480 protein-coding genes, 4 tRNA genes, 3 pseudogenes and 1 other annotated feature (1 of these 488 only partly in view) are annotated in these 449274 nt (G+C 53.1%); of the genes and pseudogenes, 212 read left to right on the forward strand and 275 right to left on the reverse strand.

The genetic code is table 11. The annotated features are described in order from the left end of the window. Positions 1 to 87: 87 nt before the first annotated feature. Entirely contained in the window at positions 88 to 336 is a 249-nt protein-coding gene (locus K5Y32_RS06255) for a DUF2498 family protein (protein ID WP_176969985.1), read from the forward strand. 26 nt (positions 337 to 362) lie between these two features. Here the strand turns inward: K5Y32_RS06255 and sohB are convergent, their stop codons facing one another. Beyond that, positions 363 to 1409 (reverse strand): protease SohB, encoded by a 1047-nt coding sequence (gene sohB / locus K5Y32_RS06260; RefSeq protein WP_222182250.1) that lies wholly within the window; start codon positions 1407 to 1409, stop codon positions 363 to 365. Positions 1410 to 1582: 173 nt separating this feature from the next. Here sohB and K5Y32_RS06265 point away from each other — a divergent pair, with 173 nt between their 5' ends. Beyond that, positions 1583 to 2347 (forward strand): YciK family oxidoreductase, encoded by a 765-nt coding sequence (locus K5Y32_RS06265; RefSeq protein WP_137385885.1) that lies wholly within the window; start codon positions 1583 to 1585, stop codon positions 2345 to 2347. Continuing rightward, complete coding sequence (gene cobO / locus K5Y32_RS06270) at positions 2344 to 2931, forward strand: cob(I)yrinic acid a,c-diamide adenosyltransferase (protein WP_110866250.1); 588 nt, start codon at positions 2344 to 2346, stop codon at positions 2929 to 2931. The genes K5Y32_RS06265 and cobO overlap by 4 nt, the downstream gene beginning before the upstream one ends. A gap of 37 nt (positions 2932 to 2968) precedes the next feature. Here cobO and rluB read toward each other — a convergent pair whose 3' ends face one another. Next, positions 2969 to 3844 carry a 23S rRNA pseudouridine(2605) synthase RluB gene (gene rluB / locus K5Y32_RS06275; RefSeq protein ID WP_101764266.1) on the reverse strand — a complete coding sequence of 292 codons (876 nt, stop codon included), beginning with the start codon at positions 3842 to 3844 and terminating at the stop codon, positions 2969 to 2971. Positions 3845 to 4651: 807 nt separating this feature from the next. Here rluB and K5Y32_RS06280 point away from each other — a divergent pair. Next, a complete protein-coding gene (locus tag K5Y32_RS06280; RefSeq protein WP_110866252.1) occupies positions 4652 to 5308 on the forward strand; it encodes a serine protease in 657 nt (218 codons plus the stop codon). On the opposite strand, the gene K5Y32_RS06285 is transcribed toward K5Y32_RS06280, so the two are convergent. Next, a complete protein-coding gene (locus K5Y32_RS06285; RefSeq protein WP_110866253.1) occupies positions 5309 to 5929 on the reverse strand; it encodes an L-threonylcarbamoyladenylate synthase in 621 nt (206 codons plus the stop codon). Between the two features lie 12 nt (positions 5930 to 5941). Beyond that, the gene (locus K5Y32_RS06290; RefSeq protein ID WP_222182252.1) at positions 5942 to 6826 is read right to left on the reverse strand and encodes a PHP domain-containing protein; all 885 of its coding nucleotides are present in this window, start codon (positions 6824 to 6826) and stop codon (positions 5942 to 5944) included. Between the two features lie 154 nt (positions 6827 to 6980). After that, positions 6981 to 7089 (forward strand) — a sequence feature (Trp leader region). 23 nt (positions 7090 to 7112) lie between these two features. Here K5Y32_RS06290 and K5Y32_RS06295 point away from each other — a divergent pair. From K5Y32_RS06295 to K5Y32_RS06325, 6 genes and pseudogenes are all read left to right on the forward strand, one after another. Continuing rightward, positions 7113 to 8675, forward strand: a complete 1563-nt coding sequence (locus K5Y32_RS06295) for an anthranilate synthase component 1 (RefSeq protein WP_101764262.1) — start codon at positions 7113 to 7115, stop codon at positions 8673 to 8675. Then, a pseudogene (gene trpD, locus K5Y32_RS24830) lies at positions 8675 to 10268 on the forward strand (bifunctional anthranilate synthase glutamate amidotransferase component TrpG/anthranilate phosphoribosyltransferase TrpD). Before K5Y32_RS06295 ends, trpD begins: the two are co-directional and overlap by 1 nt. 1 nt (position 10269) lies before the next feature. After that, the gene (gene trpCF / locus K5Y32_RS06310; protein WP_222182254.1) at positions 10270 to 11637 is read left to right on the forward strand and encodes a bifunctional indole-3-glycerol-phosphate synthase TrpC/phosphoribosylanthranilate isomerase TrpF; all 1368 of its coding nucleotides are present in this window, start codon (positions 10270 to 10272) and stop codon (positions 11635 to 11637) included. 46 nt (positions 11638 to 11683) lie between these two features. Further along, on the forward strand, positions 11684 to 12877 hold the full coding sequence (gene trpB / locus K5Y32_RS06315; RefSeq protein WP_101764259.1) for a tryptophan synthase subunit beta: 1194 nt from the start codon (positions 11684 to 11686) through the stop codon (positions 12875 to 12877). Beyond that, on the forward strand, positions 12877 to 13680 hold the full coding sequence (gene trpA / locus K5Y32_RS06320; RefSeq protein WP_101764258.1) for a tryptophan synthase subunit alpha: 804 nt from the start codon (positions 12877 to 12879) through the stop codon (positions 13678 to 13680). Before trpB ends, trpA begins: the two co-directional genes overlap by 1 nt. 249 nt (positions 13681 to 13929) lie before the next feature. Further along, positions 13930 to 14244 carry a BON domain-containing protein gene (locus K5Y32_RS06325; protein WP_222182256.1) on the forward strand — a complete coding sequence of 105 codons (315 nt, stop codon included), beginning with the start codon at positions 13930 to 13932 and terminating at the stop codon, positions 14242 to 14244. 46 nt (positions 14245 to 14290) lie between these two features. On the opposite strand, the gene ompW is transcribed toward K5Y32_RS06325, so the two are convergent. Beyond that, the gene (gene ompW / locus K5Y32_RS06330; RefSeq protein ID WP_064738828.1) at positions 14291 to 14923 is read right to left on the reverse strand and encodes an outer membrane protein OmpW; all 633 of its coding nucleotides are present in this window, start codon (positions 14921 to 14923) and stop codon (positions 14291 to 14293) included. 246 nt (positions 14924 to 15169) lie between these two features. Between ompW and K5Y32_RS06335 the strand changes: the two genes are divergently transcribed. Genes K5Y32_RS06335 through yciA form a run of 4 tightly spaced genes read left to right on the forward strand, consistent with a single transcriptional unit; the run spans position 15170 to position 17421 of the window. After that, complete coding sequence (locus tag K5Y32_RS06335) at positions 15170 to 15586, forward strand: YkgJ family cysteine cluster protein (RefSeq protein ID WP_101764256.1); 417 nt, start codon at positions 15170 to 15172, stop codon at positions 15584 to 15586. Positions 15587 to 15613: 27 nt separating this feature from the next. Next, a complete protein-coding gene (locus tag K5Y32_RS06340) occupies positions 15614 to 16348 on the forward strand; it encodes a YciC family protein (RefSeq protein WP_101764255.1) in 735 nt (244 codons plus the stop codon). A 59-nt stretch (positions 16349 to 16407) separates the two neighbouring features. After that, positions 16408 to 16947 (forward strand): septation protein A, encoded by a 540-nt coding sequence (locus K5Y32_RS06345; protein ID WP_008106564.1) that lies wholly within the window; start codon positions 16408 to 16410, stop codon positions 16945 to 16947. A 54-nt stretch (positions 16948 to 17001) separates the two neighbouring features. Beyond that, a complete protein-coding gene (gene yciA, locus K5Y32_RS06350; RefSeq protein WP_007892397.1) occupies positions 17002 to 17421 on the forward strand; it encodes an acyl-CoA thioester hydrolase YciA in 420 nt (139 codons plus the stop codon). Between the two features lie 54 nt (positions 17422 to 17475). Here yciA and tonB read toward each other — a convergent pair whose 3' ends face one another. Further along, positions 17476 to 18204 carry a TonB system transport protein TonB gene (gene tonB, locus K5Y32_RS06355; RefSeq protein ID WP_206098231.1) on the reverse strand — a complete coding sequence of 243 codons (729 nt, stop codon included), beginning with the start codon at positions 18202 to 18204 and terminating at the stop codon, positions 17476 to 17478. Positions 18205 to 18409: 205 nt separating this feature from the next. Here tonB and K5Y32_RS06360 point away from each other — a divergent pair, with 205 nt between their 5' ends. After that, positions 18410 to 18706, forward strand: coding sequence for a YciI family protein (locus K5Y32_RS06360; RefSeq protein WP_101764253.1), 297 nt, complete (start codon positions 18410 to 18412; stop codon positions 18704 to 18706). A gap of 190 nt (positions 18707 to 18896) precedes the next feature. Here K5Y32_RS06360 and K5Y32_RS06365 read toward each other — a convergent pair whose 3' ends face one another. After that, a complete protein-coding gene (locus tag K5Y32_RS06365) occupies positions 18897 to 19070 on the reverse strand; it encodes a YciY family protein (RefSeq protein WP_007892390.1) in 174 nt (57 codons plus the stop codon). Between the two features lie 162 nt (positions 19071 to 19232). Between K5Y32_RS06365 and cls the strand changes: the two genes are divergently transcribed. Further along, complete coding sequence (cls, locus tag K5Y32_RS06370; protein WP_222182258.1) at positions 19233 to 20693, forward strand: cardiolipin synthase; 1461 nt, start codon at positions 19233 to 19235, stop codon at positions 20691 to 20693. A 37-nt stretch (positions 20694 to 20730) separates the two neighbouring features. Continuing rightward, positions 20731 to 21060 carry an HI1450 family dsDNA-mimic protein gene (locus K5Y32_RS06375; protein ID WP_196761379.1) on the forward strand — a complete coding sequence of 110 codons (330 nt, stop codon included), beginning with the start codon at positions 20731 to 20733 and terminating at the stop codon, positions 21058 to 21060. Positions 21061 to 21103: 43 nt separating this feature from the next. Here K5Y32_RS06375 and oppF read toward each other — a convergent pair whose 3' ends face one another. The 7 genes from oppF to K5Y32_RS06410 all read right to left on the reverse strand — a co-directional run bounded on the left by oppF (position 21104) and on the right by K5Y32_RS06410 (position 29715). Then, entirely contained in the window at positions 21104 to 22108 is a 1005-nt protein-coding gene (gene oppF / locus K5Y32_RS06380) for a murein tripeptide/oligopeptide ABC transporter ATP binding protein OppF (protein ID WP_101764250.1), read from the reverse strand. Continuing rightward, positions 22105 to 23124 (reverse strand): ABC transporter ATP-binding protein, encoded by a 1020-nt coding sequence (locus K5Y32_RS06385; RefSeq protein ID WP_222182260.1) that lies wholly within the window; start codon positions 23122 to 23124, stop codon positions 22105 to 22107. The genes oppF and K5Y32_RS06385 overlap by 4 nt, the downstream gene beginning before the upstream one ends. A gap of 11 nt (positions 23125 to 23135) precedes the next feature. Continuing rightward, positions 23136 to 24041 (reverse strand): oligopeptide ABC transporter permease OppC, encoded by a 906-nt coding sequence (gene oppC / locus K5Y32_RS06390; protein WP_222182262.1) that lies wholly within the window; start codon positions 24039 to 24041, stop codon positions 23136 to 23138. A 17-nt stretch (positions 24042 to 24058) separates the two neighbouring features. After that, entirely contained in the window at positions 24059 to 24979 is a 921-nt protein-coding gene (gene oppB / locus K5Y32_RS06395; RefSeq protein ID WP_007892378.1) for an oligopeptide ABC transporter permease OppB, read from the reverse strand. An 80-nt stretch (positions 24980 to 25059) separates the two neighbouring features. Beyond that, positions 25060 to 26700 carry an oligopeptide ABC transporter substrate-binding protein OppA gene (gene oppA / locus K5Y32_RS06400; RefSeq protein ID WP_110866261.1) on the reverse strand — a complete coding sequence of 547 codons (1641 nt, stop codon included), beginning with the start codon at positions 26698 to 26700 and terminating at the stop codon, positions 25060 to 25062. Positions 26701 to 26859: 159 nt separating this feature from the next. After that, complete coding sequence (locus K5Y32_RS06405) at positions 26860 to 28494, reverse strand: ABC transporter substrate-binding protein (RefSeq protein ID WP_222182264.1); 1635 nt, start codon at positions 28492 to 28494, stop codon at positions 26860 to 26862. Between the two features lie 573 nt (positions 28495 to 29067). Then, entirely contained in the window at positions 29068 to 29715 is a 648-nt protein-coding gene (locus K5Y32_RS06410; RefSeq protein ID WP_008106584.1) for a YchE family NAAT transporter, read from the reverse strand. Between the two features lie 446 nt (positions 29716 to 30161). Between K5Y32_RS06410 and adhE the strand changes: the two genes are divergently transcribed. Continuing rightward, on the forward strand, positions 30162 to 32837 hold the full coding sequence (gene adhE, locus K5Y32_RS06415) for a bifunctional acetaldehyde-CoA/alcohol dehydrogenase (protein WP_222182266.1): 2676 nt from the start codon (positions 30162 to 30164) through the stop codon (positions 32835 to 32837). Between the two features lie 55 nt (positions 32838 to 32892). Here the strand turns inward: adhE and tdk are convergent, their stop codons facing one another. Next, a complete protein-coding gene (tdk, locus tag K5Y32_RS06420; RefSeq protein WP_222182268.1) occupies positions 32893 to 33513 on the reverse strand; it encodes a thymidine kinase in 621 nt (206 codons plus the stop codon). 414 nt (positions 33514 to 33927) lie between these two features. Here tdk and hns point away from each other — a divergent pair, with 414 nt between their 5' ends. Further along, a complete protein-coding gene (gene hns, locus K5Y32_RS06425; protein WP_101764243.1) occupies positions 33928 to 34335 on the forward strand; it encodes a histone-like nucleoid-structuring protein H-NS in 408 nt (135 codons plus the stop codon). A gap of 95 nt (positions 34336 to 34430) precedes the next feature. On the opposite strand, the gene K5Y32_RS06430 is transcribed toward hns, so the two are convergent. From K5Y32_RS06430 to rssA, 5 genes are all read right to left on the reverse strand, one after another. Next, positions 34431 to 35438 carry an NAD-dependent epimerase gene (locus K5Y32_RS06430; protein ID WP_222182270.1) on the reverse strand — a complete coding sequence of 336 codons (1008 nt, stop codon included), beginning with the start codon at positions 35436 to 35438 and terminating at the stop codon, positions 34431 to 34433. A 10-nt stretch (positions 35439 to 35448) separates the two neighbouring features. Beyond that, positions 35449 to 36792, reverse strand: coding sequence for a UDP-glucose/GDP-mannose dehydrogenase family protein (locus tag K5Y32_RS06435; protein WP_137385896.1), 1344 nt, complete (start codon positions 36790 to 36792; stop codon positions 35449 to 35451). Between the two features lie 23 nt (positions 36793 to 36815). Further along, entirely contained in the window at positions 36816 to 37724 is a 909-nt protein-coding gene (gene galU, locus K5Y32_RS06440; RefSeq protein WP_101764240.1) for a UTP--glucose-1-phosphate uridylyltransferase GalU, read from the reverse strand. A 194-nt stretch (positions 37725 to 37918) separates the two neighbouring features. Beyond that, on the reverse strand, positions 37919 to 38935 hold the full coding sequence (rssB, locus tag K5Y32_RS06445) for a two-component system response regulator RssB (RefSeq protein ID WP_101764239.1): 1017 nt from the start codon (positions 38933 to 38935) through the stop codon (positions 37919 to 37921). 102 nt (positions 38936 to 39037) lie between these two features. Beyond that, positions 39038 to 39943, reverse strand: coding sequence for a patatin-like phospholipase RssA (gene rssA, locus K5Y32_RS06450; RefSeq protein ID WP_101764238.1), 906 nt, complete (start codon positions 39941 to 39943; stop codon positions 39038 to 39040). 96 nt (positions 39944 to 40039) lie between these two features. Here rssA and K5Y32_RS06455 point away from each other — a divergent pair, with 96 nt between their 5' ends. The 5 genes from K5Y32_RS06455 to xthA all read left to right on the forward strand — a co-directional run bounded on the left by K5Y32_RS06455 (position 40040) and on the right by xthA (position 42689). Further along, positions 40040 to 40495, forward strand: coding sequence for a YchJ family metal-binding protein (locus tag K5Y32_RS06455; protein WP_101764237.1), 456 nt, complete (start codon positions 40040 to 40042; stop codon positions 40493 to 40495). A gap of 57 nt (positions 40496 to 40552) precedes the next feature. Beyond that, positions 40553 to 41401, forward strand: a complete 849-nt coding sequence (gene purU, locus K5Y32_RS06460) for a formyltetrahydrofolate deformylase (protein WP_101764236.1) — start codon at positions 40553 to 40555, stop codon at positions 41399 to 41401. A gap of 144 nt (positions 41402 to 41545) precedes the next feature. After that, positions 41546 to 41630, forward strand: a tRNA-Tyr gene (locus K5Y32_RS06465). A gap of 42 nt (positions 41631 to 41672) precedes the next feature. Then, a tRNA-Tyr gene (locus K5Y32_RS06470) sits at positions 41673 to 41757 on the forward strand. Positions 41758 to 41882: 125 nt separating this feature from the next. Beyond that, on the forward strand, positions 41883 to 42689 hold the full coding sequence (gene xthA, locus K5Y32_RS06475; protein ID WP_222182271.1) for an exodeoxyribonuclease III: 807 nt from the start codon (positions 41883 to 41885) through the stop codon (positions 42687 to 42689). Between the two features lie 32 nt (positions 42690 to 42721). Here xthA and K5Y32_RS06480 read toward each other — a convergent pair whose 3' ends face one another. The 4 genes from K5Y32_RS06480 to K5Y32_RS06495 form a co-directional block, all read right to left on the reverse strand. Further along, on the reverse strand, positions 42722 to 43018 hold the full coding sequence (locus K5Y32_RS06480; RefSeq protein WP_137386880.1) for a YnjH family protein: 297 nt from the start codon (positions 43016 to 43018) through the stop codon (positions 42722 to 42724). After that, positions 43018 to 44940: a DNA topoisomerase III gene (locus K5Y32_RS06485; RefSeq protein ID WP_137385899.1), complete on the reverse strand. Its 1923-nt coding sequence runs from the start codon at positions 44938 to 44940 to the stop codon at positions 43018 to 43020. Before K5Y32_RS06485 ends, K5Y32_RS06480 begins: the two co-directional genes overlap by 1 nt. A gap of 21 nt (positions 44941 to 44961) precedes the next feature. Next, positions 44962 to 46005, reverse strand: coding sequence for a selenide, water dikinase SelD (selD, locus tag K5Y32_RS06490; RefSeq protein ID WP_222182273.1), 1044 nt, complete (start codon positions 46003 to 46005; stop codon positions 44962 to 44964). Positions 46006 to 46158: 153 nt separating this feature from the next. After that, complete coding sequence (locus K5Y32_RS06495) at positions 46159 to 46710, reverse strand: NAD(P)H nitroreductase (RefSeq protein ID WP_110866269.1); 552 nt, start codon at positions 46708 to 46710, stop codon at positions 46159 to 46161. Positions 46711 to 46879: 169 nt separating this feature from the next. Here K5Y32_RS06495 and sppA point away from each other — a divergent pair, with 169 nt between their 5' ends. From sppA to pncA, 3 genes are all read left to right on the forward strand, one after another. Further along, positions 46880 to 48739, forward strand: a complete 1860-nt coding sequence (gene sppA, locus K5Y32_RS06500) for a signal peptide peptidase SppA (RefSeq protein ID WP_222182275.1) — start codon at positions 46880 to 46882, stop codon at positions 48737 to 48739. A gap of 85 nt (positions 48740 to 48824) precedes the next feature. Beyond that, entirely contained in the window at positions 48825 to 49838 is a 1014-nt protein-coding gene (ansA, locus tag K5Y32_RS06505; RefSeq protein WP_222182277.1) for an asparaginase, read from the forward strand. Between the two features lie 15 nt (positions 49839 to 49853). Then, on the forward strand, positions 49854 to 50462 hold the full coding sequence (pncA, locus tag K5Y32_RS06510; protein WP_222182279.1) for a bifunctional nicotinamidase/pyrazinamidase: 609 nt from the start codon (positions 49854 to 49856) through the stop codon (positions 50460 to 50462). A gap of 36 nt (positions 50463 to 50498) precedes the next feature. Here the strand turns inward: pncA and K5Y32_RS06515 are convergent, their stop codons facing one another. After that, a complete protein-coding gene (locus K5Y32_RS06515) occupies positions 50499 to 50780 on the reverse strand; it encodes a YeaC family protein (RefSeq protein WP_222182281.1) in 282 nt (93 codons plus the stop codon). Between the two features lie 2 nt (positions 50781 to 50782). Then, positions 50783 to 51193 (reverse strand): peptide-methionine (R)-S-oxide reductase MsrB, encoded by a 411-nt coding sequence (msrB, locus tag K5Y32_RS06520; protein ID WP_110866272.1) that lies wholly within the window; start codon positions 51191 to 51193, stop codon positions 50783 to 50785. A gap of 338 nt (positions 51194 to 51531) precedes the next feature. Here msrB and gapA point away from each other — a divergent pair, with 338 nt between their 5' ends. Continuing rightward, positions 51532 to 52530: a glyceraldehyde-3-phosphate dehydrogenase gene (gene gapA / locus K5Y32_RS06525; protein WP_007889697.1), complete on the forward strand. Its 999-nt coding sequence runs from the start codon at positions 51532 to 51534 to the stop codon at positions 52528 to 52530. A gap of 75 nt (positions 52531 to 52605) precedes the next feature. Continuing rightward, a complete protein-coding gene (locus K5Y32_RS06530; protein WP_222182919.1) occupies positions 52606 to 53478 on the forward strand; it encodes a D-hexose-6-phosphate mutarotase in 873 nt (290 codons plus the stop codon). Positions 53479 to 53501: 23 nt separating this feature from the next. On the opposite strand, the gene K5Y32_RS06535 is transcribed toward K5Y32_RS06530, so the two are convergent. Both K5Y32_RS06535 and K5Y32_RS06540 read right to left on the reverse strand, forming a co-directional pair. After that, on the reverse strand, positions 53502 to 54353 hold the full coding sequence (locus tag K5Y32_RS06535; RefSeq protein ID WP_370635088.1) for an aldo/keto reductase: 852 nt from the start codon (positions 54351 to 54353) through the stop codon (positions 53502 to 53504). A gap of 80 nt (positions 54354 to 54433) precedes the next feature. Next, positions 54434 to 55183: a MipA/OmpV family protein gene (locus K5Y32_RS06540; RefSeq protein ID WP_222182285.1), complete on the reverse strand. Its 750-nt coding sequence runs from the start codon at positions 55181 to 55183 to the stop codon at positions 54434 to 54436. Between the two features lie 408 nt (positions 55184 to 55591). Between K5Y32_RS06540 and yeaG the strand changes: the two genes are divergently transcribed. The 6 genes from yeaG to K5Y32_RS06570 all read left to right on the forward strand — a co-directional run bounded on the left by yeaG (position 55592) and on the right by K5Y32_RS06570 (position 64314). Next, positions 55592 to 57526, forward strand: coding sequence for a protein kinase YeaG (gene yeaG / locus K5Y32_RS06545; RefSeq protein WP_008110364.1), 1935 nt, complete (start codon positions 55592 to 55594; stop codon positions 57524 to 57526). A 90-nt stretch (positions 57527 to 57616) separates the two neighbouring features. Next, positions 57617 to 58894 carry a YeaH/YhbH family protein gene (locus K5Y32_RS06550; protein ID WP_222182295.1) on the forward strand — a complete coding sequence of 426 codons (1278 nt, stop codon included), beginning with the start codon at positions 57617 to 57619 and terminating at the stop codon, positions 58892 to 58894. A gap of 230 nt (positions 58895 to 59124) precedes the next feature. Beyond that, the gene (locus K5Y32_RS06555; RefSeq protein WP_101764211.1) at positions 59125 to 60852 is read left to right on the forward strand and encodes a potassium/proton antiporter; all 1728 of its coding nucleotides are present in this window, start codon (positions 59125 to 59127) and stop codon (positions 60850 to 60852) included. Between the two features lie 77 nt (positions 60853 to 60929). Further along, complete coding sequence (locus K5Y32_RS06560; protein WP_110866277.1) at positions 60930 to 61163, forward strand: DUF1480 family protein; 234 nt, start codon at positions 60930 to 60932, stop codon at positions 61161 to 61163. Positions 61164 to 61540: 377 nt separating this feature from the next. Continuing rightward, positions 61541 to 63007 (forward strand): undecaprenyl-phosphate galactose phosphotransferase WbaP, encoded by a 1467-nt coding sequence (wbaP, locus tag K5Y32_RS06565; RefSeq protein ID WP_008110368.1) that lies wholly within the window; start codon positions 61541 to 61543, stop codon positions 63005 to 63007. Positions 63008 to 63120: 113 nt separating this feature from the next. Beyond that, positions 63121 to 64314, forward strand: coding sequence for a multidrug effflux MFS transporter (locus K5Y32_RS06570; RefSeq protein WP_222182297.1), 1194 nt, complete (start codon positions 63121 to 63123; stop codon positions 64312 to 64314). Here K5Y32_RS06570 and dadX read toward each other — a convergent pair. Together dadX and K5Y32_RS06580 are read right to left on the reverse strand one after the other, a co-directional pair. Further along, on the reverse strand, positions 64307 to 65377 hold the full coding sequence (dadX, locus tag K5Y32_RS06575; protein ID WP_222182299.1) for a catabolic alanine racemase DadX: 1071 nt from the start codon (positions 65375 to 65377) through the stop codon (positions 64307 to 64309). The genes K5Y32_RS06570 and dadX overlap by 8 nt on opposite strands. Positions 65378 to 65398: 21 nt before the next feature. Continuing rightward, positions 65399 to 66700 carry a D-amino acid dehydrogenase gene (locus K5Y32_RS06580; RefSeq protein ID WP_101764206.1) on the reverse strand — a complete coding sequence of 434 codons (1302 nt, stop codon included), beginning with the start codon at positions 66698 to 66700 and terminating at the stop codon, positions 65399 to 65401. A 493-nt stretch (positions 66701 to 67193) separates the two neighbouring features. On the opposite strand from K5Y32_RS06580, the gene K5Y32_RS06585 reads away from it, so the two are divergent. After that, the gene (locus K5Y32_RS06585; protein ID WP_101764205.1) at positions 67194 to 68729 is read left to right on the forward strand and encodes a SpoVR family protein; all 1536 of its coding nucleotides are present in this window, start codon (positions 67194 to 67196) and stop codon (positions 68727 to 68729) included. 38 nt (positions 68730 to 68767) lie between these two features. Here K5Y32_RS06585 and fadR read toward each other — a convergent pair whose 3' ends face one another. Next, entirely contained in the window at positions 68768 to 69487 is a 720-nt protein-coding gene (gene fadR, locus K5Y32_RS06590) for a fatty acid metabolism transcriptional regulator FadR (protein WP_222182301.1), read from the reverse strand. A 320-nt stretch (positions 69488 to 69807) separates the two neighbouring features. Here fadR and dsbB point away from each other — a divergent pair, with 320 nt between their 5' ends. Continuing rightward, positions 69808 to 70338, forward strand: a complete 531-nt coding sequence (gene dsbB / locus K5Y32_RS06595; RefSeq protein WP_210080762.1) for a disulfide bond formation protein DsbB — start codon at positions 69808 to 69810, stop codon at positions 70336 to 70338. A 39-nt stretch (positions 70339 to 70377) separates the two neighbouring features. Here the strand turns inward: dsbB and K5Y32_RS06600 are convergent, their stop codons facing one another. The 3 genes from K5Y32_RS06600 to K5Y32_RS06610 all read right to left on the reverse strand — a co-directional run bounded on the left by K5Y32_RS06600 (position 70378) and on the right by K5Y32_RS06610 (position 72091). Further along, complete coding sequence (locus K5Y32_RS06600; protein WP_008110381.1) at positions 70378 to 70824, reverse strand: YcgN family cysteine cluster protein; 447 nt, start codon at positions 70822 to 70824, stop codon at positions 70378 to 70380. 64 nt (positions 70825 to 70888) lie between these two features. After that, entirely contained in the window at positions 70889 to 71548 is a 660-nt protein-coding gene (locus tag K5Y32_RS06605) for a fumarylacetoacetate hydrolase family protein (RefSeq protein WP_222182303.1), read from the reverse strand. A 267-nt stretch (positions 71549 to 71815) separates the two neighbouring features. Further along, positions 71816 to 72091 carry a YcgL domain-containing protein gene (locus tag K5Y32_RS06610; protein ID WP_110866280.1) on the reverse strand — a complete coding sequence of 92 codons (276 nt, stop codon included), beginning with the start codon at positions 72089 to 72091 and terminating at the stop codon, positions 71816 to 71818. 153 nt (positions 72092 to 72244) lie between these two features. On the opposite strand from K5Y32_RS06610, the gene minC reads away from it, so the two are divergent. From minC to minE, 3 genes are read left to right on the forward strand one after another with little or no spacing between them, the layout of a single operon-like run. Beyond that, a complete protein-coding gene (gene minC, locus K5Y32_RS06615) occupies positions 72245 to 72955 on the forward strand; it encodes a septum site-determining protein MinC (RefSeq protein ID WP_176970025.1) in 711 nt (236 codons plus the stop codon). 33 nt (positions 72956 to 72988) lie between these two features. Next, positions 72989 to 73801, forward strand: coding sequence for a septum site-determining protein MinD (gene minD, locus K5Y32_RS06620; protein WP_007889662.1), 813 nt, complete (start codon positions 72989 to 72991; stop codon positions 73799 to 73801). A 3-nt stretch (positions 73802 to 73804) separates the two neighbouring features. After that, entirely contained in the window at positions 73805 to 74074 is a 270-nt protein-coding gene (minE, locus tag K5Y32_RS06625) for a cell division topological specificity factor MinE (protein ID WP_007889661.1), read from the forward strand. A 55-nt stretch (positions 74075 to 74129) separates the two neighbouring features. Here minE and rnd read toward each other — a convergent pair whose 3' ends face one another. The 5 genes from rnd to K5Y32_RS06650 all read right to left on the reverse strand — a co-directional run bounded on the left by rnd (position 74130) and on the right by K5Y32_RS06650 (position 80551). After that, entirely contained in the window at positions 74130 to 75251 is a 1122-nt protein-coding gene (gene rnd, locus K5Y32_RS06630) for a ribonuclease D (protein ID WP_222182305.1), read from the reverse strand. 98 nt (positions 75252 to 75349) lie between these two features. Next, positions 75350 to 77026 (reverse strand): long-chain-fatty-acid--CoA ligase FadD, encoded by a 1677-nt coding sequence (gene fadD / locus K5Y32_RS06635; protein ID WP_222182307.1) that lies wholly within the window; start codon positions 77024 to 77026, stop codon positions 75350 to 75352. A gap of 209 nt (positions 77027 to 77235) precedes the next feature. Beyond that, positions 77236 to 77829 carry a Slp family lipoprotein gene (locus tag K5Y32_RS06640; protein WP_176970028.1) on the reverse strand — a complete coding sequence of 198 codons (594 nt, stop codon included), beginning with the start codon at positions 77827 to 77829 and terminating at the stop codon, positions 77236 to 77238. 60 nt (positions 77830 to 77889) lie between these two features. After that, positions 77890 to 78588: a tRNA (adenosine(37)-N6)-threonylcarbamoyltransferase complex dimerization subunit type 1 TsaB gene (gene tsaB, locus K5Y32_RS06645; RefSeq protein WP_222182309.1), complete on the reverse strand. Its 699-nt coding sequence runs from the start codon at positions 78586 to 78588 to the stop codon at positions 77890 to 77892. A 52-nt stretch (positions 78589 to 78640) separates the two neighbouring features. Next, positions 78641 to 80551, reverse strand: coding sequence for an ATP-dependent DNA helicase (locus tag K5Y32_RS06650; RefSeq protein WP_222182311.1), 1911 nt, complete (start codon positions 80549 to 80551; stop codon positions 78641 to 78643). Positions 80552 to 80675: 124 nt separating this feature from the next. Between K5Y32_RS06650 and K5Y32_RS06655 the strand changes: the two genes are divergently transcribed. Beyond that, positions 80676 to 81020 carry a RidA family protein gene (locus K5Y32_RS06655; RefSeq protein ID WP_061718729.1) on the forward strand — a complete coding sequence of 115 codons (345 nt, stop codon included), beginning with the start codon at positions 80676 to 80678 and terminating at the stop codon, positions 81018 to 81020. 14 nt (positions 81021 to 81034) lie between these two features. On the opposite strand, the gene K5Y32_RS06660 is transcribed toward K5Y32_RS06655, so the two are convergent. Next, positions 81035 to 81232 (reverse strand): YoaH family protein, encoded by a 198-nt coding sequence (locus K5Y32_RS06660; RefSeq protein WP_008110398.1) that lies wholly within the window; start codon positions 81230 to 81232, stop codon positions 81035 to 81037. Positions 81233 to 81342: 110 nt separating this feature from the next. Here K5Y32_RS06660 and pabB point away from each other — a divergent pair, with 110 nt between their 5' ends. From pabB to K5Y32_RS06680, 4 genes are all read left to right on the forward strand, one after another. Further along, the gene (gene pabB, locus K5Y32_RS06665; RefSeq protein WP_222182312.1) at positions 81343 to 82701 is read left to right on the forward strand and encodes an aminodeoxychorismate synthase component 1; all 1359 of its coding nucleotides are present in this window, start codon (positions 81343 to 81345) and stop codon (positions 82699 to 82701) included. A 1-nt stretch (position 82702) separates the two neighbouring features. Further along, positions 82703 to 83272, forward strand: coding sequence for a CoA pyrophosphatase (locus K5Y32_RS06670; RefSeq protein WP_222182314.1), 570 nt, complete (start codon positions 82703 to 82705; stop codon positions 83270 to 83272). Positions 83273 to 83594: 322 nt separating this feature from the next. Next, positions 83595 to 84959, forward strand: coding sequence for an L-serine ammonia-lyase (locus tag K5Y32_RS06675; protein ID WP_101764191.1), 1365 nt, complete (start codon positions 83595 to 83597; stop codon positions 84957 to 84959). 219 nt (positions 84960 to 85178) lie between these two features. After that, positions 85179 to 86741: an EAL domain-containing protein gene (locus tag K5Y32_RS06680; RefSeq protein WP_222182316.1), complete on the forward strand. Its 1563-nt coding sequence runs from the start codon at positions 85179 to 85181 to the stop codon at positions 86739 to 86741. 54 nt (positions 86742 to 86795) lie between these two features. On the opposite strand, the gene K5Y32_RS06685 is transcribed toward K5Y32_RS06680, so the two are convergent. Continuing rightward, positions 86796 to 88361: a TerC family protein gene (locus K5Y32_RS06685; RefSeq protein WP_222182318.1), complete on the reverse strand. Its 1566-nt coding sequence runs from the start codon at positions 88359 to 88361 to the stop codon at positions 86796 to 86798. 511 nt (positions 88362 to 88872) lie between these two features. Here K5Y32_RS06685 and manX point away from each other — a divergent pair. The 4 genes from manX to K5Y32_RS06705 all read left to right on the forward strand — a co-directional run bounded on the left by manX (position 88873) and on the right by K5Y32_RS06705 (position 92114). Further along, complete coding sequence (gene manX, locus K5Y32_RS06690; RefSeq protein WP_222182319.1) at positions 88873 to 89844, forward strand: PTS mannose transporter subunit IIAB; 972 nt, start codon at positions 88873 to 88875, stop codon at positions 89842 to 89844. Between the two features lie 58 nt (positions 89845 to 89902). Beyond that, entirely contained in the window at positions 89903 to 90703 is an 801-nt protein-coding gene (locus tag K5Y32_RS06695) for a PTS mannose/fructose/sorbose transporter subunit IIC (RefSeq protein ID WP_064738889.1), read from the forward strand. A 14-nt stretch (positions 90704 to 90717) separates the two neighbouring features. Beyond that, entirely contained in the window at positions 90718 to 91563 is an 846-nt protein-coding gene (locus tag K5Y32_RS06700) for a PTS mannose transporter subunit IID (protein ID WP_008110411.1), read from the forward strand. Positions 91564 to 91655: 92 nt separating this feature from the next. Continuing rightward, positions 91656 to 92114: a DUF986 family protein gene (locus tag K5Y32_RS06705; protein WP_110866290.1), complete on the forward strand. Its 459-nt coding sequence runs from the start codon at positions 91656 to 91658 to the stop codon at positions 92112 to 92114. On the opposite strand, the gene rlmA is transcribed toward K5Y32_RS06705, so the two are convergent. The 4 genes from rlmA to K5Y32_RS06725 all read right to left on the reverse strand — a co-directional run bounded on the left by rlmA (position 92111) and on the right by K5Y32_RS06725 (position 94385). Next, the gene (gene rlmA, locus K5Y32_RS06710; protein ID WP_222182321.1) at positions 92111 to 92917 is read right to left on the reverse strand and encodes a 23S rRNA (guanine(745)-N(1))-methyltransferase; all 807 of its coding nucleotides are present in this window, start codon (positions 92915 to 92917) and stop codon (positions 92111 to 92113) included. The two genes, K5Y32_RS06705 and rlmA, sit on opposite strands and share 4 nt — an antisense overlap. A 141-nt stretch (positions 92918 to 93058) precedes the next feature. After that, on the reverse strand, positions 93059 to 93268 hold the full coding sequence (cspE, locus tag K5Y32_RS06715) for a transcription antiterminator/RNA stability regulator CspE (protein WP_008110414.1): 210 nt from the start codon (positions 93266 to 93268) through the stop codon (positions 93059 to 93061). Between the two features lie 83 nt (positions 93269 to 93351). Next, a complete protein-coding gene (locus tag K5Y32_RS06720; protein ID WP_110866451.1) occupies positions 93352 to 93426 on the reverse strand; it encodes a DUF2627 domain-containing protein in 75 nt (24 codons plus the stop codon). Between the two features lie 683 nt (positions 93427 to 94109). Then, positions 94110 to 94385 carry a YebO family protein gene (locus tag K5Y32_RS06725; protein ID WP_222182322.1) on the reverse strand — a complete coding sequence of 92 codons (276 nt, stop codon included), beginning with the start codon at positions 94383 to 94385 and terminating at the stop codon, positions 94110 to 94112. Between the two features lie 216 nt (positions 94386 to 94601). Here K5Y32_RS06725 and K5Y32_RS06730 point away from each other — a divergent pair, with 216 nt between their 5' ends. After that, positions 94602 to 94838 carry a YobH family protein gene (locus tag K5Y32_RS06730; RefSeq protein WP_008110416.1) on the forward strand — a complete coding sequence of 79 codons (237 nt, stop codon included), beginning with the start codon at positions 94602 to 94604 and terminating at the stop codon, positions 94836 to 94838. Between the two features lie 36 nt (positions 94839 to 94874). Here the strand turns inward: K5Y32_RS06730 and kdgR are convergent, their stop codons facing one another. Further along, positions 94875 to 95666 (reverse strand): DNA-binding transcriptional regulator KdgR, encoded by a 792-nt coding sequence (kdgR, locus tag K5Y32_RS06735; RefSeq protein ID WP_176972779.1) that lies wholly within the window; start codon positions 95664 to 95666, stop codon positions 94875 to 94877. Positions 95667 to 95859: 193 nt separating this feature from the next. Here kdgR and K5Y32_RS06740 point away from each other — a divergent pair, with 193 nt between their 5' ends. Next, positions 95860 to 97242 (forward strand): MFS transporter, encoded by a 1383-nt coding sequence (locus K5Y32_RS06740; protein ID WP_222182323.1) that lies wholly within the window; start codon positions 95860 to 95862, stop codon positions 97240 to 97242. A 47-nt stretch (positions 97243 to 97289) separates the two neighbouring features. Here K5Y32_RS06740 and htpX read toward each other — a convergent pair whose 3' ends face one another. The 4 genes from htpX to K5Y32_RS06760 form a co-directional block, all read right to left on the reverse strand. Further along, positions 97290 to 98171 (reverse strand): protease HtpX, encoded by an 882-nt coding sequence (htpX, locus tag K5Y32_RS06745; protein ID WP_176972781.1) that lies wholly within the window; start codon positions 98169 to 98171, stop codon positions 97290 to 97292. Between the two features lie 220 nt (positions 98172 to 98391). After that, positions 98392 to 100431 (reverse strand): carboxy terminal-processing peptidase, encoded by a 2040-nt coding sequence (gene prc, locus K5Y32_RS06750; protein WP_222182324.1) that lies wholly within the window; start codon positions 100429 to 100431, stop codon positions 98392 to 98394. 19 nt (positions 100432 to 100450) lie between these two features. Next, positions 100451 to 101131: an RNA chaperone ProQ gene (gene proQ, locus K5Y32_RS06755; protein ID WP_222182325.1), complete on the reverse strand. Its 681-nt coding sequence runs from the start codon at positions 101129 to 101131 to the stop codon at positions 100451 to 100453. Positions 101132 to 101227: 96 nt separating this feature from the next. Beyond that, a complete protein-coding gene (locus K5Y32_RS06760) occupies positions 101228 to 101728 on the reverse strand; it encodes a GAF domain-containing protein (protein ID WP_007889607.1) in 501 nt (166 codons plus the stop codon). A gap of 217 nt (positions 101729 to 101945) precedes the next feature. On the opposite strand from K5Y32_RS06760, the gene yebS reads away from it, so the two are divergent. From yebS to rsmF, 3 genes are all read left to right on the forward strand, one after another. Next, entirely contained in the window at positions 101946 to 103190 is a 1245-nt protein-coding gene (yebS, locus tag K5Y32_RS06765; protein WP_137385925.1) for a membrane integrity lipid transport subunit YebS, read from the forward strand. Continuing rightward, on the forward strand, positions 103159 to 105798 hold the full coding sequence (locus K5Y32_RS06770; RefSeq protein WP_222182326.1) for a PqiB family protein: 2640 nt from the start codon (positions 103159 to 103161) through the stop codon (positions 105796 to 105798). The genes yebS and K5Y32_RS06770 overlap by 32 nt, the downstream gene beginning before the upstream one ends. A gap of 72 nt (positions 105799 to 105870) precedes the next feature. Continuing rightward, complete coding sequence (rsmF, locus tag K5Y32_RS06775; protein WP_222182327.1) at positions 105871 to 107295, forward strand: 16S rRNA (cytosine(1407)-C(5))-methyltransferase RsmF; 1425 nt, start codon at positions 105871 to 105873, stop codon at positions 107293 to 107295. A 3-nt stretch (positions 107296 to 107298) separates the two neighbouring features. On the opposite strand, the gene K5Y32_RS06780 is transcribed toward rsmF, so the two are convergent. Then, the gene (locus K5Y32_RS06780; protein WP_137385928.1) at positions 107299 to 107946 is read right to left on the reverse strand and encodes a metallophosphoesterase; all 648 of its coding nucleotides are present in this window, start codon (positions 107944 to 107946) and stop codon (positions 107299 to 107301) included. Positions 107947 to 108201: 255 nt separating this feature from the next. Between K5Y32_RS06780 and K5Y32_RS06785 the strand changes: the two genes are divergently transcribed. Together K5Y32_RS06785 and K5Y32_RS06790 are read left to right on the forward strand one after the other, a co-directional pair. Further along, positions 108202 to 108933 carry a trans-aconitate 2-methyltransferase gene (locus K5Y32_RS06785; RefSeq protein WP_222182329.1) on the forward strand — a complete coding sequence of 244 codons (732 nt, stop codon included), beginning with the start codon at positions 108202 to 108204 and terminating at the stop codon, positions 108931 to 108933. 114 nt (positions 108934 to 109047) lie between these two features. Continuing rightward, complete coding sequence (locus K5Y32_RS06790) at positions 109048 to 109821, forward strand: hypothetical protein (RefSeq protein WP_222182331.1); 774 nt, start codon at positions 109048 to 109050, stop codon at positions 109819 to 109821. A gap of 36 nt (positions 109822 to 109857) precedes the next feature. On the opposite strand, the gene K5Y32_RS06795 is transcribed toward K5Y32_RS06790, so the two are convergent. The 7 genes from K5Y32_RS06795 to K5Y32_RS06820 all read right to left on the reverse strand — a co-directional run bounded on the left by K5Y32_RS06795 (position 109858) and on the right by K5Y32_RS06820 (position 113923). After that, complete coding sequence (locus tag K5Y32_RS06795; protein ID WP_167391209.1) at positions 109858 to 110025, reverse strand: hypothetical protein; 168 nt, start codon at positions 110023 to 110025, stop codon at positions 109858 to 109860. A gap of 120 nt (positions 110026 to 110145) precedes the next feature. Beyond that, on the reverse strand, positions 110146 to 110466 hold the full coding sequence (locus K5Y32_RS06800; RefSeq protein WP_222182333.1) for a hypothetical protein: 321 nt from the start codon (positions 110464 to 110466) through the stop codon (positions 110146 to 110148). A 202-nt stretch (positions 110467 to 110668) separates the two neighbouring features. Further along, positions 110669 to 110812 (reverse strand): cold-shock protein, encoded by a 144-nt coding sequence (locus tag K5Y32_RS24835; protein ID WP_101764610.1) that lies wholly within the window; start codon positions 110810 to 110812, stop codon positions 110669 to 110671. A gap of 2 nt (positions 110813 to 110814) precedes the next feature. Beyond that, positions 110815 to 111027 carry a cold-shock protein gene (locus tag K5Y32_RS06805; protein WP_007889586.1) on the reverse strand — a complete coding sequence of 71 codons (213 nt, stop codon included), beginning with the start codon at positions 111025 to 111027 and terminating at the stop codon, positions 110815 to 110817. Between the two features lie 667 nt (positions 111028 to 111694). Beyond that, a complete protein-coding gene (locus K5Y32_RS06810; protein ID WP_222182335.1) occupies positions 111695 to 112426 on the reverse strand; it encodes a hypothetical protein in 732 nt (243 codons plus the stop codon). A gap of 62 nt (positions 112427 to 112488) precedes the next feature. Beyond that, positions 112489 to 113067: a WYL domain-containing protein gene (locus K5Y32_RS06815; RefSeq protein ID WP_222182337.1), complete on the reverse strand. Its 579-nt coding sequence runs from the start codon at positions 113065 to 113067 to the stop codon at positions 112489 to 112491. 13 nt (positions 113068 to 113080) lie between these two features. Next, positions 113081 to 113923 carry a phage repressor protein CI gene (locus K5Y32_RS06820; protein ID WP_222182339.1) on the reverse strand — a complete coding sequence of 281 codons (843 nt, stop codon included), beginning with the start codon at positions 113921 to 113923 and terminating at the stop codon, positions 113081 to 113083. Positions 113924 to 114031: 108 nt separating this feature from the next. On the opposite strand from K5Y32_RS06820, the gene K5Y32_RS06825 reads away from it, so the two are divergent. The 9 genes from K5Y32_RS06825 (at position 114032) to K5Y32_RS06865 (ending at position 120943) form a co-directional block, all read left to right on the forward strand. Then, complete coding sequence (locus tag K5Y32_RS06825; RefSeq protein WP_097097112.1) at positions 114032 to 114433, forward strand: hypothetical protein; 402 nt, start codon at positions 114032 to 114034, stop codon at positions 114431 to 114433. A 31-nt stretch (positions 114434 to 114464) separates the two neighbouring features. Continuing rightward, entirely contained in the window at positions 114465 to 114974 is a 510-nt protein-coding gene (locus K5Y32_RS06830) for a phage regulatory CII family protein (protein ID WP_222182921.1), read from the forward strand. Between the two features lie 9 nt (positions 114975 to 114983). Continuing rightward, entirely contained in the window at positions 114984 to 115172 is a 189-nt protein-coding gene (locus K5Y32_RS06835; RefSeq protein ID WP_222182341.1) for a phage filamentation protein Fil family protein, read from the forward strand. Beyond that, entirely contained in the window at positions 115136 to 115477 is a 342-nt protein-coding gene (locus K5Y32_RS06840) for a DUF5347 family protein (protein WP_222182344.1), read from the forward strand. The genes K5Y32_RS06835 and K5Y32_RS06840 overlap by 37 nt, the downstream gene beginning before the upstream one ends. Before the next feature lie 66 nt (positions 115478 to 115543). Then, on the forward strand, positions 115544 to 115774 hold the full coding sequence (locus K5Y32_RS06845; RefSeq protein ID WP_222182345.1) for a DUF2732 family protein: 231 nt from the start codon (positions 115544 to 115546) through the stop codon (positions 115772 to 115774). Next, complete coding sequence (locus K5Y32_RS06850) at positions 115774 to 115998, forward strand: TraR/DksA family transcriptional regulator (protein WP_222182347.1); 225 nt, start codon at positions 115774 to 115776, stop codon at positions 115996 to 115998. The genes K5Y32_RS06845 and K5Y32_RS06850 overlap by 1 nt, the downstream gene beginning before the upstream one ends. After that, positions 115998 to 118232, forward strand: coding sequence for a replication endonuclease (locus K5Y32_RS06855; RefSeq protein WP_222182349.1), 2235 nt, complete (start codon positions 115998 to 116000; stop codon positions 118230 to 118232). The genes K5Y32_RS06850 and K5Y32_RS06855 overlap by 1 nt, the downstream gene beginning before the upstream one ends. A 106-nt stretch (positions 118233 to 118338) precedes the next feature. Next, positions 118339 to 118515: a hypothetical protein gene (locus tag K5Y32_RS06860; protein WP_222182351.1), complete on the forward strand. Its 177-nt coding sequence runs from the start codon at positions 118339 to 118341 to the stop codon at positions 118513 to 118515. Positions 118516 to 118939: 424 nt separating this feature from the next. Continuing rightward, on the forward strand, positions 118940 to 120943 hold the full coding sequence (locus K5Y32_RS06865) for a hypothetical protein (RefSeq protein WP_222182353.1): 2004 nt from the start codon (positions 118940 to 118942) through the stop codon (positions 120941 to 120943). A gap of 14 nt (positions 120944 to 120957) precedes the next feature. Here K5Y32_RS06865 and K5Y32_RS06870 read toward each other — a convergent pair whose 3' ends face one another. Together K5Y32_RS06870 and K5Y32_RS06875 are read right to left on the reverse strand one after the other, a co-directional pair. Beyond that, positions 120958 to 121980 carry a phage portal protein gene (locus K5Y32_RS06870; RefSeq protein WP_222182355.1) on the reverse strand — a complete coding sequence of 341 codons (1023 nt, stop codon included), beginning with the start codon at positions 121978 to 121980 and terminating at the stop codon, positions 120958 to 120960. Beyond that, the gene (locus tag K5Y32_RS06875) at positions 121980 to 123743 is read right to left on the reverse strand and encodes a terminase ATPase subunit family protein (protein ID WP_222182357.1); all 1764 of its coding nucleotides are present in this window, start codon (positions 123741 to 123743) and stop codon (positions 121980 to 121982) included. The genes K5Y32_RS06870 and K5Y32_RS06875 overlap by 1 nt, the downstream gene beginning before the upstream one ends. 145 nt (positions 123744 to 123888) lie before the next feature. On the opposite strand from K5Y32_RS06875, the gene K5Y32_RS06880 reads away from it, so the two are divergent. The 11 genes from K5Y32_RS06880 (at position 123889) to K5Y32_RS06925 (ending at position 129451) form a co-directional block, all read left to right on the forward strand. Then, a complete protein-coding gene (locus K5Y32_RS06880; RefSeq protein ID WP_222182359.1) occupies positions 123889 to 124734 on the forward strand; it encodes a GPO family capsid scaffolding protein in 846 nt (281 codons plus the stop codon). Positions 124735 to 124779: 45 nt separating this feature from the next. Then, positions 124780 to 125862 (forward strand): phage major capsid protein, P2 family, encoded by a 1083-nt coding sequence (locus tag K5Y32_RS06885; RefSeq protein WP_222182361.1) that lies wholly within the window; start codon positions 124780 to 124782, stop codon positions 125860 to 125862. Positions 125863 to 125865: 3 nt separating this feature from the next. Beyond that, positions 125866 to 126534 (forward strand): terminase endonuclease subunit, encoded by a 669-nt coding sequence (locus tag K5Y32_RS06890; RefSeq protein ID WP_222182363.1) that lies wholly within the window; start codon positions 125866 to 125868, stop codon positions 126532 to 126534. Positions 126535 to 126625: 91 nt separating this feature from the next. Then, the gene (locus K5Y32_RS06895; protein ID WP_222182364.1) at positions 126626 to 127093 is read left to right on the forward strand and encodes a head completion/stabilization protein; all 468 of its coding nucleotides are present in this window, start codon (positions 126626 to 126628) and stop codon (positions 127091 to 127093) included. After that, the gene (locus tag K5Y32_RS06900; RefSeq protein ID WP_222182366.1) at positions 127090 to 127296 is read left to right on the forward strand and encodes a tail protein X; all 207 of its coding nucleotides are present in this window, start codon (positions 127090 to 127092) and stop codon (positions 127294 to 127296) included. Before K5Y32_RS06895 ends, K5Y32_RS06900 begins: the two co-directional genes overlap by 4 nt. A gap of 9 nt (positions 127297 to 127305) precedes the next feature. Continuing rightward, entirely contained in the window at positions 127306 to 127521 is a 216-nt protein-coding gene (locus tag K5Y32_RS06905; RefSeq protein ID WP_254773233.1) for an HP1 family phage holin, read from the forward strand. Further along, on the forward strand, positions 127502 to 128014 hold the full coding sequence (locus K5Y32_RS06910) for a lysozyme (protein WP_222182368.1): 513 nt from the start codon (positions 127502 to 127504) through the stop codon (positions 128012 to 128014). Before K5Y32_RS06905 ends, K5Y32_RS06910 begins: the two co-directional genes overlap by 20 nt. Next, positions 128011 to 128427 (forward strand): Rz-like lysis system protein LysB, encoded by a 417-nt coding sequence (lysB, locus tag K5Y32_RS24840; RefSeq protein WP_370635089.1) that lies wholly within the window; start codon positions 128011 to 128013, stop codon positions 128425 to 128427. Before K5Y32_RS06910 ends, lysB begins: the two co-directional genes overlap by 4 nt. Then, positions 128330 to 128602, forward strand: a complete 273-nt coding sequence (gene lysC, locus K5Y32_RS06915; RefSeq protein ID WP_255602395.1) for an Rz1-like lysis system protein LysC — start codon at positions 128330 to 128332, stop codon at positions 128600 to 128602. The genes lysB and lysC overlap by 98 nt, the downstream gene beginning before the upstream one ends. Beyond that, positions 128535 to 129002 carry a phage tail protein gene (locus K5Y32_RS06920; protein ID WP_222182372.1) on the forward strand — a complete coding sequence of 156 codons (468 nt, stop codon included), beginning with the start codon at positions 128535 to 128537 and terminating at the stop codon, positions 129000 to 129002. Before lysC ends, K5Y32_RS06920 begins: the two co-directional genes overlap by 68 nt. Further along, on the forward strand, positions 128999 to 129451 hold the full coding sequence (locus tag K5Y32_RS06925; RefSeq protein WP_222182374.1) for a phage virion morphogenesis protein: 453 nt from the start codon (positions 128999 to 129001) through the stop codon (positions 129449 to 129451). The genes K5Y32_RS06920 and K5Y32_RS06925 overlap by 4 nt, the downstream gene beginning before the upstream one ends. Positions 129452 to 129455: 4 nt before the next feature. Here the strand turns inward: K5Y32_RS06925 and K5Y32_RS06930 are convergent, their stop codons facing one another. Beyond that, the gene (locus tag K5Y32_RS06930) at positions 129456 to 130520 is read right to left on the reverse strand and encodes a hypothetical protein (protein ID WP_222182375.1); all 1065 of its coding nucleotides are present in this window, start codon (positions 130518 to 130520) and stop codon (positions 129456 to 129458) included. A gap of 96 nt (positions 130521 to 130616) precedes the next feature. Here K5Y32_RS06930 and K5Y32_RS06935 point away from each other — a divergent pair, with 96 nt between their 5' ends. The 6 genes from K5Y32_RS06935 to K5Y32_RS06960 are packed head-to-tail and all read left to right on the forward strand — an operon-like array spanning position 130617 to position 134800. Continuing rightward, positions 130617 to 131207 carry a phage baseplate assembly protein V gene (locus K5Y32_RS06935; protein WP_222182377.1) on the forward strand — a complete coding sequence of 197 codons (591 nt, stop codon included), beginning with the start codon at positions 130617 to 130619 and terminating at the stop codon, positions 131205 to 131207. Further along, on the forward strand, positions 131204 to 131554 hold the full coding sequence (locus tag K5Y32_RS06940; protein ID WP_222182379.1) for a GPW/gp25 family protein: 351 nt from the start codon (positions 131204 to 131206) through the stop codon (positions 131552 to 131554). Before K5Y32_RS06935 ends, K5Y32_RS06940 begins: the two co-directional genes overlap by 4 nt. 4 nt (positions 131555 to 131558) lie before the next feature. Continuing rightward, positions 131559 to 132467, forward strand: a complete 909-nt coding sequence (locus K5Y32_RS06945; protein WP_222182381.1) for a baseplate assembly protein — start codon at positions 131559 to 131561, stop codon at positions 132465 to 132467. Next, positions 132460 to 133068: a phage tail protein I gene (locus K5Y32_RS06950; protein WP_222182383.1), complete on the forward strand. Its 609-nt coding sequence runs from the start codon at positions 132460 to 132462 to the stop codon at positions 133066 to 133068. The genes K5Y32_RS06945 and K5Y32_RS06950 overlap by 8 nt, the downstream gene beginning before the upstream one ends. Beyond that, positions 133065 to 134201, forward strand: a complete 1137-nt coding sequence (locus K5Y32_RS06955) for a phage tail protein (RefSeq protein ID WP_222182385.1) — start codon at positions 133065 to 133067, stop codon at positions 134199 to 134201. The genes K5Y32_RS06950 and K5Y32_RS06955 overlap by 4 nt, the downstream gene beginning before the upstream one ends. Continuing rightward, positions 134201 to 134800: a tail fiber assembly protein gene (locus K5Y32_RS06960; protein WP_222182386.1), complete on the forward strand. Its 600-nt coding sequence runs from the start codon at positions 134201 to 134203 to the stop codon at positions 134798 to 134800. The genes K5Y32_RS06955 and K5Y32_RS06960 overlap by 1 nt, the downstream gene beginning before the upstream one ends. 9 nt (positions 134801 to 134809) lie before the next feature. Here the strand turns inward: K5Y32_RS06960 and K5Y32_RS06965 are convergent, their stop codons facing one another. After that, entirely contained in the window at positions 134810 to 135424 is a 615-nt protein-coding gene (locus K5Y32_RS06965) for a hypothetical protein (protein ID WP_222182388.1), read from the reverse strand. Between the two features lie 151 nt (positions 135425 to 135575). Between K5Y32_RS06965 and K5Y32_RS06970 the strand changes: the two genes are divergently transcribed. The 9 genes from K5Y32_RS06970 to K5Y32_RS07010 all read left to right on the forward strand — a co-directional run bounded on the left by K5Y32_RS06970 (position 135576) and on the right by K5Y32_RS07010 (position 143384). Then, complete coding sequence (locus K5Y32_RS06970) at positions 135576 to 136745, forward strand: phage tail sheath protein (protein ID WP_222182390.1); 1170 nt, start codon at positions 135576 to 135578, stop codon at positions 136743 to 136745. 12 nt (positions 136746 to 136757) lie between these two features. Beyond that, a complete protein-coding gene (locus K5Y32_RS06975) occupies positions 136758 to 137267 on the forward strand; it encodes a phage major tail tube protein (RefSeq protein WP_222182392.1) in 510 nt (169 codons plus the stop codon). Between the two features lie 51 nt (positions 137268 to 137318). Then, positions 137319 to 137597 (forward strand): phage tail assembly protein, encoded by a 279-nt coding sequence (locus K5Y32_RS06980; protein ID WP_222182394.1) that lies wholly within the window; start codon positions 137319 to 137321, stop codon positions 137595 to 137597. A gap of 32 nt (positions 137598 to 137629) precedes the next feature. Continuing rightward, positions 137630 to 137752 carry a GpE family phage tail protein gene (locus K5Y32_RS06985; RefSeq protein ID WP_222182923.1) on the forward strand — a complete coding sequence of 41 codons (123 nt, stop codon included), beginning with the start codon at positions 137630 to 137632 and terminating at the stop codon, positions 137750 to 137752. Next, positions 137745 to 140207 (forward strand): phage tail tape measure protein, encoded by a 2463-nt coding sequence (locus K5Y32_RS06990; protein ID WP_222182396.1) that lies wholly within the window; start codon positions 137745 to 137747, stop codon positions 140205 to 140207. The genes K5Y32_RS06985 and K5Y32_RS06990 overlap by 8 nt, the downstream gene beginning before the upstream one ends. A gap of 3 nt (positions 140208 to 140210) precedes the next feature. Beyond that, positions 140211 to 140738 carry a phage tail protein gene (locus K5Y32_RS06995; protein WP_222182397.1) on the forward strand — a complete coding sequence of 176 codons (528 nt, stop codon included), beginning with the start codon at positions 140211 to 140213 and terminating at the stop codon, positions 140736 to 140738. Then, entirely contained in the window at positions 140735 to 141910 is a 1176-nt protein-coding gene (locus tag K5Y32_RS07000) for a phage late control D family protein (protein ID WP_222182399.1), read from the forward strand. Before K5Y32_RS06995 ends, K5Y32_RS07000 begins: the two co-directional genes overlap by 4 nt. 81 nt (positions 141911 to 141991) lie before the next feature. After that, positions 141992 to 142210, forward strand: coding sequence for an ogr/Delta-like zinc finger family protein (locus K5Y32_RS07005; RefSeq protein ID WP_154193718.1), 219 nt, complete (start codon positions 141992 to 141994; stop codon positions 142208 to 142210). Positions 142211 to 142319: 109 nt separating this feature from the next. Further along, a complete protein-coding gene (locus K5Y32_RS07010; protein ID WP_222182401.1) occupies positions 142320 to 143384 on the forward strand; it encodes a tyrosine-type recombinase/integrase in 1065 nt (354 codons plus the stop codon). Between the two features lie 245 nt (positions 143385 to 143629). Here the strand turns inward: K5Y32_RS07010 and K5Y32_RS07015 are convergent, their stop codons facing one another. The 13 genes from K5Y32_RS07015 to K5Y32_RS07075 all read right to left on the reverse strand — a co-directional run bounded on the left by K5Y32_RS07015 (position 143630) and on the right by K5Y32_RS07075 (position 152688). Next, positions 143630 to 143929: a hypothetical protein gene (locus K5Y32_RS07015; RefSeq protein ID WP_255602401.1), complete on the reverse strand. Its 300-nt coding sequence runs from the start codon at positions 143927 to 143929 to the stop codon at positions 143630 to 143632. After that, the gene (umuC, locus tag K5Y32_RS07020) at positions 143926 to 145188 is read right to left on the reverse strand and encodes a translesion error-prone DNA polymerase V subunit UmuC (protein ID WP_222182403.1); all 1263 of its coding nucleotides are present in this window, start codon (positions 145186 to 145188) and stop codon (positions 143926 to 143928) included. The genes K5Y32_RS07015 and umuC overlap by 4 nt, the downstream gene beginning before the upstream one ends. Then, positions 145188 to 145427: a DNA polymerase V gene (locus K5Y32_RS07025; protein WP_222182926.1), complete on the reverse strand. Its 240-nt coding sequence runs from the start codon at positions 145425 to 145427 to the stop codon at positions 145188 to 145190. Before K5Y32_RS07025 ends, umuC begins: the two co-directional genes overlap by 1 nt. Positions 145428 to 145570: 143 nt before the next feature. Continuing rightward, complete coding sequence (locus K5Y32_RS07030) at positions 145571 to 145756, reverse strand: hypothetical protein (protein ID WP_222182405.1); 186 nt, start codon at positions 145754 to 145756, stop codon at positions 145571 to 145573. Between the two features lie 132 nt (positions 145757 to 145888). Continuing rightward, positions 145889 to 147001, reverse strand: coding sequence for an acyltransferase (locus K5Y32_RS07035; RefSeq protein WP_222182407.1), 1113 nt, complete (start codon positions 146999 to 147001; stop codon positions 145889 to 145891). 63 nt (positions 147002 to 147064) lie between these two features. Further along, on the reverse strand, positions 147065 to 147445 hold the full coding sequence (locus K5Y32_RS07040) for a tail fiber assembly protein (RefSeq protein WP_222182409.1): 381 nt from the start codon (positions 147443 to 147445) through the stop codon (positions 147065 to 147067). Continuing rightward, a complete protein-coding gene (locus K5Y32_RS07045) occupies positions 147445 to 148710 on the reverse strand; it encodes a hypothetical protein (protein WP_222182411.1) in 1266 nt (421 codons plus the stop codon). Before K5Y32_RS07045 ends, K5Y32_RS07040 begins: the two co-directional genes overlap by 1 nt. Beyond that, entirely contained in the window at positions 148688 to 149374 is a 687-nt protein-coding gene (locus K5Y32_RS07050) for a DUF2612 domain-containing protein (RefSeq protein WP_222182413.1), read from the reverse strand. Before K5Y32_RS07050 ends, K5Y32_RS07045 begins: the two co-directional genes overlap by 23 nt. After that, on the reverse strand, positions 149371 to 150609 hold the full coding sequence (locus K5Y32_RS07055; RefSeq protein WP_222182415.1) for a baseplate J/gp47 family protein: 1239 nt from the start codon (positions 150607 to 150609) through the stop codon (positions 149371 to 149373). The genes K5Y32_RS07050 and K5Y32_RS07055 overlap by 4 nt, the downstream gene beginning before the upstream one ends. Before the next feature lie 7 nt (positions 150610 to 150616). Further along, complete coding sequence (locus K5Y32_RS07060; protein WP_222182416.1) at positions 150617 to 150976, reverse strand: hypothetical protein; 360 nt, start codon at positions 150974 to 150976, stop codon at positions 150617 to 150619. A gap of 66 nt (positions 150977 to 151042) precedes the next feature. After that, positions 151043 to 151768: a hypothetical protein gene (locus K5Y32_RS07065; protein ID WP_222182418.1), complete on the reverse strand. Its 726-nt coding sequence runs from the start codon at positions 151766 to 151768 to the stop codon at positions 151043 to 151045. 84 nt (positions 151769 to 151852) lie between these two features. Then, positions 151853 to 152473, reverse strand: a complete 621-nt coding sequence (locus tag K5Y32_RS07070) for a P22AR C-terminal domain-containing protein (RefSeq protein ID WP_222182420.1) — start codon at positions 152471 to 152473, stop codon at positions 151853 to 151855. A 68-nt stretch (positions 152474 to 152541) separates the two neighbouring features. Continuing rightward, positions 152542 to 152688, reverse strand: a complete 147-nt coding sequence (locus K5Y32_RS07075) for a DNA-binding protein (RefSeq protein ID WP_222182422.1) — start codon at positions 152686 to 152688, stop codon at positions 152542 to 152544. Positions 152689 to 152807: 119 nt separating this feature from the next. Between K5Y32_RS07075 and K5Y32_RS07080 the strand changes: the two genes are divergently transcribed. Further along, positions 152808 to 153140 (forward strand): CopG family ribbon-helix-helix protein, encoded by a 333-nt coding sequence (locus K5Y32_RS07080; protein WP_222182424.1) that lies wholly within the window; start codon positions 152808 to 152810, stop codon positions 153138 to 153140. A 7-nt stretch (positions 153141 to 153147) separates the two neighbouring features. Here K5Y32_RS07080 and K5Y32_RS07085 read toward each other — a convergent pair whose 3' ends face one another. The 45 genes from K5Y32_RS07085 to K5Y32_RS07305 form a co-directional block, all read right to left on the reverse strand. Further along, positions 153148 to 153453 carry a hypothetical protein gene (locus tag K5Y32_RS07085; protein ID WP_222182426.1) on the reverse strand — a complete coding sequence of 102 codons (306 nt, stop codon included), beginning with the start codon at positions 153451 to 153453 and terminating at the stop codon, positions 153148 to 153150. Positions 153454 to 153508: 55 nt separating this feature from the next. Next, entirely contained in the window at positions 153509 to 154210 is a 702-nt protein-coding gene (locus K5Y32_RS07090) for a Gp138 family membrane-puncturing spike protein (RefSeq protein WP_222182428.1), read from the reverse strand. A gap of 1 nt (position 154211) precedes the next feature. Further along, the gene (locus K5Y32_RS07095) at positions 154212 to 155069 is read right to left on the reverse strand and encodes a hypothetical protein (protein WP_222182429.1); all 858 of its coding nucleotides are present in this window, start codon (positions 155067 to 155069) and stop codon (positions 154212 to 154214) included. Further along, entirely contained in the window at positions 155066 to 155377 is a 312-nt protein-coding gene (locus K5Y32_RS07100; RefSeq protein ID WP_222182431.1) for a hypothetical protein, read from the reverse strand. The genes K5Y32_RS07095 and K5Y32_RS07100 overlap by 4 nt, the downstream gene beginning before the upstream one ends. Beyond that, positions 155377 to 156183 carry a hypothetical protein gene (locus K5Y32_RS07105; protein WP_222182433.1) on the reverse strand — a complete coding sequence of 269 codons (807 nt, stop codon included), beginning with the start codon at positions 156181 to 156183 and terminating at the stop codon, positions 155377 to 155379. Before K5Y32_RS07105 ends, K5Y32_RS07100 begins: the two co-directional genes overlap by 1 nt. Then, a complete protein-coding gene (locus K5Y32_RS07110; protein ID WP_222182435.1) occupies positions 156183 to 157985 on the reverse strand; it encodes a hypothetical protein in 1803 nt (600 codons plus the stop codon). The genes K5Y32_RS07105 and K5Y32_RS07110 overlap by 1 nt, the downstream gene beginning before the upstream one ends. 209 nt (positions 157986 to 158194) lie before the next feature. Beyond that, positions 158195 to 158599, reverse strand: coding sequence for a hypothetical protein (locus K5Y32_RS07115; protein WP_176972803.1), 405 nt, complete (start codon positions 158597 to 158599; stop codon positions 158195 to 158197). An 8-nt stretch (positions 158600 to 158607) separates the two neighbouring features. Then, entirely contained in the window at positions 158608 to 159054 is a 447-nt protein-coding gene (locus K5Y32_RS07120; RefSeq protein ID WP_255602407.1) for a hypothetical protein, read from the reverse strand. Between the two features lie 12 nt (positions 159055 to 159066). Continuing rightward, complete coding sequence (locus K5Y32_RS07125; RefSeq protein ID WP_222182437.1) at positions 159067 to 160545, reverse strand: DUF3383 domain-containing protein; 1479 nt, start codon at positions 160543 to 160545, stop codon at positions 159067 to 159069. Then, positions 160546 to 161085 (reverse strand): hypothetical protein, encoded by a 540-nt coding sequence (locus K5Y32_RS07130; protein ID WP_176972805.1) that lies wholly within the window; start codon positions 161083 to 161085, stop codon positions 160546 to 160548. Continuing rightward, positions 161082 to 161453, reverse strand: coding sequence for a hypothetical protein (locus K5Y32_RS07135; RefSeq protein ID WP_222182439.1), 372 nt, complete (start codon positions 161451 to 161453; stop codon positions 161082 to 161084). Before K5Y32_RS07135 ends, K5Y32_RS07130 begins: the two co-directional genes overlap by 4 nt. Further along, a complete protein-coding gene (locus K5Y32_RS07140) occupies positions 161450 to 161902 on the reverse strand; it encodes a hypothetical protein (protein ID WP_255602408.1) in 453 nt (150 codons plus the stop codon). Before K5Y32_RS07140 ends, K5Y32_RS07135 begins: the two co-directional genes overlap by 4 nt. Positions 161903 to 161904: 2 nt before the next feature. Then, positions 161905 to 162348 (reverse strand): DUF4054 domain-containing protein, encoded by a 444-nt coding sequence (locus K5Y32_RS07145; RefSeq protein WP_222182441.1) that lies wholly within the window; start codon positions 162346 to 162348, stop codon positions 161905 to 161907. A 2-nt stretch (positions 162349 to 162350) separates the two neighbouring features. Continuing rightward, entirely contained in the window at positions 162351 to 162680 is a 330-nt protein-coding gene (locus tag K5Y32_RS07150; RefSeq protein WP_101764011.1) for a hypothetical protein, read from the reverse strand. 3 nt (positions 162681 to 162683) lie between these two features. Beyond that, positions 162684 to 163718, reverse strand: coding sequence for a major capsid family protein (locus K5Y32_RS07155; RefSeq protein ID WP_101764010.1), 1035 nt, complete (start codon positions 163716 to 163718; stop codon positions 162684 to 162686). Then, a complete protein-coding gene (locus K5Y32_RS07160) occupies positions 163718 to 164200 on the reverse strand; it encodes a hypothetical protein (RefSeq protein ID WP_222182442.1) in 483 nt (160 codons plus the stop codon). The genes K5Y32_RS07155 and K5Y32_RS07160 overlap by 1 nt, the downstream gene beginning before the upstream one ends. A 1-nt stretch (position 164201) precedes the next feature. Beyond that, on the reverse strand, positions 164202 to 165521 hold the full coding sequence (locus K5Y32_RS07165) for a DUF2213 domain-containing protein (protein WP_222182444.1): 1320 nt from the start codon (positions 165519 to 165521) through the stop codon (positions 164202 to 164204). 12 nt (positions 165522 to 165533) lie between these two features. Continuing rightward, positions 165534 to 166226, reverse strand: coding sequence for a phage head morphogenesis protein (locus tag K5Y32_RS07170; RefSeq protein ID WP_222182930.1), 693 nt, complete (start codon positions 166224 to 166226; stop codon positions 165534 to 165536). Positions 166227 to 166278: 52 nt separating this feature from the next. Then, positions 166279 to 167811: a DUF1073 domain-containing protein gene (locus K5Y32_RS07175; protein ID WP_222182447.1), complete on the reverse strand. Its 1533-nt coding sequence runs from the start codon at positions 167809 to 167811 to the stop codon at positions 166279 to 166281. After that, entirely contained in the window at positions 167811 to 169487 is a 1677-nt protein-coding gene (terL, locus tag K5Y32_RS07180) for a phage terminase large subunit (RefSeq protein WP_222182449.1), read from the reverse strand. The genes K5Y32_RS07175 and terL overlap by 1 nt, the downstream gene beginning before the upstream one ends. Before the next feature lies 1 nt (position 169488). Continuing rightward, positions 169489 to 169998, reverse strand: a complete 510-nt coding sequence (locus K5Y32_RS07185; RefSeq protein ID WP_222182451.1) for a terminase small subunit — start codon at positions 169996 to 169998, stop codon at positions 169489 to 169491. Further along, positions 169999 to 170217 (reverse strand): hypothetical protein, encoded by a 219-nt coding sequence (locus K5Y32_RS07190; RefSeq protein ID WP_222182453.1) that lies wholly within the window; start codon positions 170215 to 170217, stop codon positions 169999 to 170001. It abuts the gene before it with no gap. Beyond that, positions 170217 to 170438 (reverse strand): head fiber protein, encoded by a 222-nt coding sequence (locus K5Y32_RS07195; RefSeq protein WP_222182455.1) that lies wholly within the window; start codon positions 170436 to 170438, stop codon positions 170217 to 170219. The genes K5Y32_RS07190 and K5Y32_RS07195 overlap by 1 nt, the downstream gene beginning before the upstream one ends. A 68-nt stretch (positions 170439 to 170506) precedes the next feature. Continuing rightward, positions 170507 to 170746, reverse strand: coding sequence for a hypothetical protein (locus tag K5Y32_RS07200; RefSeq protein WP_222182456.1), 240 nt, complete (start codon positions 170744 to 170746; stop codon positions 170507 to 170509). Positions 170747 to 170893: 147 nt separating this feature from the next. Then, a complete protein-coding gene (locus tag K5Y32_RS07205) occupies positions 170894 to 171190 on the reverse strand; it encodes a hypothetical protein (protein ID WP_222182458.1) in 297 nt (98 codons plus the stop codon). Further along, positions 171187 to 171531, reverse strand: a complete 345-nt coding sequence (locus tag K5Y32_RS07210; RefSeq protein WP_222182460.1) for a hypothetical protein — start codon at positions 171529 to 171531, stop codon at positions 171187 to 171189. The genes K5Y32_RS07205 and K5Y32_RS07210 overlap by 4 nt, the downstream gene beginning before the upstream one ends. Continuing rightward, the gene (locus tag K5Y32_RS07215) at positions 171528 to 171995 is read right to left on the reverse strand and encodes a glycoside hydrolase family protein (protein WP_222182462.1); all 468 of its coding nucleotides are present in this window, start codon (positions 171993 to 171995) and stop codon (positions 171528 to 171530) included. The genes K5Y32_RS07210 and K5Y32_RS07215 overlap by 4 nt, the downstream gene beginning before the upstream one ends. Beyond that, entirely contained in the window at positions 171992 to 172222 is a 231-nt protein-coding gene (locus K5Y32_RS07220; RefSeq protein WP_222182956.1) for a hypothetical protein, read from the reverse strand. Before K5Y32_RS07220 ends, K5Y32_RS07215 begins: the two co-directional genes overlap by 4 nt. Before the next feature lie 2 nt (positions 172223 to 172224). Next, on the reverse strand, positions 172225 to 172629 hold the full coding sequence (locus tag K5Y32_RS07225; RefSeq protein WP_101763997.1) for a hypothetical protein: 405 nt from the start codon (positions 172627 to 172629) through the stop codon (positions 172225 to 172227). Between the two features lie 568 nt (positions 172630 to 173197). Next, positions 173198 to 173686: an antiterminator Q family protein gene (locus K5Y32_RS07230; protein ID WP_222182464.1), complete on the reverse strand. Its 489-nt coding sequence runs from the start codon at positions 173684 to 173686 to the stop codon at positions 173198 to 173200. Continuing rightward, positions 173667 to 173801 carry a YlcG family protein gene (locus K5Y32_RS25015; RefSeq protein WP_222182467.1) on the reverse strand — a complete coding sequence of 45 codons (135 nt, stop codon included), beginning with the start codon at positions 173799 to 173801 and terminating at the stop codon, positions 173667 to 173669. The genes K5Y32_RS07230 and K5Y32_RS25015 overlap by 20 nt, the downstream gene beginning before the upstream one ends. A 169-nt stretch (positions 173802 to 173970) precedes the next feature. Further along, complete coding sequence (locus K5Y32_RS07240) at positions 173971 to 174558, reverse strand: recombination protein NinG (RefSeq protein WP_222182931.1); 588 nt, start codon at positions 174556 to 174558, stop codon at positions 173971 to 173973. After that, the gene (locus K5Y32_RS07245) at positions 174551 to 174727 is read right to left on the reverse strand and encodes a hypothetical protein (protein WP_222182469.1); all 177 of its coding nucleotides are present in this window, start codon (positions 174725 to 174727) and stop codon (positions 174551 to 174553) included. Before K5Y32_RS07245 ends, K5Y32_RS07240 begins: the two co-directional genes overlap by 8 nt. 98 nt (positions 174728 to 174825) lie before the next feature. Further along, positions 174826 to 175251 (reverse strand): HNH endonuclease, encoded by a 426-nt coding sequence (locus K5Y32_RS07250; RefSeq protein ID WP_222182471.1) that lies wholly within the window; start codon positions 175249 to 175251, stop codon positions 174826 to 174828. Further along, positions 175248 to 175424 carry a NinE family protein gene (locus K5Y32_RS07255; protein ID WP_222182473.1) on the reverse strand — a complete coding sequence of 59 codons (177 nt, stop codon included), beginning with the start codon at positions 175422 to 175424 and terminating at the stop codon, positions 175248 to 175250. The genes K5Y32_RS07250 and K5Y32_RS07255 overlap by 4 nt, the downstream gene beginning before the upstream one ends. A gap of 142 nt (positions 175425 to 175566) precedes the next feature. Continuing rightward, positions 175567 to 175761, reverse strand: coding sequence for a hypothetical protein (locus tag K5Y32_RS07260; RefSeq protein ID WP_222182475.1), 195 nt, complete (start codon positions 175759 to 175761; stop codon positions 175567 to 175569). A 3-nt stretch (positions 175762 to 175764) separates the two neighbouring features. Continuing rightward, positions 175765 to 176193 carry a recombination protein NinB gene (locus K5Y32_RS07265; protein ID WP_222182476.1) on the reverse strand — a complete coding sequence of 143 codons (429 nt, stop codon included), beginning with the start codon at positions 176191 to 176193 and terminating at the stop codon, positions 175765 to 175767. Positions 176194 to 176312: 119 nt separating this feature from the next. Next, positions 176313 to 176642 carry a hypothetical protein gene (locus K5Y32_RS07270; protein ID WP_222182478.1) on the reverse strand — a complete coding sequence of 110 codons (330 nt, stop codon included), beginning with the start codon at positions 176640 to 176642 and terminating at the stop codon, positions 176313 to 176315. After that, entirely contained in the window at positions 176639 to 176839 is a 201-nt protein-coding gene (locus K5Y32_RS07275; RefSeq protein ID WP_222182480.1) for a Lar family restriction alleviation protein, read from the reverse strand. The genes K5Y32_RS07270 and K5Y32_RS07275 overlap by 4 nt, the downstream gene beginning before the upstream one ends. Further along, a complete protein-coding gene (locus K5Y32_RS07280; protein WP_222182482.1) occupies positions 176836 to 177069 on the reverse strand; it encodes a hypothetical protein in 234 nt (77 codons plus the stop codon). The genes K5Y32_RS07275 and K5Y32_RS07280 overlap by 4 nt, the downstream gene beginning before the upstream one ends. A 289-nt stretch (positions 177070 to 177358) precedes the next feature. After that, entirely contained in the window at positions 177359 to 178744 is a 1386-nt protein-coding gene (locus tag K5Y32_RS07285) for a replicative DNA helicase (protein WP_255602415.1), read from the reverse strand. After that, complete coding sequence (locus K5Y32_RS07290) at positions 178741 to 179829, reverse strand: replication protein (protein WP_222182484.1); 1089 nt, start codon at positions 179827 to 179829, stop codon at positions 178741 to 178743. Before K5Y32_RS07290 ends, K5Y32_RS07285 begins: the two co-directional genes overlap by 4 nt. Continuing rightward, positions 179826 to 179969, reverse strand: a complete 144-nt coding sequence (locus tag K5Y32_RS07295) for a hypothetical protein (RefSeq protein ID WP_222182486.1) — start codon at positions 179967 to 179969, stop codon at positions 179826 to 179828. The genes K5Y32_RS07290 and K5Y32_RS07295 overlap by 4 nt, the downstream gene beginning before the upstream one ends. Before the next feature lie 34 nt (positions 179970 to 180003). Then, positions 180004 to 180285 carry a CII family transcriptional regulator gene (locus tag K5Y32_RS07300; RefSeq protein ID WP_049852105.1) on the reverse strand — a complete coding sequence of 94 codons (282 nt, stop codon included), beginning with the start codon at positions 180283 to 180285 and terminating at the stop codon, positions 180004 to 180006. 121 nt (positions 180286 to 180406) lie between these two features. Further along, positions 180407 to 180622, reverse strand: coding sequence for a helix-turn-helix domain-containing protein (locus K5Y32_RS07305; protein ID WP_192233140.1), 216 nt, complete (start codon positions 180620 to 180622; stop codon positions 180407 to 180409). A 103-nt stretch (positions 180623 to 180725) separates the two neighbouring features. Between K5Y32_RS07305 and K5Y32_RS07310 the strand changes: the two genes are divergently transcribed. From K5Y32_RS07310 to K5Y32_RS07325, 5 genes are all read left to right on the forward strand, one after another. Continuing rightward, on the forward strand, positions 180726 to 181364 hold the full coding sequence (locus K5Y32_RS07310) for a LexA family transcriptional regulator (RefSeq protein WP_192233138.1): 639 nt from the start codon (positions 180726 to 180728) through the stop codon (positions 181362 to 181364). A 343-nt stretch (positions 181365 to 181707) separates the two neighbouring features. Then, positions 181708 to 182013, forward strand: a complete 306-nt coding sequence (locus K5Y32_RS07315; RefSeq protein ID WP_222182488.1) for an antitermination protein N — start codon at positions 181708 to 181710, stop codon at positions 182011 to 182013. Positions 182014 to 182015: 2 nt separating this feature from the next. Beyond that, positions 182016 to 182507, forward strand: a complete 492-nt coding sequence (locus K5Y32_RS07320; protein WP_222182489.1) for a hypothetical protein — start codon at positions 182016 to 182018, stop codon at positions 182505 to 182507. Between the two features lie 206 nt (positions 182508 to 182713). Further along, on the forward strand, positions 182714 to 182845 hold the full coding sequence (locus tag K5Y32_RS24850) for a hypothetical protein (RefSeq protein ID WP_255602419.1): 132 nt from the start codon (positions 182714 to 182716) through the stop codon (positions 182843 to 182845). A 125-nt stretch (positions 182846 to 182970) separates the two neighbouring features. After that, positions 182971 to 183261, forward strand: coding sequence for a hypothetical protein (locus tag K5Y32_RS07325; protein WP_222182491.1), 291 nt, complete (start codon positions 182971 to 182973; stop codon positions 183259 to 183261). Positions 183262 to 183274: 13 nt separating this feature from the next. Here K5Y32_RS07325 and K5Y32_RS07330 read toward each other — a convergent pair whose 3' ends face one another. Continuing rightward, on the reverse strand, positions 183275 to 183400 hold the full coding sequence (locus tag K5Y32_RS07330; protein WP_072930066.1) for a DUF2256 domain-containing protein: 126 nt from the start codon (positions 183398 to 183400) through the stop codon (positions 183275 to 183277). Positions 183401 to 183499: 99 nt separating this feature from the next. On the opposite strand from K5Y32_RS07330, the gene K5Y32_RS07335 reads away from it, so the two are divergent. The 19 genes from K5Y32_RS07335 to K5Y32_RS07425 all read left to right on the forward strand — a co-directional run bounded on the left by K5Y32_RS07335 (position 183500) and on the right by K5Y32_RS07425 (position 191880). Continuing rightward, positions 183500 to 183790, forward strand: a complete 291-nt coding sequence (locus K5Y32_RS07335; RefSeq protein ID WP_222182493.1) for a hypothetical protein — start codon at positions 183500 to 183502, stop codon at positions 183788 to 183790. Positions 183791 to 183929: 139 nt separating this feature from the next. Next, positions 183930 to 184901 carry a hypothetical protein gene (locus tag K5Y32_RS07340; RefSeq protein WP_222182495.1) on the forward strand — a complete coding sequence of 324 codons (972 nt, stop codon included), beginning with the start codon at positions 183930 to 183932 and terminating at the stop codon, positions 184899 to 184901. Between the two features lie 33 nt (positions 184902 to 184934). Continuing rightward, entirely contained in the window at positions 184935 to 185075 is a 141-nt protein-coding gene (locus K5Y32_RS07345) for a protease FtsH-inhibitory lysogeny factor CIII (RefSeq protein ID WP_155726396.1), read from the forward strand. Between the two features lie 106 nt (positions 185076 to 185181). Beyond that, positions 185182 to 185376 (forward strand): thioredoxin reductase, encoded by a 195-nt coding sequence (locus K5Y32_RS07350; RefSeq protein ID WP_217548877.1) that lies wholly within the window; start codon positions 185182 to 185184, stop codon positions 185374 to 185376. Continuing rightward, positions 185373 to 185525 carry a hypothetical protein gene (locus K5Y32_RS07355; RefSeq protein ID WP_222182497.1) on the forward strand — a complete coding sequence of 51 codons (153 nt, stop codon included), beginning with the start codon at positions 185373 to 185375 and terminating at the stop codon, positions 185523 to 185525. The genes K5Y32_RS07350 and K5Y32_RS07355 overlap by 4 nt, the downstream gene beginning before the upstream one ends. Further along, a complete protein-coding gene (locus K5Y32_RS07360; RefSeq protein WP_222182499.1) occupies positions 185518 to 186165 on the forward strand; it encodes an ERF family protein in 648 nt (215 codons plus the stop codon). Before K5Y32_RS07355 ends, K5Y32_RS07360 begins: the two co-directional genes overlap by 8 nt. After that, the gene (locus K5Y32_RS07365) at positions 186165 to 186635 is read left to right on the forward strand and encodes a single-stranded DNA-binding protein (RefSeq protein WP_222182501.1); all 471 of its coding nucleotides are present in this window, start codon (positions 186165 to 186167) and stop codon (positions 186633 to 186635) included. The genes K5Y32_RS07360 and K5Y32_RS07365 overlap by 1 nt, the downstream gene beginning before the upstream one ends. Positions 186636 to 186661: 26 nt before the next feature. Beyond that, positions 186662 to 186985: a hypothetical protein gene (locus K5Y32_RS07370; protein ID WP_222182502.1), complete on the forward strand. Its 324-nt coding sequence runs from the start codon at positions 186662 to 186664 to the stop codon at positions 186983 to 186985. A 68-nt stretch (positions 186986 to 187053) separates the two neighbouring features. Continuing rightward, complete coding sequence (locus K5Y32_RS07375; protein WP_222182504.1) at positions 187054 to 187458, forward strand: hypothetical protein; 405 nt, start codon at positions 187054 to 187056, stop codon at positions 187456 to 187458. Beyond that, a complete protein-coding gene (locus tag K5Y32_RS07380; RefSeq protein WP_222182506.1) occupies positions 187458 to 187694 on the forward strand; it encodes a hypothetical protein in 237 nt (78 codons plus the stop codon). The genes K5Y32_RS07375 and K5Y32_RS07380 overlap by 1 nt, the downstream gene beginning before the upstream one ends. Further along, complete coding sequence (locus K5Y32_RS07385; protein ID WP_222182508.1) at positions 187687 to 188046, forward strand: hypothetical protein; 360 nt, start codon at positions 187687 to 187689, stop codon at positions 188044 to 188046. Before K5Y32_RS07380 ends, K5Y32_RS07385 begins: the two co-directional genes overlap by 8 nt. Continuing rightward, positions 188043 to 188501 carry a hypothetical protein gene (locus K5Y32_RS07390; protein WP_222182510.1) on the forward strand — a complete coding sequence of 153 codons (459 nt, stop codon included), beginning with the start codon at positions 188043 to 188045 and terminating at the stop codon, positions 188499 to 188501. Before K5Y32_RS07385 ends, K5Y32_RS07390 begins: the two co-directional genes overlap by 4 nt. Before the next feature lie 150 nt (positions 188502 to 188651). Next, on the forward strand, positions 188652 to 188915 hold the full coding sequence (locus tag K5Y32_RS07395) for a hypothetical protein (protein WP_222182512.1): 264 nt from the start codon (positions 188652 to 188654) through the stop codon (positions 188913 to 188915). A gap of 54 nt (positions 188916 to 188969) precedes the next feature. Then, a complete protein-coding gene (locus K5Y32_RS07400) occupies positions 188970 to 189176 on the forward strand; it encodes a hypothetical protein (RefSeq protein ID WP_222182513.1) in 207 nt (68 codons plus the stop codon). Then, positions 189173 to 189373, forward strand: a complete 201-nt coding sequence (locus K5Y32_RS07405; protein ID WP_222182515.1) for a hypothetical protein — start codon at positions 189173 to 189175, stop codon at positions 189371 to 189373. The genes K5Y32_RS07400 and K5Y32_RS07405 overlap by 4 nt, the downstream gene beginning before the upstream one ends. 51 nt (positions 189374 to 189424) lie before the next feature. Beyond that, positions 189425 to 189910 carry an HNH endonuclease gene (locus tag K5Y32_RS07410; RefSeq protein WP_222182516.1) on the forward strand — a complete coding sequence of 162 codons (486 nt, stop codon included), beginning with the start codon at positions 189425 to 189427 and terminating at the stop codon, positions 189908 to 189910. Between the two features lie 80 nt (positions 189911 to 189990). Then, positions 189991 to 190332 (forward strand): hypothetical protein, encoded by a 342-nt coding sequence (locus K5Y32_RS07415; protein ID WP_222182517.1) that lies wholly within the window; start codon positions 189991 to 189993, stop codon positions 190330 to 190332. Positions 190333 to 190553: 221 nt separating this feature from the next. Then, positions 190554 to 190826, forward strand: a complete 273-nt coding sequence (locus K5Y32_RS07420; RefSeq protein ID WP_061718599.1) for an excisionase — start codon at positions 190554 to 190556, stop codon at positions 190824 to 190826. After that, positions 190795 to 191880: a tyrosine-type recombinase/integrase gene (locus tag K5Y32_RS07425; RefSeq protein WP_222182518.1), complete on the forward strand. Its 1086-nt coding sequence runs from the start codon at positions 190795 to 190797 to the stop codon at positions 191878 to 191880. Before K5Y32_RS07420 ends, K5Y32_RS07425 begins: the two co-directional genes overlap by 32 nt. A 319-nt stretch (positions 191881 to 192199) precedes the next feature. Here K5Y32_RS07425 and K5Y32_RS07430 read toward each other — a convergent pair whose 3' ends face one another. From K5Y32_RS07430 to copC, 3 genes are read right to left on the reverse strand one after another with little or no spacing between them, the layout of a single operon-like run. Further along, the gene (locus tag K5Y32_RS07430; RefSeq protein ID WP_061718597.1) at positions 192200 to 192547 is read right to left on the reverse strand and encodes a YebY family protein; all 348 of its coding nucleotides are present in this window, start codon (positions 192545 to 192547) and stop codon (positions 192200 to 192202) included. 33 nt (positions 192548 to 192580) lie between these two features. Beyond that, positions 192581 to 193462, reverse strand: a complete 882-nt coding sequence (gene copD / locus K5Y32_RS07435) for a copper homeostasis membrane protein CopD (RefSeq protein WP_222182519.1) — start codon at positions 193460 to 193462, stop codon at positions 192581 to 192583. 3 nt (positions 193463 to 193465) lie between these two features. Further along, positions 193466 to 193843, reverse strand: a complete 378-nt coding sequence (gene copC, locus K5Y32_RS07440) for a copper homeostasis periplasmic binding protein CopC (RefSeq protein ID WP_222182521.1) — start codon at positions 193841 to 193843, stop codon at positions 193466 to 193468. Between the two features lie 153 nt (positions 193844 to 193996). Here copC and K5Y32_RS07445 point away from each other — a divergent pair, with 153 nt between their 5' ends. After that, positions 193997 to 194227 carry a DNA polymerase III subunit theta gene (locus K5Y32_RS07445; protein ID WP_222182523.1) on the forward strand — a complete coding sequence of 77 codons (231 nt, stop codon included), beginning with the start codon at positions 193997 to 193999 and terminating at the stop codon, positions 194225 to 194227. A 3-nt stretch (positions 194228 to 194230) separates the two neighbouring features. After that, positions 194231 to 194899, forward strand: a complete 669-nt coding sequence (gene exoX / locus K5Y32_RS07450) for an exodeoxyribonuclease X (protein ID WP_008110459.1) — start codon at positions 194231 to 194233, stop codon at positions 194897 to 194899. Here exoX and K5Y32_RS07455 read toward each other — a convergent pair. Then, the gene (locus K5Y32_RS07455) at positions 194893 to 196956 is read right to left on the reverse strand and encodes a prolyl oligopeptidase family serine peptidase (protein WP_222182525.1); all 2064 of its coding nucleotides are present in this window, start codon (positions 196954 to 196956) and stop codon (positions 194893 to 194895) included. The genes exoX and K5Y32_RS07455 overlap by 7 nt on opposite strands. 139 nt (positions 196957 to 197095) lie before the next feature. Next, a complete protein-coding gene (locus K5Y32_RS07460) occupies positions 197096 to 197737 on the reverse strand; it encodes a tellurite resistance TerB family protein (protein ID WP_137385935.1) in 642 nt (213 codons plus the stop codon). 161 nt (positions 197738 to 197898) lie between these two features. On the opposite strand from K5Y32_RS07460, the gene purT reads away from it, so the two are divergent. Next, on the forward strand, positions 197899 to 199077 hold the full coding sequence (gene purT, locus K5Y32_RS07465) for a formate-dependent phosphoribosylglycinamide formyltransferase (protein WP_110866306.1): 1179 nt from the start codon (positions 197899 to 197901) through the stop codon (positions 199075 to 199077). Between the two features lie 43 nt (positions 199078 to 199120). On the opposite strand, the gene K5Y32_RS07470 is transcribed toward purT, so the two are convergent. Together K5Y32_RS07470 and zwf are read right to left on the reverse strand one after the other, a co-directional pair. Continuing rightward, positions 199121 to 199762: a bifunctional 4-hydroxy-2-oxoglutarate aldolase/2-dehydro-3-deoxy-phosphogluconate aldolase gene (locus K5Y32_RS07470; protein ID WP_008110463.1), complete on the reverse strand. Its 642-nt coding sequence runs from the start codon at positions 199760 to 199762 to the stop codon at positions 199121 to 199123. A 187-nt stretch (positions 199763 to 199949) separates the two neighbouring features. Continuing rightward, the gene (zwf, locus tag K5Y32_RS07475) at positions 199950 to 201425 is read right to left on the reverse strand and encodes a glucose-6-phosphate dehydrogenase (protein ID WP_064738913.1); all 1476 of its coding nucleotides are present in this window, start codon (positions 201423 to 201425) and stop codon (positions 199950 to 199952) included. Positions 201426 to 201797: 372 nt separating this feature from the next. Between zwf and K5Y32_RS07480 the strand changes: the two genes are divergently transcribed. The 3 genes from K5Y32_RS07480 to K5Y32_RS07490 all read left to right on the forward strand — a co-directional run bounded on the left by K5Y32_RS07480 (position 201798) and on the right by K5Y32_RS07490 (position 205524). Continuing rightward, the gene (locus K5Y32_RS07480; protein ID WP_061718589.1) at positions 201798 to 202652 is read left to right on the forward strand and encodes a MurR/RpiR family transcriptional regulator; all 855 of its coding nucleotides are present in this window, start codon (positions 201798 to 201800) and stop codon (positions 202650 to 202652) included. A 107-nt stretch (positions 202653 to 202759) separates the two neighbouring features. Next, complete coding sequence (gene pyk / locus K5Y32_RS07485) at positions 202760 to 204202, forward strand: pyruvate kinase (RefSeq protein ID WP_101764163.1); 1443 nt, start codon at positions 202760 to 202762, stop codon at positions 204200 to 204202. 86 nt (positions 204203 to 204288) lie between these two features. Beyond that, a complete protein-coding gene (locus K5Y32_RS07490) occupies positions 204289 to 205524 on the forward strand; it encodes an MFS transporter (RefSeq protein ID WP_222182527.1) in 1236 nt (411 codons plus the stop codon). A 24-nt stretch (positions 205525 to 205548) separates the two neighbouring features. On the opposite strand, the gene lpxM is transcribed toward K5Y32_RS07490, so the two are convergent. From lpxM to znuA, 3 genes are all read right to left on the reverse strand, one after another. Continuing rightward, complete coding sequence (lpxM, locus tag K5Y32_RS07495) at positions 205549 to 206526, reverse strand: lauroyl-Kdo(2)-lipid IV(A) myristoyltransferase (RefSeq protein WP_222182529.1); 978 nt, start codon at positions 206524 to 206526, stop codon at positions 205549 to 205551. 126 nt (positions 206527 to 206652) lie between these two features. Next, positions 206653 to 207981, reverse strand: a complete 1329-nt coding sequence (gene mepM / locus K5Y32_RS07500; protein WP_061718586.1) for a murein DD-endopeptidase MepM — start codon at positions 207979 to 207981, stop codon at positions 206653 to 206655. A gap of 13 nt (positions 207982 to 207994) precedes the next feature. Continuing rightward, positions 207995 to 208960: a zinc ABC transporter substrate-binding protein ZnuA gene (gene znuA / locus K5Y32_RS07505; protein WP_222182531.1), complete on the reverse strand. Its 966-nt coding sequence runs from the start codon at positions 208958 to 208960 to the stop codon at positions 207995 to 207997. A 77-nt stretch (positions 208961 to 209037) separates the two neighbouring features. On the opposite strand from znuA, the gene znuC reads away from it, so the two are divergent. Further along, entirely contained in the window at positions 209038 to 209793 is a 756-nt protein-coding gene (znuC, locus tag K5Y32_RS07510) for a zinc ABC transporter ATP-binding protein ZnuC (RefSeq protein WP_222182533.1), read from the forward strand. Further along, positions 209790 to 210575: a zinc ABC transporter permease subunit ZnuB gene (gene znuB, locus K5Y32_RS07515; protein ID WP_222182535.1), complete on the forward strand. Its 786-nt coding sequence runs from the start codon at positions 209790 to 209792 to the stop codon at positions 210573 to 210575. Before znuC ends, znuB begins: the two co-directional genes overlap by 4 nt. 7 nt (positions 210576 to 210582) lie before the next feature. Here the strand turns inward: znuB and ruvB are convergent, their stop codons facing one another. The 6 genes from ruvB to aspS all read right to left on the reverse strand — a co-directional run bounded on the left by ruvB (position 210583) and on the right by aspS (position 216064). Beyond that, on the reverse strand, positions 210583 to 211587 hold the full coding sequence (gene ruvB / locus K5Y32_RS07520) for a Holliday junction branch migration DNA helicase RuvB (RefSeq protein WP_007889560.1): 1005 nt from the start codon (positions 211585 to 211587) through the stop codon (positions 210583 to 210585). A gap of 8 nt (positions 211588 to 211595) precedes the next feature. Continuing rightward, positions 211596 to 212210 (reverse strand): Holliday junction branch migration protein RuvA, encoded by a 615-nt coding sequence (gene ruvA, locus K5Y32_RS07525; protein ID WP_007889559.1) that lies wholly within the window; start codon positions 212208 to 212210, stop codon positions 211596 to 211598. Positions 212211 to 212301: 91 nt separating this feature from the next. Further along, positions 212302 to 212829, reverse strand: coding sequence for a crossover junction endodeoxyribonuclease RuvC (gene ruvC / locus K5Y32_RS07530; RefSeq protein WP_008110486.1), 528 nt, complete (start codon positions 212827 to 212829; stop codon positions 212302 to 212304). Between the two features lie 37 nt (positions 212830 to 212866). Continuing rightward, entirely contained in the window at positions 212867 to 213610 is a 744-nt protein-coding gene (locus K5Y32_RS07535) for a YebC/PmpR family DNA-binding transcriptional regulator (RefSeq protein WP_222182537.1), read from the reverse strand. 241 nt (positions 213611 to 213851) lie between these two features. Then, positions 213852 to 214283, reverse strand: coding sequence for a dihydroneopterin triphosphate diphosphatase (gene nudB, locus K5Y32_RS07540; RefSeq protein WP_176971744.1), 432 nt, complete (start codon positions 214281 to 214283; stop codon positions 213852 to 213854). Further along, positions 214283 to 216064, reverse strand: coding sequence for an aspartate--tRNA ligase (gene aspS / locus K5Y32_RS07545; RefSeq protein ID WP_222182539.1), 1782 nt, complete (start codon positions 216062 to 216064; stop codon positions 214283 to 214285). Before aspS ends, nudB begins: the two co-directional genes overlap by 1 nt. A 231-nt stretch (positions 216065 to 216295) precedes the next feature. Here aspS and K5Y32_RS07550 point away from each other — a divergent pair, with 231 nt between their 5' ends. From K5Y32_RS07550 to cmoB, 3 genes are all read left to right on the forward strand, one after another. Next, positions 216296 to 217117 carry a DUF72 domain-containing protein gene (locus K5Y32_RS07550; protein WP_222182541.1) on the forward strand — a complete coding sequence of 274 codons (822 nt, stop codon included), beginning with the start codon at positions 216296 to 216298 and terminating at the stop codon, positions 217115 to 217117. A gap of 78 nt (positions 217118 to 217195) precedes the next feature. Further along, positions 217196 to 217924 carry a carboxy-S-adenosyl-L-methionine synthase CmoA gene (gene cmoA / locus K5Y32_RS07555; protein WP_097097065.1) on the forward strand — a complete coding sequence of 243 codons (729 nt, stop codon included), beginning with the start codon at positions 217196 to 217198 and terminating at the stop codon, positions 217922 to 217924. Beyond that, the gene (gene cmoB / locus K5Y32_RS07560) at positions 217921 to 218889 is read left to right on the forward strand and encodes a tRNA 5-methoxyuridine(34)/uridine 5-oxyacetic acid(34) synthase CmoB (RefSeq protein ID WP_110866314.1); all 969 of its coding nucleotides are present in this window, start codon (positions 217921 to 217923) and stop codon (positions 218887 to 218889) included. Before cmoA ends, cmoB begins: the two co-directional genes overlap by 4 nt. A 3-nt stretch (positions 218890 to 218892) precedes the next feature. Here cmoB and K5Y32_RS07565 read toward each other — a convergent pair whose 3' ends face one another. From K5Y32_RS07565 to cutC, 3 genes are all read right to left on the reverse strand, one after another. After that, positions 218893 to 219513, reverse strand: a complete 621-nt coding sequence (locus K5Y32_RS07565) for a LysE family translocator (RefSeq protein ID WP_222182543.1) — start codon at positions 219511 to 219513, stop codon at positions 218893 to 218895. 167 nt (positions 219514 to 219680) lie between these two features. Further along, positions 219681 to 220538: a hypothetical protein gene (locus K5Y32_RS07570; protein WP_222182545.1), complete on the reverse strand. Its 858-nt coding sequence runs from the start codon at positions 220536 to 220538 to the stop codon at positions 219681 to 219683. Between the two features lie 169 nt (positions 220539 to 220707). Then, on the reverse strand, positions 220708 to 221460 hold the full coding sequence (gene cutC, locus K5Y32_RS07575; RefSeq protein WP_101764150.1) for a copper homeostasis protein CutC: 753 nt from the start codon (positions 221458 to 221460) through the stop codon (positions 220708 to 220710). 85 nt (positions 221461 to 221545) lie between these two features. Here cutC and K5Y32_RS07580 point away from each other — a divergent pair, with 85 nt between their 5' ends. After that, the gene (locus tag K5Y32_RS07580) at positions 221546 to 222685 is read left to right on the forward strand and encodes a MalY/PatB family protein (RefSeq protein WP_222182547.1); all 1140 of its coding nucleotides are present in this window, start codon (positions 221546 to 221548) and stop codon (positions 222683 to 222685) included. Here K5Y32_RS07580 and K5Y32_RS07585 read toward each other — a convergent pair. Next, on the reverse strand, positions 222682 to 223242 hold the full coding sequence (locus K5Y32_RS07585) for a VOC family protein (protein ID WP_222182549.1): 561 nt from the start codon (positions 223240 to 223242) through the stop codon (positions 222682 to 222684). The two genes, K5Y32_RS07580 and K5Y32_RS07585, sit on opposite strands and share 4 nt — an antisense overlap. Positions 223243 to 223553: 311 nt before the next feature. Between K5Y32_RS07585 and K5Y32_RS24855 the strand changes: the two genes are divergently transcribed. From K5Y32_RS24855 to aroQ, 6 genes are all read left to right on the forward strand, one after another. Next, positions 223554 to 223676: a hypothetical protein gene (locus tag K5Y32_RS24855; RefSeq protein WP_007889544.1), complete on the forward strand. Its 123-nt coding sequence runs from the start codon at positions 223554 to 223556 to the stop codon at positions 223674 to 223676. Between the two features lie 169 nt (positions 223677 to 223845). Then, on the forward strand, positions 223846 to 225576 hold the full coding sequence (gene argS, locus K5Y32_RS07590; protein ID WP_222182551.1) for an arginine--tRNA ligase: 1731 nt from the start codon (positions 223846 to 223848) through the stop codon (positions 225574 to 225576). A 402-nt stretch (positions 225577 to 225978) separates the two neighbouring features. Then, the gene (locus K5Y32_RS07595; protein ID WP_222182553.1) at positions 225979 to 227358 is read left to right on the forward strand and encodes an aromatic acid/H+ symport family MFS transporter; all 1380 of its coding nucleotides are present in this window, start codon (positions 225979 to 225981) and stop codon (positions 227356 to 227358) included. Between the two features lie 18 nt (positions 227359 to 227376). Beyond that, on the forward strand, positions 227377 to 228636 hold the full coding sequence (locus tag K5Y32_RS07600; protein ID WP_222182555.1) for a gallate dioxygenase: 1260 nt from the start codon (positions 227377 to 227379) through the stop codon (positions 228634 to 228636). Beyond that, positions 228636 to 229475: an amidohydrolase gene (locus tag K5Y32_RS07605; RefSeq protein ID WP_222182557.1), complete on the forward strand. Its 840-nt coding sequence runs from the start codon at positions 228636 to 228638 to the stop codon at positions 229473 to 229475. The genes K5Y32_RS07600 and K5Y32_RS07605 overlap by 1 nt, the downstream gene beginning before the upstream one ends. Further along, a complete protein-coding gene (aroQ, locus tag K5Y32_RS07610; protein WP_101764144.1) occupies positions 229472 to 229903 on the forward strand; it encodes a type II 3-dehydroquinate dehydratase in 432 nt (143 codons plus the stop codon). The genes K5Y32_RS07605 and aroQ overlap by 4 nt, the downstream gene beginning before the upstream one ends. Here aroQ and K5Y32_RS07615 read toward each other — a convergent pair whose 3' ends face one another. Next, positions 229904 to 231130 (reverse strand): LysR family transcriptional regulator, encoded by a 1227-nt coding sequence (locus K5Y32_RS07615; RefSeq protein WP_222182559.1) that lies wholly within the window; start codon positions 231128 to 231130, stop codon positions 229904 to 229906. A gap of 130 nt (positions 231131 to 231260) precedes the next feature. On the opposite strand from K5Y32_RS07615, the gene galB reads away from it, so the two are divergent. The 8 genes from galB to K5Y32_RS07655 all read left to right on the forward strand — a co-directional run bounded on the left by galB (position 231261) and on the right by K5Y32_RS07655 (position 238724). Continuing rightward, a complete protein-coding gene (gene galB, locus K5Y32_RS07620; RefSeq protein WP_222182561.1) occupies positions 231261 to 232001 on the forward strand; it encodes a 4-oxalmesaconate hydratase in 741 nt (246 codons plus the stop codon). Then, entirely contained in the window at positions 231998 to 232711 is a 714-nt protein-coding gene (locus K5Y32_RS07625) for a 4-carboxy-4-hydroxy-2-oxoadipate aldolase/oxaloacetate decarboxylase (RefSeq protein ID WP_101764141.1), read from the forward strand. Before galB ends, K5Y32_RS07625 begins: the two co-directional genes overlap by 4 nt. 3 nt (positions 232712 to 232714) lie before the next feature. Next, positions 232715 to 233803 carry a 4-oxalomesaconate tautomerase gene (locus K5Y32_RS07630; RefSeq protein ID WP_222182563.1) on the forward strand — a complete coding sequence of 363 codons (1089 nt, stop codon included), beginning with the start codon at positions 232715 to 232717 and terminating at the stop codon, positions 233801 to 233803. A 3-nt stretch (positions 233804 to 233806) separates the two neighbouring features. Further along, entirely contained in the window at positions 233807 to 234691 is an 885-nt protein-coding gene (locus tag K5Y32_RS07635; protein WP_222182565.1) for an NAD(P)-dependent oxidoreductase, read from the forward strand. Between the two features lie 116 nt (positions 234692 to 234807). Next, complete coding sequence (locus tag K5Y32_RS07640; protein WP_222182567.1) at positions 234808 to 235263, forward strand: heme-binding protein; 456 nt, start codon at positions 234808 to 234810, stop codon at positions 235261 to 235263. 15 nt (positions 235264 to 235278) lie between these two features. Beyond that, positions 235279 to 235806, forward strand: coding sequence for a sugar dehydrogenase complex small subunit (locus K5Y32_RS07645; RefSeq protein WP_222182569.1), 528 nt, complete (start codon positions 235279 to 235281; stop codon positions 235804 to 235806). Then, the gene (locus K5Y32_RS07650; protein ID WP_222182571.1) at positions 235799 to 237400 is read left to right on the forward strand and encodes a GMC family oxidoreductase; all 1602 of its coding nucleotides are present in this window, start codon (positions 235799 to 235801) and stop codon (positions 237398 to 237400) included. Before K5Y32_RS07645 ends, K5Y32_RS07650 begins: the two co-directional genes overlap by 8 nt. A gap of 10 nt (positions 237401 to 237410) precedes the next feature. Then, a complete protein-coding gene (locus K5Y32_RS07655; RefSeq protein ID WP_222182573.1) occupies positions 237411 to 238724 on the forward strand; it encodes a cytochrome c in 1314 nt (437 codons plus the stop codon). 45 nt (positions 238725 to 238769) lie between these two features. Here the strand turns inward: K5Y32_RS07655 and K5Y32_RS07660 are convergent, their stop codons facing one another. From K5Y32_RS07660 to flhB, 3 genes are read right to left on the reverse strand one after another with little or no spacing between them, the layout of a single operon-like run. Continuing rightward, positions 238770 to 239177 carry a flagellar protein FlhE gene (locus tag K5Y32_RS07660; RefSeq protein ID WP_222182575.1) on the reverse strand — a complete coding sequence of 136 codons (408 nt, stop codon included), beginning with the start codon at positions 239175 to 239177 and terminating at the stop codon, positions 238770 to 238772. Next, a complete protein-coding gene (flhA, locus tag K5Y32_RS07665) occupies positions 239177 to 241264 on the reverse strand; it encodes a flagellar biosynthesis protein FlhA (protein ID WP_101764133.1) in 2088 nt (695 codons plus the stop codon). Before flhA ends, K5Y32_RS07660 begins: the two co-directional genes overlap by 1 nt. Beyond that, the gene (gene flhB / locus K5Y32_RS07670) at positions 241257 to 242408 is read right to left on the reverse strand and encodes a flagellar biosynthesis protein FlhB (protein WP_222182577.1); all 1152 of its coding nucleotides are present in this window, start codon (positions 242406 to 242408) and stop codon (positions 241257 to 241259) included. The genes flhA and flhB overlap by 8 nt, the downstream gene beginning before the upstream one ends. Before the next feature lie 594 nt (positions 242409 to 243002). On the opposite strand from flhB, the gene K5Y32_RS07675 reads away from it, so the two are divergent. The 8 genes from K5Y32_RS07675 (at position 243003) to K5Y32_RS07710 (ending at position 251987) form a co-directional block, all read left to right on the forward strand. Then, positions 243003 to 243497, forward strand: coding sequence for an SH3 domain-containing protein (locus K5Y32_RS07675; protein ID WP_192234148.1), 495 nt, complete (start codon positions 243003 to 243005; stop codon positions 243495 to 243497). A gap of 84 nt (positions 243498 to 243581) precedes the next feature. After that, positions 243582 to 244796 carry a type IVB secretion system protein IcmH/DotU gene (icmH, locus tag K5Y32_RS07680; RefSeq protein WP_101764124.1) on the forward strand — a complete coding sequence of 405 codons (1215 nt, stop codon included), beginning with the start codon at positions 243582 to 243584 and terminating at the stop codon, positions 244794 to 244796. Further along, the gene (gene tssM / locus K5Y32_RS07685) at positions 244796 to 246910 is read left to right on the forward strand and encodes a type VI secretion system membrane subunit TssM (RefSeq protein ID WP_222182933.1); all 2115 of its coding nucleotides are present in this window, start codon (positions 244796 to 244798) and stop codon (positions 246908 to 246910) included. The genes icmH and tssM overlap by 1 nt, the downstream gene beginning before the upstream one ends. Positions 246911 to 246923: 13 nt before the next feature. Next, positions 246924 to 247622 carry a type VI secretion system-associated protein TagF gene (tagF, locus tag K5Y32_RS07690; RefSeq protein WP_222182579.1) on the forward strand — a complete coding sequence of 233 codons (699 nt, stop codon included), beginning with the start codon at positions 246924 to 246926 and terminating at the stop codon, positions 247620 to 247622. Positions 247623 to 247655: 33 nt separating this feature from the next. Then, positions 247656 to 248768, forward strand: coding sequence for a type VI secretion system-associated FHA domain protein TagH (gene tagH, locus K5Y32_RS07695; protein WP_222182581.1), 1113 nt, complete (start codon positions 247656 to 247658; stop codon positions 248766 to 248768). After that, the gene (locus tag K5Y32_RS07700; RefSeq protein WP_222182583.1) at positions 248765 to 249541 is read left to right on the forward strand and encodes a PP2C family serine/threonine-protein phosphatase; all 777 of its coding nucleotides are present in this window, start codon (positions 248765 to 248767) and stop codon (positions 249539 to 249541) included. The genes tagH and K5Y32_RS07700 overlap by 4 nt, the downstream gene beginning before the upstream one ends. Before the next feature lie 13 nt (positions 249542 to 249554). Beyond that, complete coding sequence (locus K5Y32_RS07705) at positions 249555 to 250505, forward strand: hypothetical protein (RefSeq protein WP_222182585.1); 951 nt, start codon at positions 249555 to 249557, stop codon at positions 250503 to 250505. 66 nt (positions 250506 to 250571) lie between these two features. Next, positions 250572 to 251987 (forward strand): serine/threonine-protein kinase, encoded by a 1416-nt coding sequence (locus K5Y32_RS07710; protein ID WP_222182587.1) that lies wholly within the window; start codon positions 250572 to 250574, stop codon positions 251985 to 251987. 6 nt (positions 251988 to 251993) lie between these two features. Here K5Y32_RS07710 and K5Y32_RS07715 read toward each other — a convergent pair whose 3' ends face one another. Together K5Y32_RS07715 and chaB are read right to left on the reverse strand one after the other, a co-directional pair. After that, positions 251994 to 252665 (reverse strand): gamma-glutamylcyclotransferase, encoded by a 672-nt coding sequence (locus K5Y32_RS07715; protein WP_168197458.1) that lies wholly within the window; start codon positions 252663 to 252665, stop codon positions 251994 to 251996. A gap of 237 nt (positions 252666 to 252902) precedes the next feature. Next, positions 252903 to 253133, reverse strand: coding sequence for a putative cation transport regulator ChaB (gene chaB / locus K5Y32_RS07720; protein WP_222182589.1), 231 nt, complete (start codon positions 253131 to 253133; stop codon positions 252903 to 252905). 367 nt (positions 253134 to 253500) lie between these two features. Here chaB and chaA point away from each other — a divergent pair, with 367 nt between their 5' ends. Then, positions 253501 to 254586 (forward strand): sodium-potassium/proton antiporter ChaA, encoded by a 1086-nt coding sequence (chaA, locus tag K5Y32_RS07725; RefSeq protein ID WP_110866345.1) that lies wholly within the window; start codon positions 253501 to 253503, stop codon positions 254584 to 254586. Positions 254587 to 254705: 119 nt separating this feature from the next. On the opposite strand, the gene kdsA is transcribed toward chaA, so the two are convergent. The 6 genes from kdsA to hemA are packed head-to-tail and all read right to left on the reverse strand — an operon-like array spanning position 254706 to position 260017. Beyond that, positions 254706 to 255560: a 3-deoxy-8-phosphooctulonate synthase gene (gene kdsA / locus K5Y32_RS07730; RefSeq protein WP_222182591.1), complete on the reverse strand. Its 855-nt coding sequence runs from the start codon at positions 255558 to 255560 to the stop codon at positions 254706 to 254708. Between the two features lie 30 nt (positions 255561 to 255590). Beyond that, positions 255591 to 256400, reverse strand: a complete 810-nt coding sequence (sirB1, locus tag K5Y32_RS07735; protein WP_222182593.1) for an invasion regulator SirB1 — start codon at positions 256398 to 256400, stop codon at positions 255591 to 255593. Further along, on the reverse strand, positions 256397 to 256795 hold the full coding sequence (locus tag K5Y32_RS07740) for a SirB2 family protein (RefSeq protein ID WP_101764112.1): 399 nt from the start codon (positions 256793 to 256795) through the stop codon (positions 256397 to 256399). Before K5Y32_RS07740 ends, sirB1 begins: the two co-directional genes overlap by 4 nt. A 2-nt stretch (positions 256796 to 256797) precedes the next feature. Further along, positions 256798 to 257637, reverse strand: coding sequence for a peptide chain release factor N(5)-glutamine methyltransferase (prmC, locus tag K5Y32_RS07745; protein WP_222182595.1), 840 nt, complete (start codon positions 257635 to 257637; stop codon positions 256798 to 256800). Then, positions 257637 to 258719: a peptide chain release factor 1 gene (gene prfA / locus K5Y32_RS07750; protein ID WP_101764110.1), complete on the reverse strand. Its 1083-nt coding sequence runs from the start codon at positions 258717 to 258719 to the stop codon at positions 257637 to 257639. The genes prmC and prfA overlap by 1 nt, the downstream gene beginning before the upstream one ends. A 41-nt stretch (positions 258720 to 258760) precedes the next feature. Then, positions 258761 to 260017 (reverse strand): glutamyl-tRNA reductase, encoded by a 1257-nt coding sequence (gene hemA / locus K5Y32_RS07755; RefSeq protein ID WP_222182597.1) that lies wholly within the window; start codon positions 260015 to 260017, stop codon positions 258761 to 258763. 216 nt (positions 260018 to 260233) lie between these two features. Between hemA and lolB the strand changes: the two genes are divergently transcribed. The 4 genes from lolB (at position 260234) to K5Y32_RS07775 (ending at position 264198) form a co-directional block, all read left to right on the forward strand. After that, positions 260234 to 260857: a lipoprotein insertase outer membrane protein LolB gene (gene lolB / locus K5Y32_RS07760; RefSeq protein ID WP_101764109.1), complete on the forward strand. Its 624-nt coding sequence runs from the start codon at positions 260234 to 260236 to the stop codon at positions 260855 to 260857. Beyond that, complete coding sequence (gene ispE, locus K5Y32_RS07765; RefSeq protein ID WP_137385973.1) at positions 260854 to 261723, forward strand: 4-(cytidine 5'-diphospho)-2-C-methyl-D-erythritol kinase; 870 nt, start codon at positions 260854 to 260856, stop codon at positions 261721 to 261723. Before lolB ends, ispE begins: the two co-directional genes overlap by 4 nt. A 124-nt stretch (positions 261724 to 261847) precedes the next feature. Then, positions 261848 to 262795 carry a ribose-phosphate diphosphokinase gene (prs, locus tag K5Y32_RS07770; protein ID WP_006118899.1) on the forward strand — a complete coding sequence of 316 codons (948 nt, stop codon included), beginning with the start codon at positions 261848 to 261850 and terminating at the stop codon, positions 262793 to 262795. A gap of 227 nt (positions 262796 to 263022) precedes the next feature. Further along, a complete protein-coding gene (locus K5Y32_RS07775; protein ID WP_222182599.1) occupies positions 263023 to 264198 on the forward strand; it encodes a GGDEF domain-containing protein in 1176 nt (391 codons plus the stop codon). On the opposite strand, the gene ychH is transcribed toward K5Y32_RS07775, so the two are convergent. Next, positions 264195 to 264470 (reverse strand): stress-induced protein YchH, encoded by a 276-nt coding sequence (gene ychH, locus K5Y32_RS07780; RefSeq protein WP_061723496.1) that lies wholly within the window; start codon positions 264468 to 264470, stop codon positions 264195 to 264197. The two genes, K5Y32_RS07775 and ychH, sit on opposite strands and share 4 nt — an antisense overlap. Positions 264471 to 264727: 257 nt before the next feature. Between ychH and pth the strand changes: the two genes are divergently transcribed. The 6 genes from pth (at position 264728) to K5Y32_RS07810 (ending at position 271471) form a co-directional block, all read left to right on the forward strand. Beyond that, positions 264728 to 265315, forward strand: coding sequence for an aminoacyl-tRNA hydrolase (pth, locus tag K5Y32_RS07785; RefSeq protein ID WP_008107639.1), 588 nt, complete (start codon positions 264728 to 264730; stop codon positions 265313 to 265315). A gap of 111 nt (positions 265316 to 265426) precedes the next feature. Next, positions 265427 to 266518, forward strand: a complete 1092-nt coding sequence (ychF, locus tag K5Y32_RS07790; protein ID WP_008107633.1) for a redox-regulated ATPase YchF — start codon at positions 265427 to 265429, stop codon at positions 266516 to 266518. Between the two features lie 215 nt (positions 266519 to 266733). Beyond that, on the forward strand, positions 266734 to 267921 hold the full coding sequence (locus tag K5Y32_RS07795; protein ID WP_222182601.1) for an integrase arm-type DNA-binding domain-containing protein: 1188 nt from the start codon (positions 266734 to 266736) through the stop codon (positions 267919 to 267921). A gap of 346 nt (positions 267922 to 268267) precedes the next feature. After that, the gene (locus K5Y32_RS07800; RefSeq protein WP_222182603.1) at positions 268268 to 269395 is read left to right on the forward strand and encodes a DUF262 domain-containing protein; all 1128 of its coding nucleotides are present in this window, start codon (positions 268268 to 268270) and stop codon (positions 269393 to 269395) included. Continuing rightward, complete coding sequence (locus K5Y32_RS07805) at positions 269388 to 270497, forward strand: DUF3696 domain-containing protein (RefSeq protein WP_222182605.1); 1110 nt, start codon at positions 269388 to 269390, stop codon at positions 270495 to 270497. The genes K5Y32_RS07800 and K5Y32_RS07805 overlap by 8 nt, the downstream gene beginning before the upstream one ends. Next, positions 270494 to 271471: a hypothetical protein gene (locus K5Y32_RS07810; RefSeq protein ID WP_222182607.1), complete on the forward strand. Its 978-nt coding sequence runs from the start codon at positions 270494 to 270496 to the stop codon at positions 271469 to 271471. The genes K5Y32_RS07805 and K5Y32_RS07810 overlap by 4 nt, the downstream gene beginning before the upstream one ends. Before the next feature lie 65 nt (positions 271472 to 271536). Here K5Y32_RS07810 and K5Y32_RS07815 read toward each other — a convergent pair. The 3 genes and pseudogenes from K5Y32_RS07815 to K5Y32_RS07825 all read right to left on the reverse strand — a co-directional run. Next, positions 271537 to 271773 (reverse strand): annotated as a pseudogene (locus tag K5Y32_RS07815) (integrase core domain-containing protein); the annotation flags it as partial. 428 nt (positions 271774 to 272201) lie between these two features. Next, on the reverse strand, positions 272202 to 273401 hold the full coding sequence (locus K5Y32_RS07820; protein WP_222182609.1) for a hypothetical protein: 1200 nt from the start codon (positions 273399 to 273401) through the stop codon (positions 272202 to 272204). Positions 273402 to 273723: 322 nt separating this feature from the next. Next, on the reverse strand, positions 273724 to 273933 hold the full coding sequence (locus K5Y32_RS07825) for a helix-turn-helix transcriptional regulator (RefSeq protein ID WP_369801864.1): 210 nt from the start codon (positions 273931 to 273933) through the stop codon (positions 273724 to 273726). 353 nt (positions 273934 to 274286) lie between these two features. Between K5Y32_RS07825 and K5Y32_RS07830 the strand changes: the two genes are divergently transcribed. Beyond that, positions 274287 to 274772: a hypothetical protein gene (locus K5Y32_RS07830; protein WP_222182611.1), complete on the forward strand. Its 486-nt coding sequence runs from the start codon at positions 274287 to 274289 to the stop codon at positions 274770 to 274772. Between the two features lie 22 nt (positions 274773 to 274794). On the opposite strand, the gene K5Y32_RS07835 is transcribed toward K5Y32_RS07830, so the two are convergent. The 5 genes from K5Y32_RS07835 to K5Y32_RS07855 all read right to left on the reverse strand — a co-directional run bounded on the left by K5Y32_RS07835 (position 274795) and on the right by K5Y32_RS07855 (position 277835). After that, positions 274795 to 275724: a site-specific integrase gene (locus K5Y32_RS07835; protein ID WP_222182613.1), complete on the reverse strand. Its 930-nt coding sequence runs from the start codon at positions 275722 to 275724 to the stop codon at positions 274795 to 274797. Between the two features lie 46 nt (positions 275725 to 275770). Beyond that, positions 275771 to 276223, reverse strand: a complete 453-nt coding sequence (radC, locus tag K5Y32_RS07840) for a DNA repair protein RadC (RefSeq protein ID WP_222182615.1) — start codon at positions 276221 to 276223, stop codon at positions 275771 to 275773. 1 nt (position 276224) lies between these two features. Beyond that, positions 276225 to 276686, reverse strand: coding sequence for a hypothetical protein (locus K5Y32_RS07845; protein ID WP_222182934.1), 462 nt, complete (start codon positions 276684 to 276686; stop codon positions 276225 to 276227). 123 nt (positions 276687 to 276809) lie between these two features. Further along, positions 276810 to 277229 (reverse strand): DUF2787 family protein, encoded by a 420-nt coding sequence (locus K5Y32_RS07850; RefSeq protein WP_222182617.1) that lies wholly within the window; start codon positions 277227 to 277229, stop codon positions 276810 to 276812. Positions 277230 to 277460: 231 nt separating this feature from the next. Next, entirely contained in the window at positions 277461 to 277835 is a 375-nt protein-coding gene (locus K5Y32_RS07855) for a helix-turn-helix domain-containing protein (RefSeq protein WP_222182618.1), read from the reverse strand. A 190-nt stretch (positions 277836 to 278025) separates the two neighbouring features. Between K5Y32_RS07855 and K5Y32_RS07860 the strand changes: the two genes are divergently transcribed. The 3 genes from K5Y32_RS07860 (at position 278026) to K5Y32_RS07870 (ending at position 279505) form a co-directional block, all read left to right on the forward strand. Next, positions 278026 to 278553 carry a hypothetical protein gene (locus K5Y32_RS07860; protein WP_222182620.1) on the forward strand — a complete coding sequence of 176 codons (528 nt, stop codon included), beginning with the start codon at positions 278026 to 278028 and terminating at the stop codon, positions 278551 to 278553. A gap of 12 nt (positions 278554 to 278565) precedes the next feature. Continuing rightward, complete coding sequence (locus K5Y32_RS07865; RefSeq protein ID WP_222182622.1) at positions 278566 to 278925, forward strand: acyl-CoA dehydrogenase; 360 nt, start codon at positions 278566 to 278568, stop codon at positions 278923 to 278925. A gap of 247 nt (positions 278926 to 279172) precedes the next feature. After that, complete coding sequence (locus tag K5Y32_RS07870) at positions 279173 to 279505, forward strand: hypothetical protein (protein ID WP_222182624.1); 333 nt, start codon at positions 279173 to 279175, stop codon at positions 279503 to 279505. Between the two features lie 348 nt (positions 279506 to 279853). Here K5Y32_RS07870 and K5Y32_RS25020 read toward each other — a convergent pair whose 3' ends face one another. The 9 genes from K5Y32_RS25020 to K5Y32_RS07915 all read right to left on the reverse strand — a co-directional run bounded on the left by K5Y32_RS25020 (position 279854) and on the right by K5Y32_RS07915 (position 294596). Further along, a complete protein-coding gene (locus tag K5Y32_RS25020; RefSeq protein WP_222182626.1) occupies positions 279854 to 283303 on the reverse strand; it encodes an AAA domain-containing protein in 3450 nt (1149 codons plus the stop codon). Between the two features lie 16 nt (positions 283304 to 283319). After that, the gene (locus tag K5Y32_RS07880; RefSeq protein ID WP_222182628.1) at positions 283320 to 283757 is read right to left on the reverse strand and encodes a hypothetical protein; all 438 of its coding nucleotides are present in this window, start codon (positions 283755 to 283757) and stop codon (positions 283320 to 283322) included. A 1-nt stretch (position 283758) separates the two neighbouring features. Then, on the reverse strand, positions 283759 to 284310 hold the full coding sequence (locus K5Y32_RS07885) for a hypothetical protein (protein WP_222182630.1): 552 nt from the start codon (positions 284308 to 284310) through the stop codon (positions 283759 to 283761). Positions 284311 to 284324: 14 nt separating this feature from the next. Continuing rightward, entirely contained in the window at positions 284325 to 285491 is a 1167-nt protein-coding gene (locus tag K5Y32_RS07890; RefSeq protein WP_222182631.1) for a hypothetical protein, read from the reverse strand. A 184-nt stretch (positions 285492 to 285675) separates the two neighbouring features. Next, positions 285676 to 289137 (reverse strand): DEAD/DEAH box helicase family protein, encoded by a 3462-nt coding sequence (locus K5Y32_RS07895; RefSeq protein ID WP_222182633.1) that lies wholly within the window; start codon positions 289135 to 289137, stop codon positions 285676 to 285678. 16 nt (positions 289138 to 289153) lie between these two features. Then, entirely contained in the window at positions 289154 to 290314 is a 1161-nt protein-coding gene (locus K5Y32_RS07900; RefSeq protein ID WP_222182635.1) for a restriction endonuclease subunit S, read from the reverse strand. Positions 290315 to 290322: 8 nt separating this feature from the next. Then, positions 290323 to 292089, reverse strand: a complete 1767-nt coding sequence (locus tag K5Y32_RS07905; protein ID WP_222182637.1) for a class I SAM-dependent DNA methyltransferase — start codon at positions 292087 to 292089, stop codon at positions 290323 to 290325. 255 nt (positions 292090 to 292344) lie between these two features. Then, positions 292345 to 293580 carry an MFS transporter gene (locus K5Y32_RS07910; protein WP_110866351.1) on the reverse strand — a complete coding sequence of 412 codons (1236 nt, stop codon included), beginning with the start codon at positions 293578 to 293580 and terminating at the stop codon, positions 292345 to 292347. 62 nt (positions 293581 to 293642) lie between these two features. Continuing rightward, positions 293643 to 294596, reverse strand: a complete 954-nt coding sequence (locus K5Y32_RS07915; protein WP_101764104.1) for a sugar phosphate isomerase/epimerase — start codon at positions 294594 to 294596, stop codon at positions 293643 to 293645. A gap of 323 nt (positions 294597 to 294919) precedes the next feature. On the opposite strand from K5Y32_RS07915, the gene K5Y32_RS07920 reads away from it, so the two are divergent. Both K5Y32_RS07920 and K5Y32_RS07925 read left to right on the forward strand, forming a co-directional pair. Then, on the forward strand, positions 294920 to 295801 hold the full coding sequence (locus tag K5Y32_RS07920) for an SIS domain-containing protein (protein WP_137385979.1): 882 nt from the start codon (positions 294920 to 294922) through the stop codon (positions 295799 to 295801). Between the two features lie 11 nt (positions 295802 to 295812). Beyond that, complete coding sequence (locus K5Y32_RS07925) at positions 295813 to 296745, forward strand: ribokinase (protein WP_222182935.1); 933 nt, start codon at positions 295813 to 295815, stop codon at positions 296743 to 296745. 76 nt (positions 296746 to 296821) lie between these two features. On the opposite strand, the gene K5Y32_RS07930 is transcribed toward K5Y32_RS07925, so the two are convergent. The 3 genes from K5Y32_RS07930 to K5Y32_RS07940 are packed head-to-tail and all read right to left on the reverse strand — an operon-like array spanning position 296822 to position 300188. Beyond that, positions 296822 to 297802: a LacI family DNA-binding transcriptional regulator gene (locus K5Y32_RS07930; protein ID WP_222182639.1), complete on the reverse strand. Its 981-nt coding sequence runs from the start codon at positions 297800 to 297802 to the stop codon at positions 296822 to 296824. A gap of 57 nt (positions 297803 to 297859) precedes the next feature. Continuing rightward, entirely contained in the window at positions 297860 to 298933 is a 1074-nt protein-coding gene (locus tag K5Y32_RS07935) for a sugar phosphate isomerase/epimerase (protein ID WP_222182641.1), read from the reverse strand. 16 nt (positions 298934 to 298949) lie between these two features. Then, positions 298950 to 300188, reverse strand: a complete 1239-nt coding sequence (locus K5Y32_RS07940) for an MFS transporter (protein WP_110866357.1) — start codon at positions 300186 to 300188, stop codon at positions 298950 to 298952. Positions 300189 to 300402: 214 nt separating this feature from the next. Between K5Y32_RS07940 and K5Y32_RS07945 the strand changes: the two genes are divergently transcribed. Continuing rightward, positions 300403 to 300789, forward strand: a complete 387-nt coding sequence (locus tag K5Y32_RS07945; protein ID WP_167391207.1) for a cupin domain-containing protein — start codon at positions 300403 to 300405, stop codon at positions 300787 to 300789. Here K5Y32_RS07945 and K5Y32_RS07950 read toward each other — a convergent pair. After that, complete coding sequence (locus tag K5Y32_RS07950) at positions 300786 to 301460, reverse strand: GntR family transcriptional regulator (protein ID WP_222182643.1); 675 nt, start codon at positions 301458 to 301460, stop codon at positions 300786 to 300788. The genes K5Y32_RS07945 and K5Y32_RS07950 overlap by 4 nt on opposite strands. A 115-nt stretch (positions 301461 to 301575) precedes the next feature. Here K5Y32_RS07950 and K5Y32_RS07955 point away from each other — a divergent pair, with 115 nt between their 5' ends. The 4 genes from K5Y32_RS07955 to K5Y32_RS07970 are packed head-to-tail and all read left to right on the forward strand — an operon-like array spanning position 301576 to position 305552. Then, the gene (locus K5Y32_RS07955) at positions 301576 to 302256 is read left to right on the forward strand and encodes a DUF2848 domain-containing protein (RefSeq protein ID WP_222182645.1); all 681 of its coding nucleotides are present in this window, start codon (positions 301576 to 301578) and stop codon (positions 302254 to 302256) included. A gap of 8 nt (positions 302257 to 302264) precedes the next feature. Continuing rightward, positions 302265 to 303608, forward strand: a complete 1344-nt coding sequence (locus K5Y32_RS07960) for an amidase (protein WP_222182647.1) — start codon at positions 302265 to 302267, stop codon at positions 303606 to 303608. 2 nt (positions 303609 to 303610) lie between these two features. Then, a complete protein-coding gene (locus tag K5Y32_RS07965; protein WP_222182649.1) occupies positions 303611 to 304246 on the forward strand; it encodes a DUF4286 family protein in 636 nt (211 codons plus the stop codon). Then, positions 304239 to 305552, forward strand: coding sequence for an MFS transporter (locus tag K5Y32_RS07970; protein ID WP_222182651.1), 1314 nt, complete (start codon positions 304239 to 304241; stop codon positions 305550 to 305552). The genes K5Y32_RS07965 and K5Y32_RS07970 overlap by 8 nt, the downstream gene beginning before the upstream one ends. Before the next feature lie 74 nt (positions 305553 to 305626). On the opposite strand, the gene K5Y32_RS07975 is transcribed toward K5Y32_RS07970, so the two are convergent. Next, on the reverse strand, positions 305627 to 305830 hold the full coding sequence (locus K5Y32_RS07975; protein WP_101764092.1) for a hypothetical protein: 204 nt from the start codon (positions 305828 to 305830) through the stop codon (positions 305627 to 305629). A 61-nt stretch (positions 305831 to 305891) separates the two neighbouring features. Beyond that, entirely contained in the window at positions 305892 to 306509 is a 618-nt protein-coding gene (locus K5Y32_RS07980; protein WP_370634167.1) for a TetR/AcrR family transcriptional regulator, read from the reverse strand. A 308-nt stretch (positions 306510 to 306817) separates the two neighbouring features. Between K5Y32_RS07980 and K5Y32_RS07985 the strand changes: the two genes are divergently transcribed. Further along, entirely contained in the window at positions 306818 to 307027 is a 210-nt protein-coding gene (locus K5Y32_RS07985) for a CsbD family protein (protein WP_007892931.1), read from the forward strand. A 43-nt stretch (positions 307028 to 307070) separates the two neighbouring features. On the opposite strand, the gene K5Y32_RS07990 is transcribed toward K5Y32_RS07985, so the two are convergent. The 11 genes and pseudogenes from K5Y32_RS07990 to K5Y32_RS08040 all read right to left on the reverse strand — a co-directional run bounded on the left by K5Y32_RS07990 (position 307071) and on the right by K5Y32_RS08040 (position 318558). Continuing rightward, positions 307071 to 307343, reverse strand: a complete 273-nt coding sequence (locus K5Y32_RS07990) for a hypothetical protein (protein WP_222182655.1) — start codon at positions 307341 to 307343, stop codon at positions 307071 to 307073. Positions 307344 to 307512: 169 nt separating this feature from the next. Then, on the reverse strand, positions 307513 to 308502 hold the full coding sequence (locus tag K5Y32_RS07995) for an aldo/keto reductase (protein WP_222182656.1): 990 nt from the start codon (positions 308500 to 308502) through the stop codon (positions 307513 to 307515). Between the two features lie 31 nt (positions 308503 to 308533). Next, the gene (locus tag K5Y32_RS08000) at positions 308534 to 309352 is read right to left on the reverse strand and encodes an aldo/keto reductase (RefSeq protein ID WP_222182658.1); all 819 of its coding nucleotides are present in this window, start codon (positions 309350 to 309352) and stop codon (positions 308534 to 308536) included. Between the two features lie 117 nt (positions 309353 to 309469). Beyond that, the gene (locus tag K5Y32_RS08005; protein WP_222182660.1) at positions 309470 to 310234 is read right to left on the reverse strand and encodes a carboxymuconolactone decarboxylase family protein; all 765 of its coding nucleotides are present in this window, start codon (positions 310232 to 310234) and stop codon (positions 309470 to 309472) included. Further along, a pseudogene (locus K5Y32_RS08010) lies at positions 310212 to 310331 on the reverse strand (cupin domain-containing protein); the annotation flags it as partial. The gene K5Y32_RS08005 and the pseudogene K5Y32_RS08010, both read right to left, overlap by 23 nt. 69 nt (positions 310332 to 310400) lie before the next feature. Beyond that, positions 310401 to 311612, reverse strand: coding sequence for a multidrug effflux MFS transporter (locus K5Y32_RS08015; protein ID WP_222182662.1), 1212 nt, complete (start codon positions 311610 to 311612; stop codon positions 310401 to 310403). A gap of 525 nt (positions 311613 to 312137) precedes the next feature. Further along, positions 312138 to 313520 carry an NtaA/DmoA family FMN-dependent monooxygenase gene (locus K5Y32_RS08020; protein WP_222182664.1) on the reverse strand — a complete coding sequence of 461 codons (1383 nt, stop codon included), beginning with the start codon at positions 313518 to 313520 and terminating at the stop codon, positions 312138 to 312140. 19 nt (positions 313521 to 313539) lie between these two features. Beyond that, positions 313540 to 315162 carry an ABC transporter ATP-binding protein gene (locus K5Y32_RS08025; RefSeq protein WP_222182672.1) on the reverse strand — a complete coding sequence of 541 codons (1623 nt, stop codon included), beginning with the start codon at positions 315160 to 315162 and terminating at the stop codon, positions 313540 to 313542. Beyond that, a complete protein-coding gene (locus K5Y32_RS08030) occupies positions 315162 to 316019 on the reverse strand; it encodes an ABC transporter permease (RefSeq protein ID WP_222182674.1) in 858 nt (285 codons plus the stop codon). The genes K5Y32_RS08025 and K5Y32_RS08030 overlap by 1 nt, the downstream gene beginning before the upstream one ends. Continuing rightward, positions 316016 to 317038: an ABC transporter permease gene (locus K5Y32_RS08035; protein ID WP_222182676.1), complete on the reverse strand. Its 1023-nt coding sequence runs from the start codon at positions 317036 to 317038 to the stop codon at positions 316016 to 316018. The genes K5Y32_RS08030 and K5Y32_RS08035 overlap by 4 nt, the downstream gene beginning before the upstream one ends. Next, a complete protein-coding gene (locus tag K5Y32_RS08040; RefSeq protein WP_370635091.1) occupies positions 317035 to 318558 on the reverse strand; it encodes an ABC transporter substrate-binding protein in 1524 nt (507 codons plus the stop codon). The genes K5Y32_RS08035 and K5Y32_RS08040 overlap by 4 nt, the downstream gene beginning before the upstream one ends. A gap of 386 nt (positions 318559 to 318944) precedes the next feature. On the opposite strand from K5Y32_RS08040, the gene K5Y32_RS08045 reads away from it, so the two are divergent. From K5Y32_RS08045 to gap, 3 genes are all read left to right on the forward strand, one after another. Then, on the forward strand, positions 318945 to 320180 hold the full coding sequence (locus tag K5Y32_RS08045; protein ID WP_222182680.1) for an acyl-CoA dehydrogenase family protein: 1236 nt from the start codon (positions 318945 to 318947) through the stop codon (positions 320178 to 320180). A 132-nt stretch (positions 320181 to 320312) separates the two neighbouring features. Then, positions 320313 to 321293 carry a GlxA family transcriptional regulator gene (locus K5Y32_RS08050; protein ID WP_222182682.1) on the forward strand — a complete coding sequence of 327 codons (981 nt, stop codon included), beginning with the start codon at positions 320313 to 320315 and terminating at the stop codon, positions 321291 to 321293. Between the two features lie 78 nt (positions 321294 to 321371). Beyond that, complete coding sequence (gap, locus tag K5Y32_RS08055) at positions 321372 to 322382, forward strand: type I glyceraldehyde-3-phosphate dehydrogenase (RefSeq protein WP_210080819.1); 1011 nt, start codon at positions 321372 to 321374, stop codon at positions 322380 to 322382. 56 nt (positions 322383 to 322438) lie between these two features. On the opposite strand, the gene phoA is transcribed toward gap, so the two are convergent. After that, positions 322439 to 323845 carry an alkaline phosphatase gene (gene phoA, locus K5Y32_RS08060; RefSeq protein WP_222182684.1) on the reverse strand — a complete coding sequence of 469 codons (1407 nt, stop codon included), beginning with the start codon at positions 323843 to 323845 and terminating at the stop codon, positions 322439 to 322441. A 244-nt stretch (positions 323846 to 324089) separates the two neighbouring features. On the opposite strand from phoA, the gene K5Y32_RS08065 reads away from it, so the two are divergent. Then, positions 324090 to 324177 (forward strand) — tRNA-Ser (locus K5Y32_RS08065). Between the two features lie 117 nt (positions 324178 to 324294). Here K5Y32_RS08065 and K5Y32_RS08070 read toward each other — a convergent pair. The 43 genes from K5Y32_RS08070 to putP all read right to left on the reverse strand — a co-directional run bounded on the left by K5Y32_RS08070 (position 324295) and on the right by putP (position 374128). After that, complete coding sequence (locus tag K5Y32_RS08070; RefSeq protein WP_222182686.1) at positions 324295 to 325644, reverse strand: VasL domain-containing protein; 1350 nt, start codon at positions 325642 to 325644, stop codon at positions 324295 to 324297. Positions 325645 to 325680: 36 nt separating this feature from the next. Continuing rightward, the gene (gene tssE / locus K5Y32_RS08075) at positions 325681 to 326121 is read right to left on the reverse strand and encodes a type VI secretion system baseplate subunit TssE (protein WP_222182688.1); all 441 of its coding nucleotides are present in this window, start codon (positions 326119 to 326121) and stop codon (positions 325681 to 325683) included. A gap of 2 nt (positions 326122 to 326123) precedes the next feature. Further along, complete coding sequence (tssJ, locus tag K5Y32_RS08080) at positions 326124 to 326657, reverse strand: type VI secretion system lipoprotein TssJ (protein WP_192411648.1); 534 nt, start codon at positions 326655 to 326657, stop codon at positions 326124 to 326126. Further along, positions 326632 to 327729 carry a type VI secretion system baseplate subunit TssG gene (gene tssG, locus K5Y32_RS08085; protein WP_222182690.1) on the reverse strand — a complete coding sequence of 366 codons (1098 nt, stop codon included), beginning with the start codon at positions 327727 to 327729 and terminating at the stop codon, positions 326632 to 326634. The genes tssJ and tssG overlap by 26 nt, the downstream gene beginning before the upstream one ends. Next, a complete protein-coding gene (gene tssF / locus K5Y32_RS08090) occupies positions 327684 to 329447 on the reverse strand; it encodes a type VI secretion system baseplate subunit TssF (RefSeq protein WP_222182691.1) in 1764 nt (587 codons plus the stop codon). The genes tssG and tssF overlap by 46 nt, the downstream gene beginning before the upstream one ends. A gap of 22 nt (positions 329448 to 329469) precedes the next feature. Further along, the gene (locus K5Y32_RS08095) at positions 329470 to 330705 is read right to left on the reverse strand and encodes a hypothetical protein (RefSeq protein ID WP_222182692.1); all 1236 of its coding nucleotides are present in this window, start codon (positions 330703 to 330705) and stop codon (positions 329470 to 329472) included. Positions 330706 to 330707: 2 nt separating this feature from the next. Further along, positions 330708 to 330971, reverse strand: a complete 264-nt coding sequence (locus tag K5Y32_RS08100; protein ID WP_222182693.1) for a PAAR domain-containing protein — start codon at positions 330969 to 330971, stop codon at positions 330708 to 330710. Positions 330972 to 331047: 76 nt separating this feature from the next. Continuing rightward, positions 331048 to 332244, reverse strand: coding sequence for a sel1 repeat family protein (locus tag K5Y32_RS08105; RefSeq protein WP_255602442.1), 1197 nt, complete (start codon positions 332242 to 332244; stop codon positions 331048 to 331050). A gap of 83 nt (positions 332245 to 332327) precedes the next feature. After that, positions 332328 to 334172, reverse strand: a complete 1845-nt coding sequence (locus K5Y32_RS08110) for a phosphatidylserine/phosphatidylglycerophosphate/cardiolipin synthase family protein (RefSeq protein ID WP_222182695.1) — start codon at positions 334170 to 334172, stop codon at positions 332328 to 332330. Continuing rightward, positions 334169 to 334306: a hypothetical protein gene (locus tag K5Y32_RS08115; protein WP_192411639.1), complete on the reverse strand. Its 138-nt coding sequence runs from the start codon at positions 334304 to 334306 to the stop codon at positions 334169 to 334171. The genes K5Y32_RS08110 and K5Y32_RS08115 overlap by 4 nt, the downstream gene beginning before the upstream one ends. Positions 334307 to 334407: 101 nt before the next feature. Next, complete coding sequence (locus K5Y32_RS08120; RefSeq protein ID WP_222182696.1) at positions 334408 to 335688, reverse strand: sel1 repeat family protein; 1281 nt, start codon at positions 335686 to 335688, stop codon at positions 334408 to 334410. Positions 335689 to 335690: 2 nt separating this feature from the next. Next, positions 335691 to 337535 carry a phosphatidylserine/phosphatidylglycerophosphate/cardiolipin synthase family protein gene (locus K5Y32_RS08125; protein WP_222182698.1) on the reverse strand — a complete coding sequence of 615 codons (1845 nt, stop codon included), beginning with the start codon at positions 337533 to 337535 and terminating at the stop codon, positions 335691 to 335693. Further along, positions 337532 to 340261, reverse strand: a complete 2730-nt coding sequence (locus K5Y32_RS08130; RefSeq protein WP_255602444.1) for a type VI secretion system Vgr family protein — start codon at positions 340259 to 340261, stop codon at positions 337532 to 337534. The genes K5Y32_RS08125 and K5Y32_RS08130 overlap by 4 nt, the downstream gene beginning before the upstream one ends. Positions 340262 to 340341: 80 nt before the next feature. Beyond that, positions 340342 to 340497 (reverse strand): DUF805 domain-containing protein, encoded by a 156-nt coding sequence (locus tag K5Y32_RS25025; RefSeq protein WP_370635094.1) that lies wholly within the window; start codon positions 340495 to 340497, stop codon positions 340342 to 340344. Further along, positions 340428 to 340739, reverse strand: coding sequence for a hypothetical protein (locus K5Y32_RS24865; protein WP_255602446.1), 312 nt, complete (start codon positions 340737 to 340739; stop codon positions 340428 to 340430). Before K5Y32_RS24865 ends, K5Y32_RS25025 begins: the two co-directional genes overlap by 70 nt. 188 nt (positions 340740 to 340927) lie before the next feature. Next, positions 340928 to 341425, reverse strand: coding sequence for a DUF805 domain-containing protein (locus K5Y32_RS08140; protein WP_222182702.1), 498 nt, complete (start codon positions 341423 to 341425; stop codon positions 340928 to 340930). 47 nt (positions 341426 to 341472) lie between these two features. Further along, positions 341473 to 342189, reverse strand: coding sequence for a hypothetical protein (locus K5Y32_RS08145; protein ID WP_222182704.1), 717 nt, complete (start codon positions 342187 to 342189; stop codon positions 341473 to 341475). A 20-nt stretch (positions 342190 to 342209) separates the two neighbouring features. Beyond that, positions 342210 to 343790 (reverse strand): type VI secretion system protein TssA, encoded by a 1581-nt coding sequence (tssA, locus tag K5Y32_RS08150; protein WP_255602448.1) that lies wholly within the window; start codon positions 343788 to 343790, stop codon positions 342210 to 342212. Next, the gene (locus tag K5Y32_RS08155; RefSeq protein ID WP_222182706.1) at positions 343790 to 347179 is read right to left on the reverse strand and encodes an ImcF-related family protein; all 3390 of its coding nucleotides are present in this window, start codon (positions 347177 to 347179) and stop codon (positions 343790 to 343792) included. Before K5Y32_RS08155 ends, tssA begins: the two co-directional genes overlap by 1 nt. A gap of 18 nt (positions 347180 to 347197) precedes the next feature. Beyond that, positions 347198 to 348385, reverse strand: coding sequence for a hypothetical protein (locus K5Y32_RS08160; RefSeq protein ID WP_222182708.1), 1188 nt, complete (start codon positions 348383 to 348385; stop codon positions 347198 to 347200). A 1-nt stretch (position 348386) separates the two neighbouring features. Continuing rightward, positions 348387 to 348644: a PAAR domain-containing protein gene (locus tag K5Y32_RS08165; protein WP_222182709.1), complete on the reverse strand. Its 258-nt coding sequence runs from the start codon at positions 348642 to 348644 to the stop codon at positions 348387 to 348389. 492 nt (positions 348645 to 349136) lie between these two features. Next, positions 349137 to 350123: an EexN family lipoprotein gene (locus K5Y32_RS08170; RefSeq protein ID WP_222182718.1), complete on the reverse strand. Its 987-nt coding sequence runs from the start codon at positions 350121 to 350123 to the stop codon at positions 349137 to 349139. 151 nt (positions 350124 to 350274) lie between these two features. After that, positions 350275 to 352527, reverse strand: a complete 2253-nt coding sequence (locus K5Y32_RS08175; protein ID WP_222182720.1) for an ATPase — start codon at positions 352525 to 352527, stop codon at positions 350275 to 350277. 13 nt (positions 352528 to 352540) lie between these two features. Then, on the reverse strand, positions 352541 to 355066 hold the full coding sequence (locus K5Y32_RS08180; protein ID WP_222182722.1) for a type VI secretion system Vgr family protein: 2526 nt from the start codon (positions 355064 to 355066) through the stop codon (positions 352541 to 352543). Positions 355067 to 355226: 160 nt separating this feature from the next. Then, the gene (locus tag K5Y32_RS08185) at positions 355227 to 355745 is read right to left on the reverse strand and encodes a putative T6SS immunity periplasmic lipoprotein (protein WP_222182724.1); all 519 of its coding nucleotides are present in this window, start codon (positions 355743 to 355745) and stop codon (positions 355227 to 355229) included. Further along, a complete protein-coding gene (locus tag K5Y32_RS25030) occupies positions 355742 to 356188 on the reverse strand; it encodes a putative T6SS immunity periplasmic lipoprotein (RefSeq protein ID WP_370635092.1) in 447 nt (148 codons plus the stop codon). Before K5Y32_RS25030 ends, K5Y32_RS08185 begins: the two co-directional genes overlap by 4 nt. A 44-nt stretch (positions 356189 to 356232) precedes the next feature. Beyond that, on the reverse strand, positions 356233 to 356712 hold the full coding sequence (locus K5Y32_RS08190) for a putative T6SS immunity periplasmic lipoprotein (RefSeq protein WP_222182726.1): 480 nt from the start codon (positions 356710 to 356712) through the stop codon (positions 356233 to 356235). Further along, positions 356709 to 357155 carry a putative T6SS immunity periplasmic lipoprotein gene (locus tag K5Y32_RS08195; RefSeq protein ID WP_222182728.1) on the reverse strand — a complete coding sequence of 149 codons (447 nt, stop codon included), beginning with the start codon at positions 357153 to 357155 and terminating at the stop codon, positions 356709 to 356711. Before K5Y32_RS08195 ends, K5Y32_RS08190 begins: the two co-directional genes overlap by 4 nt. Next, positions 357149 to 357697 (reverse strand): type IV secretion protein Rhs, encoded by a 549-nt coding sequence (locus K5Y32_RS08200; protein WP_222182730.1) that lies wholly within the window; start codon positions 357695 to 357697, stop codon positions 357149 to 357151. Before K5Y32_RS08200 ends, K5Y32_RS08195 begins: the two co-directional genes overlap by 7 nt. A gap of 85 nt (positions 357698 to 357782) precedes the next feature. Next, entirely contained in the window at positions 357783 to 358220 is a 438-nt protein-coding gene (gene yiaA / locus K5Y32_RS08205) for an inner membrane protein YiaA (RefSeq protein WP_222182731.1), read from the reverse strand. A gap of 35 nt (positions 358221 to 358255) precedes the next feature. Beyond that, entirely contained in the window at positions 358256 to 360856 is a 2601-nt protein-coding gene (gene tssH / locus K5Y32_RS08210) for a type VI secretion system ATPase TssH (RefSeq protein ID WP_222182733.1), read from the reverse strand. A gap of 331 nt (positions 360857 to 361187) precedes the next feature. Continuing rightward, a complete protein-coding gene (gene hcp / locus K5Y32_RS08215) occupies positions 361188 to 361679 on the reverse strand; it encodes a type VI secretion system effector Hcp (protein WP_064741351.1) in 492 nt (163 codons plus the stop codon). Between the two features lie 4 nt (positions 361680 to 361683). Further along, the gene (locus tag K5Y32_RS08220; protein WP_370634183.1) at positions 361684 to 363207 is read right to left on the reverse strand and encodes an OmpA family protein; all 1524 of its coding nucleotides are present in this window, start codon (positions 363205 to 363207) and stop codon (positions 361684 to 361686) included. Between the two features lie 134 nt (positions 363208 to 363341). Next, entirely contained in the window at positions 363342 to 363995 is a 654-nt protein-coding gene (gene tssL / locus K5Y32_RS08225; RefSeq protein ID WP_222182735.1) for a type VI secretion system protein TssL, short form, read from the reverse strand. Continuing rightward, positions 363992 to 365329 carry a type VI secretion system baseplate subunit TssK gene (gene tssK / locus K5Y32_RS08230; protein ID WP_222182737.1) on the reverse strand — a complete coding sequence of 446 codons (1338 nt, stop codon included), beginning with the start codon at positions 365327 to 365329 and terminating at the stop codon, positions 363992 to 363994. The genes tssL and tssK overlap by 4 nt, the downstream gene beginning before the upstream one ends. 15 nt (positions 365330 to 365344) lie before the next feature. After that, a complete protein-coding gene (gene tssC / locus K5Y32_RS08235; protein WP_154189937.1) occupies positions 365345 to 366892 on the reverse strand; it encodes a type VI secretion system contractile sheath large subunit in 1548 nt (515 codons plus the stop codon). Between the two features lie 29 nt (positions 366893 to 366921). Next, positions 366922 to 367419 carry a type VI secretion system contractile sheath small subunit gene (gene tssB / locus K5Y32_RS08240; RefSeq protein WP_101764057.1) on the reverse strand — a complete coding sequence of 166 codons (498 nt, stop codon included), beginning with the start codon at positions 367417 to 367419 and terminating at the stop codon, positions 366922 to 366924. Positions 367420 to 367788: 369 nt separating this feature from the next. Next, on the reverse strand, positions 367789 to 368577 hold the full coding sequence (gene phoH, locus K5Y32_RS08245; RefSeq protein WP_101764056.1) for a phosphate starvation-inducible protein PhoH: 789 nt from the start codon (positions 368575 to 368577) through the stop codon (positions 367789 to 367791). Between the two features lie 72 nt (positions 368578 to 368649). Next, positions 368650 to 368853, reverse strand: a complete 204-nt coding sequence (locus K5Y32_RS08250; protein ID WP_110866394.1) for a hypothetical protein — start codon at positions 368851 to 368853, stop codon at positions 368650 to 368652. A 297-nt stretch (positions 368854 to 369150) separates the two neighbouring features. Then, positions 369151 to 370428 carry an iron uptake transporter deferrochelatase/peroxidase subunit gene (gene efeB / locus K5Y32_RS08255; protein ID WP_222182739.1) on the reverse strand — a complete coding sequence of 426 codons (1278 nt, stop codon included), beginning with the start codon at positions 370426 to 370428 and terminating at the stop codon, positions 369151 to 369153. A gap of 2 nt (positions 370429 to 370430) precedes the next feature. Further along, positions 370431 to 371546 carry an iron uptake system protein EfeO gene (gene efeO, locus K5Y32_RS08260; RefSeq protein ID WP_222182741.1) on the reverse strand — a complete coding sequence of 372 codons (1116 nt, stop codon included), beginning with the start codon at positions 371544 to 371546 and terminating at the stop codon, positions 370431 to 370433. Positions 371547 to 371600: 54 nt separating this feature from the next. Next, a complete protein-coding gene (gene efeU, locus K5Y32_RS08265; protein ID WP_222182743.1) occupies positions 371601 to 372434 on the reverse strand; it encodes an iron uptake transporter permease EfeU in 834 nt (277 codons plus the stop codon). Positions 372435 to 372643: 209 nt separating this feature from the next. Then, on the reverse strand, positions 372644 to 374128 hold the full coding sequence (gene putP / locus K5Y32_RS08270) for a sodium/proline symporter PutP (RefSeq protein WP_222182745.1): 1485 nt from the start codon (positions 374126 to 374128) through the stop codon (positions 372644 to 372646). A 449-nt stretch (positions 374129 to 374577) separates the two neighbouring features. Here putP and putA point away from each other — a divergent pair, with 449 nt between their 5' ends. Then, on the forward strand, positions 374578 to 378522 hold the full coding sequence (gene putA / locus K5Y32_RS08275; RefSeq protein ID WP_222182747.1) for a trifunctional transcriptional regulator/proline dehydrogenase/L-glutamate gamma-semialdehyde dehydrogenase: 3945 nt from the start codon (positions 374578 to 374580) through the stop codon (positions 378520 to 378522). A 40-nt stretch (positions 378523 to 378562) separates the two neighbouring features. Here putA and K5Y32_RS08280 read toward each other — a convergent pair whose 3' ends face one another. The 14 genes from K5Y32_RS08280 to K5Y32_RS08345 form a co-directional block, all read right to left on the reverse strand. After that, positions 378563 to 379645 carry an acyltransferase family protein gene (locus K5Y32_RS08280; RefSeq protein ID WP_222182749.1) on the reverse strand — a complete coding sequence of 361 codons (1083 nt, stop codon included), beginning with the start codon at positions 379643 to 379645 and terminating at the stop codon, positions 378563 to 378565. Positions 379646 to 380112: 467 nt separating this feature from the next. Beyond that, positions 380113 to 381201: an acyltransferase family protein gene (locus tag K5Y32_RS08285; RefSeq protein WP_222182751.1), complete on the reverse strand. Its 1089-nt coding sequence runs from the start codon at positions 381199 to 381201 to the stop codon at positions 380113 to 380115. Between the two features lie 236 nt (positions 381202 to 381437). Then, positions 381438 to 382190, reverse strand: a complete 753-nt coding sequence (gene tcyN, locus K5Y32_RS08290; RefSeq protein ID WP_222182753.1) for an L-cystine ABC transporter ATP-binding protein TcyN — start codon at positions 382188 to 382190, stop codon at positions 381438 to 381440. Further along, on the reverse strand, positions 382187 to 382855 hold the full coding sequence (gene tcyL / locus K5Y32_RS08295) for a cystine ABC transporter permease (RefSeq protein WP_008105335.1): 669 nt from the start codon (positions 382853 to 382855) through the stop codon (positions 382187 to 382189). Before tcyL ends, tcyN begins: the two co-directional genes overlap by 4 nt. Beyond that, positions 382855 to 383655, reverse strand: a complete 801-nt coding sequence (gene tcyJ, locus K5Y32_RS08300) for a cystine ABC transporter substrate-binding protein (RefSeq protein WP_222182755.1) — start codon at positions 383653 to 383655, stop codon at positions 382855 to 382857. Before tcyJ ends, tcyL begins: the two co-directional genes overlap by 1 nt. A gap of 105 nt (positions 383656 to 383760) precedes the next feature. Continuing rightward, positions 383761 to 384759 carry a D-cysteine desulfhydrase gene (locus K5Y32_RS08305; protein ID WP_370635093.1) on the reverse strand — a complete coding sequence of 333 codons (999 nt, stop codon included), beginning with the start codon at positions 384757 to 384759 and terminating at the stop codon, positions 383761 to 383763. Between the two features lie 119 nt (positions 384760 to 384878). Beyond that, positions 384879 to 385382: a flagella biosynthesis regulatory protein FliZ gene (fliZ, locus tag K5Y32_RS08310; protein ID WP_007891377.1), complete on the reverse strand. Its 504-nt coding sequence runs from the start codon at positions 385380 to 385382 to the stop codon at positions 384879 to 384881. A 51-nt stretch (positions 385383 to 385433) separates the two neighbouring features. Beyond that, the gene (locus K5Y32_RS08315) at positions 385434 to 386156 is read right to left on the reverse strand and encodes an RNA polymerase sigma factor FliA (RefSeq protein WP_007891379.1); all 723 of its coding nucleotides are present in this window, start codon (positions 386154 to 386156) and stop codon (positions 385434 to 385436) included. 143 nt (positions 386157 to 386299) lie between these two features. Continuing rightward, on the reverse strand, positions 386300 to 387268 hold the full coding sequence (locus K5Y32_RS08320) for an HNH endonuclease signature motif containing protein (protein WP_101764045.1): 969 nt from the start codon (positions 387266 to 387268) through the stop codon (positions 386300 to 386302). A gap of 211 nt (positions 387269 to 387479) precedes the next feature. Next, entirely contained in the window at positions 387480 to 388871 is a 1392-nt protein-coding gene (gene uhpT, locus K5Y32_RS08325) for a hexose-6-phosphate:phosphate antiporter (RefSeq protein ID WP_110866402.1), read from the reverse strand. Positions 388872 to 389008: 137 nt separating this feature from the next. Beyond that, the gene (locus tag K5Y32_RS08330) at positions 389009 to 390337 is read right to left on the reverse strand and encodes an MFS transporter (RefSeq protein WP_110866456.1); all 1329 of its coding nucleotides are present in this window, start codon (positions 390335 to 390337) and stop codon (positions 389009 to 389011) included. An 8-nt stretch (positions 390338 to 390345) separates the two neighbouring features. Beyond that, on the reverse strand, positions 390346 to 391842 hold the full coding sequence (uhpB, locus tag K5Y32_RS08335) for a signal transduction histidine-protein kinase/phosphatase UhpB (protein WP_222182757.1): 1497 nt from the start codon (positions 391840 to 391842) through the stop codon (positions 390346 to 390348). Next, on the reverse strand, positions 391842 to 392432 hold the full coding sequence (gene uhpA, locus K5Y32_RS08340) for a transcriptional regulator UhpA (RefSeq protein ID WP_222182759.1): 591 nt from the start codon (positions 392430 to 392432) through the stop codon (positions 391842 to 391844). Before uhpA ends, uhpB begins: the two co-directional genes overlap by 1 nt. 282 nt (positions 392433 to 392714) lie before the next feature. Further along, on the reverse strand, positions 392715 to 394394 hold the full coding sequence (locus tag K5Y32_RS08345) for a FliC/FljB family flagellin (protein ID WP_222182761.1): 1680 nt from the start codon (positions 394392 to 394394) through the stop codon (positions 392715 to 392717). Between the two features lie 338 nt (positions 394395 to 394732). Between K5Y32_RS08345 and fliD the strand changes: the two genes are divergently transcribed. Genes fliD through fliT form a run of 3 tightly spaced genes read left to right on the forward strand, consistent with a single transcriptional unit; the run spans position 394733 to position 396930 of the window. Next, complete coding sequence (gene fliD / locus K5Y32_RS08350; protein ID WP_222182763.1) at positions 394733 to 396157, forward strand: flagellar filament capping protein FliD; 1425 nt, start codon at positions 394733 to 394735, stop codon at positions 396155 to 396157. 12 nt (positions 396158 to 396169) lie between these two features. Continuing rightward, a complete protein-coding gene (fliS, locus tag K5Y32_RS08355; RefSeq protein WP_008105355.1) occupies positions 396170 to 396577 on the forward strand; it encodes a flagellar export chaperone FliS in 408 nt (135 codons plus the stop codon). Next, entirely contained in the window at positions 396577 to 396930 is a 354-nt protein-coding gene (gene fliT, locus K5Y32_RS08360; RefSeq protein ID WP_110866410.1) for a flagella biosynthesis regulatory protein FliT, read from the forward strand. The genes fliS and fliT overlap by 1 nt, the downstream gene beginning before the upstream one ends. A 128-nt stretch (positions 396931 to 397058) precedes the next feature. On the opposite strand, the gene yedD is transcribed toward fliT, so the two are convergent. After that, positions 397059 to 397526 carry a lipoprotein YedD gene (yedD, locus tag K5Y32_RS08365; protein WP_192233535.1) on the reverse strand — a complete coding sequence of 156 codons (468 nt, stop codon included), beginning with the start codon at positions 397524 to 397526 and terminating at the stop codon, positions 397059 to 397061. 195 nt (positions 397527 to 397721) lie between these two features. On the opposite strand from yedD, the gene K5Y32_RS08370 reads away from it, so the two are divergent. The 3 genes from K5Y32_RS08370 (at position 397722) to K5Y32_RS08380 (ending at position 401080) form a co-directional block, all read left to right on the forward strand. Next, complete coding sequence (locus K5Y32_RS08370; protein WP_137386036.1) at positions 397722 to 399266, forward strand: methyl-accepting chemotaxis protein; 1545 nt, start codon at positions 397722 to 397724, stop codon at positions 399264 to 399266. Between the two features lie 8 nt (positions 399267 to 399274). Continuing rightward, positions 399275 to 400567 (forward strand): sugar ABC transporter substrate-binding protein, encoded by a 1293-nt coding sequence (locus K5Y32_RS08375; protein WP_255602450.1) that lies wholly within the window; start codon positions 399275 to 399277, stop codon positions 400565 to 400567. A gap of 189 nt (positions 400568 to 400756) precedes the next feature. Continuing rightward, the gene (locus tag K5Y32_RS08380) at positions 400757 to 401080 is read left to right on the forward strand and encodes a DUF6388 family protein (RefSeq protein WP_101764036.1); all 324 of its coding nucleotides are present in this window, start codon (positions 400757 to 400759) and stop codon (positions 401078 to 401080) included. 197 nt (positions 401081 to 401277) lie between these two features. Here the strand turns inward: K5Y32_RS08380 and iraP are convergent, their stop codons facing one another. Beyond that, positions 401278 to 401571, reverse strand: coding sequence for an anti-adapter protein IraP (gene iraP, locus K5Y32_RS08385; RefSeq protein ID WP_061717593.1), 294 nt, complete (start codon positions 401569 to 401571; stop codon positions 401278 to 401280). A gap of 63 nt (positions 401572 to 401634) precedes the next feature. Between iraP and K5Y32_RS08390 the strand changes: the two genes are divergently transcribed. Next, positions 401635 to 401874 (forward strand): DinI-like family protein, encoded by a 240-nt coding sequence (locus tag K5Y32_RS08390; RefSeq protein WP_101764035.1) that lies wholly within the window; start codon positions 401635 to 401637, stop codon positions 401872 to 401874. 20 nt (positions 401875 to 401894) lie between these two features. Here the strand turns inward: K5Y32_RS08390 and K5Y32_RS08395 are convergent, their stop codons facing one another. The 4 genes from K5Y32_RS08395 to K5Y32_RS08410 all read right to left on the reverse strand — a co-directional run bounded on the left by K5Y32_RS08395 (position 401895) and on the right by K5Y32_RS08410 (position 403567). Then, positions 401895 to 402161: a hypothetical protein gene (locus K5Y32_RS08395; RefSeq protein WP_110866413.1), complete on the reverse strand. Its 267-nt coding sequence runs from the start codon at positions 402159 to 402161 to the stop codon at positions 401895 to 401897. Between the two features lie 156 nt (positions 402162 to 402317). Further along, positions 402318 to 402785: a hypothetical protein gene (locus K5Y32_RS08400; protein WP_222182765.1), complete on the reverse strand. Its 468-nt coding sequence runs from the start codon at positions 402783 to 402785 to the stop codon at positions 402318 to 402320. An 82-nt stretch (positions 402786 to 402867) separates the two neighbouring features. Further along, positions 402868 to 403197, reverse strand: a complete 330-nt coding sequence (locus tag K5Y32_RS08405) for a hypothetical protein (RefSeq protein WP_192233531.1) — start codon at positions 403195 to 403197, stop codon at positions 402868 to 402870. Next, positions 403178 to 403567 carry a hypothetical protein gene (locus K5Y32_RS08410; protein ID WP_110866415.1) on the reverse strand — a complete coding sequence of 130 codons (390 nt, stop codon included), beginning with the start codon at positions 403565 to 403567 and terminating at the stop codon, positions 403178 to 403180. The genes K5Y32_RS08405 and K5Y32_RS08410 overlap by 20 nt, the downstream gene beginning before the upstream one ends. A gap of 144 nt (positions 403568 to 403711) precedes the next feature. Between K5Y32_RS08410 and K5Y32_RS08415 the strand changes: the two genes are divergently transcribed. Together K5Y32_RS08415 and K5Y32_RS08420 are read left to right on the forward strand one after the other, a co-directional pair. Continuing rightward, the gene (locus tag K5Y32_RS08415; RefSeq protein WP_222182767.1) at positions 403712 to 404359 is read left to right on the forward strand and encodes a S24 family peptidase; all 648 of its coding nucleotides are present in this window, start codon (positions 403712 to 403714) and stop codon (positions 404357 to 404359) included. A 120-nt stretch (positions 404360 to 404479) separates the two neighbouring features. Continuing rightward, the gene (locus K5Y32_RS08420) at positions 404480 to 405691 is read left to right on the forward strand and encodes a diguanylate phosphodiesterase (protein WP_192411597.1); all 1212 of its coding nucleotides are present in this window, start codon (positions 404480 to 404482) and stop codon (positions 405689 to 405691) included. Positions 405692 to 405722: 31 nt separating this feature from the next. On the opposite strand, the gene K5Y32_RS08425 is transcribed toward K5Y32_RS08420, so the two are convergent. After that, positions 405723 to 406430, reverse strand: coding sequence for a YnfC family lipoprotein (locus K5Y32_RS08425; protein WP_222182769.1), 708 nt, complete (start codon positions 406428 to 406430; stop codon positions 405723 to 405725). 128 nt (positions 406431 to 406558) lie between these two features. Then, positions 406559 to 406870 (reverse strand): flagellar hook-basal body complex protein FliE, encoded by a 312-nt coding sequence (gene fliE, locus K5Y32_RS08430; protein ID WP_008105389.1) that lies wholly within the window; start codon positions 406868 to 406870, stop codon positions 406559 to 406561. 257 nt (positions 406871 to 407127) lie between these two features. On the opposite strand from fliE, the gene fliF reads away from it, so the two are divergent. The 15 genes from fliF to K5Y32_RS08505 all read left to right on the forward strand — a co-directional run bounded on the left by fliF (position 407128) and on the right by K5Y32_RS08505 (position 420995). Further along, complete coding sequence (fliF, locus tag K5Y32_RS08435) at positions 407128 to 408858, forward strand: flagellar basal-body MS-ring/collar protein FliF (protein WP_101763956.1); 1731 nt, start codon at positions 407128 to 407130, stop codon at positions 408856 to 408858. Further along, positions 408855 to 409847 (forward strand): flagellar motor switch protein FliG, encoded by a 993-nt coding sequence (gene fliG, locus K5Y32_RS08440; RefSeq protein ID WP_101763955.1) that lies wholly within the window; start codon positions 408855 to 408857, stop codon positions 409845 to 409847. Before fliF ends, fliG begins: the two co-directional genes overlap by 4 nt. Then, positions 409840 to 410541, forward strand: coding sequence for a flagellar assembly protein FliH (gene fliH / locus K5Y32_RS08445; RefSeq protein WP_137386041.1), 702 nt, complete (start codon positions 409840 to 409842; stop codon positions 410539 to 410541). The genes fliG and fliH overlap by 8 nt, the downstream gene beginning before the upstream one ends. Then, positions 410541 to 411905: a flagellar protein export ATPase FliI gene (fliI, locus tag K5Y32_RS08450; protein ID WP_222182771.1), complete on the forward strand. Its 1365-nt coding sequence runs from the start codon at positions 410541 to 410543 to the stop codon at positions 411903 to 411905. The genes fliH and fliI overlap by 1 nt, the downstream gene beginning before the upstream one ends. A 19-nt stretch (positions 411906 to 411924) precedes the next feature. Beyond that, positions 411925 to 412368: a flagellar export protein FliJ gene (gene fliJ / locus K5Y32_RS08455; protein ID WP_064739112.1), complete on the forward strand. Its 444-nt coding sequence runs from the start codon at positions 411925 to 411927 to the stop codon at positions 412366 to 412368. After that, positions 412365 to 413627: a flagellar hook-length control protein FliK gene (locus K5Y32_RS08460; RefSeq protein ID WP_222182773.1), complete on the forward strand. Its 1263-nt coding sequence runs from the start codon at positions 412365 to 412367 to the stop codon at positions 413625 to 413627. The genes fliJ and K5Y32_RS08460 overlap by 4 nt, the downstream gene beginning before the upstream one ends. Positions 413628 to 413756: 129 nt before the next feature. Next, complete coding sequence (fliL, locus tag K5Y32_RS08465) at positions 413757 to 414242, forward strand: flagellar basal body-associated protein FliL (RefSeq protein ID WP_008105400.1); 486 nt, start codon at positions 413757 to 413759, stop codon at positions 414240 to 414242. A gap of 4 nt (positions 414243 to 414246) precedes the next feature. After that, the gene (fliM, locus tag K5Y32_RS08470; RefSeq protein ID WP_064739115.1) at positions 414247 to 415254 is read left to right on the forward strand and encodes a flagellar motor switch protein FliM; all 1008 of its coding nucleotides are present in this window, start codon (positions 414247 to 414249) and stop codon (positions 415252 to 415254) included. Continuing rightward, positions 415247 to 415657 (forward strand): flagellar motor switch protein FliN, encoded by a 411-nt coding sequence (fliN, locus tag K5Y32_RS08475; protein ID WP_008105402.1) that lies wholly within the window; start codon positions 415247 to 415249, stop codon positions 415655 to 415657. Before fliM ends, fliN begins: the two co-directional genes overlap by 8 nt. Before the next feature lie 2 nt (positions 415658 to 415659). Further along, positions 415660 to 416055 (forward strand): flagellar biosynthetic protein FliO, encoded by a 396-nt coding sequence (gene fliO, locus K5Y32_RS08480; protein ID WP_222182775.1) that lies wholly within the window; start codon positions 415660 to 415662, stop codon positions 416053 to 416055. Then, positions 416055 to 416786: a flagellar type III secretion system pore protein FliP gene (fliP, locus tag K5Y32_RS08485; protein ID WP_097097688.1), complete on the forward strand. Its 732-nt coding sequence runs from the start codon at positions 416055 to 416057 to the stop codon at positions 416784 to 416786. The genes fliO and fliP overlap by 1 nt, the downstream gene beginning before the upstream one ends. A 40-nt stretch (positions 416787 to 416826) precedes the next feature. Then, on the forward strand, positions 416827 to 417096 hold the full coding sequence (gene fliQ, locus K5Y32_RS08490; RefSeq protein ID WP_008105408.1) for a flagellar biosynthesis protein FliQ: 270 nt from the start codon (positions 416827 to 416829) through the stop codon (positions 417094 to 417096). After that, positions 417096 to 417884 (forward strand): flagellar biosynthetic protein FliR, encoded by a 789-nt coding sequence (gene fliR, locus K5Y32_RS08495; protein WP_101763949.1) that lies wholly within the window; start codon positions 417096 to 417098, stop codon positions 417882 to 417884. Before fliQ ends, fliR begins: the two co-directional genes overlap by 1 nt. Before the next feature lie 629 nt (positions 417885 to 418513). After that, complete coding sequence (gene rcsA / locus K5Y32_RS08500; RefSeq protein ID WP_008105413.1) at positions 418514 to 419149, forward strand: transcriptional regulator RcsA; 636 nt, start codon at positions 418514 to 418516, stop codon at positions 419147 to 419149. Between the two features lie 142 nt (positions 419150 to 419291). Next, the gene (locus tag K5Y32_RS08505) at positions 419292 to 420995 is read left to right on the forward strand and encodes a methyl-accepting chemotaxis protein (protein WP_137386044.1); all 1704 of its coding nucleotides are present in this window, start codon (positions 419292 to 419294) and stop codon (positions 420993 to 420995) included. Between the two features lie 72 nt (positions 420996 to 421067). Here the strand turns inward: K5Y32_RS08505 and dsrB are convergent, their stop codons facing one another. Together dsrB and K5Y32_RS08515 are read right to left on the reverse strand one after the other, a co-directional pair. Beyond that, entirely contained in the window at positions 421068 to 421262 is a 195-nt protein-coding gene (gene dsrB, locus K5Y32_RS08510; RefSeq protein WP_176970356.1) for a protein DsrB, read from the reverse strand. A 68-nt stretch (positions 421263 to 421330) separates the two neighbouring features. Then, complete coding sequence (locus K5Y32_RS08515; RefSeq protein ID WP_176970355.1) at positions 421331 to 421489, reverse strand: YqaE/Pmp3 family membrane protein; 159 nt, start codon at positions 421487 to 421489, stop codon at positions 421331 to 421333. 313 nt (positions 421490 to 421802) lie between these two features. Between K5Y32_RS08515 and yodD the strand changes: the two genes are divergently transcribed. From yodD to K5Y32_RS08530, 3 genes are all read left to right on the forward strand, one after another. Further along, on the forward strand, positions 421803 to 422036 hold the full coding sequence (yodD, locus tag K5Y32_RS08520) for a DUF2525 domain-containing protein (RefSeq protein WP_217546270.1): 234 nt from the start codon (positions 421803 to 421805) through the stop codon (positions 422034 to 422036). Between the two features lie 358 nt (positions 422037 to 422394). Beyond that, positions 422395 to 423192, forward strand: a complete 798-nt coding sequence (locus K5Y32_RS08525; RefSeq protein ID WP_222182951.1) for a mannosyl-3-phosphoglycerate phosphatase-related protein — start codon at positions 422395 to 422397, stop codon at positions 423190 to 423192. Positions 423193 to 423218: 26 nt separating this feature from the next. Beyond that, the gene (locus K5Y32_RS08530; protein WP_101763945.1) at positions 423219 to 424439 is read left to right on the forward strand and encodes a glycosyl transferase; all 1221 of its coding nucleotides are present in this window, start codon (positions 423219 to 423221) and stop codon (positions 424437 to 424439) included. A gap of 48 nt (positions 424440 to 424487) precedes the next feature. Here the strand turns inward: K5Y32_RS08530 and K5Y32_RS08535 are convergent, their stop codons facing one another. The 5 genes from K5Y32_RS08535 to K5Y32_RS08550 form a co-directional block, all read right to left on the reverse strand. Beyond that, entirely contained in the window at positions 424488 to 424667 is a 180-nt protein-coding gene (locus K5Y32_RS08535; RefSeq protein ID WP_101763944.1) for a YodC family protein, read from the reverse strand. A 182-nt stretch (positions 424668 to 424849) separates the two neighbouring features. Next, positions 424850 to 424984, reverse strand: a complete 135-nt coding sequence (locus K5Y32_RS24870; RefSeq protein WP_255253243.1) for a hypothetical protein — start codon at positions 424982 to 424984, stop codon at positions 424850 to 424852. Between the two features lie 44 nt (positions 424985 to 425028). Beyond that, entirely contained in the window at positions 425029 to 425925 is an 897-nt protein-coding gene (locus tag K5Y32_RS08540; RefSeq protein ID WP_222182783.1) for a DUF808 domain-containing protein, read from the reverse strand. 14 nt (positions 425926 to 425939) lie between these two features. After that, positions 425940 to 426212, reverse strand: a complete 273-nt coding sequence (locus tag K5Y32_RS08545; RefSeq protein ID WP_008105433.1) for a hypothetical protein — start codon at positions 426210 to 426212, stop codon at positions 425940 to 425942. A 70-nt stretch (positions 426213 to 426282) separates the two neighbouring features. Continuing rightward, positions 426283 to 426759 carry a very short patch repair endonuclease gene (locus K5Y32_RS08550; protein WP_101763942.1) on the reverse strand — a complete coding sequence of 159 codons (477 nt, stop codon included), beginning with the start codon at positions 426757 to 426759 and terminating at the stop codon, positions 426283 to 426285. 128 nt (positions 426760 to 426887) lie between these two features. Between K5Y32_RS08550 and dcm the strand changes: the two genes are divergently transcribed. Continuing rightward, positions 426888 to 428279 (forward strand): DNA (cytosine-5-)-methyltransferase, encoded by a 1392-nt coding sequence (gene dcm, locus K5Y32_RS08555; RefSeq protein ID WP_222182785.1) that lies wholly within the window; start codon positions 426888 to 426890, stop codon positions 428277 to 428279. 124 nt (positions 428280 to 428403) lie between these two features. Beyond that, a complete protein-coding gene (locus tag K5Y32_RS08560) occupies positions 428404 to 429996 on the forward strand; it encodes a methyl-accepting chemotaxis protein (protein ID WP_222182787.1) in 1593 nt (530 codons plus the stop codon). Between the two features lie 41 nt (positions 429997 to 430037). Here the strand turns inward: K5Y32_RS08560 and K5Y32_RS08565 are convergent, their stop codons facing one another. Next, a complete protein-coding gene (locus K5Y32_RS08565; RefSeq protein ID WP_222182789.1) occupies positions 430038 to 430286 on the reverse strand; it encodes a hypothetical protein in 249 nt (82 codons plus the stop codon). A 76-nt stretch (positions 430287 to 430362) separates the two neighbouring features. After that, a complete protein-coding gene (locus K5Y32_RS08570) occupies positions 430363 to 431061 on the reverse strand; it encodes a phosphohydrolase (protein ID WP_222182791.1) in 699 nt (232 codons plus the stop codon). Positions 431062 to 431631: 570 nt separating this feature from the next. Between K5Y32_RS08570 and K5Y32_RS08575 the strand changes: the two genes are divergently transcribed. The 3 genes from K5Y32_RS08575 (at position 431632) to K5Y32_RS08585 (ending at position 433466) form a co-directional block, all read left to right on the forward strand. Further along, the gene (locus K5Y32_RS08575) at positions 431632 to 432306 is read left to right on the forward strand and encodes a hypothetical protein (RefSeq protein WP_101763938.1); all 675 of its coding nucleotides are present in this window, start codon (positions 431632 to 431634) and stop codon (positions 432304 to 432306) included. A 204-nt stretch (positions 432307 to 432510) separates the two neighbouring features. Further along, positions 432511 to 433287, forward strand: coding sequence for a DgsA anti-repressor MtfA (mtfA, locus tag K5Y32_RS08580; RefSeq protein ID WP_137386050.1), 777 nt, complete (start codon positions 432511 to 432513; stop codon positions 433285 to 433287). 103 nt (positions 433288 to 433390) lie between these two features. Further along, positions 433391 to 433466: transfer RNA gene (locus K5Y32_RS08585), tRNA-Asn, on the forward strand. Between the two features lie 44 nt (positions 433467 to 433510). On the opposite strand, the gene ybiX is transcribed toward K5Y32_RS08585, so the two are convergent. From ybiX to K5Y32_RS08630, 9 genes are all read right to left on the reverse strand, one after another. Further along, complete coding sequence (gene ybiX, locus K5Y32_RS08590; RefSeq protein ID WP_222182793.1) at positions 433511 to 434188, reverse strand: PKHD-type hydroxylase YbiX; 678 nt, start codon at positions 434186 to 434188, stop codon at positions 433511 to 433513. 50 nt (positions 434189 to 434238) lie between these two features. Further along, the gene (locus tag K5Y32_RS08595; RefSeq protein ID WP_222182795.1) at positions 434239 to 436524 is read right to left on the reverse strand and encodes a catecholate siderophore receptor Fiu; all 2286 of its coding nucleotides are present in this window, start codon (positions 436522 to 436524) and stop codon (positions 434239 to 434241) included. A 355-nt stretch (positions 436525 to 436879) separates the two neighbouring features. Beyond that, the gene (locus K5Y32_RS08600; RefSeq protein WP_167391193.1) at positions 436880 to 437047 is read right to left on the reverse strand and encodes a hypothetical protein; all 168 of its coding nucleotides are present in this window, start codon (positions 437045 to 437047) and stop codon (positions 436880 to 436882) included. Positions 437048 to 437231: 184 nt separating this feature from the next. Continuing rightward, positions 437232 to 438644 carry an EmmdR/YeeO family multidrug/toxin efflux MATE transporter gene (locus K5Y32_RS08605; RefSeq protein ID WP_222182797.1) on the reverse strand — a complete coding sequence of 471 codons (1413 nt, stop codon included), beginning with the start codon at positions 438642 to 438644 and terminating at the stop codon, positions 437232 to 437234. 120 nt (positions 438645 to 438764) lie between these two features. Then, on the reverse strand, positions 438765 to 439514 hold the full coding sequence (locus tag K5Y32_RS08610) for an ABC transporter ATP-binding protein (protein ID WP_222182798.1): 750 nt from the start codon (positions 439512 to 439514) through the stop codon (positions 438765 to 438767). Next, positions 439507 to 440382, reverse strand: coding sequence for an ABC transporter ATP-binding protein (locus K5Y32_RS08615; protein WP_222182800.1), 876 nt, complete (start codon positions 440380 to 440382; stop codon positions 439507 to 439509). Before K5Y32_RS08615 ends, K5Y32_RS08610 begins: the two co-directional genes overlap by 8 nt. Further along, a complete protein-coding gene (gene livM / locus K5Y32_RS08620) occupies positions 440375 to 441655 on the reverse strand; it encodes a high-affinity branched-chain amino acid ABC transporter permease LivM (RefSeq protein ID WP_222182802.1) in 1281 nt (426 codons plus the stop codon). The genes K5Y32_RS08615 and livM overlap by 8 nt, the downstream gene beginning before the upstream one ends. A gap of 10 nt (positions 441656 to 441665) precedes the next feature. Next, positions 441666 to 442580: a branched-chain amino acid ABC transporter permease gene (locus tag K5Y32_RS08625; RefSeq protein ID WP_008105462.1), complete on the reverse strand. Its 915-nt coding sequence runs from the start codon at positions 442578 to 442580 to the stop codon at positions 441666 to 441668. A gap of 82 nt (positions 442581 to 442662) precedes the next feature. Continuing rightward, on the reverse strand, positions 442663 to 443778 hold the full coding sequence (locus K5Y32_RS08630) for a branched-chain amino acid ABC transporter substrate-binding protein (protein ID WP_222182804.1): 1116 nt from the start codon (positions 443776 to 443778) through the stop codon (positions 442663 to 442665). A 398-nt stretch (positions 443779 to 444176) separates the two neighbouring features. Between K5Y32_RS08630 and K5Y32_RS08635 the strand changes: the two genes are divergently transcribed. Then, positions 444177 to 445625 (forward strand): AMP nucleosidase, encoded by a 1449-nt coding sequence (locus K5Y32_RS08635; protein ID WP_222182806.1) that lies wholly within the window; start codon positions 444177 to 444179, stop codon positions 445623 to 445625. 50 nt (positions 445626 to 445675) lie between these two features. Here K5Y32_RS08635 and K5Y32_RS08640 read toward each other — a convergent pair whose 3' ends face one another. Together K5Y32_RS08640 and K5Y32_RS08645 are read right to left on the reverse strand one after the other, a co-directional pair. Then, entirely contained in the window at positions 445676 to 446242 is a 567-nt protein-coding gene (locus tag K5Y32_RS08640; protein ID WP_255602461.1) for a hypothetical protein, read from the reverse strand. Between the two features lie 168 nt (positions 446243 to 446410). After that, the gene (locus tag K5Y32_RS08645) at positions 446411 to 447709 is read right to left on the reverse strand and encodes an NCS2 family permease (RefSeq protein WP_008105472.1); all 1299 of its coding nucleotides are present in this window, start codon (positions 447707 to 447709) and stop codon (positions 446411 to 446413) included. Positions 447710 to 448096: 387 nt separating this feature from the next. Between K5Y32_RS08645 and K5Y32_RS08650 the strand changes: the two genes are divergently transcribed. Further along, the gene (locus K5Y32_RS08650) at positions 448097 to 448843 is read left to right on the forward strand and encodes a response regulator (RefSeq protein ID WP_222182808.1); all 747 of its coding nucleotides are present in this window, start codon (positions 448097 to 448099) and stop codon (positions 448841 to 448843) included. On the opposite strand, the gene K5Y32_RS08655 is transcribed toward K5Y32_RS08650, so the two are convergent. Beyond that, positions 448780 to 449274 carry the final stretch of a carbohydrate kinase family protein gene (locus tag K5Y32_RS08655; protein ID WP_222182810.1) on the reverse strand. The gene runs 555 nt beyond the window's last position, so only the last 495 of its 1050 coding nucleotides appear in the window; its start codon lies off the right edge, out of view; its stop codon occupies positions 448780 to 448782. The two genes, K5Y32_RS08650 and K5Y32_RS08655, sit on opposite strands and share 64 nt — an antisense overlap.

Below are 449274 nucleotides of genomic sequence, written 5' to 3' on the forward strand. Positions count from 1 at the left end.
TTTTATGACGCAATGCTGATTTGCTGAACGCGATGGCTCGCAAGTAATATAGAAGGGGAAAAATGGCTGTCAAAAAAGAGGTGAAAAATGTCAGTGCCAACGGAATCTATTTCACGCCAGGCGTTACTGGAAATAGCCAATCAGATAATCACGCAGCACGACGATTATTTTGTCGGATTAGAAGCCAATGATGTGATTCAGCAAGGTGATGTTTTGGTGTTTCGCGGTCCCTACTTTCTCGATGATGAAGGCTTGCCCACCGCCAAAACCACCACGGTATTTAACGTGTTTAAGCACCTCGCGGTCGAGCTCTCCTCTCAATATCATCTGGCATAAAAAAGCCCGGCAGTTGCCGGGCTCGGTTACAACAGCGGCTTCTCGCCGCGCTGCCATATTTTCAGAATCAACCGTTCTGCCGCCAGACTGGCGCTGTTGGTGAAGCGATCCATCATTTTACGCTTACGTGCATAATGGACGCCCAGCACGGTGAAGCGATCCATATACTTGATAATCAACGCATCGCTGGTGCCGATTTCATCAATCAAACCCAAATCCAGCGCCTGACGGCCATACCAATGCTCGCCGGTCGCCACTTTGTTTAGATCAAGCGACGGACGCATCTGCTGTACAAAATCTTTAAACAGCTGATGCGTTTCGTTGAGATCTTCCTGGAATTTCTCGCGCCCTTCTTCGGTGTTTTCACCAAACAGCGTCAAAGTCCGTTTGTACTGACCGGCGGTATGCAGCTCAACGTCAATATCGTTACGCTTTAACAGGCGGTTAAAGTTGGGAATCTGCGCGACCACGCCAATTGAACCAATAATAGAAAACGGTGCGGCCACAATACGATCCGCCACGCAAGCCATCATGTAACCGCCGCTGGCAGCGACTTTATCCACCACCGCCGTCAATTGCAGACCGGCATCGCGCAGGCGTTGCAGCTGCGAAGCCGCCAAACCGTAGCCGTGTACTACGCCGCCGGGGCTTTCCAGGCGAAGTAGCACTTCATCGCCCGGCACCGCAACTGCCAGCACCGCGGAGATCTCTTCACGCAATGAGGTGACCTCACTCGCGTCCATGCTGCCTTTGAACTCCAGCACATACAGCGTGGGCTTCAGCGTCTCGCTCACGCCCGCTTTAGCATTGCGTTTATCGGCTTTCGCCTTTTGCTTCTCTTCTTTCTTATGCTGCTTGAGCCACACTTTTTGCGCCTGTGGCTTCATTTTGGCGAGCTGCAGATCTTCCTTCATCTCACGATAATCATCATCAAGATGCGTCAAACGCAGCTGACCGCTGCTGTGACGTTTACGCAGCGCGGCATTTAGCACAATCAGAACAATAGCTGCGATCGCCACCACCACGGTAACGGCCTTAGCCAGAAATAATCCATAACTGGAGAAAAAATCCATTCTGCCGCCTTATTAAACAGTAAATTACAACAGCTATAAGTTTACCCGCTTTACGCGCTGTCGTCGCCTGAAATGCCCGCAGGCGGCACAGAATGCGAGGCTCAAGCGTTGCACCGCGCGGCAAATTCAGGCATAAAGCCAAAAACCTTCTCACCCGAGCAAAGGACATCGCTGTGCATTATCAACCGAAAAGCGATCTGCTGGAAAATCGCATCATCCTCGTCACCGGCGCTTCCGATGGCATCGGCCGTGAAGCGGCGCTGACCTATGCGCGCTACGGCGCGCGCGTCATCCTGTTGGGCCGCAACGCCGACACCCTACAGAAAACGGAGCAGGCCATTAACCAGTTAAATAAGCAGCCAGCCGCTTCTTTATTACTGGATCTGGCCGAAGCTACGCCAGAAAGCTGCCAGCAGTTAGCCGACCAGGTTACTGCGCTGGTGCCGCGACTGGATGGCGTGCTGCACAACGCTGGCATTCTGGGCGAAATCGTACCGTTGGAGGAGCTCGATCCACAGATCTGGCGTGACGTGATGCAGATTAACCTTGATGCCACCTTCTATTTAACCCAGGCATTACTGCCGCTGCTGCTGAAATCAGATGCCGGTTCGCTGGTGTTCACCACGTCCAGCGTGGGCCGCACCGGCCGTGCAGGCTGGGGCGCGTATGCGGTTTCAAAGTTTGCCACTGAAGGTATGATGCAGGTGCTGGCCGACGAGTATAAAAACCGTCACTTGCGGGTCAACTGCATCAATCCTGGCGGTACGCGCACCAAAATGCGCGCCAGCGCTTTCCCGGATGAGGATGCCAATTTACTCAAAACCCCCGCGGATTTAATGCCGCTCTACCTCTATTTGATGGGTGATGACAGCCGACGTAAAACCGGCACCAGCTTTGATGCGCAGCCGGGACGCAAAGCGGGGCCGGCAACCGCATGAATGATCGCCATCAGCAACGCCAGCAGCGACTAAAAGAGCAGGTTGATGCCCGTATCGCCGCCGCCACCGAGACGCGCGGCATTTTGATGGTGTTCACGGGTAACGGCAAAGGGAAAACCACCGCTGCTTTTGGCACCGCGTTGCGCGCCTGCGGACACGGTAAAAAAGTGGCGGCGGTACAGTTCATTAAAGGCGAATGGCCCAACGGTGAACGCAACTTGCTGGAACAGCACGGCGTCGAATTTCAGGTGATGTCCACCGGTTTTACCTGGGATACGCAGAACCGCGAGACCGACACTGCCGCCTGTCAGTTGGTGTGGCAGCAGGCGCGTCGTATGTTGGCCGATAGCCGCGTCGATCTGGTGATCCTGGATGAAATCACGTACATGGTGAGCATGGATTATCTCGATTTAGCGGAGCTGGTCGATGCGCTGCAACAGCGCCCTGCTCAGCAAAGCGTAATCATTACCGGTCGAGGCTGTCATCGCACGTTGCTGGATTTGGCTGATACCGTAACGGAAATGCGTCCGGTGAAACATGCGTTTGATGCGGGAATTCAGGCACAGCAAGGAATAGATTGGTAACACGCTGACGCCGCAGAGCGCGGCGTCAGGCTTAGGATCAGGAACCGCGTTTGGTGTTATTCCGACGCGGATTGTTGCTCACCACACCGTGACGTTTTACCGCACGACGAATTTGGTTAGCTTTGGTGCGACGACGATCCTTTTCAACGGCCACTTTCGTTACCGTCTCTTCCGGCATACTGACTAACGTACGCAGATAGTTGACTGCCGGTAATTCCATCTCGATCCAGCCGCCGCGTGGCAAGCCTTTTGGCAACTGGATATCACCGTAACGCACACGCATCAGTCGGCTAACCTGCACGCCAACCGCTTCCCACAGACGGCGCACTTCGCGGTTACGTCCTTCGGTCAGCGTCACGTTGTACCATTGGTTAATGCCTTCGCCGCCGGCAAACTTAATGGTTTTGAACGATGCCGGGCCATCTTCCAGCTGCACGCCTTTGCTCAGCTGACGGATTTTATCGTCATCCACTTCGCCAAACACGCGAACCGCATATTCACGCTCCACTTCACGGCTTGGGTGCATCAAACGGTTAGCCAGTTCACCATCGGTGGTGAACAGCATCAAACCGCAGGTATTTACATCCAGACGACCGACGGCAATCCAGCGTGAACCACGCAGACGCGGCAGACGATCAAATACGGTTGGACGCCCTTCCGGATCGTTACGCGTGCAGAGTTCACCTTCCGGTTTGTAGTACGCGAGTACGCGGCAAACTTCGGTCGCCGACTCAGCGATGGAAACCAGATGGCCATCGATACGGATTTTCAGGGATTTATCACTTTCGATGCGATCGCCAAGCGTCGCCAGTTTGCCGTCAACGCTGACGCGTCCGGCTGAAATCATGGTTTCGATTTCGCGACGCGAACCGTGACCGGCGCGCGCTAATACTTTCTGTAATTTTTCGCTCATGGAGCCTCGTTGTCGCCTTCCCAGGCGTCGTGGTAAGAAGAGGTGCGATACAGGGATTACCAATTCCCATATCAGAATCTGTTACCGCTCTGCATCGCTGCTGCAATCTCAGACGGCCCGCGATTTTACACTAACGCAAGTTTTGTTAACACCTTTTCCTTTGCTGCCGATAACAGAAGGTCCGGTAAAAACGGGCACATTAATAAACATTCAGCCGACTGATAGATCGATCTCATTTTCGTCCGCGGCATTCACGCCAAGTGACTGAATTATTATCACTTGACGCTCACCTTTCCCGATTGAATCTGTTACCGACTTAAGCCAGCTGATACATTAGCACTTTGCAAGACTGCTTAACCGCTATTGCTCGCCACGCTTAAGGATAATCACAAACTTTAAATCTAAGTAAAAACAATAAAACAGCATAAAAAACTATTTAATAGCATTAAATAAGGTCCATTACAGTAATAAATGCAAACTGATAGTTTATTGGCACTACAGGTTGGATTAAGTCTGTATTTTTGTATTATTTGATTAATATTAAATTTGATGAATTGTTCTGCAGAAAAAACTGTGTAAAATTTAAGCCTGAAATCCAGTGCGTCGTCATAATAACATAGCTTTCATTTACTATTTATATTCGTTCAACTTACAAATCATTAACGAACCACTGTGTAATTTCACTGATATTACAAACCGGCGCGCGCGGGATTAGACGCGTTTATTCATTTACGGAATGAATTTAATTTGCATGTCGAAAGTCTTCACCAGGGATTTTACGGACATGCTTTAAAGAAGATCACAGCCATGAAAACCTCTCTGCTTTGGCCTGCGCTCGCTGCGCTGGCACTGAGCGGTTGTTCCGTGGGCCACACTGAGTACAGTCGTACTGCGATGCAACACGTTGATATGAGCGTGACAGGCATCCCGACCGTGCTGGGTTTGGGCATTCTCGGTACAACCATTCCTTTGACGCCAGAATACAGCCTGACGGCGGCGCACGTGGCAAAAACGGCCGTGCAGCGTGTCAAGGCCTATCATCCTTATTGCGACGTCGCGATTATTTATCATAAAAACAGTCCAGAAACGCTAGCGAAATTCCGCAACGGTGCTATTGGTGAACCGATTAAAATGTACGGTTACAGCTTTATTTCCGCTATGCCGGTGGAATCGAGCGGCGTTAATTTAGCGCGTACCGCCATTACCAATAAATGGAATAAAAAGCCCTGCATGGCAATGGCATCAAATGCTGGCGTGGTGCAAGGGATGTCGGGTGGCGCGGTATATAATGCGGACCAAACTATTGGCGGGGTGATTGTCGGTTACAGCCATGAAATATCTAACGTTCGCAGCAAGAAAGTCATCTTAAAAGATGTCTCGCTGTATATTCCGTACGGGGATTTCAAAACCTGGCTGGAATCCAATATTGGTCAGACGCAGGAAGCCACGCCTGACCATGCATGATTACTGGAACGGGCGCGTGTCACCGACACCTTCGCGCACCACCACCGGCGCATCGCTGGTGAGATCGATCACCGTGGTCGGCTGCTGTCCCAGCGTGCCGCCATCAATGATCAGATCCACCAGCTTGCCAATGCTGTACTGAATCTCTTCCGGATCGGACTCGGTGAAATCATTGCCGGGCAGCATCAGCGAAGTCGACATCATCGGCTCGTTGAGGCGCTCCAATAGCGCCAGCGCCACCGGGTTGGACGGCACGCGTAGCCCGATGGTTTTACGTTTGTCATTCATCAGACGACGCGGCACTTCTTTCGTCGCCTTCAAAATGAAGGTGTAGTTGCCCGGCGTGTTGTTTTTCAGAAGGCGAAACGCGGAGTTATCCACCTGCGCGTAAGTCGACAGCTCCGACAGATCGCGGCACATCAGCGTAAAGTTGTGATTGCCATCCAATTGGCGAATGCGACAAATGCGCTCCATGGCATTTTTCTCTTCCAGACGACAACCCAGCGCATAGCCAGAGTCGGTTGGATAAACAATCACGCTGCCTTTATTCAGATAATCAACGGCCTGATTTACAAGGCGCGGCTGCGGATTGTCGGGATGAATGTGAAAATATTGACTCATAAAAACCTCATATCACCTGTCTGCAACAGCAATGCTGGGCGCCAACTCGGGGAAGCGTTCCCAAACCGGCTCCACGCCGCCCGGTAGCCATAACTTGCGTCCCAGTTCTATCCACGGACAAGGTTGGTGGAAATCTGATCCCTGCGACCCGGCTAACTGATGGTCACGCGCATAGGTTGCCAGCTGCGTGCGCTCGTTGGGCGCTTGCTGGCACTGCGCGACCTCCATGGCATCGCCACCCACGTCGGCAAAATGCGCAATCAGCCGCTTTAACCATTTAGCCGACAAATCATAACGACCGGGATGCGCCAAAACAGCATAGCCGCCAGAATGATGAATAGCATCAATGGCTTGTTTAATTGTACACCATTGCGGCGGCACGTAGCCGGTTTTCCCGCGCGCCAGATAATTCTTGAATACCTGCGCCATATTGTCGGCTTTGCCAATCTCCACCAGATAACGCGCAAAGTGGCCACGCGTGATCAAGCCGCCCTGCGCCAGTCGCTGCGCACCGGCTAGCGCATCAGGAATGCGAGCGCGCTCGAGGCGTTCGGCAATCTGCTGCGCACGATCAAGGCGTGTCTGATACTGCTGCGCAAGGAATTCAGTCAGCGCGGGATGCTGGCAATCGACATTCAGCCCCACAATGTGGATTTCGTGATTTTCCCATAAGGTTGATGCTTCTAAACCGGCTAGCACGCGGATCGGTAGATCCTGTTGCATCACTGCCGCCTGCGCTTCTGCCACGCCCGCCACCGTGTCGTGATCGGTAATCGCCAGCACACCGACTTTCATCTCAACCGCGCGCTGCACCAGCGCGGTCGGCGTCAATAAGCCGTCAGAAGCCAGCGTATGGCTGTGTAAATCGTAAAGGGGAAAACGAGCGATGTCCGACAAGATAACTCCAGCAACTGCATAAACCGGCAGGCATGATAACGATTTTGCCCCTGGCTGAAAAAGGGTATTGACATTTTTCGCCCGAACCAGTTAACTAGTACACAAGTTCACACGTAACGGGTATTTAATCATGACTATTTTTGGTACGCATCTAAATGGTTGGTGGCGCGAAGATCCCTTTATCGGGCGACGTCGTCGTGCACAATTTGCGTAACCGCAGTGCAGATTGATACCTAAGCCCGCCGCCGAGCGGGCTTTTTTTTGAGCGAAATTCAGAGAATCCATTATGGCTATTGCGAAACCTACATTGAAGTTGATAACCGGTACCGCGCCCTACCGCGAAGATCCGGCCGCAGTGTTTCATCAGTTATGCGGCGCACGTCCAGCAACTCTGCTGCTTGAATCCGCAGATATCGACAGCAAACAAAACCTGAAAAGCCTGTTAATCGTGGATAGCGCGCTGCGCGTCAGCGCATTGGGCAACATCGTCACCATCAAAGCGCTGTCGGAAAATGGTCGCGCTATCTTGCCGCTGCTGGACGAGGCGCTGCCCTCTGAAGTGCGTATCGAGGTGCGCCCTGATGGCCGCGAGCTGCATTTCACCCAGCCGCAAGGCATGCAGGACGAAGATTCCCGCCTGAAGGCCCTTTCCGTATTTGATGCGCTGCGCCTGATCCCGCAGCTGGTGAACAGCCCGGAAGAGGAGCGTGAAGCGATGCTACTTGGCGGCTTGTTCGCTTATGACTTAGTGGCCGGTTTCGAAGATCTGCCGCAACTGCGCAACGAACAGCGTTGCCCGGATTACTGCTTCTATCTGGCCGAAACCTTACTGGTGATCGACCACCAGCAGCGCACTGCTCGCCTGCAGGCCAGCTTGTTCAGCCCATCGACCAGCGAGTTCCAGCGTTTGCAAGGCCGCATTGAACAATTGCGCGGCCAGATGACGCAAGCAGCGCCCGCATTGCCGGTCCAGCGCGTCGAGCACATGACGCTGAGCACCAGTCAGAGCGATGAAGAGTACTGCAACGTGGTGCGTGAGATGCAGGAAGCGATTCGCATTGGCGAAATCTTCCAGGTTGTCCCTTCACGTCGCTTCTCGCTGCCGTGCCCTTCTCCACTGGCCGCTTACGACACGTTGAAAAACAGCAATCCAAGTCCTTACATGTTCTTTATGCAGGATCAGGATTTCGCGCTGTTTGGTGCCTCGCCAGAAAGCTCACTGAAATATGACGCGACGTCGCGTCAGATTGAGATCTACCCGATTGCCGGTACGCGTCCACGCGGCCGCCATGCCGATGGCTCGCTGGATCGCGATCTCGACAGCCGCATCGAACTGGAAATGCGCACCGACCATAAAGAGATGGCTGAGCACCTGATGCTGGTGGATTTAGCACGTAACGATTTGGCGCGTATCTGCGTGCCGGGCAGCCGTTACGTGGCAGACCTGACTAAAGTTGACCGCTACTCGTTTGTCATGCATCTGGTGTCACGCGTGGTCGGCACGCTACGCGCAGATCTCGACGTGCTGCACGCCTACCGCGCCTGCATGAACATGGGCACGCTGAGCGGCGCACCGAAAGTGCGTGCGATGCAACTGATTGCCGGGAAAGAAGGCACACGTCGCGGCAGCTACGGCGGCGCAGTCGGCTATTTCACCGCTAACGGCGACCTTGATACCTGCATCGTTATCCGTTCCGCGTGGGTTGAAGACGGCGTAGCCACCGTACAAGCCGGCGCCGGTGTGGTGCTGGATTCCCAGCCTCAGGCAGAAGCGGACGAGAGCCGCAACAAAGCGCGCGCGGTATTGCGTGCCATCGCAACAGCCCATCACTGCAAGGAGATTTTCTGATGGCCGATATCCTGCTGCTCGATAACATCGACTCTTTTACTTACAACCTCGTTGATCAGCTGCGTACCTTTGGCCATAACGTGGTGATTTACCGCAACAACGTGCCCGCTGAGGTGCTGATTGAACGCCTGCAGCAGATGGAAAACCCAATTCTGATGCTGTCGCCGGGTCCGGGCGCGCCGAAAGATGCCGGATGCATGCCAGATTTGCTGCAAGCGCTTCGCGGTCGTCTGCCGATTATCGGCATCTGTCTCGGTCATCAGGCGATTGTTGAAGCTTACGGCGGCCATGTCGGCCAGGCCGGCGAGATCCTGCACGGCAAAGCCTCTTCTATTACCCACGATGGCGAAGGCATGTTCGCTGGCCTGAGCAATCCGCTGCCGGTGGCGCGCTATCACTCGCTGGTCGGTAGCAATACGCCAGCCGAATTGACCGTTAACGCCAGCTACAACGGCATGGTGATGGCCGTGCGCCACGATGCCGACCGCGTGTGTGGCTTCCAGTTCCACCCCGAATCCATTCTCACCACTCAGGGCGCGCGCTTATTAGAACAGACGTTGGCCTGGGCGCTGGCGAAGTAATAGGGAGATTATGATGCAAACTATTCTGGAAAAACTTTATCAGTCTGAGACGCTGAGCCAGGGCGAAAGCCACCAGCTATTTAGCGCTATTATTACCGGTCAGCTGGAGCCGACGCAGTTAGCCGCCGCGCTGATTGCCATGAAAGTCCGTGGCGAGCGTCCGGAAGAGATCGCCGGTGCCGCTTCCGCGCTGCTGGCCGATGCAAAACCGTTCCCGCGCCCGGATTACACCTTTGCCGATATCGTCGGTACCGGCGGTGACGGCAGCAACAGCATCAATATCTCGACCGCCAGCGCCTTTGTTGCGGCAACCTGCGGCCTGAAAGTGGCAAAGCACGGTAATCGCAGCGTCTCCAGCAAGTCGGGTTCTTCCGATCTGCTGGCGGCATTTGGCATCAATCTGGATATGCCTGCGGAACAAGCACGCCAGGCGCTGGACGATCTCAACGTCTGCTTCCTGTTTGCTCCGCAGTATCACAGCGGTTTTCGTCACGCGATGCCGGTACGTCAGCAGTTGAAAACCCGTACCATCTTTAACGTGCTGGGTCCGCTGATTAACCCCGCGCGTCCACCGCTGGCGGTGATTGGCGTGTACAGCCCGGAGCTGGTACTGCCAATCGCCCAAACGCTAAAAGTGCTCGGCTATCAACGTGCGGCTGTGGTTCACGGCGGCGGCATGGATGAAGTGGCGCTGCACAGCCCAACGCAGGTCGCCGAGCTGCGTGATGGCGAAATCACTGGCTATCAGCTGACGCCAGAAGACTTCGGTTTTGGCTTCCATGATAAAGACGCGTTGGCAGGCGGCACGCCGGAAGAAAACCGTGACATTCTGACCCGTTTACTCCAGGGTAAAGGCCAGCCCGCCCATGAGCAGGCGGTGGCGGTCAACGTCGCAATGTTACTGAAAGTGTTCGGAAATGAAGATTTGCGCGACAACGCACAGCGCGCCATCGCTGCCATTCGCAGCGGACAGGCCTACGAGCGCGTTGTCGCTCTGGCAGCGAGAGGATGAGATGAGTATTAAGGGCACTGTTTTAAAGAAAATCGTACAAGATAAAGCCGTCTGGGTTGAAGCGCGCAAAGCACAGCAGCCGCTGGCCACCTTCCAGAACGATTTGCAGCCTGCGGAACGTCATTTTTACGATGCACTGCGTGGCTCACGCACCGTATTCATCCTGGAATGCAAAAAAGCATCGCCCTCCAAAGGGCTGATTCGCGAGGATTTCGATCCCGCCACCATCGCTGGCGTATATCGTCATTACGCTTCTGCGGTGTCGGTGTTAACCGATGAGAAATACTTCCAGGGCGATTTTGCGTTCCTGCCGATTGTTAGCGCCGCCATCACGCAACCGGTGTTGTGCAAAGACTTCATCATCGATCCGTATCAGATCTATCTGGCACGACATTATCAGGCCGACGCCATTTTGCTGATGTTGTCGGTGCTCGATGATGAGCAATATCGTCAGCTCGCCGCCGTGGCGCACAGCCTGAAAATGGGCGTGCTGACCGAAGTCAGTAATGAAGAAGAGATGGAACGCGCGATTGCGCTGGAAGCCAAAGTCGTCGGCATTAATAACCGCGACCTGCGCGACCTGTCCATCGACCTGAATCGCACGCGTCAGTTAGCGCCGCGCCTCGGACATGGCGTCACCGTCATCAGCGAATCTGGCATTCACAATTATGCGCAGGTTCGTGAGCTGAGCCACTTCTCTAACGGCTTCCTGATTGGCTCCGCGCTGATGGAAGAAGCCGATCTCACCGCTGGCGTGCGTCGCGTATTGCTCGGTGATAACAAAGTCTGCGGCCTGACCCGCGCCGAAGATGCACGCGCAGCGCAGGAAGCCGGTGCCATTTACGGTGGCTTGATCTTCGCCGAAGGCTCGCCACGTAAAATCAGCAGTGAGCAGGCGCAGGTTGTTCAGGCGGCTGCCCCGCTGAAGTATGTTGGCGTGTTCCGTAATAACACGTTGAGTGACATTGTCACGTTAGCAGAAACGTTAAATCTGTCAGCAGTGCAACTGCACGGCGATGAAGATCAGGCGTTTGTCGCACAATTGCGTCAGGCGCTGCCAGCAAGCACCAAAATCTGGAAAGCGCTGAGCATTAAGGAGCAGTTACCTGCGCGCGACTGGCCGCACGTCGATCGCTACGTGTTTGATAACGGCCAGGGCGGCACCGGCCAGCGTTTCGATTGGTCACTGTTGCAAGGCCAGGATCTCAGCAATGTGCTGCTGGCCGGTGGCCTAAGCGCTGACAACTGCGTAGAGGCCGCGCAGCTGGGCTGTGCCGGCCTTGATTTCAACTCCGGCGTAGAATCTGCGCCAGGCATTAAAGATGCCAGCAAAGTCGCGGCGGTATTCCGCACGCTGCGCGCCTATTAATTTCGCTTGCCCGCCATGGCGCGGGCCGAATAAGGAAGATGAAAAAATGACCACGTTATTGAATCCCTATTTTGGCGAGTTTGGCGGCCAGTACGTACCACAAATCCTGATGCCAGCCTTGCGCCAGTTGGAAAATGCGTTTGTTGAAGCGCAGCGCGATCCCGAGTTTCAGGCCGAGTTTACTGACCTGCTGAAAAACTACGCTGGACGCCCAACGGCTTTGACGCTGTGCAGCAACCTGACTAAAGGCAGCAAAACCCGCCTTTATCTTAAGCGTGAAGATTTGCTGCACGGTGGTGCGCATAAAACCAACCAGGTGCTGGGTCAGGCGCTGTTGGCTAAGCGCATGGGCAAAAACGAGATCATCGCGGAAACCGGCGCCGGTCAGCACGGTGTCGCGTCAGCGTTAGCCTGTGCCCTGCTGGGTATGAAGTGCCGCATTTATATGGGTGCCAAGGATGTTGAGCGTCAGTCGCCAAACGTATTCCGTATGCGTCTGATGGGCGCGGAAGTGATTCCGGTGCATAGCGGCTCAGCCACGCTGAAAGATGCCTGTAACGAGGCGCTGCGCGACTGGTCTGGCAGCTATGAAACCGCGCACTACATGCTCGGCACCGCCGCTGGCCCGCATCCGTTCCCGACTATCGTGCGTGAATTCCAGCGCATGATTGGTGAAGAGACCAAAGCGCAGATTCTGGAGCGCGAAGGTCGCCTGCCGGATGCGGTGTTAGCCTGCGTGGGCGGTGGTTCGAACGCTATCGGCATGTTCGCTGATTTTATCGAAGAAGAAAGTGTTGGTCTGATCGGCGTAGAGCCGGCCGGTCACGGGATCGAAACCGGAGAACACGGTGCGCCGCTCAAGCACGGTCGCGTAGGGATCTACTTCGGTATGAAAGCGCCGATGATGCAGACCGAAGAGGGTCAGATTGAAGAATCTTACTCAATCTCTGCGGGTCTGGACTTCCCGTCAGTGGGTCCTCAGCATGCGCATCTGAACAGTATCGGCCGCGCGGAATATGTTTCGATCACCGATGACGAAGCGCTCAGCGCCTTTAAAGAGCTGTGCCGTGCGGAAGGTATTATTCCTGCGCTCGAATCCTCACACGCGCTGGCACATGCACTGAAAATGATCCGCGAAAATCCGGAAAAAGAGCAGCTGCTGGTGGTTAACCTTTCTGGTCGCGGCGATAAAGACATCTTCACCGTTCACGATATTTTGAAAGCCAAGGGAGAGATCTGATGGAACGTTATAATCAGCTGTTTCAACGTCTGTCGGCGCAGCAAGAAGGCGCGTTTGTTCCCTTCGTTACTCTCGGCGATCCGTCACCTGAACTGTCGCTGAAAATTATCGATACTTTGGTGGAAGGCGGTGCGGACGCGTTAGAACTCGGTATTCCGTTCTCGGATCCGCTGGCCGACGGCCCAACCATTCAGGGCGCGACGCTGCGTGCCTTTGCTTCCGGCACCACCGTGGCGCAGTGCTTTGAAATTCTGGCGACCGTGCGCCAGAAATATCCCGAGCTGCCGATTGGCTTGCTGATGTACGCCAATCTGGTGTTCAGCAAAGGTATCGACAACTTTTATGCGCAGTGTGAAGCGGTGGGCGTCGATTCCGTGCTGGTTGCGGATGTGCCGCTGGAAGAGTCTGCGCCCTTCCGTCAGGCTGCGCTGCGCCACAATGTGGCACCGATCTTTATCTGTCCACCAAATGCTGACGATGAACTGCTGCGTGAGATCGCTGCGCACGGTCGCGGTTATACCTATTTGCTGTCACGCGCAGGCGTCACCGGTTCGGAAAATCGTGCCAGCCTGCCGCTGCATCACCTGATCGAAAAGCTGCGTGAGTTTAACGCTGCGCCGCCGCTGCAGGGCTTTGGTATCTCTGAACCCGGCCAGGTTAAAGAAGCCATCGCCGCTGGTGCGGCGGGTGCCATTTCCGGGTCGGCAATTGTGAAAATCATTGAGCGTAACCAGAACGATCCGGCAACGCTGCTCAGCGAACTGAAAGCCTTTGTGAGCAGTCTGAAAGCAGCCACCCGCTAAAATCTTCAGGGCCTTATTCGCTGGTGCGGATAAGGCCTTTTTATTGCCACAATTATCCCCAAACTCAAATTCCCGTCTACTCTCAGATTTTCTCGCCCAGCGAAAACTGCGATTGGATCATTAAGTGGTAAAAACGCCCTTTTTCTGACTTTTTCGCGCGCGCCGATTTGCTGATTTCGCATCTCCAGACCACAATTAACTGCGCCGCCCCATTGCGGCGAAACATCATCTAAGACAGGGAGATAACCAATGAAATTTTTCAAAGTCGTTGCAGGATTTATGATGGCTGCGGTAATGGCGCTGGCACTTAGCGCGTGTGCACCCACAGCATCCAAAGAAGGCACTGGCGGTTACATCGACGATACCGTGGTAACCACCAAAGTTAAGGCTCAGCTGTTGAATGACGAGTCGCTGAAATCGACCGAAATTAACGTTGAAACCTTCAAGGGTAAAGTTCAGCTGAGCGGTTTTGTTAGCTCACCGCAGATGGCAAATCGCGCGGTTGCCGTAACGCGTAGCGTGGCGGGCGTGAAATCAGTGGTTAACAATATGCAGATCAAATAACACAACGGGCGACCTTCTGGTCGCCCGCTTCATTTCTGGTTGCCGATCAGAACCGATATCCCGCACCAAAGAAGAACACCCACGGATCGATACGCGTGTTGATGTTTTGCTGCTCACCGCCGGCTTTGAATTTCACTTCGGTATCAATATCCATGTACCACAGCGATGCGTTCAGCATCCAGTCGCGGTTGATTTGATAATCCAGACCGACCTGGCCCGCCATGCCCCACGAATCTTTGACACTCAGGTCGCTTAAACCGGCATCCTCACCCGTTTGGTTGAATTTGGCATCGTAGAAGGTGGTGTAGTTGATACCGACGCCAACGTACGGGCGGACTTTGCTTTTGCTATCAAAGAAATAGTACTGCGCCATTAAGGTTGGCGGCAGCTGGCGCACGGTGGCCAGATTTCCGGTGGCGCCCAGGCCAACCTTATGACGGAACGGGGTTGCAGCCAGCAGCTCAACGCCGATGTTATCCGTTGCCATATAGGTGAAGGTCAAGCCCAGCTGCGTATCGTTGCTAACGTTAAAGCCGCCCATACCCAGCACATTGTCAGAGCCTTCGGTCGGACGAACGGTGGCGCTACCTGCACGCATAAAGAAATCACCGGCTTCATGAGCCAGAGCCAGTTGCGGAATTGCCAGCGCCATCAGCAGTGCGCATTTTGCCAGTTTCATAATCACTCCTTTGCCAAATAAAGATGGGTCACAATGTTGAATGCGGCACAACATTTACCCCTTTTTTGGTAAAAGATCATCTGCATCAATCTAAATTAATCACTTAAAAAACAATGAATTGATTCAGATCAATTTTGGCTTTACAGCGCGTAATAAAAGTCCGCTTGCGAAAATTTTTAGCCGTGACTATTTTCACTTTCCCCTGTGTGATTTTGGTTCGATACCTTAAAGGTGGCGGGCGATCAGATGAGCGATTCACTAAATCCTTGCGTGACCTGTGGCGCATGCTGCGCGCACTTCCGTGTCTCATTTTACTGGGCCGAAGCCGATGATGGCGCCGGTGCTGTTCCCGTTGAATTAACCGAACCGTTAACTCCGTTTATGCGCAATATGCGCGGCACCAACCAACGCCAGCCGCGCTGTATTGCGCTGCAGGGCGACGTCGGCGGCTGCGTATCCTGCGGCATTTATCAGCAGCGCCCTTCGCCCTGTCGGGAGTTTTCGATGTCCGGCGAGAACGGTGAACAGAACGAAGCCTGCGATCGCGCCCGTGCTCGCTACGGTCTTCCTGCGCTTTTTCACCCTTCTTTACCTGTTATGACAGAAAGTTATCCCAATGCGGGTGCCAGCACGCCAGTAGAACATGTACAATCGCCGGGTTAATTAATCCGGTTCTTTCAAGGAGTTTACATGTCTATCACGGCAAGCTCGTTATACCGTGACACAGGAAATTTTTTGCGCCATCAGCTGGTTACTATTTTACTGCTGGCGCTGCTGACCTCGTTCATTACTGTGATCGTCGGCCACGCGTTAACGCCAGGTGAAGACCAGCTCTCGTTGTTGAGCCAGTCCGATGACAGCGCATCGTCGCTGTTTGAGCTGGTACAAAATATGTCTCCGGATCAGCAGCGTATTTTGCTGCGCGCTTCCGCTGCAGGCACGTTCGCTGCGTTGATTGGCAACACGCTGCTGCTGGGTGGCATGCTGCTTCTAATCCCAATGGTATCGGGCGGACAACGCGTCAGCGCGCTGCGCGCTATTGGTGCATCTGCGCCCATCCTGCCAAAGCTGCTGCTGCAGACCTTCCTGATTACCCTGCTGGTTCAATTGGGCTTTATGGTGCTGATGGTACCGGGCGTGATTCTGGCGATCCTGTTTTCACTGGCACCGGTGATTCTCGCCAATGAGAAGCTCGGCGTGATTGGCGCGATGCGTGCCAGCATGCGTCTCGCCTGGAAGAATATTAAGGTTATCGCACCGGCTATTGTGCTGTGGCTGCTGGCCAAAATTGTGCTGATGTTCTTCTTTTCATCGCTGACCGTGCTGCCCGCCAATATCGCCTCCGTGGTGTTGAACGCGCTGGGTAATCTGGTCTCCGCAGTGCTGATTATCTATCTGTACCGGCTGTATATGCTGTTACGTTAATCGTTATGGCGCTCACCCGGGCGCCATAACTGTACGCTCCTGCCCTAATTGGAAACGCTATGAAGCAGTTACTCGATTTTCTTCCCCTGGTGGTTTTCTTCATCTTCTACAAGCTGTACGACATCTTTGTCGCCTCTGGCGCATTGATCGTTGCCACCGGTCTGGCACTGGTCGTCAGTTGGGTGCTCTACCGCAAGCTGGAAAAGATGACCATTTTTACCTTTGTGCTGGTTGCGGTATTCGGCACGCTGACGCTGGTGTTCCATAACGATGAATTCATCAAATGGAAAGTCACGGTGATCTATTCGCTGTTTGCCGTCGCGCTGCTCTACAGCCAGTGGTTTATGAAGCAACCGCTGATCCAAACCATGTTGGGTAAAGAGTTACAACTACCGTCAGGCGTGTGGCGCAATCTCAACATTGCCTGGGCAATCTTCTTCCTCGCCTGCGGCTTAGCGAATATTTATGTTGCGTTTTGGTTATCGCAGGAATTTTGGGTTAACTTTAAGGTGTTCGGTCTGACCGGCCTGACCCTACTCTTTACCCTGTTAAGCGGCGTGTATATCTGGCGACAGATGCCGCAACAAGAACAAAAATAATGCCACTCCGCCCGACAGCGTCGGGCTTCTCTTCACCTGCAGAAGAACTGAGCAATGGACGAAAAACATAAGTCGCCGCAAGGCGAGATGGTGTTGCGTACCCTGGCAATGCCAGCGGATACCAATGCTAACGGTGATATTTTTGGTGGCTGGTTGATGTCGCAGATGGACATGGGCGGCGCAATTAAGGCGAAAGAGATTGCCGAAGGACGTGTCGTCACCGTGCGCGTGGACGGAATGACGTTCCTTAAACCGGTGGCGGTTGGCGATGTGGTGAGCTGCTACGCACGCTGCATCCGCACCGGCAACAGTTCCATGACCATAAACGTCGAAGTGTGGATAAAGAAAGTGTCGTCCGAACCGATTGGACAGACCTACTGCGCAACCGAAGCGGTGTTTGTCTACGTCGCTGTCGACAATACCGGTCAATCTCGCCCGTTGCCGCCCGGCAGAAGCAATTTAAGCGATCTGTAACATTAAAAAAGCGGTCATCTGACCGCTTTCTTATTGCCTCTCAGCCACGAGTGCTTATTCGATATTGGCGCCACCATTGATGCGGAATACGATGTTCATGGTGAGATTCTTGCCCGGTCGACCTGGCTGATAACGCCACTTCTTCATCGCCTGCTTCACTTCGCGCTCGAACATGTTGCGCGGTTCTGCCGACAAAATCTGGACGTTATCCACACGACCGTCGCTATCAACGTCAAACTGCACCCGCACACGTCCCTCAACACGCAGCGCGAACGCACGTGCCGGATAGGCAGGCTTGCTGACGCTCATCGCTTTCGGACCATCTGAAATGCTCGGCGTTGCGGTCGGATTGGCTTTCGGCGCGGTTGTTGGACGCGTCTGCGTGGTTGGCGCTTCCTGCTTAAACGGATTTTCCTGTGGCTTCACTTGCTGACGCGGTTTCGGCTCAACCTTCTTTTCAACCTTTGGCTTCGGTTTAGGTTTTGGCTTCGGCTTAGGCTCCGGCTTAGGAATCGGTACCGGCTCAACCTTCGGCGGCTCTGGCGCCACTTCAGGCTCCGGCTCAGGTTCAGGTGGCGGCGGCGTGACCTGGGCAGGCGCAGGTTCGGGTTGCACTTCCGGAGCCACCAGCGAAACGCTGATAGGCTGGGACGCTTTTGGAACTTCAATCACCTGATGAAACGATGCATAGAGAATGCCAGCGATCAACGAACCGTGAAGTACCACGGATAAAATTACAGCAATGGGGGTACGTGAAGGTAAAGGCGTAGTCAACGTGGTCATATCATTCATGTTCATTGAGTGAAGCGCAGATTTTAAATGCAAATAGCAATCAGTTTCAATAAGCGATGTGCAAGCGCCCCGCAGAAAGGTCTTTTTTAACCCTGATTGCGCTGAATGACAGCGTATTTATCTTTCGTTTGCACTCTGATTAACGATCACTTAACGTGTCACGCAATTTCGGCAAGTCTAACGGGAGTATCCCATCGTGCTTTACGTCATTTATGCGGAAGATACCGCTGATTCACTGGAAAAACGCAACTCGGTACGTCCCGCGCATCTTGCTCGTTTGAAGCTGTTGCAAGATGAAGGTCGACTGATTGCTGCGGGTCCGCTGCCAGCAGTTGACAGCAACGATCCAGGCCCGGCCGGTTTCAGCGGTTCCGTGATCATCGCCGAATTCTCTTCACTGGAAGTCGCGGAATCATGGGCCAAGGATGATCCCTACATTGCCGCAGGCGTGTATGAGAAAGTCGCGGTCAAACCGTTCAAACGCGTTTTCTAATCAATGTGGCAGTCAGTTTTACTGCTGGTGATAGCATTCGCTCTCATCGGCAGAGCACTTTGGCTATGGCGTCAGCAAGGCTGGCGCAACGCTCGACAGCACATCGTGATGTTAATTGTGCTGGCAGCGGCAGTCGAGATGGTCAATGTCATTCGGGTGCTACGCGGCGCATAGTGGCCGCGTAAGCCCATCAGACCATTTGCGAGATAAACAGGATGGAGCGGCGATGCTGCTGCGCCACCTGATGACGAATGGTGTGGATGCGTTTATAACGACGCGACTGCCCTTCCAGCCAGCGAGAACGACGACGGTGTACCTGACGTAACATTCTCCAGCGCGCCACTTCATTTTTGCTGCGTCTCATCACATCCTCTCAGACAGGCTAAACTCGGCAGGCATTATAAAGATCTGTTGGGAAATGCCAAATCGAAAGCTTCATCGAAACGTCATTCACGATTAAAGGTTTCACTACCTGTGATCAGCACGTAAACTTTGCACAACAAAGCGCGAACAGGACGTCCACTTAATGACCACATTTTATACCCTAATCAGTTGGTTGCTGCTGTTTGGTTACTGGCTGCTGATTGCGGGTGTCACGCTACGTATTCTGATGAAACGCCGCGCAGTCACCTCAGCAATGGCCTGGCTGCTGATCATCTACATTCTGCCGCTGGTGGGTATAATCGCCTATCTCTCCTTTGGGGAGCTGCATTTAGGTAAACGGCGGGCCGAGCGCGCGCGCACCATGTGGCCCTCCACCGCCAAATGGCTCAACGATCTCAAACAGTGCCGGCATATCTTCGCCACTGAACACAGCGACGTGGCGCGGTCCCTGTTTGATTTGTGCCGCCATCGTCAGGGCATCGCCGGCGTGAAAGGTAATCAGCTGCAGTTGCTGACCAACTCCGATGACGTGATGCACGCACTGATCCGTGATATCCAGCTGGCACGGCATAATATCGAGATGGTGTTCTATATCTGGCATCCCGGCGGGCTGGCCGATGAAGTGGCGGAATCGCTGATGGCCGCATCGCGTCGCGGTGTACATTGCCGTTTGATGCTGGATTCAGCGGGCAGCGTCACCTTTTTCCGCAGTCCGTGGGTCAATATGATGCGCAATGCCGGCATCGACGTGGTTGAAGCATTGCAGGTAAGCCTGCTGCGCGTGTTCCTGCGCCGCATGGACTTGCGACAGCATCGTAAAGTGGTGCTGATCGATAACTACATCGCTTATACCGGCAGCATGAATCTGGTCGATCCACGCTTCTTTAAGCAGGAAGCCGGCGTGGGACAATGGATTGACCTGATGGCGCGCATGGAAGGCCCGGTGGCAACCACCATGGGCATTGTGTATGCCTGCGACTGGGAGATTGAAACCGGCAAACGCATTCTGCCGCCCGCGCCGGATGGCAACGTGATGCCCTTCGAACAGGAGAGCGGACATACCATTCAGGTAATCGCTTCTGGTCCCGGCTTTCCGGAAGATATGATCCATCAGGCGTTACTCACAGCGGTCTACTCCGCGCGTCAGCAGCTGATTATGACCACGCCCTACTTTGTGCCGAGCGATGACCTGCTGCACGCCATCTGTACCGCAGCGTTACGCGGTGTGGAAGTGAGCATCATTGTGCCGCGCCATAATGATTCGCTGCTGGTAGGCTGGGCGAGTCGTGCCTTCTTCACCGAACTGCTGGAAGCCGGCGTGAAGATTTACCAGTTTGAAGATGGCCTGTTGCATACCAAAAGTGTGCTGGTTGACGGGCAGCTGAGTTTGGTCGGCACGGTAAATCTGGATATGCGCAGCCTGTGGCTCAACTTTGAGATCACTCTGGTGGTTGATGATGACGGCTTTGGCAGCGATCTCGCTACCGTGCAGGATGATTACATCGCCCGCTCACGCTTACTGGATGGTGCTCGCTGGTCTAAACGTGCCTGGTGGCAACGCATCGTTGAACGACTGTTTTACTTCTTTAGTCCTTTACTGTAAAACGAGCGAAAATATTACCGCCTCAGGGCAAGCAGGAATGACCATGGATTTAAATAATCGCCTTACTGAAGATGAAACGCTGGAGCAGGCTTACGATATTTTTCTTGAGCTGGCTGGCGACAATCTCGATCCCGCTGACATTATTCTGTTCAATCTGCAGTTTGAAGAGCGCGGTGGCGCGGAACTGTTCGATCCGGCGGAAGACTGGCAGGAACATGTTGATTTCGATCTCAACCCAGACTTCTTCGCAGAAGTGGTGATTGGATTGGGTGAAGCCGACGGCGAGCCGATCACTGATGTGTTCGCACGCGTCCTGCTTTGCCGCGAGAAAGATCACAAACTCTGCCACATCCTGTGGCGCGAGTAAGCGACAGACAAAAAAACGCCGGGCAATCGCCCGGCGTTTTCATTTACAGCGGATCGACTTTTAAACAAGACACCGCATGACGGAAGCTGCCTTCCAGCAGCGGCCGGGTTTTCGCGCACTCTGGTCCGGCAATCGGGCAACGGGTACGGAACACGCAACCCGATGGCGGATTGATCGGCGATGGCAGCTCCCCTTCCAGCAGCTGGATTTGCTTGTTCTTCTCCAGGTCCGGATCGGGAATCGGCACCGCTGACATCAGCGCGCGGGTGTACGGATGCTGCGGATTGTTATACACCGCATCGTAAGTACCCAGCTCAACCGCATGCCCGAGATACATCACCAGCACGCGATCGGAGATGTGTTTTACCACCGCCAAATCGTGTGCGATAAAGATCAGTGACAGCCCCATTTCTCGCTGCAATTGCTGCAAAAGGTTAACGACCTGCGCCTGAATCGACACGTCCAGCGCCGATACCGGCTCATCGCAGATGATCAGCTTTGGCTCGAGAATCAACGCACGCGCGATGCCAATACGCTGACACTGGCCGCCCGAGAACTCGTGCGGATAGCGGTTGATGAGGTTAGGTAACAACCCAACCTTCATCATCATGGTTTTCACCTTATCCTTCACTTGCTGTCCCGGCATCTTCGGGTAATAGGTACGCAGCGGTTCAGCAATGATATCGCCAATGGTCATACGCGGATTGAGCGATGCCAGCGGATCCTGGAAGATCATCTGGATATCGCTGCGCGCCTGACGCCACTGCTCCTGACTTTGCCCCAGCAAATCGCGACCTAACCAGGCGACGCGCCCTTCTGTGGCTTTTACCAGGCCAATGATGGCGCGGGCCAGCGTTGATTTACCGCAGCCTGATTCGCCTACCACGCCCAATGTTTCACCTTCATACAAACGCAGACTGACGCCGTCGACCGCTTTCAGGGTATGCGGTGGCTGCCAGAACCACTGTTTGCCATCCTTAATCTCGAAGTGCACCTTAAGGTCGGCGATCTCCAGCAGGACTTTTTTCTCTTCGACTACGGTGCTCATACTAACTCCTCCACCGGCTTGAAGCAGGCACGCAAGCGACCTTCAGCGAAAGGCTCCAGCGGCGGTGCCTTGGCACAAATGTCCATGGCGTAGGCGCAGCGAGGCTGGAACGGACAGCCTTGCGGCAGGCGCAGCAGGTTTGGCGGGTTGCCTGGAATGGTGGTCAGCGACTCGCCCTCCTCAGCATCCAGACGCGGCACCGCACTCAGCAAGCCAATCGAGTATGGATGGGCAGGATGATAGAACACATCACGTGCACGGCCATATTCCATGGTACGACCGGCGTACATCACCAGCACTTTGTCACAGATACCCGCTACCACGCCGAGATCGTGGGTAATCATCACAATCGCGGTATTGAATTCGCGCTTCAGCTCATTCAGCAGCGTCATGATCTGCGCCTGTACGGTCACGTCGAGCGCCGTAGTCGGCTCATCGGCAATCAGCAGCTTCGGCCGACACAGCAGCGCCATCGCAATCATCACACGCTGACGCATACCGCCCGAGAACTCATGCGGAAACATCTTCATACGCTTACGCGCTTCCGGCATTTTCACCGCATCCAGCATGCGCACCGACTCTTCGAACGCCTGCGCGCTGTTCATGCCTTTATGCAGCTTCAGCACTTCCATTAACTGCTCGCCGACGCGCATGTAAGGGTTAAGCGACGTCATTGGATCCTGGAAGATCATCGCAATCTGCTCTGCGCGCAGTTTGTTGAGCTTGTTTTCCGGCAGATTGAGGATCTCTGCGCCGTTAAATTTCGCTGAACCGCCAATGCGCCCATTTTTTGCCAGCAGCCCCATCAAGGCAAACGCGGTTTGAGATTTCCCCGAGCCGGATTCGCCAACAATGCCCAGCGTTTCACCCGCATGCAGTGAAAAGTTGAGGTCGTTCACAGCGGTGACATCGCCATCGTGGGTGCTGAAGGTGACGCGCAGGTCTTTTACATCAAGCAGCAGGTTATTGTTTCCCGCACGTGCAGCCAGGGCTGGCTGAAATTCATGAATGGTCATCGGGAAACTCCTTAACGATCTTTCGGGTCGAGGGCATCACGCAAGCCATCGCCGATAAAGTTAAAACAGAACAGCGTGACCACGAGGAAACCTGCCGGGAACATCAGTAACCACGGCGACACTTCCATCGAGTTGGCGCCATCGCTTAGCAATGCGCCCCAACTGCTCAGCGGTTCCTGAGTGCCGAGGCCAAGGAAGCTGAGGAAAGATTCGAACAGGATCATGCTCGGCACCAGCAGCGAGGCATACACCACCACCACGCCTAATACGTTTGGCACAATGTGACGCAGCACGATTTTGAAGGTGCTCACACCGCCGACCTGCGCCGCTTCGATGAACTCTTTACGCTTCAGGCCCAGCGTCTGCCCACGTACGATACGCGCCATATCTAGCCACGACACCATGCCGATCGCCACAAAGATCAGCAGAATGTTGCGACCAAAGAAGGTTACCAGCAGGATAACGAAGAACATGAACGGGAAGGAGTTGAGGATCTCCAGAATACGCATCATCACCGAGTCGATTTTACCGCCCAGATAACCCGCCAGTGAGCCATACAGCGTGCCCACCAGCACCGCGATCAGCGCGGAGGCGATACCCACCATCAGCGAGATACGGCCACCAATCGCAACGCGCACCAGCAAATCGCGACCCGATGAATCGGTGCCAAACCAGTGGCCGGAGACGGTATCCGGCGCGGCAGACATCATCGCCCAGTCGGTATCGTCATATTTGAACTGCGACAACATCGGGGCGAACACCACGAACAAAGTGATCACCAGCAGCACCAGCAGGCTGATGAAGGCTGCGCGGTTGTGAATAAAGCGGCGACGCGCATCCTGCCAGAGGCTGCGCCCTTCGACTTCCAGTTTTTCACTGAAGGCATCCAGAGCTTCGCTGTTTTTCTTACTTAACATATGGGCGAGCTCCACAATCAGTAACGGATTTTCGGATCGATCACGGCGTACAGCACATCAACGATCGCGTTAAACAGAATGGTCAGCACGCCAACCAGAATGGTCAGACTCATCACCAGCGAGTAGTCACGGTTCAATGCCCCGTTAACAAACAGCTGGCCGATGCCCGGCAAACCATAGATGGATTCAATCACCATGGAACCGGTGATGATGCCGACAAACGCCGGTCCCATATAGGAAAGCACCGGCAACATGGCAGGCTTCAGCGCGTGACGCAGCACGATACGGCGCAGTGGCAGACCTTTGGCGCGCGCAGTACGGATGAAGTTTGAGTGCATCACTTCAATCATCGAACCACGGGTGATACGCGCGATGCTGGCGATGTAGGCCAGCGACAGCGCCACCATCGGCAGCAACATATAATTCCATTGGCCGCCGTTCCAGCCGCCGCCTGGCAGCCAGCGTAAGGTAATCGCAAACACCAGCACCAGTAACGGTGCCACGACAAAGCTGGGGATCACCACGCCGGTCATCGCGACCCCCATCACGGCATAATCCCACAAACTGTTCTGCTTCAGGGCGGCGATAACGCCAGCCGTTACGCCCAGCACCACGGCGAGGAAGAAGGCAGCCAGACCCAATTTGGCTGATACCGGGAAAGCGTGGCCGACCAGATAATTGACCGAGTAATCTTTGTATTTAAACGAAGGGCCAAAGTCGCCATGTGCCAACTGCACCAGATAGCTAAGGTACTGTTTGCCAATCGGATCGTTGAGATGGTACTTCGCTTCGATATTCGCCATCACTTCCGGCGAGAGGACACGTTCGCCGGTAAATGGACTGCCGGGTGCCAGTCGCATCATAAAGAAAGAGATGGTGATGAGGATAAACAGCGTCGGGATGGCTTCAAGGAGCCGACGCAGGATGAATTTTAACATTGCCGTACCTACCAGGCTGTTGCTTCACAAAGTAAAAAGGCGGTGCCGCAGCACCGCCACTGTCGATAGCCTGAGTGCTATTAATGTTTAATGATATACAGATTTTTATCGACGGTTTTATCCAGCGGATCGTTGCCGGTATAACCGCCCACGTAAGGTTTCACCAAACGCGCATTGACGTAGTAGTAAACCGGCACGATGGTGCTGTCTTTATCCAGAATCTGCTCAGCTTTCTGATAATCCGCTACGCGCGCTTTATCGTCTGTGGCTTTCACCGCATCGTGGATAACTTTATCGAAGTCAGCGCTCTTGTAGTGCGAGGTGTTACTGCTGCTGTCAGACAGCATGATGTTCAGGAATGAAGTCGGTTCGTTGTAATCCGCACACCATGCCGCACGAGAAACATCAAAGTTGCCCTGATGACGCGTGTCGAGGAAAGTTTTCCACTCCTGGTTTTCCAGCTTGATGTTGACGCCGATGTTTTTCTTCCAGATAGATGAGGCGGCGATCGCCAGTTTTTTGTGCAGATCGGAGGTGTTGTACAGCAGGTTGAAGGTCAGCGGTTTATCCGCGGTGTAACCCGCTTCAGCCAGCAGCTTTTTCGCTTCTTCGTTACGCTTGTTCTGATCCCACTTGAACCAATCCGGCGGTAGCAGCTCCATGCCATCGGTGGCTGGCGGGGTGAAGCTGTAAGCCGGTTGCTGACCTTGTGCCAGAACCTTGTTCACCATGATGTCGCGATCCAGACCGAGTTTCAGTGCGGTACGCACGCGTGGATCGGTGAATGGCGCTTTCTGGTTATTGATTTCGTAGTAATAGGTGCACAGGTATGGCTTCACCATCAACTCTTTGCCGTTGTCACGCTGCAGTTTTTTGAACAGCTCGATAGGCATGTTGTTGTAAGTGATATCGCTGCCGTTCTCAGAGAAGTAACGGTTAACGTCGCTGACTTCAGAGTTAATTGGCAGGAAGGTGACTTTGTTCAGCACGGTGTGCTCGTTATCCCAATACTGCGGGTTACGCACCAGCGTTACGCGTTCGTTGATCACGTGGGATTCAAGTTTAAAGGCGCCGTTACCAACCCAGTTTTGCGGTTGGGTCCATTGATCGCCAAACTTGTCGATCGCCGGCTTATATACCGGAGACATCACGGAGTTGATCAGCAGCTTGTAGAAGTACGGCACGGGCTCGCTCAGCGTCACTTCCAGCGTGTGATCGTCGATGGCTTTTACGCCCAGCTCGGAAGTTGGCTTTTTACCGGCGATGATGTCGTCGACATTGACGATATGGCCGTATTGCGGATAGCTGGCGTATGGCGATGCGGTTTTCGGATCGACCAGACGCTGCCAGCTGTAAACGAAATCTTGTGCGGTGACCGGCTCACCGTTGGACCATTTAGCGTTCTTGCGCAGGTGGAAAGTCCAGACTTTGAAATCTTTGTTTTCCCAGCTTTCCGCCACCCCCGGTACCGGTTTGCCATCGCTGTCGCTGGTTATCAAACCTTCATACAGGTCACGCGCGATGTTGTCTTCAGGTACACCTTCAATCTTGTGAGGATCCAGCGACTGTACTTCATCGCCGTTACCGCGAACCAGTTCCTGTTTTGCTGCCAATTCAACGCCTGCTGGCACTGTTGCTGCCAGCGCGGCATTCCCTGCCAGCGCGCCGATTGCGGCTAATACGCCCGCTGCAATCAGGCTTTTTTTTGTGATGTTGTTCATTATTACGCTCCAGTTTTATTATCTTTACCGGGTCGATTTAACGCCCGGAGTACCCCGTTTCCAGGTGATCTTCGCGTGTCTGAACGAAGACCCTAATCACCCTTCAGGGTTTACCACGGTAAAGTGCCGCCCGACTGTAGCGCCGGATCGGTCCATTACTCAATGTTTCTTTATGTAATAGTATTTCAACGCCAGCATGTCCTGCGGATCCTTGCCGGTAAAACCGCCCACCCAGGGTTTTACCAACCGCACGCTAACGCGGTAATAGACAGGTACAAATGGCGAGTCTTTATCGAGTTGCGCTTCCGCCTGCTGATAAAGCGAGGCACGCTTTACTTCGTCTGCGCTGGTTAATGTTTGCTTCATCAACTGGTCAAACGCCGGGCTGTGGTAAAACGCGGTGTTATTGGATGAACCGCTTAACAGCATATTCAGGAAGGTAGAAGGTTCGTTGTAATCCGCGCACCATGTGGCGCGTACCACGTCGTACTGCGCCTGATGACGCGTTTCAAGTAGCGTTTTCCACTCCTGATTCTGCAATGTCACCACTGCACCCAAATTTTTCTGCCACATCGAGGCCGCAGCAATCGCCTGCCGCTTGTTTTGTTCGGAGGTGTTGTACAGCAGCGTAAAACGCAGCGGGTTTTGCTGATTGAAGCCAGCATCGGCTAATAACTGTTTGGCGCTGGCATTACGCTCGGACTGCGTTTGTTGCGCCCAGGCCGGTGGGGAAAGCGTGATACCGTGGGTAAACGGCGGCGTCAATCCGTAGGCAGGAATCTGCCCCTGTCCCATGATCTTCTGCGCAATGATGTCGCGATCGAGGGTTAACTTCAGGGCAGCGCGTACGCGCGCGTCATCGAATGGCGCTTTTTTGTTATTGATTTCGTAATAGAAGGTGCACAGCAGCGGGCTGATTTTGACCTCATCGCCGAGATCCTGCTGTAACTTTTTGAACATTTCCGGCGGCACCACGCTGTTAGTCATATCAGTGCCACCGCTGCGATAGCGGTTGATATCGCTGATCTCTGAGGAGAGCGGTAAAAATACGCCCTCTTCCATCACCGTGTGGGCATTATCCCAATACTGTGGGTTGCGTTTCACCACGATTTTTTCATTTACCACCCATTCCGCCAGCGTAAAAGCGCCGTTGCCAACATAGTGTTGCGGCTGCGTCCACTGCTCGCCCCACTGCTCTATCGCCGGACGATAGACCGGTTTCATCGCGCTGTGAGCCAGCATGGCTACAAAATAGGGAACAGGTTCAGAAAGGGTGACTTGCAGATGACGATCGTCGAGGGCTTTAATGCCGAGTTCAGACGGTGCGGCTTTGCCAGACAGAATGGCGTCAACGTTCGCCACATGCGCAGCCTGTAAGTAGCTGGCGTAAGGCGAAGCAGTTTTAGGATCGGCCAGGCGTTGCCAGCTGTAGACGAAATCCTGAGCAGTAACAGGCTGGCCGTTACTCCAGCGCGCATCGTCACGCAGCGTGAAAATCCAGATGCGCCCTTCTTCGCTTTGCCATTGCTTAGCGACACCGGGGACGAGTTGACCGTTATTATCGGTTTCAACCAGGCCTTCCAGCAAATTACGCATGACATTGGATTCCGGCACGCCTTCTGCTTTCTGCGGATCAAGCGTTGCCACCTCACTGCCATTATTAATCACGATACGCTGTAATTCTGATAATTGCGTGCCCGCGGGAATTTGGGCTGCCTGGCTTGCTGCCAGTGCGCCTGTAAGGCAGAAGGCAAGCACTGAACGTACGGCCGTTTTCGCTACCATGCATTTCATCAACAAATATCAACCTTAATCATAAGCCTGATAGCCTGTAAGCAAGAAGCGTACACATTTGTCACTATCAGATAAAAAATTTGTGATGTGCCGAAAATTATCAGAACCGATGCCCGCACGCCAAAGCTAAACTGCAAAAATGTTAGCAGATTCTCTTTTATCACGTTCGCGAGAGTAGGAGAAGTGTTAATTCTTTTATTGAATTATCGATTAACCAAATGATTTTAAAGTTATTTGTAGGATAACTGCATGTAATTTACTCGTTATTGTTCTTTCAATATGATTTTTACGAATTCGACTATAAAAATAGCCATTATCCGCATAAAGAGTCATCGATTAACTTATCAACTTTTCTCAAATGCTAATTTCAAAGACATGTGCAGAACAATTATCTGTGACAATTATCACAGTTTAGTGTGAGGTTTTACTCGGGTGGGATGAGGATAGTAGTAAAAGTGATGCTGGACGTTTGCAGTTAAGGCTAATGAATAAATTAACTAAAATGGTGCAATAAAATGAAGATATGCACCATTTTGGATCGTGAAATCTCTCAAAAGGAAAAAATAACTTCGATTAATTCAGCAAACCAGGAAAAATAGATTTCATACCTGTAACAATAAACTCGATGCCCAACGCCATTAACAACAAGCCCATAATACGGGTAATCACGTTAATCCCGGTTTGTCCAAGCACCCGCACCATCAACGGTGCTGCGCGGAACAGCAGCCAACAGCAAAAGGCGAAAATGGCAATCGCGATACTAAAACCAATTAAGTTCTGCCAGCTGTGATAACGCGTACTCCAGACAATGGTTGAACTAATTGCACCGGGACCAGCCATTAACGGTAACGCTAGCGGTACCACGCCAATGCTTTCGCGAATAGCGCTCTCTGACTTCTCCTGCTTGTTCTGCTTATCCTCACCCAGTTTTCCGCTGATCATCGACATCGCGATAGTGACCACCAGAATACCGCCAGCAATACGGAATGAATCTATCGAAATGCCAAACAGATGCAGGATGCCATCGCCAAGAAACAGTGACGTCCAGAGGATGATGGCCACGGCCAGGTTGGCGGTAAGATTAGTTTTATTACGTTCAACAACCGCCTGATAGCTGGTCATGCTGATAAAGACCGGGATGATACCGACCGGATTTACCAGGGCAAACAAACCGACAAAAAACTTAATGTAGCCGGAAAGATCGAGTAGCACGGGATTCAAAGTAGGCTCCGGTAAAGTCTGAGTAGAAAAGCGCGCTTAATGTAGTGCATAAGCCGGGCGAAAAACCAGAGGTGACGGCAGAAATTTATGCTATACGTCTGGCTTTGAGCCAGTTTTTTCAACTGCTGTTAACCGTTGGTTATTGCGATGCAGCCGATGCGTGCAGAATATGTGGCACATCGCGCTAACTTTACTTGCGAAAGTTAGTGCTGAAAGGTGTCAGCTTAGATCCGGATTGATCTGCATCAAAATTTACCTACCTCATCAGGGGTAATCTTACCCCGTCGAAACAACTTCCTGACGCTTAAGTATCTTGACCAGGAAACCCTTTTAGTAAGCAACGGCAAAACAGACGCCAACCTGCCCAATATATAAGCATAGCGTGACTATACTTCTGGATTCAGGCTTGTTTACTAAAAGAGTTTAACTTCCTTCAGGAGAGCACTATGGCCGTTACTAATGTTGCCGAACTTAATGCACTGGTTGAACGTGTAAAAAAGGCACAGCGTGAGTACGCTAATTTTAGTCAGGAACAAGTTGATGCAATCTTCCGCGCTGCCGCCCTTGCCGCTGCTGACGCACGAATTCCACTGGCCAAGCTGGCCGTTGCCGAATCAGGCATGGGTATTGTTGAAGATAAAGTCATCAAGAACCACTTTGCTTCTGAATACATCTACAACGCTTACAAAGATGAAAAAACCTGCGGTATTCTCGCCACTGATGACACCTTCGGCACCATCACTATTGCTGAGCCGATTGGCCTGATCTGCGGCATTGTTCCTACCACCAACCCAACTTCTACGGCTATTTTCAAAGCGCTGATCAGCCTGAAAACCCGTAACGGCATTATCTTTTCTCCGCATCCACGTGCGAAAGATGCGACTAACAAAGCCGCTGACATTGTGCTGCAGGCAGCGATTGCGGCGGGCGCGCCAAAAGATATCATCGGCTGGATCGATACCCCATCTGTCGAACTTTCTAATCAGTTAATGCATCACCCTGATATCAACCTGATCCTTGCAACCGGCGGTCCGGGCATGGTCAAAGCCGCTTACAGTTCCGGTAAGCCCGCAATTGGTGTTGGTGCCGGTAACACGCCAGTCGTAATTGATGAAACAGCGGATATCAAACGCGCTGTCGCATCCATCCTGATGTCGAAGACCTTCGATAACGGTGTGATTTGTGCGTCTGAGCAATCCGTAATTGTGGTTGATTCGGCTTATGATGCGGTACGTGAGCGTTTTGCCAGCCACGGCGGCTATCTGCTGCAAGGTAAAGAGCTTAAAGCGATTCAGGATATCATTCTGAAGAATGGCGCGTTGAATGCGGCGATTGTCGGCCAGCCAGCGACGAAGATTGCCGAATTGGCGGGAATTAGCGTGCCGGCAACCACCAAGATTCTGATTGGTGAAGTGAAACTGGTTGATGAATCAGAGCCCTTCGCGCATGAAAAACTCTCTCCAACCTTAGCGATGTACCGGGCGAAGGATTACCACGACGCGGTCGATAAAGCTGAAAAACTGGTAACCATGGGCGGTATTGGCCACACCTCATGTCTGTATACCGATCAGGATAATCAGATCGAGCGTGTGCATTACTTCGGCGACAAAATGAAGACCGCGCGTATTCTGATTAACACGCCGGCGTCACAAGGTGGTATCGGTGACCTGTACAACTTCAAATTGGCTCCATCACTGACGTTGGGCTGTGGTTCATGGGGCGGTAACTCCATTTCTGAGAACGTGGGACCAAAACATCTCATCAACAAGAAAACCGTGGCCAAGCGAGCTGAGAATATGTTGTGGCATAAACTTCCGAAGTCTATTTACTTCCGTCGCGGCTCACTGCCGATTGCTCTGGAAGAAGTGGCAACTGATGGTGCCAAACGCGCCTTTATCGTTACCGACCGCTTCCTGTTCAATAATGGCTATGCCGATCAGGTGACTCGCGTACTGAAATCTCACGGTATTGAAACCGAAGTCTTCTTCGAAGTAGAAGCTGACCCAACGCTGAGCATCGTCCGTAAAGGTGCAGAGCAGATGAACAGCTTTAAACCTGATGTGATTATCGCACTCGGCGGTGGTTCACCGATGGATGCAGCAAAAATCATGTGGGTGATGTACGAACATCCTGAGACGCATTTCGAAGAACTGGCACTGCGCTTTATGGACATCCGTAAACGCATCTATAAGTTCCCGAAAATGGGTGTTAAAGCGCGTATGGTGGCCATCACTACCACTTCCGGTACTGGTTCTGAAGTAACGCCGTTTGCCGTGGTGACGGACGATGCGACCGGCCAGAAATATCCATTAGCGGATTATGCGCTGACGCCAGATATGGCCATAGTTGATGCCAACCTGGTGATGGATATGCCGCGTTCACTTTGCGCCTTCGGTGGCCTCGATGCGGTAACGCACTCACTCGAAGCCTATGTCTCCGTATTAGCGAATGAGTATTCTGATGGCCAGGCCTTGCAAGCACTGAAACTGCTGAAAGAGAACCTGCCAGCCAGTTATCGCGATGGCGCAAAAAATCCGGTAGCACGTGAACGCGTTCACAATGCGGCAACTATCGCGGGGATTGCGTTCGCAAACGCCTTCCTGGGTGTGTGTCACTCAATGGCGCATAAACTGGGCTCTGAGTTCCACATTCCACACGGTCTGGCAAACGCCCTGCTGATTTCAAACGTCATTCGCTATAACGCCAATGACAACCCGACTAAGCAAACGGCTTTCAGCCAGTACGACCGCCCACAAGCACGTCGTCGTTATGCTGAGGTTGCTGACCATCTGGGGCTCTCCGCCGCTGGCGACCGCACCGCGCAGAAAATTGAAAAACTGCTCGCCTGGCTTGAAGAGATGAAAACGCAGTTGGGCATCCCAACCTCAATCCGCGAAGCGGGTGTGCAGGAAGCTGATTTCCTCGCGAAAGTGGACAAACTGGCTGAGGATGCATTCGATGACCAATGTACCGGTGCGAACCCACGCTATCCGCTGATTGCTGAGTTAAAACAAATCATGCTGGATACCTTCTACGGTCGTGAATTCTCTGAGTCATTGAGTGAGAATGCTCAAGAAGTTAAAGCCGAAGTGAAAATTGACAAGAAAACGAAAAAAGCCTAAACCGCTTTGAACAAAAAACCCGCTACGGCGGGTTTTTTTATGGCTTGCTGATGAGTTAAACCTGCGGCGATTGTGAGCCATATATCGCCTGAAGTGAACCCTGATCGATTGCCTGCTTATAATGTTTACGGCAGACCGATATATAACGCTCATTGCCACCAATCACCACCTGCTCGCCTTCGCTGAAAGGTTTACCCTTTGCATCAAGACGAAGCACCATACTGGCTTTTCTGCCACAGTGGCAGATGGTTTTAAGCTCAACCAGCTTATCCGCCCATGCCAGTAAATATTGGCTGCCAACAAACAGCTCTCCACGGAAATCGGTGCGCAGGCCATAGCAAAGCACCGGAATATCCAGATTGTCGACAACATCAGATAATGCTTTGACCTGTTCGCGCGTAAGGAACTGGCTTTCATCGACTAACACGCAATGCACGGGTTGCTTCGCATGTTCTGCAGCTATTTCCTCATCGAGCTTTGTCTCATCGTTATATAAAAATGCAGGAGACGAAAGCCCGATACGTGAACTGACTTTGCCTGCACCAAAACGGTTGTCGATCTCGGCGGTATAAACCAACGATCGCATACCACGTTCATGATAATTATAAGAAGACTGTAGCAAAGCCGTTGATTTACCCGCATTCATCGCAGAGTAATAAAAATAAAGTTGAGCCATTAGAAAATCTCATCGCAGCCTATATCTGTTGCGGCGCAGTTTACCATAAACCTGTATAGCTGTAGCGATGCATTATTTTTATCATCTGCTCAAAATAACATCACCATTAAGATGGATATCACAGTCATTATAGAAAGAAAGCACGTTTTGACAAAATAGCGATTACGCCGATATTTTATTCATTTAAATTAAAGCCGAAGCGTCAGGTTTAGCATGAGGCTTAGCGTTCGGCCTGGTCAGCAAGTTAGAAAAGATTACCAAATAAGTAAATATATTCTGAAGAGCGTTATCAATCTGCCCTTCTTTTTTATTTTTACGTTTTGCTTTTAAATCTGGCTATTGCAGTTATTTTTTTGCACCACTATTATGAGTCGGCAGAACAACTCCCATTTATTATATTTTGAGATTAGGACAATGAGCGAAGCACTTAAAATTCTTAATAATATCCGTACATTGCGCGCACAAGCTCGGGAATGCTCTCTGGAAACATTGGAAGAGATGCTAGAAAAACTCGAAGTTGTGGTCAATGAGCGTCGTGAAGATGATACTCATGCACAAGCGGAAAATGCAGAACGCACACGCAAACTCGAACAATACCGCGAGATGCTAATTGCCGATGGTATTGACCCAAATGATCTGTTACAGGCATTATCTGAAACGAAAGTTCCGGGCAAAGCTAAGCGCGCTGCGCGTCCGGCTAAATATTCTTACGTTGATGAAAACGGTGAAAACCGTACCTGGACTGGCCAGGGCCGCACTCCTGCTGTGATTAAAAAAGCAATTGAAGAACAAGGTAAACAACTCGACGATTTCCTACTGTAATCATTCCAGCGCTCAGCTTTGTAATTAGCTCATCGCTAATTCACTTTAACCAGGTATGAAAAAGGAAGCCAATGGCTTCCTTTTTTCATGCTTAATTATTGTTGATAGAAGCGGCGATACCAATCAACAAAATACTGCACACCCTGCTCTACGCTAGTTTTAGGACGGAAATTGATCGCCTCGTACAAAGGTTGCGTGTCAGCGCTGGTGCCCAGTACGTCGCCAGGTTGCATAGGCAGCATATTTTTCTTCGCTTCAATGCCCAATGCTTTTTCCAGCGACTCAATATACGTCATTAAGCTGGTCGGCTGGCTATTACCAATGTTGTAAACGCGGTAAGGAGCCGAGCTGCTGGCAGGAGAACCTGCTTCCACCGTCCACTTTTCATCCGGTTGAGGAATCACATCCTGCAAGCGCACGATTGCTTCAGCAATATCATCGATATACGTAAAGTCACGCGTCATTTGTCCGTTGTTATAGACGTCAATTTGCTCACCCGCTAACATCGCGCGTGTAAATTTGAACAATGCCATATCCGGACGGCCCCATGGGCCATACACGGTGAAGAAACGTAATCCCGTAGTGGGCAATTGATAAAGGTGTGAATAGGTATGCGACATCAATTCGTTGGCTTTTTTTGTGGCCGCATAAAGTGAAACCGGATGGTCAACGGAATCGTCCGTTGAAAAAGGCATTTTACGATTCAGGCCATAAACTGAACTGGATGAGGCATACAAAAGGTGGCCGATTTTATGATGACGGCAACCTTCAAGAATATTGAGGTGGCCGATTAGATTTGCTTCGGCATAAGCATGGGGATTTTCGATTGAATAACGCACGCCGGCTTGAGCGCCCAAATGAATAACGCGTTCAAACGCATGCTCAGCGAATAAAGAGGAAATGGCCTGGCGATCCGCCAGGTCCATTTTTACGAAAATAAAATCAGGATGTTGGGTGTTCTGGTCTAAACGAGCCTGTTTAAGGCTGACATCATAATAGTCATTCAGGTTATCGATACCGACAACCTGGTGACCAGCGGCCAGCAAACGCTGACTGACGTGAAATCCAATAAAACCTGCCGCGCCGGTGACCAGAAACTTCATACATCCCTCATTATTCTACGATTTTAATTGACGCTCCGCGGCCGATTGCATAGTACGTGAAACCGCGCTTGCTGATACGCTCAGGATCATACAGGTTACGACCATCAAAAATCACGGGTTCTTTTAACGCACTTTTAATGACGTCAAAGTCTGGCGCACGGAAGTTTTGCCACTCAGTACAGATCACTAAGCCATCCGCACCCTGCAGCGCGGCTTCCTTAGTACCCATCAACTTCAGATCGTTACGATGTCCGTAAATGCGTTGCGCTTCGTCCATCGCTTCTGGGTCGAACGCCTGAACCGTTGCCCCGGCTTCCCACAGCGTCTCCATCAGAACGCGGCTGGAGGCTTCACGCATATCGTCAGTGTTCGGTTTGAACGCCAGTCCCCACAGAGCAAAGGTTTTGCCGCGCAAATCGTCGCCAAAATGGCGTTTGATAAATGTAGGCAGCTTGTTCTTCTGCGAGTCGTTAACGTCTTCAACCGCCTGCAGTAGACGCGGAGTGTAACCAATTGACTCAGCAGTACGAATCAGCGCCTGCACGTCTTTCGGGAAACAAGAACCGCCATAGCCGCAGCCAGGATAGATGAAGTGATAACCAATACGTGAATCTGAACCAATACCCTGGCGAACTTTCTCAACGTCGGCTCCCAGACGTTCTGCCAGGTTAGAGATCTCGTTCATGAAGCTAATTTTGGTTGCAAGCATGCAGTTAGCCGCATATTTGGTCAGCTCTGCACTGCGGATATCCATCAAAATCATACGATCATGATTACGGTTGAACGGCTCGTACAGCTCGCGTAGCAGCTCAACCACTTCATCATTATCGGTACCGACAACGATGCGTTCAGGACGCATGCAGTCATTGACTGCCGCACCTTCTTTGAGGAATTCCGGGTTTGAAACCACGTCAAAGGCGATGTTTGCATCACGCTTTTGCAGGGTTTCCGTCATTACCGCTCGCACGCGATCTGCGGTACCCACTGGTACAGTAGATTTGTCGATAACAACTTTGTGATCGTTCATGTGCTGCGCAATCGTGCGCGCAACGGCAGTCACATACTTCAGATCGGCAGAACCGTCTTCATCCGGTGGCGTACCCACGGCGATAAACTGCATCACGCCATGATTAACGCCTTCTTCCGCATTCGTACTGAACTTCAGGCGACCCGACTCGTAATTAGACATAACAAGCGGCGTCAGGCCTGGTTCAAAGATCGGAATATTGCCTTTCTTTAAGTTCTCGACTTTCTTTTCGTCGACATCAATGCAGAGAACGTCATGTCCGACTTCGGCCAACACCGCAGCCTGAACCAGACCGACATAGCCGATACCAAATACAGTGACTTTCATTGAATTATCCTGTGTTTATTGAGTTACTTTTTGTTGCCTACCGCGCCTTCAAGCCACTGGGTGAAATCTTTACCCAGCACTGGATGGCGAACGCCGTACTCAACAAACGCTTGCATGTAACCCAGTTTGTTACCGCAGTCATGGCTGACACCGTTCAGGTGATAAGCTTCAACGGTCTCTTTTTCCATCAGCATCGCAATGGAGTCAGTCAGCTGAACTTCGCCACCTGCACCTGGAGGCGTTTTCGCCAGCAGCGGCCAGATTTCAGCAGACAACACGTAACGTCCCACAACGGCCAGGTTTGATGGGGCTTCTGAAGCTTTAGGCTTCTCAACCACGCCAACCATTGGCGCGCTCTGACCTGCAGAGAGTTCAGCACCCTGGCAATCAACTACGCCGTAAGCGGTTACATCAGCAACCGGCTCGACCATGATCTGGCTGCGGCCGCTCTCTTCGTAACGAGCCAGCATCTCTGCCAGGTTGTCTTTGGTTGGATCAGATTCGTATTCGTCGATGATTACGTCTGGCAGGATTACAGCGAACGGCTCATCACCAATCAGCGGATGTGCGCACATTACTGCGTGGCCCAGGCCTTTCGCTATACCCTGACGAACCTGCATGATGGTGACGTGTGGAGGGCAGATTGACTGGATTTCGTCCAGCAGCTGACGCTTAACACGTTTTTCCAGCATAGATTCCAGCTCAAAACTGGTATCAAAGTGGTTTTCGATGGCGTTTTTAGAAGAGTGCGTAACCAGCACAATCTCGTTAATGCCTGCTGCAATGCACTCATTTACGACATACTGGATCAACGGCTTATCGACCAACGGTAACATCTCTTTTGGAATAGCTTTGGTCGCAGGCAGCATACGCGTGCCGAGGCCTGCAACTGGGATTACCGCTTTTTTAACTTTAGTCTTATAGGCAGACATCAAAAATACCTCTCTTAATAGGCCGTTCAAGTTAATACTTGATATGTCGGTTTAAAAACGAAATGAGTATATCAGTTACTATCAGGTGGAATTATCCTGGAAGAAGTTAATCCACGGAATTTAGGACTATTACCCAAGTGTAAAGCTTGCTCCTGGTCCTGTCTTTAACCCACGGAAAAATTAAATCTAACCGGTTATTCTTCGGCTGAAAGCATCAAACGTAACCTGCCTCCGGCGCCCCAAATATGACACTGCCAGGCGTCGGCACGTTGGCTGATTTGATTAAGATGAGTGCTGCCCATAGTACCAAGCGGCACACCATTACTGAGTTGGATTTGATGAGTATTGACATGCAACGTCGCGTTGAGCCCTGCTGAAACCAGGATTAGGTTTTTTAACTGGCGATGATAATAGCCCACCAGCAACGGGAACTGCCCGCTGAGATTCGCCTGCCTTAACAGCATGTTGACCTGTCGCAGCAGCCCATTTAACTCAGGCAGTCGCTGCTTCTGGCCGGAGAGCTGCTCCTGCAGCAAACCATTAAATAGTGCGCGCAGTAACAGCGCGGCTAACACGCCATTATCGCCAGCGCGCGTTACATCAAGGCAATAGAATGCCAAGTCGTTATCTGACAGCGCCGCGATATCCAGTACTAAGCCCGGCTGTTCCGCCATGGTGAGCTGACGGTAATTGATACGGCAATTGGCAATGGTTTGCTGCACCGGCGGCTGGAGCTGTTTAAGTAATTTAGAGGCCGCCAGCGGATCGCTGACCAGCGCATCCCAATCCTGAAAGAGTTGTTCATCCTCCTCGACTTTGGAGGTAAACATGGATGGATAGAGACACTCAAACACCGCTTCACGGAAACGTTCCATATTTTTGAGCGGTTTTAGCAATACGTCCTGCACGCCCAAACGCAACACATGCGCGATATCCGCCATATTTTGTGTGGCGGAGATAATCAGAATGGGCACATTGTTGCCGCGCGTGCGAAGACGCTCAACGAACGGGATACCGCCCATACGCGGCATTTCAAGATCGCAAATAACCAGATCCACTGATTGCGCCGACAACAAGGTTAAGCCATCAACACCATCACCTGCCTCAAGCGTTGTTGCACCTAAGCTGGTTAATAAATTGTCTATCAATGAACGGAAAACGACCTCATCTTCGACAATGAGTATCTTTTTGCCGATTAGCGGTTTTTCCATTCTCTCCCCCTGCGTACCAGATAATTCAATAGTGGTTCATAAAATGCCGTTGCGCCTTTCAGAATTGGCTGAAGTCGCAACACCTGTGAATGAACAACCTGACTATCTGCCACGGACCAGCGGTAATAGTTCATCCATTTTTTTCTCAACGGCGGCCTTGCCAGCCGCAATGGCTTCTTCTGCACGATGGAAGTCCAGTGTGGAAATTTGTGGACAAAACGGCTGAATCAGCACATCCGGCGGATCGCCCGCCATGCGGTTACGTTTCAGGCGATTTTCCAGAACCTGGATAGATGTCGACATAATCTCCATCGCACCCGGCGTTTGATTAGCACGGCGATGCGTCAGGCCAATCAGGCGTTGACGCAGTTTCTTTCCCCAGCTCAGCGCTTCTACTGCCGCCGCTTCTTCACCGCTCTGCGGCGTAACTGACAATAAATCCTGTTGCATCAGATGTGCGTCATGCTGTAAATCCACGGCGATAACGATGTCAGCACCCAATGCGCGGGTTAATGAGATCGGCACGGGATTCACCACCGCGCCATCCACCAACCAGTATCCATTGTAAGCAATGGGTGGCAATAAGCCTGGCATACTACAGGACGCACGCACAGCTTGATGCAAATCGCCTTCGGTCAACCACACTTCTCGTCCGGTACTGAGATTGGTCGCGACGACGCCAAATGGCTTATCGCACTCATCGATGAGGTCGTTGGGAATCAGCTGGCGGATGTGGCTAAACACCCGGTCGCCGCGCAATAAACCACCGCGCTGCCACGACAGGTCCATTAATCGAATGACATCCCAATAACGGAATGCACTCACCCACTTCTCCATCACGCCCAGCCGTCCATTCACGTAAGCCGAACCGACCAACGCGCCAACAGAACATCCGGCCACCACATCGATTTCAATCCCTGCGCGTTCCAGCGCATTGATCACGCCGATGTGGGACCAACCTTTGGCAGCACCTGAACCCAGTGCCAGCCCAATCCTGACCTTTCTCATCTCACCTCATGATTGGCATGGTACGTAGCATCACGCCTGACAGTCGGCTACCATAGCGCACGCTTAAATTTACTTTAATCACTTCCAGGAGATGACGTGTCTGAAAAGTGCCCTTGCTGCAGCGGAAAGGAGTATAGCGTATGTTGCCAACCCTTTCTGAATGGCCAAGCGAACCCGTCCAGCGCGGAACAATTAATGCGCTCACGCTACACCGCCTACGTCGTGAAAGATGCCGCGTGGCTGGCGAAAACCTGGCACTCCAGTAAACGCGTGGCCGACCTTGAGACGTTATTATCCGAAAGTTTTGCCGGTACTGAATGGCTGGGCTTGAATGTAACTCGTTGTAATCATGGAAGCCATGAGAATGAAGCCTTCGTGACGTTTTTTGCGCGTTACCTCGAAAAAGGCCGCACTTCAGCCATCTATGAATGTTCGCGCTTTCTTCGCGAGGATCAACGCTGGTACTATGTTGACGGAACAACGCCTGAGTTGGGACGTAACGATCGCTGTCCTTGTGGCGCCGATAAAAAATACAAAAAATGTTGTGGGTAATCTGGACAGATACACAACGGCTTTACCATTCATCGCTTTGACAGGACTCTGATCGAGATGCAAGCGCAAACCATCCAACGAAAAGTTTTACGAACCATTTGCCCTGATGCGAAAGGTTTGATCGCCAAGATCACCAACATTTGCTACAAGCACGAACTCAACATTGTGCAGAATAATGAGTTTGTCGATCACCGCACCGGACGCTTTTTCATGCGCACCGAGCTGGAAGGCATTTTCAACGACAACACCTTGCTGGCCGATCTCGATAGCGCGCTACCCGTCGGTTCAGTGCGTGAACTGCAAAGTGCCGGTCGTCGCCGTGTCGTGATTCTGGTGACCAAAGAGGCGCATTGCCTGGGCGATCTACTAATGAAAAGCGCGTTTGGCGGTCTGGATATGGAGATTGCTGCAGTCATCGGTAACCACGAAACGCTGCGCTCACTGGTTGAACGTTTCGATATTCCGTTTGTGATGGTGAGCCACGAAGGCCACACGCGTGAAGAGCACGACAACCGCATGGCGGATGAAATTGACCGTTATCAGCCTGATTATGTGGTGCTGGCAAAATATATGCGCGTGTTGACGCCCGCCTTTGTGCAACGTTATCCAAACCAGATCATCAATATTCACCACTCCTTCTTGCCGGCGTTCATTGGCGCGCGTCCGTATCATCAGGCTTATGAGCGCGGCGTGAAAATCATCGGCGCCACCGCGCACTACGTGAACGATAACCTCGATGAAGGTCCAATTATCATGCAGGACGTGATCAACGTCGATCATAGCTACACCGCAGAAGAGATGATGCGTGCAGGACGAGACGTTGAGAAGAATGTGTTGAGCCGCGCACTGTATAAAGTGTTAGGCCAGCGCGTGTTCGTTTACGGCAACCGCACGATCATTCTTTAACCACTTCGGCGCTGAACTGCACAACTCTTCAGCGCCACGCATAAAAAGTGGGCAAACAGTTTTTATTTTCAGTGACGGCGCTTTACAGACCGAGCGCATTTGTTATGATGCGCCCCGCTTTAAGACGCAATGATTCAGGCCAGTGGTGGGATTCCCGAGCGGCCAAAGGGAGCAGACTGTAAATCTGCCGTCACAGACTTCGAAGGTTCGAATCCTTCTCCCACCACCATCTGAATCGTCTCTGCCTTAAGCCACAATATGTCATATCCCCGGTGGGATTCCCGAGCGGCCAAAGGGAGCAGACTGTAAATCTGCCGTCACAGACTTCGAAGGTTCGAATCCTTCTCCCACCACCATCAATACCATTCTCCTGTTTTTCCCACTTGTTTTAATCGTTGTAACCTCCTGATTCACACCATGACTTTTCCCCAAAAACTCGTTACCATCGCGCCATACTTTTGCGGATAAAAATGGCAGCGAAATGAAATTTGTCTCTTTCAACATCAACGGCTTGCGTGCGCGTCCTCATCAATTAGCCGCGCTGGTTGAACAGCATCAACCCGATGTTATCGGCTTGCAGGAAACTAAAGTGCATGACGATATGTTCCCGCTCGAAGACGTCAGCAAACTGGGTTATCACGTGTTTTATCACGGGCAGAAAGGTCACTACGGCGTCGCGCTGCTGACCAAAGCTGAGCCTGTCAGCGTCTACCGTGGTTTCCCTGGCGATGAGGAAGATGCACAGCGTCGTTTGATCATGGCGGAAATCCCGAGTCCGATTGGTGATATCACGGTGATCAACGGTTATTTTCCGCAGGGTGAAAGCCGCGACCATCCCACCAAGTTCCCGGCGAAAGAGAAGTTTTATCGCGAACTGCAAAGCTATCTTGAGCAACAGCTAGCCGTGGATAAACCGGTATTGATCATGGGCGACATGAACATCAGCAGCACCGATTTTGACATCGGCATTGGTGAAGACAATCGTAAACGCTGGCTGCGTACCGGAAAATGCTCGTTCCTGCCTGAAGAGCGCGAGTGGATGGATCGCTTGCTAAAGTGGGGTTTAGTTGATACCTGGCGCGCTAAGTTCCCGGAAACCAACGATCGTTTCTCATGGTTTGACTACCGTTCGAAAGGCTTTGACGACAACCGTGGTCTGCGCATTGATCTGCTGCTGGCAAGCCAACCGCTTGCCTCGCGCTGCATTGAGAGTGGCATCGATTACGATATCCGCAGCATGGAAAAACCGTCGGATCACGCCCCGGTTTGGTCGACATTTAAGCTGTGATGAAGCAGCGTGGCGTCTGGCGCCACGCGCTTTTATTTGATGATTTTCCAGATAAGCGGATTAGTGCCTAATACCTTCTCATCCCTGCCGCACTGCAATAACACGCCTTCTGCTTTGACCACCGCACCTTCAGAATAACTGCGGTTCTCATAGGTACAGCACTGCATGCAATTGCTCTGACGATTGTTTTGCCCTTGTGTCCAAGCTTCTGGCGGCAGATCCACCACCACATCGGTATTGCCCATACGATTGTTTTCCGGCTGGCGGTTGGCCAGCGCCGAGGTGCTGCATAACAACAATCCGCCCAGCAACATCATTGCATAACGCATCACTCTGTCTCCTTGGTTTTGCGACGAGCCGTTTTCGGTTTGGCTTTCTTTTTGGCCCCAGGCGCTGTCAATCCGCGAAAGGCCTGTAACGACGGTCGCTGGCGTGCTTCACCAATCAGCCCAATCAAGGTGCTGACCAGCGGCTGCATAAACTCATCATAGCGACAAGACTTCTCGCTAATCCGGGTAAGCGTCGATTCCCATTGCGCCGTCATATCGGGCCGGGCGGCCATTTCTGGCAGTGCATGGATCAACGCCCTGCCCGCATCCGTCGAATGAATATAGCGGCCTTTTTTCACCAGGAAAGTGCGGCGGAACAGCAATTCGATAATGCCCGCACGCGTCGCTTCCGTACCTAAACCATCGGTTGCACGCAGCACTTTCTTTAATTCTTTATCCTGCACAAAGCGGGCGATGCCGGTCATCGCAGACAACAGCGTCGCATCGGTAAACGGACGCGGCGGTTGCGTCTGCTTCGCCAGCACTTCGCCGCGCTCGCACAGCAGCTCATCACCTTTAGCGACGACCGGCAGCGGCGTGCCATCGTTCTCCTCGTCACGCTCTTTGCTGCCGAGCAGCGCACGCCAGCCGGCTTCGGCCAGAAAACGCGCTTTAGCGATAAATTTTCCGCCGCCGATATCAAGATCAATAACGCATTTGCGGAACACCGCATCCGGGCAAAACTGCATTAAATACTGGCGGGCGATCAATCCGTAAATATTGGCCTCATTTTCGGTCAGACTAACCTTACTGGCACGCGCAGTGGGAATGATGGCATGGTGCGCATCGACCTTTTTGTCGTCCCAGCAGCGGTTCTTCTGGTCGGGATTGAAATCAGCAGGCGGTGTTAGATTGGGCTGATGCGCCTGAATGGCGTTCAACACCGCATGGCGTCCGGCAAAGTGCTCATCGGGAAGATAGCGACTATCGGAACGCGGGTAGGTGATCAGCTTATGGGTTTCATAAAGCCGCTGACAGCAATCCAGTACGTTCTGCGCGCTGAGGCCAAAGCGCTTACCGGCTTCAATCTGCAGGCCAGAAAGCGAGAATGGTAGCGGTGCGGTATCGGATTCACGTTTGTCGTTATATCCGGTGACCAGCGCCGGCTTACCATTAATGCGCTCAAGCACGTGATCCGCCAGCGGACGATGCAGCAAACGCCCCTCTTCATCCTGCCACGGCTCGCAAGCATCGCTTGGCACCCATGTCGCGACAAAACGCTCGTCTTTTGGCGTGACGATGTGCGCTTTAACTTCGAAATAGTCCTTAGGGATAAAGTTTTCGATCTCTTCATCGCGGCGCACCACTAAACCCAGCACCGGCGTCTGCACGCGGCCAACCGACAGCACGCCGTCGTAACCGGCGTTACGGCCCAGCAAGGTAAAGGCGCGCGTCATGTTGATGCCGTACAGCCAGTCGGCGCGCGCACGCGCTAACGCAGACACACACAGCGGAATGAATTCGCGGTTCTCACGTAGGCGCCCAACCGCACGTTCAACCGCCGAGGGATTAAGATCGTTAATCAGGCAGCGCTGCACCGCTTTGCGTTTCTCTGGTGCGAGCTGCAGATAATCCAGCACTTCATCCACCAGCAGTTGACCTTCACGATCGGGGTCACCCGCATGCACCACCATGCTGGCTTGTTGCAGCAGGCCTTCAATCACTTTTAACTGCTTAGCCACGGATGGACGTGGCTGCAAGCGCCATTTTTCCGGAATAATCGGTAAATCAGCCAGATTCCAGCGCGCATAGCGGCTGTCATAACTGTCGGGCTGCGCCTGCTCCAGCAGGTGCCCAACACACCAGGTCACAACCTGGTCATTCCCGCAGGCAATATAGCCGTCTCCGCGTCGATGCGGTTTTGGCAACACGTCGGCAATCGCACGCGCTAAGCTGGGTTTTTCGGCAATAAACAAACGCATGGATGGCGTCGTTCCTTAACGTCAGGTAACTACGGTAATCAGTGGACGATCGGCTCTAGCGGCAAACAGTTCGCCAATAGACGTTGCTTGCACGCCTGCTGCAGAGGCGCAGCGCTGGAATGCCTCAATGGCGCTGGGTTGAACCGCCACCAGCAGACCACCGGAGGTTTGTGGATCGCACAGCAACGCGCGGGTGGCGTCATCTAAGGGTGAAACCTGCTCGCCATAGCTGGCGAAGTTGCGGCTGGTGCCACCGGGCACCGCTCCCGCAGCGATATAGTCATCGACGCCCGCCAGGCGCGGTACCTGCGCTGCAATCACTTCGGCACGCAATCCTGAACCCTGGCAGATTTCACTTAAATGGCCGAGCAAGCCAAAACCGGTGACATCGGTCATCGCGCTGATGCCCGCCAGTTTGGCGAACTCCGCTCCGGCCTTATTCAGCTGGCACATTACGTCGGCGGCCAGCGACTGGTGTTCAGGCCGCAGCAGGCCTTTTTTCTCCGCGGTAGTGAGAATGCCAATGCCTAATGGTTTGGTGAGGAAAAGCTGACAACCGGCCTGCGCCGCGCTGTTCTTTTTCACCCGTGCCACATCGACGATACCGGTTGCGGCCAGGCCGAAGATCGGCTCTGGCGCATCAATCGAATGGCCGCCCGCCAGGGCGATTCCCGCCGCCTGACAAGCGGCACGCCCGCCCTCGACCACCTGCTGCGCCACTTCCGGACTCAGTAGATTCACCGGCCAGCCTAATATAGCGATCGCCATGATTGGTTTCCCGCCCATGGCGTAGATATCGCTGATGGCGTTAGTGGCGGCGATACGACCAAAGGTAAAAGGATCGTCGACGATCGGCATAAAGAAGTCGGTGGTGCTTACCACCGCAGTACCGTTGCCGAGATCGTAGACTGCAGCATCATCACGCGTTTCATTGCCAACCAGCAGTTGCGGATCGTGAAACGGACTGAGCTCACTGCGCAGAATGGTTTCCAACACTTGCGGCGAAATCTTGCACCCACAACCCGCACCGTGGCTGTATTGCGTTAAACGAACAGGTTCACTCATGGCGACTTCCTTATGCGATGAACAGAAGGCGCTATGTTAGCCTGGCTGTCAGTTGGGAGTAAGTGTTGCACGACCTAACCTCGATCTTTCGCACAGGCTCTGTGCAATCTTTGCAACGGCGCCTAACCTGCCGCAAAAGTCCAGCATTGTCTGTCAGAAATAACTGACAAACTGCGCGGTGTCCGGCGCAACCACGGTGGTGTTGGCTTTCAACTGTGGCGTGCCGAGATAGAGGAAACCAACAATCGCATCTTGCTCGCGGCAGCCAAAGGCTTCGCGCACGGACGGATGATCGGTCCACGGACCGCTGCGCCAGATGCCATTAAAACCTTGCGCCACGGCGGCCATCTGCATCGCCATCACTGCACAGCTGGCAGACGCCAGTTGCTCCCACTGCGGCACTTTGGCGTTCTCTTCACAATGCGCCACCACGGTGATGATCATCGGCGCGCGATAAGGCGCGGAGGCTGCTTTGTCAATCGCCTTCTGCTCAAGATTGCTGTCACGCGCGGCCTGTTCCAGCAAGTTAGCAAAGCGCTCGCGCCCCTCATTTTCGACAATAATGAAACGCCATGGCTGCAGCGTACCGTGATCGGGGGCGCGCATCGCGGCGTGCAGAATATTTTGCAACGCTTCACCTGCCGGAGCCGGTTCTGCCAGACGAGACGCCGAGCGGCGATTAACTAATAAATCCAATGCATCCATTATTCTTCTCCCGTGAATAAAAAGCGTGGACTAATCCTGGCACAGCACGATCTTTTGTAACAGTCTGGCGCGATTTCCTGCTGACTTTTCGCACGCCGCTCTTTAGGATGAACCCGACATCGGGGCAGACCGCGTGCTGGCTGCCCTGCTACGTGAATATGGAGAGTTTATGCGCACTTTGTGGCGAATTATTTCCGGTCTGTTCCGCTGGACCTGGCGGGTACTGAATTTTATTCGGGAATTTATTCTTAATTTATTTCTTATTGTTTTGATCCTGGCGGGCGTCGGGATTTGGCTGCAGGTTTCCAGTTCCAATAGCAGTGAACCTGTACAGCAAGGCGCATTGAAAATCGATCTGAGCGGAGTGCTGGTCGATAAACCTTCCGTCAGCAATCGTCTGAGTCGTATCAGCCGTCAACTGTTGGGCGCCAATAGCGATCGCCTGCAGGAGAATTCCCTGTTCGATGTCGTCGATGCGATCCGCCAGGCAAAAACTGATAAAAACATCACTGGCATCGTGCTGGAGCTGCGTGACTTTGCTGGTGGCGATCAACCTTCGCTGCAATATGTGGGTAAAGCACTGCGCGAATTCCGTGACGCCGGCAAACCTATTTATGCAGTCGGCGACAGTTACAGCCAGGCGCAATACTACATCGCCAGTTACGCCAACAAGGTGTATCTCTCACCTCAGGGCACGGTCGATCTGCACGGTTTCGCCACCAACGGCCTGTACTACAAGACTTTGCTGGAAAAGCTGAAAGTTAATTCGCATGTCTTCCGCGTAGGCACTTATAAATCTGCGGTTGAGCCGTTCCTGCGTGACGATATGTCACCAGAAGCACGCGACGCTGATGGGCGCTGGATTGGCCAGCTATGGCAGAATTACCTGAATACTGTGGCAGCCAATCGTCAGATCACACCAGAACAGCTGTTCCCAGGTGCAGCCGGCATCATTAGCGGCCTGCAAGCGGTGCAAGGTGATACCGCGAAATATGCGCTGAACAATAAGTTAGTGGATGTGCTGGATACGCGAGCAGCCGCCGATCAGGAACTGGTAAAGACCTTCGGCTGGGATAAGGCGAATAACGATTACCGTAGCGTCAGTATCTACGATTACACCGTTAAACAGCCGCCGCAGAGTCATGATGGCAATATCGCCGTGATCCTCGCCAGCGGTGCGATTATGGACGGTGAAGAGAGCGCCGGAAACGTCGGCGGTGATACCACGGCGTCGCAAATCCGCGATGCGCGTCTGGATCCTAAAATTAAAGCCATTGTGTTGCGTGTCAACAGCCCAGGCGGCAGCGTCACGGCATCTGAAGCCATTCGTGAAGAGCTGGCGGCAGCCCACGATGCGGGTAAACCGGTGGTGGTCTCGATGGGCGGCATGGCGGCTTCGGGCGGTTACTGGATTTCAACGCCAGCTGATTACATCGTGGCGGCACCCAGCACGCTGACCGGTTCCATCGGTATCTTTGGCGTGATTAACACCGTTGAAAACAGCCTGAGTTCGGTGGGTGTGCATACTGACGGCGTTGCCACATCACCGCTGGCGGCCGTCGCCACCACCAAAGCGCTGCCAACCGAAGTGCAGCAGCTGATGCAGCTGACCATTGAGAACGGCTATCGTAATTTCGTGGGCCTGGTGGCAACCTCGCGTCACAAAACGCCTGAGGAAATCAATGCGATTGCGCAGGGTCACGTCTGGACCGGTAGCGATGCGAAAGCCAATGGTTTGGTCGATGCGTTGGGTGACTTTGACGATGCCGTGGCGAAAGCTGCTGAGCTGGCGAAAGTCGCTAAGCCGGAGTTGAGCTGGTATCAGGACGATCCGGGCATGATCGATCTGCTGCTGAATCAGATGAACGCGTCGGTTCAGGCGGTGTTGCCGGCTGCGCTGAAAGTCTGGCTGCCTGCGCCAATGCTGGACGTAATGAGCGCAATGAAACAGCAACCTGGCTTATTGAATAACCTCAACGATCCGCAAAATCGCTACGCTTTCTGCCTGAACTGCGGCAACGTACGCTAATCTTTACAGCCCGGCCGCTGGTCGGGCTGCTTTTCGTTCGCAATCCCCTTATACTGCGCGTTTTACGGCAAGTCTGAGTTCCTTCATGCAAAAGAAAAATATCTACGTAGCCTACACCGGCGGCACCATCGGGATGCAGCGCTCTTCGCAGGGCTACATTCCGGTATCGGGTCATCTGCAACAGCAGCTGGCAAACATGCCCGAATTCCATCGGCCTGAAATGCCGGATTTCACCATCCATGAGTATCAGCCGCTGATGGATTCCTCGGACATGACGCCGCAGGATTGGCAATCGATTGCGAACGATATTAAGCAAAACTACGATCGCTACGATGGCTTTGTGATTTTGCATGGTACCGACACCATGGCCTTCACCGCTTCGGCGCTCTCCTTTATGCTGGAGAACCTCGCTAAGCCGGTGATTGTCACCGGCTCGCAAATTCCCCTGGCAGAATTGCGTTCTGATGGGCAGCAAAACCTGCTGAACTCGCTGTATGTGGCGGCCAATTATCCGATCAGTGAAGTTGCCCTGTTTTTCAATAACACGCTGTTCCGCGGCAACCGTACCACTAAGGCACATGCTGACGGCTTTAATGCCTTCGCATCGCCAAACCTGGCGCCCTTGCTGGAAGCGGGGATTCATATCCGCCGGTTAAACACCCCGCCCGCACCGCAAGGTCACGGCGAGCTGATTGTGCATCCGATAACACCACAGCCGATTGGCGTGGTAACGATTTATCCGGGTATCTCTGCCGACGTGGTGGGTAATTTCCTGCGTCAACCGGTGAAAGCCTTGATCCTGCGCTCTTACGGCGTTGGCAACGCGCCGCAAAATGCTGAGTTTCTCTCGGAACTGCAACAGGCCAGCGATCGCGGCATTGTGGTGGTGAATCTGACGCAGTGTATGTCCGGCAAAGTGAATATGGGCGGCTATGCCACCGGCAATGCGCTTGAGCATGCGGGTGTGATCAGCGGTTTTGATCTCACCGTTGAGGCCACATTAACCAAACTGCATTTTTTATTGAGTCAGAACCTTACCAGCGCGGAAATTCGTGCCAAAATGCAGCAGAATTTACGCGGCGAACTGACCGAAGATTGATACGGAGCGAAACCAATGAAGCGGGCATTGATAATCATCGATATTCAGAACGATTTTTGCCCCGGCGGCCCAATGGCGGTGCGTGAAGGTGACCAAACGGTTGCCGTCGCCAATCGATTTGCGCGTGAGTTTCACGATCGGGGTGAATGTGTGGTGGCATTGCAAGACTGGCATCCAGCCAATCACGGCAGCTTCGCCTCGATCTCCGGCGAGCCGGTCTACACGCTTGGCGAATTAAACGGTTTAGCGCAGATCTGGTGGCCCGATCACGGTATTGAGAATTCTGTCGGGGCGGATTTTCATCCCGATCTCGATCGCTCTCTGATTGATGCCGTGTTTCATAAAGGGGGCGATGTTGAGGTGGATAGCTACAGCGCCTTCTTCGATAACGGCCATCGACGCAAGACAGAACTCGACAGTTGGCTGCGCGAGCGCGGCATTAACGATTTAGTGATGTTGGGTATTGCGACCGATTACTGCGTCAAATACAGCGTGCTGGATGCGCTGGAGTTAGGTTACAACGTGGAGGTGGTTAAAGAGGGCTGCCGCGGTGTGAACCTGAATCCGGATGACAGTGAAATTGCTTTCGCTCAGATGGAAGCACAAGGTGCGGTATTAATCTGAAAATTAGGGGCTGGTGAGAACCAGCCCTTTTGATTGTTAGTGCAGGTTGATGCGCGTGACTTCGGGCTCAATGCCGAACTCTTCTTTAAGCTGTTTCTTCGATTTCATCACCATATCCCCACCTTTGCTGATGGTCATATGTTGCGGATCGTCATTGTGGCGAGCCTGCCATAACATCACCAGCTGCAGACAATTCTCTTTCTGCTCTGGCGTCAGCGCGACGCCATCTGGCCATTTACCGATTTCAACCGCCGTGGAGAGTCGCTCGTATACTTCCGGCGTCAGCGCCTCCAGCATCGCTTCCAGTTCCTGTTTCATGCTTAGCCCTCTTGCTGATTGCCCTGCTCATCAGTGAAATTTAGCGAGGCGGAGTTCACGCAGTAGCGCTCGCCGCTCGGCTGTGGGCCATCCGGGAACACATGTCCCAAATGCGCATCACAGTTGCCACAGCGAATCTCAACCCGGTGCATGCCGTGTGAATCATCTTCCAGATAGCGGATAGCGTCGTCACTGAAAGGCTGATAGAAACTTGGCCAGCCACAGCCTGAATCGTATTTGGTTTCGGAGAGAAACAGCGGCGAATTACAAACTAAGCAGTGGTAAATCCCTTCCTGCTTGTTGTGCAGCAAGGCGCCCGAGAAAGGGGGCTCCGTTCCACGATGCTGAGTGACATAGCGCTGCATTTCGGAAAGCTGCGCAATTTTTGCGTCGGGTGCGGTGTCTTTAGCCATTTTGAGTTCCGGAGTGTCATTCTGAAAAAATCGACTAGTATTCTAACAAACGTACAACATCTATCGGGTCTTTTTTCGTGCTAACGCCTCCGACATCTGTTCCACAGCACGATTTTGTGATGGCGATCACCCTTTGTAAAAGTCATCCCTTTTCAGCCCGCATTCGGCGTAACATAGGCGCGCAATAAGGGTGCTGCGTAAGCGATTGCGCAACGAATTATTCCTGGTGTTGGAATTGACCTGTCGCAACAATTGACACGATTCCGCTTGACGCTTGGTAAGGTTTTTGTAATTTTACAGCCAACCTTTTATTCACTAACAAATAGCTGGTGGAATATATGACTATCAAAGTAGGTATTAACGGTTTTGGCCGTATCGGTCGCATCGTTTTCCGTGCTGCGCAGCAGCGTTCTGACATCGAAATCGTCGCGATCAACGATCTGCTCGACGCCGATTACATGGCATACATGCTGAAGTATGACTCTACTCACGGTCGTTTTGACGGCACTGTAGAAGTGAAAGACGGTGCACTGATTGTTAACGGTAAGAAAATCCGTGTTACCGCTGAGAAAGACCCGGCTAACCTGAAGTGGGACGAAGTGGGTGTTGACGTTGTTGCTGAAGCGACCGGTATCTTCCTGACCGACGAAACTGCACGTAAACACATCACCGCTGGCGCGAAGAAAGTGGTTCTGACTGGTCCATCTAAAGACAGCACCCCGATGTTCGTACGTGGCGCTAACTTTGACAAATATGCTGGTCAGGACATCGTTTCTAACGCGTCTTGCACCACTAACTGCCTGGCTCCACTGGCTAAAGTTATCAACGACAACTTCGGTATCGTTGAAGGTCTGATGACCACCGTTCACGCGACTACCGCTACTCAGAAAACCGTTGATGGCCCGTCTCACAAAGACTGGCGCGGCGGCCGTGGCGCAGCGCAGAACATCATCCCATCTTCTACCGGTGCAGCTAAAGCAGTTGGCGTTGTTCTGCCAGAGCTGAACGGCAAACTGACCGGTATGGCGTTCCGCGTTCCTACTCCAAACGTGTCTGTTGTTGACCTGACTGTTCGCCTGGAAAAACCAGCGACTTACAAAGAAATTTGTGCAGTGATCAAAGCTGAGTCAGAAGGCAAAATGAAAGGCGTTCTGGGCTACATTGAAGACGACGTGGTTTCTACCGACTTCAACGGCGAAACCCTGACTTCAGTATTCGATGCTAAAGCAGGTATCGCTCTGAATGACAACTTCGTGAAACTGGTTTCCTGGTACGATAACGAAACTGGCTACTCACATAAAGTTCTCGATCTGATTGCACTGGTTGCTTCTAAGTAAGCTAACCGGCTACACAGACAAGGGGTGACTTCGGTCGCCCCTTTTTTTCGACTGGATAAAAGAGAAGGTATGACCATGCAAGATACGCTTTATACCCTTCCGGTAGTGAATCAAATCACCCCTTATCTGTCACAGCGCCAGCAGGGTGATTTGCCGATTGTGGTGATTAGCCATCCTAAAGTGCGAGCGGCGATTGCCCTGCAAGGTGCGCATCTGCTTTCGTGGCAGCCTAGCGGCCAAAAACCGGTGATTTGGCTCAGTGAAAAAACCCCGTTTACCACAGGTAAAGCAATCCGCGGCGGCATACCTATTTGCTGGCCGTGGTTCGGTCCGGCAGGTGAACCGGCGCACGGTTTTGCACGCAATATGCCGTGGACGCTGACCGCCCATGACGAAAACGAAGATGCGGTAATGCTGACTTTTACGCTGGAAAGCAACGCACAAACCAAAAAGCTCTGGCCGCACGATTTCACCCTGCTTGCTCGCTTCCGGATTGCTGAGCATTGTGAAATTGAGCTGGAAGCCTACGGCGACTATGAAGCCACCGCAGCGCTGCACAGCTACTTCCGAATTGCGGATATCGCGCAGGTCGAAGTGAGCGGATTGGGTAACAGCTTTATCGATAAGGTTAACGATAATGCGGTTGGCGCATCAGACGGCAAGCAGACCTATCCAAACCGCGTGGATCGTATTCACACCGCGGCGGATGATTGCAGCGTGATTCACGATAAAGCGGGCAAACGCCAGATTGAAGTCTATCACCACTATCAGAGTGACGTTGTCACGTGGAATCCAGGTCCGGAGTTATCATGCAGCATGGGGGACATGCCAAATGAAGGCTATAAAACCATGGTGTGCGTGGAAACGGCGCGCATTAGCAAGCCGTTAAAAAGCGCGGGTGAATCCCCTGCGCGTTTGGGTACCACAATTCGTATCGTTAATAAGTAATAAGATGCGGCGCCGTTGCGCCGCTAAACCACATCTAATGAAGTTTTAGATTGAGGCGCAGGAAACGCCCGTTCAATGATGCTCAGCTCTTCATTAGTCAGATTGATGCTAAGCGCGGCCGCGTTTTGCTGCACATGTGCAACGCTGCTGGCTTTAGGAATGGCCAAAACACCTTGTTGACGGATCACCCAAGCCAATAGCACTTGCGCCACGCTGATGCCCTTCTGTTGTGCAATCTGTTGAAGATGCGCATCGTCAAACAGCGCTTGTCGCAGTCGTCCAGCCTGCGCTAACGGGCAATAGGCCATAATCGGCATCTCGCGCTGCTGACACTGCGGCAACAGATCATACTCAATCCCCCGCGACGCTAAGTGGTACAGCACCTGATTAGTTAAACAGGCCTTGCCGCCGGGCTCATTCCACAGTTCCAGCATATCGTCATGGTCAAAGTTCGAGACGCCCCAGTGGCGGATTTTGCCCTGCTGCTGCAAGGATTCCATCGCGCGAATGGTTTCTTCCAAGGGCACATTGCCACGCCAGTGCAGCAGGTAGAGATCGAGGTAATCGGTTTGCAGACGACGCAGACTGCTCTCGCAGGCCTTGATAGCATCGACTTCACCGGCATTCCAGGGATACACCTTCGATACCAGCCAGGCTTGATCGCGACGGCCGCGTAACGCTTCGCCGACCACCTCTTCGGCAGCGCCTTCCGCATACATTTCTGCCGTGTCGATAACCTTGAGTCCAAGATCTAATCCCGCCTGCAGTGCCGCCACTTCCTGGCTGCGCAGCGCTTCATTTTCACCCATATACCAGGTTCCCTGGCCAATAGCGGGTAAAGCTGATTCACCGTGAAATTGGATAGTCTTCATCACTCCTCCTGTTGCGCTGAAATGGGGCTCTGAATTGGTGCAATGTAAGAAAAACGCCTCATTACGAGGCGTTTATTTAATCGTCAGAAGCTGTAACTGATGCCGGTCCAGAGTGTGAACTGGCCACTCTTATCGACCATCGGGCTGTCTTTGATTTCGCTGTCGAAGCGCGTGTAACGACCAGACAAGCTGGCGTTCCAGCTTTGGCTGATTTGGTAGCTGGCATTCATCTCGACATACGGCGACCAGCTGTCGTCTGGATGATACTCAGCGATGCCGGTTCGCGCACTTTCATGGGATGAAACACCGTAGTAATAACGGTTCTGATTGGCGCTGTTCCACATGGCACCAATGCCCGGCGTCAGGCTGAATGCGCCGAAATCAAAGCGATATAGATAGGTGAGATCCCAGATTAACCCATTGCTGTTATTGAGCACATCACCCAGCAGAGCGGTGCGCACGATACCCCAATCGGCAACATGGCGATAGTTGGCGCCGGCCATCAGCGTCATACGGCGCTTATCCAGCGCTTTCATGTCACCCAAATCGTTGTCTTTCGGATCGTACTGCTGCGGCGATCCCAGCACCGTCAGCGACAGCTGATTCTGCGGGTCTTTCCACAGGTAATAGCCGCCTTGCAGGCTACGGAACCAGAAGTTTTCACCTTCATAATTAATCACCGGAATCGGCAGATAGCGGTCTTGTCCGCCCCGATAAGGTGACTGCGCATAAATCACCGAAGCGCCAAGAGATAAGGGTTCTGCATGAGTGCCGAACGCCGCAAAATAACAAGGTACAGCCAGAGCAAGCGCTTTAAGTTTGAATTGGTTCACAATTTATTCAGTCCATTAATATAACAATCACACGCAGAGTCTAACCAAATTTTTGCTATCGGTTAACGTTTAATGATGCTCTCTAATCAGCATAGCGAAATATTCTCAGTAGCTTCATCGCTCTCACGGCTTAGGTTGATTGCCTCAGTGCTTATGAGACTTTGTTATTGATATATCGCTGAATAAGGAGAAAAGTGGCTGCAGGTTTTCTGAATGCCTTCTACAGTTAAATGTAAGACGAGACTTTTTTGTACGAGCAGAGTAACCATAAGAATTGTGTATCCCGATAAAAAAACGTCAGGTTGGCATAAGGGTTGCTGTACTCAATAAAGAATATCTTCCGGGAGCTGCTACAAACTTTTATTACGCTCCTTTACCTGTGCTAAAAACGAAAGGACGGGCATCGCTATGAATATATTCGATCACTATCGTCAGCGTTATGAAGCTGCCAAGGACGAAGAGTTCTCATTGCAGGAATTCCTCGCCATCTGTAAACAGGATCGCAGTGCATACGCCAACGCTGCCGAGCGACTATTAATGGCCATCGGTGAGCCGGTGATGGTTGACACTGCGCAAGAGCCTCGCCTTTCCCGAATCTTTTCCAACCGAGTCATGGGACGCTACCCGGCCTTCGAAGAGTTTTACGGTATGGAGGAAGCGATTGAGCAAATCGTCTCCTACCTGAAACACGCCGCGCAGGGTTTGGAAGAGAAGAAACAGATCCTTTACTTACTGGGCCCGGTGGGTGGCGGTAAATCCTCATTGGCCGAGCGCCTGAAAGCGCTGATGCAGCGAGTGCCGATCTATGTGCTGAGCGCCGACGGCGAGCGCAGCCCGGTAAACGATCATCCGCTCTGCCTGTTTAACCCGCAGGAAGACGCCAATATTCTGGAAAAAGAGTATGGCGTGCCACGGCGTTATCTGGGCACCATCATGTCGCCCTGGGCGGCGAAACGCCTGCATGAGTTTGGCGGCGATATCACCCGCTTCAAAGTGGTGAAAGTGTGGCCGTCAATTCTGGAGCAGGTAGCAATTGCCAAAACAGAACCAGGCGATGAGAACAACCAGGATATTTCTGCGTTGGTCGGCAAAGTGGATATCCGTAAACTGGAAAATCACGCGCAAAACGATCCTGACGCATACGGCTATTCAGGTGCCCTTTGCCGCGCAAACCAAGGCGTGATGGAATTCGTTGAGATGTTTAAAGCACCGATTAAAGTGCTGCATCCGCTGCTGACCGCCACGCAGGAAGGTAACTACAACGGTACCGAAGGGATTTCTGCCCTGCCGTTCAACGGCATCATTCTGGCGCACTCTAACGAATCAGAATGGGTCACCTTCCGTAATAACAAAAACAATGAGGCCTTCCTCGACCGTGTTTACATCGTCAAAGTGCCTTATTGCCTACGCGTTTCCGAAGAGATCAAGATCTACAACAAACTGTTGGATCACAGTGAGTTGACCACTGCGCCATGCGCGCCGGGCACGCTGGAAACCCTGGCCCGTTTCTCGATTCTGTCGCGTTTGAAAGAGCCGGAAAACTCCAGCATCTACTCCAAAATGCGCGTCTATGATGGCGAAAGCCTGAAAGATACCGATCCAAAAGCCAAATCCTGGCAGGAGTATCACGATTACGCGGGCGTTGATGAGGGCATGAACGGTCTTTCAACCCGCTTCGCGTTTAAAATCCTGTCGCGCGTGTTTAACTTCGACCATGCCGAAGTAGCGGCCAACCCGGTGCATCTGTTCTACGTACTGGAGCAGCAAATTGAGCGCGAGCAGTTCCCTCAGGATCAAGCCGAGAAGTATCTGGAGCACCTGAAAGGCTATTTGATTCCAAAATACGCCGAATTTATCGGTAAAGAGATTCAGACCGCGTATCTGGAGTCCTACTCGGAATACGGTCAAAACATCTTTGATCGCTACGTTACCTACGCTGATTTCTGGATTCAGGATCAAGAGTACCGCGATCCCGACACCGGACAGCTGTTTGACCGCGAATCGCTGAACGCCGAGCTGGAAAAGATCGAGAAACCTGCCGGGATCAGTAACCCGAAAGATTTCCGTAACGAGATTGTCAACTTTGTGCTGCGTGCCCGTGCGCAGAATAGCGGACGCAATCCGAACTGGACCAGCTACGAAAAACTGCGCACGGTCATTGAGAAGAAAATGTTCTCGAACACCGAAGAGTTGCTGCCGGTGATTTCGTTCAATACCAAAACCTCAACGGACGAGCAGAAAAAACACGATGATTTTGTCGATCGCATGATGGAAAAAGGCTATACCCGCAAGCAAGTACGCCTGCTGTGCGAGTGGTATCTGCGCGTGCGTAAATCTTCATAATCGTTATCTGTAAGCGTTGCGGCGCTACGGTGCTGCAACAGGAGGCCGGGTTTCCCGGCCTAAGCTTGCAATGCAGTTTGGGGGATTTTTATGGCCTATTTTATCGATCGGCGTCTCAACGGTAAGAACAAAAGCGCCGTAAATCGGCAGCGCTTTCTGCGCCGTTACAAGTCGCAAATTAAGCAATCGATCTCCGAGGCCATCAACAAGCGTTCGGTGACCGATGTCGAGAGCGGCGAATCGGTCTCGATTCCAATTGACGATATCAACGAACCGAGCTTCCATCAGGGCCGCGGCGGCAGTCGCCATCGCGTGCATCCTGGGAATGACCATTTCGTGCAAAACGATCGCATTGAACGTCCGCAAGGTGGCGGCGGCAGCGGCGGTAGCGGCCAAGGCAACGCCAGTCAGGATGGTGAAGGCCAGGACGAATTCAGCTTCCAGATATCTAAAGATGAATATCTCGATCTTCTGTTCGAAGATTTGGCGTTGCCGAACCTGCGTAAGAATCAACATCGGCAGTTAAACGAGTACAAAACCCATCGCGCGGGCTACACCTCAAACGGTACGCCGGCTAATATCAGTGTGGTGCGCTCGCTGCAGAACTCGCTGGCTCGTCGTACGGCGATGACGGCGGGTAAACGCCGCATGTTAAACGAACTGGAAGCTACGCTATCCGAAGTGGAAAACAGCGAACCGGCGCAGTTACTGGAAGAGGAGCGTTTACGTAAAGAGATCGCTGAGTTGCGCGCGCGCATCGACCGCGTACCGTTTATCGATACCTTTGACCTGCGCTACAAAAACTTCGAGAAGCGACCAGAACCTTCCAGCCAGGCCGTGATGTTCTGCCTGATGGACGTGTCTGGTTCGATGGATCAAGCCACCAAAGATATGGCGAAGCGTTTCTACATTCTGCTGTATCTGTTCCTGAGCCGTACTTACAAGAACGTCGACGTGGTTTATATTCGCCATCACACTCAGGCGAAAGAGGTCGACGAACAGGAGTTCTTCTACTCGCAGGAAACGGGCGGCACCATTGTTTCCAGTGCACTGAAGTTGATGGATGAAGTGGTTAAAGAGCGTTATGACCCGTCACAGTGGAACATCTATGCGGCGCAAGCGTCGGATGGTGATAACTGGGCCGATGATTCACCGCTCTGCCACGAGATCTTAGCCAAACATATTCTGCCGGTTGTGCGTTATTACAGCTACATCGAGATTACGCGTCGCGCGCACCAGACCTTGTGGCGCGAGTATGAACATCTGCAGGCGATGTTTGATAACTTCGCAATCCAACATATTCGCGAGCCAGAAGACATCTATCCGGTATTTAGAGAACTTTTCCACAAACAGGCTGCAGAAGCCTGAGTCCATAAGCCGGTCACTGACCGGCTTTTTCTTTGCAGCAGCCCCACTCACTTCGCGCCATTTCCTGTTGTTTTTTCATACAAATTTAGCTGTGTATGGGATGCGGCCCCACAGAATGAAAAAATGTGCAATTAAGCGCTGACAAGCTATTGATAAGGCATTATCTTTCCACCTTGTCTGTGTGAATCGCCCGCAGTTTGTCTTTTTTGCCCCACCGCAGGAGAACGCCGTTGAATACCAGCATGATTTACAGTTTGTTCATTATTGGGTCCGTGCTGGTAGCAGCAAGTATTTTGCTCAGTTCCTTTTCCTCACGCCTTGGCATTCCGATTCTGGTGATCTTCCTCGCTCTCGGCATGTTGGCCGGGATTGATGGTATCGGTGGCATCGCGTTTGATAACTATCCCGTCGCCTATCTGGTCTCCAACCTCGCTCTAGCCATCATCTTGCTTGATGGCGGCATGCGCACCAAAGCATCTTCGTTAAAGGTGGCGCTCGGCCCGGCATTATCGCTGGCGACGGTTGGCGTGATGATCACCGCAGGGTTAACCGGCGTTGCCGCTGCCTGGCTGTTTAAGCTCGATCTGATGCAGGGCTTTCTGATTGGCGCGATTATCGGTTCGACCGATGCCGCCGCCGTATTTTCGCTGCTGGGTGATAAAGGCCTCAATGAACGTGTCAGCTCCACGCTGGAGATTGAATCCGGCAGCAACGATCCGATGGCGGTGTTTCTCACCATCACGCTGATCGACATGATTCAGCAAGGCCAGTCCGGCCTGAGCTGGATGTTTGTGGTGCATCTGGTGCAGCAGTTTGGTCTTGGCATCGTATTAGGCCTGGGCGGCGGCTGGGCGCTGCAGCAGTTGATTAACCGTATCAATCTGGCGCAGGGTTTATATCCGCTGCTGGCGGTGAGTGGCGGCATCATCGTGTTTGCGCTCACCACCGTGATGGAAGGCAGCGGCATTCTGGCGGTGTATCTTTGCGGCTTCCTGCTGGGCAACAGCCCGATTCGCAACCGCCACGGTATTTTGCAAACCTTTGACGGCATGGCATGGCTGAGCCAAATCGGCATGTTCATTGTGCTGGGCTTGCTGGTGACACCCTCCGATTTGTGGCACATCGCGGTGCCGGCGATGATTCTGTCGCTGTGGTTGATTCTGGTAGCGCGCCCGCTGTCGATTCTGGTTGGTCTGTTACCGTTCAAAGGCTTCACCGGACGCGAACGTATCTTCATCAGTTGGGTGGGCTTACGTGGCGCAGTGCCGATCATCCTCGCCGTATTTCCGATGATGGCCGGACTGGAGAACGCCAAGCTCTACTTCAACATCGCTTTCTTTGTAGTGTTGGTGTCGTTGATGCTGCAAGGTACCTCGCTGGGCTATGCCGCCAAACGCGCCAAAGTGGTGGTGCCACCAACCGCCTCGCCGATTAGCCGGGTTGGGCTGGATATCCATCCGGAGAATCCGTGGGAACAATTTATTTACCAGCTGAGCGCCGACAAATGGTGCGTCGGCGCAGCGCTGCGTGATTTACAGATGCCGCGCGAAACCCGCATCGCCGCCCTGTTCCGCGATAACGCGTTAATGCATCCCAACGGCAATACGCGCCTGAAAGAAGGCGATGTGCTGTGTGTGATTGGCCGTGAACGTGATCTCCCCGCCTTAGGTAAAATGTTCAGCCAATCGCCGCCGGTATCGCTGGATCAGCGCTTCTTCGGCGACTTTATTCTGGATGCCGAAGCGCGCCTGCGCGACGTGGCGCAAATCTATGGGTTGGAGTTAGATGAACAGACCAACGATCAGCAGTCGCTAGGACAGCTGGTAATGAGTTTGCTCGGCAGCACGCCAGTGGTTGGCGATCAGGTGGAATGGAAGCAGTTAACCTGGACGGTAGCAGAGAAAGAAGATAACCAGATTGTGAAGGTCGGCGTGCGCGTCAGCGAAGACAAGGATTAATCCGAGGCTTTATCGCTCGTAAACTGCGTGTGAACGACTATGCTCACTATTCAACCCAGCAAATACGGGAGAATGTAATGGGACGCGTGGTGAAGATTGGTCAATATGAAATCGTTGATGCAGAGTTCAATAGTGACAATGGCGACACTGTCAGTATTCCCTGCCATACCAATCCCGGCCTGAGTGACCAACTCGACGGCTGGGATGTGGATACCAGTGTACCGGCATGGATTGATGAAGAGGCTGTCGATCTGCAAATCGGACACTATGACAAGCAGCAGGACCTGTGGGTATTAAAAAAACCCGCCTGATTGGCTGGCGCCGCCATTGATGTGAATGGCGGTCATTCCGAAAAGCTGTCTTAAAATGAAGCGTAATATTCGCGATTAATTAACTTTTAACCATACATTTCAATTAAATAGCCAATTATTTCTTTAGTCATTTATTTCCTTTTCAGACTATTTCCATATTAACTCTGTCAAATAACTCCTGCATACTCTTAAACGTTGCTGCAGCTTTTCGTGACGTGCATCACGTCTCAAACGGTCCTTTCCTTGCAGCGCTTATGGCAGCACTGACTTATATCTCGCTGAAAGAATTAATCTTTCCATTTTTCAGCGGACCACTCCTGAGCGCGTACTTGATTCTGGTCAGGCCATCTTTTACTTAAGAAAAGAGAGCAGGTTTTATGGCAAGTACTTTGATAATGAATGATGCAACCCGCTCGTGGAGCGGACTGCGCAAAAACCTCATCGCAAAAGTCGCACTTAGTTTCTCGGATTTAATTGCATTAAATCTGGCATTGTTTTTATCTGCCGCCACCGTTCAAGGTATTTGGGGCGAACTGGATACCTTTATTCCGCCCCAGCAGATTGAATACCGGTTTATTGCCCAATTTAGCCTTTCTATTCTTTGCACCGCCTGGTTCTGGGTGCGTATGCGTCACTACACTTATCGCAAGCCGTTTTGGTTTGAACTGAAAGAAGTGATTAAAACCCTGTTCGTCTTCTCTCTGCTTGATCTGGCGTTGATTGCCTTTTCAAAATGGGACTTCTCGCGCATGGTTTGGGTATTTAGCTGGACTTACGCTCTGCTGCTGCTGCCGCTGATGCGTGCCGTGGTAAAACGCGCCATCAACCGCGCAGGTCAGTGGCAGAAGGAAACCATCATCATTGGTTCCGGTAAAAATGCCATGGAAGCTTATGCGGCGCTGCAGAGCGAGGAGATCCTCGGTTATAACGTGCAGGCGTTTATCTCGCTGGATGATGACCAACAGCATGAGAAGGTTAATGGCGTTCCGGTGATCACCTGGAAAGACATCAACTGGCAAACCATGGACCGTGACAACACGCAATTTATCGTCGCCACCGAATTTGAGCAGCAAGTGGTGCGCGATAAATGGCTGAAGTTCCTGTCCAAAATGAAGTGCCGTTCAATTTCCGTGATCCCAACGCTGCGCGGCGTGCCGCTGTATGGCACCGATATGTCATTCATCTTCAGCCATGAAGTGATGATTTTGCGCGTCAGCAATAACCTGGCGAAACGCTCTTCGCGCTTCCTGAAACGCACCTTCGATATCGTGGTGGCATCCATGCTGCTGCTGTTCCTCGGACCGGTATTTGGACTGCTGTGTGCGATGGTGAAACGTGACGGCGGCAATGCGATTTATGGTCATGAACGCGTTGGGCAAGATGGCGTGAAGTTTAAGTGCCTGAAGTTCCGCTCAATGGTGACCAACTCGCAGGAAGTGCTGCAAAACCTGCTGGCGACCAGCGAGGAAGCGCGTGCCGAATGGGACCGTGATTTCAAACTGAAAAACGATCCGCGTGTGACCAAAATTGGTAACTTCCTGCGCAAAACCAGCCTTGATGAGCTGCCACAGTTGTGGAATGTCATTCGTGGCGAAATGAGTCTGGTCGGTCCGCGTCCGGTGATTGAAGCAGAACTGGAGCGTTATGCCGGTGATGTGGATTACTACCTGATGGCGAAACCGGGCATGACCGGCTTGTGGCAGGTCAGCGGACGTAACGACATTGACTACGATACGCGCGTCTACTTCGATTCCTGGTACGTGAAAAACTGGGCGTTATGGACTGACATTGCGATTCTGTTCAAAACCGCTGGCGTAGTGGTTCGTCGCGACGGCGCTTACTAATACCCTCGAGGCGATGTCTGTGCACTTCGGCAGGCATCGCTTTTATTATCCCTTTCTTTTTCCCCTAAGAGTCATTACCCTTCCGGATTGTTTAACAGGTCGTCCGGTTCGTAATGCAAAAATTCACCTTAATACTTCTTAGCCTGGTGCTGCTGGCGCCGCTTGGCATTGATCTTTACCTCCCGACATTGCCGCAAATCGCCGAAGGTCTTAACAGCCCGGTGAGCCTCATCCAAATCACGATTCCTCTGTTTTTATTGGTGATGGGCATTGGCCAATTGATTACCGGTCCGCTGGTGGATAATTTTGGTCGTAAGCCGCTCGCGTTAATTGGTCTTGCGCTTTACATCACTGGCAGCGCGATTGCCGCTACGAGCACGCTGTGGCCGGTGTTCTTCCTCGCCCGCATCATTCAGGGTTGCGCGGTGTGCTGCACGGCGGTGGTGGCCTTCAGCGGCGTGCGTGACCGTCTCAGTGGCGAGGATGCCGCACGCGCTTACGGCTTTCTCAATGGTGCGCTGAATATCGTTCCCGCGCTGGCGCCACTGCTGGGTGGGATCCTCGCCGAAGCCTACGGCTGGCGGATGCCGTTCTGGTTCCTGTGCGGTTATGCGGTGGTGATCGGCTTGATCGTCCTGCTGTGGCTGCCGGAAACGCGCCCGGCGGACACCTTACGCGTTAAAGGTTTACCGCTGGCGCAGTATGCTGCCATCGCCCGTGAACCGCGCTTTCTCGCCTTTGCCTTTGCTAACGCCGGCGCGCTGGGCATGGTGCTGACCTATGTGTCTCTGGCGCCACACGTGCTGATGACCGAAGGCGGCCTGACGCCGTTGCAATTCTCTTTCGCCTTTGGCGCCAACGGGTTTTGGATCATGCTGGTTAGCGCGTTCGTAAACAAAACCATTCGCAAAGCGGGACGCCCGTTCTGCCTGGCGATGGGTTTCGCCACCATGTTGATCGGCGCAATTCTTCTGATGATGGGCAACACGCTGTTACCGGCGGCGTGGCAAAACCATTGGGCGCTGTACATGATTCCCGTGGCGGTTTCCGTTGCTGGCCTGGCGTTCACGGTCGGTCCCGCCACCAGCTACGCGCTGGAGCCGTATCAGCAGCAAGCGGGCGTGGCCTCAGCACTGCAGGGATTTATTCAGATGGCGTGTGGTGCGGGCGGCAGCATGGCAATCGTAGCATTGCCCGTTGCTGAGAAGTCGTCACTGGCATTGATGATGCTGCTGGGTGCAGCGCTGGCACTGACCGCCTGGCGCTGCAGTAAGAAAATGCACGGTCGCGTGACCGCGCTTAAATAACCTCAACCGGAACGCGTGGCGCGAGCGCACACATCAGCTCGTAGCCCACCGTTCCGGCGGCTTTTGCCACCTCATCGATCTTCACCTGATTGCCCCACAGCTCCACCTTTGAACCGATGCCGGCCTGCGGGCAAGGTTCTAAATCGATCATCATCATGTCCATGGAGATGGCGCCCAGCGTTTGCGTGCGTATGCCATCCACGCTGACTGGCGTGCCGGTGGGCGCATGACGCGGATAACCGTCGGCGTAACCACAGGCGACAATGCCGATACGCTGGGTGCCGCTGGCGTGATAGCGATAACCGTAACCCACGCCGTCACCGGCATTCAGCTGCTGCACACCAATGATTTCGCTGGTGAGCGTCATCACCGGCTGCAATCCGGTGCTGGCGATATCCTGCCAGTCGCCGCTCGGTGACGCGCCATAGAGAATAATGCCGGGACGCACCCAGTCAAAATGCGCTTCAGGATGCCACAGCGTAGCCGCAGAGTTAGACAGAGAACGCGGACAATTGAGCCCTTCCGCCGCCAGTTCGACGCGCTTCATTGGCTCAACGACTCCTTGCGGATTCTCCGCATCAGCGAAGTGCGCCATCAACGTCATTGCACCGACGTTCGGCAGAGCGCGCAGTTTTTGCCACGCCGCATGAGCCTGCTCAGGACGGAAACCAAGCCGGTTCATACCGCTGTTGATTTTGAGGTACACATCCACCGGTGCCGACAGCTGCGCTTTTGCCAGCGCCTGAATCTGCCAGTTGCTGTGCACGCTGGTGGTGAGGCGGTAACGATCGATTAGCGCTAAATCCTCGGCATGAAAGAAACCTTCCAGCAGCAGGATCGGTTTTTTCCAGCCCTGCTCACGCAGCAGGATCGCCTCTTCCATATTCAGCAGCGCGAAACCATCGGTTTCTGCCAGGCTTTGCCACACGCGAGCCACACCGTGACCATACGCATTGGCTTTTATCACCGACCAGACGCGTGATTGCGGGGCCGCCCGGCGAACAACGGCCAGATTATGACGCAGTGCCTGTTGATTGATGGTGGCACCGGTTGGACGTGACATGCTTTTACTCTCCCTGAGGTCTCAGCGCGCCGCGCTGGCGTTACGCAGTGGCGAAGAATGTGGCTCAAAACCTGGCAGGTAGCGCAGCACTGACAAATCATCTGCGGCAATCGCCGGTTTCTGACCAGAAATTAAATCAGCCAGAAGCTGACCGGAACCACAAGCCATCGTCCATCCCAGCGTACCGTGACCGGTATTGAGATAGAGATTGGAGAGCGGCGTGCGCCCGACAATCGGCGTACCGTCTGGCGTCATCGGACGCAATCCGGTCCAGAACGTGGCCTGTTCGACAAAACCGCCTTCAGGATAGAGATCGCGGACCACCATCTCCAGCGTTTCGCGTCGTGCCGGCAACAGTTTGGTGTTAAAACCAACAATTTCTGCCATGCCGCCCACGCGAATGCGATCGTCAAAGCGCGTTACCGCCACTTTGTAGGTTTCATCGAGGATGGTGGAAACCGGTGCGGCGTCGGCATTCTTGATTGGAATCGTCAGCGAATAGCCTTTCAACGGGTAAACCGGGATGGCGAGAATGTCTTTCAGCAGCGCGGTTGAATAGGAACCGAATGCCACCACGTAAGCATCGGCTTTGATCACTTCATCGCCACACTTCACGCCATAAATGCGATTGCCCTCACGCAACAACTGATCAACCGAGGTGTTGTAGCGGAAGGTTACGCCCGCCGCCGCTGCCATCGCAGCCAGACGTTGGGTGAACAGTTGGCAGTCGCCGGTTTCGTCGTTAGGGAGACGCAAACCGCCGGTGAGTTTATGCGCCGTTGCCGCCAGCGCAGGTTCGACATTTTTGAGCTGATGCGCTTCCAGCAGCTCATAGGGCACGCCCGCATCGCGCAGCACGGCGATATCTTTGCTGGCACTTTCGAACTGTTGCTGCGTGCGGAACAGCTGCAGCGTGCCGCCCTGCCGACCTTCATAGGCAATGCCGGTGCTGGCGCGCAGCGTTTTCAGGCAGTCGCGGCTGTACTCCGCGATGCGCACCATGCGGCTTTTATTCTCTTGATAGTGCTGCATGTCGCAGTTACGCAGCATATTCCACATCCATTCCAGCTGGAACTTGCTGCCATCGAGACGAACTGCCAGCGGCGCGTGACGCTGGAACATCCATTTGACCGCTTTCAGCGGAACGCCCGGCGCCGCCCAGGGCGCAGCATAGCCCGGTGAAATCTGTCCCGCATTACCGGCGCTGGTTTCCAGCGCGGCGGCAGGTTGACGATCAATAACCGTGACCTCATGTCCGGCCTGCGCCAGATACCATGCGCTCGCTACCCCAACGACACCACTACCAAGAATCACTACGCGCATAAGCCCCTCGTCGCAGCAAAAGAATAATTAACTATTAACCCAGCCCAACACAGCATAACCCGACCGCTGTTGAAATCTTACATTCGACCGACTTATTTCACATGTTTTTTACCTGACTGCACACTGAAATCATGCAACAGCGGCAAAATCAGAATTTTTTATGCCTTAAATCCCTTAATCAGCCATTTATTATGCGGAGGGCAGCGGTTTTGACTTTTTTCAGGAGAAAGCGCCGCAGTCATACAATCCACTTATAAACAGAGCATTATTCTGCTAAATGAATAATATCCAACATTTGCCATCAGTATTGGCTTAACTAACGCTTTTTGAATGATTTTCTGCCAAAAGAATTCGATTGAGATTCAGTTTCGGATAGGCGACAGTGGACTATCATTGAAGTGTTCGCTCAGTTTTTTGGGCCATCTTTACTCAGGATGAGGCCTTAAACGATCGTGACAGGTAACTCCTGCCGCTTGCAAAACAGAGGTGCGCTATGACGACAATCTTTGACGAGCCAACCCGCAACAGTAAACGACTCAGTGATGGTCCCGACTGGACCTTCGAACTGCTGGATGATTATCTGGCGGAAATTGACCGCGTAGCCAAAAGTTACGGACTGGAAACCTATCCGCACCAAATTGAAGTGATCACCTCCGAGCAGATGATGGATGCCTACTCCAGCGTGGGTATGCCGATCAACTATGCGCACTGGTCGTTCGGCAAGAAATTCATCGAAACGGAACAGCGCTACAAGCATGGTCAGCAAGGCCTGGCGTATGAGATCGTCATCAACTCCAATCCGTGTATCGCCTATTTGATGGAAGAGAACACCATGACCATGCAGGCGCTGGTAATGGCGCACGCCTGTTACGGTCACAACTCTTTCTTTAAAAATAACTATCTGTTCCGCAGCTGGACCGATGCCAGTTCGATTGTGGATTACCTGCTGTTTGCGCGAAATTACATTACCGATTGCGAAGAGCGCTATGGCGTAGAGGAGGTTGAGCGTCTGCTCGATTCCTGCCATGCGTTGATGAACTACGGTGTGGATCGCTATAAGCGTCCGCAGAAAATTTCGCTGCAGGAAGAGAAAGCTCGCCAGCAGAGCCGCGAAGAGTATTTGCAGAGTCAGGTGAATACGCTGTGGCGTACCCTGCCGCGTAAAGAGAAGGAGTCGGTGCACGTTGAGGCATCGCGCTACCCTTCTGAACCGCAGGAAAACCTGCTCTATTTCATGGAAAAAAATGCGCCATTGCTGGAATCCTGGCAACGTGAAGTGCTGCGCATTGTTCGCAAGGTCAGTCAGTATTTTTATCCGCAGAAACAGACGCAGGTAATGAACGAAGGCTGGGCCACGTTCTGGCACTACACCATCCTTAATCATCTGTATGACGAAGGCAAAGTTTCGGAACGTTTCATGATGGAGTTCCTGCACAGCCACACCAACGTGGTGTATCAGCCGCCGTATAACAGCCAGTGGTATAACGGCATCAACCCGTATGCGCTGGGCTTCGCGATGTTCCAGGATATCAAACGCATCTGTCAGACACCGACCGAAGAAGATCGCTACTGGTTCCCGGACATTGCCGGTTCGGATTGGCTGAAAACCCTGCATTTCGCCATGCGCGAATTTAAGGACGAGAGCTTTATCAGCCAGTTCCTGTCACCAAAAGTGATGCGTGATTTCCGCTTGTTCACGGTGATGGATGATGACCGTAACAATTTCCTCGAAATTGCGGCGATCCATGATGAAGCAGGTTATCGCGCCATTCGTCAGCAGCTGTCGGCGCAGTACAATCTGAGCAATCTGGAACCTAACATTCAGGTCTACAACGTGGATTTGCGTGGCGACCGCTCACTAACGCTGCGTTATGTGCCGCAACAGCGTGCGCCGCTTGATAAGAGCCGCAAAGAAGTGTTGAAGCATGTGCATCGTTTGTGGGGCTTTGATGTGATTCTGGAACAGCAGAATGAAGACGGCAGCGTCGAGTTGCTGGATCGTTCGCCCACGCGCGGCCCAACGTTGTAAGGCAAAAAAAACCGGACTGTCGAAGTCCGGTTTTTCTTTTATCGCTTGCTGGCTAAATCGTCCGGCATGCTTTTCTGCATCTTGTGCCAAATCTCACCGCTGCGGCGTCCGTATTCACGCACTCTATCGACAATCTGCTCCTGCGAAGGATTAGCCACGCACAGGTCAGCCAGCTGGCGATAGAAGTTACGCGCCAGTTCACGCGCTTCCAGACTGGAGAAGTAGTGACGACCCACGCGGGTATACAACCCTTTCAGGCCATTCAAAATCAGACCATAAATCGGGTTACCTGATGCAAACGCCAGGCCGCGGAACACGCGATAATCCAGCTCGGTATAGGCTTCGGCTTTGTCTTCCTCGATCAGTGCATTTTCCAGCACTTCGCGCGCTTTATCAGGATGATGACGCAGCGCACGGCTGATAAAAATCGAAGAGATGTTAGTCCGCACCGACAGCAGATTATCAATCAACTGTGGAACGCTATCGTGATCGAGTCGGGCCAGGGTTTCGAGGATGTTTAAACCGGAGGTTTCCCAAAAATCGTTAACGCGCGTCGGTTTGCCATGTTGAATGGTTAACCAGCCATCGCGCGCCAGACGCTGCAACACTTCACGCAACGTGGTGCGGGTCACGCCAATAAGTTCAGAAAGCTCACGTTCGGCAGGTAGAATGGATCCCGGCGGAAAACGACTGTTCCAGATGCTTTCAATAATATACTCTTCAGCAAATCCCGCGGGGCTCTGCGCCTTAATCACCATAGCATTTATTTCTCGTTGCTTTCTTTATCGTAATGCGACTCATCATACCAGAGCGGCTATAGCGGAAATAGCCTGCCAACCGATTAAAAGCGCGCGCTGGCGCAAAATTCAGCCGTGAATTCAGACGAAACGACGCTGGCAAGCACACGTTTGCGCTGCGCCTGCGGCTTGCACTTATCGGATGAAGCGCATGACCGGATCTTTTTTGGCCTCAACGCGACTTAAGTCATTTTTGTACATGATTTTTTCCCTTTACCTGGCTGGCACGGTTGCGCTTTTGGTTTACACTGCGAAACATTAACGGTTACAGGAAAAGCAATATGTTGCGATATTTGAATCAATGCTCGCGTGGACGCGGTGCCTGGCTTCTGCTGGCCCTAACGGCGCTAGCGTTTGAATTGACGGCGTTGTATTTTCAGCATGTCATGGGGCTGCAACCCTGCGTAATGTGTATTTATGAGCGTTGCGCGCTGTTTGGCGTGATGGGCGCGGGCATCGTGGGTGCGATTGCGCCAAAAACCCCGCTGCGCTGGGCGGCGATCCTCATCTGGATTTATAGCGCGATTGAAGGCACTCGCCTCTCTTACGATCACACCATGATTCAGTTGCATCCCAATCCGTTTGTCACCTGCGACTTTGCCGCTCGTTTCCCAACCTGGTTGCCACTGGATAAATGGTTGCCTTCGGTGTTTGTGGCCAGCGGTGACTGCGCCGAGCGCGGCTGGACTTTCCTGACCTGGAGCATGCCGCAGTGGATGATTGTGATATTCGGCGCTTATCTGCTGGTGGCGCTGCTGGTGTTGATTGCACAACCGTTCAAACCGAAACGCCGCGATCTGTTCGGACGTTAAACACAAAAAAACAGGCAGCCCTGGCTGCCTGTTTTATGTTTAACCGTTGCGATCCGGTCGATCGATTATATGCTCTTCCCAATCCCGCACTTCACTCTCCCGCACCGCAATAAAACGCACTGAAATGCGCTGCGCATGCATCGCCTTTTTAGAACCGGCGATCAGCGGATGCCAGGCCGGCAAGGTTTTCCCTTCCCCTAACACGCGATAGGCGCAGGTACGCGGCAGCCATTCAAAGCTGGTGAGGTTTTCACGCGTCAACTTGATGCAATTCTCTTCTAACTCAAAACGATGCTCGTAGTTACGGCATTGGCAGGTTTTGATATTCAGCTGATTGCAGGCCACGTTGGTGAAGTAGATTTCGTCGGTATCCGCATCCTGCAACTTATTCAAGCAACATTGGCCGCAGCCGTCGCACAGGGATTCCCACTCTGCGTCGTTCATTTGGTCAAGGCGTTTTGTCTGCCAGAAAGGTTGTTCAGTCATGATGGCGGTCCGGGTTAGCAAAGAGACCGCACCTTATAAAGGTTCAGGTGCGGTGATGCAAGTTTTACAGAACGCGCGTCGAAATACCGTGACCCGCCAGCGATACTTCCAGTTTGTCGCCAGAACGCATCGGGCCAACGCCTTCAGGCGTACCGGTCAGCACCACATCGCCCGCGCGCAGAGTGAAATACTGGCTCATGTAGGCAATTAACGGCAGAATTTTGTGGATCATATCGGCGGTCGTCCCGTGCTGACGCACTTCGCCGTTAACCATCAGCTTCAGTTCGGTATTCTGGGGATCGCCGCTGAACTCGGCAACCGGAATAAAACCTGACAGCGGACACGAGTTATCGAAACCTTTGGATTTTTCCCACGGTTGGCCCGCTTTCTTCAACCCGGCCTGCACGTCACGTAAGGTCAAATCCAGCGCGACGCCATAACCGGCAATCGCCTTCGCCACATGCTCTTCGCTCGCCTGCTTTAGCGTCGAGCCAATCAGCACCGCCAGCTCCACTTCATGATGCACTTCACCAAAATTTGCCGGGATTGACAGCGGCTGGCGCAGATCGCACACCGCGGTTTCCGGTTTGATAAACACTACCGGTTCGGTTGGTGTGGCACTTCCCATTTCCTTTATGTGCTTTGCATAGTTGCTGCCGACGCAAACCACTTTGCTGACCGGATGATCCAACAGAGCGCCCTGCCAGTTACGATGCTGATACATGCTATTCCCCTGCTTTGGTTGTGTTTGCCGCCAGTGCATCTGGCGATGAAGTCTGGCTCAGAGCCGGAACGCGGCACGCTGAGGTGGAATATATTAGCGGGTTTATGGCGGCAGGCGTGGCGGAAATTGTCAAAAGTCATTAATCGTGTACAACAAAATCAGCTAAACGCCCGGATAATTGCCCGCAATAAAAGGTTAAAGCGGGCAGTTAATTAACGCAAATAGCACTGATTATTTCTACAGGATATATTTACAGAGGAATCTGAATTAATCTTTTTTACCCTGATCGAGATGAATGTTGAGCAGACTTTCAACCGGCGGTGGAATTTGCAAATAAAAACCGTGGTCGCTTAAACCTTGCTTAACTTTATTGATATCCGCGTTAGCCAGCTTGTCACGCTTATCCAGTGACAGCACCATGGCCAGCTGGGGTTTGCCGAAGCCACGCAGCAGTTCTTCCGGCACCCGTGAGAAATCGTCTTTTTTTTCAACATAGAGATAAGTCTGTTCACGTTGCGGGCTTCTGTAGATCACACAAAACATATTTTTTACTCGAATTAACCGATGGCGTCACTTGCCTGAATATAGCAGTAACTATAACATGCTTGCAGAACTTCGAATATTGACCGTTTGATGTTATTGCCGATTTTATCGGCGAGCATTTAAGGGTCGTAAAACAGGACTGAGTCAGCACAGATGTCGCAAACGCCAATCGAATTCAAGGGAAGCAGTTTTACCCTGTCAGTCGTTCATCTGCATCATTCGCAACCCGAGGTGATTCGTCAGGCGCTACAGGACAAAATCGATCAGGCACCTGCCTTTTTGCTGAATGCGCCGGTGGTGCTGAATGTTTCAGCGTTAACCGGCGACATTAACTGGAAACAGATGCAACAAGCGGTGATGGCGACCGGTCTGCGTATCGTGGGTGTCAGCGGTTGCAAAGATGAAGCCCTGAAAAAAATGATTGCCCGCGCAGGTTTGCCGGTCCTTTCTGAAGGTAAAGAGAGCCGCAAACAAGCCGCTGCGCCGGTCGCTGTAGCCGCACCAGTTGTTCCGGCGGTGGTGGCTGATGCCGCCAGTAAAACCCGCATCATTAATACGCCAGTGCGTTCGGGCCAACAGATTTATGCGCGCAATGCCGATCTCATCGTCACCAGCAGCGTGAGCGCCGGTGCCGAACTGGTCGCCGACGGTAACATCCATATTTACGGCATGATGCGCGGTCGCGCGTTGGCCGGCGTCGGCGGACAACGCGACAGCCAGATTTTTTGCACCAACCTCGCCGCAGAGTTGGTCTCTATTGCCGGGGAATATTGGATGATCGATCAAATCCCGGCGGAATTCTTTGGTAAAGCGGCGCGCCTCAGCCTGATAGAGGGCGCGCTTACCATTCAGACACTTAATTAAGCCCCTTTTCTTTCGTTAAGGAAATCAACATTTATGGCACGCATTATTGTAGTTACATCGGGTAAAGGGGGCGTTGGCAAGACCACGTCAAGCGCGGCCATCGCTACCGGGTTAGCGCAGAAAGGCAAAAAAACCGTCGTCATCGATTTCGATATCGGTCTGCGTAACCTGGATTTGATCATGGGCTGTGAACGCCGCGTGGTGTATGACTTTGTAAACGTCATTCAGGGCGATGCAACGCTGAATCAAGCGCTGATTCGCGACAAGCGCACAGAGCAACTCTACATTCTGCCGGCTTCACAGACGCGCGATAAAGATGCACTGACGCGTGAAGGCGTTGAAAAAGTGCTGAACGATCTGGCGGCGATGGAGTTCGACTTTATCGTCTGTGACTCACCAGCAGGTATCGAAACCGGCGCGCTGATGGCATTGTACTTCGCCGATGAAGCCATCATCACCACCAACCCGGAAGTCTCTTCAGTACGTGACTCCGACCGTATTCTCGGCATTATCTCTTCGAAATCCCGTCGTGCAGAGAACAGCCAGGATCCGGTGAAAGAGCATCTGCTGCTGACCCGTTACAATCCTGGCCGCGTAACCCGTGGCGATATGCTGAGCATGGAAGATGTGCTGGAAATTCTGCGCATTCCTCTGGTTGGCGTCATCCCGGAAGATCAATCTGTCCTGCGCGCCTCTAACCAGGGTGAGCCGGTGATCCTCGACGCAAACGCTGACGCCGGTAAAGCCTATGCTGATACCGTAGATCGCCTGCTTGGCGAAGAACGCCCCTTCCGCTTTATCGAAGAAGAGAAGAAGGGTTTCCTTAAACGCCTGTTCGGGGGATAACCAATGGCATTACTTGATTTCTTTTTATCCCGTAAGAAGAACACAGCCAATATAGCCAAGGAAAGGCTGCAGATTATCGTAGCCGAACGCAGAAGGGGCGATAGTGAGCCCCACTATCTGCCGCAGCTGAAGCGCGATATTTTGGAAGTGATCTGTAAATACGTAAAAATTGACCCGGATATGGTGACCGTTCAGCTGGATCAGAAAGGGGATGATATCTCGATCCTCGAGCTCAACGTGACACTGCCGGAGCCGGAAGACGTTCCTAAATGATTAAAGCGGTATCCTGATTTTCCCCTGCGGTGTTGCGCAGGGGAAAATGCTCGCGTTAAAGTGCCTGCAAAATCTCGTCGATACCTACTTTCAGCAAATCGCCCCGCCAACCTGTCTGTAACTCAGGTGTGCGCGACGCGTTTTTCAATCCCCAATACACACTCAGTACCTGATTAATCTGGCGACGTGATGCCAGCAGTTCCTGGCTGAAACCACTCTCTTCACTCACCTTTTGCACCAGCGCTTTGATAGCTTTAAACGCCTGCTTATAGTGCGGATGATCGATCAGATTGGGCAGCGGCTGCGGCAAAGTCGCTTCATCCTGCGCCTGCGCTTCAGCCACCAGCGCCACCATCGCTTTACCGTGGAAGCGGATTTCATGGCCGTTCAGCCCTAAATGATCCAGCTCACCAAGGCTACCCGGCATAAAGCGCGCCACTTTCCACAGATTCTCTTCGCGCACCACGAAGTTCACCGCCATATCTTTCTGACGCGCGAGGTTTAAACGCCACGCGGCCAGGCGCTGCAACGCCGCCAGCTGACGCGGACGCAGCTGCCACGCATTGGTGATGTCGCGCCAGGCTTCTTCCGGTTGCAGCACATCCAGGCGGCGCTGGCACAGCATATTGCATTCGCTTAGCGCCGCCGCCATGTTGCCAGCTTCTTCAGTTTGCGCCACCAGCTGATGGGCAATCGGCAGCAGATAGGCGACATCGGCAGCGGCATATTCACATTGACGTTCGGTCAACGGACGCGCCAGCCAATCGGTACGCGATTCGCTTTTATCCAGCTCGATTTGGTTGAAATGCATCACCATCGAGGCAAAGCCCCACGACAGCGCCTGACCGGTAAACGCCGCCAGAATTTGCGTATCAATCATCGGATCGGGCAGGCATTTAAAGCGATGCAGGAACACTTCCAGATCTTCGCCACCGGCGTGCAGAAATTTGGTGACCTGCTTGTCCTGCAGCAGCGCCACAAACGGCGTCCAGTCACTGATATTAAGCGGATCGATCAGGATCAGCTGGTCGCCATCAAACAGCTGAATCAGGCCGAGCTGCGGATAGTAGGTGCGTGTGCGCACGAATTCGGTATCCAGCGCCACGGCGGCATGCTGGCGTGCTTTCTCGCACACGGCGGCCAGTTGGTCATTTTGGTCGATCAGGGTGTAATTCACGTTGTCTTTCTCGCTGCGGCAAACTACGCGCAGCGCTCCATGTTAAAAGCAATAAAAACGCCGGACTGTGCCGGCGTTAACCTGAGGAGAATGGCGCGTTACTGCCCTTCTCGCTTCGCCTCATCACGCAATTCGCGACGCAATATTTTGCCGACGTTGGTCTTCGGCAACTCGTCACGAAACTCGATAATCTTCGGCACTTTGTAGCCGGTGAGCTGGCGACGGCAATGATCCAGCACTTCTTCTTTCGTCAGTGACGGATCTTTCTTCACAATGCACACTTTTACCGCTTCGCCCGACAGATCGCTGGGAACGCCAATCGCCGCGGCTTCACGCACTTTCTCGTGCTGCATCAGCACATCTTCGATCTCGTTAGGATACACGTTAAAGCCTGACACCAGAATCATGTCTTTCTTACGATCGACGATGCGAATAAAGCCTTCGCTATCAACGGTAACAATATCACCGGTGTGCAGCCAGCCATTTTTCAGCACTTCATCGGTAGCGTCGGCGCGCTGCCAGTAGCCGGTCATCACCTGCGGTCCGCGAATACACAGCTCGCCCGGTTCACCTGGCACCACATCCTTGTCTTCATCATCGACGATGCGCACATCGGTGGACGGCACCGGCAAACCGATGCTGCCGGTATGACAGGTAATGTCATACGGATTCACTGACACCAGCGGCGAACACTCGGTCAGACCGTAACCTTCCAGCAGATAGTGTCCGGTGAGTTTTTCCCAGCGCTCGGCGACCGCTTTCTGCACCGCCATGCCGCCGCCGGCTGACAGGCGCAGCGTGGAGAAATCGAGCTTATTGAAGTTGGCATCATTCAGCAGCGCATTGAACAAGGTGTTGACGCCGGTGATGGCGGTAAACGGGAACTTGCTGAGCTCTTTGACAAAGCCGGGAATATCGCGCGGATTGGTAATCAGCAGGTTGGTGCCGCCAAGATCAAGGAACAGCAGCCCGTTCACCGTCAGCGCGAAGATGTGATAGAGCGGCAGCGCGGTCACCACTTGCTCTTTGCCCGGACGCAGCAGCTTGCCGTAAGTGGCTTTAGTCTGTTCCAGGTTGGCCTGCATATTGCGGTGCGTCAGCATCGCGCCTTTGGCCACGCCGGTGGTGCCGCCGGTGTATTGCAGGAATGCGAGATCGTCGTTGGTCACGGTCGGGCGCTGATAGGTCATCTGTTCGCCCTGCGACAAAGCGCTGCGGAACGGCACCGCGCCCGGCAGATGGTATTTTGGCACCAGCTTTTTCACGTATTTGACGACGAAGTTCACCAGCGTGGCTTTCACCGGCGCCAGCTGATCGCCCATACGCGTTAACATCACATGTTTGATGGGCGTTTCGGCCACCACTTTTTCCAGCGTGTGGGCAAAGTTCGAGACAATCACAATGGCGCTGGCGCCGCTGTCAATCAGCTGATGCTTGAGTTCACGCGGCGTGTAGAGCGGATTGACGTTAACCACCACCATGCCAGCGCGCAGCACGCCAAACAGCGCGACGGGATATTGCAGCAGGTTTGGCATCATCAGCGCCACGCGATCGCCCTGTTTTAACCCTAAACCTTGCTGCAGCCAGGCGGCAAAGGCGCGGCTCTGCTTTTCCAGCTGCCGATAAGTCATCGGCTGGCCCATATTGATGAAAGCCACCTGATCGGCGTATTGCTCTGTTGCGTGCTCGAAAAGATCGACCAGAGAAGCGTAACGATCCGCATTAATTTCCGCAGGGACATCTGCCGGATAGCGTTTGAGCCAAACCTTATTCAAAGAATCACCCCGATAATCTTGTTGCGTAGCCATCGCCGCCTCGACAATCAATGTTGTTAACAATATTTTAACTGATTGTACCAGTTTGCCTGTTTCGGCATTTTCAGGTTGCGAAGCGCATCACTAAATTTCGCGCATCGGTTGCGCGCCCAATAAAAAGGCCCGTTCGCAAGCACCGCGACCGGGCCGTAAATAACACAATTAATAGCTTACTCGGTGAGGATAGTTTGCACCTGCGCCGGTTGGCCGAGGTTCATGCCCCAGTACGGATTGGGTCCCCAATATCCGGGACGATGGCGCGTTGGGCCATACCAGATGTAGGGATCAATCGGCTGCGGCGGCGTCATCACCTGTTGCGTCAAATGCCAGCGCTGATAGCCGCGCACATCGATCACCACAAAGTTGTAGCTGGCCTTACCGATATCGCCTTTCTCGATGCCTTTGATGTTGCCCAGCACCGTGATGTATTGGTTATTCAAATCCACCGGATCAACAAAGCCGCGGATGTCGGCAAAGATGCGGCCAACTGAGGCTGCACCTAAACGCGGACGCGCGCTCTCATCCAGCGGTTGGGTCGCAATCTCCACGCGCGTTAAGCCGTTAAGATTGGTGACTTTCACCACTTTCCCGCCGAAGCGTGATTCCTGGCCGACAAACAGTTGCGGCGCGTTCATCACGCGCAGTAAATCTTGCTGTGGAAGCTCAGAACTTCCTTTAATTGAATCTGGCACCGAAACACAGCCGCTGAGCAGCATTGCGCAGGCTAACAGAGCGCCAGACATCCCTTTACGACTTATTGGCATAGCACTTCTCCTGTTATTTCTCTGATTAGACTGAGCACGCGAAAATAAGTTGCGCGCGACCTAGCGTCCCGGCAACTTTTTCCATGCCACTTCATTGCGCAGATAAACCGGCTCGGCATTCTCCACCGCGACCGCTTCATCACGCTGCCAGGCGCTGAGCGCCAGCGGCAGCATATCTTCGGCTGCGGGTAACAACACCTCTGAGGCAATAAGCTGTGCGCCTGGTGAGGTCAGCAGATGCGGATAAGCTTGCCAGCCGGTGCCAACAACGGTCCATTCGCCGCCTAATGCGGCAATACGTTGCTGCGCCACGTCAGGTTTGATCACCGCTTCGGTTTCCGCACCCTGCCATTCGCCGTTTTCGTCGCGCTGATATTCAGCCCAATAGAGTTCGCCCATTCGCGCGTCGATTGCGGCCAGCACGCGCGTCGCGCCGGTTAAACGCCACACGCCCTGCGCCATGGTCGCTAATGAGGAGACGCCGATCATCGGCAGATTCGCGCCGAGCGCCAGCCCTTGAGCAATGCCAATGCCGATACGCACACCGGTAAAACTGCCCGGTCCACGGCCAAACGCCAGCACGTCAAGCGCGGTCAGCTCCAGCTGCTGCGCCTGCAACAGCTCTTGCACCAGCGGCAGAATACGTTGGGTGTGATCGCGCGGGGCGATTTCAAAGCGGGCATCAATCTGCTGCAGATTTTGCAGCGCGGCAGAACAGGCTTCTGTCGCCGTGTCCAGAGCTAAAATTCGGGCGGACATAACAACCTCAGAGAGTCAAAATGGCGCGCATCTTATCACAGCCTGGCACAAATTAGTGATCCACTGGCTGACGGACAAATTCGATGGCGCGCGCAATATCGCGGGTGCGCGGCGTGGGTGGCAAACTGTTCAGGAACAGGCCGCCGTAAGGGCGAGAAACCAGACGCTGATCGCAAATCACCAGCACACCGCGATCTTCGGTATCACGAATCAAACGCCCCACGCCCTGTTTCAGAGTGATCACCGCATCGGGCAGTTGCACATCATTAAAGGGATCGCCGCCGCGCAAGCGGCAATCTTCCATGCGTGCTTTGAGCAGCGGATCTTCCGGCGAGGTAAACGGCAGCTTGTCGATGATCACCAACGACAGCGCATCGCCGCGCACGTCGACACCTTCCCAGAAGCTGCTGGTGGCGACCAACAACGCGTTACCGGCTTCCAGGAACTGCTTCAGCAGCTGTCCTTTACTGGTTTCACCCTGCAGCAGCACCGGCAACGTCATAGAAGCACGAAACTCAATGGCTAACTCGCGCATCATCTTGTGCGAGGTGCAGAGGAAGAAGCAGCGGCCTTTGTTGGCATCAATTAGCGGCTTCATCATGCGCGCCAGCTGGCGCGCGCCGCCAGGGTGATTGGGTTCCGGCATGTTGCGTGGCACGCACAGCAGCGCCTGCTGGGTGTAATCGAACGGGCTGTCGAGGATCATGGTGGTGGCGTTATCCACGCCAAGGCGGCTGGAGAAATGGCTCATCTGCTCATTTACCGCCAGCGTAGCAGACGTGAAAATCCACGCGGCTTTGCGGTTATCCATCACTTCCCGGAAGCGTTCCGCCACCGACAGCGGGGTCAGCGCCAGCGTGAAATGGCGGCTGTTGCACTCATACCAATAGCTGAAGCCAGGCTCATCAATGGCGCGCAGCCGTTTCAGGCGCGTGCGATACAGCGCCGCGCGCTCAAAAGCGGCGTCCAGCAGCGCGGAACGGCCGAGCGACAGTTTGATCACGTCGTAACAGAGTTCGAGCGCATCATCCAGCAAGGTAAACATGCGCATGATGTTGTTGTCGCTCAGCAGATCGCGCAGGTTGCCGCGAAAACCCGGTTCGCCGAGCGTCAAACGGAAATCCTGCGCGCACTGCGCCAGGCGATCGGCAGATTTCTGTAGCTGCTGTACATCCCGCACTTCGGTGCGATAGGCGATGATGATGTCTTTGGCGAGGTCCTGCAGTTGACGGCTCGACAGCCGCTGACCGAAATACTGGCTGGCGATATCGGGGAGCTGATGCGCTTCATCGAAGATCATCACATCGGCCTCCGGAATCAGTTCGCCAAAGCCGCCCTCTTTCACCACCAGATCGGCAAGAAACAGATGATGGTTCACCACCACCACATCGGCGTCCATGGCTTTTTTGCGCGCTTTGACCACGAAGCAATCTTTATACAGCGGGCAATCGCTGCCGAGGCAGTTATCGTTGGTGCTGGTGACGAACGGCCAGATCGGGCTGTCTTCGGCCACGCCGTTGCAGTTGCTGACGTCGCCATCGGTGGTTTCTGACGACCAGCCGCGCACGCTGATCAAATCGCCCAGCGCCTGAACGCTGAGATCGCCGCCGGTTTGATTCTGCTGCTCAAGACGTTCGAGGCATAAATAGTTGGAGCGCCCTTTCAGCAGCGCAGTTTTGCCGCTGAACTTCAGGGCACGCGCGATGGTAGGCAGATCGCGATTATAGAGCTGATCCTGCAACGCTTTGGAACCGGTGGAGACAATGACTTTTTTCTTTGCCCGCAATGCCGGCGCCAGATAGGCATAGGTTTTACCGGTTCCGGTGCCCGCTTCTACTACCAGCTCGCCGCCTGTTTTCACCGCCTCGGTTACCGCTTTGGCCATTTGGCGCTGTGCTTCACGCGGTTTAAAGCCCGGAATTGCCTGCGCCAGTGCGCCATCAGCTGCAAAATCGTCTGCCACACTTCCTCACATCAAAAATTAAAACCACTGTAATTATGTCAGGATTCCCGGCGGGCAACCACAACAGATGACATGCGCCCCTGGGATATGGCAGGCTAGCGCAGCAAAATTAAAGGAGAACAGCATGACCATTACGCGTATTGATCCAGAGCACCGTATGTCCGAAGCCGTGGTGCATAACCAAACCGTCTATTACACCAGCGTACCGGAAAACCTGGATGAAGATGCGGAAGCGCAAACCGCCAATGCGTTGGCGGTGATTGACGCCATTCTGACGCGCGTGGGATCGGATAAGAGCAAGATCCTCGACGCCACCATTTTTCTGGTGGAGAAAAGCGATTTTCCGGCGATGAATCGCGCCTGGGATGCGTGGGTTTCGCCAGGCAATGCGCCGGTGCGTTGCACCGTGCAGGCCGGTTTGATGAACCCGAAGTATAAAGTCGAAATTAAAATCATCGCCGCGCTGTAAAATCCGTTCGGGCGTTATTCGTTGTCGTCTTCTTCATCCTCGTCGTCTTCGAACATCGCCCGAATGGCTTCACCTTTATAGGTTTGACGAATCTCCTGCGCCACCTGCGCAATCGCCTGTCCGCTCGACATACCGCCCGCCATCAATTCCTGGATGCGTTCAACCGCTTGCTGCTGTTGCTCATGGGATAACGCTGGAAGACCTGTAAACATAATTCACTCCTGGTGCATGGGGGACGCATTATTACCACGTGGAACAAACGGGTGCCAGCAACAAAAAAATATGTCAGGCTAGCGACCTGCTTGCTGAAGTGATTTGTCCCATGATGGTAAAAAGCCTCGTTCTGAAGTATACGCCCGAAACGCTGTTAGACCTTTTTGCTCCGCTAGCCCACCAACGCTGGGCGATGTTGCTGACCTCCGGCCAGGCCGATCATGCGGATAATCGCTTTGATATCCTCACCGCCGATCCGCGCGCGACGCTGACTACACGCGGTGCCAGCACCGAAATTATCTGCGGTGATGACGTCATTCACTCCGCCGCCGATCCGCTGCTGCTGGTGCAACAGCAATGTGCCGCGCTGGGCTTCACGCCAGCTTTTGATGCCGGATTACCGTTTCAGGGCGGCGCCCTCGGCCTGTTCGGTTACGATTTAGGACGACGCTTTGAAAACCTGCCGCAGCGCGCGCTGCAGGATCTCACCACGCCGGATATGGCGGTAGGCATTTATGACTGGGCGCTGATCGCCGATCACCATCTGCAAAAACTGACGCTGATTTCGCTCAGCGATGCCGGGCAGCGCTGGCACTGGCTGCAAGCACAAACCGCGCCGCCCGCCGAGCCTTTCGCCTTGACCAGCGAGTGGCAATCCAACCTCAGTTATGACCAGTATGCGCAGCGGTTCCACGCGGTGCAGGCCTATATTCAAGCCGGTGATTGCTATCAGGTGAATCTGGCACAGCGTTTTCAGGCGGGCTATCGCGGTGATGAGTGGCAGGCATTTTTGAGTCTTACGCAGGCGAATCGCGCGCCGTTCAGCGCCTTCCTGCGTTTGCCGGACAGCGTGCTGCTGAGTTTATCGCCTGAGCGCTTCCTCGCTTTACAGCAGCAGGAAATAGAAACGCGTCCGATTAAAGGTACTTTGCCGCGTCTTGCTGATGCCGAGGCCGACCGTTTGCAGGCAGAGAAGCTCGCCAACTCGCAGAAAGATCGCGCTGAGAACCTGATGATTGTCGATCTGCTGCGCAATGATATTGGCCGCGTGGCCGTGCCCGGCAGCGTCAGCGTACCGGAACTGTTCGTGGTTGAACCTTTCCCGGCGGTGCATCATCTGGTTAGCACCGTGCGTGCGCGTTTGCCTGAGACGCTGAGTGCAACCGACCTGCTGCGCGCCTGTTTCCCCGGCGGTTCAATTACCGGCGCACCGAAGATCCGCGCGATGGAGATCATCGAAGAGTTAGAGCCGCATCGCCGCAATGCGTGGTGTGGCAGCATCGGCTACATCAGCCTGTGTGGCCGTATGGATACCAGCATCACCATTCGCACGCTGATTGCGGAAAACCATCAGCTTTACTGCGCCGCCGGTGGCGGATTAGTGGCAGACAGCGACCTTGATGCCGAATATCAGGAAACCTTCCATAAGGTGAACCGTATTTTGCCCAGCCTGCGTGATGGGACCTGAAATGAATTTAACCCTTGAGCAGTTCCTCAGCCACTTTGTCCTGCAACCGCCGCTGCACGTGCCGAAAAGCGCCATCAGCGGACGCCGTGCGGCGGTGCTGGTGCCGGTGATCGACGGCGCAGAACCTGGCTTGCTGCTCACGCGCCGCTCATCGCACCTGCGTAAACACGCCGGGCAAGTCGCCTTTCCCGGCGGCATGCAGGATGCCACTGACACCTCGCTGATCCACACCGCACTGCGTGAAGCGCAGGAAGAAGTGGGGATTCAGCCGGAACAGGTGCAGATCATCGGCGTTCTGCCGCCGGTGACCAGCAGCACCGGTTTCGCCGTTACGCCGGTAGTTGGCATTATTCCGGCTGATTTTGCTTTGCAGCTCAATCCGGACGAAGTGGAAAGCGCCTTTGCCATGCCGCTGGCGGAAGCATTGCGTTTGAGCCGCTACAGCGATCTCACCTTGCGCCGTGGTCATCGCCAACATCAGGTTTGGTTATCCTGGTACGAGGATTATTTTATCTGGGGCATGACCGCCGGGATTATTCGTGCGCTCGGTCAACAAATCGCCCTGCCGTAAATCGCCTAATGCTTGCCAGTTAAAATATCTTTTTGCTTTAGATCTGATGCGAGCTCTGGCAAAGGTGCCCTTTTCAGCAGCACACACTGAAGCTTCGGAGCAGGCCGGGGCCCTTTTGGGCCGGCAATCCGCAGCGCTGAACGTTAGCCTTTCGCCGGGAAAACCGATCCGCTTCACAACTGTACAAACGGATAACTATTTCTGGGGTTTATAATTAGTTTATTTCATGCGAAAAGCTGCTCGTTATACGGCATGGGCGATTACTATTAGCCGCATAAACGGCTTATGCCGTGCAGAATAAGATTTGTGAGGAGTGTCACCGGTGATTAGTGTTTTTGACATGTTTAAAGTGGGCATCGGCCCATCCAGTTCACATACCGTCGGCCCGATGAAAGCGGGCAAGCAGTTTGTTGATCTGCTGGCCGAACAAGGCAAATTGCAGGACGTGACGCGCGTGGCGGTTGACGTCTATGGTTCGCTGTCGCTCACGGGCAAAGGTCACCACACTGATATCGCGATTATCATGGGCCTGGCGGGCTTCGAACCGGCCACCGTCGATATCGATGGCATTCCCGCGTTCATCAAAGATGTGGAGCAGCGCGAACGTCTGCTGTTAGCCAACGGCGCGCGTGAAGTGGATTTTCCACGTGAAGGCGGCATGGTATTCCGCAGCGAAAACCTGTCGCTGCATGAAAACGGCATGACGGTATTTGCCTTCGCGGGCGATCTGCTGATTCTAAGCAAAACCTACTACTCCATCGGCGGCGGTTTCATCGTCGATGAAGAGCATTTCGGCCAACCGGTGTTGAACGAAGTTTCTGTGCCGTGGCCTTTCCACTCTGCTAAAGAGCTGCTCAGCCACTGTCGCGAAAGTGGGCTGTCGCTGTCCGGTTTGGTGATGAAAAACGAACTGGCGCTGCATACTCGCGACGAGATTTATGCCTATTTTGGCAACGTGTGGCAAACCATGCAGGCCTGTATCGATCGTGGTCTGAATACCGAAGGCGTGCTGCCGGGTCCGTTGCGCGTACCTCGTCGTGCGGCTTCACTGCGCCGTCTGCTGGTGTCATCCTCAAAGCACTCGAAAGATCCGATGGATGTGATCGACTGGGTGAATATGTTTGCGCTGGCAGTGAATGAAGAGAACGCGGCCGGCGGTCGTGTAGTGACGGCGCCAACAAACGGCGCCTGCGGCATCGTGCCTGCAGTGCTGGCCTATTACGATCACTTTATCGAACCCGTTACGCCGGACATCTTTATCCGCTACTTCCTCTCTTCTGGTGCCATTGGCGTGCTGTATAAAATGAACGCCTCTATTTCGGGTGCCGAAGTGGGCTGTCAGGGCGAAGTGGGCGTGGCGTGTTCCATGGCGGCCGCTGGTCTGGCGGAACTGCTGGGCGGCAGCCCGGAACAGGTATGCGTGGCGGCGGAAATCGGCATGGAACACAATCTGGGATTAACCTGCGATCCGGTCGCTGGCCAGGTTCAGGTGCCGTGCATTGAGCGTAACGCCATCGCTTCCGTAAAAGCCATTAACTCCGCGCGCATGGCGCTGCGCCGCACCAGTGAACCACGCGTGTCGCTGGATAAAGTGATTGAGACCATGTACGAAACCGGTAAGGACATGAACGCCAAATACCGTGAAACTTCACGCGGCGGATTGGCGATTAAGGTCCAGTGCGACTAACGCTTCGCTGGTGATTTAAACAACAGTTGAATATTTTTATTCATCTGTTGCTACCTCCAACTGAGTAAACCAGATACATTGATTTCGAGCGCGGCCCTTAGTGGCCGCGCTTTTTTTAGTGCCGTATTTTTTATTCAGCCGCGCTAAACCTGGCCGCCTCAATGCCGATAACCTACACGTTAATTTGGCTTCAATCTTTGTTTTGCAAGGTGGTTACTGATGCTCATTCCCCAGCAATTTGTGGGTCAATTTCGCCGTAAGCGACTGCTTATCGCGTTAGTGATCGCCTCGCTGGTTCTGGTCCTGACGCTGACTTTTCGTTATATCGAAGAGAAATCGCGCATTGAGCAGCAGTCACTGAATTTCGCTACCCGCGCGATTGAACGCTTTGATCGTATGTTCTCGCCGCTGGACGTTTCCGCCAACAACACGCTCGGCCTGGTTGGCGTACCTTGCGCACAAGTGCGCTATCCGCTGATTGAGAAAATTGCCGCGCTGCAAACCGTGCGCACCGTGCTGCTGGTGCAGGACGACACGCTCTACTGCTCCAGCATTTTCGGCCCGCAAAATCTCTCCTTCAGCCAAACCTATCCTGAATTAGCCATCAATAATCAGCGCATGATGTTAGCCGCCGACAGTGATCTGTTGAAAGGATCGCCGGTACTGTTGCTGTGGACGCCAAAATCGCTGGATAACCGCGAAGGTCTGTTGCAAGTCATTAATATTGAATTGATGACCAATTATCTGCTGGAGCCGCAGTTGCCGTGGGTTGAGCGCGCCATCTTCAACGTGGGTGGTCAGAGCCTTGAATACGGTAATCCGCTGATTGAACAAACTGAACCCTCTGAAGATGAAGTGGCTTACGATCAGGCGTCGCTGCGTTATCCGTTCAGCATCACCTTGTATGGCCCTTCTCCCGCCCGGCTGGCGCTCAACACGTTGCCTTCACAGCTGCCGCTGGCGCTGATGCTAAGCCTGCTAATGGGTTACATCGTCTGGTTGGCGACCGCCAATCGCATGAGCCTCAGCTGGCAGATCAGTTATGGCATCACCGCTAACGAATTTATGGTTTATTGCCAGCCGCTGATTAACGCCAAAAGCGGCGAATGTGACGGCATGGAGCTGCTGCTGCGCTGGCATAACCAGCGTCAGGGCTGGATTGCGCCGGACGTGTTTATTCCGCTGGCCGAACGGCAAAATCTGATCGCGCCGTTAACCCGATTCGTGCTGGCGAAAGTGGTGGATGAGCTGCCGAATCTGCCGCAATGTCCGTCATTCCACATTGCGATTAACGTCGCTGCCAGCCATTTTCGCGATCGCGCCATTGTGGAAGATCTGCAAAATATCTGGTGGCCGGCCAATCCCATTCCAAAACTGGTGGTTGAGCTGACGGAGCGTGATGCTCTGCCCATCATCGATCAATCGGTGGTGTCGCAGCTGCATGAGATTGGCGTGCGTCTGGCGATTGATGATTTTGGTACCGGCCACAGTTCGCTGGCTTATCTGAAAGACCTCAAACCGGACGTGCTTAAAATCGATAAGATTTTCACTGCCGCCATTGGTACCGATGCGATTAACGCTACCGTCACCGATATGGTGATTTCGCTGGCGCAGCGCCTGAATATTTCGCTGGTGGCGGAAGGTGTGGAAACTGCCGAGCAGGCGCATTATCTGCGTGAGCGCGGCGTCGACCATCTGCAAGGCTATCTCTACGCGCGCCCGATGCCGATTGAAGATTTCCCGCAATGGCTGGAGCAGCATCAGGCGCAGCTTAGCGCATAAAAAAACGGCCACTCCTTTTGGGATGGCCGTTTTTGTTTACTTCAGTGCGATTACTTACTCGGCGTGTTCTTCGTCATCGAATGGCTTATCTTTGGTGACGCGCACCAGGTCGATACGGTAATCCGTCGCCTCAATCACCTGGAAATGCAGCGGCGGCAAATCAATCACTTCGCCCGGCAGCGGCAGCTGACCTTTCTGTGCAATCAACAAACCGGCTAGCGAGGCGTGATGTTCATCGGCTTTCACCAACTCGTGATGATCCAGCAGCTGTTGCAGCGAGTGTAAATCGGTCCCGCCCTTCACTAACCAACCGTCACCATCGGCAATGATATCTGGCGTTTCGTCTTCATCCGGGAACTCACCGGCAATCGCTTCCAGCACGTCCAGCGGCGTGATTAAGCCCTGCACCACACCAAATTCGTTGGTGACAATTACAAAGCTACCTTTAGCACGGCGCAGCACGCCCAGCAGATTGATTGGGTCCAGGGTTTCCGGAACCACTATCGCCGGCGTGTTAGCCGCAAAGGTCGCCACATCCATGCCGTGTTCCAGCGCCACCAGCAGCTCTTTGGCACGCACCACGCCGATGATTTCATCCAGCTCACCGCGACATACCGGGAACAAACTGTGTGGCGTATCCAGCAGCTGAATACGAATTTCATCCAGCGGACGCGAAACATCCACCCACGAAATGTTACCGCGCGGCGTCATGATGCTACGGATTGAACGCTGCGATAACGTCAATACGCCGTTGATCATGTAGCGCTCTTCGTCCTTAAACGCTTCCTGCGGCATCGCTTCGGTCAATGAGGTTTCTTCAGTTGTCGTCGCTTGCTTACGCTGGCGTCCACCCATCAAACGCAGAATCGCTTCGGCGGTGCGTTCACGCATCGGGCGATGTTCCTGATGCTTAATAAAGTTACGGCGCGCAATCTGGTTAAATAGCTCGATGATGATCGAGAAGCCGATCGCGGCGTACAGGTAACCTTTGGGAATGTGGAAACCAAAACCTTCGGCCACCAGCGACAAACCAATCATCAGCAGGAAGCTCAGACACAGCACCACCACCGTTGGGTGTTCATTCACAAAACGCGTCAGCGGTTTCGAGGCCAGCAGCATGACGCCCATGGCGATCACCACGGCGGTCATCATCACCGGCAGATGGTTTACCATACCGACCGCGGTAATCACCGCGTCGAGTGAGAACACCGCATCCAGCACCACAATCTGAATCACCACCGCCCAGAAACTGGCGTAGCTCTTATTGCCCTGATGTTCGAGCCCGCGGTTCTCAAGCCGCTCATGCAGTTCCATGGTTCCCTTGAATAACAGGAACAAACCACCAAACAACAGAATTAAATCTCGTCCGGAAAAGCTGAAATCGCCTACGCTGAATAGGGGCCGCGTCAGCGTCACGATCCAGGAGATCAGCGACAGCAAGCCAAGACGCATCACCAGGGCGAGCGACAATCCGATTAGACGGGCTTTATCGCGCTGCTTCGGCGGCAATTTGTCCGCGAGGATGGCGATAAACACCAGGTTATCAATGCCGAGAACAATTTCCAGCACGATCAGCGTGAGCAAACCCGCCCAAATTGAGGGGTCGAAGAGAAATTCCATCAATGACTCCTTACCGGACGTGAAGGCGCACGAAATTGAGTCTGCACCAGAGGGCGAGACGAGAGATCGTTACAGGCGGTGATAACGCTGAAGAGCGTGGAAGCGGGCGCGTTAAAGCGCTGAGAACATGTTGAGCGACGTCGGTGACGGTCCATAAAGGTGAGCTGAAGCCCGGTACTCCTGAATAAAAAACAGAACGCTAATGTATCAGTTACATCAACGACGTCAAAAAAATTTATTACATTTACAAATATCTACGTTAACGCAGGAATATCGAACAAAAGTGCACATTAGCGCCGTTACGCGCGAAATAGCTGACAAACATCACATAATTTATTTTTTCGATCACTAAAATAAATCGCGACCTTATCGCTGTGCAGCGGATTGTTGCGTTTTATTTATTGATGCTTTTTCTCTATCACATCATTAACGATCCACCTGAAACACTAACGGTAATTTTCAATGATTCCCGGCAATGCCAGAGAATCTCTCACGCGAACGGAGGTAGCAAGTGACCATTGCTATTGTAATTGGTACACATGGCTGGGCGGCAGAACAGTTGCTTAAAACAGCAGAGATGCTGTTGGGTGAGCAGGAAAATGTCGGATGGATTGATTTCGTTCCCGGCGAAAATGCAGAAACGCTAATCGAAAAGTATCAGGCACGGCTGGCCGATCTCGACACGTCAAAGGGCGTGTTGTTCCTGGTCGATACCTGGGGTGGCAGTCCATTTAATGCGGCCAGCCGCATTGTGGTGGATAAGGATGGCTATGATGTCATCGCTGGCGTCAACATCCCGATGCTGGTGGAAACCTTGATGGGACGTGATGACAACCCATCGCTGGAAGAACTGATTCACATCGCGGTAGAGGCCGGTCGTGAAGGCGTTAAAGCCCTCAAAACTGAAACGCCAGCGCAAGCCGCAGCTGCGCCTGCTCCGGTTGCAGCGAAAGCGCCTGCTCAGCCGCAAAAACCAATGGCTGCAGGCGATCACATGAAAATCGGCCTGGCGCGTATTGATGACCGCTTGATTCACGGGCAAGTGGCCACGCGCTGGACCAAAGAGACCAACGTTACCCGCATCATCGTGGTATCTGATGAAGTGGCGAACGACCATGTGCGCAAAACGCTGCTGACGCAGGTGGCCCCGCCGGGCGTTACCGCGCACGTGGTGGATATCGATAAGATGGTTCGCGTGTGGAACAACCCGAAATATGGCAATGACAAGGTGATGCTGCTGTTCACCAATCCTACCGATGTGGTGAGGATTGTCGAGCAAGGCGTGGACATTAAGTCGGTCAATATTGGCGGCATGGCGTTCCGTCAGGGCAAAACGCAGGTGAACAACGCGGTATCGGTGGATGAAAAAGATATCACGGCGTTCCGCAAACTTAATGAGCGCGGTATCGAACTGGAAGTACGTAAAGTGTCCAGCGATCAGCGACTGAAAATGATGGACCTGATCGCCAAGGTCAATCCGTAGTTCGCCCTTTGCCTGCATACGTGGGCGAATTTTAGAGACCTTGCAGAGGAGAAATGCAATGGAGATAACCACGCTACAAATCATTTTGATATTTATTGTGGCCTGTATTGCCGGGATGGGATCGATTCTTGATGAGTTCCAGTTCCACCGTCCGCTGGTGGCTTGTACCTTAATTGGTGCGGTCCTCGGTGATATGAAAACCGGTATCATCATCGGCGGTACGCTGGAGATGATTGCACTGGGCTGGATGAACATCGGTGCGGCCGTTGCACCGGATGCGGCGCTGGCTTCGATTATCTCAACCATTCTGGTTATTGCCGGTGGTCAAAGCGTGGGCGCCGGAATCGCGCTGGCGATTCCGCTGGCTGCGGCCGGTCAGGTTCTGACCATCATCGTGCGTACCATCACCGTGGCCTTCCAGCACGCCGCCGATAAGGCAGCCGAGAAGGGTAACCTGACGGCGATCAGCTGGATCCACGTATCCGCGCTGGTACTGCAGGCGATGCGTATTGCCATCCCAGCACTGATCGTGGCGATTTCTGTCGGTACTCACGTGGTTCAGGAACTGCTGAACTCAATTCCAGACGTGGTCACCAACGGCCTGAACATCGCCGGCGGCATGATCGTGGTGGTGGGTTACGCGATGGTCATCAACATGATGCGCGCGGGCTACCTGATGCCGTTCTTCTACCTTGGCTTCGTTACTGCAGCCTTCACCAACTTTAACCTGGTTGCGCTTGGCGTGATTGGCGTGGTGATGGCGGTGCTGTATATCCAGCTGGCACCGAAATATAACCGCGTTGCAGGTGCTGCAACCAGCGGTCCTGCAAACAATGACCTCGATAACGAACTCGACTAGGAACAGGTGAAATCATGGTTGATACAACTAACACTCCAAAGAAACTCACCCCCGGCGATGTCCGCGGTGTGTTCCTGCGCTCTAACCTGTTTCAGGGTTCGTGGAACTTTGAACGTATGCAGGCGCTGGGTTTTTGCTACTCAATGGTGCCGGTGATTCGTCGCCTCTATCCAGAAAACAACGACGAACGTAAACAGGCGATTAAACGTCACCTCGAGTTCTTCAACACCCATCCTTACGTAGCGGCGCCGGTGCTGGGCGTTACCATGGCAATGGAAGAGCAGCGTGCCAACGGTGCGCCAATTGATGATGCAGCGATTAACGGCATCAAAGTGGGTCTGATGGGTCCGCTGGCTGGTGTAGGTGACCCGATTTTCTGGGGTACCGTGCGTCCGGTGTTTGCTGCGCTGGGTGCCGGTATCGCGATGAGCGGTAGCCTGCTGGGTCCATTGCTGTTCTTCATCCTGTTTAACGCTGTGCGTCTGTTAACGCGTTATTACGGTGTGGCTTATGGCTACCGTAAAGGCGTGGATATCGTCAGCGATATGGGCGGCGGTTTCCTGCAGAAACTGACGGAGGGCGCGTCGATTCTCGGCCTCTTTGTCATGGGGGCCTTGGTTAATAAGTGGACGCATGTGAATGTGCCGCTGGTGGTGTCGCGCATCACCGACCAAACTGGTAAAACCACGGTTACTACGGTGCAATCGATCCTCGATCAGCTGATGCCAGGCCTGATTCCGCTACTGCTGACTTTTGGCTGTATGTGGCTGTTGCGTCGTAAGGTGAATGCGTTGTGGATTATCGTCGGCTTCTTCGCCCTCGGTATCTTCGGTTACTGGATCGGCCTGCTCGGTCTGTAATCATCCCGCCGGGAGTCCTGCTCCCGGCTATTTTCGAGCGGCATTACCTGAGCGCCCACGTTGAGGTAATTTCGATTGAGGAAGAACACCTAATGTCACTGACTGACGCCCTGATCGCCCTGTTGATTGCAGGCTTCATTCTGTTCGCCATCTATGATGAAGCGATTCTGCCGCGCCGCAATGGCCCTACCAAACTGCGCGTCGCACTGCGCCGTCGCCATAAAATCGATAGCGCCATTTTTGTGGTGCTGCTGCTGATTCTGCTGTGGAACAACATTGATAAACATGGCACACAACTCACCACCAATTTGTTGATGGTGCTGTGCTTTATGGCGATTTGGCTATTCTGGGTGCGCAGCCCGAAGCTGTTGATGAAGGAAAATGGACTGTTTTTTGGCAGCGTGTGGATCGACTACGGTCGCATTCAGAGTATGAATCTGTCTGAAGACGGCATTCTGGTGATGCAGCTGGAGCAGCGCCGCCTGCTGATTGCCGTCAAACAGCTTGATGACCTGGAACGAATCTACAATACGCTGGTTGAAGCGCGTTAATCGCGCTGCCATAACGTCAGCATGAAGTCGGCATCACAGTTAAACTCGCTGGATGCCGCCAGGTTCTGCCACACTTCTTCGCGCGCGCGCCAGGCAAATGGCGTCATCTGCAATAAGCTCACCGCCTCACTTCCGCTCAACGTCATGCTGTAAGTCAGGTTTTGTTGATCGACCTGCTTAAAGCCGGCATACACCTTCTCTTCCGCCGCGTGCAGCTGCACTTCGCGATAAATCAGCGCCTTGAATTGCTGCAAGTGATGCGGTCCCGGCGTCACCGTTAGCAGGTAGCCACCTGCTTTAATTACGCGGCTCAGCTCATCTTCATTGCAGGGCGCATAGATGCGCACCACGCCATCCAGAGAAGCATCGGCAAAAGGTAAACGCTGGCTGGACGCCACGCAAAATTTCACCTCGCGATAACGTTTTGCTGCCATGCGAATCGCCGCTTTCGCTACATCCAGCCCAAAGAGTTGCGCCTGCGGTAACGCATCGGCCATCGCCGCAGTGTAATAACCTTCTCCACATCCGATATCTAACAGCTGCGCACCTTGCTCACTCAGATGCTGCGCGAGGATCCCGGCGACACCCTCTTGCAACGGCTGATAGTGTCCGGCATCGAGAAAGGCGCGTCGTGCCTGCAGCATCTCGGCGCTATCACCCGGTTCGCGCGAACCTTTGTGCTGCACCGGCAGTAAATTGACGTACCCTTCTTTCGCCTGATCAAACTGATGACCTGCATCACAGCGGAAGCTATTGGCCTGCTGCAATAAAGGCTGATGACAAAGTGGGCAAATCAAAGACATAGATAACTCCGGGTTAGCAATTCGCGGCGCAGTTTACCCTGATCATCTGGCTACAGAAAGAATAAAAGAAAAAGCCCCGTTCAGTGAACGGGGCTTTAGGATTCGTTTCAGTGGTGCATGGCACCGAGCCTGAGGGCGAAATCAGATTGGGGTAACGTTGACCGCAGCAGGACCTTTCTGGCCATCCTGGATTTCGAACTCAACGCTTTGGCCTTCAGCCAGAGTTTTAAAACCATTGCCCTGGATTGCAGAGAAGTGTACGAACACATCTTTGCTACCATCAGCAGGAGTAATAAAACCAAAACCTTTAGACTCGTTGAACCACTTAACCTGACCTTTAATCTTTGCCATTTCGCAAATTTCCTTTCAATGATTATATTGCCCGCAGGCAGACTTACAGATAAACCAGAGACATTACTGAATGAGGCACTAATTTAAGGTTCGGCAAGGAAGCGGTATTCAACGTCAACGTCTTTACTCGTAACTTCTTTACTGAAGATGCCATACATAAACAGAACTGTACCTCGTTTGACCTACGATTTGTTATCACATATCCGTAAATTAATGGCAAGCCATTTTTAAACGGTGATCGACGTGACGCACATAATTAGTTAATTAACGCGGCACTTCATCAATCAACATATTGACACCCAACGCGCAAGGTGCGCGAAAAAGGGTTATCAGTCAGTATAGTTAGCGCTAAATCGCCGCTTAGTCAAGCGCAGCGGTAATGTCTAAATCGGTACAAATTTAAGGGGTTAACACTACGACAAAAATATTGCACTAATATGGCATCAATAAAATATTCCACTGAAAAGTTCGCTCGCTACACAACAACTGCGTGCTGTTCAAATCTTGTACAAATAATTTTATCGGGTATAAGTTCGTAATTGATTTGCACCAAAATCAGGAGAAGCCAATAATATGCGCCCCATATAAACGCATTAACATTACGTGGCATTTATCTCAATTTTAACTATCTACCCAACAATTAAATGTTAAAAAAACATTCAAGAGGTTGATTTAACAAAAACTCATTAGGATAAATCTTAGTTGATATTCATTCGGGCAGGGATGGTTGCTATTCATACCTGGCTTAAAAGGGAATTTACTAGAAGCCATTATCCCGCCACGCACCATTTTAGTGCGCAGCGGTTGCCATAACGGCGATCATTTCACCCCTTCCTACGGCTTAACGTTCCGGGATCATCCGAATAAAATCGCGTTTTTCATCCTCGTCTTCATCTGCGGGTACTTTTGCTGTGGATGGCTGTGCGTCAACCAGACGACGCAGGAGCGCATTCTGTTTCTTTTGCTCTTCGATAACGGCTTCCAGCAAACGGATCTGCTCACTGGCGCGCACGCTAGCCCGGTTAACAAAGAACCAGACAATAAAGGCCACAAGAATGATGATGGCCAGAACGCCATAGTTAAACAGCGGGCTGGTGTTTGCGGCTAATTCGTTCATAACTGCCTCTGTAGTCAAAAATCAAACATCTACTCCGCCGCTGATTCTACTCGTTGCCGACGCAAAAGATAATGGGTAGCGACGGAAAGCAGATTATCCCGCATCTCCTCTCTTTCAGTTATCTCTGATCGATTCGATGGCTAAAGCGCGGCATGCTGCTACAGTAGATTCGCAGCAACGTTGGACGCGCTGCGTTGTGTATCACAAGGAGAAAAGATGAAACTACTTATTCGGACGATTATGCTGGTGGCATTAATTTGGTTAGCGATGCTGCTAACCGGCTATGGCGTACTCACCGGCAGCAATAAGAATGCGGCGGGATTGGGGCTGCAATGCAGCTATCTGACCGCACGCGGAATGATTACGGCACAGTATCTGCACACAGACAGCGGTATCGTCGGCGTAACGGATTGTCCACTGCTGAAGAAAAGTGGCGAAGTGGTCGACAATTAAGCATTGAAACGGGCTGTTGCCAGCCCGTTTTTCATTTCAGAAAGGATAGTCGTGGTAGCCCATTTGTTCGGACAGATTGCGCGCCGCACGGTGCAGCATCGCCACATACTCATTTTTGGCTTCTTCGGAAAAACGAATGGTGGGGAACGAGATGCTTAGCCCCGCAATCACCACGCCAAAACGGTCAAATACCGGCACCGCGATGCAACGTAAGCCCTCTTCCTGCTCTTCATTATCTTCGCCAAATCCCTGTACTTTTACCTGATCCAACACCGCTAGCAACGCTTCTGCAGTAACAATGGTTTTCGCGGTACTGCGGCGGAATTCCACTTCGCTCAGGATCTCCTGCACTTCAGCGCGATCGCGCCATGCCAGCAGCACTTTACCAATCGCGGTGGTGTGCAGTGGATTGCGGCGGCCGATGCGCGAATACATACGCAGGTTATAAAGAGAATCGATTTTATGGATGTAGACGATGCTGTCTTCTTCCAGCGCGCCGAGGTGAATGGTTTCTTTAGTCAGACGCGACAGCTCACGCATCTCAATATCGGCGCTACGAATCAGATCGACGTTCTGCAACGCTTTGGCGCCGAGTTCGAACAGCTTGAGCGTCAGCGAGTATTTCTCACTTTCCCCTTCCTGCGCCACATAGCCGAGCGATTTCATGGTCTGTAGAAAGCGATAGACGGTGCTTTTCGACATCATCACACGCTGGGACAATTCGGTGATACCGTGATCGCGCTCTTCGCCCAGCGCCTGCAGAATGCCAAACACTTTCATCACTGATGAAACCGAGTCTGGCTGTTTATCATTATCGCTGCTCGCCATGGCGCGTATCCTTTTTTGACAGTGTTTCAAAAAAAACGGAACAGAAACGCCAGTATATGCGTTTCAGCCTGATGGCGGCAACGACTGACGCTAAGTGACACATTCACACGTAATTTTATGTAAATGAATACGGTGCTTTTCAGCAGCGAATTGATTAGCATGATGATATTCACTCTCTTTACTTACTTTACTTATGCCTTCTACTGTTGCACAGGATGGATTACCCCTTCCACAGCGCTATGGCGCGATCATCACCATTGCGCTCGGTATTATGATGGCGGTGCTGGATGGAGCTATCGCCAACGTGGCCTTACCAACCATTGCGCGTGAATTGAATGCCAGCCCAGCCGAATCGATCTGGATTGTTAACGCCTACCAAATCGCCATCGTTATTTCGCTGCTGTCGCTGTCGTTTCTCGGCGATATGCTCGGCTACCGCCGCGTCTATCAGGTTGGACTCGCGCTGTTTATCGCTACCTCCCTGTTTTGCGCCCTCTCCTCATCGTTGAATACGCTGACCGTGGCGCGTGTGCTGCAAGGCTTTGGTGGTGCCGCGTTGATGAGCGTGAACACGGCGCTGATCCGCATCATCTATCCGCAGCGCTTCCTCGGGCGCGGTATGGCGATCAATTCGCTGATTGTTGCGGTCTCCAGCGCGGCCGGTCCAACCGTAGCGGCGGCGATCCTGTCTGTTGCCAGCTGGAAATGGCTGTTTCTGATCAACATTCCACTCGGCATCGTTGCGCTGTGGCTGGCGTTGCGTTTCCTGCCGGATAACACCCAGAAAGCCAAACAACAGAAATTCGACGTGCCAAGCGCCGTGATGAATGCGCTGTTCTTTGGCCTGCTCATATCTGCACTGAGCGGTTTCTCGCAGGGACAAAACGGCTGGCTGATTGTGGCCGAACTGGTGGCATTGGTATTGGTTGGCATCGTGTTTGTCCGTCGCCAGTTGGCGATGCCAGTGCCGTTGCTGCCGGTGGATTTGCTGCGCATTCCGATCTTTTCGCTGTCGATTGGCACCTCAATTTGCTCGTTCTGCGCGCAGATGCTGGCGATGGTGGCGTTGCCGTTCTTCCTGCAAAACGTGCTGGGCCGGGATGAAGTGGCAACCGGTTTGCTGCTCACGCCGTGGCCGCTGGCAACCATGGTGATGGCACCGATTGCGGGTCGCCTGATCGAGAAGTTCCATGCCGGATTACTGGGTGGATTGGGATTAGCGATGTTCGCCGCCGGTCTGTTCCTGCTGGCGCTATTGCCGAATCAGCCAACTGACGTGGATATCATCTGGCGCATGATGCTGTGCGGTGCCGGTTTTGGCCTGTTCCAGTCGCCCAACAATCACACCATCATCACCGCAGCACCACGTAATCGCAGCGGTGGCGCCAGCGGAATGCTGGGCACCGCGCGTCTGGTGGGACAAAGCAGCGGCGCGGCGCTGGTGGCGCTGATGTTTAATCTGTTCAACGACAGCGGCACACACGCGTCTCTGCTGTTAGCGGGCAGCTTTGCCAGCGTCGCCGCTGTGGTAAGCCTGGCACGCATGACGCAGTCACGGCAGGCTGCCGAATCCTAGAAACAGCAAGGGCGCCATCTGGCGCCCTTTTTTCTGTCAATCACCGACTACTTCAGATATTCACCGCTACGCAGCGCTTCGATACGTTTATCGAGCGGCGGATGCGACATGAACAGCTCGCTCAACGATTTGTTTTTACCGTTGATACAGAACGCCATCATGCTGCTTGGCTCCTGCGGCTCGTAGCTGGTTTTCAGACGCTGCAGTGCGGCAATCATCTTCTCGCGTCCAACCAGTTTGGCAGAACCCGCATCGGCGTGGAATTCACGGTGACGTGAGAACCACATGGTAATGATGCTGGCAAGGAAACCGAACAGCAGTTCCAGCACCATAGAGACTGCGAAATACACCATCGGGTTTCCGTTGCTGCTCTCTTCACCGTCGCGGTTACCCGACAGGAAGCCGGATGCGATCTGCGCCAGAATACGCGAGATAAAGATGACAAAGGTGTTCACCACACCCTGAATCAGCGTCATGGTGATCATGTCACCGTTGGCGATATGGGCGATTTCGTGCGCCAGCACCGCTTCAGCTTCATCACGGCTCATGTTTTGCAACAGGCCGGTGGAAACAGCGACCAGCGACGCGTCACGGCGTGCGCCTGTCGCAAAGGCGTTAATGTCCGGCGCGTGATAAATCGCCACCTGCGGCATCGCAATGCCAGCCTGTTGTGCCTGGCGGCCGACGGTTTCCATCAGCCAGCGTTCCGTCTCATTACGCGGTTGTTCAATGACCTCACCGCCAACGGATCGTAACGCCATCCATTTGGACATCAGCAGTGAAACAAACGCACCGCCAAAGCCAAACAGACCTGCCATAATCATCAGACCCATAACACTGCTTGACTGGATTCCTGTCAGACTCAAAATCAGTCCGAATACCAACATCACCGCCAGGTTGGTGAGCAGGAAAAGAGCAATACGCATCATAAACGTTAATCTTCCTCAGTTGTGCACGCGCTTATGCGCGGATATCTATCCTATGGTCATCGCCGCGCATTTCAAGCAACCTTAATCTTTAAGTGCCTAAAAAGACATAACTTTACATTAGCCAGTGAAGTGCGCAATTCAGTGCATCAGCAGCGCTTAATAACGATTTTAGCTTAAAAAAAAGCACCGCCTAAGCGGTGCTGTTTCACAGGCCAAACGGTTATTTCGCGCTTTCGGCTGCAGGCTGAGATTTCTCCAGCTGCGCCATGTCGTTAGCGATTTTCACCGTTTCATCCAGATACGGATCTGGCTCTTTATAGTCTTTCGGCAGATCTTCAATGCTCTTCAGCGGCGCTTTGCCTTCCGCCTGATAGCGTGCGTTGATACGTTCCAGGCGCAGTGTATCATCTTCGCGGTTCTCTTTCTCACGCTGAGCAAGATTGAGCGACACGATATTACGCTTGTTTTTCATCGCATCGAAACGCGCAATATCTTTCATGATGTACTGGAACTCGCGATCTTTAGCGATGCGATCGGCGTGCTCTTTGGTCAGCTGCGGTACCAATGGCGCGATATCGCCGGTTTTGGTGTAGCTTGCCGCATTCACGCTGTCCCAAGGCAACGCGTTGTCCTCGAACTTCTCGCCGGTTTCTGCCGCTTCCACGCCGGTTGGCATCAGCAGATCGGGCGTTACGCCTTTACGCTGGGTGCTGCCACCGTTAATGCGGTAGAACTTCTGAATGGTGTACTGTACAGAACCCAGCGCTGGCCACTCCGGACGCAGCATCTGATCGTAGATACGGTTCAGCGAACGATACTGCTGCACGGTGCCTTTACCGAAGGTCGGCTCACCGACAATCAGCGCACGGCCGTAATCCTGCATCGCGGCAGCGAAGATCTCTGAAGCCGAAGCACTGAAGCGATCGACCAGCACCACCAGCGGACCTTTGTAGTACACAATGCCGTCGTTATCGCTGTCTTCACGCACGCGGCCATTGTTATCACGTACCTGCACCACCGGACCGCTTGGAATAAACAGGCCAGAGAGTGAAACGGCTTCGGTCAAAGCGCCACCACCGTTGGTACGCAGATCGATCACCACGCTGTCGACGTTCTGCTTCTGCAGTTTCTGCAGCTGCACTTTCACATCGTCAGTTAGACCAACGTAGAAGCCAGGAATGTCGAGCACGCCGACTTTCTGTTTGCCGACGTTATGCACGGTGCCTTTTACGGCGCGATCTTCCAGACGAATTTTTTCACGCGTCAGCGTTACGGTGCGGGTTTTGGTGCCCTTGCCCGCTGGCAGGATTTCCAGGCGTACTTTGCTGCCTTTCGGTCCTTTGATTTTTGAAACCACATCATCCAGACGCCAGCCAATCACATCTTCCATCGGCTTGCCCGGCTGAGCGACACCGACAATGCGGTCGCCGACGCTGATAGCTTTACTCTTCGCCGCCGGACCGCCGGCGACCATCGAGTTGATCACCGTGTAATCGTCATCCATCTGCAGCACGGCGCCGATACCTTCCAGCGACAGGCTCATTTCGGTGTTGAACTGCTCAGTGTTGCGCGGCGAAAGATAGTTGGTATGCGGATCGATTTCATGCGCGAATGCGGTCATCGCCAGCTGGAACACATCTTCGCTGTTGCTTTGCGCCAGACGACGAATGGCAAAGTTGTAACGCTTAGTCAGCGTTTCGCGGATCTCTTTCTCATCTTTACCGGCCAGTTTCAGGCTCAGTTCGTCATATTTAACTTTGGCATCCCACAGCGCGTTGAGCTCATCAACGCTCTTTGGCCATGGCGATTTTGCCCGGTCAATGTCAATGGTGTCATTGCCGGTGAAATTCATTGGGCGGTTCAGCACGCTCAGCGCATATTGATAGCGCTCAAAGCGGCGTTTCTGCGCCAGATTGTAGAGATCGTAAAACACATCCAGCTTACCGCTGCGGAACTCATCACCGACGGTGGTTTTCTTATCGGCGAATTGCGCGATATCCGATGCCAGTAGCACGTTGTGGCTGTAGTCGAGCAGATTCAGGTAGCGATCAAAAATTTTCGCGGAAAAGTCCTGATTCAAATCGAACTGGCGATAGTGAGAGCGGGTGAAACGCGAGGTAACGCGTTCGCTGACGGTGGGATGCTGTGGCTCTTCGTGTAGCTGGGGAATCTGGTCGGCGCGGGTAATATTATCTGCACCAAAGGTGGGGCCTGCTAAAAGCAGGCCCGCGATCATACCGATCTTTAAAATGTTGTTCATGCCAGGGTCAGCCTCCGTTTCAGAACTGCAAATGTTCTGCGCGCACAATCATAGCCATGCCGGAAGCGAGCTGAACCCGAACGCCATCTTTAGTAATTTCAAGAATGGTAGCGTCCATTGCACCTTTGCCTGCAGTCACTTTGATGTTCTGGCCGGGCTGCAACGTTGAGGTATCAGTGACAGGTTTGGCCCGCGGTGGCTGCGGTGCGGCTGCACGCTCAGTCGCGGCCGCACGCGGCGCCTGAGGACGTGGCTTACGCGCGGCATCACCTTCGGCAGCTTTACGCGGAGCAGGCTTGCGCGGACGACGTTCAGCGGCCTCTTCACCGGCTTCACGCTTCTTCGCTTTCTGCTGATCGCGCTGCGCCTGAACGCGGGCTTTCGCTTCTTCCAGTTGCTTGCGCGCATGTTCTACGTGTTGCTCATCCAGCACGCCACAGGCGTTGCCATCGAGATCGACACGAATGGCACCTGCTTTGATGCCATAAAGATAACGCCAGCTAGAGGTATAAAGACGTAAGGCAGAACGCAGTTGCGTCTTGCTCAGGCTCAGTTCGCCTTGAACACGCTCGACCAGATCTTGAAAAATGCCGATTTTGAGCGGACGCGCCTCGCCTTCGGCGCTAAAGCATTGCGGAAAACGTTCCGCCAAAAAGGCGATGACTTCTTTACTGCTATTCAACTTAGGTTGATTTTCCATGAAATTTCCTGATTACAACGGATTTGCCGACCAGAGCAGGCATGAACAGGCGACATTATAATGACAACATCGCCAAATGCTATGTGATCCAGTCGATTAGCTGTGCGTCAGCTGAATAAATTTTACGATGTCGCTGCCCGCCAGCACTTCACAAAGCCCGTCGGTAAGGGCCACCAGCCCCGCTTCATCCTCGCTATCGAAGCGAGAATAAACCGTACTATCAATGTCTAAAACACCCACGAGGGTGCCATTTACTTTCAGAGGAATCACGATTTCGGCATTACTGGCGGCGTCACAGGCGATATGACCAGGGAACGCGTGCACGTCTTCCACCAATTGCACTTTGTCCTCAGCTACCGCGGTTCCGCACACGCCTTTGCCAACCGGAATACGTACGCAGGCAATTTTGCCCTGGAACGGGCCCAGCACCAGCGTGTTCGGTTCCGTCAGTAAATAGAATCCAGCCCAGTTCACGCCTTCCAGGCGTTCAAAAAGCAGCGCACTGCAATTGCCGAGCGCGGCCAGGAACGAGGTTTCACCCGCCAACAGGGCGCGGACATCGCGATTCAAATCCTCGTAAAAAGCTTTTTTGTTCATTGTTCAACCATAACTCGTCACTGTGGTGACCTTGATGTCACTCAGTTGTTAAAATAAGCACTAATTATCCAGGCGCATAAGGTGAATCATTCTGTTAGTTACTATACCCTTAGCAGTCGGTGGATAAGCGTATTCTGCTACCACCGAATATTGCAGGCAAATTTGCGCTACTCAGCATGCCGGTAAACGTAACGAACGATGGGCACTTGCGTCACCTATGAAAATTCACGCTATCAGCCAGACGTTGCCCCACGCACGTTATCAGCGTTGTCCGCAATGCGATACCCTTTTTTCCTTACCGGATGTGAAATCGCATCAGACAGCCTATTGCCCTCGCTGTCATGCACAAATTCAGAGCGGTCGTGACTGGTCGATGACGCGACTCACCGCCATGGCGGTGGTAATGATCGTGCTGATGCCGTTCGCCTTTAGCTTGCCGTTGGTCGATATTCGCCTGCTTGGCATGCGTATTAACGCCAGCCTGCTGGAGGGCGTGATTCAAATGACGCAGCAAGGCAACATCCTCACCGCTTCAATGGTGGCGTTTTGCACCATTGGCGCGCCGGTCACGCTGGTGATCGGCATTCTCTATCTGTGGGTGGGTAACGCGCTCGGGATGAACCTGCGCCCGGTCCTGCTGATGATGGACAAGCTCAAAGAGTGGGTGATGCTGGATATCTATCTGGTCGGCGTGGCGGTGGCATCGATCAAAGTGCAGGATTACGCCTCACTGGAAGTGGGCTACGGTTTAGTGGCCTATATTGCGCTGACGGTGCTGAGCCTGCTGACGCTGATCCACCTGAACGTCGAGCAACTGTGGGAACACTATTATCCCCAAGCGATGCCCACCTCCCCGCCTGAAGAGTGGCAAGTGTGCCTGAATTGCCATCAAACCGGTGTAGCCGATGAGCGTGGGCGCTGCACGCGTTGCCACACGCCGCTTGACTACCGCCGACGCCACAGTTTGCAGAAATCCTGGGCAGCGCTCATCGCCTCGATTGTGCTGCTGATCCCCGCCAATTTGCTGCCGATTTCGGTGGTCTACGTTAATGGCGCCCGCCGTGAAGACACCATCTTCTCCGGCATTCTGGGATTGGCATCGGGCAATATACCGGTGGCCGCGGTGGTGTTTATCGCCAGCATTCTGGTGCCCTTTACCAAAGTGTTAGTGATGTTGACTCTGTTACTCAGCATTCACTTTAAATGCGAACAGGGCTTAAAAACCCGCATTCGCCTGCTGCGCGCCGTCACCTGGGTGGGCCGCTGGTCGATGCTGGATCTGTTCGTCATTGCTGTAACCATGTCGCTGGTCAATCGTGATCAGCTGCTGGCTTTTACCATGGGACCGGCCGCCTTCTATTTTGGCGCCGCCGTTGTTCTGACCATTATGGCTGTAGAGTGGCTTGATAGCCGCCTGATCTGGGATGCACATGCAACAGGAAACGCCGACTACACCGACTAGCGCTAATCTGCGCAACAAGCGCAAGATTTCGCCGTTCTGGTTATTGCCCATTATCGCCCTGCTGATTGCCGGCTGGCTGCTGTGGACCAATTATCAGGAGCGCGGTACGACGATCACCATTAACTTCCAGACTGCCGACGGGATTGTGCCAGGCCGTACGCCGATTCGTTATCAGGGCGTGGAAGTGGGTACGGTGCAAGGCATTGTGCTGAGTGATGACTATCGCAGCATCCAGATTAAAGCCAGCATCAAAAGCGACATGCGCGATGCACTGCGTGAAGACACTCAGTTCTGGCTGGTGACGCCGAAAGCGTCATTGGCGGGCGTCTCCGGGCTTGATGCGCTGGTCGGCGGTAACTACATCGGCATGATGCCGGGTAAAGGTAAAGAGAGCGATCACTTCACCGCACTCGATACCCAACCGAAGTATCGCGTTAATACCGGCGAACTGCTTATCCACCTGCGCGCGCCCGACCTCGGCTCGCTCAACACCGGTTCGCTGGTTTATTACCGCAAAATTCCGGTGGGTCGCGTTTACGATTACAGCCTCAACAACAGCACCGACGGCGTTACCATTGATGTGCTGATTGAGCGCCGCTTTATTAATCTGGTGAAAAAGCAGAGCCGCTTCTGGAATGTTTCCGGCGTTGATGCGGATGTCAGCCTGAGCGGTGCCAAAGTGAAGCTGGAAAGCCTGGCCGCGTTAGTGAATGGCGCGATTGCCTTCGATTCACCTAATGACGGCGAGCAAGCTCAGGTGGATGCCAACTACCAGCTCTATCCGGATTTGGCGCGCAGTCAGCGCGGCGTGCAAGTGAAACTGAACCTGCCGAGCGGCGATAACCTGAAAGCCGATAGCACACCGCTGATGTATCAGGGACTGGAAGTCGGCACCTTAACCAAACTCAACCTGCTGGATGGCGGCAAAGTCACCGGCGAGCTGACGGTTGATCCTTCAGTAACCGGTTTGATGCGCAGCGGGACGCGCATTGAAATGCGCACGCCGAAGATCAGCCTGACCGACACCAATCTCAGCAGCCTGTTAACCGGCAATACCTTTGAACTGGTGCCAGGCGAAGGCGAGCCGCAGGATCACTTCACCGTGTTACCAGCCAGCGAAACATTGCTGCAGAAACCTGACGTGCTGACGGTAAAACTCAGCGCGCCGGAAACCTACGGTATCGATGCCGGCCAGCCGGTGATGTTGTATGGCATGAAAATCGGTCAGGTGATTTCACGCACGCTGGACGAAAATGGCATCAGCTTTGTCGCGGCCATCAATCCGGAGCACCGTAATCTGGTGCATGCTGACAGCAAGTTTGTGGTGAATAGCCGCCTTGATGTGAAGTTTGGACTTGACGGGATGAAAGTGCTGGGCGCCAGCGCGCGCGAGTGGGTAGATGGCGGCATTCGCCTGATTCCTGGCGCGAAAGGCAATCCTTCCAGTCGTTATCCTTTATATGCGGATGCGGAACGTGCCGAAGAAGGCATCGTGGGTGAACAGCCGCCAACCACGCTGAAACTTACCGCCAAAAGCTTGCCGGATGTACAGGCCGGTTCAGTGCTGCTGTACCGCAAATTCCAGGTCGGTGAAGTGGTGGATGTAGTGCCGCGCGCGGATGCGTTTGAAATCTCGATTCATATCCAGCCGCAGTATCGCAAGTTGCTGACCAGCGAGAGTGTGTTCTGGGCCGAAGGCGGCGCCAAAGTTCAGCTCAACGGCAGCGGTTTGACCGTGCAAGCGTCCCCGCTCAACCGCGCGCTCAAAGGCGCGATCAGTTTCGATAATCTCACCGGCGCGCAGGCGGCGAAAGGCGTGAAACGCGTGCTCTACTCGTCAGAAACCGCGGCGCGTGCAGTTGGCAGCCAGATTACGCTGCACACCTTCGATGCCAGCAAACTGGCGGCGGGCATGCCGATTCGCTATCTCGGCATCAATATTGGTCAGGTTGAATCACTGGCGCTGAGTTCTGATAACAATCAGGTTGTCGCCAAAGCGGTGCTTTATCCGGAATACGTGCAGGACTTCGCGCGCATCGGCAGCCGCTTCTCGGTGGTGTCGCCGGAGATTTCTGCGGCGGGGGTTAACCATATCGAAACGCTGCTACAGCCTTATCTCAACGTCGATCCGGGCAAAGGTTCGCCGGCGCGCACCTTTGAACTGCAGGAAAGCACCATCACCGATTCACGCTACCTGAACGGCCTGACGATTTATGTCGATGCCGCTGACGCGGGATCGCTGTCGGTCGGTACGCCAGTGCTGTTCCGTGGCGTCGAAGTGGGCACCGTCACCGGAACGTCGCTGGGTAATATGGCGGATCGCGTGCAGATCGCGCTGCGTATCAGCAAGAAGTATCAACATCTGGTGCGCAACAACTCGGTGTTCTGGCTGGCTTCCGGCTATAACTTCGATTTCGGTCTGATCGGCGGCGTGTTGAAAACCGGCACCTTCCAGCAGTTCATTCGCGGCGGCGTACAGTTTGCCACGCCGCCGACGGTGCCGTTAGCACCGCAGGCTGGCGCCAACAAACACTTCCTGCTACAGGATGAAGCGCCGAAAGCGTGGCGCGACTGGGGCACGGCGATTCCGGACCCTCATCAACCTTAAGCAAATCGGGCAGCCTGGCTGCCCGATTCTTTTTCGCGTGTTACACTTCGCGCTCATTTTGTTTCCCGGTAGATGCCCGTGTCCGATCGCTTTCCCGAAGATTTCCTCGCGCTGATGCGCGCCAGCCTTGCTGACGACGCCGAACTGCAACGCTTTATCGCCATTAGCCAGCAACCGCTGCGTCGCAGCTTACGTGTCAACACCTTAAAAATTAGCGTGGATGATTTCCTCGCCCGAACCGCCGATTATGGCTGGCGCTTATCGCCCATTCCGTGGTGCGCCGAAGGGTTCTGGATCGAGCGTGACGATGAATCGCTACCGCTCGGTAGCGTGGCGGAGCATTTGAGCGGACTGTTCTACATTCAGGAAGCCAGCTCGATGCTGCCGGTTACCGCGCTTTTTGACGCCGCACCCGATGCACGTCAGGTTATGGATGTGGCTGCCGCGCCCGGTTCTAAAACCACCCAGATGGCCGCGCTGATGCGCAATGAAGGCGCCATTCTGGCGAACGAATACTCGGCCAGCCGTGTCAAAGTGCTGCACGCTAACATCAGCCGCTGTGGCGTCAGCAATGTTGCGCTGACCCATTTTGATGGTCGTGTATTTGGCGCCGCGCTGCCGGAGCGTTTCGATGCCATTCTGCTCGATGCGCCCTGCTCTGGCGAAGGCGTGGTGCGCAAAGATGCTGATGCGTTGCGTAACTGGACGCTGGCCAGCACCGAAGCGATTGCGGGAACCCAACGTGATCTGCTCGACAGCGCTTTCCATGCCTTACAGCCAGGCGGCACGCTGATTTACTCTACCTGCACATTGAATCAAATCGAGAATCAGCAGGTGATTCATTGGTTGCAGCAGCGTTATCCCGACGCGGTTGAAATCGTGCCGCTGAACGGTTTATTCGACGGAGCCGATCAGGCGTTAACCGCCGAAGGTTTCCTGCACGTATTCCCGCAGATTTTCGATAGTGAAGGTTTTTTCGTCGCGCGTCTGCGTAAAACCGCCAGCATTCCCGCGCTGCCAAAGCCAACCTACAAAGTCGGCAAACTGCCCTTCTCACCAGCCAGCCGCAAGCTGAGCGCCGAAGTGCAACAGGCTGCGGCCATAGTCGGCTTGCGTTGGGATGAAAATCACACGCTGTGGCAGCGCGATAAAGAGCTGTGGCTGTTCCCCGCGGCGCTAGAGAGTTGGCTGGGTAAAGTGCGCTTCTCGCGCATCGGCCTCAAGTTGGCCGAAACCTTCCCGAAAGGCTATCGCTGGCAGCATGAAGCGGTCGTGGCGTTGACGCAGCCAGGCAGCGCGCTGGATTTCGAACTCACCGATGCAGAAGCGGAAACCTGGTATCGCGGTCAGGATATTCATCCGGACACGTTGCCCAGCCGGGATGAGGTGATCGTCACTTACCAGCAGCAGTCGCTGGGATTGGCGAAGAAAGTGGGTAATCGGATTAAAAACAGTTATCCGCGTGAACTGGTGCGCGACGGACGTCTGTTCCGCTAAGCGTTACTGCAACTGCACCAGGGTGAGGCGATTGCCGAAGACCGCGCCGGTATCGATATAATGCTGATTCGCCACATTGAGCGGTTGTTCTAGCGGCGTGTGGCCGAAGTAGAAATCACTGGCGCCATCGATGCGGGCTGAACTGCCGCGTTGATGGCGTCCCAGTCGATCGCGACTCCACACCACTTGCTGCCAGTCAACCTCTTTCCCTAACGCATAATGACTGGCGGGATAATCGGCGTGGGCAATCACCACCACGCGATCGCCGAAATCCAGATGCAGGATCAACGGTAACTCAGCACAGCGCTTCAACGCATGGCGCGCAGCAATCAACGCTGCGCCTTTGAGTTGCCAGAACCACTCGCCGCCGTTCATCATCCACAAGGTTTGGTCGCGCCCATCCAGCGCAGCGAGCGCCATCTGCTCATGATTGCCGCGCACGCAGCGAAACCAGGGCTCCTGCATCAGCGCTAAGCAGCCGGGGCTGTCCGGGCCACGATCGATTAAATCGCCCACAGACAGCAGTAGATCCTGCTGCTTATCGAAATCCCGCTTGAGCAGTTGCGCATCGAGTTGGGCGCGGCAACCGTGCAGATCGCCAACCACCCAAATATTTCGCCACATTTGCGCGTTCACCTTTTGGTAAAGCATGTAATCTTCCCCGGTTGACTGGAAGTTTAGTGAGCCCGGCTTAAAGTATAGTCCGGCAACGTTAGCCAGCGGAGGGAACAGCATGAGCGGACGGAAGCAATTCATTGGTGTATTAATCGTTATTTTCATCGGTAGCTTGCTGCTGCTGGAATCACTCGCTCGTCTGGTACATCTGTTATTTGTGGGATAATTACGCGACTTTACATTCCGCGCTAAACGCCTAAACTCCTTTGCGCATCATATAAAGGAGCCTGTATGAGCCAGAATATTTACGACAACCCCACTTTTTTTGCCGGTTACGCCACCTTGCCACGTTCCGTTAAGGGATTAGACGGCGCGCCAGAATGGCCCGCACTGCGTGCGCTACTACCCGTCCTGCATGATAAACGTATTCTCGATCTCGGCTGCGGTTACGGCTGGTTTTGCCGCTACGCGCAGCAGCAAGGCGCGCGTGAGGTGCTGGGTCTGGACGTTTCCGAGAAGATGTTAGCGCAAGCCGCGACCATGACGCAGGGAACCGGGATTCGCTATCAGCGCGCCGATTTAGAATCGCTACAGCTCAGCGAATCCTATGATCTCGCCTATAGCTCGCTGGCGCTGCACTACCTCAGCAACATTGACGCACTTTTCGCAACCGTGTTTGAGGCGCTAACGCCGGGCGGCGCGCTGGTGTTTTCCTGTGAGCATCCGATTTACACCGCACCTACTCAACAACAGTGGATTGTGGATGAACAGCAGCAGCGCAGCTGGCCAGTTAATCATTACCAGCAGGAAGGGGAACGCATCAGCAACTGGTTTGCCGATGGCGTGAAGAAGCAACATCGCAAGCTGGCAACCTGGATCAATGCGTTAATTGGCGCAGGATTTGAGATCGTACATCTTGATGAATGGGGCCCGAGCGAAGAGATGGTTGCACTCAATCCCGCGCTGGCGGAAGAACGCGATCGTCCGATGATGTTCTTGCTGGCCGCGCGTAAACCGCTCTGAATATTCTCGTGGCGGCAGAATGCTGCCACGTCGTTATTCCATCTATCGCCATTCTTAATTATCAGCCAGATTGGTCGCCTGTCTTGGGCGAATTCCTTCTCTGAGCTGCTGACCGTGACTGACTACATTTTTAATTTTCGCCCTCATCTCGATATCCACTATCGCTATAAACCGGCTTCAGTAGACAATCAGCATTTATTGATAGTGATGTCAGGGTTTAACCTTCCTAATCCCACCATCTACGATTTCACCCTTTTACAGCATACTCAATCAGCGGTGTTGTGGATCAAGGATGATTTCAACGGCTTGCCCGCTTACTATCTGTGCAACAATATGAATTTTGAAATTGAACATGGGGTAAGCCAGCTTATTCGCTCGGTAATTGAGCTGACAACACCCTCAAACGTTTCCATACTTGGCGCCTCAAAAGGTGGCAGCGCGGCGCTCTATTTCGGGGTTCGGCATAATATTAAAAATATCATTACTGCCGTACCACAGTTTTATCTCGGGGATTATGCAGCCACAATGTGGCCGAATGTGGGTGACGCAATGATGGGTTCGACAACGCCCGCAGCCATCTCGCTATTAAATAAGCTTTTGCCGAACGCTATTCGACGCGATCGCCAAACGGACAAGAATATTTACCTATTTACTGCTCTCGCTGATTATCAGCGTGAACAGGAGATTCTGCCTCACCTGGAGTTGCTTGAGAAATATCAAAACTTCAATTTGATCGAATCAGCATCGCCTTGCATCACTCACCATAATGAAGTCACGCGATATAATCTTAATCTCATCCTCGCTCTAATTTATCAGTTAGAACAGGAGATTATCCCACGCTGGGGGCACATCCGTAATGGTAGTCGCTGGGACACTGTACAGAAATGATCCCAGCAAATATTGCTCGTTGCAGCGTTCAATGCTTTAGCGAGTAATTAAAAATATCGCCACTAAGAAGAAGGCTAATAAACCCGCAAAAGTCATTGTTCCAATCCGCGGCGTTTTTGCCCGCCCAACGACCACACCAATAAAGATACAAAGCAGAGTTAACGTGCCAATCATTACCCAAAGAAGATATTGTGTGTTTGCCATGAAGGATCCTTATTAACCGGCAATAAAACAGATGCGCCAACTTTATACCATTTTTTATGCATGCTGGCTGCAGCTATTTGACCGCACAATTGTCGGGGTAGATGCTCAGAAGGCTAATTATTAAGTTGCACTGTGCGCGCAACGCACTGATTGCAGTTTCTGCAACTGCTCCAGGCGCGCCTTCACTTTGCTGTTAGCGCTGGCCTTTGCAATGCCATTACCGATACCAAAATCCCCGACGAATCCCAATACCGTTAACGCATCAAACTCGCCGGTTTTATCAATCTGCTGCTGAACGCTTTGGCTTTTAGCGATCTCCTGATTCAGTGCTGCACAGTCATAGGTTTGCGCTTCGGCATCGCTCACTTTGGCGGACTGCGGATACTGTTTCAGTGCGCAACCACTCAGCAGCAAGGCGATCAGGATAACGGGCTTGTGCATCTCGCAAGATTCTCTCTATGACGGTAATTTATTTCGGAATAAGAGAAAAAGTAGCATGTGGGTAAGATGGTAAACGTGGGAATAAGTGAAGATATGCGGGGGTATTTAAAATAAAAAAGCACTGCCTGAGCAGTGCTAATGATTCTGATATCAGGCAATTGCCTGATAAGCCCTGATAATTATCAGGGCAGAATATCCGCTATTAAGCAGTTTTCAACACAATCATTGATGATTTGCAGAAAATACATTTAGCGCCATGTGGGTTCATTTTCGTAATATCGAACGCGGAGGTGCGATATTGTGAACTCTGGCAATGCGGACATCTTAAACGATTATAAATGCGAATAATTACAGACCTAATACATTTGTTGCAGACGGACCTTTTGGACCATCTTCAACTGAAAACTCAACACGCTGACCTTCATCAAGTGAGCGATAATCAGTGCCCTGAATGGCTGAGAAGTGGACGAAAACGTCCTTGCTGCCATTTTCAGGAGAAATAAAGCCGAAGCCTTTTTCTGAGTTGAACCATTTTACCGTTCCAAGAATTTTATTAGACATAATTTTTACCTTTTAAATGAGCCTATTGGCGTAAGGGCCGAGTTGCAGATACGAATCAGAACTTAGGATAAGACTCAAAGAGAAAGGGCTTGAAGCGGCACTAACCGGGATGAGAAATACAATGGGAACTAACCTTCTAACTGTCTGCTATTCAGACCGACGACGCATTAACGCATTTATCTTACCAGGTAGCAAGGTAAAAAAATTTTTATTTCATATAAAAAAGAAAAGCAGAAAATAAAAAAACCCACCGAAGTGGGTTTAATCATCAATCAGGCTGCTTGTCGCCCGACTCCGGTGCCAGACTCTCATCGTCTTTTTCATGCTCATCCGGCTTCACCTTGGTATCTTCTTCAAGCTCATCCGCTTCAATCGGTCTATCAGACATAAATCCTCCTGAGTTGCCTAGAGAATTAAGTATAGATGCCAGCATAAAGGTAAGCCTAACGCGTGCAGACAATTTATTATTATACAGATAAAAAAAGACCGAATACTATTTTTTTGTATAAAAATCATGGCATTGAAGAAGACGGTGGCGACTTTTTGGCTGCCCATCATTTGGACACTCACCATAGTGTGAACATATAATGTGCATAATTATAGTGGGCCTACCAACTAGCGGAGTGCCCTTGAAACTGTATCCCATGTCTTAGGTATTGATGAGGTTTTATTTTTTAGCAATAACCTTTAAATTTTTATTTATTTCTTTTGTACTGCAAATCCATACAATATCTCTGATATCACCTATTTCAAGTCTATATGCCTTGCACTCATTATTTTCCTTTCGGACTGCCACTCTAAATTCAGACTGATGAGCGTATTTATTATTTTTCTTGAAAGCACTATCAAGCGAGGATTCATCAATTGAAAAAGAGTCCGTATTTTCGTCGTAATACTCTACAGGCTTGTATGAATACTCGTCAATTTCGTGATTATCAATGCATCGTTCCAATTCTCTTTTAATCCTGTTCATAAACTCGGGAACATTATGAATTACTGCTGCATGCTCACCTAATTTATATGACTCATCAGGCAGTCGATAATATGACTTTAACAGCTCATATTCATCTTCATCAAAAGAATCCTGATCTAATATTCCATGTGAATGCAGATAAGTTAAGCAAAACACATTAATCTGTTCCATCCAATTCATACTAAATATAATTGGGCCAACCATATCTTGAGGGTTTATCTGCACACCATTTACAGATAGAGTCAACTCATGGGGTTGACTAATTTGATAAGCCCCCTCATGCTTATCGGCAATGTTATATTTAGTTTCTTCGTTTAAACCTCGAAAATATTTCAGCGCATTCATGTACAGTGAGCCATTTAAAAATTCCTCACGAAATGCTCTTTCACTAAAAACCTTCACAAAAAAATGTATATCTCTTTTCATAACCAAACCACGAAGCTATTTTAATAATCAATAAAATCAGCATGTAAAATTAAAGCCGATGCTTAGCCTTCCATTTTTGCAGCCCACTCAAAACTATTCATAGCCTCACCTGTATCACGAATGACAATGTCACCGTCAATCCTATCAAGCCTGAACGTCTTGAATTTACGAGACAAATGGCAATAACCTTCTACGTACTCACCATCAAAGCTTTTAACATCTACGTCTCGGAAACTACTTTCACCTTTACTATTCACATATGAAAATGCGACGTTTTTGATTTCTGCATCCTTGCCTTTTGCATGGTTTACTGAGCGATACTTACTTGGTTTATTCTTGTTACTGGCTAAATCAAAATCTCTTACAGCGTCAGCATGACCGCTTAATATATCGTTGTTATTCGTAGGTGCTTTATAATTCCGATTGCAATACCAAACGACAAATGCACCGACCATCATCATAATTATCGAGATCGGTACTGAATCAGATGGCGACACTGCCAAACCGGCAGCTGTTAAAAAATACCATGCTGAAAAAACAGATTTACCAACTTTCTTACCAATACTTTGCTGCTTTATACAAATGCTGCGAATAGACCAGATTGCTAAAATCAAACCCAAAATTGCAAAAATCATATCCATGATTCATCCCTAATTAAAAATTATAATCCATCGTCAAAACTACTTTACCAGCAGTCTTTACTTCCTCAGCGCCACAAGTGAAATTTGTTCCCTTATTAGTAACGCTAATTTTACGTCCCGGTAAAAGAGCAATGTCATAAACATCGTATTTACCGTCTATTCCCATTAACCAACGCCCATTACTAATCTCGCCAATATTCATATCAACAACCCACGCGGAGTTACTGCTCGATATGAACACCGGTTCAATAAGACTTTGAGAGATAAAACTGAGGTTGATTTCCCACAGTCCAGCTTCATGTAAGCTGCCAGCTACTAGATTTCGTCGCGGGATGGAATGGTTAGCGGATAATTTATCCGTTTCAATTTGCTGCTTGCCTTTGCCTAATGCAAGCCATTGGAGATCGACACCGGTCTCAAGTGCACATGCGACAACTACGTCACCGGGGAAATAGTTTCTCCTTATCCAAGTGCTAACCGTACCTGATGAAATTCCTAAAAGCTCACAAAGCTGTTTTTGTAGTGTGAATCCATACGCATCCATAATTCTGCGCAACACGGCTTTACCTCCATTGGAGGTAATTTCATTCAATAGACTCTCGCCAGACGGTAGCTCAGCACCACGCTTATAATTTGCTTTTGCAAGTTCGCCATTCACAAGCCATTGCAGGTCTACACCTGTATCGAGCACACATTTAATAATTGCACTACCCGGCACACTGTTGCGTTGAGACCAAGCACTTACATTGTTTGAAGGCACATTAAGCGCCTCAGCCAATGCGCGCTGTGTCGTTACGCCATAAGCCGAAAGCAGCCTTTCAATCACTTCCTGAGCATTTGACTCGAAGTTAGACATACAAATACAACCACAAAAGTAGTTTACATGAGCACAATTGTGATCTAACGTATGCACACACCACATGTTACACCGTAGAACACACCTATCAACTGGAGATACTGCGTTATGCATACTGAAAATGCAAACAGTCAGAACGCATTTGACTTAGTGCAATCTCAAGATTTTATTGCCAATGTCGCTGCGATTTTAATGCCTGCCATTAGTGAAGCGGTTAACGACGCCGTGAACAAGGCTGTTACACTCGCGACTTCACCAACTATGTCTAAGCAAGACTTCGCATCTGCTAACCGCATCAGCCTGTCTGTGCTGGAAAAATGGATCGCTAACGGCGTTGTGCTGCTTGCCCCTACTCCATCCTTCACCTACACACAGAACCGCACCAACCGTAAGACCGGTGAAGTGGTAGAAACCACCATGACCAAACATGGCAATCCGCTTATCAATGTTGCTGCCTGGCGCGAAAAGAATCGTCAACAGGCAATCAAATGTCGCTACATCAAACCATAACTTGATTTTGCAAGTTGAGGGCTATTTGCACATGTTTGATTTCAAGGTTTCTACCCATGCGCATTATGACGATGCCTGCCGTAAATTCGCTTTATCACACAACATGGAAGACGTCGCCAAGCAATCCGGAATGCGCGCCCAAACTCTGCGTAACAAGCTCAACCCAGATCAGCCACATCAGCTGACAGTGCATGAGGTTCTGACGCTTACCGATGTCACAGAAGATGCGACGCTCATTGATGGCTTACTTGCGCAAATCCAGTGCTTGCCATGCGTCCCGGTTAACGAAGTTGCCAACGACAAACTGCCGCTGTATGTGATGAAAGCCACCGCTGAGGTTGGGCAGTTAGCGGCTGGCGCAATTTCCACTGAGCAATTGAGCGCTAGTTGCAAACGTAGCCTGCTGCAAAACGTTAACAGCGGTATTCGTTGTTTAACACTCGCCGCACTGGCCGTCCAGGCGCGCATACAGGCAAACCCAGCTTTGTCTTCAACAGTCGATGCGATCAGCGGTCTTGGCGCGTCGTTTGGCGTGGTTTGAGGTGCAGTCATGATTTCATTTGCTGCACAGCTCAAAAGACAAAGCCCGTCAATGTCCTACGGACATGGCTGGATTTTAGGTGACAACGGTAAGCGCTGGCATCCGGTTAAAGAGGTTTCAAGCGCACCACGAAATCAAGCAACACCCAAGAGAGGCAAGTCATGGCTATTGAAGGCGATTCAATGCTTGTCGAACTGAGCGCCGGTCAACGTGTCGCGGCACTCAATCACGTTGCGTTGTTGCGCTCGCAATTTAAGGGCGGCGACAGTGAACAGGATTTATCGCGATTCTTCGACTCAATGCGTGATGTTAGAGACAGCAATTATCAGGACAATAAGCGCGCATTGAGCGCCATCTTTTTCCTGGCAAATATTGGCAAAGACCGACACAACGCCGATTTTAGCGAATTAAGCACCAATGAAAAAACCGCAGTCATACGTGCAATGAACCAATTAAAAGCCGTCGTGAGTTTTTTCCCTAAGCGAATGACTCTCTCTAACTAAATAACCCAATGCAATTAACTGGCGTAAACCCGCCGGGATTCACTTTGCCCAAAAACAGGAAATTACATGCTGAATAATTCATCCCAACCTAAACAAACGGCTTCATATATCGATCTCGACATGATGCTGAATGATGCGCGTAAAGAAGAACGTCGCGGTAGTGCTGACCTAATGGTCAACCGTCTGAACATCCTCGCTGCGAAAATCCGGCACGACGAATTATCGCCGATTGAAGCCGCTGAGCTGCTCCATCAGGAAATCGAAAGAATCCAAACACAAATCGCGGAGGCGCACTAATGGCCGACTCAATGGATATCGTGCAGCAGCGCACCGAGGAAATGCTCGAACGTAACATCGCGCTCGTCGTAAACCGTGCCCCTGCGATTAGCGCTTCTTTCTGCGAAGACTGTGACGCTCCAATTCCTGAATTGCGTCGGCGAGCCTATCTTGGCGTTACTCGCTGCGTTTCTTGTCAGGAGATTATAGAGCAGCGCGGAAAACATCTGCAGGCTAAAGCCTGATGAAAGAGAATTATGCTTACCCGTGGAATGCTCCACGGGAAGCCATTGCCAGCCCCTATCCTACTTATAAGGAACTGCGAAGCCGCGATCAGTTGATTGCGGCTTTGGCGCATGCTGAGCAGTTACTCGCTCAACAGCCAACGCTGATTCAGCTCGATGTCAGGCGACGCGTCGCCGAACTGGAAAAATCACAGGGCATTGCCCGTGCCAATGCGTACTTAACGAAGACTTTTGTTGAGCGCACATTGCCACGCGTCGAATGTGTAAATGCAAAGTATCGGCTCGACGAAATGAAGGTCAACACGTTTAATTTGCTGACAGCAAATGCCGCAAAGGATATCGGTGCGGCGAGAGTTTGCGGCGCGCTATGGGAGTTAATGCGTCGTTTTAACCGCTTGCCGGATATGGCTCGCGCCGATGTTGATTTGCTGGCTGGCGACATTGCCAACTTTGCCCTGGCTGAACTGGTGCAGGCGCATACTCAATCTGACAACGAATCAGATTATAAATACACGCACCGCATTTACATGACCGCAGCTACCATCACTCGCGAATTCAATCAAACACCGCCGTTGTGGGAAAAAGTAACGTCCAGATTCTTTGACCCGGAAGAAATCACACCTGCGATCATGCGCATGCAAACCGAGAAATGGTGGAAAAGTCGCCTGCGTCGTATCGCGACGTCATGGCGTGAACATCTGCAAATCGCTCTCGCTAACGTCAGTAAGAAACACACACCCTATGCCAGCAATATGACCGTGTCGGAATGGCGCGAGCAAAAGCGCCGCACGCGTGAGTTTCTTAAAGGGCTTGAGCTGGAGAATGAAGAAACCGGCGAGAGGATCAGCTTAATCGACAAGTTTGATTCCAGCGTGTCGAATCCCGCCATTAAGCGCTGCGAGTTGATGAATCGCATTCGCGGCTTTGAAAATATCTGCAACGAGATGGGCTTTGTTGGCGAGTTCTACACGGTCACCGCGCCTTCTCGTTACCACGCCACTATCAAGACCGGTCATCGTAACCGCAAGTGGAATGGTGCCAGCCCGGCAGACACGCAGCGTTATCTGTGCAACGTGTGGCAGAAAATTCGCGCCAAGCTGCATCGCGAAGAGATCCGCATCTTTGGTATCCGTGTTGCCGAACCCCATCACGATGCAACTCCACATTGGCACATGCTGATGTTTATGCTGCCTGAAAATGTTGATCGCGTACGTGAGGTGATTAGCGACTATGCATGGCGCGAAGATGGCACTGAACTAACCACCGAAAAGGCACGTAGAGCGCGCTTCCATGCGGAAGCTATCGATCCCGATAAAGGCAGCGCCACCGGTTATGTGGCGAAATACATCTCAAAAAATATCGATGGCTATGCGCTCGACGGCGAGCTGGACGACGAGAGCGGCAAAGAGCTGAAAGAAACTGCCTCAGCCGTTTCAGCATGGGCGGCGCGTTGGCACATTCGCCAGTTCCAGTTCATTGGCGGCGCACCGGTTACTGTATATCGCGAGTTGCGCCGCATGACAGACAGCGAAACCGCGCACGGACTCAGCATCGAGTTCGCTGCTGCACATGACGCAGCAGATGCTGGCGATTGGGCTGGCTACGTTAACGCACAAGGCGGCGCATTTGTTCGCCGTGATGAACTGGCCGTACGTACATGGTATCAACCGAGTGAAGACCTCAATGCCTATGGCGAGGAAACCATGCGCATCAAAGGCGTGTATGCAACAGACGCTGGCGCTGATACGCCGATTCTAACCAGACTGACGCAATGGAAGATGGTGCCGAAGCGTGTCGTTGATTTGGCCGTTGACGTTAAGGGCGCGTCCGCGTCCTCTTGGAGTTCTGTCAATAACTGTACGGCCCCGCCGGATGATGATCCCCCTATCGACTTCACGCGCTCGCCGAGCCGTGCCGAGAGAAGACGTATTTTGAAGAGATTGCATGAAAGCACGCCTGCAAAACCGCGAAAAAAACGACAGGCGCCGGTTTCTGATAAATATCGCGATCAACGTAAGCAGCTGAAAGACAGTTTTTATGATGTCTCACGCCTAACCCTTTCCGAAGGTGAAGTTACGCGCATGATGATGGGGCACAAGCTCAAAGTTGGCGCGCAAATATTCTGGAGTGGAACAAGCGGCCATCTTTTCGTTGAACGTAGAAAACCTTCTACCGCCCTGCAGCGGTTTGATGCATTGGCCGCTCAACATCGAAAAAGCCGTAATGTTCAATAATCCATCGGTCGGACAAATCCGAGCCATACGATTGTTTACGATTCCTTAACGCCATGATACTGTTTATACATACAGTATATTTTATTGATAAGGAGTTAATTAGCTGATGGACATCGATAATCTGAGCGAGACCGTTGCCAGAATCCAATTTGTAGCCGACGTATCACTCATCGCACACTGCAAGGAAGATGAATTGAAAATGGCACTGTCGATGATCAGTGACATGGCCGGTTCGATTGACACCTCACTTTACCAGGACGCTATCTACTGCCAGGCAGAATGATCGCCAGTAGTTCCAGCACTGCGACTTAGCCACCGTTTCGGTGGCTTTTTTGATGCTGCAGCAGAACGCATGTAGGTGCGTGATTTCGCATGATCCAAACAGGATCGCTAATCTCCCTTCTGCCCACGGCTGGCGCGGTATGAGGTGAGGCATGCAGTTGCATTAAAAATGATGCACAAAGCGGGCAGGCGTGGCGGGGAAAGCATTGCGCGCCAGCATATAAACTTGTTAAAGCACCATCCTTATAGGATTGGGTATAATGAATCATGTTGATGCTTTTAAGTAGCTTGTACTAATCTTAAGTAATCAATAATCAAGTAATTTCCACTAACCGAGTTGCATTTATCTCCATTCTGATAAAATATAATAACTCATAGGACTGTTTGAATTTAGGTGACTTAACTTAAATTACTTCAAGGATAATATGGACGCTAAAAACTTTCGGCTTTTATGTGATGAAGTTTCATCGCAACCAGTGTTAGAGAAACTATCCACTAAAGATGCGTATGCTGAAATACAGAGCTTATGTAATGATTACAATTGGAATATTCGAAGGGAGTGTTTCTTTTTAAAAAAGGAATTAATATTTGATTCAATATGTTACGATCATGAATTTAGACCTCATTTCGCTGTTGCCAGCATGATATTTGATGCTTCAAATTTCACTTTATCCATCCAGAATGCAGTTAACACTGGAAGTAAGCCTTGGCGTAGATTATTAGAAATTTGCTTTTCGGCTAAAGATGATTCTCATTATTTTGATTCTTCATATGATCACTATAGCTTTTACAATAAGACTGTAGACTTTTCCCGCTCCGCAAAGGAGCTTATTGCTTTGGGTATCAACTTTAAAATAGTTGATAATCGATACTATATCGACGAAAATTCACATGCGAAAATTGATAATATCATTAATGATTATGTTATTAGAATTGGTGGAATAAACATAATAAACATGACATTTCAGATATTATCAAATATTTACACCCCTGATCAACAGCGCTTTCAAATTTATAGAAAAACAACTCAAGGAATTGATAAAATTGAGCCCGAGTATCCTTGGGGCTACATTATAGCGTTAGGTGCTAAACACTCTAACAATATAGGGGATGCTGGTCCGTCAACATTATCTAGTTGCTTCATGGATTTCGTTAACTTTATGAGAACTCTTGTATCTTGCTTTGAGATACAGCCATATTCCGTTTGGGAATCAATACATGTTAGCCCGGAAGATTTTATTCAATTCTTACAAGATAATGTACAGTATGATAATTTAATTTCTTTTTTCCAGATTAAACAAAGTTATGCTTTAGAGATTATGGAATTTATTAGTGACAAGCATGACATGAGCCTTACCAGTTACGGGCTTAAACTTAGAACAATATTCGACGTAGCTAAAGCGCTGATGAATTTAAGTGACCCTCTTTCTATCAAGGTAATTACTACAGAGGATATAAGAAGCATTTCACAATCCAGCAAAAAAAATATTAATATTGCTTTAGAAAAAATATTCCAAACATCTGAAAATCAAGGGCTTGCATTTCCTCCATCAAGTGAAGATATTGAGCACGTACTAAAGCCAGTTACAAATTTTAAAAATAGTAAAGTAATTCTTCCGTCAGGAATCACATGTTTAGCAGCTATTAACTCAGCGATAGTTCAGATAAGTAAACCTGATGGGGTGTTTATTAATACTTCAGATAGTAAAATCGGTCCATATTTAGAGGCGTTTTTATCCAGCAGGTTCAAGAAATCTGGAATAAAGGTTTTTAGCGGGGATTTTAGGTCAGCTGATGGAAAAATAAATGGGGATTGTGATCTTGTAATATCTTCCCCAAGATTTTTTTATATATTTGAACTCAAAAAGAAATCTTTGACTCGTAAAGCCATGGCTGGGCACGATTATGCGCTAATCAAAGACCTTGGCGACAGTGTCATTCGCTCACAGGCTCAATGCGCTAAAATAGAGTATGTATTGACACATGACAATCAACTCACATTGAAAAAAAACAATATTAAAGAAATCATAACTTACAGTGGAAAGCCGATTCAAAAAATATCAGTCAGCTTGAATGATTTCGGTGCACTTCAAGACAAGATTGTTTTTTCTACAATTTTAAAGCTGGCAGTTCAAACTAACTTCTCATCCAGTGATCCGAGTATCGATTCAAACTTGATTAAATGGAGGGAGCATTTGAAAAACTTTATTAGTTATAGAGAACTCACTGCCAAGATAAAAGATCATGATGATAATCAATTCATGGATAATACATTCATGAGCTTACCGCAATTAATGACAATACTCGATGACTGCACTAACATTCAAGATTTTGATGAGAGATTCCAAACAACTAGGGCTATGACATATTCGACTCGCGATTTTTATAAGGAGTATATGCAAATATCCAAATTAAAAAAAGCCGTATAAGCACGGCTTGAATATTATAGGCTATATGGAGTGAAAGATATTATTTCATCATTAAACCATGTATTTAGTTCTTTCATCCTTTCCTGCAGCGGCGTAAGTTCATTTCTAACAAATACCTGCGCCGCCTTAACCGCATCACCAAACCCACCTGTATTATCAGGGACAATCCCCATCATCTGAGGCGGCACGCGGTGCGCGCTTAGCAGATCGTCGCGGCTGGCCTTCTTAATATTGAAAAAGTCATCACGCGTTGCCACTTCGCTGAGCGGCAAAATTTTGATGCCATCCGGCTTTCCGTTAGGTGCATACATAAACAGGTTGCGGAAGTTGCCGATCCCTTTGGTATCGCGCATAGCCTGCCGCATGCGCTCTATGTCGCTGCTGCTCTGAGCTGCGTCGGTCATGTAGAGAATGTAACCGGCGTGCGCGCCGTTCTGGTAATACTTGCGGCGGAATAGCGTAGCCGACTCATTCAGCCAGGCCGAGTTAAGCGCGCTGAGATATTCCGGCAGGCCGTACAGCTCCTGATTAATATCCGGTTCGATAAGGTGGAACACCTGATCCGTATCGAACTGGTGCGCCTCCTTCCATTCCCCAACAAACCAATACACGCCCTCCTCCACTCCTCGCCGCGTATATTTAGCCGGTGACGTTTCAAGGCGCAGCGGCTGACCGAGCGTGTTGCGACGCAGCTCGGCAAAGGCATTACCAAACACCAGATAATCCAGCGCGAACTTGCTGAACTCCTGCTGACTCAATAGCGGGTGCGGGATAAAGGTTGAAGCCAGAATGTTGCGCTTAACGTACAGCGGTGAGCTGTGATGCACCGCCGAGCGCAGGCTTTTCGCCAGCCCGTGAAAGCTGACCGGCGGCTCGTACCACCGCCCGTTATGGATGCACTCGGTGTAATCCATAATGTCACGCTTATCGAGTACTGCCGTTGGCTCGCCGAAGCTGAACGCCTCGAACGGTTGTGGCTGTGCCGGCGATGGTTGCGATTGGGCCGTGAATGCCCTACGGTCTTTGCGTTTGCTCATCAGTAGAATTCCATGAATGAAGGGTTATCGCCGCCGCTGGCAGCGGTAAGCGGTTCGTTAAGCAGTGCGTGCATGATTGCCCACGCGACGTCGGCGTGGCTGGCCTCTTCGCTGCGGCTGGCTTCGTAGGTGGAACGGTTGCCACTGGCGGTCATGGTTTTGCGGATCGCCATAAACGATTGGGTGATATCCGTCTGGCCCGCGTCGTATTCGAGTCGCCCGCTGCTGATGGTGTCCTTCGCTTTCAGCACCATCGCGGTTTTTACTTCGGGCGAATATTTGATTTCGCGCGCCGCCGGAAAGAACTGGCGCACAAGCTGAAACACGCCCTGACCAATGCCGGTCGCATCTACGCCGATGTATTCCACGGTGTATTTTTCGGTGAGCTGCTTTATCGACTGCGCCTGTGCGGCGAAGTCCATGCCGCGCCACTGGTGGCGCTCCAGTACGCGGAATTTGCCGCCTTTCACAAGCGGCGGCGCGATAACCGCACATCCGGCGCTGTCGCCGGTATGCGAGGGATCGTAGCCAATCCATACCGGGCGATAGTCGAACGGGCGCAGCGCGTAAGGGTTGAAGTCCGTCCATTCCTCCAGGCTGTCGACCATGCAGGTCTGCAGCTCGGCGAACGGGAACACGCTGGCCTCATCATCGACAAATTCACACATCAGCAGGTTCTGATATTCAGACGGGCTATATTCGAGCTGCAGCTGATCGATATCGAACAGGTTGCAGCCGCCGGTCAGCGCATCCTCAACCGTGACAATCTGCCGCCACTGACCGTCGCCGCACAGCGCGCCTTTCGCCAGGTGCGAGTGTGAGAGATCCAGCTCGATGCGGTCATCTTTGTTACGGCGCCCTTTGTTGAACAGCTCGCCAGACCAGAACGGATAGGCGCTGTGCGACAGGCTCGACGGCGTGGAAAAATAGGTCGTGCGCCACTTCTTGTGCAGCGACATGCCGCTGGCGACCTTACGCAGCTCCTGAAACTTCGGTATCCAGAAATATTCATCCAGGTACAGATTGCCTGTGTAGCTCTGCGCGGTGCGCACGTTGGTGCCGAGGAAAATCAGGCGCGCGCCGTTGGGCAGCACAATCGGATCGCCTTTCAGGTCTACGTCCACCTGACGGGCGAAATCGAGTATGAAGTTTTTGAAGACGTGCGCCTGCGCCTTACTGGCGGATAAGAAAATCTGATTGCGCCCGGTGGTCAGCGCATCAATCAGCGCCTCGCGGGCAAAGTAGAACGTTGCGCCAATCTGGCGCGATTTGAGGATGTTGCGGATGCGGTGCGCGAGTCCGGCCTGATGCCAGCCGAGCTGATACGCAAAGCAGCCGTCCATAAACAGGCCGGTGAGCTTGTCGGTCTGCTCGTCGCTGAATACGTTCTTGATTACCGGCTGGCGCTCGCCCTTATTGCGGTTGCGCACGTTGGGATTGAGATCCGCCTCGTTGCCGCTGCTGCGGTAGCGCTCGACGCGCGCCAGCCGTTCAATCTGACGCCCGAGGGCGTCTATCTCTTTATAATCACCGTTCCCCTTGACCTCTTTCATGATGAGCTGAATCAACCGCGCTTCCATGCTGGCTTCCACGCGACTGATGGGCGCGATGCTGTCCCATTCGTCGCGCAGCTTCCAGCTCTGCACGGTCGGCGTTTTCTGTCCAAGCGTCTCCGCTATCTGGCGCACGGAAAATCCCTGCCAGTAAAGCAGCGCAGCCTGACGGCGCGGATCGCTGATGATGGTGCCGGGTGTCATGTTCATGCCGGTAAGGCTACCGGTGGCAAATTGGGCGCGCCTGCACTCGCTGTTTGCTGATGTATGAGCGGGCTGACATGCGTTGAGGGATTGGGTGGCGGCGGTGAAACTGGCCCCGAACCGAACCAACCCACTGACCGGAGCCTGATTAATGGCAACTAAAGCAAAGCGTTTCCGCATCGCTGTGCAGGGCGCAACCACCGACGGTCGCGAGATTTCCCGCGACTGGATTTCGCAAATGGCGAAAAACTATGACCCCACCGTCTACGGTGCGCGCGTCAACATGGAACACATCAAAGGCTATGCCGCCGACAGCACGTTCCGCCGCTTTGGTGACGTCACGAAGGTCGAAGCCGAAGAAATCACCGAAGGGCCGCTGGCGGGTAAGCTCGCGCTGTTTGGCTACATCGATCCCACGCCAGAGCTTGTTGAGCTGACTAAAGCACGCCAGAAGGTTTACACCTCGATTGAAGTGAACCCGAAATTCTCCGACACCGGCGAAGCCTATCTGATTGGTCTGGCCGTGACCGACGATCCGGCAAGCCTCGGCACGGAATACCTGAGCTTCAGCGCCACCGCCAAAGCCAGCCCGCTGGCGTCCCGCAAGCAGGACAAAGAGAACCTGTTTACCGCCGCCGAAGAAACTCTGATCGAGTTTTACGACGAAGCCGACGCAGGCCCGTCGCTGCTGTCGCGCGTTAAAGAGCTGTTTACCCGCAAAGAAAAAACCGACGACGAGCGCTTTAGCGACGTGAGCGCAGCGGTCACTGCCGTCGCTGAGCAGGTGCAGAAGAACGGCGAAACCCACTCGCAGCAGGTGGCCGCGCTGGACAAAACCTTTTCCGATCGCATTGCAGTGCTGGAGCTGGAAGCCGGTAAAGACCGCGAAGCACTGAGCACCCTGCAGGAGACGCTGGCGAAAACTGACGGCGGCTTTAACCGTCGTCCGCCTGCAACCGGCGGCGACAACAAAGGCAGCGTACAGACGGACTGCTGATACGCCGTATTGAGTAAACCCGAATACTGATGAACAGGAGCGCCAATGCGCAAGAATACCCGCTTTAAATTTAACGCCTATATGTCCCGCGTCGCCGAGCTGAACGGCGTTGAAATCGACGACATGAACAAAAAATTCAGCGTCGAGCCGTCGGTCACGCAAAAGCTGATGACCCGCGTGCAGGAGTCGTCCGCGTTTCTGACCCGCATCAACATCGTGCCGGTGCCGGAAATGAAAGGCGAAAAAATCGGCGTCGGCGTGTCCGGCTCGATTGCCAGCACCACCGATACCGCTGGCGGCGACGAGCGCGAAACCGCTGATTTCTCTTCGTTCGACAGCCAGGGCTATGAGTGCGCGCAGGTCAACTTCGATTTCCACATCCGCTACAACACGCTTGACCTGTGGGCGCGTTATGACGATTTCCAGACCCGTTTGCGTGATTCCATCATTCAGCGACAGGCGCTTGACCGCATCATGATCGGCTTTAACGGCACGCACCGCGCTAAAACCTCCAATCGTGCCGCCAACCCGATGCTGCAGGACGTGGCGGTAGGCTGGCTGCAGAAGTACCGCAACGAAGCGCCGAGCCGCGTGATGAGCAAAATCACGGAGGAAGATGGCACGGTGATTTCGCCCAAAATCCGCGTGGGCAAAGACGGCGACTACGCCAACCTCGACGCGCTGGTAATGGACGCCACCAATAACCTGATCGAGCCGTGGTATCAGGAAGACCCGGAGCTGGTCGTCATCGTTGGCCGTCAGCTACTCGCCGACAAGTATTTCCCGATTGTGAACAAAGACCAGGCGAACACCGAGCAGCTGGCCGCTGACGTTATCATCAGCCAGAAGCGCATCGGCAACCTGCCAGCGGTGCGCGTGCCGTACTTCCCGGCCAACGCCATGATGATCACCCGCACCGATAACCTGTCGATTTACTGGCAGGAAGGCACGCAGCGCCGCCACATCGAAGAGGTGCCGAAGCGTGACCGCATCGAAAACTACGAATCCGCTAACGAGGATTACGTGGTGGAGGACTACGCGGCGGGCTGCGTGATTGAAAACATCGAACTCGGTGATTTCAGTGAACCGGCTGAAACCAAAACTGAAACCCCGGCAGCGGGAGAGTAACGCATGCTGAGTCCCGCCCGCCGTCACCGTATGCGCGTCCAGGCCGAAACCGAATCGCAGCGGGATGCGAACCCGCTGCGCCACGCCACCGGCTATGAGCAGATGCTCGTGAAACTCAACGAGGACAAGCGCCGCCTGAAGAAAGTCCACTCGGTAGAGCGCAAGGCTGATCTAAAGCGCCAGCTCCTGCCCGACTACCTGCCGTGGATTGCAGGCGTGATGAACAGCGGGCGCGGCGCGCAGGATGCCATCGTGATGACCGTCATGATCTGGCGACTGGACACAGGCGACGTAACCGGCGCGCTCGAAATCGCCCGTTACGCATTAACGCACGGTCTTGTACCGCCCGACGGATTCAAACGCGACAGCCTGCCGTACCTGCTGGCTGAGGAAGTTGCCAGCGCCGCGACACGCGCCTGGACGGCTAAAGAGGCGGTCGATATTGCGCCGCTGCTTGAAACCATCCGGTTGACCGATGCCGAAGACATGCCCGATCAGGTGCGCGCCAAGCTGCACAAAATCGCCGGGTATGTGTATCGCGATTCGGGCGGGACTCTGGAAGCCATGCATCACCTGAAACGCGCGCTGCAGCTGCACGAGGGCTGCGGCGTGAAAAAAGACATAGAGCGGCTGGCGACTGCCATGAAAAAGCAGGCGCAGGCCAGCCGCTGACCGGACGCGACCCCGCGCAGGGCGGCAGGACGGCAACGCACTTTCAGTGCCTGCGCCGTCCTCCACCGCCCACCTATTTCTGAGGCCAACTATGAGCACGCTGGTAATAGCAGCACAGCGACCGGCAGAGACTGCCGAGCCGCCGGTTAAGAACACCTTTTTCTGGCCTGATATCGACCTGCAGCAGCTGCGCGAGTCACTGCGCTACGAGGGAACCGTCACCGCGCAGCGTCTGCGGCTGGCGGTGAAAACGGCGATTAGTGAAGTAAACGCCGAGCTGTACGACTGGCGCGCCGACCAGATGGCGGCGGGTTTTAAAACGCTCGCTGACGTCCCGGCGGAAGCGCTGGACGGCGTGAGCGAAAAAATCACGCACTACCTCGCCGCCGTCGAGGCGATCACCGCCGCCACTATTGCCGAGCGCTATCGCGGCTATGACGCCAGCGGCACGAAGAAGGCCGGAGACGTTGAAACCAGCGCCGACGAATACTGGCGCGACGCGCGGTTCAGCATCAGCCGCGTCGGTGAGCGCCCTAACTGCATCGTGAGCCTGCTGTGACGCGGGTTTACGCGCTGCAGGGCGATACCGTCGACGATATCTGTTACCGCCATTACGGGCGCACGGAGCAGGTAACGGAATCGGTCTTTGATGCCAACCCCGGCCTCGCCGACGCCGGGCCGATACTGCCGCACGGCTGGCCGGTCGATCTGCCTGAGCTGCCGGAATCGTCAACGGGTGAGACCGTTAACCTTTGGGACTGAATCATGAACATCACGATGGAGCGCATCAGCGCCTTTATCACCTACAGCATTGCCGTGGTGATGGGCTGGCTCGGTAAATGGGATTTGCAGGACGTGGCGACCATTCTCGGCATGGTGCTCGGCGTCGGCATGTTTCTGGTGAGCTGGTATTACCGGCGCAAAACCTACCAGCTCTTTGCAACGGGCCGCATCAGCCGGAGTGACTATGAATCTGCAAACCGTTAAGCGCTGCTCGATTGGCGTGGTGCTGGCGATTGCCGCCACGCTGCCGGGCTTTCAGCAACTACACACTTCGATTGAGGGGCTGAAACTTATCGCCGATTACGAGGGCTGTCGCCTGAGTCCGTACAAATGCGACGCGGACAAATGGACGGACGGCATCGGCAACACGGTTGGCGTGGTGCCGGGCAAGAGCATCACAGAACGGCAGGCCGCAGGAACCTTTATCGCCAACGTGCTCCGCACGGAAAAGGCGTTAACGCGCTGCCTGTTCGTGAAGGTGCCGCAAAAGGTGTATGACGCCGTGGTGTCGCTTGCCTTCAACGTCGGTATAGGCAACGCCTGCAGCTCAACGATGGTGAAGCTGCTGAACCAGAACCGCTGGCGCGAAGCCTGCTATCAGTTGCCGCGCTGGGTATACGTGAAAGGCGTGTTCAATCAGGGACTGGATAACCGGCGCGTGCGCGAACTGGCATGGTGCCTTAAGGGGGCGTTGTGATCCGCATTACTGGGACGCTTTTAGCCGTAGCGCTGCTGGCGCTGGCGTTAACCGGCTGGCGCTGGACGGTTGCCAGCGATGAGCTGGCGGACGCGCAGCGGGTTGTCGGCACACTGTCCGCCGGTATCGAGAGCCGGGATAAAGCCATCACCCGGCTTAAAACTGAAAACAACGAAAGGCAGAAGCGCGAAGCCACGCTGCGGCTGATGCAGGGCAAAGCCAGCGCCGGAGCGCTGACGCGAGAGGCACTTATACAGAGGGAAACCGATGCAAACCCGATACTCCGTGACTGGTCTGTTACTGCTTTGCCTGACGATGTTATCAGGCTGCACACCCGTCCCGCCTTCACCAACGCCAGAGATTATCTGGATTGGCTGTCCGCGCGTGACAAGCTGCCCGGTGCCGGGAAATAACCTGAGAACGGCGGGCGATCTGGCGGCGGATAACCGGCAGCTTGAGGCGGCGCTCGCCTCATGCGGGCTGCAGGTCGAAATCATTAAAGATTGCCAGGAGCAACACGATGCTGAAACCCCAACAACTCCGCAAGGCGCTGACCGACAGCGTGCCGCTGCTGCAGCGCAACCCTGACAGCCTGAATGTATTTATCGACAGCGGACGTATCGTGTCAACGCTCGCCACCTCGCTGTCGTTTGAATATCAGTACCGGCTGAACATGGTGATCACTGATTACACTGGCGATATCGATCTACTGATCGTGCCTATGCTGGAATGGCTGCGGGTGAATGAACCTGACATCATGGCGACCAAAGACAAGCAGCAGAACGGCTTCACGTTCAAGGCGGACGTGATCAGCGACACCGCGAGCGACATCAGTATTGACCTGCAATTAAGCGAGCGGGTGATCGTCAAGCGCGTGGGTGATGAACTGCACGTTAAACACGTTGGCGAAAATCCATTGCCGGAGAACGATACGCGGCCCGTGCAGCTCTATGCTGGCGGTGATTTGGTTAGCGAGTGGCGAACATGAGTGACTTACAACTGGTCAATGACCGGCTGAATGCGTTGATTGGCAACCTTTCGCCGTCTTCACGTAAAGAGATGGCGCGCAACATCGCTAAGAAGCTGCGCGCCAGCCAGCAGCAGAATATCAAACGCCAACAGGCACCGGACGGCACACCCTTCAAGCCACGCAAGGCACAGCCTATACGTAGCAAAAAGGGCCGGGTTAAGCGAGAGATGTTCGCCAAACTCCGCACCGCGAAATACATGAAAGCACAGGCAACCTCAAATGAGGCTGCAATTGAGTTTACTGGTCGTGTGCAACGTATGGCGCGGGTGCATAATTACGGGCTTCGGGATCGGCCGTCACGAAATGGCAAAGATGTGCAGTATGAGGCTCGTCCATTATTAGGAGTTAGCCCTAAAGATATTGATATCATTCAAGACGTAATTATCCTCACACTGCAGCATCATTAGAAAATCATCCTTTAGGTTTTAATGATGATATGAAATTAGCCATTTGTTCAATTCCGTCAAAGGTGGAAGGTATTTTATCCTCTGACGCCATTATATTTGAAAATATAACATCCTCAAATTTTGCCAATAGCTGAGGGTTTTTTGCGCTTATTCCTTCTGAGTACTCGGAATATCGTTGAATAAATCGACAAAGACTTTTGCGCAACTCAATCTGCATAATTTGGGCACGCACCGACGAGTAATTCCCGAGCGTAACTCTAAAATAATATATCATTATTAGTGTAATGCTAGCACCAGGAATGATCTTGACAAGATCCATTGGTTTTTCGAATGTTGTATTCATTGTATTATAAAAAAATGCTTGTGCGATAATTAATGCGGGAATCAATATTCCAATTGACAACATCGCCATCCGTGACCAAAATAGTTCTTTTACTTTAATACGTCCCAACTTAGCAAAACCTGCATGTAAACCTACAAAATTATACGAATCTTGTTGATTAGTAAGTATAGCATTAAGGGAAACTACTTTATCCTCTTTTAGTTTTAATTCTTCATCCCATTTTCCTTTAAGATCCTCAGCTTGTTTTTTAACAGCACTGAAGTTCCTAATAGCCTTAAGCCCGTCCTCATTATATAATGTTTTAAACATCGATAATGTCATTTGATTCATAGCATAGTTAATTTGTTCTCTAGCAACTTCCTCAAAACTATCAATCCGCTCAGTGGCGAATTTTCTTATCGCCCTAGATTCCATAGTCATATCTCCAGGTGTGCTTATATACTTCTCAATGAAGAATCTATACAAGGAAGAAAAGACAGCATCGACATTTGTCTTACTCATGGTTTCTTGTGCTAATTCCATCTTAAAAACATCACCGAAATAGGAAATATTTATCTGAGTCCCTTCGTCCCAATCTTTAGGTGACGATATTATGTAATCAATTATTCTAGTAATGTACTGATTACGTTCTTGCTCGAAACTGTTATCAGGCTCTAGCCTTGTCACTGCTCTGCGATAGTTAGTCAAAAGTCTTTTGTTTTCATCATTATCAAAAAATGCATTCATTAATATCACGTCCTTTTAGTGATTTTCAGTTTTGTCTATAGGCCAGCAAACAAGCTTTATTATAAGAATTAATATCAACAGTTCATTATGAACATTATGAACGAACAAATCAGCGAAATCCTGCGCCTGCTGCGCAACCTGATCCGCATTGGCACCGTATCCGCCGTAAAACTGGACGACGGGTTATGCCGTGTGGATACAGGGAATAACACTACTGACTGGCTTCACTGGCTGTCTGCGCGTGCGGGTAAAACTCGTTCGTGGAATGCCCCGTCGGTGGGTGAGCAGGTACTCGTTTTATGCCTCGGCGGTGAACTCGATACCGGGTTTGTGCTGCCTGGCATCTTCTCTGATGACAATCCCGCCCCATCTGCATCGGCTGACGCACTGCACTGGTCATTCCCTGACGGCGCCGTAATTGAATACGAACCGGAAACCGGTGCGCTCAAAGCAACCGGCATACAAACCGCCACCATTGAGGCGGCGGTAAAAATCCTGCTGAGTACACCAGAGGTTGAATGTTCGGCGCACCTGAAAGCCAAAACGTTTGAGTTTTCAGAGGGCGGAAAGATGACCGGCAACGTCGAGCACAGCGGCGGAAAGTTCGATTCGAACGGCGTTGTTGTGGATGACCACGATCACGGTGGCGTGCAGCGCGGCGGAAGCAGAACGGATGGCCCTGAATGACGGCAGCAAAATATATCGGCATGAACCGGGAGACCGGCGAGGCGCTTAACGACCTCGACCATATCCGCCAGTCAGTGCGCGACATTCTTTTAACGCCGCTCGGCTCCAGGGTGATGCGGCGCAAATATGGCTCGCTGCTGTCGGCGCTGATTGACCAGCCGCAAAACGAATCGCTGCGCCTGCAGATTATGTCTGCCTGCTATATGGCGATCCTGCTGTGGGAGCCGCGGGTAAAACTCACCGGCATCAATTTCGATTCTGATTTCAACGGCGGCATGGTGGTCGAGCTGACCGGCAACCGCGCCGACACGACGCAACCTTTTTCCTTAACCGTTCCTGTGAGCTGAGAACATGGCAACTATCGACCTGAGCCAGCTACCCGCGCCCGACGTGGTGGAAACGCTGGACTATGAAACCCTGCTAGCCGAGCGCAAAGCCACGCTGATTTCGCTTTACCCGGAAGAACAGCAGGCCGCTATCGCCCGCACGCTGTCGCTGGAATCTGAACCCATCGTCAAGCTGCTGCAGGAAAATGCCTATCGTGAAGTGATTCTGCGCCAACGCATCAACGAAGCGGCTAAGGCGGTCATGGTGGCTTATGCACTTGACGACGATCTCGACCAGCTCGGCGCGAATAACGGCGTTGAGCGCCTGACCATTACAGCGGCAGATGAAACAACAATCCCGCCCACGGCGGCGGTGATGGAGAGTAATGATGATTTTCGCGCCCGTATCGCCGCTGCATTCGAAGGCTTAAGCGTTGCCGGGCCAACTGGCGCATATGAGTATCACGCCCGAAGCGCCGACGGCAGAGTGGCGGATGCGTCCGCCATCAGTCCATCGCCCGCAGTTGTTACCGTTACTGTGCTGGCACGCGAGGGTAATGGCACCGCTGCCGACGACCTGCTGGCTGTGGTGGATGCCGCGCTTAACGATGAGAACGTGCGCCCGGTGGCTGACCGCGTAGGCGTGCAGTCGGCGGAGATCGTTGATTACACCATTGAGGCCGAGCTTTATCTTTATCCGGGGCCGGAGGCTGAACCCATCCGCGCGGCATCAGAGGCAAAACTCGCGGCCTACGTGACGGCACAAAAACGGCTGGGGCGCGATATTCGGCTGTCGGCGTTATATGCGGCTATCCATGTTGAAGGTGTGCAGCGCGTAAACCTTATTCAGCCTGTCGCTGACGTAGTGCTCGACAAAACGCAGGCGGCATATTGCACCGGCTACACACTGACCGTGGGAGGCTCGGATGAGTGATCGCCTGCTGCCCACTGGTTCATCTTCACTGGAAGTCGCCGCCGCTGAAGCGCTGGCAATCCTCAGCACGATGAACGTGCCACTGCGCCAGCTTTGGAACCCGCAAACCTGCCCGGTGCAGTTGCTGCCCTATCTGGCGTGGGCATGGTCGGTTGACCGCTGGGATTCGGGCTGGACTGAATCAACCAAGCGCGCCGTTGTGACGGCAGCGCGATACGTGCATCGCCATAAAGGAACCATTGGCGCAATCCGTCGCGTGGTTGAGCCGCTGGGCTATCTGATCCGCGTTATCGAATGGTGGAAGACAAACGAAACACCCGGCACGTTCCGGCTTGATGTGGGTGTGCTTGATACCGGCATCACTGAGGAAATGTACAACGAGATGGAACGGTTAATTGCGGATGCTAAGCCGTGCAGCCGCCATCTTATCGGCCTGTCCATCAATCTCGATGCAAACGGCGCAATCCCGGTTGCTGTCGCCAGCTACAGCGGCGACGAGCTGACTGTTTATCCCTACACCCCTGAACTTATCAGCGTCGGCGTGCCGGTCTATTCCGGTGCGGCGGTGCATCTTATCGACCTGACGGAAGTGAGCGCATGACGACAAAATATTTTGCCCTGCTGACCAATCAGGGCGCGGCTAAGCTGGCGAACGCCGCCGCGCTCGGCACCAAAGTAGACCTCAAAGAAATGGCCGTGGGGGACGGTGGCGGCACGCTGCCCACGCCAGACCCGGCGCAAACGAAACTTATCGGTGAGAAACGTCGCGCACAGCTTAACTCACTGTCGATTGACGCGGCGAACAGCAGCCAGATTATTGCCGAGCAGATAATCCCGGAAAGCGAGGGCGGCTTCTGGATTCGTGAGATTGGGCTTTATGACGCTGACGGCGTGTTGATTGCGGTGGCGAACTGCGCGGAGACCTATAAGCCGCAGCTTGCAGAGGGCAGTGGTCGCACGCAGACAGTGCGCATGATTCTGATTGTGAATAGCACCAGCGCCGTGACGCTGAAAATCGACCCGTCCGTGGTGCTGGCGACCCGTAAGTACGTGGATGACGGTGTGATTGTGGCGAAGCAGTATGCCGATACGCTGCTGGAGCAGGCAAAGAAATACGCTGATGATCAGCTGGCTCTGCACCTCAAAGCGGGTAATCCCCATGCTCAGTATCTGCAAATCGCTAAGTCACTGGCAGAAATCAAAGATGCGGGCAAAGTGGTGGAAGCGCTTAAAAGTCTCGGCATTGGTGAAGGTGCACCACTCATTGGCTCACCTTTCCCGTGGCCTCATGCGCAGATGCCTAACGAGTTGTTTGTCTCAATGTCGGATATGGTTTTTCTGAAAACAAACGGTGCAAGTTTTAGCGGGACGCTTTATCCAAAGCTGGCGCTGCCTTATCCAGGGTTGAAACTGCCTGATCTGCGTGGCGAATTTATTCGCGGCTGGGATGACGGGCGAGGCATCGATAGTGGACGTGCGTTGCTTACGCTGCAAACTGATGCTTTGCAGCGAATTACCGGCACGCTGGAAATGGGCAACGGTATCGGCCTGATGACTAGTCCCCATGCCTCGACAGGTGGCGCATTTGGTGAAGGGCCGTCGCGTGATTCAACGCCAGCAACACAACTTAAGAGTGGATTTGCGGTCAGTTTTGACTCAGCAAACGTCACCCGCTCGGCAACAGAAACCCGCCCGCGTAACGTGGCATTCAATTACCTTGTGAGGGCTGCATAATGGCTTCAGTGAAAAAAATAGAGCTGGGCAATGATGGTCTGGCGGCAGAATCAGGGGTGATTACAGTTTACAACTATGACCCGGAAACCGGCATTTTTGCAGGAGAATCAGATGAATTTCTGGCGCAAGGCGTGGGTATTCCGGCAAATTCAACAACTGATGCACCACCCGGTGTTAAGTCCGGTAAAGTAAGCGTCTTCCTCAATAATGCGTGGGTGCAGGCTGACGATCATCGCGGCGAAACGGTTTATGACATCGAGTCACGTGAACCAACAGAAATCACTTTGCCCGGAGAATACCCCGCAGGAACCACACCGTTAAAGCCAGCTACAGAGTTTGATATCTGGAGTGGTAAGGCATGGAAGACTGATACAAAAGCACAGAAAGCGGCGGCAGTCAGCTCGGCAACGCTGGAGAAAGCATCGCGAATTTCTGAGGCCAATAGCTTTACACAAGTCTGGCAGACTCAGCTCATGCTCGACATCATTACAGATACAGACCGCTTAGCGCTTATAGCCTGGATGAAATACATCCAGGCAGTGCAAAAGGTTGATACAACAAGTATTGAAGAAATCAATTGGCCTGAAAAACCTGATTGAATTTTTTATTTAAAAGCCAATATAAATGGCACCAATAAATACTAGAGCGGTGAGTGCATATACTATAGGTATGTATTTCGCCTCTCTGATTATTGACTGAAAAGATGTTGCCCCTTCCTTTCGGCATTGAATGTAAAAAACTGAGCAAAATGCAAATATCATAATTAATAAGCTAGTAAATGCCAAAAGATAAATGAGCGAATGAATATCCTTAACTCCTTCCTTATAGATGGCTTTTGAAGCTGTTACTATAGTAATCAGAGTAATACCAAATGAAATGCCACATCCCCATAGCAAAAACTCGGAGGAAATTTTTCTGACTATTGCCCCAAACTTTCCTATGGCATGGTCTTGCTTCCAAAACTTTCCTACACGAACTTCCATGTCTTTAAAAATTGCTGCTGCAATAAGGAGAAGAATTCCTGCAGGAAGTACAAAGTTGATTATAGTCAGCGCATTATTAAGGCTTGATTTATAATAATCCATGAGTGAAAAATCAGCTTGTGAGGACATTATCATATAAGAAGTGATGGTAATAACTGTCCAGGGGATTGATCTATAAATTATCTCGTATCGTAAATCACGCTTGATATATTGGTCTATGAAATTTGATTCAACTTTCAAACATTCACCTCGTTCTTCTGGGCCAGTTGATTTTGATATCATGATTCTAATTAAACTATCTTGTTTTGTAGGAGACCAGCAAAATCTAAATGAATGCACCAATTCATTTGAGCTGACACCCTGAGCACACCTTTAACCTGGAGTGCAACAGATGGCAGATTATCATCACGGTGTCCGCGTCGTCGAAATCAATGACGGCACGCGCACCATCTCTACCGTATCAACAGCAATTGTTGGCATGGTCTGCACCGCGCAGGATGCGGATGTGGCAACGTTCCCGCTTAATACGCCGGTACTGATCACTAACGTGCAGGGCGCAGTTGGCAAAGCTGGCGTTAAAGGCACGCTCGCCGCCGCACTGCAGGCTATCGCAGATCAGTCAAAGCCCGTTACCGTTGTGGTGCGCGTGGCGGAAGGCGCAGACGATGCCGAAACCATTTCCAACATCATCGGCGGCACAGACCAGAACGGCCAGTACACCGGCATGAAAGCGTTGCTTGCTGCACAGACGCAACTCGACGTTAAGCCGCGCATCCTCGGCGTGCCGGGCCTCGACTCGCTGGAAGTTGCCACCGCGCTAGCCAGCATCGCGCAGCAACTGCGCGCCTTCGCCTACGTGTCAGCGTGGGAGTGCAAAACCATTTCCGAAGCCCGCCTTTATCGCGACAACTTCAGCCAGCGTGAGCTGATGGTGATCTGGCCGGACTTCCTCGCATGGAACACCACCACAAACAAATCTGATGTGGCTTACGCCACCGCCCGCGCGCTGGGCCTGCGCGCCAAAATCGACAATGACACCGGCTGGCATAAAACCCTGTCGAACGTTGGCGTTAACGGCGTGACCGGTATCTCCGCGTCGGTATTCTGGGATCTGCAGCAGACAGGCACCGATGCCGACCTGCTCAACGAGGCGGACGTCACCACGCTGATCCGTAAAGACGGCTTCCGCTTCTGGGGCAACCGTACCTGCAGCGACGATCCGCTGTTCCAGTTTGAGAACTACACCCGCACCGCGCAGGTGCTGGCCGACACAATGGCCGAGGCGCACATGTGGGCGGTTGATAAGCCGCTGACGCCGGTACTGGTGCGCGAAATTATTGCAGGCATCAACGCGAAATTCCGCGAGCTGGTCAACGCCGGTTATCTGCTGGGCGCGTCCGCCTGGTATGACGAAAGTGCCAACGATAAAGACACCCTGAAAGCGGGCAAGCTCTTTATCGATTACGACTACACGCCGGTTCCGCCGCTGGAAGACCTGACGTTACGCCAGCGCATTACCGATACCTATCTGGCGAGCTTCGCCGCATCCGTTAACAGCTAAGGAGCCGGATAAATGGCACTGCCACGCAAACTAAAGGCGATGAACCTTTTCAACGATTCCAACAGCTATCAGGGCGTCGTCACCGCCGTCACGCTACCGAAGCTGGCACGCAAGCTCGATCCTTACCGCGCAGGCGGTATGAGCGGCGCAGCGCACATCGACAATGGTCTGGAAGATGATGCACTTGATGTGGAATGGAGTATCGGCGGCATGGATGAGCTGGTACTCACGCAATGGGGTGCATCTGCCGTGCCGCTGCGTTTCACCGGTTCTTATCAGCGCGACGATACCGGCGAAGAGATCGCGGTAGAGGTTGAGGTACGCGGTAAGCACCAGAGTTTTGACTTTGGCGAAGCCAAACAGGGCGAGGATACCGAGACCAAAATCACCTCGAAGTGCACCTACTACAAACTGACGTGGAACGGCAAAGAGCTGATCGAAATCGACACCATCAACATGGTGGAGAAGGTAAACGGCGTTGACCGCCTCGAACAGCGCCGCAAAAACATCGGCCTGGTATAAACCTGCAACCAGCGCCAGTGCGGCGCTGACTTAATTGAAGAGATAACCAAGATGGAACAGAACGAAAACACCGTGGTATTTGAAACTCCGCTTAAGCGTGGCGACAGCGAAATCAAACAGGTTGAACTGATTAAACCAACGGCTGGAAGTCTGCGAGGCGTGCGCCTGGCCGATCTTTGTCAGTCTGACGTTGACGCACTGCTGACCGTTTTACCGCGCATCACCCTGCCCTCATTAACGAAAGCTGAGTGCAATGCCCTCGACCCGATTGACCTTATTTCACTCGGCGGCAAGGTGATCGGTTTTTTGCAAACGAAGTCGGACGAATAGAGTGGCCGCGCGGCCTGACGGTCAATGATCTGATTGCCGATATTGCTACAATCTTTCACTGGCCTCCTTCTGAAATGTACGACATGCCGCTTGCCGAGCTGATGGATTGGCGGCATAAAGCTTTTATCCGCAGCGGAGCAAACCCGGATGAGTAATAACCTCAGAGTACAGGTGCTGCTGAACGCGGTAGACAAAGCCTCGCGCCCCTTCAAAGCCGTCGAACGTGCCACCAAAGGGCTTGCCATTGAGATCCGCCAGACACAGAACAACATCAAAGCCCTCGATGCGCAGGCGGGTAAAATCGAGGGGTTCCGCAAGACCAGCGCGCAGCTTGCTATCACCCAACAGAAACTCAAAGATGCCAAGGCCGAAGCGGCAGCGCTGGCGGTGGCATTCAGAAGCACCGAGCGCCCAACGGCACAGCAGGCGCGTGCGCTTGAGAAAGCTAAGCAGGCAGCGGCAGAGCTACAAACCAAGTCGAACTCTTTGCGCCTGTCAGTGCAGCAGCAGCGTGAGGCATTAAAATCTGCAGGTATTTCCACGCGCAATCTCAGCAGTGAACAGCAGCGACTTAAGAGCGCCTCGGCACAAGCTACGCTCTCGATGAACCGGCAGAAACAGGAGCTGCAGCGGCTCAATGCGCAGCAGGAAAGATTAAACCGAACCAGCGAACGCTATCGCCGTGGGCAGGAGCTTTCAGCGAAAGTGCGCAATACCGGCGCGGCAGGCTTTGCCGGTGGCAGCGCTGCACTCTATGCAGAAGGCAGGCTGATTGCACCGGGTATGGAATTCGACAAGCAGATGTCTGAAACGCAGGCGTTGCTCGATACCGGTAAAAACGATCCTAAGCTGGCAGCTATCCGCAAACAGGCGCGAGACATTGGCGGCAGTACGGCATTTTCTCCAACGGATGTAGCGCGTACGCAGAGCACGCTGGCCCGTTCCGGCTACGATGCCGACGCCATACTGGCGTCAACCGAGTCGACGGTAAACCTGTCACTGGCGTCTAAGGTCGATATTGCCGAGGCGGCTGACATCGTTACCAACATGCAGACCGCCTTCAAAATCCCGATGGCGGAGATCCAGCGCGTTTCTGACGTGATGACAAAGGGGTTTACAAAGTCCAATACCAACCTGCTTGAGCTGGGCGAGGCAATGAAATACGTCGCGCCGGTTGCACGTGCGGCCGGTGCCAGCATTGAAGACACCACCGCCATGCTTGGCGTGATGGCGGATAACGGCATCAAAGGTTCGATGGCGGGAACCGGAGGGAGCGTAATATTCACCCGATTGCAGGCACCGACCGGCAGAACGTCCGCCGCCCTGGGCGAGTTGGGAGTTAAAACCCGTGACAGCAAAGGCAACATGCTGCCGGTGTTTGGCATCCTCAAAAGTATTGATGCCTCATTCAAAAAGAACCGGCTCGGCACAGCGCAGCAAGCGGAATACATCAAAACCATTTTTGGCGAAGAAGCGATGAAAGGTGCCATCAACCTTATCGACGCCGCTGGGAACGGTAAGCTTGATGAAAAGCGCGGCTACCTGATGAGCGCAGGCGGAGCCGCTAAGCAGGTGGCAAACGTTCAGGTTGATAACCTTGATGGCGATCTGCTCAACCTGTCATCAGCATGGGAAGACGTGCGGATTGAGGTTTTTGAACAGCAGGATAAATCTCTTCGCAAGCTGACGACCACCGCCAACAAATGGCTTATCACCGCTGGCAACTGGGTTAAAGCCAATCCTGAGCTGACAACCAAAATCGTCATGCTGACCGGCGCGGCGACTGCGTTAGTCGCGGGGCTAGGATTGATTGGTTTAGTCGCATGGCCGGTCGTCGCGGGAATCAACGCATTGATTGCAGGCGCGGCTTTTCTTGGCACAGCATTCAGCATTGCTGGCGGTGCAATAACAGCGGCGCTTGGTTTAATCACGCTGCCGGTCGTCGCTGTCGTGGCGGCCATCGTGGCGGGTGCATTGATGATCCGTAAATATTGGGAACCTATCAGCGCATTTATGGCTGGCGTTGCTGAGGGATTTACCGCCGCAATGGGGCCAATCAGCGAATCATTTGGCTCACTAAAACCGCCGTTTGAATGGCTTGGCGGTAAGGTCAAGGAGCTTTGGGGCTGGTTTGGCAAGCTGCTGGAGCCGGTGAAATCCACGCAAACAGAGCTGGCCTCTGCGGGTGAGATGGGTAAGAAGTTCGGCAATATGCTGGCGGAGGCTTTGAAGATACCAGGAGAAGCACTTGATCAGCTGCGCGGTGGTATTGATTGGGTGCTGGAAAAACTCGGCATCATCGACACCAAATCTGATGGTCTGAAAGACAAAGTCCCCTCACCTGATCCGATAGCAACGGGCGGCGCTGACGTAAATACGAGCGGGTTGCAATACAGCCTGGCAACTGGAGGCGCGCCTTATCGACCCGTGTCGGCGCCGTCTGCAGGCGGCGGATTTACCGACCGCAGTCAGAACAGTTATCAGTATGAAATCAACATGCATGAAGGGATGAGCAAAGACGATGCGCTGGCACTTATGGCGCAGCATCAGGCGCGTGAGCAGCGTAACCGACAGGCGCAGAATCGCAGCAAAATGAGTTGGGAGGATTAAGCGATGATGATGATCTACGGCATGATGCCGTTTATGCGACAGACGCTGCCATATGGCGAACTGCAGCAGAATATCGATTACCGCTGGCCGACTAACAACCGTGTCGGTCAGCGACCGGCGGCGCAGTTCATTGGGCCAGGTGACGAAAAAATTACGCTGTCTGGAGAGCTTCGACCGGAGATTACTGGCGGCGCCATTTCTTTGATGACGATTCGGCTGTTGGCCGATCAGGGAATGGCATGGCCGCTAATTGGCGGCAGCGGCATGATTTACGGCATGTACGTTATCGAGAACATTTCGAATACCCACAGCGAATTTTTTCCTAACGGTACGGCCAGCAAAATCATGTTTACGCTAAGCCTCTTGCGTGTAGATGAGTCTCTTACGTCAATGTTTGGCGATCTGAAAAAGCAGGCTGATGGGCTTATCAGCGGTGCGGGAAATCTACCAGGGCAAATCACATCGGCCATCGGCAGCGTTAAGTCAGCGGCCGGCAATCTCATTTCACAGGCGGGAGGGTTGATCGGATGACCGGTATCAGTGGCCTGCCGGTGCAGATGGGCGCGCGCTTAACACCTGATTTTATGCTGACGGTCAATTCAAAAGATGTCACAGCGAACATTCGTGATCGCCTGATATCGCTCACGCTGACCGATAACCGCGGCTTTGAGGCTGACCAGCTCGACGTCGAGCTGGACGACGCAGACGGTCAACTGGCGATGCCAGTACGCGGCGCTGTGGTAAAGCTGTTTCTCGGCTGGAAAGGACAAGCGCTGATCGGGAAAGGGAGTTTTACCGTCGATGAAGTCGAGCATCACGGCGCGCCGGACACTATGACGATTCGCGCCCGCAGTGCTGATTTTCGCGGCTCACTGAATTCCCGCCGCGAAGTGTCCTACCACGAAACAACCTTGGGCGATATTGTTACGCAGATTGCCGGTCGCTATAAACTTAAACCTATGCTGGCTGATGGCTTTGCCGGGATTGCGGTGGCGCATATTGACCAGACACAAGAGACCGACGCCAAATTCCTGACACGCCTTGCCACGCTCTATGGCGCGGTCGCTGCAGTAAAAGCCGGTCGTCTGTTGTTTATCCGACCGGGCAATGGCGTCACCATTAGCGGCAAACCCATCCCGCAGATGACCATCACGCGTAAAGATGGTGATCGACACACTTTCAGCATCGCTGACCGTGGCGCCTATACCGGCGTATCAGCAAGCTGGCTTCATACCAAAGACCCAAAGCCAAAGAAGGTGAAGCTGCAGCGTAAAACAAAAGTGCGGCAGCTTCGCGCGTTGGAACATCCTGCAGCGAAGAAATCAAAAGCAAAGGCGGCTAAACCACCCGAGGCGAAAGAAGGCGATTATCTGGCAGGCAGCGAAGACAACGTGTTTTCGTTAACGACAGTATATTCCAGCAAAGCAACAGCGATGCGCGCCGCTAAAGCTAAGTGGGAAAAGCTACAGCGTGGCGTGGCTGAGTTCTCGCTTACGCTGGCAATGGGCCGGGCTGATCTCTATCCCGAAACTCCGGTCAAAGTCAGTGGCTTTAAATCGGTGATCGATGCGCAGCCGTGGCTTATCAGTAAGGTGACTCATAGCCTGAGCAACAACGGCTACACCACACAACTCGATTTTGAGGTGCTGCTCACCGACATTGAATATCAGTCAGAGTCAGAGGGTGAAACGGAAAGCGGCTAATTAGGCTGTAATTTGCAAACCGGGATTTGCTTATTCAAAATTAGCCTCAACCGCCCTACTTTACTTGCTAAGGATTTCAACATGATGCATTGCCCGTTATGCCAAACAGCGGCTCACGCCAAGAGCAGCCGTTACGTCTCTAAAGAGACGAAAGAACGCTATCACCAGTGCCAGAATATTAATTGCAGCTGCACCTTCAAAACCCTTGAGTCAGTTGCAGGAATCATTGTTTCGCCCGGCCAGGTAAACAAGGTTCCGCTCTACTCTAATCAACAACATCAACCGTCGCTACTCCACTAATTTAGCCCGCTTACGCGGGCTTTTTCATGTTTACTTTCTGATAAACAAACATTGAATACTGTTTTTATATACAGTAATTTAGCGCCATTTTTTATAATGGAGCTTGGTCATGGCAATCAGAAAGTTGAGCACCGGAAAATGGTTGTGCGAGTGCTATCTCAGCGGGCGCGAAGGCAAACGCGTCAGGCGCCAATTTAAAACCCGCGCCGAAGCGATCGCCTTCGAGCAATACACCCTCGACGAGATGAAAGCAAAGCCGTGGCTGGCAGAAAAAGAGGATAAGCGCAGATTAAATGAACTGGTTGAGCTGTGGTACAAATTGCATGGACGCGCCCTAAGCGATAACAAAGGCCGCCTGGCAAAGCTCTATATCATCAGCAATGGAATGGGAAATCCTGTTGCATCCGAGATAACAGCAAAGGATTGGGCACACTATCGTGATGATCGGTTGGAAGGCAAAATTCAGAACGGTTATAAGACTAGCTTGAAGTCATTAAAAGTTTCGCCTGGCACCGTTAACTGTGAGCATGCATTCCTGCGCGCGTTGTTCAACGAACTAGAGCGGCTCGGTGAAATCTCTTACCCCAACCCGCTCAAAAATATTCGTGAGTTTGACCAGCCAGAAAAAGAAATGGCTTGGCTGACCGGCGAGCAAATACAAAAACTTTTTGCTGCCTGTAAAATTCACGGCAACGATGACCTGACACTCATAATTAAAATCTGCCTTTCAACTGGATGCCGCTGGAGTGAAGCTGCGTCATTAAAGGCGACTCAACTTTCCCCGAATAAACTCACCTTCATCAATACCAAAGGGAAAAAGAATCGCTCTGTGCCGATCAGCGATGAACTATATAAAGAATTGAAGGAAAGGAAAGACCGTTATTTTAACGAGTGCTATCGCCAGTTTTACCGCGTCATTCGTATGGCAGGCATTGAGCTGCCTGAGGGGCAAATGAGTCACGTCCTGCGACACAGCTTCGCCAGCCACTTCATGATGGCCGGGGGAAACATCATCGTGCTGCAGCGCATCCTGGGACACTCAGACATCAGGGTAACCATGCGTTATGCCCACTTCGCACCGGATCACCTGGAAGATGCAATTCGCTGTAATCCATTGGCGTTAATGGCTAAGAATAATGGCGGCAAAGTGGCGGCAGAGGTTCCAGCAGAGTAGAACAGAAGGCAACAGGATGGAGTTTAACTCATTGATTTTACGATAAGTCATTGATGTCAAATGCTAAACAAAAAAAGACCGAATACGATTCCTGTTTACGATGCATAGGGATATTTCTCTTATCTATCATGGAGATAGATAACAAAAACACCCCTTTTCATGGTTGCAATACTTACTATTGCACACTTTGCAGATCAAACACTTACCAGTTTATTCGGATCGGGTTCGGACAAATTTCGGTACCGCTATATTGGCAAATCATCCTCGCCGTAAATAGTCGCAATTTCATGCGTCACCACCCCCACCACCGCAATATCTTCCAGCAGGTCATCCATCAGGAATGCGCCATCGTCGGTAATCAGGCGCCGCGGATGAATCATGATCATCGCCCACTCATACATGCCTGAGATATCAATCAACACCGTGTCACCGTTTACCGGGTAACGCTGCTTATCGATTATGCACCTGCGGCCATTCAGCTCCACCATGCTGGAAGTCTCACGCGTAGACAGGATGTGCTGCAGCGGCTGAAGCAGAAACGTCACTTCGCCACTGGCAGGTCCGACAGTCTGGTTGTGTATGCCGGCGACAACATTTCTCGCTTCATCTCCCAGGATTTCTGGATACCCTGTCCTGCAAACCATAATTTCCCCTTCCCGCTCTGGTTTAGACCGTCAACGACACGCATCAGCGATTCGCTGTTGGCCTGTGGCTTGAATTCGTCAAAGAGATTGAGCTGCGAGACGCCCTGACTGTAGAAGTCGCCCAGCATGACGCCTGCTTTCATATATCGGCAACCGTCGCGCCATATGTGGTCGAGACCCTGCATAGCAACCCTGATGATGTCACGTGTATCATTGGAGGGCGTTAGCAGCCTGCCTATTGCCTGATTGCCGTAGAACACCTCTCCTTCGGCGTGCGGGCTGGTACGGACGAACACCGCTATCTGTCGGCAATACTGGCGCTCGCGCCTTAGCTTCTCGGCAGCGCGTTCTGCATACGAGCAAACCGCCTGGCGCATATCCATGTACTCGGTGATGCGTGAGCCAAATGAACGGGAGCAGACAATCTGCTGCTTCGTCGGCGCGAACTCTTCCAGCTCAAGACATGGCTCGCCGCGCAGCTCGCGCACCGTTCTCTCCAGCACCACATTGAAGTGCTTGCGGATGATGTATGTGCTCTGCTCCGACAGGTCTTTGGCGGTGATGATGCCCATCGCGTTCAGCTTCTTGCTTATGCGGCGGCCGACGCCCCACACATCCTCTACCGGTACCAGCGCCATCAGCTTTTTCTGCCGGTCAACATTCGACAGGTCGACGACGCCTCCGGTCTGTTTCCACTTCTTCGCGGCGTGGTTGGCAAGCTTAGCCAGCGTCTTAGTCTGAGCAATGCCCACACCGACGGTCAGATGTGTATCGCGCTTGATTCGCTCCCGCACCTCGCGTCCAAAGTCTTCCAGTACACGACAATTACGGACGCCGGTCAGGTCGAGAAAGGCTTCGTCGATGGAATACACCTCCACCGATGGCGCCATCTGCTCCAGCGTCGTCATCACCCGGTTCGACATATCCGCATACAGCGCATAGTTGCTGCTGAATACGTGAATCTTGTGCCGGCGGATTTCGTCCTTCAGCTTGAAGTAAGGCGCACCCATAGGGATTTTCAGCTCTTTCACTTCGGCGCTCCGGGCGATCACACAGCCGTCGTTATTGCTCAGCACCAGAACCGGCTTACCGCGCAAATCAGGTCTGAACACCGTCTCGCAGCTGGCGTAAAACGAGTTGACGTCAACGAGCGCAAACATCACATGCCGCCGTTTGGATTGAAAACCTGAAAGGTGCGTTCATCGCCATCAGCCGTTGAAATGTCACGAAAGGTCGTCGTGTGCATCTCTATCCAGCTATTGGCGGCGCGAAGCGTGTAATGCCAGTTAAGGCGCTCCAGTTCGCTCACAAAGTCGAGCGTGCTGATAGTAAATCGGCCTGAGGCATCTCGCTTCATAGCCTGCTTAAAGGCCATCCTGATTTCGTAGTCGCGGGGCATGGTCATCTCCCTCCCTGATAGATACTGTATATAAATACAGTAATATCGATCGATGGGATCGATCAAGTCGATTGATGGGGGTTTTTGCGAAGGGATTGGTGGGGAAGGAAATTTAGGTGGGCGACAATGCCGCCCGGCTGGTGTCAGCGTTCAAGCAGATGAAGGGCGATGTCTCTGGCTATGTTGGGCTCTTGGTTAAATTCACCGAGAATCACTTGCATCAGAGCATCTCTCGATAGCGGGCGCTTTTCTGCAAGAACGGTTATCGCAGCATCGCCGATTATGCGAGCCACTTCATGTTGAGCCTCTTTGTTGAGTAGGTTTTCCATAACGCCTCCTTGGTCTGCAGTTCTAACGTACGCCTACAAACGTCAGGGTGTATGAGAAACGGCTCAAATGAACTCATAATAATGATGACAAACATTCATGCTTGAGCTTTAAATATCTATAAGACTTTCAAGCTAAGCAGGGTTTTCTGAAAGCTTATTTGAAAGGCTTTTCCCTAAATTTACGCTATATACCTCAACTGTAACATGCATTAGGTAAGATATTATTATCGATACCACAATTGACATTATAGAAGAAGTATAAAAACCAAGCCCAAGGCTTAGTAATATTGGTATCATTACATAGCCGCAAGTTGAATGAATCAAATACAGCGGATAACTTATTTTTGCCATGAAATCCAATAAGATATTATCTTTGGAGTGATCTCTAAAAAAATAGAAAATCATAAACACAATGAAACCGTACAGATAGTTATTTAGATATCCAAAAAAAACAGGTGGCTTGTATTCTGCATATAATAAAGATGCAAATATCAGCATAAAAAAAGCCAATAACACTGACAGCTTGCTTGATTTAATAATTCCTTTAAAGTGCAGATAGACAGCTACGCCTGAAAGCATAAATGATACATACTTCAACTTCATCACAGTAACCCTTAATACATCACTTGCGATTGAGTTAACGCCTGTAAAATTCAGATAAATAGCAACGCCTGCAAGAATCGCCGCCGAAGAAAACAAAAATGTCTCTCTGTCCCTAACGCTTCTAACACCCAGCGCCATAATGATATAGAAAAGAATCTCTACAGGTAGAGTCCAGTTGACAAAATTTATAGACGGATAAAGAAAGTATTCGTAAACCAAAAGAATATTTGCAGCAATAACTTTAAAATCTAGTGATATGTAACCGCTTGCTCCGCCAAAGTAGTAAGAAGAAATGAGAGTAAGCACGAAGCATATTAAAAGCGAGAGCCAATAAGTGGGGAATATTCTGAAAAACCTTTGAACCAAGAACTGACTGGAGGATATTTTGTCCAGTGAGAACATCACAACAAAGCCGCTAACCATAAAAAACATAGCGACTCCAAGCGGACCAAGAAATATATTAAAATAATGCTGTGCTATTACCTTTGGCAAAAAAAAGCTATTAACATCTAGGTTTACTTTATGCGCGCCAGTTATTGATGTTATGTAGTCTTGTTGAAAGAATATGCTTCCATAATAGTGCGATATTAACACTAAGATTGCGGCTATACCGCGAAACTGGTTTGCGAAAGTAACTCTCATTCCCATCCCCTGATGTCGTTATTCTCAAACAATATCACATCATCAGGGGATCATAAATGCCAATTAAGGGCTATCAGGCCATTCTATTTTTGGGGCCTTACTTGTATTGATGCTCATAATAGCCTCGATGTAGTCAAGCCACTTATTTAAGCTATCTTTTTCAGTGTCTGAAATCCTTCCCAGAAGAAGCTTAGTTTGCCAAAGTGATATCGTACTTTCCGCAACACTCAGCTTTTGGTTCTTTTCTTGCTCTGCCTGAGACACGTAATCCACGGCAGGCTCAGTGAATTTATTACCATCAAAAACCCATCCATAGACAGGTGCTGGTTTGGTTTTCGTCACATCAATCCATACGAAATCCTCGGGGAACATTGTTGAGATATCGCCATCCGTTTCGAAAAACTCCTCAATTTTTCCGTTATCAATTCTTGCGTATAGAGACATTATGAATACTCCTCAATGTATACAATTCCAGGAAGCCCCTTGTAACGGTCAGCTATATTTTGCGCTCTATTTCCACCGCCGCCGCCGCCTGGAGCGCCTATTGATGTTTGTGCGACGTTCCCTGCTCCGCGCTGGCCGCCGCCCCAATAGGACGCGCCTCCATCACCACTGCCGCTGCCTAGCGCAGGATCAGCCGCGTCACTTCCGCTACCACCATAGATATTTATATCTCCTCCAGAGCCAATTCCCGGATCTCCGCCCGCTCCGCCAGAAGCAGCGTTGCCACCTGTAGCTGCACATTCCGCTCCAAAAGAACTTGATCCAGACCGCACTGGAGTGGTGGCTGGTGCTCCAACTACAATTGAATATGACGACTGGAGATTTTTAATGAATTTTATAGCCGTTCCGCCCGCACCTCCTCCTGCTCCAGGAGGTGCGGAGGTAGATGTGTTACCCAATCCAAGGCCTCCTGCTCCAGTCACAATAACTTTGCCTGCTTTGGCGCCTGGAGTTGGTGTATAGGTGTATGTTCCCGGAGAAGAGAATGTCTGGGTATTAATGAGCCTGCCAGGAACACCAAGTAGCGGCGCGTCTTGAATAATATTTGTCCCATTGCCAACTAGCGACGCCGTAATTCCTGAGGGAATTGATATCCCACTGCCGCTTGGCGTTTTGACGGTTACATTAAAATTACCAGTACAGCTGTTTACAAATGTCCAACGCTTTACCCACGCAGGTACAACAAGATTGATATTTGCAGTAAGCGCACCAGTCAATGTGATGCGTTCCTTTGACGCCTGAAGAGTTGTCAGTGTTACGCTTGACCCAGAAAGGCCTGTAATAGCTGTTGATCCATAGTTTCCAGAAGGCACCCAGCCAGTTATAGCCGCAGTCGTGTTTTCAGGGTTAGTGGTGTTTCCATCAACAGTATTAAGCCAGAAGCCATCCAGTGTTGAGTTTGGGATTCTGGCGCCTTTAGGATAACCAGATACGGCAGTGTTAAATGCCGTGTTAAATGGATATCCTGCACCAGCCTGTGTCCAGCGAACCGCAGCCGTAATATCATTAAGCACGCCATTAAAGTCGGTACCGAACGGAGGTACACCTCCCGCTGCTAATGGGGTGCGCGTCAACGGCGGAAAGCCATCGCTATAAGAGGCTCGGCCAGCCGTAATACCTATCTGAGAGTCGTTGGGAATGTCCTGCTTTGTACCCGCATCAGCGAACGGGATTGGAAGTAATTTAGGCTGTGAGCTGGTTTGCATTTTGAATTCCTGAATCAGGGAAGAACGTTCCGCTTTCGAAGGGCTGCATATCAGCCTCGGCGAAGCCAAATGTGTTGTTGAAATCGAGTGACATAATGCTGACGCTTACCCCTGCAGGTTTGGCGATCGCATTGGAGTTGATCAAAATCGCCCATTCAACAGGCGACAGGTTGAAGCTGAACACGTAGCTCATCGACATCACGCCGGTTATTGCTACAAAAGCATCACCCTCTCCCTCGAAGAGGTAATTGAGTGCGTTATTCAATGAAGGGATTGAGCAATCGGTGATGTTCGCCATCGCTTTGGCAAGGATGAGTTTTCTGTAGCCATCATTAGCCAGCCGAACCGTAGTAGTCAGCTGTAAGCCTTCATAAAACGGCGCTTCATCGAACGGCTTAGGTGAGTCATCGCTCGCACTTATAAACGCTTCGTCGAACCCGAAATTGGTAGTTTGCTGCGGCACGTTAAGCAGCCTGGAAACGCCGACTATCTTGCCCCACACGTCCAGCCCGTAATCTTCAGCCGTAGAGATATCCCAGATAGTTGTGAGGAATCCTTCGGTGAATTCCGTCATATCCATCGTGGTATTGAATGATTCAATCAGGCTTCGGAGGTTAGGGCTGGCGGCGTATTGTGTGAGGATGGTGTCTCTCACATTCTTCATACGAGGGTTACGCTTATATCATTGGCATCTAGGGAAGGTATCTGGTCAACGCCGTACTCAACGGATGGGCTGTAGTTCGTGCCATCGATGCTGATGGTCACTGACAGGACGTTTACGGATGCAGTGTCGATGTTGTTCAGCACTGAGTAATAACCGCCTGCGAAAACCTTCGATGCGATACGCGCTTTAGGTACCAACTCCCTGTTGCCATTGAACGCACTGATAATCGCCTCCTTCGCCTGACTGACGATGTCAGAAGGAAGGGATGAAGTGTTTTCCAGCTGCACCTTGAAGTAGGTTCGCGTCTGCGTTGGCGTGTTCCATGTGATCGTATATTTTGGCGAAATATTGGTGCCACGGGATGTGTCAGTAACTACCGCCGAGGTGTTGCCAACCATCCCACAACCAGCCTGATTCTTCACGTAGATGGCCTGCGCGATGTCAGCCGCTTCACCGCCGTAAACGGCGATATAAACGCTGTGCGCTAGTACCGGGTAATTTGTGGAACCGATGTTTACCGTCGCGCCAGAGTGATTCGACCAGACATATGCATCAACAACGCCATCCACATCGAGCACCGCGGCATAAATTGACTCTGGTGTTCCCTTCGCGTTCAGAGCTACAGACTGCTTGCGTCGATATTCAAAGTTGGTGCGTGTCTCTACGGCATTCCCCGGCACACCGGCAGCGGCATTCGTGATACCTGACCAGCCATTTACAGCTCGATAAATCGTGTTCAGCGAGCCAATCGGACATGCGATAGCGCCGGTCGTCTGGTTCTGGAACACGATATCGACTGCGCCCGATGCAGGGATAGTGGCGTCAGCAAGTGAGAAGTAGATGTAACCCGCGTCATCCTGCGCAGCGCTACCAGCAGGAATTAATGTGCCAACCAACCCGGTTGCCGTCGCTGTTACTGTGGTCCCCTGCGCAGCTATGCGGTCAATGAAATAAATGCGGCCGATAGCATCCTGAAATCGTCCGGATGCATAATCGGGGTTGATGCCATTTACGATCGCCAGCTTCTGGTCATTGTTTTCCGCGATAATTGCCGTGTCACTCATGGCAATCTGCCCCTGCGGCGTCGTCAGGCTTTTGCTCATCCCGCCGCCCAGCGCGTCATCCAGATCGCTCAGTCGCCCGTCGAGAATATCTTTCTCATCAGGAACGGAGAGGCCAATGTCAGAGAACGTTGCCGCCGGCACTGAGGTTGTGACAATTACTTCATCTACCATATTGGCCTCAGAAATTGATGGTGCTCTGGTTATAGTTCGTATCGGTTATGGTCATGACGCCGGAAGCTACGCGGTTCTGCTTTCCAATGACGGTCGTGCAAGTTGCGGTCTGGACGTAATCCAGTTTCAACGCTTCTGACTGCATTTTGGTGTTGATCAGCTGAGTTCCGGGCCAGTGGCCTAGGATGCGCTGGTAGTAAGGAATGCCGAGCGTGGTGTCATACCAGGCCTCACCCAAGAACGTCTTGCAGGCGCATGCAACGTCCTGTGCCACCGCGTAGGGGTTGGCTGTCGATGCGAGGTTGCCCGCGCCATCCAGAGTGATGTCCCATGCGTTGGTGTTTAACTGAAGTGATTTGGTTAGCATGCATTCTCCGGGTAATAAAAAACCCGCCGGAGCGGGTTTGAGATTCAGTGCATTTATACACAGTAGTTAGGCCACATCAGCACCGTGAATCAGGTGGCGGAGCGCTTTCACACCCTCAGCGTTGTAGCGGAACGCTTCGACCTGTTTGTCAGAATGGCGTGATTTATCCAGAAAGAACTTGCCGTACTTCTCTGTCTTTAAGTTGTTCGCATTAGCGACTCGACCAATCTTTTGTGCACTTACACCAAGATCCGCTCCAATTTCGCCCGCGGTCTGGTAATGCTCTTCAAGCACAGGAAGCGGTATTGCGTTGAAACCAACGATAGGGTTAATAATGCTGGCTGCAGCAGTCTGTCTGGCCTCCGCTGCAAGGTTTGGCATTAGGTCGAAAAGATTAGTCACTGCATCGACGGTCATCTTTAACGTTCTGGCCTGGCGAAATTCCACTAACCCGCTGGCTGACTTTCCTTTTGTTAAATGCGCCTCCTGCATTGCTTCCAATTTATCAACTAGCCCGCGACGAACAGACTTCGACTCCCTAGCCGCAACTCGGATGGCTTGCTTGAAAGACATTTCAGCGACTTCAATATCTGCACCGTTTTTCTGACCTACAAAAATCTTGTAGGTCTCACCATCCAGTTCATCCTTGATGCGTTCGATGAAAACATTATTGCGAACGGGTTTCTCTCCACACGAAGTTCGAGCCTGATTTACCAAGGCTAGCAACTCTTGTGAGTCAATGGTTTTCTCAGTGACAGAGCCGAAACTATTTGCTAAATTTAATCCAGTCATTAAGACCTCGCAGTTTGAAGTGACACTCGATAGCCAGCAGCTAGACCCTGCTGGCTTTTCTATTTGCGCCATCCGTTGCGCCCATCAATGTAACTCCGGAATTCTAAGGTTGTTCAGCACGCGCCAGTTGTCGGTAGTATGGCGGTCGGCATGGATATGTGACGTCTCGCGCTCTAAAAGCTGCCTTGATTTGTTCAAGACGCGTGAGTATTCGCGCGGCATTGAGTGATATGCGCCTGCAAGGCGGTGCTCAGCAACGCGCAATAGTGGTTCAACGTCGGCCATCTTGCTCGCCATGCCAACAGAAGCACGCCACAACCAGCACAAGTCCTGCAGCTCATCATCAGTGAATTGTTTGGCGATCGGGGAGTGCGCGACTTCGCGATCCAGAATGTCTAGCACCCAGCGGCGGAATTCTTTGGCCACGTCAGTACGAGCAAACATCGCGATTAAATGCGCCCCGCGCAGACTGAAAACACGAACCTTTTTGCGGTAGTTACCTGTGGTACTCACTTCGAGTACCTGAGTCATAGCAGTAGTGAACTCGTCTGCGTACTTGTTATAAATCATCGTCACGGCGCGACTATTTGAATACTCCAGAGCCTTAGCTAAGTCTGATGATGTCAGCCACGTACCGGTGATGTTTGATACCGGAATAAGCGCTTTGCCGTGGAAGTTGAGATCTGATTTCGCTACAATGTTCATGTCGTTAATTCCTAGTTGGGGATTTTCGGTAAAAGGAGCCTGACGGTCTGACCACCGTTGGGCTTCTGTTATTCTGGACACTTCACACCTTGCCTTTCTGCGTACTCTCTCATAGCTCTTACTGCTTCCTTACTGAAGGAGCGATCCCCCTTTTGCGCCAAGTCTTCCATAACTTTTTCAAGCCATTCTGGCATCCGAAGAGTTTTAACTTTCATTTTAATCTCCATATGTATTTGGTATGCATACATAGTATTTTGGTACGCATTGCTAGTCAATAGGTATGCACGTACTATTTGGACAAGAGCGCAGCGCCCGCTTAGGCGAAGGAGTCAAGATGTCAGAAAGAAGATATAAAAATCCGCAGGTTAACCTTAGATTGCCTGAAGAATTAAAGGATAAAATATCTAGGCTAGCCGAAAAGCATAAGCGCTCAGCTAATGCTGAGATGGTCGCCGCTATTGAAAGCTGGGTGGAAGAGTATGAGATGCTAGAAAGCCGCCAAGAAACCCTTGACCTGATGACGAAGAACCCATCAGCTCGTGAACAACCCCATATTCGCGACCTTTTAAATGACTTTGTGGCAAAAGTTACGCCCCTTTTAGAAGAAGAGATGCAACGAAGAGAGGCGGCTGAAAAAAAAGAAAGTGAAAACAAAAAACCCACCTGACGGTGGGTTAGTTTTCATTCATGCACTTTTTCACATACTCACTATGAAATGCTCTCTGCCAATCTGCATTATTTGAAACATCGCTAGCTAGTGGAATGCTGCCATCAGCAATCCTTGCTTGAACCATTCTTGATGCCCAATCGCTACACTCTGCTATTTTTGATTGCTCTCGCTCAAATTCGTCCTTGCTTACCATCCTCTTATTTTTAAAGTCATAATAGGATTGGTTATTATTTTCAGTTGCCTGAGCGCTTAACGACATTGCCGTCAGCATGAATGCAATGATTGATATTGAATGAGTTTTCAGTTTCATCAGCACCTCCCGAGTGGGAAAGTATAACTGTGCGGGAGAGAAAAACACCGCAATTTTATTGGGGTTTGCCAGTGTTGCCACTGCCTGTTTGCACTCCATTATGCACGTGATCTGATAGTTTAATCCCCTTGCCTGTAATCTCGCCTTCAGCGGTAATATTGCCCTTAAATTTGAAATCACCCGCATAGCTTCCTGCCCCCTGACTCACAGGGCCATTCATGACAATGTTGGCCGCATTGAACGTCAGCGACGTGTCGGAGTTAATTTCAACAACCGGAGCTGATACAGTGACAGACAGGGGGGAAACGATATCAATACCATCATCACGAAAACTAACATATTGACTGGGCTCTGCATTTAACACTCCGCCAAGATAAAGAGCGTCTGCGTAATTATGCGTCCTGCTTGATCCCGGCAATGATGATTCTCTAGTGGATTTCACTCCGCTGATATCTCTGTCGCATATGGCTATCATACCTATGTCGCCGATTACAGGCGGCATGATAACCGCGCTTGCACCGCGCTGAAGTCGCCATACTGGAACGCCATAGATTTCAGTTTTAGGTATCCGCTCACCCGAGCCGGTAAAACCCTCAACCATTGGTTTTACTGTCACCTGGCTCCCGGATGTATCAACCTCAGTTACAATTGCGAGCGTAATAAACGCATTGCTCATCAACATCCTCTGGAAGAGGAATGACTGCACTCCAGCATCACTGGTGGTATCTTGTGGTCTTAACGCAAAAACATTATCCATTCTATTGCCTTACCGCTGCTATTTGGGCTGAGCTGGCCTGAATGATAGTTGTCCATGGGCCACCTTCAGTCCATGTCGATAGATGATGTTTGGCAGCCATAATTGTGTATATGCCGCTAGCATTTTTTAAAGAGGTGTTTAACTGGACTCGCCTACCTAAAACAAATAAGTTGCTGAATATGCTTTGGAAGTTGACTCCGTAGTTATTAAAAACTGGATACCCCATTAATCCAGTTTCCTTTGACACTAATGGTTTAACGTCATCCACTGCGCCCGTCTGAGGCCAAATGAATATCACCCCAAGCCGAGTATCTATATTAAACCCGCAGGCCTTTGCGACTTTTAACATTTGCTCGATTGGATTTCCGTCAAAATAGGGGTTCAGCAGAGGATAAGAAACTCCGTTATTCACTACTGTGAAATCAATGCTTTTAGCAATGGAGGTCACAATATCCGCTGCATCTACACTGCCTTTGGCACTAAACGGTGGGGCGGGAATTGATTGATCAAAACCAGTGGCATAAGCGCTTATGATCAGTGGCGCATCCGGCATTTGGTTGAAGTCTGCAAAGCAGTTGGTAACCGAACCAAAGAATATAGGATTACCATCAGCCCATACTTTCATCATATTTTGCTGAGCGCCATTCAACTGAATGCCTTTATAGCTTAGCGATGACATGAGATCCAAGCTCAACCCGAAAACCCTAGCCTCCAAAGTTGTTCCTGCATCACCACCATAAGCACCCAATTCGACCTCTGCCTTGACATTGTCGATGGTAAGTGTGTCGTTTCCTTTATCATCAAACTTCCCCTCCTTGAGTTTGAACTCAAACTTCAGGCTGCGTTTTTTGTAAGTCATGCGGCTGCACTCATTTCTTCTGCAGTGGCGAAAAAGAGCTGGAAGCGATCACCCAGGCCTTCATAAGTCGGGTCATCACTCCCCTTCGTATCAGCGAAAAACAACTCACCCCGGAATCCGAGGTGTGAATATCGGACCAACTTGTTGCCGTTGATGCAGATAACACCCTGCGCTATCCACAAATCATCAATGCCGATGTCGATATACAGACCGGTCGTCCGCTGGTAGATGCGAAGGGTCACTGACTGATCGCCAAGCCTGAGGGTCATCTCCTGCGCCTTAATGGCCTGCAATGTGATTGTCTGCATCAGGTGATTACCTTAACCAGTTCAGTGACGGATGATGAAAGCTTGTTGATAGCTGAGGTTGCAGCACCGTTTATGGATGCCGTGGTCGTCTGCGTGATATTGCTGGCTACCGAAGATACCTTGTTGGCTACCGTAGTGGCGGCGCTGGAAACTGAGTTTTTCAGGCCGGTTAGCGCCGATGAAACGCTGCTTTGCGTGGCTTCTGAGGTAGAAGAATTCACTTTCTCGGTAACCGCGCTAGATGCCTGACTTGTAGCGTTAGAGGTGGTTTTGCTCTGTGCGGTAGTGCTGGTTAGCGTCACCTCCGCCTCTTCCAGAACGGACTGGAAAATTGCCTCCACGGTCAGCAGCGTCACATCGCGCTCTGACGTTCGGTAGTTGAATCGCACCAAATCGTAATTTTCATAAGTCGTGTCCGGCGTCTCAATGTCGTAGGTCTTTGTATCAGCCACCATCGCATCGAGAGCAGCAAGCATATCGGCGCGGCTGGTCAGTGAGAAGTTGGTCAGGTTTGGCAGTGAACCGGTCAATCCGGACCAGCCTTCAAGAACGAACAGCACACGTATAACCGGCGGGCGCTTCACCTTGTTATAAGAGCTGTAAGAACCGCTCGCTATTGGCGCTGATACGACTGAAGCATCAGCACCATACTCAATGCCAAGGAATGATGACGGGCTTAACGCCTTGCCAGTTCCGTCATTAAAGTAGATGCCGTAGCCGGGGCTGATAATGCTGTTGATGACTGAGAAAATGCCGCCACCCTGCACGGCATTCAGTAGTGTTGTTTCGTTCAGAGAAAAGTTCATTATCCACCCTGCCCGGACATTGATGGCACAAGAAGACTGTTGCGGCTTATGCTGCGTTGCGCGTCCTGAGCCAGCGCATCGATGCTTGATGCATTGCTCTGCACTTTCATCTCACCGATGTGAATTTGCGTTCCGGCCTGCTGCTGCGCTCCGGGTTGACGCATTGCTGCTGCGCCAGAACCAATCTGAATACCGCTAAGGATATCGGTGTCGCTGACATAACCTTTCCCATTCTCATGATTGATGATGCCGCGAATGAGCTTGAACACGGTTTCCTGGTCATCGCCGGAAAGCGCATCGGTTGAGCCCTTTCCGGTCGCACCTACAAGCTGCTGGATATAGGATGCAACGTTGTTTCCGTCAGATGCTGGTGCGTACTTATTGACGATCGACTGAATGGTGTTGATGCCGCGATTGAAATAAAGCTGAATCTGCCTATACAGCGCCGCCACGCCTTCACCCATTGAATTGAACACAGCGAATCGGCCGTTATCACCACCTTCTTTTGTGGCGCCAGCCTGACCTGCAAAATTCAGATTGCCAGGGTTGTTGTTGCGAATTCCGCGTGGCTTAGTGCCGTAGGCGTCATATTTGTTATCTGCATCGCCGGTCTTGCTGATTGAATCCCACCATGCATATGACTTTTTGAGCCATTCATCAGCCTTGCCCATAATGCCGCTGGTGCTACCGGTGTTGCTGTTCATCTTGTCAATCAGGTACTGACCGGTGGTTTTACCTTCCTTATTGGCTTCTTCATCGCTCGAGCCGAGTTTATCCCACGCACTTACAGTTGCGATTGCAGCAAGCAACGGAGCAAAGCCGCCGCGAACTCTTGCAATGCCGGAAAGCATCTTCAGCGCCCAACTTCCGACGACAAACGCAGCTAGTATTTCCAGTGCGTTCTGCCATCCACCAACAGCATCAACCACCTTATTTACTTCGGCGGCAGAATCAGTGAAGAACTTTTCGATCTCCGGTCCGTGTTCGGCTATCCAGATGCCGACCTTCTCAATTATCGGTATGAGCTTTTCAACGTAGGGAATGAGCGCCTCATAAAGAACCTGCGCTGCTGCGGAGAAGTTCTGCTTCATCTCCTCCAGGCGCCGATTAAACTCCAGCGCCTTCCTGGTTGCATCGTCCGTTGCTTTGGATATCTGTGCAAATCGGTCTGCATCGCGCACCAGAGAGCCGTTAGATAGGCCTTGCTGTGTTGCGTTATCGAAACCGAACATGCTGCCAAATCGACGCTGAGCGTCTTTATTTAGCTTGGTCCAGTTCGTAGCAATTTTTCGCATGATCGCTTCGGAGTTATCGTTCTGATAATCGAAGTTTGCACCTGTGGCGCCGGCGAACGATGAAAGCGCCGCGAACAGCGGATTGTCCTGCCCGCCGCCCGTTCTGATTTGCGTCAGCACATCCTGAAAGTTGCTCAGTGTGCCGGTCATCTTCTCAGCGCTTGAGCCAGCAGCGCTTGCCGCACGCTCCCAGCCATCCAGCGCTTTTGCGGAAATATCCAGAGACTGCGACTGAATGCCGAGGCGCATCAGGTCGTTTGTCATGCCGGTGACGAACGATTTAAATCCCTGCACTGATAGCGTGACGCCTACCAGTGCCAGCAGTTCAGTGCGGATTGAGCCAAAGAACGAGGCCGCTCTTTTACCTGCGGCCTCCATGTCCTTCGCGGTCTGCTCTGCCTGCTTGCGGGTGTCATCTAAACCACCCTTCACATCCTTCTGGCCTTTCTTGAACCCTGACGGATCGAGACCAAGCGTTACAACCAGAGAGTCGATAATTGTTGGCATTGTTTAATCACCCTGCTTATTAGCCACCATCCGGTTGTAGTTATCCACGGTAATAATCTCCAGCCACCACCATAAGTCCTCAACGCCCAGCGTCGTGCTGAGTTCCGTCAGAGAGCACTTCCCTGACGAAAGCACGGTAGCTATGGTTTTAGGCACGTTGACATAATCAGCAAGGCCTATGATGGTCTCGCTCATCATTGGTGGAATGTCTAACTGGCGGCGGCGGTGAAAAAATCTACGTGAAGCTTGAAAACTTCCATGCGGAGCTTGAGGCGCGTGGCGATCTCCTCGATGTCATCATCGATAAGCTTGCGCTTGATGCTCTGATTGCTGGCATCTGGAACGCATTGCACACACTCCATGAGCTCATCCAGCAGCGGTTTGGCTTCTGCGGCAGGGATTTGCGACACCATTTTCAGTCCTGTGCCAGCCATCGCTGCAATACCCATGTCAGCGAAGTTATCAGGTAACTCAACACCGCTACGGGCCATCGCCATTCCAGCGCGAATTGCCCACCATTCCGCCTGTGTTGCTGACATCTCGCGGATGAAGAACACTTTTCCGAGGTCTCGCCCTTTGGTGTCTACGGTGTAGAAAATCTCTTTACGTGCCATGTGGTGCCTTATGGGTTGTAAGCTTCAGGGGTGACGTTTTCCCAGTTAATCTGGAAAGTACCCGCCGCCAGTACGCGCTGTGCATCAGGCATTGCTTTGGTGCGCTGCAGGATGCCGTTGGTCAGCGTGTACTTTTTCCCGGTTGCAGGGATGATGATCGTCGCGTTGCAGCGGAAGATTGCTTTTGCCGTTACGGAGGTAAGCACCCACGTTTCGAAGATGGGCCAGCTTGGGCTATCAGGCATGATGGTGATCGTCTGTAGGTATTCACCGAAGACGAAGCCACCTGATAGCTTGCCGTCGGCGCCACGGACAGCAACTGCCATTTCGGTGTCGCCCATCGCAAACATCGCGTCTGCGGCGTAACCCTCAAGCACCTGCGCAGTTGGGTACAGATTTGTCACAGTGAGCGAAAAAATAGCGTCAGCACTGGTGATCGTGTTATTTCCGGCCATTTATTCGGCTCCTTACTGAACCATCGTGGATGGTAATGAAATTTTCTGCACGCTGCCGCCATCGCAGTACCAAAGTTGCATCGGTGGTGAGCCACGTTGTGCGCGAACTGTTGACGTCGCATCGCCGATATACAGGTAATAACCCTTGGCATTGAGTGATGCGGAAATGTCGGATCCGACTGCGTTGTTGATCTCTGAAATCTGGGAGGATGACAGCGTCACGCCTGAGCGGATGCCACCAAACGCAACGCCTTGTGCAAAGGTGTCCGCAAATCCTGCTTCGATAATAGCCTTGCCACGCGCGTTATACGGGAATGAGCGATTCGATTTCATCGTTTCAATCGCATCACCGAGAAGGTTGGCATTCAGCCAGATTTCAAAGCAGAAGCTATCGACCCATTTGAACGAACCTGAAACGGTACCATCAGCCCAATAGTTCTCGGTGATGTTGTTTTCTGCATACTCGCCGTAGAAGTTGTATCCGTTAGCGATAAGCGCATCGTAAACCTCAGAATCAGACACCTTGGCAGTAAGGCCATCTACTTCACGGAATTTCAGCGTTACACGGCCCTCTAAACGGTCGAAGTCCAGAGATGCTGAGTAACCAAGTACAGCAGCAGCATCAAGATGATCGCCATACACCGGAATCACGCTGGCATAGTTTTTGGTGGTGATAATTTTGTATGCCAGGCAATCGGTGCTTCCACTAACCGTTGCTGTGACTGAATAATCGTGAGGCACATAGCCATAGCGGTAGTTTTGAGCATCCACCCATGAGGAGAGATCAAGACTGATTACTTCGTCGACGGCAAAGGTGGTAGTGAATAACGCCCAATTCTGTGACTTGCTTTTAATCTGCTTGAAAGCGTCGGCGGCGACAGCCGGGTCAGCACCCTGAGAAATCACCGCGCCTTGGGCGCTGGTTAGCTTCAGGCTCGTCGCGATGGTTCCAGAGGCGTAACTTATGGTGCTATCAGCACCCGCCGTTGCTGACGTGATGATAAACGCCTTTTGAGTAGTGTCGAAGGTCACTTCTACGGTATTGCCGATTGCGGTTTCAATCAGGTCGGCCGCCATAGCAAAACTAGTTGCTGTGCTCAGGTCGATGTTGGTCGATGTTTTCACGGTGCCGTCAACGGTGATCGTGAGCACCCCACTCATCAGCTTAAGCTGGTCAAGCGTGACGCTTTTCATCGAACCAGAGCGCAGAAAAGCTGAAACGTCAGTCACGTTGTAGCGAGCGAACAGCAATGCGCCAGGCTTCTTGGTCGAATTGACGAAACCTTTGAAATATATTTTCGAGAATTCATGTTCATTGGATGAGGAGCCAAAATAACTCAAAACGTCATCCGGACTGGTGAATGCGGTCACTGCACCAACTGGCGCATATTCACTATCGGTCAGAGCCAACCCATTCAGATAGAGGGCTGTACCGCCGGCAGAAAGCACGCCGGGGATGATATCAATGTCTTTACTTAAAGGGATTGGCATTTAAGCATTCTCCGGTGGGTATTTCAGGTCTGCGGCAATCGCTGTGACTTCAATTTCGTCGAAGAAATACAGAGGCGTCGTAACGACTGCGTTAAATTGCGCGATGAAATCAAGCGTCCAGCGGCTTTCATACTGCTGCTCGGCGTTTATCATCGTTGTCTGATGCGGTTCACCGGCATAAAGCGGTGTCACCGGCATGTTGTTTTGTTTGAACCAGTTCGCGGCGTACTCAGAACGAATCATCGTGCCGACGATCGCAGCCATTTCTGCAGCTGTGTTGCCGTAGAAATCGAGCTGACATCGCCACTGATTGCTTCGCTGTGTCATCTCACTGCCCGCACCCACTCCGGGATCGTTATAAGCAACGCGGTTGGTTGACAGGCCGGTAATGAACATCGGCGTCATGGTGACGAAGTCTTCATTCGGCATCGGCACAAGGTTTTCCTGCGCCAGAAACACTTCTACGTCGACAAGAGACAATAAAAAACCGCGCAAGGCGGTCGTCAGGTCATCCTGTTTAATGCTTATCGTCGCGCTCATGTGCTCACCTGCAGCGTTACAGCGAAGGCGCACCAGTCAGGCCACTCTTCCAGAGGTTGAGTAATCAGCCACGTCTCGCCGTTAACGATGAGCTTGTCGCCGCCCTTTTGCTTCGGTCGGTTAACGCCTTCAAAGTTACCGTTCACGTACGCTTTCTTTTTGATGCCCTGCAGGTTAAGCCCGTCGAGCTTCATCAGGTCGGTGTAAGTCAGTGGCTGCAGCTGCACGGTCACCTCCTGTTCACTATAAGCAGGAGTTCGGTGACCGGCTGCGTCAGTTGTGTACGTGCCAAGGCTAACCATCATCACGCCCGGAACATCCGCGTTAACGGTGGTGATAGCCCGGCGCACAATGCCATGGAGGTTCATACGCCGTCCTTAACGTCATAATCGACCGAGTTCAGCATGTGAGAGGTTTCAATCAGCGGCTTAGCAAACCCTTTCCGCTTAATGGTATAGGGAGATAAAGGTGGGTCTGTGAATTCACGAATTGACTCCTGCAGCTGCGACTTGATGTGCTCGCCCATTAATGGAAGAAAAGAACGCGGGTCGTAACTGGTGGCGATCGCAATTCTTGATATGTCATTTCCCCACCCAGGTGATTTGACCGCAATCATACGTCGAAAGAATGGGCGCGCCGGACGATTCATGCCCGGATCGCCAAATTCATTCGCTGCAGCAACCATAGGTACCGATTCGCCGTCAGGGTAAGTTGCGCCTTCAAGAAATCCAACCCGCAACGTAGAGCCGTTACCCAATTTCTCCGCAATCTCCGCCAGCGCTTTCTCGAGGCCTTCACCACCTGAAAAGCTAGTCATGATTACCTCCGAAAGGTGCCGCGGCGATTGTAGTGATACGGGTACATCGATGGTGAGCCACCGGGCAGGTAACGAATCGTCCTGTATGGCAGCGTGGCCTGCCAGTACTGTGCGCCGTAAGGTGTCTGGAGATACCACCATGAAGCGGAGCTGGAGGGGCCAGCATCCACTGACACCGACACAGAACCTTCAGATGCGCTCGTTACCCGCCCAACCAACCCTGACGCCGCCTGCCCCCCTACCCCACTAGTGAGGGCGGTGATGTGAGCTACCAGCATATTCAGGAACACCGCTCGCTGATTCACATCAGTGACCGGGCTTGTGTCGGTGTTGTTCAGGTAGACCGTTGCTTTAATGAAGTTAGCATTCAGCAGCGTGTCACTTACGGTTTCGAATTCCGGGTAACTTTCGCGGAACGCCGCGACATCAAACACAACGACCGCCATGATTACTTACCGTCAGATTTGGTTACGCCGGGAGCCGGGTTATCCTGCGGCAGACCTTCGAGGCCTGACTTCACGTCAGCATTCTCTTTGGCCTTAGATTCGGCGCTGTTGGTTTTCGCCTGAGCAAATACCAGCTCGTTTTTCACATAGGGCTGGTCTTTATGCTGCTCCAGCCACTTATCGAAAACTGCCTTATCGACGTTCTCTGTCAGGCCATAGCCACCAATTACGGTGGCTGAATTTGCGCCATTCAGTACGATCGGTTGAGAGCCTTCAACATCCAGCACCAGACCATTCGGCAGTTTGCATCCTACAGTTACGACTTCAGCCATTTCTTACACTCCCAACATGGTGGCGATTGCCAGCGGTTGACGGATGATTGCACCCCAGGTGCCGCCAGATTTTTTCTGCTTCCATGATGACTCTTCAGTCACCACGGCATGCGCACGCATCTTCTCCGTGAAGGCGGCGTAAGCAGTGTCCTGCTCACCCAGGCGATCTGCGATCAGCTGAACAATTTCACCGGCTGTAGTTGAGTACTCAATAGCCGTCTCAATCTTCAGGTTAGGGAAGTTTTTCTTCAGCAGGTCGGAGACGTTCACGTTATACATGTTCGTCTTAGCCAGGTTCACAGACATAGCCGGTGACATAGCAAGCGTCATCGGCGTGCTCATGTCCAGCAGGCCTTTGGTCTGCGATACCAGTTGACCGAACAGCTTCAGGATATCGTCATACACAGCCTGACCATCTTTGGTTGACCATGTAACACCGCTACCGGTGCCGGTTGCGTTTGGCGTGATTGATGCTGGCAGCGAAGGGTCGTTCAGCAGGCCGTAGTTCTGCAGGCCAGCGATGCCGTAGAAGTAGGATTTGTTCTGGAACTTATTCAGCACCAGAGCAGAAGCCACGTTCAGTTCAGCGGCGTAACCGATACGCGCAGCACCGTACATTTCCAGCTCGCGCTCACCCCAGCGGGTGTGAGTCTGGTAATGGTAGGACTGACGCGGAACCCAGTTAACGTTCGCTGCGGTCATGCCGTTGTGGTTGTAGTCACCGTAAGAGCTGGTTTCACCCGCTGATTCTACGATCGGGAACTGCGCGGTAAGAGTGGTCCAGTCGCCTTTTTTCACTTCACCGATGATTTCTGCAGCCTTCATCGGTGTGACCAGTACGCGGATGAGTTCCGGATCAACGTAGTTGGTGAAGAATGCCGGGATGCCTGAGCTACCAGTGGTAACCATTGTTGGCTGGGCATCCATCGCCAGAGAGAAGTTTTCTGCAAACTCCGGCTTCAGATAGTCTTTCGCGCCCGGCAGCACGATGCCGTACTTGCCGCTCGCTGCGGCGTAGTGCTGTTGAAACTTATTCATTAGTTGCTCCAGGTGCTGATTTTAACCAGTTCGTTTGCTGCTGCGACGCTACCGGCTTTAAATGGGGTTTCGACATAACCGGCGATCGTGGCGCCAGCCGCACCCGTCTGAATCTGACCAGTGGTCAGTGACGCAAAGATTTTCTGTCCGCGCGTAGCAGCAGTAGAAGTACGCGCCCAGAAGTCACCAGCAACCATCAGGGTCACTTCGCGACCGGACTGGATAACGTTTGATGCTGCGCCCAGCCAGGTGGTGATTACTGCCTGACCATCGCGATGCACGAAGCCAGAAGGAACGCCAGTGCCGGCATTAGATGCCACGCCGTTAACGTCCCATGCAAAGCGGCCAATGGTCAGGCCGTCGGTGCCTGCAACCAGAGCCGCTTCACCCGCCAGATAGGTGGCATGTTCGTTGGTGCTTGCGAAACCACCCTCAACACCCGGGGCCGGGTATTGGTTAATTACACTCTGAAAACCTGCCATCTCAGTAACCTCGTTTCAGTTTGCCAGCGGTCGGGAACTCTTTCTCGAAGTCGCTGATGGAAGCGGCGTCCTGCGCAATAGTTGCAGGGCGTGAATTTTCTTTATGGCTGATAGCCTGAGCTACCATCGCGCGGAACGCTGAAGGGTGAACGCCAGAGACGTCTACGCCATGCTGTTCCAGCGCGGTGCGGTAGACATCATCAGCTGAGTCCATCGCAACCAGATCGCCTACAAGCGGCTTAACGTCCTGCTCGGCTTGGCGCACTAAGCGGAAGTTTTCAGCAGCTTTCTTAGTGGCGTTGTCAGTGGCGTGGCGAATGGCAGCGTCCATAGCGGGCTTGTCCACTTTCTCGTCCTTTTCGTCTTTGTCGTCGTCTTTGTCGGCATCCTGAGCAACTGCAGGAGACAGAGCGGCGGAGATTTTGGCGATTACCTCTTCAGATACGCCAGCTTCGCGCAGCAGAGAAATAATCGATTCGTTATCGTCATCACCTGCAACCTTCACTTCTTCTTCCGGCTCAACGCCTTCAGCAGATGCTTCGATGATTTCAACCAGCTCTTCTGGCTCAAGCTCCATGTCGGCGGCCAGTGTCGGTTTGTATTTGCTGGAGATGGCCTGTGCAATTGCCTTCGGTGTTTTGTGGGCATTCAGGATGGCCGTCAGGTCTTTCGGGGCGGCGTCCTGAGCCAGTCGCGGCTTAAGGTACGCTCCCAGCGCTGCACGGATGGCAACGCCTTTGCGGTCTAACTTCATGTGTTTGAACTCCTGTGGGAGAGAATCGCCGACTACTACGTCAGCTCCTGCGCGGCCGGTTTCGACCAGTGCAACGTGGTTCCCGACGATGTCACGCATGACGCCGTCAAATGCTTCGCCATCTGGTGCTTCGCCGGGAGTCATGTCAGCCCTGTACTGGTACGAGGACGACAGTTCTTTTTGCTCTTCAGTCTCAATGCCTGCGATAGCCGAGTTGTCCCAGATGGACAGGCCATTAGCTAAATACGTGCCATCGAAGGAAGCGCTTGAGTGGGTAGAGCCAACCCGATATTCGCGCGGCGGGTCGCCGGGGAAGTCAGGGGTATGAATGCAGAGGATCGGGATGTTGTTGAATGTCTGCGCGGCTTTCTTAAGTTCTTCAGGGTCTCGGTACAGCCGGTAGATTTTGTCAGGGTCAAGGCCCAGCTCTTCGTGACCGGGAATCTCTCGCCCATAGTAGGGGCAGACATTCGCTTTGCTGATGTTGCTGACTGAAACCTGAAGCCTGCCGACATGATCGAGTTTGCGCACGGATGCGCGGTCAAACGCTAACCGTTCGATAGTCATGTGTGCTTCCGTTTAATTAAGTCCGGGGATGATTGGGCGCCAACCGCATTTGCAGCCGGGTAGCTGGCCGGGGAAAATCCACTCACCATCGATAAAGCAACCTTTATCCAGGCGAAAACGTTTCTTTTCTTTACCCGCCTTAACATGTGAATGGCGTGGGTGCTTACCAGCGCCAGAGTGGCTCCATTCACCCTCTACAATCCCAAGCGATTGCTGCCTTGCGGCCTGCATAACAGATGTAGCCTTATTGTTCTGGTCAAGGGCAATGAAGGCGGCGCGACGTCGGGTTATGCCATATCTCTTTTGCAACTCACCCGTGAGGTAGCCAAGGTCGCGACCACTCGCAACGGATCGCATTACCATCCCTTCAACCTGAGTTAAATACTGCTCAGGAATGCTGCGTATCAGCCCAACATTTTCAGCTATGGTCGCCTGCAATGCGTTATTCATCGCTGGCGTCATTTTGAACTGAACCGTCATACCGGCAGTCTCCAGCGCGTTGTAGAGCGACACGTCTGAGTTCTTCTGCGCCTGACCTGCGAACCGGTCAGCAAGCTTTGCGGCCACATCATCGAAACGCTTCTGCCAGCGCTTAGCCAGCTTCTTCATCGCGTCACGCATAAACACCGCTGGGGATGCGTCCATTGCCAATGCGCCGGATGCCCGGTAATTCGCTTTCAGCCAGTACACCACCGAGTCGTTCATTTCGGTGATTAGCTTATCGAGCTGCTTACGGTACCAGGCTTCAACACCGGCGTTAGGTCTTGTCGGGCGGATCGTCTTCGGACTCGGCTTCCTCGTTTTCGTCGAGGTCGCCTTCTTCGATTTCGAGGTCATCGCTTAAGTCCAGTGAGTGATAAGGGCTTTCGGGGTCGTCAGCAATCTTCTGGCGTATTTCCACATTTGATAACGCCTGAACCTGAGTGACGTAAACTGCGTCAGTGTCAGCGTCGATTTTGCGAATCTCAGCCTTCTCTTTCGCGCTCATCTCAAACAGCGGTTCGAACTCGAAGAAGATATCCGGGTCGATTTCTCCAAACTCTGATAGCTGAATAACGTCCATCACACGCTTTAGCGGGCCGCTGAACATTGCCTGCTGTAGTGAGTGGATGTAGTCGTAGAAAACGCGAATCTCGCCGTCTGATGAAGCGTTCAGGCCATTTGGCGTGATACCCAGCAACTTGACCAGCGGGATGCTGGAAACTGCCGCCATGTGCTCCTGAGACTGCGCCTGAAGCACATCAAGGCCAGACAGTGGAGCGTTGACGAATTCAACCGTTTCTTCGCTCTCGCCGATATTGTTCTTGGCAAACACACCACGGTTATCACGGCAGCGGTTAAACAGCTCCATGCGGCTAAGCAGCTCATCCGCGCCATTACCCATCAGCACCTGACTCATGTCGGTACCGAGCACCGGAATGCTGAAGGAGTGAATCATATCGCTGACGCTGTCACGCGTGCGTAGCCAGTTGTTAACGTAAGGCTCCGCCATTTGCACCAGAGACAGCCCGCGGAAGTTATACGAGGACTTCAGCAGGTCTGGCACCTGACGCGATACGAAATCAATCATGCGGCTGGCGTGAACCGTCTTACCCATCACAAACCATTCTGTCGGCTTGTAGAAATCAGGGCTTAGCGGGTTGCTCGCGTTATAAACGCCGGGGTATGTCCAGACAGGCTCGATAACCTGCAACCCTTTCAGACTGCCTTTGGTTATCTTTTTGTCGCTGATAAACAGCTTGCTTTGCAGCTCAGCATCATCAGTCCAGGCCGATACATTTTTAGGCGACAGGACATCGATATAAATCTGTCCACCACCGAAGTAACCATCGTGCTCCGCTGCTTCGCGAAACTTCTCGCGAACCTGATAGCGCTCCAGCGCATCAACCAGTTGCTTAACGCGGTCTGACTTATCGTCATCGCCAACCGTCTTGAGCTTGATCCACTTACGTGTCATCTCTTCGGCGATGGTGCCGACCATCTTGCGATACTCTGGCTTCTGTGCCATTGCTGCGAGATAGGGATAACCGGGGAAGCTGTCGAGGTTGCCGTGGCCCATGCCCATCGCGTAGGCATCATTCATCGCAACGTAGTCGGTCGAGTCCATTGCAAGAAAGGCTGTCTCAATGTTTGCGGGGATGACGCCTTTAGGTGGTTTGTACGGCTGAAACTCTCTGGCAGGCTTTGCTGTGACGCTGGCTACTTCTTCGGGCTTAATCTTCATAACCGGCTTTTCAGGCGGCTTCACCGGCTCAGGCGCGGCGATTTGTTTTTTCTTAAACCACCACATCAAATTCTCCTGAGTTGGTTCGGGTCGATAGCCATTGGCGCGTGTCCTGAAATCAGGTTGTCGTCGATGGCATCCATCCATGTATCAAGAATGTCGTCGTTGTCGTGGCTGTCATCAGCAGAGAACGCGGCGCACTCAGTCATTGCCGTCAGCACCCACGAGGTGTTGCCAGCGACCGTGTTGTCTTCGTAGTAGGTATGGATGATTGCCGCACCGTTCTGATCGTGCGTTGCCGGCACAAACACTTTGCCGGTTTTAATCTGCGGGATGACGTTCAGGCAGCGAACCAGTTTGTTCTGACCGGTGCCGCGTGGAATTTCTTTAACCGGGATGCTCATCTGACCGGGGATGGTGCTGCGCTTCTTCAGCGTGGTGATAAGACCTTGTCCGGCCTGTTTCTCTTCAATCGCCATGTGACGCATTGGCATGACGCGAACAGAGCCGCTCATTTTCCATCTGGCCCAAAGTTCCTCTGCCTTCTTCAGCAGGTCTTCCGGGTCCCAGCGTCCGCGCACCACATCGATGATGTAGAGATTGCCGTCAACGCCCATTCCAACCAGCGTAAACACGGTGTAATCCAGCCAGTCCTCAACCTTGCCGCTGTTCGTATCGACATACACAGCGCGATACTGAAGCTTTGGCAAGGTGACGTATGTCTGAAACCATGCTGTGTCGAGAATACCGCCAGTAAGCGCCATCGGGTTTTGCTGGTACTGAGACAGGAATGTGTAGCGGTCACGCTCCCAAAGAGCAACCAGATCGTTCACATCCTCCATCTGAGGCCAGTATGACCAGTAGCGTTCACCTGATACGGTTACGCACTCTGTGTCTTTGACCGTTTCCCAGCAAAGCGTCTTCCACGGCTCAGCAAGCGACTCGATGTACTTTTCGGTAATCAGCGCCGGTATAGCAACGTGATGGAAGTTTACACCCATACCACCGGACAGCATGAAGCCTGTAGCGTCCTCTGTGTGAAGGCGCTGCTGAATGCTCACGAATGGCGTTGGGTGCTCTTTCGACTTATCGCCGCGACGTGAGCGGATGGTGTTAACCAGCAAGCTATTGGCGCTGTTGCGCCTTGACTCGCTGAGCATGTCGACCGGCTTGTTGTAGTCATCAAGCATCACCATGCCAGAGAAGTCAGGGCCGAAGTAACCTCCGCGACCACCGGTAATTTGTCCATTACTGGAGCGTGAAACCGTCTGACCTGTTGAGCGTGCTTTAACGTCCAGTATCTCCCACTCTTCAGCCTGATTAACGCCAAATGAGCAAGGCCACAGCTCCTGATATTCTTTGCTGGCGATAATGTCGCGGGTGCGGCGTGAGTTACGCTTAACCAGCGTGTCAGCGAATGAGATGTTCAGGTTGCGAAAGCGCTTTAACTTACCTTCCTGCACCAACGCGTTAACGTAGGCTGGAAAGTGGATGGAGAAAAATTCTGTCTTTGTTCCACCTGGCGGAATGTTGATTATCAGATTGCGCGGCTGCAACTCACCGGCGATCAGGTCATCAATCTTCGATGCCATCAAGCGGTGATGCCAGTTAACCAGCAGGCGATCGCCCTGAATCAGTTCGAACCATAAGCGGGTGAAGTTGAGAAACGACTTGGTTGATTTTGACTTAACGGCAACGCGCTCTGGGAACGGTAAATCCTCCCATTCGATTACTCTCGCCATATCAGTCTAATCCGTCTAGTTTCCCCTCGAGCTGCTGCTGAGCGGCTGCGTAATCTGCTGGGGAATAATTCACTACCTGAATCGGCAGGCCATCTTTGCCAACAAGCTCTGATTTAACGTTGGCTTTGAATGCCTGAACGGTGACGTGATCGCCAACCAATCGTAATGCTGCAGCTGCGCCTTTGGCGTCGAAAGCGTAAACGACATTGCCTTTCTCATCGGTTACGACATCACCGCGCCTGTCGGTCAATGGCTCAACCTCTTGCATGCATCGCTCGTGAAGCTTTACGGCCTGCTTGAGCACATAGTCGGCGTCAATCTGCACCCTCTCCATGCGATCTTTGTTTAGCTCCGCTATCAACTCCTGAATGTGAGGTTTTGTGAGGTTCTCATATCCAGTCTCTTTGGCGGTCTTTTCGCTGTAACCCGCCCTGATAGCTGCCTGAGTGGCATTGAGGTCTTTCAGGTACTCACGGGCAAACAGCTCTTGCTTGTCGGTGAGCTTTGCCATTTATTTCTCTTCAATAAATTCAGGTTCGATATTGAATGCCAGCACCTCACGCAAATTCACCCCACTCTGCGCACCATCAAGGTTTTCGAAGAGAAGGAATCCCGCGTCGATGTTTGGGTTTGGTGAGCGCTGAGCGCCAACAAGAATACGATCGCCACCATGAGAAAATGATGCTTGGGTAGTGATGAACACATTCCAGTGCTTGATTAGCTTCGCCATCAAATCAATCCTGCAGTTCGTGCCTTCGCAAGCAGCGCATTGAAGTCTGTCACCAGTCCAGCAACATCGGTTGCGGTTGAATCAGCCTGCGTTGCCATTTTCTTCACGCCACCGATCGCAGTGGTTGTTGCTGCCGGTAGCGTGTATTCACCACCCTCAGCATCTTCAGGGGTTGCTACGTCTACCGGGTAGCCGCCAACTGACATGCATTTAGTGCTCATGTTCGATTCCTCGCTTGGGTAAATCATTATCAGAGCCACTTGGAAAAGTTGATGGCTCTTGTAATGCCTTACAGGTACTTCTGCGCCAGCGCTTTCAGTTCATCTTTAGCTGCAACTCCCAGTTGAGCGACGCCGTGCTCAACGAAAGTGAATGCTGCTTCGAAGTCTTTCACGCCGGTTTTTACTGCAACTACTGGAGATGCTTCTTGTGCTTCTACTGCAACTGGCTCTGATGCGGTAATATCGCTCACGATGCTTTCCCTGGTTGAAGGCTCTGATTTAGTCAGCAGCCATTTAAGTGGATTCATTTCTTGTCTCCGCACAGCTTGTCGTACAGGTCGTTGTGAGCGTTGATAGCCCGGACGGTTCTGATGTCCATGACCTTGTAGTCGTCGCCGTGGGTGATGATGGGTGAGAATGCGCTACAGGATGAATCGACTACCTGTGTTGGCTGGTTAGTCGGCTGAGTTGTACTTCGACCGCTGCAGCTTGTCGCGAGCAGCACTATCGCTAATGCCGGAATTAATCGACTGAACATTCTTGGCGGCCTCCGCGTTCTCATTCTGTTTCTTCGCTACCGCCTCAACCTGGCTCTTATCTTTTTCAGCAGCAGCCACATCTGCCTTTGCCTGCGTCTGGACAGTGCCAACTTTCTTACCTCCGAAATAACTCGTCAGTAATGCAGCCACGACAGCAACTGCGGCCAGAACGTAATTCCAGCCGCCAGAGAAGAGGGAGAGTATTTCGCTCATGGATTACCTCTCATCTGGTCAGCTCGGTCTTTCAGTTTGTTCTGCCTCACATACTGAGCAAGCACAGCCATCACCATCAACGTGGGGCTGATGTAACCAAGCAGGTTTGGCGGGATGAAGCTCTTCAGGTCAGGAGGTAGCGAGTTCCATGCATCAAGCGCAGCATTTGGAAACTGCATCATGTAGCCGGTCACCGCCGCCGAGATTGCACCAAGCCACACGCTCCACGCCTTAAACAACAATTTGGCATGGGCAACGAATTCGAGACTGGTGTATTTGCGGATCAGCAGCAGCGCGATAATCATCACGAAGATATTCAGTAGCCATACAAGGAATGTCATATCAGCCCCTTGTAGATGTCGTAGCTGCCGGTGCGCATCACATCGGCGTGACGTAAAGCGCGATTCTTTGTCTGGCGAGCCCACAGGCTATTCATCATCCCGTTAGCTGCACCAGTGAAGTTGCCCACTGCAATCATCGACAGTGTGTTTTTGAAACCAGCCAGGCCATTGGTGCCAAGCTGGTACGCCATGCTAACCAGCATATCCGAACGTGCTGGATTGCATTGCTTCAGCGCAGCGTAGATTGCGGGGTTAGCACGCATCTCTGCTGTTTTAACGTCGACCAGTTCCTGCAGCCACACATCTGAAACATTCTTTGATAGCGTGAACGTGTAGTTGGTGACCGGTGAGCCTTTAGGGCCAATCAGGAAGCCGGTGCCGATTGTCGGGTAACCTTCAGAGTCGATATAAGCGCGTGGCTTAAAACCTTCCTCAAAATTGAGGATCTGAATAATCTGGCTCATCGCTTCTGATCCTCCTGAATGTCCCGGTTAATCTGCTGAGGTAGCTGTTCAACTTTCTGCTTAATTTCATTAACCACTTTGTCTCGCGCTTCCGTCTTTGGAAGGTATTCAGACCGGGCAAGGAAATACCCTGATGACATTCCACCAAGGAAGATAGCCAGCGAGGTAAGAGAGACGATGAGCACGGTGCGCAGGGTGACGGGACGATCGTCCAGTAATTCTGTCATCGTTAAACCCTCAGTGAATCCCTGAGCTCTACCACCTGCTTCATCAGCTCGATGTTGGATGTGGTGAGTTCGTGAATTTGTTCTTTGAGAAGAGTGTTCTGCTCTTCGAGATGTCGCTGAGATTCCTGGATGAGCCGGAGGGAGGTTTTTGTCTCTCCAATCTCCGCCCAGTATTTTCGGATAGTCTCGTCGCGCTGCTCTATCTCATCGCGAAGCTCTTTGTTTTCCGCCTTTGTGCTTTTGAGCTCATCGGTTAGAAACTGAAGCATGTTCATCTGAGAGCGGTCATTGGCGTTTGCCGCCCTGCCGCTTACCCAGTATCTGGAGAATCCAAGAATTCCAGCGACGCACGCAGCAAGTGAACCGCCGGCGCCTATGAAAAACTCTTTGGTAATTTCGAAGTCCATAGCCGTCTCCGGCGATCCCGGATATTCCGGCCCATTGCTGTGAATAAAAGACGCCCGATGCCAGACACGATAACGAGGGATGTTTAAGTTGATTGGCATGGGCGAAAGAGGTGATCAGCTCTATGGCTGACCTTTAATCTCAGGCAATCGCAAAAGTGCCTGATTTTGAGATTTGGTTGCTGGATGCCGCAGTTTCGAACCGTCCAGCGCGGAAGCCTCATGACCCATCAGCGGCGTTGGTTCCCGCATCATCCTTTCAGATGCGGGGCATTCCAGCTGGCTGCCAGAATCCAGAAAAACAAAAAGCCCCATCGGTTAAGACGGGGCTTTCGGCCTGATATGCGAGATGAATGATTGGACTAAAGAACAATACACATCAGGCGATTCACTTTTTACAAAAACTTTTTTCGGGTGTCAATATCGCAAAAAAGCCCCGCTAGCTGGTGAGGCTACGAGGCTCTTTAACTATCTCACTGTGATGGAATTTGTCGCTGCTGGCTCATTTAAGAACACTTACGGCAGCTTACATCCAAATTGTGGCTCATTGGCTCAATGGAGTCAACCCCTACTATGCGACTTTTCTAATTTTCACTACACGTTTGCGATCGTTAAATGCATTTAGCAGCGGAGTATAGAGAAGATACAAACTCGCATTGAGTATTTCGTCCACTTCTCGCCGGCAAGTAATCATCGACGGTACGCGATAGCTTTCACCACCGCGACCCGACATTTTGCGAGGACTTGCGCACTTGTGATAGTAAGATGCGATCGCACGCTTGGAAGAGCCGTGAGCGTAGTAACTGAGCAGGATGCCAAGGGCTTTTTTATCGATGCACATGACGGAGTCCACGACCTGAGAAATCAAGAGTCCGTCATCATCGTTGCACATTGGCCGGTAAGGATATGATTGTGGTTCAACAGTAGCCATGTATTGCGCTATGACGCTGGTCATGCGCTTTTCAAGCCTTCCCGAATATACCCATGCTCCCCACAGTTCTAACCAGCCATTAAGCCAGTCATGTTGATCTTTGCTGAGATTAAGCTCGCGTACTGGCATGGTGCCCTCCCATCAATTTTGCTGAGTTCCGGATAATTCGATAGTTGATCTCATACATGCCGCGCATCTTCATGATGCGTAGCCGGAGCCACTTTTGTCTTAGGAAATCGGTCATGATGGTCTCCCGGTTAATGCCCTAATCGCTTTGTACTTCTGCATGAAGCGATAGCCTTTGTTCATTGCACGTAGTGACCTCATTCGCTTTCGATGCTGCATGTGCTTCCTGGGCATCCAAACAAACAAGAGTGTTCCCCATGCGGCAATGATGAAAACCACATCCCAGTTCATGCTGCCTCTCTTTGCTTATTCAGCTCTCTGGTTTTCTGCCGGTAGTGCGCCGCCAGCTCCTGCAATTCTTCCCGCGTCCACTTCTTCTGCTCATGCGGACCCATCAGGCGGTCGAAAGCTTCCCGCCCTATTTTGGCAATCAGGTTCGGCTTGTATCCGGGGATGTTTCCACTGAGGTGGTGGTTGCAAGGCATGCACTGTTTGTGACATCCGTCTTCATCGAAGCGGGTTTCTGGAGAAGCCTTTACCGTTCTGAAGTGCCCTGCGTGCCATTGGCCTTGATGCATACGTCCGCAGCTGATACAGCAATCATCCGCGTCACGGGTTCTGATGAACTCGTTGAACGCCTGCTGAGCCAGCTTTGTCCAGTGGCTTAATGGCTTTGCATCTGCTTTCCGCTGGTTCCATGCAGCACGCTCCTCTTTCGCCTGACGCTTTTGTTTGCGCTCGGTGATTTGGTTAGCGAGTTGAATGGCACATTTGGGTGAGCAGACGGTTTGAAGGCTATTGCGGGGGATAAATTTTTCAGGGCAGCATTTGCATTTCTTCGGCTTCGGCGGTTTCGGCTTGATGCCTTTAGCCATCATCGTCTCCTGTCATGCCGAAATTGGGATCGGCTTCCTGTAGATGGTCGGCGCAATCTGTGCAGCAGTAGGTCTCGCAATCGGCCAGGGTAATGGCGCAGAACACGCACACCAAAGCAGATAGCTCGCCAGCGCCAGTAGGCTGATTTGATGGGGCTGTGTTGCTCATACTCCTCCCACTTGAGGTCGTTTTCGCATTGGTTGCATGCGATTTCGTAGTAGTGCTTATCTTCACTGGTGAGGATGGTGTGGCAGCGGTGGCAGCGTTCACGCGGCATTTTCTTCCTCCCGATAGCGCTCAAACCAGAAAATAACTGGTGCCTGCGTTACCTCGATTTGTCCAAATCGCTCAGCAGTGCGGAAGTTGACGCTTGAGGCTCTTGCTCTCTCCACCTGCTTTGCAATTTGTTCGCGAAACACCTCAACACTAAATGTCGCTTTGAAGAGATTGCACGGTGCGCATGCCGGGTAATGATTTTCAATGTTCTCTCTCGAGGCATACGTAACATCTCCGGTGTTCCTCAGCTTCCACAGCCCTTTTTTCCTCGCTACTTCGTCAATTTCAGAGATGCGCAGAACCGGCTCAACGTGGTCTGCATGCCAGCCTTTCTCTGGCAGTAGGCAGCCGCAATATGCACATCGCCCGCCAAACTTCATACGCAGCGCTGAGCGTTGCTTGGTGGTTAGCTTCATCGGGTAAACCTCATCCTGTCCCATTTCGCGCGCAGCAATCCGTAGGTGTAGTCAAAAGTCTTCACCTCACTGGCTGGCGGTATGGGTTTGCGTTTTGAGCGGGTTCGCTTGGTGGGCTGGAATATCAGGTGGTCGATGCAGATTTGAGTGGGTGATTTACGCTGTCTGCTCATCTCGCCCTCGCACACATATGGCGGCATGTATCGATGCTGCATCCCATTCGCTGGCTGATGATTGCGTATGTCAGCCCCATTTTTCTAAGCCTCCCTACCTTGTTGCACTCTTCCTGTGTGTGGTGTTGGTATCTGCCTTTGCTCATGCTGCGCACCTATATTCAGTGGTTACGGTTCCCGGCGTGCCGGTGGTGAACATTGCGTTGCGATCGGGATGCTCTGGCTTCACTTCCATCAGGCCGTCAAAGCGCTGATATACGCAGTGAGGTTTCTTATGGACGTACGCCAGCCACGCAGCTTCTTCGATGGCTGCGCCAATATCGGTAAAGGGTGTCATTGGTTAACTTCCGAATCGGTTAGCCCACTCGGCGGCGCGTGCTGATTCATCGCTGAATCTGACGTTATGCTCTGCGCCGAATGCGTGGATGATGGTTATCAGGTCGCGCATCTCGCCGACGCGCATCTTGCTGGTTGACTGGCCCAGCACTACAAAGCCGCCGTCGATACCCGGCACGGTTTCCTGCTTCTTCAGCGCGGCGCTGAAAACGTGCTTCCAGCTCTCCGAGTCCAGCTTTCGCCCATACCAGACAACCTGTGATGAAACGTCATGCAGGCAGGCCCATAGCATGCGGTTCTGCGCAAGGCTGCGGGTGTCTTCCTGGATGGTTACTTGCAGCGGTTTGTCGGTATCGGTGGGTAATTGCTGGATGACGCTGATGCAGTGTTGCCGGACGTTGCTGTTACGCAACAGGTAACGTTGTGTCTCCATGCCTGGCCTCAATCATTTTCTGCACCAATGCCAAAGCCTCATCAACGATGCGCTTAGTCTCTGGTGTAGGGTTGGTGTCGTGGATGCTGTCGATTAGTTCGTAGAGATTGCGGAGTGGGTCAGGACGGAGTGGGATTACGTTGCTCATCTGATTTCACCTTGATTCCATTAACAGCGAGTCTCGCGGTCATCTTCTCAAGCGATACTGCTGGGCCTATCTCGGCAGTAATAACGCGGGGTGGCAAGCTGATTTCGATAGCGCCGCGGCTGGCCTGCCATGCTGACCACGCTATATTCCGCAACCGATGTCGCTCGAACATGCTCATGCTGGACACTTTTCCAATCCAGTGAATTTGAAACCATGCTTCAAACTGCTCCCTGCTGGTTTCCCCCCCTCCACTTTCACGGCAATCATCGCCGCTGGTTTGATGGTTGGTGAACTGGTTCACGATGCCTCCGGTTCGAATCGCTGGTTCCAGTCCTGCACCATCAGCTCATATTGACCTTCAGCAGCGGAGTACTGCGGCTCATGGTCTTCGAGGATGCAGTTTTCAGCATGCTCAACGTGCAAGTAATGCCAGCTTCTGTTGCTTTGAATTTGCGCAGCACCACCGCAGAACGGACACGGCTTCAGTTTCTCTCTCATCCTTCCCTCCCATCATTTTCAATCTGCCGGTAGGTGTCCGTTATCAAATCTGGCTTATCCGTTATCAACGGTGCGTTATCCGTTATCATTTCCTGCTGCTCCAGAACTGGCAGGGCAATCTCAAGTGCTTGCATCATGTACTCGCTTTTTATGCTCAGTACTTGCTGCTCTGCGCCAGCGCGGAGCATCGCTAAAGCGTGTCTGGCTTTATCTGCGGTTAGTTTGTTCATTGGCAACTCCTTGACTATCTACGAATGAAACTACCTCGTGTGGGAATCGCTGCAGGAATCGTTTGTAACCACAGAACACGTTGTGATGGGTTCCAGCTGCGTTGAATAGCACCTGAAATCCATTACTTGCGCGGCACACGTTTAAAACAGTGACATACGCATGGGGAAAGTTGATGTTTGAGCAGTACATCCGACCATTCATCGCGTCTCGCAAAGCGAACATCTGTTCAATTCTCGTCATCTGAATCCACCTTTAGTTTTGCTCTTGCCGCCTTTTTCGGAACGGGAATCAGCATTCAATTTCATGCTCATAGCCCTCTTGGTTAATCTGACTTAAATTGACCGGATCCAGCCCGGATAAGGAGCTGCTGAAGTAATACGGCTTTTCGGCGCCCGGGACGTGGCGCGATTTGGTGCAGATGATTTCAGTGATGCCTTTGAATTCGGTCTGCGGGTTGTATTTGTCGTCGCGATAAACCATGAAAATTACGTCAGCCTCTTGCTCGATAACGCCTGATTCACGCAGGTCAGAGTTGACCGGGCGCTTATTGGCGCGTTGCTCAAGGTTTCGGTTTAACTGCGCCAGTGCGATGACCGGGCAACGCAATTCCTTAGCGAGGTTTTTCAAGCCGGTGGCGATCTCCCCTACTGACTGATTCATGTTTTCCGGGTTCGTCATTTTCATCTTCTGGAGGTAGTCCACGATGATTACGCCAAGACCGCCTGTCTGCTTATGCATGCGGCGCGCTTCAGATCGAATCTGATGGACGCTTAATGCGGTTTTGTCATTGATGTGAATTGGCGCCCCCTGGAAGTCCTGAAGCGCCATGCTTAGCTTTGCCCACGCCGCATCACAAACGCTTTTGTCGCTCTCGTTGAGAAGCTGCTCTTTGCTGATCCGGGCGCGGTGATAAGCGATGCGCTGGGAAATCTGCTCGATAGGCATTTCAAGGCTGAAGAACAGTACAGGCTTTTTGCTGTGAAGCGCCACGCACTCTGTAACCGTCGTGCTGAACATGGTTTTACCCATACCAGGACGACCGCCAACCACGATGAAATCGGTGTTGTTGAAGCCACCGAATGCTTCGTCGATTGTCTTCATACCTAGCTGGGTGCGGTGCTTCCAGATGTCGCCATTGATGATCGACTCAATCTCGTTGATGGAAATGTTGATGCCGTCCATGATGTGACGTGTTCCGTCATCCTGCTGCGTCTCAATGGCGCCAATCTCCGACTGAATGCTGCCGATGATATCTACCAGCGGAACAATCCCCGGATCCTGCAGTTTGCTTATGCCGGCATTCAGCGTTGCCTGCGCACGACGACCAAGCGTTAACTCTTTCAGCTTCGCGCTGTAGGCGCCAAGGTTACGCGCGGATGGCGTGTTTTTGGTGATTTCAGCCAGGTATGCGAAGCCGCCAGCCATATCGATTTCGCCGGTTTGCTCCAGTTCGGCACTGAGCGTCAGCAGATCGATTTTGGCGCCACTCAGGTGCAGTCGCTTTATGGCACCAATTACCAGTCGGTGTGATGAGCTGGTAAAGTCATCAGCCGTCAAGTTCTCGATAGCGTCCATCGCGCTGTCCTGCAAATCCTCGATTGAGGATGCCAGCATCATTGAACCAATAACGCTCTGTTCAACGTACATGTCTGAATATCTGGTAATTTGATTCATGCCATCACTCCCTGTTTTGACTGCTTGTACTCGCGGCGGGCTTGCTCGTAGACCTTCGCCCAGTTTTTGGCATCGAGGATCCAGTCCAGTGTCAGCCATGTTTTTTCATGCAATCCGTCACACAGCTTGGATTTGCGGATCAGGTCGAACACGGTGGCGAAGTGCTTCACTTCACGCCATGCGCCGTTATTGGTTTTCCCATTCCACACGCGCTCCATTCCACGGTATGCCGGCCGCGATTTGTTCCATTCATGTGATTCCACTGCTCGCTCCGGGAATTTGGCATTCCAGAGATTGACCAGTTCGTCATGGGGGCATGGCGCCGGGTTGCGTTCTGTGCAGTCATTCCATTTGAGGGCGTCAGACAGGTAGGTATCGAACCGCGTCATGCGGCACAGGTTGTTTGGCGATGGTTTGTTCTTCCAGACCTTGAATGCCCACTCCGTTACCAGCTTGACCTCTTCAGCGCTGTAACAAACACCTTTGGCTTTCACAGTGCTGAGGGCTTTTTCAAAAGGGGCTGTTGATGAGCATCTGCTGTCGGTCGTCTGGTTATAAAAATCCAGGCATTCTTGAGCGAGATCTGAATCGCCCCCTTGGGGGGTTAGGGGGGTATTTTCTTTTGTATTTAAATAATGTCTTTTGTGTGTCTCTGACTTAGAGACTCGAACTGTCTCTAGCTTAGAGACTTTTTTTGTCTCCAGATTAGAGACAAGGTTGCTAACTTGGAGACTCTTGCTGAAATGCCACGCTGAAACCTCCTTGTTAATGCCGATTTGATTGCCATTTCTGAACAGGCAATTCATTTCCAGCAGCTCTTTTTTTGCCTTGTTCACGTTCTGGCGAGAGATGCCGGTAATGGCAGATATTTGCTCATCAGCGATGCGATCTGACTTCTTGTTGAAACCATATGTCTTGCGCATATAGGCAAGCATTATCTTCAACTGGCGAGCGGTAAGATCAGCGCTTGCAATGGCTTCCAGAAGCTCGTTAGCGACTTTGGTATAACCATCATCGATATCGACCACTCTGCGCTCCACGGGCTGCTGATTGGCCCCGAAATTTGCATAGGCTACGTTGTTCATTTTGCCCTCTCCTTCGCTCTGTGCTCTTCCAGAATTTTCTTCAACTTCTCAGCCACCTTCGGGTTGAACGCTTTGCAGAATTCGATGCGGGCAAGGTTTTTGTGCATTTCTGCCTGGTACACGACGTGTTTCTTTGTCATAATTACCCCTGTGATTTGATCCAGTCATTTCGCATCAGGCCTCAAACGTTCCCGCGTTTGGGGCTTTTTCTTTGGCGCTTATCGCCTCAATCGTTTCCTGCACTAACCGGCCCATCGGGCTAACTTCCCAAGCCATACGAGCCGTACAAATCACAGCTGCAATAAAGCGCCAGTCAGCGCGGCTAATCTTCGTCTCATGGCACCCAACGCCTTTAGCGAACTCTCGCCCGGTCATTTGAGACACAGCCAGTAAAAGATCTGTTTGAGTGCGGTTAATCTCGCTCTCTGTTGGTTTGCTGTAGTTTGCTGATTCCATTGCGTAATATTCCTTTGTTGAATAAGTAATTGCGTGACATTGCGGACTGCAGTCACGTCATTGAATCGTTTGTTTGATTACTGCCCTTTTTCAGGGCGGGGATGTTTAAGAGCGGAACTGCTTAAGCTGCGGTCTTTCTTGGTGGGAACAAAACATCTAGGTTTGTTTTGCCACCCAATTTGTTCAGCGCTTTAACCAGGCTGCGGCATGACTCTAAATCTGGTGCTCGAATTCCTGTTTCGTAATTAGCCAGGCGGGACTGATTCCAGCCGCACGCTGTCGCCAGCACAGATTGAGTGATGCCAAGCTTTTTCCGTTCGTTGGCAATGTTGTTCATACTCGTTCCTTAAAAGTGGTCACTCAACGCACATTAAACACAATTTGTGATTCGATATCAACACAAATCGTGTAAAGCCTTTTAACACGGACTGTGATACAAAATGCGCATGAACAGAATCGAATCCATTTCATCCAGAATTAAGCGCTTGCGCGAAGAACGTGGTCTTTCTCAGAAGGCTCTGGCGGAGCTTTGTGGATGGGGCTCGCAATCTCGCATCGGAAATTATGAATCAGGGACCAGAAGCGTTAGCGTAGAAGACGCAGAGGTGATCGCTAAGGCGTTGGGCGTGTCTGCGCCTGAGCTTCTGTTTGGCGATGCTTATAAGGGACAATATAAGCCTGGTAAAAAATATCCGCTGATCAGCTGGGTCAGCGCCGGTGCATGGAGCGAAGCTATGGAACCCTATTCTCTACAAGAGATTGATGAGTGGTATGAAACTGACGAGCCGGTTTTTGGCAGTGGTTTTTGGCTGCGCGTGCAAGGCGACTCAATGACTGCTCCAGCCGGGATAAGCATTCCCGAAGGTATGCTTGTGCTGTTCGATACTGGCAAGGAGCCAGTAAATGGCAGCCTTGTGATCGCAAAAATCACAGAAGCAAATGAAGCGACATTCAAAAAGCTGGTCATTGATGGCGGGCAGAAGTATCTCAAAGGCCTTAACCCCGCCTACCCAGCGGTTCCAATCAATGGTAATTGCCGGATTATAGGCGTTGCAGTTCAATCTCTTATGAAGCTTTAAACCTAAAGCACACCATATCAAACCCGCTTCGGCGGGTTTTTTATTGCCCTCAAAAAATATTTTCCATTCCAAATCAATCACATCACGTGGCGTGATGAAATAAATCACAATTTGTGTTGACTGATAAAACACAATTTGTGATTATTCATCTCACAGCAGGACGCTGAAGCAATAACGGGACAAGAGATGCAGTCCCTGCTCCTTAACAGATAGCGCTGAAAAAGCGCAAACATTCAAAGCAGCAAGCTTTGGGTTGTGGTGGGTAGCAACTTCGTGCAGGTCTCAGCGATAGCTGGTCCACGATGCCACCACAACACCAAAGCTAACTGACAGGAGAATGACCATGAATGCACAAGAAAAACGCCGTGCAGCTCGTGCTGAGAAGCAATCGGCATGGAAGCAAGCCAACCCCCTGTTGGTTGGCGTTAAAGCATCACCAGCGTGCCGCCCTATCCTCACGATGAACCGCAAGCCGGCAGATCGCGTAATGAAGGCAGTCGACACCGAGACGGAGTATCACAAGCAGATTCTGGCGGGTGCGGCTAAGTACATCGGCGGTGAGATTGAACCAGGAATGTGTCTGACAGACGTTGCAATTTACGCAGCTGGCTATCGTAAATCTAAAGACAACGTGACGGCGAGAGGTTGAGCATGAGTAAGCGCCTGGACATTTTGAAAGCTTCACTGGCAAAGAAACAGCAGCGATTTGACGATCGCCTTCAGAACCACTTTGACACAGTTGCTTCGGCTAACGGACAGCCACTGAATGACAAGCGCAATGGACAAGCAACGCTGAACAAGTGGGATAAGCAAAGTGACGCTTTGCGAGCGTTACAGGACAGCATTCATCGCACTAAGGACGCAATTGAACGAGAAGAAACAAAGATTGCGATCGTAAGTCTGGTTGAGTTACCTGCATATCTTCAGCAGGCGATTGATGGTGGCCTGATTACTCAATGGCGTAAGCATCCGCGGTTCTTCTTTGTGGTAGGCGTTAGCGGCGGCCGAATCGTTCTCGATGAAGAAACAGGAATTATCGGGTATCGCTATCTGAACAAAGTTTCGAAAGAGGAATACCCCACCTTCCGGGACGTATTTAACCGGCTGAATAAGCAATGTCGTGAATCACAACTGGTCGCTTAGGCGGCCTTTTTTTACGCCACCTGTTCACTAAACAGCGCGGACGCAGCAGAACCTTTTGAATCGCCACGGCGGCGGTTCGTTGCCAAAAGTGAGCCTGCCACTTACTTCCTGCAGGTTGCGCTGAGTCAGGGGGATTTATGTGAAAGGTAACGCTGGCGAGCGAATACGCACACCATTTGGCGCAACAGAACTGATAAGGGGTGAGTATGTGGGAAATTGATATCGAAGAAAACGGAAGCTGGGCGGCATCATGGAATGGAGATTGGTTGCCAAACACCTACCAAACCAGAGAAGAGGCAATGGAAGCGCTACTTAACTGGTTATCCGAAAACATTTAGCCCGCCCCCGAGCGGGTTTCTTTTTACCTACACCAAGGCCAAAACCATGAGCACACAAGATTGCATTATCTGCTGGGTAGTGATTTTTTTGCTGATGGGGTTGGCGATGATAGCGAGGATTTGAGATGAGTGAATTTAGTGGAAGTAAATCGCCGTGGTTGATTTCTGATGAGAGCGATAAGTGGAATCGAATCGTTGATGCAAATGGCGACCTGATTACCACGTGCTTTGCAATGCAGAACGAAGATGACGCAAACGCCAGATTGATAGCAACTGCTCCAGAGTTGCTTGAGGCGCTTCAGGAGATGGTCGCTATCGTCAAGAAGCACACATATCCGCAGCCTGACAAGCCATCATCAACATGGGGGCGGATGGAAGCAGCTGAATCAGTTATCGCCAAAGCGCTGGGCCAGTAGCTACTGACAACGCTCACTGCCTCCGGCAACGCTCCGAGCACTTACGCACTTCATCCCAGCACTTCTCCCACTTTTTACGCCATGTGAAAGGCCGTCCACACACGGTGCAGATTTTGGTTGGGAGTTCACTTTTCTTCATAACGCACCTCATCTGGAAAGTGATGCAGAGGGATTATTTTAGATGAATTTAGAGCGGTCGCAACGACGCGGCCGGTAACCACTGACAGGAGATTGATGGATGGAAAAGCATGTTCTGCTGAGTAACCGCGCACACGATATACAGGACAAAATCAATCAGCTTACCAAGGAGCTGAATGAGGTGACCGCTGAGTGGCAGATCGAAGGGTTGAAAGAGATCGGCCTAAATGTGGGTAGCGAAATAACTTACGGCGGCCAGAAATATTCAGTGATTCGCCGCGCGAGTAAGCCGACCTACCTTTTAGGCATTGGGTCTGTTATCTGCGCAAAAATTAGGAAGAATGGCGAGCTATACGCAACTCATTGCACGCTTTACACGTGGGATAAGTAGCAGCGCAGAAGCGATTCAAGCAGTCGCTTCGACGGTGCTAGTCACCAACGCTTAAGAGTCGAGCCCTTGAGCAACAAATAGAACGTTAGACACCTTCGCCCTCGCAATGAGGGCTTTTTTATGCCCACAGGAGAGGAACATGAGTGAAACAACGGAATTAGCAGTACTCGAAATTAAGCCTGAGCAAGCGCCAACGCTGTATGTAGCGAATGGACTTGATGCATATCTCGACCAGATTCGCGAGTTGGCCGCTGAGGTTCCTGATGTGACGACAAAGAAAGGTCGTGATCGCATCGGTTCATTGGCCCGCATGGTTGGCTCCAGCAAAAAAGCTATCGAAGAGCCGGGTCGTGCGTATCTGAAGCAGCTCAAAGAAGCCGTGAAGCCAGCAGAAGAAGAGCTGCGCCGTTTCACCCGTGAATGCGACACCATCCGAGACAAGATTCTGGCGCCACGCACTGAGTGGGACGCTGAGCAAGACCGGATCGCGGCAGAAGAGCAGATGAACGCCTGGCACACTGAAGCGCTGGAGATGAATGCAGCGCATGACAAAGCCGCAGCTGAGAAGTTTGAATCTGACCATGAGTTGGCTTTGCTTATGAATAAGGATTTTGACCGCGAGCGCGAGGAAGCGAGAGCTGAAGCTGAGCGGCAGCGCATAGCCCATGAAGATGAGATTAAGCGTCAGGCTATTGAGCAAGAGCGCATCGAAGCCGAACAAAAGCAGCAACGTGAGCGCGATGAGGCTGCGCGCCGAGAGCGTGAATTGCAGGATCGCGCAGAGCAAGAAAAGCGCGATCGCATTGCTAATGAGCAGCGCCTGGAGCGAGAGAAGCAGGAAGCCATTGAGGAAGAGCAGCGGAAAGCCCGCGAACAAGCAGATCGCATTAAACGCGAGAATGACGCCAAGGAAGCTGCCCGCCTGGCTGAAGAGAAACGCATCGCCGACGAGAATGCCCGACGCGCCGCCAATGTGCAGCATCGCAAGAACATCAACAATCAGGCGAAAGCCAACCTTATCGCTTCTGCCGGCCTTACCGAAGAGCAGGCAATTGCTGTAATCACTGCCATCGCCAAAGGCGAAGTAACCGCAATCCGCATCACCTACTGATTTAACCACTTAACCAACACCAAGGAATCACCCATGCAGACTTACGCCGTCGCTGGGGCCACCCACATGGGTGACTTCGGCTTTAACACGTCACAACTCGACCGTTTAGTGCGCCGCCTCCGTTCTGGCCTGCGCTCACTTCTGGACACTCTGAATCAGCGAGGCGAACCATGAGAACACGTCATTTCAGAAAGGCTCAGGAGCTTTCGCGTGAAGCTGTCCTGTATAGCAGCCCTGCCAAGTGGGCGATAGCAATGAACCTGTTGAGGAGTGCACTGGCATGAACATCAAAATCGAATGCGGGGAAATCGAAACCCGCGCCGGACAGCGGCCCGGAATGATGATCGCCGAACTAACAGAGGTTTCTCTGCTGGATTTCGACGGCAAAAAGGTGCTCAACCAGCTGGACATCAGAGACGTCATGGAATGGCTTTCTGAGCAGGGCTACACAATTCATCAGGAGAAAGCAGCGTGAGCGACGACGATGCAGCGTTTATTGAATTCATGCAGGGTGCGCTGGGCGACCTGTCCGACCCTATGACATACGAGCAAGCCGCAAAGGATGCGATTGCCGATCACCGCACGGAACGCCAGTATGAAATGATGGGAGGATGCCATGAGTAAAGAGTTCTATGCGCGGCTCGCGACAATTCAGCACACGCTGAACGCGCCAAAGGGCCAGTACAACAATTTTGGCAAGTACCATTATCGCAGCTGCGAAGACATTCTGGAGGGCGTTAAGCCGCTTCTTGATGGCTTATTCCTCTCGATATCTGACGAGATTGTGCTGATTGGCGATCGTTATTACGTTAAGTCGACAGCAACGATTACTGATGGCGAAACAAGCCACAGCGCGACTGCAATGGCGCGGGAGGCGCTTGATAAGAAAGGGATGGATGAGGCGCAGATTACCGGCGCTACCAGCTCTTATGCCCGCAAATACTGCCTGAATGGCTTGTTCGGTATTGATGACTCCAAGGATGCTGATACTGACGAACATCGTAATCAGCAAAACAATCAAAAAGCCAAAAACACTGGCGAGGTGAATGCTAACAAGTCGCCTGCTAATAAGTCAGCATCAGACAACCGAACCCCTCAGCAGTTTTTAACTGACTTCACCGCCTACGCAATGAATGCTGGAGTAAGTGAATTGGAAAATGCGTGGAAGTCTGCTGATAAGCGATTAATTGGAACTGAACAGCATGGCAAGGCTCTGTCTGTTTACCTTGACCGTAAATCTGAACTTGAAGGAGAGCCTGCTTAATGGCTAGTCGTGGAGTAAACAAGGTGATTCTGGTCGGGAATCTGGGTCAGGATCCGGAAGTGCGCTATATGCCCAACGGTGGCGCGGTTGCAAATATCACTCTGGCTACAAGTGAGAGCTGGCGTGATAAAAGTACCGGTGAAAACAAAGAAATCACTGAATGGCACCGCGTGGTGCTGTTCGGAAAGTTAGCCGAGGTAGCTGGAGAATACCTGCGCAAAGGCTCTCAGGTTTACATTGAAGGCCAGCTTAAAACGCGCAAGTGGCAAGACCAAAGTGGGCAGGATAAGTACACCACAGAGGTCGTTGTCAATGTCGGCGGGACCATGCAGATGTTGGGTGGCAAACAGGAAGGTGGTACGGGAAACCGACCACAGCAGCAATCGTCGCAGCAGCGCCAACCTGGGCCATCTACTCCACAGGCGAATAACGAACCTTCAATGGACTTTGAAGACGACATTCCCTTCTGATTTAAACCACCAATAAGGCCTCCATCATGAACCATTCACCGGTACACCCGGCGCATTTGTCACGCCTGGATGCAGCTGACGAAGAGTTAAAGCGTCGTAAGCAGGAAGTTCTGGATGGCGTGATGGCGGCCTTGCAGGCGCAGGCTGCCGGTGCTGACCACCCTCGCCTGTTAACGCCTGAGCGAAAGGAATCGCTCTACATCAAAGAGATTGAGCGGCTTGAGCATTACGAGATGTCGAAGCGCCCACCGCTGCCACAAATCATCGTGACGAGGAAAGTCGAGGATTACGAGTGGCGCGACTTTACGAACACCATTCGCGGACGCTTTGGTGCAATCAGACAGGAGTAGCGGCACAGCGCCGCGCCAGATTAATCGACGCTGGCCTGTACCCGGTTGGCGAATGAGGGGAAAGAGTGATGACAAAGCAATACGCAGAGCGCGATGCAATGGCGCTGGACGAAGCAGGCGGATATTACATGCGCCACGTTATGGCTATGACAGGTGAGAAACTTCATGGCAAAGGTGATATCGCCGCCGAGTTGGGCTGGCGTGATATGCAGATTGCCGCCCTGCAGCAGAAGCTGGATGCGGTGCAGGAAGAAATTGCCCGCCGTGACGCGATATTTATCCCGGTTTATCCAGATGAGAACCTGATGAATAAGCTAACAGACGTTTTTCACGACACAGCCAAGATTCATTGCGATGAGGATGGAGTGTTTGTAAACAATGCGGAGCTAGTCATCACTGCAGTAATCAACAACTACCTGCAGTCACCAGATCGCAACCAACTCCGCGCCGGCAGCAAAGAAGGAGGTGTGTGATGGCAATTTGGATTGAGTTTCGATGTGAGTTACGAAGCGAGGGGATTGAAGATCAATCCAAGCGCTGCTTATCAGACGACAATATTGGCCCGATGGAAATGGCTGGCGACACTCAGAAAAGCGTTAATGAAACCATTAGCATGCTCGGCGAGATTGCCAAGAAAGAAGGATGGGTAAGAACAAGAGATGGATGGGTTTGCCCAAATTGCATGAAAAGAGGAGCCAACCATGACTAACCAGCAACTAAAAGCACATTGCGAAGACGTTATCGCCAATCCGCAAGACCATCTGGATTGGATGGTGGATATGGCGAGAGTGGCGCTGGCGAGTCTGGAGGCTGAGCCGGTGGCAGTGATTTATAAAACTGGCGAGGTGATGTCGCGCGAAGAATGCAATGAGCCTTTCGACTGTTTCGATATCATTTGCCGCGTAGAAACTCCGCTTTATAAGGCCCAGCCAGCAGAGAGCATGAAGTTTCCAGAGGTTCTGAGACCTCATCATCACTCATTTAAAAGAGCCAATGCCGAACGTGATGGGTGGAACGCCTGCATATCCGAAACCAAGCGCCTGAACGGAGTGACATCATGATGACCGAAGAGCAGCATTTAGCGAACGCATTGACGGCCTTCATCGGGCGTCCACTGGATAACCCATTAAGCCGCAGCGAAATCATGGAGACGGCGCGCATCGCACTTGCCGCACTCACCCAACCTGCAAGACCGGATTTGAAATTGCCTGATGGCTGGGTGGCGGTGCCGCGAGAAGCAACGCGTGAAATGATTGAGTCAGGCTGGACTTACCATTTGATAACTAAAGACCCATCAGCGAAAGGAATATGGGCGTGCATGATTGCAGCAGCCCCCGCCGCCCCACACACAGCACCAATAGAGCCTATATGTGCCACAGGTGGTGCCGAGTGGGTGAAGGTGCCGCGCGAGCCTACGCAGAAAATGATTGATGCTCACATGGATGGCATGGTTAAAGGTGGTGCTATGACAGCTTATCGACAGATGTTAGCTGCTGCCGATGAGCTTAGTAATTAGTTTTTACGGCAATTAGCGAGAAGCTTCTAAGTAAAAGCAATATTCTGAAAACCCCCGCACGCTTTAAAGCCCGCCAGATAAATACTCTCTTAATTAAAGATTATATGATGAGGTTTCATCTGATTTTTATTTTCATCATGAGAGGAAGGAATGGCAACTTATCATATGTTTTCTAATGGATATTATCTCGGCCCAATCGAGAAAGACGATGGGTTAACGTCATTTTTAGCTGCACCCGCAAGCGATGTTACAGAGTTTGAAGAGTTCGATAATCCTGTAACACCAGTACCTGGTAATGACTGGGTGGAATACATTGTCAAATTAATGAAATTGAGCGATGGAGGCGATGCGTTAATTGCCGTTCACGGAGAGGTGCCTGATAGTTTAGTGATTGAAGACTTTTTAATGCACTAATCCAAAACCTCGCCACGGCGGGGTTTTTTATTGCCTAAATTCTGGAGATAAATCATGTCTGACGAATTAGACCAAGCCTCAGAACTCGAAATGCTCAACACGCAGATTGCGCTGGCTAATCGGCAGAGGCCGACCATGACTTTCACCGGCGCCTGCCATTACTGCGAGGAGAAAGTGGATAAGGGCTTCTTCTGCTGCCCTGAATGCAAAGATGATTATGAGCGCATTGAGCGTGCAGCTAAGCACCGGAGGGCGGCATGACAGACGAGCAGATAGTTGAAGCGGCAATAGAAATTGCTGGCGAGTTTTATGCGATGCAGGGTTACAGTCATCGACCCGGCTTTAAATATTGGGAGTCGCCACACCCGCAAGAACAACTAATGTGGCGTATGGCCTGCCGCGCATTCGAAACTCTCCGTGGTACCGACCCAGAAGACGCGCTATCTAACATCGAATAATATTAACTTTCTGGCTGAGACAATTCATCGCTGTAATAAGGAGTATATAATTTGACACCGATCCAAGGATATGAATCTAAATATGCTATCACTGATGACGGTAATATTTTTAGTTATCATAAAGGTGATATTGTGAACCCGGCCATTAACAGCAGAGGGTATTATATAGTACCTCTTTACAAGGATGGTAAACGTAAAAATGTACGAATCCACAGGCTTATTGCAATTCATTTCATCCCTAATAAAAACAAATTACCAGAGGTTAATCATATAGATGGTAATAAATTAAACAATCGTCCTGATAATCTCGAGTGGTGTACCCGATCAGAGAATATGCAACATGCCTATTCTACTGGGTTAGCGCGTGTAGGCGAAGATCACTGTAATGCCAAGCTAACCCAAGCAGAGGTTGACTATTGTCGTCAGGTCTGTGTTAAAAGACATCCTGAGTTTGGGGTAAAGGCTTTAGCAAGACAATTTGGTGTATCCCCTATGAATATTAGCTATGTAATTAATGGCCATACCTGGACTCATTAATAGAGTTTTACCGCTACCAACTTTCTAGTAGGTTTAATATTTTTACATCACCTTTATCGCGCTCTGCGTGAGGAGTTGTTATGTCTGATTTAGCAATGAAAGTATTTCAGTGGCAGGCCAAAGGCAGTGTTGGCGTCAGCTCGGCGACTATGGCATCTATTGCTATGGGTATGGATAAAAACTTTTACCACTCTCACTTCTGCCCACCGTGGGACCCATCTGACCTGACTCGCTGCATGAAACTGGTAGATTTCATACCAGAAATCCGCGACCACTTTCCGGCTATCGCAGAAAAATGCCCTAAGTTCGCGCCAATTCTCAATCACTGGGACGAGCTAACTGCAATGGTCAGGCGTGAATGGGCTGCCGGTGACCGTGCGCCAGAAACTTACGCTCGAATGAAAGAACTGCTCCGTGAATGACCACCACCTGCGAAGACATCACCCCGGCTGAGGTCATCATCGATTTCAGCCTTCTCGCTGCAGTAATCATCGCTTTTATCCTCGGCAAACCACCTAAGGAGTGAGTGTGGCTATATGGTCACATTTGCTCTGATTGGGTGGAGTTGTTGCTATATTCCGACATCATGAAAACTTGCGTTAATTTGCGCTCAAAACCTGGTAAAACGTTCCGGAGGTAAATCATGGCAAAACTACTCAACTTGCAAGAGTGGGCGAGCGCGACATATTCTCAGCCGCCTTCTCTGTCTACCCTTCGCCGCTGGGTGCGCGAGGGTCGAATTTATCCGTGCCCTCAGTTGCATGGAAAGGAATACAAACTGGAGCCGGATTCGGTGTACGTGGATCCGCGCAAGAGCAAGATGGTGCGCAAGCCCGCTTACACAAAACCGCCAAAAAATGGAACTCTGCTGGAGAAGTTGAAAAATGTCGAAAAGGCCGGAACGCTACGACGCTAATCTGCCAAGGAACCTGACATACCGCAAAACCAGACAGAGTTATTACTGGCGAAATCCGGTTACTGGGCAGGAGCTCTCGCTGGGACGCATATCGCGCAGGGAGGCCGTGTCGCAGGCGATCGAAGCCAACAGCTACATTGAGGAAAATTACCTGCCATCCGCACTTCTCGACAGATTGAAGGAGGCGCCCACATTTACCTTTAGCAAATGGCTGGAGCGTTACAGTGTCATTCTGGAGCGCCGGCAGCTCAAACCTAACACCATGAAAATCCGATCTAACCAGCTTTCCACCCTCCAGCATGAGTTCGGACGCAAAGCTATCGAGGCCATCACTACAAGAGACATAGCCGTGTTCCTTGAAACGTATGTCGAATGTGGAAAGAGAAGCATGGCGGTTGCACTCCGATCCTTGCTGTTGGATGTTTTTCGCGAGGCTGTGGTTGAGGGGGTTATTGATCGTAATCCAGCAGAACCCACCAAGACGCCAGCGCCAGAAGTTAAGCGAGAGAGGATGACAATCGAGCAGTTCATTGCGATACGCTCAGCCGCAGAAGAGATTGGTGGCTGGCTGGGGTCGGCGATGAACCTCGCATTATTGACAGGGCAGCGCCGCGAAGATATCTCACGGATGACGTTCAGCGATGTTCGGGAGGATCGGCTTTTCATCACGCAAGGCAAGACCGGCCATATGTTAGCCGTTCCATTAACGCTGACTTTGCACGCAGCTGGAATCAACCTGGAAGGTGTTATAGAGAAATGCCGGACAGGCAACCCATCCGATCACATCATTTATTCATCAGTGAGGAAAGGAGGAAGGAAGCCAGGGCCGGTTATGCCAGACGCCATTACAAGTGCCTTTTCAGAAGCGAGGGAATTAAGCGGGATACAGTTCGGTAATAACCCGCCCTCTTTTCACGAAATCAGAAGCCTTGCAAGTCGGCTTTATGCCGTAGAAAATGGAGAGGATTTTGCTCAAAGGTTGCTCGGACATAAAAACATGTCGATGACCAAAAAGTATTTAGATTCTCGTGGTCAGGAATACGTGATGATATAAACCGGATATCATAAATTCGGACAAAATTCGGACATTTTCGGACGCGTGATTATTTTCCCATATAAATCAAACACATAAAAAAAGACCGAATACGATTCCTATATTCGGTCCAGGGAAATGGCTCTTTGGGAGCCGTGCGCTAAAAGTTGGCATTTTTGCAGGCGAGGACGCCTTGCCATTTAAAGGTAGACCAGGATTGCTGGTTTTCCAGCCAATCATGCGGTTTGGTCGCGAAAGGTGACAACTCTGTGATCGTGGTGACAGAACGAGGGAGCAAGCGTAGCGGCAGAATTGTGCGCTACGCCTGAGAATATAGGGATTACTTGCCGCACAGTTGCTGCGCGCGATCGATGATCGGTTGCAGACTCATTTTCTGGCCTGGATGGGCTTTATCAACGGCGACAATGGTGTCGATCGATTGCAGCGTGCCCTGCCCGGCCGTTTTGCGCGCAAAGGCTTTATCGTTGAGCGGATACTGCAACAAAGTGCCTGGATTAATCGCGAACAGCGCGCCGTCTTTCTCGCAGGTCAACATCACCTCTTCGCGGGTGAAGGGCCATTTGTCTTTTCCAATCTCAAAACGGCTGACGGTAATAATCTGTGCCGCCATCGCCTGGCTGCACAGCGCCATCAATACGCAAGCTGGAATCAGTTTCTTCAGCAAAATATCGACCTCATTTCATCTTCTTTAATGACACATTCAGGCCGGTGACAGCGTGGCAAACACGCTCACCAACCCAATAACAATAATGGCCAGCAGCAGCTCAAGCTGCGTAAGGCGAATAAACAGATGCGATGTATTGCTGGCCGCCAGTCGAAAGCGCGGCACCAACAGATAGCGATTGGTCAGCGCAATAGCGATCATCAGCATGACCATCAGCACTTTCACCACCAGCAACTCGCTCCAAAGCGTGGCTTGCCAATTTAGCGGTGAACCGGCAATCAGCAGACTATTAATCATGCCCGTCAGCAGCGCTAACGCTACCGCGAGATGTCCGTAACGCGAGAAGCGCATCATGCAGCGGATCGCATCGGTGCGAAAGGCAATCTGACGCGCTTCACGCATCAGCAATAACAGCGGCAGTAATCCGCCCGCCCAGAATGCAGCCGCAATCAAATGCAGCGCGTGATTGCCTTGTTGCAGCAATCCGGGCCAGCCATCGCGCATCGCGGCGTGGCCAACACCGGCTAAAGCCACCAACTGCAACAGGCCGCTACACAGCAGCAGATTTTGCCGCAGTGTGCCACGCAGCAGCAGCGCTAATGTGCTCAGCAGTGCGAAAGCGATTTCCCAACGCCAAACCTGGCCGAAGCGCGTGCTGAGCACCGCCTGCCAGGTTGCGCTGTCACTGACATTTCGCCAGTCGCCGCTCATCAAGCCGGTTTGCGTTGCCAGCATCAACAGGGCGCTGAACAAACTCAGCAGCGCGCTGATACGTAAAATTAAACCTAAACGTTGTGATAGCAGCGGACGATAGCGGCGCGGCGCCAGCAGCGCGGTATAGAAGGCGCTACCGGCGAGCAGCAGCACCGACAAAAAATGCAGCGCCCGCAGGCCAATCCACAACGTGCTCAAACTCATCAATCACTTCACGCTGAAGGTGTAGCTACCTTTGGTTTTATGCCCATCCACGGACAGCACATGCCAGTTCACCTGATAGTTGCCCGACGGCAGCGGCTGGCTGATCGGCACAATCAGCTGATCGTGTTGTTTATCGTTGAGTTTGGCTTTTCCAACCGCCACCGGTTGATGTTGTGCATCGAGCACATCCACGCCACTGAATGCCGCTTCAACATCCTCAGTAAAGGTCAACGTTAAATTCTGCTGGGAGGTTTCCACCACCGCTTTGTCGGCTGGAACCGGGGTTTTCAGGTGAGCGTGTGCCAGAGCAACCTGGCTGAAGGCCAGCGTTGATGACGCCAGAAGTAGCGCGACGACAGCGTTGAACGCAGTTTTCTTCATGACTTCTTCCCTATTAACTGCGGCAAACCACCGCAAACGTGGCAGCAGGATACGCCGCCGATCCGCAGGTGTCGAGACTTGCGGTGCGATCCAATCCGCTTGATCCCTGGGACCGAAACCATTACTTTTGCCCCTGTTTATCAGGAGAAAAGCATGAGCCAAAACCTTGCCCTGCTCTCGCAGGAAGAGAAAGACAAAGTCAATGTCGATCTGGCCGCCGCGGGCGTTGCATTTAAAGAGCGCTACAATATGCCGGTGATTGCCGAAATGGTGGAACGCGAGCAACCCGAAGCGCTGCGTGACTGGTTTCGTCAGTGCTTAATGAACTATCGCCAGGCTTCGCTTAGCCTGTCGCGCCTGCCCTACGAACCTAAGCAGAAGTAATTTATGTTACGTGTAATTGATACCGAAACCTGCGGCCTGCAGGGCGGCGTGGTGGAAGTGGCATCGGTGGATGTCATTGATGGCCAGATCGTCAATCCGATGAGCGACTTAATTTGCCCGGATCGCCCAATCAGTCGTCAGGCGATGGCGGTACATCGCATTACGGAAGCGATGGTGGTGGGCAAACCCACTATCGAAGAAGCGATTGGCCGCTATCACGGCAGTCCGCATTACGTGGCGCACAACGCCAGTTTTGATCGCCGCATGTTGCCCACTATGCCGGGCGAATGGATCTGCACCATGACGCTGGCGCGTCAGCTGTGGCCAGGCATTAAATATGGCAATCAGGCGCTGCGTCACAGCCTGAAACTGGATGTCACACCACCGGCCGAACTGCATGCGCACCGCGCATTGTATGACTGCTACGTCACCGCTGCGCTGCTGATCCGCATTATGGAAACCTCCGGCTGGAACGCCGAGCAGATGGCGAATTTGTGCCAGCCTGCGCCCGTGAGCGGCGATGTGTTCCCGTTTGGCAAATATCGCGGTCAGAGTATTGGCAGTATCGCGCGTAAAGATCCCGGCTATCTGCGTTGGGTGCTGGAAAATGTGCGCGATTTGCGCCCACCGTTACGGCAGGCGCTGCGCAAGTACGTGAAGAGCGATCAGTAATCGACGCGGTCTGGCAAGCTGCCCTGCGCCAGGCCGATCAGGAAAGTGAACTCCTGCGCCACACCTTCATACGCTTTGAAACGCCCCGATTTGCCGCCGTGGCCAGAATCCATCTCGGTACAGAGCAACAGCAGCGAATCGTTGGTTTTCAGCTCACGCAGTTTCGCCACCCACTTAGCCGGTTCCCAATACTGCACCTGCGAATCGTGCAGGCCGGTGGTGACCAGCAAATGCGGATAGGCTTTGGCCTCGATGTTGTCATACGGGCTGTATTGGCGAATGGTGTGATAGAACTCCGCCTGTTCGGGATTGCCCCACTCATCGTATTCGCCGGTGGTCAGCGGAATCGTCGGATCGAGCATCGTCGTCACCACATCGACAAATGGCACCTGTGCCACCACGCCGTGGAACAGCTCCGGCGCCATGTTCACCACGCCGCCCATCAGTAATCCGCCGGCGCTGCCGCCCATCGCATAGAGCTGCTGGCGATGACCATAACCCTTCGCCACCAGCGCTTCGGTGACATCAATAAAGTCGGTGAAGCTGTTGATTTTATTCTTCAGGCGGCCACCGTCGTACCATTGCTGGCCGAGCTCGCCGCCGCCGCGCACGTGAATGATGGCGTAGACGAAGCCGCGCTCCAGCAAGCTGATGCGGCTGGTGCCAAAGCTGGCATCCATGCTGCTGCCGTAAGCGCCGTAACCGTACACCAGCAACGGATTGTTGCCGCGCTGGAAATGCTTGCGGTGATAGACCAGCGAAACCGGCACTTCCGTCCCATCGCGCACCGTGATCCACAGATGCTCGCTTTTGTAATCCTCAGATTTGAAGCCCGGCACCGGCGTGCGCTTCAGCACGCGACGATCGCCGGTTTCCATGTTCAGTTCAAACAAGGTGGTCGGCGTGGTCATCGAAGAGTAGCCGTAGCGCAAGGTGTCGCTTTCCGGCGAAGGATTGTAGGCAAGCCAGGTGACATAGGCGGGATCGTCGAAGGCGATACCAAAGCTTTCGCCGCTCTCCCAGTTTATCTGCCGCAAGGTATTTACGCCGTGCTGACGCTCTTCAACCACCAGCCAATGACGGAACAGCTGGAAATCTTCCAGTACCACGTTGTCACGCGCCGGGACCAGCGATTGCCAGCGCGCTTCCGCCAGCCACGCGCTGCGATAGAGGCCGAAATTTTTACCGTCGCGATTTGAGCGAATGTAGAACTGATGATTGTAGTGATCGATGCTGTATTCATGGTCGCGTCGACGCGGACAAAAGGTTTGTGGCTGCGCATCCGGATATTCGGCGTCGATCATCAGAATCTCGCTGGTATTGGTGCTGTACAACGCAATCAGAATGAAGTGCTCGGAGGTGGTTTTGTGCACGCTGAGGTGGAAAGAGTCATCCTTCTCTTCATACACCAGCTGATCGTCAGATTGCGGATGGCCCAGCTCATGGCGCCACACCTGATACGCCAGAAGTGTTTTCGGATGCTTACGCACGTAATAGAGCGTGCGGGAATCGTTGGCCCAGGCCACGCTGGATGACGCATTAGTCAGCACTTCCGGATACCAGCTGCCACTCTGCAAATTACGGAAGCGAATGCCGTATTGGCGGCGCGACAGGAAGTCTTCAGCTAAGGCCATCACCTGATTGTCCGGCGTAATCGCCAGCGCGCCCATGGTGTAAAAATCACTGTGCGCGGCGCGTTGGTTACCATCAAGTAACAACTGCCAAGGTTCATCCGCCGGTGCGTCGGTCGGCTGACGGAAATAGGCCGGATACTCATTGCCCACTTCATAGCGGCTTTGATAGCGATAACCGTTTTTCACATAGGGCACCGAGTGATCCTGCGGCGGAATACGGTCGACGATCTCTTTCAACACCCGTTCCTGCAACGGATTCTGCGACGCCATCATGGCGCGGCCATAATCATTTTCGGCGTGCAGATGGGCCAGCACTTCTGGATTCTCGCGGTCGTCATCACGTAACCAGTGATAATTATCTATGCGCGTTTCACCGTGCAGACTCATGGCATGGGGAATTTTTTTCGCGTGTGGCTGATTCATTAGGCTCTTCTCCCTGAAGGACAACATTCAGCAAGCGTGGCACTAATCACGCACGATGCCAAGCTGCACGCAGCATCACTTTACGCAGGGTAAGCAAAAGATTAAAAGCGAAGGCTGCGGATGCAACCTTCGCACGGAATTAAGCAGCTTTTTCCGCGTCGATATCGCGCTGGATACCGTCGCGCACATCCTGGGGAATTTTCAGCGCATCGCCGAGCGCGGAGAGATAGCTACGCTCCATAAAGTGGTCGACATCAATGGCTGCACAGCTGAGGAAATAGAGTTCCAGCGCCTCTTCTTCATTTTTTACGTCAGCGGCCAGCCAGTTGGGATCGAGCGGGCGATTCATCGCCTGCTGAATCAGCGCTTCGGCTTGTGCGCCGTAGCCGGCCTGCTGGATATTTTGCTCAATTGCGGCACGCTCTTGATCGTCAATGTGACCATCACTTTTCGCCGCGAACACCAGCGCCGTGACTAAACGCTCTGCGCGTTGATCCATCGGCGTTTGCAGCTGGCCAAAGCCCGCATCGTCCTGATGGGTTTCACGTATGCGCTGTTTGTATTTGTTCCACAACAGTGCGCCCGCCGCCGCGCCGCCGCCCAATAGCAAGGCTTTGCCGCCATATTTGGTCAGCAGCTTACGCGTGGATTTGCTGCCGACCAGCAATCCCGCCAGCCCGCCTAATGCGCCCGGGGCCAGCATGTCACTTAAACCGCCCGATTTTCCGTCTCCACCCTTTTTCGCCAGCACCGATTGAATTTGCTGCAGCCAATTGCTCATCGTTTAACTCCTGTTTACTTTTCCGTTCTCCATGCTGCCGCAGGCTGTGTCAGTTAACGTCAGAGCGGGAAAAGTATGGCAAACCTGATCGCGGCGAAAGCGTGAGTACGCAAACGTTTTCGTTTATACTGCGCGCGCATTTTGACTGCTAAGGTGAAATTATGACGACTCTCGGAACCGCGCTGCGCCCTGCCGCTACGCGTGTCATGCTGTTAGGTTCAGGCGAATTAGGCAAAGAAGTGGCACTTGAGTGCCAGCGTCTTGGTGTGGAAGTGATCGCGGTGGATCGTTACGCCGATGCTCCGGCGATGCACGTGGCGCATCGCAGCTATGTGATCAACATGCTGGACGGCGACGCGCTGGCCGCGCTGATTGCCGAGGAAAAGCCGCACTTCGTGGTACCAGAAATTGAAGCCATTGCCACCGAAAAACTGCTGGAGCTGGAAGCGCAAGGTCAGAAAGTGGTGCCGACCGCACGCGCCGCACGTCTGACCATGAACCGCGAAGGCATTCGCCGTCTGGCGGCGGAAGAGTTGTCCTTACCAACCTCGACTTACCAGTTTGCTGACAGCAAAGAGAATTTTGTGGCCGCGGCTGAGGCGATTGGATTCCCGTGCATCGTTAAGCCGGTGATGAGCTCATCCGGTAAAGGACAGAGCTTTATTCGCGAAGCCAGCCAGCTGGAAAAAGCCTGGGATTATGCGCAGCAAGGCGGACGTGCCGGTGCGGGCCGCGTGATCGTTGAAGGCGTGGTGAAGTTTGATTTCGAAATCACCCTGCTGACCATCAGCGCAGTAGATGGCATTCACTTCTGCGCGCCGATTGGTCATCGTCAGGAAGATGGCGATTATCGTGAATCATGGCAGCCGCAGCAAATGAGTGAACTGGCGCTGCAACGCGCGCAGGATATCGCCGCTAACGTGGTAAAAGCGCTCGGTGGATACGGCCTGTTTGGCGTGGAGCTGTTCGTGTGCGGTGATGAAGTGGTGTTCAGCGAAGTGTCACCGCGTCCGCATGATACCGGCATGGTCACGCTGATTTCGCAGGATCTGTCCGAATTCGCCCTACATGTGCGCGCTTTCCTCGGCCTGCCGATTGGCGGCATTCGTCAATACGGTCCCGCTGCGTCGGCAGTGATTTTACCTGAGCTGAACAGCCAGAACGTTGTGTTCGGGAATATCGAAGCCGCGCTGGGCGCCGGATTGCAGCTGCGCCTGTTTGGTAAGCCGGAAATCGCCGGTCAGCGCCGTTTAGGCGTGGCTTTGGCAACCGGTGAAAACACCGATGACGCTATCGCGCGCGCCGTGGCGAGTGCGGCCGCGGTACAAGTCGAAGGTTAAGTAAGATGAAGTGGTCGCCATCAATGACGACCACTTCATGAACTTATGCGCGTGCCCCTTCAACCGCTTCACGCGCCAGACGCGTAATACGATCCCAGTCACCGCTTTCCAGCGCATCATTCGGTACCAGCCACGAACCGCCAATGCACAGCACGCTTTTCAGCGCCAGATAATCCCGATAGTTGGCTGGCGAGATGCCGCCGGTTGGACAGAAACGCACCTGCGGGAACGGACCGCCAATCGCGGATAATGCTTTCACGCCACCATTGGCTTCCGCCGGGAAGAATTTGAACTCACGCAGGCCGTAATCCATGCCGGTCATCAGTTCTGAAACCGTGCTGATACCTGGAATCAATGGCACCGGACCTTCAACCGCGGCTTTCAGCAGCGATTCCGTCAATCCTGGGCTGATGACAAACTGCGCACCGGCGTCAGTGACTTCTTTCAGTTGCTGGGTGTTGATCACCGTGCCCGCACCGACAATCGCTTCCGGAACTTCTTTGATCATTGCACGCAGCGCGTCCATCGCCACCGGGGTACGCAGCGTAACTTCCAGCACGCGCACTCCGCCAGCCACCAGCGCTTTCGCCATCGGCACCGCGTGTTCCAGCTTGTTCACCACAATGACCGGCACGACCGGGCCAGTTTTCAGGATCTGTTCAGCACTTGTTTTCCAGTTCTTCATCACGTTTCCTTGGTTGCATCAGCCCGGCGTTTGGCCACGCTGTCAATTATTGGGCTCTACCATACAAGATCGGCTGGAGCGGCGTCCATTGGATATCAGATTTTTTTGAAACTCTGGTTCACTTTTCAGAAAAATGAATTCTGGACGTAAAAAAGCCCGCACATTTGGCGGGCTCAATATTAGGTTTCTATTCGAACTCGTTCCAGGAACGGCCATCGCGGGTAATCATCGCGACAGAGGCAACCGGTCCCCATGTTCCCGCCTGATACGGCTTCGGCGCTTCGGCATCGGCGCTCCAGGCATCAATGATTGAATCCACCCAGCCCCACGCTGCTTCAACTTCATCACGACGCACAAACAGTGCCTGAATACCGCGCATGGTTTCCAGCAGCAGACGCTCGTAAGCATCGGCCAGATGCGACTGGTTGAAGGTTTCGGAGTAGCTCAGATCCAGCTTGGTGGTCTGCAGTTTATGCTTGTGGTCGAGTCCCGGGACTTTGTTCAGGATTTCGATATCCACGCCTTCGTCCGGCTGCAGACGAATGGTCAGCTTGTTTTGCGGCAGTTCAGCGTACGAATCCTTAAACAGGTTCATCTCAGGATTCTTGAAATACACCACCACTTCAGAGCATTTGGTTGGCAAGCGCTTGCCGGTACGCAGATAGAACGGCACGCCAGCCCAACGCCAGTTATCGATATCCACGCGAATAGCAACAAAGCTTTCCGTGGCGCTCTGCTTGTTAGCGCCCTCTTCTTCCAGATAACCTGGCACTTTCTTGCCCTGCACAAAGCCGGCGGTGTACTGACCGCGTACGGTTTTCTCGCGCACGTTGGTTTGATCGATACGACGCAGTGAGCGCAGCACTTTCACTTTCTCATCACGAATCGCATCCGCGCTCAGATCGGACGGCGGCGACATGGCAATCATGGTGAGGATCTGCAACAGGTGGTTCTGAATCATGTCACGCATCTGGCCGGCTTTGTCGAAGTAACCCCAACGGCCTTCGATGCCCACCTCTTCTGCCACGGTGATCTGCACGTGATCGATGGTGCGATTGTCCCAGTTGTTGACGAAGATAGAGTTGGCAAAACGCAGCGCCAGCAGGTTGAGCACCGTCTCTTTACCGAGATAGTGGTCAATACGGAAAACCTGGCCTTCTTCGAAGTATTTGCCGACGCTGTCATTGATCTCTTGTGAGGTTTCCAATGAGGTGCCGAGCGGCTTTTCCATTACTACGCGTGCCGGTTTGGCGTTCAGCTTGGCGGCGCCCAGACCGTCGCAAATCGCGCCAAAGGTGCTTGGCGGCATGGCGAAGTAGTTAATGGTGACGCGGTTTTTCTGGTCAAGCATTTTGCCCAGTTTGGTGAAATGCGAGGTGTCATTTACGTCGAGGTTACAGAAGTCAAGACGGCTGCTAAGGGTGTCCCACAGCGCTTCATCGATCTTCTCTTTCATGAAGGTTTCCAGCGCTTCACGTACCACTTTGGTATACGCGGCTTTATCCCAATCCGCGCGACCCACGCCAATAATGCGAGTGGTTTCATGAATCTGACCGGCTTTTTCCAGCTGATACAGTGATGGCAACAGTTTACGGCGCGCGAGATCGCCTTTGGCACCGAAAATCACCAGATCGCATGCCTGGGCTGTTTGTGTAACCGCCATTTTCCTCTCCTCGTTGCAGGATATACCCGGCTTGAGCGTTCTCATCACGCCAGGTCCTTATTGTAATTTTCTTTCAGCACAATGTACGTTTTTAGCGGGTTTAGGACAACCCGAACGCAGTGTTTTGCTGGCGTTAACTGTGAACGTAATAAAGGTGTTACGTGTGTTGTAGCGTGCCATTTGAGCACATTTTCTGTTTCGATATTTGTCGTGGCAAAACACGTCAGCGATCAAAGTATCGCAAAAAATTCGCGTTTACATTTGTCCTCCGCTGCGTGCGAGGGGCTATTACACGGTATATTCTTGTGAATTGGCAGCGATTTCATTGATTGATGAACGCGGAAAAGTGATTGACGCTCATTAGGTTAAACCATGCTGGAACAGATTCAGGCGCAACTCGATGCGTTAAGCAAATCAGAACGTAAAGTCGCAGAGCAGATTCTTGCCGCGCCGCAACAGGCGATGCACTCCAGCATCGCCACGCTGGCACGCGCTGCTGACGTCAGCGAACCGACGGTGAATCGCTTCTGCCATCGTATGGGCACACGCGGCTTTCCTGACTTCAAATTGCAGCTCGCGCAGAGCCTGGTCAAAAGCCCGAACTGGGTGAGCCGCGATGTGGAAGAAAATGACAGTGTGGAAAGTTACAGCCACAAAATTTTTGATTCCGCATTAGCCGGCCTCAGCCGCGTCCGCCAGCAACTTGACTCACAGGTGATTCGTCAGGCGGTTCAGGCACTGTCAAATGCGCATAAAATTGCCTTTTTTGGCCTTGGTGCCTCCGCCGTGGTGGCACATGACGCCACCAATAAATTTTTGCGTTTTAATCTGCCGGTCATCTGGTCAGAGGATATTGTGATCCAGCGCATGAGTTGCATAAATAGTGGTCCAAACGATGTGTTTGTTCTCATCTCACATACTGGTCGCACCAAAAATATGGTAGAACTGGCTCGCCTGGCGCGTGTAAACGCTTCCACTGTGCTGGCTATCACCTCTCCGGGTTCTCCGCTGGCGGCGGAAGCCACGCTGGCTTTGACGCTCGACGTACCCGAAGATACCGATATCTACCTGCCAATGGTTTCCCGCCTCGCACAATTAACCGTGATTGATGTTCTGGCGACAGGGTTTACCCTTGAGCGCGGCGCTGCTTTCCGTGAAAATTTGAAGCGGGTGAAAGAAGCGCTGAAAGATTCACGCTTGGAGAAACAGGCGCAGGAAAATAATTAACATCACATTCACAATGTGAGTCGAATCACAGCCCATCGATCATATAGAATAGATGAACACTACGTGTCACTTGAGAGCGACACGATACTTTGCTAACGGAGTCCTTCATGTCCAGACGTCTCAGAAGAACCAAGATCGTTACAACCCTCGGTCCAGCCACCGATCGCGACAACAACCTCGAAAAAATCATCGCGGCGGGTGCTAACGTTGTACGACTCAACTTCTCCCACGGCACACCGGAAGATCATCAACAGCGCGCCAACAAAGTCCGTGAAATCGCGGCGAAACTCGGTCGCCACGTGGCGATCCTTGGCGACCTGCAAGGGCCAAAAATTCGCGTATCGACCTTCAAAGAAGGCAAAGTGTTCCTCAACGTCGGCGATCGTTTCTTGCTGGATGCTGATTTAACTAAAGGCGAAGGCGACAAAGAAAAAGTCGGTATCGACTATAAAGGTCTGCCAGAAGATGTGGTGCCCGGCGATATCCTGCTGCTGGACGACGGTCGCGTTCAGCTGAAAGTGCTGGAAGTTCAGGGCGTAAAAGTGTTTACCGAAGTTACCGTCGGTGGCCCGCTCTCTAACAATAAAGGCATCAACAAACTCGGCGGCGGTCTCTCTGCCGATGCGCTGACCGAGAAAGACAAAGTTGATATCGTTACCGCCGCAAAAATCGGCGTGGATTATCTGGCGGTCTCCTTCCCGCGTAACGGCGAAGATATGAATTATGCCCGCCGTCTGGCGCGCGACGCCGGCTGCGATGCCAAACTGGTGGCGAAAGTAGAGCGTGCTGAAGCCGTTGCCTCACAGGAAGCGATGGATGACATCATCCTTGCCTCTGACGTGGTGATGGTTGCGCGTGGCGATTTGGGTGTAGAGATTGGCGATCCTGAGCTGGTGGGTATTCAGAAAGCGTTGATTCGTCGTGCGCGCCAACTGAACCGCACCATCATCACCGCAACGCAGATGATGGAATCGATGATTACCAACCCGATGCCAACACGTGCCGAAGTCATGGATGTGGCGAACGCCGTGCTGGATGGTACCGATGCGGTGATGCTGTCGGCGGAAACCGCTGCAGGCCAGTATCCGGCTGAAACTGTTTCAGCGATGGCGAAAGTGTGCCTCGGCGCAGAGAAAATCCCGAGCGTTAACGTTTCTAAGCACCGCCTGGAAGTGCAGTTCGATAACGTCGAAGAAGCGATTGCCATGTCGGCGATGTATGCTGCCAACCATCTGCAAGGGGTTTCAGCGATCATCACCATGACCGAATCGGGCCGTACCGCGCTGATGACCTCACGTATCACTTCTGGTTTGCCGATCTTCGCCATGTCACGTCACGAGCGGACGCTGAACCTGACAGCGCTGTACCGTGGTGTTACGCCGGTATTCTTCGACAGTAACAATGATGGTGTGGCCGCCGCGCACGATGCAGTGAATCTGCTGCGCGAGAAAGGTTTCCTGGTTTCAGGTGACCTGGTGATTGTCACTCAGGGTGACGTGATGTCGACCACCGGCACCACCAACACCAGCCGTGTTCTGCGCGTAGACTAATACGCAGCACCGACAGCGGCTGTAACAACATGGACAAACGCGACTGCCTGGCAGTCGCGTTTTTATTTTTTTGACAAGGAGGCCAGATGGCCCGCTATCAACCTATTACCCAACTCACCGGGCGCGTGCTGCTGTTTCCGCTCGCGCTGGTGCTGTTTGAATTCGCCACCTACATCGCGCATGACATGATTCAGCCCGGCATGCTGCTGGTGACGTCTGAATTCAGCGTCGGCCCGGAATGGGTTTCGACCTCGCTGACCGCTTATCTGATGGGCGGCGTAGTGCTGCAATGGCTGCTCGGTCCGCTCTCAGACAAATATGGCCGCCGGCCGGTGCTACTGTTTGGCATCTTGTTCTTTGCCGCCGCCTGCATTCTCACAACGTGGGTTAGCAGCATTGAAGAGTTTGTCGCGCTGCGCTTTGTACAGGGCATCAGCCTGTGCTTTATTGGCGCCGTCAGCTACGCGGCGGTGCAGGAAGCCTTTGATGAAGCGTTGGCAGTACGCATGATGGCGCTGATGGCCAACGTCGCGCTGCTGGCACCGCTCGCGGGTCCGCTGGCCGGAGCCGCGTGGCTCACCGTTGGCGAGTGGCGCAGCATGTTCTGGCTGTTTGCCATCTGCAGCGTGATTGCGTTTGCCCTGCTATGGCGCGTCATGCCGGAAACCGCTGGCGATCGCAGTCACTCTATCGCCCTGCCAACGCTGGCGCGCGGCTATGCGCGTTTGGCGCGCGATCGTCAGGTGATGTACGGATCTTTTGCCATTGGTTTAGTGTTTATTCCGATCCTGACGTGGGTAGCGCTGTCGCCAGTGATTCTGATGCACGATGAAGGATTGTCACGCATGCAGTATGCGCTGCTGCAGTTGCCGGTGTTTCTGGCGATGATTGCCGGCAACATCACGCTTGGCAAACTGGCTGGACGCGTGCCGATTGAGCAGCCGGTGAAGTTTGCCGCCTGGCCGATTCTGATTGGTTTGAGTATTTCGCTGCTGGCTAATTTGCTCGATAATCACACCTATCTGCTGCTGACAGCCGGGTTAAGCTTGTACGCTTTCGGCGCAGGCATGGTGAATGCCGGTCTGTACCGTTTGACGCTTTACTCCAGCAACGAAGGCAAAGGCAGCGTGGCGGCGATGCTCGGTATGATCAGCATTCTGACCTTAGCGGTAGGCATTGAGCTGGCGAAAAGTGGCTACTTCAGCGGCGGCACACCGTGGTTTAGCGGGATTAACTTCGCCGCTGGCGTGCTGTGGTTTGGTCTGGTGACCCTGTTCCTGCGCGAACGTAAACGTCGCAGTCATGTGGCGGCAATAGAATGATAAAGGGGCCAGACGGCCCCATGTTTATTTCCTACGAGGATAAAGATCTTTGCGCGCATAAGGTTCGATATCCCCTTCCTTACGCGTTTTCAGCAGCTTCAGAATCCAGGTGTACTGTTCCGGATGCGGTCGCACGAACACTTCAACTTCTTCATTCATGCGACGCGCAAGCGTATTGTCATCGGCATCCAGCAAGTCATCCATTGGCGGACGCACATAGATTTCCAGACGATGGGTTTCACTGTTGTACACCGGGAACAGCGGCACAACGCGTGCGCGGCATACTTTCATCAGGCGGCCCACTGCGGGCAATGTGGCTTTGTAAGTAGCAAAGAAATCCACAAATTCGCTATGTTCCGGGCCGTGATCCTGGTCCGGCAGATAATAGCCGTAATAACCCTGACGCACCGACGCGATAAACGGCTTAATCCCGTCATTTCGCGCATGCATACGGCCACCAAAACGGCGTCGCACAGTATTCCACAGAAAATCCATTAACGGATCGCTTTGATTGTGGAACATCGCCGCCATCATCTGACCTTCAGATGCCAGCAGCATCGCTGGAATATCCACGCCCCAACCGTGCGGCACTAAGAATATGACGTTTTCTTTATTGGCCTGCAGCTGCTCAATGATTTCCCGGCCGTGCCAGTCAACACGCTTACGCACATGCTCTGGATTACGAATGCCCAATTCGGCCATCATCGCCATCGCCTGCGGTGCGGTGGCAAACATACGATCAGCAATCTCTTCGCGCTGCGCTTCACTCAATTCCGGCAGGCAATAATAGAGATTGATCAGCGCACGGCGGCGCGCACTTTTCGCCAACTTACCGGCGAACTTGCCCAATCCGCCCAGAATCGGATCGCGCACTTTTGCAGGAAGTAATGCCATGACGGCCAGCGCGCCAACCGCCAACCAACTTCCCCAGTATTTCGGCTTTAAAAAAGAACGTTGAAAAACGGGAATAAACTCACTGTTATTTTTCTTTCGGGTTTCCATGCACTCGCCTCTGACAATGACCGGTCAATAATAGTGACGATGGTTAATTTTGCAATCTTCATGCGCCAGATAGCAAAAAACCGACGAAGAATCCGTCGGTTTTTAAGTGTTACGCGCAATAATGCGTTATTTCAACGTCAACTGCGGCAACCAGGTTTTCACTTGCGCCATGTAAGTGCTGCGATCTTTACCCGTCAACCCTTCCATGCGCGGCAGTTTTGCCGTCAACGGATTCACTGCCTGATTGTTGATCCACACTTCATAGTGCAGATGCGGGCCGGTTGAACGTCCGGTGTTACCCGACAGCGCAATACGATCGCCACGTTTCACCTTTTGCCCCGGTTTAACCAGCGCTTTACTCAAGTGCATGTAACGCGTCATATATTGACGACCGTGGCGAATCGCCACGTAATTTCCGGCAGCACCGCCGTTTTTCGCCATTACCACTTCACCATCGCCCACAGCTAAAACTGGCGTACCAATGGGCAGAGCGAAATCGACACCTTTATGCGGTGCGATGCGGCCGGTTACCGGGTTAAGCCGACGCGGATTGAAGTTGGAAGAGACACGATACTGCTTAACAGTTGGGAAGCGCATGAAGCCACGTGCTAACCCAGATGCATTGCGATCGTAGAACTTGCCATCTTCCGCACGGAAGGCGTAATAGTCTTTGCCACCGGTGCGTAAACGTACGCCAAGTAATTGGCTTTGGGCACTTTTTCCATCAAGCATTTCACGTGACATCAACACACTGAAGTCATCACCCGCGCGAAGTTTGCGGAAATCCATCTGCCACTGCATCGCTTTGATCACGTTGCTGGTTTCTGCGCTGGTCAAGCCCGCGCGCTGGGCGCTGGCAGCAAAGCTGCCGCGCACTTCACCTTTTAGTACGTTGTTTTGCCACTCACCCTTTTGCAGCTCCTGCTGCATCTTAAAGCTGCCATTGTCGGCGCGCTGATAAGTACGGGTTTCACGACGATCGATTTCCCAGCTGAAGGTTTGCAGTTGTCCATCTGCATCCAGCGTCCAGCTCAGTTGCTGACCAACGCGCATGTTACGCAGATCTTTATCGCTGCTGACTAATGCGTTGATATCGCCCATCTCAATACCGTACTGATTTAACGCGCTGCTAAGCGTATCGCCTGAAGAGACGGTGTAATCATGTACGTTAGGATTATCTGGAACGTCTTTATCAATATCGTCAGCAGGAATATCGTCGGCCGGTTCTTCGGTCGTCTGATCGATCGGCTCACTGGCTTCCGGCAATAGCGTACGCAGTTCGTCTTTATCCAGCGCGATGGTTTTCACGATGGGCGCGACATCGCGCGGATGGTAAACGTAAGGCCGCCATACTGCGACGGCCAACGTGACAACGGTTAATGAACCCAGCATAACGCGGTGGGGGCGCGGCAAATTATTAAATGCGAGGGCGACAGAGCGGGCTATCTGCTGCACTTTTACCTATTCCTCATGCTCCATTCAGGCAGCTCGCATACTGGCTCGACAGCTGTGAAAGGAATTTCACGTAACTGTCTTTGGATAAGCTGATGTCCATCCCCAACGGATCTAACGTGCCTTTTCGTACGGAAGTTCCACGGGACACGGCATCGATGACGGCCGGTCTGAATTGTGGTTCAGCGAAAACGCAAACGGCTTTCTGCTCAACCAACTGTGTTCGTATTTGATGTAAACGCTGGGCGCCCGGCTGGATTTCAGGGTTGACGGTAAAATGACCTAAAGGTGACAAACCGTAATGTTTTTCAAAGTAGCTGTAAGCGTCGTGAAAAACGAAATAACCCTTGTTCCGCACGGGCGCCAGTTGCGCGCCGATGTGTTTGTCTGCATCGGCTAATTCTGCTTTAAACTCCTGCAGATTAGCGTCAAGTTTGGCTTTGCTTTGCGGCATAAGTTCCAATAATTTTCCATGGATTGCAACCGCAGATTGTAAGGCCATGTCAGGGGACATCCACAGATGCATATTAAACTGTCCGTGATGGTGCTGCGCATGAGACCCGTCTTGGACTTCGGAATTTTCTGAGCCATGATCGTGACCGTGCTCATGTTCCTCATCTTCATCATCGCCGCTAATCAATAGCGGTTTTATGCCTGGCAATGCTGCAATTTCGAGGTTTTTGTTAGCGGGCAACTCCGCTGCTGACTTAGTGAGAAAGGCTTCCATCTCTGGGCCTGTCCACACCACTAAGTCTGCGTTTTTAATACGTTTTACATCGGAAGGACGTAAAGCATAATCATGTTCTGAGGCGCCATCGGGCAGCAATACTTCAACCGGCGTAATGCCATCTGCGATAGCCGCTGCGATAAATCCGAGAGGTTTGATTGAAGCAACCACCGCTGAGTGCGCGGGAAACGTGCTTGTGGCGGCAAATGCCGCAGCAGTAAGGGTGAAAATAAGGCACTTTTTATTGTGTAACATAATACGTCATTCCATCGTGACCCGTTGATGGAATGTGATATTATAACATTCGAAATTCAATGCAACCCGTAAATAACATGCCGCCACTTGTCACACTTGAAAACATTTCTGTGAAATTCTCCCAGCGTCCGGTGCTCGCAGGCATTAGCCTCGCACTTGAACCGGGAAAAATTCTCACCCTGCTCGGCCCGAATGGCGCCGGCAAATCCACGCTGGTTCGCGCGGTGCTCGGGCTGCTCAAACCCACCAGCGGCAGCGTCAAGCGCGCCGCTGATTTGCGTATCGGTTACGTGCCGCAAAAACTGCACATCGACCCAACGTTGCCGATCACCGTTGAACGTTTTATGCGCCTATCGCGCGGCACCAAACGCGATGCCATTTTACCGGCGCTGAAGCGCGTGCAAGCTGGGCATCTGCTGCATGCGACACTGCAAAAACTCTCTGGCGGTGAAACCCAGCGTGTGCTGCTGGCGCGCGCGTTACTTAATGACCCGCAACTGCTGGTGCTCGATGAGCCGACACAAGGCGTTGACGTCAACGGCCAGGTTGCGCTGTACGATTTGATCGATCAGCTGCGCCGCGAACTGAACTGCGGTGTGCTGATGGTTTCACACGACCTGCATCTGGTGATGGCGAAAACCGACGAAGTGCTGTGTCTCAACCATCACATCTGCTGTTCCGGCACGCCAGAAGCGGTGTCACAACATCCCGAGTTTATCGCGATGTTTGGCCCACGCGGCGCGCAGCAGTTGGCGATTTATCGTCATCATCATAATCACCGTCACGATTTACAGGGACGTATTGTTCTGCGCAAAGGAAATGGCCCGTCATGATTGAACTGTTATTGCCTGGCTGGCTGGGCGGCGTGTTGCTGGCGCTGGCGGCCGGCCCACTTGGCTCGTTTGTTGTTTGGCGCCGCATGTCTTACTTCGGCGATACTCTCGCGCATGCATCCTTGCTGGGCGTGGCGTTTGGTTTGCTGCTCAACGTGAATCCTTACTATGCGGTGATTTTGGTGACCGTGTGTCTGGCGTTGGGATTGGTATGGCTGGAGCGTCGCCCGCATCTGGCTATCGATACCCTGCTCGGCATTATGGCGCACAGCGCGCTGTCGCTGGGTTTGGTGGTCGTTAGTCTGATGCAAGGCGTACGTGTCGATCTGATGGCTTACCTGTTTGGCGATCTGCTGGCGGTGACGCCCAATGATTTATGGATGATGGCCGGCGGCGTGGCGATTGTTCTGGCGGTGATGGCATGGCAGTGGAATTCGCTGTTGTCGATGACCATCAGCCCGGAGCTGGCGCAGGTGGATGGCGTTAACATTCAGCGCACGCGTTTGATGTTGATGCTGGTCACAGCATTAACCATCGGCGTAGCGATGAAGTTTGTTGGTGCCTTGATTATTACATCGCTACTGATTATCCCGGCGGCGACGGCACGTCGCTTCTCACGCTCACCGGAACAGATGGCCGGTTTTGCCGTGATTGCCGGTATTATCGCGGTGACCGGCGGGCTGACCTTCTCCGCCACTTACGATACGCCAGCCGGTCCTTCGGTGGTGTTATGCGCTGCGGTATTGTTCATCATCAGCATGGCAAAAAAACCGGCGGCATAACGCCGGTTTACTCTTCGCGACTGATACCAAAGTGTTTGTAAGCATGCTGCGTTGCCATTCGGCCACGCGGCGTGCGTTGAATGAATCCTTGCTGGATCAGGAAGGGTTCAATCACATCCTCGATAGTTTCCCGCTCTTCGCCAATCGCCGCTGCCAGGTTATCTAAGCCCACCGGACCACCCGAAAACTTATCGATAATCGCCAGCAGCAGTTTACGGTCCATGTAATCGAAACCCTGGCTGTCGACGTTAAGCATATCCAGCGCGCTGGCTGACACTTCGCCGCTCAGGTTGCCGTTCGCTCGTACTTCCGCAAAGTCACGCACGCGGCGCAGCAGGCGGTTAGCGATACGCGGCGTACCGCGTGCACGACGCGCTATCTCCAACGCGCCCTCTTCGCTCAGCGCCAGACCAAGACAGGCCGCGCTACGGCCCACAATGTGCTGCAGATCGGGCACGTTATAGAACTCAAGGCGCTGCACGATACCGAAACGGTCGCGCAGCGGCGAGGTTAAAGAACCGGCGCGCGTCGTGGCACCAATCAGGGTAAACGGCGGCAGATCGAGCTTGATCGAACGCGCCGCCGGACCTTCACCAATCATGATATCCAGCTGATAATCTTCCATCGCCGGATACAGCACTTCTTCCACCACCGGCGACAGGCGATGGATCTCATCGATAAACAGCACATCGTGCGGTTCAAGGTTGGTGAGCATCGCCGCCAGATCGCCGGCTTTTTCCAGCACCGGACCGGACGTGGTACGCAGATTGACGCCCATTTCGTTAGCGACGATATTAGCCAGCGTGGTTTTACCCAATCCCGGCGGGCCGAAAATCAGCAGATGATCGAGTGCATCGCCACGCAGTTTCGCAGCCTGGATGAAAATCTCCATTTGCTCGCGCACCTGCGGCTGGCCAACATATTCCGTCAGCAGCTTAGGGCGAATGGCACGGTCGAGCGTTTCTTCTTCGTTAAAGGAACTGCCCGAGACCAGACGATCGGCTTCAATCATGCTTTACCTCAAATAGCTGCGCGCAGGGCTTCACGAATCAGGGTTTCGCAATCCGCATCCGGTTTACCGACTTTGCTGATCATACGGCTGGCTTCCTGCGGTTTATAGCCGAGGGCCACCAGCGCTGAAACCGCTTCGGCTTCAGCATCGTTATTGTCTTGTGCAGCGGATGGCGTGGTCAACGTAAAGGTTGAATCACCACCAAACAGATCGCCGTGCATGCCGATAAAGCGATCTTTCATCTCCACAATCAAACGCTCGGCGGTTTTTTTACCCACGCCCGGCAGTTTGATCAGCGAGGCAATCTCTTGTCGCTCAACGGCGGTCACGAACTGCTGGGCCGACATGCCAGACAGAATCGCCAGCGCCAGTTTTGGCCCAACGCCATTCACCTTAACCAGCTCGCGGAACAGCGTGCGTTCCTGCTTGTTATTGAAACCGAACAGCAGTTGCGCATCTTCACGTACCACAAACTGCGTAAAGATGATCGCTTCCTGATTGATCTCCGGCAGCTCGTAAAAGCAGGTCATTGGCATGTGCACTTCATAACCGACACCGTGCGCCTCAATCAACACCAGCGGCGGCTGTTTTTCCAGAATGTTGCCTCGTAAACGACCAATCACCTGAGCAGTTCCTTAATCTGTTAGTAAGCCTGAGTTTATAGCATAAAAAAGGCTGGATGAATATCCAGCCTAACTTAGCATTTCGTTTCCGCTAACCCGATCGCATACGCCCGCGCGTCATCACCAGTTTCGTATCGCTGATACGCGCCGCATTTTGGCTCATATGGCAATGCGTAATGGCGATGGCCAGCGCATCGGCGGCATCCGCCTGCGGATTGGCCGGCAGTTTTAGCAAGGTTCGTACCATATGCTGCACCTGACTTTTCTCTGCGCCGCCGGTACCGGTAACGGTTTGCTTCACCTGGCGCGCCGCATATTCAAACACCGGCAAATCATGATTCACCGCCGCGACAATCGCCGCACCGCGCGCCTGGCCCAGTTTCAGCGCTGAGTCCGCATTCTTGGCCATAAACACCTGCTCGATGGCAAAATAGTCGGGTGAGAACTGGGTGATAATTTCGCTGACGCCCGCGTAGATCAGTTTGAGGCGCGTCGGCAGATCGGTGACGCTGGTGCGGATACAGCCGCTGCCCAGATAGGTAAGCTGGCGGCCGGTTTGGCGAATAACACCGTAACCGGTGACGCGCGAGCCGGGATCGATCCCGAGAATTATCGCCACGGCGCGTCTCCGGTGAGTGGGGTTTTAAGCAACGCCATTACAGCGTTTCTGCGATCTCATCAGAGATTTCACCGTTATGGTAAACTTCCTGCACGTCGTCACAGTCTTCCAGCATGTCGATCAGGCGCAGCAGTTTCGGCGCGGTTTCGGCATCCATTTCAGCTTTGGTTGACGGGATCATCGAGACTTCAGCCGAGTCCGCTTTCAGACCGCCCGCTTCCAGCGCATCACGCACCGTACCCATCTCTTCCCACGCGGTGAAGACATCAATCGCACCGTCGTCATAGGCCACAACGTCTTCAGCACCGGCTTCCAGCGCCGCTTCCATCACCGCATCTTCGTCCTGACCTGGCGCGAAGGAGATCACGCCCTTCTTGCTGAACAGGTAAGAAACCGAACCGTCGGTACCGAGGTTGCCGCCGGTTTTGGTGAAGGCATGACGCACTTCGCCCACGGTACGGTTGCGGTTGTCGCTCAGGCACTCAATCATCACTGCTGAGCCGCCCGGACCGTAACCTTCATAAATGATGGTTTCCATGTTGGAATCATCTTCACCGCCCACGCCGCGTGCGATGGCACGGTTCATGGTGTCGCGCGTCATGTTGTTAGACAGCGCTTTATCCATCGCTGCGCGCAGACGTGGATTAGAACCCGCATCGCCACCGCCCAGTTTCGCAGCGGTGACCAGCTCGCGAATGATTTTGGTGAAGATTTTACCGCGCTTAGCGTCCTGAGCAGCTTTACGATGCTTAGTATTAGCCCATTTACTGTGTCCAGCCATCTTACATATTCTCCGATCTTTTACTGGGTGCAGGCTATCTTACTTGCGATCTTGTCCCCCGGCAGTGCTCGCAATCCTCACGTACATAAGTACGCTCCGGTTGCTATGCGCTGGCGGTGAACAACCTCGCGGCGCCGATTACGCCTGACTGTTCGATATTGTTCGGTGCGTTCATTTAAAACCCACCAGATTTATAAAACTTAATGCATTCGCCACCGGAAAAACGCGCGGCGGCGAGCATTCAGATAAATTCTTCAATCGCCTGGCGGTTACTCCAGGACTTGGTGAGGGCTGCGGCAGCGGCGGGTTCGAGCCAGCGCGCGGCGAGATGCTCGGTGAGCAGCAGCTCGCGTTCTGCGGGTATGGCCAACCTGAACCAGTGTTCGCGATTGTGCGTGGTGCCCGGTGCGTAACGATGGCGATAGTGCGGGAAGATCTCAAACTCGATTTGCTTGTGGCAATCGTCCAGCACTAGCTTTTCGTGCGCAATATCGATGGCGAGTTCTTCTAACACTTCGCGCTGAGCCGCCTGGCGCGGGGTTTCGCCCGCTTCCAGGCTGCCAGTGACCGATTGCCAGAAGCTGTCGTCATCACGTCGCTGCAGCATTAACACCCGGCCGGTATCGCGGGCAAAAATCACCACCAACACCGAAACCGGATGTTTAAAGCCCATTACTTGTTCTCTGTCTTTTCTTTCTTCGGCGCCACCAGAATGCCGAGGTCCAGCAACGCAGCGGGATTGGCTTCGCTTGGGGCTTCGGTCATCATGCACGCTGCGGCGGTGGTTTTCGGGAACGCGATCACATCACGAATGTTATCGGTGCCGGTCAACAGCATGGTCAGACGATCCAGGCCGAACGCCAGGCCGGCGTGCGGCGGCGTACCGTATTTCAGTGCGTCGAGCAGGAAGCCAAACTTCTCACGCTGCTCTTCTTCGGTAATGCCGAGGATGCTGAATACCGTCTGCTGCATTTTACCATTATGAATACGCACGGAACCGCCGCCCACTTCGTAGCCGTTAATCACCATATCGTAAGCATTGGCCACCGCTTGAACTGGATCGGTTGCCAGCTCTTCTGCGCTCATGTCTTTCGGCGACGTGAACGGATGGTGCATCGCTGCCAGGCCGCCCTCTTCATCTTCCTCAAACATAGGGAAGTCGATCACCCACAGCGGCGCCCAGGCTTTATCATCGGTGATTTGCAGATCGCGGCCCACTTTCAGACGCAGCGCGCCCAGCGCATCCGCCACCACTTTGGCGCGGTCCGCACCGAAGAAGATCAGGTCGCCATCTTGTGCGCCAGTACGGTTGAGAATGTCTTCAACGATTTCTGCGCTGAGGAACTTGGCAACCGGGCTCTGTACGCCTTCGAAGCCTTTCGCGCGTTCGTTGATCTTCATCCACGCCAAACCTTTGGCGCCATAAATTTTGACAAATTCACCGTACTCATCGATTTGCTTACGCGTCAGCGCTGCACCGCCCGGTACGCGCAGAGCCGCCACGCGGCCTTTGGCATCATTGGCTGGGCCAGCAAACACCTGGAATTCTACGTTTTTCAGCAGGTCGGCAACGTCGACCAGCTCCATTGGGTTACGCAGGTCTGGCTTATCTGAGCCGTAACGGTTCATCGCTTCTGCAAAAGTCATCTGCGGGAAGTCACCGAGATCCACGCCTTTGATGTCGATCCACAGTTCACGAATCAGACGTTCCATCTTTTCACGCACCTGCTCGGCGGTCATGAAAGAGGTCTCCACGTCGATCTGGGTGAATTCTGGCTGACGATCGGCGCGCAGATCTTCGTCACGGAAACACTTAACGATCTGATAGTAGCGGTCAAAACCCGACATCATCAGCAGCTGTTTGAACAGCTGTGGCGACTGCGGCAGCGCGTAGAACTTGCCTTTATGCACGCGGCTCGGCACCAGATAGTCACGCGCGCCTTCAGGCGTAGCTTTGGTCAGCATCGGCGTTTCGATATCGAGGAAACCCTGGTCGTCCATAAAGCGACGCACGAAGCTGGTAATTTTAGCGCGGGTTTTCAAACGCTGCGCCATTTCCGGACGACGCAGGTCCAGATAGCGATAGGTCAGGCGCGCTTCTTCGCTGTTGACCTGGTTAGAGTCCAGCGGCAGCGGTTCAGCGCGGTTGATGATGTTCAGCTCGTGGGCAAACACTTCCACTTCGCCGGTCGCCATATCGCTGTTTTTGTTCTTTTCGTCACGTGCACGCACAGTGCCGGTGATCTGGATACAGAATTCGTTACGCAGCTCAGATGCCAGCTGGAAAGCGTCCTGACGATCGGCATCAAAGAACACCTGCGCGATACCTTCACGGTCACGCATATCGATAAAAATCAGGCTACCCAGATCGCGACGGCGATTTACCCAGCCGCAGAGAGTGACTTGCTGACCCACGTGAGACAGATTGAGCTGTCCGCAATATTCTGTACGCATAACGTATCCTTTTAACTTCGCCGCTGCTGCCAGACAGCATCAGGCCGCGTAACCTTCTGAGATGCTGTCGCAAAAAAGGCGGCTATTATAATGGAAAAACCCAGGCAGGATAAGTGGAGCCCGATCAAAGCGGACAAAACATTATGCTTTATCGCGCTGTTTTTCCTGCCGACATCAAAACAGGTTACATTAAGCCGCCCTTTCCCGCCCTAAAGGATTCAGGAGTTCGCGTTGACACTTCGTATTGGATTACCGCAATGGCAGCACGCGCAATGGAAACAGTTCGGTATTGAGACCTTAGCCGATTACGCGCAGCTGTTTGGTTGTGTGGAAGGCAATACCACGTTGTATGCGCTGCCAAAGCCGGAAGTGGTGCTGCGCTGGCGCGACATGACGCACGACGATTTCCGTTTCTGCTTCAAGTTTCCCGAAAGCATCAGCCATAAAGCGGCGCTACGCGACTGTGATGAGTTGCTGAATGAGTTTTTCCGCCTGCTCGATCCACTCAGCACGCGCATTGGTCAATACTGGCTGCAGCTGCCGGCGGCGTTTTCTCCGGCTCAGCTCGGCGATCTATGGTCTTTTCTCGACAGTTTGCCGCGCAATTTCCGCTATGGCGTCGAGGTGCGGCATCAGGCATTTTTCGCCAAAGGAGATGCTGAACGCGCGCTGAATCGCGGTTTGCTGGAGCGTCAAATTAATCGGGTGATGCTGGATAGTCGTCCGGTGCATGCCTCCACCTCACAGTCGGCCGCAGCGGTGCACGCTCGATCGCAAAAGCCGCGCGTGCCGCTGCATGTGGTGCGTACCGGTGCGCAACCGATGGTGCGTTTCATTGGCAGTGATAGCGTGGCGGAGAGCGTGCCGCTGTTTCAGCCGTGGCACAGCAAGCTGCAAGCGTGGCAGCGGGATAGCGATCCGCTGCTGTTTATCCATACGCCGGATATGGGCGAGGTGTTTCCGCTGATTCAGGCATTGTGGCCACAGTTGCAGCAGTTGGAGCCAGGGTTACGCGATCTGCCCGACTGGCCGCAGCAATCGAGCCTGTTCTAGACGCAACGCAAAGGGTGCAGCCTGCCCGCGTTTCTGCCAAAATAGCGCCCTTTCCGTTTTCTCTCCGGACCTTTCATTATGTCTGATCGCGATACGCTATTTTCCGCGCCCATCGATAAGCTGGGCGACTGGACCTTTGACGAGCGCGTAGCTGAAGTTTTTCCCGATATGATTCAGCGCTCGGTGCCGGGTTATTCCAACATCATTTCGATGATTGGCATGCTGGCAGAACGCTTTGTTCAGCCGAATAGCCAGGTTTACGATCTCGGCTGTTCACTCGGTGCCGCCACGCTGTCGGTGCGCCGCAATATTCATGTGCCCGGCTGCCAGATTATTGCCGTGGATAATTCGCCGGCGATGGTGGAGCGCTGCCGTCGCCATATCGACGCCTTCCGCGCGGATACGCCGGTGCAGGTGATCGAAGCAGATATTCAGGACATCCACATTGAGAACGCCTCGTTGGTGGTGCTGAACTTTACCCTGCAATTCCTTGAGCCACCGGCACGTCTCGAGCTGCTGAAGAAGATTGTTAACGGATTAAATCCGGGCGGCGCGCTGGTGTTGTCGGAGAAGTTCAGTTTTGAAGATGCCGATGTCGGCGAGTTGCTGTTTAACATGCATCACGATTTCAAACGCGCTAACGGTTACAGCGAGCTGGAGATTAGCCAGAAACGCAGCATGCTGGAGAACGTGATGCTGACCGATAGCGTTGAAGCGCATAAAGCGCGCCTGAAAACCGCCGGTTTCAAACATGCGGAGTTGTGGTTCCAGTGCTTTAATTTTGGTTCGTTGGTGGCGTTGAAATGATTGAGTTTGGCCGTTTTTATCAGCAGATCGCCACCGGCCCGCTCGCCAGTTGGCTGGAAGTGTTACCGGCGCAAGTCGCCGCATGGCAGCGTGAGAATCTGCACGGTAAGTTCCGCGACTGGGAGAAGTCAGTTGATTATCTGCCGCTGCTGACGCCGCAGAAGCTGGATTTGTTGCACAGCGTGAGCGCGGATGTTGAGGATCTGACCGATCGTCAGCGTCTTGGCATTGAGAATCTACTGCGCAATCTGATGCCGTGGCGCAAAGGTCCTTATTCGCTGTACGGTACTGAGATCGATACCGAATGGCGTTCCGACTGGAAATGGGATCGCGTGTTGCCGCACATTTCGCCGTTGCAGCATCGCACGGTGCTGGATGTCGGCTGCGGTAGCGGCTATCACATGTGGCGCATGATTGGCGCGGGCGCGAAGCTGGTGGTCGGCATCGATCCAATGCAACTGTTTTTGTGCCAGTTTGAAGCGGTGCGTAAGCTGTTGGGCGACGATCGTCGTGCGCATTTGCTGCCGCTGGGCATTGAGCAACTGCCGGCGTTGCAAGCGTTTGATACCGTGTTTTCAATGGGCGTGCTTTATCATCGCCGTTCGCCGCTCGATCACTTGATGCAGCTGAAAAATCAGTTAGTCAGTGACGGTGAGCTGGTGCTGGAGACGCTGGTGATTGAAGGCGATGAGAACGCGGTGTTGGTGCCGGGCGAGCGTTATGCGCAGATGCGTAATGTTTACTTTATCCCTTCTGCGGCGGCGCTGAAGAGTTGGCTGGAGAAGTGCGGATTTGTCGATGTGCGCATCGCGGATTACGCGGTGACGTCCGTGGAAGAGCAGCGTCGCACCAGCTGGATGACCAGCGAGTCGCTGGCCGAGTTCCTTGATCCGCATGATAGCAGTAAGACCGTTGAAGGTTATCCCGCCCCGCTGCGCGCCGTGTTAGTGGCCCGCAAGCCGTAATGTCTAACGCCGCGATAGCGCCAGCTTCGCGGCGAAGCCAATAAACACGCAGCCCGTCAGGCGATCCATCACTTTTAGCACCGCTGGACGACGCAGATGTGCCGCAAAGTACTGGCTGCTGCCAATCAGTACCGCATTCCACACTAATCCAATCACCATGTGCGTGAGCGCCATCAGCGTACACCACAGCGGCACCGACGCGCCCGCCGGAATGAATTGCGGCAGGAAGGTGACGTAGAACACGCCGACTTTCGGGTTTAATAGATTGCCAAAGAGTCCGCGCGTAAAGCAGGCAACATAGCTTTGCTCTTTACTCTGCGCGTGCTGCCCTTCTTCCGCTTGGGTGCGTGGGTTGATGAGTAATTTGACACCGAGATAGAGGAGATAGGCCGCACCGATCCATTTCAGCAGGTTATACGCCATTTCCGAGGCCAGCAGCAGCGCGCCCAATCCCAAACCCACCGCAACGCCCCACAGCAGGCAACCCAGCGTGACGCCAAATGCTGTAGCCCAGGCACGTTTCCAGCCTTGCGCGGCGGCTGAACGCAGCACTAATGCAGTATCAAAACCGGGCGTGAGTGTGAGGATGGTGATGGCGAAAAGGAATGAAAGGATGAGTGTCATGTGCGGGCTCCCTGTTTGGTTCAGTGCGTTCCAGGCAAAGAATCAGGGCCGCTCCGTAAAGGCGTCGTGAACACGTCCTTGTGGACTCTGCCGCCGCATCCATGCGGCGGAAGCTTTACTCCGCGGCCCTGATTCTTTGCCTTAATGTGGGTTTTGTGTAGTTTGCTTTAATCTTGTGCGGCGGTTTCGTTGGGTGCGTTCCAGTATTGGTATTTATAAGCGGAGCTGAGATGGCGTTCAATGGTGCCTTTGGCGAAAACTTCGGTTTCATGCAGATAACTGAGCGTGCAGTTGCCCACTTCATCCCACAGCTGACACTCATCTACCGAGCGCAGCGTGCTGACTGGCGTGGTCGCGGTGCCGTTCAAACGCAGTTCCCGCCACTGGTTATCGTAGCTGTAAGTATCTTTGCTGCGCGCGCTGGTGGATGAGGTCACTAATCCTTGTGGATTCCAGCGCCAGCTGCTTTCGCCGTTGGTCATGCTATCGCTGCCGCGCGCCACGCTTTTTTCCACCCTGAACTGTTTGTCATAGCGATAAGTGGTATCGGTAAAGCCATCTTTGCCCATGCTGGTGAATTTATCGGATGAGCTGACGATGTTGCCATGCTGCCCGATTTGCCAGCTGATGGTGCCCTGACGGTTGTCGACCACTTCCTCCTGCCCCGCTTTGATCACTTTGACCATGTAGGCATATTCCGCCACCCAGCCGCGCTGAACGCGGGCGATATGTTGTTCCATCGTCAATAGAACATTGCCTTCATTTTTGTCGTAGGAAATATCGGCCACCATCAAATCGCCGCACTGATCAAACTGGCCGAGTACGCGCTTTTGCGAGTTCACATCTTTGCCAAATTCGCCTGCCACCACCTGACGCACCGCGCCTTTGGCATCGCCACCCAGCATGATCCAGTTGTTGCTGCTGGTGATGTTTTTGCTCATCGGCGGACACGCGGTGCTGACCGCCAGCGCGACGCCGCAGTACGGGAGTAGCAGCATTAAAACGGTATAAGGGATGGATTTCATGAAGGTTATCCGTACGAAGCCATAGAGTAATCAAAGCATCATTTACGCGATCACGCTATCTCCGCGGAAACTGCAGATAAAAAGAACCCCAGTTAGAAGAACTGGGGTTGGTACTTGCAAACATCACGTCATTTGAGCTGGCGTGCTGCGCGGCAAAATCGGGGGGAATTCAGGCTACCCGGACGGCGCTCAACTGCGTCATGCTTTTCATGGCTTCAACCACATCACCATCAACGCAATAGCGACTGAATTCATCGGTTTCCGCTTCGGAGCACATGGAAACACCGGCTTTACGGTAGCGCATCGGCGAAGCGACTAAACGGCTGGCGGAGCTGTGGACTTCCTGCAATCCACTGTCGATGAATTTCTGGATGTTGCTCAAACGTACGCCCGCACCGGCCATAATAATTGGACCTGTGCTGTGTTCATTTAGTTCCCTTAATAATGCAATTCCTGCTTCGGCACTCTGCTGCTGACCAGACGTCAGGATCCGCGCGATGCCTAAATCAGCCAGCACCTCAAGTGAGCGTTTCGGGCTGTGGCATAAATCAAAGGCGCGATGGAAGGTGACGTCCATGCCGTCACACAGCTTCATAATCTGCTGCATACGAGCAATATCGACATGCGCATCTTCATCCAGCATGCCAATCACTAAGCCGGGAAAACCGAGTTCACGCATTAGCGCAACGTCCGATTTCATCGACTCAAACTCAAAGTGGGTGTAGCAAAAATCGCCGCCGCGCGGACGGACGATAGGATGTACCGGGATCGAAATTTCACGTCGTGCCGCTTCCAGCACGCCGGCTGAAGGCGTCAACCCACCTTCGCGCGGTGCACTGCACAGCTCCACGCGATCGGCACCGGACAGCTGCGCAGTCATTGCGCAGTCGATGCCGTAGCAACAAATTTCCAGTTTCGTCATACCATGCTCCTTCTCATGACTTCTGGCTCGGGATGAATGCTTCAGTTAGTCTACTTAATTGGACAGTTTACGTGGAACTCGCACTATGGCATTCGATTTTAATCAATGGATAGACCGTCGTCACAGCGATAGTTTGAAATGGCACAAATATGGTGATCGCGATGTGCTGCCGCTCTGGGTAGCGGACAGCGATTTCCGTTCGCCGCCGGGTGTGATTGAGGCCATTAAACAGCGCGCTGAGCACGGTGTATTTGGCTATGGTGCAACGCCAACCGGATTGATTGATATCACCCTTTCGCGTTTAGCGCAGCGCTACAACTGGCAGATTGAGCCGGACTGGATTGTGTTATTGCCCGGCGTAGTGTGTGGTTTGAATCTTTCGGTCCGCGCATTCACGGAGTCTGGCGAATCTACTGTTTCCCCGACGCCGATCTATCCGCCGTTTCGCGGTGCAGCGAAGCTGGCTGACCGCGCGCAGGTAAATTTACCGCTGCGTTTACAAAACGATCGCTGGGTGATGGTTCTGGATGATAGAGCGATGCAGGGCAATGAACGCCTGCTAATGCTGTGTAATCCGCAGAATCCGGGCGGCACGGTTTATCGTCGTGACGAGCTGGAAGCGCAACTGGCATTTGCGCAGCAGCATGATTTGATCGTCTGCTCCGATGAAATCCATTGCGATTTATTGCTGTCACCCGGCGCGCAGCACATTCCGTTTGCGGCCTTAAGTGAAGATGCCGCACAGCGCAGCATCACGCTGCTATCTCCGTCGAAAACTTTCAATATTGCTGGATTGGGTGCATCGCTGGCGATCATTCCCAATTCAGAGCTGCGAGCACGGTTCAAACGCGTACGTGAAGGCATTGTGCCTGGCGTGGATATTCTGGCGCTGGTGGCGGCCGAAGCGGCGTGGCGCGATGGCGATGCATGGCTGGCAGCGCAGCTGGATTATCTGCGCGCCAATCGCGACTGGCTGGTGGCGCAGGTCAATGCACTGCCCGAACTGCAGATGGCCGCGCCGGAAGCGACTTACCTCGGTTGGATCGACGCCAGCAAGCTGGATGTCGCCAGCCCAATGGATTACTTCGAGCAGCACGGTCTCGGTTTTTCACCGGGCCACGATTTTGGCGACGATAATTTCGTGCGCTTCAACTTTGGCTGTACGCGCGCCACGCTGGAACAAGCGGTCGCGCGTTTGCAAAAAGCGGTCGCGGCGCGCCGTTAAGCCTGCTCGCTGGCGACGATCTCTTCCAGTCGCCACGGATGAAACTTAATCGTGGTTTGCCCGTCCGTCACCGCCAGCGTCGGATTGGGCAAACGCTCGTTCTCGCCTTTGGGCGCGCTGGTTTTAAACGAGATGCCCGGCTGCGTCAGCGCATCATCTGAAAGCAGCGCCATCGCCCGCACACCCAGCGTTTCCGGTTCTCCACGCAGCACAATCTCCACGTGTTCCCAGCCTTCATGGCGATACAGCTTTTCGCCCGGCCACGGCAGTTCAATCACATCGATTTGCCAGCCCGCCAGGTTCAATGGCTGATGCAGTTTGAACAGGCAGATCGGGCGACCATTGATCATTGCCTCGGAAAACCGCGTGCCGATCTGCAATAAGCCCGCTTTCCAGCGTTCTGCTGTCGCAAACTGGTGGCAGCGTACCGCAACGTGATCGGCTTCATGTTCGGCCAGGTTAATGCCTAAACGTTCAGAAAAATTCACTAGCGACTGCTCAAAACGAGCCATGTCTTGTTTTAAATCATCCAATTCCATAGGAAAGTGGGTCTGCATCAAGCCTTACCTCTAATTCAGTTCAGGTTTACTAATCAATATGAAATTTGCTAGCCGTTGATTCCGCTTGACAAAATTGTCGGATTCATCCGATTTAGGCGTCAAAAAGGCTGAAAACTGCATAAATAGACCATTCATTTCGGATTTATCGCCTAATCAGGTCCAGCAGTTACTTTATGAAAATGACCTAACTATTTGTTATTAATCACAATAGTTAATACAATGAGATAACTCTTATTTAGGTTGCAAACAATTGCAGCTTGAAACCCTTTCTTATAAATTTGGGTTTCACAACTACAAGGAACGGCCTTATGTCTATGCTCATTGTTGTCGCGGTCCTGATTGCATTAATGGGATTTGCAATTTCCCGCCATTGGAAGGTGCGTGAAGACAAAAGCGTTAAAAATCCTCGTCGTCACCCACGGCGCCGTTAATCGGCGCTGAGGGCCCGATGTTGCCTGTCATCAGATACCGAATAGCTGACTCACTTTAACATTTCACGTATACTTCCCCTCTTATTTTTCGTCCCGCCGCGCAGTTGCGGGATGACGACATCGGCTCGCCGCCTACAGGCGGGCCTTTTCAGCATATGAAGGTAACGCGGTGAATATTCAGGCTCTTCTTTCCGACAAAGTCAGTCAGGCAATGATTGCGGCGGGTGCGCCTGCCGATTGCGAACCTCAGGTTCGTCAGTCTGCGAAGGTACAGTTCGGTGATTACCAGGCAAACGGTATGATGGCCGTGGCGAAAAAGCTCGGTCAGGCACCGCGACAACTGGCTGAGCAGGTGATTCAGCATCTGGATCTTAACGGCATCGCCAGCAAAGTCGAAATCGCCGGTCCCGGCTTTATCAATATCTTCCTCGATCGTGCATGGCTGGCCGCGCAAACCGCGCAGGCGCTGCAGCTGCCGCGCCTTGGCGTGAGCGCGGTTGCGCCGCAAACTATCGTGGTGGATTACTCCGCGCCTAACGTGGCGAAGCAGATGCACGTCGGTCACGTTCGCTCCACCATCATTGGTGATGCGGCAGTGCGTACGCTGGAGTTCCTCGGCCATAACGTGATCCGCGCCAACCACGTCGGCGACTGGGGCACGCAGTTCGGTATGCTGATTGCCTATCTGGAAAAACAGCAGAACGAACATCACGAAGAGATTGCGCTGGCTGACCTGGAAGCCTTCTACCGCGAAGCCAAAGTGACCTACGATGCCGACGAAGCCTTCGCCGAGCGCGCGCGTAATTACGTGGTGAAACTGCAGGGTGGCGACGAATATTGCCGCAACATGTGGAAGAAGCTGGTTGATATCACCATGAGCCAGAATCAGCAGGTGTATGACCGCCTGAACGTGACGCTGACGCGCAAAGATGTGATGGGTGAAAGCCTGTACAACGACATGCTGCCGGGCATCGTCGCCGATCTGCGCGAAAAAGGCCTGGCGGTGACCAGCGAAGGCGCCACAGTAGTTTTCCTTGATGAGTTCAAAAACAAGGAAGGCGAACCGATGGGCGTGATCATTCAGAAGAAAGATGGCGGCTATCTCTACACCACCACCGACATCGCCTGCGCCAAATACCGCTTCGAAACCCTGCATGCCGATCGCGTGCTCTATTACATCGATTCCCGTCAGCATCAGCACCTGCAGCAGGCGTGGACCATCGTGCGTAAAGCCGGTTACGTGCCGGAATCGGTACCGCTTGAACATCACGCCTTCGGCATGATGCTGGGTAAAGATGGTCGTCCATTTAAAACCCGCAGCGGCGGTACTATTCGCCTCGCCGATTTGCTGGATGAAGCGGTTGAACGCGCGCATGCGTTGGTCAGCGAGAAAAATCCAGAGATGTCCGCGCAGGAGCTGAAGGATCTGTCGGAAGTGGTTGGCATCGGCGCGGTGAAATACGCTGACCTGTCAAAAAGCCGCACCACCGATTACATCTTCGACTGGGACAACATGCTGGCCTTCGAAGGCAACACCGCGCCTTACATGCAATACGCCTACACGCGCGTGCTGTCGGTGTTCCGCAAAGCCGGCATTGATGCCGATAGCCTGAGCGGTGACATCGTGCTGACCGAAGAGCGTGAAGCGCAGTTGGCTACGCGTCTGCTGCAGTTCGAAGAAGTGATAACGCAGGTCGCGCGCGACGGTACGCCACATGTGATGTGTGCTTATCTGTACGATCTGGCCGGTCAGTTCTCTGGCTTCTACGAACACTGCCCTATTCTCTCCGCCGAGGACGAGAACATCCGTCAGAGCCGCCTGCAGCTGGCCGCGTTAACCGCGAAAACGCTGAAGCAAGGTCTGGATACGCTGGGCATTAAAACCGTCGAACGCATGTAATACTTCTGGCGGAGAGCGCCACAAACGGCTCTCCGCTTGCTTTCCCCCTTTTTTCTCCTCTGACAAAATTCTGCTCTTCAGCCCGCTCTGAATAGCGCTTCTGCCGTGCCCAATACCCGCCATTCCTCAGCCTCGATACGCCTTCTCATTTTTCCGACACAGCTCACCAAATAAACAAAACTCATACCTTCATAACCATTTTATGGCAGACAAACTCGCACGCCATCCCTAATTTGGTTATGGAAGCAAGAACACAAAAACATGCAACAAGCTGTTTTAACAGCTAAAAACTATAAAACTTATCCCCTGCAATCGGGTTAAAGTGATGCCCCCGGCCAATGTCAGGGCAGAATAAAATCTCAACCCGATAACGTTATTAATAAAAAAATCAGAGCGTATCCTATGAGCAATCACGACATTATCGATGTAAAAGGCTGGATCGACGCCCGCCCGATCACCGGATACCAGTGGCTGACCCTCAGCCTGTGTTTCATCATCATCATGTTTGATGGCTACGATGCGGCAGCGATGGGTTTCATTGCGCCCGCGTTGATTGAAGACTGGGGCATCAGCCATGCAGAAATGGGGCCGATTCTCGGTGCCGCGATGTTTGGCGTGGCGATTGGCGCGCTAATTGCCGGTCCGTGGTCCGACAAATTTGGCCGCAAACGCGTGCTGCTGCTGTCGATTGCCGTCTTCGCCTGCTTCAGCCTGATGAGCGCCTTCGCGCGCACGCCGCTGGAAATGGGTGTGTTACGTTTTCTCACCGGTCTCGGTCTCGGTGCGGTGATGCCCAACTGCGTCACGCTGGTGTCGGAATATATGCCGGAACGCCGTCGCAGCCTGATGATCACCGTGATGTACAGCGGGTTTAATATCGGTTCCGGATTGGGCGGATTCATTGCCGCCGGCATGCTGCCACACTTTGGCTGGCAAGCGGTGCTGGGTTTAGGGGGCTTGCTGCCGCTACTGATGTTGCCGCTGCTGCTGTGGCTGCTGCCGGAATCGGCGATGTATATGGTGGTGCGCAAAGTCAGTCGCGACAAGATTGCCGCCGTGCTCAAACGTTTGGGCGGCGAATTCTCCGCTGGCACCGCCTTTGTGCTCAATGCGCCAATCATCCCGAAAAAAGCGCAGGTGCTGCAGCTGTTCAGCCGCGGCTATGCAGGCGGCACGGTGGTGTTATGGCTCACCTACTTCATGGGGCTATTCGTCATCTACCTGCTTAACGGCTGGCTGCCAACCATCCTGCGTTCTGGCGGCGTAACGCTGGAGCGCGCGGCGATTGTGGCGGGCTTATTCCAGCTGGGCGGCACCTTTGGCGGCTTAATGGTTGGTGGGCTGATGGACCGTTTCAAAGCGAAATATGTTATCGCCCTGTTCTATCTGCTGGGCAGCTTCTGCCTGGTGTCGCAGGGCATCTGGAGCTTTGGCCCGAATGTGCTGGCGCTGCTGGTGTTCTTCGCCGGCGTCTGCATTAACGGTGCGCAAACCGGATTGCAGGCCTTCTCCCCGGCCTTTTATCCCACTGAAATGCGCGCCACCGGCGTGTGCTGGATGCACGGCATTGGTCGCAGCGGCGCCATTATCAGCTCGTCGCTGGGCGGCGTGCTGCTCGGCGTGTTCCCTGGGCAAACAGCCATTTTTATCGTTTTGTCGCTCCCGGCAGTTTTGGCGGCACTTTCCATCACCCGACATCACCCTGCACAGGTGGCCCGTCAGGTTAAAGGCATCGAGCTTAACGACCTGCCGTCCCTGTCGCGTACCCTCAATAATCGATGAAGTAGAGGTCAAAAAATTATGGCTAAAATCATAGGCGGTTTAGCGGTTTCGCATACTCCCACCATTGGCTTTGCGGTCGATCACAACAAGCAGCAGGAAGGCGCATGGGCCCCGATTTTCGATGGCTTTGCCCCGATGCAGCGCTGGCTGAAGGAGAAAAAACCGGATGTGCTGCTGTATGTGTTTAACGATCACGTCACCTCCTTCTTTTTTGATCACTACTCGGCGTTTGTGCTGGGCATTGATGACGAATATGCCGTTGCGGATGAAGGCGGCGGCCCGCGCGATCTGCCGCCGGTAAAAGGCCATGCGGCGCTGTCACAGCATATTGGTGCCAGCCTGATGGCGGATGAGTTCGATATGTCATTCTTCCAGGACAAAGCGCTGGATCACGGCCTGTTTTCGCCGCTGTCGGCGCTGGCACCGTGGCAAGGCGGCTGGCCGATGCAGGTGGTTCCGCTGGCGGTCGGCGTGTTGCAGTTCCCGATCCCGACGGCGCGTCGCTGCTATAAACTCGGCCAGGCGCTGAAGCGCGCGGTAGAAAGTTTCCCGGAGGATCTGAACGTTGCGGTGGTCGCGACCGGCGGCGTGTCACATCAGGTACACGGCGAGCGCTGCGGCTTCAACAATCCCGAATGGGATGCGCAGTTTATTGATTTGTTGATCAACGATCCCGAGCGCCTGACCGAAATCACCCTGGCGGAATACGCCACGCTCGGCGGCCTGGAAGGTGCGGAAGTGATTATGTGGCTGATCATGCGCGGTGCGCTGTCGGCCAACGTCGAGAAACTGCATCAGGATTACTATCTGCCTTCGATGACCGGGATCGCCACGCTGATCCTTGAAAATCAGTCACGCGAAGCGCCGGTCGATGTGCACCAGCGTCAGCGCGATAAGATCAACCTGCAGCTCAGCGGCGTGGAAAAACTGCCCGGCACCTATCCGTTCACCCAGGCGCGCAGCCTTAAAGCGCTGCGCATCAACCGCTTCCTGCACCGCATGATTCAGCCAGAATGGCGTAAGCGATTCCGCGAAGCTCCGCAGGCGCTGTATCAGGAGGCCGGGCTGAGCGCTGAAGAGCAAACGCTGATTACCCAGCTCGACTGGCGCGGCATGATCCATTACGGCGTCAGCTTCTTCCTGCTGGAAAAACTGGGTGCGGTAGTCGGCGTCTCTAACCTGCATATCTACTCAGCGATGCGCGGTGAAACGCTGGAACAGTTCCAGCAGACGCGCAATCAGCAGGTGCTCTATTCGGTGGCGGGGAAAGCAGACTGATGTTTACGCAACCGGTCATCGACTGCCATCACCACGTTTTTGATCCAGTAAACTTTCCCTGGGCACCCGAGAGCGCCTATAACCCGGACGGACACGAGCTGGCGACGCCGAATTACTATCGCGCAGTGATGCAGGCCTACAACATCCGCCACTCGCTGATTGTCGGCCCAACGTCGGGCTATAACACCGACAATCGCTGCCTGCTGGATACCATCAAGCGCGGCGAAGGACGCTTCAAGGGGATTGCCGTCACGCCGCGTGACGTGGAGAGCGACACGCTCGCCAGCCTGAAAGATCAAGGCATCGTCGGCATTGCGCTTAACGTGGCGATGCTGGGCACCGAGCCGTTTCTCCAGCTTGATGCCCTGATGGGCAGGCTGGCGGAGTTGGATCTCTTTGCCCAGATTCAGGTGCAAAACGATCAGCTACTGGCGCTGATGCCGCTGCTGTCACGCACCCGCACGCGTTTGCTGATCGATCACTCCGGTCGGCCTGACGTCAGCGCGGGCGTAGCACAACCAGCCTTTCAGGCGCTGCTGTCGCTGGCCGGCCAGCAGCGCACCAGCGTCAAGCTCTCCGGGCTGGCGAAATTCTCCCGGCAGCCCTATCCCTTCAGCGATGGACATCCCTATTTGCTGGCCTTGCTGGACGCATTCGGCGCGGAAAACTGCATGTGGGGATCGGACTGGCCTTTCCTGCGCGCCACTGAACGCATGGATATGGGCACGCAACTGCTGCTGATCGAACAGCTGATCCCCGATGAAAAGAGCCGCCGTCAGGTGCTTTGGCACACGCCACAGCGGCTCTTTGGTTTTACTGAATTACAGGAGTCACGATGAGAACCATCTATGTATTGAACGGCCCGAACCTCAATCTGCTGGGCACCCGCGAGCCAGAAACCTACGGCTCCGACACGCTGCAAAGCGTCGAAGCGCTGTGCCGCGCAACGGCGGAAGAGCTGGGCGTGACGATTGAGTTTCGCCAGACCAACCACGAAGGGGAAATGATTGAGTGGATTCAGCAGGCGCGTCTCGAAGCGCAGGCGCTGGTGATCAACCCGGCAGCGTGGACGCACACCTCGGTGGCGATCCGCGATGCGGTCACCGGCGTGGGGTTGCCGCTGTGGGAAGTGCACATCACCAACGTGCACAAGCGTGAGCCGTTCCGTCATCACTCCTATCTTTCCGACGTCGCACAAGGCGTGATCTGCGGCTACGGCATTCGCGGTTACCGCTATGCGTTGATGGAAGCGGCGCGCGCAGGTTGATTATTGGTCCTGCCCGCACACTTCACGCAGGCAGCGGATCAACGCATCCGCTGCCGGTGAGTGCAGACAGCCCGCCCGCACCGTCAGCCCGATAGCGCGATCGGTATCCGGCAAAGGCACCGGCAACACCACCAGCGCGCCGGACGCCAGTTCCACTTCCAGCTGGTGCGCGGAGACCGCCGCCAGCATATCCGACTGCATCAGCAAGCCGCGCACCAACGCCAGATCGCCGGTTTCCACCACCGGATCGGGTGCCGGAATGCCCATCGCCTGAAAACTGTTATTCAATAGATAACGCGCTGGCGTGGCCGAACGCGGCAGCACCCAACGCGCTGCGCGCAGATCTTCGGTAGAGAGCTCACGTCCCACCAGCGGATGATCGTGACGCGCCAGCAGCACCATACGTTCGGAGAACAGCGTCTCGCGCGTGACGTCCAGCGCATCTTCATCGCGGCGCAGCGCGCCAAAAATAAAATCGATATCGCCCGAGCGCATTTCCGAGGCCAGCACGCCAAAGGCGCTTTCACTGGTGACCACGCGTACGCCCGGATAACGCGCCGTCAGCATCACGATCGCCTGCGGCAGGATACGCGTGCGTCCCAGCGGCAATGCGCCCACGCGCACCGTTCCCTCGAGTATCCCGCTGCGGGCAGCGATATCGGCCGGAATGTGCCGCAATTCATTCAGCGCACGCCGCACGTTGGCTTCAATTTCACGTCCGGCCAGCGAAGGCATCATGCCGTGCGGCGTGCGCTCCAGCAGCGCGATGCCCGCGCCGTTTTCCAGCACGCGCAGCGCGGCGCTCACCGCCGGCTGGCTTAGTCCGAGACGTGCCGCCACCGTCTGCATATGCCGCGTCTGGCACAGCGTGATAAAAATTTGCAGCCGACGCACGTTAAACAGCCACAGCGGTTCCGCGTCGCTACGCTGCGCACCGCGTCCCTGCAATTTTGCCAGCCGCTGCGGCACCTGATGCAGCTCCTCAATCGCCCGCAGCGCGCGCGGCAGCACACATTTACCGAAGTCAGTCAGCATCATGCCACCGGCGTGACGTTCAAATAGCGTGACGCCTAAGGTGAGTTCCAGGTCGCGAATAGCGCGGGTAATGGCCGACTGGGTGCGAAATAATTCATCCGCTGCCCGTGAGACACTGCCTTGTGCTACCACCTGACTAAATGCCCTGATTTGCATCAGATTTGTCAGCTCCTGCGTGCCCTTTTCCGCCATCTTTCCCTGCCTGTTTTCACCACCGTTCGATGTCGCAATATAAATAAAACGCATACCCGCTGCAATGAAATGAATTATCGCCGCCAGGTGGGCAGTGACAGCATGGAAAAAAACAGCGGAGGAGTATGCCATGACTAACAACACCCCAAAAAAAACCGCGCTGGTGGTCAGCGCTCACTCAGCAGATTTCGTCTGGCGCGCCGGCGGTGCCATCGCGCTGCACCATGCGCAGGGCTATGACGTTCACGTTGTCTGCCTCTCATTTGGTGAGCGCGGCGAATCGGCCAAGCTGTGGCGCAAGGGGGAGATGAGCGAGGCCAAAGTCAAAGCCGCCCGCCGCAGCGAGGCGCAGGCCGCCGCAGACATCCTCGGTGCCAGCATTGAATTTTTTGATCTCGGCGATTATCCGCTGCGTGCCGATAAAGAAACCCTGTTCCGCCTGGCGGACGTTTATCGCCGGGTGCAGCCGCAGTTTGTTCTGACCCATTCCTTGCAGGATCCCTACAACTACGATCACCCGCTGGCCACGCATCTGGCGCAGGAGGCGCGCATTATCGCCCAGGCCGAAGGCTACCGTCCGGGCGAAAAAATCGTCGGTGCGCCGCCGGTGTACTGCTTCGAACCGCACCAGCCTGAACAGTGCAACTGGAAGCCGGATGTGCTGCTGGATATCACCTCAGTGTGGGACAAAAAATATCAGGCGATTCAGTGCATGGCCGGGCAGGAACATCTGTGGGAATACTACACGCGCGTAGCGCAGCAGCGCGGCGTGCAGGCCAAGCGTAACGTCGGCATTACCACCAGCCGCGACATCATTTATGGCGAAGGTTATCAGAGCATCTTCCCGCGCGTAACGGAGGATCTGGCATGAGCATCATCGCGAAAAAAGGCGTCGCGGTGCGCCACATCCCGCGTGCGGCAGCCACCGATATCGACGCGCTGGCGCGCTTTGGCGTCGCCACTGTGCATGAAGCGCAGGGGCGTAAAGGTTTGCTCGATCCTGCCATTCGCCCGATTCAGCAGGATTGTGCTATTGCGGGCAGCGCGGTCACCGTGCTGGTCGCACCCGGCGATAACTGGATGTTTCACGTCGCGGTGGAGCTCTGCCAGCCGGGCGATGTGCTGGTGGTCGCGCCGACCTCGCCGTGCAGCGACGGCTTCTTCGGCGATCTGCTGGCGACCTCGCTGCAGGCGCGCGGCGTGCGCGGGCTGGTGGCGGATGTCGGTGTGCGCGATAGCCGCACGTTGCGTGAGATGGGCTTTGCCGTCTGGTCGCGTGCGGTATATGCGCAGGGCACGGTGAAAGAGACGCTCGGCTCGGTGAATGTGCCGCTGGTGTGTGCCGGGCAGCTGATCTGGCCGGGTGACGTTATCGTCGCCGATGACGACGGCGTGGTGGTGGTGGCACGCGATGAAGCCGCCAGCGTGGCGGCCAAAGCGCGTCAGCGTGAAGAGCTGGAAGAGAGCAAACGCCTGCGTTTAGCGGCCGGTGAGCTGGGCCTGGATATCTATCAGATGCGCCCGCGCCTGGCGGAAAAAGGACTGCGCTATCTCGACACGCTCGATCAACTGGAGGAGTAAACCATGCGCCAGCGTCGCATTCCCTGCTTACTGATGCGCGGCGGCACCTCCAAAGCCGCCTGCTTTCTGGCACAGGATCTGCCAGCCGAACCGGCGGCCCGCGATCGGGTACTGCTGGCGGTAATGGGATCGCCCGATATCCGTCAAATTGACGGCCTCGGCGGGGCCGATCCGCTCACCAGCAAAGTGGCGATCGTCAGCGCTTCGCGGCGGGACGATGCCGATGTCGATTACCTGTTTGCCCAGGTCAACGTCGATCAAGCCCGCGTCGATTACGGGCAAAACTGCGGCAATATCCTCGCCGCCGTCGGGCCTTTCGCCGTCGAACGCGGGCTGGTCAAGGCAGGCAGCGAACGCACCCGTGTGCGCATTTTCATGCAGAACACCGGGCAGATTGCCGAGGCGGCGTTCGCCACGCCCGACGGTGAAGTCGACTATGACGGCGACTTACGCATTGATGGCGTACCGGGCAGCGCAAGCGAGATCGCCCTCACCTTCAAAGACATTGCCGGTTCGAGCTGTGGCGCGCTGCTGCCAACCGGTCAGCCGCGCGATCGTTTTGATGGCATCGACGTCACCTGCATCGACAACGGCATGCCGGTGATCCTGGTGCGTGCAGCGGATGTCAATCGCAGCGGCTATGAAAGCCGCGACGCGTTGGATAACGACAGCGAGCTCAAGCAGCGGCTGGAGTCGATCCGCCTGCAGGCCGGGCCGCGGATGAATTTAGGGGATGTCAGCCAGCGAACAGTGCCCAAAGTCACGCTGCTGGCTGAAGCGCGTCACGGTGGCGCCATCAGCTCACGCACCTTTATTCCGCACCGCTGCCATGCCTCGATTGGTGTGCTTGGCGCGGTGAGTGTCGCCAGCGCCTGCCTGATCCCCGGCAGCGTCGCCGACGGACTGGCACGCACCAGCCAGAAACCTCAACAGCGCCTGAGCGTGGAACATCCCAGCGGAGAATTCAGCGTGCTGCTGCAGCGCGAAGGCGATAACCCGCTGGCGGGCTGCGGTCTGTTGCGCACTGCGCGTGCCATTTTCGCCGGTGAAGTCATGATTCCGGCGGCGGTCTGGCCCTTCAGCAAGGAGTAATTGATGAACATCACCTTTATCGGTTTTGGCGAAGCGGGCGGCATTCTCGCCCATGATTTACAGACGCAGGGCAATGCGGTGACGGTATGGGATCGCAAAGCCCTCGCGGCAGAAACCCTGCCCGCGCTGCAGCAAAAAGCGCAGCAGAGCGGCGTGCGGCTGGCCGCTTCGCTGGCGGATGCATTGCAGGACGCCGCGCTGGTGTTCTCCACCGTTACCGCGTCGCAGGCCCTCAACGTGGCGCAGCAGGCGGCAGCGCGGTTACAGGCCGGGCAGCACTTTCTCGATCTCAACTCGGTGGCACCGCACACCAAACGCGCCGCGGCTGAAGTGATTCACGCTGCGGGGGCCAGCTATATCGACGTGGCGGTGATGGCGCCGGTGCCGCCCCAGCGGCTGGCGACGCCGCTGCTGATTGGCGGCGCTCAGGCTGCACAGGTACAGCCGCTGCTGCAACAGCTGGGTCTCCACAGCCGCCTGTTGGGTGGCGAAGTGGGTGAAGCTTCAGCGATTAAGATGTGCCGCAGCGTGATGATCAAAGGCCTCGAAGCGCTGACCACCGAATGCCTGAGCGCGGCGCGCCAGTATGGCGTAGAGCAAGCGGTACTCGACTCGCTGCACGCCAGTTTCCCGTCGCTGGGCTGGGACGATCAGCTGCCGCACTACCTGATTAGCCGCGTGGCAGAGCACGGCCAGCGACGCGCTGAAGAGATGCAGGAAGTGGTGAAAACGCTGCAGGACGTCAAGGTACCTGCCGCCATGAGCGCAGCGATTGTTGCCACGCAGCAAGGGCTGATTGATGCGTTAAACGCCCGCTCCCTGCGCTATCAACAACTGACGCCGTTCGTCTGGCAACAGACGCTGGATAAGATCTATCCACCTCAATGAGTTATACGCATAGAGGTATGCGTTTTGTTTATCGGCAATTGTTTACATTTTTGCAACAGCGTAGCGTAAGCGAGACGAGAAGCACGTTTTAAAACAATAAATATCGGAAGCAAAACATGAAGATTAGAGCATCTGTCGCCCTTTCCCTGCTGCTGGCAGCGGGTATTGCCCAGGCCAGCGCCCCCGCGCTGGACGCCAGCCACACCAACCAGGTGATGACCAGTGTCAAAAACAGCATCAGCGCGCAGCACAGCACCGGCTGTGTAGCGGTGGTTGATGCCAGCGGTACGCTACTGGCCTTCCAGCGCCTTGACGGCGCATCGCCGGGCTGCGTCGATGCCGCCATTGGTAAAGCGCGCACCTCGGCGCTGTATCACGCCCCTTCCCTGAAATTTATGCAGCGTCTGCAGAGTGGCGAAACCACGGTTCTCGCCATCCCGCACGCTGTGGCGCTCGGCGGCGGTTTCCCGCTCACGCTGCAAAATGAAGTGGTCGGCGCCGTCGGCGTCAGCACCCCCAAACAGGATCTGGATAACCAGGCTTCAGAGGCTGCCGCTCAGGCGCTGAAATAACTTTCGGGAATTTCCATGATGACTCTTTCACGCCGCCGGTTGCTGACCGGCACGGCGGGCCTGTTGGTGGCTGGCGTCCTGACGCAGGCGCTACCCGGAAGCCTGGCTTTCGCCTCGCCACCGCTGGCCGCCGCAGTGGCACCGTCCGCCAGTTTTACTGCGATTTCCGTCCGATTAACCGGACTGGACCAGCCGGATGCCTTGCTGGCGCAGCGCCTCTACAGCTGGCTGCACGCACATTTTCCGCAGCTGGATAGCCAGCTCGATACGCTCAGCGCGCTGCTGGAGCAGCAACCCGCCGCCAACGGCAGCAGCCTGCTGGCGCTGCTGAGTAGCCAGCCCAAAGCCCTTAACGATCTTTATCAGGCGCTGGTTTCCGGCTGGTATCTCGGCGTCGTCGGACCGCTGCCGCGTCCGCAATGTATCGCCTTTGAAAATATCGTCAGCTATCAGCTGGTGCGTGATTCCCTGTTACCACCGAGCTACGCGCCGGGGCAACCTAACTTCTGGACGCAGCCGCCTGCAAGGAGAGCACATGTCTGATTCATTAAGCGCCGACGTGGTGGTGATTGGCGCCGGCATTGCCGGTTCACTGGCGGCGCTGAAGATGGCCAAAGCGGGCGCGTCGGTATTGATGCTGGAGTCCGGCCCGGAGATTAAGCGCGATCAGGCGGTGGAGTATTTTCGCAATTCGCCGTTTAAGGGCGATTTCACCGAGCCGTATCCGCCGCAGCCGTGGGCACCGCAGCCAAAATTCATACCCAGCGATAACAATTACCTGATCCAGAAAGGCCCGGATCCCTATCGCGCCCAATATCTGCGCGGTACCGGCGGCACCACATGGCACTGGGCTGGACAAGCGTTCCGCCTGTTGCCGAACGATATGCGCATTCAGTCGCTGTACGGCGTTGGCCGCGACTGGCCCATCAGCTATGACGAGCTGGAACCCTATTACTGCGACGCGGAATACCAGATGGGCGTATCTGGCGACAGCGATCTGGCTTCGCCGCGTTCGCGCCCTTACCCGCTGCCGGGCATTCCGCTGCCGTACGGCTTCGATCGTCTGAAGCAGCGACTCGGTCCGCTGGGTTATGAGGTGGGCATTGGTCCGCAGGCGCGTAACAGCATCGCCTATGACGGTCGCCCAGCCTGCTGCGGCAACAATAACTGCATGCCGGTTTGTCCGATTGATGCGCAGTATCACGGCGGCATTGCCGCACGTAAGGCGCTGGATGCCGGTGTCAAAATCGTCACCAATGCGGTGGTGTTCCGCATTGAGGCTGACGACAAAGGCACCATTCAGGCGGTGCACTATCTCGATCAGAATAAAGTGCCTCATCGCGTGACCGGCAAACAGTTTGTCCTGACCGCCAACGGCATTGAAAGCCCGAAAATCCTGCTGCTCTCCACCAGCGATCGCTACCCGAACGGCATCGCCAACAGCTCCGGCATGGTGGGCCGCAACCTGATGGATCATCCGGGATCGTCAGTGGAGTTCTACGCCGATGAGCCGGTGTGGTTTGGCCGTGGGCCAATGCGTCCCGGCAGCATCAACAATATGCGCGACGGCGATTTCCGTGGTGAACGTTCGGCGCTGCGTATCGACCTCGCAAACACCTCGCCGGTGCGTTATCTCACCGAACGTCTGGTACGTCAGGGCTATTATGGCAAGGCGCTTAACGACAAGCTGGCCTTCCAGGCTGAGCGTTTTGTTCAGCTCAAGTGTTTGCTGGAGATGCTGCCGGAGCCGCAGAACCGCGTCACGCTGAGTAAAACCGAGAAGGATGCCTGGGGCATTCCCCGTCTCGAGGTTTACTACCGCTTCCCGGACTACGTGCATCGCGGCTACGACCACTCGATGATCGACTTCCAGCGCATGGTGAAAGAGATGGGCGGCACCGAGGCGGTTTACAGCAAGCGCGGCGTTTACGACAACAACCAGCACATCACCGGTACCATGATCATGGGCAGCAATCCACAGGATTCGGTGGTGGATGGTCACTGCCGCACCCACGATCACCCGAACCTGTTTATCGCCGGCACCGGCATTATGCCGTCGGCCTCGACGGTCAACTCAACGCTGACCGGAACCGCGCTGGCGCTGCGTATGGCCGATAGCGTTCTGGCAAGCTTGTAAGGAGCACCCGATGAAACCTGTATTGATTCAGGCCGCTATCGCGGTGGTCCTGATGCAGTGCGCCGTGGCGCAGGCGGCAGACAATGCCGCTCAGATTAAGCGCGGCGAATATCTGGCGCGCGCCGGTGACTGTACCGCCTGTCATACCGCCACCAACGGCCCGCTGTTTGGCGGCGGCTTTGCGGTCAGTACGCCTTTCGGCCAAATCTGGGGCAGCAATATCTCCTCCGATAAGCAGTATGGTATCGGCAGCTGGAGTGACGATCAGTTCGTTGCTGCGGTGCGCGACGGCATTGGCAAAAATGGCGAGCAGCTCTATCCGGCGATGCCGTATGACTCCTTTACCAAAATGAAGCGCGACGATGTGCTGGCAATCAAAGCCTATCTCATGTCGATGCCGCCGGTGCATCAGGCTTCACCGCAAACCGACCTGCCGTTCCCATTCAACCAACGCTGGGGCATGCGCTTCTGGAAGTGGTTTAACTTCGATAAAGGCGAATTGCAGAACGATACGCAGCAGAGCGCGCAGTGGAATAACGGCCGCTATCTGGTTGAAGCGCTGGCGCACTGCGGCACCTGCCATACGCCGCGTAATCTGACCATGGGCATGGACAACGATAAAGCATTGGCCGGCGGCGATCTCGGCGGCTGGATGGCGTACAACATCACACCCGATAAGCAGGCAGGCATCGGTGACTGGAGCCAGCAGCAGCTGGTGACCTACCTGAAAACCGGCTTTGTCGCCAACAAAGCCAGTGCCTCCGGGCCGATGGCCGAAGCGATCGAGCACAGCCTGCAATATCTGCCCGAAAGCGATCTGCAGGACATCGCCACCTATCTGCGCAGCGTTAAGCCACAGCCGGACGCACAGCAAACCCGGGCGCGCGACAGCTGGGGACAACCTTCCACCGCGCTGATTGCACTGCGCGGTGCCGATGAGGCGACCCGCCATGCTCAGCCCGGCGCGGTGGTATTTGCCGGTAACTGTGCCAGCTGTCACGGCGCGGAAGGTGCGGGATCGGGCAGCGGTTTCCATGCCTATCCGTCACTGTTCCATCACACCAGCACCGGCGCGGCAGATGCGCTGAACGTGGTATCGGTGGTCCTCAACGGTGTGCATCGCCATATGCGCGAGGGCGAAGTGTTTATGCCGCCTTTTGCGCCTGAACTGAGTGACCAGCAGGTGGCGGATGTCAGTAACTTTGTTACCCAGCAGTTTGGTAATCCGGCAGCGGCCAAAGTGGATGCGAAGCAGGTGAAAGGGTTAAGAGAGGATGCAAAACTGGCTTCACCCCCAATTTACGGTCAGGGAGATAAGCCTTAATCCATGCACTCGGCGGCGCAGGGCGCGTCGCCGAGGTAACACGCGTTACTGATAATTCACCGTCACTTCACTGCTCACCACCCGTAAGCCGGGCGGCAATGCGCCCTTCCCCTGAAAGCCAAACGCCAGATGCAGCGTCTCTTCCGCCGCCACGTTGGCTAAGCCGCGCGTACTGCCGCTGGCGCCTTCAATCTCGACACAACGATCGCCCGCACACAAGCGCACCACCAAACCCGAGGGCGCAGGACGGCTGAGCTGATAACGCCAGTACACCAGCGAAATATTGCCCGGCGCGCTGGAAGGCGCACGCAGCGCAGGCGTCATCAGCCAGTTACCGCGCACGCCAAGGCTTGGGCCGCTGGCGTTGGCGCTCCAGGCACCGCTGGCCGCAGCGGCAGCCAGCGGTAGCGTCATCATCGGCAACATCATCAATGCCCAGCACCAGCGACGCATTACTTGCCTCCAATGGTGGCGGTCATACGGATTTGACGGTTGTCGGTCAACTCCATATTCGACAGCACAATCAGCTGCGGCAGGTTGCGGCGCAGGAAGCGCGCCAGCAGCGCACGAAGCGGATGATTGACCAGCAGCACCGGCGGCGCACCCGCCATCTCTTGCTGCTGCAGTGCGCCTTGCGCCTGCACCAGTAAGCGATCCGCCAGACCGGGTTCGAGTCCGCCGCCGCCTTGCAGCGCCTGCAACAGCAGACGTTCCAGCGTGGCGTCGAGGCCAATCACCTGCACTTCGCCGTTACCCGGGAACCACTGTTGGGTAATCGCACGTCCCAGCGCCACACGCACTACGCTGGTGAGCTCTTGCGGATCGTTCTGTACCGGCGCATGTTCCGCCAGCGTCTCAATAATGGTGCGCATATCGCGAATCGAGACGCGCTCGGTCAGCAGGTTTTGCAGCACTTTATGCAGCGTGGTCAGCGTGATGACGCCCGGCACCAGATCTTCGGTCAGCTTCGGCATCTCTTGCGTAACGCGATCCAGCAACTGCTGCGCTTCCTGTCGGCCAAACAGCTCGCTGGCGTATTGGCCAATCAGGTGATTGAGGTGCGTCGCCACCACGGTGCTGGCTTCCACCACGGTAAAGCCCTGAATCTGCGCCTGCTCTTTCAGGGCGCTGTCGATCCAGATCGCCGCCAGACCAAAGGCCGGATCGACGGTTGGCTCGCCCGGCAGCGAACCAGCAGCCGTGCCAGGGTTGATCGCCATCCAGCGGCCCGGATAAGCGTCGCCGCTGCCAATTTCTACGCCTTTCATCAGGATGCGGTAACGCGCGGGTGGCAGCTCCATGTTGTCACGGATATGCACCACCGGCGGCAGGAAGCCGACCTCTTGTGCCACCTTCTTACGAATACTGCGGATACGCCCCAGCAGTTCGCCGTTTTGCAGGTGATCGACCATCGGAATCAGGCGATAACCCACTTCCATGCCGAGCGAATCTTCCAGCTGCACATCGGTCCACGACGCTTCCACCGTGGCCGGCGTCTCCTGAGTTTTTACCAGACTGGAGGCTTCCGCCGGTTTCTTCGGCTGCATTTCGCGACCGCGCAGCCACCAGGCCAGGCCCAGCAGCGCAGCGGTAAACAGCAGGAACACCAGGTTTGGCATGCCCGGCACCAGGCCGAGTAAACCAATCACGCCGCCACTCAGCATCAGCACGCGCGGGTTCTTGAACAGCTGGGTCACCATCTGCTCGCCGACGTCCTGATCGGTGCCGACGCGCGTCACAATGACACCCGCGGCGGTGGAGATCACCAGCGCCGGGATCTGCGCGACCAGGCCGTCACCGATGGTCAACAGCGTGTAGGTTTCACCGGCGTGACCGAGATCCATGCCGTGCTGCACCACGCCGACCAACAGGCCGCCGATGATGTTGATCACCATGATCAGGATGCCGGCGATGGCGTCGCCACGAACGAACTTACTCGCACCGTCCATCGAGCCGTAGAAATCGGCTTCCTGCGTCACTTCGGTACGGCGCTGCTTGGCTTCCTGCTCGCCAATCAAACCGGCGTTGAGGTCGGCATCGATCGCCATCTGCTTACCTGGCATCCCATCCAGCACAAAACGCGCGCCGACTTCGGCGATACGTCCCGCACCCTTGGTGATGACCATGAAGTTGATGATGACGAGGATGATGAACACTACGATACCGATGGCGAAGTTACCGCCAACGAGGAAGTGACCAAAGGCTTCCACCACGCGTCCGGCGGCATCGGCGCCGGTATGGCCCTCCAGCAAAATGATACGGGTTGAGGCGACGTTCAGCGCCAGACGCAGCAGCGTCGAGAACAGCAGAATGGTCGGGAAGGCAGCGAACTCCAGCGTGCGCTGGGTGAACATCGCCACCAGCAGCACCATGATCGACAGCGCAATGTTAAAGGTGAACAGCAGGTCAAGAATGAATGCGGGTAACGGCAGCACCATCATCGACAGGATCAACATGATCAGTACCGGGCCCGCCAGCACCTGCCATTGCGTGTCTTTAAAGTTGCCCGGTAAACGCAGCTTCTCGGCTAAATTAGCCATCGTTAGTGTTCTCTCCTGCAAAGTCCATGTCTGCCGGAACCGGCAGGTTTTTTGGTTTGTTTGGAATCAGGCCGCCTTCGCGCTTCCAGCGTCGCAGCTGCCAAACCCAGGCCAGCACTTCCGCCACCGCGCCATACAGCGCCCCGGGGATGAACTGACCAATTTCTGTGTGTCGATACAACGCACGCGCCAGCGGCGGTGCTTCGAGAATCGGGATGCGGTGCTCTTTGGCGAGCTCACGAATCTTCAGGGCGATATCGCCAGCGCCTTTGGCCACCACTTTCGGCGCGCTCATCTTGCCTTCCTGATACTTCAGCGCCACCGAGTAGTGCGTCGGGTTAGTGACGACAACGTCGGCTTTCGGCACATCGGCCATCATGCGACGGCGCGCCGCCGCGCGCATCGCCTGGCGAATACGCCCTTTAACGTGCGGGTCGCCTTCGTTTTGTTTATGTTCGTCGCGGATTTCCTGGCGCGTCATCTTCAGCTTTTTGAAGTAGCTGTAGAGCTGCCAGAACACATCAAAACCCACCATCGGGAACAGGCCCAGCATGATCAGCCCACAGCAGGCGGCGATCATCGACAAACCATGATGTAGCGCGTTGATCGGCGATTCGCTCATCAAACGCAGCATCTCTTCCCAGTGGCTCCAGATGTACCAACCGGCCACCAGCCCAACCAGCACCGCTTTCATGATCGATTTCACCAGCTCTGCAGCGGTTTGGCCGGAGAACATGCGGCCAATACCGGTGAGCGGGTTGAGCTTTTTGAGATCGAACTTAATGGATTTGCCGCTGAAGTTAAGGCCGCCCAGCGCCATCGGCCCGGCAATCGCCACCACCACTAAGCCGCCCATCAGCGGCAGCAGCGCGATCACCGCCTGCTTAATCAGGCTGCCGATATGACCAATGATCACTTTGTCATCGTTCACCATGCCGTGATCAAAACGAAATCCGGTGGCGACCATGCTGGCCAGACGCTCCGCCATGCTGTTGCCGCCGACCCACAGGATCAGCAATCCAATCAACAGCATCATCACTGAAGTCAGCTCGCGCGAACGCGGAATCTGCCCCTCCTCACGCGCTTTTTCAAGTCGGTGGGGCGTGGGCGATTCTGTTTTGTCCTCGTTACTCTCTTCAGCCACGACTTACCTCAGCTGGCAGGAATTCTGAGCATAGAATGCCAAAACCCTGTCAGGCTAAAGCGCGGATTAAAGGGGGGAAATGTGAGCTTATTTAGCCATAAGTTAAATTGCGGTCGATTATTGGCCGCCGCAAGTTTATAAATGCGCCTAGCAAAAGCCATGCCGTGCTGCGTGCCAAAATGGCAGTATGGGGCCCGGAAATTCTGAAATTGAGAAAATTGTTTCGCAAAGCAATCTTTTTTATCGCACATAAATAGATTAATCTTATTTACCATTTTCGTTTGGTACTAACCGTGACCAAATGCCGTTGCGCAGCCTTGCACCGCTAACAGCAGCGAATAAATTAACTCAGCTTATCTATCACCGTGACTATGTGTTTTATATCATCGGCCTGCGCTGCTTTTTCGCCCGCTAGCACGGGATTTCTCATGGTGCAATGGTTTGAATTCTCAAAAGTCTTAGGTAGACTTAGTTCAGCACTATCTTTCTGTAATCTGTCTGTTTTTTTGATGGCTTTCTCGCTGCTTAATCTGCCTGACTTAACGGCCCGTGCCGCAGATTACTCTGCAGCTAATCTGATGAAATTTGAGGATCATGGTGAATAAGAGTCTCGTGCTTGTGTTGCTGGCGGTGTTAAGTCTGGCTGCGTGTAAAGCGCCACCGCCACCCGTTACAGATGACACGCTGGTAACCAGTGAAGTGAATGGCGTCCAACTGGTCCATCGTCATGCGGTGGCAGCACCTGGCGAATTCACGCCGGTTAATGAGAGTTATCGCGCGCTGTACGCCGCCTCGGTGATGACCACGCCTGATTATGGTGGCAAGGTGGTGCGCTATCTTGATAACGCCAAACCGTTTGAAGTGCTCGGCCGTGTTGAACACAGCTGGCTGGCAGTGGCTGATGAGCCTAACGGCCAGTTAATTGGCTATATTCCGCCGAAAGCGGGCGTGGAGAGCAGCCGTTACGACGCGACCATTCGAAGCGATCGTCCGCGCCCCCGCCGCAACAGCAAACAGGTTTGTGTGGCCGTTGGCGGCGCCAGCAAGGCTTGTCGCACTAACGATACCGCGACCTGGATTTTAGACTGATAATGCAATCCGGCGCACAATGCCCGCAGAAGCGCTTGCTCTGCGGGCTGTGATTTTCGCCCTTGCCTGGATAACCAAGATTTAATGACTCAGGATTCCCTTGCTCGCGATGGCATTGTCGCGGGCAATGATAACCTTTTGCTTAATGCCGCAGCACCCATCCTGAATGCCGTGGTACGTATACGGCAGGCCGCTACGCATGACGATCCTGCCGGATTGCGCCAGTTACTGATCGAAGAGATCCGCCAGTTCGAACAACGCTGTAAACAAGCGGGCTTACCTTTTGAGATGATTATCGGCGCGCGCTACTGCCTGTGCAGCGTGCTGGATGAAGCCGCAGCGCAAACGCCGTGGGGCACGCGCGGCGTGTGGTCCGGCAACGGCATGCTGGTCACCTTTCACAATGAAAGCTGGGGCGGTGAGAAAGTGTTCCAGCTGTTGTCGCGCGTATCGCAAAGCCCGCAGCAGCATCTGTGGCTGCTGGAACTGATCCACTATTGCCTGCTGCTCGGTTATGAAGGCCGTTATCGCGGCAGTGACAGCGGCCGCGCGCAGTGTGAAGCCATCCGCAAACGCCTGGCACAACTCATTACGGAACATCGCCCGGCGAGCGCCAATCCGGCGGTGCCGCTGGTGGAAGTGCATCCGCTGGTCAGCACCCTGACGCGTCCGATGGTGCCGCTCTGGGCCTGCGTTACCCTGGCCACGCTGGTGGCGAGCCTGATTTACAGCGGACTGAACTGGCGACTCGGCAACGCCGCCGAACCGCTGCTGCGCACCATCTATCAAACCCCGCTGCCACAAATCACGCCAGGACGTCGCCCTACTTCCCCTCAAGCGCTGCTCGATCTCCATCAACGTCTGAATGATGTGATTGCCGCCGGACAGCTGGAAGTGAGCGACGGCGCGTTCGGCAGCAAAGTGATCATCCCCGCTGACAAACTGTTCTCCAGCGACGGCACGGTGGTGAATCAGGTGGGACGGGCGCTGCTGGCGCATGTCGCCAGCGCAATGAAAACCGTTAAAGGCACGGTTTTGGTATCGGTGTATACCGATAACAGCCCGGTCGATGGCCGTTTCGCCTCCAGCTACGAATTCTCCTCTGCGCGCGCACGCGCCATCATGCAGCTGCTTAATCCGCAGCTCGCGGAAGGTCACAGCGTGAAAGCGGAAGGTCGCGGCGACAGCAATCCGCTGCTGCCGAACGACAGTAATGAAAACCGCGCCCGCAATCGTCGGGTGGAAATCACCCTGTTTGTGACACCGGAAACCCTCGGCAATCATCAGGGAGGCCAATGATGCGCGCATCACTGCAACATCTGTTAACCCATCGCCTGCTGTGGAGCCTGATTGGCGTCACGGCGTTGAGCTGCGTGCTGTGGATGCTCGGACCGCTGTGGAGCTGGGGCGATACGCGCCCGCTCGAGCCGGTATTGCCGCGCCAGTTAGCGGTGGGACTGCTGTATCTGCTCTGGCTGCTGTTCCAGTTTATTCCTGCACTGTGGCGCGGCTGGTTTAACAGTAAACTGCTCAACCGTCTGCAGCAGATGAGCCAGGAAGAGTTATCTGATCGCCAGGCCACCGAAACCCTGCTGGCGCAGCGCTTCAGTGAAGCAGCGCTGCGTTTAAAGCGCACCCAGTTTGGTCGTCGTCATCAGCAGAGCTGGCTGGCACGTTTTCAAAGTCACTACCTTTATCAGCTGCCGTGGTACGTGATGATTGGCGCGCCGGGCGCCGGTAAAACCACCGCGTTGCTTAATGCTGGCCTGGAATTCCCGCTCACCGACAGCCTCGGCAAAGCGGCGATTCGCGGCGTGGGCGGCACGCGCCACTGCGACTGGTGGTTCACCGACAGCGCGGTGCTGATCGATACCGCCGGGCGTTATGCGTTGCAGGAGAGCCAGCGCGCGCGTGACGGCGCGGAGTGGCACAGTTTTATCAATCTGCTGAAGCGCTATCGCACCCGCCAGCCGATCAACGGCGTGATCATGACCATCAGCGTCTCCGATCTGTTGACCGATTCAGCCGAAGCCCGCCATGCGCAGGCCAGCGCGCTACGTGAACGCATGGCGGAGCTGCATCAGCACACCGGCATTCACTTCCCGGTGTATGTGATGGTGACCAAAACCGACCTGCTGAAAGGGTTTATGAGTTTTTACGGCACGCTCAGCAAGCCGCAGCGCGATGCGATTTGGGGCTTCACTTTCCCGTGGGAACCGGGCAAACCGCATAAAGACGACTGGCACCGCAGCTTCAGCCAGCAATATCAGCACTTAGAACAGCGTTTACAGCAGCAGCTGGCCGACGTCATGGCCGGCGAGCGCGATCTCACCCAGCGCGCCGACAGCTTCCTGTTCCCGCAAGAGTTCAGTTCGCTGCGTCCGCTGCTGAATGAGTATCTCGATGTGGTGTTTTCCAGCCATCAGGAGCCGATCGCCTGGTCGGCGCGCGGCCTGTTCTTCACCAGCGGCACGCAGGAAGGTTTACCGTTTGACCGCATCATGGGCGAGCTGAACCGCAAGCTGCAGCTGCCGCATACCGGTGAAAGCAGCCTCGCCGCGTGGAATAGCGTCGATCGCAGCAGTCCGATCCCCGGCAACAAAGGACAGAGTTTCTTTATCCGCGATTTGCTGAGCGATTTAGTATTCCGCGAAAGCGGTCTGGCGGGCAGCAATCGCCATTGGGAATACCGCAACCGCCTGTTCCACTGGATCGGTTATGGCGTGCTGACCGGCGCGCTGCTGCTGCTCTCCTGTCTGTGGCTCACCAGCTATATTCAGAATCAGCGTTATCTGGACCAGGTTGCCGAACGCATTGCGCCGATCACCACGCAAAGTCAGCAGGTGATCCATCAGCCCGCCGATAATATTTTTGATCTGCTACCCTTCTTAAATAACCTGGTGAAACTGCCGCTCTCCGAGCGTTTTTCCCTCGACAATCCACCGCTTACCATGCGCGTTGGTCTGTATCGCGGCAACCAGGTCAGCGATGCGGCGTGGGCGCTTTATCAAAATGCGCTTAAGTCTTTACTGCTGCCGCGCGTGGCGCAGCAGATCACCAATTTGCTGCGTGACGATCCTGGCACCGATAACGATTACAGTCGCAATGCGCTGCGGGCCTATCAGATGCTCTATCAGCCGCGCAATTATGACGGCGAGTTCCTGCGTGGCTGGCTGATGCAAAACCTGCAGCGCACGCTGCCGGAGGATGTCAGCGCGCGCGATTTGCAGCAGCTCGACTGGCATCTGAGCCAGCTGCTGGATCAGCAAATTCAGTCTTCGCCGTATGCGCGTGACAATGCGTTGATGATGCGTAAGCTTGCGGAGAATCTGAAAAATGCCGGTGACAGCAGCAACACGCTGGCGATTGCGCCGCACGTTGTTTCGCAGCGATTGACCAGACACAGTGAGTAATGGTGAGGTAATCATGCCGACACACACTGCGCCGGGCTGGTACGGCAAGTTACCGGCCACCGGCGATTTTTTGCGCCAGCGTCTGAGCGAAAATACCGTGACGCCGTGGAGCCACTGGTTTCAGCAAGGATTACTGCACTGGCATCAGCAAGCCGATGCCAGCACCGCACAGTTTTTACGTGCGCCGGTGTGGAATTTTGTGTTACCGCTTTCGCCGCTGCGTCAGCAGGTACAGATGGGCTGCCTGCTGCCGTCCTGCGATCGCGTGGGCCGAAGCTGGCCGCTGCTGGCGCTGCGCAGCTTCCCGCTGAGCAACTGGCACAGCGCGCAGCTGGCGATGTCCGGCGACTGGTTTCAGGAGCTGGGCGCGCTGCTGCTGCACGCGGTGCGCGATCGGCTCAATCCCGATGCGCTGGAGCAGCAGATGCAGCGTCTTTCGCCGCTGCTGGTGCCGGATACGCAGCGCAGCGACATCATGGATGTGATTGGTTTTGATGATTTGCCCTGTACGCTGAGCTGGCGTGAAGTGGCTGACAGATTCGATCCGCAGCAGCACATGAGCTACTGGTGGAGTAATCGCAGTGACGGTTTTAGCCATGCCACCCATAAACACAGTGGCCCGCTGACTGCGCAACTTTTTTCATTATTGTTTAACCCGGCGTCTGGTGCACAGCCGGGCCGCAACGGCCTCTATCCACCGATGTTTGAATAGGCCGTGGCGTTTGCCTTGTTAACGGGATGACTCATGCAATTTACCATTGTGCAGTGCAATACGGATGTGCCCGCCAAGACGGTAGCCTTTAAACCGCCCGGTGGCACCATCGGCCGCAGTCAGGATAACGATCTGGTGCTGCCAGACGAATCGCGCGCCATATCGCGTCTGCAGGCGCTGGTGCACCTTTCGCCGGAAGGCGAGTGCCGCCTGACCAATCAGGGCAGCGTTACGTCGGTGGTATTGAACGGCGTCGCGTTGCAACGCGGCTCGCAAGTGACGTTGCAGGATGGCGACACGCTGCAAATTGGTGAGTACGGGCTCGAAGTACGCGATCCCAACAACCTCAAAGCCCGCCAGGACGATCCGCTGGCGTTCTTTGCTGAGAGCAGTGACGACCCGCTCGGCATGATGCAGGAGCCCGAGATGATTCCCGAGCCGCTTGCGCGTCAGGAGCGCCGCAACGATCCGCGTCTGGCGATTGATCCGCAGAGCGATGCGCCGACGCTGCCAGCCACGTTGCCGGGCGTCTCTCAGGACAAACTGATCGCCGCGCTGCTGGAAGGGATGGGGCTGAACAACGGCCATCAAACCACTATCACCGAAGAGCAGATGCGCGTAACCGGTCGCATGCTGAGTCTGTTTTCGCAAGGCACTGTCGCCCTGCTCTCCTCGCGCTCGATCCTCAAGCGCGGCGTCAAAGCCGACATGACGATGATCCTCAATGAGGCGAATAATCCTTTCAAAATTCTGCCGTCGGGTAAAACCGTATTGATGCAGATGTATCAAAGCCAGATGCCGGGCTTTATGCCGCCGGAACCGGCGGTGCGCGATGCGCTAGTGGATTTGCAGGCGCATCAGCTCGGCATGATTGCCGGCATCCGCGCGATTATTGCCGCCATGCTGCAATCGTTTAACCCGCAGCGCTTAGAAGAAGAAGCGCGCAAAGATGGCGTGCTGCCAAAAATGGCGTTCAGCACCGGACGCAAAGCGGCGCTGTGGGATTACTTCTCACGCCACTATCAACGTACCGCTGGTGAAATTGAGGATGACTTCCATACGCTGTTCGGCGAAGCATTCCTACATGCCTATGATATGGAAGTGAATCAATACAAAGATTCTCAAACGCGGACCGAAGACGCATGAAGATGATGTTTGCCAGCCGCTGCCAGCAAGGCATGCGTGACGAAAATCAGGATCGTACCGGCGCCGAGCTGGACGATCACAAAGCCTGTTTTCTGGTGTGTGACGGCGTCGCCGGTTTGCCTGGCGGTGATATCGCCGCGCAGCTGGTGCGCGATACGCTGCTAACGCAGCTGCAGCACAGTGCGACTTTCACCCCTGATAGCACGCGCGCCGCCATCGAACACTGCCAGCAGGTGCTGATTGAGGCACAGGGAAACAATCCGAATTTTTCACGTATGAGCACCACGCTCGCCGCGCTGTTTATCGACCGCGAAAAACAGCGCGCATGGTGGGCGCACGCTGGCGACAGCCGGATTTATCACTTCCGTCATGGGGTGCTAAATCAGGTGACGAGTGACCACAGTCTGGCCCAGCAGCTACGTGAGGCGGGCTATGAAAATACCGGCATTAACAGTAATTTACTCTATAATGCGCTCGGTGTTGAACCTGCCCGTCCGGCCACTTTTAGCGAGGTGATTACGCTGGCCGATGGCGATGCGTTTCTGGTTTGCAGCGATGGATTCTGGCTCAATCTCACCACCCACGAAATGGAACTGGCCCTGCGCATGGTGAATGCCTGCGAAGAGTGGCTGACTTTGATGGAACAAGCCGTTAACCGCAGTGTAAAAAGCGACAATCTCAGCGCTCTGGCCGTCTGGATTGGCGAACCGCAGGAAGCGACGCTGCTTTATTCCCAGGCTGATGCGGCACGTTTTCTGCCGTCACGTTATTGATCCAAGGATTCTTATGAAAGTGTGGTTGACGGGCTTCGCAACCCTGTTGCTGGCCGTAAATGCTCAGGCAGAAGATTATCGTGTGGTGTATTCACCGAGCCTGTCATTGGAAGTCTACATTGATAACGTGGCGAGCAAAGCACCCAACGACTGGTGCAAAGAGACGCTGCCGCTGCGCATTGTTTCGGGCAAAAGCACCGACTCCAGCATCCTGACCAGCTTCCTGCCGCGCGTTGGTACGCTGCTGGCCAATCAGTGTGGCTTGCTGGATGAACTGCCGTGGCAGATGACCAATAAAGAGGGCAGCGTGCTGGCTAACGGCAGCGCGGCCAAATTACAGAACTGGCGCCCGATCGTGCTGAACGATGCCACCGCCAGCGCCACCACCAGCAACGCCGCGCCGCTCGATTTGTCACGCCCGGCGGATAGCACGCCGCTGCAGCACTTTGCCTTGCCGGGCGGCTGCCATTTCCGTACCTGGTGGGATGACAAAGGTGAATCGCTGTTTATCCCGGATAACCCGAATCAGCACTGCTCCACCGAAGGCTGGCTGGAAGGCCCGAGCGAAATGACGCTGATGAGCGCCGGCAAAACCCACAATCTGGCGCTGAATTTCTATCAGGGCTACCCGATTGCAGATTTGAAGATAAGCGGTCCGCCGCTGGAAGTGGTCTCGGTAAATAACCAGCGCATGATTGTTACGCGTCCGGATGCCGATGATAGCTGGTTAGTGCTGCCGTTTGATGCACAACAGCATGTGTGGCGCTTCAGCGGCACACTTCTGGTGAAGATGGACAAAACCGCCGATCAGGACAGCGATGTGCTGAAAAAGCGGGTTGAGACGTTACGCGGCGTTTGGTCGCCGCAATTTATGCCACAGCAAAAAGTGACTGTGTTACTGATTGACACCCTGCATGCGGATCTCGCCGATCCGGCGATTGGTGCCTGGCGTAACATTAATTAATTAGCGGTCGTTGCCTGCCGTCATCCTGATGACGGGGCGCTACAGGACGTGTTCAGAGAGTTCACTATGTCGGCAAACGAAAACCATACACCTAACGCCCTACCTGCGGGCTACCGGTTTAATGAATTTGAAATCAAGGAAGTGATTGGCGGCGGCGGCTTCGGCATTGTTTATCGTGCCTGGGATCATCAGCTTGAACGCACCATCGCGATCAAAGAGTACATGCCCGTCTCGCTGGCGGTGCGTGCGGCGGATATGTCGCTGGAACTGCGCGGTGAGCGTTTCCATAAGCTGTTTACCGCCGGTCGTAATAGCTTTATTCAGGAGGCGCGCCTGCTGGCACGCTTCAATCATCCCGGCTTGCTGCATGTGTTGCGCTTCTGGGAGGAGAACGGCACCGCCTACATGGGCACGCTCTATTACAGCGGCATGACGCTAAAAGAGTGGCAGATTACCAGTCCGGACAGCATCGATGAAAGCTGGATCCGTCGTCTGCTGCCGCCGCTGTTTGGCGCCATCGATACCATTCACGCCGCCGGTTATCTGCATCGCGATATCTCGCTGGATAACATCCAGATTCAGGAAAATCAGCTGCCGGTGCTGCTCGATTTTGGCTCGGCACGCAAAGAGATCGGCAACCTCTCGGATGAAACCGAGATTATGCTGAAGCCCGGCTTTGCGCCAATTGAGCAATACAGCGAAGAAGGCGAAATCGAGCAAGGACCGTGGACCGATATCTATGCGCTAGGCGCGGTGCTGCACAACCTGATCACCGGCCATGCGCCGCCGGTGAGCGTGGTGCGCTGCATTGAGGATAATTATCAGCCGCTGGTGGAGCGCAAGCCGGAAGGCTATTCGCTGCCGCTGCTGCACGCCATTGACTGCGCGTTAGCCATGAAGCCAGCAGATCGTCCACAAAGCATTGATGCCTTTGCCTGCTTGATCAATCTGCCGGTAAGCGATGTTGAAGCGCTCTCCACCACCATTCCTGTCGTGGCCGAGCCGGTTGTACCGGTGGAGCCGAGTGTTGCAACGCCGGAACCGCAGGTGTTAGCAGTCAATCATGCCGCAGCCGCAGTGGAACCTTTGACGCCGCGCAACGTGCGTCGTTTGTCGCCAGGTTTAGTGGTGGCCGCTGCGATTGCGGTTTTGGCGGTTGTGGTGGTGGTGTGGAAAGCGAATCGTCACAGCGAAGTACCGCCGGTCGCCGCCAGCACCGCGCCCGCTGCGCCTGCCGCCGCAGGCAACAGTGTAGCGAGCAGCGCACCGACGGTGGCGACGGTTTATCTGCGTTTACAGGCGGGTGAGAATGTGATGCTGAATGGCGAAGCCCGCGATGTGAAGCCCTCCTCCAGCGGATTCGCTTCACTCAATCTGGCGGCGGGGAACTATCGCATTGAGGTGCGTAACGGCAACCAGGTGCATAGCCAATCGCTGACCATCGATAAGCCGGGCACCTGGCTGATTAATCCGGCGCAGTAATCTGTATCAGCGCGCTGCTGAATGACTCTGCAGCGCTCTGACATCTGCTGCCAGGCGCGTCAATGCCGCTTCCTGCATGCCACGCTTGCCCAGCTCCTGCTCCAGCGCGTAGAGATATTGTGCGTTGGTGCCGAGCGGACCGCTGGCCTGGGCAATCAACGGCGCAATGGTGCTGCGGCAGGAATCGGTTTCATACAGCGGATGACGCGGATCCATGATAAACACCAGCGCGGTGACGTTGCGTCCGTCCTCTAGCTCCAGTTCACACCAGGTTGGCAGATAGCAGCCAGTGATCATTTCGCGCTTCCACAGAAGCTCCAGCTCGTCATGCAAACGCGATTCCGGTAAGCGGAACGCCAGTCCGCTGGTAGAACCGCCCTCTTTCAGCGCCAGCATGCGGCCAGGCGCGGTTACAGTGCCGCGACCGGCAATCAGACGCAGGCAAAACGCACGGTGCCAGCCCTCTAAACGACCCGGCGCCACTTCGGCCGCTTCAAAAATGGGATTCCACATCAGCGAGCCGTAGCCAAAAATCCACACCGGGCTTTGGTCAGGACGACAGGCCAGCGTCGCGGACAGCGATGCCGCACGCTTTTCACAGCTCCAGAACAGCGCTTCATCAATATCGCCAAACGATGTTTTACAATCTGCTTTTAACAAAAATTCCCGCGTTAACACTGTGGTCTCCTCTACTGCGCTGACATCTTGCCGGTGTGGTTCCTCAAAACTGATGTCTACAGGCGACGCTCATGGCATCGTCTTAAGAGAAGACATTAATTCATTTTTAACAAAACATTCAAGATTGACCCCGATCACAAAAGGGAAATTCTGTGTAAATAGCATCGGCTGCCTGGTGGGGAACTTGAATGGCGAAGGGAAAAGTGCGAGGCGGGCCGCACTGGCCCGCATGACAAACTAGGGTTTAGGGTGCCACTTGTCATCGTCACCTTTTGCGTACTCATGCTTGACCGCTGCCCAGGCGACTTTGTGGGCGACCTCTTCGCGCGACTCATCACCACGCCGGTCGTCGGGATCTTTGTATTGGTCCCAGGCGCTGTTAAAGGCCTTTTGATAGATGGTTTGCGCGTGAGCCGGCAGGACATGACGCACGCTGTCTGGCAGCTCTTTGTTTGATGAATAAGGCATATTTCCTCCTGTTTCATGCTCAGGGTTTAAGCCTGGATCATCTGGGTTAAAAAGCAAACTCGCACTTTCACTGGCAGATTACCTAAAACAGGTTTAAACCTCTATAAACTTCACCCTATACGACGATTAACCAGATCAATCTCATCTTTAATTGGGTGAGTGACTCATACAACATAATGAATAAAGGCGTTAATCCAGCGATAACACACTCTTTTGCCGTGTTATGCATAATAAACGCTTTTGGTAAAATCGCGTAAAGTCACAGCAACACAGCTGATGAAAAGTTACACTGCGTTGCGTCAGAAAACTCATTATATTTATCAGGCAATGATTGCCTGCTTGGTACTTTTTCCGGAGAGGATGGTAAATGCCTGGACATGAGAAAACCCGCCATACCGAGTACTCACTGATTTTCCCCGTTGCTGCGCTGGCGGTGCTGAGCTTCTTCGGCAACCAGACAGCGCTTCTGCCGGTTATCGGCATCAATCTGTTGGCATTAGTTGCCATTCTGTTTAGCGCCTTCAGCGTGGTGCGTCACGCCGACGTGCTGGCACACCGTTTAGGCGAACCTTATGGCTCGCTGATTCTCAGTCTTTCCGTCGTCATACTTGAAGTGAGTCTGATCTCCGCGCTAATGGCCACCGGCGATGCCGCGCCCGCGCTAATGCGCGACACGCTCTACTCGATCATCATGATTGTGACCGCCGGTTTAGTCGGCTTTGCCCTGCTGCTGGGCGGGCGCAAGTTTGCCACGCAGTACGTTAATCTGGCGGGCGTAAAACAGTACATGATCGCCATTTTCCCGTTGGCGATTCTGGTGCTGGTGTTCCCCAATGCGTTACCTGGCGGTAACTTCACGACCACGCAGGCGCTGATCATCGCGGCGATTTCTGCGGCCATGTACGGCGTGTTCCTGCTGATTCAAACCAAAACCCACCAAAGCCTGTTCGTTTATGAGCACGAAGATGATGGCGACGATCCGCACCACGGTAAGCCTTCTGCGCACAGCTCGTTGTGGCACACCGCATGGCTGATCGTGCATCTGATTGCGGTGATTACCGTGACCAAGATGAACGCCAATCCGCTGGAAAGTCTGCTGACAGAACTGAACGCCCCGGCGCAGTTCACCGGCTTCCTGGTGGCGCTGTTGATTCTGTCGCCGGAAGGTTTAGGTGCAATCAAAGCGGTACTGATGAATCAGGTCCAGCGCGCAATGAATCTGTTTTTCGGTTCGGTGCTGGCGACCATTTCACTGACGGTGCCTGCAGTGACCATCATCGCTACCCTGACCGACCAGCAATTGGTGTTCGGCCTTGAGCCACCGCAGATGGTGATCATGAGCGCCGTGCTGATCCTGTGCCACATCTCGTTCTCAACGGGCCGTACCAACGTGTTGAACGGTGCCGCGCATCTGGCACTGTTTGCCGGGTATTTGTTGACGATTATGCTGTGAGATTAGCGGTCGGCATAAATGCCAACCCTACGAAAATCGTGCAAGTTGTAGGATCGTCATTTATGGCGACCAGCCAATAAAAAAGGCGCCATCAGCGCCTTTTTCACATCTGAAAACAATCAGTTGCTGGTATCCAGCTCTGGGAAGCTCTTCACCAGATCGTCGATTGCTTTCATCTGCACCAGGAAGGGTTCCAGCTTATCCAGCGGCAGCGCGGATGGACCGTCACATTTGGCGCTGTTTGGCTCTGGGTGTGCTTCGATGAACAGGCCAGCAATGCCAACCGCCATGCCAGCACGCGCCAGCTCGGCGACCTGTGCACGACGACCGCCAGATGCAGCACCGAACGGATCGCGCGTTTGCAGCGCGTGGGTTACGTCGAAGATCACTGGGCTATTTTGGGTGACGTTTTTCATCACGTTGAAGCCGAGCATATCGACAACCAGGTTGTCATAGCCGAAGTTGCTGCCGCGATCGCACAGGATAACCTGATCGTTACCGCCTTCGACGAATTTGTCGTAGATATTACCCATCTGGCCTGGGCTGACAAACTGTGGCTTCTTGACGTTGATTACCGCGCCGGTTTTCGCCATCGCTTCCACCAGATCGGTCTGACGGGCGAGGAATGCCGGCAGCTGAATCACATCAACCACGTCAGCCACTGGCTGCGCCTGCGATGCTTCATGCACGTCGGTGATGATTTTCACGCCGAACGCCTGCTTCAGCTCCTGGAAAATCTTCATGCCCTCTTCCAAACCTGGACCACGATAGGATTTGATTGAAGAGCGGTTGGCTTTATCAAAAGAGGCTTTGAATACGTAAGGGATACCGAGTTTGTCGGTGGCCTTAACGTAGTGTTCGCAGATGCGCATGGCAAGATCGCGCGATTCCAGCACGTTCATGCCGCCGAAGAGAACGAATGGCAGATCGTTTGCGACCTTAATATCGCCGATATTCACTACTTTCTGTGTCATGCCCTTTCCTTTCCTTTTATCGGGTAACGCTTAGTGCAGCGTTACCTGTTTCTGTTCAATTGCGTGAATCTGCACTTTAATCATCTCGCTGACCGGATCTTCAGGACACTGTTCAACGAAATAGGTCAAATCATTCAGCGCGATGTGATCACACTCTAATTGCGCATAGATCAAACCACGGTCGCGAATCTCGTAAGGATCGTCAGGATCGATCTGCAGCAGCACCTTGCTGACGTTCAGCGCCAGCTCCATCTGCCTCTCATCCATTAGCGCGGATTTCAAGGTGTCGAGCATCTTGCGCATCACGTTGATGGTCTTGGCTTCGTCGAGATCGTCGTTATACAGCTTGGCGGTTGGGCTAATGTTGCCTTTGAGCCACACTTCCAGCGTATGCGTATCCAGCGTTTCACCGTTGAACGGGTTTATCAGCCACATTTCGCCATCTAACCAGTCGGCACGCAGAATCAGCTGGGTCGGGAATATCACCGGCATCAGCGGTAATTCCAGCTCATCGGCGATGTGCAGCAGAATCACGCCCAGCGACACCGCAGTGCCCTGACGGCTCTTCAAGACTTTGTCGATCCACAGCGCGTCGGAGAGATTGTACACGCCGCTGGCGCCGCCAAATCCCCACTGACGATAGAACAGCTCCAGCAGCTTACCCAGCTGCAAATCGGCGTCCTGTTCGCTGCTGATGAACTCACGGGCTTCATCTACCAGCGCCGCCAACTGTTGTTGCACCGAAGGCGCGGAAAAATCATTGCGTATGGCGCATGTGGCGCCAATCACCGCTTCACTCAACGGTGTTTCACTGTAATCGAGTTGCTCTGGCGAGGTCATACAATCCCCAATAACGGCATTTTGGTCATCGCCAGCTTAATCACAAACAGCAACGCTACGATTGCAATCAGGAAGGCGATCCAACGTGTCCCCATTTTACGTGGGCGACGGCTCAATGCCACGGAACCTAAGGCGATGTAGATAATAACCGCTAACAGCTTCTCCGTCAGCCAGCTTCCTTGCGGTGTGAACGGATAAAAATGCGTAATCATCACCAGCAGCGCACCGCTTAACAGCAAAAAAGTGTCGTTAACGTGCGGCGCAATGCGCACCCAGCGGCGTTGCAGCATCGCTGAGCCGGTGGTTTGCCAGTAGAAGCGCAGCAAAAACAGACAAATCGTCAGCGCGACGGTCAGCAAGTGAAAATGTTTAATCAGGGGATACCAGCTCGCCATCGTTATTCCTTATTAAAAAATTGTCCTAGTGTGACGCGCGGATTACCGCCGTAATCGTCAACGGTGCTCACCGCCTGATAACCGTGCTGCGTCATGATGGCGCGCACGGCATCACCTTGCTGCCAGCCATGTTCCAGCAGCAGCCAGCCGCCAGCGTGCAGCCAGTGCGGTGCGGTGTGAATGATAAAACGTAAATCGGCCAAACCCTGATCGTCCGCCACCAGCGCGCTGCGCGGTTCAAAGCGCACGTCGCCCTGCTGCAGATGTTCATCGGCGGCATCAATATAGGGCGGATTGCTGACAATCAGATCAAAACGTTGGGCGGGAAGATCGTTAAACCAGTTGCTGAGGATGAAGCGGGCGTTATCAATGTGCAGACGCTGCGCATTGTCCTGCGCCAGTTCCACCGCCGCCGCGATGCGATCGCAGCCGATAACCTGGCAGCCTGGCCGTTCGCTGGCCAGCGCCAGCGCAATCGCGCCGGTGCCGGTGCCTAAATCCAACAGAGACGTCGCGGCGGCCGGCAGATGCGCCAGCGCTTGCTCCACCAGCACTTCAGTATCCGGGCGCGGGATCAGCGTGGTATCGCTAACGCGCAACGGCAGCGACCAGAATTCACGCTCGCCGACCAGATGCGCAATCGGCTCGCCGTTGACGCGGCGCGCCAGCAGCGCATTCAGTTGTTCCAGCTGCTGCGCGTCCAGTTCCGCATCGTCAAAGGCAATCAGCCAACTGCGCGCTTTGCCCGTCACAAAACCCAGCAATATTTCCGCATCGCGCTTCGGGCTGTCGCCGCCACAGAGCGCTACCACAGCCTGCTGTAGCCAGCGACGGATGATCATTAATCCTGTCCAGCCAGCGCGGCCAGCTGATCGGCTTGATACTCCTGCACAATCGGCTCTATCAGCGCATCCAGCTTGCCTTCCATCACCTCGTCGAGACGGTAAACCGTGAGGTTGATGCGGTGATCGGTGACGCGGCCCTGCGGGAAGTTGTAGGTGCGGTTACGATCCGAACGGTCGCCGCTGCCGAGCAGGTTACGACGCGTCGAAGCTTCAGCGGCATTACGCTTTGCCGTTTCCGCCGCGTGAATACGCGCACCCAACACCGCCAACGCTTTGGCTTTGTTTTTGTGCTGTGAACGTTCGTCCTGACACTCCACCACAATGCCAGTTGGCAAGTGGGTGATACGAATCGCGGAATCGGTGGTGTTAACGTGCTGACCACCGGCACCGGAAGAACGGAAGGTGTCGATTTTCAAATCGCCGGCGTTGATTTCCGGCATTTCCGCTTCGGGAAGTTCCGGCATGACCGCAACGGTACAAGCCGAGGTGTGAATACGGCCCTGCGATTCGGTTTCTGGCACGCGCTGTACGCGATGGCCGCCCGATTCAAACTTAAAGCGGCCATACGCGCCATCGCCGATGATGCGGGCGATCACTTCTTTATAGCCGCCGTGCTCACCTTCGTTGGCGCTGATGATCTCAACCTGCCAGCGACGCGCTTCGGCGTAACGGCTGTACATACGGAACAGATCGCCGGCAAAAATCGCCGCTTCATCACCGCCGGTTCCGGCGCGCACTTCGACAAAGCACGAACGTTCATCGTCGGGATCTTTCGGCAGCAGCAGCACTTGCAGCTGTTGTTCCAGCGCTTCACGCTTCTCGCGTGACAGCTTTAATTCTTCCTGCGCCATCTCGCGCATTTCCGGGTCTTCCAGCATCATTTCGGCAGTTTCAACGTCTTCCTGCACCTGCTGCCATTCGCGGAAACAACGGGTGACGTCGCTAAGCTGGGCATATTCGCGTGATAACGCACGGAAACGATCCTGATCGGCAATCACGCCGGCATCGCCCAGCAACGCTTCCACTTCCTCGTGGCGTTCCTGGAGCGCTTCCAGCTTGGCAACAATAGAGCTCTTCATGTAATAGCGGGTATCCCAGTGATAGGTCGTGACTGACCAGATTACTCTAAACCGAGGCTGTCACGTAAGATCTGCAGGCGTTCGCTGTCGCCGTCGCGCGCGGCCTGCTGCAGTGATTTGGTTGGTGCATGAATTAAACGGTTGGTCAGCTTGTGTGCCAGTTCCTGCAGCACTTTTTCGGCGTCAGCGCCCTGCTGCAGCGCGGCCAGCGCGCGTTCCTGTAACTCGGCGCGCACCTGACCGGCCTGCGAACGGTATTCACGGATGGTCTCAACCGCGCTTTGCGCGCGCAGCCAGGCCATAAATTCGCCGCTCTCCTGCACCACAATGCTTTCAGCCTGCACGGCGGCGGCTTTGCGCTGCGCCATGTTCTGCTCGATGATCGCTTGCAGATCATCAACGCTGTAGAGATAGGCGTTCGCCAGCTTGCCCACTTCCGGCTCGACATCGCGCGGTACGGCGATATCCACCAGCAGCATCGGCTGATTGCGACGCGCTTTCAGCGCGCGCTCCACCATCCCTTTACCGATAATCGGCAGCGGGCTGGCGGTGGAAGAGATAATGATGTCGGCATCGGCCAGACGGGTTTCGATATCGCCGAGGCCAATCACTTCTGCCCCCACTTCATCGGCCAGCAGCTGTGCGCGTTCGCGGGTGCGGTTGGCGATCATCAGCTTCTTGACGGAGTGTTCACGCAGATGACGCGCCACTAACTCGATGGTTTCACCAGCGCCGACCAGCAGCACGTTAACGGTGCTGAGAGATTCAAAAATTTGACGCGCCAGTGAACAGGCAGCGAAGGCGACCGATACGGCGCTGGCGCCAATCTCGGTTTCGGTGCGCACACGCTTGGCCACCGAGAAGGTTTTCTGGAACATGCGCTCCAGTTCACTGCTCAGCGCGTGGTCGCGTGACGAATCAACAAAAGCTTTTTTAACCTGACCTAAAATCTGTGGTTCACCCAACACCAGTGAATCCAGCCCGCTGGCCACGCGCATCAGATGGCTGACCGCCGCGTTATCCTGATGCCAGTAGAGGCTGTTGCGCACATCCTCTTCACGCAGATCGTGATAGTCACACAGCCAACGCACCAGCTTCTCCTGCAGGTCGGCTTGCTGCTCTACACTGAGGTAGAGTTCCGTACGGTTGCAGGTCGAGAGGACCACGCCGCTCTGCACCATCGGCTGGGACAGCAGGCTATTCAGCGCCAGTTCCAGCGTGTCTGGTGTAAACGCAACGCGTTCGCGTAGCGCAACAGGTGCAGTTTTGTGGTTGATTCCGAGTGCAAGCAGCGTCATGTGATTCGGGTTGGGATATCCCAAGTGTTGTCAGGGTTTTGTGCAGCGCATTCTACAAGATGCCACAGGTCAAGAAAAGCCATACAAAGCCTATGACAGTAATAAGATTAAACTGATCGTGCGCAATTATTGCCATAACAGCATTGACGGCTTACATGCGGATGGTTAGCGTTACCTGTTACGAAGTAAAAACGTGTCTGAGGAGATGACCACGTGATGCATTTGCCCCCGCGCAAGTTACTGCGCCTTTTACCCCTTGCCAGCGTGTTACTGGCTGCATGTACCATTAACAAACCACAAGGTCCGGGCCCAAGCACCACATCACCGCAATGGCAGCAGCATCAGCAAGCCGTGGCGAAAATCAGCCAGTATCAGACGCGCGGTGCGTTCGCTTACCTGTCGGATAAGCAAAAAGTGTATGCACGCTTTAACTGGCAGCAAACCGCTGCGGATCGCTATCGCCTGCTGCTGACCAATCCGCTGGGCAGCACCGAATTGCAGTTGGATGCGCAAGGTTCCGTGGTGCAGATCGTGGATAACAAAGGCAAGCGCTACGTGAGTAACGATGCCGAGAAGATGATTTCACAGCTTACCGGCATGGATATCCCGCTCGCCAATCTGCGTCAGTGGATGATGGGCTTGCCGGGCGATGCCAGCGATTATCAGCTGAATAACAATTACCAGCTGCAAAGCCTCAACTACAGCCGCAACGGTCAGCAGTGGAAAGTGAACATTTCTGATTACGACAGCAAAGTGAATCCGCCGCTGCCGGCGAATCTGGAGCTGTCTGAAGGCGGTCAGCGCATTAAATTACGCATGGATAGCTGGACCACTCAATGATCACCACGTGGCCCGCGCCAGCAAAACTGAATCTGTTCCTGTATATCACTGGCCGTCGTGCTGACGGCTACCACAATCTGCAAACGCTGTTTCAGTTCCTCGATTACGGTGACACGCTGGAAATCACACCGGACAGCAGCGGCAAGATAACGCTGCTGACGCCGCTGACTGGCGTGCCGGATGACGAGAACCTGATTGTGCGTGCTGCGCAGGCGTTAAAAACCGTTGCCGCTGCGCGTGGCACCTTGCCCGCGCAGGCCGGTGCCAGCATCGCGCTGGAGAAGGTTTTGCCGATGGGCGGCGGGCTTGGCGGCGGCTCTTCAGATGCGGCAACGGTGTTAGTGGCGCTGAATCATCTGTGGCAAACCGGATTAAGCGTTACCGAGCTGTCGACGATTGGCATCAAACTGGGCGCGGATGTGCCAGTGTTTATTGGAGGTCACGCGGCCTTTGCAGAAGGCGTGGGCGAACTATTGCAGCCGGCTGAACCGGCAGAAAAATGGTATCTGGTGGCGCATCCAGGCGTGAGCATCGCGACGCCTGATCTGTTCCGCGATCCCGAACTGACGCGCGATTCACCAATCCGCACATTAGATGAACTGTTACAGCGTCCTTTTCACAATGATTGTGAGGCTGTGGCAAGAAAACGTTTTCGTAAGGTTGATGAGCTGCTTTCCTGGCTGCTAGAATACGCGCCGTCGCGCCTGACTGGGACCGGAGCTTGTGTGTTTGCTGAATTTGACACCGAATCCGACGCACGTCAGGTGCTGGAGCTTGCCCCGAAATGGATTTGCGGATTTGTGGCGCGCGGGCTTAACCTCTCGCCGTTACAGCGCACACTTTCTGGGCTAAAAGCGTCTACGTGACAGTGTCACCCGTTCCAGACACTGCATGTTGCGCATTAACACACCCGTATGAACATGCTCTTTGGTATTCGCCGGTTACTCTAGAGCCGTTCATTCTCTGGACGCCAAGCCTGAGGTTCTTCTCGTGCCTGATATGAAGCTATTTGCTGGTAACGCCACCCCGGAACTAGCACAACGTATTGCCAACCGCCTTTACACTAGCCTCGGAGACGCCGCTGTTGGCCGTTTCAGTGATGGTGAAGTAAGTGTACAGATTAACGAAAATGTACGCGGTGGTGATATTTTCATCATCCAGTCCACCTGTGCCCCCACCAACGATAATCTGATGGAGCTGGTTGTGATGGTCGACGCCTTGCGTCGGGCTTCTGCTGGTCGTATTACTGCTGTCATTCCTTACTTTGGCTATGCGCGTCAGGACCGCCGTGTGCGTTCTGCTCGTGTACCGATCACCGCCAAAGTGGTTGCCGATTTCCTTTCTAGCGTGGGCGTTGACCGTGTTCTCACCGTTGACCTGCATGCTGAACAGATTCAGGGCTTCTTTGATGTCCCGGTGGATAACGTCTTCGGCAGCCCAATCCTGCTGGAAGATATGCTGCAAATTGGCCTGGAAAATCCCATTGTAGTTTCCCCAGACATCGGTGGCGTAGTGCGTGCCCGCGCCATCGCCAAACTGCTCAACGATACCGATATGGCTATCATCGACAAACGCCGCCCGCGCGCGAACGTTTCTCAGGTGATGCACATAATTGGTGACGTTGCGGGTCGTGACTGTGTACTGGTCGACGATATGATCGACACCGGCGGTACGCTGTGCAAAGCGGCTGAAGCGTTGAAAGAGCGCGGCGCGAAACGTGTTTTCGCTTACGCTACTCACCCAATCTTCTCCGGCAACGCGGTGGAAAACCTGCGTAAGTCGGTGATTGACCAGGTGATTGTCTGCGATACCATTCCGCTGTCTGAAGAGATGAAATCTCTGCCAAACGTGCGTACTCTGACGCTGTCTGGCATGTTGGCCGAAGCGATTCGTCGTATCAGCAACGAAGAATCAATCTCCGCGATGTTTGAGCATTAATTCATCGCGTGAAACCGGGCCTCGTGCCCGGTTTTTCTTTGCACCCTGCCCTCAATCTGACTCACCGATTAAGCCACTTTCCCCATTGATATTTGCGCGATAAATTTCGTTAAATCTCGCTATTATCGCTGCCATCCACTCTTTTCCATCAACTCGCATTGCCGCCCTTTAGCGCTCCAATAATTAATGGTATTTTCTTCCCCACTTTTTTAAGAGCTCCGACCACTATGACTCTCGACCTCTACACACTGTTTGTTTGCGAGCTCTTTGTGCTGGGGTTTTTGAGTATCATTTTGATTTTTGCCTGGGTCGGTGCGCAGTATGATCGCGTATTGGGCTGCACCACGCTGGCGCTGGTTTTAACCCTGGCGGCGGTGTTCCTGAGCAGCTTACGCAGTGCGGGATTCCATTTTTTACCGGTCGCGGTCGGCAACGTCATGCTGTTGCTGGCTTATGGCAATCTGCTCAATGCCTTCCGCATCTTCTGCGGTAACGCGATTGGCCTCAGCTGGTTAGGCGGCGGTTTGTTGTGGGCGATTTTGTGCCTGTTCCCCGCGTTTTATCATAGCCAGCCGAAGCGCGTGCTGGTGGTTTGCCTGCTGTGCATCATCTATACCGGCGCGCTAATCCGCTTGCTGTGGCGCGTGCGCGCGTCGTTGACCGTCACCTTCTGGCCGGCGCAAATCCTGCTATGGATCCATTTGCTGTTTCACGTGGCGCGTATCTTTCTGGACGATGCGGTGGCGACGCCGGTGCGCGGTGCGATTGGCGGTTCCAGCTTCTCGGTGTATGTGATTCTTGAATCGATCCTGTTTGTTATTGGCCTGAGTTTCACCATTCTGGCGATGGTCAACGAACGCACGCAAATCGCCCATAAACTGGCATCAATGCACGATCCGCTCACCAGCGTGTGGAACCGCCGCGCGCTATTCGAGCAGGCCGATAAAATGTTATTGCGCAGCGCGCGACAGTCACAACACTTTGTCTATAGCGCGGTGCTGTTCGATCTGGACCATTTTAAAAGCATCAATGACCGTTTCGGCCATCAGCAAGGCGATCAAGTGTTAATCGATTTTTGTCAGGTGGTGCAGGCGTTGATGCCGGAGAGTGGACATTTTGCCCGTTTGGGTGGCGAGGAGTTTGCTGCGATCATTCCCGGCGATGCCGAGCAGGCGCAGCGGGTATGTGAACGTATCCGTTTGGCGACACAGCTGTCGCAACCTAACGACGTGCGTTATACCGTCAGCATCGGTTATGCCACCGCGCTGCAGCCTGGCGAACCCTTCCCGCTGTTGCTGGCGCTGGCCGATGAAGCGTTGTACCGCGCAAAAGCCAGCGGCCGTAACCGCATCGAACGTTATCTCGCGCAGTTACAGCCGCTGCAGCAAACCGTACTCACTTAATGTGATGAGTGATTGCGACGGCAACGCTTATCGCCGTAATGACGTAACCAGTAATAACGATCTTCCACGCGCTCACGTCCGCTGACGCGCGCGCCCACCAGCCACAGTAAAGCGCCAACGAAGATGCTGAACATCGCACCGTGCGCAAGGAATTGCGGCAGGTTGAGTGAAGGAAGCTGGTTGATAATGGAATAGCCGACGCCTAATACCATCGTCAGTAAACCCAAACACATCAAACCGTTACCTACAAAGCGGCAATTTTGACGTTTCATGATCCACCTCCATCCTTTTAAAAGCAAAACAGCACGTATGGTTAACTAGCCATAAGCTTAGGCAATACCTGCCGCTTAAGTTGCGTACAGGATCACATATCCTTCACAACCTTTGACAAATCTTTACCGCCAGCGCCTTGATTTCGATAGAAAATGATTAGTCACGTAGAGACATTATCTGTGGCGCGCGGCCTTTGTCATCCGTGCCACCAGGCAGTAAACTATCGCCCTTTCCGCAGTAAGACAGGATAAACATCGTGAGCAGCATTAAACTGATTGTGGGGCTGGCCAATCCCGGCGCTGAATACGCCGCAACCCGCCATAACGCTGGCGCCTGGTATGTCGATTTACTGGCGAGCCGCAACAATCAGTCCTTAAAAGACGAGCCAAAGTTTTATGGCTACACCGCGCGCCTGTCGCTGGCGGGAGAAGATGTGCGCCTGCTGGTGCCCACCACTTTTATGAATCTCAGCGGCAAAGCGGTGGCGGCGATGGCGACTTTTTATCGCATTGCGCCAGAAGAGATTTTGGTAGCGCACGATGAGTTGGATTTACCGCCGGGCGTGGCGAAATTCAAGCAAGGTGGCGGCCACGGCGGCCATAACGGCCTGAAAGACATCATCAGCAAGCTGGGCAACAACAATAATTTTCACCGTTTACGCGTGGGTATTGGTCATCCTGGCGACCGCAATAAAGTGACCGGTTTCGTGCTGGGTAAGCCGCCAGCCAGCGAACAAAAGCTGATTGATGATGCCGTAGACGAAGCGGTGCGCTGCACCGAACTGTGGCTGAAAGAAGATAAGATTAAGGCGATGAACCGCCTGCACGCGTTCAAGGCGGGCTAAGGCCAATTCCCGAGCCGCAGAAGGCAATTCTGTGTATAATGCGCGAAATTTTTTGAATCTGTCGGCGCTATTGAACAGCGCTGCGCACTCAGTGAGAAAGGTAATCAGACCATGGGATTTAAATGCGGTATTGTGGGCCTGCCGAACGTCGGTAAATCCACCCTGTTCAACGCGCTGACTAAAGCGGGTATCGAAGCAGCCAACTTTCCGTTCTGCACCATCGAACCAAACACCGGTGTGGTACCAATGCCCGATCTGCGCCTCGATCAGCTGAGCGAGATTGTTAAGCCACAGCGCGTCGTACCCACCACCATGGAATTCGTCGATATCGCCGGTCTGGTGAAAGGCGCGTCCAAAGGTGAAGGCCTGGGCAACCAGTTCCTGACCAACATCCGTGAAACCGAAGCCATCGGTCACGTGGTGCGCTGCTTTGAAAACGACAACATCATCCACGTTGCGGGTAAAGTTAACCCGGCGGAAGATATTGACGTGATCAACACCGAGCTGGCGCTGTCGGATCTCGACACCTGCGAACGTGCGATTCAGCGTTGCCAGAAGAAAGCCAAAGGCGGCGACAAAGATGCGAAAGCCGAGCTGGCTGCGCTGGAGAAGTGCCTGCCACATCTGTCAGAAGCGGGCATGCTGCGCGCACTGAATCTGGATGCTGACGAGAAAGCGGCCATCCGCTACCTCAGCTTCCTGACGCTGAAGCCAACCATGTACATCGCTAACGTCAACGAAGACGGTTTCGAAAACAATCCGTACCTCGATCAGGTGCGTGCGATTGCCGAAGCCGAAGGTTCGGTGGTGGTGCCAGTGTGTGCTGCCGTTGAGTCTGATATCGCTGAGCTGGAAGATGACGAACGCGACGAGTTCATGGCTGAACTGGGTCTGGAAGAGCCGGGCCTGAACCGCGTGATCCGCGCCGGTTATGCGCTGCTCAACCTGCAAACCTACTTCACCGCAGGCGTGAAAGAAGTGCGTGCATGGACCATTCCTGTCGGCGCCACCGCGCCACAGGCGGCGGGTAAAATCCATACCGACTTCGAGAAAGGCTTTATCCGCGCTCAGACCATCGCGTTTGAAGATTTCGTTGCGTTTAAAGGCGAACAAGGCGCGAAAGAAGCCGGTAAAATGCGCTCAGAAGGTAAAGAGTACATTGTAAAAGATGGCGATGTGATGAACTTCTTGTTCAACGTCTAAAATAAAATCTGCTGTCTCATGAGGTTTCATTGAATCTCATGAGTTTCATAAAAACTCATTAAATCCACGCACTTGCGTGGATTTTTTATTTCATAATGTCTCACATGGTTTCATAACAGCGCAGTAAAAATTGAGTACGTAGGTGAGTACGCCAAACTTCCATCTTCATTTTAAGTGAGTACAATAACGGTTTAATAAACATACAAGGAATCGTTATGCTTACTGATACTCAATGCCGCACAGCAAAAGCGAAAGAAAAGCTCTACCGCCTCAATGATTTCAATGGGTTATATCTCGAAATCAAACCTAACGGCAAAAAGGCGTGGCGCTATCGGTTTAAACTTAACGGTAAATCCAGCATGTTTGCGCTGGGTGAGTACCCTACGGTTAAACTTGCCGAAGCTCGCGAGAAATGTGAGCAAGCGCGTAAACAAGTCGCCAATGGAGTTAGCCCTACTCAGGCTCGCCAGTTAGATAAAATCCGTAAGGTCAATGACGCATCCAACACCTTTGAGCTAGTCGCTAAAGAGTGGTTGCAGATGAAAGACTGGGCCGAAATCACCAAAACGCGGCGACTAGATATGCTTAAACGTGTGGTTTTTCCCGCAATAGGTAAGCTCCCTGTCAGGGAAATAACCCCGCACCACATTCTAAAAATTCTTCAGGAAACAGCTAAGCGCGGCGCTCCGTCCGTTGCCGCTGAAGTCCGCCGCACCATTTCATCGGTTTTTGAACTAGCAGTAGCGACACTCAGAGCAGATAGCGATCCTGTTTGGCCAGTACGTAAGGCGATTCCGGCAAATAAAACGCAGCACAAAAAGGCACTGTCCCCGCAGCAAATCGGTAAGTTATTAGGCTGTTTTGACAACACTCGCGGAACATACCAAGTAAACTATTGCATGTGGCTAATGTGGTGGACGCTGGCGCGTCCTGCCGAAGTCACCGAAGCAGAATGGGCCGAATTCGATCTTGATGATGCACTATGGACCATTCCGGCTTCGCGCATGAAAGCTCGCAGAGAACACGTTATTCCCCTGCCCTCCCAAGCAGTCAAAATGCTCAGAACACTACAGGGATTGACCGGGCATCGGCCGCACCTTTTCCCGGGCAGAGATAATCCGCTAGGTCCAATGACATCTCACTCTCTGCGACAGTTACTTAAAAGCCTCGGCTGGAGCGGAACATATAGCCCTCATGCAACCCGAACCACAGGAAGTACCCGCTTAAACGAAATGGGCTATCGACCTGATGCTATTGAGGCCCAACTTGCGCACGCTGATACCAACAATGTTCGTCGCACATACAACCATGCAACTTATCTTGATGAGCGTAAAGTGATGATGCAGGAATGGGCTGATATGTTGGACAAATGGGAGCAGGTCAATCGGGCTGTGCAGGTGTAGATCCCACTTGTTCCATTCCGATCCTTTCATGCAAGGAAACTCCATCTCATTGAGATTAATCATAATGGCATGATAGGAGGAGTTACGCGCGAGTGCTATAAAATTGAGCTGCACATGAAGTTCAGGTTATAAGATTGACCTGCTCACCGTTGATGAAGGCACCTCAATATTAGCCATGTAGTTGTTGGAGTTGCGAACTTACGCTACTCGCTCATAGCAGCCTAGGTTGATGCCTTGGGCTGCTTGGTGCCAAGAGCGGTAGTAGCTAGGTAGAATCCGCTGAATCAAACAAGGTATGATGTAAGTGTTGCTACGGGTAAGACACGATTAATAAAAGGGGAAGCACATGGTTGATTATCAAGAAACCGAGCTTGATGAAGAATTGGTTGCGCCAAGTACGGAAGAGGAAGAGCCGGAACTGCTTGATGAGGTGATGCACCCTTTCAATCCGACCGATATTGATATCGTCGTTGAGCCGAAGTCGTTGGATGCCTTGATTAAGCGAATTCAGCACAATGAGATCGACATGAATACTGATTTTCAGCGTCATGCTGAGTTATGGGACAACCGCAAGATGAGCCGGTTAATCGAATCCATTTTGATTCGGTTCCCGTTACCGGCTTTCTACTTTGATGCGTCCGATGAAAATAATTGGCTAATTGTAGATGGTTTACAGCGATTATCTACGATTCGCAAGTTTGTGTTAGATAAAAAGCTTCGCCTTAATGGGCTGGAATTCTTAACGGAACTTAATGGTAAAACCTTCGATAAATTGCATCGTCAATATCAGCGCCGTATTGAAGAATGCCCTGTTACTGTGTATATGATTAAGCCAGGTACGCCTGAGGATGTTAAGTATTCGGTGTTTCGCCGGATCAATACAGGCGGCTTAACGCTCAATAATCAAGAGATCCGTAATGCGCTCGCTAAGCCACGAGACAGAGAATTGCTCGAAGAGTTAGCCAATTCAGAATGCTCGAAAGCAATGCTAGGTGACCTTTCCAAACGTATGAAGGATCAGGAACTGGTATTGCGATTCTGGGCATTCTACCGCTTTGATTATTTAGACCCTAAAAACAAAAAGGAAATTTCCTCGTTTTTAGATAAAGCCATGGAAGACATCAAAAAAGGCGATGATGTCTACCGTGCAGAGTTTCAAGATAGGTATTTAACTGCGATTGAGCGCTGTCTCCAGCTGTTGGGAGAAAAAGGGTTTGAAAAAAATCCTTCATCAAGAAGACGGTCAAAAAATGCAACACTATTTGAAGTCTGGATGGTTATGCTGGTGAAATTAACTGAAAACGAGTTTGGCCGCTTAGTTTATAATCAATCCGAGTTTCAAAACAAGGTACAGACGTTATTGGAAGATGCTGAGTTTATTAATGTTATTAGCTATTCCACTCAGCGAAAAGAGCATGTGGAAATACGCTACGAAAAAGTCAATGCGTTGATTAAAGAGATGCTTAATGATTGAGTTTATTAATATCCGTAACTTTAAAACCTTGTTAAATGCTAGTTTTCCACTGGGTACTCTGAATCTATTCTCAGGCCTTAATGGCATGGGAAAATCAACGCTTATGCAAAGCTTGTTGCTTTTAAGGCAGTCTTATGAACGCAACACTCTTAAAAACAAGGGGTTGCTGTTAAATGGTGATTATGTCAATATCGGTACGGGTAAAGACGCTCTCTCTAGTTTTAGTGAACAAGAAAAGATTATTTTTACCATTAAATGGCTAGAAAAAGAACAGCCAACACGGTTTGAGTTTGACTATCAACATGACTCAGATCTACTGCCGCTGCGTACATCGGGTATTGATGGTGATTCAGAATCGCTAAGCTTATTTAACTCTAATTTTCAGTATTTATGTGCTGACAGGTTAGGTCCGCAAAGTCATCACCAGTTGTCTGAGTTTCATATTCGTGATTTAAAATCGCTTGGCCATCATGGTGAATTTGCGGTTCATTTTATCGCGGTTAATGGCGCTAAAGACTTAGAAATAGAAGCGTTACGCCATCAAAAGGCTGTTTCAGGAACTCTACTTTCTAATATTGAAGCATGGATGTCGGATATTACGCCCGGGTTGAAAATCAAAGCAGTGGCGCAGCCTCAGTTTAATTCGGCGAGCCTTAGTTACTCTTTCAACCAAGGTAAAGACACTACCGAAGATTTTAAACCACAGAATGTGGGGTTTGGATTAAGTTATGTGTTACCTGTTGTAGCCAGTATACTAAGTGCAGCAAAAGGTGATTTGCTGATTATTGAAAATCCTGAGTCACACTTGCACCCCGCTGGGCAGTCCTTGATGGGTAGATTGTGTTCCATTGCTGCCAATAATGGCGTTCAATTAATCGTTGAATCTCATTCTGATCATTTTCTCAACGGTATACGGGTTGCGGTTAAGCAGAAAGTGGTTGCAGCTGACGATGTCAAAGTCTTTTTCTTGCAGCGAGATGTTCATAACTCCATTCACGCCTCTGAAGTCATGTACCCCAATATTGATGATGAGGGACGAATAGATTGCTGGCCGGAAGGCTTCTTTGACCAATGGGATAAGGAGCTGGATCATCTGTTATGAATAATGGAATTGTGTTGAACCATCACTCTTTGCCATTTGCCAACAAAGAGGATGCAGATGAAGGACTAATGGCTTTTTTTACTGTGCTTAAGGTTTGCCGAACTGCTGGGCTGAAAGTTTTACTAGTCGATGAAGATCAAGACAAGTCGCTAATGGGGCTGGAGCTGACTAACGGATACTTTGTGCGCAGTTGGCTTGCCTCTGCAAGAAAAGTTGCGGAGCTTGCGGATTGGTGCCGATTTCTTAAGTCTCTTGAAACGAAACAGCCTCTCTTTGAAATCGTGGATATTGAAAGTGTAAGTGATGTATTAGAAGTTGGCTTGCCAGGGGAAGAATCAGGTAAGTCGGTGCTATTAGCCGCGTTCTATTTTGAAACTTTTCTTGCCAGTTTTACGGCTTTGGCCTCTTGGGCTAATAGCCATTTTAATGTATGGGTTTTCGAGCTTGATGCAACACCAGATCAAAGGGATGAAACGCTTTTAAATCTTAGTGATTCTGCGAGCTTGGATGTGCATGCTGATGAACTCAAACAACGTCGTAATGCGCTGTTAAGTTCCGCTAAGGATATCTGGTTTAAAAGAGAAGATTTTTTTCCTCATCTCACTTTATTGTCAAATCAAATTGGTACAAGTCTGCAATGTTGGTCTGCTAGGCAAGATGTCTTGTTCAAGGCGCGAGATGCGCTAAATGTGATGGAGTCATTTAGTGGGAGATGGCTTTCAGGTGAGTATGTAGATTACCATCATGAGTATTTGAGAGGTTTGGGGTTGGCAGCTGAAGTTAGCGGTGAATCTGAAAGTGTAAATAATGATCCAAAAAAGAAGAATGAGCGCATGTTTTGGTTAGATGATGGACGGAAGGTCTATTGCGAGAATCATGTAAAACTGACTGACGGTTACCGCCTACATTTTTATGCTGACGCACTAAATAAGCGGATATATGTGGTGTATTTAGGGCCGCATTTAACTTTATGAATTTAAGTGTATTAGCTCAGACCTGATCTGACAGTTACCGGTTATTTATACAGGTATCTGTCAGATTACATCTGGTTTAAATTCCTCTTAGCCCAGATGTGTTTTCCATCAAGTAATGTTTCCATCGGCGTTCGGCCACAACACATTTTTCCCTGATGGGTTCACTCATTATTATAGTGAACCAGCCATTTATCAAGATTTGACTGTAATGTATCGCGATAGCCATATAAATTTTTGCGGAACACTACCTGATAAAACTCATTTAAGATTGTTTTATGGAACCGCTCGCAGATACCGTTAGTCAGTGTGTCAGTTCAAGTCGTGACTAATACCATTTAAAGCCTAGTGTCCTGTGTCTGTGTGTTTAATCCTTACCTTACCCTACATCCTATGCCCCGTAAGGAGCATATTTCAGTGATGAAGCTCTTTATTTCTCCAGCATCAAACTCCAGAAACCAACAAGAACAACCCCATGCCCCGTTCAAATTATCCCTTCTGAAGATTCAGCGAAAATATGATTCCGTGACAATTTTTTTATAAATTGTAATTATATTGACAGAACAAATATCACTTACCATTATTGAGGTAAGCAGCTAAATTCAACAGTTCGCAAAAAGATGCCCAAAAGACGTATAGGGTTAGCTCTTGGCTGATAGCTGCCGCTTGAACTAAAAGGGCTAATAACTTAAATATTGGTAGATGGCGGCCCTATGACCGCCATTATTGTTATCTAACGCCTACGCTCACGCCGGGAACGATCGCCAGATAACCTTCGTTTTTTCCGCTCAATCTTGGCTTGTGATTTTTCCTCATCACTTGCGGGGTTCTTTCCAGTAAGGCCAGCCAATATTTCTCCCATAGCGTCAACACAAGCGGACCAACTGCTCCATACCTCATTTGCATTAAATAACTCTACTTCCCTCCGCTCAAAAATACGTTCAGCAGCCCGACCTAAGCGTCCTCCTGTATCACGATTAAGGAGATTAACTAGCCCCTTGCTACTGTTAGTGTCAGGCCGCCCAACTTTGTACCACTCATTGAACATGTCAGACATTAATGCACGTTCATACACCTTAAGACGGCGGAGTGGATTTTTCATGCTTTTCAGACTATTTAGCATGACGACCTTCCCCGCTTTGGAGTATTTACCGTATGCGTTCTTCTTTTCCTGAACGCGAAACTCAACACGCAGTACTCCTGGGCACTGCTCCTTTTTAAGGTCAATCAACTGCTCTTTGCGTTTCCTGTCTCTGCCGCAATTGTCTTTGTCAAACACATGGAAAAGGGCACGTTTTAACCCTTGGATCTTGAAATCGCTAGCGTCTACTTTCTCGTAGATATTTACGCTTAGCGCTGATTTCTTGCCTATCTGCAACCCTGGCAACCCATATGGTTCACAGAAATCTTCATAAGCTATAGCCCAGCTTAGCCACCAGAAATAGTCATCAAGCTTGCACCCATAGATGTCTAACGCAATGTCTACGCGTGTAATCCAAGACCGGGACAATATTGGTAATAGCAGTCCATCGAGTGCGGCATTCAACTTATTCAATAGAGAATCCATCCCCTGTCCTGTAGTGCGCTGAGGATGGATCTGAATACTAATTCCTCCTACCTTTTTAAACCGTGGAGATGTATAGATTGATAACAATTTGGGCGAACCAGTACCACACTCCGAAATGTGAAGACCATTCTTATACGGAGGTTTTTTCCCACTCCGCTTTTCCATATTCCTGCGCGTAACCTTATACTCCTCCTTTAATTTATTTTCCAGAAGCAGAAAACCCGCTTCGAAAATATCCTTTTCTTTATCGCTTTTATAATCAGAGACAAGTGTTAGCCAATCAATATGCATAGTCATACGATAACGACCATGAGTTTGACCAACGGGTATCCCTTTATTCATTTTAATATTCTTAACATTAAGCATATAAACTCCGATTTGAGTCTAATGCTCAGCGCAGCTTCAAACCTGTTTATCGCGTTGATAATAGGATTAACTTACTCACATACAATTTATGAGATAGCGATACAAGCATAGTTTCCAATAGTTACCCAACCAGATTAGATACGCATACTCACCCTGGATTATATGGCGAGAGTAATACGTCCACCCACATTGCTACACGTATGAAACATACCAAGCTGATTAGCTGGCGATCACAGCTATCACGTTATTCATCTATCTGGAGCTTAAGTTAGTTCTGAAGCTGTGCTGAGCTGTGTAACTTGACTGATGTTATAAGCCCCAATTACTTGACGCGTATGCGCTCAGCCAACCATTGATTAACTTCATGCTCGTAGAAGCCTACCGAACGGATACCTATACGGATCTGACGAGGAAACTCATTACGCTGGAGCATTCTGTAGAGCGAAGCCCTGGACATAGCACAACGTTCAAGAACTTCCGGGACTTTGATGATACGAATTGTGGTCATGGTACACCTGTTTTGGTTACGCATCGGCTGATGCGAACAGGCTTTTACAACCAAACTTATCTATTAATATTCAATAGATTAACCACACACGCCGCACGTAAAAACGTGACCACAACAACTTTTTCACCATAACCACTCATCGTGACCATCACTAAAATCAAATTCAGTCTCTTTCAGGTAACAGTGACGACACACATTGAAATCTGTGACCTACACATTACAATATATGAAAACGCCAACGTGACGGTCACAATGTTCTCATCATATATTTGTGTGAAGCGGATTGAAGCTTCCATTGACTATCAAGGGGGGAGTAGATATTGACAATCCTCAAGAAAACCATAAAGTGATATAAAACTTCATGAGGTAAAGGTGATATGAAAAAAGAGAGTCGAGCTAAGTCTGATGCGGAAAGACAACAAATTCGCCGTGAAAAACTTAAAAAGGAAGGAAATCGAAAAACAATTTATTTAAATAGCACTACTCTTGAGCACCTTAATGAAATAGTTAAGCGCACAGCAAATAGCCGCAACCAAAAAAATGACACTGAAAGAAACAGCTATGCCATTGATGAATTAATTAATAAATACTACCTTGATAACATTTTAGAACATGAACATGAGTCTTCGGAAAAGCTTATTGATATTTACGAGCGAATTTGGACTGAGGCATTTGAAGGGGTAAGCAATGGAGGCATTGCACGAAAATTAAATGAAGAAGATATTCCTCTGCCTCATTTCCCTGAAGGAAACACAGGCATTCGATTTATATCTACAGTGTGGACAGAAAAGCACGTCATAAAGTGCTCAAATGCCAGAGCCATAATAAAGGCAGTAAAAGCGCAAGAAAGCAAAAACAATTAAAGGACTTTATTGCATGCATCTTTTAATAAATACTTAGAGACTTACTTGCATTACCTAACTTGGCTTTGTTACGTAAGTCATAGCGAGTTGTCGTTGATATATCTCTATGGCCTGCCAGCTGGCGTACGGTGTTGATATCCACGCCCTGCTCCAGTAAACGGGTGATGAAGGTGCGCCGCATGTCGTGCGGAGTGAAACGCACAATGCCTGACGTGTGCTGTAATTCCGCCAGAATACCCGTTAAGCCGGTCGTTGTCAGAGGTTGGGTGGAGGTCTTCCCGTTGCGCTGAATACGGCTGAACAGAGCGTTTTCAGCTTCGTTTGCGCTGATTTTCAGCCACGCACGGATGGCTTTATCTATCGCTGCCGCAACATGGATTTCGCGGTATCTCCGCCCTTTCCCCTGCCTCACCGTCAGGATGCCGTTGTCATAGTCCCGGCGCTTAAGTTTAACCAGTTCCCCGGCCCGCAGGCCTGTTCCGCAGAGTATAAGTACAATGGCAACATCACGGCAGCGCCGTACTGGTTGCGGATGCTGCTTTGCGGCCTGAATCAGTGCCCGGATTTCCGACTTGTCTAACGCCCTTCCTTTGCGCTGGATATCGCCGCTCACGCGTTTAACTGACCGGATACGTGTCAGCGTTTCGGCATTCATGCAGTTCAGGTTAAAAGCCGTCTGCGCAACGCCCCGAAGTGCTGACAGCGCCATGTTCACCGACGACACGGCGTAACCGTCATCCAGCAGTGCCGCTCGTACTTTAGCAACAGCGGCGAAGTTAAGTTGCTCCCATGGGTAGTTATCTGCATCCGCATCGCGTTTAAGTATGCTGGCGCTGCGGTTTAACAAGCTGGTGATACCCCGCCGACCCGATGGCACCAGACCGCTGATATATGCTTCAAACACTGTGGTTTGCACCACCGGCACGATCTGACGCAACGCACTCCTGCTCATGCGTTTAACCCGTGATAACGTACATTAAACCAAGTAACTGCTCGCATCATACAAGCCCTCGTTCAGCCATCGATACTGTTTCAGCGCCAGCAACGATAAAGTGATCTAACAACCGCACGTCCAGCATCTCCAGCAGCCCCTTTAGCTTTTTAGTCAAATTGATATCACTTCGGCTGGGTTCTGGCTCGCCGCTGGGGTGGTTGTGAACGAGAATAGCGGCAGCGGCGTTGTGTTTCAGCACAAGCTTGATCACTTCGCGGGGGTGAACGCTGACCGTATTCAATGTGCCCCTGAACAAAGTTTCCCGATGTAATAGCTGATTCTGGTTATTGAGTAGGATGATGCCAAACTCTTCATGTTCAAGCGGTGCCAACTCAACCATTACGCACCGTCTGACATCATCAGGACACGATAACTGAACGCCATGCTGATAATACCTGCTGATAATTTGGCACGCCTGATCAAGGATGCGGCTTTCACGAGTGGTAAACATCGTCATGTCAGAACTCCCGTTCAATAAAATAGATAGCATCTGCAAATAGCTGGCGGCGAGTCAGACCAGTGCGCAGTGAGAAGACTTTACGTGGCATAGTGGTGCGCCCGTTACTGTCGAAGAACCAGAGAGTTTCCTCGTCCATTTTCATCAGAAGTGACCAGTGAAACTGATCGCTGAGAAGGATGAGGCGCGAATGGTCAGTGACGTCCAGAAAACGCTGCATTTCCCTGAAAAGTCGTCCGTCTGCCAGCCCCTTCTTTCCAGCAAAGGGTTTGGTTATTTTAACCGGGAACTGACGGCTGTAATGGCCTTTCTGCAAAACCTGAGCCATCAGCCAGTCGAGGCGATCTTCCTCAATTCCTTTGGTTAGCCATTCATTTAAAGGCCAACGTTGCTGATAAGCCTGAGTAAGCCGATTCATTAGTGGGCGTCGCTTAACCTTCCCGTCGTATAACCAGCTCAACATATTAATCAAGCAATATGCGCCGCAAAGACTGTCCAGTTCTCCCTGTTGAGACGCACGTATCCCTCTGTTTGCAGTCACAGATAATTTCTCCGTTGTATTTAATGATTAATCAGTGTGGTGAGATTAGCTTTCCCAACTGAGGGTGAGAGAGTAGACCTTCAGAAAGTGATAGTGGACAAAGTTACGCTGCCATAGCTCAAAAATGTCGCGCCCTTCTCCTGGATGTAAATCACCAACAAAAGACTGGAATACATAACGCTGGCTCCAGCTAAAATCAATATCTTTTTCAAGCTCAGGGTATAGCCCCATATATTTTAAGTCGGCGATGTAATCGAAATACCATTCATCGTTTCTGGACGTCAGTCTTATCTCTACAGGATGGTAACCACCGCTTTCAGCACTGTAATTGACATCTTTGAATAATAAAGTGACTGCCCGAACATTGGGACTGACGGGTGGCCTCCTGGATATTTCATAAAATATAACATTAATTAAATCCTGACTTACGGGCAGAGAAAGTCCTTCCTGACGGATAATATTCATGCGTGTTTATTCCGGTAAATATATATTGGGTTAATAACTATATTGCAATCCACTATCCCCATTTTGAACGCTTAGATGATAAGCGTCCTCCCAACAGAAGGGGTATAGAATGAAGTGACACATTAGTTATTAGTTTGGTGTATCAGTGACTGAGTAATATTACACTATCCAGTAATGACATTTTACCAGGAATATACATCAAGAGCAAATAGTTTCACTTGGGAACTAATTTTACTTTGTGAATTCATCAAGGAATAAAATCAAACTTTTCTTTTTATCATGATCGAGTTTCATCCAAACTTGATCGAGTCGTTGCTTTAGTTCCATATCATGGCCTGTCACATAATTTGGTTGCATGACATCAAAGTTGAAATCATCCATACAGTCAATAAAGAACCAACTTATCGGTGTCTTTAAAGCAACCGCAATTGTGATCAAATGAGCAATATTGATCTTATTTGTCCCGCGCTCATAGCGAGAAAGTTGTTGCTGCGAAATATCTATAGACTCCGCCAGCTCAGCTGCGGTTAATCCTACCTCCTTACGTCTTGCCTGAATACGCTGTCCTACCAGCTTATCCGCTGAGTCTGCCACGAGCTTAACCATTACATAATCTCCAGAACGTCCATAAAAGGAAGTCTGGGGCCTTTTTACTCTTGCATGAACATCACTAATGGACATAAAATCACTATAAATTCCATTTATAGACCTGTTACAGAAAGAAAATTGGCTAATCAGGTCTTAAACGCGGCTTGTCACCCCACGTGTTGATAGGTGGCTGGTCAGGGAGAGCATTGTGGCAACCAGCATTAGTGAAATAACAGACTGCTTTGAATACTTTTTCAGCTCCCTTTACCGGCGCGAATTTGTCAAAACATTGCGTCTGAATGAATGTAGCGAGCGTGAACTACTGCCATTAGTACGTTGCTATTTACTGGGCTGGTTTGCGGATAACGTCTCGCCGGAAGTAAAAAGCAAACTACCGGGATCGGTATCCGGTCATGGCTTCATTGATTTTGTCATTGACGATGTGGCCGTTGAGTTTGCCGTCCGTAAGCCAACAGCCGCTCGGTCCAATGTCTCCGCAACCGTCAATAGCACTGAGGTGAAGAAATTAATGAAGCACGACGGTAAAGCCCTGCTTGTCCTGTTCGATTTCTCTATCACTCCCTACTCGGAAGCTCAGATTGAGGCTTTTCACGACTGGCCTTCTCTCGGTCGTGGCAATCACAAAAAGTCAGCGTTTAATGTCGCCTATTTTTATGTAGAAAAACGCAGACCGCTGACATTCAGTAAAATCACCAAAAATATTCGTATTAATTGACAAGGAAAAACAATGAAAAGAGTCATTTTAGCCACCCTGCTATTGAGCACATTTACACTGGTTAACGCTGCGGAATACATTAAAAAGAATGGATATCTGGAAATAACGAATCATAAAGCGTCAGCCGAGTTTTCAATTAACTCATCAACATCGGATGGCTCAGGTGTATGCAACATGGAAGGGAATGCAAGTGCAATTTCAGCTAGCACGGGGCAGAGAAAACGCTGGCTTTGGAACGATTCGTCAAGCCAGTGTGTAGCTATTATCAGTGAATTATCGACGGGAGGAGCGACAGTTATGACTAAAGGGTGCGAGGATTACTGCGGGAGTTCAGCGACAGGCACTATGGATGGGGTGTATAAACCAAAATGAAAGACAGTCAGAATATATCCTTTGACAAAATCAATATTGATGAAGTTATAAAGAACGAAAATGATGCACCCAGCGATGTCCTGCATTAAAAGACCCTTGAATTAATTTTTAATGAAGGGTTAAAGGTCGTCAAGGTAAGTACTGTACAGCATCATTTCAGAATAGGTTACAACTGCGCCGCTAAGATTCTTGAGAAAATAAGAAATTCAAAAAACTAACCTTAATTAAAAACACAAGAGAAAAACACATGTTAAAAATTTTCATCACTTTGATTGTTGCATTTATCCTCTCTGGGTGTAACGAAGATACACCTAAATGCAGCAGTACCGATGCAAAGAATTTAGTTATTGATATATCCCGTAAGGAGATCGAAAAATCACTAAAACTTGATGCGGACGTATCAATTTCCGTAAACAACGTAAGAACACTGAGTCACGAATCAAAGCTAGATGTGTACCAGTGTGCGGCGGATCTGACATTCACTAAGCCAGATTTAAAGCAAGATATCCCCATCACTTATCGAATTCAAAAGACTGATGAAGGCAACGGCCAGTTTTATATAAACGTTTATGGTTTATAGTTTTTCCATCACCTTTTTCCAAACTGGCCCGCATACCATAACTAAATAAATGTAATACGTTAATAATGCACTCGGATAAACCGAGTGCATTATCTGAATGGCTGAAAATCTACGCGAGGTAGGTCTGCATGATAAGCTATACTAGCTTGGCACAAGTAAATCCGCTTTGCGCTCTCTAACAGCCCGAGATACGCTCAGAACTCACAAAACTTCACCATATTGCAGGGCGCAAGCTGTACCTGTAGCTACGAATTAAAAATTTCTATTTTTTGGCCAGATTATTTCGGTGCAGAAATGGTTTCATTTTCCCATAATGACCCCCTTTACAAAAGCATCCCAAAACCTTCGTCATACATGCTTACGAGGAATAATTCTGACAGCGTTCTCTTTACTGGCTGATTTAGCAAAACGTGGAGCCAATACGATCCCTCCTGTTGGAATCTGCTCTATCACCTCGGCAAAAAGGTTTCGTCCGTTGGCGTTTCTTTTTTTCGACTTTAAGAAATTTAAATCACCGAAAAAGATCAGATTTTCCCTTGCCCGTGAGCAGGCGACATTCAAACGTTTCCAGTCGAGAATGAAGCGTAAATTTCCACGAGTGCGCACCACGGAATACAGGACAATATCCGCTTCGCTCCCCTGAAAGCTATCTACCGTATTAATTCGAATTTTTAGCTTACCCAGTTGATAATCTCCTCTCGACTCCGAGCAATGTTCTGCAATTAATCTTCTCAACAAACGCTTTTGTGCGCCATAAGGCGTAATGACCGCGACCTCTTTACTAAAACCTTGTATTTTCCCGGCAAGATTAACTAGGAAAGTGACGATTGATTTTGCTTCCTGGACATTTTTTTTACTCGTGCCTTCTTGTACTTCATGACCCTGGATATCTTTCCACATCAAGGAAACTGGATGGATAAAATGAGTCGGTTCGATATGACGCCCGTTATAGAGCATTCTTTTGCCATCAGGGCTGTAGAACAACGTCGCAACGAGGTTGCCTATTGGCCCCGGCATTCGGAACTGCTCGCTTAAAAAACATTTTGATTCCGGCGGGAGTTTATTGTAAAGGGTTTCAAAAAAGCTAGTTTCCAGAAAACAGGCTTCCAAGAAAGGCAATTCTTCATTCGCCTCATCGGTCTGGAGTAAAGGTGCAATGCTTGGTGGCAACTGAAAATGATCGCCAATGAGCACCACTTTTTTTGCCCTTAATATAGGGATAAGCAGTTCGGGTACGGTTGAACGCCCCGCTTCATCGATGATCACCACATCAAAACGTAATTGGTCAATACTCTGTTTGCGTGAGGCCAGACCTACGCACGTTGCACCAACCAGGTTATTACTGGAAAGTAGCATCCAGATCAGCTCTTGATCATATTTTGTATTCCCTTCGCTCTGTTCAGGGCCGAGTACGTCATAAAGCCATTGACTGGCCAGCGCCGCCTCGTCCTTATCGGCACTACAGGCGGCCTGTGTCGCGACAATACGGCTCTTTTTTACGAATTCAATCTGTTGCTGTTGCAGTGTAAATTCACGCAGTTTGCCATCAATTTTGTTTTCTGGACCAATACGCAATAAGCGCACATCACGATCTGCCAGCTCCCTTGCATGTGAAGCAACAAATCGCTCAAGCGCATTGTCTACCGCGACATGCTGTTGCGAAACTAAAAGCACACGAGTATCCGCGCGGTAAGAGAAGATTTGATGAAGCAGCTCAACAATACAGGTGGTTTTGGCCGTGCCCGGAGGCCCCTGAACCAACGAGAGATACTTCTCGCAAAGCAATTTTTTAATCACATCTTGCTGCGCTGATGTGAGAAGCGGGTTTTGCCACTCAATTCCTGAATTGAAACGGGCGACCCACCAAGGATCCTGCTCCGAACGATATAAAGACGGGGCCAGTAAAATATCTTTAAGACGGGGTTCAACCAGCGCGTCGTAACGAAAAGCTTCAAGTGCATCACTTTGCCGCTTGAGCGAATCATCGTAGACATAGAGACTCAAACACAGCGGCGTATTTTCAGGCGCATCCTCACAGGCTGCAAGCATCGCTTTCGCATTCAATATCGGTAAGCGAAGGGTTAACTGCTGGTTTTCCTCCTGAACGTTAAGACGTTTGCGCTGATTAAGCGGGATAGGTTCAATCCAGCCAAATTCTCCCTCGCCTTTGTCCCCCCAGTAAGTTAGCCGACAATGAGGAATAAACCCTGAGCGTTGTATCTCTTTAAATTTATCCATAAAGTCCAAAAAACCTAGCTCTTTCGCCGCCACATTGTAAGCCATAACCACTTCATGGCCTTCGGTCGCGAAATCGCCCAGCTTACCCTTGATATGGAATTCATTTTGTTGTTGCTGGTAACGTAGGACATCGCCCCACTGGTGAAGCAGTTGGCTTTGTGCGAGCCGTGCAGACAGATTTGCGGCGCTGCTGGCAATATGATTAACAAAGCTAATCAGTGCGTCCAGAGCATCGGGGCTACGTAATGATTGCGCCTCAAGACGCGCATCAGCGGGTATCAACGTAAAAGGAAGGACATAACCTTCTGCAAGATCGGTGTACTCGCGGATTTGTGTGACGCGCAGGCAGGCATTTTCAATATCGATATCACAGCGGCAGCAAATATTATGACGCGCAATGGACAGGCTTAAATCGCCCGTATCCACCAGATGCCATGGCGTAGGATCATTCGCGTAAAGTGATTCTCCCCACTTCGCTTCAAATTGGTTTGGCTGGAAATATAGATAAAGCTGACATTCTTCTACTGAACCCGGCGATGTATTGCCGAGCATACTGACTTGAATAGTTTTCTTTTGCGTCTTAGTACCAGGTGTCGCATCCAGTTTTAGGTTAAATAAATCCGCCCAGGCCTCGATTTTTTGCCCCGGCACCAGATTAATAAGTGGATTTGTCGTCAACTGTCGAGGCAGAAATGCCTTTATTGTTTTCCCCATCGAATGCGCGAAATATCCCTGCCGATTACCCCACTCAATTTCAAACTCAAGCGGTGCCGAGGACATAATACCGTCGACATATGCGATACCACGGGCCACGCAGCCGTAATAAATGCGATGACCGCGTTTGCCCACGCTCTCATGAACAATCTGCAGTGGTATCGCTTCTTGATTGTGATAATTGAAAAATAGACTTTTTTGGAAATTATTACTGCGACCTTGTAAACCAAAATTACTGGTCAAATGAAGGCGACTATTAAACGTTAGATCCCTGTCGATTTCATGGTGCTCAACCAAAACAACCTTTCCAGGGTAAAGCCATTCGGCGGGAAGGGTTGGTGAAGGCGGCTGTAATTCACCGAGAATGGCACTGAGTTGTTCGGCAGAAAGGTGACCAGTTGTTTTCTGCCCATAATCAGATAATCGTTGTTCGTACCAGAACAAATATGCTTTGTAAGCTTCAAGACGCGCTTGCGCATCTTCCACTTTGCAGAAATTTTGCTGCAACGCGCGTCTTCTGTAAGGGCTAAGCGTTTCGTTTTCTAATTCTGTATGAATATTTTTCGGTAATGTTTTGAGCTCTTTTTCGATCGGATCGATTTTATTGTAAAGCGTACGGTGATGCCGGGAAAGTTTCGCCAGCAGTTCGCTAAGGGCTTTTTTCAGGTGCTCTTGTTGCAGAGTCTCAAGCTTTATATCGAACTCACCTAACTGCGCATTAAGTTCGTTAATTTGCTCCCGAAGCTGCTCATGTCTACGCTCTTCGTCTTCCGTGGCACTATCGAATAGCCAGGCCGCCGTGCCTGCGGCAATGGCAATGCCAGCAACGATAAATAATGGATTCACTCAGTCTGTCCCGCCGTTACTTGTCACTGGCTGGTGCATAAAGATTCTGCAGTATCAGCAGTTCTTGTTCCGTAATGATGCCTTGCTTGAGTTTTTCTCGCAGGATTTTTGCCGTCTCTTCTCGCGATTCATGGCTTGTCATCCATCTCTGATGGCTGTTATCCGCAGCCTGGCGCGCATTTTCCTCTTTCATCCGCTCTACGCTCAGTTCGTCTTTACGTTCCGTCAATTTGTAATGCGCGATTTGAACGTCATTATTTGACACATGCATATCACGTAAGCTTTGTGCTTTAACCTGCTCGGTTCGCTCAGCCTCAGCAGCGTAATCCGCGATAGATGACCCTAACTGTGCGGTAGATTTCGCCACCGCGACATACTGCGCGCCGGTCAATCCCGACTCTTTTGGACCTTTGCTGGTTGACGGGCTTTTCGAAACTTTAGAGGGGGTTTTCATTTTATCTGTTCTCACGATTATCGGTCATCGGCCCATCAAAGGCGGCGACCAGACAGGCAAGCTGGGCTTGCATAAACGTATCCGTGGCCTTTACCAGCGCGCTAAACTCTGGTGTCCGGTATGTGGGTTGCTTACGTAGCGTGTTGAGTTGCGCAAGAAGCGCATCCAGGTTTTGCCTGTTGGCGCGTATCGCTTTTAATAACCGTATTGTTGCCTGTTGATCATTTTTGAGAAGATTATCGAGCAGCTGTATGCGGTGTTGCTGATCGACATTCATCAACTCCTGCTCTACCTCAAATTTCTTATTAAGATTTTGGATCTGTACTTCCAGCGCATGCTTTTGCGCTAGCAGTTGCTCGGTAATCTCCAGGGCCTGTCGGTATCGAAGAAATGCATTAATACAATCTATCACCGCAACGCCGGCATCCAGCCAGACTGCGGCTGGATTTACGCCCTTCCCCGCGAACCGAAACAGTTGATACAACACCTTTCCCGAACGAAAAGTTCGCGCCTGCCGATCAGAGAAAAACGACTCAACCACTGAATCGAACAACGGGACGGTCCTCATTACGTCATTCCTTGTGGCAGCGGTGTCTCTATATTTTTAGCAACCAACTGCGAAAGCACCGAATAACTCAGCGCTATTTTTCTGCTTGCCTTGGTCACAATAACCTCTTTACTCAGAAACGCACTGTCAGTGGGCATATCCATCGTCAGTTTTTCCATCAGTGTGGCTAGGGGAATATTTAAGCTCTCCGGCCATGAGCTGACCTGTTCATAAAGGGTTTCTGTCTGCAAGGATACGCCAGACAGTAAGCAATAACTAAACAACTGAGGCGCAGGATGAGCAATCTCATCCATCAACAACGGCGGTACACTGTAGGTCGCACTGTAATGTAAAACGGGGGCGTAGAAGACCAGCTGCTTACCGCTGTCATTACCGGTATCAAGCCCCTGCGCAAGCATGAGTTCGATATAGCTCGGCTGGGATAACTCGCGATCAAGTTCCAGCTCGAAATCCCAGGCCAGCTTCTGCTGCTGCAGCGCAGCATGTTCTGCTTCATCACAAAGCAGCAACAGCAGCGGCATGAGATCCCCTTCGTTGTCCTTATAGGCGCTCAGTCTCCGCGATAACCTCTGCTGCTGTAGAACTTCAAGTATATTCCAGTCACATTCAAATTCAGGTAATCGAATCCCGTGTCTGTCATCCTCCGGTTGTACAATCTGGTTAGCGGAAATGAGGATTAAGGGGGAGTTTCTGTTATCCAGTCCATCGATCCACAGGGAGAAACGACGCCCGGTCAATCCGGCCGCCTTTGCCATTTCATATCCCTGAGGAGTTAATTCCCTGCGCGCGGGTTCGTACCAGCCCAAACCGGCCAGTCGACTCAAAATTGGCGTCAAATGTTCTTCCGTCAGACCTGTAATACGCTCAATATCCTCCAGCCCGAATCCTTCCTTAGATAGTGCCTTAAGTACAAATTGTGACACTTTTCCCAGCCCCGAAAGCAGTTGATGTTTTAGGGTGAATGTGTATTTTCTGAGGGGGAGAAAGACGATCAGATCCGCAGGTAATGTGTTGTTGTCAGGGCATACCGTTGACGCGGCTTCGATTGTGACGCATTCAGAGTGGGCATCGTCAAATGTGGTAATTTTGGTACAGGGCTTTATTGTATGGAGCTTTTCGGCGGGCATTTCGCCAAAAGACATATTTCTAAAGAGATTGCCAAACATATTCCCTCTTATGCACTTCACAGTTGCAGTAATAATTCACCATGACGCTTTTAGTCCTTATGTGTCTGTACGCTCTTAATAAAAGAATAACCAGAAACAGGCAGGACAGGCAACCTAATCGCTAACGCTGATCGGACAACAAACAAATAACACCAGTGCCGTGAACAAGCTTTGTAGTAGTTTACTAAATTTGGCCAACTGCACTCCGCTCAATGCTGATGAGTCTGTCGCGTAACACCATAGCTTTTGGAACATCAAATATTCCAAACACGCCCTTAAAATGCTCATCGGTGAATGGAGGCTGGGCCAGTCGTTCCGGACTCATCGTACCGTTTTCCGTCAACCATTCTATGATGGTGTTGACGAAATGAATCTGTTGGCTATCAAAACGAGTTTCATCAAGATAATCGGCAAATGCGGCTTTGGCAGCATGACGATCAAGCCCAACTAGTTCACGAATAAAAATACCCAAAGGCTTATCGGGATGAATGGATTGTTGGTAAGTCTCAGTATTCTCGATTCCGCTCGCTTCAAACAGCTTTTGATCTAGTAGCTCAAGATCGAGTTTGGTGATGTGTTGCCCACGACGTAGTCTCTGGATGGTGAGGTCTTGCTGGTTTTCCCTCACCCAGGACTCAACACGTTTCCTGTAAAGTATCAGTGCATCGCCATATGTAAAGGTATAGGACGATTCATTCTCATACACAGAGAGGACCTCATCCTGAAAATTGGTATAGACCACACCTGTGCTATCTTTATCGATAAACCGGAGCAACAAACGCAGACGCAGACGAGTCTTCTCAAGATCTTCAAGTGAAAGTTCCTGCCAGAACTGTTTACTCAGCACATACTCGATCCATTCGATTTGCACTTCAACCAGTGGAATGCTGGCCTTACTTTTCAACTTCTGTGCAATCTGTAGCAATCTGTCCTGCTGAGTATCGCTAACGCCTCTACGCTCAAGTAAGGCCAGTTGCATCGTCAAAATTAACTGATCGAAACGCAACGCCAACTCTTCTTCCTGCTCTTGTTCATCAAACGGTTCCGCTGCACTTGGTAGCCGAGATATTTGACTAATCAGTTCGCCAAGGTGTTCATCAGTCAAATCCTGCCAAATTAAGGCTTTCTGATACTTCTCAACCAGCTTACGGTTAGGGCGGACAATAAAATTATCCAGGCTCATACCAGCCACACGATGGTGAAGCATTGTCAGCAAATATTGCCTGAGGGCCCCGCCATAATCACCGCTTTCCTCGTGATCTTTTAGCACCTGAGTCAGCATCAGGCGATTCTCAAATAACGACTGTGACAGCGACTTACCCGCAGAATCTGAGGCTCCCTGTGGATTCATTTCGAAATACTCAAAATTCTGGCAGATATCGAAGACTTTAAATTCTGTTTTGTCATCATCCGGGGTCACGGGGCCGAATAATTTCTCGCACAGTCGGGTACCACGCCCCAGCATTTGCATGAACTTCACTTTAGATTTGACGACCTTAAAGAACACCAGGTTGGCTACTTCAGGAACGTCCACACCGGTATCAAGCATATCGACAGAAATAGCCAGCGTCATTGGCGTATTGGGATCAACTGGGTCACGCTCGCCTTTAAATTCTTCAATAAGGCTTTCGGCATATTTTTCTTTATAAGTTACCGTGCGAGCAAATTTCCCTTTAAATTTTGGGAAATTGTCATCGAACACCTCATTGATAAATTGCGCATGACGATTATTTGCTGCAAAAATAATCGTCTTCGCCAATCTATCGCCACCTGCAACTTTAATCCCTCTTTCCATCAGGGTTTTGAGTGCCGCCGTGACAGTGGGTTTATTAAACAAAAATTCGTTAATTTCCGAAGGCAGCACCTCATCCCGCTCAGCCAGCTCTTCACTACTTTCCCACTCTTCCTGCTCATCTTTGCTTAATTCACTGTATTTGATCCCCTGGCGAACAAATCCCAGTTCAACACGAACGTCACGGGGAGGAACAAGATAGCCGTCATCAATCGCCTCCTGAAGCTCATAGGCAAAGGTCGGGTCATCGTCAGGCAACTGAAATACGTCGTAAGTGTTTTTATCGAGATCGGCTTTAGGCGTCGCGGTCAGGCCCACCAGCAGGGAATCAAAATAGTCGAAGATATAGCCGTATTTCTTATAAACCGAGCGGTGTGCTTCATCGACAATCACTAAATCAAAATGCCCTACGCTGAATAACCGACTGTCCGGCGGCGCACTAAGCAAGTTCATCATGGTGGGATAAGTCGACAGGTACAACCGCCCTTTCAGCGTACTTGTTGCCCCACTCAGAATCTCTGGTGAGCATTTCGGCAACAGCTTTGAGAATTCTTTTTTAGCCTGTGTCACCAGTGCATTACGATCAGCGAGAAATAATGCGTTCTTTACCCAACCTGCGCGCATTAAGAGGTCTAGCAGGCCGATAATCGTTCGGGTTTTCCCTGTCCCAGTAGCCATCACTAACAGCGCTTTGCGCCGACGCTGCTGGTCAAATTGTTCACATACAGCCCGAATAGCCTGCTGTTGATAGGGGCGTTTATGACCAGCAATACTCGTGTCGATCTCGACATTATTCAGATTTTGTGCCAACTCGCGACGATCGATCAGACGCTGCATTTCATCTCTGGATAAAAAACCCTGCACTTTTCGCGGCACATAGTTCAGATCGTCCCAAAAGAAGATCTCATAGCCATTGGTGAAATAGATTAACGGGCGGCGGCCGCCAAACCGGGAGTCCTGCTGCAGGCAATCAGCATAAAGTTCAGCCTGGCGTTTCCCCTGCTGCACATCCATTGTAGTACGTTTAGCCTCAACGACCGCCAGCGGCTTGCCGTCTTCTCCCCAGAGAACATAATCAACAAAACCATTTCCCTGCGGATTCTGGCTGGAAAGAGGCATTCCCGTAACCGGATATTCACGGTCGCGGCCGTCATCCAGTAACCATCCCATCTCTTTCAGGTACTGGTCGATGATAAAGTGCCGGGTTTCAGCTTCGTTGTAATTATGGCTGTCCTTGATCTCAACGTTTTGTAGCTTACGCTTAGCAACCCGCGCTTTTAGCTGCTCTAGCTCCTGGCGAAGCGTTGCGTTTTCCCTCTCGCGTTTTTCCTCTTCACGCTCCTGCTGACTATCGCGCTCTTCAAGCTGCTGTTGTAACTCTTTGAGCTTTTGTGCGCTGCGGGTAATCAGCCCGGCATCAACATGGACCGTTTGCGGAACATTTTTAAGATCAAAAACCTGATTGCTGACAGGTTGATGTGCGGTATAAGTGCGATAGAGCCAGTAAAGCACATGGTGCAACTCTTTCAGGGTTTGCGTGGCGACAGCGGCACTCACTTTCGTGGCGCTGTGTACCGCATTATTACCCGACTTTTGAATCGCTTTAATTTTAGGAAAGACACTGGATCCCACCTGGTCGCGAAAATCAGACTGGTTAATCAGCGTGTTAAGACTGGTGTCATATTTAGGTTTTTGCAACCCTCTGTCGAATTCATACATCCAGTGAACAGCCCGCTCCAGCGTGTAGCGACTATAAAAACAGCAAGTACGCGGATCGCTGTTCAGCATTTTCTCCGCCTGCTGAGCATTTAGCTGAATTTCTGACCACTCACTTATGAAAGCAAAATTCGACATTGGGTATCCTTACTTGTCAAGCCACTTTATTGAGATTCAGTTTTCCGGAGAAGCTACGTTGCATCAATGCTTCAAAAATAGTCTTGATATATTCTTTGATTTCCAAATTTTTACTTTCTTGCAATTTTAAAGCGTTAAGAAAAGATATAAATTTACGCTGCAGATGAATTGGAGGCAATGGAACTTTAAGTGAACGAACACTGTTTGCCGATATGGTATTCAAGCCTGATGTTGTGTTGCATATTTTATTTATCTGATAGCGCCCACCATCTGAATTCAAAAAACGACTAATAAATTCAGGAACAGCTACTGACTCATCAAAACGAACTCTGATCAGATGATTTTGGTGGGTGCAATATTCAATACTACCATCCCATACTGCAGTACGACCGATCTCATCTTTATTCCCATGGCCCTCTACCACTAGCATATCCCCTATTTTCAAACAGGTTCTATCAAGCTCGCTCTGAGTAACTTGAATAGTTTTAATTTGATCAAGTTTTAATTCATTCTTGTGAACATTGGCCACACGTAGGTAATCAACCGTGACCGGTAAGGACGAGCGTTTACCTGTAACTTGGAGTCCACCTTGAACTTGAGCGATTTCATCAAGAGAAACTTTAGACCAAGCTAGTGGATTACTAATAGGATCGCCAAACATCTCCAAAAACACAGCTTGCGCCAGTGCATTGAGTTCAGACTCCATTTTTATCGATTGATTTCGGAGGCTATCTGATGCTCGTAGCATTGCAGAGATCTCCTTCTGTATACTTAGCTTTGGTAGAGGAATCTCTATGTCATTAATTTTTTTAACTGACAAATGTTTTACTGTAACAAAAGCAGTCTCGTCCCAAATCTCTTTGAGTTTTAAAGGTAGAAAGTAATATAGATAATCCGCATCTACGATGGATGGAACTGGAGCTATTTTACACACCCGCTGGTTTAATAACGCTTCGCCTCCAGCCCACTTCGCAATATTAAAATCACCATCCATACCAATCAGAATATCATTATTGTTAACAACGAATTGCTCATCATACTCACCGGAATAGTATGTTTCTGAGAAACCTCTCATGACATCACGAATTCGGACAAGTGGAATTCCAGAATCGCCAAAATAATTTGATTTAAATGCAAATCCTGACAAAACGGAACAAACCTGTGATAACTTCACCATCGGCCAACTCACAGCATCTTCTCCAAATCTGCAATCCCCTGCTCCATCGCTTTTTGCAGTTCTTTAATCCGCTGTAAAATCACTTCTGGAGATTCGTACTTAACTTCCTCATATACCGTCTCTTTATAACGGTTGATGCTGAGATCGTACTCTTTCTCTACAATCTCACTTTTTGGGACAAAGAAGCTTTGATCAGTGCGCTTACGGCCGATCTCTTTATGCACATTTTGCCAGCGCCACAGTACATCCGGGATATTGCTGAATTTGTGATTCGGTAATTCTGAAGGAGCCTGCACCCCTTCCGCAGCCTGCTCATCAACAGCATCAGCTTCGGTGGTCAGTATCAGATCTTTAATCAGCGGAGTACGCTTATCGTCCAGCGAGAAGCCATCTGCCTGCATATCATAAAACCACACATCATTCGTCCCGCCGCTGTTGGTTTTGGTGAAGAAAAGAATGGCGGTGGAAACACCTGCGTAAGGTTTAAATACGCCAGAAGGCAGGGAAACCACCGCATCCAGCTTATGCTTTTCTACCAAGGTCTTACGAATTTCACGGTGCGATTTTGTCGAACCAAACAATACACCGTCCGGCACAATCACGGCTGCACGACCACCCGGCTGCAGCATGCGCAGGATCAGCGCCAGGAACAACAGCTCGGTTTTCTCGGTTGGGTCTTTTTTCTTCTTCTCTTCGCCGTCTTCTGTCTTAACGACTTTCTTTTCGGCTTTTTTCGGCGATTTGCCCAGTGCGGTCAGCAAATCTGGCGACAGTTCATCGTAGGCCACGCTACCCTTAAACGGCGGGTTAGCCAGGACCAGAGTGAATTTGTCTTTGATGTTCTCTTCGCCGTAATCCATCAGGCTGTCGCGATATTCCACAACAGGGTTGTCCACGCCATGCTGCATCATGTTCATGGCGCCGATGCGCAGCATCGACTGATCAAAATCGTAAGCATTGAACATCACGTTATGGAAATGAGCACTATTTTCTGGCTTCATTAGCGCGGTTTTATGGTGTGTGCGCACATATTCTTCCGCGGCCATCAGGAAGCCACAGGTACCAGAGGCAGGGTCACAAATCACATCGCTGCTGTCGCCATCAAGTTTTGGCTCGGTCATATTCACCATCATTTTGATGATATGTCGCGGGGTACGGAATTGGCCGTTGGTCCCTGCTGATCCCAACTTACTCAACATGTATTCGTAGAGATCGCCTTTGGTATCCCGATCGTCCATTTCCAGTTTGTCTATCAGATTCACCACTTTATCGAGCATTGGGGCGCTCGGGATCATGAAGATGGCGTCTTTCATATGGCGAGAGAATGCGCTTTGCTGACCGTGGATAGCCTTGATAAACGGGAAAACTTTGTCCTTTACAAGCTCAAACATTTCCTCAGGGTCAATGTTCTTGAATTTGTTCCAACGGTAGTGTTGTTTGTCAGGCGGAAAGAGCGCGTTTTGCAGATCGCTGTTACGCAACAACGCCTGATTCTCACGCTGCATCTCAAGCTCATCCAGACGTCGTATAAACAGCAGATAGGTGAATTGTTCGATAACCGAAGTGGGGTTAGCGATTCCGCCGGTCCAGAAGGAAGTCCAGATCTCATCGACTTGGTTGCGTAGATTACCTGTTAACATATGATTCCTGATAACTTTTACGTCCCTGATATGGCGTTCAGGGATAACAAATGAAGTTTGGCCGAAGCCAGAGACAAGTTGTCCAATTGTACCAATGAAAAATGTTAATTTGGTGCATTTTTGCCGCCAGAGCATCAGGAAAGATGAAGAAGCGAGCTAATCAAGTGTTACAAAACTTCATTTCATCTATTCGTATGGTAGTTGCACAGTAACAATGAAGCATCACAACAAATGAGTACAATTGTGAGTATAAAATCGCGATAAATTAAAATAAATCATGCATTTCAATAAGTTAAATTAAAAACCATCGTTCAACGTCTAATCTCTTAATCGCAATAAAAAGCCCAGTTAATTAACTGGGCTTTTTTTATAACCAAAATCTCACGTCTTTCAGGCCGCTTTGTCCGTCATCGCCACTCGCGCATCCAGCTCTTCAGGCGTTTTCAGGAATGGCGTCAACACCCCGCTCAGAACATAAAGCCCGGCATAAATTCCCAGCACCCCGCCCGCACCCAGCGATGAGTAGAACAGCGCGGTGATGGCAGGTGCGATAAATGCCCCGAGACCTGCGCCCAGATTCAGCACCGACATGGCCGCGCCTTTGCTGTCCGGGGCCAGCAACGGGAACAGCGCCGACAGCGGCACATAACCGGCCATGGTAATACCGCACAGGCACAGCACCAATGCCATCACATAGAAGTTATGGCCCAGCAGCTGCGGCACGGCCCAGACCAAAATCAGCACCGCGGCATAGCCAAAGCCACCGACCCACATGATAGTGGTTCGCCAGCCAAACTTATCGCCAAAGAAGCCAAAGAACAGATTGGCGAAAATCGCCACCAGGAACACCGCCGACCACATATGCAGCCATTCGGTTTTACTGTAGCCGAAACTGATCAGATAGAGCGGCAGGAAGGTCGCCAGGCCATATTGGGCGATGCCGTTTACCGATTTCACCACCAATCCCATCGCAATCACCGGACGCTGCAGAATGGTGATGCCTTTAATTAACTCCGCCGCGCTGAAAGGATGAATTTCAGATGCCGGTACCACGTCGCGGTTCACCCAAATGCCTAACACGGAGCCGACGACCACAAATACCATGCCGACCCACAGCACATGAATTTCGCCCATCACCGGCAATGCCAGCGAGGAGAAGAACGGACCGATGACGCTCAAACCCAGCGAGAAGGTAAACCAGAACCAACCCACTGCGGTAGAACGGCGCTCCACCGGCGTGCTGTAGTTAATCCAGATGAGAAACGAGTAGGCAAACAGTGGATAACCGATGCCGCGAATGGCATAAAACGGCAGCATCCAGGCCATGTGCATGGTCTTGAGGCCAACGCCGATAAACCCGATACTGCCGATAACAAAGGTGATCAACCCATACAGCATCACTTTGCGCGGGCCGAGGGTTTGCACCAGTACGCCGGTCACCCAGGCCGCCAGCGTCACGGTGACACCGTATGCGGTGATCAGATAAGAGGCTTGCGCGACAGACAGCCCTTTATCCACCAGCCAGATGGCAATCCACGCTTGTTCTACACCATCGCCGATCATGAATATCGCGAGGCCGATATAGCCCCAAAGCAAGTTTTTAGGCAAACCTATTTTGTCGAACATAGTTTCCCCCGTGTCAGACACTGACTGGTGGTAGTTAATAGAGGTAAGTTTTGATTTTGTTTTTATTCAGCGATGATTTTCATCAGCATGCCCTGCACTTTCAGCGCATCCTGGCTTTTAATCAGCTGATCGATTTCATCAATGCTCAGGCGATCAATAAAGCTAGAGAGCGCTTTATACATGCGAATGTTTTGCGCGCATTCGGCAACCGGATCTTCACGGCTTGGGAAGGTATCGAAATAGATCAGGCCGCTGAAGTTAACGCGTTTTGCGTAATAGATGTATTCAAGCGTCTGCATCAGGTGCACGGAACCCAGCATCAATCCATCATCAAAATGACCATAACCATCATTCAGGTGGAAGCCCACCAGACGGTTTTTGCGTGCCGACTGGAACAGTGAGAAAGCGGGATTCTCTTTCTTCATGATCATGTGACAGAAATCGAGGGTAATACCGAGATTGTCGGAGCCTACATCATCAATCAGCATCAGCGTTGAAGAGACATCACCAATAAAGGAGAAGGTGCGCGGTTCATACGGCTTATATTCAAAACTGAATTGCATATCCGCGTGTGCCTGGGTCACGGTCTGTAATGCGCTGACCAGCCACTCATAGGCGCGGAAATAATCCTGCTGGAACGGATAATCGTAGCCATCGTAGCCAAACCACAGCGTGACGGTATTACCGCCAAGGTATTTGCACATCTCTGCGGCTTCAAGGGTAATTTCAATCGCTTTTTTTCGCAGTGCGGCATCCGGATTGGTGAATTCACCCTCGATGAACTCTTTGTTATAACGCAGTGCGATGCCGCCCACCTGCAAATTGTTATCGGCGATGGTCTGTTTAATCAGCGCTTTATCCTGACCAATAAAGTGTTCCGGATAATTCAGCTCAATATGCGTCAAGCCCGCAACGCTACCCATACGCGTAATAAGATCGCAAGTATCCATATTGTTCTTCGCCGCAAACAGATCGGCTCTGGAGCGAAATGAATTTATACGTGATGAGAATTTCATTTTTTAAATTACCTTTAATGGGATTTCCATGTTCTTATAAATGAGAATATTCATCAGGTAAATGCGATCAGCTAAATACTACCGCTAATAAAATAAACGGTAGATTTATAATAGTAAAAATTTTACTGCGAGTAAAATCATTGCAATACAATAAGTTAAATAGCTATTTTACTGTTAATGAAATAACAATCGCAATAACGATGCTTTTATTTTACTGTCAGTAAAATGCATCAGTAAAACGTTTTACAGCGTGTGATCCAGTTAACACTTTTCCCCTAACTGCCATGCTAGCTTAGCGGCAACGTTTTTAATGAGCGCGCAAAATGCATAATCGACTTAAAGGCAATGAGATATTTCTGCTGGCTCGCACCCTTGCGCCTGAGCTGGGAAAAAAGGAACGTTCAATTGCACGTTTTATTGACGACAATCCGCAGTCTTTATCTAAAATGTGCATCACTGATATTGCGAATTATCTGAATGTTAGCGTCTCGAGCATTACTAAAGTATCGAAGAAACTCGGTTTTACCGGTTTTCACGATCTGAAAATCAATATTGCCCGGCAAGTCAGCACGCAGGAAGATATCATCGATATTCCGGTAATCCCCGATTCAGAAAAATATGTCGAGCAGGTGATTGAAAGCACCTTTTTAAATTCGGTGCTGGCACTGCAGGATTCCCTGAGCGTGATTAATAGTGCCGTGATAAAAGCAGTGGCGTATCTGTTTATTAATAAACCAGAAAGCGCACGCATAGTTATTGCCGGGTGCGGTGGCTCAGGTTCTATCTGTGATGACTTCAATCATAAGCTGCTGAAGATCGGCATCTTCTCGTCGGTGTTTAGTGACAGCCACAAGCAGCTGATGACCGCCTCATTGATGCAACCCGGCGATATCCTGCTGGCGATTTCTCACTCCGGCCAAACCACGGACATTATTCAGATGGTAAAAGCGGCGAATGAGAACGGCGCAGAAACCATCTGCCTGACCAATTATCCCAACAGCCCACTGAGTTTAATTGCCCGGCACTCGATTATCTCGTCGGTTAAAAACAATCCGATTACCGGAGAGAACGCCACCACGCGCATTGTGCATCTGAATATTCTGGATGCCATCTTTACCCTTATCGCCAGCAAGACCAGCGAAAAAAGTCAGACCAGTTTACACAACACCAGAAATGCGGTTGCGTCCAAGCGCACCGCCAATTAAGGGCCGAAATGATGAAACATAATATTGTTGTTATTGGCAGTCTTAACTACGACATTCTTGTCCAGCAGGATCGCCTGCCGGAAATTGGGGAGACGTTTACCGGCAACGAATTAATGTTGATGCCGGGCGGTAAAGGGGCAAACCAGGCGGTTCAGTGCGCCAAGCTGGGACTGAACGTCAATATGGTGGGCTGCGTGGGCAATGATATTTATGGTTCTGAGCTAATAAAATCACTGAACGAAAATGGCGTATCGGTGGATAACATTAGCCAGCGCGGAAAAACCTCCGGCATTGGCATCGTGCAGATTCTGGAATCCGGCGATTACTGCAGCACCATTATTAAGGGCGCAAACTACCTGATAACCGAATCTGATATTCACGATGGGTTATTCAGTGATCGGCCACTGTTAATCCTGCAGTCGGAAATTCCCGATCATGTGGTTGAACGTGCCATCAGCGTGGCACGCCGCCATGAATGCAAGATTTTGCTGAACAACGCGCCAGCACGCGAAATCTCTCCGCAGGCGCTGAGTCAGGTCGATTTACTGGTGGTGAATGAGACCGAAGCCAGCTTTATGAGCAATACCGCTGTCACGTCGGTTAAGGAAGCGATGACCTGTGCGGCAGCGCTACAGCAGAAGGTGAATGGCCGGGTGATTATTACGCTGGGCGAGAAAGGCGCGGTGTTATCCGGTGATGCCGGTGCCAGACATTATCCCGCCGTGTTCTGTCCGGATGTGGTGGATACCACCGGCGCAGGGGATTCCTTTATTGGCGGCATCGCCTATTGCCTGGTGAACAACATCGAATTGGAAGAAGCGATTCCTTTCGCGGCTGAAATCAGTTCCTGCTCAATCCAGAAATATGGTGGTCAGAGTTCTTTCCCGATGCTGCCTGATGTGGCGCACGCGCTGACGCAAAATCGCCAGCGCCTGTTTGGTTGAAAAATACGGACCTGAAGCTCTGAACGGCACCTTTACAACATCAGACCATATACTTCGCAGCCTTCGTAAACGCCGATTAAGTACTGGCGCGCACCACAAAGTGCCAGTCCATCATAATGCGTTGAGCCGGCGAATCAGGTTGATCGATCTTATTCAGCAGCAAGGTAAACGCCTTGCGCCCCATATCGCGCGACGGCTGCGCCAGCGTGCTCAGCGGCGGCGTGACCATTTCGGCGAGGTCGGATCCATCAAACCCCGTCACCGCTATATCCTGCGGCACGCGCAGCCCGGCGGCATGAATGGCTGACAGCGCGCCCGCCGCTAAGGTATCCGACACGGCAAACACGGCATCTGGACGCTCGGGCGCTCTCAGCAAGGCTTCCATCGCCTGTTTACCGGCATTAAAACTCAGCTCGGTGGCGTACGTGATGGCCTGCCAGCTGCGTGCTTCATGGATAAGTTGCTGCTGATAACCCGCCTGCCGCAGCTGCGCATATTTATAGCTGAGATCGTGGTTGATTAGGGCAATACGCTGTCGTCCCCTGCCCGCCAGAAACGCCACGACGTGCTTTGATGCCTGCACATCATCAATGCCCACGCAGGAGACATCACCGGCATCGGCGTATTCCGCGCATTGCACCCACGGCGTTTCGCCAATCAGCTGCGCCAGTTCTGGCAACTTACTGAACGCATCCATGGTGATAATGCCATCCACCATTTTCCCGGCCAGCAATTGCAAACTGGAGCGGGAGCGCTCGATGTCTGAGCCAGAATTGCACAACAGAATGCGATAACTGTTTTTCTCCGCCTGCTCCTCAATGCCTTTTACCAACTCGGCACAAAAGGGATTGGAGATATCCGACACCATCACGAGAATCATTGAGCTACGTGCAGTTCGCAACTGACGCGCTAATAAATTTGGCTGGTAATTACTCGCTTTAATAGCGTGCAGGACTTTCTCACGATTCAGCGCTTTTACCGTATCGCTGTTATTCAGCACCCGTGAAACTGTTGCCACAGAAACGCCCGCTAAGCGGGCGATTTTTTGGATGGACATGCTTACAACTCTTGCTCAGTCAGATACTACGGAGGCTAGCATAATTTCGCGCCCGCCTTAATCATGCGACTTTACCGCATTTAACCCCAACTGGGCGCGGATGCTGGCCGCCTGCTGCGGTTGTGCGGCAAAGTCATCGAATGCCCGTTCGGCCACCGGAATGATGTGGCGACGGATGAAGTCGGCGCCCTCGCGCGCGCCGGTTTCCGCCTCTTTCAGGCAACACTCCCACTCCAGCACCGCCCAACCGGCATAATCGTATTGCGCCAGCTTGCTGAAAATGGCCGGGAAATCGATCTGTCCGTCACCGGGTGAGCGGAAGCGACCAGCACGATCTATCCAGCGCTGATAACCGCCATACACGCCGCTGCGTCCGTTCGGCAGATATTCGGCATCTTTAACGTGAAACGCCTTAATGCGCTGATGGTAGATATCGATGAACTGCAGATAATCGATATGCTGCAAGTGCAAGTGGCTGGGATCGAACAAAATGTTGCAGCGCGCATGATTGTTCACTAACGCCAGGAAGCGTTCAAACGTCACGCCATCATGCAAATCCTCACCGGGATGGATCTCGTAGCAGACATCAATGCCGTAGCGGTCAAACTCGTCCAGCACCGGCAGCCAGCGCCGCGCCAGCTCTGAGAAAGCTTCACTCAATAGCTGAGGATTGTGTGGCGGCCACGGATAGAGATACGGCCAGGCCAGCGAACCGGAGAACGTCGCGTGGGCCTGCAATCCCAGGTTGGCTGACGCGGCCGCTGCCAGCTTCACCGTCTGAATCGCCCACGCGGTGCGCTTTTCTTTGTCGCCGTGCAAGGCGGCGGGTGCAAAGCCGTCGAAGGCGCGATCGTGCGCCGGATGGACGGCAATCAGCTGGCCCTCCAGGTGCGTCGATAATTCACTGATCTGCAAGCCGTAGTTGGCCAGCAAACCCGTCACTTCATCGCAATAGGTTTGACTGGTTGCGGCGCGCGGCAGATCAAAAATTAGCGGGTGATTACAAGGCATCTGTAGCGCCTTATAACCGAGCGCAGAGGCCCATTGCGCCAACCCTGCGAGCGAATTAAACGGTGGCTGCTGCCCAATAAACTGCGCGAGAAAAATTCCCGGTCCTTTTAACGTTTTCACTTACATCTCCCGTCAATCAAACCGCTTCATCCCGGTATTTAAAGGTGAAGAGGAAAAGAACGGCGATCACCGCTGCGGCAATTGCGGGGATCCACCAGAATGTTGCCCAGTTTTGCGCCGTGCCCTGTCCGGCAATCAGGCGGTTATACAGCGCGCCCGAGATCTGCGAACCCAGCAGCATGCCAATACCGTAGGTGAACATCACCACCATGCTCTGCGCCTGCCCTTTCACTTTCTCGCCGGCGATGCGGTCGGTGTAGATAAAGCCCACCACAAAGAAGAAGTCATAACAGACACCGTGCAGCAGAATGCCCATGTAGATCAGTGCGCGGCTTTCATCGTTCATGCCCATGGCAAACAGCGCGTAGCGCACAAACCACGCCACCATGCCGACCAGCAACATGTATTTGACGCCAAGGCGGCGGAACAGCAGCGGGATCACCAGCATGAAGACGATTTCGGACATCTGACCAAATGACATCGCGGTACTGACGTTACTCACGCCCGCATCCGCCAGCCAGGACGCGGTGTAGGCGTAATAGGTGCCGAGCGGGATGGAGATCAAGGTGGCGCAGAGAGCAAACACGAAGAAGTGACGGATTTTCAGCAGCGCAAAGGCATCCGCGCAGAACAGATCGCGCACTTTTAGCGGCATGCCTTTCGCCGGTGCAGGCGTATGCGGCAGCGTCAGACTGTAAATTGCCAACGCCACCGAGCAGATTGCGGCCAGGGTGAAAATCGCGGTACTGGAGGCGATGCCGGTAACACCAATAAAGATGCCCGCCACAATCCAGCCAATGGTGCCGAACACCCGCACCACCGGAAAACTTTTGTCACTGCTGGCCAGGCTGTGAAAGGCAATGTTGTTAGAGAGCGCCAGCGTCGGCATAAAACACAGCGTATAGCCAAACAGCAAGCCAATCAGCAGCGCGCCGTTTTCGGCCACCAGCGCGCCCGGGACAAACCATAAAATCACCGCGCCCGCCAGGTTCATCACCGCCATGACTTTCTGTGAAGGGAAGAAGCGGTCAACCAACATGCCCAGCACAAACGGCGACAGTATTGAGGCGATCGGCCCTGCTGAGAAAGCATCACCAATCAGCAATGACATGTTGTGCTGCGTCATCACCAGCCCGAGCGTTACGGACCAGCTTCCCCAAATGAAAAACTGCATGAACATCATCAATGACAAGCGGGGAATCAGCAGACGCTGCTGCCTCGCCGCGATCTCAGAACCTGTAGTTGTCGAAACCATGCTGACCTCGCGCCAAAAAGAAATCGATTACATTCCACTGAGAGAAACAAAGTAATCGATTACTTTAAGCAGTTCCTGGTGACCGATCACAATTCTTTTACAAGTGACCCGAGCATCACCGAGCGGCTTAGGCTGACAGTGATTGCACGCGCAGCCTTGCTGATTTGCACTATCCTGTGCGGGAGAGATTTTAATGACGATTCAGGGGAATGAGATGAGCGCCGATAACGAACATGAAAACAGTGCAGAAACGCTACTGCAAAGCGGGCAAGCCTGGAATGGCCAGCATATTGAACACTATCCAGCCGGTAAGCCCGAGATCACGGTGATGAAGATGACCATTCCTGCACATTCCGAGCTGCCGTGGCATACGCATCCGATGCCGAATACCGCGTATATTTTATCGGGATCGCTGACTATCGAAGACAAAGCCAGCGGCGAGACTAAAACGTTTAACGCTGGCGAAGCCTTTAATGAATCCATCGACATTGCCCATCGTGGTTTCACCACGGATCAGCGTGCCGAGCTGATTATTTTCTACGCCGGGGTTGAGGGCATGGAACTCTCTATTCCGCTGCCGGGTGAAGAAGCCGAGTATTAATTATTCAGCAGCGCCTGTTTAAACGAATAGATATGCACCCGCGCCGCCTCTTCCGCTAGCTCGGCATTTCCCTGCTCCAGCGCCGCAATGATCGCTTCGTGTTCGGCGATCACTTCGTTCATGTGCGCAGCGCTGGAAAGCGTGGTGGCCCAGAAGCGCTGCGCCTGCGCGTGGATAATGCTGAGAATATCGGCCAGCCGACCGTTGGCGGCGATGTCCGCCAGTACCTGATGAAATTCGCGGTCCAGCAGCATCATCTGTTCGCGATCGCGTGAGGCGCTGGCATTGGCAATGCGCTGATTCATCTCCCGCAGATAGACGATCTGCGCCGCATTGACCCGCTGCGAAGCCAGCCGCAAGCACAGCGCCTCATTCACCAGACGCACCTCAATTAACTCCAGCGCATCATCAATCGACAGCGGCGCCACCATCACGCCCTTGCGCGGGATAATCTGCAACAGCCCTTCCGTCTCCAGCCGATGCACCGCCTGATTCACCGGCGTTCTGCCCATCTCAAGGTCATCCATCACCTGCGCGATATTGAGATAGTCGCCCGGTTTGTAGCGCAGCGTGATCAGCCGGTGCTTGAACGCCAGATAGGCGCGCTCGTTAAGCGAAATGCTCTTCGGGGTCGTCGGCGAGCTCACATTTTCAGCCATCACATTACTCATCACACAAATCCTTATTAGGTAACTGAGACATATTACACAAAAACCTGGCATGAAAATGGCTAGATTGAAATCACAGTGAAATTTCACACGCATTTCTCACCTGGAGATCGATCCCATGCAATTACGGTTTACGACAGATTACGCCGATGCGGCAGTACTGGATGTTGAGGTTAATCAACTTGTTATCGCGGGCTGGGTAGGACGCGATCAGGAAGCGGTGCTGCACCATATCAGGGAGCTGGAAGCACTCGGCGTGCCCGCTCCTGGTGCAGTGCCGCTGTTTTACCGCGTCGCCACCAATCAATTAAGTCAGGAAACGCAGCTGGAAGTGGTCGGCGATCAGACGTCCGGTGAAGCTGAACCCTTTGTGTTTTTCCATCGCGGCGAATATTGGGTGTCGCTGATTTCCGATCATACCGATCGCCATCTGGAAACTTTCAGCGTGGCGCTATCGAAACAGGCGTGCATCAAACCGGTGGCCGGTCACGCGTGGCGCATGGCGGACGTTAAAGCGCACTGGGATCAGCTCGAGCTTCGTGCATGGATCAACGTCAACGGTGACTGGGTAACTTATCAGCAAGGCGCCCTTTCCTCGCTGCTGACGCCGCTCGATCTGTTAAGCCGCTACTTTGCTACAGGCCAGGTTGAGGAAGGTTTCGCCATGTCGTGCGGCACGCTAAGCGCCATCGGCGGGATTCGTCCTGCCAGTGAGTTCCGCATGGCGCTGCACGATCCGGTGCTCAACCGCACGCTGGAACACACCTACATCACTGGCTCGCTGCCGGTTATCGCCTGAGGTTCCCTATGACAACGTTATGGCAAGCGAGCCAGCAGCTGCTCGCCGGGCAAATCAGCCCTGAAACCCTGACGCAGGATGCGCTGCGTGCGATCGCGTCGGAAGGCGGTGAAGGCAAACGCGTGTTCACCAACGTTTATGCTGCGGATGCGCAGCAGCAGGCCGCGCAAGCCGGTGCGCGCTGGCAGCAGCAACAGCCACGCAGCGCGATTGATGGTCTGCCCATCAGCATCAAAGATCTGTTTGATGTCGCCGGAGAAGTCACCACCGCCGGCTCCCGCTTGCTCAGTAGCGCCAGCCCAGCCGCGGCGAACGCTAGCATGGTGGATCGGCTGCAGCAGGCCGGTGGCGCCATCGTTGGCAAAACCAATATGAGCGAGTTCGCATTCACCGGCCTCGGCGTCAATCCGCATTACGGCACACCCGCCAATCCGTGGCAGCGCGCGCAGCAACGCATTCCGGGCGGTTCCTCTTCCGGTGCGGCAGTCGCTGTGAGCGATGGCATGTGTCTGGCGGCGGTTGGCACCGATACCGGCGGTTCGGTGCGCATTCCGGCGGCGCTGTGCGGCTTAACCGGCTTCAAACCGAGCGCCAGCCACATTGATCAACGCGGAACGCTGCCGCTGGCGGCATCGCTCGACAGCATCGGTGTGATCGCTCACGACGTGCGCAGCTGCTGGCTGCTTGATAGCGTGATTGCCGATCGGCCGCTCACGCTGGATGAACGCACTCTATCGGACGCGCATTTCGTTATCCCGCAGACGCGCGTGCTGGCTGGCCTTGACGAACACGTCAGCGCCGCCTGGCTGCATGCGCTTGATGTGCTGCACGCGCAGGGCGTGAAAATCACCGAGCTGCCGCTGCCAGAGCTGGCAGAACTGGACTCCATTAACGCGCGTGGCGGCATTACCGCGTGGGAAGCCTGGCAATGGCATCAGCATTACGCCCAATCCCAGCCAGAAGCCTACGATCCTCAGGTTCTGACGCGCATTAATCGCGGCAGCTTACTGAACGAAGAGGATGCCGCCGAACTTTACCAACTGCGCGCCGACTGGAAACAGCGCGTCGAGCAGGCGGTTGCGCCCTTCGACGGCATCCTGATGCCGACGGTGCCGTTGATCGCGCCGACGCTGACTGAGCTCGAGGATCCCGCGCGCTACATGCAGGTCAACCTGCTGATGCTGCGCAACACCAGCGTGATCAACATGCTGGATGGCTGTTCGATTTCTCTGCCTTGTCATCAGCCCGGCGCTGCGCCGGTTGGCCTGATGCTCTCTTCCACCGATGGCAACGATGCTGCATTACTCAGCTGGGCTGCCGCGATTGAAACCACCCTGAAACGGAGTAGCTGATCATGACTCAACCCCACGGCATGCTGTTTGTCGCCACCAATATCGATGCTGCAGATGAAGCGGATTTCAACCAATGGTACGACCACGAACACGTTGAAGAGCGCGTGGCCATTAGCGGCTTTCTTAGCGGCACGCGTTACCAGGCGGTGGATGCCGAACGCAAATACCTCGGCCTGTATGAAACCGTATCGCTGGAAGCCTTTACCAGCGCCGATTATCACGCCGCCTTCACGCGCCAGACCGAATGGTCGGTGAAGAACCTCAGCAAAATGGTCAATCCGATGCGCCGCGTCTGCGCCATATCGCATCAGCATGGACAAGGCACCGGTAGCCATCTGGCGGTGCTGACCTTAAAAGCGGGTACAGATGTTGCATCGCTGGGCAGCTGGCAAAGCAGCGTGCAGCAAACGCCCGGCTATATCGCCTCACGTTTGCTGACGCCTGACACCACGCTGAGCTCGCCGCTGCCACGGGAAACCAGCGCAACGCGACCAATGCATCCGATGCTGCTGCTGACCTGCCGCGACGCCCAGGTGTGTAAAACCCTCGCCGCCGATGCCGCGCAGGCACTGAACGCGGACGTACAGCTCTACTCCCTCAGCTGGCAGTTAACCCAACAGGAGATGGCTCATGGCTAATACCGATTCAACGTTGCCGCACGCGTCAGGCGCGCGCGCCAGCCACAGCAAAACCGGTCGCCTCGCGGCGGCCAGCTCCATCGGCACCGCGCTGGAGTGGTATGACTTCACGGTCTACAACATCATGGCGGCGCTGGTGTTTAACCACGTCTTTTTCCCCAGCTTCGATCCGCTGGTCGGTACCATTCTGGCGTTCTCCACCTATGCGGTCGGCTACATTTCCCGTCCGGTGGGCGGCTTTATCTTTGGTCATCTCGGCGATGTCGCCGGGCGTAAAGCAGTATTGATCACCACCCTGGTGATTATGGGCGTCACCACCGCGCTGATGGGCCTGCTGCCGGGCTATGCGGCGTGGGGCATCTGGAGTCCAGTGCTGTTGGTGGCCTTGCGCTTTATTCAGGGCATTGCATTAGGCGGCGAATGGGCCGGAGCGGTGTTGCTGTCGATGGAGCATGGCGATGCCAACAAGCGTGGCCGTAACGCCTCGTTTGCGCAGGTGGGTCCCTCGTGCGGTACCTTGATTGGTACCGGATTTATCACGCTGGTAACGGTTGCGTTGAGCGGCGAGCAGTTTCAGGAGTGGGGATGGCGCATTCCGTTCCTGCTGAGTCTGCTGCTGGTGATGTTTGGCTTATGGCTGCGTCGCGGCGTAGAAGAGACGCCAACCTTTGTCGCGATGCAGCAGGCGGAGAAAACCACGCATACGCCACTGAAAGAGGTGTTTGTTCGCTATCCGCGTGAGCTACTGATCGCTGGCGGTTCACGTATCGGCTCCGACGTGTTGTATGCGTTGGTGGTGGTGTTCACCCTCACCTACGTCACCACCGTGCTGCAACTGCCGCGTCCGCTGGCGTTAATGGCCACTATGCTCGGCGCAATTGGCAATGCGATTACGGTGCCGATGTTTGGTGCGCTCTCCGACAAGCTCGGCCGTCGTCCGGTCTACATTGCCGGTGCGCTGCTGGCAATCGTTTGGTCGTTTGTGTTCTTTGTGCTGCTGGATAGCTCACAGCCGGTGCTGATTGTGCTGGCGGTCATTGGCGGCTTGCTGATTCATGCGGTGATGTACGGACCGCAGGCGGCGTTTGTCACCGAGCAGTTCCCCAGCCACGTGCGCTACGCCGGATCGTCACTGGCTTACACGCTGGCAGGAATCATTGGCGGTGGCTTTGCGCCCCTGATCATCACGACCTTGTATAAAGAGATGGGCAGCACGCTGTGGGTATCGTTGTATGTCAGCCTGGCGTTGCTGATCACGCTGTTTGCGCTGTGGAAGGCGAAAGAGACCGCGCATCGCCCGCTTTAATCAGACAGGTGTTTGGCGAGGGATTGCCAGACTTCAGCAGAGGAGAACAACAAGGCGCGGCACGCGCGACCCTATTAGTGCAGTTTTTTCGCCAGGATACGAATGGCTTTCTCGCAGGCGACTTTGGTTTTGCTGTCGGTGGAGCGCAAACTTAGGCGATACAACGCGCCTATGAGTTCCTGAACGGTAAGCGCTTCATCAGGACGCAGGATACGTGTCACTACCCTGCCCACCAATGCGCGAATCTCTTCCGTAATATCTGAATCTTCGTCTTTCACTTGCCCTCCGTCTTTACGCTTCGCTTATTTAGGAAGTATCCGACTCCTAATTAGACAAATTTTAGTCCAGCAGCTTCATAACTAACTTGATGGTCTCTGGTTCATCTTTTACATCGGTGATCTTGCCCACAACGCGCATGCCAAAGGCGATGCAGAGGATCAATCCCGCGGCGGTGTCCACATCCAGATTGGGCGTGACCGAGCCATCTTCCTGGCCCATTTTGAGCAGCGAGGCGAGGAAGTTTTTATTGCGGATGACCGCTTCACTCACCAGCTGCGAAAGATCGTCATCCAGCACCTGCAGCTCCACCGCGCTGCCCACCACTAAACAGCCGGTACGACCTTCCACCGCCCGCGCGGAATCGAGGTAAAATTGCAGCAGCTCGCCGAGCTTCTCGCGGCCGCTGGTGAACTGTGCCAGACGCTGGCGCAGATCGGCATTGCGCACCGAAAGGTAGCGTTCAAACACCAGCAGAAACAGGCTGCGCTTATCTTTGAAAGCCTTATAAATGCTGCCCGCCGTCAGCCCCATCGCCTCGCCCAAATCGTTCAGTGACGCGGCATGAAAACCCTTTTGACGAAAAACAATCATGGCTTTGTCCAGAGCCTGTTCGATATCGAACTCTCTTGGGCGGCCACGCTCTCTGTTTTTCGTGTCAGTGGTTGGCGTTTTGCTCATGGCGGATGGCATTGGGTAATGCAGGTTTCCAAAAGTTGACGGAAATGTCTTATCGGCGGTTACTATATCGCAACCCGGCATTGTCTGTATAGACGGGCAAACATAATGCCTTATAGAGCAAAGAGTTAGAGAATCACTTTTTGCTATTAACGGCTTTTTTCTCCACGCTGGCTCACACATTCGCAAATTTATGAGTCAGCTCACAGCTCAGGCAAGCAAAGCGCAAATCCTGTGCCAGGATTAATTCACCCGCTGGCATCAGGCCAGCGAAGGGCAGCACACAGTCACCACGAAATAGGGAGATCAACATGAACGAAGATCGTATTAGCGGCAACTGGAAGCAGTTCAAAGGGAAAGTGAAGGAAAAATGGGGCGACCTGACCGATGATGACATGACCGTGGTTGAAGGAAAACGCGATCAGCTGGTCGGCAAAATCCAGGAACGTTACGGTTATGAAAAAGACCGTGCGGAGAAAGAAGTTAAAGAGTGGGAAGATTCGAATAAGTACCGCTGGTAACGCCGCGCCGTTATGCCGGACAACTTTGTCCGGCATGCAGCTATCAGTGCTGCGTTGAGTCATCCGCCGCGACGTTTTTCGCCCTAAAGCTCATCACGTTCTTTTCAGATTGCTCAGCGTTATCGATGCTGCTTTTCACCACACTTAAAGCCAGTCTGGCGATCCGCACCTCTTCCGCCGTCACACCCGCATGTATCATCTTCTCTAATTGCGCGAGCAGCGTGGTACGCGAAACCGGCGCATCCTGGTTAAATAATTCCATCACCGCATCACCAATCGCGATGTCGCATAACTGTTTGTCATTACTGTTTTTCATGGGCTCTCTGTAATCGTCTCAACCAACCCTGGCCGGGGGATCCTGACGTGGCTGAGCATACCCACTGAGAAAAAAACGTCAAATACAAAAAAATGTCGATGCAATCGAAAATGCTTCGACATGCAACGCTTGCGACAGCTGAACATCGCGCCGCAAGCGTTAGCCTGGCTTAACCGCCGACCCGCGCCTGCAGCGCCGCAGGATAACGTTCACCCATCACTTTGATGGTCTCCAGCGCCTGATTGAGCTTTTGCAACTCTGCCGCGGAAAGCGCAATTTCCGCCGCGCCAAGGTTCTCCTCCAGACGATGCAGTTTGGTGGTGCCCGGAATCGGTACAATCCACGGCTCCTGCGCCAGCAGCCAGGCGAGCGCGATCTGGGCGGAGGTCACGCCTTTTTCCGCCGCCAGCTGTGCCACCAGCGTCACCAGTTTTTCGTTAGCTGCCAGCGCCTCGGCGGCAAAGCGTGGCACTTTGCTACGGAAATCATCTTCACCGAAGGTCGCTCCCGATTTAATCGCGCCGGTTAAGAAGCCTTTGCCTAACGGGCTGAAAGGCACAAAACCGATGCCCAGCTCTTTTAACAGCGGCAAGATTTCCTGTTCCGGCTCGCGCCACCACATAGAATATTCACTTTGCAGCGCGGTGACCGGCAGCACCGCATGGGCGCGACGAATGGTATTCGCGCCCGCTTCTGACAGACCAAAGTGTTTAACTTTGCCTTCACTAATCAGATCTTTTACCGTGCCAGCCACATCCTCAATCGGCACGTCGGGATCAACACGATGCTGATACAGCAGATCAATCACGTCGGTTTTCAGGCGACGCAGTGAACCTTCAACGGCTTCACGAATATGCTCCGGTCGGCTATTGAGGATCTGCTGCTTATTATCAGCGCCAAAGGTGAAGCCAAATTTGGTGGCGATAACCACCTCGTCGCGATACGGCTGTAATGCTTCGCCAACCACTTCTTCATTCAGGTACGGCCCATAGACTTCGGCGGTATCGAAAAATGTTACGCCGCGCTCAACGGCCGCCCGGATAAGCTTGATGGCCTGCTGAGTATCCGTTGCCGGACCGTAGCCATGACTTAGCCCCATGCAGCCGAGGCCAAGCGCTGAAACTTCCAGTGCGGAATTTCCCAGATAACGTTTTTGCATCTCTCTGTTCCTCAGGTTGCGTCGGTGATGATTACACGTCGAGTTTACGGCCTGTCAGCCACTCCACCATCGCGGGATCGCGGTGCGAGAAGAAGGCGCTGGTCGCGCTATCCAGCGCGGTAATTTGCTGCATTTCTGCCTCGCCGAGTTCAAAGTCCAGCACGTTGATGTTTTCTGCCATGCGATCTTTGCGCACCGATTTCGCCAGCGACACGATGCCGCGTTGGAAGATCCAGCGCAGAACCACCTGACCCACGCTCTTGCCGTATTTTTCGCCAATCTTCGTCAGCAGCGGATGCTGGAATAAACCGTTTCTGCCTTCCGCAAACGGCGCCCAGGCTTCAGGCTGAATGTTGCGGCTCTTCATCCACGGCACCGCGTGCAGCTGTTGGTTGAACGGATTGACTTCCACCTGATTGACCGCCGGAACAATCTTGTTGAACGCGATGAGATCCGCGAGGCGATCCGGCTGGAAGTTGCTGATGCCAATCGCTTTGATCTTGCCTGCCTGCTGCAACTCTTCCATCGCCCGCCACGCGCCGTGCACATCGCCGTATGGCTGGTGAATCAGATAGAGATCGACATAATCCATCTGCAGGCGATTGAGTGAGCGCTCAAACTGCGCCTTGGCACCTTGATAGTTGGTGTCCTGCAGCCACAATTTGGTAGTGACGAACAGCTCATCGCGCGCGATGCCACTCTGCTTGAGGGCATTGCCGACCTGAGTTTCGTTTTGGTAGGAGGCGGCGGTATCGATCAGACGATAGCCGGTTTCAATGGCGTCGGTTATCGCGCGCTCGCACTCGGCGGCATCGGTCATCTGAAACACACCAAAGCCCAGCAGAGGCATATCGAGGCCGTTGGTGCGTTATTTGTGCGGGCCCTGACACATCTGCTGCGTCACGGGCCTATAGCAGATGAGCCCTTTTCAAAACTCGCAATGAAGCTCCGGAGCTGGCCGGGCCCGCTACGATGCAGGCTGAAACGTTGCCTGCAGCGCTGCTTCCGCGCGATCCGCCGCCTGCGCTTCCCCGTTGGCACGCAACAGTTCCGCCAGCTGCTGCAACTGGCCGCGCGTGATGCCTACGCGCAAGCTGACGCGCGTATGTGACAGCAGCTGCGCCTCCACGCCCGGCGTGGCGGCCAATGCGCCCACTGTCGCCAGTTCGCGGCTTTGCCAGTCAAGGTTGTCACGGGCAAAAATATCGCCAAACAGGTGACTTTGCAGGAACTGATTGATCACCGGCGCGAAGTCGAAAAGTGGCCCTTGCACCGGCGCGCCGGAAATTTTGGTTTGGTTATCGGTGCCCAGCTGACGCAGCGCATCGCCCACCGGCACCGGCTGCAGCGGCTCTTTGCCCATTTCATCCTTGATGCCGCGCTGCTTGCGCGCTTCCGTGACTTTCATCAGCGCGCTCAGCGCGTTGAGACTGCGCGGGAAACCGGTGTAGGCATACAGCTGCACCAGAATTTCTTTGGCTTCGTTTACCGTTAATCCGGCGTTCAGTCCCTGATTAAGTGCGCCATCCAGTTTTTCCATGTTGCTGGTTGCCATAAACGCCGCCATCAGCGGAATGGCTTGTTGACGTGACGAGAGCGTATCGGACGGATTTGTTGACTGATTCATTGCAGGTGTCACTCCTTGTTGGGTTGCAGCATAGGTCGCCAGGTTTCCGGCGAACATCATGACGATGCCGACTGTGAGTGGTTTAATCGGCGCGATAGTGTTCATCAGTGACTTTCTCCATCCAGGTTACGCTTTTGCCATCCACCACGCCGGTCACCGCGAGGTGCGTCATCGCACTGTTGGCGCTGGCGCCATGCCAGTAGACCTACTGGGTGCCGCGTTATGTCGATGAAGCGATGAGCCAACTCGATCCGTTCTTTGACCAGAACATTTAAGCTTGCGACTTTGCCTTGGCAGCGGTGATCGCCATCACCGCGCTCACCACGGTAAACAGCGCGATAATCCAGCCCATGGTCCACGGCGTGCCGTCGCTTAACAGCGCCAGCAATAGCGACGAGATGATGCCGCTGCCGTATTGCAGCGAACCAATCAGCGCCGAGGCGGAACCCGCCATATTCGGCACCGCATCCATCGCCGCCGCCGTCGAAGTGGCCGCGATGATGCCGTTCATCGAGAAGAACACGAACACTGAGAGAATAATCATCACGATGCCGCCAAGCTGCAGTTTGGTGCAGAGCGCGAGGATCAGCGCCGCCACGGTGGCGGTTAGCACCGCAAACTTCAGCAGCGACTCAAGCGGATAGCGATGCACTAAACGTCGGTTCACCATGCTGACCGCCATCAAACCGACCACGTTGACCGCAAACAGCCAGCCATAATGCTGCGCATCGATGCCGAAGTAAGTGATATAGACAAAAGGCGTGCCGGTAATAAAGGCATACGCCGCAACGTAATACGCCGCGACGCACAGGGTAAAACGCATGAAATGGCGATTTTTCAGCAGCGCGAAATAGTTGCGAAACGCGCCCGGCAGCGAGGATTTCACCCGTTTCTCCGGCGGCAACGTTTCCGGCAACCAGCAGATCAGAATCAGCATCACGCCGCCAATGGCCGCCAGCAGCCAGAAGATGGCATGCCAGGATGTCACGCGGATCATCTGTCCGCCCAACAGCGGCCCGGCAATCGGCGCAATCGCCATAACCACAATCAGCGTCGAGAGCATCTGCGCAGCACGCGTACGAGCAAACAGATCGCGAATCATGGCGCGCGCCAGCATCGGTCCGGTACAAGCGCCCAGCGCCTGGAACACGCGCCAGAACACGATGTGGGTAATGTCAGTGGAGAGCGCACAACCCGCTGAGCCAATCACAAACAGCGTCAGCCCAACAAACAGCGGCGCTTTGCGGCCAAAGTGGTCGCTTAGCGGCCCCCAAATCAGCTGGGCAATACAGAAGCCAATAAGAAAACCGGTGATGGTGAGTTCTGCATCGCCGTGCAGCTCGCGCGCCATGATCGGCATGGCGGGCAGATAGATATCCGTGGATAACGAGGTGATCGCCATCAACGCACTCAGAATGAGAATAAACGGCAAACCGCTCGACTTGACGGTAAAGGATTGCGGACGCGTTGAGGCGTGATCCATGTTGAATTCCAGAGAGATCGAATTCGTTCATGTTAGCGGAAGAGATTGTGAAGATAATGGTCTGAAATAGCATTGCGCCTATGAGGAAAATTCATTAATCAGAAGTCGCCCTGAATGTTGTAATGCTTGTGTGCTTAAAAAGCCTTTTGCTTTAATTCCGGTGCGGGCTCTGGCACATCTGCTACGTCATGGGCCGTCCTCGCGCCGCTAAAGCGGTGCCTTCTGCAAATGTGCCCTTTTCAACAACACGCACGAAAGCATCAAAGCAGGCCGGGGCCAGTTTTGGGGAGGCATTCCGCAGCGCTGAACGAAGCGAGGAAGCCAGGAGAGCCCGCAGGACGCGGGCGAAAGGCGGAGCCGGGACAAGGACGTCGCGTCTCCGCCGGTCCGTAAGGCAGACGAGCAAAGTGAAGGTACCGCGTAAGCGGCGCGAGGATCGCCGGCCCAAAAGTGGCCCCGGCCTGCGCACTCGCCGCTGGGTTAACTGCCAAGCATTACGCTATAAATGGTGCCCTGGTAATCGTGTTACTCACCTAGCGTCAACGTCCGTTGCGGATGCGACGCCGGCAGCTTGCTCTCCTTGCCGAAAATCTTCTCGCGCAGCGTGCCTGGCTTATACGCCGTTTGCGCCAGGCCGCGTTTTTGCAGCACCGGCACCACGTGTTCAACCCACTCATCCCACCAGCCGAGCGTGGTGACCGGCACCACGTTAAAACCATCAACGCCAGCATCGGCAAACTGCTGCACCCGATCGGCGATCTGTTCTGGCGTACCGGCGAAACGGCCTGGTAGCAGCGCATGTTGAATCAGGTATTCGCGCCATGTCAGCACATGTCCTTGCCCATAATCGGCATCGACCGCGATACGGAATTTCGAGCGCATGTGCTGGCTGAACTCCTCGCGCCGGCTCAGTTCGGTCAGCGGCGTATCGGGATCGATATTCGCCAGATCGATGCCCGAACCGCCACTGTAGAAGCCCTGCAATGCATTGATATCAATGTTATCGAACAGATATTGCTGCTTACGCTTCGCCTCTTCCTCGGTCGATCCAATCACGGTGGAAAGCATCACCAGCTTCTTCAAATCCTCCGGCTGGCGACCGTAATCCACCACATCCTGATTGAGGATGGCGATATCTTTGCGCGCGGTGTCTGGCGTTTGCGATGGCAGGAACGTCACTTCGGCGTTGCGCGCGGCAAAGCGGCGTCCAGCGTCGGAATTGCCGGCCTGGAAGAACACCGGGCTGCGCTGCGGCGACGGCTCAACAATGTGCGGCCCTTCCACCCGATAGCGCTTACCGACGTGGTTGATTTTGTGGATCTTGTCGGCATCGAAAAAGCGGTTGGTGGCGGGATCGTGCAGCACTGCGCCCTCTTCCCACGACAGTTCCCACAGCTTATACGCCACATCGAGATACTCCTGCGCCCATTCGTAGCGCTCGTCGTGCGGCACAATGTCCTGATAGCCGTAGTTGCGGAAGCCGTTGGAGAGATACGAAGTGACGATATTCCAGCCGATGCGACCGTGGGTAAATTCATCCAGCGAGGAGATTTGGCGCGCAAACGAGAATGGATGGGTCTGAATCACGTTGCTGGTCACCACCAGACCGAGATTTTCAGTGGCTAAACCCAGCGCCGAAAGAATGGTGATCGGATCGGGCTCGGGGAACTGGGTGCCGGCGCGCATGGTGGTTTTGCCGTCGCCATATTCGATGTCATACACGCCCACCACATCGGCGATGAACAAGGTATCAAACAACCCTTTCTCCAGGGTTTTCACCGTCTGCACATAGGCATCAAGCTGGTTGTAGTTGTACTGCACCTGACCTTCCGGCGTGCGCCAGTAACCGTGGCTGTGATGATTCGGTGTGAGATGCAAAAATCCGTTGTAAATCAGTTCGCGTGACATGTTCGCTCCAGTAGCAAAGTTAAGCGGTTTCCAGCGCGGCCAGGCGTGGCAGCGAGGCAAGTAACGTCTGGGTGTAAGGATGGCGCGGGCGGTAGAACACCTCATCGGCGGCGCCCTGCTCGACCGCCTGGCCGTTCTGCATCACCAGCACGCGATCGCTCATGTGATGGATCACGCCGAGATCGTGCGAGATAAACAGGTAGCTGACGCCGAGTTGCGCCTGCAGATCGCTGAGCAGATCGAGAATCTGCGCCTGAATGGTGACGTCCAGCGCCGAGACCGCTTCGTCGAGCACAATCACTTTGGGATGGGTCGCAATCGCGCGGGCAATCGCCACACGCTGACGCTGGCCGCCCGACATGCGCGCCGGCCATTGGCTGAGATGCTCCGCCCCGAGCCCAACCGATCGCAGCAGGCTGATCGCCCGCTCGCGTGGCGCCTGCGTCGGCGCCTGCCGATCGAGCGCAATCGCATCCAGCAGGATGTCGGCCACGCGCCAGCGCGGATCGAACGAAGAGAGCGGATCCTGATATACCACCGCAATCTGGCGACGAATGGCACGCTGATCGGCGGCGGACGCATGGCTCCACGGCTGGCCGGCAAACAGCACCTCGCCGCTGTCCGGTGATTCCAGCGCCAGCGCGATGCGCGACAAGGTGGTTTTACCGGAACCCGACTCGCCGACAATTCCCAGCGTCTCGCCGCGCTTCAGGGTAAAGGAAACGTCATCGACGGCGCGGTGCCCGCGAAAACGCTTCATGATATGCCGCGCTTCCAGCAGCACTTCATCCGAGGGCGTTACAGTTGGGATTGGCACGCTGGGTGCGCTGCCGGAAAGGCGTTGCCCTTTGGTGTGTTCGCTGGGAATCGCGTTTATCAAACCTTGGGTATACGCATGCTGCGGCTGTTGCAGCACCTGCTGCGCCGTGCCCGCCTCCACAATCGATCCGCCCTGCATCACCAGAATCTGATCGGCGATTTTCGCCACCACCGCCAGGTCGTGGCTAATCAAAATCACGCTGGTGCCGCGATCCAGCATCTGGCGCAGCACTTCCAGCACCTGCGCCTGCACTGTGACATCCAGCGCGGTGGTGGGCTCATCGGCGATCAGTACATCCGGATGCAGCGCAATCGCCGAAGCGATCAATGCGCGCTGGCGCAAGCCGCCCGACAGCTCTCCCGGCCGCTGGCTGGCGCGATAAGCCGCCTGCGGCACGCCGACCTCTTCCAGCAAGGCCTGCACTTTCTGCTGGCGGCTGGCGGCGTTGCCCCAACCATGCAGCGCAAGCGCTTCGGCGATCTCTTTGCCCACCGGACGCAGCGGATCCAGCGACACCAGCGCGTCCTGCAAAATGAAACCCACTTTGCTGCCGCGCACCTTGCGCCACCAACTGTCGCTACGCTGCTGCAGCGTCTCACCGTGCAGGCTCAGCGTGTCAGCCTGCACGTGTAATCCGTCTCCAGCTAATCCCACCAGCGAACGGGCGGTGACGCTTTTCCCCGACCCCGATTCACCCACCAGCGCCAGACATTGCCCGCGTTGCAGCGCGAAGCTGACGTTCTTCACAATATGGCGCGGTTGCCCGCTTTCGCTGCTGGCCCAGATATTCAGGCCGCGCACATCAATCACATTGTTGCTCATTAGCGCGTCTCTCCTTCCGCTCGCTGCTGGATGTAGCGGCCAATCTGCGTAAACGATAGCGCCACCAGCACAATGGCAATGCCCGGCAAGACTTCCAGCCACCAGGCGACGGTGACGTTAATTTTTCCGGCTTCAAGCAGCGCGCCCCACTCCGGCGACGGCGGCACCACGCCTAATCCAAGAAACGACAGACCGGATGCCCACACCACCGATGGCCCGATGCCTAACGCCACCAGCGAGAACAGCGGCCGGAACACGTTTGGCGCGATGTGTTGGGTAAACAGCCGTGGCCACGGATGTCCGAGCGCACGCGCCGCTTCGACATAACCGGATTGTTTGACCTGCAATGCCTGGGCACGCACCAATCGCGCATAGCCGGGCGCGGTGCCAATGCCGACCGAGATCAGCAAACTGCTGGCGGAGGGACCCAAAAGCGCGACAAACAGCAGCGCCAGCAGCAAGGTGGGAAACGCCAGCAGGATTTCCAGCAGACGATTAACCGGCTCCGCCAGCCAGCGCGGTCCCAGCGCGGCGCTAAAGCCGAGCACCACCGCACCCAACAGCGCAATCACCATCGCGCCGATGCCAATCAGCAACGACTGACGCGTGCCCCAGATAATGCGGCTGTAGAGATCGCGGCCGATGTCATCGGTGCCGAGCCAGTTGGCCCAAGAAGGGGCTTGCAGCGCGCGATAGAGATTGGTGCTGAAGGGATCGTGCGTCGCCAGCACGCCAGGCGCGATGGCCGCGACAATAAAGAACAGCGCGACAATGGCGGAAAGCAGCACCGAAAGCGGCAATTGCCAACTGATGCGCGCGGTGCGCGGCCCGGCGTAATCCGTGAGATGAGTTGTCATGGGCGACCTCGCAGGCGGGGATCGACGATCAGGTAAATCAGGTCAACCACCAGGTTAATGACGATGTAGAGGAAACTGATGAGAATCACGATGCCGGAGACCAGCGCAAAATCCTTGTTGCTCACCGCATTGACCAGCACGTTGCCGAGGCCCGGCCGGGCAAACACCGCTTCCACCAGCACCGCGCCAGAGAGCAAATTGCCAATCGCCCAACCACTCAACGTGATGGCCGGAATCAACGCGTGGCGTAACACATGGCGCAGCCGCACGCCCGCCAGACTCATGCCGCGCGCCCGCGCCGACAGCACAAACGGCTGCTGCATGCTGCGTTCAAATTCGCCGCGAATGGCGTGACCTATAAAGCCCGCCAGCGGAATCGCCAGCGTGATGGCGGGCAGCACGGTGCCGAGCAGGCTGGTGCCGCTGACCACCGGGAACCAGCGCAAGCCGATGGCGAAGACGATCAGCAGCAGAATACCAATCCAGTACTGCGGCAATCCGGCCATGATGGTTTCCACCGCTGAACCGAATGCCGCCAGCCGACGGTTACGTCCGGCGGTGAGCAGCGTCCACGGAATGGCAATAATCCACGCCAGCAGCAGCGCGGCAATCGCCAGAGTAAAGGTCGGCAGCAGCTGCTCGGCAATGATGTGCACCACCGGCCGCTGCAACTCAAAGGAGAAACCAAAATCGGCGTGCAGCAGCCGCCAGAAATAGTGCAGATACTGCTCGACAATCGGCTTATCGAAACCGTATTGCGCATTGATCGGTGCCAGCTCCGCCGGCGTGCGTTCAATCACTTGCCCGGAAGTGATATTCAGCAGGATGGTGGCGCGATCGCCCGGCAGCACCGACAGCACCAAAAACGTCACGGTGATGGTGCCCCACAGCACGAACAGCGCGGAGGCGATGCGCAGTGAAATCCGCCGCAGCAGCGACGCCGTACGGCTGCGTGGCGCGGCAACGCTGGCCACATCGGCGGTGCTGTTTTGCGGCGACGATGACATCAATTCACTCATGGCTGCTCCTGCACGAAGTAAGCATCGTTAAAGTTCAGCAATCCGTTGCCCTGATCCTGCCAAAGCCCGCGAATGTTGTTGGCAATGGCAACGTTGTAGGTGAAGTTGTAGCCGCCGATGGCAATCGCCTGATCGTCAAACCACTTTTGCAGCAGGTCGAACTTTTGCTGGCGCCGTTGCGCATTCGGCTCACGCTGCGCATCAAGGATTTGCGCTTCCACTTCGGGATTATTGAAAAAGCTGGTGTTGTTGCCGTTGAACGCGCCGTTAAGCGCATGGTTGTAGACGATGTCGAGGATGTTGGGCGAAGGCCAAACCCAGTAACCAAAGCTGATTTCTTTATCTGCCGGACGCGAACGTGCACCGGCAAAGCCTTCGGTTTGCGTCAGCGGGATCAGATCCAGCTTGATGCCAACGCGTTTGACCTGATCCTGCGCCGCCTGCAGCATCAGCGCGCCCTCCTGGTCGATAATCGCCTGAATAAACGGCAAGCGCGCATCCAGCGTTTTGCCGTCTTTGGTGCGATAGCCGGCGGCATCGCGCCCGGTCCAGCCGGCGGCGTCCAGCAGCTGATTAGCTTTGGCGATATTGAGTGAATAGCGATCGTCGACATTGAGATAGAGCGGCGTGCTTTTACTCAGCGAGCCGTTGCCCTCATACGGTACCGCACCTTTGAACACGGTTTTGACGATCTGCTTGCGGTCCAGCGCGTAAGCAAACGCCTGGCGCACCCGCTGATCGGTAAACGGACCGCGCTGCACATTAAAGGAGAACGCCTGCGGCCGTCCGGTGGCGACATAAGAGAGCGTTTGATAGTGACGCTGCAGCGCCTGCCACTGCGCGGACGGCGGCTGATAAATCACATCCGCGCCGCCGCTCACCAGCGCGCCCCAGCGCGTGGTGGCATCCGGCACGAACTTCCACTCCAGATGCTTGATATATGCCGGGCCGTTGTGGTGCGCGTTTGGCGGTGCCCAGCGATAGTCGTCATTGCGCACAAAACTGATGCCATCGCCGCGCACCCAGCGCGCCACTTTCCACGGCCCGGTGCCGACCGGTCGTAAGCACTTCTGCTCGCTGCTGTGATGCGCCAGTGAATCGGGTGATTGAAATCCGTAATGACCATTTGCCAGCACGTTATAGATTTCAGGATTCGGCTCAGACAAATGTAGCGCCACGGTATAATCATCGACCTTGGTAAATCCGGTCATATAAGTAAAACCGTGCCAGCCTATGCCTTTTTGCCACGCCGGATAATTCGCAATAACCGCATCGGCATTAAACAGATCGCCATCGGTAAATTTAACGTCGTGGCGTAGATGAAAAGTAATGGTTTTACGATCTGCGGATTCACTCCAGCTGGCAGCCAGCCACGGACGAATCTGTCCGTTGTCATAACTCACCAGATAATCAAAAACCTGACGCGATAAATAAGCTTGCTGCACCCAGCCGCCCCACAAGCATGGCGGCTCCTGCTCGTGCAGATAAACCAGCGTGCCGTCACTATAATGGGGCGGCACGGTCTGCGCGCTAACGCTTAAGGGCAACGCACCACTTATCGTCGCCCATATCGGTATGAATAAGCGCTGAAGAACCTGATATTTCATTTCTCACTATTTCCCGGTCAAAAGCTAATAACAGATTTCGCGTGGACCTATTCCGCTTGAAATTATATTTTCTGGAAATTAATGGGTAATTTTCGGAGTCGCGTTTGAATAGAGCACAGATATAAAGCGCGGCAAATAACAATAGTGGCAGTCAATATGCAGAAATGAATTATTTGTTCCATATAGTGAAATAAGCAGAGATTAGTTATTTGGCGAAATAGCTTACGCAGAAAAAGCATTAAATCGCGCCCGATGGCGATGACATAGTAATGAAAATTTCTATGCTGGAGAGAAGCGTCATGTCGCACATCGAATCAGGTTGGGGAGCTGGCCCGTCATCCCGTTATGAACAGCTGGCGGAGCGTTTCCGTCCTGTGTTCAGGAACATACGCGCGGGCGCGATTGAGCGAGAGCTGCAGCGTCAACTGCCGCTGGAGCAAATTGCGTGGTTGAAACAGAGCGGTTTCACCGCACTGCGCGTGCCGGAGAGCCATGGCGGACTCGGCGCGACGCTGCCTGAGCTGTTCGCGCTGCTGATTGAGCTCGGCGAGGCGGATTCCAATCTGGTGCAATCGATTCGCGGTCATCTCGGCTTTGTGGAGAACGTGCTGAACAGCGGCAGCAGCCCGTTTCGGGATAAGTGGCTAACGCGCCTCGGACGCGGTGAAATCGTTGGGCCAGCGTGGAGCGAAACCGGCGATGCGCGTCAGTCTGAATTCTCCACGCGCATTGCGCGCAGCGGCGAATCCTGGCGGCTTAATGGCCGCAAGTTTTACACCACCGGCTCGCTCTATTCTGACTGGATTGATATCGGCATCACCGATGAAAACGGCAAAGGCGTATCGGTGACGGTTTCCCGTACCGCGGAGGGCGTGACGGTGCTCGACGACTGGAACGGTTTCGGCCAAACCCTGACCGCCAGCGGCACGGCGATTTTTGCCAACGTGGCGATCGCCGCCGATGACATCAACGAAGAGATTCATTTCAGGTATTCACCGGCGTTTTATCAGCTGATTCATCTGGCGACGCTGGCTGGCATTGGCCGCGCGCAGAGCGGTGAAGTGGCGCAGCAGGTGGCATCGCGCACCCGCACTTACAGCAACGGCAATGCGCCGCGTGCCGCGCAGGATGCGCAGATTTTGCAAGTGGTTGGACGCCTGCGCGGCGCAGCCTACAGCAGCGGCGCGATTGTGCTGCACGCCGCCAGCGCGGTGCAGCGAGCGTATGACGCCCACTTTAGTGGCGATCAGGAGGTGGAGAACCCTGCGGTGGCGATCGCCGAGTTGGAAGTGTCGCAGTCGCTGAATGTGGTGAGCGATCTGCTGCTCAATGCCAGCTCGACGCTGTTTGATGCGCTGGGCGCGTCGGCCACGCTGAAACCGCTGGCGCTGGACCGCTTCTGGCGCAACGTGCGCACCCTTTCTTCGCACAATCCGCGCATCTACAAGGATCGCATCGTCGGTGATTTCGCGGTCAACGGCACATTGCCGCCCGAGCAGTGGCGCATCGGCTTAGCGGATAAATCATCCGTGTAATCGATATGGATCATTGCACCATCCCTTAGCGGCGCAATTTATTGCGCAATAAATTGCGCCGCTACGGATTGTGCATGCTATTGCCGCCATGAGACACTCTGGCTTATTCCGTCAAAATGTCTATTTCACGCCATGAAAACCTTTCTGATTATTGTGCCCGACGGCGGCATGCTGTTTGAAGCGGCGGGTATCGCCGATATCCTGATGCGCGCCAATCACCATCTGCCGGTTGGCGTCGATCAGCAACGCTATCGCGTCAGCCTCGCCACCACCCAATCGCATCAGGTGATCCATGGCCAATCCGGCCTCAATCTATTAGCCGACCTCAAACTGGCCGATCTCGATCCGCGCACTGCGTGGGACACCATCATGATCACCGGGCGCGGCGACAGCGTGGAAGAAGGCAATATGGTGGTCGATTTCATCAAGCTGGCGGCTCCGCAGGCGCGTCGCGTGGTGTCGGTATGTGGCGGCGCGATGCTGCTGGCGGAATCCGGCTTGCTGGCAGGTCGCCGCGCCACCACGCACTGGCGCTTGCTCGATACCTTGCAATCGCGCTATCCAGCGATTCAGGTGGAAGGCGGTCCGCTGTTTATTCAGGACGGACCGATCTGGACCTCCGGCGGCGTCAGCTCGGGCTTTGACCTGACATTAGCGCTGGTGGAAGAGGATTTCGGCTTTAGCGTGGCGCGTGATATTGCGCAGGATATGGTGATGTATCTGCGCCGTCCGGGCGGACAGATGCAGTTCAGCCGCTTTCATCTGCAAACGCCGAGCGGCATTGGCCCGATCGCTGAACTGCAGCGCTGGGTCCGCGCCAACCTCGCCGAAGATCTCTCAGTCGAGAAACTGGCGGAGCGCGTCGCCATGAGCCCGCGCAACTTTACCCGCGTGTTCACCCGTGAAACCGGCGCACCGCCCGCGCGCTATGTGGCCGAAGCGCGCCTCGCCGCCGCGCGTGAACTGCTGGAGCAAAGCAACGACACGCTGGATCGCATCGCGCAACAGACCGGTTTTGGCAGCAGCATCAATTTACGCCGCAGCTTTGAGCGTCAACTGCATCTCACGCCGGGCGAATATCGCCAGCGCTTCCACTGCCAGAAATTGGCGTAAAGTGATCCTTTTTTGGCGTTTACGCCATCACATCATCGGCTTAGAGTGACTCCAGCATCTTCGGAAAAGGAGTCAATCATGACTAAGATCGGCATTAACGGCTTTGGCCGTATCGGACGTAACGTTTTTCGTGCAGCTCTGGGCAGCGATGATATTGAAATCGTCGCCATTAACGACCTCACCGACAGTAAAACCCTCGCGCATCTGTTGAAACACGACTCCCTGCTCGGCAGGCTACCGGCGGAAGTGGAGGCCGGTGAGGGCGAATTGCGCATTGATGGCAAAGCGGTGCGCGTGTTCAGCGAGCGCGATCCGGCGAATATTCGCTGGCGCGATGTCGGCGTGGATATCGTAATTGAAGCCACCGGCTTCTTCACCGAACGCGACAAAGCCGCAGTGCACATCACCAGCGGCGGTGCTAAGCGCGTGATTATCTCCGCGCCGGGCAAAAACGATGACCTGACAATTGTGCTGGGCGTGAACGATCAACGTTACGATCCGCAGCAGCACTTTGTGGTGAGTAACGGCAGCTGCACCACCAACGGCTTAGCGCCAGCGGCGGCGGTGCTGCACCAGGCGTTTGGTATCGAGCACGGTTTAATGAACACCACGCATGCTTATACCAACAGCCAGGTGCTGCACGATCAGCCGGAGAAAGATCTGCGCGGTGCACGGGCGGCGGCGTTGTCGATTGTGCCTTACTCAAGCGGGGCGGCGAAGGCGCTCGGTCGGGTGATTCCGGAGCTGGAGGGTCGATTGACCGGCTATTCCCTGCGCGTGCCGGTGCCGGTGGTGTCGATTGTGGATTTGACCGTGACGCTGAAACGCGACGTGACCGCAGAAGAGGTGAATGACGCGTTTAAAGCCGCGGCGGCAGAAGGTCCGCTGAAGGGGATTCTTGGATACAGCGACGAGCCGCTGGTATCAAGCGATTATCAGGGCGATGCTCGTTCATCGATTATTGATGGTCTCTCTACGCTGGTGATTGGCGGCAATCTGGTGAAGATTCTTGCCTGGTACGATAACGAATGGGGCTTCTCCAATCGTCTGGTGGATTTAGCGCGGTTGATGGCAAAACGCGGATTGTAATCGCATTTGATTTTGTAGGGTCGCCATTCATGGCGACCTTTTCACCAATCACTCCGTTACTTCAACCCCATCGCATCCTTCAGGGTAAAGAACAGATCGGTCTGATCGGTCAAGCCCACCACGTTGGCCGCATGCGGGCCGTACGCCGCAATGCGCACCTGCGTGCCGGTGTGTTCCTGCGAATCCTCTTCTGAATTGCCGTAGCTGATGGTCATCACCGCGCCATCTTTGGTATTCACCGCCTGCGTCAAACCCGGCGCTTTGGTGCCGTTTTCCACGATCTGACTGCTATGCGCGTGATCGGCGGTCACAACCACCAGCGTGTCGCCATGTTCGCGCGCAAAGGCCAGCGCCTGCTGCACCGCTTCATCCAGATCGACGGTTTCACCAATCTGACCGCATGGATTAGCCGCATGATCCTGCTTATCAATCGACGCGCCTTCCACCTGCAGGAAGAAGCCTTTCTCATTGGTGCTCAACAGATCGATGGCTTTTTTGGTCATCTGCGCCAGCGTCGGTACCGAAGCCGGACGCTCTTTATTCACTTCACAGGTCACCACCGGCTTATCAATGTTGCCGTGATAGCTGGCTTTCGGTCCCTGCCAGCGCACCGGCATATTGCCGTCGGCGAACAGACCGAGCACCGGCTTGCTCTGATCGGCCTGCTGAATCGCGTTCATGCCATCAAGATTATCAATCCACTGATAACCCAGCGCCTGTGCCTGTTCGCGCAGGGTTTTACCCTGATACTCACCGGCTTTGGCGGTTTCACTAAAGGATTTCGCGCCGCCGCCCAGCGTGACGTCCGCACGGGTTTTCAGCATCTGCTCGGTAATCGATCCTTTACCGCCCTGCTCCAGCGCGTTAGTGGGGCACAATTCGCTGGTTTTCTCCGGGCCGTAGCATTTGCGCGAAGTGACGTGGGCGATCAACGCTGCTGGTGTGGCATCCTGCAGCTCAGCAGTGGAAACGTTACCGGTGGCTTTACCGGCGGCTTTCGCCAGCTCAAGAATCGTTACCTGATCTTTGCCGTTCACGTCGACGCCAATCGCGCCGTTATAGGATTTGGTGCCGGTGGCCCACGCGGTGGCCGATGCGGCGGAATCCGTCACGTAATTCGGCTTGTGGGTTTTCTTATCCAGTGAATAGTGCGTGTATTGACCGGTAAGCGGCAATGCATCAAGGCCGGGGAAGAAACCGCCTGCGCCCCGCGCCTGATTACGCGCGGCTGTGATTTCCGAATCTCCCATGCCATCACCAATCAGCAGAATCACGTTTTTCGCGGTGCTATTACTTAATGACGCTTTCAGCGCTTCGGTCTGGTCGCCGGTGAGACGACGCGCGCCGCCGTGCTCGGTGACATCGCCGGTAGCAGCGCGGGAATAGTGTGCATCGTCTGCCACTGCTGATGTCGCGATCAGAGAAGCCAGCAGCGTAACCGTAAAGAGAGGTATCTGTTTCATTTCTAAGTATCCTTTTCCATAGATATAACCAAATGTTTCCGCGGACAAGTCTGCGACAGTGCGGTGACATTTTTGTGACAGAGAGGGAATGATTTGATGACAGAATCGCCATGATGAGCAGGCTAACGGCAATACGCTCAGAGCTTAAGCGAATAGAACAAAAGGAGAAAATAGCGCTTGACCCTTTTCAGCGATCTCCCTATAGTAGCGCCCCGTTGACCCAGCGCGGTTGACAAAAAAATGCGGTGAGGTGTCCGAGTGGCTGAAGGAGCACGCCTGGAAAGTGTGTATACGGCAACGTATCGGGGGTTCGAATCCCCCTCTCACCGCCACATTCTAAAGAAGAGCCTGAACGAAAGTTCAGGCTTTTTTTTGCCTGTTTTCTGCAAGGGGGATTCAAACCCCCGCAGAGTTTGATAGCTGCGAATACCGGTTGGCTGCGGATTTTGCTAGTCCTGCTCTTTTGACGATGTAGCTATCGTTTGGTAACTGGCGATAAGCTGCTTCAGGTGCATTTCCGCTTGTGTTAACTGATTCTGTGTAGCGTCATCGTCCGATTGCTGCAACACGCGCAGTTCCTCTTCCAGTGGCACCGTTACGTTGAACGCCTGCGTCATATTGTAGACCGCTGTTTTCAGTTCGCTCACCGTCAGATATTTGCCGCGCTTCTCGTCAAGTCCATTCAGGCGCTGCGACAACGCGTTGAGCTGCTCCATGCCCTGTTGCCATCCCTGCATTTTATCTGCTGGCATTGCTGCCGCGTTAAGCTGCTTGTTCCACCGTGCGCTCATCGTTTTAACCGCATCCGAATCAGGCCACAACAGGCTGGCCTGCATTACCAGCGCATTACCGAGCTGCAGATTCCAGTCCGGCGATACGTTTTGTAGCCGGTTCAATTGCTGCTGCGTTTGCTCCAGCCATGCCGCTTCGTTTAGCCATTCGGCGGGATTCGCTTGCAGCTCAGCCATCATTTCCGGTGTGAGAGGCGCAGCAAGTGGTGATATTGAAGCCAGTAATGCCTGCTGCAACGGAGATTCCTGCTCAGTTTTTTGCACAACCAAATAGCCTGTAGCGGCGATGAGTAACACGCTCAGCAGCGTCGCGCCCACGCCACTGATAAATGCCCGACGGCGCAGCCGCCGCAAATCGGGTGCCGGCGCACCCGGAGATGGAACGTACACCCAGCCACTGACTTCTGCACTTGCTAACGTCAGTGCGGGCTTCTCAATCGGAACGACTTCAGGCAGCTTAGTCACAGCATCAGATTTTGAAACATCGCAGTGTTCCAGCATCACCACCGCACTGCGAATGCGGTCCAGCAGCGGATCAATCTGACTAAGCTGACGCAGTTCAAGACGTTGCAGATGATCGCCAACCTCGCTGAGCAAGCGCGCCGCCTGGCTCAGCGCCGTTAAGTCTGCTTCGGTTATCATTTGAGTACGCAGGAATTGCTGCAACCGACGACTCAGTCCCGCCAGCAGTTCGATACGTGAATGTGCCGGTTGCGGCCATAACGTCGGCCAATCGCGGGTAATCAATGCTACTAGCACCGCCAGGCCTTCCGTCATACCTGCCGATCCTGCTGTGTTCGCGCGCGATAGCGTGTACCAGACCGCGCTTTGCAGCTCGACACCGTTTTTTTCGAACAGCGTTAAACAGAGCGTGGAGACGTGCGGCCAATCGACATCCGGACGCGCCGGATGCGTGAGTTTCTGCATTTCCTGGCGCAGCGCGGCATATTCAGCGAACGCGCGCGGATCGCCACCGGTTTTGACGAAGCGAGGTTGAGATGAAGTCATTGCTGTGTTCCGAAAAGCCCTAATCAGGCGAAAAAATTAAACAGATGCCCTGGCATCCAGATATTGCTGCTGTTTCATGTGACGGATCATCACGTGCCCTTCCGGCATAAATTCGGTGCCGAAGCGCACCAGTCCGCCCTCTTTGAGTTCGGCATCAATGGCATAGCGCAATTCGCCGGGCTGCGTCTGCTCCAACATCACAATGCCAACCCGCTTCAGACGCGGCTCATATTTCAGTAGCACGCCGGAAAGTGTGTGCATCAACTGGTGCGCGGTGCCGGGCATGCCCTGCAGGATGCGCGTCATATCGGGCAGGCCGTAATCCGGCAGGTGCGCCAGCGAACCGGCGCGGCTGTTGAGAATGCGCTGCATGTTATCCAGCACCGACAAAATCACCTGGTTCTCTTCGCCAACACGTTCCAGCTCCAGATCACCTTCAAAATTGCCGTACAGAATGTCGTAAAGTGAAGGTGTCATGATTACTCCTTCTTCACGGCCAGCAACGTCAACGTACCGTCGCCCAGTTCAATAATGCGCGCCTTGTCGGGATCGAGGTCGTCACGCGTTAGCACCAGCCGCCATTTCTCATTCTGCTGGTCCGGTGACAAAAACATGCCCGCTACTGCGACAAACTTTGCATTCTCTTCCATCGGCACATCAATACTCACTGACTCGCCGGGACGCACGCTCACCGATTTCTCCGCCACTAAATCGGTCTTCAGCGCCTGGCTGTCGGCGGCCAGCAGCGATGGATAGTCCGAGCTGTCGAACGCTTTACGATCCTTCAACTGCCAGACGCGCACCACGGTGGTCAACGCTGCGCCCTGAGCATTGCGGTTAACACCTTCGCGCGCGACAAAGTCGAGGTGCAGCGTTTTAATCTGTTTGTAGAAAATGGCTCTGGTCATCGAAACAGTGCCGTCCGACACTTTCTGCGTCAGTCCGCATCCGCTGACGGCCAGCGCGAATATTATAGGGAGCAGGGTTTTACCAGCGGTAATCGCCTTCTTCATCGGTCTCAATCCTTGATGTGTTGACCCGGACGCGCTCATAGCGGCCGAGCTGAATAGTAATAACGTCATCTCTTTTAGAATGTGATGCGCTCAACTGGGGCAGCACGGCAGTGCGTCCCAGCAGCACCGCATCAGCTTCACGGCAGCTTAGCTGCGCATCGGGTAGCAGGCTGCGCTCCACGCATAGCTCCAGTCGCGCATCGAGCTTCGCTCCGAGATAAACGTGCAGCATCGCCATAAAATCGCCATGCAGTTGTCCCCCCGGCAGCCAGCCGCTGACTTCGTCGCGATTGTCGGTAAACAGCCGAATCAGCACCTGGCCATTGACGTCGGTGGCGTGCGTCCCCATCACCGGGCGATTCTTCATGCTCACCGGCTTACGTACACTCATCGCCAGGACGTTTCGCTGCTCAATGCGGCGCGGCTCCCAAGGCTTTATCTCCGCTCGCGTATCCGGCGCCAGCAGGGTGACCAGCGAACTCACACCCTCACCGGTGCGCCCCGGCAGCAACATCACTGGCAGAAGCGCCAGGAAACGCGATACCGGCGTGGCGACGTTTTCCGCACAGCCTTTAATGCCGAGTCCGGCCAGTCCCAGCAAATACTGCGAGGTATTATCGCGACCGCCTTCTGCGAAGGTTGCCGGATAGGAATACTTGCGCCAGATACGATAGAACTGGGTGGTCAGGCGATGATTAAAGATATCGAGAAAATCCTGCATCGCCTCATGGCCATCACGGCGCTGAGCGATGTCATCGATATAGCGCGTTGGCAGCGGCGATTCGGTGCCGTACAGCCCCATAAAGTTGACGCGCACAGTCGGCGGCAAACCGGGACGGGCAGGATTTTCATAGCCGCGGATTTCGCCCGCCGGAAAGCCCATGCCCGGATGCGGTCGGAAGCGTACCGGCTCATGGCGCACCTGCCAGCCGCTGCCGGGCACTGGCGCGTCGGGATCGCTTTGCTCAAGCAGCTGGCAGAAGCGGTAAAAGTTCATGTAAGGCAGCCGGTCACCCAGCTGCGCAATTAGCCGGGCAGGCGCTGGCTGTGATTCTCTTTCCACCGGATGCATTTTCCTTCTGGCCGGATGATGAGGGAGAGCTGAATGAACTGATTCATGTCGGCGTAAAGTGACAGGAAGCGGTTGAGCATCTCGCCGAACAGGTTGATGTCACCGTCACCGGTGAAGCCATTGCTGTCCAACGTGATTTCCACTTCGAGACCACGCAGCAGATAACCGTTTTCAAAGCGCTGCAGACGGTGATGCTGCACGTCAAGAATGGCGTCGAGCTTGCGGTTACACAGCTCGTCATCCTGCCAGTTGTAGAGCGCCAGCGTGCCGCGTAGCACTTCTGCACTGCTCATCATATTGATGAAGCCAGAGCCGAGATGGCTCAGCACGCGCCAGTGAAAGCGATCTTCTGCCGGTGGATAAGCGGGCAGCGTTGGACGACACAGGTTGCGCACCGTTACCGGCGTCTGTAATACCTGTTCGCAGCGATCCAGCAGCGTGCTCTGCAGCGCCCGGCGCGGTAGTTGACCGTTAGTGCCGGTGATGCGCAGCGACAGCGTATCTTTGGCAAGCTCCTGCCCCGCTTCCCATTGCTGGCCGCCGAGAATGAGCCAGGTATCGTGTAGCCCGCTCACGCCTTTGCGCACGCGGGTATGGAAGTAGCGCTCAGGTGCCAGGCGACGCATCATGCCGCCCTTGTGGCGGAAACTGGAGAACGGCACGTAATCTGCGCTGCCGCCAATACCCGAACCGTTAACCGCATCCACCGCGTAGATTTCGGTATGGCCGTCCTGCAGTCGCTTCGGACGAAGCAGGTATTCGCTCTCCAGTCCGCTCACCGTCAGCGGATCCGCCTCCAGCGTGAACAGGTTGATCACCGGCACGCAGTGCAGCCGCAGTGATTCATCCGTCACCGGCAGATCGTTCTGCCACTGCGCGCTGAACACCACCTCAATATCGAAATACGCAAGGCCCAGTGGCAGCGTGATGTTCTCCAGCCCGTTGAGATGAACAAAGCGGAATTTCTCCGGGAAGGTGAAATATTCCAGCAGCAGCTGATAGCCACTGAATGCGCTGTCGCCCTTAGGCCACAGCCGGTCATCGTCGACAAATCCGCCGGGGCTGAACCAGCCGTCGAGCCGCGCACGCTCTTCCTGACCCGCAAGGCGGATATACAACGCCGCCTGGCGACGCGTCAGCATCTGGTGCAGCGCGTTACTGACCGGTACGTCTTCACCCAGCCAGAAGCGCAGGCGGCTCAGGTCGGTCTGATTCCAGTCAGCCTGACCGCTGCTGTTGATGCGGATGCGCAGCAGCGAACGCCCATCCGGCTCGGTTGCCATTGTCACGCCAGCGACTTCCAGCGGATTCAGCGTCAGCGCCTGCGTGGTGCGGTAGCGGCACACGGTGTTTTTCGGGCCAACCGGACGCGAATAGACCTCCAGTCCGGCTGGCGCCACCTCCGCCATTTTCATTTTTGGCAGGTCCGGCGTCAGCGCCACTACCGACAGTGAAGGAATGGTGCGCAGATAATGCGGCCAGAGCATGCTGACCAGCCCTTCGGTCAGCTCCGGCAAGTCGTCATCAATTTTCTGACGCAGCCGACCAACGGAAAAGGCAAAGCCCTCCAGCAGACGTTCAACAAACGGGTCCGGCGCGCCAGCCCGGTCAAGGTTAAGCATCGCAGCGCGATCAGGATGCGTAGCCGCAAATTCCTTTGCGGCATCACGCAGGTAGCGCATTTCGGTATCGTAATAGCGCAGGGTGAGATCTTTCATTATTGAGCCATGTGTTGTTGCGTTAAGTATTAGAGTTTTGGTCTTTAGCTGGCACGATCAGCGTGGCCCACAATTGCTCGGTTTCTAATCCCGTTCCACTAAGCATGATCTGTGGACCTTCATTCAAAGATGAACTGGCGCAAGCGATAGTAAGCCAGCATGCAGCAGGCCCCGGATAACCCAACGTGCTGTTAATGTCGTGCAGATCCTGTCCAATATTGAGCGGTAACGATAGCGCTTTAAGAGCCATTGCTACCCTCTGCTGCCATGAAGAATGTATGCCAACCAACCATCCGCTTTTGATTTGTTCAGTCGTGGCATCTCCCCACAGCGCAGCATGTTGCACCGCATAGTTCAGATCCTCCTCAGTCACACTGTAAGCCTGTTCAGGTCGATGCAATTGCGCTAGCGGTTTGGGCAAATCTGGCAAACCCGGATTTGCCAGCAGTAAATAAACTAGCGATTCAGCCGATCCTTCCAGCTGTACAGGGGCAAAATTGACGGCTAATACTAAAAGCAATGAGGATTTATTGCTGCAATGATCAAGCCACTCATCAATAGCTTGAAGTCCAGAACCATGCAGCCATTCAATCGCTTGCTGGATATGAGCATCGTTAAAATGTTGCTGCCACATTTTTTGAAAATTGATATCCGGTATGCCGATGTGATTTTCCAGTAGTAGATGCAGCGGTAAATCAGATGGAAACGATGCTAACGTCTTACTCAATTGATTAATTGTTGCGGTCATTGCTTGGTTAAGTATTTGCTCCGGCGATTGTTCAGCCGTGGCATTTAACCGGCTATGTCTAATACCGCGTTCGCTTTGCCATGAAGGCTGGGTTTTCAGTGCCTGCTGTTTTTGTTGGATCGCCTGCCATTGTTTTTTACCATCCTGATCATCAGGAAAACGCAATGCAGTATGAAGGCTGACGTCTAAGATGTTGAGGTAGCGCTGACCCAATTGCACTTGTTGCTGAATAGCCTTTTCTCTTTTAGCATTCAGTTTATCAACTGTTGCAACATCCCCGGAATAATAAACCATTCGAAGGACTAACAGCGTGAACCAAATAGCGGCTGGAATCACTAATGCTTTTTCCCAAAAGGCTTCAGCATCGATGGCTTTATTTTCCAAATTTACTGACATTTGATAAGCGGTGCCAGATACCAAAAACAGAGCGAGTAATAATAGCCAGATCCACAATCTTGGTAATTCAGGTTGTTTGAGCGCAGTAGGTACCTGCCTGAGGTTGATTGCCATAATTACTCTGCCACAGCTTGTGTCAGGCTGGAGATTAATTCACAACCACACGCACACCGATGCCCCTGAAATGCCACTGGCACACCATTATCTTTAAACGTAGCATGGCCCTCAGCAATGAAATTCTTACCGTGACCAATAATAGGACAAATAACCGCATCCCCCTTACGTGCTGCGCCGATACCAGAAAATTTCATTGTGGTTGAACCTTCCAACACCGTGCCGCCACCAGCATGGCTATCGCCTAATCGGATAATTCCTTTCATTAAATCACTCCTTTAAACTGAGAAAACGCCAACATTTTTTGGCGGCAATACATTTAAATAAAACAAACCATAATATTTAAACCTCAGCAATTAAACGCCACGCCATCATTTTCTGTTCAATCACAATTTTGTCCTCGAATGGCCAGGGACGAGTGACTACGCGCCGTACTCTGTCAGCTGGCAGAATATCCCCCTGATTAAAGCGCACTATCCTCTGGGTATTTAGGCTGTTGTAATCCCACCATTCCATTTCCCAATATCCACTCACGGGACACACCTCACCATTACGGCATGATAGCTTGATGGAATCATCACGAACAAAATGTGGTGACTCTGGTAATGGTTTGCCGGTAGCAGGATCGAGCTGTTTATCCCGCGCCATTTGGTTAATCAGTGCTTCACTGGGCTTTTCAGGTGGAATATTGGCTTCTCTTTCTTCCAGCCATTTCAACTTTCCATCCCAGGCTGGTAACGGTGCGGGTGGCAATGGAACTATTTCGTTTATTTCTGGAACTTTGGGATTAGCATACGAGTAACGGGATAAAATTTTCTTAATATCATGATAACGTCGAGATCGTTCTTTATCTTCCTTTAGTCCTAAATAATAAAGATCATTGTTTTTATCAGCCCCATTAAAACCACCAGATAAATAACTAGCCGAACTCGAATCTCCTGCGGCCACTCCTAATTGAAACATTTCAATTGCATTATGAAACTCATTGCTTATCTGGTAGTTGATCCCCAAAGCGTTTGCTGCATCTCCCTCTCCCTGCTCAGCAGCACAACGACGCAACTTTCGACTAACACTTGGTGCCATATTTAATGGTGCAAGTATATTAGCCACGTAAGCCTGGGCCTGTGGGCTGCCTTCATCTGCGGCTTTACGCATGTAGCGTAATCCCATTTCATAGTCTTGCTTAAGACCAGCTGCTTCATTATGTAAATATAGAGCTATAAAATAATATCCAGCACCAATCCCTTCGTCAATTAACGTCTGACTGAAACTCAATTTCTCTTCATTATTTAGGATGAAATAACCTCTCAACGATCCATTTAATAAATTGATAATAGCTTTTGCATTTTCATGTTCCGCTGCGATACGGTATAAGCGTTCTATTTCGGCATTAGTATTTAAATCCTGTTTGAGCTGATTATTTTTTTGCAACCAGCGACCGTAACTAAATAGTAAATAAGAGTTATCACTCCCATTGTTAACTCTTTGATATTTACAAGAAAAGTCTAACTTAATCTTTATTGCATTCAATGGATTCATTGCGTCACTCTTTGTTGATAAACTGATATTTTTTTGATCGCATGCAACAAGAAAAAGGGCTAAAAATATTAAAAATCTCATATTTAATCTAGATCACTTAATTTGTTTTTTGAATACATAAAAGGAACAACCGAAGCTTTAGGTGAACTACCTGAATCTTTTAACGCCTGATTCTTTTTTATCAAATCATTCCAATAATCAAATGCAATTTCAGGATCATCCTGCCCACCCAAATTATTCGTATGCAGATTCCATAATCGCTTCCTCATCTTCTTGGTTACTGGTGCATTACAATGCGCAATATTCATTTCACTATCGACCTGCATACTTCGTGTGTTGATATTGGCTGAACCATGGGTGGTAAAAACATCATTGATAATCATCAGTTTTGAATGAATATAAACTGGCATCCAGTTATTTCCCTCTGAATCAGGTGCCACCAGCGAACAGACGTGGATTTTTAATCCCGGATGCTCTACGGGGACAACGGCACTATTGTCTATTTCCTGCATTTTCGCTTTGACTTCCGCCTCTTTATCCTTCCTTTCCTTAATATATTTTATTTTTTCATCAAGTGAGGCATCAATCGATGGCGGACTTGGCATTTCATTCCACAGCGCCTCTTTACGTCTTAATTTGGTAATACCTGGAATGGTATCTGCCCGGCCTAAACTCTCCAGCATACGTTGCGTGTTTACTGTACCTGCTCCAATACCGCCATCAGTCACATTAGTGGTAACAAAAACATAAAGCGAGCCGTGTTTACCCGGATCGCGCCCTCCTCGAGTTTGATCCGCAGCGACTTTCTTAATCAATTCTGCCAGTGGTGGCCAGCGGAAATACTGGTTTTCAATATAGATAAACTGTGTGGCGTTATTTGTTGCCTGTAAATAGTGTTTCTCAATATCGCGCTTACCTGCCTGCGCCTGGGTGCGCAGCAATTGCGCCATAATCGGCGTGCCAAGTGATTTTTGCGGCCGCATGTTTTTAGCAGCCTCACTGGCATTACGCTGCCACAGAAGATTCTGCCCGGTTTCTTTCTGCCAGGCAGTCGCGAAATTATGGTGTAAATGTTCCAGGACTGGCCCGGTTACCCGGCTTGAAATATCCTGCCGTGGCAGAGCACCGGTCGCACCTTTATTCGGTTCGGGTGCATGAGCACCCCGATTCCTGGCTGAGTGTGCATCAGTATCCCAGTACTCATCCAGCATGTTATGTCCCATCACAAAACCCACGGCCCTCTCGGGCAGTTCATAATCCACTAATACGGTTTTTTGATGATGTGTGACAGTTCCTGCCATAGTAGCAATCGTTGAGTTACTCAGGTTTTTATCAAGAGCCTTAAATTTTGCCTGGTATGCAATTTCAGCACGATCCCTCGCATTAAAACCACGGCAAACAAAATGTGGAAAAGGATAAAGTTTCTCAAGCGTGCTTTCTTTTCCCCGGACCATCTCCTTCATGGTATTAAAGCGCGCAGAGGTTTTAAACCACCAGCAGTCATAATCAAATTGTGTATCGGTAGAAGTCTGACCTGCGCGGTTTCTTACAATCGGCAAAAACTTTCCAGGTAAATTTGCTTCATCACCAAATCCGGCAGTATTAAACGGCATTTCCCAGGCCAGTATTCTTACTTCAACGCCACGCTTTTCAGCAATATCAATCAATAATTGCCCAATACAGGGTGCTTTGCCATCACGCACAAAATACATCGAAGGCTGGAAACCCCAGCAAATAATATCCACTGATTTACGCGCATTTTCGATGGCATGATGCACCGCACCAAATGCTTCCTCACCATTAATCAATGGATAATATGTTGCTGGCAAAGGGTGATATTCGCTGCCCTGTACAAACCACGGCGGTGTAATCACACATTGCTGGGTCATATCAGTTGCAATAGGTGAAACGATATATGACTGACTCATGCGTCTTTTTCCCTGTCATTAATACCATCAAGTAATGCGGCATAGAGCGAACGGTGCCCGGTGTGCGAATCCGGAGCATTAATTTCTTCTGCAGGTTGCGAGTGATGATGATGAATGCCGCGATTTGCCAGCATGACCCTCTTTATTACTGAAGAATTAAAATGTAACGTTTATGGCATGCCGCCAAACTTCGGACGTCAAATTTAGGTAACATCAGAACTTTTAAAAGAACACCTTAAGCTTCAGCGATTAAACGCCACGCCATCATTTTCTCTTCAATCACAATTTTGTCCTCAAATGGCCAGGGACGAGTGACAACGCGCCGTACTCTGTCAGCTGGCAGAATATCCCCCTGATTAAAGCGCACTATCCTCTGAGTATTTAGGCTGTTGTAATCCCACCATTCCATTTCCCAATATCCACTCACGGGACACACCTCACCATTACGGCATGATAGCTTGATGGAATCATCACGAACAAAATGTGGTGACTCTGGTAATGGTTTGCCGGTAGCAGGATCGAGCTGTTTATCTCGTGCCATTTGGTGAATCAGTGCTTCACTGGGCTTTTCAGGTGGAATATTGGCTTCTCGTTCTTCCAGCCATTTCAACTTTCCATCCCAGGCGGGTAACGGTGCGGGTGGAAGTGGCACAATTTCATCTATTTCTGGAATGGAAGGGTTTGCATAAGAATAATCATTCAGAATTGTACTTATAATTTCATATCTTTTAGTACGTTCAGTATCTTTTTGTTGCCCTAAATAATTAATTTTTTCTGATATTGTCGGACCGTCAAAACCATGTTTTAGGAAGCTTGCAGATGCTGCATCACCTGCAGAAACGCCTAATTGGAATGCTTCAATGGCAGCCTCAAATTGCTTGTTTAATTGATAGTAAATCCCTAAGGAAAGCGCAGACCTTCCTTCTCCTTGCTCTGCTGCACAACGGCGGAGTTGTAAACCAATCTCAGGAGCAATATCTTTTGGTGCTAATTTATCACCAACATAAGCCTGCGCTTGTGGATTTCCTTCATCAGCAGCTTTACGCATATAACGTAAAGCCATCTCTTGGTCTTTCTGTAAACCTGCAACACCATGCTGAAGATAGATCGCAACAAAATAATACCCAGCACCAATGCCATGATTAATTAACTCCTGACTCATACGCAAACGCTCATCATCTTTTAAATAAAAATACCCTCTAAGTGAACCATTTTGTAAGTTTATGTTAGCTTTAGCATTACCATTCTCTGAAGCAATACGATAAAGGCGTTCTACTTGAGAGTACACGTTCTCATCTTGTTTAAGTTGATTATTTTTTTGCATCCAACGCGCATAGTTAAATATAACCTCTGCATCAGGCGATGACTCAATCATTTTTTGCCGGCTGCAAACAAACTCTTTTTTATAATTTAAATTTAACAATGAATCCATGGTGCCTTTACCTATCAATGAAGCATATCCCCTGCTCTGATCGCAGGCAATAAGCAGTAAAATAAAACACAAAATATTTTTCATGATTAATCCAAATCGGTTAACTTTGTTTCAGCATAGTAAAACTCAATAACAGAAACTTCTGGAGGATGATGTTCACCTTCAAAAACCTTATTACTTTGAATTAATCTATCCCATTCTATGTATGCTTCCCGTGCATCATCCTGCCCACCTAAATTATTAGTATGCAAATTCCACAATCTCTTCCGCATCACCTTTGTTACTGATGTATTACAATGAGCAATATTCATTTCACTATCAACCTGCATGCTTCGAGTATTGATATTGGCCGACCCATGCGTGGTAAATACATCATTGATGATCATTAACTTAGAGTGAATATATACTGGCATCCAATCATTTGGATCAGAGTCAGGAGCAACTAAAGAGCAGACATGAATTTTTAACCCGGGATGTTCTACTGGAACAACCACACTATTATCAACTTCCTTTTCTTTTGCTCTGATTTCAGCTTTTTTCTTATCTCGACCCTGAATATATTTTAATTTATCAGCGTAGGTTGCATCAATAGATGGTGGAGTTGGCATTTCATTCCACAACATCTCTTTACGTCTTAATTTGGTAATTCCAGGTATAGTATCAGCACGCCCCAAACTCTCGAGCATACGTTGCGTATTCACTTTGCCAGGCCCAATTCCCTGCTCACTCACATTGGTTGTAACAAAAAGATATAGTGATCCGTGTTTTCCTGGATCGCGTCCTTCACGAGTCTGATCTGCTGCGACTTTCTTGATCAATTCTGCCAGTGGAGGCCAGCGGAAATATTGGTTCTCAATATAGATAAACTGCGTTGCATTGTTTGTTGCCTGCAAATAGAGTTTCTCAATATCTCGTTTACCTTCCTGCGCCTGAGTGCGCAGCAATTGTGCCATTAATGGAGCACCAAGCGATCTTTGCGGCTTCATTTTTTTAGCCACTTCACTGGCATGACGCTGCAACAAGAGATCCTGACCGGTTTCTCTCTTCCATGCAGTCGCGAAATTATGATGCAAATGCTCTAGTATTGGTCCGGTTACCCGGCTGGAAATGTCCTGACGTGGCAGAGCACCAGTCGCACCTTTATTCGGTGGGAGTCTATTCTCACCTCGATTAGCAGCTGAATGCGCGTCTGTGTCCCAGTATTCATCCAGCATGTTGTGACCCATTACAAAACCAACCGCTCTCTCCGGCAGTTCATAATCCACTAACACTGTTTTTTGATGGTGTGTAACACTTGCTGCCATAGTAGCAGTGCTCATATTGCTCAGATTTTTATCAAGGCTATTGAACTTAGTCTGATAAGCAATTTCCGCACGCTCATCTACATTAAAGCCACGGCTGACAAATTGTGGGAACTGCTGCAGTTTTTTTGGTGTAGTTCCTATTCCACGCGATATCTCTTTAATGGTGTTAGCAAGCGCATATTTTTCAAACCAATCCTGATCAAAAGAAAATTGATCATTAGTCGAGGTTTGACCCGCTCTATTTTTAACTCCAGTAATAAATTTACCCGGCAAATTAGCTTCACCACCTAATCCAGCGGTATTAAACGGCATTTCCCAACCCAGGATCCTCACTTCAATGCCACGCTTCTGGGCAAGATCTTCTAATAGTTGCCCAATACATGGGGCTTGACCATCACGCACAAAATACATCGAAGGCTGAAAACCCCAGCAAATAATATCCACTGATTTGCGCGCATTTTCGATGGCATGATGCACTGCACCAAATGCTTCCTCACCATTAATCAGCGGAAAATAGGTCGCCGGCAAAGGTTGATATTCGCTGCCCTGTACAAACCACGGGGGTGTAATCACACATTGCTGGGTTATATCAGTTGCAATAGGTGAAACGATATCTGACTGACTCATGCGTCTTCTTCCCTGTCATTAATACCATCAAGTAATGCGGCATAGAGCGAACGGTGCTCAGTGTGCGAAACAGGAGCATTAATTTCGCCCTCAGTTTGCGAGCGATGATGATGAATGCCGCGATTCGCTAGAACACCTTGCTCTGGATTGCGATAAGTGGCGGCGATGGGAATCTGGTAGCTAACACCGTTTGCCATTACCAAGCGATAAGATTTCGTCACGGTTTGATGTTCAATCGGTAAATTGCCGGTGTTATCCAGCACGCCCTGTTTTATCGCTGCTCCATCGGCGTACAACGTATACGGCATGCCAGCCCAGCTTCCGGCTTCTGCATCAGGTGACATTGGTACTTTGAGATTCAATAATTGCTTAGCGGTGGATTGGATTTCGGGATATTCAGGATGTTCCGCCGTCATACTTGCCGGTCCGCTATAGGCGAAATCTGCTGATTTCACCGCAAAGTCACCATCGGTGCCCAACTCAATTTTGCACGGGTCCAGCGTGATGTAGCTTCCCCCGGCATTCAGCACGATTTTCTTTTTAGCAATGATATGAATTTCATCTTCGGTGCTGGTAATTTCCAGTCCTTGCCTTGCAAGCAATTGCAATTGATCGTTCTGCGCCTGAATCGAAACCGGCCCCTGATTTGCTAATAGCTTGATACCCATTCTGCGCACAAATATATTCAGTCCCTCGCCCACACCGATAAACATGCGTTTGACGATGCCAACATCAGCGTCTGCCTCTGCGGTGGCGATTAAGTTCTTTGCCGCTGCAAGCTGTAAATGTTTACCGCTGGTTAACGCGATTCCCTGCGGCGCACTAAGCAGTGCGACTGCTTGCTTGAGCTGTTCTAACTCTTCGCGCATGAAATTAAGTTGAGTTTCCACTTGCGCAGGTTCTGCGCCTGCGGCTTTTCCATCATCAGCTAACTGCTGCATTTGATTGCCTGCATTGTGCAAGCGGTTAAGTGCATCCTGCATCTCAAGCACTTCTGCACCAGCGCCAGGTTGCTTATCTGCACTTATAAAAATACCGCTTCCAGCACGAATCCCGCCCCACTTGTCCGTGCGCAGTTCAAAACCTTCACCGCGTTTGGCTCTCGAGGAATCAACCAGGTGCCCCAGGCTTAGCTGTGATTTACCACCATACTCGGTGCTGAGTTTGACGTGCTCTTCACCGCGCTTATCTTCCATGCGCAGTTTGTTTGAACCTGCGGTGCGGATAACGTTGCGTGTGCTGTTCTTTTCGGTGACGTGATCGACATGGCGCGAATCATGAAGCGCGTGAGCAATATAAGGCTGGTCAGGATCACCTTCGCGGAAGGCTATCGCTACTTCCGTTCCCTGAATCAGTGGGAAGTGGAAGCCATACATATCGCCGCCATAAGGTTTGGCGAGTCGCACTGGCATGCTCTCCTGCCCGCGATCTTTGCTCTCTTCATCCGCATCAAACACCACACGATAAAGACCTGAAGCGTCCTGCCAGGCGTAGATATCATTATCTTTTGCGCTAGTGATTCGCGCTGTCATAGTGCCGCTGACTTTAGGGCGTACAAGCATTGCTGGACGCCAGCAAATTGTTTCACTGTATGGCACGGCGCCAATCGTCACTCGCATAGCTGATTCCCGACTGGCAACGAACTTCAACTTTATAATTACCAGTGGGTTATGCAGCAACTCTGGCAAGGTTGAAGGAACACTATTGTCGGTTATTATCAGCGTTTGCCCAGCAGCCAGAGAGGGATCGGTGCTTATTCCTGTAATGGATGTTCGGCTAGCGAGGAAGCGTTCATGATCCAAACGTGCATAGAAGTTTGCGGTTTCTGCAGCTGGTGTGTACTTGTCACCAGATTGCGGATGGCGAGGTCGATAATGATAAACCTTGCCATAATTAGTTTCATCGCCATCGCCCCGTGTCATATCCGCTTCCGCAGACCGTAAAATATATTGCGCCTCACGATGGTTATAATCTTTAGCGGATACGCTAGCTTCCACAACCTGATGATTAAGATTTAGTTCCCAGATCGAATCTTTTCCGCAATCACCCATACCTGAAGGGCTGTTAAGCGGCAGCGATTTGACAGTATTAAACGACACCTGACTGTCACCAAAATGGATTACTTCAGTGCGCGCATCCTCCTGTAAGCGAAAGTAGAAAAAAATTCCTACTTCAGCCAGTAAACGTTGAATAAATTTTAGATCGCTTTCTTGGTACTGATTAATTTGTTCGCGCTTTGGATAGCTTTGCTTCAGGCTAAATTGGTATTGCCAGGCTTCCAGACCATGTTCAGTAAGTATTTTCGTTACCACTTCAGGCACTGATTTATTGACGAAAAATCGATGACTGTGGAATTGTTTACCTAGCAGTGAAACAAATGGCTCAATAATAATTTCATAGCTTACTTGATCGCGTGAACCTTGCAATCGCCGAAAGTGAGTTATCACTCCGTGTATGACTTTAACGATTTTTTCAGGCAATACCGATTTCAGCTCATCTGAGGGAGCTTGCATATTTAACCAGACTTTTTTCCGCAGCATCTGCTGAGGCGGTATGTCGCCAGCATCGCTGGTGAAACGAACTGTGTAACGATACAGTTCGCTCATCTCCTCCTTTCCCTCAATCTCTTCAACATCAGTACTAAAGGTGCTGCCCGGTAAATCGAGATAATAGCGATTTAATGAGAACGACAAAACTTTCTGTAGAATACCGGATGTATTCATCATGTCCTCCATGACGTAAAGATACTGATAATTAAGTTACATAGTGAATCTTAAACATTCTACACAGAGCTCTAATTATTTATTCAGAGATAAACCGGATGCGGATGGAGCAAAGGCTTACTGCATAGGTATAATAAAAACAGACTTACAGGAAAGAAAAAAACACTTCCTATAAACAGGAAGCCAAACCACCAGCCTGAGCGGCCAATATCGTGCATGCGTCGAATTCCCAGCGACATAAAAGAAAAATAATGATTACGCTGAAAAATGACATAACAGTCGCAAGACCAATTCCACAAAATATAATCACCCATAAATCAAACCAAATAAGAGCAATAAGAAGCACGGCGCCTGAACATAAAGATGGGAGCGTGCTGACCAGAATAAATGACCAGAATTCCTTGCGCGTGGTGCGGCTTTTATAATCGAATGTTTTATGCCAGGCTCCGGCGTAACATTCCGCTAAACGGTCGTTCATCATTTAATCCCTAGCAGTTAACCCACCTATCGGATCCGGCGCGCCAGCCCGGTCTATTTTCTCCTTCGTAGTGCTATCAGGTTGCGTGGCGGAAAATTCCTTAGCGGCATTACGCAGCTAGCGCATTTCGGTGTCGTAATAGCGCAGGGTGAGATCTTTCATTACGGCATTCTGATTGTTTTTTTATTGCGTTAATGTGGAAGCGGTGATGGTCTTACTGAAGGTTTGCAACACAGATATGTCAGGTAAAAAATAACGCCTAAATTCAACACCAGGCTTGCCCAGATAGATATTGAGAGTGCGATATCCCATGAAAAGTGATTTGCAATACTGCTGACCAGAGCACCAAGGAATGCAGGAATAATAAAAATATTGCTAAGTAGCAGGCTACTAAACCACCAGCCACTCCTATCGATATCATGCATTCTTCTTACGCCTAAGGACATTACAGGGATGATAAGGATGCTTATAAATAACAATTGAAGAGAAAATTCCATCGAAAGGAACAATAAGACATCAACTATGCTACTTCCAGTTAGAGTCAGCATTCCAGTTATTACTGAATATAAGTTTAAAATTATTAAATTAACAAAAATGAAAAACCAAAAATCTTTCCTGCTCGCATATCCTCTATAATTAAAGGTATTGCGCCAGCCAGAAATATAACATCGAACAATGGTTTTGAACATTTCAAACCCAACTCCCAGACATAACACTTAATAATTAACAGTGATAATCATTGCATCGTTGAAATCAAATAAAGAGGACTGAGAATGATATCACCTATAAAAGTAACAGGTGTCATTGCAAGGTTGAATGCCAGCTTTCCAGCATCAACGTTATTGGATAAATAATCAGAGTAAAAACGGACTTGATAACTATCATTTAGAGATGAAGCATCCGGGAATGAATTTCCTAATCGCTGTCTGTTTATGATAATTCCTTCGATGCTTACCAGTCGATGATAGTAACCATTAGTATATTTAAAGCCATTGCTTTCCAGCAATGTTTTTTGCGATGCCGTTAATTCAGCCACAGACTGTCTGGTCATGACATTCATTACTTGCTTAAAGGCAGCATTAACATTTTTATCATAATAGCTATTCACGCCGATATTTATGTATTTATCATGATCATTCATTTTCAATGGGATATTTTTTATGATCGCATCTAATGCAAGCAACTCATTACCATTGACCGTTACGAAGTAAATATTTTTCTCCCCCACAAATCCAACACCGTTTTCTGGTAGTCTGATGATATCCTTTTCACCTTCCCCACCACTTACAGTTAGGCTGACATTGTTATATTTAAATATGCCATTAACCCTGTCTGCGATTTTTATTTCTCGGTTATATCCTTTTGATTGATAGTCATTTAAAGTCCATAAGAGCTGAGTGCAACCGGATAATAAACACACCATAACCAGAGCGAGTACACGAATAGATAACATTGCAACATCCTTTTGAATTATTAACCCAACAGCACCACAGCTCGCGCCGCATCAATATCAACCAGCCCGGCCAGCAGTTGTTCCATTTCCGGCTGCACTCGTGCTTTATCCGCTTCACTGCGCCCGGCGCGAGCGCGCAGGAGTTTTAACCGCCTCGATTTCACTTCAAACAGCAGTGACGGTTCCCACTGGCCGAGCGTCATGTCATCTGCGCTGTTATCCAGTGCGCCCAGCAGGTGCAGCGCCATTTCCTGACGACCGAACTGCTCAGCGACGCGCGCCATCAGCAGACGCAGCAGCCACTGCTGTCGCGGTAAAGCAGTTCCCGGCCGATGCTGCAGCCAATTCAGCGCCGTTTCGATACCTTCGCGATCGGCCAGCTCTACGGCTTCGCTTTCCAGTTGCAGGATATCATCTTCATTGCTGGCACCAGCTGACGTTGACGTCCCCTCGCCCCACACTGGTTCGGTGTTCATCACCTGCTGCTGTATCCAGCCGAGCGTCACCTCATCGGCAAACGGCGTACCGTCGCTGAACGCCAGCGTTTCCAGGCCGTTCAGGCGCGACAACAGTCCTTTGAGATCGTCCTGCACGATGGCGGCAAGCGTGGTGTTGCCGGCGCGCGTCAGCGCCTGATGGATGTACCACTGCAGGTCAAGCCAGAAATGGTTACCACCACGCGAAAACAGGCTGTCGGCCTGCTCGGTCAGTTCCTGCCAGCTCTGCTGCAGCCAAAGACGTTTAAGCTGAGCGCGCTGGTCTGCCTTAGGCGGTTCGATACGGCTTTTGCCGTCGCCGGAAAGCGGCGGCAGTTGCAGCAGCGTATCGTGGCGCAGGGATTTCATCAGACGGTGCGCAGCAAGCCAGCCGCCGGGTTGATCACGCAGGTATTTCGACAGCGTGCGCGCCTGATCCAGCAACTCGCGTCCGGAGGCTATCGCCCCCATCTGTGGCGCAGCCGGACCGCTGGTTTGATGCTTATCACCCTCACCCGCCGCCTGTGGCACCACCGCATCCGGGCCACCCGCTTTAAGCAGGCGATTTTCCAGCGCCGCATACAGACTGCCCAGCCCGGCACCGCCGTGCTCCAGGCTCGCGTCCTCAATCAGCAACAGTGCGCCAGCGATACGCAACGCATCCTGTTTGGTGACTTCTGGATAAAGTGAAAGTGTGTCGAGCATGCGCGAACCGGCGGGCCAGCGCAGCGCGGCTTCACGGCTGCGCGCACGTTGTGGATGCAGGCTGCTGCCAAACTGCGTCAGTAGCCCGGCCATTAATGACAAGCCATCAGCCAGCCCGGCTTCGCCATCAAGCTGCAGGCGTGCCCAGCTGTACCAGGCCGCCACGCGGATGTCTTTCGTAACAGAGGTGAGTAGGTTTTCCGCCAGCTCGCAGATAAGCGCGGTGTCCGCCCCGGAAAGGCGGTTCACCTCCTCCTGCATCTGCTGAAAACCGTCGTGATAGGTCGGGTCCTCACCGGCGGGATTGTCCGCCGATACCGGCTGCAGCCAGTTATTCCACAGTGCGATTTGCTGTTTTGCCTGAGCGCGAAGCGTCTCAGCGTCTTCACCACAGGCGCTGATAAGAGATTTAAGCGGCATTATTCGTCCTCCGTGACGTTAAGATCTTCCGGCGCGACAGTTGTGGCGCTCTGAAGAAATATGTCTGATGGCAGCGTGAAATTGCGCAGCCGCAGTAGCGCCAGCGGGCCATCACCGGCTTCGGTGCGCAGAATGTAATTCAGCGTGCGACCGTCGGGCGCGGCCCAGCTCAGTTGCCAGCTGCTGCTGATGCCTGGATTAGCGGTGACCTGCGCTTTGTCCAGCAAACGAATCAAGCCCCAGCCACCCGGCATGTCGCCATAGAGGCGGGTGCCCGCCTCGGTGCTGACCCAGCTCAGCGTTGCGCCCGGCGCTTCGGTATCTGCCGGCCAGGTGAAGCGCTTCCAGGCAGGCATCTGGTTCACGTACTCCAGCTTCTGGCTGTCGATGGTCAGCGTCGTCTGCGATACGCCTGCCGCCGTGCCGGGACGTAGCTCAAAGTGCAGTCCCGCTTCACCGGTGGTGAAAACCACGTCGGAAATCTGACTCAGTTGGTTAATCGCTTTCAGGAATGCCGGGTTGAAGGTCAGCCCCTGCGCATTGATGCTGTCCGGCACCCAGCGTGTGCCTTCTCGGTGCAGCACGCCGCTAAGTCGCGTTTGCAGGAAGCGGGTGATGCGGCCGGTATCGCTGTTGAGATACTTCGCCAGCAGCGGCAGAGAAACTTCGCTGCTGACGTTTTTGAACGGATAGCGGCCACCAAAGGCGCTGTTCCACTCGCTCACTACCGCCTGTTGCCACTGGGCATTGAGGCTTTCAGCCGCCGGGCTTAATACCTGCTGCCAGGCCTGCTCCATCGGCCGCACAAATACCGTCTGCCCGAAGCCGCTCCACTCCTGCCCCAGACCAGCGGCAATCAGGCTGCCGTAGTCGCGGGTTTCAGTCAGATCGACGGTTTTGCCCTGGAACACCGTCTGCGCCAGCGTCTGCGTCATCGCCTGCGGATCGGCGGCGTTGGTGACCTGCTGCAGACGCAGGCGCACCTGCGTGACGCGGGTCAGGAAAGTGCGCAGATTCATTGAAGACGAGCTGCCCTGCGCGTCGGTCAGCGACAGCAGCGGACCAAAGGTGGCATCCAGCGGACCGCTCGGCCCGGCATTCTGATCAATTGCCGGGCGCTTATCTTTGCTAAACAGGTTCTGCGCCGACTTCACCAGCGAGTCGGCGAGCGCCCCGCCGGTCTGACCGGTACGCCCCTGCACGTTCAACGTGTTCATCAACGCCACCAGCGGCGACTGACGCACGTCGGCCATCAGCGTCAGCTGGTCAATGGCATCCGACAGCGTCGGCGCGGGCTGCAGGCGCAGACTATTAAGAAAGTTCAGCCAGGCTGCGCTGTAGTCGGCAAAGTAGCGACTGGTAAGCTGTGCTTCCAGTGCATCAGGCGAGGAGGATTTCCCGGTCGTCGGCGGATTGTCGCCCAGCACCCAGTCCATCTCCTCGCGGCGGGCATTGGCCACTTTCTCAATCGCGGGTTTCACGCCGTCGTCCCATGCCTGACGGGTGAACATACCCGGTACCACTTCATCAGTGCTGAACAGCAGCGCCGCATCGGTATCGCCAGTCATGTCAGTAAGGCGCATATCGGCATAGTTGCGCGACACCTGCGCCAGCACCTGCTGATACAGACGCGATTCGCTGTTGCTGACGCCAAGCTGACGCACCAGTAGCGCGCGCACTTGGCCGGTCAGTTCCGGGTCCGCCTTTAGTTTCCATTCAGGATGCGCAACCAGACCTGCGCCGTAAAACGCCAGTAAGCCGGGCGCTGTGCCCTGCCAGTAACCTGTAGCCACATCTGCGCGCTGCGCCCAGTCCTGCATCAGCGCCTGGCTGAACCATGCTGAATCCATACGCTCCGGGCGCACCAGCATCAGCCACAGCTTGAGCTGGGCGTAAGCCGGTTTGGCGAGGGTGTCACGCAGCGGGCTGTCGGGCGGAAGGTCAGCGACCGTCTGCAGCTCCTTACGCAAATGCGTGGCTGCCGCATCGCGCAGCAACGGCAGCGCCGCCTGCGCGTAACGCGGCCACAGTGCCGCCAGCAGCGCGTCGTTTTGATTCATCCCAAGACGGCTGTACCAGGGCGCACCGTGCTCCGCACGATGTTGCAGGCGCTGCATGGTTTTCTGCAGATCAGAAAGCGCCATCAGACGCTGCTGCGGAGGTTGTCCGGTATCGGCTGCCTGCATCGCCTGCATGTGGGCGTTGCTGATAACGCTGCTGTTGGTGGTGAACGACACCAGCAGGCCCGCGCCCCAGGCAATCACCGCCAGGCACGCCACGGATGCCAGCAGGCGCGACCAGGAAAAGCCGCGACGCTGCGGACGCAGGTGCGCGGGCAGCGAAGTGAATGTGGACGGCAGCGCATCCCAGCGATTATCGCGGCCCCAGTGATTGGGCACCGCGCGCTCTGCACCTTCAGAAGGCGGACTGAATACCAGCCCCGCCAGCGGTAGCGGTCGATACGGATTCTGCAGTGGTGCAATCAGCGCGTTGAGTGTTTCAGGTTCACGCGTCAGTTGATCTGCCAGGCTCAGCAGGAAACGATGCTGCGGCGAACCTGCCGCCTGCTGAATGCCCTGCGAGGTGAGGTGAGCTGCCAGCTCCGCCAGTAACTTGTCTATTTTTCCTGAAGTGAGTGTCTGAACGCCCACCGCCTGAGTCATGCGGCCCTGCTGCTTTTCGGCGCGCGGATGCAGCGACCAGACATAAAGCGGCAGTCGCCAGCCCAGCTTCTCGTAGCGTGCAGATAACGCGTGCGCGGTGGCGTCCATCATGGCGGCAGAGGGCAACGCTGAGGCAGGCACGCCCGAAGTGTCGGCAAGATGGTCAGCGGCAGAGGTGACCCAGACCATCGCATCCGCCGGACGACGACGCAGACGTTTAAGGGCAGTCAGCCAACTTTCATCGGGTGAGGATTCAGGAACGCCGCCCCAGAGTAATAATGTGCCGCGATCTTCCTGCCAGAGCTGATGAGTCAATCCTGGCGTAAGCCGTTCAACATCAGCCATGGTTCCGGTGACAAGCAGGATACGAACTTTGCGGTTCCAGAAGTGGCCATAATGATGACGCAATGCCTGACGAATGACGCTGACGGTTTTATGAAGCTCAGAACTTGCAGACTGAGCAGCATGGGAAACCTGTTCTTTGGTGCCAACCAAACTTAGCCGCCGGAAAAACTCATGGGATACTAACCAATACCAGCACCGCTTAATGAAATCATCACTCAGCAGGATCAATAAACATAGAATTGCTATCGCTAAGGAATACCAAAGTTTATGTTCCCGCGTTTCGGGACGCAAAACTGGATTATCAATCCAGATTAGGATGGCGCCTATCAGTCCGACGATAGCCACGAATATCCATGTGCTAAATCTGTTTGTCTTTTTCACTACCCCTTCCTTTTGGTATTACTTCACAGCGCGGACAACGGACATGTGCGTGGATTTATCACCAGTAAGAATCACTTGTGGCAAACCAGAAGAACTTGCGTTTTCCGCAGCACATATCAGTGCAATATTTCCAACCGCCGCAGCGGGATGTCCAAACGAATCATCAAGTACATGCTCGTTTTGAATCCCGGATAAATACTCTCCCTGCTCCAACGCCACCAGCAGAGGAGAAAGTGCTTCCATTTCAACCTGAGTTCGCCAGAGCGTTAATGCTTCGCCAGCAGCGACACTACCCCAACGCATGGCATCATTGATGGTCTGGAACGCATCACTCCCGACTACTGGCCTATGCACACAGGCAATGGGTTCGACATCATTCTCTGCAACCCATTTTTCATCAGATATAAAAATCGCGGAAACGGATTCTGCTTGTTTATTACGCGGTGTGGAGAACAGATTGATTTCAACAGAAAGAATTACGACATCTTTTGGATTATCCAGCCAGGTATCCAGCCACATTAATCCATCATCCTCTGAGTGGACAGAGATCTCAGAAGTAGTTAACACAGAGGAGCTGTGTCGTCGCCATGCATCAAGAATAAGGGCATCAGATAAAGTGCCATCATGGCGAATCCGAATTGCGGGCAAAACCCGTGGAAGTTGCCGAATTTCATCTGCAATGATAGGGAGCAGGCTATTGAGCGCGCGGTCCAACTTGGTCTCGTAAGTATTCTGGCTTGCTTTAACCTGCGCTACCGGCAGTTGTGCTGTCATGAAGCTATTAAGCAATGCAGGATAATATTCACTTCTGAGTTGAGAATGCCCCTTTAACAATGCTTGTGAGAGTTTGTTGCATCCCAACGGCGTGTGATAAGCCGCACCGATTATAAATAACGCCTGTCGCCCACGACGTATTTGTCTTTCACGTTCCTGTTCATGAAGATGATTCCAGTATGCAGCCTGCTCGCAACGATTTTCATAGTGTCGCAAACGTGCTACTAAACAGACTAGCCCAGTGATCAAAGGAAGTATGATTGCGCAAAACCAAAACCAGATAGACTTTGTAGAAGCATTTTTAGGCCAAAGATATAGCGTAATAAGTGCGCCCAGACAGCAAACAACAACAATAAAAATGATCCAACGTAACTTATGAGGCGGGTCTGGATTTTCAATAACATCGGGAATTTCATTGAGATTAACTGGCATATTATGCCTTACCTGCGTTGGCGAGGGATGTAATTAATGTGCAACCACAACCACACTTATGTCCATGAAGCGCAATAGGCTTACCATTAATTTTTGAACCAGCATCACCTTCAATAATCTTGGTTTCACCATGCTGGGGGCAAGATACTTTATCCATCAAGCAAGCAACTTCCTTGCCCATAAATTTAACGCCGCTGCTTCCATGGAGCACACGACCACCGTGTGTGGTTGCATCACCGAGTCGAATAATCCCTTTCATAAATTCTCGCTTAAAATATAAAATTAGAAATTTGCAATGAGCTAAAAATACAAAAATGTAGATATTGAAATACTTCACATCATGAATAAAAAGCATAATGAATATAATTAAGTACATTGCAGTGCAAAACTATTAAATTTTGCAACTCATCAAATGAGCCAATTTGTTGGACAACTCATCAAATTCATTTGCATCATTCTCATTAAGAAAAATGATATCACATGTTTCAGGTCGAAAATAACATTGGCAAGAGGTATGATATGTGTTTACCACTCTCTCATCTTTGCTTGATTCATTCTGCGCTACTGGTGCCATTTGAACACTCATCAATAAATCCTTTTAAAAAAAGTGTAAGGAGACATCATTCTGTCACCTATAACACATTGAGAAATCACAGCCCATGTATGAATAATTAAAATATCACTCTTATAATATGAATTAGGATTGAGTGTTTTTATTTGATGCATCCATTCTTATAAAGGGTGCAGGACATTACTTTTCTGCACAATACCTATACTTTTTCTCACACAAAAAATCGTTTATTTCTTTTATTCTTGTTGGATTTCTCTCTATGCCGTATCCACCTTTAGCATACATAGTCAATAGATCATCAACATGTTCAATGTTTCTGGAATCTATTTTTTCTCCCTCATAAAAAACATCTAATAATTTAGTTGCTTTTTTATAGTCTGGATTAAAACCAGTTCCGCCATGAAAATATAGATCTGCCAATTTCAGACATGACAATGTAAACCCCACCAGACAGGATTTATCAAATAACTGGATGCCATCCAATTCACTTTTATTAAAACCTTCGCCATTAAGATGCATATAAGCAAGATAATAATCACCCCAACCGGGTGATTTTACACCAATATTTTGAGAGTAACGGTTAAAATATGAAATGGCGGTATCAAAGTTCTTTTCAACCCCTTCCCCTCTGCGGTACATTAATCCCAAAGATATTAAGGCACTCGAATCGCCTTCTGACAGATTTTTAAGATAATAGCTTAATACAGAATCAGGTTGCTGATATTTCTTTATCAGCTCTTCTAAAGATCGTAACATCTTTTGATCTTCGGGAGTTGCAGGCTTTCTGCTCCCAATCACATATGCCAATTGACCTAATTTATCTACAGCTTGCTCATCGCCATTGCCAGCAGCTGCAGATAACCATTGTATGGCTTTACTATATACATTATTCGAAATATATAGTTCAGCTAGAAACCGCTGCTTTTGTGCATCTCCGCTCTCAGCTTGTTGCAGCGTTTCTGTCGCAGTTGAAGCATTAATGCAATTTGATGTATCTCTGAGAGAGATCGAACTTGTGCATTTTTTTTGAATTGAATGTAGGATACCTTCATTTATGATTAATTCATTTACAGTATATTTTTTATCATCGCATGCTGAAAGAAAAAAACAAATAAAGACCAACACTATTATTCTCATAGACTTCTGCTCAAATACACACATTTTCATTATTCCTCATGCATGTTTTAAATTAAATGTTAAATTTAGATCTCATCATTTATCAGAATCAACACTTTGCACTTAAGACCATCCTTTCATTTCAGAATCCCTTATTACTTCAGAAGGTTTTTGCATTAGTTTTATTAAAGGGATTTACCTGTTATGCATATGCTTGATTGTGATCTAATGGACCAAAATCTCCCATTTGTGGGTAATGTAAATTAACACCTTGTGCCAGTTTATAATCCATGGTGTTATTCATGGCTAATGCATATCCTGAAGCCGGACTTTCTTTCAAACCTTTATATATGTTACTTACAATTAACCTTGCCTTTATGTCTTTTAAATCCTTATCTCTATTGAAGCCTTCTTGCAAGAAATCAATAATCGTCTCTTCCATTTCTTCTGCTTTATTATCAGCATCTACTGATAGCTCATTAACGTAAGCTCGACCTTTCTCGTTCATTCGTAGAAAAACCAACTTCCATTCTCGCTTGGTCTGGATGCTGTTAAGAACATTAATTACAGCCTCCTTTCGCTCAGGATAAATATCGATTAGCATTTTACTTCGATTTTTAGTATCTAAATGGTCAGCTTGCCCGTGACGACTCAGTAACCATAATAAATTGCCTTTACTCTCTGGCGTTAACATCAACATTCTCTGTGGGAATGCATTAATATTTTCAGCAATCGCATTCCTCCTATAAGAAGCCTTTAAACCATCATTTAAATCATTCCCAAAATCTTTAAATGCATTTGTAATATCACTAACTCGAGTTGAAACAGTTGTAAGCATAGACTCAACGCTGTTTTTCATGTCACTCAAGAGCATTACGCATATTTGGCTGAACGCTTCAAAAGCTTCTTTTGAAATTAGAGTCAATTTTCTATAATCAATCAGACTTAGCTGGTAAACAAGCCAGGAACCAAAATCCCAGAGTTTTTCATAAGCAACTTCTAATAAAAAAGATCCTTTCGCGCCCAATCCACAGCAAAGACTAGCGGCTATTTTAAAAATGAACTTGCCATTTATGAAAGTGCAATAAAAACTGCTTCCGATTCCAATGCCTACCAAGCCAGTGATATCACCGCTGATTGTGCAGAAATCGACAAATTCACTGACCTTTTTTGCTTCCTCATCGGTCTTATTTTGATACTGTGTCGCAGCCTTAGGCTGCAGCCATTGAAATCCACCTTTCAAAGCTGCGGTGACTTTAGCCCCGGCAAAAGCCTCACCACTTAGGGTCACGCCCTCGTCGCCTTCGTTCATTTGTTCATGGAATACCCGGCCAGTGGTACGCCGTTCATGGAACGGTGGTAACCGGCCGCCATGTTCTCTCCCTCTCAGGCGCTGAGTGGTTCCAACTGTCACTACTTCTAACTGCCCTTCCACATGTACCGATGCGCCAATAAAACCGGTGAGTGATGGTTCCAGAAACATGCGAAACATGCCCATATCAATGGGAATGATTTCAGACTCAAATTTTAACGACCAGCCAACTCTGTCAGGATAATAACAAGTCATCCGCGCTTCACCTGATGCAATTGTCAGCGTGCTTGACGCTTCTCCCTTTATAGAGAGATTTCGTCCACCTTTCATGCTGAATTCACCCGACGCTCCCGCATTTGCGGTAAATCTTAGAAATTGAGCACCTGCAGAGACATCAATATTTTCACTTATACGCTGGCCATCAACAAACAAGCTATTGTTCCAACTTTCAGCCCAGTCCGTGAGCGTGACATCAATCTTGCCAATATCGTCGGCATCAATCTTGAACAACTCGATTTCTTTAATATCAAAATCTTTGAGTCCTTCTTTTATCTTTTTTCCGCTGATTCCTGTCCGGTTACCATCCGCATCGTAGTCAAAAATACTTTTACTCGCCCCGTTCCTGTCCTGCCTATTCATTCGAACGTTATGTCTGGCTCCACGACCCATTTGATCGTAGTACCCTTTTTTCACATATACATAGCGGCTTCCTGGCCCATTATGGCGGCCACGCCCCCTGGTTTTAACTGGAATGAGCTCAACAACTTCCTCATAACCTTTAGGCGTAAAGTCTCCTAGCTTCTCCTTGAGGGCTTCTTTCTTACTTTCATAATCAGCCTGCGCCTCAGCTGCAGCATCTTCGGCTGCTTTGCACTCTGCACTTCGCGCTGGCTCAGAAAAAAGCACGCCATATTTTTCAATCGCCTGAGAATAATTTTCACCGCTCTGGTGCATGTTATCTACCGCACCAATAAGTTCACTCCATTGGCGTTCGAAATCACCACTGACGGTATCCGAGATAAACACTAATTCTTCTGTTGCTGGGCAAAAATAAACTGTGCCTGAATTGTGCTCTGCAGTAACCGTTGTGTTTTCTTTTTTATCTAACATGGCATTGGCTGCAGGCCGGTTATTATTTTCCATGAGTCACTCCCTGTTATTCATAAAAAAGCCGCATTGAATCCGGATTCATTCCGTGATGTATTTCGGTTAAGCCTTCCTCATCCGTTACTCCCTTAATGATTTTTCCGTCATCAGTTTCAATACGGTAAGGAACATACGGCTTCGGCTGTTGGGTCGTTTTATCAACAACTCTGAAACGGCCATTTAGACGATTTGTAAACTGTGGATCGCTAATAGCTGCTGGAGAAAGTGCTTCATTTAATGAAGCGCTTCCGCCCCAACTTATATCTCCACTTTTCAGCGCAATGCTTTGTGGTGCTCCAATCTCGACCGCGCCATCTCTTATTTTTATAAAGGCTCCGCCACCACTCGTTAGTGTGATGCCCTTTGAGGCGTTGAGTACAATTTCACCATTGACGCTACTCATAGTAATATTTTTATCTGCCTGCAACCGCATCGCGTCTGTTTGCGCCTGTATGTCCACACTTCCCATTGCTGCATACAACTTCATCCCGACGCGGTGTGCAAAAAGGCTTATTGCCTCACCTGCTGCAACGGTGAAGCGCTTAACAATATTCATATCAACATTTTCACCTGCGGTTGCTGTAACGCTGTGTCCCGCTGATAGTTGAATATTTTTGGCAGTGGTTGCGGCAATACCAGCCGGAGCGGATAGCAGAAGGCCCGCATCTTTGAGCTGATTAAGTGTGTCTGCTAACTGTTGCTGTGACTGCACATCGGCTTCTGCAGCACCTGAGGTTCTGGCACTCTGGGCTAGTGCTGTAACCAGTTGTAAAGCGCTCTGTAACTCAGCAATCGCCGCATTCATATTCAGCATATCGCCCTGAGCTCTCGGCTGTTTATCTGCAGAAATAAACACGCCAGCCCCACCGCGAATAGCTATATGCCTATCTGTTCTTAGTTCAGCGCCTTCTCCTCTTAACGTTCTTGATGCATCAACGTTATGCCCCAGATTCAGCTGAGTTTTTCCGCCATATTCGGTACTGAGTTTGATGTGCTCCTCACCGCGCTTATCTTCCATGCGAAGCTTATTCAGCCCAGCGGTGCGGATGACGTTGCGGGTGCTGTTTTTCTCTGTTACATGATCCACATGTCTCGAGTCATGCAGCGCATGAGCAATGTAGGGCTGGTCAGGATCCCCTTCACGGAAGGCAATCGCTACCTCCGTGCCCTGTATCAGCGGGAAGTGGAAACCATACATATCACCGCCATAAGGTTTGGCGAGGCGCACCGGCATGCTTTCCTGGCCGCGATCTTTGCTCTCTTCATCTGCATCAAACACCACGCGGTACAAACCGGAGGCATCCTGCCAGGCGTAGATATCATTGTCTTTTGCGCTGGTGACACGCGCTGTCATGGTGCCGCTGACTTTTGGGCGTGGTAACAACCTTGGACGCCAGCACAGCGTTTCGCTGTAAGGCAAACCGTTGAGGTTAATCTGTAACGCCGACTTACGGCTGGCACTGAGGTGGATGCGGGTGACGACGACCGGACTCTGAAGCTGTTCCGGCAGCGTTGGCAAAACACCATCAATAATGGTCAGCACCTTGCCTGGAGCCAGCGATGCGTCATTGCTGATGCCAGTAATCAGCGTCTGGCCGCACAAAAAACGTTCGTGATCGAGGCGCGCGTAATAGTTCGCAGTCTCCGGCGCGGGCACATATTTATCGCCGCTGTCAGGATGACGCGGACGGTATTGATAAACCTGCCCGTAGTTGATCTCATCACCATCGCCGCGCGACATATCCGCCTGAACCGAGCGTAAAATACGCTGCGCCTCGCGATGGTTGTAATCTTTCGCGACCACTCCTGCTTCGACCACTTTGTGGGTGATATTCAGTCCCCAGATCGATTCCTGCCCGTTGTCCTCCAGGTCGGAAGGACTGTTAAGAGGCAACGGTTTGCCCTGAATAAGTGCAGACTGTGCATCACCAAACCGGACGACTTCAGTCTGGGTGTTTGGCTGGAGCGTGAACATGTAAAAGATGCCGACTTCCGACAGCAAGCGGCGAATAAACTGAAGATCGCTTTCCTGGTACTGGTTTATCTGCTCGCGCCTGGGATATTCATGTTTGAGACTAAATTCATATTCCCAGCCCTGAAAACCGTGTTCATCCAGTATTTGGCTCACCACCTCAGGAACTGATTTATTCACAAAGAAACGGTGCGAGCGATATTGCTTATCCAGCAATGCAAGGCGTGGCTCAATAACCACCAGATAAGTCACCTGATCGGCAGAACCCGTCAGACGGTGAAAATCAGTGATGTAACCATGCACCATTTTTTGCCCCGACAGCCCCATCAACTCGCCGGTGCCCATGGTCAGCGTTGCTGGTTTACGCAACATCTGTGCGGCCGTGATGTCTTTATCCGGGCTGGTGAACAGCACATCGTAGTGATAGTTCTCACTCAATGCTTCTGTGCCGTTAAAGTTCTCGACGTCAATACTGGACGAGCATGAGGGGATAGAAAGCTTGTAACGGTTCAACGTCCCGTTTATTAACGAGGATGCACCTTGCAGTAAATCAGTCATGTTCATGTCATTCACTCCTTGATGACAGCCGGCCACAATGTCTCTATCAGTGATAGAGACATTGACGACTTTCTCTGGTCTTAATTAACGTTCTTTAACGGCGGCTGGATTAATTATTCTGGATGCTATTACGAGAGCGCATTTTCCACGAAAAGTTAACATTAATTTAGAAATTGTTACCGAGGTAATGCGTAATTTCATTCTCCTGCAGTGGGATGTTTTTAACCTGACGCCCATCAATTTGTATGGCATTTGAAAACACCCTGACATTTTGATGCTTTTTAATTGGCTTCAAGCTAAATCTAACCACATACTCTCCATCGCCAAATTCGTCAATCACTGATTCGGAAAGACAGATAAATCGTCCGTCCTTTAAGTTGGTATTGTTGGGCATTAAATATTGCCTGTTATCTTCATGCCCCCTTCTGAATTTACTCATGAATTTTAGCGTGTAGTCGCTGGCTCGTCGCACGTCAAAGCATGCTGCATTTTCTCTTCGAGTAATATTCGCCGTTTCTGAAAACGTCACCTTATCGCCAATGCAGCCAGTGAGAAAGACGGAACTCATTATCAGAGTGAAGAAAAATCCTGTTTTATAAAATCGATAACATATCATCATGAATTTCAGATGAATACTTAAGAATAAAAACAGGCTTCCACCTGTAGTTACGACATTTGAAATCATTCAGAAATAAAGCCGGGAAAATAATCTAATTTTTTCAATGGCAAATATGACACTTTCCCATTACTTATTTTAATTGACGCGACCTTTCTAAAAGATGGGCGATTCGTCAAAGTAGATAGCAGAGTGTAATGAATAGTGTAGGCCCGATTTTCCGTAACAGGCCACTGTGATGGTGAAAGGCAACGTTTGTTGTGAACTGCCAACAATTCACTTCCCGCATACGTTTCCCTCAACCCTGAATCATCCTTATTTTTTATCGAAATGACGCTCAGATAATACGTTTTCTCTGGGGGCGTGCTGATACAAAGCATATAGTTAACCAGACTTACCCTGTCATCACGCTCAAATCCAACCTGCTCTTCTCCCAACGTACACCCGGTCACAAGTAAGCATATTAATGTGCTTATCATCGTCTTTCGCATATGCTTCAACATTTGAACCATTTATCTTGGTGGCCGTTTTAGGCGCTGACTACACACCCACTTACTTATTTATAGCCTCGCGATATTTCAGAATCCTGTAACTGATAGCTACCCAATTTTCCATTAACCACTTTAACAGCAACGACAAAGCTTCTTATTGAATCAATGCCCCCGCCGTTTTTAAGAATAAATTTAACTACATACTCTTTGCCTTCAGCAGGCGTGAACTCATCCGGGGGAAGACATAGCATGCCATCAGAAATTTCAACGTCACCAACAATCCTGTTTTGTTGCTCTGTTCGCGGGGTATCTCTCTGATTAATTGCCAGGTAAGTCGGGATATACCCTTGTGATTGTTTTATGGGAAAGCAAATCTCTTGCCCTTCTCGCACTGCTTCCGTTGTTTCATCGTGCCACCCTCTGTCACCAACGCCCGGACATCCAGTAAGAACCAAAGCACTCACTAAAAAAACTAATACGTTTGTATTTTTTCTAATGAATGAATATTTCGCAATCGAAAGCAATTTAAAACACTGCCAATTCAAAAACGATTACCTAAATAATGGGTAGTTTCATCCTGCTGCAACGGGATACTCTTAACCTCATGTTCTTTCAACTGTATTGCGTTAGAGAATACTCTGACACTCTGAAACAGCCCTTCTGACTTCAGACTGAATCTGACAATGTATTCACCGTCTGACAATTTATCTGAAAGAGCGCGAGGAATGCAGATATATTGTCCATCGATTATATGCGAATCACGAAAATTTACAGATTCGCGATCATCTTCCATGCCCCTCCTGAATATGCTCATGGATTTTAGCCTGTATTCACTAACTCGCTCAACTTCAAAGCATATATCTTTCTCTTTTTGAACCGCTTGAGCAACTTCAGAAAATGTTACTTTGTCTCCAATACAACCTGTAAGAGTAAAACATGCAATGATGCAACTTAACGACTTTATTTTATTCAATTGACTTATCACCATGGAAATCCTCTCAGAGCCGCTCTGTAACCCTCTAAAACTATATACTCATCTAACTCACCATCTAAAGTTACACTATCATTATCACGATGCTGAATAAATTTACTGTAACCCTGCGAATAAAGGATGAAGCTATCGGCGACAATCTGTGCTTGCTGCTCCATTGGGTACTCACTCAAAAGGCGCCCATCTAGCCTGTAGCGATAGGAAGCGATCCAACTCACAAGTCCTCGACATATAACGCACATTCCCTTTTCTAACTGCCAGACGTGGCAGAGTTCATGAATGAATGTATGTTGGTCATAGGATGATACTTTTGAATAATCATCTTTGTATAACTGCGTTCGGTAATATATTTCGCCCTGTGGTGTCATGGCCACACGCTCATGCTGGAGGCCAAATGGCAAATAACTGTCGTGATGAATCCAGACCTTACTGTAATTGATCTTTTCACCATAAACAGATTTTGCCAGCGCAATCTCACCTGATGTTAATAAGCGCAGGCTCCCCTCTTTGATAGCCGCTTTTTTAGCTTTATCTGTCATGCTTATTCACCAAAAATCATTACACCGCCGTCATGGCGTCAACGTTCTCCCACCACGGCGACGGCAGCGTGAGAACCCGGAAAGATCAGGCCTGAGATTCCTGCGTATTTTCATCAGCGCTGTCAGATACGCTGTGCATGCCGTCGCGGGTGTTTTTCTGCACCGCTACCGCACCAAACAGCGCCATGAAGAACGACACACCGTAAAAACCTTTCTCGCTCGGCATCAGCGTGGCGTTCCATAAACCGGCAACCAGCAGCACCACCGCAATGGTGAACGCCAGCAGGCAAACCATGTGATACAGATGGGTGGTTGGGATGCCTTCCAGCCGGTCGCGTACGGTTTTCTGCAGCGAAACCGCAGCGAACAGTCCGAGGATCAGCACCGCGAAGTAGTAGCCTTTTTCATTCAGCTCCATTTCGGCGCGCCACAGGCCCGCCAGATAAACCAGCGTGCCGCCGAGCATGCCAATCCAGGAAATAGCGATAAACGCGGGTGAAACGGGGATATTTTGGGTTTTCATACACACTCCTTGTCATTAAAAAGAACGTCACGTGTTCAGAATATAAAACTCACTTCGCCTTCTTCATTGGTGTCCAGCGTCAGGCTGTTACCTAATGTGCCGCTGGCGCGGTGCTGCAGAATCATCTGGCTCAGCACCGGCAAGATTTGCTGATTCAGCAGGCTGTCGACGTTGCGCGCGCCGGTGTCCGGCAGCAGGCAGGCGTCGGTAAGCATGTCGTACAGGCCTTCGCCGATGGTGGTGCGGATGCCGTAATGGCGTTGCAGCCGTTTGCTGACCTGCTTCAGCTTCATCTCCACGATGATTCGCATCGCCTCGCGCGCCAGCGGGCGGTAAATCACCGTCTGGAAGCGCGCCAGCAGCGCGGGCTGGAAGTGGTCGCGCAGGATCGGGCGCAGGCACTCCTGCAGGTCGGATTCGGCTGCTTCGGGCATTTCTTCCAGCAGCTGCATCAACTGATCGCTGCCGAGGTTCGAGGTCATCAGAATCACGGTGTTGCGGAAGTCGATTTCGCGCCCCTCGCCGTCGCGCATGAAGCCACGGTCAAACACCTGATAAAACAGATTAATCACGTCGCGGTGCGCCTTTTCCACCTCGTCGAGCAGCACTACGCTGTACGGACGTTTGCGCACCGCTTCGGTAAGAATGCCGCCCTGGCCGTAGCCGACGTAACCCGGCGGCGAGCCTTTGAGCTGGGAAACGGTGTGTGCTTCCTGATATTCGCTGAGGTTGATAGTGATTAACGATTTCTCGCCGCCGTACAGCAAGTCGGCCAGCGCCAGCGCGGTTTCGGTTTTGCCGGTGCCGCTAGTGCCAACCAGCAGGAACACGCCCTGCGGCCCGTTTTCTGAAGTGAGTCCGGTTTTCGAGGCGCGCAGGCGCTGCGCGATGGCGCTGAGCGCCGCGTCCTGCCCGACCACGCGGGTGGCGAGCTGGGTTTCCAGCGCCAGCAGTTCAGCCTGCTCGTCCTTCATCAGCGACGACAGCGGCACGCCGGTCCAGTCGGCAATCACGCCCGCCACGATGCGCGCGTCAACGTCGGCGGTCAGTAGCGGCTCTCCGGGTTGTAATGCGTCGAGTTCGCTCTGGAGCTGCGCGATGTTGTGTTTCTGACTGGCGTCTTTGCGTCCTTCGAGCAACTGCTGCATGCGTTCCTGCACGCCAGCGTAGCGCTGCTCCAGCGCCTCAAGCTCTTCATCGGTGGATGCAATCTGCGTGGCAATTTCAGTCAGGCGTTCCTGCGAGACCGCGCCGCCGAGCGCTTCGTCGTCGAGGATGGCGCGCTGCTCAATGTTCAGCGCATCGAGCTTCGCACGCAGGCGAGTGATGGCTTCCGGTACCGTATCCTGGCTCATACGCACGCGCGCGGCGGCGGTGTCGAGCAGGTCAACCGCCTTGTCAGGCAGCTGGCGGCCTGTAAGATAGCGGCGCGACAGCGTGACGGCGGCGCGCACCGCCGCGTCCGTGATGTGTACGCCGTGATGGTCGGCGTAGCGCGACTTGAGTCCGCGCAGCATCAGGCACGCGGTGTCGTCGTCCGGCTCGTCCACCTTCACCATCTGGAAGCGGCGCTCCAGCGCGGCGTCCTTCTCAAAATACTGCTTGTACTCGCTCCACGTGGTGGCCGCGATGGTGCGCAGTTCGCCGCGCGCCAGTGCCGGTTTCAGCAGGTTCGCCGCGTCCGCGCCGCCCGCTGCGTTGCCCGCGCCGATAATGGTGTGCGCCTCGTCGATAAACAGCAGCACCGGATTCGGCGCGGCCTGCACCTCGGTGATGATGTTCTTCAGGCGCTGCTCGAATTCACCCTTCACGCCCGCCCCCGCCTGCAGCATGCCGAGGTCCAGCGTATGCACGCTCACCGGCTTCAGGCTGTCCGGCACGTTGCCTTCGGCAATGCGCAGCGCCAGCCCTTCAACCAGCGCGGTTTTGCCCACGCCCGGCTCGCCTACCAGAATCGGGTTGTTCTTGCGGCGGCGCGACAGGATATCCACCATCTGGCGGATTTCGTTATCGCGGCCAAATACCGGGTCAATTTTGCCACTACGCGCGTCAGCGGTGACGTCGCGGGTGAAGCGGGCAAGCGCTTCGGTGGAGGGGGTTTTGGCTTCGCCTGCGGGAGATTGCTCGATAGTGCTGACCGGCATCTCCGGCTGTTCCGCTTCCGCACGCTCGTCGGACTGTGCTTCCAGCATCGGCTGCAGGCGCTCAAGCTGGCTCATGCGCAGGCTCAGCAACGGCCACAGACCTTCGCAGCGTACCAGCGACGGCTGCTCAGACAGTGCCATCAGCAGGTGAATACTGCGGATTTGCGGGTTGTTATCAGATGCTGACGCCATCAGCCACGCCTGTTTTAACAGCGCTTCTAATGAAGAGGAAAGCTGCGGACGTCCTCGCACCGCGCGCGGCTGGCGGTCGAGAAACGCCAGCAAATCCTGCCAGATGGCGTCCATATCCCACTCGTAGCGGCGCGCGATGACGGTGATGTCGCCCTCGCCCTGCTCCAGCAGCTTGAGCAGCCAGTGCTCCGGCTGGATTTCAGCGTGGGCGCGAGTCTGGCACAGCGACGCGGCGGCTTCCAGCGCCTGTGCGCAGAACGGGTTGAGGCGACGCAGTAAAGCGGCTGACTGGCTGTCCATAGCAAAATTCTCCTGATTGGGGGCACGCTACCGCCCGTCGCCATGTACCGAAGCGCATAAGGTCAGCAGGTCTGAGGTGGAAATGACTTGTGATTTCACCCGTTGGGGATGGAATCACCAGGCATCTGGCGTGGTGCGGTTTAAGGTCGCCATAAATGGCGACCCCACGATCCGCCGGGTGTAAAAATCTCCGCCCGGCGGAGGGATTACGCTAAATAGTTCGTGTCGCAGGAAGGCGGCAAGCGAGTGCAGCTCCGGGAGCTTACATAAGTAAGTGACCGGGGTGCGCGAGCGCAGCCAACGCACCTGCGGCGCGAAATATGACGCGTAATCAGGCGGTGGCGCGTTCGTTCCAGGAATCGGAATGAATGATGTTGCCGTCTTTATAGGTCCAGGTGATTTTTTCGTAGCGCAGCTCAATCTGCTCCAGATGGTTGTGCTTCTCTTTCGACGGGTCCTTAACGTCGTGCATCACCGGGTTGACCTTCACCACCTTCACGTTTTCCAGCTTGGTGTTGAAGTACTCCACTTCCTGGCCGGCGTCGCTGATGCGGTACCATTTGAACTCGGCAGACTTCAGCGTCTGGCCGGTGGTAACCGCTTTGTAGAGGTACGGGCTGGACGAGTCGATTTCCTTGGTGAAGAGGAACGGCGTATGAATGCGCGTGCCGGTCAGCTTGCCGGTGTTGTTGTCGGTCGGGATGTACAGGTTGTGTTGCTGTGCCACCACTTCGATGCTGCCTTCACGGTCCTGCACGTCCACCGAGCCCTTGATGTCCGCACCGCCGTCGTCCTTCAGCCACAGATAAACCGGAATTGCCATGTTGTTACTCCTTTTCTTCATGATTGCCGTCACCATCCTGTGATGACGGAGGGATTGCGTCCGCTGCCTGGCAGGCGTCGGCCTGCGGCACCAGACTGATTTCTACCCGCCGGTTGACCGCGCGGCCTTCCGGCGTGTCGTTGCTTTCAATCGGGCGACTCTGACCGAAGCCCTGCACCGCGAAGCAGCTTTCGTCAACGTCGCCGGTGTCGCGCATCCAGTCGCGCACGGATTCGGCGCGCTTCAGCGACAGGCGCTGGTTCAGCGCCGGATTGCCGGTATCGTCGGTGTAGCCCGCCACCACAATCAGCCAGCCCGGCTTCGCCTTGATGCCGACCAGCGCGTTGACCAGCACTTTGGTTGAGCCGGTTTTCAGCTCGGATTTACCGGAGTCGAACAGCGACAGGCTGTCGAGGCGCACGGTCTTCGGCCCTTCAACAATCTGCTGGATAACCGGCGGCGGTGGCGGAGGAGGCGCCCAGCTGTTGATTGCGGCGTCGACCGGCGCGAACAGGCGCATGCCCTGATACAGTCCGAGGCCGAGGCGAAGCGGTTCACCGCCGCGCTGCCAGCCATCAAGCAGTGTGCGATCGGCGATTAACTGCGCGCGCGCGTTAACCTTCGGCTCTGCCGGTTCACCAGACAGGTGTGCCCACAGCGTCAGATGGTCACCAATAATGCGGATCAGCCGCTGGTTGTTGAGGAACGACGCCAGCAGCGCCAGCGCCAGAAACACCGCCACAATCATGCCCGCCGCGCGCGCCAGCCTCAGGCGTCGGCTGATGCCCTGCCTGCGCGGCAAGCCAGCCAGCAGCGCATCCGGCAATGGCAGCGCGACATCGGTGCCTACGGGTGCATAAGGCAGCGTGGTCAGCCCAGTAAGATGCTGCGCCCACAGGTTGTCCGCCAGCGCCGTTACCGGCGTCAGGCAAATCCCGGCGCGGCATGGCTTCATCTGCGTCAGTGGCGTGATGTGCTTTTTCTGCCACATCAGCAGGCTGTCCAGCCACTGCATTTGCATCAGGCGCGACGGCTGCTCCCGGAACCATTCAGGCAGTGGCATCGTGTCATTACCTGCGGTACACGCCTGCAGCTCACCCAGGCCCGGCGTGATGCTGAACCATTCTGCTTCGTGGTTCGGATGTGATACCCAGCATGCAGTCCACAGCGGTGGTGCGCACTTCAGCACGCGGCGGCACTGCAGCAGCGCACGCTGCCAGCCGTGAAATTGGGAGGTGAAGTCTTCAGCAGACGTGCGCTGCTCCGGCACCACTGCAAGCAGCAGCGAGACCTGTGGCAGCAGTGCCGGACGTTGAGTGGTGATGTAGTCAACCATCGCAGCGAGTTGCTCTGGCGCATCAACCGGCAGATACCAGCCCTGCGCAGTTTCACGCGGCTGATTGCCGGAGAACAGCGATGCACTGTCGCCACACACCAGCACTACCGCGCCGCGAAAATCTTCAGGCGGCAGACGATCATCGGCCACATCGATTTTCACATCACGCTGGCGTGACTGCCGCCACAGCATCAGCCCGGCGACCAGCAGCGCCAGCAGGCACAGTGCTGCTGCCGTGATACCAGACAGCGGCCAGAAGCCGAGGATCAGCCACAATGTAAGCACCAGGGCCAGCACGATCAGCGCATGATTACCGATGCCGCGTCTCACTTGCCCATCCCCGATATGCCGGACACCATCTGCGCCAGCCAGCCGTCGAGGACGAACCACAGGCCGCCAAGCAGCACGGCGGCGGCCACCCAGCTCATCCAGTAAAAACGGCGTCCGGTGCGCATGCCTGCCGGACGCACCACCAGCGGCGCATCCTGCGCAAGGGCAAACGGTGGCACGCGCGTCGCCAGCTCGCGCACTACGTCCTCGCGACGCTCGTCATCCGGCGCGCGGTAATGGCCAACAAAACCCAGTTGCAGCGTGCGGTACAGGCAGGTCAGCACGGTCTCGTCCGCTGCGGGTTCGCGCAGCAGTTCGCGAATGCGCTCCCACAGTGCTTCGCCGCCGTTAAGCGAGTTAAAGAAACGCACCTGCAGCGGGTCTCGGCTCCAGCGCAGCCAGCCGTCGTCCTGCTGGCCACGGTTCAGTACCGCTTCGTCCAGCAGCACGCAAAAGGCGTAAAGCATGTGGTCGCGATTGGCTTCGCTAAAACCCGCCTCCGTCAGCGCCTGCCGGGCGTCGTTTACCCAGTCGGTAGCGCGGCGGTAGAGCGCATCGCCGTTGTCAATCTGCTGACCGCAGCGTAGCTGGCTGACCATCAGCCAGCCAGCGAAGAAAAGGCGTTCGGTCAGCGCATTATTGCTGTTCATGAGCGCAGTACCGCATAGAGTTCAAGTTTCAGTTCGCCCAGTGATTCCGGGGTGTAGAAGGTGCAGCCGCCGGAGTCGAGCATCGCGCGCGCAGCCCCCGTTGACAGGTCGAGCGCGAAATACTGGTTCTCCAGGCGCAGCGGGATGGCGGCAGGCACGTGCGGCAGCGGGCGGATGGTCATGCCACTAAGCGCGATGTTGACCACCTCCGACACGTCGTCGTGGCTGCCTGCCTTACACAGCAGCGGGAAGCGGCTCTGCAGCTCGTGATTCGGCAGCGAGGAGCGCACCGACAGATAGAAGTCGGCCCCTTCGCGCAGCCGCGCGTCGTGGAATCGCCCCTTCCACAGTACGCCTTCGCGGCTAAGGTCGATGGCAACCACGCGTGACGGCAGGCTGGCTTCCAGCAGTGAATCCAGCAGCGCAAACAGCGGCGGGAAAACCTGCTCCGGCGCGTCGTGGCGATAGGCCGGAATATCTCCGGCATCGTGTTCGAGTGAGAAGGTCAACAGACCGCCAGCAAGACGTGCCAGCTCGCGGTACAGCAGTTCAGGATGGCGGGTTGGCGACTGGAACAACTCCAGCAACACCGGCTCGGCGCTGTTCAGCGCGTTGAGCAGCCAGAACAGCGAGACGTCGGCGACGGCAAAATCGGCCATGCGTTCGTTGCTTTCACGGCGTAATGCCATCAAACGCTGACGGCGCGCACTCAGACGATGCAGCAGGTCACCCATCGCAGTCAGCACCGCCGGACTGGCCGACAGCGACAACATCGGCGGAATGAAGGACGTATCGCGTGTCCACTGGCCCTGCGCGTTACGCACCAGGCGCGCCACCGGACAGGTGAGATACGCGCCGTTTTCCTGACTCGCGAGACGCAGACGCAGGGCAAAACGCTGCACGGCAATGCCGGTGCGCTCCTGCCCCGCCAGCTCCTGCACCTCTTCACGACCGGCCACCCAGCGGCGCGGACGTTCGCTGTCGCTGCCGTCGTCGAGATTACCGCCATTGGCGCTCAGCAACGGCAAAGCCAACACCACTTCAACCTGTTCCTGACCGGCAGCAACAGAGAGGTCGCAGGCCGGCGGCAGGTTGTCGGAAAGCGCGGTGTCCGTCAGCGTTCCGTCGGGAAAACGCACCGTCAGACGGGTGGCGTTAAGACGAGACAGCGCCAGCGCGCCGTCGTCAAACTCCGCGTGTACAACGCCCCACGGATGCGCCAGCCCCATGCGCGCCACAGTGTCAGCAACGTGCGCGTCCCACAACGACTGCTGCTGAAACTGCTGCGGCGTCAGAAACGCCCCGTCTTCCCATAACGGTCGGTAGATTTTCATCGCGCCTCCTGCGCCTTAAGCCTTGGCCTTCGGCATCTGGCTGACCAGCGACAGGTTCACGTCCATGCCTTCCACCTGGAAGTGCGGGATGGCGAACAGCTTGACGCGGAAGAAGCCTGGGTTGTCTTCGATGTCTTCCACCAGCACTTTCGCATCGCGCAGCGGATGTGAAGACTGCAGCTCGTCGCCCGGATCGGTCATCTCGGTCACCAGCGTGCGCACCCAGGTATTCAGTTCCAGTTCAAGCAGGCGGCGATCTTTGGTGGTGCCGATGTTTTCGCGCTGAATAAGCTTCAGGTAGTGCGCGATGCGTGACAGCAGGAAGATGTAAGGCAGACGCGCGTTGATGCGGCTGTTAGCCGTCGCATCAGCGGTGTCATACAGCGCCGGTTTCTGCGTTGAGTTGGCCGAGAAGAAGCAGGCGTAATCGCGGTTTTTGTAGTAAGAAAGCGGGATGAAGCCGAGGTTAGCGAACTCAAACTCGCGGGTTTCCGGGATCATCACTTCAGACGGGATTTTCACCTGGTTGCCGGTGCCCAAATCGTAGAGATGGATCGGCAGATCCTGCACCGCGCCGCCGGCCTGCGGGCCACGGATTTGCACACACCAGCCGTTGCTGATGAAGCTCTGCACCATGTTGGCGGCGAAGGCGAACGAGGCATTGGTCCACAGGTATTTGTCGTGATCCGGGCCTTTCACTTCTTCGATGTAGTTGAAACTGCGCACCGGCACGGTATCCGGGCCATATGGCAGACGACCGAGTACACGCGGCATGGTCAGGCCGATGTAGCGTGAATCGTCGGTATCGCGGAATGACTTCCACTTGATGTACTCAGCGCGGTCAAAGTAGTTGCCGATGTCTTTGATCGCCGCCACTTCTTCCATTGAGTCCTTGAGGAAAAACTGCGGTCCGACCGAACCGATAAACGGCATGTGTGCTGACGCCGCGACTTTCGACAGGTTACGCAGCAGCGCGATGTCCTGTGCAGAGGCATCGAACTCGTAAGCAGAAATCACCGCGCCAATCGGCTCGCCGCCCGGCGTGTCGTATTCGGCGACGTAGGTTTGCAGATAGAGGCCGCTCTGGATGATTTCCGGCGCATCTTCGAAATCCTGACGCAGATCGTCTTTCGATACGTCGAGCACTTCAATTTTCACGTTCTGGCGGAAGTCAGTTTTATCCACCAGCGACTTCAGGCCGCGCCACGCCGACTCCACTTTCTGGAATTCGTCGTGGTGCATCACCGCATCGAGCTGGCGGCTGATCTGGCGGTCCAGCTCGGCGATATGGTGATCCAGCAGATTTTTATCCAGCTTCTCCACTTTCGCGCCGCTGATTTTCAGGCGCGTCAGGAATACCTGCATCGCGGCTGTCACGCGCTCGTCGGCGGTGGCATCAGACATCGCCTGATTGTCCTGCCAGACGTTGAGATCACTCAGCTCTGACACCGGATTGAGGTTGATTTTTTCAAACAGCGACGCGTAGACGCCGCCCGCAGCGGGGCGATCCAGCACGGTGGTTGCACCATTGGCATGGGTTTCATTCTGAACTGACATCAGCATTCTCTCTCTATAGTCCGTTATGGGGATGATCAGGCTTGATCGGTGGCTAACGCAGACAGCTCGCTGCGCAGTTCATCGCTGAGTGCCGGATCTTTCAGGATGGCTTCCAGTTCTTTGCGGAAAGTGACGTTATCCAGCAGGTTGGATTTAAGGTCGCGCAGCAGGTTGCGCATTGCCAGCATGGCGCGCAGCTGAGGGATTTGGCGGGCAACCTGCTCCGGCTCGAAGTCTTTCATGTCGCGGAAGTTAAGCTGAACGTTCTCTTCGCTGCCGTCACCGGCCAGGGTGTTCGGCACGGCAAATGACACCGCTGGCGCGATATCGGCCAGCACGCTGTTGAAGTTGTTTTTGTTGACGTTGATTTTTTCGCGTTCAGACAGCGGGCGGTCTTCCGCGCCGTTACTGAAATCGCCGGTCACCAGCAGCTTGAGAGGGAGCTCGGTTTTCTTCGCCGCTCCACCGGTGTGCAGGTCTAGCTTGAGGTTGATACGGGCTTTAGGGATCTCGTTCTGGTAAGAGTTGCTCATGTTTACTCCTTGTAAAAATGGCGCGGAAAGCACGCGTAGGCACACTTTCCCTGTGTGTTACCGCGCGAATATATAGCTGGAATTTTAGGAAGGCAATAAAGCGAGATGATCTTTGCGGTCTGATTTATATAGGAAATTTCTTATGATTTGAGTTAAGCCCCTGATGAACCCTGATAAAGTGACTAGGATTGTTCTTAAAATTATTTTTGACCGGGAGTGCCATTTATCACCAAAAATACTTTTACAGGTATCAATAATACAATGGCGCTAATTGTTACCGCAGGGGGATGGTATCGAGCCGAGGGGGGACACAATAAAAAAACCCGGCGCGCGCCGGGTTTTACTTAAGCTACATTCTCAATCAAACGGTTAACTGTAAGCGTGCAGCGTGCGTTGGCACAGCGCTGAACGGACGCAATCCTCTTTGCCGAAACGCACCACGCCGATCATCTCATCCTCTTCGAAGCGCGCTAACGCATCGGCAAGGCCAGACCTGGCGTGGGATGGCAGGTCGCACTGGGTAATATCGCCGTTGACTATAACCGTCACGTTTTCCCCCAGGCGAGTCAGGAACATCTTCATCTGTGCGGCGGTGACGTTTTGTGCCTCATCAAGGATCACCACCGCATTTTCAAAGGTACGTCCACGCATGTAGGCGAAGGGCGCGATCTCTACCTTGGCAATTTCGGGCCGCAGGCAGTATTGCATAAAGGAAGCGCCGAGACGTTTAACCAGAACGTCATAGACCGGTCGGAAATAAGGCGCGAATTTCTCGGAAATATCTCCGGGGAGGAAACCGAGATCTTCATCTGCCTGCAGAACCGGGCGCGTTACGATAATCCTTTCGATATCCTTATTGATCAGGGCCTCAGCCGCTTTGGCTGCGCTAATCCAGGTTTTTCCGCAGCCGGCTTCACCGGTAGCGAAAATAAGCTGTTTCGTTTCTATGGCATGGAGATAGTGTGCCTGAGCTTCATTTCTGGCTTCAATCGGCCCGCGGTCACGTGCATCACGTGCCATACCAATGGAATCCAACCCACCCATTTGCACCAGCGAAGTGACCGATTCTTCTTCACGCTGACGGTGACTGCGAGAGTCGCTACGAATAACGCGTCTTGCTTCACGACGTGCTTTGATCACTGCTTTCTGTCTTCCCATAGTGGCACCTTACAGTTGGTTTCATTTATCGCGGCGGATCACCTGCGGCGATGACTTGAACGCTTTAGAGGTTTAGTTGGCTTCCTTGTAAGCCGTGTCGAGCCAGTGAGAATGGTGTGCATCAGCGCCGAGACGCAGGCGCGCACCGGTAAAGAAAATGAGATTGAACAAGAACGATGTTTGAAAAGTAGCGAGGTTACGTTGGAGGGAAGAAATCCCCCGCAGTGGACTGCGTGTGGTGAAACTATTTAACTGTCCCAAAGAGAGACGAATCATGCGCGAACTCCAGTGGCTTAGCCACACAACTGACAACGCTTATGAATAAAGTGCATCATATTTGCGGTGGTTTGCAACATTATTTTTACGTACCGGTAAAGAAAAAAAGATAAGCGAAGCCTAAGGTCTTTTACCTTAAATTAAATTTGTCATATTTATCAAATAGATGATTTATTAACGGGTAACAGAACTTTTTAAGAACATTCGGAAGCGGTTACTTCCAGCGGAAAGTTTAAGGAATACTTAACAAATGCGCCTGCGAAGCGGTAACCACCGCAGGCGCTACACATTTATTAATCAGGCCTGCAATAACGATTGCCCAAGATAATGGTTTTTATCCGCCACGCCCGGCAACGCGAAAAAGTATCCGCCGCCAATCGGGCGAATATATTCTTCCAGCGCTTCGCCATTGAGACGCTGCTGCACGGTAATAAATCCCTTGGTTAAATCATGCTGGTAGCAAACAAACAATAACCCCATATCCAGCTGACCTGAGCCGGTAATACCGCTGGAATAGCTGTAACCGCGCCGCAGCATCAAGCTGCTGTCGGTTTCCGGCGTGCGTGGATTGGCGAGACGAATATGCGCATCCAGCGCGATAAAATCGCCATCGGGATCTTTACTGTAATCCGGTACGTCAAGCTCGTTTTTCATACCGAGCGGCGCGCCGGATAACTTCTCACGACCGAAGATGGTTTGCTGCTCGCCGAGCGGCGTGCGGTCCCACATCTCTACGTGAAAACGGATGATACGCACCGCCTGATAGCTGCCGCCGTGCGTCCACGCCGGTTCCTGCTGTTCGTGCGTGACCCACAAGAGTTGATCCATCAATGCCGGATTATGCGTATCGGGATTGGCGGTACCATCTTTGAAGCCCAGCAGGTTGATCGGCGTTTCTTTGCCGTTGCTGCGCGCCGCGTGGTCGGCAATAAAACCGTCGCGACGCCAGCGCACCGCCAGCAGATCGGGCGTGCGTTTAATGATGTCGCGCAGCGCGTGAATCACCGTATCCTGGGTGTTAGCGCAAATCTGCAGCAGAAGGTCGCCATGGCACTGTTCCGCATCCAGCGAATCATTGGGAAAACGCGTCATGGTTTGCAGCTGCGCAGGCTTGTGTTTGCTCAAGCCGAAGCGCTCATCAAACAGCGAAGTGCCGGCCGATAACGTCATGGTGAGATTGTCGGGCGCGATATCGGCACCGAGAATCCCCGAATCCATCGGCGGCAGCTGCGGATTGGTGACCGCCGGCGCCGGTCCACCTTGCGTGAGAAAAGCGAAGCGCTCAGTTAGCAAGCGGAACAGACGTTCAAGGTCAGCTTTGTCGCTCGCCAGCACATCAAACGCCACCAGCATCATCGATGCCTGCTGCGGCGTAACGATACCGGCCTGATGGGCGCCGTAAAAAGGTTGCGCCTGCTGACGCGAGTTGGGTGCAACCGTGCCGGGAGAGAAGCTATCGGCGGCAGCCGTGTGGAACGGACAACCGCCGCCGAGGGCGGCCGCGCCGCCCAACATGCCTAATCCCTGCAACAATCGACGACGCGACGGCTGCGCCGCGTCATTTTTATCACTCATGATCAATCGAGACCCAAGGTTCCACGCAGCAGGGAGAGATCTTCCGCCAGCGTGGTAATCGGGCCTTTCAGCGCGTTTCGATCGGCGGTGGTCAGTTTTTCGTACGACTCAAAGCCGTCTTTAGTGCGATATTTGCTGAGAATGCCGTCCACTTTTTTGAAGTTTGCATCCACTTTCGCCAGCAGCTGCGGATTGTTTTTCTGCAGCAGCGGTCGCAGCAGATCAACGATTTTCTGCGCGCCATCGATGTTGGCCTGGAAGTCAGAGAGATCGGTACGGCTGTAACGATCCTCTTCACCAGAGATCTTGCTGGAGGCCACTTCTTCAATCAGACCGGCCGCGCCGCCGACCACCTTCGCCGGTGGGAACGCCAGTTCGCTGATGCGGGTTTGCAGATCGAGCACATCCTGATTTAGCTTGCTGGCGAACTCTTCGGCACCTTTGGTGGTGTTATCGGCGAACAGGATTTTTTCCAAACGGTGGAAACCGGTGAATTTCGGATCTTCGTTTTTCTTCTCGAAGTCATCTTCACGCGCATCAATGCTGCCATCCAGATCGGAGAACAACTCAGCAATAGGTTCAATGCGCTCGTAATGCACGCGCGTGGGTGCAAACAGCGCTTTGGCTTTCTCGAGGTCGCCGGCTTTCACCGCATCGGTAAACGCTTTGGTGCCCGCTACCAGCTCTTTCACTTCATTCATCACGTAAACTTTGTAGTCGGCGATCGGGCCAACCAGCTCCAGCACATCCGGTTTACCGTTTGCCGGTTTCTTCGCATCGCCGCTCACCACCAGCTTGCCTTTCGGGTTGCTGAGCAGGCCGCAGGTCATGTCATATTCGCCCGCCTCCAGATTGGCGGTGAGTTTCTGGCTGAAGCCAGGCGCGATGTTTTCACGCTCTTCCACCACCATCACCCCTTTCAGGATCTCCCACTCCAGCGCTTTCTGGCTGTTGTTTTTGATGATGAACTGGGTTTTACCGGCCTGCACGTTGAGCGACATCGGCTCACATTGTTTGTCCGTCACGGTGACCGTGACTTGCGGGACGGCAGCAGTAGCCGCACCGGAAAGCGCCAGCATAGCAACCAACAGCGCCTTGCGGCGGAAGCGAATCGTCATAGTGATATCCCTGTTACATGGAAGAACAGGCGCGCAATCGCGCCTGATTAAATTTCAGCGTGTGGTACGTGCCGCGTTGACTGCAGGCCGGGCCGGGAAGAAAAATAGCAGCAGCGCCGGGATGAGATAGGCAAGCCACACCGCCACTTCGCTGACGCTTGGCGTTTCCTGGTAACCTAAAATCCCTTCCAAAAGCGTGCCGAACACCGAGTGCGTTGAGAGCGTGTTACTCATATCAAACGCCACATCCTGGAAGTGATTCCACAATCCGGCTTCATGGAAGGCGCGAATGGCACCGGCGGAGAGTCCAGCCGCGACAAACAGAATGAACAAGCTGGTCCAGCGGAAAAAGTGCGCCAGATTAAGGCGAATGCCGCCGTAATAGAGCAAAAAGCCCAGCGCTACGGCGGTTGCGAGGCCGAGCACCGCGCCGAGCGGCGGCGCATATCCTACATCCTGAGTGAAGGCGGCCAGCAGGAAGAACACCGATTCCAGCCCTTCACGCGCTACCGCCAGAAACACCATCAGCACCAGCGGGAAGCCGCTGCTGCCCTGCTTCTGCAACGCCTGATCAACCGATTTTTCCAGCGTGGCTTTGATATTGCGTGAGACTTTGCGCATCCAGAACACCATCGACGTCAGGATCACCACGGCAATCACCGCGACAATGCCTTCGAACAGCTCCTGCTGTTTCTGCGGGAACTCGCCGGTGGTTTCATTTATAAAGATGCCCAACGCCAGACAGAGCGCGGCAGCGATAAATACGCCTACCCACATGGCGGGAAACCATTGGGTGCGCTGGGTGCGTTTGAGATAGCTGGCAATCAGGCTGACGATGAGCGCTGCTTCCAGACCTTCGCGCAGCATAATGAGAAAGGGAACGAACATCACCAACCTCTTGAATTTTAAGAAGGGTAAACCTTAGGTAAAAAAACGTAAAGTGCGAACGATAGTGATTATCATTACTGAAGAGAGAAATACAAGTCACTGCAGGAAATTAATTTTGTTTTGCGTATGGGGGAGCGCGTTTTAGAGGGTGCGCACTCCTGCGCACCCGGGGGGTTCATCAAACACGTCGCCATCAATGGCGATAGAGGTTACTTGCTTTGGTATTGGGCTTCGGCGGCGGCAAAGCGCTGCTGCGCCGCTTCTGATGGGCCGCGACCCAGCAGGCTGAATACCACAATCGCAATACTGGCGAACGCGAAGCCTGGGATGATTTCATACAGCTCGGCGTAGCCATAATCTTTCCACAGCAATACGGTTAGCGCGCCAATCACCATACCGGCCAACGCGCCGTTGCGCGTCATGCGTTTCCAGCACACGCCGAACAGCACCACCGGACCAAAGGCGGCACCGAAGCCTGCCCACGCATAGCTCACCAGACCTAACACGCGGTTTTCCGGGTTGGCAGCCAACGCGATAGCAATCAAGGCAATCAGCAGCACCATCAAGCGCCCTACCCACACCAGCTCTTTCTGGCTGGCGTTTTTACGCAGAAAGCCTTTGTAGAGATCCTCGGTCAGGGCGCTGGAGCACACCAGCAGCTGGCAGCTTAAGGTCGACATCACCGCGGCGAGAATCGCTGAGAGCAAGATACCGGCAATCCACGGATTGAACAGAATACGCGCCAGTTCGATAAAGATACGCTCGCCGTTCTGGCTTACGCCCGCCGCCTGATCAGGATGCTTCTCGAAGTAGGCGATACCAAAGAAGCCCACCGCCACCGCGCCACCCAGGCACAGGATCATCCAGATCATACCGATACGACGCGCGCTGCGGATGGTGTGATGCGAATCGGCCGCCATAAAGCGCGCCAGAATATGCGGCTGCCCAAAGTAGCCAAGTCCCCAACCGAGCAGCGAAATCACCGCGACAAAGTTCAGCCCTTTCAGCATATCGAGGTTTTCGAGGCTCTTCGCCCTGATCACCGCCAGTGAATCATCCAGGCCGCCGACGGCGACAATCACGATAATTGGCGTCAGAATTAGCGCAAAAATCATCAGGCTGGCCTGTACGGTATCGGTCCAGCTCACCGCGAGGAAACCGCCCACCAGCGTGTAGAGAATGGTGGCAGCGGCACCTGCCCACAGCGCGGTCTGGTAATCCATACCAAAGGTACTTTCAAACAGACGCGCACCGGCAACCACGCCAGACGCACAATAGATAGTGAAGAAGATCAGAATCACCACCGCCGAGATAACGCGCAGCAGTTTGCTGTTATCTTCGAAACGGCTGGAGAAGAAATCTGGCAGGGTTAACGCATTATCGTGATGCTCGGTCTGCACACGCAGACGGCCCGCCACAATGCGCCAGTTCAGCCAGGCACCGATGATCAGGCCGATGGCGATCCAACTTTCGGAGATCCCGGACAGGAAAATGGCGCCCGGCAGGCCCATCAATAACCAGCCGCTCATATCGGAAGCGCCCGCAGAGAGCGCGGTCACGACGCTCCCTAAACTGCGCCCGCCGAGAATATAGTCGTCGAAGCTTTTGGTTGATCGCCAGGCGATGAAACCTATCAGCACCATCCCAAGGATATACACTACAAAGGTCACCAACATCGGTGTACTTACACTCATGAGTCTCTCCACTTATTATTCAATCCATCAAGAGAAATCTTTTTGATCAGCGCTGTCGGAACGGGACAGCAGCCTGGTTCCACCGCATCCAGAGAAAGCGATTTCTCTTAAGGCGCGGTATCCTGCCGCAAAGGGTCGGCGCGCACAATGCATTTAACACAGCTGTTACACCGGTTTCACCTTCCTTCGCTTTTTTAATGCCCGCAGGTTGCGCCTGCTCACAGTTTGAGTTGCACCTCATCGGGTTAAGGAACCGTCTTGTTGCTGGCGGTTGCAACATTGGCGAGTTTCTTGCAGCAATTTTCATGCCGCATTTATCGATTTAACACTTTAGGCGGTTCAAAGCGTGCAACCGAGGTCACATTTAACCTGGTTGCACAAAGTTGCAACATAGGTGATATTGCTGCCACGCAAGCGTTGAATCACTACTTTTCGAGGACGAGGACATCATGGGAACGACTACCATGGGGGTGAAGCTGGATGAAGCCACCCGCGATCGCATTAAACTGGCGGCCCAGAAGCTTGACCGCACATCACACTGGCTGATCAAGCAGGCCATTTTTAATTATCTGGAGCAGCTGGAAGCCGGTGAATCCGTGCCTGAAATCCCGCAGTTGCTGATTGATGCCGCCGGTGATGAAAGCGTGCCCGACGAGGCGCTGCAGCCTTTCCTCGACTTCGCCGAACATATTTTACCGCAGTCAGTCAGCCGCTCAGCGATCACCGCTGCATGGCGTCGTCCGGAAACGGATGCGGTGCCAATGCTGCTGGAACAAGCGCGTCTCCCTGCCCCGCTGGCCGAGAAAACCCATCAGCTGGCTTACAGCCTTGCCGATAAGTTGCGGCACCAGAAAGGTGCAACCGGCCGCGCCGGCATGGTGCAAAGCTTGCTGCAAGAGTTCTCGCTCTCCTCGCAGGAAGGCGTGGCGCTGATGTGTCTGGCGGAAGCGCTGCTGCGTATTCCGGATAAGCCGACGCGTGATGCGTTAATCCGCGACAAAATCAGCAATGGCAACTGGCAATCGCATCTTGGCCGCAGCCCGTCGATGTTTGTTAACGCCGCCACCTGGGGCTTGCTGTTTACTGGCCGTCTGGTGTCTACCCATAACGAGGCTAATCTGTCGCGCTCGCTCAATCGCATCATCGGTAAAAGCGGCGAACCGCTGATCCGTAAAGGCGTGGACATGGCGATGCGTCTGATGGGCGAACAGTTTGTCACCGGAGAAACCATTGCCGAAGCGCTGGCCAATGCGCGCAAACTGGAAGAGAAAGGTTTCCGTTATTCATACGACATGCTGGGCGAAGCGGCGCTGACCGCCAGCGATGCCAAAGCCTATTTGGTTTCCTATCAGCAGGCGATTCACGCCATCGGCAAAGCGTCGAACGGGCGCGGTATTTATGAAGGTCCGGGCATCTCGATCAAGCTTTCGGCGCTGCATCCGCGCTACAGCCGTGCGCAGTATGAGCGCGTGATGGACGAACTCTATCCGATCCTCAAATCCCTGACGCTGCTGGCGCGCTCGTATGACATCGGTATCAACATCGATGCGGAAGAAGCCGATCGCCTTGAGCTGTCACTTGATCTGCTGGAAAAACTCTGTTTTGAACCGGAGCTGGAAGGCTGGAACGGCATTGGCTTTGTGATTCAGGCGTATCAGAAGCGCTGTCCGTTTGTGATTGATTCGCTGATTGATTTGGCGCAGCGCAGCCGTCGTCGCTTGATGATCCGCCTGGTGAAAGGCGCGTATTGGGACAGCGAAATCAAACGCGCGCAGATTGAAGGTCTGGAAGGCTATCCGGTCTATACCCGCAAGGTGTACACCGACATCTCTTATCTGGCCTGCGCGCGCAAACTGCTGGCGGTGCCGAACCTGATCTATCCGCAGTTTGCTACCCACAACGCGCACACGCTGGCGGCGATCTACCAGCTGGCGGGCAATAACTATTATCCAGGCCAATACGAATTTCAGTGCCTGCACGGCATGGGTGAACCGCTGTATGAACAGGTTGTCGGTAAAGTGGCCGATGGCAAACTGAACCGACCGTGTCGTATTTATGCGCCGGTCGGTACCCACGAAACGCTGCTGGCGTATCTGGTGCGTCGTCTGCTGGAGAACGGTGCCAATACCTCCTTCGTTAACCGCATCGCTGATAACACCTTGCCGCTGGATGAGCTGGTCGCCGATCCGGTGGCCGCCGTGGAGAAAATGGGCGTCGCGGAAGGCGCGATTGGTTTACCGCATCCTAAAATCCCGCTGCCGCGCGATCTGTATGGCGCCAAGCGCGCTAACTCTGCCGGTCTGGATATGGCCAACGAACATCGTCTGGCGTCGCTCTCCAGTGCCCTGCTCAACAGCGCCAGCCAGCCGTGGATCGCCCAACCGCTGGTAGAAGGTGAATTGGGCGAAGGCGTCAGCCGCCCGGTGCTTAACCCTTCTGCACCAGCAGATGTGGTGGGCAGCGTGCGTGAAGCCACTGAAGCCGAAGTCTCGGCTGCACTGGATGCGGCAGTCAATGCCGGTCCAATCTGGTTCGCGACGCCACCGCAGGAGCGTGCCGCGATTCTGGAGCGTGCCGCCGAAGCAATGGAAGGCCAGATGCAGCAGCTGATTGGCCTGCTGGTGCGTGAAGCCGGTAAAACCTACAACAACGCCATCGCCGAAGTGCGTGAAGCGGTTGATTTCCTCTACTACTACGCTGGCATGGTGCGCGACGATTTCGATAACGAAACCCATCGTCCGCTTGGTCCGGTGGTGTGCATTAGCCCGTGGAACTTCCCGCTGGCGATCTTTACCGGACAAGTTGCCGCAGCGCTGGCGGCGGGTAACAGCGTGCTGGCCAAACCGGCGGAGCAAACGCCGCTGATTGCCGCGCAGGCGGTGCACATCCTGCTGGATGCCGGCGTACCGGCTGGCGTGCTGCAACTGCTGCCGGGCCAGGGCGAAACCGTGGGTGCGCAACTGACCGGCGACGAGCGCGTACGCGGCGTGATGTTCACAGGTTCAACCGCGGTGGCGACATTGCTGCAGCGTAATCTGGCTGGTCGTCTCGATCCTCAGGGTCGTCCGACGCCGCTGATTGCCGAAACCGGCGGCATGAACGCGATGATCGTGGATTCCTCAGCGCTGACCGAACAGGTGGTGGTGGATATCGTGGCTTCGGCCTTTGATAGTGCCGGTCAACGCTGCTCGGCGCTGCGTCTGCTGTGCGTGCAGGACGATGTGGCCGATCACACGCTGAAAATGCTGCGTGGTGCAATGGCCGAGTGCCGCATGGGCAACCCGGAACGTCTCTCGACCGACATTGGTCCTGTGATCGATGCCGAAGCGAAAGCCAATATCGAACGTCACATTCAGGCGCTGCGCAACAAGGGCTTCACCGTCTATCAGGCGGCGCAGGAGAATCCGCAGGACAGCAAAGAGTGGAACAGCGGCACCTTTATCAAGCCGACGCTGATCGAGCTGGATCAGGTGAGCGATCTGGATAAAGAGGTGTTTGGACCGGTGCTGCACGTGGTGCGTTTCTCGCGCAATAACTTGCCGCAGCTGGTTGAGCAGATTAACGCGTCGGGTTACGGCCTGACGCTCGGCGTGCATACCCGCATCGATGAAACCATCGCGCAGGTTACGGCGAGCGCTAAAGTCGGCAACCTGTATGTAAACCGCAATATGGTGGGCGCGGTCGTCGGCGTGCAGCCGTTCGGCGGCGAAGGCTTGTCGGGCACCGGTCCAAAAGCCGGCGGTCCGCTCTATCTCTATCGCCTACTGGCCAACCGTCCAGATGGCGCGCTGCGTATCACCTTTGATCGTCAGGATGCCGAGCGCCCGGTTGACAGCACGGTGCGTGCCGAGCTGATGCGTGCGCATCAGGCATTGCAGCAGTGGGCGCAGGATAAGCCTGAGCTGCTGGCGCTGTGTCAGCGTTACGACGAGCTGGCGCAGGCCGGTACGGTGCGTCTGCTGCCGGGCCCAACCGGCGAGCGCAATACCTTCACCCTGCTGCCGCGCGAACATGTGCTGTGCATCGCCGATAACGCAGAAGACGCGCTGACGCAACTGGCGGCGGTAACCAGCGTCGGCAGTCAGGCCATCTGGCAGGATGATGAGCTGCATCGTGCGCTGCGTACGTCTTTGCCTGCTGCAGTGCAAGCGCACGTCAAGCTGGTGAAGGATGCGCTGGCGGCGGAGTTTGATGCGGTGATTTATCACGGTGATGCCGATCAGCTGCGCAGCCTGTGTGAGCAGGTCGCGGCTCGCGATGGCGCGATTGTCTCGGTGCAGGGCTTCGCGCGCGGCGAAACCAATCTGCTGCTGGAGCGTTTGCTCATTGAGCGTTCACTCAGCGTCAATACCGCCGCTGCGGGCGGTAATGCGAGTTTGATGACCATCGGTTAACAGTAACAACGTAGGGTCGCCATTAATGGCGACCTTTTTTTCACGCCGCAGACTTACCCCGCTTCAACCCGATCAGCGTTGGAAACACAAACAGCGACTGCCCCAATCCACGATTCGTCACCTGCCACACCGCCACCGAACACAGCGAACAGATGCCAACAATCGCCAGCGGATAGAAACAGGCCCACAGAATGGAGAACCATGCTTGCTCAAACAGGTGATGGCGCTGGGCGAACAGAATCGCCGACATACCGAAGAACTCAATGAAGATGCGGTGAATCACGTAAATTTGCAGCGTGTTGCGCCCAACCCAATTCAAATAACTCATCTTGAAACGCGCGTTCAGCCAGCGACACGCCGCCACGCTACCCAGCACCGCAAGGATGCACAGGAACAGGCTCTTATCCAGACCAAAGATGATATGCAGGCCCGAGACCGCCGCCAATATCGCCCACGGCACAATGTTGTCACGACGCCATTCACTGAGACGCAGCATCATCGGGCTCCAGAACGCCCCCAGCAGGAAGAACAGGAAATACTGCGCCACGCTTTGTGGTCCCCAGTACGGAATGATCTTCTCCACCGCCAGATAGTTGAGCGCAATCGCCACCACCAGCAACGCCACTTTCTGCTGTTTAAAGATCTTGGCGCACAGAAAATAGAGCGCTAAACCGTAGAGATACCACGAGGTGCTCATGGCAAGGAATGTCAGCTTTAAGAACTCCAGCAGCGATCCGGCATACGCCGCGTTGAGGTTCTGTGAAATACGCTGCCCGGTGATCTCGGTGGAGATGCCAACAATCGACCACCACTGAATAAAGCCCCACAAAATATAGAGATAAAACAGGTTGGTGATGCGACTGGTAAACACCTGTTTCCACGGCCGATTTAAAATACCGTTAGTGGCTAATAAGCCCGAAACAAAGAAAAACGCCGGCATACGCAGCGGCGATAATACGGTATTAAACTGCACCCATATTTCTGCCGGGATCCAACCAGCCGTCAATAATTTCACCGTGCCTTCGAATCCAGGTAATACGGTGTGATACAACACCACCAGTAATATGCAGGCTCCCTTGAGGGTATTTATCCATGCGATATCTTCTTTCCTGGCGTTATTCATATGATGACTCCCGCTGCTGTTGCTGTGTAGGTCTTAAAGAAGAAGGATGAGGAAATAAGCGTTGTAGCATTTATGATTATTAAACGATTATTCAACAGGCGGGGCGGGCATGATGTAGCGAAAGTCCTAAATGTTTTTTTGTGGTCCTGATATAACAATACTTTACAGATCCAGACAAAAATAGAACCCTGAGCAGGCTAAGGAAATTTGTCTTAATTTGAGTCACTAAAAGAGGATTAAGTAAAATAAGTGTGATCGTTGTCGCGCAGGGAAATTAAGAACAATCCACCCTTTCTTATGCCAGATTAAATTCAAATTCTAAATGTGGATTTATTTAATGTGGCAAATGGATAAGCAGCGATATTAGCGTTGTGCTAAGCGATTTATTACCGCACATTCCGTAGCGGCGCGATTTATCGCGCAATGAATTGCGCCGCTACGGAATGTGCGGCGCGTGATCAACAAAGTTATTGCAGCGGTGCGCTTTTGCTTTCGAGCGCAGGTTTGCGCAGCAGGCGCGGATAGAGAAACAGCATGCGGCCCGGACCACGGTTAAGCAGCGTCCACAGCAGCAGCGAAATACTGGTACACAATGCAACGCCGGTAATCGGCATCAGCAGCGCCCATGCCCAGCTAAAGACGGTATTGTCAAACCAGCCATAATGCACCGCCAGCACAATCGCACTCAGCCCCAGCAGCTCAATAAAGATGCGGTGCAGCACGTAGATTTGCAGCGTGTTACGGCCAATCCAGTTAAGCCACGCCATATTGAAACGTTCATTGAGGAAGCGGCACAGCACAATGCCAAACACGATGGTCAGCAAGCTGTAGAACGGATTTTTATAGATGCCGCCAACATGATGCAGCATGCCAATCAGCGCAATGCCGCCCAGCATCAACCAGTGCTGGCGCTTCAATTCGCTCAACTCAATCAACGCCTGGCTGAAGAATACGCCGAGCAGGAAATAGAGATAGTTTTGCGCCACGCTGGCGGGTCCCCAGCCGGGAATAAGGCTGAACTGAGCCGCGTACGTAGCAACAATCGCCAGCGCCATTAAGGCCATCTTCTGTTTGTGGAACAGCTTGGTGAACAGGAAGAATCCTGCCAGCGCGTAGAGATACCACAGGCTGGTCATAGAGGTCATCAGCAGCTTAATGAACTCAAACGGCGTGTCGGCATAGGCTGCGTTTTTGGTGCTGGAGAGCCGTTCCCCGAGATGCGTAGAGATGTAATGAATGCTCAGCCACTGAATGACGCCCCACAGCAGGTAGAGATAGACGATGTTGCTGAACTTCTTGGTGAACACCTCTTTCCAGGTTTTTTTGGTGATTGAGCTGGCGGCCAGCAAACCGGAGACAAAGAAGAAAGCCGGCATGCGCAGCGGCGACAGATAGGTGTTAAACGCCACCCACCAGTGCGCCGGCAGCAGCCCAGCGGTGAGATGATGCAGCGAAGGCGCGAACGTGGTGATGATGGAGTGATGCAACACCACCATCAAAATGCAGCCCCCTTTGAGCGTGTTGATCCAGAGGACCTCTTTCCTGGCAGTTGTCATTGCTATGTCCTAATTGCGCCATGAATTTGTAAAGAATTATTTATATTTACAAAGATGTCTCAATCGGGACTTTCCTAATAAGAAATCGCCCTATTGTCTGTAGGATTTTAAGAATGATTTAGCATTAATATTCAGCACGTTACGATATCATGGTGATATAACTTTAGGAAAATACTGAGGGAGGAGAGACCAGAACATATAAGAAAAGCGTCGCCGTTATCAGGCGACGCTTGAGATTATTGGTTAAGAAACTTGTCAAGAAATTGCCGGGTACGTGCCTGCTGCGGATTACTTAACAGCTCTTTTGCCGCGCCCTGCTCCACGATGCGTCCCTGATCCATAAAGATGGCGCGATCCGCGACGTCGCGCGCAAAGCTCATCTCGTGGGTGACGATCACCATGGTGCGTTTCTCCTGCGCCAGCGCGCGAATGGTGTTGAGCACCTCGCCCACCAGCTCAGGATCTAGCGCCGAGGTCGGCTCATCAAACAGAATCACTTCCGGACGCATCGCCAGCGCGCGAGCAATCGCCACACGCTGCTGCTGTCCGCCGGAGAGACGACGTGGAAAACTCTCTTCCTTGCCGTGCAATCCCACTTTCTCCAGCAAACTGCGCGCACGCGCGATGGCTTCCGCCTTCGGCTCGCCCTTGACGATCACCGGCCCTTCAATGATGTTCTCCAGCACCGAGCGGTGCGGGAACAGATTGAAGTTTTGGAACACAAAGCCAACCTGCTGACGCAACTGGCGCACCAGCTGCTTCTGCTTGTTGAGGCCGAGCGCCGCATCAATGGCAATATCGCCAACTTTGATACGTCCGCTTTCCGGCACTTCCAGCAGATTGATACTGCGCAGCAGCGTGGTTTTACCGGAGCCGCTTGGCCCGATAATGGCCACCACTTCGCCTGGTGCCACGTCGAGATCGATGCCGTGCAGCACCGTCTGGCCGTGAAACTGCTTCACCAGCTGACGGACTTCAATTGCACTCATTTACCCTCCCGATCCTGTCGATTCACATGCGCTTCAAGGCGATTTTGCAACGCCGACAGCACGGTCGCCATCACCCAGTAAATCAGCGAGGCCGCCAGATACATGGTGAACACTTCCAGCGTCCGTGAGGTGATCAGCTGCGCCTGACGGAACAGCTCCGGCACCTGAATGGTGGCGGCCAGCGAGGTATCTTTCACCAGGCTGATAAAGCTGTTGCCCAGCGGCGGCAACGCGGTGCGCGCGGCCTGCGGCAGGATCACGCGACGCAGCGTTTGCCACGGCGTCATACCGATGCTGGCAGCGGCTTCCCACTGCCCGCGTTCAATCGAAGCAATCGCGCCACGCAGTGATTCAGAGGCGTAAGCAGCGGTGTTCAGCGACAGACCAATCATCGCCGACGGAATCGGATCCAGCTCGATACCAAACTGCGGCAGACCGTAATAGATCATAAACAGTTGGGCGATGAGTGGCGTGCCACGGAAAATCGACACGTAGATGCGCGCCAGCCAGTTGATCGGCCAGAAGTGCGACAAGCGCATTAGCGCCAGCACGAAGCCAAGTATCAGGCCGAAGAACATCCCGCCGATACTCAACTGCAGCGTGAACAGCGCGCCTTTCAGTAAAAATGGTGCTGAATCCAGCACCAGTTGTAAGCTTTCCTGCATTATTTAGTGACGTCCGCGCCAAACCATTTTTCAGACAGTTTGCTCAGAGAGCCATCTTTCTGCATGTCCGCGATGGCGGAGTCGATGGCTTTCAGCAGATCGTCGTTGCCTTTACGCAGCGACACGCCCGATTCCAGACGGGAGAAGGCCGGGCCCGCTACCGCCATGGTGTCGCCGGTTTTCTTCACCAGATCCAACGCCGCTAAGCGGTCCACCAGAATGGCGTCTAAACGGCCTGAACGCAGATCCTGATATTTGGTTGGGTCATCATCATAGGTACGCACATCGGCTTTCGGCACATTATCCTTCAGCCACTGCTCGTAGTTGGAGCCGAGACCGACGCCGACTTTCTTGCCGGCCAAATCGTCTGGCTTGGTGACGGTTGCTGCGTTTTTCTTCAGCGTCAGCGCCTGCACGCCAGAAATGGTGTACGGCGTAGAGAAGTCATACTTTTTCTTGCGCTCAGGGGAAATGGTGACCTGATTGATCACCACGTCAATGCGTTTGGAATCCAGCGACGCCAGCATGCCGTCCCATTTGGTCGGACGCAGATCGGCTTTCACGCCAAGGTGTTGAGCCAGCGCCTGCGCGAACTCTACTTCGAAGCCGGTCAGCTGGCCTTTTTCGTCCTGGAAGCTGAACGGCGGATAAGTGCCTTCCAGACCGACGCGCAGCTCGCCTTTACTCTTTACTTTTGCCAGCAAATCTTCTGCGGCGAAGGATTTAACGTTAACGCCCGCGACCAGCGCGACCGCCATCATGCCCATCACCATTTGGCGACGAATTGGAGAGAAAGTCATGTTTACCCCATTTATTGTGATGTGTTGTTGTGTGCTTTGTCAGGCCGCCCTCGACGGCGACCGTTTGAATAACCGCTGGATTATAAACCGTTTTTACGTTCTGTCTCAGACCGAAGGGTGATAAGCAAATAACGCCGGCGATCCACCGGTATGCACGAACAGCAGCGGACCTTCACGACGGAAGCGATTTTGCGCAATGCCATCGATTAATCCCGCCATCGCTTTGCCGGTGTAGACCGGATCGAGCATGATGCCTTCCAGCCGCGCCAGCAGCTTCACCGCCGCCATGCCCTCTTCGTTCGGCTCGCCGTAACGCGGTGCGAAGTAATCATCCCACAAGGTGATCGGCGCTTTGGCCTGCACCTCCAGCTGCTCTGCCAATGCGCTGCGAATGCGCTCCACCACCGGCAACTGCGCCTCAACTTTGCGCGACACGGTAACGCCAACTAGCTCGGTTTCGGGCAGCAGCTGTTCCAGACCAATCGCCAGGCCAGCATGCGTGCCAGCGCTGCCGGAAGCGACCACCACTGCGGCGAAATCCACCACGCCTTCGCTTTGATGCGCAATCTCCTGCGCGCACTCAACGTAGCCGAGCGCACCGAGCGCATTAGAGCCGCCAACCGGCACAATATACGGACGGAATCCCTGCGCTTCGAGGTGTTCGGCTTGGGCAGCCAGTTGTTCAGTGGGATTGTGCAGCGCATCGACCATGACGATTTCCACATCCATCAAATCAAGCATCAGGCGGTTGCCGTTGCTGAGGTAGTTTTCTGACGTGGTGCCAATCGGGTTTTCCAGCAGCGCCACGCACTTCAGGCCGAGCTTCGCCGCTACCGCTGCGGTTTGACGCACATGGTTAGATTGAATAGCGCCCGCCGTCAGCAGCACATCCGCGCCTTCGCGCAGCGCATCAGCGGCCAGGAATTCGAGTTTACGCAGTTTGTTACCGCCGAGGGCCACCGGCGTGAAGTCATCGCGCTTAATAAAGATATCGCGACCAAGATAGTCAGAAAGCCGGGGCAAGTGCTCAAGCGGCGTAGGTGCACCGAGTAATTCAAGACGGGGGAACTGGTGCAGAAGATGTAAGGACAATGCAGCCTCCATTCGGGCAATGTGCAGTTATCCATACAGTGTTGCAGAAGATGAGAAAAGTCGCACCCGGAATTCATCGCGTGCTGCCCTTGTTGCTGTCATGCTCGACAACAACAAGGGTGGGATCACCATCAGCCCTGCTGCCAGCCTAAAAACTGGTCATATTTACGCAGTGCGATGCGGTAATTGTTATTGCCCGCATCAGGCAGATCGTTCTCCAGACATTCATGCCAGCTATTGCCCCGTAAACGATCGGCCGGGAAATTTTTCGCCTTCAGCATGTCATCAAGCCGACGCAAACGTACCACATACTCACGTATGGTACTGTGGCTCATCTCGGTCTGCTCAAACAGGTATTGCTTAAACGCCATAATGTCGAAGTAATTCGGATGGGTATTACAAAATATATCGCTGCAGAAACGACACAAGGCGGTCAATTCTGGCTGGAGTTTCATCCACACCTGATCGTCAATCATTTGGTCCATGCGTGCGATGGCCTCTTTATTGATGATCTGGCCGCGAAAGACTAACGCCATACGATCTAAAACTTTGCCACAGTGTGAACAATTGCTTTGGCTGTGCTTATAGTCTTTAAGATAGCGACTTAACGGTCTGGCTTTAACTTTGGCTCCCATTGCTGAGTCCCCGGTTTTATTGTTTTTTTCGATCGCCAGGAACTGAGTCTGTTAGCGCGCCCCCGATAATCGGGCACGCAGGCGTTTGATCGCCTGACTGTGCAGTTGACTGACGCGGGATTCCCCCACTTCCAGCACCGCGCCAATCTCCTTCAGGTTCAGTTCTTCCTGGTAGTACAGTGTGAGCACGAGTTTTTCACGTTCAGGCAAGGCCTCAATCGCTTCAATCACGCGGTCACGTAGGTTTCCTTCCAACAACTGATGAAGCGGGTTGGCTTCCTCATGCCCCTCCGTCACCAGCTCCGCACTGTCGCCGTGTTCTTCCCGATACTCGTCGTAGGAGAAGAGTTGGCTGTTGTTGGTATCGAGCAGAATCTGCCGATACTCCTCCAGCGAAACATTCAGTCGCTCAGCCACTTCCTGTTCAGTAGCCGAGCGCCCCAACGCTTGTTCTACCTGATGCATGGCACCTGCTACTTCGCGCGCATTTCTGCGTACGCTGCGTGGTGCCCAGTCGCGACTGCGCAGCTCATCCAGCATTGCTCCCCGGATACGCTGCACGGCGTAGGTAGTAAAGGCGGTGCCCTGTAGCGCATCGTAGCGCTCCACGGCATTTAATAAGCCAATGCCACCGGCCTGCAGCAGATCGTCAAGCTCAACGCTGGCTGGCAAACGTACCTGCAGGCGCAGCGCTTCGTGCCGCACCAGAGGAACGTAGCGCTGCCAGAGCGAATGTTTATCCATCACGCCATCGGCGGTATAGAGATCGTTCACGTTGACTACCCTGCGTTAGTAAAGTTATCGGCATGATTATCCAATTCTGTAGGGGTTTTGATTGGCAGAATAGGCGGGCAAAAGCGAGGTTATTTCAAATTTGTTATGGATGGCGGTGGATCGCACCGCCATCCGCGCGGGCGTTAGCGCAAATTACGCAGTCTTTCCCGCGTGCCAGGCGGCACCGCGTCCCATAATGCGCAAACTTTGCCCTCAAGTGCCTGATAAAAAGGGGTAATCAACGCTTCAGTTTCCAGCGCAGGATTAAACAGCACCTGACCGGTTTCCGCGTTGATGCTTATCATTTTGTTGATAAACAACCGCTGCAGGTCGCTACGCAGGAATAAGCCGTTATCGGCGCTATTATCCGCCAGAAAGCCCTCTTCGTTCTCTTGCGTGTCGATGTAGCAGGCTTCGACCCACGGCCAGCTGTGACGTTCGGTCAGCTGCGTGCCGGTGATAATGCAGGCGCCGTAGCGCGCTTTTACCGCCGAGGTAAACTCCGCCTGGCTGGAGCGCTGCAGCACTTTGGCTTTCACGCGGCGTCCAACTTCGGTGCCGGGCATCACGCCGCTCGGCACTTTGTATTGCGGCGTGCTCAACACCACCAGAAACTGGATTTTGCGCGACAGCGGGAAGCACGGATGCGCCTGCGCATCGAACAGCTGCCAATACTCATCCTCTTCGGTCTGCCGCATCAGCACCAGCTTAAAGCCCCGGCTGTTGAGCAGATTCTGCGCCGCTGCCGAATTGGGATCGAGCATGGCAAACACCTGGGTTTCGCCGACCACTTTCCAGCGCCCTTCTTTGCGCGCTTCGTCGTTGCGCCGGAAGTAGAGAAACGCCTGCTGGTTTTTCAGGTAGTGCTCAAAGCGACGCAGATAATTTTTGCGCTCGTTGTCGTCCGAGACAAACAGCAGATCCTCGATCGGGCTATTGATCTCCTCCTGCGCGAACAGCGCGCGGATCACCAAATTGCGAAAGCTGGTCGACGGGCTCAGCAACCCGCGTGCGGTAAGCTCTTTCTCGTCGGGATGCTGCTGCGTGTAGCGCAGGGCAATCTCTTCGAAAGTCAGTAGCTCACCCGGTAACAAGTCATAATTGAAGCGCATAGACACCCCAGAAACGGAAAAATGTGGTTCAAAAATTGGAATGATTCTGAGGGGAGTTATCGGCAATCTGGGCGAGGACTGTAACAAGGTGGTTACTTTTCTGAGGAAGTAGTGCAGCAGCTAAAATCGTCCATTCCCCTGCGTATGAATTTGTTTTAGGTCAGCAGGATTTATCGTCCGAAAAAGCCCCGGTGAAAACCGGGGCTAAACATCATGCTGCTTTCAACCGTTGCAGACGCTTTTCACGGCGAATCTTACGCTCTTCAAACACCGCCACCATCGCCATTAAGGCGATACAGCCGATCGCGGCGGCATCCAGCGCCGCAAAGGTCCCGGCCCAACCGGTTAAGCCAAAGATGGGCGTGCCATCGGCGATCATTCCCAAGCCTAACTTGGCGAAGCTGTCACCAATCAGGTAAGCAAAGGTGCCTTTGATGCCATCGGCGGCGCCAATGGCTTTTTTCGGCACAAAGCCGACGGCGGCAACGCCAATTAACAGCTGCGGACCAAACACCAGAAAGCCCAGAGCAAACAGCGACGCCAGATAAACATACTGATTGCTGGCATGTTGATAGATACCAAGCGTGGCGATAATCAACGCCAGCGCCACGCATGCCACCAGCGCACGACGACCATTCGCCAGATCCGACAACCAGCCCCACAGCAGCGTGCCGACTAACGCACCGACTTCAAACAGCGTGAAGCCCTGAATCGCCACCTCTTTCGACAGTTTTAATTCCTGGAAGGCATAGACCGTCGACCACTGATCGATACCAATGCGCACCACGTACAGGAAGATGTTGGCGAAGCACAGCAGCCAAATCACTTTGTTTTTCAGCACGTACTCGACAAAGATCTGCCATTTGGTCATCGCCTGATCTTCGGTCTCTTTGTCCTCTTCGCTGATCTCTTCGCCAAACAGTTCCTCGGCTTTACCCAGACCGTAAGATTCGGGTGAATCGCTACCGTAGCGCAGACCGATAAAACCGACCACCAGCGCGATCAGTGACGGGAACACAAACATGCCGACCACGTGCCCATCGAACAGGTAATTGGCACCAAACAGCGCCACACCCGCTGCACCTGCGCCGCCCAGGTTGTGCGAAATATTCCACATCCCCAGATAGCTGCCGCGTTTACGCCGCGGCGTCCATTTGGTGATGGTGGAATAACTACAGGAGCCGCCGGTACTTTGGAAGAAGCCGCTCAGCGCATAAAACGCGATCATCAGGAACAAACTCACCGAGCCCGCGCCCATGCTGGCGCTGAAGCCCAGCATGCAGATGGCCGAGAGGATCAGCATAAACGGCAGGAACTGCTTGGTATTTTTCCCATCGGCGTAATAGGAGACCAGCGTTTTACCGACGCCGTAGGTGATGGAGAAGCCGAGGCCAATCATCCCCAGCTGCGTCATGCTGAGTCCGTAGGTGGTGATCATGTCGTTCTGCGCAATGTTGAAATTTTTGCGGATCAGATACATGGTCAGGTAGCCGATAAAGACCACCAGATAGGACTGCATAAAGGGTTTGAACCACATCTTGCGCCGCTCTTCGAGCGACAAATTCAGGGTCGGCTTGCGCACCTGATTTAAGAAAGCCAGCATGGAGTGCTCCTGATTAATGACCTGCGTGATGGCAGGCATTGTAAAAATCAGCAGCGGTTTCGGCCTGAGACAACCGCCCGGCGCAACCGGGAAAATTTCTTAGTTTTGTCGATGTAAGGGTAAAAAGCGGGGATGCATCACACTTCCTCGCGCTGGCGCGGCGTTTGAGCATGCAGGAATGGCAACAGCAGCAAGGCCGAAATGCCCGCCGCGCAGGCGATGACCGCAAAGAAACCGTTCCAGTGCCAGACATCGATCACCCGCGCCAGCGGCCAGCCGGAGAGCGATGCGCCCAGATAGGCAAACAGGCCAACAAAGCCGGTCGCCGCGCCCGCCGCGTCTTTATGCGAACACTCCGCCGCCGCCATGCCAATCAACATCTGCGGCCCGAAGACAAAAAAGCCGATGGTAAAGAAACACGCAGCCTGCATCACGTAGCTGGCAAAGGGCATCAGCCACAGCGATCCCACTGACAGCAAAATGCCGGCGGCAAAGATCAGGTTCATCGGGCCACGATTGCCGTTGAACAATTTATCCGATCCCCATCCCGCCACTAACGCGCCACCGAAGCCACCGAGTTCAAACATGGTCACCGCCGAGTTGGCCGTCACCAGATTGACGCCCAGCGTCTCGGACATATAGAGATTGCCCCAGTCGTTAATCGCGGCACGCACCACGTAAACCAGCACGTAACACAGCGACAGCAGCCAGATGTAAGGGTTGAGCAGCACATATTTGGCAAGGATCTGTTTGTGACTCAGCCCCGCGCCCTCTTGCTGCTGGGCGATCTCCAGCGCATCGTGGCGCCAGTCACCGACCGGTGGTAAACCCACGGTTTGCGGGCGATCGCGCAGGCGCCAGCAGAGAAAAATACCAGCGACGATCGCCAGTCCGCCTGCGATCATCATGCCAGCGCGCCAGCCATAGTGCAGCGCGGCGGCACCCACGATCATCGGGATCAGCGCACCGCCAACGTTTTGTGCTGTGTTCCACAGCGCCCACCAGCCGCCGCGTTCGGTGCGGGAAAACCAGCTGGTCAGCAGACGCGCACAGACCGGCGATCCCCATCCCTGGAAAAAGGCATTTAACACCCACAACACGGCGAAAGCCCACAGCGATGTGGAGAAGCCAAACAGAATATTTACCACGCCTGTCGCTATCAGCCCGATGCCCATGAAGTAGCGCGCGTTAGAGCGGTCACTGACGATGCCAGAGAAAAACTTCGACAGGCCGTAAGTGATGTAAAACAGCGTCGCCAGCAGGCCGATATCCGTGCGCGTCATCACGCCCGCCGCCAGAATTTCCGGCGACGCGGCGTTGAAGCTTTTACGGGTGAAATAGAACAGCGCATAGCCGAGCCAGATGGTGATCATGATATGGCGCCGCCAGTAGCGATAGCGCGCATCAATGGTCGCTTTATCGCTGATCGGCTGCGCGCTGGCCGGTGCTTTGAGAAATCTAAACAACATATTGCTTATCCCTTGCGCAGCGGTAACGTGACGCTAACGCGCGTGCCGTGGGTACAGGAGATCCCCAGCGAGCCGCCGAGTGCCGTCACGCGTTCGCGCATGCCGGCAAGGCCAAAACCGTGCTGCGGGGAACCCAGCGGTAAGCCGCAGCCGTCGTCTTCGATCACCAGCTGCAACCGCTCGTCCTGCAATGTGCCTTGCAGCGTCACCGCACGGGCGCTGGCGTGTTTCACCACGTTATTGAGTCCTTCCTGACAAACGCGAAACAGCGTGACGCGCTGCGCTTCACTCAGTCGCGCTTCATCAATCTGCCAGTCGAGATGGCTGATGATGCCGTGCCCTTCCAGCTCCATTTCCCGCATCAGCGAACGGATTGCCTGCTCGAGCGAAAGATCGTCCAACTGGCGCGGACGCAAGCGCCCCAGCAAACGGCGCACCGAATCGTAAATGCCCAGTGATAGCTGCTCAATCAACATGCCGCTCTGCTTCACGCCACTTTCCGGACTGATGCGCTGCATGATCCCGGCCTGGGTGCGAATCGCGGTGATGGTCTGGCCGATATCATCGTGCAGCTCGCGCGCCACTTCGCGCCTGACGCTCTCTTCGGTCTCCAGCAGGCGCTCCGTCAGACGGCGATTGCGCACCAATTCGGTTTGCAGCGACTGATTGAGTTCACGTAAACGCTGAATACCCGCGCCGAGCAGCAGCCCGGTCAGGCTTTGCGCCAGCAGGGAGAGCAGCAGATCGACCGCGTGATCGTGCCAGGTCTGGCTGGCGATCAGCGCGATGGCGTTCATCAATGTGGCGATCAGCGCGCCCTGCCAGCCGTAATGCCACGCCAGCGCAATAATCGGCAACGCCAGACAAAACGGTGTGAAGCGCGACAGCTCTGCAGGCAGACCCAGCTGCAACCACAGGCTGACCATAAACAGCAGCACATAACCAAACAGATGGCGCACGCGCCAGTTAACCGGCTGTCCGATCAGTGAAGGGCCAAGCGGCTGCCAGCGGGTGCTGGTGAGGTAGTGCCAGATCACCAAACAGGTTGGTGCCACGGTCAGTGCGCCGGTGAGCGTGAGCAGCACCGCATTCAGTGCGGCGGGTTCTGCGATCCACGGCAACGCCTGCAGCAGCGCCGCACATACCATCGCACCGCCCTGCCACAGCAAGGTGTGCCAGTCTCGTTGATGACGATAACGGGAGATCAGCGCCACCGGCAGCAGCGTCAGCACGCTACCCAGCATCAGCAGCGGCAGATGCGCCAGCGCTACTTCGCGCGACAGCCAATAAAGCAGCAACCCCTCGGCACCGAGCAGCACCGGCCAATAGGCACGCGGGCACTGCAACATCAGTCCAAGGCGCAGGCCAAAGGGAAACAGCAACACCGCCAGCTCAGGACGATCCGCCAGATGCAGGCTGATGCTCCACAGGCAAAACCACGCGGCAGAGAAGATACAAAAACTGGCGATGACGGCAATCAGCCGTGAAAAGAGTGGCTGCATTACCAGCCATCAAACATGCGGCGCGCCAGTTCAACGTCATTACTGACGTTGAGCTTTTCCAGCAAATTGGCGCGATGAACGTGGACGGTTTTTGGCGACAGGCCCAGTTCGGCCGCGATCTCTTTCACCGCTAAACCTTGCGCCAGTTTTTCCGCCACCTGGCGTTCGCGTTTGGTGAGCGGATCCTGACGTCCGGAGGCGAGCTTCATAGCAATATCGGGCGTCAGATAGCAGCCGCCTTTGGCCACGGTATGCACCGCCGCGATCAGTTCATCGGGGCTGCAACGTTTAGAGAGGAACCCGCGCGCGCCCGCATTGAGCGCCTGCTCCACCAGCGCCGGACTGTCGTGCACCGACAGCATGATGGTCGCCATGCCTTTCGGCAATTGGCTCAATAACTCGAGCCCGGAAATATCCGGCATCGAGATATCGCAGATGCACACTTGTACGCCGCGCCCCGGCAACTGGTTGAGCGCTTCCCGCCCGGAACCGCATTCGGCAACAACCTGAAAATTCGGTTCCAGCCCGAGTAATTGGGCAAAACCCGAACGGACGATCATATGGTCGTCGATGAGCGCAATGGTGGTCATGAGGTTTCCTGGCGGCGAAAAAACGCGCTTACCTTAGCGATAAGCGGGGGAAGCTTCAAGGGGATTGGGTTGAGGTGACGGGTTTGGGTTTGTGCAATGACGTATCGGTCGCCATAAATGGCGCCCCTACCCAGTTTTGTAGGGTCGCCATTTATGGTGACCGACTTGTATCACTTGCAGTATTTACCGACGAATTATGAGCAATTACCTGCATATTGATAATATGCAGGTATAAAAAAACCCCGCCGAAGCGGGGTTTGATAAGCTAGGAGCTTAGAGCGATTAGCCCTGCAGCAGAGACAGAACCTGCTGTGGAACCTGGTTAGCTTTCGCCAACACTGAGTTACCCGCCTGCTGGATGATCTGTGCTTTAGACATGTTTGAAACTTCAGTGGCGTAGTCAGCATCCTGAATACGAGACTGTGCTTCAGACAGGTTAGTGGTGGTGTTGTTCAGGTTAGTCACCGCTGAATCCAGACGGTTCTGAATCGCACCCAGGCTTGAACGGAACTTATCGATGCTGCTGATAGCTGAGTCCAGAGCGGCCAGTGGATCTGTAGTAACAGTACCAGCACTAGTAGTATCAGTAGTCAGTTTACCTGAAGCACTTACGTATGCCTGTGCACCTACGTTAGCAGCATATTTACCAGTGCCAGTACCGCCAGTAACAGTAACTGCACCAGTATCGGCATCCGCTTTATATGTGGTGTTGTAAGTTGAAGTTTTAGTCAGCTCGTTATCACCATCAACATAAGTATCAGTCGAGTTAGCTCCAGTAAATGTTGCTGTGTAGGTCAGAGCTTCTTTATTAAATTTAATGGTAACATCATCTGTTGTAGCATCTGCTTTAACATTTGCTAACAGTGCATCTGATGCAACAGTGTCATTGTACTTAACGCCACCACCACTGCCAGCGAAGCTGTACTTCTTGCCATCGAAATCAACTGTAGCAGCGCCGCCAGTATTAGTATCTGCGGAAGTAAACAGATCACTCATTTTAGCACCGGTAGTGCTACCAGTCGGGTTGTTAGTTGTTAATGCGCCAGCTGATAAATAAGCAGTTTGTCCACCAATAGTGATATTACCACTTGCATCAGTTTCGAAATCTACTTTACCTGTGGTGGATGTAAATGTACCAGTTTTTGTCTGGCCCGCATCTGCTTTCAAACCAGCACCGATTGCGGTAGTTGCAGCACCAGTTGCTACAGTTACTTGAGTAGTGAAGTTTTTGTTAGCTGCATCATAGGTATACGAACCTTTATTAGCGCCAGTAGCAATTGTAACTACATCACCATCGCTCAGTTTTGAGAATGCATTATCTGCGGTCAAAGCATCAAAGTTAGTTGCGACTGTATAAACGCCACCAGCTAAGGTGCCTTTAGCAGCAACTAGATCGCTCACAGTCGCAGCTTTGTTCGCAATGGTACCTGAACCATTTACGTTGAAACCGTTCAGACCCAGAGTTTTAGAGTCAATCTGCTTTAAGTCAATGTTGATGGTCTGGCCATCGTTCGCGCCAACCTGAATTTTCAGGGTGCCGTCTTTAGACAGTACGTTCACGCCGTTGAACTGAGTCTGACCTGATACGCGGTCAATTTCGTCCAGACGTGATTTGATTTCGTCCTGAATTGAGTCCAGGTCAGACTGGCTGTTGGTGCCGTTCTGAGACTGTACGGTCAGTTCACGAACACGTTGTAAGTTGTTGTTGATTTCTGACAGCGCGCCTTCAGTAGTCTGCGCAGCAGAGATACCGTCGTTGGCGTTACGCGCAGCCTGAGTCAGGCCGGTGATGTTAGACTGGAAGCGGTTAGCAATTGCCTGGCCCGCTGCGTCATCTTTAGCGCTGTTAATACGAAGACCAGAAGACAGACGCTCGATAGAAGTAGACAGAGCAGACTGGTTCTTGTTGATGTTGTTCTGAGTGATCAGCGAGAGGCTGTTGGTATTAATGACTTGGGCCATGATAATTATTCCTGTTAATCAAGTCTTTCGGTTAAGGTGTGGGCTTCAACCCGCCGGCTTCAGCGCCGTCAATGTTGTTATCGTCTGCCCTTAAACAACCTTTAGATTTTTTTTAGGACCAGGTGAAAATTTTTCCCTTCAACCTGTCACGCTTATCTTTATCGCCCTACCCGAAGAGTTCTTTAGACTAACTTGATCATTTTTCTAGCCTCCGAAATACCCTTCTCTATATACGCTATTCGCTTTATTACCTGCTGGTAAATAATTCTAAACTTTGCCCATAAAGAGCCGATAACCCGCGGTATTGATTCTCCGTGTCGACATAGAAAGGAAACAACATGACCACCATTTCTACCCTCGGTATCGGTTCAGGCCTCGATTTAAGTACCATCCTGGATAACTTGAGTACGGCTGAGAAAGCGTCTTTAACGCCTATCTCTAATCAGCAGACGGCTTATACCGCGAAGCTGAGCGCTTACGGCACCTTGTCGAGCGCGTTAACCACCTTCCAAACCGCCAACACGGCATTAAACAGCGCGGATTTGTTCACCGCAACCAGCGCAGCCAGCAGCACCACTGCGTTCAGCGCCACCACGTCTGGCAGCACCATCGCCGGGAAATACAGCATTAGTGTGACGCAGCTGGCGCAGGCACAGACGCTAACTTCGGGCGTACAAACCAGCAACACCACTGCGCTGGGCAGCTCGGATGCCAGCCGCACGCTGTCGATCAAACTGGCCGACGGCACCAGTAAAGACATTACGCTGACCAGTGCACAAACCTCATTAACCGGCATGCGTGACGCGATTAACGGTGCCAATGCCGGTGTCAGCGCCAGTATTATCAAAACCGGTGATGGCGCTTATCGTCTGTCGCTGACCGCGTCGAAAACCGGTGAGGCTAATGCGGTTTCTTCAGTGACCGTGACTGGCGATGACACACTGCAAGGCATTGTCGGCTTTGATTCCACCAAAACTGATGCCGATAATCCGCTGGATGTCAGCGTCGCCGCACAAGATGCCGAGTTAACGGTCAATAACGTCGCCATCACCAGCAGCACCAACACCATTAGCGATGCGCTGGAAGGGATTACGCTGAATCTGAATGATGTCACCAGCGGTAATCAGACGTTGACCATCACGCAAGATACCTCTAAAGCCTCCACCGCAATTTCCAACTTTGTGGATGCCTACAACAATCTGCTGGATCAGTTCACCAGCCTGACTAAATATACCGCTGTGGATGTCGGCTCAGATACACAAGATTCCAGCAACGGTGCGCTAGTTGGCGATAGCACGCTGCGCGGCATTCAAACCCAGATTAAAAGCTTACTGACTAACACGGCCAGCTCTTCAACCTACAAAACGCTGGCGCAAATCGGTATCACCACCGACCCAACCACCGGTGAGTTGTCGCTGGATTCCGACAAGCTGAAAACCGAGCTGACCAAAGATCCTGCCGGCGTGAAAGAGATGATTGTGGGTGACGGTAAAACTACCGGTATCACCACCAAACTGGCGACTAACCTGACCAGTTGGCTCTCATCAACCGGCAGCATTCAGTCAGCGAAAGATGGCGTCAGCAAGACGCTGAATAATCTGACCGAGCAGTACAACAACATGAACACGCGTATTAACGCCCTGATTGCGCGTTATAAAACGCAGTTCACACAACTCGACGTCACCATGAGCTCGCTGAACAGCACCAGCGATTACCTGACACAGCAGTTCGAAAGCATGACCTCGAGCAGCAGTTCTAAATAATTAGGAGTGACCATGTACAGCGCTACAGGCACACAAGCCTATGCAAAAATCGGGGTGGAGAGCTCAGTGATGAGCGCCAATCAACAGCAGCTGATTACCTTGCTGTTTGACGGTGCGATCAGCGCACTGGTCCGCGCCCGCCTGTTTATGCAGGACAACAATATCCAGGGAAAAGGTAACTCGATTTCCAAGGCCATTAACATCATCGAGGGCGGACTCAAGCAGGGCCTCGATGAGCAATCAGGCGATGACCTGACCGACAACCTGTTAGGACTCTACTCCTACATGGTTCGCCGTCTGGTTCAGGCTAATCTGCGAAATGATGTCGAAGCCCTCGAAGAAGTTGAAGGTCTTCTGCGCAATATCGCTGATGCCTGGAAAGAAGTCGTACAACCTCAACACCTTCAGGACGCCGTTTAATGAATATTGCACCGCCACTGATTACCGTTTACCAACAGTTACTCGACCTCAGCCACGGAATGCTGCGTTTGGCAGCAGACGGCGAATGGGATGATTTGATTACCAAGGAAGTGGACTATGTCAGTGCGGTGCAAAGACTGGCGCAAACAACCGCAGCCGCCGCACCGTCGCGCCAGCTGCAAGAGCAGCTGCGTCCGGTGTTACGCCATATTCTCGATAATGAGAGCGAAGTGAAACGTCTGCTGCAGTTGCGTATGGACGAATTGACGCAGCTGGTGGGCCAGTCATCGATGCAGAAATCGGTGATGAGCGCGTATGGTAAGCAAGGTAGTGTGTATTTGCCGCAGGGTTAGATTTAGGACTCTGCGCGCTGATGCCCTCACCCCGGCCCTCTCCCACAGGGAGAGGGTGATGCTGCAATATGCCAGATGAGCTCAACCGGTTCCCTCTCCCACTGGGAGAGGGTTAGGGTGAGGGAAAATTACTTCTGCGTCGCCGCCGAAACCGGGCGCATAATCTCTGGCTCGATATCCTGAATCACCGCCTCATTCGGACGCTTCGCCACTTCTTCCAGCGCCTGCTGGCACTCAACGGTTGGGCGATCCACTTTACGCAGTCTCAATCCATCGTAACGCAGCTCACCGTTCTCCAGCACCAGCGGCATCACGCGCACCTGACGCGTCACGTTAACCCAGTCATCGCCCAGACGCGTTAATTTGCCCGGTTTGGCAATCACGCGCTGCCACTGACGGCAATCCAGCGTGTCGCCCTCGGCACCAATAATCAGGCTGCCCATCGCTTGCTTGCTGATCAGCTTGCTTTGCGGCCCTACAGTTTGCCAGTTGCCCTGCAGCTCCAGCGGTGCCGGGGTTTTCACCGCCTGGTCATAATTGCTGATCTGCGCACAGCCACTCAGCGCCAGCGCGGCCACTATCATCCACTTTTTCATTCTCGGTCCCTACACTCGCATCAATGGCGGCTACGTTATAATTTTTCCCGCAGGTTGCGCAAGGTATCTACTGCGCGCCGCATGATTTTCCTCAAGCTGCTCACTTCTGCGCCGATAACTCTTCTGGAGTTAAAAGTGCCTGTAAAAACAATAATGACCGATTACACACTCACCTTCGTTACGGAGAATCCCGTTATGCGATTGACCCTTCGCGCGCGTCTGACATCGATTGTTGGCCTGCTGTGCATTTTACTGATTGTTGCCGCCATCTGGGGAATCATCGGCCTGCGCGCCGCCGACCAACGGGCGCAAAACGCCTATCAGAATGAGCTGTTACCGCTGCAATATTCATCCCGCCTGTACCGCATGGTGCAGGAACAATCCGCGACCCTGTTCGATGCCCTGCGCTACTGGACCGACAGCAGCGAAGTGGAGAAACGTCTGGCGCGCATCGCGCAGTACGGCGAGCAGATAGCCAAAGACCGCCAAACCTGGCAGCAGCTGTCGTTTGATGCGCAAACCAAACCCCTCAGCCAGCAATTCATCACCCATCTCGACGGCTGGCAAACCGCGCTGAAAGATGCCGGTGAACTGCTTAAGGGCGGCAACCCGTCCGGCGCGCTGGTGGTGATTGAAACCCGCCTGCGCAGCGGCAGTCAGCTGCTGCAACAGGACATCGATCAGCTTGATGCGTTAATGCGCCAGCATGCGGAACTCACCTATCAGCAGAGCAACAGCGATTACCAGCTGGCGCGTAACAGCCTGATTATCATATTGCTGGTCGGGCTGAGCGTGGCGCTGGTGTTCGGCTGGCTGCTGATCCGCTCGATCAACCGCTCGATTGCTCAGGCGCGCGAGCTGGCCGAATCGATTGCGGCCGGTGAACTGAACCACGATATTGGCAGCGTATCACGCGATGAGATGGGCGAACTGATGCAGTCACTGCTGCGCATGGATGTGCGTCTGGCGGAGATCGTGCGCGACGTGGGCGAAAGCGCCACTGCGCTGAGTGATGCGGCGCGTCAGATGGCCGATGGCAATGACGATCTCTCTGAACGCACCCATTCGCAGGCCAGCTCGCTGGAACAGACCGCCGCCAGCATGGAGCAAATGACCGCCACGGTGAAACACAACGCCGATAACGCTGCGCAGGCCAACGAACTGGCCACCGACGTACGTCATCAGGCCGAACGCGGCAGCAGCGTGCTGCGTGATGCGGTCAGCGCGATGGAGGAGATCGAATCTTCCAGCAAGCGCATCGCGGATATCAACCGGGTGATCGATGAGATCGCCTTCCAGACTAACCTGCTGGCGCTCAACGCGGCGGTTGAGGCGGCACGCGCCGGTGAACAGGGGCGCGGCTTTGCCGTGGTGGCGTCCGAAGTGCGTCAGCTGGCGCAGCGGTCCGCCGGGGCCGCCCACGAGATCAAAGCGTTAATCGATGCCAGCGTGGGTAAAGTGGAAGCCGGCAGTGCGCTGGTGCAGCGTTCCGGCGCAATGCTCAATGACATCAATCAGGGCGTGGCGCGCGTGGTGGACATTGTCGGTGAAATTGCCGTGGCCAGCCGCCAGCAATCCAGCGGCATTGAGCAGGTCAACACCGCAGTGATTCAGATGGATGGCGCGACGCAGCAGAACGCCTCGCTGGTGCAGGAAGCCAGCGCCGCCAGCCAGACCGTTAGCGAACATGCCGGATTGCTGGTGGAGAAGATGGCCTTCTTCCGCCTGCAACAGCGCTAAGGAGCGGGATGATGCGTAAACTTCTCGCGCTATTGGCGGCGTTGCCGCTGTTGAGCCACGCGGCGACCACACTGAATATCGCCACCATCGCCAACGGCGATATGACCATCATGCAGCAGCTCGCCACGCGCTACGAACAGGAGCATCCTGACGTCAAACTGCAATGGCATGTGATGGACGATGGCGCGCTGCGTCAGGCGGTGCTGTCGGCGATGAACAGCGGCCAGGCACAGTTCGATGTCATCACCGTTGGCACCTATGAAGCGCCGCTGTGGGGTGAAAAAGGCTGGCTGGCGCCGCTCAATAAGCTGCCCGCCGATTACGACAGCGATGATCTCATCGCGCCAGTGCGCAAAGCGCTGTCGTTTCAGCAAACGCTCTACGCCCTGCCGTTCTACGGCGAAAGTAGCATGACCTATTACCGCAAAGATCTGTTTGCGCAGAAAGGGTTAACCATGCCCGATAATCCCGACTGGACCGATATCAAAAACTTCGCCGCCAAACTCACTGACCCGCAAAAGGGCATTTACGGTTTGTGCCTGCGCGGCCAGCCTGGCTGGGGCGATAATGTGGCGTTCATGACCACCATGGCGAATGCCTATGGCGCGCAGTGGTTCGATGAAAACTGGCAGCCGACGCTCAACTCGCCGGAGTGGCGCGAGGCGCTGGGTGATTATTTGCAGGTGGTGAAGCAGGATGGACCCGCGGATACGGTGAAAAACAGTTTCGGCCAGATTCTGCGCCTGACCGCGCAAGGCAAATGTGCCATGTGGATCGACAGCACGGTGGCAGCCGGTTTGCTGGTAAATCCGCAGATCTCTTTAGTCGCCGATAAGCTGGCCTTTGCGCCTGCGCCGGGCGGTATAACGCGTAACGGCTCCAATTGGTTGTGGTCGTGGGCGCTGGCGGTACCGGCGAATACGCCGAATCGCGAGGCGGCGATTGCCTTTATTAGCTGGGCGACGTCAAAACAGTATATCCAGCAAGTGGCCGATACAGTCGGCTGGGGCGCGGTCCCGCCGGGCAGCCGCAATTCGACATATCAGCAGGCGAGCTATCAGCGCCTGGCGCCGTATGCCGCGCAGGTGCGTGCGGCGATTGATTCCGCCACCGTCGAACAGCCCACGCTCAATCCGGTGCCCTATCAGGGCGTACAGTACGTGAGTATTCCCGGATTTGATCAGATGGGTAACGCCGTTGGGCAGAACCTGGCGGATATGCTGAACGGTAAACTGACGTTGGACGAGACGCTGGCGAAGAATCAGCAGGACGTGATGCGGATTTATCAGCAGTTGCATTGATGTTGTACGAATAATGTGCGGCCAGGTCGCCATGAATGGCGACCTTACGGGATTGGTGGCGAGTGTGGTTTCGTAGGGTGCGCATTCATGCGCACCTGGTTGCCATGAATATCGATCCGGCAGCAGAATCCTGACAACGCAGCGTGCGCGCGTTACACTAGCGCGCAAGTTGATACGCAGGAACACCGAATGAAAACCCCAGAAGAGTATTACGCTCAGGCGCGCACGATGTTTTTCGCCGCTCACCCCGATTTCCAGTCTGCACTGGATGAACTGACCGAAAGCGATGCCCGCCAGGCGAACCTGTCATTAGCGCAGTTACGCGACTGGCACGCAGAACGTATTTATGCCGCATTTTTGCGTCAGAAGAAGCTGGATGGCATGCTGTTTTCCATTCAGCTGGCGGAGCCCGATAAAGCCGTTGCCGCGGATGCCATTGAAAAGTATCTGAAATCTCACGCGGAAGCCTTAGGCATGACGTGGGAAGAGTTCTGCATCAAAAACGAGTTGTAATCGGCCGCGCACTGAAACGGCATCAAAGATACATCGCCAACCACACAAAATGTTCAGGAAAAAGTTGTACAAGTTGAGAAAACTTGTATAACTTACTCATCACGACGTCAGTCGTAGATTGTCCTTGAACGAATGGTGCTGTTGCACCGCCTCTGGAAGTGTTGCTGGATTTCCACTTCCAGAGGTAATATTTTTTCTTACCCTTCCCGCTCAATCCCTTTTACTTCGATATAACTTGCCACCGCCAGCAGACGATTGACGTGGGTCAGCAGCAGATCAACATCGGACTGTAAAAATTCCTGCGATGCGCGCGAAGCGGTAACAATCGCCTCTTGCACCGTATCGGAAATGGTCAACGAGTTATTCTCTTTCGCCTGAATCAGCAGCGCGGCAATCAATAACGACTGCGCCTCTACCTGCGCCACCAGCTCTTTTGCTTCCACATCCATTTTTGCCATTTTCAATAAGATATCGATAACCAGTTGGCGCATATTTACCCCTGTTTTTATTTACAGTACTATATCGCACCCGATCCAATGAATGGAACGACCCTGATGTTTGTGGAGTTGATTTACGATAAGCGTAACGTGGCCGGATTACCGGGTGCACGCGAGATGATTTTGCAGGAGTTGGAAAAGCGTGTACAGCGCGTCTTTCCCGATATTGAGGTACGCGTCAAACCGATGGAGCGTAACGCGATAGATACTGATATGAGTAAGAACGATAAAGCGACAGTTGCGCGGATTGTTGAAGAGATGTTCGATGAGGCAGAAATGTGGCTGGTGGCCGATTAGGCCACCAGTGCGATAAACGCTTAGCTTTCCTGCTCGGCATGGTTGATGGCGATTTCGAGATCCTGAATCGCCGCATCAATGTCATCCAGCAGCTTACCCTGTTTGTTCAGCAAGGTGTCGAAGCGTCCCGCGTATTCGGTGTCTTTGTACTCACCCGCATCAAACGCCAGCCAGTGGGCAGACAGCGTCTCAGTGTTGGTCTGCGCGTAGTGGCGCATCTCTTTAAGCTGGGAGGTGACATCACGCAAGTATTCAGTTTTGGTTTTTACAGTTTCTGTATCACTCATGCTATCTTCCTTTTCGCTTATTAAGACGATTTAAATAACGCTTGAATGATTAAAGGTAGTGCAAAATATCGAAGCTGCCTTAGGAATAATCGGAAGTGACTAAAACCTGTTTGTAAACAGGGGACATCCCGGTCCCCGATGCTGAGTCGTCAGGCATTACAGATACTTCCTCGCCAGATCAATCAGCTCATCCTTCGCGGCATCGCCCAGTTTGATTACGCCCTGCTCGACAAAACTAAACGCTCTGACGAAATCCTTCACCCCTTCTGAGAACGCCTGAGTTCCGTCGTGGCTCTGCGCCGTTGCGGCGGCTGACGGCGCATCGGCTGCAGCGGGAGCAGCGATGTCCGGTTCGTTGGGCGGCGCAACCTCGGCAGGCGCAGGCGTTGCCGCCTCAGGCGCGGCAGTGGCCGCCACCTGCGCGGGTGCAGCGGTTATCGCCTCGGGTGCCGTAGCCGATGCCGGCGCAACTTCAGGTGCTGCTTCTACGACTACAGCAGGCGTCGCTTCAGGTGCTACAGCGGTCGCCGGTGCAGCAACGGGCGTGGCGACTTCGTTGGCGAAATCTTCCGCTGGTGACGATGCGATGGTGCTGGTTGGATTGATGACAGTTTGATCGCTCATAATGCTCTCCTTCTTACTGAATAAAGATCGCAGTCGGGCAAGACGGGCTGCAATCCACGGGGTAATTCGCATGATGCCCTCCTTAACGCTTGGGTTGAGGTGGCGACTTATCTCCTTCTGCCGGTTTCCCTTTGTCAGCCGGATTGCTGACCGGGTGCTTCACGGTGCCATCGAGCTTGTTCTGCAGCGCCACCAGCTGGCTGGTAAGCTCCGCCACACGTGCTTCACGTCGTTCCGATATGGTTCGATATTGCTGTCGAATCTCTTCAACACGCTGATTGGCGCTGTTACTGACGAACAGGAATAGCACCGTCATCGCCACGCACATCAACGACAACATCAGCAAAAAGCCGCCGAAGAACAGTTGGCGCCGATGGTTTTTCACTACGTACTCACTGTTTATCTGCATCATCACGACTCTCCTCCAGAGTGGTAATCAGTTGGTTAACCTGGCTGCGAAACTTCTCGCTGTGCTCGGCTTCCGTGGTGGCCAGCAAAATGCTCAGGGCGTTTTTTATCAGCCGCAGATCGGTTTCCAGCGAAGAGATACGCCGCAGGTTTTTGTCATGTCGGATGCGCAATTCATCGTTTTCCTGGCGCATCAAGGCGTGACCCTCTTTGAGCAGCATCACCTGTTCTTTGTAACTGGTGATGATCTCCCCACCGGCACGATTGCTGGTGACGATAGCGGCGATACCCGCCATTAACGGTTTCCAGAACACAGCTGCTGCGCCGCCGCCGAGAAGCAACGCACCTACGCTGGTGACTAAACTACTTTCCATGCTTCACCTCTCACCCCTGGCAAGGGATGTGCCCCATAAGCACGCTGACCACCCTTGCCAGCTTCGCGGTCAACGCCTGAATTTAAGTTTACTTTAACTTATGAATTTAAGTATACTTAAGTAGTTCCTTCAGGAGATGTCAAGATGATGAAAAAAGAATCTTCCGGTGAGCGCATCCGGACACGACGTAAAGCACTACAATTGACGCAGCAGGCGCTGGCCAAAAGCATTGGGGTGTCGCATGTGGCTGTATCGCAGTGGGAAAAAGAGGAAACCGTACCGCGTGGCGAGAATTTGCTGCGGCTCGCGCAGTGGCTGCAATGCACGGCGGCATGGATTATCGACGGGGATGGCGAAGTATTTGCCACCCACGCCAAGGCCGCACCGGTTGCGGCGGTGCCATTGATTAGCCTGGCGCAAGCGTCAGCGTGGTTGAGCGAAGAACGGTTGTTGCTCAAACAGCAGGCTGCGCACTTTCTCTACAGCGAGAGTCAGTTGGGCGATGGCGCGCTGGCGGTCACAATAGAAGATCAGGCGATGCAGCCCGATTACCGGCCCGGTGACAAAGTGATCTTTGATCCTGACGTTCAGCCGCAGCCGGGCGATGTGGTGCTGGCGCTGGTGGATGGCGTGGCACGAGTGCGGATTTATCGCCTGCAAACGCAACAGCAGGATGCGCAGATCTTCACATTGCGCGCGTTGAATGATGATTTTCCGCAGCTGCATTCGGCGGAATCGGCGCTAGAAATTATCGGCACGCTGATGGAGTTGCGACGTTACCGAAGCGGCTAGCCGCTTCGCTTAAGCTGTTATAATAAAAAAAGTTTAGCCTGATCGCGGTAAGCTATGGACAGACCCCGCGGTAAGGCTGCTAATCTAGCCGCAAAATAATAAATTATCCGGACAATCTCGATGCTCACCACAATTATTTACCGCAGCCATCTGCACGATCACGTGCCAATCAAAACGCTCGAAGATATGGTTGCTAAAGCCAATAGCAAAAACAAAAACTTCGACGTTACTGGCATCCTGCTGTTCGACGGCCTGCACTTCTTCCAGCTGCTGGAAGGACCGCGCGAGTCCGTTCAGGGCATATACAAGCGTATTTGTCAGGACGCACGCCACCATAATCTGGTGGAGTTAATGCACGACTTCGCGCCTGAACGCCGTTTTGGCAAAGTCGGCATGGAGCTGTTCGATCTGCGCGAGCATGACAAAGACACTGTGCTGCAAGCAGTGCTGGATAAAGGCACCTCGCGTTATCAGCTCACCTACAAAGATCGCGCGCTGCAGTTTTTGCGTACCTTTGTGGTGGCGCGCGACAAAGAGAACTACTTCGAGATCCCGCCAGCTAATACCTGGGAATTTGTTCCGGATATTGAATGGCAGAACGATCTGGAGGGTATCGATCAGAGCCTGCAGGATTGCCGCTTTGCTTTTCAACCCATCATCGATCCCTTCGCGCGCCGCGTCACTTCGTTTGAAGCGCTGATCCGCACGCCAAACGGTGGCTCACCCGATGAGTATTTCTCCGCGTTTGGCGGCGAAGCGATTTATCACGCGGATATCAAATCGAAACGTCTGGCCTTTCGCGTGGCGAGCAAACTGGGGATTGGCGAGCATCGTCTGTCGATCAATCTGCTGCCGATGTCACTGGTGACGGTGCCAAACGCGGTGGAATTCCTGCTTACCGAGATCAACGCCAGCGGGCTGGTGCCGCAACAGGTGATCGTCGAAGTGACCGAAAATGAGATCATTTCGCGCTCGGATGAGTTTGCTGCCGAAGTGAGAAAGTTGAAAGCGGCAGGTATCAGCCTCGCGCTGGACGATTTTGGTGCCGGTTTTGCTGGCTTGTCGCTGTTATCAAAATTCCAGCCGGACAAAATCAAAATCGATCGCGAGCTGATCCGCGATGTGCACAAAAGCGGACCGAAGCAGGCGATCATGCACGCCATCATTAAGTGCTGCGCATCGCTGGAGATTGCGGTGATTGCCGAAGGTGTCGAGCAAGCTGAAGAGTGGATGTGGCTGGAAGCCGCAGGCATTAGCCAGTTCCAGGGTTTCCTGTTTGCTTATCCGCTGCTGAATGGATTCCCGGCTGTGGCGTGGCCTGAGATTAAATAGTGTTGGTCGCCATGCATGGCGACCCCACCAATCAGTAATACGTTACCTCAATATTGCCATACTGCTTATCAATCACGTTGCCTGCCGCGTCAGCGGTAATAATGTCGCAATAATAGGGAATGTCGTTTTTATATTTGCAGACATTGCTGACGGTTTTAATTTGGTCATTACGCTTCACCGTGGTAACCACGTCAGAGATCTTTTTCTTATCTTCTGCTCGCACCGCGGTAGCACGCGACACTTCCGTTCCGGCCTGGGTAATACTCAAGACCGCCATTTCACCGGCGCTGTTATAGGCGAGGTGAAACGCTGCATCGGAGGCGGGCGATGAGATCTGCTCAACCAAACCCTGTTTGTTATAGGCAATATCCACGGTCATGCTCGGCGTGACTTTCTTCACCATGGCGCAGCTCTTATTCAGCGTCACCACCACGTCCTGACCGTTTTCACTGCCTTTTAATTCATTGCCGTCGCGCGTCACTTCAATCACTTCGCCGTCTTTACGCACCGATTTAACATGCGTTGGACAGCCGTTGCGGTCGAAATCGACATTCACTTCGAAGATCTGCTGGCCGTCGGCGGTAAACAGCGTTTGATGGGTCGTTTTGACTTTGCCGGGCAGCGCTTCGAATTGATACAGATAGGCAAAATTTTTCATTTGCGGGTAGTAAGTCGCGTCATCCTTGTCACATCCCGTGAGCAGGACAATAGCGATTAAAAACAGCAGGGTTTTCTTCACGTGAGAATCCTCTTCTCAAAATAAGGCAGCGCGTTTGGCGGTGTACTCACTGTGATGCAGCAACCTTCCCGCCTGATATAACACCATTACCGCGCTGGACTATACCCGAAAGAAATACCCGAAAGAAACTAAACCTGCATACTCATAATATCGGTATACGCCGACACCAGTTTGTTACGCACCTGCACGCCCATCTGCATGGAAATAGAGGATTTTTGCAGATCGACCATCACATCATTTAACTGAATACCCGGTTTACCCATTTCGAAATCCTGCGCCTGAGCGCGAGCCGTTGTCTGGGTTTCGCTGATCTTGTCGAGTGCTGCTTTCATGGTGGCACTGAAATCGACCTGATTCGTGGACTCCGCTTGCTTACCGCTGGCCTGCAGAGACGTCATCTGCAGCTGCTGCAGCACACCCTCAATCGCCTGAATTGACATTGCCTGACCCCTATTAAAGAAGTGATTAAATTTTCACGATGAGAAAGTTAACACACTGTCAATAGGACAAAGGCGCTAAATGACCGCAAAAAACCCGGCTTATCCACCCATCGATGTCGCGGCTTTCAACAAATAATGCCTGCCATTAAGTGGAATTTAATTTTTCTCCTCTCCCGATTTAGGGGAGAAGTCTTCAGGGAGTACGTTTTGTCACCACAACACCACACCCGATCAATAATGTCAGGCAGGAATCGGTCATGAATGCGAGTGCAGCCGCTACACAGGATACAGCTAAGAAAGGCTTCAATGACCTTCTCGCCCGCCTGCGCGCCAATCCGCGTATTCCCTTAATTATCGCTGCTGCTGCGGTTATCGCGGTGGTGTTTGCGTTGGTGCTGTGGGCAAAAGCGCCAGACTATCGCGTGCTTTATAACAACCTCTCCGATGAGGATGGTGGCGCGATCGTCACGCAGCTGACGCAAATGAACATCCCTTACCAGTTCGCCGATAACGGTGGAGCACTGATGGTGCCCGCCGATAAAGTGCATGAGCTGCGTCTGCGTCTGGCACAACAAGGCTTGCCGAAAGGCGGCAACGTCGGCTTCGAACTGATGGACAAAGAGAAGTTCGGGATCAGCCAGTTCAGCGAGCAGATCAACTATCAGCGTGCGCTGGAAGGTGAACTGTCGCGCACCATCGAAACGCTCGGTCCGGTGAAGAGCGTACGCGTGCACCTGGCAATGCCGAAACCGACCTTGTTCGTGCGTGAGCAGAAAGCCCCTTCCGCCTCGGTGACGCTGAACCTGCAGCCAGGCCGCGCATTAGATGAAGGCCAGATTCAGGCCATTCAGCATATGGTTTCCAGCAGCGTGGCCGGTTTACCGCCGGGCAACGTGACCGTTGTCGATCAGGCCGGTCGTCTGTTGACCCGCTCTGACAGCGAAGGTCGCGACCTGAATGATGCGCAACTGAAATATGCGTCTGAAGTGGAAGCACGCTTCCAGCAGCGTATCGAAGCGATCCTGAATCCGATTGTCGGTCAGGGCAATGTGCATGCGCAGGTGACGGCGCAAATCAACTTCGACCGCAGCGAGCAGACCGACGAGAAATACCAGCCGAACGCCAATCCTAACAACAGCGCGGTGCGTTCACGCCAGACCAGCAACTCCGAACAGAATGGCAGCCCGTATCCAGGCGGCGTGCCGGGTGCATTGTCGAATCAGCCTGCGCCAGCCAATACCGCGCCGGTGACCAATCCGCCAACGAATAACAACAATAATGCCAACGGCCAAAACGCCAACGCGCAAACCGCCAATGCGCAGAATAACGGCAGCACCACCAGCACCGCACAGCCTTCTGGCCCGAGCAGCTCAACGCGCAACGACACGGTGAACTACGAGCTGGACCGCACCATTCGTCATACCAAGCTGAACGTCGGCGATGTGCAGCGCCTGTCGGTTGCCGTGGTGGTGAACTACCGCGACGACGGTAAAGGCAAAGCGGTGGCGCTTAACGAGCAGCAGATCAAGCAGATTGAAGATTTAACCCGTGAAGCGATGGGCTATTCACAAACCCGTGGCGACAGCGTCAACGTGGTGAACTCTCAGTTCAACATGACCGAGCCAAGCGGTGGCGACCTGCCATTCTGGCAGCAGCAATCGTTCTTCGATCAGCTGATGACTGCCGGTCGCTGGCTGCTGGTGGCGTTGGTTGGCTTCATCCTCTATCGCAAGCTGGTACGTCCACAGCTGGTGCGTAAGAAAGAGCAGGAGAAGGCAGCGGCTGAAGCGCTGGCGGCACGCTCTGCGGCCATGGAAGAAGAAGAAGCCTTTAACGTTCAGCTCAGCAAAGACGAGCTGGATCAGGAGCGTAAATCTACTAACCGCATGAGCGCCGAGGTGATGAGCCAGCGTATCCGCGACATGTCTGAAAACGATCCGCGCGTCGTCGCGCTGGTTATCCGCGAATGGATGAGTAAAGAACTATGAGTCTGACCGGTACAGAAAAAAGCGCCATTCTGATGATGACCATCGGCGAAGAGCGCGCGGCGGAGGTGTTCAAACACCTTAACCAGCGTGAGGTTCAGCATCTGAGTGGTGCTATGGCCAACATGCGCCAGGTTTCACACAAACAGCTGACCGAAGTGCTGCGCGAGTTCGAAGCCGATGCCGAACAGTTTGCGGCGCTGAGCCTCAACTCCAACGATTATCTGCGTTCGGTGCTGATCAAAGCGTTGGGCGAGGAGCGAGCTTCAAGCCTGCTGGAAGATATTCTCGAGAAAAACGAGACCACTAGCGGTATGGAAACGCTCAACTTCATGGAGCCACAGGCGGCGGCCGACCTTATTCGCGACGAGCATCCGCAGATTATCGCCACCATCCTTGTCCACCTCAAACGTGGCCAGGCGGCGGATATTCTGGCGCTGTTCGACGAGCGTCTGCGTCACGATGTGATGCTGCGTATCGCCACCTTCGGCGGTGTCCAGCCGGCGGCGCTGGCGGAACTGACCGAAGTACTGAATGGCCTGCTCGACGGCACCAACCTCAAGCGCGCGAAGATGGGCGGCGTGAGAACCGCAGCAGAAATTATCAACCTGATGAAAACCCAGCAGGAAGAAGCGGTTATCGAAGCAGTACGCGACTTCGATGGCGAGCTGGCACAGAAGATCATCGACGAGATGTTCCTGTTCGAAAACCTGGTGGAAGTGGACGACCGCAGCATCCAGCGTCTGTTGCAGGAAGTGGAATCCGAACAGTTGCTGGTGGCACTGAAAGGTGCCGAACAGCCGCTGCGCGAGAAGTTCCTCAAAAACATGTCCGCCCGTGCGGCCGATATCCTGCGCGATGATCTGGCCAACCGTGGTCCGGTACGTATGTCGGCGGTGGAGAACGAGCAGAAGGCCATTCTTCTGGTGGTGCGCCGCCTAGCAGAATCCGGCGAGATGGTGATTGGTGGTGGCGAGGAAACCTATGTCTGATGCCTTTTCCGCCCGCGCGTGGCAGCGCTGGCAGCCTGATGATTTAGGCAGCCCGTTCGGTGCCGAACCGGAACCTCAGTTAGAGGAGCCGGAGATCGATGTCGAACTGAGCGCCGAAGCGGAACAGCAGCAACAGCTGGAACGCATGCAGCAGCAGATGCGCAAAGATGCGCAGACGCAAGGCTACAGCGAAGGCTATCAGAAAGGTTTCGCCGAAGCGCAACAGAACGGTTATGACGCCGGTTTCCAGCAAGGCTTAGCCGATGCGCAGCAGCAGCAAGCGCCGCTGCAGGCACGTATGCAGCAGCTGGTGACCGAGTTCCATCACACGCTCGAAGCACTCGACAGCGTAATCGCTTCACGTCTGATGCAGCTGGCGCTGGAAGCCGCGCGCACGGTGATTGGCCAGGCCACGCAGGTTGACGGCACCGCCCTGCTGCGTCAAATCCAGCAGCTGATTCAGCAGGAACCGATGTTCAGCGGCAAACCGCAGCTGCGCGTCCATCCGGACGATCTGCAGCGCATCGAGCAGACGCTGGGTCCAACGCTCGATCTGCACGGCTGGCGCTTACTGGCCGACAGCACGCTGCATCCTGGCGGCTGTAAGCTTAGCGCCGAAGATGGCGACCTTGATGCGAGCGTGGCAACACGCTGGCAGGAGCTGTGCCGCTTGGCCGCTCCGGGGACACTGTAATGACCTCCTCACGCCTTTCACGCTGGCTCGGCGCGCTCGACGCCTTCGAAGAACGCATTTCGCAGGTACAAACCGTGCGTCGTTACGGTCGCCTGACGCGCGCCACCGGCTTAGTGCTGGAAGCCACCGGCCTGCAGCTGCCGCTCGGTGCTACCTGCATTATTGAACGTACCGATGGCAGCAAGATCACTGAAGTTGAAAGTGAAGTGGTCGGCTTCAACGGGCAGAAACTGTTAATGATGCCGCTGGAAGAAGTCGACGGTATTTTGCCGGGCGCACGCGTTTATGCGCGCGTCAGTGGCGACAGCGGCCACAGCGGCAAACAGATGCTGCTGGGCCCGGAACTTCTGGGTCGCGTGCTGGACGGCAGCGGCAAACCGCTGGATGGTTTGCCCGCGCCGGAAACCGGCTATCGCGCCCCGCTGATCACCGCACCGTTCAACCCGCTGCAACGTACGCCGATTGAAGATGTGCTGGATACCGGCGTGCGTGCCATCAACGCCCTGCTCACCGTGGGTCGCGGTCAACGTATGGGCCTGTTCGCCGGTTCCGGCGTCGGTAAAAGCGTGCTGCTCGGCATGATGGCGCGCTACACCAAAGCCGACGTGATCGTGGTGGGGTTGATTGGTGAACGTGGTCGTGAAGTTAAAGAGTTCATTGAAAATATTCTCGGTGCCGAAGGCCGGGCGCGTTCGGTGGTGATCGCCGCGCCGGCGGATGTCTCGCCGCTGCTGCGTATGCAGGGTGCCGCTTATGCCACGCGTATCGCTGAAGATTTCCGCGATCGCGGTCAGCATGTGCTGCTGATTATGGATTCCCTCACCCGCTACGCCATGGCGCAACGTGAGATCGCACTGGCCATCGGTGAGCCGCCGGCGACCAAAGGTTATCCGCCTTCGGTGTTCGCCAAATTGCCCGCGCTGGTGGAACGCGCCGGTAACGGTACGCACGGCGGCGGTTCAATTACCGCCTTTTATACCGTGTTGACCGAAGGCGACGATCAGCAAGACCCGATTGCCGACTCGGCGCGTGCGATTCTCGACGGCCACATCGTGCTGTCGCGTAGTCTGGCGGAAGCCGGCCACTATCCGGCAATTGATATCGAAGCGTCAATCAGCCGCGCCATGACCTCATTAATTGATGAGACACACTACGCGCGCGTGCGTCAGTTCAAACAGTTGCTCTCCAGCTTCCAGCGCAACCGCGATCTGGTGAGTGTGGGGGCGTATGCCGCAGGCAGCGATCCGATGCTGGACCGCGCCATCAAGCTCTATCCCGAGATGGAAGCCTTCCTGCATCAGGGCATTTTCGAACGCAGCGACTATGACGATGCCTGTTTGCATCTGCAGGCGATGTTCGGTTAACGCCAAACGAGGTTAAGTGATGAAAACGGCCAGTGCGATCAACAAGCTGCGCGATATGGCGGAGCAGGAACTGGAGAGTGCAGTGATTCACCTTGGCGATATGCGCCGGGGTGTGCAGCAGGCCGACGAACAACTCAGCATGCTGCTGGATTATCAGGATGAGTATCGCAACAAGCTCAATCAGGATATGTCCGGCGGCATCGCCAGCACGCGCTGGACCAATTATCACCAGTTTATTCAGACGCTGGAAAAAGCCATCGAACAGCATCGCCAACAGCTTTCCCAGTGGAATCAGCGCCTCGACAGCGCGCTGAGCAACTGGCGTGAAAAGCATAAGCGGCTCAATGCTTATCAAACGCTGATTACGCGCGCTGAGGAAAACGCATTACGACAAGAAAACCGTCTCGATCAGAAACGGATGGATGAATTTGCCCAACGGGCCGCATTGAGGAAAGGCGAATGATTACGCTGCCAACAGTTGCTACGCAAACCTCGGTTTTGGGAGACGCTGACACTTCAGTTTCATCAGATGTTTTGCAGGGCGCGGAGTCGCTGCCGCAGGGATTTATTACTGAACTCGGCAACCGCTTGCTGACGCTGGTAAAGCAACAAGCTGTTAACACGCAATCGACTGTTCTGACAGCAGAAGTTGATGAAAAAGACGTCAGTAAGGCTTCGCTAAGCGCGTTATTGCAGGCGCTGGAGAAACCTGATGCGTTAAACGCACTTTTACAGCCGGAAAACACTAAAGCCACGCTGAAATCAGCCGATGATAAAGACAAGAGTGAGGCAAGTTCGTTAACTGCCAGCGACTTACAGAATGTGCAGGCGTTATTCGCCATGTTGCCGGTGGCGGTAGAGAACCGCACCAGCCCAACCAGCGTAAGTAGCAGCGCAGGCGAAGGGACAACCGACACTCGCGCTTCGCTTAATACCGCACTGTTAAGGGGTTCCCTGGACGGTGCAGTAAAAGAAGAGCACGCGCAGCCGGATGGCGCACAGAAGAAATCCAGCGATGCTGTAACGCTCTTAACGCAAACGGCCAGCAGCACGCAGAGCAGCAGCGTCAGCACCACCGCCAGTAACAGCAGCGGGTTGACGCTGGATGAGAGTTTTAAGCAGGTGCTGAATGCGCTGAGTAAGCCGGAAGAGCGCGCCGCCGCGCAGAGCAGTGATGACCCGGTGACGCCATTCACCAGCGCACCGCTCAGCGCCACCAGCTCGCTGGTAAGCAGCACCGCCTCGACCAGCACCACGCCGTCGACGCCCATGCTGAATGCGCAGCTCGGCAGCAGCGAGTGGCAGCAGGCGCTGAGTCAGCAGATTGTGATGTTTAGCCGCAACGGGCAGCAGAACGCCGAGTTGCGTCTACATCCGCAGGATCTGGGCGCTATCCAGATCAGCCTGACCCTTGATAAGGATCAGGCACAGTTAAATATGGTTTCCAGCCACAGCCAAGTGAGGGCCGCGCTGGAAGCGGCTCTTCCTCAGCTGCGTAGCGCGCTGGCGGAGAGCGGAATAAACCTGGGACAGAGTAACGTCAGCAGCGACGCCTTCGCACAGGGCCAGAGTTATCAGGGCCAGCAGGAAGGACGTCGTGACGGACAGCACGGCAGCTTTAGCCTCTCCCAGGACAGTGACAACGAGATAACGCCTATTGCCGTCCCGGCAGCCCTTCAAGCGCGCGCGGCCGGTAACGGCGCTGTCGATATCTTTGCCTGATAGCCGCTAAACGCTGAAGGTAAGCGTAAAACCCGCGTCTTTTCTTCCCATTGTTTGACTTAAGACGCGGGATAATCTGTCCAGGTAAGCCGAGAGGCTTGCCCATAATTCACAGGAAGTAACTGCAAGATGTCTGATAACGCGAAAGCTAAAGGCCGCAAACGTTCACTACTACTACCGGTGTTACTGATTGTAACGCTGGCCGCTTGCAGCGTGGCAGGCTATGCAGTCTGGCGAATGATGAATAAACACGAAGGCAGCCAACCGGACGCGGCGAAAGTCGAGCCACCGGCTGCTCCCGTATTTTTTGCAATGGATACGTTTACAGTAAACCTGGTCAATCCTGACAACGATCCCGACCGTGTGCTGTACGTGGGTTTCACCCTGCGTCTGCCCGATGAGGATACCCGTCGTCGGATGAACGATTACCTGCCGGAAGTGCGCAGCCGTCTGCTGTTACTGCTTTCGCGTCAAAGCGCGACGGCACTGGCCACAGAGCAAGGCAAACAGGCCCTGGTTGAGCAGATCAAACAGGCACTGGCGCCGCCGCTGGTAAAAGGTCAACCGGCTCAGGTTGTCAATGACGTGCTGTTTACCGCCTTCATTTTGAGGTGATTTAATGGGCGATAGCATTCTCTCCCAGGCTGAGATTGACGCGCTGCTTAATGGCGACAGTGACAGTGCGGAAGTAGAGAACAGTTCCAAAGGGACCGATGGCGATATCCGTCCCTATGATCCCAATACTCAGCGCCGCGTCGTACGTGAGCGTCTGCAGGCGCTGGAGATCATCAACGAGCGCTTTGCCCGTCATTTCCGTATGGCGCTGTTTAACCTGCTGCGCCGTAGCCCCGATATTAGTGTGGGTGCGATCAAGATTCAGCCGTACCACGAGTTCGCCCGCAACCTGCCGGTGCCAACTAACCTGAACCTGATCCACCTGAAGCCGCTGCGCGGCACGGCGCTGGTGGTGTTTTCACCGAGCCTGGTTTTTATTGCTGTCGATAACCTGTTTGGCGGCGACGGTCGTTTCCCGACCAAAGTTGAAGGACGTGAATTTACCCATACCGAACAGCGTGTGATTCGCCGCATGTTGAAATTGGCGCTGGATGGCTACAGCGACGCGTGGAAAGCGATTTATCCGCTGGAAGTGGAGTATGTACGTTCCGAGATGCAGGTGAAGTTCACCAACATCACCACTTCACCGAATGACATCGTGGTGAACACGCCGTTCCAGGTGGAGATTGGAAACCTGGTCGGTGAATTCAATATCTGTATTCCGTTTTCGATGATTGAGCCGCTGCGCGAGCTGCTGGTCAATCCCCCACTGGAAAACTCACGCCGGGAAGATAATCACTGGCGCGACAATCTGGTGAAACAGGTGCAGCACTCGGAGCTGGAGCTGATTGCCCATTTCGCCGAAACATCGCTGCGCCTGTCACGTATTTTGCAGCTGAAACCCGGTGACGTCCTGCCCATTGAGAAGCCGGACCGCATCATCGCTCACGTCGATAGCGTGCCGGTGCTGACCAGCCAATACGGCACCATCAATGGCCAGTACGCGCTGCGTGTAGAACATTTGATTAACCCGATTTTGAATTCGCTGAACGAGGAACAGCCCGATGAGTGACAGCAAGAAACCGTCCGACGACGACATCTCCGCGGACGATCTGTGGGCTGCAGCTATGAACGAACAAACCACCACCAGCGCGCCAGATCCAACTGAAAATGTGTTCAAGTCGCTGGAAAATCCTGGCATCAGCGGCTCGCTGCAGGATATCGATCTGATCATGGATATCCCGGTCAAGCTGACCGTGGAACTGGGTCGCACCAAGATGACCATCAAAGAGCTGCTGCGCTTGACGCAGGGTTCGGTGGTGGCGCTGGATGGCCTGGCCGGGGAACCGCTGGATATTCTGATCAACGGTTATCTGATCGCGCAGGGTGAAGTGGTGGTGGTGAACGACAAATATGGCGTGCGCATCACCGACATCATTACCCCGTCTGAACGTATGCGTCGTCTGAGCCGTTAAGCATGTTAAAACACACGCAAGCCGAACAACCGGTACTCAGCCAGCCTGTGGTCTCAACCGGTTCGGTGATTGGCCAGGTCAGCAGCGTGCTGGCAGTAATTGTTCTGCTGATTCTCGGCTGCGGCTGGCTGGCCAAACGCCTTGGCTTTGCACCAAAAACGGTGACCGGCCAGGCGCTGAAAGTCAGCGCGACGGTGCAGGTTGGCCAGCGTGAGCGTGTGGTCATTGTCGATACCGCCGATGCGCGTCTGGTGTTGGGCGTGACCGCCCAGCAGATCACCCATCTGCACTCGTTACCGCCGCTGCCGCCGGAAGAACGGGCAAATCACAGCGCTGCGCCACAGGATTTTCGTCAGCTGTTCCAGAACCTGGTTAAACGTCCCGGAAAACCACAATGATGCGTCGATTACTTCCTCTCTTGCCGCTGCTGTTGCTGGCACCGGTTGCCCATGCGCAGCTGCCAGGCTTAATTAGCCAGCCGCTGGCGAACGGTGGCCAGAGCTGGTCGCTGCCGGTACAGACGCTGGTGTTCATCACCTCGCTGACCTTTATTCCGGCGGTGCTGCTGATGATGACCAGCTTCACGCGCATCATTATTGTGTTTGGTTTGCTGCGTAACGCCCTCGGCACGCCGTCGGCGCCGCCAAACCAGGTGCTGCTCGGCCTGGCGCTGTTTCTGACCTTCTTTATCATGGCGCCGACCTTCGACAAGATTTACTCCGACGCCTATGTGCCGTTCAGCCAGGACAAAATCAGTATGGCGGACGCGATTGACAAAGGTGCTCAGCCGCTGCGTGAATTTATGCTGCGTCAAACGCGCGAAGCCGATTTAGCGCTGTTTGCCCGTCTGGCCAACACCGCACCGATTCAGGGTCCGGAAGCGGTTCCGATGCGTATTCTGCTGCCGGCGTATGTCACCAGTGAACTGAAAACCGCCTTCCAGATTGGTTTCACCGTGTTCATTCCGTTCCTGATCATCGATCTGGTGGTCGCCAGCGTACTGATGGCGCTGGGGATGATGATGGTGCCGCCGGCGACCATTTCCCTGCCGTTCAAGCTGATGCTGTTCGTGCTGGTGGATGGCTGGCAGCTGCTGGTGGGTTCACTGGCGCAAAGTTTCTACTCTTGAGTGGCGTTCGCCCTCACCTTTCTTTCTCGAGGAGTGCAGCATGACACCTGAATCAGTGATGGTTATGGGCCAGGAAGCAATGCGCGTCGCCCTGCTAATGGCCGCGCCGATGTTGCTGGTGGCGTTGATCAGCGGGTTGATCATCAGCGTGCTGCAAGCCGCGACCCAGATTAACGAACAAACGCTCTCCTTTATCCCCAAGATTCTGGCCGTTGCCGCTACGGCGGTAATCGCAGGTCCGTGGATGCTTAATCTGATGCTGGATTACATTCGCACGCTGTTTAGCAATCTGCCGTACATTATTGGCTAATGATTAACCTCGACAGCAGCCAGCTGATCCATTGGGTCGCACAATTCTTCTGGCCGATGGTGCGTTTGCTGGCGCTGTTTGCCAGCGCGCCGGTGCTGAGCGAAAAATCGATTCCCAAACGCGTCAAGATTGGCCTCGCGGTATTGACCACCTGGATCATCCTACCGGTACTGCCGCCGGTGGAGGCGACCCTGTTTACACCCGCGGGATTTTGGTTGCTACTGCAACAGCTGCTGATTGGCGTGAGCATCGGCCTGACCATGCAGTTCGCCTTTGCGGCGGTGCGTATGGCGGGGGAAGTGATTGGTTTACAGATGGGGTTGTCCTTCGCCACCTTCTTCGATCCGGGTAGCCGCCTGAACATGCCGGTGCTGGCTCGTTTTCTCGATATGCTGGCCATGCTGCTGTTTCTTACCTTCAACGGACATCTGTGGCTGATTTCACTGCTGGTGGACAGTTTTCATACGTTGCCAATCAGCGATCAGCCGCTCAACGCCAATGCTTTTATGGCGTTGGTGAAATCCGCGGGATTAATTTTCCTTAATGGCATGATGTTAGCGCTGCCCTTAATAGTTCTGCTCCTCACGCTAAACATGGCACTAGGTTTGTTAAACCGTGTTTCACCACAACTCTCTATTTTCGCGGTTGGCTTCCCGATTACCTTAACGGTGGGCATCCTCAGCGTAGGGTTGATGATGCCGCTGCTTGCTCCCTTCTGCGAACATCTGTTTAGCGAAGTCTTTGATTTACTCGCCCAGTTTGTGTCAGAACTTTCCCGCGCCCGTTGATTAACTATTCTGTAGACGCCCTTAAGTAATAGTTAAGCATTCAAAATCTGTTAGTGCATTTTCTGAACCATATTTCTCAGAAATCAACTGAGGAAATTCTGATAAGTGCGCATTTTTGGTGAAAATTATTCTTATTAAACCGCGCTTCGCGTATTTTAGTCAGACGATTCCTAAGGGGTTAAACCTGCTGAATCGGTTGATTTAATGCTCAAAGGGCTGTTTTTAAACAAAAAAAATTTCACAGCGATTTTTCTTGTCTAAATCCCTTTTTTCCGGCATTGTCAACGCTCGCTGAAGCGTCATACTTTCGCCACACAAATGTTTTTAAGATTTGTCCTATCAGATTTGTCTGTGATCTGCGCGATAGTGACAGGGCTCTCAAAACAGAGCGAATAAAACACTTAATGCAAATCCTTAGCCATTCCCACTATGGCTGAGATGAGAGTGACGTGGATGTACTATAAAAAAAACTTCGCAGCACGGTTCAGGGAAGAGTCATGATGGCGCATGGACAACTATCGCCAATCTGCTGAGCAGAATAAAAAAGTGTCTTTGGAAATTTCTCTCGTACCGCAAACGCGTATTCATCGTTGATTTAAACGGATAACAAATTGGTGAGGGTCGCTATAATGCCAACGATTATTATGGATTCATGTAATTACACACGCCTGGGTTTGTCTGACTATATGTCTGCGAAAGGAGTTAAAAAGAAAAATATTACTCCTGTCTCGGATATCGACCAATTGCAACAAAGATGTGAGCAAATTAAGCCGGGCGTTGTGTTTATCAACGAAGAGTGCTTTATTCACGAATCTGATTCCAGCGATCGTATTCGTGCTATTATCATGCAGCATCCTGATACCTTATTCTTTATTTTCATGGCGATCTCGAATATCCATTTTGAGGAATACCTCTACGTTCGTAAGAACCTGATTATTACATCAAAATCGATAAAAACTTCGACGTTGGATTCGTTATTAGGCACCTATTTGCAAAAGAAACTCAACGCTTCGCCGCGTATTTCTGCCGGGCTCGACGTGCATCCATTGACATTAAGTCAGACTGAATCAAATATGCTGAAAATGTGGATGTCAGGTCATGATACCATTCAGATATCTGAGAACATGCAAATTAAAGCCAAAACCGTATCGTCACATAAAGGTAATATTAAACGTAAAATTAAAACCCATAATAAGCAGGTTATTTATCATGTCGTCCGTTTGACTGATAATGTCACCTCAGGGATTTATGTTAACGTGCGATAATTACCTACAGTGAATAAAAGGGCTGATCATCTGATTGGCCCTTTTCACGTTTTGAGAGTTTGATCCCACTTTCCTGCCTAATCCTTTCTCCCTGCCTGCCGATGCTTATTCTCATAACACCTACCTACATGAGAGCAAGGATATGAAAACAGCATCGATTGATGAGCAATATAAGCTCAGCATCTGGCAGAACCTGCGCCTGATGCCTTTGTTCAGTATGATCTTTGGTGGCATTCTGCTGCTTTTTGCCCTGTGCATTGGACTCGCCAGCTACTTTTTGATTCAGAGTAATAATTCCCTAAACGATGCCACCGAAGAAATTCAAATTCGTATGGGCATCTCTAACAGTTCTAACCATCTGCGTACTGCGCGACTCAATGTGCTGCAATCCGGTGCCGCCGCGCGTATTGGTGAAATGGATGGTTATCGTGCCGATTTAGCGCGCACCGAGACGCGTATTAAACAAGCGCGCGAAGGTTTTAAACTCTATATGGATCGCAAGGCGAAAACGCCGGCGGATATTGCACTCGATGAACCGCTGACCGCCAGCTTCAATGCTTATATTGATAAAGGTCTCAAGCCGATGATTGAATCGGCTAAACAGGGCAGCTTCGAAGGCATTGTGGCGCAGGAAACTGACGTCACGCGCAAACTGGATGATGCCTATAATGCCGTGCTGCTGAAGGCGATTAAAATCCGTACCGACCGCGCCGAAGCGATTAATGCCGAAGCCGCGCATCAATCACGCATTGGCTTTATTGCTATGGCGGTGGCGTTTGCTGCCGCCTTGCTGCTGGTGCTGCTGACCTTCGTGTTCCTGCGTCGCGTGGTGATCACCCCGCTACGTCAGTCCGTTGATCGCATCGAGCGTATCGCGCAAGGCGATCTCACCGCGCCGGAACAAGCCTATGGCCGCAGCGAGATTGGTAGCTTGCTGCATAACCTGCAGCTAATGCAGGCCTCGCTGGTGCGTACCGTTGGTACGGTGCGAGAAGGCGCGGTAGCGATTTATCAGGGTTCCAGCGAGATTTCCGCCGGTAACACCGATCTCTCATCACGTACTGAAGAGCAGGCCTCCGCGCTGGAGCAAACCGCCGCAAGCATGGAGCAGCTCACCGCCACGGTGAAACAGAACGCCGAGAACGCCCATCACGCCAGCCAGCTGGCCGCCGATGCCTCAGGCAAAGCGCGCAGCGGTGGCGATCTGGTGAGCGGCGTGGTGCAAACCATGAACAATATTTCTGGCAGCTCGAAAAAGATTGCCGAGATCACCAACGTCATCAACAGTATCGCCTTCCAGACCAATATTCTGGCGCTGAATGCCGCGGTAGAAGCGGCACGTGCCGGTGAGCAAGGCCGTGGTTTTGCCGTGGTGGCCAGCGAAGTGCGTAACCTGGCGCAACGCAGTGCGCAGGCGGCGAAAGAGATTGAAACGCTGATTGCTGAATCGGTGGGGTTGATCACCAACGGTTCACGCCAGGTCGGTGAAGCCGGTAATACCATGGGCGAGATAGTTGAAGCGGTGCGGCGCGTGACGGACATTATGGCTGAGATTGCCGCCGCGTCGGATGAGCAGAGCCGTGGCATCCAGCAGGTGAGCCTGGCGGTGACCGAGATGGATAACGTGACGCAGCAGAACGCCTCGCTGGTTGAGGAAGCCTCTTCGGCAGCGGCTTCGCTGGAAGATCAGGCCGGCAGATTGACGCAGGCGGTAGCGGTGTTCCGTTTGAATGACGCGCCTGTGGCGCACGTGGCTAAAGCGGCGCAGTCTGCGTTGCGTACGCCAAATCTGGCGCCGCGTCCTGCATTGGCGACATCGGGGAATGATAATTGGGAGACGTTTTAAGCGTTGAATTTGTAGAGGTCGCCATGAATGGCGACCCTACGTTGTAGGGTGCGCATTTATGCGCACCTGGCATCATGCCCCTTCATACGGCTCCACAAAAACCCCTTCAGCATGATCGCTTTCATTAAAGAACCAAATCCCCAGCGGGTAATCTTCTAACGCCACCAGATACATGATGCCTTCATTGAATGCTTCCACCGCCAGCACTGTACCCACACGGCGCGGGCCGCCGTCGGTTTTAACCGTAACGCGATCGTTCACCTTCATTGATTACTCTCCACAAATTGTCCTGCGACACAGTTTAACGGAAGATAATCAACACTGCCTGATCGCGATCAGCGTCGGGCGATAACCCACACCGCATGTATGATGCCCGGAATGTAGCCGCACAGCGTCAGCAGAATGTTGAGCCAGAAAGCCCCAGCAAAACCGACCTGCAAGAATACGCCCAGTGGCGGAACCAAAATAGCGATGACAATACGTAAAAAGTCCATATTCACTCCCTGATATCACTTAACAATCAATCGCTAAGCATAGTCGCTGTTACGCACTGTGCACTTAAAGGCAGGTAAAACTCTGTCAAGATGCGCTTTTTCGCTTTCTTAACGTTTCGCAGAGAGACTTTTGACGCAGGCTGCTCGTACACTTCTCAGTACTGCACCAACCCCAAAGGCGCAGTCAACCTAAAAGTAACAAGGATTTTTGCCCGCGCAGCGCGGGCTTTTTTTTGCCTGCTATTTGCCCTCCGCGCCCTCTTTTCACCAACGACTATACTGGTGTAGATCCGATTGCCTCCGGGAGGCCGCCATGACCACTGCAAAAGAGTACAGCGAGAGAGTTCAGCGCGAAGTGAATGTCGATGTTGATGCGTTGCTGGAAGCCATTCAGAAGAGAACGTCGGGCGAGGTAAAAGAGTTTATGGAAGCCGAAGACGCGCATCGCGTTACGGTAAATGGCGCAGCCTATGACTCTTACTCCGAGCTAGCGGAAGCCTTCGAACTCGACATTCGCGACTTCGCCAGCAGCGAAGTGAACCGCTGAAATCGATTTCAAAAAAATACCCGGCGGGATGGCCGGGTAAAGTAAATCAGTAAGTTCGTTACACCAGGGAATTCTTAACACTCTGTCAGATTACGCCTTAGTCTGATTAAGACAAGACTCATCCCTGCATGTAAATCGAACAATTTTGTATAAGCATTCATGTGAATCGTCCTACGCGCCGCGTCACTGCTGGTTTCAGCTGTGCACGAAATGTGCATCGCGCCTCCCGCCACGTTTGCCATTTAAGAATTATCCTGGATGTCGCTGGCCGGGTCGCGGGAAAAAGTGTGATCGCGATTCCGCTATTATACTGATTACTCTTCGCTTTACGGATGCCACTGGCGTAAGGAGTGTGATGATGCTGAGTCTTAACTCTTCCCTAATGATCATTACCGATCTTGATGGCTCATTGCTGGATCATCATGACTATAACTGGGATGCGGCCAGTGAATGGCTGGCGCGTCTGAAACAACATCAGATTCCGCTGGTGATTTGTTCCAGCAAAACGGCGGCCGAGATTATTCCGCTACAAAAGAAGTTAGGCATTGTCGGTGCGCCCTTTATTGCTGAAAACGGTGCGCGCGTGGTGTTGGGCGGTGAACACACGCCGCCGATCGAAACCAGCGCCAGCTATCATGCGCTGTGCCAGACGCTACAGGCGTTGCAGGCACGATTTCGCTTCAACGGCTTTCATGAATTTAGTGATGCCGAAGTCGCACGCTTTACCGGTTTAACCCTTGCCGAAGCCAGCCAAAGCCGCCTGCGCGAAGCGTCGGAAGTGGTGTTGTGGCGCGATGACGAACAGCGTCTACCGGAATTCCGCGCGGCGCTGGCCGAACACAATCTGGCGTTAACCCAGGGCGGGCGTTTCTGGCATGTGATGCCCGCCGGCACCGGCAAAGGTATTGCGCTGGCAGACATTCAGCAGCATCTCGCCGCGCAGGAAGGAGAAGCGCGCACCACACTCGGCCTGGGCGATGGCCCCAACGATGTGCCGATGCTGGAGCGCGTTGATTATGCCGTGGTGATAAAAGGCTTCAGTAAAACGCCGGTGGCTTTGCAACGCACCGATACTGAGAACGTTTACCACACCGCGCACGTCGGTCCGCAGGGCTGGCGTGAAGGTCTGGACTATTTTCTTGCGCCGAATGAGTAACGGCCTTTAATCCAAAGGATGAGACGATGAGTGATTTTTACCAGAATGGTGTCATTACTAATTTCCATAATCTCACCCACCGCAGCGTCGAATCGCTGGAAAAAGAGATGGTGCGCTTCTCACGCAAACGCAAAATGGGGCTGATATTGCCGTCGCTGTTCTCGGAACTGGAAGGCCCGGCGCTAGATAATATCGTTAACGAACTGGCGAAGGTACCTTACCTGGAGGAGATTGTGATTGGCCTCGACCGCGCCGATCGCGACCAGTTTCTGTTTGCGCGTGAGTTCTTCTCCCGCCTGCCGCAGCGCCATCGCATTTTATGGAATGACGGGCCACGCCTGAAAGCGCTGGATGCCGAACTGGATAAAGAGGGTTTATCGCCGAGCCAACCCGGCAAAGGGCGCAATGTGTGGTTCTGTACTGGCTACACGCTGGCTTCCGACCGCACTCAGTGCGTGGCGCTGCACGACTGCGATATCGTCACCTATGAACGCGGCATGCTGGCGCGTTTGCTCTATCCGCTGGCCAATCCGTCGTTTCAGTATGAGTTCTGCAAAGGTTTTTATGCGCGCGTCGCCGACGGCAAGCTGAATGGCCGCGTCGGGCGTTTGCTGGTCGGTCCGCTGCTGCGCTCCTTACAGAAAGTCTACGGTCACTCGGAATATCTCGATTACCTCACCAGCTTCCGCTATCCGCTCTCTGGCGAGTTTGCCATGCGCACGCATGTGCTCAACGGCATCAAGATTCCTGGCGATTGGGGATTAGAGATTGGCGTGCTGTCGGAGATTTATCGTAACTACACCACGCGTCAGACCTGCCAGGTTGAGATCGCCGATAACTACGACCACAAGCATCAGCCGCTGGCCGAAGATGATGGTACCGGCGGATTGAAACGCATGAGCAATGACATCGTGCAGTCGCTGCTGCGTAAGCTGGCCACCATGGGCGTGCCGCTCACCAGCGATTCGTTCCGGGTGTTGAAAGCCACTTACTACCGTAATGCGCTGGACATGATGGAGATCTACAACCACGAAGCCACCATGAACGGCCTCAAGTTTGATCAGCACATTGAGGAAGCGGCGGTAGAGATGTTCACTCAGGCGATTCTCGATGCCGGACAAGCCTTTATTGAGCGTCCGAATGAGAAACCCTTTATTCCCAGCTGGAGCCGCGTGCAATCTGCTTTTCCGGATATTCTGCAGCGGATTTATCAGGCGGTGGAAGAGGATAACGACGGCAAGGTGTAATGCAGGATTGAACCACATTCGGGACGACGGGCATCGTCCCGAATGTGTTTAACTGGCCAGCTGTTGCGCGCTCGATACGTGACTGAGTTCATCACTGCGAAACGCCTCACGTCGCACGCTGTAACCATCATACCAACGACACTCTACCATTCCGCTGGCATAGCCGGTGACCACCATGGTGGGTCCGCCCTGTTTGTGCTGAACTTCGTCACTGATTGCAAAGATCATACCGCACCTCCCTCTTTCATCGTTAAATGACCGAATTTAGGTATAGCAGCTGTGACCGATTTTTTCCTATACGATTAATCTATTACTGCTACTAAATCAGAATAAGCAGTTAAAAACTCTGTAAATAAAAAAAGCCGACAAAATTTATTGTCGGCTTTGATAGCACGTCCTGGACAGGAAAATTAGATTTTGCAGCCTTCGCAATCCGCCTCGTCGCTGATATCCGCAGGCACTTCGTTGGCTTTTTCTGCCGCTTTGGCTTCAGCCTGTTCCAGCTGTGCATCGATATCAAATTCAAACATATCGTCGTTCATCATCGTTCTCCTGACCGTGATTAAAAATTTACAGCGCTTTATAACTGCTAGCCGCGCAGCTTAGCAATCAGATTTACGCCCAACAGCACGATCGACCCAATGATAAAGCCGATCACCAGATTGGCGCCGTTGCTCAGCAGTGCCGAGACCAAACCATTGAATCCGGCGCTGTATTCCGTAATGGCGTGATGTAGCGGCGTGATGCCGTGCACCACAATGCCGCCACCAACCAAAAACATCGCCAGCGTGCCGACTAACGTTAAGGCTTTCATCAACCAGGGGGCAAAGGCCAGCAATACGCCGCCAATGGCCTGCGCGACCGTGGAAGATTTCTCTTTTAACCAAAAGCCCAAATCGTCAATTTTAACAATCATCGCCACGATGACGCCAATGGTCACCAGAATGGCGACACCGGCGAGAATCAGCACCTGATTCAGCAGCGGCGCCTTTGAGACGATGCCCAGCGTGATGGCGACAATCTCCGCCGAGAGGATAAAGTCAGTGCGCACTGCGCCTTTTACTTTGTCCTTTTCAAACGCCCGCGGATCCTGCTGCGCCAGTTTGTCGAGACGCTGCTGACGCGCCTCCGGACTCTGCTCGGCCTTATCGTGATTGAGGCTATGCAGCACTTTCTCCACGCCTTCGTAGCAAAGATAGGCACCGCCAATCATCAGCAGCGGCGTAATCAGCCAGGGCGCAAACGCCGAGATCAATAACGCCAGCGGCACCAGAATGAATTTATTAAGAAAGGAGCCTTTTGCAACGCTCCATACAACGGGCAATTCTCGGTTGGCTTTGACACCGCTAACCTGCTGCGCATTCAGCGACAGATCGTCACCCAATACGCCTGCGGTCTTCTTTGCCGCAACTTTGCCCATGACCGAGATATCGTCGAGCAGTGTTGCAATATCATCCAGAAGGGTGAGTAAACTGGTTCCTGCCAAAGTGGTATTCCTTATTATTCCGGTTCGTGATCCTGACAACAGGGGCAACGCTCAATCGCCGTTACTGACATATCGGCGATGCCCGCACAGTCCCATTCGACGCGTAACGGCCCCGTCAGATCTCCGGCGTGCAAATACTTGCTCACCGGACTTTCCGTCATGCCGCTGATCTCTTCGGTGGCTACCAGCCGGTCGCCAAGATAAATGCGCGCCGTGGCTTGGGTTGTCACCATCCGCTCATCGCGGAGTTGATACAGGCGCTTAACGGTAAGTTTGATGCTGCTCATGGCTCAATTCCGCGTCCCAGAGAAAAGGGAGATCTAAACTGTTATAGCGGCTAAAAGCAACAATCTCGCACTATTCAACGCGATAGTGATGCAAGCCCTGATGGTCGATTTCGCTGCTGTCGGTTGCGGCCAGCAGCCACTCTTCTAAACGTTCAATCAGCGCGCTGTCCTGCAGCTGCAGTTTGCCGCGCAGCGCGCACTCCCAAACAATCAGTACTTTCCAACCTCCTTCGCGCAGTTGTTCGACGTAACGCCGGTCGCGCTCAACGTTACTGTTAATTTTGCCACTCCAGAATTCGGTGCGCGTGGCCGGCATTTTGAATAAGTAGCAGTGATGTCGATGCCAGAAGCAGCCATGAACAAAGATAATCGCTTTCTCGGCGGGCAGGACAAAATCCGGGCGGCCCGGTAGCGCTTTATCCTGTACGCGATAGGTGAAGCCGCGATCTTTGAGAATCAACGCAATACGCTGTTCAATCGCGGTATCCTGATTGCGAATCGCGCGCATGTTTTTGCTGCGAATGGCTTGCGAGTGAACGTCTGCCATGGCGTCTCCTTGTATTAGCGCTTCTACAACTTTAGCGGTTTAAGCCAAAAGCGAAAGCACACCGCACGCCAATTTCCTCGTTGCGTGATGAGTGTTAGCATAGCCGCTTCACTGTTAAGGAAAAACGCATGCTCGCTATCGACCCCGTCTCGCCCTCCCCGTTAACCGCCGATCAGGATGACGCGACGTCGCTGTTACTGCAGGTGCTCGATATCTATGCCGCACGCGATGTGGTTATCACCTTAACTGAAGCCGGTGGCCGCGACTGGAGCGTGCCGCGTTTGAATCGCATCCGCGCCGGTAAAAGTGCCGCGCCGGCGCTCTCCAGCCGCGAAGTGGCCAGCCTGCAGGCCTTGCTGCCGCAGCGTCCGGCGCACTATGACGACGCCAAATTCCAGTTTGTCGATCTGTTTGCCGGTATCGGCGGCATTCGCCGTGGCTTCGAGCAGATTGGCGGTCAGTGCGTGTTCACCAGCGAATGGAATAAAGAAGCGGTGCGCACCTATAAAGCCAATCTGTATAGCGATCCACAGTTGCATCACTTCAACAGTGATATTCGTCTGGTAACGCAGCCCGCGGGCATCAGCGATGAGCAGGCAATTTATCAGCATATCGATCGCACCATTCCCGATCATCAGGTATTGCTGGCCGGTTTTCCTTGCCAGCCCTTCTCGCTGGCGGGCGTGAGCAAGAAGAATGCGTTGGGTCGCGCGCACGGTTTTGAGTGCGAAGCGCAAGGCACGCTGTTCTTCGATGTGGCGCGCATTTTGGCCGCCAAGAAGCCGCCGTTCTTCGTGCTGGAGAACGTGAAAAACCTCAAGAGCCACGATAAAGGCCGCACCTTCGCCATCATCATGGCCACGCTGGATGAACTCGGTTATGACGTGGCCGATGCCAATGACGGTGGTTTGCCGGATGCGAAAATTATCGATGCGCGCCATTTCCTGCCGCAGCATCGTGAGCGCATCGTGTTGGTGGGCATTCGCCGTGATAGCGGGCTCAGCAACGGCTTTTCGTTGCGCGCCCTGCCCGCGCTCTACCCACAAAAGGTGCCGTCGTTACACAGCCTGCTGGAACCCGAGCCGGAAGCAAAATACACGCTATCGCCCACGCTGTGGAACTATCTGTATCAATACGCGAAAAAGCATAAAGCCAAAGGTAACGGCTTCGGCTTTGGCCTTAACGATCCGCGTAATCTGAACATTTGCGTGCGTACCTTATCGGCGCGCTATTACAAAGATGGTTCGGAAATCCTCATCGATCGCGGCTGGGATCTCGCGCAAGGCGAAGCGGATTTCCAGCAGGCGGAGAATATGGCGCGCCGTCCGCGTCGTTTAACCCCGCGCGAATGTGCCCGCCTGATGGGTTTTGAAGCGCCGGGCGAGGCCAAACTGCGCATTCCGGTTTCCGATACGCAGGCCTACAAGCAGTTCGGCAACTCGGTAGTGGTGCCGGTATTTGCTGCGGTGGCGCAACTGTTATTGCCGCTGATTGAACAGTACGCCGCGCAAAAGGCGTAGCGATTCAGGACCACAATTTTATTTAGGGCCGCGCTTTATGCTGTTTTCCGCCTAATCGCGCCCGCTGTCACCAAACTGTCACGCGTGCTGCCAATACTCCTGTTTTATTTTTTGGAGGCGTGTGATGTCACTCCTGTCTGTTATCACTCTGCCGCTGCGGTTACGCGCGCGGTTCTCCCCGCGTATTCCGCTGTGGCTCACCAGTTTACGTAGCCAGTTTTTGCTGTTCATTGCGCTGTTCTGCTTGCTGCAGTTTGCCGGCGTGCTGCTACTGAATACCCACGTTAACCAGACGCAAACCTCGTTGCAGCAGGCGAATCAACTGCGCGAACGTCTGGCCCTGCTGGATAAAGCGCGCATCGAACTGCTCACCGCCAGTGATAACAGCCATCGCGCCGGTATTTATCTGATGCAGGATCAACAAAGTGGCTCGGTGGATAGCTGGAAAAGTCTGGCGGCGGCAGCCGATGACTCGTTGAAACAGGCGCAACAACAGTTCGCCGCCTACCACGCCCATGCGGATAGCCCGCTGGCGCAAGGTTTTACCATGCTAGCGGCAGGATTGCAGGAGCAGCTGAAAGGATTAGCGGCCAACGACATCAACGCCTTTTTTATGGTGCCGATGCAGGCATTTCAGCAGCAGTTTAATGATGCGTGGTTCAGTGAAATCGAGCAGGCCAATCAGCAGCTCAGCAGCGTGAATCAAAACACCCTCAGCACCTTGAAGCAGAGCCGCAATCTGTCGCTGATGGTCAGCGCGGTGCTGATGGCGCTGTTAGTGCTGGCCTCCAGCCTGCTGATGCGCGGCGTATTGTTGCCGCTGCGTCGCGCCAATGCGCAGCTGGAACAGATCGCCACCGGTGATCTGGTCGATGCGCAAAACCTTCCGCGTCGTCAGTCGCTGGAAACGCGCCAGCTGTTCCAGTCAATCGAGACCATGCGGCGCGGCTTGCAGCAGATTGTGCGCGACATCAACACGGTGGCGGTCAGCGTGGCCGCCGGCGCAGAAGATATGCAGCAGCATAATGAGAAAGTGATGCAGCAACACCAGCAGCAAAATGCCAGCTTCCATCATCTGTCGCAGCGCTTAGATCGCGTTTCGCAAGAGGTGGAGATTGGTGCCCAGTTCTCGCAGCAGGCGACGCAGGAAGCGCAATCTGCCGATGCGTTGATGCGTAACTGCGCACTGGAAGTCGATAAGATGGAAACCCAGATGCAGCAAATTGTCACCGCGTCGGATGATATCGCCGGGATTGTTGGCATGCTGGATGACTTGTCGATGCAGACGCGTTTGTTATCGCTGAATGCCGCAATTGAGTCGGCACATGCCGGCGCTTACGGCCGCAGCTTCTCGGTGGTCGCCAAAGAGATGGGTTTGCTCTCGCAGCAAAGCGGTGCCTCGACGCGCCAGATTGACGGATTGATTCAGCATACGCAGCAACATGTGCATGCTGGCTTCGATAAGGTGAAAGCGCTGGAGGTGCTGTTCGCGCAGATCAGCAGCGCGGTGTCTGGCGTGGTGACGCAGTTGAACGAGCTACAGCACAACAGTGCTGCGCAGAGTCATCGGGTGAAAAAGATTGCGCTGGAAGTGGTGGAGATGAGCGGACAGCTGCAGCAGAACGAAGCGCTTAACGCCCATCAGGTGCAATCGGCAGTGCAATTGCGCGCCTTATCGGACCGCCTGGCGCAGCGCGCGCAGCAGTTCCGTATTTAATCTGCAGGCATAAAAAAACCCGTCAGTGACGGGTTTTCTGCTTATTTCTTCTTCTTACTTTTCTTCAGCAGCGAACGAATCTGCTTCAGTTCCGCAGCGGAGAGCTGATCTTCCACCGCTTCCTGAGTATCCAGACTATCAATGGCCGGTTGCGCACCCGCATCTAAACTGGCCTGCAGGCGATTAACGATCTCCTGACTCATGGAGATTTGGTTATCGGCGGCTAACTGTTTGATGTGCTCTTTCAGTGCCGGGTCAATTTTGATGGTTAAGTTAACGGTCTCGGTCATTTTCATACTCCCTTTTGATTTACAACAACGTAGCGGAAGCAGATGAAACTTAACAGACTGTCATAAAAATTTAATATTACGAGTGTATGGGGCTGAAATCTCTTAACACCGATTCATCGATGGAGGTCAAATTGCCCTGCAGCTCGGCGCAAAGTTTGCCCATGTAGTGGACGAGAAAATCGGCGTTATGTTCCGCCAACAGGCGTCCAGTTTCGGTTTGCATGGTTTGCGGTAAACCCAATAGCTTTTTCTGGAAGTGATCCAAGGTCCACTTCACATCATCCAGTTCGCGATCCTTTCCTAACGGATCTTCGCTATCAAACAGCGGACGACCTAACGCGCCCGCCGTATAGAAAACGCGCGCCAGGCCGATAGCACCTAATGATTCGAGACGATCGGCATCCTGCACGATTTTCGCTTCCAGCGTTTGCGGCGCGATACGTGCACTAAAGCTGTGAGCCTGCACCGCGTGCGCAACGGCATCCAGCCGTTCGAACGGGAAGTCGGGGAAATCTTGCTGCAGTATGCGGCGCGTCTCTTCCGCGGCATAAGTTGACGCTAAATGACGTTCGGGATGGTTTTTCGGCAGGTTGACCACATCGTGAAAATAGCAGGCGGTCATCACGACCATAGGATCGGCGTCACTGTGCTGCATGATGCGCTTAGCACTCATCCAGACGCGGCGCAGGTGCGCGATATCGTGGGCTTTGTCGTCGTGCAGCCAGTTGAGCTGCAGCCAATTCTCGTAGCGTTGTTGCCAGTGAGTAAGTGACATCGTGCTTCTCCTGTTATTGCTGTTATCTACGTTCCTGCGGACATCATAGCGGCCTGGTCATGACACTTTTTTTACATCCGTCCAGGCGGTGCCAGGCGTAAAAAGGAGATCCCGATCTTGTTATAACGCTGTTAACGCCGCTTGCACAGCAGCCATTGCGATTTCGGTATTTCCTTAGTGCATTTTAGTTAAATAACTCTGTTCAATAGGTTTAATATATTCGCGTCATCAACAAATTTCGCTTTAGGGATAAATTCCAGTTATCTATGCTGATAAATGGGGCTTCTTAGAGGCAGATCAACACGGCATAATCTGAAAAGGTTCCCATAATGGCCTTTATAACGTACTGTATCTGGAAAATTTATGGCTTCTGATCCCTTGCAAAGTCCTTTTCAGCACACATTTTGCTTATGAACCATTTTTTACATCTAAAATTGCCAGAATAGCCTGATACTAAGTCGACAAATTATTAAGCAAACTGATTCAAACCCATTATGCTAGCTCTCACATCTACGGATGTTAGGGGATTCTTCGCAGTTTCCGGGTTTGTGACACATTAAGAGGTATGCAATGAAAGAACGGCCGATTCTTTTTTCCGAACAGCGGGTACGCGCCCTGCTGGTTGGCCAGCAAACGCAGACCCGGCGCATTATGAAAACTCAAGCCTTTGGTCCGGGCCAGGATCATCATGAAGGGGTACACGCATTTGATGTCAGCGCCAATCATCTGCACGGCTATAAATTGATGTCGATGACCGATGTCAGTTCGCACTGCCCATTTGGTCAGGCGGGCGATGGTTTGTGGGTACGTGAAACCTGGCGCGGCCCGATCGTGCCGGAGGCGATGCTGGCGGATTACGAACGCGATCCTCTGCCGTTCCGCAATGCGGCTTACTGCCAATATCGCGCTGACAGCAATGAATTGGGACAGCTGGATGAGAATATGCAGAATGCCGAGCAGTTTGGCTGGCAAACCGCGATTCATATGCCGCGCTGGGCCAGCCGCATCGACCTGCAAATCACCTCGGTGCGAGCCGAGAAGATTCAGGACATTAGTGAAGATGACATCATGGCGGAAGGCGTGCAGACCGATTCGCACTTCCTGAATAACTTTTTCACCATGAATATGAATTCCGAATCGCCAAAAGAAGCGTACCGCAAAGCGTGGCAGAAACAGTACGGCGCCACCAGCTGGGAAGTGAACCCGTGGGTTTGGGTGATCGCGTTCCAGCGGGTTGAACGCTAAAGATAAACGCAGCGAAGCATGCAAACGCAGGGTCGTCATTCATGACGACCTTTTTTATTTCCTCACGATGAATTTCCCGCTTTGCCACGCCAATCACAGACAAATCCCCCACTAACTGGTTGAATATCCGGCTTTGATTACGCGCTGGTAATTTCCCCTTTGCCGCGCCAGGATACTGTTTTCGTCTGAAGAGTGAGTGACGCAATGTTCAAATGGCCGTGGCATGCGCAAATAGAGACTTCAGTACTGGCGCTACCCTGGCAACAGGCGCTGGCGCAGCCGATCTTTTCACTGCTCGATCCTGATGAAAAAACCGCGCTGGTTTCGCTGGCGCAACGCTTCCTGCAGCAGAAAAAAATCTCGCCGCTGCAAGGCCTGCAACTCGATGAACTGTTATTGACGCGTCTGGCGCTGCTGTTCTGTTTGCCGGTGTTGAAGCTCGGTCTCGAATGGCTTGATGGCTTTCATGAAGTGCTGATCTATCCTGAACCTTTCAATGTCGACGATCGCTGGGAAGATGATAACGGCCTGGTACATCACGCGCCGGCGGTGCACGCTGGACAAAGCTGGACGCAAGGTCCGGTGGTGCTGAATGCGCTGGATATTCAGGATTCGCTCGATCTCTCCGGCTTTAACCTGGTGATCCACGAAGTGGCGCATAAACTTGATGCGCGCGGCAGCGGCTATACCAGCGGCATTCCGGTGATGGCGCTGCGCGATGTCGCCAGCTGGGAGAAAGATCTGCTGCAGGCAATGGCGGAGATTGAAGCGGAAGTTGAGTTAGTCGGTGAACAGGCGGCGACCATCGATCCTTACGCCGCCAGCGATGCGGCTGAATGTTTTGCGGTGCTATCGGAGTATTTCTTTAGCGCACCGGATTTACTGGCTAACCGTTTCCCGGCGATGTATCGCCATCTGCAGCAGTTCTATCGTCAGGATCCCCTGGCGCGACTGGCGATGCTAACAGCAGAACCTGCTTAAATCGCGATCGCTTTGTACTAATGCTAGCCAGTTGAATACAAATGTGTTTTAAGCTGTTGACACCTGCAAGGGGCGCCATTAATATTCGCCTCGTTCACACGATTCCTCTGTAGTTCAGTCGGTAGAACGGCGGACTGTTAATCCGTATGTCACTGGTTCGAGTCCAGTCAGAGGAGCCATATTTAGAGAAGCCCGCTTAGGAAACTAAGCGGGCTTTTTGCTTTTACACTTCCGTCCAGCCGCGCAGCAGATTGTGATACATGTTCAGCAGCGACAACAGCTCTGGGCTATCACCGTGACGCGCTTTGAGGCTTTGAATATTGCGATCCAGCTCGAACAGCATGGCGCGCTGTTTATCGTCGCGCACCATCGATTGAATCCACAGGAATGAAGCGACGCGCGCACCCTGGGTAACCGGCGTGACGCAATGCAGGCTGCTCGACGGATACAGCACCAGATGGCCCGCTGGCAGCTTCACCTTGTGCTGACCATACGTGTCTTCAATCACCAACTCGCCACCTTGGTAGCTTTCAGGTTCGCTGAGGAACAGCGTGGCGGAGAGATCGGTTCGCATCCAGCCCGCCGCGCCGTTATGGCGTACCGCGCCATCGACATGAAAACCGTAGGTTTCGCCCTGCTCATAACGGTTAAACAGCGGCGTGGAAATCGATCGTGGTAATGCAGCAGAAAAGAACAGCGGGTTGTTGTTCAGCGCCTGCATCACCGCGGTTTGCAGCTGATCGTACAGTGGCGTGCGGGTATCGATCTGCTGATTGTTTTTCACCGTCGCGCCCTGGCTGCCGACCGTCGCCCTTCCGTCGATCCATTCGGCCTGTTGCAGCAGCGTGCTAAAACTCGCTACCTCTTCCGGCGTCAGTACAGCAGGAATGTGATACATCATCGCGTTGTTCTCTCAAAAATTGTGGGGCGCGCACGCCCCACGACGTTAACTTAGAAATGCACGTTTGCCGTCAGCAGGAAAGTCCGTGGCTCGCCTGGATGGTAGCGATAACCGCTCTTATTGATTGACGCAACATAGTTGGTATCAAACAGGTTGTACACGTTGAGCTGCAGATCGAGGTTGTTGTTCACCTTGTAGCCCAGTTTGGCATCGGCGACCCAATAACCTTCGGTGTGATCCGGCGTACCGACTGCACCATCGCTGCCGCGACGCAGACTTCCCACATAACGCGCACCGGCACCGACTGAAATCGCATCGGTTGCCTGATAGTTGGTCCACAGCGTAAAGGCGTGCTTCGGCGTGTAAGCCAGCGCAGAAGATCCATCCTGCGATACGCTATCCCCTTCGGTCACGGACGCATGTTGCAGGGTATAGCCGGCGATCACTTCCCAATCTGGCGTGATGTTACCGGTGGCTGAGAGCTCATAGCCTTCCACACGTTTTTTACCGGCTTGCGAATAGGTGCCGTCGTCATTAGCGGTGACCTCATTTTCAATATCGGTACGGAACAGCGCCGCATTCAGCAACAGACGTTTATCCAGCACCTGCCATTTGGTGCCCACTTCGCTGGACTTGGCTTTCTGCGGTTTGAAGTCGGTGCGGTTGGCGCTGTTGCCGGTGCCGCCTGCGGCCAGCGTGAAGCTGCTGCCACCCGGCGGTTGCTGAGAAATGGCATAGTTGACATAGACGTTGCCCTGCTCGGTCAGACGATAAAGCGCACCGGCTTTCCAGTTCACCAGATTGCCCGATTTTGCGGTATCCACGGTGGTAACCGGCGTATTGCGCGGCACGCCAGCTGGGCACGTCAACGCACCGCGTCCGGTGCCGCCACAGGCGGTCGCGCTGTCATACTCGGTGTGATAGTTATCGAGACGAATGCCGCCGTTCAGTTCAAAACTTTTGGTTATCGCGAGCGTATCAAAGGCGTAAATGCCTGCGGTATCGGTTTGCCCGTTAGCATTGGCACCATTCCTGTCCAATCCACCCACCGAAATGCTGCTGATAGGATGGTAGATATTAACCGATGGCGGCGTAATCGCATTGACGCCGTAGTTGGTTTGATTTTCACGCGTAAACTCCACGCCCGCGCTGACATCGTGCCCAACCGAACCGGTGTAAAACTTCGAGGTGATGTTGGTTTGGTTGGAGAGAATGCGGTTGCTGGTGTCTTTGGTGTTCGCCAGGCGCGACCAGCTCCAGCTATTCACATCGTTCCGGTTCGGGGCAGTGATATTAGTGGCGCCGCCCATCACCGCCGTCAGCAGATATTCCTGCTTCACGCGCGACCAACGCGTGGTGTTGCGGATGGTGGTGCTGTCGTTGATATCGTGCTCGAAGCGTATGGTGGCGCTGTCGGTGGTCGATTTATCAAAGTCAGAATCGGTGCCGTAATAATTACTGGTCGCGACTTTGCCAGAATTATTCAATGCCGACGTCGCCGCATTCGGCGCCGAATAGCCCGGCAGGCCAATGGTTGGAATGCCGCCATCTGGCGTATTATTTTGATGCACATGCAGATAGTTGAGGTACAAGCGCGTTGAAGTATCCAGACCCAACGCCAGCGATGGCGCTACGCCATAACGCTCGTTCTGCACGTTATCACGCGCCGCATCGTGAGTTTTCTCGCCCATCAGATTAAGGCGGAACGCGGCGTTATCGTTGATCGCCTGGTTGTAATCCAGCGTGCCGCGACGCATCCACGCGCTGCCAACGCTGACTGACGCGTCGAGCCCGGTATCGAGGCGCGGTTGTTTGCTGATCATATTGATCGAACCCGACGGCGCGCTGCGTCCGTAATCGGTGCCCGATGGCCCTTTAATCACTTCAACCTGCTGAGTGTTGAAGGTATCGCGCGTCACGCTGCCAATATCGCGAATGCCATCAACGTAAATGCTGTTGGAGGTGTCGATGCCGCGCATATACACCGCATCACCGGTTGAGGAACTACCGTTTTCCCCCGCATAGAACGCACCCACGCCCGGCACGTTTTTCAGCGCGTCGGTAAGATTGGTCACGCCTTGATCTTTAATCACCTGATCCGGAATCACCGTCATGGTGCGGGTGGTATCCACCAGCGGGCGATTGAATTTCGGATCGGCAGATGCGTTGGGGGCATACAGCGATGGCGTATGCGCTTCAACCACTAAGGTATCGTCAGATTTTTTGTTGGAATTATCTGCAGCTAATGCGGCAGCAGGAGAAATACCAATGCAAAGCCCGGTGAACAGGGTCAACGAATTGAAGCTGCCAAACGGCAGGTTGCGATTTTTATCCATTTTTTAAGGGAGTGAGTTTCTTGTAATTATTGACGCGCACGTCACATCAGCGGATGGCCTGGCGCAGAAGCATTCCGGCGGCAAGGCGTTGAGCTGGCGTGACACCCAAATGATAACGCCAATGGTTATCATTTACTTTTCTATCTTACACGCACGCCGCGAGTTAGGAATACATTTCTTTACGAGATAATTACGGAATCAATACAATTGATAGAGAGTGGGAAAATCTGATGAGTTTTTTTGAACGAAGGGTCAAATTTCAGGCATAAAAAAACCCGCTGGCCTGGAGCGGGTTTTCTATTCAACAGCGCACAGCTCATTCCAGTAGCTGTAGCGGATCACATGGTGCAGGCGCTCATCTCTCATAGTAGCGATATACCGAAGGATGGAACTCAACACCGTACAGCTGGCTGATGGGAATCAGCAGGTCGATATGATTACTGAGATCGAATTCGCGCTCTTCTGCGGGTCCAGTCTCGCCATTGATCAGTTGGTTAAACCACTGCTGCAAGAGGTGTTTCATTGTCAGCTGCTCCACAAATGATTGAGGCTGACAGTAAACCGCATTCTCCCCTATAACCAAAACGATTAGTTGTGCGCTTCTTTGCCAATTCATGCATATATGTCGGTGCGCATAAATGCCCACCCCACGAAAACCCTAACAAACAACCGTAGGGTCGCCATTCATGGCGACCAGCCCAACGCGCTTATCCCCTGCTCTTCGCCATCATCTTGCGATAATTGTTCAGCCATTTGCCGCTGTTGAGTCGCCACCAGAAAAATACGCCGCGTACCGTCCAGTCGAGGAACATGCCGAGCCACACGCCTATCACGCCCATTCCCAGCACAATCCCAAGGAAATAACCGGCTACGACGCGGGCGCCCCACATACTGAACATCGACACATACATGGTGTAACGCGCATCGCGCGCGCCTTTCAGGCTGGCGGGCAGCACCCATGAAGCGGTCCAGATCGGCATAAAGGCGGCATTAAGCCAAATCAAATGCTTGGTGACTGAAATCACTTCCGGGTCGCGGCTGTAAAACTGCGCGAGTGTTCCGGCAAGCGGCACGGTGATCAACGCCAGCGAACATAATCCAATCATCGCCAGCCAGAACACGTGTTTGATTTGCCGTTCAGCCTGCATCACCTGATTCAGCCCCAGCCTGCGGCCGGTAATAATAGTCGACGCCGATCCCAGCGCGTTACCCGGCAGGTTAATCAGCGAAGCAATCGAGAAGGCGATAAAGTTACCGGCGATTTCATTGGTGCCCATGCCCGCGACAAAAATCTGCGTCAGCAACTTACCGCCGTTAAACAGCACCGATTCAATACTGGCGGGCACACCAATGCCCAACACTTCCATCAGAATATTGCGGTCCCAGCGCCGGAAATAGCTGGCGATGGAGATTTTCAGGGCCGGCGTAATGCCGCGATACAGCACGTAAATCGCCGCCGCCGCACCGATATAGCGCGAGATGGTTAAGCCCAATCCTGCACCAACAAAACCGAGCCCTTCCCAACCCAGACAGCCGTAAATCAGCACGCTACTGATCACGATGTTGAGAATATTCATACCGCCGTTGATCAGCATCGGGATTTTGGTATTGCCCGCACCCCGCAGCGCGCCGCTGCCAATCAGCGCAATCGCCGCTGCAGGATAGCTCCACGCCGAGGTTTGCAGATAGCTCAGCGCCAGCTCTTTCACTTTGGGATCGGCGCTGCCGGCAATCACATCAATGATCAGATGCCCCCAAAACTCGATGGCGATCACCAGCACAAACGCCAGCGCGGTCATCAATCCCAGCGACTGTCTGGTGGCGGCTCGCGCCCGTTTGCCGTTGCGTTTTGCCAGGCTGAACGCCACCACCACCGTGGTACCGAGATCGATGGCGGCAAAGAAGGAGATGATCACCATGTTGAAGCTGTCGGCCAAACCGACGCCCGCCATCGCTTCTTTACCCAGCCAGCTCACCAAAAAGGTACTGAGGACGCCCATCAGCATCACGCAGAGGTTTTCGATAAAGATGGGCACGGCTAATGGGGTGATTTCTCGCCAGAACAACGTACGGTAAGAGCGGCGCTTGGGATACCACGCCGTGTTTCTGACCGCCCGCATCACTGCTACGCCAGGATTTTGCAAGGGATTACCAAATCACTTTGGAGAGGAAGAAGAGTAATAATGATGATAGGCCACTGACAATTATGCAAAGTGTTTCCCCTCACCATTTAATCATTATTACAAACTTTTTGTCGCCACCACCGCAGGATCGGCTGCGCCGCCCAAATAAGCGCTGCGCACTTCATCATTATTGAGCAGCTCTGCACCGCTGCCGCTCAGGCGAACCTCGCCGTTCACCATCACATAGCCGCGATCCGCCAGTTGCAATGCATGGCGGGCATTCTGCTCCACCAGAAACAGCGTCATACCTTGTTGGGTCAACTCGCGCAGAATGCCAAAAATCTGCTTCACCACAATCGGCGCGAGGCCAAGGCTGGGTTCGTCGAGCAGCAACAGCTTAGGTCGGCTCATCAGCGCGCGGGCAATCGCCAGCATCTGCTGCTCGCCGCCGGAGAGCGTCATGGCGCGCTGCTTACGCCGCTCCAGCAGGCGCGGAAACAGCTGATACATGCGATCTTTGTCCTGTTTAACAAAACGTTCGCCGATAGCGATGGTGCCCATCAGCAGGTTCTCTTCCACCGTCATATCAGGGAAGATGCGTCGTCCTTCCGGGGCCTGCGCAATGCCGCTGGCCGCGATGAAGTGCGTCGAACGCTGGCTGATCGCTTCGCCGCGCAAGCGGATCTCGCCGCTGGCAATGCGCGGCTGACCAAAGATCGACATCAGCAGCGTGGATTTTCCCGCGCCGTTAGCGCCAATCAGCGCCACGGTTTCGCCCTGATTAACCGTCAACGAAACCTGTTTCAACGCCTGCAAAGGACCGTAAAACACATCGACTTGCTCAAAAGCCAGCATCGGTTCAGCCATGATCGCTCTCCTCTTCTGCGCCGAGATAGGCGGCAATCACTTTGGGATCGTGTCGAATTTGCTGCGGCGTGCCCTGGGCAATCACATCGCCATGATCGAGCACCACGATGTGATCGGAAATGCGCATCACCATTGGCATGTCGTGTTCAATCAGCAACACGCTGATGCGATGGTCGGCGCGCAGACGATGCAAAATCGCGCTCAACGCCTCGGTTTCCACCGGATTCAGCCCAGCCGCCGGTTCATCCAGACAAATCAGTTCCGGTCGCGTACACATGGCGCGCGCGATCTCCAGCCGCCGTTGCTGACCGTAAGAGAGCGTGCCCGCCAGGCGGTTGGCGCTGGAGACCAAATCGACGTTTTCCAGCCAGTAAAAAGCGCGATCCAGCGCGCGATTTTCTGCTTCACGGTAGCCGCGCGTGTTCAGCACGCCCGCCAGCAGCTGACGATTGACCTGCATATGCTGTGCCACCAGCAGATTCTCAATCACCGACATTTCGCGGAACAGCCGGATATTTTGAAAGGTACGCGCCAGCCCGGCGCGGTTCACCAGGTGCGCGCCGCCAAACATCTTGTACCAAAGACGCGAGCCGAGCCGGGTGGGATTGATCCAGTCACCTGCATGAATTTTTTGCCCCAGCACCTGAATCACATCGGTGCTGCGCTGATTGGCGTTGAGCACAATACGTCCGCCGGTGGCGCGATAAAAGCCGGTCAGGCAGTTAAACACCGTGGTTTTACCCGCGCCGTTGGGGCCGATTAATGAAGTCACCGAACCGCGCTCCACCGCCAGGCTAACGTCATTCAGCGCCTTGATGCCGCCAAAGCGCATCATCAGATTATTCACTTGCAGGATGGCATCACTCATGGCGCACTCCTTTTCGCAGCGGTACGCCAACGCGTGCAGTGCGCACCAGCCCGCGCGGTCGCCAGATCATCATCAGCACCATCAACATGCCGAACAGTAGCACGCGGTATTCGGCAAAGCTGCGCAGCAGTTCCGGTGCCACCGTTAGCACAAACGCCGCCAGCACCACGCCGAGCGTCGATCCCATGCCGCCGAGCACCACAATGGCGAGAATCAGCGCCGACTCAAAAAAGGTGAACGAGGTGGGATTAACGAAGCCCTGATAGCTGGCAAAAAACACCCCGGCGATGCCCGCGGTTGACGCGCCCAACATAAAGGCTGAAAGCTTAACCAACACATGGTTAAGCCCCATCGCGCGGCAGGCAATCTCATCCTCACGCAGCGCTTCCCAGGCGCGGCCAATCGGCATACGCGTCAGGCGATGCTTGATCCACAGCACCAGCAACACCACCAGAACCAGCACCACATAGATGAAGATAAACTTCATATTCGGGTTGTAAGTGACGTGCAAAAACTCATGATACGGCACGCCGCCATCGCGCGCGCGGCGGGCAAACTCGAGGCCAAAGAAGGTCGGCGACGGCACGGAAACCCCGTTCGGACCGCCGGTAAAGGCGACCCAATTGGTCAGCACCAGACGAATGATTTCACCGAAGCCGAGCGTGACAATCGCCAGATAATCGCCGTGCATACGCAGCACCGGAAAGCCGAGCAGCGCGCCGGCGAAAGCCGCCAGCAGCGCCGCCAGCGGCAGCATGCTCCAGAAACCCAATCCGAGATATTGATAGCCAAGCGCCAGGCCATACGCACCGATGGCATAAAAGGCGACGTAGCCAAGATCGAGTAATCCGGCGAGCCCAACCACAATATTCAAACCCAGCCCGAGGAGCACATAAATCAGACCGAGAATCGCCACCGTCAGCAGGTATTTGCTGGAAAGAAACGGAAAGGCCAGCGCCACGATCAGCAGCAGCGGCAGTATCCAGCGCAAACGCGAACGATAGCCAGGCTCGCGCACGTAAACACCGTCATCGCTGCTGGCAAACCTGCGCATGATGCGCTGACCAAAAGGCGCGTGCAGAAACAAACTGAATAGCAAGCGTCCTGCCATCACCACCGCTACCAGCAGCGCCACGCGCTGTGGCGACAGTTTGAAGCTGTAACCGTCGAGCACCACGCCAACAATCGGACCAAATACCACCAGCGCCACCAATCCCGCCAGCAGCGTGTCGAGCAGTGCCTGGCGCACAGGACTTTGCGTCATTGCATTCATCGGGGCTTCCTCACACTTTAGCGACCAGCGGTCGTCCCAGCAGTCCTTGCGGGCGGAAGATCAAAATCACCACCAGCAGCGAAAACGAGAACACATCTTTGTAGTCAGAATTCACCATCCCGGCGAACTGCGCTTCCGCTACGCCCAGCAATAATCCGCCGAGCATCGCACCCGGCAGCGAACCGATGCCGCCGAGCACTGCGGCGGTGAACGCTTTGATGCCAATGATAAATCCGGCGTAAAAATCAAAGGTGCCGTAATTCATGGTCACCAGCACGCCAGCCAATCCCGCCATCGCCGCACCAATCACAAACACCAGCGAGATAACGCGATCGGTATTAATACCGAGAATGGAAGCCATGCGCCGATCCTGCTGCACCGCGCGGCAAATGCGCCCGAGTTTGGTGTACTGGATAATCCAGGTTAGCAGCGCCATGCCACAAAACGCCGCGATCAGGATGAAGATTTTGGTCCAGGTGATTTGTACCACGCCGCCATCAAATTCCATGCGCAGCACGCCGGTCAACAGCGTCGGAATGCCCTGCTGATTTGGACCCTGGCTGAGCTGTACGTAGTTTTGCAAAATCAGCGACATGCCGATCGCTGAAATCAGCGGCGCGAGGCGCGTCGAGTTGCGCAGCGGTCGATAGGCGATGCGCTCAATCGCCCAGCCGTAAGCCGAGGTGACAATAATGGTGAAGATTAAGGTGCCGAATATCAGTAGCGGGAAAGAGTGAATGCCGAAAAAGCTGAGTAGCGATAAGCCAATGGCACACAGATAGGCGGAGATCATATACACCTCGCCGTGGGCGAAGTTGATCATGCCGATGATGCCGTAAACCATGGTGTAGCCGATGGCGATCAAGCCATACACGGCACCGAGCGTTAAACCGTTGATCAGCTGCTGTAAGAAGAAGGCGTCCATAATGTCGTCTCGTACTCAATGGGAGCGCACACCTCGCGCTCAATCGCGAATGGCCCCGCACTGCGCGGGGCCGCGTGGCATATTACAGCTGGTGATACTTGCCTTTGTCGTCCCATTGATACACGACGTAATCCGACACCTTGAGATCGCCTTTACTGTCCCAGGCTTTTTTGCCCATGACGGTATCGACGCTGTTGGCTTTCAGCCAGTCACTGGCCTTGGTGTTGTCTTTCCCGGTTGCTTTGTAAGCGGCGGCCAGCGTCTGCACGGAAGCGTAGGCATACAGGGTGTAACCTTCTGGCTCAAATCCGCTGGCGCGGAATTTGTCGATAACCGCTTTGCCATCGGCGATGGTGCGCGGATCGTTGCCGAAGGTCATGTAGACGCCTTTGGTATATTGCGGGCCGCCAGCGGCCGTCACCATCTCTTCAGTCACGATACAGTCGCCGGAGAAGAAGGCGGCATTAACGCCCTGCTCACGCATCTGACGCACCAGCGGACCGGCTTCCGGATGACAGCCGCCGAAATAGACCACGTCCGGTTTCAGCGCGCCGATCTTGGTTACCAGCGCATTGAAATCTTTCTCACCGCGCGACAACCCTTCATACAGCACTTCTTTTACGCCGCGCTTCTCAAGTGAGGCTTTGGTGGCATCCGCTAAACCCTGGCCGTAAGTGTCTTTGTCATGAATGATGACCACTTTCTTCGCTTTGAGCTTGTCGATGATGTAATCCGCAGCGATGGCGCCCTGCTGATCATCACGCCCACACATGCGGAATAGGGTTTTCATGCCGCGTTCGGTAATTTTCGGGTTGGTTGATCCGGGCGTGATCGCCAAAACGCCGGCCTCATCATAGACTTCCGAGGCGGGCATGGTGGATGAAGAGCAGAAGTGGCCGACCACCGCCATTACTTTGTCCTGATCGACCAGACGGTTAGCGACGGATACCGCCTGTTTCGGTTCACAGGCGTCATCGCCCTGCACCAGCACGATTTTCTCGCCGCTGATGCCGCCCGCCGCGTTGATATCCTCCGCAGCCTGGCTTGCGCCTTTCCAGTATTGCGCGCCATACGTCGCATTAGGCCCAGAGAACGGACCGGCCACACCAATCTTAATATCTGCCTGAGCGTAAAAGGCCACGCTTATACAACCTGCAATCGCCACCTTCATTGGGTGTTTTATGAATTTCAAAGACATGCTTTCAATCCTCAACGGGTCAGGAACGGAGCCATACCACGGCCTGGGAGAAATCAATTTCTGAAACTTTGGCAGAACAGTGTGCGGCCATAACCCCGTAGGGCCGCCATTCATGGCGACCGACTTTAAGAACGGTCTAGCTACATTAAGGCCACGGTTGAAAACTAAGCAATAAGCTCGCCAATACCGCGACGGTGGACGATTTATTACTCGGGCATCGCTCCAGAACAGGAGACACGCGATGTAACATCCCTGCTGATCATAAACATAGCCGCGGTTACGCCACGCACCAGCACCGTGATGGTGCAGAATGCGGTCGATCACAGATTCTTCATCGTAGCGAGGGGTTTATCCGCTATGCTCTGGTGAAAACGGTCCATGTTTCTGAAGGAGAACCCATGAATACACAACGGAACGGATTGAGCAGCCAGCAAGCGCTGGACGAACTAGTACGCCTGTACGATGCAGCCGTTGACGCGCTGCGCAACGCCATTCGCGATTTCACCGCCAGCGGACAGTTGCCGGATGACGCCGCGCGCCAGCAAGGGCTGTTTGTTTATCCGCAGCTGCGCATCACCTGGCTGGGTGAAGGTCCGCAGCAAAATCGCACCCGCGCGTGGGGACGTTTTACCCATACCGGCAGCTACAGCACCACCATCACGCGCCCGGCGCTGTTGCGCCACTATCTCAGCGAGCAGCTGCAGATGCTGGAGAAGGAGTACGACGTGCTGATTGAGGTCACGCCCTCACAGCAGGAAATTCCTTATCCTTACGTGATTGATGGCTTGTCACTGGACCGCTCAATGAGCGCCAGCATCGCACGCCATTTCCCCACCACCGAACTGTCGCAAATCGGTGATGAAACCGCCGACGGCCTGTTCCACGCCAATGCGATTTTCCCGCTGTCGCACTTTGACGCCCTGCGCACCGATTTCTCACTGGCACGCCTGCGCCACTACACCGGCACGAGCGTAGAGCACTTTCAGCCGTTCGTGCTGTTCACAAACTACACGCGCTACGTCGATGAGTTCGTGCGCTGGGCGATTGAGCAGGTGCAAGATCCCACCACGCCGTATGACAGCCTGGCCTGCGCCGGGGAAGTGGTGATCACCGCCGATACTCAAGATCCGACGGCGATGATGTCCGATCTGGCGTGGAAAAAGCATCAAATGCCCGCCTGGCACCTGACATCACCGAATCGTCGCGGCATAACGCTGGTGAACATCGGCGTTGGCCCATCCAATGCCAAAACCATCTGTGACCATCTGGCGGTGATTCGTCCGCACGCCTGGCTGATGATTGGCCACTGCGGTGGACTGCGCGAAAGCCAGACCATCGGCGACTATGTGCTGGCGCATGCCTACCTGCGCGACGATCACGTACTGGATAGCGTACTGCCGCCAGATATCCCAATCCCCAGCATCGCCGAAGTGCAGCGCGCACTGTATGACGCCACCAAAGCGGTCAGCGGCATGCCCGGCGAAGAAGTCAAACAGCGCCTGCGCACCGGCACCGTGGTCACCACCGATGACCGTAACTGGGAGCTGCGCTACTCCGCTTCGGCGCTGCGCTTCAACCTGAGCCGCGCCGTAGCGGTTGATATGGAGAGCGCCACCATCGCCGCGCAGGGTTATCGCTTCCGCGTGCCTTACGGCACCTTGCTATGCGTATCCGATAAACCGCTGCATGGCGAGATCAAGCTACCGGGCCAGGCAAACCGCTTCTATGAGGGCGCGATCTCCGAGCACCTGCAGATTGGTATCTGCGCGGTCGAACTGCTGCGAGCTGAAGGCGACAAGCTGCATTCGAGGAAGCTGAGAACCTTCAACGAGCCGCCGTTTAGGTAATCATGATGAGTTCCGGCCCATGAAGGGCCGGAACCGTGCAGTAAAGCGCGTCATGACATTTTCAAAACGATATTCTGCACAAACCACGCCAGCACCAGAAGGCCGGTCGGTATCATGATTTTCCAGGTGATGCTGTTATTGAAGGCAGATATTTTACCCTCGAGCTGGTTAAATCTTTGATCAACTCTTTCGAACTTCTCATCTATCCTTTCGAACTTTTTATCGAATTTGTCTTCCATCCGCTCAAACTTTTTATCGAGACGTTGTTCAAGCGCCCCCAGCTCGCCCATAATCTCCACACGCATCACGCCCTGCTCGGCTCTGACCTTTTCGATATCCGCTTTAGTCGCAAAATGTTCTGAACGCGCGGTTAGCACAGCAACATCCATCTGAATCTGCTGCGTGGTTTTTTCCAGCTCTTCAACCCGTTTGGTGAGTTGTTCCATTTGATGATCTCCTTTGTTACCAACGTCAAAAATAAGCGGTGGGAACACACGAGTTGTATTGCTAATGGGGTAATCCATCACCGAATCCTCTTCCATCGCGCTGCTCAATCTTTCCACCACACCGTTAGTGAAACAGATTCGCGCAGCGTTAACATTCCACGATCCCGCCATTCACAGCACATTTTTTGCAGGCAGGTTCTAATAACACGCACAGCCTGAGCTGTTTTGAGATGTAAGGAAAGTGAGCATCAAAAAGGATTGCGAAGTGTCACGCAGAAAATAAACGAAGGGATGCAATAGCAGACACGGAAGCCCGAGCGGGCTTCCGTTAAGTAACATTTACGCGCTCAGCCAGCCCAGTTTGATAACAAACAGAATCGACAGAATGATCAGCGCCGGGTTGACCTCTTTGGTGCGGCCGCTCAGCAGTTTCACCACCGTCCAGGTGATGAAGCCGAACGCAATACCGTTGGCGATCGAGTAGGTCAGCGGCATGGTCAGCGCGGTCACGGTTACCGGCGCGGCGGTGGTGATATCTTTCCAGTCAATATCCGCCAGGCCAGACGCCATCAGCACCGCCACAAACAGCAGCGCTGGCGCGGTGGCATAAACCGGTACGCTGCCCGCAAGCGGCGAGAAGAACAGGCTCAGCAGAAACAGAATCGCCACCACAATCGCCGTCAGGCCGGTGCGGCCACCGGCGCTGACGCCGGCAGCAGATTCCACATAGCTGGTGGTGGTTGAAGTACCAAGCAGCGAGCCGAACAGCGCGGCGGCGCTATCTGCGATCAACGCACGGCCCATTTTCGGCACGTTGCCCTGCTCATCCGCCAGACCGGCGCGCTTGGTCACACCCAGCAAGGTGCCGGTGTTATCGAACACGTCCACGAACAGGAAGGCGAAGATTACGCTCACCAAACCGACGTTAAAGGCACCGGCGATATCCAGCTGCATAAAGGTTGGCGCGATAGATGGCGGAGCGGAGAACACGCCACCAAACGGCGTCAGGCCAATGCCCATAGAAATGAAGGTCACCACCAGAATGCCGATCAGCACCGCACCGGTAACGCGACGCGCTTCCAGCACCACAATGATGAAGAAGCCGAGCAGCGCCAGCAGTGGACCCGGTTTGGTCAGGTCGCCCAGGCCAACCAGCGTTGCTGGGTTATCCACCACGATACCCGCGCCTTCCAGCGCGATAATCGCCAGGAACAGACCGATACCGGCACCAATACCGGCACGCAGCGGCAGCGGAATGCTGTTAATAATCCACTCACGAATTTTGAAAAGCGACATGGCGAAGAAGATCACCGCCGACAAGAACACCGCGCCCAGCGCGACTTGCCAGGTGTAACCCATATGCAGCACCACGGTATAGGTGAAGAAGGCGTTGAGGCCCATGCCCGGTGCGAGTGCAATCGGATAGTTTGCGATCAGGCCCATTAACACACAGCCAATCGCCGCCGCCAGACAGGTCGCCACGAAGACCGCACCTTTATCCATGCCGGTTGCGCCGAGAATGCTCGGGTTAACAAACAGGATGTAAGCCATTGCCAGGAAGGTGGTGATACCCGCAATGATTTCGGTGCGAACCGTGGTGTTGTGCGCTTTTAGTTTGAAGAGTTTTTCTAACATCATCATCTCTCATGAGCGGAGTCGGCACGAATGCGCGCGCTCCTTGCCAATGTGGTTTACAGACTTATTGTTGTATTGGACGCAAGGCGTTTAGCCTTCCCCTGTCCACATAGCAATAGCTATGCCATCACCCTACGCAATCGATTACGTTTCCGAATAATGCTTCGCTTAGGATAATTCCGAACCAGAATGAGGCGCGATTATGGTGCATTGCACCAGCGCCGCGCAATCGTTTTCCTAACTGACGATGGTTTGGCAAAAAGAGTGCGGCACTGCACGCTTCCGCACTCTGCCAGGCGATGGCGCTCACGTTTCTGTTGCCTGAATCAGCAGGTAAAAAACATCGGGTTACACTGCTTTTAACCCTTTCGTAACAAAAGAGGCGCATCCATGAAGCCCGCGATTCTGGTGGTCGATGATGATCGTGCAGTGTGCGAATTGCTGCACGATGTGTTGAATGAACATGTGTTTACCGTTTATTGCTGCCATCAGGGTAAAGATGCGCTGTCTCTGCTGGCGCTGCACCCGGAAATTTCACTGGTGATGCTGGATATGATGCTGCCAGACACCAACGGCTTGCTGGTGCTGCAACAGATGCAGCGGCAGCGTCCCGACCTGCTGGTGATCATGTTAACTGGCATGGGTTCGGAAGCAGATATGGTGGTAGGACTGGAGATGGGCGCGGATGATTACATCGCCAAGCCGTTCAACCCGCGCGTGGTGGTGGCTCGGGCACGCGCTGCACTGCGGCGCTGCGGACGGCTGGCGCAGCCAGAAGCGTTAGCGGATGAAGGCTGGCAATTTAACGGCTGGCGTCTCGACGATGCACGCTGCCAGCTGTTCAATCCGCAGCGCGAAAGCGTGCCGCTAACGCAAGGTGAATACACGCTGCTGCGCGCGCTGGTGGCGCATGCGCGCAAAGTATTAACCCGCGATCAACTGCTCGAACTGACGCACAGCGAAAGCCTTGAGGTGTTTGATCGCACCATTGATGTGCTGATTATGCGGCTGCGACGCAAGATAGAAATCAACCCGCATCAACCAAGCCTGATCCGCACCATTCGCGGTCTCGGCTATGTTTTCTCCGCCGACGTGATGCGTCCTGCCTCTTCGGCGCGCGAAACGCAAATCGCCTGATCCATCCAGCGCTGCATCTCGGCTAATGGCCGCGTGCCGTCCAGCGCGTTTGCTGCATGCAGATTAAAACAGGCGCAGGTATGCGCCAGCTTCAGCGTTTCAATCAGTGACCAGCCTTCATGGCTGGCATAGAGCACACCGGCACAAAACGCATCGCCCGCCCCAACGCTGCCGACAATCTCTTCTGGCGCTAAGCACCACGCCGGTTGCCAGCGCCCTTCGCCGTCCGCTTGCTGGCCCCACGCGCCTTCTGGGGCATGAATCACCACGCGTTGACGTACACCTTGCTGCAGCAGCCAGGTCGCCGCCTCGGCAAAAGCGGTAGGTGCGGCAAGCCCGTGCGGCGTGCGCAAACTTACGCCGGTAAGCGATTGTGCCTCCAGCTCGTTGATCACCAGATAATCGAGCCAGCGCAGCGCAGGCACCACCAG

This window comes from Pantoea sp. DY-15 (genome assembly GCF_019795935.1).
Classification (GTDB): Bacteria; Pseudomonadota; Gammaproteobacteria; order Enterobacterales; family Enterobacteriaceae; genus Pantoea; species Pantoea leporis.

Excerpts from the sequence above, each read along its gene's own strand:
- K5Y32_RS07205 (WP_222182458.1), bottom strand. The coding sequence starts at position 171,190 with ATGAGCGAAATACTCTCCCTCTTCTCTGGCGGCTGGAATTACGTTCTG.
- tcyN (WP_222182753.1), bottom strand. The coding sequence starts at position 382,190 with ATGAGTGCAATTGAAGTCCGTCAGCTGGTGAAGCAGTTTCACGGCCAG.
- K5Y32_RS08635 (WP_222182806.1), top strand. The coding sequence starts at position 444,177 with ATGAATACACAACGGAACGGATTGAGCAGCCAGCAAGCGCTGGACGAA.
- K5Y32_RS06875 (WP_222182357.1), bottom strand. The coding sequence starts at position 123,743 with ATGAACATGACACCCGGCACCATCATCAGCGATCCGCGCCGTCAGGCT.
- K5Y32_RS07900 (WP_222182635.1), bottom strand. The coding sequence starts at position 290,314 with ATGGTGAAGTTATCACAGGTTTGTTCCGTTTTGTCAGGATTTGCATTT.
- fliN (WP_008105402.1), top strand. The coding sequence starts at position 415,247 with ATGAGTGACAGCAAGAAACCGTCCGACGACGACATCTCCGCGGACGAT.
- K5Y32_RS07220 (WP_222182956.1), bottom strand. The coding sequence starts at position 172,222 with ATGACAGAATTACTGGACGATCGTCCCGTCACCCTGCGCACCGTGCTC.
- K5Y32_RS07370 (WP_222182502.1), top strand. The coding sequence starts at position 186,662 with ATGAACCATTCACCGGTACACCCGGCGCATTTGTCACGCCTGGATGCA.
- radC (WP_222182615.1), bottom strand. The coding sequence starts at position 276,223 with ATGACGATGTTTACCACTCGTGAAAGCCGCATCCTTGATCAGGCGTGC.
- K5Y32_RS06495 (WP_110866269.1), bottom strand. The coding sequence starts at position 46,710 with ATGGATGCATTGGATTTATTAGTTAATCGCCGCTCGGCGTCTCGTCTG.
- K5Y32_RS07635 (WP_222182565.1), top strand. The coding sequence starts at position 233,807 with ATGAACATCACCTTTATCGGTTTTGGCGAAGCGGGCGGCATTCTCGCC.
- K5Y32_RS07950 (WP_222182643.1), bottom strand. The coding sequence starts at position 301,460 with ATGAGTAATGTGATGGCTGAAAATGTGAGCTCGCCGACGACCCCGAAG.
- K5Y32_RS07920 (WP_137385979.1), top strand. The coding sequence starts at position 294,920 with ATGCATAATCGACTTAAAGGCAATGAGATATTTCTGCTGGCTCGCACC.
- proQ (WP_222182325.1), bottom strand. The coding sequence starts at position 101,131 with ATGGAAAATCAACCTAAGTTGAATAGCAGTAAAGAAGTCATCGCCTTT.
- tssE (WP_222182688.1), bottom strand. The coding sequence starts at position 326,121 with ATGACACCTTCACTTTACGACATTCTGTACGGCAATTTTGAAGGTGAT.
- K5Y32_RS07040 (WP_222182409.1), bottom strand. The coding sequence starts at position 147,445 with ATGTCTCTATACGCAAGAATTGATAACGGAAAAATTGAGGAGTTTTTC.
- K5Y32_RS06795 (WP_167391209.1), bottom strand. The coding sequence starts at position 110,025 with ATGGCAAACACACAATATCTTCTTTGGGTAATGATTGGCACGTTAACT.
- yodD (WP_217546270.1), top strand. The coding sequence starts at position 421,803 with ATGACCACTGCAAAAGAGTACAGCGAGAGAGTTCAGCGCGAAGTGAAT.
- K5Y32_RS08175 (WP_222182720.1), bottom strand. The coding sequence starts at position 352,527 with ATGGAAAATAATAACCGGCCTGCAGCCAATGCCATGTTAGATAAAAAA.
- K5Y32_RS06800 (WP_222182333.1), bottom strand. The coding sequence starts at position 110,466 with ATGCACAAGCCCGTTATCCTGATCGCCTTGCTGCTGAGTGGTTGCGCA.
- rcsA (WP_008105413.1), top strand. The coding sequence starts at position 418,514 with ATGCCAACGATTATTATGGATTCATGTAATTACACACGCCTGGGTTTG.
- K5Y32_RS06725 (WP_222182322.1), bottom strand. The coding sequence starts at position 94,385 with ATGAACGAATTAGCCGCAAACACCAGCCCGCTGTTTAACTATGGCGTT.
- chaA (WP_110866345.1), top strand. The coding sequence starts at position 253,501 with ATGCCTGGACATGAGAAAACCCGCCATACCGAGTACTCACTGATTTTC.
- K5Y32_RS07280 (WP_222182482.1), bottom strand. The coding sequence starts at position 177,069 with ATGAACAAACTAACCGCAGATAAAGCCAGACACGCTTTAGCGATGCTC.
- K5Y32_RS08070 (WP_222182686.1), bottom strand. The coding sequence starts at position 325,644 with ATGACTTCATCTCAACCTCGCTTCGTCAAAACCGGTGGCGATCCGCGC.
- K5Y32_RS07240 (WP_222182931.1), bottom strand. The coding sequence starts at position 174,558 with ATGGCTAAAGGCATCAAGCCGAAACCGCCGAAGCCGAAGAAATGCAAA.
- K5Y32_RS08180 (WP_222182722.1), bottom strand. The coding sequence starts at position 355,066 with ATGAACATGACTGATTTACTGCAAGGTGCATCCTCGTTAATAAACGGG.
- lysC (WP_255602395.1), top strand. The coding sequence starts at position 128,330 with ATGTTATCAGGCTGCACACCCGTCCCGCCTTCACCAACGCCAGAGATT.
- fliO (WP_222182775.1), top strand. The coding sequence starts at position 415,660 with ATGTTAAAACACACGCAAGCCGAACAACCGGTACTCAGCCAGCCTGTG.
- ansA (WP_222182277.1), top strand. The coding sequence starts at position 48,825 with ATGCAAAAGAAAAATATCTACGTAGCCTACACCGGCGGCACCATCGGG.
- znuA (WP_222182531.1), bottom strand. The coding sequence starts at position 208,960 with ATGTTACACAATAAAAAGTGCCTTATTTTCACCCTTACTGCTGCGGCA.
- K5Y32_RS08320 (WP_101764045.1), bottom strand. The coding sequence starts at position 387,268 with ATGCGCTTCAATTATGACTTGTTACCGGGTGAGCTACTGACTTTCGAA.
- K5Y32_RS08000 (WP_222182658.1), bottom strand. The coding sequence starts at position 309,352 with ATGCCTCTGCTGGGCTTTGGTGTGTTTCAGATGACCGATGCCGCCGAG.
- K5Y32_RS07230 (WP_222182464.1), bottom strand. The coding sequence starts at position 173,686 with ATGCCAGTACGCGAGCTTAATCTCAGCAAAGATCAACATGACTGGCTT.
- K5Y32_RS07480 (WP_061718589.1), top strand. The coding sequence starts at position 201,798 with ATGCTGGAACAGATTCAGGCGCAACTCGATGCGTTAAGCAAATCAGAA.
- K5Y32_RS06405 (WP_222182264.1), bottom strand. The coding sequence starts at position 28,494 with ATGAAATGCATGGTAGCGAAAACGGCCGTACGTTCAGTGCTTGCCTTC.
- umuC (WP_222182403.1), bottom strand. The coding sequence starts at position 145,188 with ATGTTTGCGCTCGTTGACGTCAACTCGTTTTACGCCAGCTGCGAGACG.
- K5Y32_RS07420 (WP_061718599.1), top strand. The coding sequence starts at position 190,554 with ATGGCAAAACTACTCAACTTGCAAGAGTGGGCGAGCGCGACATATTCT.
- K5Y32_RS07035 (WP_222182407.1), bottom strand. The coding sequence starts at position 147,001 with ATGAGAGTTACTTTCGCAAACCAGTTTCGCGGTATAGCCGCAATCTTA.
- K5Y32_RS08610 (WP_222182798.1), bottom strand. The coding sequence starts at position 439,514 with ATGGCTGAACCGATGCTGGCTTTTGAGCAAGTCGATGTGTTTTACGGT.
- tssC (WP_154189937.1), bottom strand. The coding sequence starts at position 366,892 with ATGCTGATGTCAGTTCAGAATGAAACCCATGCCAATGGTGCAACCACC.
- K5Y32_RS07025 (WP_222182926.1), bottom strand. The coding sequence starts at position 145,427 with ATGCCCCGCGACTACGAAATCAGGATGGCCTTTAAGCAGGCTATGAAG.
- K5Y32_RS07645 (WP_222182569.1), top strand. The coding sequence starts at position 235,279 with ATGATGACTCTTTCACGCCGCCGGTTGCTGACCGGCACGGCGGGCCTG.
- K5Y32_RS07335 (WP_222182493.1), top strand. The coding sequence starts at position 183,500 with ATGGAAAAGCATGTTCTGCTGAGTAACCGCGCACACGATATACAGGAC.
- hemA (WP_222182597.1), bottom strand. The coding sequence starts at position 260,017 with ATGACGCTGCTTGCACTCGGAATCAACCACAAAACTGCACCTGTTGCG.
- ispE (WP_137385973.1), top strand. The coding sequence starts at position 260,854 with ATGATCACCACGTGGCCCGCGCCAGCAAAACTGAATCTGTTCCTGTAT.
- K5Y32_RS06530 (WP_222182919.1), top strand. The coding sequence starts at position 52,606 with ATGCAAGATACGCTTTATACCCTTCCGGTAGTGAATCAAATCACCCCT.
- K5Y32_RS07185 (WP_222182451.1), bottom strand. The coding sequence starts at position 169,998 with ATGGCAAAGCTCACCGACAAGCAAGAGCTGTTTGCCCGTGAGTACCTG.
- K5Y32_RS07870 (WP_222182624.1), top strand. The coding sequence starts at position 279,173 with ATGTTAAAAATTTTCATCACTTTGATTGTTGCATTTATCCTCTCTGGG.
- fliD (WP_222182763.1), top strand. The coding sequence starts at position 394,733 with ATGACCACCATTTCTACCCTCGGTATCGGTTCAGGCCTCGATTTAAGT.
- K5Y32_RS06855 (WP_222182349.1), top strand. The coding sequence starts at position 115,998 with ATGAAAGAGAATTATGCTTACCCGTGGAATGCTCCACGGGAAGCCATT.
- K5Y32_RS07005 (WP_154193718.1), top strand. The coding sequence starts at position 141,992 with ATGATGCATTGCCCGTTATGCCAAACAGCGGCTCACGCCAAGAGCAGC.
- K5Y32_RS06760 (WP_007889607.1), bottom strand. The coding sequence starts at position 101,728 with ATGAACAAAAAAGCTTTTTACGAGGATTTGAATCGCGATGTCCGCGCC.
- cmoB (WP_110866314.1), top strand. The coding sequence starts at position 217,921 with ATGATTGAGTTTGGCCGTTTTTATCAGCAGATCGCCACCGGCCCGCTC.
- mtfA (WP_137386050.1), top strand. The coding sequence starts at position 432,511 with ATGTTCAAATGGCCGTGGCATGCGCAAATAGAGACTTCAGTACTGGCG.
- sppA (WP_222182275.1), top strand. The coding sequence starts at position 46,880 with ATGCGCACTTTGTGGCGAATTATTTCCGGTCTGTTCCGCTGGACCTGG.
- K5Y32_RS07625 (WP_101764141.1), top strand. The coding sequence starts at position 231,998 with ATGAGCATCATCGCGAAAAAAGGCGTCGCGGTGCGCCACATCCCGCGT.
- K5Y32_RS07455 (WP_222182525.1), bottom strand. The coding sequence starts at position 196,956 with ATGAATCAGCCACACGCGAAAAAAATTCCCCATGCCATGAGTCTGCAC.
- K5Y32_RS07910 (WP_110866351.1), bottom strand. The coding sequence starts at position 293,580 with ATGTTCGACAAAATAGGTTTGCCTAAAAACTTGCTTTGGGGCTATATC.
- K5Y32_RS07145 (WP_222182441.1), bottom strand. The coding sequence starts at position 162,348 with ATGGCGGTCGTTGTGTTTGATGTCGCGGCGTTCCGCGAAAGTTACCCG.
- fliP (WP_097097688.1), top strand. The coding sequence starts at position 416,055 with ATGCGTCGATTACTTCCTCTCTTGCCGCTGCTGTTGCTGGCACCGGTT.
- K5Y32_RS07315 (WP_222182488.1), top strand. The coding sequence starts at position 181,708 with ATGAATGCACAAGAAAAACGCCGTGCAGCTCGTGCTGAGAAGCAATCG.
- K5Y32_RS08630 (WP_222182804.1), bottom strand. The coding sequence starts at position 443,778 with ATGTCTTTGAAATTCATAAAACACCCAATGAAGGTGGCGATTGCAGGT.
- K5Y32_RS08200 (WP_222182730.1), bottom strand. The coding sequence starts at position 357,697 with ATGACAGATAAAGCTAAAAAAGCGGCTATCAAAGAGGGGAGCCTGCGC.
- K5Y32_RS08375 (WP_255602450.1), top strand. The coding sequence starts at position 399,275 with ATGATGCGTAAACTTCTCGCGCTATTGGCGGCGTTGCCGCTGTTGAGC.
- K5Y32_RS07810 (WP_222182607.1), top strand. The coding sequence starts at position 270,494 with ATGAATAATGGAATTGTGTTGAACCATCACTCTTTGCCATTTGCCAAC.
- K5Y32_RS08535 (WP_101763944.1), bottom strand. The coding sequence starts at position 424,667 with ATGATCTTTGCAATCAGTGACGAAGTTCAGCACAAACAGGGCGGACCC.
- K5Y32_RS08645 (WP_008105472.1), bottom strand. The coding sequence starts at position 447,709 with ATGATGTTAGAAAAACTCTTCAAACTAAAAGCGCACAACACCACGGTT.
- K5Y32_RS06910 (WP_222182368.1), top strand. The coding sequence starts at position 127,502 with ATGAATCTGCAAACCGTTAAGCGCTGCTCGATTGGCGTGGTGCTGGCG.
- K5Y32_RS06995 (WP_222182397.1), top strand. The coding sequence starts at position 140,211 with ATGATGATGATCTACGGCATGATGCCGTTTATGCGACAGACGCTGCCA.
- K5Y32_RS07060 (WP_222182416.1), bottom strand. The coding sequence starts at position 150,976 with ATGCTAACCAAATCACTTCAGTTAAACACCAACGCATGGGACATCACT.
- putA (WP_222182747.1), top strand. The coding sequence starts at position 374,578 with ATGGGAACGACTACCATGGGGGTGAAGCTGGATGAAGCCACCCGCGAT.
- K5Y32_RS07825 (WP_369801864.1), bottom strand. The coding sequence starts at position 273,933 with ATGCGTAACCAAAACAGGTGTACCATGACCACAATTCGTATCATCAAA.
- pabB (WP_222182312.1), top strand. The coding sequence starts at position 81,343 with ATGATGGTAAAAAGCCTCGTTCTGAAGTATACGCCCGAAACGCTGTTA.
- xthA (WP_222182271.1), top strand. The coding sequence starts at position 41,883 with ATGAAATTTGTCTCTTTCAACATCAACGGCTTGCGTGCGCGTCCTCAT.
- cls (WP_222182258.1), top strand. The coding sequence starts at position 19,233 with ATGACCACATTTTATACCCTAATCAGTTGGTTGCTGCTGTTTGGTTAC.
- K5Y32_RS08515 (WP_176970355.1), bottom strand. The coding sequence starts at position 421,489 with ATGGACTTTTTACGTATTGTCATCGCTATTTTGGTTCCGCCACTGGGC.
- K5Y32_RS07310 (WP_192233138.1), top strand. The coding sequence starts at position 180,726 with ATGCGCATGAACAGAATCGAATCCATTTCATCCAGAATTAAGCGCTTG.
- K5Y32_RS06860 (WP_222182351.1), top strand. The coding sequence starts at position 118,339 with ATGGACATCGATAATCTGAGCGAGACCGTTGCCAGAATCCAATTTGTA.
- K5Y32_RS07360 (WP_222182499.1), top strand. The coding sequence starts at position 185,518 with ATGAGTAAAGAGTTCTATGCGCGGCTCGCGACAATTCAGCACACGCTG.
- K5Y32_RS06340 (WP_101764255.1), top strand. The coding sequence starts at position 15,614 with ATGTCTATCACGGCAAGCTCGTTATACCGTGACACAGGAAATTTTTTG.
- K5Y32_RS07210 (WP_222182460.1), bottom strand. The coding sequence starts at position 171,531 with ATGACATTCCTTGTATGGCTACTGAATATCTTCGTGATGATTATCGCG.
- K5Y32_RS06975 (WP_222182392.1), top strand. The coding sequence starts at position 136,758 with ATGGCACTGCCACGCAAACTAAAGGCGATGAACCTTTTCAACGATTCC.
- K5Y32_RS07175 (WP_222182447.1), bottom strand. The coding sequence starts at position 167,811 with ATGTGGTGGTTTAAGAAAAAACAAATCGCCGCGCCTGAGCCGGTGAAG.
- K5Y32_RS08605 (WP_222182797.1), bottom strand. The coding sequence starts at position 438,644 with ATGCGGGCGGTCAGAAACACGGCGTGGTATCCCAAGCGCCGCTCTTAC.
- fliM (WP_064739115.1), top strand. The coding sequence starts at position 414,247 with ATGGGCGATAGCATTCTCTCCCAGGCTGAGATTGACGCGCTGCTTAAT.
- K5Y32_RS08130 (WP_255602444.1), bottom strand. The coding sequence starts at position 340,261 with ATGATGAATACATCCGGTATTCTACAGAAAGTTTTGTCGTTCTCATTA.
- dsbB (WP_210080762.1), top strand. The coding sequence starts at position 69,808 with ATGTTGCGATATTTGAATCAATGCTCGCGTGGACGCGGTGCCTGGCTT.
- K5Y32_RS24855 (WP_007889544.1), top strand. The coding sequence starts at position 223,554 with ATGTCTATGCTCATTGTTGTCGCGGTCCTGATTGCATTAATGGGATTT.
- K5Y32_RS08025 (WP_222182672.1), bottom strand. The coding sequence starts at position 315,162 with ATGAGCAACAATGTGATTGATGTGCGCGGCCTGAATATCTGGGCCAGC.
- K5Y32_RS07445 (WP_222182523.1), top strand. The coding sequence starts at position 193,997 with ATGAGCCAAAACCTTGCCCTGCTCTCGCAGGAAGAGAAAGACAAAGTC.
- K5Y32_RS06830 (WP_222182921.1), top strand. The coding sequence starts at position 114,465 with ATGTTTGATTTCAAGGTTTCTACCCATGCGCATTATGACGATGCCTGC.
- K5Y32_RS06805 (WP_007889586.1), bottom strand. The coding sequence starts at position 111,027 with ATGTCTAATAAAATTCTTGGAACGGTAAAATGGTTCAACTCAGAAAAA.
- K5Y32_RS08195 (WP_222182728.1), bottom strand. The coding sequence starts at position 357,155 with ATGGTGATAAGTCAATTGAATAAAATAAAGTCGTTAAGTTGCATCATT.
- gapA (WP_007889697.1), top strand. The coding sequence starts at position 51,532 with ATGACTATCAAAGTAGGTATTAACGGTTTTGGCCGTATCGGTCGCATC.
- oppB (WP_007892378.1), bottom strand. The coding sequence starts at position 24,979 with ATGTTAAAATTCATCCTGCGTCGGCTCCTTGAAGCCATCCCGACGCTG.
- K5Y32_RS06835 (WP_222182341.1), top strand. The coding sequence starts at position 114,984 with ATGATTTCATTTGCTGCACAGCTCAAAAGACAAAGCCCGTCAATGTCC.
- K5Y32_RS07160 (WP_222182442.1), bottom strand. The coding sequence starts at position 164,200 with ATGGCAGGTTTTCAGAGTGTAATTAACCAATACCCGGCCCCGGGTGTT.
- K5Y32_RS07365 (WP_222182501.1), top strand. The coding sequence starts at position 186,165 with ATGGCTAGTCGTGGAGTAAACAAGGTGATTCTGGTCGGGAATCTGGGT.
- K5Y32_RS07095 (WP_222182429.1), bottom strand. The coding sequence starts at position 155,069 with ATGACTTACAAAAAACGCAGCCTGAAGTTTGAGTTCAAACTCAAGGAG.
- K5Y32_RS25025 (WP_370635094.1), bottom strand. The coding sequence starts at position 340,497 with ATGTCGCTGGGAATTCGACGCATGCACGATATTGGCCGCTCAGGCTGG.
- K5Y32_RS07115 (WP_176972803.1), bottom strand. The coding sequence starts at position 158,599 with ATGGCACGTAAAGAGATTTTCTACACCGTAGACACCAAAGGGCGAGAC.
- K5Y32_RS07405 (WP_222182515.1), top strand. The coding sequence starts at position 189,173 with ATGACAGACGAGCAGATAGTTGAAGCGGCAATAGAAATTGCTGGCGAG.
- K5Y32_RS07070 (WP_222182420.1), bottom strand. The coding sequence starts at position 152,473 with ATGAACATTGTAGCGAAATCAGATCTCAACTTCCACGGCAAAGCGCTT.
- K5Y32_RS07995 (WP_222182656.1), bottom strand. The coding sequence starts at position 308,502 with ATGCAAAAACGTTATCTGGGAAATTCCGCACTGGAAGTTTCAGCGCTT.
- K5Y32_RS25030 (WP_370635092.1), bottom strand. The coding sequence starts at position 356,188 with ATGGTTCAAATGTTGAAGCATATGCGAAAGACGATGATAAGCACATTA.
- sirB1 (WP_222182593.1), bottom strand. The coding sequence starts at position 256,400 with ATGACCTCGCCAGAGCAACTCGATTACAGTGAAACACCGTTGAGTGAA.
- K5Y32_RS07385 (WP_222182508.1), top strand. The coding sequence starts at position 187,687 with ATGACTAACCAGCAACTAAAAGCACATTGCGAAGACGTTATCGCCAAT.
- phoA (WP_222182684.1), bottom strand. The coding sequence starts at position 323,845 with ATGAAACAGATACCTCTCTTTACGGTTACGCTGCTGGCTTCTCTGATC.
- cutC (WP_101764150.1), bottom strand. The coding sequence starts at position 221,460 with ATGACGAAACTGGAAATTTGTTGCTACGGCATCGACTGCGCAATGACT.
- K5Y32_RS07000 (WP_222182399.1), top strand. The coding sequence starts at position 140,735 with ATGACCGGTATCAGTGGCCTGCCGGTGCAGATGGGCGCGCGCTTAACA.
- rssB (WP_101764239.1), bottom strand. The coding sequence starts at position 38,935 with ATGGAAAAACCGCTAATCGGCAAAAAGATACTCATTGTCGAAGATGAG.
- K5Y32_RS07290 (WP_222182484.1), bottom strand. The coding sequence starts at position 179,829 with ATGAACAACGTAGCCTATGCAAATTTCGGGGCCAATCAGCAGCCCGTG.
- K5Y32_RS06670 (WP_222182314.1), top strand. The coding sequence starts at position 82,703 with ATGAATTTAACCCTTGAGCAGTTCCTCAGCCACTTTGTCCTGCAACCG.
- K5Y32_RS07845 (WP_222182934.1), bottom strand. The coding sequence starts at position 276,686 with ATGTTGAGCTGGTTATACGACGGGAAGGTTAAGCGACGCCCACTAATG.
- K5Y32_RS07415 (WP_222182517.1), top strand. The coding sequence starts at position 189,991 with ATGTCTGATTTAGCAATGAAAGTATTTCAGTGGCAGGCCAAAGGCAGT.
- K5Y32_RS06660 (WP_008110398.1), bottom strand. The coding sequence starts at position 81,232 with ATGTTTACAGGTCTTCCAGCGTTATCCCATGAGCAACAGCAGCAAGCG.
- K5Y32_RS08410 (WP_110866415.1), bottom strand. The coding sequence starts at position 403,567 with ATGGAAAGTAGTTTAGTCACCAGCGTAGGTGCGTTGCTTCTCGGCGGC.
- tcyJ (WP_222182755.1), bottom strand. The coding sequence starts at position 383,655 with ATGACTTTCTCTCCAATTCGTCGCCAAATGGTGATGGGCATGATGGCG.
- K5Y32_RS06845 (WP_222182345.1), top strand. The coding sequence starts at position 115,544 with ATGCTGAATAATTCATCCCAACCTAAACAAACGGCTTCATATATCGAT.
- K5Y32_RS07980 (WP_370634167.1), bottom strand. The coding sequence starts at position 306,509 with ATGAGCAAAACGCCAACCACTGACACGAAAAACAGAGAGCGTGGCCGC.
- tssK (WP_222182737.1), bottom strand. The coding sequence starts at position 365,329 with ATGAAAATCTACCGACCGTTATGGGAAGACGGGGCGTTTCTGACGCCG.
- cspE (WP_008110414.1), bottom strand. The coding sequence starts at position 93,268 with ATGGCAAAGATTAAAGGTCAGGTTAAGTGGTTCAACGAGTCTAAAGGT.
- K5Y32_RS06705 (WP_110866290.1), top strand. The coding sequence starts at position 91,656 with ATGTCACTGACTGACGCCCTGATCGCCCTGTTGATTGCAGGCTTCATT.
- K5Y32_RS06920 (WP_222182372.1), top strand. The coding sequence starts at position 128,535 with ATGCTGAAACCCCAACAACTCCGCAAGGCGCTGACCGACAGCGTGCCG.
- K5Y32_RS07600 (WP_222182555.1), top strand. The coding sequence starts at position 227,377 with ATGGCTAAAATCATAGGCGGTTTAGCGGTTTCGCATACTCCCACCATT.
- K5Y32_RS07605 (WP_222182557.1), top strand. The coding sequence starts at position 228,636 with ATGTTTACGCAACCGGTCATCGACTGCCATCACCACGTTTTTGATCCA.
- K5Y32_RS24850 (WP_255602419.1), top strand. The coding sequence starts at position 182,714 with ATGTGGGAAATTGATATCGAAGAAAACGGAAGCTGGGCGGCATCATGG.
- K5Y32_RS07165 (WP_222182444.1), bottom strand. The coding sequence starts at position 165,521 with ATGACTATCGAACGGTTAGCGTTTGACCGCGCATCCGTGCGCAAACTC.
- K5Y32_RS07955 (WP_222182645.1), top strand. The coding sequence starts at position 301,576 with ATGCAATTACGGTTTACGACAGATTACGCCGATGCGGCAGTACTGGAT.
- K5Y32_RS06955 (WP_222182385.1), top strand. The coding sequence starts at position 133,065 with ATGACGACAAAATATTTTGCCCTGCTGACCAATCAGGGCGCGGCTAAG.
- oppC (WP_222182262.1), bottom strand. The coding sequence starts at position 24,041 with ATGTTAAGTAAGAAAAACAGCGAAGCTCTGGATGCCTTCAGTGAAAAA.
- K5Y32_RS06730 (WP_008110416.1), top strand. The coding sequence starts at position 94,602 with ATGAAACTACTTATTCGGACGATTATGCTGGTGGCATTAATTTGGTTA.
- K5Y32_RS07945 (WP_167391207.1), top strand. The coding sequence starts at position 300,403 with ATGAGCGCCGATAACGAACATGAAAACAGTGCAGAAACGCTACTGCAA.
- pyk (WP_101764163.1), top strand. The coding sequence starts at position 202,760 with ATGTCCAGACGTCTCAGAAGAACCAAGATCGTTACAACCCTCGGTCCA.
- trpB (WP_101764259.1), top strand. The coding sequence starts at position 11,684 with ATGACCACGTTATTGAATCCCTATTTTGGCGAGTTTGGCGGCCAGTAC.
- K5Y32_RS08405 (WP_192233531.1), bottom strand. The coding sequence starts at position 403,197 with ATGATGCAGATAAACAGTGAGTACGTAGTGAAAAACCATCGGCGCCAA.
- K5Y32_RS07615 (WP_222182559.1), bottom strand. The coding sequence starts at position 231,130 with ATGGCGGAAAAGGGCACGCAGGAGCTGACAAATCTGATGCAAATCAGG.
- K5Y32_RS06895 (WP_222182364.1), top strand. The coding sequence starts at position 126,626 with ATGAGCACGCTGGTAATAGCAGCACAGCGACCGGCAGAGACTGCCGAG.
- K5Y32_RS07110 (WP_222182435.1), bottom strand. The coding sequence starts at position 157,985 with ATGCCAACAATTATCGACTCTCTGGTTGTAACGCTTGGTCTCGATCCG.
- K5Y32_RS07595 (WP_222182553.1), top strand. The coding sequence starts at position 225,979 with ATGAGCAATCACGACATTATCGATGTAAAAGGCTGGATCGACGCCCGC.
- K5Y32_RS08015 (WP_222182662.1), bottom strand. The coding sequence starts at position 311,612 with ATGGATCACGCCTCAACGCGTCCGCAATCCTTTACCGTCAAGTCGAGC.
- K5Y32_RS06870 (WP_222182355.1), bottom strand. The coding sequence starts at position 121,980 with ATGAGCAAACGCAAAGACCGTAGGGCATTCACGGCCCAATCGCAACCA.
- K5Y32_RS08460 (WP_222182773.1), top strand. The coding sequence starts at position 412,365 with ATGATTACGCTGCCAACAGTTGCTACGCAAACCTCGGTTTTGGGAGAC.
- K5Y32_RS08045 (WP_222182680.1), top strand. The coding sequence starts at position 318,945 with ATGTCGCACATCGAATCAGGTTGGGGAGCTGGCCCGTCATCCCGTTAT.
- K5Y32_RS07075 (WP_222182422.1), bottom strand. The coding sequence starts at position 152,688 with ATGAAAGTTAAAACTCTTCGGATGCCAGAATGGCTTGAAAAAGTTATG.
- K5Y32_RS07080 (WP_222182424.1), top strand. The coding sequence starts at position 152,808 with ATGTCAGAAAGAAGATATAAAAATCCGCAGGTTAACCTTAGATTGCCT.
- ychH (WP_061723496.1), bottom strand. The coding sequence starts at position 264,470 with ATGAAACGTCAAAATTGCCGCTTTGTAGGTAACGGTTTGATGTGTTTG.
- K5Y32_RS07675 (WP_192234148.1), top strand. The coding sequence starts at position 243,003 with ATGGTGAATAAGAGTCTCGTGCTTGTGTTGCTGGCGGTGTTAAGTCTG.
- K5Y32_RS08125 (WP_222182698.1), bottom strand. The coding sequence starts at position 337,535 with ATGAGTCAGTCAGATATCGTTTCACCTATTGCAACTGATATAACCCAG.
- K5Y32_RS08095 (WP_222182692.1), bottom strand. The coding sequence starts at position 330,705 with ATGGCAATCAACCTCAGGCAGGTACCTACTGCGCTCAAACAACCTGAA.
- K5Y32_RS08105 (WP_255602442.1), bottom strand. The coding sequence starts at position 332,244 with ATGAATCCATTGAATGCAATAAAGATTAAGTTAGACTTTTCTTGTAAA.
- K5Y32_RS07125 (WP_222182437.1), bottom strand. The coding sequence starts at position 160,545 with ATGCCAATCCCTTTAAGTAAAGACATTGATATCATCCCCGGCGTGCTT.
- K5Y32_RS06435 (WP_137385896.1), bottom strand. The coding sequence starts at position 36,792 with ATGAAAGTCACTGTATTTGGTATCGGCTATGTCGGTCTGGTTCAGGCT.
- K5Y32_RS06345 (WP_008106564.1), top strand. The coding sequence starts at position 16,408 with ATGAAGCAGTTACTCGATTTTCTTCCCCTGGTGGTTTTCTTCATCTTC.
- fliZ (WP_007891377.1), bottom strand. The coding sequence starts at position 385,382 with ATGGGAGCCAAAGTTAAAGCCAGACCGTTAAGTCGCTATCTTAAAGAC.
- lolB (WP_101764109.1), top strand. The coding sequence starts at position 260,234 with ATGCATTTGCCCCCGCGCAAGTTACTGCGCCTTTTACCCCTTGCCAGC.
- K5Y32_RS06890 (WP_222182363.1), top strand. The coding sequence starts at position 125,866 with ATGCTGAGTCCCGCCCGCCGTCACCGTATGCGCGTCCAGGCCGAAACC.
- efeO (WP_222182741.1), bottom strand. The coding sequence starts at position 371,546 with ATGACGATTCGCTTCCGCCGCAAGGCGCTGTTGGTTGCTATGCTGGCG.
- K5Y32_RS06945 (WP_222182381.1), top strand. The coding sequence starts at position 131,559 with ATGGCAACTATCGACCTGAGCCAGCTACCCGCGCCCGACGTGGTGGAA.
- K5Y32_RS06700 (WP_008110411.1), top strand. The coding sequence starts at position 90,718 with ATGGTTGATACAACTAACACTCCAAAGAAACTCACCCCCGGCGATGTC.
- K5Y32_RS06950 (WP_222182383.1), top strand. The coding sequence starts at position 132,460 with ATGAGTGATCGCCTGCTGCCCACTGGTTCATCTTCACTGGAAGTCGCC.
- K5Y32_RS06785 (WP_222182329.1), top strand. The coding sequence starts at position 108,202 with ATGAGCCAGAATATTTACGACAACCCCACTTTTTTTGCCGGTTACGCC.
- K5Y32_RS07965 (WP_222182649.1), top strand. The coding sequence starts at position 303,611 with ATGACTCAACCCCACGGCATGCTGTTTGTCGCCACCAATATCGATGCT.
- K5Y32_RS06600 (WP_008110381.1), bottom strand. The coding sequence starts at position 70,824 with ATGACTGAACAACCTTTCTGGCAGACAAAACGCCTTGACCAAATGAAC.
- fliJ (WP_064739112.1), top strand. The coding sequence starts at position 411,925 with ATGAAAACGGCCAGTGCGATCAACAAGCTGCGCGATATGGCGGAGCAG.
- K5Y32_RS07250 (WP_222182471.1), bottom strand. The coding sequence starts at position 175,251 with ATGAAGCTAACCACCAAGCAACGCTCAGCGCTGCGTATGAAGTTTGGC.
- K5Y32_RS08165 (WP_222182709.1), bottom strand. The coding sequence starts at position 348,644 with ATGAAAGGGATTATTCGACTCGGTGATGCAACCACACACGGTGGTCGT.
- K5Y32_RS08415 (WP_222182767.1), top strand. The coding sequence starts at position 403,712 with ATGATGAAAAAAGAATCTTCCGGTGAGCGCATCCGGACACGACGTAAA.
- K5Y32_RS06685 (WP_222182318.1), bottom strand. The coding sequence starts at position 88,361 with ATGGAATTTCTCTTCGACCCCTCAATTTGGGCGGGTTTGCTCACGCTG.
- K5Y32_RS07260 (WP_222182475.1), bottom strand. The coding sequence starts at position 175,761 with ATGACACCCTTTACCGATATTGGCGCAGCCATCGAAGAAGCTGCGTGG.
- K5Y32_RS07905 (WP_222182637.1), bottom strand. The coding sequence starts at position 292,089 with ATGCTCTGGCGGCAAAAATGCACCAAATTAACATTTTTCATTGGTACA.
- K5Y32_RS06980 (WP_222182394.1), top strand. The coding sequence starts at position 137,319 with ATGGAACAGAACGAAAACACCGTGGTATTTGAAACTCCGCTTAAGCGT.
- prmC (WP_222182595.1), bottom strand. The coding sequence starts at position 257,637 with ATGATCATCCGTCGCTGGCTACAGCAGGCTGTGGTAGCGCTCTGTGGC.
- K5Y32_RS07470 (WP_008110463.1), bottom strand. The coding sequence starts at position 199,762 with ATGAAGAACTGGAAAACAAGTGCTGAACAGATCCTGAAAACTGGCCCG.
- prfA (WP_101764110.1), bottom strand. The coding sequence starts at position 258,719 with ATGAAGAGCTCTATTGTTGCCAAGCTGGAAGCGCTCCAGGAACGCCAC.
- K5Y32_RS07655 (WP_222182573.1), top strand. The coding sequence starts at position 237,411 with ATGAAACCTGTATTGATTCAGGCCGCTATCGCGGTGGTCCTGATGCAG.
- K5Y32_RS07850 (WP_222182617.1), bottom strand. The coding sequence starts at position 277,229 with ATGAATATTATCCGTCAGGAAGGACTTTCTCTGCCCGTAAGTCAGGAT.
- K5Y32_RS07305 (WP_192233140.1), bottom strand. The coding sequence starts at position 180,622 with ATGAACAACATTGCCAACGAACGGAAAAAGCTTGGCATCACTCAATCT.
- uhpA (WP_222182759.1), bottom strand. The coding sequence starts at position 392,432 with ATGACCACCATTGCGCTCATCGACGACCATATGATCGTCCGTTCGGGT.
- K5Y32_RS07120 (WP_255602407.1), bottom strand. The coding sequence starts at position 159,054 with ATGGCCGGAAATAACACGATCACCAGTGCTGACGCTATTTTTTCGCTC.
- K5Y32_RS07010 (WP_222182401.1), top strand. The coding sequence starts at position 142,320 with ATGGCAATCAGAAAGTTGAGCACCGGAAAATGGTTGTGCGAGTGCTAT.
- yedD (WP_192233535.1), bottom strand. The coding sequence starts at position 397,526 with ATGAAAAAGTGGATGATAGTGGCCGCGCTGGCGCTGAGTGGCTGTGCG.
- K5Y32_RS06605 (WP_222182303.1), bottom strand. The coding sequence starts at position 71,548 with ATGTATCAGCATCGTAACTGGCAGGGCGCTCTGTTGGATCATCCGGTC.
- K5Y32_RS08030 (WP_222182674.1), bottom strand. The coding sequence starts at position 316,019 with ATGACAACTCATCTCACGGATTACGCCGGGCCGCGCACCGCGCGCATC.
- K5Y32_RS07630 (WP_222182563.1), top strand. The coding sequence starts at position 232,715 with ATGCGCCAGCGTCGCATTCCCTGCTTACTGATGCGCGGCGGCACCTCC.
- K5Y32_RS08100 (WP_222182693.1), bottom strand. The coding sequence starts at position 330,971 with ATGAAAGGAATTATCCGATTAGGCGATAGCCATGCTGGTGGCGGCACG.
- K5Y32_RS07150 (WP_101764011.1), bottom strand. The coding sequence starts at position 162,680 with ATGGCTGAAGTCGTAACTGTAGGATGCAAACTGCCGAATGGTCTGGTG.
- K5Y32_RS08020 (WP_222182664.1), bottom strand. The coding sequence starts at position 313,520 with ATGTCACGCGAACTGATTTACAACGGATTTTTGCATCTCACACCGAAT.
- K5Y32_RS07215 (WP_222182462.1), bottom strand. The coding sequence starts at position 171,995 with ATGAGCCAGATTATTCAGATCCTCAATTTTGAGGAAGGTTTTAAGCCA.
- kdsA (WP_222182591.1), bottom strand. The coding sequence starts at position 255,560 with ATGACACAGAAAGTAGTGAATATCGGCGATATTAAGGTCGCAAACGAT.
- K5Y32_RS08145 (WP_222182704.1), bottom strand. The coding sequence starts at position 342,189 with ATGTTATCTATTCGTGTACTCGCTCTGGTTATGGTGTGTTTATTATCC.
- tcyL (WP_008105335.1), bottom strand. The coding sequence starts at position 382,855 with ATGCAGGAAAGCTTACAACTGGTGCTGGATTCAGCACCATTTTTACTG.
- K5Y32_RS08525 (WP_222182951.1), top strand. The coding sequence starts at position 422,395 with ATGCTGAGTCTTAACTCTTCCCTAATGATCATTACCGATCTTGATGGC.
- K5Y32_RS07830 (WP_222182611.1), top strand. The coding sequence starts at position 274,287 with ATGAAAAAAGAGAGTCGAGCTAAGTCTGATGCGGAAAGACAACAAATT.
- prc (WP_222182324.1), bottom strand. The coding sequence starts at position 100,431 with ATGAACAACATTTTAAAGATCGGTATGATCGCGGGCCTGCTTTTAGCA.
- trpCF (WP_222182254.1), top strand. The coding sequence starts at position 10,270 with ATGAGTATTAAGGGCACTGTTTTAAAGAAAATCGTACAAGATAAAGCC.
- K5Y32_RS07350 (WP_217548877.1), top strand. The coding sequence starts at position 185,182 with ATGAACATCAAAATCGAATGCGGGGAAATCGAAACCCGCGCCGGACAG.
- K5Y32_RS06970 (WP_222182390.1), top strand. The coding sequence starts at position 135,576 with ATGGCAGATTATCATCACGGTGTCCGCGTCGTCGAAATCAATGACGGC.
- K5Y32_RS06325 (WP_222182256.1), top strand. The coding sequence starts at position 13,930 with ATGAAATTTTTCAAAGTCGTTGCAGGATTTATGATGGCTGCGGTAATG.
- K5Y32_RS08370 (WP_137386036.1), top strand. The coding sequence starts at position 397,722 with ATGCGATTGACCCTTCGCGCGCGTCTGACATCGATTGTTGGCCTGCTG.
- tssH (WP_222182733.1), bottom strand. The coding sequence starts at position 360,856 with ATGGACAGCCAGTCAGCCGCTTTACTGCGTCGCCTCAACCCGTTCTGC.
- aspS (WP_222182539.1), bottom strand. The coding sequence starts at position 216,064 with ATGCGTACAGAATATTGCGGACAGCTCAATCTGTCTCACGTGGGTCAG.
- oppA (WP_110866261.1), bottom strand. The coding sequence starts at position 26,700 with ATGAACAACATCACAAAAAAAAGCCTGATTGCAGCGGGCGTATTAGCC.
- minD (WP_007889662.1), top strand. The coding sequence starts at position 72,989 with ATGGCACGCATTATTGTAGTTACATCGGGTAAAGGGGGCGTTGGCAAG.
- kdgR (WP_176972779.1), bottom strand. The coding sequence starts at position 95,666 with ATGGCGAGCAGCGATAATGATAAACAGCCAGACTCGGTTTCATCAGTG.
- yiaA (WP_222182731.1), bottom strand. The coding sequence starts at position 358,220 with ATGAAAACCCAAAATATCCCCGTTTCACCCGCGTTTATCGCTATTTCC.
- K5Y32_RS07375 (WP_222182504.1), top strand. The coding sequence starts at position 187,054 with ATGACAAAGCAATACGCAGAGCGCGATGCAATGGCGCTGGACGAAGCA.
- copC (WP_222182521.1), bottom strand. The coding sequence starts at position 193,843 with ATGAAGAAAACTGCGTTCAACGCTGTCGTCGCGCTACTTCTGGCGTCA.
- znuC (WP_222182533.1), top strand. The coding sequence starts at position 209,038 with ATGCCGCCACTTGTCACACTTGAAAACATTTCTGTGAAATTCTCCCAG.
- rssA (WP_101764238.1), bottom strand. The coding sequence starts at position 39,943 with ATGAGAAAGGTCAGGATTGGGCTGGCACTGGGTTCAGGTGCTGCCAAA.
- ruvB (WP_007889560.1), bottom strand. The coding sequence starts at position 211,587 with ATGATTGAAGCCGATCGTCTGGTCTCGGGCAGTTCCTTTAACGAAGAA.
- tdk (WP_222182268.1), bottom strand. The coding sequence starts at position 33,513 with ATGGCTCAACTTTATTTTTATTACTCTGCGATGAATGCGGGTAAATCA.
- fliH (WP_137386041.1), top strand. The coding sequence starts at position 409,840 with ATGTCTGATGCCTTTTCCGCCCGCGCGTGGCAGCGCTGGCAGCCTGAT.
- fliT (WP_110866410.1), top strand. The coding sequence starts at position 396,577 with ATGAATATTGCACCGCCACTGATTACCGTTTACCAACAGTTACTCGAC.
- K5Y32_RS07585 (WP_222182549.1), bottom strand. The coding sequence starts at position 223,242 with ATGCAGACCCACTTTCCTATGGAATTGGATGATTTAAAACAAGACATG.
- K5Y32_RS07400 (WP_222182513.1), top strand. The coding sequence starts at position 188,970 with ATGTCTGACGAATTAGACCAAGCCTCAGAACTCGAAATGCTCAACACG.
- K5Y32_RS06430 (WP_222182270.1), bottom strand. The coding sequence starts at position 35,438 with ATGAAGTTTCTGGTCACCGGCGCGGCAGGTTTTATTGGATTTCACGTC.
- tssA (WP_255602448.1), bottom strand. The coding sequence starts at position 343,790 with ATGCCGCTTAAATCTCTTATCAGCGCCTGTGGTGAAGACGCTGAGACG.
- oppF (WP_101764250.1), bottom strand. The coding sequence starts at position 22,108 with ATGAGCACCGTAGTCGAAGAGAAAAAAGTCCTGCTGGAGATCGCCGAC.
- K5Y32_RS07940 (WP_110866357.1), bottom strand. The coding sequence starts at position 300,188 with ATGGTTTCGACAACTACAGGTTCTGAGATCGCGGCGAGGCAGCAGCGT.
- tssG (WP_222182690.1), bottom strand. The coding sequence starts at position 327,729 with ATGCATCCGGTGGAAAGAGAATCACAGCCAGCGCCTGCCCGGCTAATT.
- K5Y32_RS06480 (WP_137386880.1), bottom strand. The coding sequence starts at position 43,018 with ATGCGTTATGCAATGATGTTGCTGGGCGGATTGTTGTTATGCAGCACC.
- K5Y32_RS07740 (WP_101764112.1), bottom strand. The coding sequence starts at position 256,795 with ATGGCGAGCTGGTATCCCCTGATTAAACATTTTCACTTGCTGACCGTC.
- K5Y32_RS06940 (WP_222182379.1), top strand. The coding sequence starts at position 131,204 with ATGACGGCAGCAAAATATATCGGCATGAACCGGGAGACCGGCGAGGCG.
- rluB (WP_101764266.1), bottom strand. The coding sequence starts at position 3,844 with ATGAGCGAAAAATTACAGAAAGTATTAGCGCGCGCCGGTCACGGTTCG.
- K5Y32_RS07710 (WP_222182587.1), top strand. The coding sequence starts at position 250,572 with ATGTCGGCAAACGAAAACCATACACCTAACGCCCTACCTGCGGGCTAC.
- K5Y32_RS08005 (WP_222182660.1), bottom strand. The coding sequence starts at position 310,234 with ATGAACACTATCGCGCCGATTAAACCACTCACAGTCGGCATCGTCATG.
- K5Y32_RS08035 (WP_222182676.1), bottom strand. The coding sequence starts at position 317,038 with ATGAGTGAATTGATGTCATCGTCGCCGCAAAACAGCACCGCCGATGTG.
- tssB (WP_101764057.1), bottom strand. The coding sequence starts at position 367,419 with ATGAGCAACTCTTACCAGAACGAGATCCCTAAAGCCCGTATCAACCTC.
- K5Y32_RS08395 (WP_110866413.1), bottom strand. The coding sequence starts at position 402,161 with ATGAGTGATACAGAAACTGTAAAAACCAAAACTGAATACTTGCGTGAT.
- tssM (WP_222182933.1), top strand. The coding sequence starts at position 244,796 with ATGCGCGCATCACTGCAACATCTGTTAACCCATCGCCTGCTGTGGAGC.
- K5Y32_RS07050 (WP_222182413.1), bottom strand. The coding sequence starts at position 149,374 with ATGAAGAATGTGAGAGACACCATCCTCACACAATACGCCGCCAGCCCT.
- ompW (WP_064738828.1), bottom strand. The coding sequence starts at position 14,923 with ATGAAACTGGCAAAATGCGCACTGCTGATGGCGCTGGCAATTCCGCAA.
- K5Y32_RS06680 (WP_222182316.1), top strand. The coding sequence starts at position 85,179 with ATGCTCATTCCCCAGCAATTTGTGGGTCAATTTCGCCGTAAGCGACTG.
- gap (WP_210080819.1), top strand. The coding sequence starts at position 321,372 with ATGACTAAGATCGGCATTAACGGCTTTGGCCGTATCGGACGTAACGTT.
- K5Y32_RS06865 (WP_222182353.1), top strand. The coding sequence starts at position 118,940 with ATGGACGCTAAAAACTTTCGGCTTTTATGTGATGAAGTTTCATCGCAA.
- cmoA (WP_097097065.1), top strand. The coding sequence starts at position 217,196 with ATGTCTGATCGCGATACGCTATTTTCCGCGCCCATCGATAAGCTGGGC.
- sohB (WP_222182250.1), bottom strand. The coding sequence starts at position 1,409 with ATGGATTTTTTCTCCAGTTATGGATTATTTCTGGCTAAGGCCGTTACC.
- K5Y32_RS06840 (WP_222182344.1), top strand. The coding sequence starts at position 115,136 with ATGGCTATTGAAGGCGATTCAATGCTTGTCGAACTGAGCGCCGGTCAA.
- K5Y32_RS08595 (WP_222182795.1), bottom strand. The coding sequence starts at position 436,524 with ATGGATAAAAATCGCAACCTGCCGTTTGGCAGCTTCAATTCGTTGACC.
- exoX (WP_008110459.1), top strand. The coding sequence starts at position 194,231 with ATGTTACGTGTAATTGATACCGAAACCTGCGGCCTGCAGGGCGGCGTG.
- K5Y32_RS07570 (WP_222182545.1), bottom strand. The coding sequence starts at position 220,538 with ATGAAATCCATCCCTTATACCGTTTTAATGCTGCTACTCCCGTACTGC.
- K5Y32_RS07130 (WP_176972805.1), bottom strand. The coding sequence starts at position 161,085 with ATGAGCGCGACGATAAGCATTAAACAGGATGACCTGACGACCGCCTTG.
- nudB (WP_176971744.1), bottom strand. The coding sequence starts at position 214,283 with ATGGGCTTTAAACATCCGGTTTCGGTGTTGGTGGTGATTTTTGCCCGC.
- K5Y32_RS08120 (WP_222182696.1), bottom strand. The coding sequence starts at position 335,688 with ATGAAAAATATTTTGTGTTTTATTTTACTGCTTATTGCCTGCGATCAG.
- K5Y32_RS08285 (WP_222182751.1), bottom strand. The coding sequence starts at position 381,201 with ATGACAACTGCCAGGAAAGAGGTCCTCTGGATCAACACGCTCAAAGGG.
- K5Y32_RS08220 (WP_370634183.1), bottom strand. The coding sequence starts at position 363,207 with ATGCTGTGGCGGCAGTCACGCCAGCGTGATGTGAAAATCGATGTGGCC.
- K5Y32_RS08280 (WP_222182749.1), bottom strand. The coding sequence starts at position 379,645 with ATGAATAACGCCAGGAAAGAAGATATCGCATGGATAAATACCCTCAAG.
- K5Y32_RS06990 (WP_222182396.1), top strand. The coding sequence starts at position 137,745 with ATGAGTAATAACCTCAGAGTACAGGTGCTGCTGAACGCGGTAGACAAA.
- K5Y32_RS07030 (WP_222182405.1), bottom strand. The coding sequence starts at position 145,756 with ATGGAAAACCTACTCAACAAAGAGGCTCAACATGAAGTGGCTCGCATA.
- msrB (WP_110866272.1), bottom strand. The coding sequence starts at position 51,193 with ATGGCTAAAGACACCGCACCCGACGCAAAAATTGCGCAGCTTTCCGAA.
- K5Y32_RS07285 (WP_255602415.1), bottom strand. The coding sequence starts at position 178,744 with ATGAATCAAATTACCAGATATTCAGACATGTACGTTGAACAGAGCGTT.
- K5Y32_RS08110 (WP_222182695.1), bottom strand. The coding sequence starts at position 334,172 with ATGAGTCAGTCATATATCGTTTCACCTATTGCAACTGATATGACCCAG.
- K5Y32_RS07155 (WP_101764010.1), bottom strand. The coding sequence starts at position 163,718 with ATGAATAAGTTTCAACAGCACTACGCCGCAGCGAGCGGCAAGTACGGC.
- K5Y32_RS07990 (WP_222182655.1), bottom strand. The coding sequence starts at position 307,343 with ATGAAAAACAGTAATGACAAACAGTTATGCGACATCGCGATTGGTGAT.
- K5Y32_RS07460 (WP_137385935.1), bottom strand. The coding sequence starts at position 197,737 with ATGAGCAATTGGCTGCAGCAAATTCAATCGGTGCTGGCGAAAAAGGGT.
- terL (WP_222182449.1), bottom strand. The coding sequence starts at position 169,487 with ATGGCGAGAGTAATCGAATGGGAGGATTTACCGTTCCCAGAGCGCGTT.
- livM (WP_222182802.1), bottom strand. The coding sequence starts at position 441,655 with ATGAATGCAATGACGCAAAGTCCTGTGCGCCAGGCACTGCTCGACACG.
- fliG (WP_101763955.1), top strand. The coding sequence starts at position 408,855 with ATGAGTCTGACCGGTACAGAAAAAAGCGCCATTCTGATGATGACCATC.
- yciA (WP_007892397.1), top strand. The coding sequence starts at position 17,002 with ATGGACGAAAAACATAAGTCGCCGCAAGGCGAGATGGTGTTGCGTACC.
- K5Y32_RS07340 (WP_222182495.1), top strand. The coding sequence starts at position 183,930 with ATGAGTGAAACAACGGAATTAGCAGTACTCGAAATTAAGCCTGAGCAA.
- znuB (WP_222182535.1), top strand. The coding sequence starts at position 209,790 with ATGATTGAACTGTTATTGCCTGGCTGGCTGGGCGGCGTGTTGCTGGCG.
- K5Y32_RS08140 (WP_222182702.1), bottom strand. The coding sequence starts at position 341,425 with ATGTTCAAAACCATTGTTCGATGTTATATTTCTGGCTGGCGCAATACC.
- purT (WP_110866306.1), top strand. The coding sequence starts at position 197,899 with ATGACGACTCTCGGAACCGCGCTGCGCCCTGCCGCTACGCGTGTCATG.
- dcm (WP_222182785.1), top strand. The coding sequence starts at position 426,888 with ATGCTCGCTATCGACCCCGTCTCGCCCTCCCCGTTAACCGCCGATCAG.
- uhpT (WP_110866402.1), bottom strand. The coding sequence starts at position 388,871 with ATGCTGGCTTTCTTAAATCAGGTGCGCAAGCCGACCCTGAATTTGTCG.
- K5Y32_RS07805 (WP_222182605.1), top strand. The coding sequence starts at position 269,388 with ATGATTGAGTTTATTAATATCCGTAACTTTAAAACCTTGTTAAATGCT.
- K5Y32_RS06770 (WP_222182326.1), top strand. The coding sequence starts at position 103,159 with ATGCAACAGGAAACGCCGACTACACCGACTAGCGCTAATCTGCGCAAC.
- K5Y32_RS08600 (WP_167391193.1), bottom strand. The coding sequence starts at position 437,047 with ATGAAACACCTCTTGCAGCAGTGGTTTAACCAACTGATCAATGGCGAG.
- ychF (WP_008107633.1), top strand. The coding sequence starts at position 265,427 with ATGGGATTTAAATGCGGTATTGTGGGCCTGCCGAACGTCGGTAAATCC.
- K5Y32_RS06930 (WP_222182375.1), bottom strand. The coding sequence starts at position 130,520 with ATGAATGCATTTTTTGATAATGATGAAAACAAAAGACTTTTGACTAAC.
- K5Y32_RS08640 (WP_255602461.1), bottom strand. The coding sequence starts at position 446,242 with ATGGCGGGATCGTGGAATGTTAACGCTGCGCGAATCTGTTTCACTAAC.
- lpxM (WP_222182529.1), bottom strand. The coding sequence starts at position 206,526 with ATGGAAACCCGAAAGAAAAATAACAGTGAGTTTATTCCCGTTTTTCAA.
- K5Y32_RS07490 (WP_222182527.1), top strand. The coding sequence starts at position 204,289 with ATGGCCCGCTATCAACCTATTACCCAACTCACCGGGCGCGTGCTGCTG.
- K5Y32_RS06385 (WP_222182260.1), bottom strand. The coding sequence starts at position 23,124 with ATGACCATTCATGAATTTCAGCCAGCCCTGGCTGCACGTGCGGGAAAC.
- K5Y32_RS07565 (WP_222182543.1), bottom strand. The coding sequence starts at position 219,513 with ATGACACTCATCCTTTCATTCCTTTTCGCCATCACCATCCTCACACTC.
- K5Y32_RS07800 (WP_222182603.1), top strand. The coding sequence starts at position 268,268 with ATGGTTGATTATCAAGAAACCGAGCTTGATGAAGAATTGGTTGCGCCA.
- tssL (WP_222182735.1), bottom strand. The coding sequence starts at position 363,995 with ATGAACAGCAATAATGCGCTGACCGAACGCCTTTTCTTCGCTGGCTGG.
- K5Y32_RS24865 (WP_255602446.1), bottom strand. The coding sequence starts at position 340,739 with ATGATGAACGACCGTTTAGCGGAATGTTACGCCGGAGCCTGGCATAAA.
- K5Y32_RS08185 (WP_222182724.1), bottom strand. The coding sequence starts at position 355,745 with ATGATTTCAAATGTCGTAACTACAGGTGGAAGCCTGTTTTTATTCTTA.
- galU (WP_101764240.1), bottom strand. The coding sequence starts at position 37,724 with ATGTCTGCCTATAAGACTAAAGTTAAAAAAGCGGTAATCCCAGTTGCA.
- ybiX (WP_222182793.1), bottom strand. The coding sequence starts at position 434,188 with ATGATGTATCACATTCCTGCTGTACTGACGCCGGAAGAGGTAGCGAGT.
- K5Y32_RS08400 (WP_222182765.1), bottom strand. The coding sequence starts at position 402,785 with ATGAGCGATCAAACTGTCATCAATCCAACCAGCACCATCGCATCGTCA.
- K5Y32_RS06550 (WP_222182295.1), top strand. The coding sequence starts at position 57,617 with ATGGCCTATTTTATCGATCGGCGTCTCAACGGTAAGAACAAAAGCGCC.
- K5Y32_RS07890 (WP_222182631.1), bottom strand. The coding sequence starts at position 285,491 with ATGTTTGGCAATCTCTTTAGAAATATGTCTTTTGGCGAAATGCCCGCC.
- efeB (WP_222182739.1), bottom strand. The coding sequence starts at position 370,428 with ATGAGTGATAAAAATGACGCGGCGCAGCCGTCGCGTCGTCGATTGTTG.
- K5Y32_RS07930 (WP_222182639.1), bottom strand. The coding sequence starts at position 297,802 with ATGTCCATCCAAAAAATCGCCCGCTTAGCGGGCGTTTCTGTGGCAACA.
- K5Y32_RS06335 (WP_101764256.1), top strand. The coding sequence starts at position 15,170 with ATGAGCGATTCACTAAATCCTTGCGTGACCTGTGGCGCATGCTGCGCG.
- K5Y32_RS07395 (WP_222182512.1), top strand. The coding sequence starts at position 188,652 with ATGGCAACTTATCATATGTTTTCTAATGGATATTATCTCGGCCCAATC.
- K5Y32_RS08545 (WP_008105433.1), bottom strand. The coding sequence starts at position 426,212 with ATGAGCAGCATCAAACTTACCGTTAAGCGCCTGTATCAACTCCGCGAT.
- uhpB (WP_222182757.1), bottom strand. The coding sequence starts at position 391,842 with ATGCAGCCACTCTTTTCACGGCTGATTGCCGTCATCGCCAGTTTTTGT.
- K5Y32_RS07225 (WP_101763997.1), bottom strand. The coding sequence starts at position 172,629 with ATGGACTTCGAAATTACCAAAGAGTTTTTCATAGGCGCCGGCGGTTCA.
- K5Y32_RS07200 (WP_222182456.1), bottom strand. The coding sequence starts at position 170,746 with ATGAATCCACTTAAATGGCTGCTGACTAAATCAGAGCCTTCAACCAGG.
- K5Y32_RS08560 (WP_222182787.1), top strand. The coding sequence starts at position 428,404 with ATGTCACTCCTGTCTGTTATCACTCTGCCGCTGCGGTTACGCGCGCGG.
- K5Y32_RS07985 (WP_007892931.1), top strand. The coding sequence starts at position 306,818 with ATGAACGAAGATCGTATTAGCGGCAACTGGAAGCAGTTCAAAGGGAAA.
- K5Y32_RS06610 (WP_110866280.1), bottom strand. The coding sequence starts at position 72,091 with ATGTTTTGTGTGATCTACAGAAGCCCGCAACGTGAACAGACTTATCTC.
- hns (WP_101764243.1), top strand. The coding sequence starts at position 33,928 with ATGAGCGAAGCACTTAAAATTCTTAATAATATCCGTACATTGCGCGCA.
- K5Y32_RS25015 (WP_222182467.1), bottom strand. The coding sequence starts at position 173,801 with ATGACCGATTTCCTAAGACAAAAGTGGCTCCGGCTACGCATCATGAAG.
- K5Y32_RS06280 (WP_110866252.1), top strand. The coding sequence starts at position 4,652 with ATGAAAACCTCTCTGCTTTGGCCTGCGCTCGCTGCGCTGGCACTGAGC.
- K5Y32_RS08305 (WP_370635093.1), bottom strand. The coding sequence starts at position 384,759 with ATGGAGGCTGCATTGTCCTTACATCTTCTGCACCAGTTCCCCCGTCTT.
- K5Y32_RS07325 (WP_222182491.1), top strand. The coding sequence starts at position 182,971 with ATGAGTGAATTTAGTGGAAGTAAATCGCCGTGGTTGATTTCTGATGAG.
- K5Y32_RS07960 (WP_222182647.1), top strand. The coding sequence starts at position 302,265 with ATGACAACGTTATGGCAAGCGAGCCAGCAGCTGCTCGCCGGGCAAATC.
- tsaB (WP_222182309.1), bottom strand. The coding sequence starts at position 78,588 with ATGTCCGCCCGAATTTTAGCTCTGGACACGGCGACAGAAGCCTGTTCT.
- K5Y32_RS07195 (WP_222182455.1), bottom strand. The coding sequence starts at position 170,438 with ATGAGCACTAAATGCATGTCAGTTGGCGGCTACCCGGTAGACGTAGCA.
- galB (WP_222182561.1), top strand. The coding sequence starts at position 231,261 with ATGACTAACAACACCCCAAAAAAAACCGCGCTGGTGGTCAGCGCTCAC.
- K5Y32_RS07580 (WP_222182547.1), top strand. The coding sequence starts at position 221,546 with ATGGCATTCGATTTTAATCAATGGATAGACCGTCGTCACAGCGATAGT.
- K5Y32_RS08390 (WP_101764035.1), top strand. The coding sequence starts at position 401,635 with ATGTTTGTGGAGTTGATTTACGATAAGCGTAACGTGGCCGGATTACCG.
- K5Y32_RS08615 (WP_222182800.1), bottom strand. The coding sequence starts at position 440,382 with ATGAGTGATGCCATCCTGCAAGTGAATAATCTGATGATGCGCTTTGGC.
- K5Y32_RS07275 (WP_222182480.1), bottom strand. The coding sequence starts at position 176,839 with ATGAGAGAGAAACTGAAGCCGTGTCCGTTCTGCGGTGGTGCTGCGCAA.
- K5Y32_RS07265 (WP_222182476.1), bottom strand. The coding sequence starts at position 176,193 with ATGGAGACACAACGTTACCTGTTGCGTAACAGCAACGTCCGGCAACAC.
- K5Y32_RS06885 (WP_222182361.1), top strand. The coding sequence starts at position 124,780 with ATGCGCAAGAATACCCGCTTTAAATTTAACGCCTATATGTCCCGCGTC.
- fliE (WP_008105389.1), bottom strand. The coding sequence starts at position 406,870 with ATGTCAATTCAGGCGATTGAGGGTGTGCTGCAGCAGCTGCAGATGACG.
- K5Y32_RS06515 (WP_222182281.1), bottom strand. The coding sequence starts at position 50,780 with ATGAAACAGGAACTGGAAGCGATGCTGGAGGCGCTGACGCCGGAAGTA.
- K5Y32_RS07300 (WP_049852105.1), bottom strand. The coding sequence starts at position 180,285 with ATGGAATCAGCAAACTACAGCAAACCAACAGAGAGCGAGATTAACCGC.
- K5Y32_RS08565 (WP_222182789.1), bottom strand. The coding sequence starts at position 430,286 with ATGACCGAGACCGTTAACTTAACCATCAAAATTGACCCGGCACTGAAA.
- K5Y32_RS06485 (WP_137385899.1), bottom strand. The coding sequence starts at position 44,940 with ATGCGTTTGTTTATTGCCGAAAAACCCAGCTTAGCGCGTGCGATTGCC.
- icmH (WP_101764124.1), top strand. The coding sequence starts at position 243,582 with ATGACTCAGGATTCCCTTGCTCGCGATGGCATTGTCGCGGGCAATGAT.
- K5Y32_RS06820 (WP_222182339.1), bottom strand. The coding sequence starts at position 113,923 with ATGTCTAACTTCGAGTCAAATGCTCAGGAAGTGATTGAAAGGCTGCTT.
- dadX (WP_222182299.1), bottom strand. The coding sequence starts at position 65,377 with ATGTCACGTCCAACCGGTGCCACCATCAATCAACAGGCACTGCGTCAT.
- K5Y32_RS08550 (WP_101763942.1), bottom strand. The coding sequence starts at position 426,759 with ATGGCAGACGTTCACTCGCAAGCCATTCGCAGCAAAAACATGCGCGCG.
- hcp (WP_064741351.1), bottom strand. The coding sequence starts at position 361,679 with ATGGCAATTCCGGTTTATCTGTGGCTGAAGGACGACGGCGGTGCGGAC.
- K5Y32_RS07085 (WP_222182426.1), bottom strand. The coding sequence starts at position 153,453 with ATGAAACTGAAAACTCATTCAATATCAATCATTGCATTCATGCTGACG.
- fliF (WP_101763956.1), top strand. The coding sequence starts at position 407,128 with ATGAATGCGAGTGCAGCCGCTACACAGGATACAGCTAAGAAAGGCTTC.
- iraP (WP_061717593.1), bottom strand. The coding sequence starts at position 401,571 with ATGCGCCAACTGGTTATCGATATCTTATTGAAAATGGCAAAAATGGAT.
- tagH (WP_222182581.1), top strand. The coding sequence starts at position 247,656 with ATGCAATTTACCATTGTGCAGTGCAATACGGATGTGCCCGCCAAGACG.
- tssF (WP_222182691.1), bottom strand. The coding sequence starts at position 329,447 with ATGAAAGATCTCACCCTGCGCTATTACGATACCGAAATGCGCTACCTG.
- K5Y32_RS07105 (WP_222182433.1), bottom strand. The coding sequence starts at position 156,183 with ATGAACTTTTCTCTGAACGAAACAACACTACTGAATGCCGTGCAGGGT.
- selD (WP_222182273.1), bottom strand. The coding sequence starts at position 46,005 with ATGAGTGAACCTGTTCGTTTAACGCAATACAGCCACGGTGCGGGTTGT.
- K5Y32_RS24870 (WP_255253243.1), bottom strand. The coding sequence starts at position 424,984 with ATGATGAACGACGATATGTTTGAATTTGATATCGATGCACAGCTGGAA.
- K5Y32_RS06880 (WP_222182359.1), top strand. The coding sequence starts at position 123,889 with ATGGCAACTAAAGCAAAGCGTTTCCGCATCGCTGTGCAGGGCGCAACC.
- K5Y32_RS08380 (WP_101764036.1), top strand. The coding sequence starts at position 400,757 with ATGAAAACCCCAGAAGAGTATTACGCTCAGGCGCGCACGATGTTTTTC.
- K5Y32_RS06375 (WP_196761379.1), top strand. The coding sequence starts at position 20,731 with ATGACCATGGATTTAAATAATCGCCTTACTGAAGATGAAACGCTGGAG.
- K5Y32_RS08250 (WP_110866394.1), bottom strand. The coding sequence starts at position 368,853 with ATGATTCGTCTCTCTTTGGGACAGTTAAATAGTTTCACCACACGCAGT.
- putP (WP_222182745.1), bottom strand. The coding sequence starts at position 374,128 with ATGAGTGTAAGTACACCGATGTTGGTGACCTTTGTAGTGTATATCCTT.
- K5Y32_RS07835 (WP_222182613.1), bottom strand. The coding sequence starts at position 275,724 with ATGAGCAGGAGTGCGTTGCGTCAGATCGTGCCGGTGGTGCAAACCACA.
- K5Y32_RS07700 (WP_222182583.1), top strand. The coding sequence starts at position 248,765 with ATGAAGATGATGTTTGCCAGCCGCTGCCAGCAAGGCATGCGTGACGAA.
- rlmA (WP_222182321.1), bottom strand. The coding sequence starts at position 92,917 with ATGTCTTTGATTTGCCCACTTTGTCATCAGCCTTTATTGCAGCAGGCC.
- pncA (WP_222182279.1), top strand. The coding sequence starts at position 49,854 with ATGAAGCGGGCATTGATAATCATCGATATTCAGAACGATTTTTGCCCC.
- fliR (WP_101763949.1), top strand. The coding sequence starts at position 417,096 with ATGATTAACCTCGACAGCAGCCAGCTGATCCATTGGGTCGCACAATTC.
- K5Y32_RS06825 (WP_097097112.1), top strand. The coding sequence starts at position 114,032 with ATGCATACTGAAAATGCAAACAGTCAGAACGCATTTGACTTAGTGCAA.
- phoH (WP_101764056.1), bottom strand. The coding sequence starts at position 368,577 with ATGGGAAGACAGAAAGCAGTGATCAAAGCACGTCGTGAAGCAAGACGC.
- K5Y32_RS07535 (WP_222182537.1), bottom strand. The coding sequence starts at position 213,610 with ATGGCTGGACACAGTAAATGGGCTAATACTAAGCATCGTAAAGCTGCT.
- K5Y32_RS07045 (WP_222182411.1), bottom strand. The coding sequence starts at position 148,710 with ATGCAAACCAGCTCACAGCCTAAATTACTTCCAATCCCGTTCGCTGAT.
- K5Y32_RS07330 (WP_072930066.1), bottom strand. The coding sequence starts at position 183,400 with ATGAAGAAAAGTGAACTCCCAACCAAAATCTGCACCGTGTGTGGACGG.
- K5Y32_RS07100 (WP_222182431.1), bottom strand. The coding sequence starts at position 155,377 with ATGCAGACAATCACATTGCAGGCCATTAAGGCGCAGGAGATGACCCTC.
- K5Y32_RS07660 (WP_222182575.1), bottom strand. The coding sequence starts at position 239,177 with ATGCGTCGCTGGTGCTGGGCATTGATGATGTTGCCGATGATGACGCTA.
- K5Y32_RS06570 (WP_222182297.1), top strand. The coding sequence starts at position 63,121 with ATGCAAAAATTCACCTTAATACTTCTTAGCCTGGTGCTGCTGGCGCCG.
- K5Y32_RS08170 (WP_222182718.1), bottom strand. The coding sequence starts at position 350,123 with ATGAAAATGTGTGTATTTGAGCAGAAGTCTATGAGAATAATAGTGTTG.
- K5Y32_RS07390 (WP_222182510.1), top strand. The coding sequence starts at position 188,043 with ATGATGACCGAAGAGCAGCATTTAGCGAACGCATTGACGGCCTTCATC.
- K5Y32_RS07925 (WP_222182935.1), top strand. The coding sequence starts at position 295,813 with ATGAAACATAATATTGTTGTTATTGGCAGTCTTAACTACGACATTCTT.
- aroQ (WP_101764144.1), top strand. The coding sequence starts at position 229,472 with ATGAGAACCATCTATGTATTGAACGGCCCGAACCTCAATCTGCTGGGC.
- K5Y32_RS06740 (WP_222182323.1), top strand. The coding sequence starts at position 95,860 with ATGCCTTCTACTGTTGCACAGGATGGATTACCCCTTCCACAGCGCTAT.
- K5Y32_RS06850 (WP_222182347.1), top strand. The coding sequence starts at position 115,774 with ATGGCCGACTCAATGGATATCGTGCAGCAGCGCACCGAGGAAATGCTC.
- K5Y32_RS07065 (WP_222182418.1), bottom strand. The coding sequence starts at position 151,768 with ATGACTGGATTAAATTTAGCAAATAGTTTCGGCTCTGTCACTGAGAAA.
- K5Y32_RS08050 (WP_222182682.1), top strand. The coding sequence starts at position 320,313 with ATGAAAACCTTTCTGATTATTGTGCCCGACGGCGGCATGCTGTTTGAA.
- K5Y32_RS08650 (WP_222182808.1), top strand. The coding sequence starts at position 448,097 with ATGAAGCCCGCGATTCTGGTGGTCGATGATGATCGTGCAGTGTGCGAA.
- K5Y32_RS07190 (WP_222182453.1), bottom strand. The coding sequence starts at position 170,217 with ATGGCGAAGCTAATCAAGCACTGGAATGTGTTCATCACTACCCAAGCA.
- K5Y32_RS07895 (WP_222182633.1), bottom strand. The coding sequence starts at position 289,137 with ATGTCGAATTTTGCTTTCATAAGTGAGTGGTCAGAAATTCAGCTAAAT.
- rsmF (WP_222182327.1), top strand. The coding sequence starts at position 105,871 with ATGCCCGTGTCCGATCGCTTTCCCGAAGATTTCCTCGCGCTGATGCGC.
- K5Y32_RS06365 (WP_007892390.1), bottom strand. The coding sequence starts at position 19,070 with ATGAGACGCAGCAAAAATGAAGTGGCGCGCTGGAGAATGTTACGTCAG.
- K5Y32_RS07345 (WP_155726396.1), top strand. The coding sequence starts at position 184,935 with ATGCAGACTTACGCCGTCGCTGGGGCCACCCACATGGGTGACTTCGGC.
- K5Y32_RS06640 (WP_176970028.1), bottom strand. The coding sequence starts at position 77,829 with ATGCCAATAAGTCGTAAAGGGATGTCTGGCGCTCTGTTAGCCTGCGCA.
- K5Y32_RS07970 (WP_222182651.1), top strand. The coding sequence starts at position 304,239 with ATGGCTAATACCGATTCAACGTTGCCGCACGCGTCAGGCGCGCGCGCC.
- K5Y32_RS06585 (WP_101764205.1), top strand. The coding sequence starts at position 67,194 with ATGACGACAATCTTTGACGAGCCAACCCGCAACAGTAAACGACTCAGT.
- K5Y32_RS06960 (WP_222182386.1), top strand. The coding sequence starts at position 134,201 with ATGGCTTCAGTGAAAAAAATAGAGCTGGGCAATGATGGTCTGGCGGCA.
- K5Y32_RS06295 (WP_101764262.1), top strand. The coding sequence starts at position 7,113 with ATGGCTATTGCGAAACCTACATTGAAGTTGATAACCGGTACCGCGCCC.
- chaB (WP_222182589.1), bottom strand. The coding sequence starts at position 253,133 with ATGCCTTATTCATCAAACAAAGAGCTGCCAGACAGCGTGCGTCATGTC.
- K5Y32_RS06695 (WP_064738889.1), top strand. The coding sequence starts at position 89,903 with ATGGAGATAACCACGCTACAAATCATTTTGATATTTATTGTGGCCTGT.
- K5Y32_RS07640 (WP_222182567.1), top strand. The coding sequence starts at position 234,808 with ATGAAGATTAGAGCATCTGTCGCCCTTTCCCTGCTGCTGGCAGCGGGT.
- purU (WP_101764236.1), top strand. The coding sequence starts at position 40,553 with ATGCAAGCGCAAACCATCCAACGAAAAGTTTTACGAACCATTTGCCCT.
- zwf (WP_064738913.1), bottom strand. The coding sequence starts at position 201,425 with ATGGCGGTTACACAAACAGCCCAGGCATGCGATCTGGTGATTTTCGGT.
- yeaG (WP_008110364.1), top strand. The coding sequence starts at position 55,592 with ATGAATATATTCGATCACTATCGTCAGCGTTATGAAGCTGCCAAGGAC.
- K5Y32_RS07245 (WP_222182469.1), bottom strand. The coding sequence starts at position 174,727 with ATGAGCAACACAGCCCCATCAAATCAGCCTACTGGCGCTGGCGAGCTA.
- K5Y32_RS07915 (WP_101764104.1), bottom strand. The coding sequence starts at position 294,596 with ATGAAATTCTCATCACGTATAAATTCATTTCGCTCCAGAGCCGATCTG.
- K5Y32_RS06925 (WP_222182374.1), top strand. The coding sequence starts at position 128,999 with ATGAGTGACTTACAACTGGTCAATGACCGGCTGAATGCGTTGATTGGC.
- K5Y32_RS06810 (WP_222182335.1), bottom strand. The coding sequence starts at position 112,426 with ATGAAAAGAGATATACATTTTTTTGTGAAGGTTTTTAGTGAAAGAGCA.
- K5Y32_RS07795 (WP_222182601.1), top strand. The coding sequence starts at position 266,734 with ATGCTTACTGATACTCAATGCCGCACAGCAAAAGCGAAAGAAAAGCTC.
- fliI (WP_222182771.1), top strand. The coding sequence starts at position 410,541 with ATGACCTCCTCACGCCTTTCACGCTGGCTCGGCGCGCTCGACGCCTTC.
- fliL (WP_008105400.1), top strand. The coding sequence starts at position 413,757 with ATGTCTGATAACGCGAAAGCTAAAGGCCGCAAACGTTCACTACTACTA.
- efeU (WP_222182743.1), bottom strand. The coding sequence starts at position 372,434 with ATGTTCGTTCCCTTTCTCATTATGCTGCGCGAAGGTCTGGAAGCAGCG.
- K5Y32_RS07055 (WP_222182415.1), bottom strand. The coding sequence starts at position 150,609 with ATGGTAGATGAAGTAATTGTCACAACCTCAGTGCCGGCGGCAACGTTC.
- K5Y32_RS06285 (WP_110866253.1), bottom strand. The coding sequence starts at position 5,929 with ATGAGTCAATATTTTCACATTCATCCCGACAATCCGCAGCCGCGCCTT.
- adhE (WP_222182266.1), top strand. The coding sequence starts at position 30,162 with ATGGCCGTTACTAATGTTGCCGAACTTAATGCACTGGTTGAACGTGTA.
- K5Y32_RS07380 (WP_222182506.1), top strand. The coding sequence starts at position 187,458 with ATGGCAATTTGGATTGAGTTTCGATGTGAGTTACGAAGCGAGGGGATT.
- K5Y32_RS06560 (WP_110866277.1), top strand. The coding sequence starts at position 60,930 with ATGGGACGCGTGGTGAAGATTGGTCAATATGAAATCGTTGATGCAGAG.
- K5Y32_RS07650 (WP_222182571.1), top strand. The coding sequence starts at position 235,799 with ATGTCTGATTCATTAAGCGCCGACGTGGTGGTGATTGGCGCCGGCATT.
- tssJ (WP_192411648.1), bottom strand. The coding sequence starts at position 326,657 with ATGAAGAAGGCGATTACCGCTGGTAAAACCCTGCTCCCTATAATATTC.
- K5Y32_RS08625 (WP_008105462.1), bottom strand. The coding sequence starts at position 442,580 with ATGGACGCCTTCTTCTTACAGCAGCTGATCAACGGTTTAACGCTCGGT.
- K5Y32_RS06255 (WP_176969985.1), top strand. The coding sequence starts at position 88 with ATGTCAGTGCCAACGGAATCTATTTCACGCCAGGCGTTACTGGAAATA.
- fadR (WP_222182301.1), bottom strand. The coding sequence starts at position 69,487 with ATGGTGATTAAGGCGCAGAGCCCCGCGGGATTTGCTGAAGAGTATATT.
- K5Y32_RS07135 (WP_222182439.1), bottom strand. The coding sequence starts at position 161,453 with ATGAACCTCCATGGCATTGTGCGCCGGGCTATCACCACCGTTAACGCG.
- minE (WP_007889661.1), top strand. The coding sequence starts at position 73,805 with ATGGCATTACTTGATTTCTTTTTATCCCGTAAGAAGAACACAGCCAAT.
- K5Y32_RS06815 (WP_222182337.1), bottom strand. The coding sequence starts at position 113,067 with ATGGATATGATTTTTGCAATTTTGGGTTTGATTTTAGCAATCTGGTCT.
- htpX (WP_176972781.1), bottom strand. The coding sequence starts at position 98,171 with ATGATGCGTATTGCTCTTTTCCTGCTCACCAACCTGGCGGTGATGTTG.
- K5Y32_RS06655 (WP_061718729.1), top strand. The coding sequence starts at position 80,676 with ATGACCATTACGCGTATTGATCCAGAGCACCGTATGTCCGAAGCCGTG.
- minC (WP_176970025.1), top strand. The coding sequence starts at position 72,245 with ATGTCGCAAACGCCAATCGAATTCAAGGGAAGCAGTTTTACCCTGTCA.
- K5Y32_RS07320 (WP_222182489.1), top strand. The coding sequence starts at position 182,016 with ATGAGTAAGCGCCTGGACATTTTGAAAGCTTCACTGGCAAAGAAACAG.
- K5Y32_RS07865 (WP_222182622.1), top strand. The coding sequence starts at position 278,566 with ATGAAAAGAGTCATTTTAGCCACCCTGCTATTGAGCACATTTACACTG.
- K5Y32_RS08160 (WP_222182708.1), bottom strand. The coding sequence starts at position 348,385 with ATGCCAGTTAATCTCAATGAAATTCCCGATGTTATTGAAAATCCAGAC.
- copD (WP_222182519.1), bottom strand. The coding sequence starts at position 193,462 with ATGAGTTTGAGCACGTTGTGGATTGGCCTGCGGGCGCTGCATTTTTTG.
- wbaP (WP_008110368.1), top strand. The coding sequence starts at position 61,541 with ATGGCAAGTACTTTGATAATGAATGATGCAACCCGCTCGTGGAGCGGA.
- K5Y32_RS07295 (WP_222182486.1), bottom strand. The coding sequence starts at position 179,969 with ATGACAAAGAAACACGTCGTGTACCAGGCAGAAATGCACAAAAACCTT.
- K5Y32_RS07855 (WP_222182618.1), bottom strand. The coding sequence starts at position 277,835 with ATGGTTAAGCTCGTGGCAGACTCAGCGGATAAGCTGGTAGGACAGCGT.
- K5Y32_RS07170 (WP_222182930.1), bottom strand. The coding sequence starts at position 166,226 with ATGAACGACTCGGTGGTGTACTGGCTGAAAGCGAATTACCGGGCATCC.
- trpA (WP_101764258.1), top strand. The coding sequence starts at position 12,877 with ATGGAACGTTATAATCAGCTGTTTCAACGTCTGTCGGCGCAGCAAGAA.
- K5Y32_RS07425 (WP_222182518.1), top strand. The coding sequence starts at position 190,795 with ATGTCGAAAAGGCCGGAACGCTACGACGCTAATCTGCCAAGGAACCTG.
- flhA (WP_101764133.1), bottom strand. The coding sequence starts at position 241,264 with ATGGCTAATTTAGCCGAGAAGCTGCGTTTACCGGGCAACTTTAAAGAC.
- K5Y32_RS08530 (WP_101763945.1), top strand. The coding sequence starts at position 423,219 with ATGAGTGATTTTTACCAGAATGGTGTCATTACTAATTTCCATAATCTC.
- K5Y32_RS07090 (WP_222182428.1), bottom strand. The coding sequence starts at position 154,210 with ATGGATAATGTTTTTGCGTTAAGACCACAAGATACCACCAGTGATGCT.
- dsrB (WP_176970356.1), bottom strand. The coding sequence starts at position 421,262 with ATGAAGGTGAACGATCGCGTTACGGTTAAAACCGACGGCGGCCCGCGC.
- K5Y32_RS06935 (WP_222182377.1), top strand. The coding sequence starts at position 130,617 with ATGAACGAACAAATCAGCGAAATCCTGCGCCTGCTGCGCAACCTGATC.
- K5Y32_RS07140 (WP_255602408.1), bottom strand. The coding sequence starts at position 161,902 with ATGACTAGCTTTTCAGGTGGTGAAGGCCTCGAGAAAGCGCTGGCGGAG.
- K5Y32_RS08115 (WP_192411639.1), bottom strand. The coding sequence starts at position 334,306 with ATGCTGGCAAATCGCGGCATTCATCATCATCACTCGCAACCTGCAGAA.
- K5Y32_RS08345 (WP_222182761.1), bottom strand. The coding sequence starts at position 394,394 with ATGGCCCAAGTCATTAATACCAACAGCCTCTCGCTGATCACTCAGAAC.
- K5Y32_RS07255 (WP_222182473.1), bottom strand. The coding sequence starts at position 175,424 with ATGAGCAGACAGCGTAAATCACCCACTCAAATCTGCATCGACCACCTG.
- K5Y32_RS08505 (WP_137386044.1), top strand. The coding sequence starts at position 419,292 with ATGAAAACAGCATCGATTGATGAGCAATATAAGCTCAGCATCTGGCAG.
- K5Y32_RS08570 (WP_222182791.1), bottom strand. The coding sequence starts at position 431,061 with ATGTCACTTACTCACTGGCAACAACGCTACGAGAATTGGCTGCAGCTC.
- fliS (WP_008105355.1), top strand. The coding sequence starts at position 396,170 with ATGTACAGCGCTACAGGCACACAAGCCTATGCAAAAATCGGGGTGGAG.
- K5Y32_RS06580 (WP_101764206.1), bottom strand. The coding sequence starts at position 66,700 with ATGCGCGTAGTGATTCTTGGTAGTGGTGTCGTTGGGGTAGCGAGCGCA.
- tagF (WP_222182579.1), top strand. The coding sequence starts at position 246,924 with ATGCCGACACACACTGCGCCGGGCTGGTACGGCAAGTTACCGGCCACC.
- K5Y32_RS08575 (WP_101763938.1), top strand. The coding sequence starts at position 431,632 with ATGAAAGAACGGCCGATTCTTTTTTCCGAACAGCGGGTACGCGCCCTG.
- K5Y32_RS07880 (WP_222182628.1), bottom strand. The coding sequence starts at position 283,757 with ATGAAAACCCCCTCTAAAGTTTCGAAAAGCCCGTCAACCAGCAAAGGT.
- cobO (WP_110866250.1), top strand. The coding sequence starts at position 2,344 with ATGAATGATCGCCATCAGCAACGCCAGCAGCGACTAAAAGAGCAGGTT.
- K5Y32_RS07820 (WP_222182609.1), bottom strand. The coding sequence starts at position 273,401 with ATGCTTAATGTTAAGAATATTAAAATGAATAAAGGGATACCCGTTGGT.
- tonB (WP_206098231.1), bottom strand. The coding sequence starts at position 18,204 with ATGACCACGTTGACTACGCCTTTACCTTCACGTACCCCCATTGCTGTA.
- K5Y32_RS07775 (WP_222182599.1), top strand. The coding sequence starts at position 263,023 with ATGACTCTCGACCTCTACACACTGTTTGTTTGCGAGCTCTTTGTGCTG.
- K5Y32_RS08420 (WP_192411597.1), top strand. The coding sequence starts at position 404,480 with ATGCTCACCACAATTATTTACCGCAGCCATCTGCACGATCACGTGCCA.
- K5Y32_RS07705 (WP_222182585.1), top strand. The coding sequence starts at position 249,555 with ATGAAAGTGTGGTTGACGGGCTTCGCAACCCTGTTGCTGGCCGTAAAT.
- fliQ (WP_008105408.1), top strand. The coding sequence starts at position 416,827 with ATGACACCTGAATCAGTGATGGTTATGGGCCAGGAAGCAATGCGCGTC.
- K5Y32_RS06780 (WP_137385928.1), bottom strand. The coding sequence starts at position 107,946 with ATGCTTTACCAAAAGGTGAACGCGCAAATGTGGCGAAATATTTGGGTG.
- yebS (WP_137385925.1), top strand. The coding sequence starts at position 101,946 with ATGAAAATTCACGCTATCAGCCAGACGTTGCCCCACGCACGTTATCAG.